The organism is Devosia nitrariae, from assembly GCF_030160115.1.
GTDB classification, from domain to species: domain Bacteria; phylum Pseudomonadota; class Alphaproteobacteria; order Rhizobiales; family Devosiaceae; genus Devosia; species Devosia nitrariae.
In genome coordinates this window covers 113953-568433 of record NZ_BSNS01000011.1, presented here as the reverse complement: position 1 = coordinate 568433, position 454481 = coordinate 113953, and the positions used below count along the sequence as shown (strand labels likewise).

The following is a 454481-nucleotide window of genomic DNA, read 5'->3' as shown; positions in this document are numbered from 1 at the left end:
GCGACGACAATCTACGAGGCCGAGGACGTCGAACTGCACGATTTCGACGGCAAACCGTGGGTCACCTACCGCAAGGACGGCGTCACGCACCGCATCGACTGCGATTTCATTGCCGGTTGCGACGGCTATCACGGGGTCAGCCGCGCCAGCGTGCCGGAGGCGGCGCTGACCACCTTCGAGCGGATCTATCCCTTCGGCTGGCTCGGCGTCCTTGTCGACAAGCCGCCTGTGGCCGACGAGCTGATCTACGCCCACCACGCGCGCGGTTTCGCGCTCTGCTCGCAACGCTCCAACACCCGCAGCCGCTACTACGTCCAGGTCCCCGCGGACGAGCGCGTCGAGAACTGGTCCGACGATCGGTTCTGGGACGAGTTGCGCGCCCGGCTCAATCCCGAGACCGCCGCGCACCTCCAAACCGGTCCCTCCATCGAGAAATCCATCGCGCCATTGCGCAGTTTCGTTGCCGAACCGCTGCGCTTCGGCAGGTTGTTCCTGGCTGGAGACGCGGCCCATATCGTGCCGCCGACCGGTGCGAAGGGTCTGAACCTTGCCCTGGGCGACGTCGCCGCACTCGCCGATGCGCTGATCGAGGCGGTTCTCGAGAACTCGACGGCCGGGATCGACGCCTATTCGACGACGGCCCTGAAGCGCATCTGGAAGGCCGAGCGCTTCAGCTGGTGGATGACCAGCCTTCTCCATACCTTCCCCGAGACCGGGGCGTTCGGGCGGCGAATCCAGCGGGCCGAGTTCGACTACCTGACGGGCTCGCTGGCAGCCCAGCAGAGCCTTGCCGAGAACTATACCGGTTTGCCCGACTAGGATCCCGCCGCTCCAGCCATGGGCGGCGCTGTCTGCGACCCATGCGGCAGCTTTACAGCCTCCATATTGTTATGTAACATAACTAATGGGGAGGAACGGCATGATCGCTGAGCAGGGACTCAAACTGCGCCCCGTTCGCATGGGCTCGATGCTGGCCGAGGCTGAGACGCGGGCGGACGGGACGATTTATGTGCGCTCGACCGAACCCCTCGGCCCCTATCCCCGCACCATGACCGATCGCCTCGCGCACTGGGCTCGAGAGACCCCCGACGCGATCTTCATCGCCGATCGCGGAGGGAACGGGGGCTGGCGCACGATTACCTATGGCGAGGCCAACAGGCTGATCCATGGCTTGGCGCAGGCCATGCTCGAAGCGAGGCTCTCGCCCGACCACCCGCTGCTGATCCTGTCCGGCAACGAGATCGAGCATGCCCTGCTCGGCTATGCCGCCATGCTCGTCGGCGTGCCCCATGCCCCGCTCTCGCCCGCCTATTGCCTGGTCTCCAAGGACTTCGCCAAACTCAAGCACATCGCGGCCCTGCTCGAGCCCGGCATGGTCTATGCCAGCGACGGGGCGAAATTCGGCCCTGCGCTGGCCGCCGCAATCGACCCCGCGATTCCGCTTGTCGTGCGCCGCAATCCGCCCGAGGGCCGACCGACCCAGCTCTTCGACGACGTGGTCAACACGCCCCCGACCGCGGCCGTTTCCGCCGCCAACGCCGCGGTCACCCCCGATACCATCGCCAAATTCCTGTTCACATCCGGCTCGACCGGGATGCCCAAGGCGGTGATCACCACGCAGCGCATGCTCACCTGCAATCAGCAGATGATCCGCACGGCGCTGCCGTTCCTCGCCGACACGCCGCCCGTGCTGGTCGATTGGATGCCGTGGAACCACGTCGCAGGCGGCAGCCATAATCTGGGCATCGCGCTCTATAATGGCGGCAGCTTTTATGTCGACGATGGCGCCGCCACCCCCGAGGGTATCCGTCGTACGGCGGGCAACCTCACCGAGATCGCACCCACCGTCTACTTCAACGTGCCCAAGGGCTATGAACTCCTCGTCGAGCACCTGGTCGCGAACGAGGCGCTTCGCACCAATTTCTTCAGCCGGCTCAGCCTCCTGCAATATGCCGGCGCCTCCCTTTCCCAACACGTCTGGGACGGCCTCGACACGGCAGCGCGGCTGGCAACCGGCGAGCGCATCATGATCATAACCGGCTACGGCTCGACCGAGACCGCCCCCTTTGCGTTCACCACCACCTGGCCGGTCGATCGGGCGGGGCTCGTCGGCCTTCCGGCCGCGGGGATGGAGGTCAAGCTGGTTCCCAATGCGGAAAAGCTGGAGCTGCGCCTCAAGGGACCCAACGTCACCCCCGGCTACTGGAAGGCACCCGACAAGAGCGCCGAGTGTTTCGATGAAGAGGGCTTCTACAAGATCGGCGATGCGCTCAAATTCGCAGAGCCCGGCAACCTTGCCCGCGGCTTCCTGTTCGACGGTCGCGTCACCGAGGACTTCAAGCTCGCGACCGGCACCTGGGTCAATGTCGGCGGCGTGCGCCTCGGCGCCCTCGCCGCCGCCGCGCCGCTGATCCGCGACATCGTCCTAGCCGGGCTGGACCGCAACTACATCGCCGCGCTCGTCTTTCCCGATTTCGAAGCGTGCCGCAGGCTCGCGGGTCTTCCACCCGATGCCGAGCCGGCTGCCATCGTTTCCGACCCCAACGTCCGCGCCGCCTTCCAGGAGCGGTTCGATGCCTTGGCCGCCAAGGCCACCGGCAGCGCCAGCCACGTCGCCCGCGCCGTGCTCCTCGACTCCCCACCATCGATCGATGCCGGAGAGATCACAGACAAAGGCTCCATCAACCAGCGCGCGGTCATGTCGGTCCGCGCGCGGCTGGTCGACGATCTCTACGCCGATCCCGCCCCTCCCCATGTGCTGATCTTTGAAAGACAGGCCGCCAAGTGAGCAAACAGGACGCCCTCTGCGCCACCTTCGCCGATGCCTTTCTGATCGACGGCGCCCGCACGCCATTCGTCGACTACCGCGGTGCGTTCGCCGAAATCTCCCCGATCGATCTCGGCATCCATGCCGCCCGGGCGGCCATCGGGCGTGCCGGCATCGATCCGACCGACATCGGCACCACCATCGCCGGATCGATGGCCCAGGCTTCGTTCGATGCCTATGTGACGCCCCGCCATATCGGGCTCTATGCGGGTGTACCGGTCGAGCGCCCGGCGCACCTCGTCCAGCGCATCTGCGGAACCGGCCTGGAAGTGCTTTCGCAAACCGCCGATGCCGTCTCGCTCGGCCGCATCGATCTGGCGCTCGGTGTCGGCACGGAATCGATGAGCCGCAATCCCATCGCCGCCTACACTCACCGCAATGGCTTTGCCATGGGGCGCGTCGAGTTCAAGGATTTCCTCTGGGAGGCGCTCTACGATCCCGCTGCATGCGTCAACATGGGCGATACCGCCGAGAACCTCGCCAAACAATACGGTATCACCCGCGAGGAGGTAGATCGCTTCGCGGCCCGCAGCTTCGATCGCGCCATCGCCGCCCGGGAAGACGGATTCTACGAGGGTGAGATTACCCCTGTCGGCAGCGTGACTTTCGCGCCCGAGGGGTTCGAGCCGCGCGTCATCAAGCTCGGCAAGGGCATCGAGCAGGTCGATACCGACAGCCATGTGCGTCCATCGCCCTACGAGGTGCTCGCCAAGCTGCGGCCTGCCTTCGGCGGCGTGCAGACCGGCGGCAACTCTTCGGCGATCGTGGACGGCGCAGCTGCAGCGGTTGTCGGTTCGGCCGACGTCGCCAGGGACCGCGAACCGCTGGCGCGCATCCTTGCCAGCGCTTCGGTGGGCGTTCCGCCCCACATCATGGGCATCGGCCCGGCTCCGGCGATCCGCGCCGTCCTCGACGTGGCTGGCCTTACCCTCGACCGCATCGACCGCATCGAGATCAACGAGGCCTTCGGCGCCCAGGTCCTGGCCTGCGTACGGGAACTGGGACTCGACGAGGACAAGCTCAACGTCAATGGCGGCGCGATCGCCATCGGCCATCCGCTCGGCGCCACGGGCCTGCGCTTGGCGCTGACGCTGGCGCGTGAACTGAGGCGTTGCGGGGGCCGGTACGGCATCGCCTCGGCCTGCATCGGCGGCGGACAGGGTATTGCGCTCCTCATCGAGAATCCGGAGGCCTGAGCCATGCGCATTGCCGGACAAACAGCGCTGGTCACCGGCGGCGGCTCGGGGCTGGGCGCCGCGACCGCCCGAGCCCTCGCCGAGCGCGATGCCCGCGTCACCGTGCTCGATCTCAACAGCGAGAAAGGCGAGCTGCTGGCCCGCGACATTGGCGGCATCTTCGTTCGGTGCGACGTGTCGGACCCGCAAAGCGCTACGGAGGCCTTCGCCCGCAGTCGGGAGGGTCACGGTGCGCCGACCATTCTCGTCAACTGCGCCGGCATCGGCACGGCCGCCCGGGTCGTCGGACGCGACGGGCCGATGTCCCTGGAGGCGTTCGAACGGGTCGTACGCGTCAATCTCATCGGTACGTTCAACATGATCCGGCTGGCTACCGCCGAGATGAGCCTTGCCGAACCCCAATCGGGCGGAAGCCGCGGTGTCATCGTCTCGACTGCCTCGGTCGCGGCTTTCGAAGGCCAGATCGGCCAGGCCGCCTACGCCGCCTCCAAGGGAGGCATCGCCGCCCTCACCCTGCCGGTTGCGCGCGAGCTCGCCCGCTTCGGCATCCGCGTGCTGACCATCGCACCGGGACTCTTCAACACCCCGCTTCTGGCTGAGCTGCCCGAGGAGACGAAGGCGGCCATAGCCTCGGCCATCCCCTTCCCCGCACGCCTCGGTGAGCCCGACGAATTCGCGGCACTGGTCATCGCCATGATCGAGAACGACTATCTCAACGGTGAGACCGTCCGGCTCGACGGCGGCGTTCGCCTGCAGCCGAAATAGGAGGCGCAATGCTCGTCCACTCCCGCCAGGTCGAGATCGAATTCGGCGACTGCGATCCCGCGGGGATCGTCTACTACCCCAACTATTTCCGCATGTTCGACGCCTCGACCGCGCACCTCTTCGAGGCAGCTCTGCGCATGAAGAAGATTGCGTGGACGCGGCACTACCAGATCGTCGGCATCCCGATGGTCGATACCGGCGCCAAATTCGTCAAACCCTCGCGCTTCGGCGACGTCGTCACCATCGAAAGCCGCGTCACCGAGTTCCGCCGGTCGAGTTTTTCCGTCGCCCATCAGCTCTACAACGCCGGCGACCTTGCTATCGAGGCCCATGAGGTACGCGTGTGGGCCGCCGCCGATCCCGCCAATCCCGGCGGCATCAAATCGGCAGCCATCCCCGAAACTGTGATCGCTGCCTTTTCTGCCTAAGGGGTTTCGTCCGCCAGCCGGTCGAGCAGATCGAGGAACACGTCGCGCGCCTCGACACCGCCGAGCTTTTCGATGCACTCGGCTTCGAAGGCGTCCTGGGTTGCCTTGAGCGCCTGCATCGTCTCGCTGCCGACCGGCGTCAGATAGAGCGCCTGCGAGCGCCGGTCGCCCACGGCCTCGCGCCGCTCGGTCAGTCCGCGCGCCTCCAGCCGGTTGATGAGGGCGACGAAATTGGCCCGCTTGATGCGCAGGGCATTGGCGATCTCGATCTGCTTGCACCCGGGATTGTCGGCGATCAGCGCCAGAACGGAATAGTCGGCCGGGCGCAGGTCGAACTCGGCAAAACGCAACTGGAACCGCTGGAAAACGGCAAGCTGTGCCCGCCGCAGCCGATAGCCAACGATGCCGGTGACGCTGTCGGTGCGAAATCGCTTTCGAGCCTTCTTCGTTTCGCGAGCAGTTCCGGTGTCAGTCATCAGCCATGTCCCCTTGAATTGCGGCAAGCGCCCGGCAGCGCGCGGCAAGTGCGTCCGCCTCCGGCAACAGGCCAGCGCGCACGAACCGCGCGAGTCGAGCGATGCGTCCGTCGATCGCCGACCCCTCTGCCGCCGATTCAAGCCGCAGCCAGCAGGCGGAGAAGAACAGAAGGCCCGTCAGGCGCATGAAGGCGGACGCCGCCATGCCGGCGTCCGGCATAGCCGATAGCATGGACTGGACCTCTTGCCACCTGCGCTGGAGTTCGGACACCGGCGCCTTTGCTTCCGCGGGCACCGGCAGGGCCAGCGCCGCGTCGATTTCTGCAAGGAACGCTGCGAGCGGCGCCTTGTCTCGACCGCCGACTAGGCGCGTCAGCAGTGTCATCGACAGGATGCCGTTGGTCCCCTCATAGAGCCGGGTCACGCGCGCGTCGCGCCAGATCCGCTCGAGCTCATATTCACGCAGATACCCGTAGCCGCCCAGAACCTGAATGCCGAGATCGGCGACGTGCGTTGCCGCCTCGGTGGCAAAGACCTTGCAGACCGGCACCAGGAAAGCCGCGAGCGGGCCATTTTCGAGATGCACCGCGGAGCGCAGCACCATCGCCCGGGAGCCGAGCGCCAAGGCGTCCATCTCCTCGAGCATGCGTCGCACATCGCCGTGCATCTCGATCGCCAGCCCACCTTGCTTGCGCTCGCCAGCGTAGGCGCTCGCCAGGGCATGGGCTCGGGCCGCGTGCGCGACGCCCTGGGCCGCAACATCGAGCCGTGCGTGATCCATCATGACGAACATGACCTTCAGCCCCTCGCCGGGGTTGCTGATCAGCCGCGCCTCGGCGTCCTCGAACCGCAACTGGCAGGTGGGTGAGGCATGGAGCCCGAGCTTGTCTTCGATCCGCAAGACCCGGAGGGCGTTTCGCGCCCCGTCAGGCCGGTGAGAAGGACAGGCAAAGAGTGACAGCCCGCGCCAACCGTCTTCGAGCGCGCCTGTGCGCGCCAGCACCAGGTGCACGATGGTCTCACTGAGGTCCTGGTCGCCGCCAGAAATGAAGATCTTCTCGCCCGATATCCGCCAGTCGCCGTTCACGTGCGGCACGGCCCGAGTGCGGATAGCGCCAAGATCGGAGCCTGCACCCGCTTCGGTCAGACACATGGTGGCGAGCGCCCGCCCGTCGATCAGATCGGGCAGGAACCCCGCCCGATCGTTCGCGCTGGCGAACCGCTCGATGACCGTTGCCGCGCCCGGCACCAATGCCACCAGCATCTGGAACGCGTGATTGCCGGCGGTCAGAAGTTCGCTGGCCGCGCAGCCGATGGCCTCGGGAGCACCTGCCCCGCCATGGGCTTCCGGTAGGGACAGCAAATGCCAGCCAAGGTCGACATAGGTTTTGTAGGCGTCTTTGAACCCCTCGGGGAGCCGGACGCGGCCGTCCTCGATCCGGCAGCCCTGCCGGTCGCCGGGGCCGTCGAGGGGGCTCAACCTCTCGGCGGCAAAGCCGATCAGGGCCTCGAGCACCTGCCGCGCGTCTTCGCCGTTCCAGGCTCCTGGCCCGGTGGTCGCTCCGACCGCCTCGAGGGTGAAGAGAATGTCCTCCAATTGCGCGTGCATGGGCTAGCATCCCAGATTGTTATGAAGTAGAACATTACAGGGGCTGCGAGCACCGTCAAAGGAAACCTGCGCGACGGGAGGACTATGTCGATGGACGGGACCGTGCTGGAGGTGCGCGTCGAGGGGCCGGTGGCCTATCTCGCGTTCAATCGACCCGAAAAGCGCAACGCTGTGAACGACAGGCTGATCGCCGCCCTCAGCGCCTATTTCTCCGACATCCCCGCCGGCATCAAAGTCGTCGTCCTATCGGGCAAGGGCGGGCATTTTTCCGCCGGGCTGGATCTCAGCGAGCAGGTGCAGCGCGAGCCGCAGGAAGTGATGCGGCACTCGCGCAACTGGCACGCGGTGATGAACCTCATCCAGTTCGGCGGCGTGCCGGTGGTGGCGGCGATGAGCGGCGCGGTGATGGGTGGCGGGCTCGAGATCGCCGCGGCCTGCCATGTGCGCGTCACCGAAGAAGGCACCATGTTCCGCATGCCGGAAGGCCAGCGCGGCATATTCGTGGGCGGAGGGGCCACCGTCAGGCTCGGCGCGATCATCGGAGCCGACCGGCTGACCGAAATGATGCTGACCGGCCGCACTTATGACGCCGAGGACGGGTTGCGGCTGGGCCTCGCCCATTACCTCACCCCCAAGGGCGAAGGCCTTGCCAGGGCCGGCGAGCTCGCCCGGCAGGTGGCGCAGAATTCGGCAACGGTCAATTACCTCATCATCCAGTCGATCGCCCGCATTTCGAGAATGTCGGCCGAAGACGGTCTCTATGCCGAAAGCCTGGCAGCTGCGCTCAGCCAGACCGGCGCCGATGCCGAGGAAGGGCTCAAAGCCTTCCTTGAGAAACGCAAGCCGAACTTCGCCTGAACCGCTAAAGCGCTTTTTGATGATCGGCGACCGGCAGGATGTAAGAGGGAGGGGACAGATAACTCTGACGTTATAGGTGAGGCGTAAGCTTTCACTTGCGAAAGAGTCACATCTGCCATCCATTGCCATGGGGAGAGGAGCCTCATGCCAACACAGGTATCAACCGTCGGGAAGCTCGTTTATAGCCTGGCGCGCTATGTTGCGCTGGCGGGAGGCGCGGTACTGGTCGTCATCGTCGGGCTCGTCGTCGTCAGCGTCATCGGCAGATCGCTGATATGGGCCGGACTCGGCCCTGTCACCGGGGATTATGAGCTGGTGGAGGCCGGTGTCGGCTTTGCCGTCTTCGCGTTTCTGCCCTGGGCACACCTCGCCCGCGGCCATGCCATCGTCACCATCTTCACCGACTTCCTTGGGCCGCGTGCCAATGCCTGGATCCTGGCGGTGACCGACATTCTGATGCTGGCGGCGGCGGTGTTCATCGCCTGGCGTCTGGGCCTGGGCATGCTCGACAAATATAACTACAGAGAGACCACGCTGCTGCTGCGCATGCCGCTCTGGTGGGGCTATGCCGCCGGCATGGTGGGTGCGGTGACCTTCGTCATCGTCACGCTCCATCTCGCCGTGCGCAGCCTTGCGGATGCAATCGCCGGGCGGGCGCCGCAGGTCACCCACGGAGCCGTCCATTGAGCAACGTCCTGCTTGGCGTCCTGTCGTTTCCGGTGGTTTTGCTGCTGATCTTCGTCCGCGTCCCTATCGGGCTCGCCATGCTCATCGTCGGCGTCGTCGGCTCATGGATGATCACCGGATCGATCAATCCGGTCATGGCCCAATTCAAGAGCCTGACCTATTCGACCTTCGCCAGCTATTCCCTCTCCGTCGTGCCGCTCTTCCTGCTCATGGGACAGTTCGCAACGCTCGGCGGCATGTCCTCGGCGCTGTTCAATGCCGCGGCGGCCTGGCTCGGTCACCGCAAGGGGGGCGTTGCCATGGCCGCCATCGGCGCCTGCGCCGGCTTCGGGGCGATCTGCGGATCGTCCCTGGCGACGGCCGCCACCATGGGCCAGGTGGCTTTGCCGGAAATGAAGAAGTTCGGCTATTCGGGAGCCCTCGCAACCGGTACGCTGGCGGCCGGGGGCACGCTCGGCATCCTCATCCCCCCGTCGATTATCCTCGTCATCTTCGCGATCCTGACCGAGCAGAACATCGCCAAGCTCTTCGTTGCCGCCTTCATTCCGGGCTTGCTTGCAGCCGTCGGCTACTTGATCGCCATCGCCGTCTACGTACGTCTCAATCCGAAGGCGGCGGGAACCCGCGATCGCCTGCCCTACCGGAAGCGCTTTGCTGCCCTGCTCGATGTCTGGCCGGTGTTGCTGATCTTCGTGCTGGTGATCGGAGGCATCTACACCGGCTTCTTCACCCCGACCGAGGCAGCCGCGATCGGGGCCGCCGGCACCGGGCTCACCGCCCTCCTCAACCGCAGCATGAGCCGCAAGAACTTCATCGAGTCGATTCTGGCGACGGCCAATTCGACGGCCATGATCTTCCTGATCGTCTTGGGTGCGGCCGCCCTCAACGGATTCCTTGCCCTCTCCCAACTCCCGCAGATTGCGGCCCAATGGGTTGGTGAACAGGGTTTCCAGCCCTGGCTGGTGCTCACCGTCATCCTGCTGCTCTATCTGGTTCTCGGGTGCGTCATGGACTCGCTCTCCATGATCCTGTTGACGGTGCCGATCGTCTTTCCAATGCTGTCGGGCCTCGATTTCGGACTTGGACCCGACGAGTTCGCCATATGGCTCGGCATACTGATCCTGATCGTCGTCGAGGTGGGTCTGATCACGCCGCCTGTTGGAATGAACCTCTTCGTGATCAGTTCGATGTCACGCGAGACGAGCCTGGCGCAGACCTATCGAGGGATCGTGCCGTTTCTCGTCAGCGACATTGTCCGCACTATTATCCTCGCCGCCTTTCCGGTCATAACGCTTATCCTGGTGCGCCTGCTCTACTGAGAGGCGCAAGTCGCGGGGCTTCGCCGCCCCCGCGAGGCCAACCAATACCGGCGAAATCGAGGGTCACGCCAGAGGCGTGCACAACAAGGGAGAGGACTAATGAACGCAATGACGCGAATACTGGCCGGCACCGCTGCGGCACTCATGCTCACCGGTGCTGCAATGGCTCAGGACGTTACCATGCGGCTGCACCAGATGCTGCCCCCGCAGGCAACCATACCGGCCAAGGCGATAACCCCCTGGGCCAAGGCGGTCGAGGACCAGTCGGGCGGGCGCATCAAGATCGAGCTCTATCCCGCCATGCAGCTGGGCGGCGCACCGCCGGCGCTGTTCGACCAGGCTAAGGACGGCGTGGTCGACGTGATCTGGACGGTGCTCGGCTATACGCCCGGACGCTTTCCCAAATCGGAAGTCTTCGAGCTGCCGTTCCTCGTGACCAATGCCGAGGCCTCTTCCGTGGCTTTCCAGCGCTATGTCGAAGCCAACGCCATGGACGAGTTCGACGGCGTTCATCTCATCGCCGTGCATACCCACGGCCCCGGCCTTTTCCACACCCAGCAGCCGGTGACCAAGCTCGAAGACCTCAGCGGCATGAAGATAAGAGGCGGATCGCGCATCATCTCCGACATGCTGGCCCGGCTCGGCGCCGAGCCGGTCGGCATGCCCGTCCCGCAGGTCACCGAGGCGCTTTCCAAGGGCGTCATCAACGGCACCACCATTCCCTGGGAGGTCACGCCGTCGCTGCGGGTGGCAGAACTTGTCAAGAACCACACCGGCTTTTCGGGCGAGAACGGCCTTTATACGCAGACCTTCGCGGTCGTGATGAACCAGGACACCTACAACAACCTGCCTGACGATTTGAAGGCGGTGATCGACGCCAACTCGGGCGTCGAGGTCGCCCGATTCTTCGGTCGTGCCATGGACGAGGGCGATGCCGCCGGCGCCAGGATCGCGGTGGACATGGGCAATAACATCATCACGCTCGACGAGGCCGAAACCGCGCGCTGGCGTGAAGCGGCACAGCCGACCATCGATCAATGGTTCGCCGACATGGAAGCAGCCGGGATCGACGGGCGCGCGCTGTACGAGGAAGCAACCGGCTTGGTCGCTGAGGAAACCGCTCGCTGAGCAGGCCGGCCCCTGCATTCCTGCAAAAAGGGCGCCTCACGGCGCCCTTTTTCTTTGCTTGGTGAACGCAATCAGCCGGGCGGTCTGTACCCCACATCGATCACCGCCCGCCCACCAGCCAGCCGCGAAACGCAGGCGCACATGCGCTTGCCCTCGCGCTTCTGCTCGGGGCTGAAGAAGACGTCGCGGTGGTCGATCTCGGCGTCCGCCGCCACCACGTCGACCGCACAGAGGCCGCATTCGCCGCGCTGGCAGTCGTAGACCATATCGACCCCGGCACCGGTCAGGGCCTCGAGCAGCGTCTGATCGGGGCGTACGTCGACCAGCACATTGCGGCGCGCCACTTCGACCTGGAACGGCGCTTCCGCAAAGGTGCCGCTGTCGCCGAACACCTCGTAGCGCAGCCGGCTGACCGGCCGTCCGGCCGCCAGCCAGGCCGCCTTGGCCGCATCGAGCATGGCGATCGGCCCGCACACATATAGTTCGCCGTCATCGGGAAGCGCCGAGATTTCGCCTGGCAGGTCGATCCGCGCTCCCTCGTCAGCGGCAAAGAGCGCCAGGCGACCGCCGAGCCGGGCCTGCAGCTCGTCGGCAAACGCCATGCTGCGCCGGTTTTTGCCGCCATAGACCATGCGGAACGGCGCACTGCGCTCGTCGAGCGCCGAGGCCATGCCATAGATCGGGGTGATGCCTATGCCGCCGGCGACCAAAAGACGCGGCGCATCGCGCCAGGAAAGTTCGAAGCGGTTCTCGGGCAGCGTCACGCTGATCGCCATCCCCTGCTCCAGCCCCCACATGAACCGCGAGCCGCCACGGCTGTTCTCGTGCCGCTTGACCGCGATGCGGATGCGTCCCGCCGGCGCCGGCAAGCAGGTATAGGCGCGCGTGGTGCTGCCGCCAGCGATCTCGACACGCACATTGGTGTGCGATCCGGGCTCGAAGCGCGGCAGCGGCGCCTGGCTCATCAGCTCTATCTGTCGCACGTCTTGCGCGACCTGCCGCACCTCAACCACTTCCGCCGCGACCCACTCCAGCTTGCTGCGCATGTTCCTACTCTCCGATCAGCGCCAGCGCCGGCACCCGGCTGATGAGGCCGCGATCCTGCTCGATGACGTATTCGAGGTTCTGCCGGGCAAGCCGCGCGTGCTCGCGCGCCAGGGCCTCGGCCCTTGCGCCTTCACGCAGCTCGATGGCGTTGACGATGGCGCGGTGCTGGGCCTGACCGCCGATCAGCGAGCGACGGAACTCGGGTACGTCCGCTTGCTTGTCGAGAAATGCGCTCGGCGAGGCAAAGGGCAGTCGCGTCACCCGCTCGATCTCGCGCCGGATGATCCCGCTGCCGGCGAGCCCCGCCAAGGCTTCGTGGAACTGCGCGTTGAGCTCGACATAGCGGTCGAACGCCATGTCCTCGACACGCTCGGCCATGGTCTCATCGAGACCGCGCAGCAGGTCCTTGATGGCGCGTAGGCGCGCCGGCGGCACGCCGCGTTCGGCGGCCAGCCGCGCTGCCGTGCCCTCGAGCACCCCGCGCAGTTCAATGGAATCGATCACCTCGTCGCGACTGAACTGGCGGACCGCGTAGCCGCCGGATGGGATGAGCTCGAGCAACCCCTCCTGCTCGAGCCTCGCCAGCGCCGCCCGAATAGGTGTCCGCGATATGCCGAGCTTTTCGGCGATGGCGATCTCCGAAAGGCGTTCGCCCGGTCGCGCCCTGCCGCTGAACACCAGGTCGCGCACGCCCATCAGGGCCTTCAGCGATTGCGTCTGCTGGCGCTTTTCAGTTTCCATCGACACCGCCCTACTCCGCGGCCGTGCGCATCGCCTGCTCTTCAGCGATCATGCGGTCGATCAGCTTGCGCGCCCACATCGAGCCCGCGTCGATATTGAGATTGTAGATGACGTGATCGGGATTGTTGTCGATGGCGATCTGCTGGGCTTCGAGAATGCGCTCATCCTCGCGAAAGATACTCGCCACCCCTTCACGCAGCTCATGGGTGCGCCGTTGCTCGCTGAGCTTATAGTTGCGCGCGAAGGCCCAGAAATAGTGGCAGGTCTTGTCGGTCTCAGGGGTAATCGTGTTGAGCACGAACCCGTTGACGCCCTGGCTGCGGTCGCCCTCGGGCGCGCCGGTCCCATGTGGGGCGACGCCCACATCGATGGCAATGGTCGCCGGCGCCTCGAAATTGATGATCTGCCAGCGGTCGACATTGCCGGGCTTGCCGAGCTGGCCACGCCAGAACGGGGGAGCGTCGATATCGGTCATCCAGCGGGTGATCGTGGCCGTGCGATCGGAGTGGGTTGCGGTGAACGGCGCCTCGGCAACGGCGCGGTTGCCGATCGAGGAGCCATGCACATAGGTCTCGTGGGTCAGGTCCATCAGGTTGTCGATGACCAGCCGATAATCGCATTTGACGTGGATCAGCTTGCCGTCGGCGGCCCAGTCCGGATCATCGTTCCAGTGCAGGTCCGGGACCTTGGCCGGATCCGCCAGCGCCGGATCGCCCATCCACAGCCAGATGAAGCGGTGCCGCTCGACGATCGGATAGGATTGGACGCAAGCTGAAGGATTGATGGTGTCCTGGGACGGCATGTATACACATCGGCCGGTATCGTCGAATTCGAGGCCGTGATAGCCGCAGATGACGTTGTCGCCATAGAGCTCGCCCATCGACAGCGGTAAGAGCCTATGCCAGCACGCATCGGCCAGCGCGACCGCAGAACCGTCCTGTTTTCGGTACATGACCACCGGTTTTCCGCAGATCGTGCGCGGCAGGAGCTCGCGCTTGAGCTCGGTATCCCACGCGGCGGCGTACCAGGCATTCATCGGAAAGGTGGGCGCTGACATGATCGTGCTCCTCCCAAAGGTCGATCGTTGTCGGCAAGTAGATACCACCTGTATACAATTTGCAAGTCGACGCTTGCGTCACGCTACGGACCGGGTTCACATCGCGATCAACGACAACAAGGAGGACGTCCTGTCATGGCCGCCATTGCAGCAGCACCTACCCCACCGTTCCGCGCCGACGTCGTCGGCAGCTTCCTCCGGCCCGCCTCCGTCAAGGCCGCGCGCAAGGCGCATCTCGAGGAAAGGCGCATTTCGGCCGAGGAGCTGAAGGCTGTCGAGGATGCGGCGATCATCGACGTCATCCGCATGCAGGAGGCGGCCGGGCTCAAGGCCGTGACCGATGGCGAGTTCCGCCGCGCCTGGTGGCATTTCGATTTCATGGGAATGCTGGACGGTCTCGACATCATCCAGCGCGAAGGCGGCGGCATCCAGTTCCACGGCACGGCCACCAAAGCCGACGTGCCGGTGATCAACGGGCCGCTCGACTTCCCTGACGATCACCCGATGCTGGAACACTTCAAGTTCGTCAAGGCCCATACCAGCGTCACCCCGAAGATCTCGATTCCCGGCCCGAGCGCCATCCATTTCCGCATCGCCGAGGACGATATCCACGTCCCCGAATACAAGCACGACGCCGAGGCCTATTTCGAGGCGATCACCGCGACCTACCGCAAGGCGGTTGCCGCCTTCTATGCCGCCGGCTGCAGGTATCTGCAGATGGACGACATCTTCTTTGCCTATCTCTGCGACCCCAAGATCCGCGAGGAGCGCAGGGCGCGCGGCGAGGACCCGGACTGGCTGATCGGCCGATACGCCAAGATGATGCACGATGCGATCGCCGACCGGCCGGCCGACATGCTCATCGGCATGCATATGTGCCGCGGCAACTTCAAGTCCACGTGGGTCGCCGAGGGCGCCTATGATCCGGCCGCCGACGCCGTGTTCAACCAGACGGGCGTCGACATCTATTTCATGGAGTACGACAGCGAACGGGCCGGCGGCCTCGAGCCGCTGCGCCTGCTGCCCAAGGGTAGCAAGCGCGTGCTGCCGGGCTTCATCACCACCAAGACTGCAGAGCTCGAGGACCTCGATGACCTCAAGCGCAAGTTCGATGCAGCCAGCAAATACGCCGACATCGATCAACTCGGCATCGCCCCGCAATGCGGCTTCGCCTCCACCGAGGAAGGCAATGCCATCACCGAAGACGACCAGAAGCGCAAGCTGGAGCTGGTGGTCAAGACCGCCGAGGCGATCTGGGGCGGCGTGTGAGTTGAGGACTTGCCGCTGTCAGGCATGAACGCTGGTCGACTCGCCCGCTGATCAGGCGTTGCGCGTCGCCGCGTGGGATTGAGCGCGGCGACGGCGATGCTCGGCGCCTCCAGTCCTGCCTTTTCGCAGCGTGTGCATCGGGTCGCATGTGGCCCGACCTCCAACTCGTGAAACGATCCAGGCAGCGAAACAGCCCAGGACTAGGGCCTCGCTCCGTCATATGCGGCCTGCAGCAGCTCGCGCACGCTGTCGATGGTCACCGGGCGGGGGTTGTAATAGGGATTGCGCACCGCCAACTCGGCAGCCTTGTCGAGGTCTTCCTCGGTGAGCCCCAGTTGCGCGAAGCTCTTGTAACGCGCGGTCTTGTGCATGAGATCGAACAGGGCCGAAGGACCATCCTGCGCGCCGAGAGCGGCGGCTACGCGTGCCATCGCCTCCGGCGCCGCTTGACGGTTGTAAGCTGCCGAATAGGGAAGCATCAGTGCGTGCAGGTCGGCATGCGGCAAGTTGAAGGTGCCACCAAGCGTGTGGCAGAGCTTGTGATGAATGGCCATGCCGACCGCTCCGAGGCAGCAGCCGGCAAGCCAGGCCCCGTAAAGCGCATCAGTATGGGCGCCCAGGTTCCGTGGATCGTCCATGAGCACCGGCAAAGCGCGCCCTAGGGCCGCGATCGACTCCTGCGCCATCATGGAGATGATCGGGTTGCGGTCCTTGGCATAGAGCGCCTCGACCGAGTGGGCGATGGCGTTCATGCCCGATGGACCCGAGATGAAACGCGGCATCGTGCGCGTGAGTTCGGGATCGTAGATCACCGTTTCCGGCAGCACTCTGGACGTCGTCCGGGTCATCTTGCGGCCGCCTTGCGTCTCGCCGATGATCGGCGTCATCTCGGAACCGGCAAAAGTCGTCGGTACGATGAGCTGCGGCAGGTCGGTGCGCAACGCGATGGCCTTGGACAGCCCGGTCGTCGAGCCGCCGCCGATCGCAAGACAGCCGTCGGCCTCCACGGACGCAGCCGCTTGCACTGCGGCCTCGGTGACTTCGACGGGCGCGTGCTGAGCGGCACCCGGATAAACGATGGCGGCGCGCTCGCCGATAGCCTCGGCGAACTCGCCCGCAATCAGCGCGTGGCCCGGTGTGGAGAGCACGATCGCTCGCTTGATCCCGAGACGATCGAGCTCCTCGGCCACCTTGCTGCGCGCCCCGACGCCAAAGATCACGCGGGACGGGTTGGCGTTGTAGACGAATTCCATGCGTTGTCCTCGGCCGCTGTGTGCGTTCGCGTCGACACTACCACAACGCAAGGAGTGGTCAGCGCAACACGGCGCGGAGTTCGCCCTGGACCCGCCGCAGAGCCGGCAGGTACAAGTCGACGAGATCGGCAACACTCTGCTGCGTGGCCGATACCCCGATGTTCATGGCCGCGACCGTGGCCCCGCGGGCGTTGAGCACCGGGACGGCGATGGAGCGCAGGCCCAACTCCACCTCCTGGTCGATCAGCGCGTAGCCGTCGGCTCTGATCCGTGAGAGCTCGGCGAGCACGGCTTCCGGATCGGTGCGCGTGAAACTGGTGCGCGGTGCGAGCGGTGCCGCGGCCAGCACGTCGCGGGCCCGCTCCTCTGGCAACGCAGCCAGCATGACCCGGCCCATGGAGGTGCAGAAGGCCGGCAGGCGCGAGCCGGGCATGAGGGCGATGGACATGACCTTGCGCTGCGCGGCACGGGCGACATAGACGATGTCGGCACCGTCGAGGATGGAGACCGACGAGCTCTCCCCCAGTTCGTCCGAAAGCTGGTCGAGCAGCGGCTGGACCACTTGCGGCAGCGGCATGGTGGCAAGGCAGGCCGTGCCCAGCCGCAGGATACGCGGGGTCAGGGTGAAATACTTTCCGTCATAGTCGGCATAGCCCAGATGCGCGAGCGTCAGCAGGCACCGGCGGGCCGTTGCCCGGTCGAGACCGGAGGCCGCCGAAACCTCGGCGATCGACTGGCGCGGCCGCTCGGCGGTGAAGGTCTCGATGGCCATCAGACCCTTGGCGAGACCACCCATGATGTCGCGTTCGAGCACGGCCCTCTCCTGCAGCTTTGTGCGATATCTCAACAAATGCACTATATCGCACAAATCCTGTTGCGGGCAAACGCGTCGTTCGCATAGTGGGCGAAAGGCGGCGGCAACATGCGATGCCCGGCCGGAAAGGACACAGCCATGGACAAGACAGTCGCGGACCTGGCGACGGCGGTGGCGGATATCGAGAGCGGGATCGCGTTGATGGTCGGCGGCTTCGGCGGCTCGGGTGCGCCCATCGAGCTGATCCACGCCCTTATCGATCGCTTCAAGGCGACGGGCACGCCCGGCAATCTCACCGTGATCAACAACAATGCGGGCAATGGCCGCGTCGGCATCGCCGCCATGATCGATGCCGGCATGGTGGCCAGGATGATCTGCTCGTTCCCGCGCTCGGCAGACCCGCGCGCCTTCACCGAAAAGTACCTCGCCGGCGAGATCGAGCTGGAGCTGGTGCCGCAGGGCACGCTCGCCGAACGCATCCGCGCCGGCGGGGCCGGCATTCCCGCCTTCTACACCCCGACGAGCTACGGCACGAACCTTGCCGACGGCAAGCCCACCGCCGAGTTCGACGGGCATGTGTACGTGCAGGAGCGGTGGCTGAAGGCAGACGTCGCCCTGATCAAGGCAGAGCTCGCCGATCCGCTGGGGAACCTCACTTACCGCAAGGCGGCGCGCAATTTCTCGCCGCTGATGGCAGCGGCGGCGACGACCACCATTGTCCAGGCGAGCCGCATCGTTGAACTCGGAGGCATCGATCCCGAGCACGTGGTCACGCCCGGCATTTTCGTTGATCGCATCGTCGAGGTGGCCGATGCCCGGCAGGAAGAGGCGCTGATGCGCGAGGGAGTGGCCTACGCATGAGCCAGAAACTTTCCAACGCCCAGATCGCCTGGCGCGCAGCCCAGGACATCACCGACGGCGCCTATGTCAATCTCGGCATCGGCTTTCCCGAGATGGTGGCCAAGTTCCAGCCGCCGGGCCGGCAGGCTATCTTCCACACCGAGAACGGCGTCCTCAATTTCGGCGAGGCTCCGGCGGACGGCGAGGAGGACTGGGACCTGATCAACGCCGGCAAGAAGGCCATCACCCTCAAGCCCGGCGCCGCCTTCTTCCACCATGCCGACAGCTTCGCCATGGTGCGCGGCGGGCATCTGGACGTCGCCATCCTCGGTGCCTACGAGGTGGCCGAGAACGGGGACCTCGCCAACTGGAGCACCGGACCCAAGGGCGTGCCGGCCGTCGGCGGGGCCATGGACCTAGTGCACGGGGCCAAGCGCGTTGCGGTGATCACCGACCATATGACGAAGGACGGGCGGCCCAAGCTGGTCAAGCACTGCACCCTGCCGCTGACCGGGGTCGGGTGCGTCACCCGCGTCTATACGAGCCTGGCGGTGATCGACATCGAGGATGCGCGCTTTGTCCTGCGCGAAAAGCTGCCCGGCCTCAGCCTGACTGACCTGCAGGCGGTGACCGGCGCCGAGCTCGTCGTTACCGGCGATATCGCCGATCTCAACTGCCCGGAGATCTGAGATGGCTGACGCCTTCATCTGCGCCTATAAGCGCACCCCCATCGGCCGCTTCGGCGGCGCGCTGTCGAGCGTGCGGCCCGACGACCTCGGCGCCATTCCGCTCAAGGCCCTGATGGCCGAGCATGCCGGCCTCGACTGGGAGGCGGTCGACGATGTGATCTTCGGCAACGCCAATCAGGCCGGCGAGGACAATCGCAACGTTGCGCGCATGAGCCTGTTGCTGGCGGAATTGCCGGCAACGATCACCGGCACCACCATCAACCGGCTCTGCGGCTCGGGCATGGACGCGGTGATCGCCGCCGCGCGGGCGATCAAGGCGGGCGAAGCCGAATTGATCATCGCCGGCGGGACGGAATCGATGAGCCGCGCGCCCTTCGTCATGCCCAAGGCCGAAACCGCCTTCTCGCGCAATGCCGAGATCTACGACACCACCATCGGCTGGCGCTTCGTCAACCCGAAGATGAAGGCGCAGCATGGCGTCGACTCCATGCCCGAGACCGGCGAGAACGTCGCCCGCGAGTTCGGTGTCAGCCGGCAGGCGCAGGACGCTTTCGCCGTGTGCAGCCAGGAAAAGGCGGTCGCCGCGCAACAGAGCGGACGGCTGGCGAGGGAAATCGTGCCGGTGACGATCCCGCAGCGCAAAGGCGAACCCATCACGGTCGACACCGACGAGCATCCGCGTGCGGGCACCACCATGGAGGTGCTCGGCCGGCTCAAGCCCCTCTTTGCCGAAGGGAGCGTCACCGCCGGCAACTCCTCGGGTGTCAACGACGGCGCGGCCGCGCTGATAGTCGCTTCGGAGGAGGCTGCTGCCCGGCACGGTCTCACCCCCATCGCGCGCATCCTCGGCGGGGCTGCCGCGGGCGTTCCGCCCAGGATCATGGGCATGGGGCCAGCCCCGGCGACGAGAAAGCTCTGCGCCCGGCTGGGGCTGTCGCCTGCCGACTTCGACGTGATCGAGCTCAACGAGGCGTTCGCCAGCCAGGGCGTCGCTGTGCTGCGCGAACTCGGTATTGCCGAGGATGCGGAACAGGTGAACCCGAATGGCGGGGCCATCGCGCTCGGCCATCCGCTCGGCATGAGTGGTGCCCGCATCACCGGTACGGCGGCGCTGGAGCTGGCATTAACCGGCAAGCGCCGGGCGCTCGCCACCATGTGCATCGGCGTCGGCCAGGGCATCGCCATTGCGCTGGAGGGGTGTTAGCGCCCGGCGATTGCCACGTGATGGTCACTTGCAGGGTGTAGTACAGCGCCTTCAATGACCCGAGGAGCAGCGCCATGCGCTGGCTGTTTGTGGCTGCGGCCCTGTCGATCACCGTGACGACGGCCGTCGCCGACGACGCAATGCTCGACATCGGTCGTGCCAAGTCAGAGGCCTTCCTCGCCGGCCAGCTGGATGAGATTTGGGGCGATATGACGCCGCAGGTGCAGCAGCTCTTTGGTACGCCGACGGGCCTCGAGACCTTCCGGGAGAGTCTGGCGAGCGACTTCGGCACGGAAATCGAAATCCTCTCCGAAGAGGTTCAGCCAGGCGACGGCGCCCAGACCTACGTTCGCACCGCGCGGTGGAGCCTTGTCGAGGCACCAATCCTCATGCAGTGGGCGATCACGGACGATGAGCAGATCGCCGGCCTTCTGGTAAAGCCCGTCCCGGTCCTGGCGGAAAGTCGATTCCTCGACTATCAGACGAAGACGTCCTTGCGCCTGCCGTTCGAAGGCGAATGGTTCGTCGTTTGGGGCGGAAGGACTCTCGAGCAGAACTATCACGCGGCGGACCGGGCGCAGCGCTTCGCCCTGGATGTTCTCATCTACAAGGATGGCATCACCCACGACGGCGACGCCCAGGTGCTGGAGAACTACTACTGCTGGGATGAACCGATCCTGGCTCCGGCAGACGGGGAGGTGGTCGCCGCGATCAAGGACCTTCCCGACAATGCCATCGGTGCCACCGATGCCCAGAAACCGGCCGGCAACCACGTGGTGCTCGATTTCGGCAACGGCGAGTTCGGCTTTCTCGGGCACATGCGCCAGGGCAGCATTGACGTGGCTGCCGGAGACAGGGTGAGCGCCGGCCAAGAGGTGGGCCGCTGCGGCAACAGCGGCAACACCTCCGAGCCGCACCTGCATTTTCACCTGCAGACCACGCCCAATCTCTCGGACGGAGAAGGCCTGCCGGCCTATTTCGAGGACTATGTTGCAAACGACGAACCCGTCGATCGCGGCGAACCGCTTGCCGGCCAGTACATCCGGCCACAGTGATCCCGCAATACGAGCTGCTCGATGCGACGGGATGTCCGCCCCGGATCGCCGGATCGGAAAGATCGCCGATCCCTGCGGCTCGTCACGATCTTCGACATCGTTGCGGCGCTGATCGAGCGGTGGCGCGATTGGGAAGCGGTTTAGGCCGACGTGCTGCTCTCCCGGCGGCAAAAAGCGCCCTGAACAGGCAGGGGCTTTGAAGGTTCGTCCCTGGCATGTGATAGTGTTCGCAACACGCGCATATCCGGGGGCCACTAAACTGTTTCGCAACGTCGACGTCAGCTCGCTCGAGCTCGAGGACCTCTTCAACGCCTCGCCGAACGCCTATGTCCTTCTGGACACGGGGTTGAACATTGTCGGCTGCAATCCTGCCTACCTGACCGCCGTCGGAAGAACCCTGGCGGAGATCCTGGGAAGAAACATTTTCGACGCCTTTCCAGCTCCGGTCGACGGTACCGGTTACAGATTGCTGCGGCTCTCGCTCGACAAGGTGCTGGAGACGCGGCAGACGGACTACCTTGCCGTCATTCCCTACGACACCTCCAAACCCGGTCAGCCACCGGCTTTGCGCTATTGGAGCGCCACGCACACACCGGTCTTCGATCGCCAGGGGGCTCTTCGCTATGTGCTGCAGCACACCGTCGACATCACGGAACTCCAGCTGCTGAGGCAGCAAAGCGGCGAGGAGAATATCGACGTGGCGGGCGTCCTGCACAGGGCGCATGAGGTTCAGGCGAGCAACCTGGCCATGCTCTCCGAAAAGAAACTCCTGCGCGACATGTTCCAGCAGGCGCCCGGGTTCGTCGGCGTACTTGCCGGGCCGGAGCATCGGTTCATCCTCGCAAACGAAGCCTATATGCGCCTGGCCGGTGGACGAGACCTCGTTGGCCTGACCGTGGCCGAAGCCCTCCCCGAGGTCGTTCAACAGGGCTTTGTCGAAGTGCTCGACGAAGTCTACAGGTCGGGCGAGCCTTACAGGGGTTCGGACGAGGCCGTGCTGCTGACGCAGCCGGGCGGACAAGAACCCGAACGGCACTATCTCGATTTCATATACCAGCCCATCTTCTCGGATGACGGGACGGTGACCGGCATCTTCGTCCAGGGCCATGACGTAACGGCAAAGGTCGAGGCCGAGCGCCTGCACGTCCTTCGGCAGCGCGAGCTCGGCCACAGGCTCAAGAACCAGTTGAGCGTGGTGCAGGCGATCGTCGCTCAGACCTTGCGTACGGCACCGAGCCTTTCTGTCGCCCGCGAGGTGATCGCAGGACGCGTGCAGGCGCTCGCCACCGCACATGACCTGCTCATCCAGGGCGTCAAAGACAAAGGCCCCATGAGGGAGCTGGTGGCGGGCGTGCTCGATTTCCTCGACGAAGACCGCAAAAGCCGCATCCAGATCCACGGCGAAGAACTCGAGATCGGCTCCCGGCCTGCCCTGTCGCTCGCGCTCCTGCTGCACGAACTGGCGACCAACGCGGTCAAGCATGGCTCGCTCTCCTCGGAACAGGGCGCCGTCAGCATCGCCTGGGGCGTGCGCGATACGCCCGACCAGGCGTTCTATCTCACATGGCAGGAAACCGGCGGGCCTGAGACAGGCCCGCCCTCGCAGACCGGCGCGGGCACGAAGCTGATCGACGCGCTCGTTCAGTCGCTGGGAGGAGATGCATCCATAGAGTATCTGCCTTCGGGCCTCTCCTGCACGCTGACATGCGAAGAGTCGGCCCTTTCTCAATAGCAGTGCCCCGGCGGTACTCGTCTGGTCGGCACCCCAACCCGGGCCTGCTGTGCCCACCAAACAGCTGGTGTTTTGATTATACTATTTGAATCCCGGCAACGGGCCCGCCTCGAGACGGGTTAAGAAGACGTGGCGTAGTGGAGTTCATTTGATGCCGCGTTATTTCTTCGACATCGAGGACGGACATGTGGTCCGAGACAACGACGGACGCGAGTTGGCAAACCTGGAGGCTGCCAAGGCGGAGGCCAACCGGGCGCTGAGCGACGCGGTGAAAGACGATTTCACGCGCGATGCCCTGCGCGAGGCCTGCATCAATATCAGGGATGAGTCCGGCGTGGTCGTCATGCGGGTGTGCCTTGCCTATTCCGCAACGCCGCCCCTGCCCTGATCACCGTCGCAACCGCCACGCGCCAGGATATCGGCGGCGCAGGCGATCAGAGGCGACACACGCAGCCGGTGATCACGAATACCCGCCCTTGGGCTCTCGTCCCGGTGGGACATATTTAACCGAGGAGGCCTTCTCCAGGGCGGAGAGCGTCTCCTCGACCGTGAGCAGAACAGTCGTCTGCATGGACGCCAGCGCTCCACCGGCGCCGATGGCGATTGCCGTGGCAGCCATGGAGACATTGTCCGGCGCTTCCCAGAGGGTGTAGCCATCGTGCTCGCCGAAGGCATACCAGAAGCCGTGCAGCTTCCCGCCGACGGTTTCAATATATCGGCTTGCTGCCTCTCGCCGATCCTCAGGGTTCTGGATGAGCCTTGCCCATGCCTCGGGCGTATAGCTGAAACGCGTGAGATATAGGGGCATGTCTACCTCCTATGCTGCGATCCAAGCATAGAGGATTTGCGGGCCAGGCGATAGGCTCGTCGATTGCCGCACCCTGCGCTCCACAGCAGGGAGCTGTCGGGTCTGGTTGTTTGTTGTTGCAAAGTTTCTTGCAGAAAGGCGCTCATATCCGGGCAGGTTCTTGCGGCCAAGCAGAGGTCTATTCTTATTTCTTAAGAGTTGCCGATATACGCTGAGCACGAGGAAATATTGCCGTGCTCCTGATCACTGACCGAGAAGATCAAAGTTCGGACCTTGCCGGAAAACTTCAGCTTCTCGGCGGTTGTCGCGTCGCGCCCCTGCAAAGCCTTGCCAGCCGGCCGCCGGCCGATGACCTGGTGATCTGCGATGTTTCACTCGACAACGTCGCAGTCGCGTTGCAGCTGAAAACGACCCTCCCCTTCTATTGCCGGCAGCAGGTGCCGATGCTGTTCCTTTTGGACGAGAACTCTCATCACCAGGCAACGCAGGCCTGGGCGCTGGGGGCGCGTGAGGTGGCCGCGCGGGCAATGCCGGTGCGCCCGCTGCTGATGCTCGTCCGCTCCCTGCTGCCCGATCGCCTGGAGCGGGGCGCGTTCGACGCCAACCTCGAACAGGCGGCGCTTGCCATCGCCGACATGCTGGATGCCCAGTATTCGGGGACGTCCCTGCAGACGGCGCAGCTGCTAGCCGGGTGCCACGCGGTGCTCGAGGCCCTCGAAGAGGGCGGCATCCACCAATGGATGACCAAGGTCAGCCAATACGATCACAGCACCTATCAGCACTGCCTGCTGGTGGCCGGCTTTGCCGGCGCCTTCGCCATCGAGCTCGGCTTCAGCCGGTCGGACCGCACATTCCTCACCATGGCCGCTTTCGTCCACGATGTGGGCAAAGCGCTGATCCCGCTCGAAATCCTCGACAAGCCCGATTACCTGACGGACGAAGAGATGCGCATCATCAAGCGGCATCCGGAACTGGGTAAGAGCCTGCTGCTCACCCAAGGGACGCCGAGCGCGGAGCTGCTGGATGTGGTGCTGCACCACCACGAACTGCCCGATGCCACTGGCTACCCCCACGGCCTCGGCGGCGCGGATATCGCCGACCCGGTGCGGCTGATGACGATCTTCGACATCTTTTCCGCCCTGGTCGAGAGGCGCGCCTACAAACCCTCCATGACCGCCGAGACGGCCTATCTCAAGCTTTTGCAGATGGGCGGCAAGCTCGACCGGGATTTTGTCCGGGCGTTCCGGAAGGTCGTCGTGAACGCCGGGCAAGGCACTGGCACTCCTCCCGCAGCGCGTGCGGCGCGTTGAGGCGGGTGGCGCATTGCTCGCTCACTCCGCGCGAGAGCCAGCCTTGCCGATTGCGTGAGCACTTGCCGTGCGCAAACCCGCCATCCGCTCGATGTGCATGCGCACAACCAGCGAGAAGAGGATGGCGCCAGCCATTTCCAGGAACTCTTCCAGAGCAATGACCTTGTTCCAGTTCAGCCCGAATGGAAAGCGTTCAGCGTACTCGTACCGCGACCCGAATGTTTCCATGCCGATTGCTCCCATCAGGAAAACTGCGCCTGCTGCGACGAGGCCGAGTGCTGTTTGCCTGGGAAGACGGAAGAGAAACCGCAAGAATGCCAGCAGGGCAAGCGCGACGACGACGAGGCCCACCCACACCCAATTGTAGACAGGCGCATAGCCCTCTGGGTTTCCGACGCCATAGTCGATAAATGCGCCGATATTCTCGTGAATGGAGGCGACCTCGTCGAGCGAAAGCAGGCAGCAACCGACGCAGAGAGCAATCCAATAGGCGCTCTCTGGCCGAGCACGCTCCAGTTGCTTGGTCAGGAGCGCCGCCTCGCGCGCGTGGTACGCACCGATCAGCCAGAGGAAGGAGCCGTACCACGCGGGAAGGTTGCCTTCTCCGTTGAGGTCCAGCAGTCGCTTGACGCTCTCTTCGGCTAAGCCGCCTAGCGTGACATGCAGACTGATGAAGAACAGCACCACGAGGACGAAAGCGCCGGCGAGGAGAAGCAGGTAGGGCGCGAACCTTCTCGACTTCTGGTTCATCAGCATGTTTCGCCCCCTTGGTGCCGGGCGGCCAGATGTGCGCATGTAGCACCTTGCCGACCGGCAGGCCTGGTCATGGCCCGCGAAACAAATTGTGACAGATTTATGACAGTTGCGGCAAGCTCAATCGCGATCTGGTCGGGGGTGTTCAGCCGGGCATCGCCGCGCCGGGCAAGGCGCCGGCTCACCTAGACCGCTGCTCGCTGCGCGCTAGGTCGGCACCCATCCCAATGAGGCTACGACATCCAACCGGCCCGGGCCTTCACCCACTCGAGGTTCCTCCGCTGCTCCTCATCGACGTCAGCATGGTCGTGCCCACCGTCGGGGCGCCGGTCCTGCTCGACGACGATCCAGCCCCGATAGTCGCGCGCTTCCAGCGCGCGCATGAAGCCATCGAGATCGAGATCTCCCTCCCCCAGCGCCACCGACGCGTCGGCCATGCCGAACGGAATGCCCTCCGCGCTCGCCTTCTCGACCGGCGCCATCGCCACGTCCTTGAGGTGCACATGGTTGACCCGGTCGCCCCAGCGCCGCAGCAGATCGAGCGGGTCGTCGCCCCCGGCCGCGGCGTGGCCGGTATCGAGGGTTAGAGGAATGTCGCACCCTGAAAGGAAGCGATCGACCTCGTGCGGCTGCTCGACATGGGTGCCGGTGTGGGGGTGGAAGGAGACGGGGATGCCGTAGCCGGCGGCGATGCGGGCGGCTTCCGCCATGCCGGCGATGAAAGCGATCCACTGCTCATCCGTCAGGTCGAGCTCAGGGTGGCGCGTCCCGCGCTTCACATGCCGCACGATCCCCTCCGCGCCGCTTCCGGCAAGGATCACCGGCCCCGTTTGCGGGAAGCTCGCCAGCACCGCGCAGATGGCGCGCAGCCCCGCCAGATCCTCCTCCATCGCCTCGCGCCCGGCGAGCGGCCGCAGCGCCACATAGGCGCCGGCGGAGGCGAGGCCGAACTCCTGGAGCGCCGCGACGGTTGCGGCCGCGTCCCTGCCGAAGAAGCCGAGCGCGCCGAGCTCGACGCCGGTGTAGCCGGCCGAAGCGACGGCGGCGAGGATGTCACGCGGGGTGCGGCCAGGGGGGAGGCTGTGCGGGCCCCAAACGCCCCAGGTGACGGGGGCATTGGCGAGGAGTGGGGTCATGGTGGGCTCGGGTGAGTGAGAGGATGCGGCCAAGCCGCTCGATTAGATTCCTAGGCCCACTACCTGATTGCCTGAGCTATCTACCCTAACCTCCAAGGCTCGGGATTTGGAGACCAAGTATGAGGTCGAGCCTCCTAGCTTGAAGGGAAATATGCTGGAGTTGGACTCAATGCCTGCAACCGGAAGTGAACGGCCGCTGTATCGCAAGCATGCTTCAGCGAGCCAAGTGGCGATGGGCGAACCTTCAAGGTCGATCGCCTTCTTGCGCACAATCATTCTACCCTTGTCGATCCGTTCAATCGCGCCCCAGCTGGCCTGAGACTGCAGAATCATGTTCGTCATACGGCGCGTGCCCTCCCGTTCGCCGTAAACCTCGGCCATTCGCCGATGGACCTCGGCGGACGAGCAATCGCCGTGTAGAGCTGTCAGCCGTCCCACAATCTCCGCCACTTTTCCAAAGAAGGGATACACGGAGATGGCCATGCCCCAGGTCAGGGCGGGTACTGACGTATGCGGTATATCGCAATAAATCTGGACACCGCGATCGGCGAACTCAGCCAGATCGGGGCGAGGCTCCAGCCAGAGGCGGTTGAGAACCGTTCTCGTCTTCTTTTTGGCGGCCGCGCCGGTGTGTGACGAATCCAAAAGCTCCACGAGATCATCGAGAGTGGAGACGCCCGCCCTCACACGTAGCGCAGCATCCGCCCATTCCAGTTTAATGAAGCGGTCGAACCCGATTTGCGGAGATAGTGAGTTCATGGGGTCGTTCTCGGAAGGTGCATCTTTACGAACGGAACGATGACCTCCTCCACCGATATTCCGCCGTGCGCCACGATTTGCTCTCCCTTCGGCACAAATGCACCCCGAATGTGTGCGTATAGCGGCAAGAAGTCATCCGGCAACCCGGGACTATCGAAGCGGAAGGCGTCGATATCTGCCGGCACAGATGCTGCTAAGGCCTCGCTGCGATAAGTTCGGACACGTTCGCCCCTTAGCTCGGATATGACGCCCTGGCTTAGCCGGCCGATGCCTTCCGCATCGACGTTACCATGGTCCGCAGTGAGATAAATGTGGTAACCGTGCTCGGCTAAGAGCAGCACCAGCTTTTCGACAAATCCCGACTCGCACCACGCGTCGATTTGTCCGGCAATGCCCCGCTTTCCCAACATCGCTCCATGGACGATCTCGTCGACCATGTCGATCACTAGTCCGACGACCTTCGTAGCGGGCTTCGAAACGGCTTCATCGAGCTCGGTCAGTTGCTCTGCGCGCTTCAAGCCTTTCCTATAGACGATCTGGTGCTTGCCAAGTCCGTTCTCCTGCCAAAAGCGCGACCACAAGGCTGGCTCTTGGGCGGTCGTTTCGATCGAAGTATGGAAATCGCGGGGTTTGAGTCCAGAAAACAACGCCTGTCGCGAAACCGAGGTCAGTGTGGGCAGCCATGCGAAGCAACCGCCTTCATCCACTGTAAAGCCTGGCACCCGCCCCGCCAAATGCTGTCGAATTTGGGGCCATTGATCCATGGCCAAACCGTCAAATACGAGGAGCGCAATCCGATCCTCGCCGGCGCTCCGGCGTAATGCAAGGTACCGAGGCACATGATGGACCATCACGGGGCCTTTCGCAGCTGGAAGAGACGGAAGGTCTGCGAAGTGCTGCAAGAGCCAGTCCTTCAAACGCTCGTCTGCATCGAGCTGCAATTCCCGAACTTGCTGCTGCATTGGTCCCGCCATATCTGCCTTGAGATTGTTGAACCTTGAAACGACCTCCCCCAAGCCACGAGCTAGTTCAACCCACTCGCGGTGCGGTGAATCGATGGCGGGCAGCTCGGTGGCGATTCTCTTCACGCCTTCGGAGACGAGGTTAGCCATTGCATTGGGGTCGTCAGCAAGACCTACCTTGATCCAGTCCGGCAAATCAGCTCGAGAACCTTTTGTTTCGATGGGCTGAAGTGCCCCTTCAAAAAACATGGTGTCTACGATTACCCTGACGTCTGGATGTTCGAACGGCACCGTAGCTTCTCGGAGCTCCCCCGCCGGCCCATCGTCCGACGAACCATCGCTCTGGATTCCGTACTGCAGCAGGAAGCCTCCCCAAGCGTCCTGCACGGTACGGACCGCGTAGCTCTTGGACGAGAGCAGCTTTGCGATGGGGAGTTCACCTAAGGGCGTTTCCTTCAATACTGTCGAAACATGGTTCGCGAGCAGAGGGGGCAATTCGGTTCCCCGATAGTGTAGCTGCAGAACTTCAGGCCAAAAGTCCTCAGGACCGCTGATCAGGTAAGGGCTGATGCGGAATATATGCGTGAGTATGAAGTCCTTGGTGGCGCCTTCGCCGAGGTCCTGCGTTGCATGCTTGTTGTGTGCCAGGAACAACGCTTCATGGTGCTCAGTGTCGATCTGCCGGACCACGCCATAACTCAGCCTCGGAAAGAGCTCCGCCAAACTGAGGCCGACTTTGCGTCCCATGCGGACGTAGTCCCATGGCAGCACGTTGAGATCGTTCCCGCGCAGTTGAAGAACGAGCGCCTTCGACGCTCCTTCCTCGCCGCGATCCCAAGCCGCCCGGTAGCGCTCTTCGTATTCTGTTCTAAAGGCAACGGAGTCTTCGAACGGCAGTACTTCGAAACCTCGTTCCCGAAGACCGTGCAAGATGCGCTCATCCAACAGGAGATCATCCGGGTCGCAGGCAATCCAGAAGCGGGAAAGATCGGCAGGAAACTCCTGCAGGATGCGATCGGTCCAGGCGCTCATGATGCAGCCGTTCCCGGTTCGCCGACACGCAACAGGAGAACGGCGTTCAGATCGGGCGTGTATGCCTCGGCGGCATCCAGCTGCGCCATGCGGGCGTCATAGTCGGCACGCAGACGCTTGCGACGGTAGTCCCGGACTGTCTGGAGCCCGACCCGGCCAATGGCCTGATGCCGCGCATCGTAGGCGTACTTGGCGCGTTCGCGCTCTTCCTGGATACGGGCCCTGTGCTCCTCCACCATATCCGTAAAAATGCGTTCGCCTTGGGTGAGAGCGGCATTCTTTGAACGGTCAAAGGAGCCGTTTGCATCTGCGGCGGCGACGGCTCCGACACTCTCGACCCGTTCCGTCAGAAGAAGATCCCAGATCCGCTTCGCTGTAGGCAGGAAGGTTCGCCCTTCGTCGTTCACGAAGACGGAAAGGAAGCGCCGTCGGCTGAAATCATCGGCGGACAGGCTGATCTCCCACAGCGACCATACGCCCCGGACGCTCTCCGGAAGACCGGCAATCCGAACGGTAGGAAGCGGTTGACCAGAAACGCAGCGCGGCAGATCGCTGATCACTGCCCGAGCGCGAGGATCTTCAAGCGTCACCCATTCGACGTCGGGCCGCTCCTCGGCCGTCCGCGCGTCGAAGCAGACCTTGGCCGACTCGCTGCCGTCTACCCAACGCACCCGCCAAACATCGGCTTCCTTGACGGCATTCCCGCCGCGCGCGGGTAGTCCGGTCGTGATCGCCTGCTCCAGCCAGAACTGCGCTGGGTGGTCCCTCCATTTGCGGGCATCGTCCGCATCAAGCTGGTGCCCATCCGACAAGAGCTCGCTGCTCTTGCGGCTTTCGGCGATGGTCGACCTAAGCTGCGACACAACCGCGTCGCATTCGCTTTCGATGGCGTCTGGGTTCTGAAGCCCTTGGACGAAAAGCTCATCGAACAGCGGCTCTGCTTCGACCGAGTCCATCACGTCAGCGGCTTTGTCCACGCCGAACTCTTCGGCGATGACCGCGAGCTTCGTCTCCAGAACCTCGCGCACGCGATGCTCGACCGTGTCCTCTAGGACGAAGTTGATCGCGCGCACGACGTGCGGCTGCCCGATACGGTCGACGCGGCCGATGCGCTGTTCGACTCGCATAGGGTTCCAGGGCATATCGAAGTTCACGATGACGTGGCAGAATTGGAGGTTCAGACCCTCGCCACCAGCGTCCGTCGAGATCAGAATGCGGATATCTCGGGAGAATGATTGCTGCGCCCGAGTGCGAGCTTCGAGATCCATGCTCCCGTTCAATGTGGCGACAGAAAAGCCGCGGCTTTCAAGGAAATCCGCAAGCATTGTCTGCGTAGGCACGAACTCGGTGAAGACCAACACCTTCAGCTCAGGATCATTCTCCTCCTGCTGAAGCTTGTAGATCAGCTCCAGGAGCGCCTCGGCCTTGGCGTCCCTTCCCTGTGCCTCCGTAGCGCGAACCAGGTCGAGCAGTGTGTCGACTTCGGCTTTCTCCATCTCCCAGCCCTTGGTCTGGATCGCGAGGTCCACCTGGGTCTGCCCGTCCAGTTCAGCCCATTCGTCAACGTCGGCTGTCTCGAACAAGGATGGCTGAAGCTGCGGCTGGTCCAGCAAGGCTTGGCGTTTTTCGAGGGTCGCCCGAATGGCGGCAGTGCTGGATGTCACGAGCCGTTGCATCAGGATCATCAGGAATCCAATGTGCCGCTGCTTCGCGGCCATCGCCTGGTTGTAGCCGTGGCGGACATAGTCGGTGACGGCCTCGTAGAGCTTCTGCTGGCTCGCGTGGCGGTCCTGCCATGCCACCGGATGGAGGCGGGTCATGCGCGGTTTGAAGAGCGGCTTGCCCTCCGCATCGATCGCGACGCGCTTCTCCGTGCGCACGACGAAGGGGCGTACCCGCTCGCTGGATACGCTGCTCTCGTCCGGGAACGAGTCCCTGTCGAGCAGCTGCATCAGCCGATGGAACTGGTCTGTTTTGCCCTGGTGCGGGGTTGCGGACAGCAGAAGCAGGTACGGCGCCGCTTCCGCTAGCGCGGCACCCAGTTTGTACCGCGCGACCTGATCCGTGCTGCCCCCCATGCGGTGGGCTTCGTCGATAATGACAAGATCCCAGGATGCCGAAATCAGGTCCTCGAAACGCTCCCGGTTGTAGGTGCTGAGCTGCTCAAGGCTCCAGCCGCGGCGGCCTTCGAGCGGCTTCACTGAGTCCAGCGAGCAGATCACCTGATCATGCAGCCGCCAGAGGTTTTCCTCGTCGCTTCGCCATTGGCGGAAGGCCGAGAGTTCGGCGGGTTCGATGAACTGGAAGTTCTCGCCGAAATGCAACCGCATCTCGGCCTGCCATTGCCGGACCAGCCCCTTCGGCGCCACCACGAGAATCCGCTTGGCCATGCCGCGCAGCTTGAGCTCGCGCAGGATCAGTCCGGCTTCGATCGTCTTGCCGAGACCAACTTCGTCCGCAAGCAGGTATCGGATCCGGTCCCGGCTCATAGCGCGGTTGAGCGTGTAGAGTTGGTGGGGCAGCGGCACGACACTGGACTGGATCGGCGCCAGCAGGAGGTTGTCCTCCAGCGCGTCCAGAAGCTTGCCAGCCGCAGCGGTGTGCAGGATCTGATCGACTGTCGGCTGGACCGCGTCGAGCGGACTCAGATCGCCCGAGCGGGCGCGGACGACGGCGTCTTTGCTGGGCAGCCAGACCCGATAGGCGGTCTCGCCCCAGATCTCCTCCCGGTCAACGACACGGCAGGATACGGCATGCTTCTCATGCCAGCACCACGCGCCGATGCCATGTCCGTCGTCCGCATGCGTCACGCATCAGCCTCCATGCGGGTGAGCGCCTGGTCGTACCAGAGCAGCAGCTTCTCATCCTCCTGCAGCGCCTCCTCGGGGATCTTCTGGGCGATGCCGATGATGGTCTTGTAGTCTTTCGCAGCCCACGCGGTCTTAAATCCAGCACGCAGCACCTCGAGCCGGAACTCCTTAAGCCGGCGGCCGGGGACGGACTTGTAGCCCTCGAACTCCTTGAGGAGCGACCGCTCGCGCTTCTGCTCCAGGTCCTTCGCCTTGCTCGGGTCGGGGACGTACCAGCGGTCCGTCGCCTTAGCCTTCAGTGGTAGGTCATCCTTCTCCAGACCGCGCAGATCCTTGAAGTTCGTCGATAGGTAGCTGTGGATCTGGCTGGGCACATCGCCGTCGCCAGAATACTCTAGAAAGTTGTCCTCAAGCAGACTCCTGAGCTCTGGCCGCGCCTCGTGCTTGCGCCAGCCGGCGCCAAGCTGGCCGAAAAACTCGGGTTGTAACTCCTGATAAGTGGATGGCCGCTTCTTCAGAAAGTCCGTGAGCCAGTCTATCGCTGATCTTTCATCAGAAACGAAAAGCTCCATTTGAGGTGCGATCGAAGCAATCGCTCTCTTGCGATCATATTCAGAGACTTGATGTGAAAGGAAGATCATACCATCACGTTCAACAAAGCGCTGCCGCAAACCCTCCTGAAATTCCTGGCTCGACAAAGGTACCGGCACATTGTGTCGGACGAACCAAGCCACAGTGCGATCGAATAGAATCCGAGGGTCACGCTCGATAATGAAATCAAGCACACCAGAACGCGACTTGAATATTGGTAGCTGACCAAGATGCGTCTCGACGAAATCCCACACCGAAGCCTCGGAGCCACCATTCGTGCATAGTCTACTCTCTAGAGCTCCGTCAGGTTTATATGCCGAAATGACTAGATCCTGCTTAACCGCGGTTGTGGTGTTTACTGCCTTGAAGCTTCCTTTTCCCTTGTCGAGCGCGGATACATTCGCAACAACGAATCCGGCTTCTTGCATGGCAATTTGAATGGCGTTCCACACGGCGGCCTGAGTGTTGGAAAACTCGACAGTGATCCACCTTCCCGGCTTTAATACTCGATGAGCTTCTTTAAATGATCGAGTCATGATCTGACGATAGTGATCGAGAGTCTTTCCGCCTTTTCTATCCTCAACGGCTTCAAGCTCGTGATTGGTCGTAACACCTAGCCACGCTTCTTGGAGAAAATTAAGCTGGGCATACATCAGGTTTCCGCCAAATGGCGGATCCACAAAGATGTAATCGACCGACGCCGATGGCAAATCGACCTTACTAAAGCTTCCGCAACTCGTAATCGTGTCACCAATTCCGAAGTCAGATCGCACCTTCATGGCTCTTGTTCTAAGAGCGAAACGTTCGAGAACCGATGTCTCGACTGACAAAGAAGAGATATACCAAGTCCCGCGAAGGCTGGTGATGACACCGCCGCCGCCGCCAAAATAGTTTCCAAGGTGAAGGCGATTTTCTTTTCCCACCCAATTTAGAGCGGACGTAAACCAGAAGCCAAATCGGCGGTCTTTTTCAAATATCTTCTTTTTGAGCAGGGAGAGAACATAGAGGTTTCTTTGCGTGTAGAAATGGTGCGTGTGGGTGACACCGATCGGGTCGTTGCGACGTGTTTCACTCCCTTCCATCATTCTAAATGATGGCGCCCAAGCAGGAAGTTCCATATTCGAGATCGTTTCGATCTTTTCTAGATCAGCTGCATCGGGACTTTTCTCGTATCTCTTTCCGTTCACGCTATAGTTAATTAGTACTGGAACTTGTCTCGCCTGAGTGATTCTCTCTCCAAGAAGGCCGTCTAGGCGCGTTGAATAGCTCCGATCAAGATTGCGCTTAGAGAGTTCCGCCGAGCAGCCCGGACAAGGAAACTTCTCCAAAGCTTTCCCGGCGTCTTTGTCCACCGCGTCCCGCCAGAAGACAATCTCCTCGGCGCATTCAGGGCAGTGAAAAACATCTGACCATACGGTGAAGTTTATTTTGCCTGTTGAGCGTCCATCAGAATGCAGCGTCTCATACATCCAGCCACAGTCTTCTTCTACCTCTGACAGTATTTCGTTGGCTTCTAAGCTGAAGGTTTGGAAATCGACATATGTGTTGTAATTGTGCGCGATGAAGCTTGCCGCTGGAGAGAGATCGTTGAGAATTGCCCTCCTCTTTCCAAGCGTTGAGAATGGTTTCCATGCACTGGTGCCGTTCTCGAGAACCTGTTCGAGAATATTCCCTTGCGCATCGACGCGGTACCCAAGCGATGTGACAGTTCGTCTGTCAGCGCATAGTTGAGCAGCTATTCCGGTCATGCCTGTGCCGCAGAAGCCATCGAGCACAACATCACCAGGCTGAGTAAAGTGCAAAATATACCGCATTATTGCGCGATGCGGCGCTTTTGTGTGATAGCCATGCGCATTGTAAATTGGGTCGTTCTTACCTTCGCTAACATCTGCTACGAAGGGCTCGGATTTATAGTGGGCGCTGTCGTCTTGGCTTTTGTTGGCCAAGCCCGCGAAATCACCGAGCCAAGGATTCGGACACGCCGTGTAGTAGGGCGGATCTGACATGGCCAGGATCGCTTCATCCGTTCCCTGCGGAAAGCCCTCCTGGTTCCGGAACACCGGATCCTTCAGCTTATCGGCCAGCAGCTTCAGGAAGTGCTCGCGCCGCGCGTCCTCACTCGGGAAGGTCATGCCGAGGCATTCTACTTCGCCTGGCTGGTTCGTCCCGGATTTTTGGTTCAGAAGGTCATTCATTGGTGTCACCTTTACGCGGCATCTAGCTTCGCGCGAATGCTGGGATAGGAGTACGGAGTGTCGGTCTTGCCGCCATGCTGAGCGGTCATCTCGTCGACAAAGCGCTGCCAATGGTCTCGCGATGCCGGCAGGGCCGCTGAGGTCAGCTTGAAGACCTCCAGCAGGACATCCGCCGTCCCTGAAGCGTACGAAATCTGGCTGTTGCCTAGCACCGCATCGAGCAAACGGCCGATGTCATCCGGCCCAAAATGCGGAGCGAGAGGGATCACGACCGTCTGTCCAAGCCTCTCCGCATCGCGATAGCTGCCGGCGGTCGCGTAGATGTCGATACCGAAAGGCACGAACTCCCGGCAGGGATTGTCGGACAAGAGCTGTATGCGTTCGGGCGCCGCAAAGCTCGTGAACTTTGCCAACAGCGTGTCGGCCAACTCAGGAATCGCGAACGCATCGAAGACCAGATGCTCCTTCAAGTCCTCGATCGAACACTCCTCGATGAGGCGTACAAGACGCAGCTTGACGGGATCGGTTAGCCAGCCCCAAAGCTGTGGCTCGGCACCGATGAAAGTGCAGATGTTCAGAAGCCGACCGTCACCTACGCCGTCAAAGAACTGGCCGACGAACGGCCGGGCGATCTTTTCAAAAATCCGCGTCTTCTTTGCTGCAACCTCGCTAAGAGTCCATGCAAGTTGGCGCTTCTTTCTGAGCAGTTCTTCTTCACCTTCGAGGAACGGCGCCTTGAGCAGAACCTTGATAAGGTTCGCCACCAAGGCATCTTTGGAGCGGTTCAGGTATTTGGCTGATACGAAGGTCCTGATGCCGTCCTCGGTCGACGGAAACGACGGACTGAGGACGTCCGCCTTAAAGCGGTTGAGTGCGCTCTTTCCTTGAAGCGGCGCGTGAACCAGCATGCACTGCAGAGCGTGAACAAGATGCGATCTGACGAGGTCAGGAGACGGTTGAAATAGCTCATCCTCGGTGATGAATGCCGGGTGCGCACAAAGGTGGCGGTCTTCTTGGATCCGCCGGAGCGTTTCAAACTCATGGGGTGTGACGAGCTGCAGATCGTCCTTGGCCGTATCGAGTAGCTCACGCTCCAGTGCCTGCATCTGCACGATGTTCTTGTGCTCGATCGCATTGTCGAGCTTCCCAATGAACGCAATGGAAGCTGCGTCTCCCTGACTAGCCAGTTCCCGAGCCTTGGAGAACACATCGTGCACGACTGCGATCCAGACAGACATGATTGCGGAACGGAGAGCTCCTCCGCGATATGCAGTAATCGCTTCCTCGACCAGTCGGCGTGACTCCCGGTCCCGAACCGCTAGCGCGAGAACATCAATGTCCGTGACAGCTTGGATGGACATGGACATCACTCCACTATGAAGCGCAGCTTGGTGGTGTCCTTGCCCTTGCAGCGGTCATTTAGGAAGGACTCGAAGCGCCTGCGCAGGTCCTCGGGTGTTGCCGGGGAACCGCCTTGCAGGAGTGCCTGTCTGATTTCCGAGCTGCTGACGTTGATCTTTTCAAGCCCAGACAGCGCCTCCTGAACGGCCGCGACAAACTCAGGCGTCACCGGATCAGGCAGGCTCTTGGAGGAGATGAAGCCATCGACGAGGCTGCGGGCCGCAGGCTTCAGGAGATCGAAGTTCTCCTGGATGATCGGGTCGTCGAGGTTGTCGAGCAGGGTCTGCGTCCAGCCGTCGATCAGCCGGTCGAGTTCGTCGTCGAGTTGCTTCAGGACGTTCGCAGCCGGAAGCATGTCCCCTTGCTCGTTCGCCGGCCGGAAGCCGCAGTGCGGGCACACGGGGCCGGCCGAAAAATCAGATTCGACGAGCGATGCGCAGCTCTTCAGCTTGTCCAGCTTCTCCTCAAAGCTCGTCAGCTGGCTGGTCGGCATCAAGGAGATGCCAGCCAGGGCCCGCATGGCGATCAGCCGCGGATCCTTGCGCAACGCTGATTTCGTCTTCTCTTCCGTAACTCCGAGGCGCGCCTTGCTGTGCAGCCCGACGTAGGCCGTGATGTAATCCTTCTTCAGCTTGGCCAGCGTCTGCCGGTACTCGGCCGAATGCTGCGCGGTCCTATCTGCCGCAAGCTTGTCGAGGACCTGCTTACGGGTATCCTGCGCTTGGCGAACCCATGCATGCTCTGCCGGCAGAACCATTTCGGCCTGCGACAGATAGCTTGCCGTGGTGCCGAGCTCGGCGACCAGCTCCAGAATCCCCTCGACAGCCTGCAGAACCTCAAGGTTCTTTTTCTGAGCCGCGATATCGTCAGAGCCGATGCGAAGGTTCTTGAGCTTCCCGACTGTGTTGTAGGGCGCCAGGCTTTCTGAGAAGGCCTTGAGCGCATCGAGCTTGGTGCGCCATTCGCGGATCTCTTCTTCCCGCAGTAGCGGCTGACCCCAGAAGCTCAGCCGGCCAGACATGTCCGTGGCGGCGCTGAGCACGCGCCGTGTCAGTTTCCCGACCTCCTCCTGGAGCAGCTTGACCGGCTCGTCCGAGCCCTGTGTTGCCTGCTGAGCGAGCCCGGGCGGCAAGCCCAACATTTCGAACAGTGAGCGGAGGACGGCGACGTTGATCTCCTTCGGCGCCTCGACGTGCTTGAACTGCTTCAGCTCGTCGAGCGGCCTTTCCGCGAGGAGTGTGATCTTGCCAGAATCAATCTTGTCGCCGGTGATCGCCAGGACGATGTCGCCGGCATACACCAGCCCGCCCAGAACGGTGACCAGCAGGTCGGGCTCCAGGCGGAACTTGATCGGCGCGAAATACTCGACATCGGCATCTCCGCTGACCAGCTCGCCGCGGTTCAGCACCTGGCCATGGCCTTTTGCCTTCAGCCGAGCCAAGACGTCCTGCGCATAGCGAGACCGTGTGGGGTCGATGCGATCGCCGTCCAGCATCTCCAGGCCGTCGAGGATGACCACGGCGTCCTTGGTCCGGTTTCCGCCTGCGAGCGCGCGCAGGGCGTTGCCGACAAGCTGCTTCCGGTTCGCCTCGGTGACGAGCGCGGAGAACATCGGATATTCAGGGGCCACCTCGGCAAACTGGTTGTTCAGCGCGAGACCGGAGATGACGTTGACTGCGTCGCGGAAGTTAATCCGCTCTTCCGGGCCAAGGCGGGCCTTGTCGCGCAACGAGACGCCCTTGGTCCACTCCTGCAAGGTCCTGCTCTTGCCCTGATAGGTGACCTCGTAGGCCGTCATCTGCTTTTCCTGCAGCCACTTGCTCATGTCGCGCAGGGCGTCTTTGGCCTTGTCGAGGTAGATGGACTTCGCACCACCACTGGCGGTCGACGCGAGATCTTGAGCGGCAGCATAGAAGGAGAGATGACGCTTGATCGCCTCATCGAGACCCTTGAGCCGGAAGAAGACCTCGTCGGCCTTGTGGTCGTCACGGAACCGCGGCGGCTCGAACGGCTGGATGAAATAGATGTAGAAGTCCCGTTCGGGCTGAGCCGTCGGCCGATCGTTCGGCGCACCGAAGAAGAGATAGCCGTTGCGCTCAACACGTCGGTCCTGCCATTCGATCTGGTACTGCCAGATTTGGTGGCCGGTGACGTAGGTGGTTTCGTCCGTGCGCTCCATCAGCTGGCGGATGGCGCTGTAGTAGGCGCGATCGAGCGCATCATCGGAAAGGGCTTCAGAGCGCTTTTCGACCTGAGCGTCGTAATCGACGTCCTTTTTCAGATCGAGGTAGTATTGTTCGGTGTCCGGCGCTTTCGAGATGAACTGACCGTTGACGGTCTTCAGCGTCTCCCGCAAGACCGTCTGTACGAGGGAAAGCAGGTCGGCTTCCGGCTCTCCGCCCATGTCTTCGATGCCCGGTTGAAACAGGCAAAGCGTGTCGCGGAGTTCCTCAGCCGTTGGTCCCACGGGAATATAAATGTCGCCGCCCGTCGTCAGGCGATGAACCGAAAGTCCGTCGATGATGCGGAGCGCCATCGGCCTATATGCCGGGCGGGTGAAAGCCTTCCTTACGCGCTCTGACAGGACTTCGGATACTTTAAGCACAGGCCCGATGTTCGGATCCGCGCGCAGCACGGAGTTCGACGTGACCGTCTCCCAGAACTTGTCGTAGCCGATCAGTCCCGGCCGATCGTCGGGCACCTCTTCGCTGAGAATAGCCTGGATCTGATCCCGGAGGGTCACCAGTGCGCCGCGCTTCTCGGTGAACACCAGCCGCTCGAAGGTCCCGATGTAATCAGGGTGCACCGGGAACAGCCGGACGTACTCGTCCATGCGTTCGTTCATCGAGCCATAGAATTTGGCGAACGGCGTCAGGTAAGCGCGGATCTTGTTCTGCTGATCCGCCGTCTTCTTCAGGAGGCGTTCGGCCACGACGAAACTGACGTCCTGGCGGGCGAGGAGGATCTGCGTGAAGCGATCCTTCACACGACGAAGGCTGTCGGCGACATGCTGGAAGCGGCTGCTGTCGAAGATCGCTTCCTGAACGCCCGCGACGAACCGAAAGCGGAGATGCTTCGTGACCTCGCCGATCTCACGCAAGAACGACAGGTCGAGGACCAGATCGTGATCCTTCCGCGATCTCAGGTACTCGAGAAACTCGTCGACTACGAGCAGGACGCCATGGTTCGGATGGACCTCGGCGAACGCCGCCATCATCTCCTCGAAGGCGGCCTTGTTGTTGATGACCCTGTCAGGTGGAGGGAAGGAATAGCTGACGCCGTGCTTGTCGAGGAATACCTCAAGCTGTTGAGTGATGATGTCCCGCAAGGACATCTGGCTGGAAATCTCGATCCGGTGAACCTTGAAGTTTCCCGCGATGGCGCCCGCGGCCTCGGCCACCTTGGGGTGACGGATCATCGAGACATATTCGGCATCTTCAGCAACCAGCGAGAGCACCGACATCAGGTGCGACTTACCGGTTCCGTAATTGCCGACGACCAGCACGCCCTTGTGGTCAACCGCCTCGTCGAACGAGAGCTGAGGGATCATCTGCTTGGCGATCCGTTCGGCCATGTCGTCCGAAATGACGTAGGTCGATACCAGCTTCTTGGCTTCGTCCGGGCGATTGGCGTCCAAAAGCTGAATGACAGACTCGATCGGCTCAAATTGAATGAGATCGCCATAACGCATCGGCATCCCGTGTTCCCCCTTCAATGAATTTCGAACGGGACCAGGCCGTCGAGGCCGTAGTCCTTGCATTCTGGATGACCTGTTGTAGCGTAGGAAAGCCGGTTTTCCCGAAGGCCCCCTGGCCACACCGCAATGACGCGACGCGCGTGAGCATGTCGCTTCAATAAGTCAAGCGGGTTGAGCTGCAACGTGCGATCGAACAGAAGCTCGATGTTATCCATGAGCGAAAGGCCATCGCGAGCAAAGGCATCCACTTGGCCCTTCAGCAGGTCGGCCGCCTGTAAATGTCTTCTCGTGCTCGGCACTGTCAGCAATTCACGACCGAGGGTCGTACCGACACTCAGCACACGCACCTTCCGGCGCGCGGCCAGCTGCGTGAGTAGATGACTCTTTCCAGATCTGGGTGGGCCGATCAGAAGTACCAGCTTGCTGTTCAGGCCCGAAATATCCTCGACGAGTCGATCGAGCTTGTCGATCATTCAGCCCCCAAAGTCTTAAGTCATGCACGTCGATACGCAACCTAACGCCCTACTTGGCGGCAACACATACGCAGTTACTCTCGTGGATACCACGAAAACCAAACTCATCGTGTTTAGCAGATCAAATGGCGCATCCGATAAGGCACTCGGTTTCCCACCCATTTAACCGTTTAGGTAGCGGCAAGGAGATACAGATAGACAGCATGTCCTTAGCACATGCACCGCAAACGTGCTGCACGTGATCGACACGGAGTTAACCCACCCATACTCATCGGGGGTGCATTGCGGCAGAAGATTCTAAATGGCAGGCGAGTCGAGAGGCGTGTCGTCAGGGCAGATGAAGAGGAACACTTCCATCGCCAACATGATGCTGACGCACGCTCCAATCGCCAAGACCGACATGTTGATCCGAAAGCCAGCCGAGGACGTCTTCGAGGCAATCGTCGATCCTGCGATCACCTCCAACTTCTGGTTCAGCAAGGGGAGCGGACGGCTGGAGACTGGCGCCCAGGTGCAGTGGGTGTGGGAGAGCCACGATGTCGTCAACAATGTCGTTGCCATTGCCGTCGAGCGCAACAGGCACGTCCTCATCGAATGGCCGGGCTATGCCGGCCTGACGCAGGTCGAATGGACGTTTGAGGCGATCCCTGATGGCACGACGTTCGTGCGCGTAACGGAAGCGGGCTGGGAGGACGACGCCGACAAGCTGGTGCGGTACGTGGCCGATTCCACGCAAGGCTTCACCCTGCTGCTCGCCGGCATGAAGGCGTTCCTCGAACACGGCATCCGCCTCAACCTCACCCTCGATCGCTATCCCGAGGGGATCGAGGAGCAGGTGATCGGCGAATAGCCCGGGCGAACGGGGGCATCTTCGTGGCGGGAGAGGCAATCGTTCTGACGCTGATCTAGCTCGCGTCCACGGCGGAGTACGACACGACCAGGTATTCCACCCCGGCATGGGAGAACGCCGCAACCTCCTGAAATCCGTATTTGGCATGAACCGCTCTCGACACGGCATTGTCTCGTCGAATGAACGCAACGCCCTCGCGGCCGGGCAAGAGTGATCGCTGCGCTTCGAACAGCTTCCATGCCAGCCCGCGCCCGCGCTCGCTTGCAGCGATACACAACGGGCCTGAATTGTACGCCTCCTTACCCGCGGGATAGGCGCGGTATTTGGCCTGCGAAAGTGCCAGGTGCCGGGTTGCTTCTTGCGAGCTGGAGACGAGAAAGCCGGCGAGCTGTCCTTCGCGCCGCCCGATGACGACAGGCATGTCCTTCACCGCCCGCTCGAACCACTCGGCCGGGAATTCGATCGACAGCGCTCCGCCCCTCGAGATCTGATTACGTGCCTGCAGAGCGAGGATGTCAGGGATGTCCTCGGCCGTGGCGACCGAAATGACGTATGCCGGCGCGCCGGCGGAACCGGTTGGTTGCGTAGACGTCATGATTAGTCCCCCAACTCGAGCCAGCTCAACCAGTATAGCTTGCTCGAGTACGAATGGCTCCCGGTCACCCAACCCATTTTGGTGGAAATAGAGGTACCCCGTTGGGGTTCTCGTCTGCCTCCCACACTCCGAACCCGGACCGGCTGTCGCACCAGCCAACGCTGCGGGAGACGTGGCTAACTGCTCTTTCCGTGCCCGGTGATGTGTTCAGGGCTGGGTCCCAGCTTTCGCTGGGATGACACCCGGTGGGTGGGACGGTGTCGGTGCTCTCGTCCGGAGGTTGGGTGGGGGCAAGACGACCCCCCACCCGACTCGCTGCGCGGCAACCCCTGCACAAATGGGCGAGAATTGACGGAGCCGCTTGTCCGTTCGGCGCCCCCAAGTCTCAAAGCGCGCGGAGGAGGTCGCGCATCAACAGGGCGGCTTCGTGCTGCGGCAGGGTGGAGATCAGGCGGAACATGCTTATCGCGGCATGGCAATAGTCTGCCTGCTGCTGAGGTGTCGTCGCCGGCAGGCCGGAAGTGAACGTCTCGTATTCGGCGGGAGCCAGCGTGGTCGCCATGTAACCCGAGATCTTCGCCCACAAGGCGTCGACCGCACTCTGGTTGACCGGCTCTCTTGGCGAAGCGGTGCGAAACGACTGCTCGTTGAGGAGAAGTTGGCGTTCGCGCAACTGCGGGGACATTCTGCCGGCGATCTCGACAGGCGAACCTCCACCGTACGAATAGGCGTAGCACATTGCCGTATCCTGCTGAGAGAGCCACTGGTGCTGGTCGGCCAGCAGGACGTTGAGCTGCACCAGCACGTCATCGTCGGCGAGAGGATAACTCCTGAGGGCTGCCGCGGTCATGACCGCCTGGGCCTCGGTGATCATCTCGACATAGGTGTTGCCGTTCTCGTAGGCCCGCGTGAACACAGCGTAGACCTCTGCGGCAGCTTGCGGATCGAACGCCTCGAGGGCGCTGTAAACGCCGATGCTGGCAAAGCTGGCCGCGATGTCAGCCTCGTCCGGGTCGGTCCCGAAACCGGAAATGGCGTAGGTTGTCCCGTCGTCCAGGCGGCTGACGACATTGGCGGCGAGCAGCGTGTCGCCGGGCGGGTACCACATATCTGTGGGCGGATAGGCGATCGTACGATTGGCGAAGCCCGGCTCGACGCCGGCGGCAATCAACTGATCCACATAGTCGCGGTCTGCCAGTGCCGCGTCTTCCGGGCTCGTCCCCGGGAAATCCGTCGAGTGGAAGCCCAGACGAGCACCATCGAAGAGCGTACGTGTCTTGCCGGCGAGGAAGATCAGCGTGCAGGCTGACGCGCACGTGCTCGGCACATAGGTGTCGAGCCCGCGGGCGCGGATGAGGTCGGCGACCTTCTCGGCCTCGCCGATGCGGCCGCCGCCGCTGGTCAGGTGGATGGTGCGCACGGTCGGCGCGGCATCGAGCACGCGCTCGAGGTCGGTGGCGAGGCCGTATTTGATGCCGCCGGTGAGGTCGAGCTCGGTGGCGCCGCGCAGCAGCCGCAGCGAGTTGGCGGGAATGTCCGGATCACCGAGGAAGGCCATGGCGTGGAGCTCGCGGACCTGCGGGGCCGCGTTGGTGGCCAGTGCGGCGGCGAACTGCAGGGCGCCGAGCACAACGGTGAGCTGCGCAAGGCCTGCCCAGATGGATGTCTTGCCCAGCTTGATCCGCCGGTCGGCATGGCGTCTCGCCGAGCGCCACAAGCCGACGAACTCCCAGATGACCAGCACCGTCAGGCCGATCCAGAAGGCGACGAAGAACGCAAAGAGCACGCCCGGCTCGTAGCCCTTCTCGGGGGAAAGCGCGGCGCTGAGGGTGAACGCAAGCAAGCCTGCCGCGACGTTCGCCAGCACGCCGAAGACCCAGTAGGAGACGCCAAGCGAATAGCCGCCCTGCCAGTAGCGGGTGATGATGTTGGCGCCCGTCACCTCCGGCAGCAAGCGCGGCTGCCGGATCTCATTCTTGCCTCGCGGCCAGGCCTTCGGCTCGGCTGCGGGCGCATCGGTCGGGCGTTGATCGAGTGTTTCCATCGCTTGGCTCCATTCGCGGCAGGCTGGTGGAACGGAGCTGACTGTCTTTCACCGTACCGAACGGCGCTCATTCCGCGTAAGTGCGGGCGAGAAAAAGCGGAAAACAATAAGCCGGTGAGCATGCAAACCGCAGAGGCAGCCGAGAAGAACCGCCCTTCAATTCTGCATGCCAACTCCCCAATACCGGGTGGAAAACTATGGAGCGTCGCGCGGTTTGCCAAGCGCAGCGTTAACTGCTGGTTAATTCGGGCCGCGGTGCGGCGCTGACACTCCTGCAATTTCCTCAGGTTCAAGGAAGAAAAGCTTTAGATTCATGCCTCATGGTCGGCCTGTACTTCAGGGCCGGTCATGAACATCAAAATCGCTCATCCTCGATCTCCCGCAATTACGGCGAGAGCCAGCCTGGTTGCCACCGGAACGGTGGCCGCGGCGCTCGCTCTGCTACTCGGCTTTGGCATGTGGGCGGTGATAGCCGTCGATGACGAGGCGATCCAGCGGCAGGCGGATTTCGTCGCCAGCGGTATAGCGGCGGTCTACGAGCGCCTGCCGGTCGAGCAGGAAAGCGCCGTCATCTGGGACGAGGCGGTGGTGCGCGTGCGGATGGGCGACCAGGCGTGGATGGAAGAGAACCTGGGCCTGTGGATGGGCGAGTATTTCGGGCACGACAGCAACTATGTGCTCACGCCCCGAGACGAGCCGATCCACGCCATGCAGCAGCTCGAGACGTTGCAGCCGGCCGCCTACCAGGCGGAAGCTGCGGCAATAGCGCCGCTTGTCGCGCAGCTGCGCCAGGAGCTCGACGCGGCCTCGGAGGGCCTGGAGGATTCAACCGAAGCGATCGTCGACATCGGGGTCGAGGACATGGTGATGCTCGGCGGGACGCCGGCAATCGTCAGCGTCAAGCCGATCGTGCCGAGCACGGAGAACCTGATGCAGGCGCCGGGCGCGGAATTCCTGCACGTGGCGGTGCAGCGGCTGGACGAGGCGATCGAAGCGGAGATCGCGGTGCAATACCACATCAGCGGCGTCGAGATCGTCACGCCCCAGCAGCTCGATCCGGAGCAGCTGGCGGTGCCGATCGTTGATGCCGCCGGCTCGCCTCTGGCCTATGTGACCTGGGAGGGCGACCGGCCCGGCCTGCAAGTGGTCAAGGATATGGCGCCGGGCGCGGCGGGCGCCATCCTCGCGGGTCTCGCGCTCCTCGCCTGGCTGCTGGCGCGGCTGCGCCGCTCTTCAACGGAGCTCGAAGCCAGCGAAGCGCAGGCGCATTACCTCGCCTTCCACGATACGCTGACGGGCCTGCCCAACCGGGCACTCTTCGAGGACCGGCTCGATCGCGCCCTGCTGACCGCACGGCGACCCAACGCGATGGTGGCGCTCCATGCCATCGATATCGACCGCTTCAAGAACGTCAACGACACCCTCGGACATGCGGCGGGCGACGAGTTGATACGGCAGGTGGCGGGGCGCCTCGAAAGCGTGGTGCGCCGGGAAGATACGGTCGCGAGGCTCGGGGGCGACGAACTTGCCGTCATCCAGACGGATATCGCCGGAGACCCGGAAGCCGAGGAGCTGGCAGCCCGGCTGCTGGATGTGATGCGCGAGCCCTTCGACCTTTCCGGTGAACGCGCGCATGTCAGCGCCAGCATCGGCATCGTGCTCTCGACCCATCCGACTGGCGCGCGTGACGAACTCTTGCGCAAGGCCGATATCGCCCTCTACCAGGCGAAAGGCCGCGGCCGGAACCGCTACGAGATGTTCACCGGGGACATGGACGACCTGGTCAAGCAGCGCCGGCTGATCGAGCGGGAGCTGCGCGAGGCTCTCGAAGCCGGCACGCAGCTGAGCCTCGTCTACCAGCCGCTGTTTGCCGCCGATTCCAACACCGTGCTCGGCGCGGAGGCGCTGGTAAGGTGGGACCATCCCGTCCATGGCCGCCTGCCGCCGGAGGTGTCCATCAGCGTCGCCGAGGAACGGGCGCTGATCGAGCCGCTGGGCGAGTGGGTGCTGAGGGAGGCGTGCGAATTCGCGGTGCGCTGCAACGTGCCGTGGGTCGCGGTCAATGTGTCGCCAGTCCAGTTCCGTAACGAGCGGCTGGCAGAGCGTGTCGCGGAGATCCTCAAGGAGACGAGGCTCCCGCCGGAACGCCTGCAGATCGAGATCACCGAGAGCGTGCTGCTCGACCATAGCGGCACCACCAAGGCGTCGCTCAAGGCCCTGCGGGACATGGGGATCAGCATTGCGCTCGATGATTTCGGCACCGGCTATTCCTCGATGAGCTATTTGCGCACCTATGCGGTCGACAAGCTCAAAATCGACCGCTCATTCATCTCGCAGCTGGGCATCTCCCCGGATTGCGACGCGATCGTGCGTGCAATCGTGGCGCTGGCCCGTGCGCTCAAGCTCCAGATCACAGCCGAGGGCGTCGAAACGACCGCTCAGCGCGACCACCTGACCGCCATCGGCTGCCATGAACTGCAGGGTTATCTGCTGTCCAAGCCGGTGAGCGAGGTGGAGTTCTCGCGGGTGCTAACGGGGAGCGCGGAGCGGTTCGAGGAGCGGGCTGGGTAGGTGTGCGGGGGGCACCCTGCATCCTCACGCACAGGTTTTACACGCGGAGATGGGAAGGCCCCCTCACCCGCCGGCTTCGCCGTCGACCTCTCCCCGGAGGGGCGAGGTGAACACGGTGCCCCTGCTTTGATCGTGCACAGCCACAGGGTCCCCTCGCCCTTCGGGGAGAGGGCAGGGTGAGGGGGCCTTCTCCCGGCGCGGATGACATCCCCTAACCCACCTCAACTGCTGGGGAAATCACCACCGTCCACATGTATGGTCTGGCCGGTCATGTAGCGGCTGTCCTCGCAGGCGAGGAAGAGGTAGGCCGGCGCGACTTCATTGGGCTGGCCGGGGCGCTTGAGCGGCACCGAGGTGCCGAACTCGGCCACCTTGTCCTCGGGGAAGCTTGCCGGGATCAGCGGCGTCCAGATAGGCCCGGGGGCGACGGTGTTGACCAGGATCTTCTTGTCGGCGAGCCGTGAGGACAGCGAACGCGTCAGCGCCACGATCGCGCCCTTGGTCATGGAATAATCCATCAGCTGCGCCTGGCCGCGGTAAGCCACGATCGAGGAGGTATTGATGATGCGGGCACCCTCCTGCAGGTGGTCGAGCGCGGCCTGGACCATGAAGAAATAACCGAAGATGTTGGTCTTGAAGACCCGGGTCATATCTTCCTCGCTCACCTCGTCGAGCTCCTCGCGCACATGCTGCTCGGCGGCGTTGTTGACGAGGATGTCGAGCTTTCCGAACTTCTCAAGCGTGCGGTTGACGAAGGACTTACAGAACGAGCGGTCGCCGATGTCCCCCTTGACGAGGATCGCGTCGCCCCCTTCTTCCTCGATCAGACGCAGCGTTTCCTCAGCGTCCCTGTCCTCTTCGAGATAGCCGATGGCGAGCTTGGCGCCCTCGCGGGCAAAGAGCAGCGCAACGGCGCGCCCTATACCGGAATCGCCGCCGGTGATGATGGCGACCTTGCCTTCGAGCCTGCCGCTGCCGGGGTAGAGCGGCGCGCAGTCGGGTTCGGGGTACATGGCATGTTGGCGGCCGGGCTGAACGTCCTGGTGCTGGCCGGGCATGGCGTCTGGCATCGTCTCATCTCCACTATCGATCCAGCAAGACAATCGCGGCCGGGCCGCAGCGTTCCCTTGCCAGCCGAAAGGCAAGAAAGGTTAGCCGCCGCCCGGAGCTTCGATCGCCCCCGGAGATTCGACTGCAGGCGTTTCGGTCGAGGGCGTGCCCTCCTCCACTTCGGCCGGCCCCGCTTCCCAGAGGCTGAGGATCAGCGCGCCGATCCCGACCAGGACGACAAGCACGAGGGCGATGCCGACCGGCGTCGTCAGCACGTGCCGGCCTGGGCCGTACTCACGGCCGCTCTTGTAGATGCGCCGCGCGCCGGCCTCGGCCTCGGCGTCCTGCCGGGGAGTGACCTTGGAATTGCGATACATGGCCCAGGCGAGCACCGCGCCAAGCACCACTGTCCCCGCGACCACGATCCACGTCCAGGAAAGTGCAGCCATATCCTGCATGAAAGTCCTCCGTCTCCATCGATCAATGCGGCCGCGGCGTTTGAGTTGCGGAGAGCAAACGGCAGGACAAAGGAACCGCAACGCGTGCGACCACATTTCTCAGTGCTGACAAGGAATGGCCATGCCGCGTTTCGGATCCCTGCAAGAATTGCTGCGCGACCGCAGCCGGTCGGATGAACTCGGCACGGTAATCACCCAGCTCGTGCACGTTTCCGACCAGGAGCCCGGCATAAGGCGCCAGCGGAGAGGCAGAGCGTTCACCTATGTCGGGCCCGACGGCGAACGGCTGGGCGATGAGGCGGTGCTGGCACGCATCCGCGGGCTCGCCATCCCGCCGGCGTGGACGGATGTGTGGATCTCGCCCGAGGCGAATGGGCATATCCAGGCGACCGGACGCGACCAGAAGGGGCGCAAGCAATACCGTTACCATTCGCTGTGGACGACATGTCGCGACGAGGTCAAATACGGCAACATGCTGCCGTTCGCCGGCACCTTGCCGAAGCTGCGGCGCACGGTCGAGGCCGATCTTGGCCGGCGCGGCCTCGAGCTTCCCAAGGTCTGTGCGTCGGTCGTGTGGCTGCTCGACAATACGCTGATCCGGGTGGGCAACAGCGCCTATGCGCGCGAGAACAGAAGCTTCGGCCTCACCACTCTCAGGGACCGGCATGTCGAGGTCGAAGGGGCAAGGCTGCGGTTCGATTTTCGCGGTAAGTCGGGCAAGCACTGGCGCCTCGCCCTCACCGACCGGCGGATCGCGCGCATCGTGCGCAGCGTCCAGGACCTGCCGGGCCAGCACCTCTTCCAATATCTCGATGAAGACGGGTCACGCCGCCCGCTCACCTCGCAGGAGGTCAACGGCTACATCCAGGAAGCTGCCGGAGACAATTTCAGCTCCAAGGACTTCCGCACCTGGGCGGGAACAGTGCGGGCATTGGAGCTCTTCTCGAGAACCGAGCTGCCCGAGAGCAAGACTGCGCAGGCACGCACCGCAAACGCCGTCATCGACGAAATCGCCAGCCGCCTCGGCAACACCCGCGCGGTCTGCCGCCGGTGCTATATCCACCCGCAGGTGATGCTCTCCTGGTCGGGCGGCACGCTGGCGCAGGAGTTGGCGGAGACAAAGCCGCGCGGCGGAAGGCGCGAGCTCGATGCCAGCGAAGCGCATGCCCGGGCGTGGCTGGCGCTGCACGAGGCGGTGCATTGATCTTCAGGTGATGCCGGTCTCCGGCCACCATTTCTCCCACCCACCGGGTGACACCCCGACGCAGGTCGGGGCCCAGCCCCGAACACATCAACACGCACGGAAAGCTCGGTTGGCTGCGCTCTTCCGGACCCCGTTCATACACCTTGCGGCTGCGGCAGCATCTCAAGATGGGCCCCGACGCAGCTGCGTCGAGGTGACACCGAGTTTGTTGAGGTGGCGGTGCAGGAACCGGACGCTCGGGAGACCGGAGCCGAAAAGGAACCTCCCCGCCCTTCTCCGCGTCTAACACCATGGCGCGACGAACCGAAGCTGGCAGATGATGCTTGGGGGCTTGGGGCTGGATACCGATATCGGCCCGTTGAGCGCGCACATGCTCCAGCATGTGGCGGTGATGAACGTTGCCGTGCCGCTCCTCGTCTTCGGCCTGTCATTACGTGGGCCGGTGCACCTGTGGAGGAGCTGGCCGCTCGCCACGCTCTGCCAGCTCTGCCTCCTGTGGGGCTGGCACAGCCCGCCGGCCCTTGCGCTCGCCATGTCGAACCCGGCGGCAATGGCCGCCATGCATATCAGCCTGGCCCTGGCAGCGTTGTGGTTCTGGGCGGCGATCGCATCGACGCCTGCCTCCGGCCGCTGGCGTGCGATCTTTGCCCTGCTCGTCACCGGGAAACTCTTCTGCCTCCTCGGAGCACTGCTCGTCTTCGCCCCACGGCATCTCTTTCCATCGATGGCAGCGGCACACACGGGACATGCCGGTCCGGCGACCACCATGCTCGGCGACCAGCAGCTTGCCGGCCTCATCATGCTGACCGCCTGCCCGTTGACCTATGTGCTGGCCGGCATCGTCATTTCCGCGCGCTGGTTCCTCTCGCTCGAGCGCGAGGCGGCTGCCGATGGATGACAAAGTCGTCAAGGTGCACCCGCTCACCCGTCTGCAACGGCTGGGCCTGGCGGTGCTGCTGGTGCTGGCAGCGTTCCTCATCGGCGGGGCCATCTTCATCTGGTCGGGGATCTACAACATCGCGGCCAACCGCGATCATTTGACGATCACCACCTGGCTCATCACGATCCTGCGCGATCAGTCGATCACCGGCGCGGCGCAGGACGTCGATGTGCCGGACCTTTCCGACGCCGGGCTCGTGGCTCTCGGCGCGCAGCATTACCTCACCGGCTGCGCCGATTGCCACGGCACGCCGGGCGAACCCAACAACCCGGTCTTTACGAGCATGCTGCCGCGGCCGCCGGACCTCACCGACGCAGCCCGCAACTATCCTGCCTCCGAGCTCTACACCATCGTCCACAACGGCCTCAAATATTCCGGCATGCCGGCATGGCCGGCGCCAGAGCGCAGCGACGAGGTATGGGCGCTGATCGCATTCATTGAGGCGCTGAATGCGCAGGGCCCGGAGTTCTACACCGACATGCTCGCCGGCCTTTCCCGCCCGGCGTTGAGCAAGCCGGGCACGATGCCCGACGGAATCGAAACCTGCACGCGCTGCCATGGCGACGATCAGTCCGGCCCGATCGACGAACTCGTGCCCAGGCTCAGCGGACAATCACACGATTATCTCAAACGCGCGCTCGAGGAATACCGGGCTGAGACGCGTGCGAGTGGGTTCATGGCCCCGATCGCCCACGGGATGAGCGACGCGGAAATCGAGGATCTTGCCACCTATTACGCCGCGCTCGGTTCGCCCGAGACTGCAGAGCCGGACGGCGGCGAGGAGTTCGAAGAGGGTCAGAACATAGTGCTGCACGGCATACCGGAAGCGGACGTGCCGGCTTGCGTCACCTGCCACCTGGGCGCCAACGCCCAGTTCCCTCGTCTCGAGGGGCAGTCGGCGGCCTATCTCATGGGCCAGTTGCAGGTCTGGCGGCACGGGCTGCGCGACGATACTGGCTATGGGGCGATCATGGCGGCGATCGCCCGGCGTCTGACGCCGCAGCAGATCGAGGCGGTCAGCACCTATCTCGCTTCGCTCCCCGCGCCGCAGCCGGTGGCGGAGGACGAGCCGTGACCGCGCCAGTCCTGCGTTCATTGGCCGGCACGCTTTGCCTGCTCGCGCTTGCCGGCTGCGCGGGAGAGCAGTCAGCCTTCTTTCCGCGGGGCGCGGAGGCCGAGCGCATCGAGACCCTCTTCTGGGTCATGACCATCGCTGGAAGCGTGATCTTCATTGGCGTCGTCGTTGCGACTGGCGTTGCCATGCTCGGCGGGCAGAGGGTGCGGCGGGTGCTGGCGGGTGAGCGGTTCATCGCCGGCGCCGGTATCGCCTTCCCCGTCGCAGCGCTGAGCATTTTGCTCGTTGCCGGCTTTCTGGTCATGCGCGCGGGCGCCGCCGGCGAGGACGCGGAAGGCGGCCTGCGGATCGCGGTCAGCGGCGAGCGCTGGTGGTGGCGCGTGACCTATCTCGGTGAAGATGGGACGCAGATCGAGAGCGCCAACGAGCTTCATCTGCCCGTTGGCGAACCGGTGACGCTGGAGCTGACGACTGCCGACGTCATCCACAGCTTCTGGGCACCGCAGCTCGCCGGCAAGCTCGACATGATCCCCGGCCGCATCAACCGGCTGACGCTGACGGCAACCGAACCGGGCGTCAGCCGCGGCCAGTGCGCCGAGTACTGCGGCGGCGCCCATGCCTTCATGTCGTTCCAAGTGGTCGCGCAGCCGCCGGAGGACTTTGCGGACTGGATGGCCAATGAGGCCGCCGATGCGCCGGCGCCGCAAGGAGAGAGCGAAGCGCGCGGGGCCGAGCTATTCCGGCAAGCCGGGTGCGGCGCCTGCCACACGGTGCGCGGCGCCGGGGCCAACGGCCGGATCGGCCCGGACCTGACGCATGTCGGCAGCCGCCGCTCGCTTGCCGCCGCGACGCTCCCCAACGATGCAGAGGCGTTCGCGCGCTGGATCACCGACAACCAGCACATCAAGCCTGAAAACCAGATGCCGCCCTACACCATATTCGACGAAGCCGAGCTCGAGGATCTCTCGAACTATCTGGAGAGCCTGAAATAGATGTTCGACTTCAGTGAGTTCAATCTCTTCATCAACCTCGCGATCTTTGCCGCAGCGGCGGTGGTCGTCTGGCTCGCGGGCACGCGCGTGACCTCCTATGTCAACGCCATCAGCTCAAAGACCGGCATCGGACATGCGGTCATCGGCATGATCCTTCTGGCCGGAATCACCTCCCTGCCCGAGATCGGCGTTACCGTCACGTCGGCGGCCAGCGGAGCGGCCGCTCTTGCGGTCAACAACCTCTTCGGGTCGATCGCCGTGCAGGTGGCGATCCTGGCACTCATCGATTTCCTTATCGGACGCAAGGCACTGACGTCCGAGCTTCCGGATGCGACCGTCATCCTGCAAGGGGCGCTCAACGTGCTGCTGCTGACCATTGCCACCGCCGGCATGGTCGTGGGCGATTTTCCCATCATCGGCATCGGCGCCTGGGCCTGGCTCAGCCTCTTTGGCTATCTGGGGTGCGTCTGGGTCCTCGCGCAGTCGCGCGGGCGCGGGGCGTGGCTCGCCGCCCGCGACGGCGAGATCGATGACCGTGTGCAGGTGCAGCAGGACGAAGCTCAGGAGGAGGCGGACAAGGAACTCAAGGACCAGGGCCTCAACCAACTGATCTGGAAGACGGCTGGGCTGGCGATCGCGATCCTTGCCGCGGGATATCTGCTCTCACGCACCGGCGATGCCCTCGCGCAGCAGACCGGGCTCGGCGGCAGCTATGTCGGCTTCGTGCTCCTCGCCTTCGCCACTTCACTGCCGGAACTGAGCAGCACGATCGCAGCAGCCAGGAGTCGCCTCTATACCCTCGCCATTTCCGATATCCTGGGCACCAACCTCATCAATGTCGGCCTCCTCTTCCTCGTCGATGCGGCTGCGCCCGGCGACCCGGTGCTCGGACAGGTCGACACCTTCGCCGTCTTCGGCGCCCTGGTCGGCATAGCGCTGACGGCGCTCTTCATCATCGGCATGGCCGAGCGGCGCGACAAGACGGTGACGCGCATGGGTATAGACTCGCTCGCCGTGCTTTTCGTCTACGCCGTATCGCTCGTCATTCTCTATTTCCTGCGGTGAGGCCGGCATGAGCACGCAACCGGACAACCTGCCCCTGCCCAACAAAGGCCCGAGACCCGAGCACGAGCTCGAGGATCTGAAGCGCGTATGGGCGACACCCAAGGGCTTTCGTATCGTCACGGCCGTCAACAACACGGTCGTCGGCACGCTCTACATCGGGATCGCGTTCCTGTTCTTCGTGCTCGCGGGCATCCTGGCGCTGGTCATGCGCACGCAGCTCGCCGTGGGCGACAACGCGTTCGTCGGCCAGGATCTCTACAACCAGCTCTTCACCGTCCATGGCACGACGATGATGTTCCTGTTTGCCGTGCCGGCGGTCGAGGCGCTCGGTGTGATGCTGCTGCCGCAGATGCTGGCGGCGCGCGACCTGCCCTTCCCCCGCCTTTCGGCCTTCGCCATCTGGGCCTACATCATCGGCGGCCTGGTGTTCTTCTCGACCATCTTCTATGACCTCGCGCCCAAGGGCGGCTGGTTCATGTACCCGCCGCTGACACTGACCGAGTACTCGCCGGGCGATAATGCCGACTTCTGGCTCCTGGGGATAGGTTTCATCGAGATCTCGGCCATCGCTGGTGCCATCGAGATCGTCGTGGGCGTGCTGCGCACGCGTCCGCCCGGTATGACCCTGGCGCGGATGCCGATCTTTGCCTGGGCGATGCTGATTTTTGCCGCCATGATCATCTTCGCCTTCCCCGCGGTCATTCTCGCCACAATGCTTCTCGAGATCGAGCGCGCCTTCGGTTGGCCGTTCTTTACCGCAGAGCTCGGCGGAGATGCGGTGCTGTGGCAGCACCTTTTCTGGTTCTTCGGGCACCCCGAGGTCTACATCATCTTCCTGCCGGCGGCCGGGCTCGTCTCGATGATGATCCCGACCATGGCCCAGACGCCGCTCGTCGGCTATCGGCTGATCGTCGTTGCCCTCATCGCCACGGGCTTCTTCAGCTTCGGGCTCTGGGTGCACCACATGTTCACCACCGGCATCCCGGCGCTGAGCCTTACCTTCTTCTCGGCGGCGAGCATGGCGGTCGCTATCCCCTCGGGCATCCAGGTGTTCTCCTGGATCGCAACCATTGCAGCCGGGCGGGAGCGGCTGCGGCTGACCGTGCCGTCGCTCTTCATCCTCGGCTTTCTCTTCATCTTCACGCTCGGCGGGCTGACGGGAGTGATGGTGGCCATCGTGCCCTTCGATCTCCAGGCGCACGACAGCTATTTCGTCGTTGCGCATTTCCACTACGTGCTCGTCGGCGGCATGGTGTTCCCGCTCTTTGCCACCTTCTACTACTGGGCTCCCCTGGTCAGCAGCCGGATGCTCTCGGAGCGGCTCGGCAAGTGGGCGTTCTGGCTGATGTTCATCGGCTTCAACGTCGCCTTCTTTCCCATGCACATCACCGGCCTTGCGGGCATGCCGCGGCGGGTCTGGACGTATCCCAGCAATATGGGCTGGGACGTGCTCAACACGATCTCGACCGTCGGCGCCTTCACGATTGCCGCCGGCGTCCTCGTCTTCATCATCGACCTTTTCCGCAACTTCCGTTTCGGCAACGGTCCGGAGAACCCGTGGAACGCGGGGACCCTCGAGTTCCTGCCCAACGACGTCTATTCCACCCGCAGCATTCCGCGCGTCACCAGCCGCGATCCTCTCTGGGACCGACCGTCGCTGTCGCGCGAGGTCGAGGAGGGTCTGCACTACCTGCCCGGCGCCCCGACCGGCGGTCGCGAGACGATCGTCACCTCGGCGGTCGAGGCCGAGCCGCAATACGTCATCCAGATGCCGGGGCCGAGCTGGACGCACCTTGCCGCGGCCGCCTTCACCGCGGCCTTCTTCCTGCTCCTGACCATCAAGCAGGTGACCATCGCTCTCACCTGCGGCGTGCTCGCCATCGCGGCATGCCTCGTCTGGACCTGGCAGCTCGACAAGCCAAGCCAGGGGGAAGTCGATATCGGTGGCGGCATCAAACTGCCGACCTACATGACCGGCCCCCTCTCGCACAGCTGGTGGGCGATGGTGGTGCTGATGCTGGTCGCCGCCTCGCTCTATGTCTCCTACTTCTTCTCCTACCTCTATCTGTGGACGGTCTCGCCGGAGGTCTGGGCACCGGCCGGCTCGCCTGCGCCGCCTTCCCTGCTCTACCCCCTGGGCTCGGCCGCGATGTTCGTTGGCGGCAGCGCGCTCATCCTCTGGGCCGGCAGGCGACTTCCCGAAGAAGGGCGCTCGTGGTCGGCAACACCCCTCCTCCTGGTCGCTGCCGCCATCCTGATCGTCGGGGCGATCGGCCTCGAAGTCCTCGGGCATATCGGGACCGGCCTCGATCCCAAGGCCTCGTCCTATGGAGCCATGGTCTATATGGCCGCGTTCCTCACCGGACAGGCGGCCTTCGCCACCGTCATCCTCTGCCTTTTCGCCGTGGCGCGGCAGGTGACGGGGCAGCTCGACCGTCGGCGGCGGGTCACCTTCGACAACGCGGCGCTCTTTTTTTACTACACCAGCGCCCAGGGCCTGTTCGGCCTGGTGCTGATCCACGGCTTTCCTCGGCTGATCGGGTGATGCGGATGCGCGATACGTCCTCCAACAGGCAGATGATCGGCACGCTCATCTTCATCCTGATCGGTCCCATCCTCTGGGCGTTGCAGCTGACGCTGATCTATGGAGCGCAATCGTCGCTCTGCGCTTTCGAAGTCGGGATCGGGGCGAACGGTGGCAATGTGTTGGCGGCCGGCACCGTCATTGGGGCGAGCGTCCTCTGCATGGCGCTCGCCGTCGCGGCGTTCGTCATGCCTGGCGCAAGCTATCGCCTCATCACGGGCGCAAGCTCTCCTGATGACCAATGGCCGTTCCTGACTTCAGTCATGCGGATCCTGGCAGGCCTCTCGCTCCTGGCGATGCTTTACGCTGCACTCGGAGCAGTGCTGCTGCCCGCGTGTGCGCAGTTGCGGTGATCTTTTCGCATCTCGCGAGGGCCCGCCGCCGCCATCACCACCGGGTCATTCTCGCGAAAGCGGGAACCTCCGTTCCTTTGCCGGCACTGCAAACAGAGTTCCCCGCTTTCGCGGAGATGACCCCGCGGATGAGGATTGAAAGCAAGAACCACTAAAGGGGCCCGCGCTCTTGCAAGGTCCCCTCAGCGACGCGGCTCAACCTGAGGAGGAGATGGTTGCGGCCGGCAGGTTGTTCAGTGGGCTCGGTGGTTCGGCTGCGATATGCCCGATAACGCTGTTTCGGCGGCGTCGGCCGACAGGTTGTCGATGGCCATGTCGCCGAGCGAGAGCACACCGACGAGGCGCTTGTTGCGGTCGACGACCGGCAGGCGGCGGACCTGGATGTCGCCCATGTTGCGCGCCACATGCTCGACGTCTTCGTCATCGAAGCAGTATTTGACGTCCCGCGTCATCGCCTCGCTTACCCGGGTTTCTGGGCCTTTGCCTTCGGCGATAGCGCGTATGGCGATGTCCCGGTCGGTGATCGTACCGACCAGATGGTCGTCGTCCGCCACCGGCAGGAAGCCTGCATCGATCATGCCCATCAGCCGGGCCGCATCCTGCAGGCTATGGTCGGGGGTGACGGTGCGCACCTCCCGGGTCATCAGTTCGCTCACTTTCATTGGTCTGTCCTCCGCTTGTGACTTGGAACAGAACACCCGAACGGCACCAGCGTTCCCGGCGGAGCGCCGACTGTGATCGATTTCAGCGGTCGGCAGCCTTTAGTCAGGAGCGAAGAGGGGCGTGACGCGTTTCTTCCGAACAGAATGGAGGACAGCCATGGCCACCACCACTACGACTGAGGAACAGATCAGGCTGCGGGCCTATCAGATCTGGGAAGAGGAGGGCCGGCCGGAAGGCAAGGCCAAAGAGCACTGGCAGCGGGCCAGCGACGAGGTGACCCTCGCACGCGGCGATGCACGCGCCAGTGCCACCGACCGCGATCTCGAGAGCAATCCGGGTATCGGCCAGTCGCCGGGGCTCACTGGCTCGGATGACAACGTACTGGCGGGTGACAACACCGTCGAGGGCGACGTGATGAACGATACCACTATTGCCGGCGGCATCGATCCGAACCAGCGCGGTCGCACCAATAAGTAACTGCTCCAGATATAAAAACGGCGCCGGAAACCTTGCGGCTCCGGCGCCCTCCACAGGTTGCTTTGTCAGGCGGCCTTCAGATTGGCCGAGGATTCGGCGATCTGCGTGAGCTTCTGGTCCGTCTGCTTCTCTTCGCTCAAGGTTTCGTCAAACAGACGGACGGCCTCGCTCATCCCCAGTTCCTGGGCCCAGGTCTTGAGGGTGCCGTAGCGTGCGATCTCGTAGTGCTCGACCGCCTGTGCTGCCGAGATCAGGCCGGCATCGATAGCCTCGCTGTCCTTGAATTCGTCCATGATCGTCTTGCCCTCGTCGATGATGCCGAGGATGGCGTCGCAGGTCTTGCCACGCGCGCGCTTGCCGAGCAGCTCAAAAACCTTTTCCAGGCGTTCGACGTGCCCTTCGGTCTCCTCGAGGTGGTGCTCGAAGCCCTGCCGCAGTTCCTGCGACTGCGCCGCCTTGGCCATCTTGGGGAGCGCCTTGGTGATCTGGCGTTCCGCATAGTAGATATCGCGCAACGTGTCCTCGAAAAGGTCTTCGAGCTTCTTGTTGCCTGCCATTTGGGTGTCCTCACAGCTTTGGTTGTCGGTGCACAGCAACGAGGTTTGTCGACGACACGTTCCCGGCCGCACACAGAGGATGCCCAGGGCTTACAAGTGTTAAGCCCCAGCCATCGCAACCAGAATGCAAACGGCGCTGCAGTGCACGTCTAACCTGCGTTAATCGGCGACAGGGGCTCCCTCAAAGCAGGGTCAGCATCATAAGCGTGACAACCTTCGGGGCCCATTTCGCGTTCACCTGCCTGTCAGCACCCACTCCGGTATAACCTGTGATCGACCGCAACCTCGTCAGCATCCGTCCATTCCTGGCGAACCTGGCAGGCCTTGTGCGGATGTCCGAGGAGGAACTCGCCTCCCTCACTCATCTGATCAAGGCCCTCAACCACCACCAGGCGCACGCGACCATCCTCGAGGAGGGCGCGCCCGCCGACAGGATCGTCGTGATCATGAGCGGTCTTGCCTACCGGTTCACGCGCCTGGCGAACGGGCGCCGCCAGATCACCGCCTTCCTGGTGCCGGGGGATATCTGCGATTATCGGTTCTTGTCCTCGGGGCACGTGGGACAGCACGTCTTTGCGCTGTCGCAGGTTGCGGTTGCCCGCATGCAGGCGGAAAGCTTCGTTGCCGCCAGCGAGCGGTTTCCAGTCTTCATGAGAGCGATGCTGGCGGCCAATGCAGTGGACGAGGCGATCGGACGCGAGTGGATGATCAGCCTCGGCCAGCGCAACGCCCTGCAGCGCATGGCGCATCTCTTGTGCGAGATGGAACTGCGCCTGCGGCGCGTGGGACTGGTCGAGAAAGGCACGTTTCACTTCCCCGCCACGCAGACCGATCTCGGCGACGCGCTCGGCTTGTCGTCGGTTCATGTCAACCGTACGCTCCAGGAGCTGCGGCGCATGCACCTCGTCGCCATGAGCAAGGGGATCGTCACCCTCAACGATACCGCCGCCCTGCGGCGCCTGGCACTTTTTGACGTCACGAGCTTGGGCTACGAGCGCAACGGGCGAGCCGGAGCCGTCACTCACTGAACCGCAAACGCAGCGCCCGCGTCACGCATCGGCCGATGCGCGCATCGATCGGCAGCGGCGGTTCGGCGGCGGGCGATGGCGGCGCGCCACCTGCCGGGCGGCTCTCCTCGCGCCTGACGAGGTGCCCGAGCTTGTCGATCAGCTCGTTTGTCCGCAGCGGCTTGATGAGCCGCGCTTCATTGCCGAATTCAGCAGGGATATCCTGCTGATGGCCGGTGGCAAAGAGCATCGGGATATCGAGCTCGCGCAGCCGCTCGGCCAATTCGAAGACATTGCGCCCGTGAAGGCGCACATCCAGCACTGCGCCATCCACACCCCGCCTGCCGAGCAGCAGACTATAGGCATAGTGGACGGTCGGGGCCGGCCCCAGGACCGTGGCTCCGCTTTCGCGCAAGTCCCGGCAGAGATCCTCTGCGAGCAGGTAATCGTCTTCCACCACCAGCACGCGGCTACCGCGCAGGGCAGCATTGTCGATCTCAGTCATCGTCAGCTCCAATCGGTATGGTCATGCGGCAGGAGAGGCCCGACTTATCGAATTCGTAGAAGATGTCCGCGCCCAGGTCGTAGGGCAGCGCCCTCTCGATGAGCTCTCGGCCGTAGCCCCGGCGCGACGGCGCCGGCTCGGCCAGGCCCTGCGGGCAGTATTCGCGCCAGTTGACAACGAGCGTCCTTTTCGCATGCACCCAGAAAACCCTGACGCTGCCGCCAGGCTGACCGAGCGCCCCGTGTTTGAGCGCGTTGGTCAGCAGCTCGTGCAACGCCATCGCCACAATTTCGTAGGTTCGCCGCGGCAGGCTGATCGCCGGTCCATCGTAGCTCAGGCGACCTGCGGCAACGCCTTCGATCGCCGCCCCCTCGGCAGCCATCAGATCGGCAAGAGTGGGCGACGCGGCCTCGCCTCCCGAGAGCACCAGTTGCAGGCGGGCAATCGCATCGAGACGGTCTTCGAAGCGGGACTGGACCGCATCTAGACCATCACTGGTCGCGAGAACTCGGCGGAATATCGCCCGAATGGTCGCCAGCAGGTTGCGTGCCTGATGCCGCTGCTCGTTCCGCTGGACCTCCAGGTGGTTGAGAGCCGTCACGAACTGGTCGACGTCCAGAGCCGCGCCGAACCAACCGCCCGTCTGGCGGGGAACGGCGCGGAACTCCATCCACCGATAACGCCCCTCGACCCGGTCAAGAACACGCCCCAGGATCTTCAGCGAGCGCCCTGCACCCTCGCCGGCACCCTTGGCAAACGCGGTCCTCAGATTTTCCCGATCATCGGCATGGAGACAATCGAGCCATCCCCATTGACGCGCCTCGTCTAGGCACTGACCGGTCAGTTCCGCCCACTCCTGGTTGACGTCTTCCCAAGCTCCCGACGCCTGCGCCCGCCATCGCGGAAAGATCATGCCAACGTCGGTCGCAGGGGTTTGTCCGGACAGAAGCTCAACAGGCTCGACGGCCGTCATGGGTCACCTTGGCCGCTAGGGCGAGACTTTTTGCAGGAGAGCGGGTACGGCCATCGCAGAGGCGATGTCGCTCACCGGGCTTGCCAAGGCTGTTTACCCCGCTCGCAGTCACTGCGCACAAACGTCGGGACAAGGGTGGACGTTCCACTACGCCCAAACAGTTGAACGAATGCAGGTCAGCCGAAAAAGCAAGCTCGGAACAGATGGACGGTGCGTTCGTTGCGCCCTGAGGAAAAGGGAGCTTAGATCAATGACAGACACACCTCGAGAGGATCGCCCTAACCGCGGGTTCGGGTTTTGGGCAGTCATGATCCTTGCAACGATCGTCGCCGTCTTCGGCATACTAATCACCGCAGGCGGCGTCTGGCTGGCCGCGCTCGGGGGATCCTGGTATTACCTTCTGGCCGGCATCGGCCTCTTGCTGACGGCGTTCTTTCTCTTCCAGCGCTCAATGCTCGCCGTCTGGATCTATCTCGTCACTTATCTCGGCACGCTGATCTGGGCATTCTGGGAAGTGGGGTTCGACGGGTGGGCACAGGTACCCCGGCTCGTCGCACCGACGGTCGTTCTCGTCCTGGTACTGCTCGCCGCGCCGGCCCTGCGCGGCCGGACCTGGCGCCGTGATACCGTTACGGGCGCTGCCGCGGCGCTTGCCCTGGCGCTCATGACCCCCTTGCTGATCGGTCATACGGACAATCCGGTGATCGCGCAGGAGACGGCGCCCGAGACAGAAGAACCTGCTCCGCCAACTGAGGAGACCGCTCCACCGACGCAGGAGCCGGCTCCGCCCGCCGAGGAGCTTCCCGCCCTGGAGCCGGCACCGGAGACCGATCCGGAGATGCCCTCCGAAGAGAACGCCGAGCCCGCAGCGACGACACCGACCGGTATACCGGCCAACGAGGACCCTCTGCCGACCATGGAGGTCGGAGAGAACTGGCCGGCCTATGGCGGTACCTACCGGGCGAACCGCTACTCTCCGCTCGGGCAGATCAATCCCGGCAATGTCGGCCAGCTCGAACGCGTCTGGGAATACCGCACCGGCGACATGCCGGGCGAGACCGATGACTACTCTCCCGAAAACACGCCGCTCAAGGTCGGCGACGACCTCTATATGTGCTCGGCCATGGGCATCGCCATCGCTGTCGACGCGGCAACCGGCCGAGAAGAATGGCGTTACGACCCGCAGGTTTCTGAAGACGCCATCCCCTATGGCGCAACGTGCCGAGGCGTTGCTTATTTCGAGGTGCCGGACGCCGCCGACAACGAACTCTGCGCCACCCGCATCCTCTGGGGCACGCTCGATGCTCGGCTGCTGGCGGTCGATGCCCGCACCGGCCAACCCTGCCCCGATTTCGGCCTCGATGGCGAAGTCTTCCTCGAGGAAGGCATCGGCGAAACCGTGCCGGGCTGGTATACGGTGACCTCGCCGCCGACGATCGTGCGCGGCGTCGCCGTCGTCGGCGCGCAGGTGAAGGATGGCCAGGCCGAGGATTCGCCCTCGGGGGTCGTGCGCGGATACGACGCCGTCACCGGCGAGCTCGCCTGGGCCTGGGACCTCGGCAATCCGGACAATCGCGACGCGCCCGCCGAGGGCGAGGTCTATACACGCGGAACACCCAATATGTGGACGATAGCAGCCGGCGACGAGGAGCTGGGTCATGTCTATCTGCCCCTCGGCAACTCGGCGGTCGACTACTACGGCAGCAACCGCAGCGAACTCGAGAACGAGTACGCCACCGCGCTGGTGGCAGTGGACGTGACCACGGGTGAAGACGTCTGGCACTTTCAGACCGTCTATCGCGATGTATGGGACTACGATCTCGGCTCACAGCCGAGCCTCGTCGACTTCCCGACCGACGACGGCACCGTTCCCGCCATCATCGTCTCGTCCAAGCAGGGTGAGATCTATGTCCTCGACAGGCGCAGCGGAGAGCCTCTGTTTCCGGTCGAGGAGCGAGAGGTGCCGACCGGCATGGGCGTCGAGCCGGACTATCTCTCGCCCGTGCAGCCGTTCTCGACCTATCACAGCCTTTTGTTCCCGGCACTAACCGAGAAGGACATGTGGGGCGCGACGCCCCTCGACCAGCTCTGGTGCCGCATCCAGTTCAAGATGGCGAACTATGAAGGCGTCTATACGCCGCCGACCACCGACGGCAGGTGGATCCAGTATCCCGGTTACAATGGCGGCCAGGACTGGGGATCGATGGCGGTCGACACTCAACGTGGCACCCTCATTGCCAACTACAACGATATGCCCAACTACAATCGCCTGGTCCCGCGTGAAGAAGCGGGCGAGGTACATGCCCTGTTCGAGCCGGAATACGACCCCGACCAGGAAGGACCGGATCCACAGCTTGGTTCACCCTATGCCATCGACGTCAACGCCGGCTGGCGCGAAGACTGGACGGGCCTCATGTGCAAGCAGCCGCCCTATGGCGGCATCCGCGCCATCGACCTCGAAACCGGCGAGACGCTCTGGGACGAACCTCTGGGCACCGCACGGGCCAACGGCCCGTTCGGCATCCCCTCGATGCTACCCATGAAGATCGGCACGCCCAACAATGGCGGCCCCGTGATCACGGCAGGCGGCCTCGTCTTCATCGCGGCGGCCACCGACAATCTCATCCGGGCCATCGATATCGAGACCGGCGAGACGGTCTGGAGCGATGAGCTGCCGGCGGGCGGGCAGACGACGCCGATCAGCTATGAGGTCGGCGGACGCCAGTTCATCGCCATCGCGCCGGGTGGGCACCACTTCATGGAGACCCCCATCGGCGACTACCTCATCGCCTGGGCCCTGCCCGAACAGGAGTGACAACAGCGGTTGCGGAGCGGTCACGCACCGCAACCGCTGAGGCTGCCGGGTGGCAGAGGCCAATGTAAGGCCACCTTCCAAAGGAGAAGTCCAATGCTCGTTAAACCTCTGATATTGGCCGCGGTACTTTCCATGGCCGCTCCCGCTACTGCCGGGCTGGCGCAAACCACATCGACCGGAGACGCGAATTCGATGGTCGCCTGCCCCAGCCAGAGCGCATTGGAACAGTCGATCAATAGCCAAGGAGCCATCTCCCCTGATGAGTGTACCACCCTTCAGGTGAACTCTCTCACAACGGAGAGCGGCAGTCTCTGCCTCATCGATTTCGGTACTGATCAGGGCTTTCTCGGCCGTCTACGCGACGCAGCCTTTCCCTCGCAGTGGTGGGTGTCCTGCGATCAGCTGACCGCTGCCATCGGGCCGTAAATCTCGAAGCGCGCCTGGGCGTTCAAGGCATCGAGTACTATGGACGGTCGCGGAATAGTCGAGTTCCGCAGCCGTTGCGTTTCAACTTGCAAGCAAACGGAGAACAAGCATCATGAAAATCACAACCGCCATCCTTGCATCTGTCTTCCTCCTCACCGGCACAGCCAACGGCCAAGAGACCGAGCTGACGGTCGCCGAGGCGACGTTCGTCGATTTGGAAGGCAATGAGATAGGCACCGTCATGCTCACCGAGACCGAGGAGGGCGTGACGATTGCCGGCACGATCGAGGGCATCGCCGAGGGCGAGCACGGCTTCCATATCCATGAGACCGGCGACTGCGACCCGGCCACGAATTTCGAGTCGGCCGGCTCCCATTTCGCGCCGCGCGGCAACGAGCATGGCTTCGACAATCCTAACGGCCCGCATGCCGGCGACATGCGGAACCAGACCGCCGGAGCCGATGGGCAGCTGGTGCTCAACGTCAACAACGACTTGGTATCGCTGAGCGAAGGCGAGGAAGGATACCTGCTCGATGAGGACGGCTCCGCCCTGGTGGTGCATTCCGGTCCCGACGACTACAGGACCGACCCCAGCGGCAATTCGGGCGACAGGATTGCCTGCGGCGTCATCGAGGCGACCGAGATCTGAACATGAACATCCCAGGGGCCGGCCGGCCCTTACCACCATTTGGAGCGCGATGCGTTTGACGGAATCAAATCGCGCTCCAACCTTTTGTTATCGCCGGATTTTTCGCGAAAACCGGTTTCAACTTTTTCGCATCCCGCTCCAGAGGCCAGCATGGGCGACCGCGATCAACAACGAGCCAAGATCGGCGCAATCCACGTCATAGTGACCGCAGCGGCGGTTATCGCACTTGGTCTGCTCGTCTGGAATCTCGCCCAGGTCCTGCTCCTCGTCTTCGGATCAATCGTCATCGCAACCGTACTGCTGACAGGGGCGGACCTCCTCGGCTTTCTTCCCCTGCCCCACCGCTGGCGGGTAGCGCTGGTGGCGGTCCTCGCCGTTCTGATCTTGGGCGGCTTCGGCTATCTGCTCGGCAACCAGACGCGGGAAGAGCTAGGCGGCCTGGCCCGCGAACTGCCTGGCATGGTCAATGAGGTTGGAGGCTATGTCGGCATTGACGGTCTGTGGCAGAGGATCCGCGACTTCGCCGAACGGCTGATGTTGCGCAGCGATGTTCCCGGCAATATCGCCGGCTTCACGACCAACACCGTCGGCGTGGTTGGCGGGCTCGTGCTGGTGCTGGTCGGAAGCGTCTATTTTGCGGTTAATCCAGACCTCTATAAGCAGGGCCTTCTCGCGCTCTGTCCACGCGACATGCGGGCCAGGATCGGCGATGCGCTCGACAGGTGCGGCAAAGCCCTGCAGCTGTGGATGCTCGGCCAGCTGCTCACCATGATTGTCGTGGGCGTGGCGACGACGGCTGGCTTGCTGCTCATCGGCGTGCCTTCAGCCATCGCCCTAGGCCTCTTGGCGGGACTGTTCGAATTCATCCCGTTTCTCGGGCCGATCCTCGCGGCCGTCCCGGCCATCGTCATCGCCGCCTCGCAGGGAGGTACCATGGTGTTCTGGGTCATCGGGCTCTACCTTCTGGTGCAGCAGATCGAGAACAACATCATCGTCCCTGTGGTCCAGCATCGCACGGTCGACCTGCCGCCGGCTCTGGGCCTCTTTTCCCTGCTGGCGCTGGGCCTGTTGTTCGGCCCGCTGGGAGTCCTGCTCGGTACGCCGCTGACAGTGGTGCTGATGGTGGCCGTACGCGAACTGTGGATCAAGGCGAACGGCGATTGATGCCCGCGCTGCGCATAAGCGGCCCTTCACCTGAGTTTATTCCGGAACATCTCCAACGCTCCTGAATTGGTTGTTTGTGTGCGCAAGCCGCGCACCCTCAATACCTTCAACATAAAACGGAGGAATAACCATGTTAATTCGGTCAGTTTCTACAGTCGTCCTTATAGCAGCATTGGCTGGAGGCCCCGCCTTTGCGCAGAACGAGCAGGAACAACAGACACAAACGCAGAATCAACAGAATAATGAACAGCAGAACCAGCAGCAGGCTGAAGCCACCACTGCCGGTTCCGGGGAGTGCTTCGAACAGCTCACAGCATTCTCTCAGCGTTTGAGAGACGAGCAGTTCTGGGTGACAGGTTGGGGTACCCCGTACACAGCGCCCGTCGCCACCGACGGCACGATGGCGACGACCCCATGGTCTGGGGTTAGGGGCGTCGAGCCGCTGCAGTCCCCGCGCACGCAGATCCGTGAGCTCTACGGCGCGGCGCAGGTGCTCGCCTATCGCGGTGAGACCGAGGGCTGCGAATACCTCGTCGGCGTCCTCAGCAACACCTACGAAGAGTACGTCGACACCCTCACCGAAGCAGGCGTCGAGCCGCAGGAGATCACGAGCTGGCGATCAGAGCAGATCGCACTCTCCGAGCCGGTCACCGAAATGCAGCAGGTCGGACGGGTGAACGTCGATGAGTTGACCGGCACCGACGTGCGTAACACCAACGACCAGAACCTCGGCAGCGTGAGCGACATCGTCATAGATCCGCAGAGCGGACAGATAGCCTATGCGATTGTCGCACGTGGCGGATTCCTGGGTGTCGGCGAGGACCACGTGGCCGTGCCTTGGGAGCGCTTCCGCGCCACGCCGGGCCTTAATACGCTGGTCCTTGACGTCACAGAGCAGGAACTGGCGCAAGCGCCAACGATCGATCCGGGCGCGTTCTCCAATCCGGGTCAGCTCGAGCAGCAGAACCAGCAGATCGATGAGTACTGGAGCAGCTGACACACCAGCAGCTTCATGGTGATGTCGGCCCGCCAAGGAGGGCCGGCATCCTCTTTGCCCCGGAACCGCAGGCATAGCTGGAGGCGTTCTGGATCGGTATCCGAGGAATGAACGCATGGACGACGCAGCAGAAAAGACCGCGCGCATAGAGGCTGCGTTCCTGCAGCGGTTCGACCAAATGGCGACGGTTGCCGAGGCTTTGGCGTTCGCACGCGACGCACACGCCCGGCAGGGGCAGAAGCGTAAGTATTCAGATATGCCCTATATCGTGCACCCTATCGCAGTTGCAGAGCTCGTCGCCTCGGTCCCGCATCGCGAAGAGATGATCAGCGCAGCGCTGCTGCATGATGTCGTCGAGGATACAGATGTCGAACTTGAAACCATTCGGGAGAAGTTCGGTGCGGAGGTCGGCGATCTCGTCGACTGGCTGACGGACGTCTCAAGGCCCGGAGACGGCAACCGGGTGAAACGAAAGCGCATCGACTACGAGCATACAGCCAAGGCGCCCGCCGCAGCCAAGACGATCAAGCTCGCCGACATCATCGACAACGCCCGCACGATCTCGGCGCACGATCCCGACTTCTGGCGCGTCTATCGGCGGGAATGCCTGGCTCTTTTGGATGTGCTTGGTGAAGGAGACAAAAGCCTCCGCCAGCGGGCGAAGGCTTCGCTTTCCGGTACCGTGACCTAGAGTCCCTCCTGTTTCGAAAAAATCAGAACGGGCTCTATGTATTGAACTGTCGCGCTTTCGAACCGCAGAAGTGGTGTCCACTTTTTTGCTGAAGGCGCTTCTAATCGTCGACCCGCTTCTTGGTATGCTCGGTCTCTTGGTGTGAGCCGCGTTTGATCGTGCGGTCGCCGCGGCTCATGTCGGGTCCGAAACCAGAGGCAGGTTTGGAATCCTGCAGCGCGTCGTCGCGGGTCTCGGCCCGTTTCAGGTCGGTCCTGATGTCGAAGTCCTTGGGCGCGTTCTTGGTGTTGACGCGCTTTTGGATGATCTTCTGATGCTGCTCGTGTGTTTTGCGGCTTTGCATGACGAAGCTCCGTTACGTCGACCGGTGGCCATCGCGCTTGCCGAGATCCCGACGAGCACGTTCGTCCTTGTCGAGCTTTTCAAAGCTTTCCAAGAGCTCGTCGGTTTCGCCCTTGGCCTCCGCCTGGGCCTGGCGCTGGTTGCGGAAATTTTCCTGGTCGCGCCCCTGAAGGCTGTTGCGGCCCTTGATGTCGGTGGCCAGGTCGAACTCGTCCTGGCGCTCGACACCGTCGTCCGGGCCCAGGGGTTTGTTGCCATGCTGGCCCTGACCGCGGGCGCCCATCTTCTTTCCAGACATCGCAGAGACTCCTTTCTGCTTCTTGTTGGCCAACGTGCCGGGCCGGCATGGGTTGCGATCTACCGAAAGATTGAAGCGTGTCCCGAGTTAGGGCGGGAACGGATTGCTCGTCCCTCTGTTTCGCCGCTGACGGGAAGGATTTGGTCCGTGTCCCGCGGATACGAAACAGCTTCGAGGAAGGTGCGATATGTCACGACAGCAGGAACAGGCAAGAAGCCGGGTAGACGAAAAGAACAAGTCCACCGAGGAGGCGAACAGGGAGCTCAAACGAAAGGCGCGCGGCGAAAACGACGACTATGGGCTCAAGCATGGCGAAGACACGGCCGAAGAGACCAAGGCGAACAAACAGATCAGCCGTCCGCAGGATGAGGAGCCCAATCCGCTAACCGACCATGCCGGCAAGCCGGGAGCGCTACGCGGAAGTCCCGATTAGTGGCTGGCGGCCGTTGCCGAGACCACTGCGGGCAGGACTTTGCTGCCGAACGTGTCAATGAACGCCTTCTGGTTGCGGCCGACGTTGTGCAGGAGGATGGCGTCAAATCCCAACTCGGCGTCGCGGATCAACCACTCAGCGTGCTGTCCCGGTTCGGCCGAAATGCGCACATGTTTGTCCATCTCCGCTGGCGTCACACCTGCCGTGTGGGCCTCGAACGCCTCCGGCGTTGCCAGGTTCTCGGCAGCCTGCGCGTCGACGGCGTTGCATCGCCACTGCTCGAAGGCGTTGGCACGTGCGGCTTCCTCCGTCTCGGCATAGGACAGATGGACCTGCAGGTAGATCGGCTTGCCGGATCCGCCGCCGCGGCGGAAGGCTGAAATGATCTCCTCGAGCTGCTCTTTGCTCCCGCCGATGGTCACCAGGCCGTCCGCCCAGCCACCGGCCCATTCGGCGGTGGCTGGGGTGAGGGCGCCGGCAACAAGCGGCAAGGGGTCGCGCGGCAGTGTATAAAGCTCCGCCTCCTCCACGGCGATGGGGCCACGGCGAGTAACGCGCTGGCCTGCCAGAAGAGCGCGGATGATCTCCGCTCCCGCGAGCAGGCGGTCGTTCCGTTCGGCCTTCTCAGGCCAGCCCCTGCCGACCATGCCCTCGTTGAGCCGCTCGCCGCTGCCGAGGGCCAGCCACTGCAGGCGCCCGGGAAACATCTCGGCGAGCGTTGCGGCAGCTTGCGCCAGTATCGCGGGGTGATAGCGCCATCCGCCCGGCACGCTGATCACGCCGAAAGGAAGGGTCGTCGCCTGCATGGCCGCGCCGAGCCATGACCAGGCAAAGCCGGAATGGCCTTGCGCACGGCACCAGGGTGCGGAGTGGTCGGAGGACATCACGCAGTCGAAGCCCGCCTCTTCTGCGGCCACCACGCAATCAATGAGTTCGCGCGGGGAGAATTGCTCATGAGAGGCGTGATAGCCCAACTTGACGGTCATTGCGGCGGCCTCACGACGATCCAGAGGTATTCATAGGGACCGAGGCGGTACTGACCGCTGTCGGCTTCGATCGGCTTTCCCGTCAGCAGATCGGTGAGGACTGCGTCCTTCGGCAAGCGCAGGTCGAGCGTCGTCGTCACCCGCCGGTCGGCAAGATTGTGCAAGAGCAGTGCAGTCTGTGTGCCGTCCTCGTAGCCGTGGGCGAAGACGCATCGCCCGCTGGCGACCAGCCTGACGACCCGGCCTTCGGCGAAGATCTTGTTCGCGCGGCGGGTGTTGATCAATCGCTTGACCCGGTTCAGCAGAGACTCCTCGTCCGCCTTCTGGGCAGCAACATTGACCTGTCGGTAGGAGAACGGTCCCGTGGTGACGGGCTTTTGCCGCAACTGCCGGGCCGGAGCGTCCGAAAAACCGGCATTGCGACCGGCATCCCACTGCATTGGCACGCGCACCGCGTCACGTCCCTCGGCGTCCAGTTCCTCGCCGAGGCCGATCTCGTCGCCATAGACGAAGAGCGGGGCGCCACGCATGGCCATGATGAGGGCAAAAGCCAGTTCAATGCGGCGCTGGTCTCCACCCAGGATGGGCGCTAACCTCCGCCGCACGCCGCGCCCGTAGACCTGCATGCGTGGGTCAGGCGCGAACGCAGCGAACACATCCTCGCGCAGGTCCTGGGGCACGCGGGAAAAGTCGAGTTCGTCGAGATTGCGCAGGAAGTTGGCCCAGCCGCAGCTCGGTGGCGGCTCCGGCTGCAGGCTGTGGGCCTGGACGATCGGATCGGCATCCTGCCGGGCGAGCGCGGCAAAGATGTAGCAGGCAAGGGAGAAATTGAAGAGCAGCCCGAGCTGATCGCCGTCACCGAAATAGTTGCGCAGCGTTTCGGCGGGCATATTGACCTCACCGATGAGCAGCCCCTGGTCGCGACGTTCGCGCACATAAAGAGCCAGTTCACGGAGCACGCCGTGCGGATCGCTGGGGTTGGCACGCTCCAGCCCGTTGTCTGAAATCATCAGGGGTGCCGCATCAATGCGGAAGCCGCTGATGCCGAACGAAAGCCAATAGTCGATGACACGTAGGATCTCCTCGCGCACCTCCTGGTTGGCCATATTGAGATCGGGCTGAAAGTCGTAAAACTTATGGAAGTAATAGGCCCTGGCGATCTCATCATAGGTCCAGACGCTCGTCTCTTCGCCCGGAAAGATCGAGTGGGTATTGGGTTCCACCGGCGGCGGATCGTGACTCCAAACGTAGTAATCCCGGTAACGCGAGTGCTCGTCGCGGCGCGCCGCGTGAAACCACGGATGCTCATTGGAGGTGTGGTTGGCCACCAGATCGATGATCACGCGGATGCCGTGTTCGCCGGCACGATGCAGGAAGAACAGGAAATCGTCGCGCGTGCCGACATGCGGATGGATGGCGTAGTAGTCACTGACGTCGTACCCATTGTCCCGCCCGGGCGAGCCGAAGAACGGCAGCAGCCAAATGCAGGTGACGCCGAGTTCGGCGATATAGGGCAGGCGTTCGGCAAGACCGATGAAATCGCCGATCCCGTCCCCGTTTCCATCGGCGAATTTCTCGATGTCGACACCGTAGATGACGGCATCGACGTACCAGGGTTGTTGGATCATCGCCTCGTACCGTCGCAGAATTGCAATCAGGAATATTGACGGTGCCAGAACGATTTACCTACGTTATCGTTCCCCGGGCCAGGACCGCCCGGGAAGCCGCCCGCGTCAGCAGGCAGCCGGCGATCATAACCTACGTTAGCGCATGAACCCGAGCGCCGGGAGGAAGTTCTCATGGGAAACCGGGAGGAGCGCGCCGATGACCATCCGCTACGAAATCGTCGAACATGATGGGGGCTATGCCTATAAGGTCGGTGACGTTTCTCGGAGACCTATCCCACCCATGACGACGCGCTCGAGGCCGCTCGACAGGCGGCCGAACGGCAACAGGTGCCAGGCAGCAGCGAGTCGATCGAATATCAGGACCCGGAGGGCGACTGGCACGCCGAGGCGGCGCGCGGCGACGACCGTCCGGACACCGAGATCGAAGACAAGGTCGCTGGCAGGCACGGGCAACAGCGCGAATAGATCAGCCCTTGCGGTTGCGCAGAACCGGTTTCAACTGATCCTCATCGCTGTCGGTGACAAAATCGCTTTCAGGCGCCGCGGGCACCGGCGCATCGCTCAGATCGTCCTTTGCGTGCTGACGGGCGTTGGCATTGCTCGACAGGCGATCGGACTCCTTGTCGTCCTCGGCGATCAGATCAGCTGCCTTTGGACTGGCAATGCCGAACGTGTCGACGAGGAAATCGACGTTTTCCTGCTTGTGTTGGCCTGCTTTGGGATCGGACTTGGAAGGCATGTCGCGGTCTCCATGGCTCGTGTACCCAATTACCGAACGCTCAGGGCCGGATGGAGTTTGCGTCACTGGCGCAGGTTAGTCGGGCAGTGATGCGGCGGGGGAACCTGCGAGCGCTTCAGGCTGTTCCTCCACGATAAAGAGGAAACAACCATGCCCGCCGCACTCGGCCTTTCGAGCACGCTTCTGACCCGCAATCTCGACGACAGCATCGATTTTTACCGCCGGCTGACCGGTTTCGACCTGGTGCGGTCCGAGCCGTGGTACGCACTGCTCGCACCTGGCCCCGAAAGCGACGCGCAGCTCGGCCTGATCGACTGGGTCAGCGAGTTCGTTCCCAAGGCCGCGAGGGGCATTCCGCAAGGCGCCTATATCGAGATCGTCGTTCCCGACGTCCAGGCCGCGCTCGCGGCGGTGGAGAGCTTCGATATCGAAGTGATCGAGGAACCGCTCGAACACTATCGCGGATCCCGAGCGGTGCTGCGCGACCTCGATGGTCACGTGATCACCATCGTGACACCTGAGGCGCGGTTTGCACTGCCGCCGGAACATCACGTCGGATAGCATCACGGCCATGAGAGAGCCTGAAAAGCCCAACGTCGACATCGAGAAGCCCGAGGAGAAGCCATCCCTCGAAGACCTGGGGCGCGGACCGGCTGAGCGCGCGGTGCTGGGCCGGGACCCACGTCTGTCCACGCTTCGCATCGTTGGGGCGATCGCCCTATTCATCCTCGTTTTCGGAACGCTGTTCTATTACCTGACCCGTTAGCCTTTTGCTCGCGCAGCCCCGGCGACCGATCAGTGGGTGGGCGAAACCAGCGAATAGCCGTATCGTTCGAGATCGTCCACCACCACCTCGGGTGACGCACCGAGCAGTGCGTCGGTGACGGATACGGTGGCGAAATAGTTCCATTCGATAGGTTGGAGGTGTTTGGGGATAGCCGCGGCAGGATCGTCCGGAAGGATCAGCAATATCGGGGCCGGGTTTTTCTTGCCGTTCGCCTTCGAGATGAACACAACGACCTGCATCACAACCCTTCTAGAGCGCGACCCGACACTATGGGATCAACCTGCGCGCTCCAGCTTCTTGTTGTCGGGATCGCTCACGAAAACCAACCTATCCGCTTTTTCGCATCCCGCTCCAGCAGAAGGAATCGACAACTGCGGCAACCGGTTCCGTGAGTTGTCAGAAAAATGCAAATAAATTCAAGGGATGGTGATCGACGGCGGCGGCTCTATGGCGTGTGGACGGGCGCCGCGCCGGCAAAGATAGACCTCGCGTTCGGGATTGGTGTCGATCACGAAACCGGCGCTACGCAGCATCGCCTCGACCGCTGCCTTGTTGGGAATGAACCAGTTGGTGGGGTCGGACGCGTACCGGTGCTCGACGAAGTAGAGCGTTGGAAATCCGGCCTGTTCAAAGAGTTGCCAGTCGGAAAACGGGTAGTCCTCGCCAACCGGGGCAACCTGCGCCTCGCCACGTTGCATGCATTGGAAGAGCATCAGGTCCTCGGCCACGTGCTCGTATATCAGGTCGAGGGCGAGGAGCGGGTGACGCAGGTGGTAGAGTACGCCCATGAAGATGACGAGGTCGAACCGCTCACCGAGCGCCGCCACGTCATACACCGATTTCTGCTGGAATTCGATGTCGAGGCCCGCGTGATCAGCGGCAAAGCGGGCCTGGCGCAGGTAGTGCGGGTCGGAGTCGATGCCAACCACCCGCCCTGCCCCGCGCCGCTTCATCTCGAGCGTATAAAAGCCTGCATTGCAGCCGATATCGAGGACGCTACGCCCTTCGAGATCCTCGGGCACGACGTGCTTGAAGCCCTCCCACTTGAAGGCGGGATAGTCGCCCAGGAAGTGGTCCGGCGCGGTCGGGATACCGCCTATCTGCATGTTGTGGAACCAGGGACCGAGCTCGGCGATGCGGCGGGCCAGCTCGTTTTCGCGCAGATGCCTGTTCATCCCGAGACTCCTTCGACGGCCTTGCCCACCGGCACCGGCGGGCGAGCAGCAACCTTTGCCGGGGCGTTCTCCTCAAGGGACTGCGCAAACCAGGCGACTGTCCTGGAGAGGCCCTCAGCAAGCGGCACCCTGGGTTCCCAGCCGAGAACGGCCTTTGCGCGTGCAATGTCGGGCCGGCGCCGTCGCGGATCGTCGACCGGCAGGGGCTCGTGGACAATGCGCGACGTGGTCGGAACCATGGCGATCACCATCTCAGCGAGCCCGGCCACGGTGAACTCGCCGGGATTGCCGAGATTGACCGGCATTTGCGGATTGGGAAGGACATTCATCAGGGCAATGAGTCCGTCCACCAGATCTGACACATAGCAGAACGAGCGGGTCTGCGTGCCGTCGCCATAGATGGTGAGCGGGGCGCCGCCCAACGCCTGGACGATGAGGTTGGAGACGATCCGCCCGTCGTCGGCGCGCATGCGCGGACCGTAGGTGTTGAAGATACGCGCCACTCGCACGTCGACGTGACCGGCCCGCAGCTTGTCGAAGCAAAGCGCCTCGGCCGCCCGCTTACCCTCGTCGTAGCAGGCGCGCGGACCGGTGCAGTTGACGTGACCCCAGTAGCTTTCGCGCTGCGGGTGTTCCTCGGGGTCACCGTAGACTTCGCTGGTCGAGGCCTGCAGGAACCGCGCTCCGTGCCGTTCGGCGAGGCGCAGCAGCTGGCCGGTGCCGGCAACGCTCGTCATCATGGTGTGAATGGGGTCCGCCTGGTAGTGCGGAGGCGAGGCCGGGCAGGCGAGGTTGTAGATCTCGTCGAGCGGACGATCAATGTGTATGGGGGCGCAGATGTCGTGCTCGACGGTCTCGAACCGCGGATGGTTCTCGAGCGGCAGGATGTTTTCGGTGCGGCCGGTGATGAAACTGTCGAGGCAGATGACGCTGTGCCCCTGCCCGATGAGCGCATCGCAGAGGTGCGACCCGACGAAACCGGCACCGCCTGCCACGAGTATTGTCTTCTGGTGATCGAATATTGCTTTCGTACGCATTTTTCTTCTCTCGCTATAGCGGCCGGGCCATCTCGCGATGGTTCGACCGAATTTCGGATCGAGACGGCAGGCCGCGCAAAGCCTCGAGCAGTTGGTCAGCACGGGCGCGGCCGGTATGAGAGCGCAGCACGCGGCGGCGGGCCTCCTCGGCGATGGCTCGATGACGCTCTGGCGTGGTTTGCGTCAGCGTTTCGCAGACGTCCTCGCCGCTGCGGGCAATGACGATCGCCTCGTTCTCGGGCAACAACTCATCGAGGCCTCGCCAGGCGTCGCTGATGATCGGCGTGCCGCAAGCGGCGGCCTCGAAGAGGCGAACGCTCGGCGACCAGCCGGCGGCGATCATGTCGGTCCGGGTGACGTTGAGGGTGAAACGCTGCCGGGCATAGAAGCGCACGTGCTCGTGCGGCGGCAGGTGCTCGATGCGCGTAACGTTTGGGGGCCAGCTTATGCCCTCGGGATATTGCGGACCGGCGACGACGAAGTGCATGTGCGGCAGGCGACGGGCAGGCTCGATCAGCAGGCGCTCGAGGGTCGGCTGGCGATCGGGGCTATAGGTGCCCAGATAGCCGAGGTCCCACACCGGCTTCTCGTCGACGGGCCGGTAGCGGTCGGCATCGACCGAGCAATAGAGCGGCAGGGCCAGGCGAGCGCCGTAGTCGACCTGCAAGCGGTCGAGCACCTCGCCGCCCGAGAACGAGAAATAGGTGTCGAAGAGCGGGATTTGCCGCAAGGCGACGTATTCTTCGTCGCCCTGGTCGAGCCTTGCCAGCGTGACGGGCGTGTCGATGTCATAAAAGCAGAGGCGACTGAGGCCGAGCGCCTCGAGAGCGTCGATCACCTCGATCCCGTCGGGGACATAGGAACCAACGATCACCGCCCCCGCCCGGCGCACGGTCTCCACGTAACGCGACAGCAGTTCATCGAGACTGCGGTAGTAGGCGAGCGTGCAGAAATCAGGATCCTCAAGATCGCGGCTGGATGCATACCAGGGCACGTCGCGCTCGAGGAACAGGACTTTCCTTCCCGCGGCGTTGAGGCCGCGCAGCAGCGAGCGATAGGTCGTAGCATGCCCGTTGCCCCAGGACGACGACAGGGTCAGGCCGATGAAGACGATGTCGAACCTGCGCGTCATTCGGCCGCCTCCATGGCGCGGCTTTCCGCCGCCTTCCTGAACACGCGGTCCGCTTCTTCGGCCCGATGCGCGTAGGTGTGCTCGCGCAGCACGCGATCAAGCGCTGCTCGGCCGATGCTTTGCGCCCGCTCCGGGGTCAGGCCGGCAAGGATGTCGGCGACATCGCCGCCGTCACGCGCAACCAGCACCTCGTCGTCGGGGGAAAGGAAGAGCTCGATGCCTTCCCATGCATCGGTGATGAGGCACGCCCCGGCGCCGGCGGCCTCGAAGACGCGGGTGGCCGGGGAAAAGCCATTGGCTGCCATGCTGGCGCGAGAGATGTTGAGGACAGCCTTGGGCGTGGCGTTGAATGCATTGTGCGCTACCGTCGGCACGTGCCCTATGTACTCCACGTTCGGCGACATTGGCTTGTCCTGCCAGCCCGAGCCGCCAAGCAGGAAGCGCTGATGACGCAGGTCCGACGCGGGCTTCAGGAAGAACTCTTCCACCCGCGCTTCGCGGTCCGGCAGGCGATTGCCGAGGAAACCAAGATCGGCGGCAAAGCGAGGATCCGCCTGCGCCGGATGGTGCGTTTCCGGGTCGAGAGCGTTGTAGATCGGCACGCATTCGGCCGCGCATATCGCCCGATACGCATCGACCACGGGCGAGCCGCCGCCATAGGTGAGGACGAGGTCGATGGCGGCAAGCGCGTGGCGCAGCGGATGGTCCGCATCCGCCTTCAGTTCGGCGAGCGTAGCCGGGGCATCGACATCCCAGAAGACCTTGAGCGCGCGCGGATTGGCAGCCTTAAGCAGCTCCTCGAGCAGCAGATCGTCTTCGAAACCGACGCCGCTGGCCTTTACGACGATGTCAGCCAACGATGCCGCAGCTGCCACCGATCGCAGACCATCGACTGTCCCGTCATAGACGACCACCCTGCACCAGTCGGGTGGATCGATGTCCCGGTTCTTCTGCCGGTCGTAGACGTCCGGCTCATAGAAGGTGATGTCGTAGCCCCTGGCGGCAAGTGCGCGCAGCATGCCGCGGTAATAGGTGGCGGCGCCGTTCCAGTATGCCGAAAGCAGGCTCGAGCCGTAGAACGCGATCTTCATTGTGCAGCCTCCCTGGCGGCAAACTGGTCGAGGACGCGCTGCGTCCCGTGGTTGGCAAGGATGGAAAGGAGTTCATCGACGCGGTGGCGACAGGTATGACGCGTCCGGATGGTTTCGAGGCCCGAAGCGACGAGCGAGGCGGCGAGATCCTTGTCGCTCAGCACGTCGCGCAGCAGCCGCGTCATCTGCGCGCTGCTCTCAGCAAAGAGAAAGTCCCGGCCCGGCCGGAAAAGGTGCTCGGCATCCTCCCAGGGCGCCGAGACCAGCGGAATGCCGCAAGCCAGCGCCTCGAAGACGCGGATCGTTGGAATCCCCGGCAGCGTTTCGACATAAGGGCGACGCGGGATGTGCACCGTCACCCGATGCTGCGCAAAGGCCTTCGGCACTTCGGCGTTGGCGATCCAGCCATCGTAGTCGAGCCCCGCCGACTTGACAGCCTCTAGCGCCTCGGGCGGGTAGCGCACGCCGCGGACCGTGCCGGTGAGGCTCAGCGTGCGCGCCGGCGCGATGAGGTAATCGTCGATCTCCCGACTGCGCTCGCCGTCACCCCAATTGCCGATCCAGATGAGATCCCGGGTGCGGACGATCTCGGGATGCGGGCGAAACAGGCGAGCGTCGGCCGCTTCGTGCCAGGTGAACACCTGCCGGCCCCAGCCGGCCGCGAGGTAGCGCTGGCGAAGCGTCTCGCCGAAGGCGAGCACGGCATCGTACCCGGAAAGGTCGAGGCGGGCGATGTCGGCTTGCGAGGAAACCGCGCGGTGGTGGGTGTCGTGGAAGAAGAGGGTGAACTGCGCACCGTCCCGGCGCATCCTGCCGATGCGGCCGATGAGCTCGGGATCGGTCCATTCGTGCACCACCACCACGTCGGCATCGGCCAGCGCCGCCTCGTGATCGAACCCGGCGTCGTAGCGCCGTGAGGCGAGCTCCGGAAAATCGCTGATGAAGCGCTCGACGGCGGCCGGGCCTACGGTCTCGATGAGATTGCGCCGGCTCCAGGCGTCCGCCGGCTCGAAGGCCGTCGCCTTGTGACCCCGCCCGACCAACTCGCGCATCACCCCGCGCAGGAAGTGGGCGTTGCCGTGGTTCCAGTCGGAGATCAGGGAGTGGGTGTAGAAGACGAAACGCATGCGAAAGCTCCTCAGGCGCTGCGGATGAGGCGCCGGTCGGCGATGATGCGGGAGTAAATCTCGGCCATCGCTTCGGCCTGGACGTTGAGGCTGTAGCTCATCGAACGGGCATAGGCGCGGGCGGCAAGCTCCTCGCGGCGGTCTGGATCGCGAACAAGGCGATTGATCGCGGTCGCGAGCGCTTTGGGATCGCGCGGATCGAAGAACTCCGCGGCACCCCCCCAAAGCTCGCGGTAGGTGGGGATGTCCGCAAGGACCAGAGCAGCCTGGGTGCTTGCCGCTTCGAGCGGCACCAGACCGAACGGTTCATAGATCGATGGTGAGCAGACGATCGCCGCCCGCCCCATCAACGCCCTTGTCTGCCCATGCGGCAGCGGACCGCGCCAGTCGACGTGAGTGATGTCGAGATGCTGGCCGTTGGGGCCCTGGTTGGCGCCCGCCATCACCACCGGCCATTCGCTTATCGGTGCAACGGCGTCGAGAACCGCGCCGTTCTTGCCGTCGTCCCACCAACGGCCCGCCGCGAAGACGAACTCCGCCTTCTCCAACGCTCGGACCGCCGGCCGCGCTCCGTTGTGGACGACCTCGATCATCTGCATGGGTGCGTAGCATTGGCGAAGCATCGAGGCATGAGAGATGCTCGGGGCAATTACGGCATCGGCGACGTCGAACCCGGCGCGATTGCGCTTTTCCTGCCAAAGCCACTCCATCGGTACGGGCGTCCCCCGCACTACGGCGAACCAGGTGACGACGCAGGAGTGCGAGACGACGAGCACCGGCACCGGCAGCCGCAAACCGGCTGCCTGAGATGGGAGGTTGAGGTGGACGAGGTCGACCTCCTCGCTCTCGACGAGGCCTTCCAAGCACGGCGCGATGCTATCGAGCATCCGCTCGTCCGCGACCATCCAGTCGAGCGGCGCATCGAGCCAGACGAGCCGCCCCAGCCGCTCGGCCTCGTCCCGTTGCTCGGGCGAAGGCTGCGGGCCGAACCCGGCAAAGATGAATTCGAAACCCCTGGATCTCAGCGAGGACGCGAGATCGAGAGCGTAGCGCCAGACGCCGCCCACGGCGTCGAGCGTCATCAGGACCCGCGTTGCCGCACCAAGCGATGGGCCGGACCGGCCGCGGTGGAACGGGCTCGGTTGGGATCCGATCATGCCGTGGCCCTCCGCTTCTCGGTGCGGGGTGCACGCGCGATACGATTGCGTTCAAGCCATGCGGCGAGGTCGCGCAGCCCATCCTTCCAGCCGATTGCCACTTTCCAGCCGATTTCTGCCTCGAGCCGGGCGGTATCGGCGACGAAATAGAGTTGGTCACCGGCGCGCCACTCCTCGTAGTCCGCCGCGATCGGACTTCCCGTCACGCGTTCGATCTCAGCCAGCACCATCTTCAGGCTGACCGCGTTCCTCGGCCCGCCGCCGAGGTTGAAGGCGCGTCCGCTGAGGCGGTCGATGCCAGCGAGCACCCCCCGGTAGGCGGCGACGGCATCGGAAACGTGCAGCACGTCGCGCACCTGCTGACCGTCGCCATAGATGGTGATCGGCTCGCCCTTCAGGGCCCGGATCAGGAAGTGCGCGACCCAGCCCTGATCCTCGGTGCCGAACTGGCGAGGCCCGTAGATGCAGCTCATGCGCAGGACGGCTGTCTTCAGGCCATAGGACTGGGCGTAGTCGAGCACGTACTGATCGGCCACTCCCTTGGAACAGCCATAGGGCGTGCAGAAGTCGAGCTTGCGATCCTCGCCGATGCCGCGCGCGCTGGTCAGTTCGTCGGCGGGCTCGTAGCGGCCACGGCGCATTGCCATGGGCATGTCCTCGAGCGCGCCATAGACCTTGTTGGTACTGGCGAAGACGACGGGCGCGCCCTTGCCGGCCTTGCGCACAGCCTCGAGCACATTGAGCGTGCCGCGGGCGTTGATCTCGAAATCGTCGACCGGCTGGGTGAGGCTCGTCGTCACCGCCGTCTGCGCGGCAAGGTGAAAAACCGCCTTGGCATCGGCAAAGGCTGCTTCGATGCCCTGCAGGTCGCGCACATCGGCAAGAAACGGGTGGACCCTGTCGCCGTGCCGATCGCTCAGCCAAGCGAGGTTCTGGTCCACTCCCGGACGGCTGAGGTTGTCGAGCACCACCACCTCCTCCCCGTCCGAGAGGAGGCTACCGGCGAGATTGGAGCCGATGAAGCCGCTGCCGCCGGTAACCACGATCGGGGCCGCGCGCGTCAAGAGCATCGGTGCGGAGATCTGGGCGACCTGCTCGAGCCGCTTGACGCCGCCCTCAGTCAGCAGCCGGGCGAGGAGCTTGGGCTGGTTGTTCTCGTCGACCGCGCCCAAATGGTAGTGGCGCGGATCGAACCACAGGCCTTCCTGCACCGGCACATTGGCCGGCACGTCGCGCCAGCTGTACCAGTACATGCGATCCGCCGGAACGCTGAGGGCCTTGGCAAAGCGCCGCGCCTGCTCAACCTCGTCGTTGCGCCAGGTCGAATACCCCGTCTCCGTGATCCAGATCTCGGCCTTGCGGTTGTAACGGTCGAGAATGGTGCGCATCTCGCCCAGATGCAGGTCCCACCCGCCCCAGGTGCCGGCCTCGCTATCCCAGGTGCCGGGGAAACCGTGGAAGCCGACGGCGTCGACCACCGAGAGCAATCCGCGATTGCCCATGAGGTCGAGCCAATAGGGATCGAAGGGACACGGCCCACCGAGCACCGGCTTCCAACCGCGGTGCTGGCTCCAATAGGCAGCGTTGCCGATCATCTCGCAAAAAAGGGCGAAATCGCCGTCGGCCCGCCAATCCCAGTCGAGAAGGTTGTTAGGTTCGTTCCAGAGCTCGATATGGCGGAAATACTTGCCGTAACGATTGAGGACATGGTCGACGAAGTCGGCGTAATCCTTGAGGACGACCGGCGCTCCGGAGGATCGCCCGGTGCGGGAGCGAGAGGGCGGCGTATAGTGCACGCAGGGCAGCAGGTCGAGGTCGCGCCCGAGCCGGGGCATCAGCCAGTCGAACCAGGCCTCGCCGCCGGGCGCAAGGTACTCGGCCCATGAGAGGTGGGTGCGCAAGTAGCTCGCGCCCGAGGCGATGAGATCGGGCAGGATCTCCTCGGTGCGCTCGTACTCGCCCGGCCGGAACCACTCGACGAAACCGTAGCGCCGGGCATTGTGAGATTGACGGCTTGCGCTCATGACACCAACCCCCTCGCTTCGAGCTGTCGCCGCATTTCGGCGCCGCGATCGATGGCACGCGCCTGCCGCACCCAGTCCGCAAGTTCTCTAAGGGCAGATTGGAGACGATGCTGAGGCTCGAACCCCAGGAGATCGCGGGCCTTGGAGATGTCGGCGAAACAGTTACGGATATCGCCGGAGCGGGCCTTGCCGAGGATTTCCGGGGTGATCTCGGGCACGCCCATCGCCTCGGCCAGAAGGGTTGCAACCTCGGCTATGGTATAGGCCTCACCGCTGCCGACGTTGATGACGTGGCCCGGTGCCTCCACCTGCTCCAGGGCCAGGCGGAACGCGCGGGCGACGTCACGCACATGCACAAAGTCGCGCCGCTGACGGCCGTCCTCGAAGATGGTCGGGGACTGGCGGTTGGCGAGGCGCGAGGCGAAGTTGGCGAGCACGCCCGTATAGGGATTGGAGAGTGCCTGGCCCGGACCGAAGACGTTGAAGAGCCGCAGCGCCACCGCGTTGACGTCGTAGGCCTCGCCGAAGATCAGCACGGCACGCTCCTGGGCGTATTTGGTGAGCGCATAGATCGAAGCGAGGTCGACAGGCTTCTGCTCGTCGGTCGGTGCGGGCATCAGCTCTTCGCCGCCCGGGCCGACAGGATTCCAGCGGCCGTTCCTGATGTCGCCGGGCCTGCGCCGGACCCGCTCGAAGCGCTCGCCGCTGCGCGAAACATAAAGGCCCTCTCCGTAGACGCTCATGGAGGAGGCCACCACGATCCGGCGCACCGGAGTGTCGATCATCGCCTCCAGCAGCACCGCGGTGCCCAGGTCGTTGCCGCTCACATAACGCGCGATCTCGTACATGGACTGGCCGACACCGACCTCGGCGGCGAGATGGACGACCCCGTCGATGCCGACGAGCGCTTCGCTGACAGCGCTCTTGTCGCGGACATCGGCCCTGATGAGATTCACGCCGGAGGGAATACGGACTTCCGCGTCCGCATGCACCTGGTCGATGAGAGCGTCGAGGACGCGAACCTGATAGCCGCTGGCCAGCAATTCCTCGCTGACATGGCGTCCGACGAAGCCGCAGCCGCCGGTAATGAGAATGTTCTTCACGTGTTGACCCCGATTGGATTGGACGTTTCCGTGCAGCAGGAAGGGTTGAGAACCCCGAGGGTTCCGAGCTGGCCCCAGCGCCATCCAAGGCTTCCGCGGCGGCGAGGCCTGCCGTTCGCGCCCCGGTGCCGTCTTGGCGGTCACGGGGCGAGGCGGCCTCCGGCGCACAGTCAGGGGAAGATGAACCTGCCGGCCTCCGTCCGCCTGCACCTCCGGGTCGGCCGGCAGACGCGTCCGCTAGAGATCGACCCCGGCATCGTCTGGCTAACGCGGGTTAAGGTCGGCGATCACATTTTGTACCAATCGTGATTTGAGCCGTTCTTGCTGGAGAGCCGGCCACTTAGCTGCGCTTGCTGCGCCCAACGAGCAACAGCCGCCGGTCCCGCCTCCAAGGCCGCTTCTTCTTCTTCAACTTCTTCAATGACTTGTTCAGGAACCGGCCTTGAATGGGTCCGTTTGCTTCACGACAGAACAACGAGGCAAACCCATGAAGATCGTGATGATCGGGACCGGTTATGTCGGATTGACGACCGGCGCGTGCCTGGCAGACCTCGGGCACGAGATCACCTGTGTCGACCTCGATGCTGAGAGGATCGCCGCGCTCAAGCGACATGAACTGCCAGTCTTCGAGCCGGGTCTGGCCGAACTGGTCAAAGTCCAAATGGCCAAGCGGCGTCTGCATTTTGCGGCCCGGCCCAATAGGCCGGTGCGGTCGGCGGACGTCGTCTTCATCACCGTCGGAACCCCAGCCCGGCAAGATGGCGATGCTGACCTGACACAGGTGGAGGCGGCCGCGCTGGAAACGGCCCGGCTCCTGCGTCCGGGCGCGCTCCTGGTGCTCAAGTCTACCGTTCCACCGGGCACCGCCCACAGAATCCGGCAGCTCGTTTGCGGCCGGCGCGGCGGCAGCCGCGTGCGGGTCGCGTCCAACCCGGAGTTCCTGCGGGAGGGTTCGGCGATCGCCGATTTCATGGAAACGGACCGCATCGTCATCGGCGCTGACGACGACCGCTCGCGCACCCTTCTGGAAGAGGTCTATGAACCGCTCATCGACAAGGGCATTCCTCTAATTTCGACGTCGACGATCAACGCAGAGATCACCAAGTACGCCGCCAACGCCCTTCTTGCCCTCAAGATCGGCTTCATCAACCAGGTGGCGGACCTGTGCGAAAGCGCCGGCGGCGACGTCGATTACGTTGCCAAGGGCATCGGCCTCGACAAGCGCATCGGTCCGGCGTTCCTCGCGCCCGGTCCCGGCTTCGGTGGGTCGTGCTTTCCCAAGGATATCCGCTCATTCGCCCATACCGGCCGACGACTTTCGGCTCCTCAGCATCTCATCGAGGCGCTGATCGACAAGAACGAGGAACGCAAGCGCGAGCTCGCCCACCGCATCCTTCGAGAAGCCGGGCCGGCACCGGCGCGTCGCCGCGTGGCGATCCTGGGCGTCGCCTTCAAGGCCAACACGGATGACGTTCGCGAGTCCCCTGCCCTGACCATCATTCCCCTGCTGCAGGAAGCGGGACTTGTCGTGCGCGCGCACGACCCCAAAGCTCACCCGCCGGCCGGGCAACTCGATAAGGTGGTTTGGTGCGATACCGCCTACGAAGCCGCGATCGGCGCCGATCTTGCCGTCATCCTCACCGACTGGCCCGACTACCGTGACCTCGACCTCGAGCGCCTGGCGGGCCTGATGGCCGGTCACACGCTCATGGACCTGCGCAACATATTCGCGCCCAGCGAAGTTATCAGGCATGGCCTGCGCTATGTCAGCATCGGCCGTCCCGCGATCGATGCCGCGCGCCGGTCCGGCAGCGCAAGTCTCACCGACCGCGTCGGCATCGCCGCTTCACCCGCTTAAATCAAACGGAAGGAGCCCGCCCAAATGAGCACCGCTCAGACCACCACCAGCCATGACGACATCCGCAAGTGGGCCGAAGCCCGCGATGGCAATCCGGCCGCCGTCCGAACCGACCGGCCCGGCGGGATCCTGCGCATCGACTTCGGCGAGCCCGAGGAGAACCTGCAGCAGATCTCATGGGAGGAATTCTTCAGGATATTCGATGAGAACCGGCTCGCTTTCCTCCACCAGGACAAGACCGAGGACGGGGGCACCAGCCGGTTCAACAAATTCGTCGACCGCACGTGATGGATCTTGGGGAGCAGTCCATGAGCGAGGTCTTGACCGACGCCGGCACCATGCGCGCCGCGGTCGTCACTGCGGCCGGTACGATGCACGTCGAAACGCTGCCCCTGCCTGAGCTCGGCCCCGGTCAGGTGCGGATTGCGCTCGAAGGGTGCGGGGTCTGCGCCTCGAATCTCGAGCCTTGGGCTGGACCGGACTGGATGCGGTTTCCGACGGAACCCGGCGGCCTCGGCCACGAGGGTTGGGGCGTTGTCGATGCTGTCGGCCCCGATGTAGAGAAGCTGTCAATCGGCGACCGGGTCGCCTCACTCTCCTACCATGCCTATGCCACCCATGATGTGGCTGATGCCGAGGCGGTGGTGCCGCTGCCGGCCGCGCTCGATGGGGCGCCGGTGCCGGGAGAGCCGCTCGGCTGCGCAATGAACATTTTCACCCGCAGCGACATCCGGCCGGGGCAGACTGTCGCCATTGTCGGCATAGGCTTCCTCGGCGCGTTGCTGACGCAGTTGGCAAGCAATGCGGGTGCGCATGTCATCGCCATCTCCCGCAGGCCCTCAGCCCTCGAGGTAGCCCGCCGCATGGGCGCCGCCGAGACGATCGCCATGGACGACCACTGGCAGATCATCGAGAAGGTGAAGTCCCTGACCGGCGGCCGCTTCTGCGACCGGGTCATCGAGGCGGTCGGCAAGCAGTGGCCGCTGGACCTCGCCGCCGAACTCACCCGCGAGCGCGGCCGGCTGATCATCGCCGGCTACCATCAGGACGGCCCCCGGCAGATCAACATGCAGCTCTGGAACTGGCGCGGCCTCGACGTGATCAACGCCCACGAGCGCGACCAGCGGGTCTACGCTCAAGGCGTGCGCGACGCCGTGGCTGCGATGGAGGCCGGCCGGCTCGACCCCTCCTCGCTCTATACGCACCGATTCCCGCTCGAGGAGCTCGGCACCGCACTCGACATGACACGCGACCGCCCGGACGGCTTCCTGAAGGCGCTGGTGATCTACCAATGATTGCGGAACAACGCAGAAACGCCGAGGCCGCGGCAGCCGGGCTTCCGCGCGTTGGTTTCCTCGGCGTCGGCTGGATCGGCCGGCATCGCATGCAGGCCCTGATCGAGGCCGGGCTGGTCACCGCCGCGGCCGTTGCCGATCCCTCCCCGGAAATGGCCGAGGAGGCACGGAAGCTTGCGCCCGAGGCCGAGATCGTGCCGTCGTTCGATGCCCTGCTCGAGCAGGAGCTCGACGGCATCGTTATCGCGACGCCAAGCGCGCTGCATGCCGAGCAGTCCATTGCCGCGCTCGAACAAGGCCTTGCCGTCTTCTGCCAAAAGCCGCTGGGGCGCGACGAAGCGGAAGTCGCGGCCGTGGTCGCGGCAGCGCGCCACGCCGACCGGCTGCTGGGCGTCGACCTCTCCTACCGCTTCACCCGGGCGATGACGGCGATCCGCGAGCGCATCCAATCGGACGCGCTCGGCAAGGTCTTCGCCGCCGATCTCGTCTTTCACAACGCCTACGGACCGGACAAGCCCTGGTTCTACGACAAGGCCCTTTCCGGCGGCGGGTGCGTAATGGACCTCGGCATCCACCTCATCGACCTGGCGCTCTGGGTCATGGACTTCCCGCAGATCGGCTCCGTCTCGAGCCGCCTCTATTCGGGTGGTGAGCCGCTGCGCAACTCCTCCGCCAACGTTGAGGACTTCGCCGAGGCGTCGCTGACACTCGAAAACGACGCGGTGGTCCGACTCTCCTGCTCGTGGCGGCTCAATGCCGGGTGCGATGCCGAGATCGGTGCCTGCTTCTACGGCACGCATGGTGGCGCCGGTTTCCACAACCGCGGCGGCTCCTTCTACGACTTCATCGCCGAAGCCTATACCGGGACCAGCCGGGAACTCCTCACCGAACCTCCCGACGACTGGGGCGGACGCGCAGCGATGCATTGGGCGCGACAGTTGAGCGAAGGCACGGGCTTCGATGCCGGCGCCGAGCAACTGGAGACAGTGGCGCGGGCATTGGACAGTATCTATCGAAGCCATCGAGCATAGTAGAAAGCTCCATCGCAAACCCGCAAACAGTGGTGATAAAGCGCTTCACTGGACACCAAGCCCAAACATTGGGCTTGCATGGCTTCCGCCCCAAAAATAGGCTGCTTCCCTACAGGATGCCGTCATCAGCGGCGTCGGCGGATGCCCCCTTCCGCGATGCGAAAAGGAAACAGCTCAACATGCACACTCTCGGGAAGTCCCTCGTCCTGGCGCTTGCCGCCACGACAGCGCTCGCGGCCACGCCTGCCCTCGCGCAATCGAAGACGCTCACCATTTCCTGGTGGGGCTTCAACGGCGAAAAGCTCGAAGCCATCGTCCTCGCGCCGTTCCGCGAGATGTGTGATTGTGAGATGGTCTTCGAGACCGGCAACAACGCCGATCGGCTCAATAAGCTGCAGATTCGCGGCGGTTCTGGCGTCGACGTCGCCTATTTCTCCGACAGTTTCTCGCAGACCGGCATCGAGCTGGGCCTCTTCCAGCCCGTCGACCGCTCCAAGATCCCCAATATCGAGGGCATCTACGAGCTGGCCCAGGCGCCGCAGGGCGAATACGGCCCGGCCTACACCATCGGGCGCGTCGGCATCGTCTACGATGCCGAAAAGGTCGATCCGCCGATTACCTCGTGGGACGATCTCTGGCGCGAGGATCTGGCCGCCTCGCTTTCGCTGCCGGGCATCACTACCACTGCCGGTCCGATGGTCGTTCTGAAGGCCGGCGAGCATGCCGGCGTCGACGCCTATGAGGATCCCGATGCAGCCTTCACCGCCGTCGCCGAGCTGCAGCCCAACGTCGTCAAGAACTACAATACCGGCTCAGAGATGATCAATCTCTTCTCGACCGGAGAGGTCAGCGCCGCCATCGCGCAGGACTTCACGCTGGCGCAGATTCAGGCGGCCGTTCCCTCCGTTGTCTGGGCCGACCTCGAAGAGGGCTCGATCGCCACCCTCAACACGGTCAACATCCCGGTCGGTGCCGTCGAGGTCGATCTCGCCCATGAGTTCATCAACTTCATCCTCTCCCCGGAAATCCAGCAGACGCTGGCCGAGGAAGGTGTCGACGCTCCGGTCAATACTTCGGTCACTCTCACCCCGGAACAGGCAGCGCTTTGGACCTATGGCGCCGATGTCATCGCCGGCCTGCAGCGCATCGACTATACCAAGATGAACGCCGCCAAGGGTGGCTGGGTCGACCGCTGGAACGAAATCTTCGGCATGTAGCCGCGAGTTTGCTTCGCGCCACCATCCAACCAGCATTCCCGCCTTCGTCTAGAACCCTGAAGGCGGGAATGTTCTGCCGCATACGGGATACGGGAACCAGCCCATGAAACGCTTTGCCGGGTGGACCCTGGCCTCACCGGCGATGTTCGTCGTCGTGCTCTTCCTCGTCCTGCCGGTGCTGGCGACACTGTGGACGACGCTGACGACGCCGGACGGGCCGTTGGCCACCTATCTCGCCTTCTTCGGCAGCGGCTTCCGGCGGACCGTCCTCTGGCGCACCATCCAGGTGTCGCTGGCAACGACCGCGATCTCGCTGGTCATCGGGTTCCTCACCGCCTACGTCATCTCGCGAGCGCCGGGGTGGCTGAAATCCATCCTCATCATCGCGGCGGTCTTTCCGCTGCTGACCGGCGTTGTCGTCCGCTCGTTCGCCTGGCTGATCATCCTCGGCAGGAACGGCATCCTCAATAATTTCCTGATCGGCACCGGGTTGACCGATGAACCCTTCGCCATGCTCTACACGCAGGGCGCGGTGATCACCGCCATGGTCTACCTCTTCGTGCCGCTGATGATCCTCACCCTCGCCGGTGTCCTCGAATCCATTCCCGACGAGTTGCTTCAGGCCTCCGCCTCGCTGGGGGCAACGCCGCGCGCGACCTTCCTTCAGGTGACGCTGCCGCTCGCCGTGCCGGGCCTCATCGTCGGGGCGGTGCTGGTCTTTACCGGCAGCTTCACCTCCTATGCGACGCCCCAGCTTCTGGGTGGGGAAAGCGTGATGATGATGGGCACGCTCATGTACCAGCAGGCCATGGTCACTTTCGACTGGGTCAGCGCCTCGACCATCGCGGCGGTGATGGTGGTCATCACCATCGCCATCGTCCTCGTCATGACCCGGCTCGCCCGCCGCCTCAACCCGATGGCCGTCTGATGACCCGCTCCGTCCACCCTGCCCTCATCGGCCTTGCCGTCCTCGTCTTCATCTTCCTGGTCGGACCGCTCGTCATCGTGGTCGGCGCCGCCTTGAGCGACACGAGCTTCCTCACCTTCCCGCCACAGGGCCTGTCGCTGCGCTGGTTCGAGAACATCTTTGAGATCGCCGCCTTCCGGCGCACGATCGTCACCAGCCTGCAGATCGCGTTCCTTTCGACCGGCATCGCTCTCGTCATCGGCATTCCGGCCGCCTATGCGATGAACCGCTACCGGATCGCGCTGCCGGGTTGGCTGTCGACCCTCTTCGTGCTGCCGGTCCTCGTACCAGAGCTGGTGCTCGGCTTTTCGCTGCTGAAATCGGTGGCAGTGCAGTTTACCGTGCCGATCTATATCTCGCTGGTCATCGGCCACACGCTGCTGGTGCTGCCCTATGTAGTGCGCGTCATCAGCGCCAGCCTTGCAAATTTCGATTTCTCGGTCGAGGAAGCGGCGATCAGCCTCGGCTCGCCGCCGCTCAAAACCTTCTTCACCATTCTCCTGCCCAATGTGCGCTCGGGTGTGATCGCGGCCTTTATCCTGGCCTTCATCACCTCAATCAACGACGTGTCGATCTCGATCTTCATGACCGGGCCGGGCATCTCCACCCTTCCTATCCAGCTTCTCGCCCATACCGAACAGTTCTTCGACCCGACCGTCGCTTCCGTGTCGGTGCTGCTGATGGTGCTGACGGTTGCCGTCATGGCCATCGTCGAGCGCACCCTGGGCCTGACCTTCCTTGCAAAATAGAGTGGCGCCGTGACGCAACGTCTGACCATCGAAAACATCACCGCGCACTACGGCACCACCAAAGTGCTCGAGGACCTCTCGCTCGATATCGCCGAAGGCGAACTGGTGTCGCTGCTCGGTGCCAGCGGCTGCGGCAAGACCACGACGCTGCGGCTGGTGGCGGGGTTCCTGGCACCGACCTCCGGCGCCATTACGCTGGGTGGCAAGGACCTGACGCGACTGCCCGCCCACAAGCGTGACATCGGCCTCGTCTTCCAGAACTATGCGCTGTTTCCGCACCTCTCCGTTGCCGACAATGTCGGTTTCGGCCTCAAGCAGCGCGGCATTGCCCGCGATACCAGAGCAAAACGGGTCGGCGCCATGCTCGAGCGCGTCGGCCTTTCCCATCTCGCCGACCGGTTGCCCGGTGCCCTGTCCGGCGGCCAGAAGCAGCGCGTCGCGCTCGCCCGGGCGCTGGTCATCGAACCGCCGCTACTGATGTTCGACGAGCCGCTCTCCAATCTCGACGCCAAGCTGCGCATCGACATGCGCGTCGAGATCCGCCAGCTGCAGCGCGCCAACGGCACCACATCGGTCTACGTCACCCACGACCAGGAGGAAGCCTTCTCCATCTCGGACCGCGTCGCCATCATGCATCAGGGCCGCATCATGCAACTCGACACACCCGAGGTGCTCTACCAGCGCCCGGCCAACGCATTCGTTGCCCGGTTCGTCGGCTTCGAGAACCTCATTCCGATGACGGTGGTCGCCCGCGACGGCGAGACGGCGACCGTCGAAGCCGAAGGCGGCGTGCGTCTCAGCTTGTCGAGCGGCCATTTCGGCGCCATCCCCGACCGCTTCATCCTCGCCAGCCGTGCCGATGGCCTGGCGGTCAGCGACGAAACCAACGACGGCATTCCCGCCACCCTGGGGCTGCGAACCTATCTCGGTCGCGCCTACCAGTATCAGTGCGAGACCCCCGCCGGGCACCTGCTGGCCAACGGCCCACTGGGTCGGCCGCTCGATCCTGGCGCGACGGCAAAGCTGGTGCCGGTGCCCGAGCAATGCACGATCCTGGCACCGGAGGCGTGAGATGGCGCTCTCACCCTGCCAACTGCCACAACCCCCCCTCACCCTGTCCCTCTCCCCAGAGGGGCGAGGGGACCCAGTGGATGCGCACAATACACGCACGAGCACCGAGTTCACCTCGCCCCTCTGGGGAGAGGTCGGTCCGAAGGACCGGGTGAGGGGTTGCGAGTTCTCCGCAATCCCCGGGTGCTCAGCTGATCACTACGCATGACCATCCGCCTCACCAACGCCTGGGTGCTGACGCTCGACGAAGGCATGAACCAGCACGAGCGCGGCTGGATATCGATCGACGGTAACACCATCACCGCCCTCGGCGCCGGCGATCCGCCCGCCATCGATGGTGCCGAGATCGTCGACTGCGGCGGCGATATCGTCATGCCCGGCATGGTCAACACCCATTGCCATATGGCGATGTCGGTATTCCGGGGCCTGGGCGAGGATGTTGATGACCGCCTTTACCGCTACATCCTGCCGCTCGAGCGCAAGTTCGTCACGCCGCACATGGTGCGCGCCGGTTCGGCTCTCTCGGCGCTCGAGATGATCGAGGCGGGCGTCACCACGGTCGCCGACATGTACTACTTCGAAACGCAGGTGGGCGAGGTCGTCGCCGAAGCGGGCATGCGTGGCATCGTCGGCCAGACCCTCGCCGATTTCGCCCCGCCCGACCACAAGAGCTTTGACGAAGGCTTTGCGCTGGTCGAGGAGCTGGTCGACCGCTTCTACGACCATCCGCTCGTCACGCCGTCGATCGCCCCGCACGCGCCCTATTCCACGGGCCTCGAGGTCATGGAGCGTATCGCCGCATGGTCCGCGGCGAATCCGACCGTGCCCGTGCAGATGCATCTTGCTGAAAGCGATCTCGAGGTCGCCTGGGCCCGCGATACCCACGGCACCTCGACCGTCGAGGTCGTTCGCCGATCCGGCCTGCTCGACCGAAGCCCCATCTGCGCCCATTGCCTGCATCTGAGTGAAACCGACATCGCCAACATGGCCGACGCCCATGTCACCGTCGCCACCAATCCGCGCTCCAACGGCAAGGCCGGGCGCGGCATCGCGCCGGTCGCGGCCATGCGCGGGGCCGGCATCCCGGTCGGCATCGGGAGCGATGGTCCGATGAGCGGCAATACGCTCGATCTCTTCTCGCAGTTCGCCCCAGTCTCGATGTTCGCCAAGCTGCTGGGCAAATCGCGCAAGCCACTGCCGGCGGCAGAAGTGGTGCGCATGGCGACCATCGAGGGCGCCCGCGTGCTCGGACTGGACGGCAAGATCGGCTCTCTGGAGCCTGGCAAGCAGGCCGACCTCATCCGCGTGAACCTTACCGCCAGCCGCCTGCATCCGATCTACGATCCGTGGTCGATGCTCGTCTTTGCGGCAATGCCCACCGACGTTGCCGATGTCATGGTCGCTGGCCGATGGCTGATGCGGGATCGGCAGGTAATGACCCTCGATCCAAAGAAGACTTTGCGCGACGCGATGCAGATCGCGCGCGAATTCAAGGCCGAGATGGTGCGGATCGACGAAGAAAAGCGATGACAAAAGAATCCGTTGCGGCCGTTCTCGCAGAGGTTGATTCAAGCCTCGGTGCCGGTGCCGCTCGATGAGCAGGCGCAAGGTCGTCATCGACACCGATCCCGGGCTCGATGATGCCGTTGCGATTCTCTTCGCGCTCGCCTGCGGCCGGTTCGACGTCCTGGGCCTGACAACGGTTGCCGGCAATATCGGGCTCGATCGGGTTACCGCCAATGCCGGGCGCCTTTTGGCGCTGATGCAGCGGGACGACGTCCCTGTCATCGCCGGCTCTGCAGGCCCGCTGGTGCGGAAAGGCATTGACGAAGCCGCCATCCATGGCGACGACGGCCTCGGCGGAGTGCGCCTGCCCGAGCCATTGGCCAATCCCCTCGAGGATGCGACGGGATGGCTGGCCGAACGGCTGGCGGCGGAAGAGCGCGGCACCGTCGACGTCCTCGCCCTCGGCCCGCTCACAAACCTCGCGCATCTCGTTGGGCTCTATCCGCAGGTTGCGGCGCGCATCGGCCGCGTCATCGTCATGGGCGGAGCCATAGCCGAGAAGGGCAATGTCGGCCCACGCTCGGAGTTCAACTTCGCATCCGATCCTGAAGCGGTCGACAACGTCCTGCGGTCGGGCCTCGACCTGACCATCGTGCCCCTCGACGTCACTCGGAAGGTCCGTGCCAGCCGTGCCTACGCAGCAGATCTGGCCGGCAGCGATGTCGCTGCCCGAGCCGCAGCCGACCTCATCACCGCCTATTTCAAAAACGATGCCGGCCGCGAAAGCCGTCCGCTGCACGACCCTTGCGTCATGCTGCTGGCCGTGGCGCCGCAGCTCTTCCGCATCAGGACGATGAGCCTCTCCGTCGATCTCGGCAATGAAGCTGACGCGGGCGCACTGATCGTCGGTGGAGACGACGCGGTCCCGGTCAAGGTCGCGGTCGGGATCGAGGCCGAATGGGCGCTGGCGCTGCTGGCGGAGGGGCTGCGGTAGATTTGCTAGCGCAGTTCTTTCTCGACCAGGGCTGTCCAGAACCGAGCACCCGTCGCAATGGCATCGTCGTTGAAGTCGTACCGCGAGTTGTGGTGCAGCGCCCCATCCACGGCGGGACCGTTGCCGAGCCAGACATAGGCGCCGGGCACGCGGCTGGCGAACTCGGCGAAATCGTCGCCGGCGGTCGAGGGCGGGAAATCGGTGACGACCGGACGCGCGGAGGCCTTTTCGGCCGCTGCCAAGGCGCGGCGCGTTGCATCGGCATCGTTGATGACCGGCGGGATGCGCCGCTCGAACCGGTAGTCGGCCTCGATGCCGAAAGTGGCAGCGACGCCACGGGCAAGGCCGTCGATTTCCGCTTCGAGCTGGTCGCGCACCTCGGCCGAATAGGCGCGCGCCGTGCCACCGATCCGGACCTCGTCAGGGATGACGTTGAGCGCTCTGAAGTCCCCGGCCTCGATAGCGCAGGCGCTGACGACGGCCGGTTGCAATGGATCGACGCGGCGGGCGACGATGGTGTGGAGGGCAACCACGAACTGCCCCGCCGCCGTCACCGCGTCGCGCCCGAGATGCGGCTTGGCACCGTGGGTGCCGACGCCGCGGAAGGTCACATGCCAGCTATCGGAGGAAGCGAGCTGGGGACCGGCGACCACCGCCATCTCGTCGGTCGCGAGGCCTGGCATGTTGTGGAGGCCATAGACGGCATCGACCGCGAAACGCTCGAAAAAGCCGTCATCGATCATTGCCTTGGCGCCGCCCCGCCCCTCCTCGGCCGGCTGGAAGACGAAGTGCACGGTGCCCGAGAAGTCGCGCGTGCGGGCCAGATGGCGGGCGGCGGCGAGGAGCATCACCGTATGCCCGTCGTGCCCGCAGGCATGCATTGTGTTGGGCGTGCCGGACTTGTAATCGCGCTCGGCAAGCTCGGGCATGGCGAGCGCGTCCATGTCGGCGCGCAGCGCGATGCGGCGGGGACCATCGCCGGCTCGGAGCGTGCCGACGACGCCGGTCTTGCCGAACCCCCGATGCACCTCGATGCCCGCCTCCTCGAGCTGCCCAGCCACGATGTCGCTGGTGCGCACCTCTTCGAACCCGAGTTCGGGGTGGGCATGCAGGTCACGGCGAAGCGCCGTCATAGCCTCGAGTTCGAATGGATCGTTGTCGCCGGGTTGCATGGACCACCAAGCTTTTGAAATATAGGCGGATAACCATCGGGCATGGTTGCGCCCGCATCAAGGAAAACCTCGCCCTTGCCGCCCTCACCCCACGATTTCTGGCAGGCGTTCGTCCCGCCGGGCACCTACGAGACCGACCCGAACGCCGGCCACGAGCATGGCTTTCCGGCAACTCTTTCCGATGGGAGGCAACTGCTGCTACCGATCCGGGTTTTGCCGGGCGACGGACAGCACGCCGTCGCCTCGCTCATCGTCAACCAGGCCAGCTTTGCCGTGGAGGACGGGCTGGCCAAGGCTCTCGCAGAGCTCCTGGCGCCCTATGCGCCGGAAGTCATCATCGGCGTGCCGACGCTCGGCCTGTTGCTCGCCAGCAATGTCGCGCGCCGCCTCGGCCACGCCCGCATGGTGCCGCTCGGCACGTCGCGCAAGTTCTGGTACCAGCAGAACCTGTCGGAGCCGATGTCCTCGATCACCAGTCCCGGGCAAGCCAAGACGCTGTTCCTCGATCCACGCATGCTGCCGCTGATCAAGGGCAAGCGCGTTGCCGTCGTCGACGATGTCGTCAGCTCCGGCGAGTCGATGCTGGCAACCCTGCGCCTTCTGGAAAAGGTGGGCATCACGCCCGCCGTCATCGGTTGCGCCATGCTGCAGGGGTCGGCCTGGCGCGATACGCTCGCGGTCTGGGAGGACCGGATTGTTTCCCCGCTCTCGACACCGCTACTCGTACGGATGCCGAACGGGCGCTGGCAGGCCGTCGACCCCTATTAGCGGCCCCGGAGGGCCGCTACCACCAATCGTTACTGCTCGCCGCCGACAACGCGGCATCAAGCGGCGGCAGGTGCGGATGCCACATCCGCTCCCATTCGAGACTCATGGGCATCGTCACCCCCTCGGCGTCCAGGCGCTTGCGCAACGCCGCCATGGGGAAGTCTCCCTCGCCGGGCAGCACATAGGCACGCCCGTCCGGCCCCGGTGCACTGTCCTTGACATGGAGATGCACCACCTGAGGAGCGATCCGGCTCCAGGTCGCGAGCGGATCCGTGCCGCCCTTGGCCCAGGTGTGATGCGTATCCCAGAGCACGCGTGCGTGCGGCACCTCCCGGCAGAAGCGATAGAGCGCCTCGCCGGCGACCAGGGCGTCGTGCGTCTCGATCATGAGATCGGCTGTCCAGCCGCGTTTTGACCTGAGATCGCCCCAGCGATCGAGCCGTTCCCGCCCCGCAGCAACATCCGCGTCCGTCAGCTCCTCGCCGCCGTCGAAGACGCGCAGGTTCGGCACATTCGCGGCCTCGGCCCAGGGGATGAAGCGCTCGATTTCGGCGAGGTCGAACGTCTCGCCGAATAGGCGTGCCGAGGTGCCGAAAGCGGCAAGGACGACCGGCTGCCCATCGAGCCAGTCCGCCAGTCCATCTGGCGAACCAAACTCCTCGGCAAGCTTTGCCGGCACGTCGATGGAGCCAGAGAGTGCCCGCAGTTCCACGGCGCCAATGCCGTGCTTGACCGCGAGACCGGCCGCCTCTTTCAAGGAACGCTCGGGACAGCCAAGGGTTGAAAAGCAGTGGATCAGGGTCATGCGATGCGGTCCAGTTCGGCGGCGGTCACGGGATGGAGCGGCGGCAGACCCGCCACAAATCTCTCGATCTCGGTTATCGCCAGATCCGACAGGCGCCGCAACTCATTGCCCTGGGCTCCGGCAATATGCGGCGTCAGCACCACATTGGGTAGATGGTAGAGAACGCTGTCGGGCGGCAAGGGTTCGGGATCGGGTGTATCTATGAGGGCGCGCAGGCGCCCGGACACCAGTTCGCGCTCCAGCGCCTGGTGGTCGATCAGCCAGCCGCGGGCGGTGTTGATCAGCACCGCGTTGTCGGCCATCAGCGCCAGTTCCGCCGCGCCGATCATGTGCCGCGTCTCGGGCAGGATCGGTGCGTGCAACGAAACGGTGTGGGACCAGGCGAGGAGATCGGTGAGCGCCATGCGGGTCACGCCGAGCGCTTGCGCTTCGTCCTCACCAAGGAACGGATCGTAGACGCAGACCTCGAAGCCCGATCGCACCAGCATGCCGATGACCAGACGGCCGGTCCGCGATGCGCCGACAATGCCGACGCGGCGCCGGTAATTGCCGATATGGGCTGAACCGAGACCCATGCGAGCGCCGAAACCGCCGGCTCCGCGCGACAGGCGATGCGCGTCCCGCAGGCGGAAAACATCCTTGGCGCACATGATGATGGCGGCAAAGGTGAACTCGGCAACCGGCACGGCCATTGCGGATACCGCCGAGGTGATCGGAATGCCGCGCTCCCAGAAGGCCGGGGTGGTCATGGCGCGGATAGAGGCGGCAGCGTAGGCGACAAAACGCAGATTGGGGGCGCGCGCCAGCCGCTCTGCGGTCAGTTGCGGTGCCCCCCAGGCGGCGAGCAGAATATCGGCCTGCCGCAGGGCATCCGCACCCGGTGCGTCGTCGAAGTTCGAGAACGCCCGGCGCGAAACGACCTCCGCAACGGCTTCGAGCCTTAGCCACTCGACCTCGCCGAAGAAATCGTCAGGCAACTCATCGCGCATGGCAAGCACGAGTCTGGGTTTGCGTGCCATGCGCCCGGGCCTCGGGACTGAGACGGTCATCTTAGCCTCAGGAGTAGAGAACGCCGCCGTTGATGTCGTAGCAGGCGCCGGTGATATAGGCGGCATCATCCGACGCGAGGAACGCCACCAGCGCGGCAACGTCTTCCGACGCGCCTTCGCGCTTCAGAGGCGCGGCGCCGGCGACGCGCTCACGCACCTCGGGTTTGGTGAAGGTGTCGTGGAAGGTGGTGGCGATCATGCCCGGGCAGACCGCGTTGACGCGGGCGCGCGTACCGAGCTCCTTGGCGAGACCCCTGGTGAAGGTCATCACTGCGCCCTTGGACGTCGCGTAGGCGACTGCGCCCGGCCCGCCGCCGTCGCGTCCGGCCTGGGAGGAGAAGGTGACGATCGCCCCGCCCTCCTTCAGGTGCGGCAGCACGGCCTTCGCCGTGAGGAAGAGCGAGGTGACGTTGAGGCTCATGACCTCATGCCAGAAGTCTTCGTCCATCTCGGGCATGGTCTTGCGCGCAACCAGTCCGCCGGTGACATGGACCAGCGCGTCGATGCCGCCGAAGGCCTCGGTCACACCGGCGACCATGGCCTCGACCTCATTCCCTTTGGTCAGATCAGACTTGAAAGCGGCGGCGCGCCCGCCGGCGCCCTCGATCTCGGAGACGACCGCTCGAGCACCGGATTCAGCGCCGTTATAGGTCAGAGCGACGGTTGCGCCTTCGGCAGCGAAGCGCAGCGCGCAGGCCCGCCCGATGTCACGCCCACCGCCGGTCACCAGCACCGTTTTCCCGTCAAATCGCTGCATTCTCAAAATCCTTGGCAAGTGTCAGCTTGAAACGCCGATCGTCGACGTCGGTGAAATAGATATCAGTTGCAAAGCCCTGGTCGTCGATGAAGCTGAAGATGCGTTTTGGCGCATCGAGCGCATAGGGCACGAGAAGGGTGACCAGCACGTGCTTGGTCGCCGCCTCGATCTCGGCACGCAAATGGTGGTGGGTTTCGAGTCCCTCGGTCTCGGCCGGATCGATGCCGGGGAAGCCTTCAACGACCGATATCCGGGGTGCGCCGTTCGAGGAGAAGATGAACTGGCCGGAAAAGCCTGCCCGCTCGCCACGGTAGCGAAAGCTCGTCTTGCCTGCATCGATCGGCCCGACGGTGTGGCAGAGCCATTCGAGGGTCTGCGGCTGCGCGGTCTCCACCCGATCGACGAAGATGAAATAACTGTCGTCGACGAAGTGCACGTCGCGCTCGACGCGCAGGACCGTGTCGTTGAGGACCTTGTAGGCCGCCGTCGCGTCGGCCCGGATGAGGACATGACCCGGCGCCTCGGTGACGTCGAGGATGCTGCCCGACGCACGACGCGCCAGCGCCTTGTCCTTCTCGGCATATTGCCCCTTCTCGCCGATCAGCACGGCATTCTTGGAGCGTGTCTGACGCCGCCAGTCGCGGTGCATGCTGGAGTTGAACGCGATGTAGTAACCCGACTGGATGGCGAGGTCCTCGCCATAGGCATAGAGCAGGAAGGCGTTCTGGTCGCCGTGGCTGTGGCTCAGCGATCCGTAGGGGCTCGACTTGAAGACGAACTGGATGTGCCGGTTAGGATCGTGGATATGCTTCTGGATCGCGACCCAGCCGATATCCTTGAACCAGCGGACCGGCGGCAGGTCCGCCGGCTCGACGGAAGCGACCGGCGCATGATCGTGCGCGTAGACGAGGTCGTCGAAGTTGAGATCCCACCAGCCATAGTTGTAGAAGGCCATCTCGGTGCCGGCGGCGTCGGCTTTGAGCTGCTCGAAATACCACTGGTAGTGCCCATTGCCGCTGACCCCGGCGAACTGGCGCACATTGTAGCCAACCTTCAAGCCTGGCAGGTCGCCAAGCGTCGAGTCGTCGCCAAAGCAGGCCCGCCGCGTGCCTGGTGCTTTGGTATAGAGCGGGAAAGCGCCGGTATTCTGCAGGAAGGGCCGCCGGTAAAGGTCGAGCCCCAGATATTTGGCGACGAGGTTCGCCGCCTCTATGAAATAGGCGATGCCGGTCATCCAGTAGTGCGGCCCCTCGGCCCAGCCTCCGTCGGTTCCGGCCCAGGGCGAATAGAGGGTTGCGAGGAAATCGACCGTGTAGTCGAGCCAGCCCATCGCCTCCTCGCTCTCGCCGTCCAGCGCAATGCAGGCGGGCGTGAGCACCGCCGAGAGCGAGCGCACCGCGTGGCTGTCGTAGGGAAAGACGTGGATGCGTGCATGGCCGATGACGTGCTCGGCGACCTCTCGTGTGCGCTCGAGGAGAACCACGCGTACGCTCTGGCGTTCAGCTTCCGACAAATGGTCGTGAAGCCAGTCGTAGCCCCAGGCGAGCGCCACGACGACGCGAAACGCGGCTTCGTCGTTGTAGGCGCGCGAGGTCGGCCCCTTGGTGTCCCAGGCGGCGACTGCCAGCAGCCACTCGCGCGCCCTGTCGAGGAGCCGCGTATCGCCGAGTACCCGTCCGGCGATAGCCAGATGCCGGATGGCGTAGATCACTTCCTGGCAATCGATGTACATCTGCCGCCAGAGCGAGGCGACGCGCACATTGTCGGGATAGGGCTTGGGCTCGGCGATGATCGGCCGGTCGATCCAGGGCTGGACCGATTTGGCAAAGAAAATGTCCCAGCCGCAGGTCGTCGGGTCGGCGGCGATCCGGGCGCTGAAAGCTTCAAGTTCCGTTCCGTCGAGCCAGAGTCGCGGGTGCGCATATTTGGTTCGCCCACGTCGCTCGGCCAGCGAAAGGACCGGCGTTTGCGGCAGCCCCTCGGCAAGGGCGAACGTGCGCACGGCGCTCCACTCCGAGCCGGGCACGCTTTCGGCTTCGTCCCAGAGCGCATAGCGCCAGTAATAAGTGCCCGGAGCGAAGGTCTCGTCAGGTGTGAAGAAATTCCAGGCGAGCCCTGGGTAGCGGTGGGTCGATTCGGGCTCGAATTCGACGTTCGTCGAGACCTCGACCACATAACGCGAGGCGTCGTCGATGTCCGGCAACCACGAGAAGCGCGGCGGGTTCTCGGTCGGCGAACGGTCCGCGTCCGGAGTGTAGGCGATAGTGAGCGAGCCCGGCCGGGGCTGATCCAGCACGGCCTTGCGCAGGCTTTCCGGGGCGGACGGTCGCATCGACTGCCGGTCTCCTATTGTAGCCGAGGAAGTGGTGGGCGGCGGCAGGGAGACCGCCGCCCGGGAGGAGGGCTAGTCGGCCCCGTATTGCCGGTCATACGCAGCCTGCATGACCGCGATGACCTTGTCGTAGCCGAGGCTGTTGAGCCGCTCTTTGTAGGCGTCCCAGCCGGTGTCGATATCCTGCGCCCCCAGTACCCAGGTCTGCTGCATCTCGGTCATGTAGGTGAGGATACTCGGCCAGTAACGGTCGTAGACCTCCTTCTCCTCGGCATTGAAGGCAACCCCCAGGAACTCTTCCCTCAGACAATCGCACTCCTCGTACATCTCGATGCCCTCGAGCGCGATCTCGTTAGTCCACTGACGCTCGTATTCGTAGTCCTGCCAGAAGCCGCGCGGCACCTGCGCGCCGATTTCCCAAAGCTGGGCGTTGACCGGCGTGTCGCTGTTCAGCACCTCCTCGGCAAACTGCGGCTTGCCGTCGACCATCTCGTAGGTCAGGCCCTCGACGCCGAAATTGGAGAGGATCCGCCCTTCCTCGGAGAACCAGAAGTCGAAATACTTGATGGTCTCGACCGGATGTTCGTTGGTCACCGAGATGGCCCAGCCTGCTGGCTGCACCTGCTGGCGGCGCGCGTCCTCGAAGCGGTCGCCCGAGACGGTCTTGGGCGGCAGCATGGGCCGGAGGCTGAACCCTTCGATCTCCTCGGCGAGCGCCGTGTTGTAGGTGGAGGTCGAGGCGAACCAGTCGTGGAGCATGCCGCCCAGATTGTTGCCGAGCAGGTATTCGCGCGAACGCGAGCCGCGAGTGAAGATCTCCTTGTCGAGCAGGCCTTCCGCGTACCAGTCGGCAACGTGTCCGATGCCGACCTTGTAGGTGTCCTCCGCCCAGGGGTGGCGCACCTGCCCGTCATAGATGGCAAAGTCCCCGTAACGCTCCGAACCCGAGACGCGCGCGTCCCAGAGGTTGATGAGCCGCACCGCGTCGATCTCGTCGCGAGCGAAAAAGGGCACCTCGTCCTTGATGCCGTTGCCGTTGGGGTCCTGGTCGCGGAAGGCGACGAGAACATCGTGGACCTCCTCGGGCGTCTCGGGCACCTCGAGTCCGAGCTTCTCCAGCCAGTCATAGCGGATGAACCAGGCGCGCGAGAACTTGCCGTCCGGCACGTAGGGGATGAAGTAGATGTGCCCATCCGGACCCGAAATGGCTTGGCGGATTTCCGGACGGCTCTCGAAGAACGCCTTGAGGTTGGGCGCGTGTTCCTCGATGAGGTCGTCGAGCGGCATGAAGGCGCCTTCGAGCCCGTAGCGGATGAAGTCGTCCTTGAGGGTTGCGCCGGCGTCACCGCCGACGATATCGGGCAGGTTGCCGGAGACGATGAGCAGGTTGAAGGCGTCGCGGCTCGATGTGGTGGCGAGCGAGGCGATGTTGCGGATGTGGATGCCGGTCTTTTCGGCCACCGCCTGCTCGACCGGCCAGTCCTCGCTATAGACGTACTTATCGCGGAAATGGAAGTGCATGGTCAGTTCCAGCGGCTCGTCGACGATACGCGCCGTCTCCTGGGCCATTGCGGCGAACGGCACGACGAGTGCCGCTGACATTGCGAGCGCCGAAACACTCTGGACTATCGTTTTCACAGGTTTCTCCTCCCTTGTGACATTACTCTTTGACCCCGCCCAGCAGGATGCCCTTCGAGAAGTATTTCTGGGCGTAGGGGTAGATGATCAGGACGGGGATGATGGATGCGACCATGATCGCCGCCGTGATGGTCTCGAAGGAATACTCGGCCGTCAGCAGGCTCGAAGCGAACTCGTCGTTGGAATTGAGGTCGACGATGATGCGCTTGAGATAGACCTGCAGCGGAATCTTTTCCTCGCCGCGCAACAGCACCATCGCCCAGAAATATCCGTTCCAGCGCGAGACGATGCAGAACAGCGCGACGGTGACGATGGCGGGCTTGGAGAGCGGGATGAACACCTTCCAGAGGAGCTGCAGTTCGCTCGCCCCGTCCATCTTGGCGGCTTCCTCGAAGGACTTGGGCACCGCCTCGAAGAAGTTGCGCAAGAGGATGACGTTGAAGGCGTTGCAGGCAAAGCCGATGATGATGCCGAAACGGCTGTCGAGCAGCCCCAGGTCCCGCATGTTGAGGAAGAACGGGATCATGCCGGCGTTGAACCAGAGCGTAAAGGCGATGAGGAGATTGAACATCGTGCGCCCGCGCAGGCGCTTCCTCGAGAGCGCGTAGGCGCCCGGGATCATGATGGCGAGGCTCATGGCCGTGCCGCCGAAGGTATAGATGAAGGTGTTGCCGTAGGAGATCCAGAACATCCGGTCCGAGAGCACCCGCTGATAGGCGGCAAGCGTCACGTCGACCGGCCAGAGCACGACCCGGCCCGAGGTGACCGCCGCCCCTGACGAAACCGAGGCGGCAAGGACGTAGATGAAGGGGTAAAGCGTCGAGAGGACGAAGAGGGCGAGCAGGAACGCGTTGGCATAGCCGAAGATCCTGTCGCCGCGGGTATAGAGGTTGGATGCGCTCATCTTGGCCTCACCACAGCGATGTCGAGGAGACCTTCCGGCTGATCCGGTTGGCCGTGTAGACGAGGACGAAAGCGATCACCGCATTGAAGAGCCCGGCAGCGGTGGCGAGGTCGTATTGGGTTCCCTGGAGGCCCGTGCGGTAGATGAAGGTCGAGACGACGTCGGCCGTCTGGTAGGTCGAGGGCCGGTAGAGGAGGATGATGTATTCGAACCCGACCTCGACCAAATTACCGATGCGGATGATCAACATGATGATGATCGTCGGCAGGATGCAGGGCAGCGTGATGCGCCAGACCATCTGCCAGCGCGACGCACCGTCGACCCGCGCCGACTCGTAGAGCGTTGGACTCACCCCGGCGATGGCGGCGAGATAGACGATCGAGTCAAAGCCTGCTTCCTTCCAGATGCTCGAGCCGATGAACACCGGCCGGAACCATTCGGGCTGGGTGAGGAAATAGATCGGCGCGATGCCGAACCAGCCGAGCACGGTGTTGACGATACCCGTCGAGGGCGAGAGGAAGTTGATGACGATGCCGGCAACGATCACCACCGAGATGAAGTGCGGCAGGTAGACGATGGTCTGCGCCCAGCGCTTGGCGAGCGCGTTCTGCACCTCGTTGAACATCAATGCCAGGAGGATCGGTACCGGGAAGGCGAAGATCAGCCCCAGGAAGCTGATGGTGATGGTGTTCCAAAACGCGCGGATGAACATGGCATCGGCGAACAGCGCGCCGAAATGCTCGAAGCCGACCCACGGGCTCGCCTCGATGCCGCGGAAGATCGAGAAGTCCTTGAAGGCGATCTGCAGCCCGTGCATGGGCTTATAGAGAAAGACCAGGAACCAGATCATCATCGGCGCGAGCAGCAGGTAGAGCTGCCAGTCGCGCCGCAGGTCTTCGCTGAGGGTTTGGAAATAGTCCGAGAGCCGCAGCCGCATCGCTTGCCTCCTACCCCCGCGCCTTCAGCGTCTTGCCGGTATCGGCGTCGAAGACGTGCATGCGCGCGGTATCGATGCCCAGCCGCTCGACCGACCAGAGCTCGGAAAGATCGAGCGGCGTCTCGGCCTTGGCGATGAACGCCTGTCCGTTGACCCGCCCGTGCAGGAGCGCCTCGGCGCCCAGCGGTTCGACGAGGTCGATGGCACAGTCGATGGCGGGCGCCGCTCCGGGATGGAGGCCCATCGCCTCCGGCCTGATGCCCAGCTTGACCGCCTGCCCCTCGCGAGCACCAGCGGCGAAAGCGGATGGCAGCGGTAGGGACTGGGCAGGCTCCCCATTTTCTGGCGCAATGACACCATGAAGCACTCCGCCGACACTGGTGACGGTTGCATCGATGAGGTTCATGGGCGGCGAGCCGATAAAGCTCGCAACGAACGTATTGGCCGGCTCGAGGAACACCTCCATGGGTGAGCCGACCTGCTCGATATGACCGTTGCTCATGATGACGATGCGGTCGGCCAGCGTCATCGCCTCCACCTGGTCATGGGTCACATAGATGCTGGTGGCTTCCATCCGCCGGTGCAGGCGCTTGATCTCGGCGCGCATATGGGTGCGCAGCTTGGCATCGAGGTTGGAGAGCGGCTCGTCGAAGAGGAAAACCTGCGGCTTCCTGACGATGGCCCGACCCATGGCGACGCGCTGACGCTGGCCGCCCGAAAGGTCAGCGGGCTTGCGCTTGAGGTACTCGGTCAGCCCGAGGATCTGGGCCGCCTCGGCGACAGCCTTGTCGACCACGTCCCGCCGCTCGCGCCGCACGCGAAGACCGAACGCGATGTTTTCGGCGACATCCAGGTGGGGATAGAGCGCATAGTTCTGGAAGACCATGGCGACGTCCCGGTCCTTGGGCGCCACCTTGTTGACCTCGCGGCCGCCGATCGAAATCGTTCCGCCGGAAATCTCCTCGAGGCCGGCGACCATGCGCAGCGTCGTCGATTTGCCGCAGCCCGACGGGCCGACCAGCACCACGAACTCCTTCGGTTCGATGGCAAGGTTGATGCCGTGCACGACCTCGAGCGCGCCATAGCGCTTGACGACGCCGGAAATGTCGACTGCTGACATGCGTTCTCCTCCCCCGCACCCCAACCCGTCAGGCGACGGAACTCGGGACGGTCCGCGGACTTCTTTTCTTTGGTACCCGCGTGTTGATCTGTTCGATGTAGGTCCAGAGCTTCGGGTTGCGCGACAGTTCGGCGAGCTTGGACTCGATCGACCCCAGGTGCCTAACCACCGCCTCCCTCGCGGCGGCGGGATCACCGGATTCGATACCGGCGACGATCGCTTCGTGGTCCTCGATGACCTGCTCCGTGCGGCGCACGGCAAAGATCCGCTTCAGGTGGCGCATACGGTCCATTTCGCCCTTGGCCTGATTGACGGTGCCCCATACGCCCGGCAGACGCGCCGCCGCGAAAATGGTGCGGTGGAACTCCTCATCGAGCGCAAAGAACGCCGGATAGTCCTCCTCGGCTGCCGCGTTTTTTTGCGCGACGATGCAGCTGTGGAGCCGGGCCAGATCCTCGAGGCTGTGGCGGGAGGCCGCCTGCATTGCCGCCCCCTCCTCGAGTTTGAAGCGCACGAAGCAGGCTTCCATGTAGCGCTGCACCTCGATGGTGTTCACATAGGTGCCGCCCTGCGGCACCACCGTCACGAACCCGTCCTCGACCAATCGGATGATCGCCTCGCGCACCGGCGTCTTGCTGACGTTGAGGATCGCCGCGATCTCCTTTTCCGAAATGGCCCGCCCGGGTAGCAGCCGCACCTCGACAATCAGCTGGCGCAGCAGCGCGTAGATGCGGTTGGCCATATGTCCTTCGCGCCCGAGGGCGTCGGGCGAGATCAGCTCGGCGAGAGGGAGAGACGGAAAGTCGACTGGTTCTGACATATCACATTCGTAACTGAGATATCTGTTTGAGTTGTGATATGTCAGAAAGAGATCGCGCGTCAAGGGTTGGCCGCGGCGGTTTCTACCGCGTGGGCAACCGTGAAGGAGCGGGACCGCCGTAAAGACGTCGGATTTCTAATTGCGCGTAGCGGCGCTTCGCCTCTCGTCCGAGCCACACCCTCCCAGCCTCCCACAAGGGGGAGGTGCGGTCTGGCGGGCTTGGCGAGGTCGTGCCACAAGCACCATGGGCCTAATCAGGTGGAAGTGACGCAAATTTTGCCGAACGCACCGACGCCCACCTCCCCTTGGATGGGGGAGGCCGGGAGTGGGTGATGCGATGCCGCGTCGGACACTCCCCTCAAGGAGAGCAAAAGAGCCTGGCCCGGCGATACCGCCGAGCCAGCCAATGTGCGCTCCTCCTGCGCTTCACCAGCCCTCCGAGACCCTGACGATCCTGCGCCCAAGGATCTGTCCGGCAAGGATCTCTTCGGCAGCCTTTGGCAGATCCTCGAGCGACATCTCCTCGATCAGCGCCTCATAGCTCTCGGCATCGAAGAGCTCGACAAGCCGCCCCCACGCTTCAACGCGCGCTGCAAAGGGCTGCATGACGCTCTCGACACCCAGGAGGCTGACGCCACGCAGGATGAACGGCAGAACGCTGGTATTGAACTCCATACCTGCGGCGTTACCGAGGGCAGCGACCGCGCCGCCATAGTTGACCTGGCGCAGGAGCTTGCCCAGCACCGCCCCGCCGACGCTATCGATCGCCCCAGCCCAGCGGGCGCTCTCCAGCGACTTGTCCGGCTCGTTGAGGAAAGCATCACGTGCGATGACCTCGCCGGCCCCGCGTCCCTCGAGCACAGCGCGGTGCTCAGGTCGTCCGGAAAGCGCTGTGGCCTTGTAGCCGAGGCGGGACAATAGGCCGAGAGCGATGGAGCCGACCCCACCAGCGGCGCCCGTCACCAGCACCGCTCCGCTGTCCGGCCGAATGCCCGCCGCCTCCAGCCGATTGACGGCAAGCATCGCCGTCAGGCCGGCCGTGCCCAGCACCATGGCCCAGCGCGTTGTCGCGCCAGCCGGCAGCGGGACCAGCCAGTCGGCCTTGACCCGAGCCCGCTCTGCATAGCCGCCCCAATGGGTTTCGCCCACCCGCCAGCCGGTGAGGATCACCTTGTCACCCGGTCGATGCCGATCATCGGAACTCTCGCGGACGGTTCCGGAAAATCGATGCCCGCCACATGCGGATAGGTGCGCACGAGCCCGCCTCGGCCGGCGAGGCAAAGCCCGTCCTTGTAGTTGAAGCCAGACCATTCGACGTCGACGGTGACGTCGCCTTCCGGGAGATCCTCGTCAGCAATGGTGCGCACCGAGGACGAGACGGTCCCATCCGCGCTCTTTTTCGTGACGAGTGCCCGCAGCGCCATGCCGTTTCCTCTTCTATGCCCGTTCCGAATTGAGCCTAGAGGCGGCCCGGTCGCTTGAAAAGGAGTGCGCTTACAGGCAACCAGCGGGATTTCGGCTATTTCGCGGTAACAGAAGGCTCCTCAGCAGGCTTTTTGGCCACAGTTTTCTCGATTTCCGCGCGCATACAATACTTTGTACTGACGCTGGCGCACGTAGAGGACGAGCACCGAGGGATAAACTTACGTGTTTTGCCTGCCTGCTGTAGGCGCTCAACCGCACAGCGGAAGGGGTGCGCCACATTTTGGAGGAGTGGGAGATGTTGCGATCCATGTCGATTTTCCTGATTCAGTTCGACCGTGGCCTTTGGGCAAGAGGCCGACGTCTCGGTGGAACGGGGCGCGCACATTGCCATTATCGGCGGCTGCCACGATTGCCACACGACGGGCTATGCACAGAGCGAGGGGCAAGTTGATCCGGCTGCCGCCCTCAAAGGCGACTCCGTCGGTTTCCAGGGCCCTTGGGGGACCACCTATCCGACAAATCTCCGTATCCTGGCGGGCCAGAAATCCGAGGATCAATGGGTGGACTATCTCAAGTCTTTCAAGACACGGCCGCCCATGCCCTGGTTCAACGTGCATCACTTCGCGGAGTCGGACATGCGTTCGCTGTATCAGTACATCAAATCGCTCGGTGAAACGGGCGACCCGGCGCCGGAGTTTGTGCCGCCAGGTCAAAAGCCCAGCGCTCCCTATATCGTAATGGCGCCGCCACAGATGCCTGAGTGACAGCGGTTCTGCTCCCTTTGAAATCCAGTCAGAGTTCGAGGGTCCGATCGCGCGCATTGGACGTTTCAGCAAACCCGTCCCGGACTTGATCCGGGATGGACGCCACTTTTGCGGTTCGGAAGCGCGAGAGAATAGAGCTCACGCCGCTTCCGGCACCGGCCCGATATAGCGCGACTGGGGGCGGATCAGGCGTCCGTCCGTCGCCTGCTCGCGCGCATGGGCGAGCCAGCCGGCCATGCGGCCGATGGCGAAGAGGCCGGTGAAGGCTTCACGCGGGAAGCCGAGCGCCTCGAGCAGCAACACGGTATAATAGTCGACATTGGTGAGGAGCGGCCGATCGGGCTTGCGCTCCGCCAGGAGTCTCAGCGCTGCCGTCTCGACGGCCTCGGCCAGCTCAATGCGCGCCTTGTCCACCTGCCCGGTTGCGGTGAGCCGCTCCAGCACCGATTTCAGCGCATCGGCGCGCGGATCGCGCACCCGGTAGATGCGGTGGCCGAACCCCATCAGGCGCCTCCCCTCATCGAGTTCGGCTGTAAGCCAATCGCGGGCGTTCTCGGGCTGACCGATAGCGTCGAGCATGTCGAGCACCGGGCCCGGTGCACCGCCATGCAGCGGCCCTTTGAGGGCGCTCAGCGCTGCCAGGGCCGAAGACGCGAGCCCGGCGCCGGTCGAAGCGATGACGCGGGAGGCAAATGTCGAAGCATTGAGACCATGATCGCAGACCATGACCAGATAGCCATCGAGCGCCGCGGCGTGCTCCTCGCTCGGCCGCTCGCCGCGCAGCATATAAAGGATGTCGGGCGAATGCCGAAGGCCTGGGTCGGGCGCGATGGCGGCTTCACCGCGCTGGCGCCTTAGGATTGCCGGCAGGAACACGGCCGGCCCGGCCAGAAGGCGCAGTGCCGATGCCACGTCCTCACCATCCTGCAGCCGGCCGAGCAGGACACGCATGGCATCGACCGGCGGCATGGCGAGGAGCAGATCGTCCAACGCGTCGACGTGCACAAAGGCCTCGGCGCGCGCGGCAGCGAGCGCGGCTTCGTCTATAGCTTGGTTGCCGAAGAACCGGCCGAGCAGCAGGCTCGCTGCGTCTTCGAACCGGTATTCGGCGACAAGCTTGTCCAGCGGCAGACCGCCGATGACCAAGCGACCGGCAGCGCCGTCGACGTCAGACAAGCGGGTCTCGGCCGCAACGACGTCTTCCAATCCGCTCTTCATCCGCATTTCTCCTTTGTCTCAACGTTTCATCGGCGCTAGTTTGATTGACGTCAATCTTGACGCAATTGATCAATGTCACCGATGCCCTGGCTCACCTCCGCGCAAGCTCTCGCCCTTCTCGGCACCAAACCTCAGACGCTTTATGCGAACGTCAGCCGGGGCCGCATCCGGGCGAGGCCCGATCCCGCCGATCCGCGGCGCAGCCTCTATCATGGCGAGGACGTCAGGCGACTTGCTGCCCGTCCGGCCGGTCGGCGTGCCAGTGGTGCGATCGCGGCCGAAGCGATCCGGTGGGGCGATCCCGTGCTCGCTTCGGCCGTTTCGACAATCGCGGGCGGGCAGCTCTACTATCGCGGGCGGGACGCCGCCACCCTCGCCGCCGCTGCCACGCTGGAGGATACCGCTGCGCTGCTGTGGGGCGTGCCCGGACCGCTGCACCTCGGCCGACCTGTCGATAGTGTCGCGCCCGGCGTCGTGCCCAGCCTCTCGACGGCACTTGCCGTGCTCGCAGCCCATATCGGGGCGGATGCGCCGACCATCGGCCGATCGCAGGCGGACCTGACCGACGAAGCGGCCCGCGTGCTCGACATCGTTGCGGCAACACTCGCCCCCGGTCCGGCCGACCAGCCGCTGCACCGGCGCCTCGCGCTCGTGTGGGATCGGCCCGAAGCGGGCGATGCACTGCGCCGCGCCCTGGTGCTGCTGGCCGACCACGAGCTCAATGCGTCAACCTTTGCCTGCCGTGTTGCCGTTTCCACCGGGGCGCCGCTGTCGGCAGCGGTGCTCTCGGGGCTCGCCACCCTCACAGGGCCGCTGCATGGCGGCGCTTGGCGAGCTGTGCGCGCTGCCGTGGCGCAGACGGCCGGGGACGAGCAGGCCGTACGCGACTACTTTTCCGAAGGCCGCGCCATTGCGGGCTTCGGTCATGCGCTTTATCCGGATGGCGATGTTCGGGCAGAGGCGCTGTTCGAGAGCTTCGAGATACCGGCGCCCTATGCCGCGGTCCGCAAGGTCGGAGAGGAGATTTTCGGCGACCGCGTCAACGTTGACTTCGCGCTCGCCGCGCTCACCAGTGCCCACCGATTGCCGGACGACGCACCCCTCGTCGTTTTCGCCGTCGCCCGCACCGTCGGGTGGCTGGCTCATGCGGTCGAGCAGGCCGTGGGCGGCAGCCTCATCCGGCCGCGCGCCCGCTATGTCGGACCGCCGCCGGAACTGCCGGCCTAGACCAGCGGTTGCGGTCGGTGGGGAATCTGTCACGATCGTTCGCGGTTGTGGCGTGCTGTCGCAGACACCTTTGGTCGCATCATGCTTTGCGCCATATAGACCTTAATATCCTCGTAGCGCTGCTTTCGTGCGGCGTCGCCATCGGGCGGGCAGAGAAGGGTATGGTATGTTCCTAGGGCTGACGGCGGAAATCCTGGCGCGGATCCAGTTCGCGTTCACCGTTTCCTTTCACTTCCTCTTCCCGGCCTTTTCCATCGGCACGGCAGCTTATATTGCCGTCCTGAATGCACTGTGGCTGTGGAAGCGGGACCCGGCCTATCTCAAGCTCTTCGAATACTGGAAGACGATCTTTGCCATCACCTTCGGCATGGGCGTCGTCTCCGGCATCGTGATGAGCTACCAGTTCGGCACCAACTGGGCGGTGTTCTCGGACCGGGCCGGCGCCGTCATCGGGCCGCTGATGGGCTACGAAGTGCTGACCGCCTTCTTCCTCGAGGCCGGGTTCCTTGGTATCGCGCTCTTCGGGCGCAAGCGCGTGGGCGACGGGCTGCACATGTTCGCGGTCGCCATGGTGGCCATCGGCACCCTGATCTCGGCGACCTGGATCACCTCTGCCAACAGCTGGATGCACACGCCTGCCGGTTTCTCGGTTGATGCCAATGGCAGTTTCGTGCCGGAGGACTGGCTGGCCATCATCTTCAACCCGTCCTTTCCTTACCGGCTGACCCATACAGTGCTCGCCGCGTTCCTGACTACCGCCTTCGGCGTCGGCGCAGTGGGGGCCTGGCACCTGATGAAAGATCGGGAGAACCGGCAGGCGCGGATCATGTTCTCGATGGCCATGTGGATGGCCGCCATCGTCACGCCGATCCAGATCTTCGTCGGCGATCAGCACGGGCTCAACACGTTCGAGCACCAGCCGGCCAAGATCGCCGCCATGGAAGGCCACTACGAGACCCAGAACGGCGCTCCGCTCATCCTCTTCGGCATCCCGGATGACGAGGCCGAGGAGACGCACTTTGCCATCGAGATCCCCAAACTCGGTTCGCTGCTCCTCACCCATAGCCTCGACGGCGAGGTGCATGGTCTTAAGGAGTGGGCGCGCGAGGACCGGCCGCCGGCCATCATCCCGTTCTTCACCTTCCGCATCATGGTCGGCATCGGCTTTCTGATGCTGGGCATCGGCCTCTGGTCGCTATGGGCGCGCTGGCGGGGAACGCTCTATACCAATCAATGGCTGCATCGCGCCGCGCTGGTCATGGGACCTTCCGGCTTCGTTGCCGTGCTCGCCGGCTGGTACACGACAGAGGTCGGCCGCCAGCCCTATACGGTCTACAATCTCATGCGCACGAGCGAGAGCCTGTCGCCGGTCGATGCACCGGCGGTCGGCGCCTCGCTCATCGCCTTCATCGTCGTCTACTTCATCGTGTTCGGGGCCGGCGTCTTCTACCTCTTACGCCTCATGCGGCGGACGCCCGTGATGGATGAGGATCACGAGCTCGACAAGGGGCCGCACCGCGCCGCCGGCATCAATCCCGGCCCCGCACAGGAAGAGCCGATCCGCGAGGGAGGCACCGATGCCCATTGATCTGCCGACCGTCTGGGCGGGCCTCATCGCCTTTGCCGTTCTCGCCTATGTGGTGCTCGACGGATTCGACCTCGGCGTCGGCATCCTGTTTCCGCTATTTCCCGCCCGGCATGACCGCGACGTGATGACCAACTCGGTCGCACCGGTCTGGGACGGCAACGAGACCTGGCTGGTGCTGGGCGGCGGTGGGCTGATGGCCGTCTTTCCGGTGGTCTACGCCACGGTGCTGCCGGCGCTCTATATGCCGATCATCTTGATGCTATTGGGCCTCATCTTCCGGGGCGTTGCCTTCGAGTTCCGCTGGCGCACCCAGCGCGGGTCGATCTGGTGGGACGTCGGGTTCTCTGCCGGGTCGACGATTGCTGCCCTGATGCAGGGCATCGCGCTCGGGGCCTTGGTCAAGGGCATCGCCATCGCCGACCGCGCCTATGCCGGGGGGTGGTGGGATTGGCTGAGCCCCTTCACCATCCTCACCGGGCTAGCCGTCGTCGTCGGCTATGCGCTTCTCGGGGCGACCTGGCTCAACCTCAAGACCACCGGCGATCTCCAGCAGCGCGCGCGCCGGATCGCCGTGGCGACGGGAGCTGGCACCATCGCGCTCATCGGGCTGGTTAGCCTCTGGACGCCCTTCATCAACCCGGTCTACTTCGATCGCTGGTTCGGCTGGCCCACCGCGTTCTTTTCGGCCTTCGTGCCGCTGCTGGTCGCCGGATGCGCCGTCGCCCTCTGGCACGGGCTGACGACGGACAAGCACCTGCAACCGTTCCTTGCGGCGCTGGGCCTCTTCGTCCTCTCGTTCGTCGGCCTCGGTATCAGCTTTTATCCCTATATCGTGCCGGGAGCGCTGACCATCGAGGAGGCTGCCGCCCCGGACAGCTCGCTTGCCTTCCTGCTGGTTGGTGCAGTGGTGCTGGTGCCGATCATCCTCGCCTACACCGGCTACGCCTATTGGGTGTTCCGCGGCAAGGTCGATCCCGAGGAGGGCTATCACTGATGGCAGACCCGCCGCTTCGCCGCCGGCTGCTCTGGTTCGTCGGCCTCTGGGTCGCCGGGGTTCTCGCTGTAACGGCAGTCGGACTCGTCATCCGGGCGTTCCTGATGCCCGGTTAAGCCATGCATCTGGCCTGGAGCTCGCCAGGGGCCACCACAACGGTCTGGTGCGCCGTGCTTGCGATCGAACTTGGCACGCTTGCCTCGCGCGCGACTGCAGGATTGACAAAGAGCACGGCCATTGCCGTCGCTATGACGAACACGGTCGTCACCAGTGGAACGATGCGCTCGGCGTTCATGACCCGCCTCCCTTGGACTGATACATCATCTGTCGGATCTCGATGGTGAAGACGAAGCCGGGCCAGTGCTCGGTGTGCAGCTCGGCGAAGCGCCGCGACCAATAGATGGCCGCGTCCCTGTCGGCGACGTCGTAGACCGCATAGCCGCCGAAGACCTCCTTGGTCTCGGCAAACGGCCCGTCGATGGTGCTGATATTGCCCTTGGCGTCGACCATCATCAGCGCGCCAAGGCCGGTCGGCAGCAGTCCGCCCTGCTCGACCAGCACGCCGGCAGCCTCAGCCTCGGCGCCCAATTGTATGATCGCCTCGAACAGTGCCGCCGGCGGTGCGCCGGCCGGGTTGGGTTCGGGAGATTTGACCAGGCACATGAACTTCATCTTCGTCACCTCGTGTTCCCCAGCCACCTGAAACGGCCGGTCTCGATATGACGACGAACAAGGTTCGGTGGAATCGACATGGGGCCGGCACATCGTGCCGGCCCCATGAAAAAGGATCGAATGTGTGAGTCTCGACCAGGGCGTTGTCCTCGAACATGCCTTCCATGCCGAACGTATTGACCAGCTTTTCGGGCCCGACGACCGCCAGGTATCTACCGTGAAAGACGTATACCTCGGTCAGGCAATGGTCAGGTCAGCTTGTCCAGCATGGCCTTGGTCAGGCCCTGCTTAAGGTCGAAGTAGCCCTTCCAGGGGTCGGGCCCTCGGGCCTGCTCCACCGCGGCGGCAAGCGAGAACTGGTTGGCCTTCTCGACACCATCGAGTTCGTCCCAGGTCACCGGTACGGCGACCGGTGCGCCCTGGCGCGAGCGGGTCGACCAGGGCGCGATGGCGGTGGAGCCCCGCTCGTTGCGCAGATAATCAATGAAGAGCTTACCCTTGCGCTGCGCCTTGGAGAGGTTGGCGGTGTATCTGTCCGGCTGCTCGCCGGCGAGCTTTTGCGCAAAGCCCCGACAGAACTCCTTGACCTGCGGCCACTCCAGTCTCGGCCTGATCGGCACGATGACGTGCACGCCCTTGCCGCCGGTGACCATCGCAAAGCTTTCGAGGCCAAGGCCGGCGAGCTCTGAACGCAGATCGACCGCCGCGGCCTTTACCGCCGCAAAGTCGAGGCCGACGTCCGGATCGATATCGAAGATCAAACGCTCGGGCTTTTCGATGCTGGTACGCCGTGAGCCCCACAGGTGCCACTCGAGCACATTCATCTGCGTGCCGGCAATCAGGCCGGCAAGGCTGTCGATATAGAAATAGTCCTCTTTCTCGCCTTCCTTTTCGACGATCGCTACCGACTTCATCTCGGAAGGGAAGCCGCCGGTGTCGTGCTTCTGGAAGAAGCAGTATTTGGCCCGCCCCTGCGGGCAGCGCACGAGGCTCAGCGGCCGGTCGGCGATGTAGGGCAGCATGCGCTCGGCCACGGCCGCGTAATAGGCGACAAGCTCGGCCTTGGTCACCCCCTGCTCGGGATAGATCACGCGATCGGGGCTGGTCAGCCGCACCCCCTCACGCTCGGCCGCGGCCAAGCCCTCCTCGACGGGCAGATGTGCCGCCTTGCCGCCCGTGGTTGTGGTTTTTCTCGCAGTTGTGGTCTTCGATTTGTTCTTGGCTTTATCCTTGGCTTCGTCCCTGGCGGCAGGTTCGACTGTTTCGATCGGGCGCGGCGTTTCCATCACGACCCCCTTTGCTTGGATGTCCTCGCGCAGCGCGAGGAAGGACGGGTGGCGCAGGTAATTGTCGGGAGTCGTTTCGGTAAAGGCGACCTCGGCCACCAATTCCGGCTCGACCCAGCGCGCGCGGCGCACGATGTCGCGCGGCACCTCCTCGAACGCCTTGGTCTTGCGGGCCAGCGCGTCGAGCTTTTTCTGCAGCTCGATGGAGCCCTTAGTGTTGAACCCCGTGCCGACGCGTCCGCGGTAGATGAGCTTGTCACCCTCGAACGTGCCGAGCAACAGGGAAGCAAAGGTGCGCTTTTTTTCCGACGGGCGCCATCCGCCGATGACGAACTCCTGCCGCTTGGTGCATTTGACCTTGAGCCAGGAGCGGGTGCGCTCGCCGCGATAGGGCGCACTGGCGAGCTTGGCGATGATGCCTTCATGTCCGGCCCGGCAGATGTGGTCGAAGACGCGCTGCCCGTTGCCGGTCACGTGCTCGGAGAACTGTATTGACGAGGAGCGCTCTATCTTGCCGAGGAGGTCCTTCAGGTCGTCCTTGCGCTCCTTGAGCGGGCGCCGACTCAAGTCCTTGCCGTCGCGTTCGAGGAGGTCGAAGGCGAAAAACACCAGTTCGCCGCCTTCGCTGAGCGCGGTCTTGAGGGTTGTGAAGTCCGTCCTTCCCTTGTCGTCGAATGCGCAGATCTCGCCGTCGATCAGGGCCGAACCGCGGGTCAGGCGCGAGAACGGATCGACGAGCGCTCCGAACTTGTCGGTCCAGTCGTTGCCGTTGCGGGTATAGAGCCGCACCGAACCACCGGAAATGGCCGCAAAGCACCGGTAGCCGTCATATTTCATCTCGAACAGCCAATCGTCCCCTTGCGGGACCGCATCGACCAGCGTTGCCAGTTGGGGCGGCCGAAATTCGGGCAACGGCTTGGTTCCCGGCCTCGGTTTGCGCGCGCGTGCTGCAGGCGCGGGTTTGTCCTCCTCGGTCTCGTCGGCATTGGACTGCCAGACGGCCTTGGCCGGGGTGCGCGTGCGCTTCTTCGGTTTCAGGCCCTTGGCGATCCCCTCCAGGTCACGGCCGGTGGAAACCGAGCGGGTGAAGCGCTCGGTCAAGGTACCCTCGTCGCGGGCGTAGCGGTCGCGATGCTTGATCAGCAGCCAGTTCTGGCGCGCGGCGGCACCTCGTCGCTTGCTGTCGCGGCCCTTCATGTGCACCAGCACCCAGTCACCTTTCATCCGCTGCCCGTTGAGGCGCATCTTGAGGTCGCCCTTCTGCAGGCCCTCGTGCGGATCGCCAATCGGCTCCCAGGTGCCCTCGTCCCAGAGCATCACGGTGCCGCCGCCATACTCACCTTCCGGGATGGTGCCCTCGAAGCCGCCATAGTCGAGCGGATGGTCCTCGACGCGCACGGCGAGCCGCTTGTCCTCGGGGTTGTCCGAAGGCCCCTTGGTCACCGCCCAGCTCTTCAGGACCCCGTCGAGCTCGATGCGGAAGTCGTAGTGCAGGCGGGTGGCATCATGCTTCTGGACGACGAACGACAACTGTTTGCCCGTGCCGGCGCGCGCGGCGCCCTCCGGCTCCTGGGTCTTGGCGAAGTCGCGCCTGGCCCGGTACTCCTTGAGCAGCGTATCCGCCTTCTCGGCCATAGCTCAGCTCGCCTTCTTGCGGGTCGTCGCTTTCGCTTTCGATTTCGATTTGGAAGCAGACGAGGATTTGGTGCGCGCCTTGCCCCGGGAGCCTTCGAGGCTTTGCTTCAGGGCCGCCATGAGGTCGACGACGTTCTCACCCGACGGACGGGCGGGCGCCTCCTCTTCCTTTGCGGTGATCTTGCGGCCCTTGGACTTGAGCTTGCGCTCGATCAGCTCACGCAGCGCCGCCTGGTAGTGATCCCTAAACACCTCGGCGTCGAACTTGGCGGTCTTCTTCTCGATAAGGGCGGTCGCTACATCGAGCAGGTCCTTCTCGGCCTTCTTGTCCGAAATCTCGCTGAAATAGGGGTCGGCCTTGCGGATTTCCGCCTCGTAGTGGAGCGTTTCCATCAACAGGCCGGTGCCGGTGGGCTTGATGGCCACCAGATACTCCTTGCCGCGCAAGGCGAGCTGCCCGAGCCCGACCTTCTCAGTCTGGCGCAACGCATCGCGGATCACCCGGAAGGCATCCTCGGCCAACTCGTCGGAGGGCACGACAAAATAGGACTTGTCGAAATAGATCGGGTCGATCTCGCAGGCGCCGACGAATTGGGTGAGCTCGAGCGTCCTCTTGGTCTCGAGCTTGACGGCATCCAGCTCCTCGTCGGTCAGAAGGACATAATCGCCCTTCTCGTACTCGAAGCCGCGCATGATCTCGTCCTTGTCCACCGGACCCACTCCTTCCACGACCTTCTGATAGTGGATGGGCTTGCCGGTCGGCTCGTGGATCTGGCGGAACGAGGGCTTAGCGCCGGATTTGGTGGCGCTGTAGAGTTCGACAGGGATGGAGACCAGGGAAAGGCGCAATTGGCCTTTCCAGATGGGACGTGCAGCCATGTGACGCTCGCAACGCTTCGAGTTTCCTCATGCGTCAACGCGATGCCCGCGGCGATTGTTCCTGTCTCAACACTTTGCTTCGTTGTGCGACGAAGGCCCCCTCACCGGACCACAAAAACAAAAAGCCCGGCGGTCTCCCGCCGGGCTCAAAATGAGAAGCTGGGCCAGGCTTAGTCGAGAGTGAAGTACTGCTCGCGTGCGCGCAGGAAGAGCATGTCCGTGCCGTCGGTCTTCTGACGCACGAGCTTGAGCCCGGCCACGAAGCTCTCAGCCGTCTTCTTGGTCAGCGGGTCACCGCTCTCGCGGATTTCGGTGAGCAGTTCCTTGGCGGCAACGGCGCCCGCCTCCAGGATCTCCTCAGGGAACTGGCGGATCTGGACGTCGTGCTCGCTGACGAGCGCCTGCAGGGCGCGCGGGTCGTTGGCGGCGAAGTCGGCCGCGACCGCGTCGTATTCGGCCTGGCAGACGTCCCTGACGATCGCCTGCACATCGGCCGGCAGCGCGGTGAACTTGGCCTTGTCGACCACGAGTTCGGTGGCGAGGCCGGGCTCGATGAAGCTCGGGAAGTAGTAGTTCTTGGCGATCTGGTAGAAGCCGAGCGCCAGATCGTTATAGGGACCGACGAACTCGGCCGCATCGAGCGTGCCCGACTGCAGGGCGGCGAAGATTTCACCGGCTGCGAGGTTGGTGACCGAAGCGCCGAGCTTAGCCCAGACCTGCCCACCGAGGCCGGGCGTGCGGAAGCGCAGGCCCTGCACGTCGGCAACGCCCGTCAGCTCGTTCTTGAACCAGCCGCCAGCCTGGGTGCCGGTGTCGCCCGAAAGGAACCCCTGCAGACCGAACTGGTCGTAGATCTCGTCCCAGATCTCCTGGCCGCCGAGATAGCGCACCCAGCCGGTCAATTCGCGGCTGGTCATGCCGTAGGGCACACCGGTGAAGAACGACAAGCCCTGGCTCTTGTTCTGCCAGTAGTAGGCCGCGCCGTGGCTCATCTCGGCCGAGCCGTCGATGACAGCATCCAGCGCTTGCAGGCCCGGCACCATCTCGCCGGCGGCGAAGACCTGGATGGTCAGACGCCCGCCGGTCGCAGCCGTGATGCGGTCGGCAAGGCGCTGTGCACCGACGCCGAGGCCCGGAAAGTTCTTTGGCCAGGTGGTCACCATGCGCCAGGTGGCGTTGCCCTGGGCAATGGCAGGGGTCGCCAGTCCTGCAGTCGCAGCAGCAGCTCCAACCGCCGTCACGCTGGCGGATTTGAAAAATTCACGTCTCTTCACAGTCATCCTCCCAAGAGAGCCCCAGCGGATCATCGTCCGCTTACAAAGCAGTCAGCGCCGCCTTCTCCTGAAGGCGGCCGCAACGCATTCGCGTTATCATAGACAAGCGCCATGGCGAATGGTTGTCCAGTACACTGCTTGCAGCGAATTACAAAACCGATAAAGAGCTACCCACTACTACGCAGCCGCATCGCATAGGCGGCGTGCTACCATTCGCTCCTGGGGAGGAGCCCGGACAGAGATGAACCTTCGACAGCAGATCCTGGCGCTGGCGGTGCTGCCGCTCGTGCTCGCCATCCTTGCCATCACTGCGCTCGTTACCTTCCAGTCCACACAGCTGGCGCGCGCCAGCATCGCGACCTTCGAGCGCAACCTGCTGCGGTCCAAGGAGAACGAGCTCCTCAACCTGACCAACATGGCGATCTCGGCCATCGACGAGATCTACTCGGCCGCCGGACCCGACGACGAGGAGGCCAAGGCCCAGGTACAGGCAATCCTATCGGCGCTCGATTATGGGCCGGACGGGTATTTCTTCGTCTACGACTACGACGGGATCAACGTCGTCCATCCACGCCAGGCGTTCCGTCACGGCAGGAACTGGCTCGATATGGAAGATCCCGACGGCAATCGCGTGATCTACAACCTCATCGAACGGGCCAAGGAGGGCGGCGGGCTCCACCAGTACAAGTGGGAGAAGCCATCTGCCGGGACCGTGGCCGACAAGCTCTCCTTTGCCGTCGGCCTCGACAAGTGGCAATGGATGCTCGGCACCGGCGTCTACCTCGACGACGTCTTCGCCCAGACCGCCGCGGCCGAGGAGGACCTGCGCTCGCATATCAACACCACCTTCATCATCGTTGCGGCCATCACCGTTCCCATCGTCTTCGGAGTATTCCTTGCCAGCTTCATGCTGACGCTGCGAGAGCGCCGGTTGGCCGACACCAAGCTCAAGGCATTGACGCAGAGGGTCATCGATACGCAGGAGGAGGAGCGCGCCCGCATCGCGCGCGAGTTGCACGACGGCATCTCGCAGTCGATGGTGGCGGCCCGCTACATGCTCGACCTTGCAGCCGCCAAGGTCCGCTCCGATGCGCCGGATACGCTCGCCGTCATCGAGCGCGGAGCCCAGGGCCTCAACGGCGCCATCAAGGAGGTGCGGCGCATCTCCCACGACCTACGACCTGGCATGCTTGACGATCTGGGCCTCAGCGCCGCACTCGAAGCGCTGACCGACAGCTTCACCGAACGCACGGGCATCACCGTCGACCTCAAGTCGGTGGCGTTCAAGAACGTGCTGCTGCCGGAGGCAAAAACCGCCCTCTACCGCGTCGCGCAGGAGGCGCTGACCAACATCGAGCGGCATGCCGACGCCACCCATGTGCGCATGGCGATCTCCAGCGACGGCAACGGCGCACAGCTTCTCATCGAGGATGATGGACGCGGCTTTTCCGATATGCCGGCGGCGCGTGCGCAGGGCGGCCTTGGCTTGCGCAATATGCAGGAGCGCATGGAACACTTCGGTGGGTCGCTTGACGTCAGGACGACCCGCGGAGGAACAACGCTCCGAGCCCGCCTGCCCAAGTCGGTCTACATCGGGCAGAGTTCGGAGCTCGAACCGGCGTGAGCGCACCCATTCGCGTCCTGATCTGCGACGATCATCCGCTGGTGCTCGAGGGCATAAGGTCGGTGCTCGAGACCTATGCGCACATCGAGGTTACCGCAGCGGTCGGCTCGGCCGAGGCGGCGCTGGCCGAATCCGCGAAGATCGCGCCGGACGTGGTGATGATGGACATCAACATGCCCAACCTCAGCGGGCTCGACGCTATCGAGCTCTTCCGCGAGCGTTTCCCGAAGGCGCGGCTGCTGATGCTCTCCATGCACGACAGCCGTGAATACATCTCGACCGCCGTCATGTACGGGGCCTCGGGCTATATCCTCAAGGACGTATCGACCGACGAGATCGTCGCCGCCATCGAGGCGGTGGCGGCGGGCGGCACCTATTTCTCCTCGGGAGTGGCCGACGCGCTGCTGGAGCGGCGGCACCGCAACGAGGCGGCCATGCCGCTGACGACGCGCGAGCAGGCCGTGCTGCTACTGCTGGCGCGCGGCAAATCCAACAAGGACGTCGCCGCCGATCTCGACATCTCGGTGCGCACGGTCGAAACACACCGCAAGAATATCAAGAAAAAGCTCGGCATCGCCACCACCGCTGGCCTCACCCGCTATGTCATCGACAACGGGCTGATGGGCACGGAGGGGTGAAAGGCTACTCTCCCGTTCCCACTTTTTCGCGTCCCGCTCTAGTAGAGCACCTCCGGCAGCCAGGTGATGATCTGCGGGAACGCGAATAGCACCATGATTGCGATGATCTGCAGGATCACAAAGGGAATGACGCCGCGATAGATCATGCCGGTCGAGACCTGCGGCGGGGCGACGCCGCGGAGGTAAAAGAGCGCAAACCCGAAGGGTGGCGTCAGGAAGCTCGTCTGCAGGTTAACGCCCACCATCACACCCAGCCAGATCGGATCGAGCCCCAGGGTCAGCAGGATCGGCGCGGTGATCGGGATCACGATGAAGATGATCTCGAACGTGTCGAGGATGAACCCCAGGAGGAACATGATGAACATGACGATGATCGCCGCGCCGATGGCGCCGCCGGGCATCGAGGCGAGGAACTCGTGCACGAGATTGTCGCCGCCCATCATGCGGAACACGACCGAGAATACCGCCGCGCCGAAGAGGATGATGAAGACCATCGAGGTGATGGTCGCGGTCGAGACCACCACCTGATGCAGGATGGGCAAGGTGAGCTTGCGACGGAGCGCGGCGAGGATCAAAGCGCCGACGGAACCGACGGAGGCGGCTTCGGTTGGCGTCGCGATGCCGCCGAGGATCGAGCCGAGAACGGCGATGATCAGCAGCAGCGGCGGGATGAGGGCAACCGCCACCTCGCGCAGCAGGTGCTGCCGCTCCGCGTCCGGCACCGGGGTCGCCGGGCACGACTTGGGGTCGGTCACCGCCTTGAAGACAACGAAGCCCATGTAGAGAGCGACCAGCACCACGCCCGGCAGGAGGGCTCCGGCAAAGAGCGCGCCGACCGACACCGGCTCGGGCGCGAAATTGCCCTGGGCCATCTGCACCTGCTGATTGATGCCTGAGAGCATGTCGCCCATGAAGATGAGAACCGTCGAGGGCGGGATGATCTGGCCGAGGGTGCCTGACGCGGCAATGACGCCAGTCGCGAGCTCGGGCTTGTAGCCGGCACGCAGCATCGCCGGCAGCGAGATCAGGCCCATGGTCACGACTGTTGCGCCGACAACGCCCGTCGAGGCGGCAAGCAGCGCGCCAACGATGACTACGGAGATGCCGAGCCCGCCGCGCAAATTGCCGAAGAGCTTGCCCATGGTCAAAAGCAGTTGCTCGGCGATGCCCGAACGTTCGAGCGTCACGCCCATGAAGATGAAGAGCGGCACGGCGACCAGCACTTCGTTGATCATCAGGCCGATATAGCGGGGCGCCAGCGAGCCGAAGTTCGAGGGGTCGAACACGCCGAGCCACCAGCCGATGAGCCCGAAGATCAAGGCGGTGCCGGCCAGCGAAAAGGCGACGGGGAAGCCAATCAGCAAGACGCCGATGACGCCGACGAACATGAGGGCAGAGAGAATCTCTCCCAGGAGGACGGGATCCATCAGGCGATCTCTCCGGCGTGGTGGGCGTCACCATCGCGCTGGTAGCGCAGGTGTTCGGGCAGCATCTCCTCACGGCCGGCCAGCACCAGGATGGCACGGGCGGCCATGGCGAGGCCCTGCAACGCGATGAGCACGGCAAAGACGAGGATAAAGCTCTTGAGGATAAAGAGCCCCGGCATGCCGCCAATGTTGCCCGAGCCCTCGCGCAAGCCCCAGGAGCGGGTGACGTTCACCCAGCCATAGGTCCAGACCACATACATGAACGGCAAAAGGAAAAAGACGACGCCGAAGAGATCGGCTATCGCCTTTCGCCGCACCGGCCAGGGCCGGTAGAAGATGTCCACACGCACATGGTCGTTGCGCAGGAGCGCGAAACCGGCGACGCCCGTGAACATGGCGCCCGCCAACCACACATAGAGGTCCTGCAACCAGATCATCGATGTGTGGAAGACGTAACGCTGCACCACCACGGTGAAGCAGACGAGCACAGTACCGAGGGCTAGCCAGGACAGGGTCTGTCCGACGATCCAGTTCAGTCCGCCGACGAGACGGATGAACCCAACGAGCAAGCGCATTTGCCGATATCTCCCCCCGCATCTTTCTTCTTATTGCGGGCAGTGGACGGATAGGGCAAATCCGGTACGCCGTGCAACAGCCGATCGACCCGAAAACGCCGTTTTCGGTCACGGGACCCCGTAGAAATGGGTAGGTGCGACGGCGGTCCAGCCGCAGGCCACGTGCCCGCAGGCGCGCGTCGCCGCCTAACCGGTTGATATTGCTCGGAACCTGGACATTTATACGAATTTTGTATTCGTCTAAGAATAAGATATTCGATTACAACGGCTTAGGTGAAATACGAATGTCATATTCAATCGTTAGCGTCCACACATCGAAGCTTGACTTGGCGACCTAAAGCAGCCGCTCAAGTATTTCTGTCAGCGATTTATTCCGGAACCAGAGCGAAAGGCATCGGCATGCTCGAAATCAGGAGCGCGACTAAGTCGTTCGGCGATGTCCTGGCGGTGGACCAAGTATCGTTGCGGGTCGAACCGGGTCAGATGGTGGGCGTCATCGGCCGCTCGGGGGCGGGCAAATCCTCCCTGCTGCGGCTCGTCAACCGGCTCGTTTCCGCGACATCGGGCGATATCCTCTTCGAGGGGCGCAGCATCAGCGGCCTTTCCGGCCAGGACCTGCGGGCCTGGCGGGCCCGCTGCGCCATGATCTTCCAGCAGTTCAACCTGGTGAACCGGCTCGACGTCATCACCAATGTCCTTATCGGGCGCATCGGCACGGCCGGCACGCTGCCAGTGATGTTCAAGCATTTCTCGACGCATGAGCGGGGTATGGCCGCGGCGGCGCTCGACCGGCTGGACCTGCTGCCGCAGGCCCTGCAGCGGGCCGACACGCTTTCCGGTGGTCAGCAGCAGCGTGTCGCCATCGCCCGGGCGCTCATCCAGAACCCGAAGCTGATCCTTGCCGACGAGCCCATCGCCTCGCTCGATCCGCGCAATGCGCGCCTGGTCATGGAAGCGCTGCGCACGATCAACAAGGAGGATCGGATGACCGTTATCTGCAACCTCCATACGCTCGATGCCGCCCGCGCCTATTGCGACCGTATCGTCGGCATGGCGCAGGGCCGCTTGGTATTCGACGGCGCGCCCGAGGCGCTGACGCCGGCGGTCATCCAGGAGATCTATGGCGGGGCCGACGACGAGACGGTCGACGAAAGCCTCACGTCGACCATTGTCGCGCGGCACAGGGTTGCTGGCACGGCCGAGCCCCGGGTGGTCCAATCGGCGCACTAAGTTGTTGAGTTATCGCGTTTTCGAACCGCAAAAGTGGCGACCGCTTTTGCTGAAAACACTCCGGACGCCGCAGCGCCCGATCCTTTCAGTCCCAATAGGAGAACTGGTCCCATGACCGCTCGCTTTACCCGCCGTGCCTTCACGGCGCTCGCTCTCGCGTTGTCTCTTGCCGCGCCCGCCCTCGCCCAAGATTCTCCAGCCCCGGACTGGCGCGAGCAGTTTCCGGAACTGACGATCGGCATCTCCTCGGGCGAGAACGAGACCGATGCCATCGCACGCACCCAGCCCTATGCCGACTATTTGAGCAGAACGCTGGGGGTTCCGGTCAACATCGTGCGCGGCACCGACTATGCCGCGGTCATCGAGGCAATGCGCCAGGGCCATGTGCAGATTGCATCGGTCGGGCCAGCCGCTTACGCGCTCGCACGCAAGATCATGGGGGAAGGAGTTGCGCCAGTCGCCATCACGCTCGACGAGGCCGGGGACCGAGGATACTACTCGATCCTCGCCGTGCAAGCCGACAGTCCCTACCAGACGATCGAAGACGTCAGGGGCCAGTCGTTCGCGTTCGCCGATCCAAACTCGACCTCCGGCTATGCAGTTCCGTCCTACTACCTGTCGACCGAACTCCAAACGACGGCAGACGAGTATTTCGGGGAGGTCGCCTTCTCGGGCGGTCATGAGCAGAGCGTTATCGGCCTCGTCAACGGCACCTTCGAGGTTGTCGCCACTCATTGGCGCAACGAGAATGCCGGCAACATCCAGACCATGGAAGACAAGGGCATGATCCCGGAGGGCTCGACCCGGATCATTTGGAAATCGCCCGTGATTCCGAACACGCCGGTGATGATGCTGACCAGCCTGCCGCAGGAGTTGCAGGACGAGTTCCGCGCCGCCCTCATGGCTTTCCCCGAGGCCGATCCGGAAGGCTTTGCCGAGTATACCCGCGGCAACTCCACCGGTTACGTCGAGGCCAGGCACGAGGACTATCTCGATGTGATCGCCATCACCGAATACAACGCCGCAGAGCGCCGCCGCAACGCGTCCAACTGATCGAAAACGCCCTGGCGGCACGGAGGGCTCTGCCTCCGTGCCGTTTTCTCGGCGAACCTCAAGGTCCGGCACAATGACGATGCGCGCAGAGACGGCCGGAAAGCTGCCGGCGTCCACACACTCGGAGCGTATATCTGCCTTTGAGGAACACTATCGCAGCGCCCGCAATCTAAAGCGGTTGTGGACCACTCTCTACGGGGCGCTGTTCCTGGCGGCCCTCGTCGGCTCAATCCTTGTCAGCGACTTCAGCATTACAGGGCTCCTCATCGGCCTGCCCAAGGCCTGGAACTACATTGCGGGGACCCTGCCGAGCCTCTCGCTGTCCAACTTCTGGGCAGACCTCGCCGACTGGTACTGGGGCATCAACTACTGGCTGCGCCTGCTGGTCGAGACGATCCTCATGGGATTTGTCGGCACCGCGCTCGGCGGCATCGTTGCGCTCTTCCTGTGCTTTCCCGCCTCGCGCAACCTCATCGACAACACCGCCATCTATTTCGTCAGCCGGCGGCTGCTCGAATTCTTCCGCACCGTTCCCGAACTCGTCTTCGCGCTGATCTTCGTTTTCGCCCTCGGGCTCGGCCCGTTCGCGGGCGTGCTGGCCATCGCCGTGCATACGGCCGGTTCGCTCGGTAAGCTCTTTGCCGAAGTCAACGAGAACATCGACCCGCGTCCGATAGAGGGCGTACGAGCGGCGGGCGGCAGCTGGGCGATGATCATGCGCTTGGCCGTCGTGCCGCAGGCATTGCCCAATTATGCGAGCTATGGGCTCCTACGCTTCGAGATCAACGTCCGGGGCGCCTCGGCGCTCGGCATCGTCGGAGCCGGTGGCATCGGGCAGGACCTCTACGTTGCCATCCGGCAGTTCGAATACACCGACATCAGCGCCATCATGCTGCTCCTGATCGCCACCACCGCGATCATCGACATCACCTGCGAAACGATCCGCCACCGCCTGATCGGCCAGGATCTCACCACGGGACACTAGAATGACCTTGACCATCACCCATGGCGAGATCGCGCGCCTCAGGCGCTCCAATCCCGAAATCTTCCGGCGTCCGCTGGCCGAGCGACTGCGCGAGTGGGGCCTGTGGCTCGGGTTTGCCGCGCTCCTCGCCTTCGGCCTCTGGTGGATCGACGCGTCGCCCCTGCGCATCTGGAACGGGCTGTCAAAGCTCGGCTTCCTCGTCGTCCTGATGATCCCGCCCACCGATGGCGGCGCTTTTCTCGGCTATTGCTACGCCATGCTCGAGACGCTGGCGATGGCGTTCCTCGGCACGCTGATCGCCGCCGTTCTTGCCGTGCCGCTGGGATTCCTCGGCGCCAAGAATCTCGTGCCCAACCGGCTCTTCCACTTCGGGCTGCGCCGCGTCTTCGACACCTTCCGCGGCATCGACGGGCTGGTCTGGGCGCTGATCTTCGTTTCGGCCGTCGGTCTCGGCCCGTTCGCCGGCGTGCTGGCCATCGCGGTCGGCGACCTGATGGTCTTTTCCAAACTCTTTGCCGAGGCCATCGAGAACGTCGACCGCAAGCCGATCGAGGGCGTGCGGGCCGCCGGCGGCAGCGGCATTCAGACCATGCGGCTCGGCGTCTTCCCTCAGGTCTTCCCGGTCATGATGAGCCACGTGCTCTACTTCTTCGAATCCAACGTTCGCTCGGCCACGATCCTCGGCATCGTCGGGGCGGGCGGCATCGGCCTCGCGCTTTCCGACCGTATCCGCATCAACAATTGGGATGAGGCGGCCTTCATCATCGTGATGATCCTGGTAACCGTCGCCGTCATCGACAACCTCTCGCGCCGCATCCGCATGCGGATCATCAACGCCGATACGGGCAGGAAATGAGCGAAAAGACCCCCGGCGAGCAGCCGAGCATCCACCCCAGCGCGAGCATCCGCGAGTCGCGCCTCGGCCGTTTCACCGAGGTCGGCGCACGCACCTCCATCGCCGAGACCGATTTCGGCGACTACAGCTACATCGTCCATGACGGCTCGATCATCTATTCGACCATCGGCAAGTTCTGCTCGGTCGCCGCGTTCGCCCGCATCAACCCGGGCAACCACGCCACCTGGCGGGCGAGCCAGCACCACTTCACCTACCGCTCGCACCAGTATGGGTTCGATCTCGGCGACGATATCGAATTCTTCCAATGGCGCCGCGACCATCGCGTCACCATCGGCAACGACGTGTGGATCGGGCACGGCGCCGTCATCATGCCGGGCATCACCATCGGCGACGGAGCCGTCGTCGGTTCCTCGGCGGTGGTCACCAAGGACGTGGCGCCCTACACCATCGTCGCGGGCGTGCCGGCCAAAGTCATCAAGCGGCGTTTTCCAGAATCTGTTGCCGAGCGGCTCATTGCACTCGCCTGGTGGGACTGGGATCACGACAAGCTCGGCGAAACGCTGCGGGACATGCGGGCGCTGAGCGCCGAGGCATTCGTGGAAAAATACGAGGGCTAGCGGCATCGATCCCTCGCCCAGGGGAACCGAGGCGACCTTGTCGCGCAACGGGTTGCATTGCCGTCATTGGCCTGCGGCAAGCTCCAGGAGTTCCGCGCGCGAAGCGACCTCGAGCTTTTGGAAAATGTTATGGACGTGAACCTTGGCAGTCCCGTCCGACACCTGCAACTGATAGGCAATTTCCTTGTTTGACGCGCCTTTAAGGATCAGGTCGACGATCTGAAGCTCGCGGACGGTGAGCGACCGCGACCGCTCCTGCCATCTGAGCCGCCGCTGGCCCTCGCGGTGCAGGGCAGCCTGGATCTCTTGACCGGACAGCCAGTTGCGACCTGCCGCCAGCGCATGCAGACAATCCATGAGCGTTTCAGGCGCGGCCTCCTTGAGCACCAGTGCGGCCGCACCATTTGCCACTGCATCGAAAACCTGGGCATCCGAGATCGTTGCGGTGAGCAAGGCAACCCGAGTTGGTAACGCCTCCAGCCGGATGGCCGCCAGCACTTCGAGCCCCGACAGGCCTGGCATGTTCAGGTCGAGAACCGCGATGTCGGGCTTTTCCTGGCGAATTGCCGTCAGGATAGCCCTGCCTTCGGGCGCGGACGCCACGACGGTAAATGCGTTGTCGGTGGAAACGAGGTTGAGCAGGCCGCTCAGGACAATCGGATGGTCATCTGCGATCGCTATCCGAACAACCATGCGGTCAGGCCTCCGGCAACTCGATGGCGAGGTGGCCCCCGCGCTCATCGACAAAAAGGCGGCAGCTTCCACCCATCTCCGTTATCCGCTGCGCCAGTGAGAACGGGGCGGGGTCGCCGTGGGTCCGGCGCTGCGTGGTAGCGTGGTTGGTTCCATTGTCGAAGACATCCATAAAGATGCGATCGTCCATGCGGGCCTCGATCCGCACATCCGAAGCTCTGCCATGCCGCGCCGCGTTGGCGATGGCCTCTGCGATTATCAGCCTCAGCTGCAGTTCCCTGCTTGCGGAGACCATGGCGCTGGTGGGTTCGACGCGGGTCTGGATACGGCACCCCCACTGGCGGGCCAGCGCCCGGCCGGAAGTCTCGAGAACCGCCGCCAGGGAGGTGTGCGTGCCGGCCGCTCTCTTGGGGTTCATCAGGTCGACGAAGGCACGCATGCGTGCCTGCTGCTCGCCGAGCAGCTCGACGATCTGGGTGAAGCTCTCCTTGTCGCCCGGCGCGACCCTGCTCGACATTGCCTTGAGAGACAGTCCCGCCGCAGTGAGGTCCTGCAGAGTGCCATCGTGCAGATCGCGCGCCAGTCTTGCTCTCTCCCGATTGACGGATGCTTCGGCAAGCTCTCGCGTCAGGCGATAATGCTCGAACCGATCACCGATCCGGCGAGCGACCAGTTCCGTCAGGGTCAACAGCTCGAAGCTGAACGGGCCAGGGTCGAGCATGAACACGGTACCCGAATAGGGTGGTGCTTCGAACGGCGCAGCCGAAATACACGCCACCCCGAACTCCTCAAGCAGTTCATGCGCAAGCGGGGCCTGGGCGAGCAGGCGTGCGCGGCGCCGCCGCGTCACCACCTTACCAGTCACGCGAGACCAGTAGAAACTGCGGCCGGAAATCTCCTTGGCAACGACGGCTCCGCCAGGTTCCGCCGATTGCGACGTCAGACATTCCGTGCCCGTCCACAGCGCAAGGTGCAAGTGCGGATCCGCCTCACTCTCCCAGACGACGAGCACCCGCCGAACGCCCAGAACCAGGGCTGCATGCTCGAGTGTGCTGGCGAGTTCCGGATCGTCTTTCGCCTCGCCTTCGGCTGCAACCAGCCAGCCCGCCAGGTGCTGCAGCCGCTCTTCGTTGCGCTCTCGATACCAGCCGAAATAGGCGAGCAGGACCGCCGCAACGATGAGGTATGTGGTTCGCACGGCCGCCCGGTTGAAATCCACGTCCCCGCCCGTGGCACCCTGGAAAGCGGTAATGCCCAGGAATGCCGTAACAAGAACCAGCGCCGTAAGGGTCGCCCCACGAGCACCCCAGGATAGAGTGCCGCCGACAATTGCCAGGGTGAAGAAGGTAAAGAACGGGCTGGTTGGGCCTTCGGTCAGGAAAACCAGGACTGCTGCAACGGCGATGTCGACGGCGTGGACGAAGAGGGTCCGCCGCGAGTCGGCGGGGGCGGTCCGCTCAGCGACAACAACCAGAGCTGCCCCGAGGACGTAGGCCGCAAGCAGCGCGTAAGTGATCTGGCTGAAGCGCGCGGGCTGCGTGGGGTCGATATAGGTCGCAACGAGTGCCACCGAAGCCAAGAGCAGCCGCGAGTAGGCGACTGCCCGACCGGCTCCGCCCTGAGCCACCCATTCGGCAACCCGCGATGGCAACGATAGACGCCGCGCCGTAGTGTCGACCTTTTCAGTCAGCTCTCTTCCCCCGGAGTGAACCAGCGATGTCAGTCTATGCGGGTTCGAAGACGTGACGTAGCGCGCGATCAAGATATTGTTAACCGATACATCGATCGTGTCCCGGATTCGTACCCGCCTGCACCGGCTTTACCTCAACACCTCTGCAGCGAAGGCAGTTCCGTGAACCGGGGCGGGCACCGCAAGTGGTTGAATCAGCGTATGTTTCGATCACAAAGAGAAATTGGCGTTTGCTGAAGCCGCCAAGCTGAAACCCTAATTAATGATTAACGGCGGTCTATATCCGTAGTTGTATGGTTTCCGATTCCCTAATGCGCAAGAACAACTGCAACCGGGCACGCTTTCGGGTGAGGCACAAGTAGGTGGGGCTGCGGTTGTTTTGAGCAAGGCGCGTCTTGCTGGCGCGCAAAAGGGAGATATCAAATGAAGAAAGTTCTTATGGGGCTGCTCGCGGCCTCGATGTTGTCTGGGGCGCCCATTGCCATCAGCACCAGTGCCTATGCTGCAGTCGTCCTCGGCTCCGACGTCTGCGGCGAACTGCCGAACGTCAAGTGGAGCTGGATTATTTCGAGCACCACATCGACGTCGGGTGGTGATACCTCGACGACCATGGGCGACGTTGCATACCAGGGCAACGGCAACGTTGGGAAGGCGGACGTCACCACGACAACGAGTGCCGTGATCGAGACCACGACCAATGTCTGCACCGCGATCAATCCCCAGGGCAAGGTGAACGCGGATCATTCGACGGTCACCGCTACTGAGGTAGAAATCGCTCCGGCGTCCAGTACGACCACGAACGAGGTCGTCTGCAATAAGGGCTCAAGCCTGCCGACCTGCCCGCTCTCCTAAGCCCTGGCGTGCCTGAACAACCATTCGCGCGAGGGGGAGCACATCCTCCTCGCGTTTTCGCTATTCCGCCGGTGCCCGTAAAAGTTCCGGCCGGCGGGTGCACAGAACGCGTGAGGATTGAGCAGCATGCGCAAGCTTCCCAAGTGGGTATTCGATACTGTCGTTGTGATCGGCATCGGCTGGCTGGGGGTGAGCAGCGGCTTCTTCCAAGGCTTGGTGACCTCCGTCAGCGGGGCGTCGACCGCGCAGGCAAGCGTGCCGACCTCTTCGGTGCCTTACCGGCTGGCCAACGTGGAGAAGCGGGTCATGGTCGAACGCGTTTCGGCCACCGGCACGCTCAATCCTGTCGCCCTCGTCTCGGTCAGCTCGCAGGTCTCCGGGCAGGTCCAGGAGATCTATGCCGACTTCAACGACGAGGTGAAAGCGGGCGATCCAATCGCATTGATCGATCCCATTACCTTCCAGATCGCCGTGGACCAGGCAGAAGCCGATCTCGATATCGCCGCAGCGGGGGTCGCCACCCAAGAGGCGGCGGTGGACCGTATGGCAGCAGACCTCGAAACCGTGCGTTTCGACCTGGCTGCCGCCCGCGCCAACAGCGAATATGCCGATGTGCGTGTCGCCGAGGCGGCAGCCGAACTCGAGCGCAGGAAGGCGCTCGGCGCGAACGCCCCGCGGGCCGAACGGGAACGCGCCGAAAGCGCCTGGCTTGCCGCGCAGGCGCAGTTGCGCTCGGCACAGGCCAGCGAAGAGGCCAAAGGGTCCATCATCACGTCGGCCGAGGCGCAGTTGCGATCGGCGCAGGCGCAGCTCGTCAATCTCAACGCGGCTGTGCGCCAGCGTGAGGCCGCCCTTCGGCAGGCCCGCCTGGAGCTGGAGCGCACTGTCATCCGGGCGCCGGTCGACGGCATCGTCACCATAAGGAGTATCGAGATCGGCACCACTGTTGCCGTCAGCCTGCAGGCGCCGACGCTGTTCACCATCGCGCAGAACATGCGAGAGATGCAGGTCAACACCGCAATCAGCGAGGGCGAGATCGGTCGTATTCACCTCGGTCAGCGCCTCGAGTTCACGGTGGATGCCTACCCGAAACGTGTTTTTTCGGGCGAGGTCGTCCAGATCAGGATGCACCCCCAGACGACGCAGAACGTCGTCAACTACACCGTCGTTGCCAGCGCCCCCAATCAGGATCTGCTGCTGATGCCGGGGATGACGGCCACCAGCAACATCATCATCAACGAGACCGAACCCGTCCTTGCAGTCCTGAGTTCGGCACTGCGCTTCCGCCCGCCGGGCGAGCCGCGCACCGGAGAAGACCGCATCTACGTTCTCCGGGACGGCCGAGCCGAGTCTGTCGCGGTGCTACTGGGTACAACCGACGGTCCCTTCACGGCCATTCACGCCGAGGGAATCGACGAGACCAGCCAGGTCATCCTCGGCGTAGCTAGCCAGGACGATCGGCAAGAGTCCTCCGGTGGCGGCAGCATATTCGGGCTCTTTTGATGGCACTGATCGCACTCGAGGGAATCGGCAAGCGCTATGACCTGGGTGAGGTCGCAATCGATGCGCTGCGCGACGTCTCCCTGACCATCGACGAGGGCGAGGCCGTTGCGATCATGGGGCCCTCGGGCTCAGGCAAATCGACGCTGCTTGCCATCCTCGGCTGCCTCGACCCGCCAACGATCGGCAGCTACCGGCTCGGTGGCGACGAGGTCGGCAAGATGTCGGCAGCGGCACTGGCGGCCATCCGCTGCCGCCGGATCGGCTTCGTGTTCCAGGGGTTCAACCTGCTGCCGCGGCTCACGGCCATCGAAAATGTGGAACTCCCCCTGGCCTATGCCGGATTGCCACCGCGCAAACGCCGCGAGAAGGCTGCGGCGACGCTGGAGCGCCTCGGCCTCTCGGAGCGTATGAACCATCTGCCGAACCAGCTTTCCGGCGGACAGCAGCAGCGCGTCGCCATTGCACGGTCGCTGGTCAACGATCCGGACCTGATTCTGGCCGACGAGCCGACCGGCGCGCTCGACACGCGAACCGGCAACGAGATCCTGGAAGTGCTCGAGGGCATAAATGCCGGCGGCACCGCACTTGTCGTCGTCACGCACGATGTCTCCGTCGCCGACCGGCTGCGCCGCAGGATCGCGCTCAAGGACGGGCGTGTGGGAAAGGACTCCGACCATCCGACCGCCGCCGAAGTCATCGAACGTCGCGCGAAACTCGCCCTGGTGGAGCAATGAGCCCCGCGGACACATTGCGCTCGGCGGCGCGGGCCTTGCGCGCAAATGGCCTGCGAAGCGCGCTGACGACACTGGGCATCGTCATCGGAGTGGCGTCCGTGGTGGTCATGGTGGCCATCGGCGCCGGGACGCAGGCGCTGATCCGCGAAGAGATCGAGCGGACAGGCACCAACATCATCGTGGTCATGCCAGGCGCAGCGGCGTCCGCCAGCGGCACGCAGTCTGCACTCATACGTCCAACTCTCAGCGACGAGGACGCCATTTCCCTTCGTGACGAAAGCTATGGCATCGTCACGGCTGCCCCGAGTGTCCCGGGTGTTGCCCAGCTCGTCACGCCCCGTGGCAACGCGTCGACGGCGCTTCAGGGCATCACCGAGGAGTTCTTCACGGCGCGCAACTGGCGTCTCGCGTCTGGTCGCACGATCGTCGCGGAGGATGTCGAAACATCCGCCAAGGTGGCGATGCTCGGCCAAACGGCCGCAGAAACGCTGTTCGGCGATGTCGATCCGATCGGCCAGACCGTGCGGGTCAACCAGGTTCCGGTCGAGGTGATTGGTCTGCTGGCAGCCAAGGGCAAGTCGATGGACGGCACGGACGACGACGACGTCATCTTCCTGCCCTTGACGACCGCCCGCGAACAGATTGTCGGCCGGAGCAGCGTCAAGACCCATTCGGTCGGCATGATCACCGTCAAGATCGCCGACAGCGAAGGGATCGATGCCGGAATCGAGGAGGTCCGCGACATCCTGCGTTTCCAGCACAGGCTGCGCCCCGGTCAGGCCGACGACTTCCGCATCAACAACGTCGCCGAGATGCTGAACCTTCAGCAGGAATCCTCGGCGGCGATGACGCGTCTGCTTGCAGCCATCGCGTCCATTTCGCTTCTCGTCGGCGGGATAGGCATCATGAACATCATGCTCGTTTCGGTGACCGAACGGACGCGCGAAATCGGCATTCGTATGGCCGTCGGCGGCACTCCCCGCGACATCCTCCTGCAGTTCCTTGCTGAAGCGACTGTCCTCTCGGTGGCCGGTGGCCTTGCGGGAGCGGTTGTCGGGATCGTCGGAGCAATCTTTGTGCGGCAGCTCGATATGCGCGTCGAGGTCACTGCCGACCCCATGCTCCTCGCCTTCACGTTCTCGGCCCTTGTTGGCCTTGTCTTCGGCATCTATCCGGCAGTCCACGCATCCCGCAAGTCACCGGTCGAAGCACTTCGCTCTGAATAAGTGAGCACAGGGAGACGCGTCCGCGTCTTCTCACGCCGGATTGAGGCAAGGAGAAAAGCTCGCCGGGCCGGAGCTACCGGAGGCGACCTAGCTGCTGCAGCCAGCTCGCCAGACTATTCCGGCAGCGTGTCGATCACGATCTGCACCCGGCTCGAAGAAAACCGCGTCTGTCCGTATTCGACCGGCCGTCCCTCACCGTCGACATTGACCGCTTCGACGGCCAGCACAGGGGTCATACGCGCGAGGCGCAGGTGCCGCATCTCGTAGCTGTCGGGCATGCGCGCCGTCACCTTGGTCGATTTGCGCACATAGTCGGCAACGCCCAGGCGCTCGAACATGGGGGTAATCTTCCGGGTCGCCTCATAGGCGTCGAAGAGGTCGGGGAAGCGCTCGAGCGGGAAGTGGTGTGCGGCGAGACTCACCGGCTGGTCATCGACCTTGCCGACGGTCTCGATGAGCGCCACTGGCGCGCCGAGTTTGATGGACAACGCCTCGGCGATGGTCGCGTCCGCCGGGATCGTCGCCGAGCGCAGGTGCTCGCCCGAAGGGGTCTTGGCCTGGCGGCGGACGATCTCGGAAAAGCGGGTGCGCCGGCTCAAGGGATAGTCGACGATGTCCTCCTGGACGAACGTGCCCCTGCCCTGCTCGATGCGCAGGAGGCCGAAATCCTGAAGCGAAGCGACGGCGCGGCGCACGGTATGACGGTTGACGCCGAAGCGCTGCGCCAGCTCCATCTCGGTCGGCAGCCGATCGCCAGGGGCATAGACACGGTCGCGGATCTCCTGGGTGACCACATCGGCGATCTGCTGCCAGAGGGGAAAACCGGCGCGGCGCGTGGTCATTGCGTTCTCTCCCAAAGCACAAGAAAACTAAAAGCGTGTCACGGTGACGTCACGGAGTCGGGGCATAAGGGGCGCGACGGAAATGACGGATAGCATGTCCTCTCAAAAAGGTCTAGACGTTTAGATGAATAGGTTCGCCAGATGAACAATTCTCCGGAGCCGCAGGCAGCGCGGGCACGTTGGATGGGCATCCTTGCCCGCGCCACCCGTGCGGAACTCGAATCCGCCTGGAAGGCGATCGTCGAACCGCCCGCTTACGAGTTCCTGCGCCGGCCCGAAACGGGTCTCGCCATGGTACGCGGCCGCGCCGGCGGTACCGGCAATCCGTTCAACCTTGGCGAAGTGACCGTCACGCGTTGCGCGGTACGGCTCGCCGACGGCACGGCGGGCACGAGCTATGCGGCCGGGCGCGACCAGCGCAAAGCCGAGCTCGCTGCCATCTTCGATGCGCTCATGCAGACCGGCGAACGGCTGCGCATCGAGGGTAGCGTCATCGCTCCGATAGCCCGCAGGCAGCAAACCGACCGAGACCTGAAGAGCCGCAAGGCGGCGGCGACCAAGGTCGACTTCTTCACCATGGTGCGCGGGGACAATCCGAAATGAGCACTTCCCACGATGCCGCGCTCTTAAAGCCCGGCTTTACCGATGCCGTCTTCGAGGCGCAGGCCGGGTTCCGTGCCCTCCTCGATGCCCTTGCCTATGCCGGCAGGATCACAACGCTGGAGGTGTCGCTCGACCCTCCGGCGCCGCTCGATCCGGCAACGGCCGCCATCGCTCTGACCCTCTTCGACTTCGACACCAAGGTCTGGCTGGACGCGCCGGCGGCCGCGGGACCGGTTCCCGCCTGGATCCGTTTCCACTGCGGCTCGCCGATCGTCTCCGAGACACACGACGCCCAATTCGCGCTGGTGGCGGACGCCAGGCACCTGCCGGGTCTCGGCGATTTCGACATCGGCGAGGATCGGCACCCGGACCGATCCTCGACTCTGGTCATCCAGGTCCCGGCGCTGACCGGCGGATCTGCGACGCGCTGGACGGGCCCGGGCATCAACGGCTCGATCGAGGTCGCCATTGCCGCCCTGCCGGAAGGCTTCTGGGCACAATGGGACGACAACCATGCGCTCTATCCGCAGGGCGTCGACGTGCTGTTCGTTTGCGGGCGACAGGTCATCGGCCTGCCGCGCGGTGTCAAGGTGGAGGTCTAGCCATGTATGTTGCAGTCAAGGGCGGCGAGCGCGCCATCCTCAATTCGCATGAGCTCATTGCCGAGACCCGGCGTGGCGATACCAGCGTCCCGGAAGTCTCCACTTGGCAGATCTCCGAGCAGTTGGGCCTTGCCGTCGACCGGGTGATGGCCGAGGGCTCGCTCTACGATCGCGACCTTGCCGCTCTCGCCATCAAGCAGGCCCAGGGCGACCTCGTCGAAGCCATCTTCCTGCTGCGCGCCTATCGCACCACGCTGCCGCGGCTTGCCGTCTCCCTCCCGGTCGACACGGCCGAGATGCTGGTGCGCCGACGTGTTTCGGCCGCCTACAAGGACATTCCGGGCGGACAGGTGCTGGGCCCGACCTACGACTATACCCACCGCCTGCTCGACTTCGCGCTGGCCGCCGAAGAGGGCGTGGGTGATCCGGAAGCGCCGGTGGGCGAGACACCGCTCGAGGAGGGAATGCCGCACGTAGCCGACATTCTCGATTATGAGGGGCTGATCGAGCCAGAGGTTCCCGCCGAGGATGCGGACGAGCCGTTCGATCTCACCCGGGAGCCGATGTCCTTTCCCGCCGATCGCGACCAGCGCCTGCAGAACCTGGCGCGCGGCGACGAGGGGTTCGTTCTTGCTCTCGGCTACTCCACCCAGCGCGGCTTCGGCGGCACGCACCCCTTTGCCGGCGAGATCCGCATGGGCGAGGTCTCGATCGAGATCGTGCCGGAGGAACTGGGTTTCGCGATCGATATCGGCGACGTCGTCGTCTCCGAATGCCACATGATCAACCAGTTCGAGGGTTCGGCCGAACGCCCGCCGCAGTTCACTCGCGGCTACGGGCTCTCCTTCGGCCATAATGAGCGCAAGGTCATGGCCATGGCCCTGGTCGATCGGGCGCTGCGGGCGCGCGAGTTCGGCGAGGAGGCGCGCTATCCGGCTGAGGATGAGGAGTTCGTCCTCTACCATGCCGACAATGTCGAGGCGGCCGGGTTCGTCTCGCACCTCAAGCTCCCGCACTATGTCGACTTCCAGGCCGAGCTCGGCCTCATCCGCAAGCTCCGCCGCGAATTCGAGGAACGCCAGCAGAAGGACGCTGCAGAATGAGCGCGCTAGAGGAGGTCCGCTGGGACGCGGCCTACAACTTCGCCTATCTCGACGAGCAGACCAAACGGATGATCCGCCGCGCGCTGCTCAAGGCCATCGCCGTGCCCGGCTATCAGGTGCCGTTCGGCGGGCGCGAGATGCCTTTGGCCTATGGCTGGGGCACCGGGGGCATCCAGGTGACGGCGAGCGTTATCGGGCCCGACGATACCCTCAAGGTCATCGACCAGGGCGCGGATGACACCACCAACGCGGTTTCCATCCGCCGCTTCTTTTCGCGGGTTGCCGGGGTCGACACCACAGAGGCGACGGAGGAGGCCGATATCATCCAGACCCGCCACCGCATCCCGGAAGCGCCGCTTAGGGAAGGCCAGGTGCTGGTCTACCAGGTGCCGCAGCCCGAACCCCTGCGCCAGCTCGAGCCGCGCGAGACCGAAACGCGCAAGATGCACGGCTATGCCGAATACGGTCTGATGCATGTGCGGCTCTACGAGGACATCGCCCGCTACGGCCACATCGCCACCACCTATTCCTATCCGGTGATGGTCAACGGCCGCTATCTGATGTCGCCTTCGCCGATCCCGAAATTCGACAACCCCAAGATGCAGGACAATCCGGCCATCCAACTGTTCGGTGCGGGCCGCGAGAAGCGCATCTACGCCATTCCGCCCTATGCCAGCGTCAAGAGCCTCGATTTCGACGACCATCCGTTTGAAGTGCAGACCTGGGACGAGGCCTGCGCGCTGTGCGGGGCGCAGAACAGCTATCTCGACGAGGTCGTCCTCGACGATCGGGGCGGCAAGATGTTCGTCTGCTCGGACACGCATTTCTGCGCGGACCGGCGGGCCGAGGGCCATCGCGGAGAGCTCGGCGGCGACCCCGCCGCTCTCGCCTTCGCTCGAACGGCCGAGGAAGAAGGAGCGGATCGATGAGCGCTGCCATGGCCATGGACCTTGCCGGCGAGCGCCGGCCGCTGCTCAAGGTCGACAGGCTGACCAAGCACTACGGCGAACAGGTGGGCTGCGAGGATGTCTCCTTTGTCCTCTATCCCGGCGAGGTCATCGGCATCGTCGGGGAGTCGGGCTCGGGCAAGTCGACACTCCTCAACGTGCTCTCGGCGCAGATGCATCCGACGACGGGCACGGTTGACTACGACCTCAGAGCCCAAGGGCCGCGCGACATCTTCACCCTCTCCGAGCCCGAGCGGCGCAAGCTGATGCGCACGGACTGGGGCATCGTCCACCAGAACCCGCGCGATGGCCTCAGAATGAACGTCTCGGCCGGCGGCAATGTCGGCGAGCGGCTGATGGCGATCGGCGCGCGCCACTACGGCGAGTTGCGCCGCGAGGGGCTCGACTGGATGACCAAGGTCGAACTGGATACGTCACGCATCGACGACAAGCCCAAGACCTTCTCGGGCGGCATGCAGCAGCGCCTACAGATTGCCCGCAACCTCGTCACCCGCCCCCGCCTCGTCTTCATGGACGAACCGACCGGCGGCCTCGACGTCTCGGTCCAGGCGCGGCTGCTCGACCTGTTGCGCGGGCTCGTGCGTGAGCTCGGCATTGCCGCCATCATCGTCACCCACGACCTTGCGGTGGTGCGGCTGCTGGCCGACCGGCTGATGGTCATGCGCCGCGGGCGGGTGGTCGAGGCGGGTCTCACCGATCAGGTCCTGGACGACCCACACCACCCCTATACACAATTGCTGGTTTCCTCGGTGTTGCAGGTTTAGGCGATGTTCGATCCCAACTCCGACATCGCATCATCCCCTCCCAACCTCCCCCATCAAGGGGGAGGTGAGGCGTCGGTGGCTATTGCACTATGCTGCCACAGCCACGAAACCACCCTCCCCTTGATGGGGAGGGGCAGGGAGGGGTGGGGCAACACGCGCCAGATCCACAGTTTACGAGGACCATCCTCATGACCGCCATGATCTCCGTCACCGGCCTCACCAAGGACTTCGTACTGCACACCCAGGGCGGCACGGTCATCCCGGTGTTCGCCGACCTCCACCTCGAGGTCGCGGCCGGCGAATGCGTCTGCCTCCACGGTCCCTCGGGGTCGGGCAAGTCGACGCTGCTGCGCTCGCTCTATGCCAACTACAAGCCCGGGGCCGGCCATATCCGCGTCGCCCATCGCGGCGAGTGGGTGGACCTGACGCAGGCTGAACCGTGGCAGGTAGTCGAGGTCCGCCGCCACTCGGTCGGCTATGTCAGCCAATTCCTCCGGGTCATCCCGCGCGTGCCTGCGCTCGAGGTCGTCGCCGAGCCGGCCAAGCTCGTCGGCATCGCGGCCGAAGAAGCCGAGGCGCGCGCCAAGGCGCTGCTCACCCGGCTCAACATCCCCGAGCGGCTGTGGACGATCGCCCCGGCGACCTTCTCGGGCGGGGAGCAGCAGCGGGTCAATATCGCGCGTGGGTTCGTGCGCGACTATCCGATCCTTTTGCTCGACGAGCCGACGGCCTCGCTCGATGCGGCGAACCGGCAGGTGGTCATCGACCTGATCCTCGAGGCCAAGGCGCGGGGCGTTGCCATCGTCGGCATCTTCCACGACGCCGAGGTGCGCGAGGCGGTTGCCAACCGCCTGTTCGAGGTCACGGCCTTCCAGAAGAGCGCGGCATGATGAATGAAATCGTCATCACCGGCGCGCGCATCGTCCTCGACGACGCGGTCATCGCCGGGACGCTCCATATCGCCGACGGCGAGATCAGGAGCGTCGACATGGGCGGCACCTCGGTACCCGGCGCCATCGATGTTGCCGGCGACTATATTCTGCCCGGCCTTGTCGACTGCCATACCGACCATCTCGAAAAGCACGTCTATCCGCGTGCCCATGTGCGCTGGAACATGATGCGCGCGGTGATGTCGCATGATGCGCAGATAATCGGGGCGGGTGTCACCACGGTCTTCGATTCACTCTGCGTCGGTGCCACCGAAAAGAACCCGGAGCGGCGCGAGATCCTCGGCCCGATGATCGACGCGCTGGAGTTCGCCGGCGCCAACAACATGCTTCGGGCCGAGCACTTCGTGCATCTGCGCTGCGAGATCACCGACGAGATCACGCCGGAACTGACCCGGACCAATGTCGGGCGCGACATCGTCAGGGTCCTCTCGGTGATGGAGCACGTGCCGGGCAAGCGGCAAAGCCGCGATGTCGAGCAGTACGTCGCGCGGCGCATGGTCGAGAGTGGCAAGGCGCGCGAGGTGGTCGAGCGCGAGGTGCGCGAACTCCTCGACCGGCTCGAGGCCAATGCCGTGGAGGTGCGCGACGAGGTCGTGGCGATCGGCAAGACACACGGCCTGCCCATGTTCAGCCATGACGACGCGACGATTGAGCACATCGAGATGGCGCTCTCCGAAGGCATCCGCGTCGCCGAATTTCCGGTGAGCATCGAGGCGGCGCGTGCGGCGCGCGAGAACGGAATGCTGAGTGTCGCAGGGGCGCCCAACATGCTGCGCGGCGGCTCGCAATCGGGCAATGTCGCTGTCGCCGAGCTCCTGGCCGAAGGCCTCGTCGACATCCTCGCCTCCGACTACGTGCCGCGCTCCATGCTCGATTGCGCCTTCATGGTCGCGCGGCAACGGCAGCTCGGCATCGAGCTTCCGGACGCAGTGCGCATGGTCACCAGCGCGCCCGCGCGCGCTTGCGGACTCGAGGACCGCGGCGAGATCCTGCCCGGCCTTCGTGCCGACATCATCCGCGTTCATCTGGTTGACGATTTTCCGGTGATACGGTCTGCCTGGCGTAACGGCCGAATCGTCAATTGAGTGCGGCGAGTGTGAAATGTCGGAACATGTCTTGAGTAATGTCGCCGTCGTTCTCAGGAATGAGGTCGTCCACGGCAGCGTGGTGATACGTGACGAGGTCATCGCCGACATCGGCCAAGGCTCGAGCCACCTGCCACAGGCCATCGACTTCGAGGGTGATTACCTCATCCCAGGGTTCGTCGAGCTTCATACAGACAACCTCGAGCGACACCTGCAGCCGCGTCCGGGCGTCATGTGGCCGTCGGCAAGCGCGGCCGTCCTCTCGCACGACGTGCAGATCGCCGGCGCCGGCATCACCACGGTGTTCGATGCAGTCTCGGTTGGCGAATATTCGGCCGCCAGCAACCGGCGCCAGATGATCGCGACCACCGTGGAGACTCTTTCCAACCCTCGTGTCCGCGAGGTCTTGAAAGCCGAGCACCTCATACACCTGCGCTGCGAGCTCGCGGATCCCGCCGTCATGGAGATCTACCAGCCGATCGCGGGCAATCCCCACGTCAAGCTTGTCTCACTGATGGATCACACCCCCGGCCAGCGGCAATGGGCGGACCTCGAGAAGTGGCGGCAGTTCAACCGCGACAAGAAGTGGACCGACATCGAGTTCGATGCGATGGTGACCAAGCGCCGGGCCGACCAGGCCAAGCATGCCGAGATCCATCGCCGGTCGGTTATCGCGCTCGCCCGCCACTACGGCACGGTCATGGCCAGCCACGACGACACCACCCGCGAGCATGTCGAGGAAGCGGTCGCCGAAGGCATCGCCATATCCGAATTCCCGACGACGCTGGGCGCGGCCGGCCACGCGGCCAAGCGTGGCATGAAGGTTATAATGGGCGCGCCCAACATCGTGCGCGGAGGCTCGCATTCGGGCAATGTCTCGGCGGTCGAACTGGCCCAGCGCGGCTTTCTCGACGGTCTCTCCTCGGACTACGTGCCCGCCAGCCTTATGCAGGCGGTGTTCCAGCTTTCCGGCAGCGAGGGCATCGAATTGCCCAAGGCCGTCGCCATGATCTCGGCAAATCCCACCGGGATGGTCGGCCTTGCCGACCGTGGCGAACTCGCTCCGGACAAGCGCGCCGACTTCAGCCGGGTGCGGCTCGTCGACGGTCAGCCGGTGATCCTTGGCGTATGGCGTGAGGGGCGGAGAATCTGCTGAGAACTGCTGGGGTTAGCTCAGCAACTCGGTGAATCTCTCCGGCCGCGTCGCCCGCGTCGGTTCGCGCGGCACGTAGCCAAGCCTGACGACGCCGTTCTCGTAACTCTCGGTACTGCGCAGTTCCAGGTCCTGTTTCTCCGAAAGCTGCGCGAACCAGGACAGGCCCTGCGAGACCGTGGGGTAGACGAAGAAGTGAAACGCGTCGACAAGGCCGAGGCCGATCGCGGTCTGGGCGAAACTCGCGCCACCCGAAAGATGGATATCGCCGCCAGGCTGCGATTTGAGATCGGTGAGATACGCGGCCAGTGCGGTCTCGTCGGCGGCAATGACCTGTTCGACATTGTTCCAGGCGGTGAGGTCCTCCCCGCCGGACCTCGAGAAGACGAGCTTCCTGTAGTCGTTCATCCGCTTCGCCATGCGGCGGTTGGTCTCTGTCCCTTCCGAGAGCGCGCTCGGCCAATAGGCAGCCATCTCCTCGTAGGTGGTGCGGCCGACGAGCACGGTGTCGTAAGTGGCATAGAGCTCATCGATCCTGCGATACTGGTCGTCGCTGACGCGGTGGACCCAGGCGCCCGGATCGTCAAGCCGGCCATTGAGGGTTGTCATCATCTGCAAGACGATCTTGCGCATGGCCATCACTCCTGGGCCTGTCGTTCGACAAAGGCAGCAAGTTGGGCCGCGACCGTACCCCAGCCGTCGTAGAAGCCCAGGTCCTCGTGCTTTTTGCTGTCGGCGGGGCTCTTGTGCATCACATGCGCCGTGTAATCCGTGCCTGCCGGGCTGTCCGCCAAAGTGATGACGGCGGTGATGGTCAGGAACGACGCCTCGGCCGGCCGCCAACCGCCTCCGAGCGCCGTGGTGAAGACGATGCGGTGGCCGTCCTCGATATCGAGATAGCAGGCGGTCAGGTGCGGCACGAACTCGCCGCCATCCTCGCTCATCCGCGTCACCAGCCCCCCGCCCGGCCGCACATCCATCTCGACGACCTTGCAGCGTGCCGGCGCCGGAATCCACCATTGCGCAAAGCTCGCCGGGTCGGTCCAGGCTTTCCATACCGCCGAGCGAGGCGCCTTGATCACCCGCGCGATCTTCAGGTCGAGGGCGGGGTCGAAAGACTTGGTCATTACGACTTTTCCTTTGCTTGGGCGGTCACGAAGCGCTCCAGCCTATCGGTGCGGCCCTCCCAGATGGCGTGCTGCTCGGTGAGCCACGCCTCGATCGCCCGGAACTGCTGCCGGTTGATGGAGCAGGTGCGCACGCGCCCCTCCTTCCGCGTTCGGATCAATCCGCTGCCCTCCAGGAACCGGATGTGCTTCATGAAGGAGGGCAAGGCCATGTCGAAGGGCCTCGCGAGATCGGTGATGCTTGCGGACCCCTCGCCTAGCCGCTTCAGCACCGCCCGCCGCGTGGGGTCGGCCAGTGCCTGGAAGATGCCGTCGAGGCTTTGCGAATGCTGACCCATAAGGCTAAGTATCATGGGCATGACACTTAGCGCAAGGGCTAAGTGTGCACCCCCTCATCCGTCTCGCGCTTCGCGCGAGCCACCTTCTCCCACGAGGGGAGAAGGGAGGGTGGCTCAGCACCAATACTTGCTAGAAACTCGTTCTGGCTGGAGATTCGAGCTGGGCACCACCCCTTCTCCCCTCGTGGGAGAAGGTGGATCGGCCGCAGGCCGAGACGGATGAGGGGGGCTACGCCACCGCCGGCACCGCGCCCCTTCGCCCGACAACTCCGCCAGACTGCCGCCCTGCGCGGTCGATCAGGCCGAAGAGGTCGCGCGAGTCGTCGGGCTCGGCGATGAGGTCGAGCTCCTCGACGAACTGCGTGCCCCGCACCCGGTCGCGCAGGTAGCGGAGTGCCGAGAAGTCCTCGACGGCAAAGCCGACCGAGTCGAACAGCGTGATCTGCGCCCCGTCCGTTCGACCCGGTCTCCTCCCTGTCACGACCTCCCACAGTTCAGTGACGGGATAATCCTGCGGCAGTTGCTGGATTTCGCCCTCGACGCGCGATTGCGCCGTCAGCTCGACGAAGATGCCAGCGCGCTTGAGGATATCCGGATGCAGCTCTGTCTTTCCAGGAGAGTCGCCACCGATGGCGTTGATGTGCACCCCAGCGCCCACCATGTTGTCGGTGAGGATCGTCGAGCGGCGCTTGTCGGCGGTGACCGTGGTCACGATGTCGGCCCCGGCCACCGCTTCGGGCGCCGAGCCGCACCGCACGATCCTGAGACCCGATCCGGCAAGGTTGCGTGCACATTTATCGGTCGCGGCCGGATCGATATCATAGAGCCGGACCTCCTCGATCTCATTGACGGCCTTGAAAGCCAGTGCCTGGAATTCCGACTGCGCACCATTGCCGATCATCGCCATCACCCGGCTCTCGGGCCGCGCCAGGTGTTTTGCCGCCATCGCCGAGACGGCGGCAGTGCGCACTGCCGTCAGCACCGTCATTTCTGCAACAAACCGCGGATAGCCGGTCGTAACATCCGCGAGGACACCGAAGGCGGTCACCGTCTGCAGGCCCTTACGCGTGTTCCCCGGATGTCCGTTGACGTATTTGAAGCTGTAGGTCTCGCCATCGCTCGTCGGCATAAGCTCGATCACCCCGCCAGGCGAGTGGCTGGGGATGCGGGGCGCCTTTTCGAAGGCTTCCCAGCGGGAAAAATCCTCTTCCAGGTAGCGCGCGAGCCCGACGAGGTGAGGTTCAACCCCCGAGCGCGCAAGGAATTTGAGGATATTTGCGACACTGACGAACTGAACCATCCTTAGGCTCCTCTTTCAGTAGGAAATCGTTGGCCTGTCCATGACGCTGCGGCCGAAGAGCGAGGCGACGAGGTCGACCATCAGCCGCGCGGTCTTGCCGCGTTCGTCAAGGAAGGGGTTGAGTTCGGCAACATCGAGTGAGGCCATCAGCCCGCTGTCACTAATCAGTTCCATGACGAGGTGCGCCTCGCGGAAGGTGGCGCCGCCCGGCACGGTGGTGCCGACGGCCGGGGCGACGACGGGGTCGAGAAAATCCACATCGAGGCTGACATGCAGCAGGCCGTTGGCCGCCTTTACCCGCTCGATGAAGCCCAGCAGGAGACTCGACATGCCGTGCTGATCGACGCGGCGCATGTCGTGCACCTCGACCCTGTGCTGACGGAGCGCGGCGCGCTCGGCCGGATCGACCGAGCGGATGCCGATCATGGCGACGTTGGCCGGATCGACCCTCGCCTCGAGATCGGGAAAGACGCCGGCAAAACCCGGCATGCCGGTGACATAGGCGAGCGGAGTGCCGTGCAAATTGCCGCTCGTCGTCGTGTCGGGAGTGTGGAAGTCGGAATGGGCGTCGAGCCAGAGGACGAATTGCGGCCGCCCGCTCGCCTTGGCCGCGCGGGCAACACCGGCCACGGTTCCCGCCGACATGGAATGGTCGCCGCCGAGGAACACCGGGAACAGCCCATCGCCGACCGCCCTCGTGCCCGCCTCGGCCGCCGCTTCGATCCAGCCGACGGTTTCCCCGAGGTCGTGGATGGCGCGGTTGGCGTGCTGCAGATCGCCTTGGCTGGCCGGGGCAAGGTTTCCCCAGTCCTCAACACAATGCCCGAGCTCCCGGATCGCCTCGGCGATCCCGGCGGTGCGCAGGGCATCGGGGCCCATCAGGCAACCCTTCTGGTGGGTGCCGGCCTGGGTTGGGACGCCGATCAGGACTACGCGCTTGCCGTCGTTCATATTTGCCTCATTTGAAGAGTTAGCCAGAAGAATTGATCAGCCGGAACGGGCGATGGTGATCGATTTTTGTTGCGGGCTGCTCGTTCTGATCTAAGATAGTGCCGTTATGGACAATCTCGATCAGCAGATCATCGATGCACTGCGTCGTGACGGGCGGGCCTCGGTCTCCGATCTGGCGAGCCGGTTCGGCGTCACGCGCACCACCGTGCGCTCGCGCATGGAGCGGCTGGAGGCGAGCGGAGAAATCCTCGGCTATACGGTGGTGTTGCGCAACGACGAGTATGCACTGCCGGTGCGCGGCATCATGCTCATCAAGATCGCCGGCACCGGCAGCGACAAGATCATCCGCACGCTCAACGGCATGCCGGAGGTCTCGGCCATCCACACCACCAATGGATCGTGGGACCTTATCGTCGAGCTCGGCACCGGGACCCTCGCCGGTCTCGACGACGTGCTGCGGCGCATCCGGCTCATCGACGGGGTTCTCTCGAGCGAGACCAACCTTTATCTGACCACCAAGCGCGCAGCCCGCCGGCCATAGCGGCCGACCAGATGAGTGTGCGGTCTATCTTTGGAGCGTCAGCCGGCGCAGTCCTCGGGCCGGCTCAAGTGAAAGCAACGGCCTGCACCCGGAACGGTGCGTTGATCGACAGCGCCTTGCCCGTTTGCGTCAACGATCCGCTCTCGCCATCGCGCGCCAATACAACGATGGAGTCTGAGTTGTGGTTGGCGACCAGCAGGTGCCGCCCGGACGGCGTGATGGCAAAGCTGCGCGGCCAGCTCCCCTCGCTTGGCGTCGTTCCAAGGAACCTCAACCGCCCGTCGGGCTCGACGGCGAACGTCGCAATCGAGTCGAAGACCCGGTTGGAGGCGTAAAGGAAGCGCCCGTCCGGCGACAGGTGGATGTCGGCCGCCCAGGTCTGCTCGGTAACACCCTCGGGCAGCATCGAGAGCTCCTCGATGAGAGAGAGGCTTTCCCCGGCATAGGACAGCGCGCTGACGGTCGCCGCGATCTCATTGACGACGTAAACGAGCTTGCCGTCGGGGTGGAAGGTGAAATGCCGAGGCCCGGCGCCTGGCGTTGCGGCGTAGGCGAAGGCGCGGATCAGCCCGCCGTCCTGCAGCCGGTAAGCGACCAACTCGTCCGTGCCGAGGTCGGCGACAAGGAAATAATGTCCGTCCGGCGTCTGCTGCACGCTGTGGGCGTGGCTGCGCTCCTGCCGATCGGCGCGGGGACCGACGGTGCTGAAATGTGCAGTGCTCGCCAGCGGCGCGCCGATATGGCCATCGGCACCAATGGAATAGATGGCCACGGCCTGGTCCGGCCCGCCCGTCCCCTGGCTGTAGTTGGCGACCGCCAGGTGTCCGTCACCCGTCACCGTCACGTGGCAGGTGGTGCGCCCGAGCGTCGGCTGCTTGTTGAGATAGGTCAGCGTTCCCGCGCGCTCGTTGAAGGCATAGGCGCTGACCGTTCCCTCTAGCCAGCTGACGACTTCCGACACCGCATAAACCGTTGAATTGGCAACATCGACATCAAGGAATGTGGGATTGTCGATATCGTCGGCCATGCAAACCGAGGAGAACTCCAAGGTGTCCTCGTCGAACGTCAGCACCGTCAGCCCTTGGCCGGACACTACGGTATCTGCCTTGCGATTGACTTGGCCGACGAAGACGTGGACGAGGGAGGAGGACATGGGTGAAATCCGATATGTGAGAGGCCGGCAAGGCTTCGCCCTTTCCTGTTTTCAGTTCAAGTCCCCGATTCTGTAAATATCTCGTCCGGATTCCGAAGATCGTTCGTCGAAGTGTTTGGCCCTCGATCAAATTCGGTTAGGATTTCAAGCGCTTGGGCCGAGGGAGGATCAATTGACCGAACACGTTCTGGTTGTGGCCGGACCTCGCGAGCTCGCTTTCGAGGAATACGCGCCTGTCGAGCTGCCGCCCGACGGCGTCCGCATCCGCACACTTCTTTCCGGTATCAGCGCCGGCACCGAGCTTTCCCAATATCGCGGCACCAGCCCGTACATGCACAAGCGGTGGGACGCGACAGCCCGTGTCTTCCGCGACGGCGGGCCGAGCTGGACCTATCCGGTGCGCAATCTCGGCTACGAGGAGGTCGGTGAGATCATAGCTGTCGGCAACGCCGTCACCGGCCTCCGGGTCGGGCAGCACGTCTTCGGCACCTGGGGCCACCGCACCGGCCATATGATGAGTGAGGCAGACGCGCTCGACCGACTGATGCCGGACGGAGCCGACGCGCGCATCGGCATTTTTTCCCATATCGGCGCGGTAGCGCTCAACGGCGTGCACGACGCGCAGATCCGCATGGGCGATCTGGTGGTGGTCTTCGGGCTCGGCGTGCCCGGCCAGATCGTCGCCCAGGCGGCGCGTGCGTCGGGCGCGACCGTCGTCGGCGTCGACCCCGTGGCTTCGCGGCGGGAGCTCGCGCTCTCGCTCGGCGCCGACAAAGTGCTCGATCCGAGCGCGGTCTCGGTCTCCGACACCATAAAGGCCGAAACCGGCGGGCGTGGAGCCGATGTCTGCATCGAAGTCTCGGGTGCCGCTCCTGCCCTCGCCGAGGCCATGCGGACCGTCGCCTATGCGTCGCGGGTGGTGGCGCTCGGCTTCTTTCAGGGCGAGGCGCGCGGGCTGATGCTGGGCGAGGAATTCCACCACAACCGCATCGAAGTCGTTTCCAGCCAGATCTCCGGCGTCGCGCCGGCCGCCAGTCACCGCTGGAGCAAGCTGCGGCTCTGGCAGACGGCGGTGCGGCTACAGCATGAGGGGCGGCTGAACCTGCTACCGCTCATTACCGATGCCGTCCCCTTTTCAGAAGCGCCCGCCCTCTTTGCCCGGCTCGATGCCGGGGACCCCGCGATCATGCAATCCGTCCTGATATTTGGAGATCTCTCATGAGCCTCGTTCGCGTCGGCCTCCTCGGCCCAGGCGGCATCGGTGCACGCCATGTCAAGGCGCTCGCGCAACTGCCCGACAAGGCCAAGTTCGTCGCCTGCTGCGGGCGCGACGCCGATCGGACCGCAGCCTTCGCGTCCGAGCACGGCGGCGCAGTCTATACCGACTTCGAAGCGATGCTCGAGCGCGAGAAGCTCGATCTTCTCATCGTCGCCCTGCCGCCTTTCGCGCATACCGGACAGGTCGAAGCTGCGGCCGCCAAGGGCGTGCACCTTCTCGTCGAAAAGCCCATCGCCCTCGACATGGAGCGGGCAAACGCGATGGTTGCGGCAGCGGACGAGGCGGGAATCGTTGCCGCGTGCGGCTTCATGTACCGGTTCGGTGAGGCGGTGGAACGCTGGGACGCGGCCGATGTCGGACGGCCAGGCATGTTCACCGGCTTCTACCATACCAACTCGCTGCACTCGCCGTGGTGGCGCGAGCGGGCGCTCTCGGGCGGGCAGACGGTCGAGCAGCTCATCCACATCGTCGACCTTGCCCGCCATACGCTCGGCATGCCCAGGACCGTCTATGCCAAGGCCGCCAACCTCTTCCATCGCAACGTGGAGCGCTACGACACCGAGGATGTCAGCGCCATGATCCTCGGCTATGAGGACGGCCGCATCGGCCTCGTCAATGCGTCGAACGCGGCGGCGCCGGGCAAGTCGGAGAAGGGCTGGAAGATCATCGCCGAACGGGCGACCGGCAGCTTTTCCGATTTCAATACCGGGCAAGTCGTCACCACTGCCGGTGAGGTGAAAAGCGAGACGGTTCGGAGCGACAAGGACGTGTTCGTCGCCCAGCTCGGCGACGTGATCGGCGCGATCACGGACGGACGCAGACCCAAGGTGCCACTCTCGGACGGCGCAGATTCGCTGCGCATCGTGCTCGCGGCGCGGCAATCGGCAGAGGAAGGGCGGGAGGTATCGCTTTAGCGGCCTTCCTCACACACTGATTCAGGTCCTTCACCCTCAGCCAGAGATTCCGTCCACCGGTCTAACCCGTTGCCATAGAATCGCTTTTATGCCCAGTCAAGGAACTCAAGCACCATCGCTGCGGTCCAGGTGAAGCGCCCACCCCCGAGAGGCTCGCCGGTCATCGGGTCGTAGTATTCGGCAAAGCCGCTCTTTTCGATCAGCTCGAGGCTCGATGCGATGATCCGGTCGGCGACGGGCTTTTCGCCGGCCGCCGAAAGGCCGTCGACGATGAGATAGTTGCACACCAGCCAGACCGGCCCACGCCAATAGCGCTTGGCGTCGAACCGGGTGTCCGCGGGATCATGGCTCGGCACAAGGTACTTTGCCCGGCCCGCAATCGTCTCAATGGTTCGGGCGATGGTTCGCGCCCGCTCGGCAGGGATGGCGGCAAAGACCGGAAGCAGCCCACCGATCGAGGCGCTGTCGACGAGTCTGCCGGTCGTGCGGTCGAGGCAGAGATATTGCCCATGCCACTCGCTCCACAGGCGCTCGAGTGCGACCAGTCCCCTATCGGCACGGGCGCGGTTGGCCGCGGCGATCCCCGGCTCGCCCAGCGCTTCGGCGACCGCCGCCAGATCCGCGCAACCGCGGATGAGGATGGCATTGAAGCCCGGGTCAACGATCTGGAACGGCGAGGCGTCGTGCAGCTTGCTGTTGTCCCACCCGAGCCCGCGAAAATGCTCGACCAGCCAGAGATAGCGGTCGTACTGCGCCTTGGTCGGGCGGTGCGAAGGATCGGCGTGCTGGGTATCGCGGCGGGTATAAGGGGTGATGCCTTGCGTCGGCACACGCTCGAATGCCTCGTCCCAATCGATAGAGTTGTCCCGCCCGGCCTCCCAGGGATGGAGGATCGCCACCAGCCCTTCTCCGTGTGGATCGCGATTAGCGTAGAACCAAGCGAACCACTTGTCGATCTTGGGGAGAAGCGCGCGGGCTCGCCGCTCGGCCGCCGCCTTGTCCCCGGCACGCTCAAACATCTGGCGCAGGGCAAACCCGGCGATCGGCGGCTGCGTGATGCCGGAGGTCGGCGTCGGCCGCCCGGTCGCCCAGACGTCGGGACCGGGGAAATAGCCGTCGTCGCGGACGTGGAAGACGATATGCGGCACCATGCCGTCCGGCCACTGGTGATCGAAGAGAGTCTCGATCTCGGTCCAGGCCCGATCCTCGTCATAGTAGTTCTGCCCGAGGGCGGTAAAGCACGAGTCCCAGTTCCACTGGAAGGGATAGAGCCCCTTGGTCGGCACGGTGTAGCTGCCGCGATCGTTTTCCTTGAGAACGTCAACGGCAAGATCGAACGTCCGGGACTTATCGAGGGTGGTCATTGCAAGGCACTCTACTTTTTTGGGGCGCCGGGAATACGCGCTAAAAGGCCGCCATCGACCCGCACCGTCTCCCCGGTCATGAAACTGTTGACCTCCGAAAGGAGGAAGGCGATCACCGTGGCGACTTCGTCGGGTCTCGCGCGGCGGCCGATGGGATGCATGGCGTCGATCTCGGCCGAGAGCGCGGCCGGATCGGGGTCGCGCTCGATCGCCCAGCGCAGCATGGGCGTATCGACCGATCCCGGTGCGACGCCAAGGACACGCACGCCGTGTTCGGCCTCGTCCATGGCCATGGCGGTCACCAGACCGACCAGCCCATGCTTGGCCACCACATAGGCGAGCGCCCCCTTCTGAGCCGCCATGCCCTGCACCGAGGCGGTAAAGCAGATGGCGCCGTGATGCCGGCGCAGTTCCGGCATTGCCGCCTTGGCGATATTGAAACCGCCGGTCAGGTTGACGTCGATAACCTCGTCCCAGAGGTCGCGGCTTGTTGTCAGCACATCGCCGTAGCGCTGGATTCCGGCATTATGCGAAACTGCCGAGACACCGCCGAAGCGGGTGATCGCCTCGAGCACGGCATGCTCGCAGTCGGTTGGGGAGGTCACCGAACCGGCAACGGCATGAGCGCTGGGGCCAAGCGCCTCGGCCACCTGTGTCAGCATTTCGGCGTCACGGTCGAAGAGCACCATAGATCGGCCCTGCGCCGCATACGCCTCGGCCACGGCCCGGCCGATGCCCATGGCCGCACCGGTGATGACGACGGCGGCGCTCTCAGAACTCATCGGCCAGCCTTTCCGCTTCGGCAAAGATCTGCGCGATCTTGGCGTGACCTGCATCGTTGGGATGGACCTTGTCGTCACTGACAAGCTCATCCCCACCCTCGGCGGCCATGCGTTCGTTGACCGGCGCATAGTAGGTGCCGTACTGGCGGGCGATTTCCCTGACCGCCTCGACATGCGTCTGGAACCCCTCGCGGGTCTGGCCGGTGAAACCTTCCGAGCCCACTGCAAAGCCGTCGTCGGGGATGTGCGGTGGGCTGCCGAGGCAGATCGCCTCGGGCCGGTAGCCGGAGTTCACCAAATTGCCGACGACATCGCGATAGTCGCGGATGAAGCCTTCGATATTGAAGGTCTCGGGCGCGCCGACAAAGCGGGCGTCGTTGAAGCCGTAGAGGATGGCGATGCAGTCGGCGCGGTCAGGTCCCAGCAGGTCCGCCTTGTGACGCGACCAGCCATTGTCGGGGCGCGGCTCTCCGCCGATCGCCGGGGAGTTCTGCAGCACCGTGCCCGATATCCCCTTGTTGACCAGCGCGATGCCGATTTCACCAGCCAGCAAGCTCGGCCAGGCGCGCTCGGGCGTACTCGCGGACATGCCGAAGGTGATGCTGTCGCCGAAGGTGGCCAGCGACTGGGCGCCACTCGAACGTGCGAAGGACGCAAAACCCGTCATGACACCGGCTCCAGGAATTCGAGCACCATCGCCGCCGTCCAGCTGAACCGTCCGCCGCCAAGCGGCGCGCCATCGCGCGGATCATAGTATTCGGCAAAGCCGCTCTGCCGGATCAGTTCAAGGCTGTCGGCAACGATGCTCTGAGAGAGATTCACCCTGCCTGCCCGCTTCAAGCCGTCGGCGAGCATATAGTTGCAGACGAGCCAGACGGGGCCGCGCCAGTAGCGCTTGAGATCGAAGCGGGGGTCGCGCGGGCTGTGGCTGGCAACGAGGTAGCGCACGTCTTCGCCCATCTCCTCGAGCGTTTTTTCCAACGCGTCGACCCGCTCCGCCGGGATGGGGGCAAAGAGCGGGATCAGGCCGCCGATCGAGGGGCTATCGACAAGAGTGCGGGCGACGCGGTCGAGGCAGAGATATTGCCCATGCCGCTCGCTCCACAGGCGCTCGAGCGCCGCCAGACCGTGCTGAGCGCGCGTGCGATTGCGCGTGGCGGTTTCGCTTTCGCCTAGCGCCTCGGCAAGCTCCGCCGCTTCGAGGCAGGAGCGAATGAGGATGGCATTGAAGCCCGGATCGATGATCTGGAAAGGCGATGCGTCGTGAAGCCGCACGGAATCCCAGCCGAGGCCGCGGAAGTGCTGAACCAGCCAGAGGTAACGGTCGTACTGCGCCTTGGTCGGCCGTGTGGCTGGGTCGGCATGCTTGAGGTCGTTGCGCTCGTAAGCCATTACGCCTTCTGTCGGCACGCGCTCGAACGCCTCGTCCCAATCGATCGCGTTATCGCGCGATTCCCACGGATGGATGATGGCGACCAGCCCCTCCCCTTGCGGATCGCGGGTGCGGTAGAACCAGTCGTGCCAGGCATCCACCTTGCCGAGCAGTTCGCGGGCCCGGCTCTCATGGCTGCCGGCACTGCGTAGTCGGAGCTGGTTCACGGCAAAACCCGCGATCGGCAGCTGGGTGATGCCGGAAGTCGGTGTCGGCCGCTCTGTGCCCCAGACGTCTGGTCCCGGAAAATAACCGGGCGCTGCTTCGTGGAACACCATGTGCGGCACCATGCCGTCGTCCCACTGGTGGGCAAAGAGCGTCTCGATCTCGGTCCAGGCGCGGTCGAGGTCGTAGTGGGACTGGCCGAGGGCGGTAAAGCAGGAATCCCAGTTCCACTGGAAGGGATAGAGGCCTTTGGTCGGCACGGTATAGCTGCCGCGGTCGTTCTCGCGCAGCACGTCGATGGCCCGCCGCCGGACGCTGTCGGTATCCTCGACGATCACTTGCGACCTTCCCGTTCTCACACCGCGGCCGTCGTCTCGGGATCGAACCAGCGTACCCGGTCGGGCTTAGGCACGAGGCTCAATTCGTCTCCTGGCGAAACGCGGATGTCGGAATCGAGGACGGCGCGGAACATCGCCCCCTCGATATCGGTCGTCACCAGGGTGTGGGCACCGAGTGGCTCGACGACCCGTGCGGTCGCCTTCAGCCCGCCGGGCGCGACGTCGACATCCTCGGGACGGATGGCGAAATCAAGCCGGTCGCGACCGGCCCGCGGCCCGTCGATGGTGATGCCGGCGACGGTCCATTTGCCCTCGCCCGCCTTCATTGCGGGAATGAAGTTCATCGGCGGGTTGCCGATGAAGCTGCCGACGAACCGGGCCGCCGGATTGCGATAGACCTCGACGGGCGTCGCCGCCTGTACGATGCGGCCCTGGTTCATCACCGAAATGCGGTCGGCAAGGCTCATCGCCTCGACCTGATCGTGAGTCACGTAGATGGTCGTCGTCTTGCTCGCGGCAAGTACGCCCTTGAGTTCGGCGCGCATCTCGAGGCGCAGAAGCGCGTCGAGGTTGGAGAGCGGCTCGTCCATCAGGATCACGTCCGGTTCCATTGCGAGCGCACGGGCAACCGCAACGCGCTGGCGCTGGCCGCCCGAGAGCTGGCCGGAATAGCGCTTCAAGAGCTGCTCGATGTGCATCAGCTCGGCCGTGCGGGTGACGCGCCTGTCAATGTCGGCCTGTGGTAGCTTCTTCATGCGGAGGCCAAAGGCGATGTTCTCAAAGACCGTCAGATGCGGGAAGACCGCGTAGTTCTGGAATACCATGGCGATCCCGCGCTCGCGCGGCGGCAGATGGTCGACCCGCCGCCCGCCGATCCAGACCTCGCCCTGCGTCGGCGTCTCGAGGCCGGCAACGATGCGTAAGAGCGTGGTCTTGCCGCAGCCCGAGGCGCCGAGCAGCACCATGAATTCCTGGTCGGCGATCTCGAGGTCAATCGAGTGCAGCGCCTTGAAGCTGCCGAAGCTCTTGGCGACGTTCTTGATGAGAATTTCAGCCATCAGCTTGCCTCCTAACGGTTGGCGATGCCCCACATCGAAAACAGGTACTTGCGCACCGCGAAGATGAAGATCAGCGCCGGAATGACGAGCGCCGCGCCGCCGGCGAATTTCAGGTGCAGCGGCGAGACGTTGAGATTCTGAACGAGAAAGGCCGTCAGCGTGCGGTTCTCGATAGTCAGGACCGCGGCCGCGAACACCTCGTTCCAGGAGATGGTGAAGGCGAAGACCGCCGAGGCGGTGATGCCGGGCAGCACTAGCGGCAGCACCACCTTCTGGAAGGCTTGCCAGCGATTGCAACCGAGCGTCCAGGCCGCTTCCTCGAGCTCTATGGGAATGCCGGAAAAGATCGAGAAGGTGATGAGCACGGCAAAGGGGATGGCGAGGACCGTGTGTACCAGCGCAAGGCCGAGGGCCGTGTCGTCGAGCCCGACGCGGATGAACATCACCGCCAGAGGCAGCGCCAGCAGCGGGAGCGGGAAAGCCCGCGTCATCACCACCAGCATGCGGAACGCCTCCTTGCCGGGAAAGTCGAAGCGGGTGAGCGCATAGCCGGCCGGCGCGCCGAGTCCGATGGAGAGCACCATGGTGAGCACGGCCACGACCACCGAGTTCCACAGCGCCCGCGCAACGCCAGCGAACGACACGAAGAACTGGACCGACCCGAAATCGAAGGATGGTACGCCGCTCTTGGGAAAGCCAGATACCTCCTGGGGCGACGAGAGCGTGTTGACGGCCAGCAGGTAGATCGGCACCAGCACCCAGACGCAGAGCAGCACGGTCGAGGCGATGATGAGAAAGCGGCCGGCTGCCTGGGCATCGCTTACCGAACGCGGTGTATCGGTCAGGATTGCGTCGGTCATATCCGTGCCTCCTTGGGAACGCGCAGGACACGCAGGAAGAACAGCGTCGAAACCACCGATATGGCGAGTATGACCAGGGCATAGGCCGAGGCGACATTGCGGTCCTGCAGGGCGAACTGCCACTGGAAGGTCTCGCCCATCAGCACCGGCAGGGTGGTGCCACCCAGCGCTATGACGACGGCGAAGACCTCGAAGGCGGCGAGAGTGCGCAGGATCAGCGCCGATTGCAGGCTCGGACGCAGCATCGGCAGGGTGATCTTGACGAAGCGCTTCCAGGGGCTGGCGCCGAATACCTCGGCCGCCTCGTAGTATTCCTTCGGAATGAGCCCCATGCCGGAAACCAGGATCACCATGACGATGGCGGTGGCGCGCCAGACCTCGGCCAGGACGACGGCAATGAAGATCACCCAGATGTTCTGGTAACCGAGGAAAAGGATCGGCCGCTCGATGATGCCGAGGCCATAAAGCAGCGAATTGAGGAAGCCCGACTGCTCGAAGATGGCGAGCCAGATGATGCCGGCGGCCAGGTCAGAAAGGCCGAGCGGAATGGTGAAGATATAGAGGATGGCGCTGCGTCCGGTCCTGAGCTTGGTGACGATGGTGGCCATCGAGAGCGCCATGACCAGCTGGATCGGCACGACGATCAGCGCGAGCACGATAGTGTTGGTCAGCGCGGTGCCGAATTTCCAGTGCGAGGTCATCGTCTGCACGTGTTGGAGCGTGAACCCGTCGGGCCCGGAAAAGGCGAGCACGGCAATCTGGACGAACGGATAGAGGAAAAAGACCAGCAGAAAGAGCGTTGCCGGCAAGAGCAGCGCATAGGGCAGGAAACGCGGCGTCATGGCCTGCCTATCCTTTCGGGTTCAGTTCGTGGTGCCGCCCGGCGCCGAAGCGTCGGGCGGCGGGGAGGAAGCGTTACTCGACCGGGCAAGGTCCTTCGGAAGGCTCGTCGGGCGCCCAGCAGGGGGCGCCGGCCTGCTCCATCAGGCTGCGCAGCGTGTTGGCCTGCTCGTCGAGCACCTGCCGCACGTCCTGGTTGCCCAGCACGACGCGCTCGAAGGTGTCGGTATAGACCTGGTTGAACTGCCCGCCGAGATCGCCAAGGCCGATCGGCAGGAGCGCCGGCAGGGCGTCCTCGCCGCTGGTCATGGTGGTGATCGCCTCACCCAGGGCACGGGCGGAAGGCGGCAGGTCCTCCGGCAGCGGCGCGTCGGTCACCGGGAAGAAATTGGTGGCCTTGAGCGTTGCGACCTGCGTCTCGGGCTGCATCATATAGGCGACCAAAGCCTTCGACTGCTCGATGTCCGGAGCGCCCTGGGGAACGGCAATGCCGGCCAGCACCGGCATGAAGCCGCGTCCGACCGGACCCGAGGGCGCCGGGAAGGCGACGAAATCGTCGGGGCGCTGGTTGAAGGCATCGGCCAGCCGCGCGACATGGTCGAAGGCTACCCAGACGTCGCCGTTGAGCAGCTGCTCCTGCATGAACGCGTAGTTGGTCGAGGCGGGGTTGGTATACTGCCAGAGCTCCTTGAACTTGTTCCAGGCGGTCTCGGCTTCGGCCGAGCGGAACTTGGTCACGGTCGACCCGGTATAGGAGGGCAGCAGGAAGCCCTGGAAGAACCGGTGCTTCAAGCCCTGGGGACCGGCCGGGAAGCCGAACTTGGGCGAACCGGTTTCGCTCGCCAGCACCCCCATCCACTCAACGAACTGGTCATAGGTCAGCGCGTTGATGTCGGCGCCTTCGGGCAGGTATTCGAGCGCCTCGTTACTGGCAGCCATCACGTAGTTTGCCTGCATCCAGGGCATATAGAGCTGCTGGTCGGTGCCGAGCTTGCCGAGTTCGAGGAAGGCCTCGCTCACCTGGATGCCGCCGAGGTCAACATCGGAGAGGTCGGCCCAGCTGTCGGCATAGGTCGAGAGCTCGCCGTGCAAAGCGCCGACGACGCCGATGGAGCCCGAACCGGCCTCGAGCTCAGCCTCGAGGCGGGTCACGAACGGACCGACCTCCTGGGGCTGAAAGTCCACCCCGCCCTCAAAACCTGCCAGCACCTGCTCACGCATGGCCTGGGTCTCCTCAATGGGGGCGGCCTGGGTCGACCAGAACAGCACCTGCGCCGACGCGCCGACCGTGCCGGCCGCTGTCATCACCGCCGCCAGCGCACCCGCCAGCATCAGCCTTGATTGGATTTTCATGTTTCTACCTCCCTTTTAAAATCGTGCGTTCAGTTGACGCGATCCGGCGCGGGCCCATGGCTGGCGCGCAGGATCAGTTTGGGTCGGATCAACCGGGTCATCGGCTGGTCCGGCCGGGTTTCGATGACGTCCACAAGCATCTGCGCGATCTCTCGTGCGCAGGCCCGGTTGTCGGAATCGAAGGTGGTCAGGCCCGGCGGCGCGTAGGCGCTGGCGGTAATGTTGTCGAAACCGACCACAGAGAGATCACGCGGAATGGAGAGACCGGCGTGGGCCGCCTCCTCGAGGATCGTCAGCGCGATCTCGTCGAAGAGCCCGATGATGGCCGTCGGGCGCTTGTCCGCGTGCAGCATGCGGTTGATGGCCGCCACGCTCGCCCCGCGGTCGAAACGGAGAAAAGCCTCGACATCGAGGCGCACGGCCGGATCGCCGCGTGCGGCGATGGCTCGGTGCAGACCGGTTTCGCGGTGGTGGCGAAAGGTCATGGCGTCGGAAATGGTGATGAGGCCGATGTGGCGGTGGCCGAGCTCGTAAAGCAACTCGAAGGCCTCGGCAAAGGCGGTTTCACCGTCGCTGTCGAGCCAGTGGTGCCGGGCGCGTGGATCGAGCAGCCTGCCGTGAGCAACAAAGGGAAAGTCGCGCTGGGTGAGGTAGTCGATGCGTGCGTCAGATTCTGCAATGCGCGGCACGACGATGCCGTCCGCGCGCCCCGATTCCACCACGTGCCGCAGGACGGTGAGCTCCGAGCGCCCCTGGGGAACAGTCGCAAGGAAAAGGTCCAGGTTGTTGGCGACAAGCCCTTCACCGAGCCCGGTGATGAACTCTCCGAGATAGGAGTCGGCGAAATTCAGCCCGCGAATGGGCATAACGAAGCCGGCGAACCCGCTGCGGCCGGAGACGAGCTGTCGCGCGGCCTGGTTGGGCACGTAGCCCAGTTCCCTTGCCGCCTCGGCAACGCGCATGCGGGTCTTCAGGGCGATCTGCTGATGGCCGGCGAGCGCGCGCGAAACGGTCGTGATCGACACGTCCAACCGCTCGGCAAGCTCCTTGAGCGTCTTGGCCCGATGTGAAACCAGCTCCGCCTCCCACGGCGTTTTGGAACGTTTGCAATCGTGGTTTTTCATTTTGCAAACGCTTTAAATTCGTTGCACGCGTTTGCGACGATGTCAACTGCAGCTCGGAGGATTGTGAAGCGGGGCAGGCTTTTGCGGTAAGCGTCAGGTCGCTGGAGGCAAGAGAGCGTTATGCGGAACGTGTCCCTGAGGGCACCAGCTCTCGGCGTTGATTCAATCAGGAAATCTGATACAGATTGTGCCCGCATCGGTCACATCTGAAGAATTACCCGCCCATGAGCCGCAATTTCCTGGTCGTCGACCCCGAGGAGGACATCGAGGTCCTCAAGGGGTTGGCCTCTGCCATCCGCATCAAGATCCTCAAGCTCCTCCATGTCGAGGGGCCAATGAACGGCAACGAGATCGCCGAGAAGCTCGGCCTGCCGCAGTCGACGGTCTCGACCAATTTGCAGATCCTGGAAAGCGCCGGGCTCATCCGCACCGAGACGCAGAAGGCGCGCAAGGGCAACCAGAAGATCTGCCACTCGACGTTCGACGAGGTGCTGGTGATGTTCAAGGAGGACATCTCGCCTCTTCATTCCAACAGCGTGGAAGTGGCCATGCCCCTCGGCCTCTATACGAGCTGCCAGGTGTCGGCCCCCTGCGGGCTCTGCTCGAGCGAGGGCATCATCGGCCTCCTCGACGTGCCCGACACGTTCCTTGATCCGGACCGCATGAAGGCGGGGCTCATCTGGTTCACCCGCGGCTATGTGGAATACCAGTTTCCCAACAACGCCAAGCTCTCGCATAACCGGATCGACTCGATGGAGGTGGCGCTCGAGCTCTCCTCGGAAGTCCCCGGCACCTCGGCCGACTGGCCGTCCGACATCACGCTCTCGGTCAACGGCACCGAGGTCGGCACCTGGACCTCGCCGGGCGATTTCGGCGACAAGCGCGGCGTCTACACCCCGTCCTGGTGGAAGCTCAAGGGCAGCCAGTATGGCAAGCTGAAGAGCTGGCGGGTGACCGAGAACGGCACTTATGTCGACGGCCTCAAGATCTCGCCTGTGTCGCTCAAGGATCTCGATCTCGAGAACCATCACTCGATCCGTCTGCGCATCGCGGTCAAGGACGAGGCCAAGCATCCGGGCGGCCTCAACATTTTCGGCCGCGGCTTCGGCAATTACGATCAGGACATCGTGCTGCGCCTGCAGACGGCGCGCTAGCGCAGGTAGCCCGCACCCTCCCGTTTTTTCCGCTGGCCTCTTGCGTGTGGCGGCATCCCTCATGTACAACCGCGAAGACTGATACAAATCAGAATATCGGGTTCACAGGGAGGATGGGCATGAAGGCCACCGTAAAGGCCCACAAGGACTATACGATCTCAAGGATCGACGACCGAGTCTATGGGGCATTTCTCGAGCACCTCGGCCGCGCCGTCTATACCGGCATCTATGAACCGGACCACCCGACCGCTGATGCCGACGGGATGCGCGGGGATGTGACCGAGCTGGTGCAGGCGCTGAACGTGCCGGTCGTGCGCTATCCGGGCGGCAACTTCGTTTCAGCCTACAACTGGGAAGACGGTATCGGCCCGCGCGAGGAGCGCCCGGTGCGGCTCGACCTCGCCTGGCACACCTCCGAGAGCAACGCCGTGGGTGTCCACGAATTCGCCGACTGGTGCGCAACCGTCGGTACCGAGATGATGCTGGCGGTAAACCTCGGTTCGCGCGGCGTCGACGAGGCCCGCAACTTCCTCGAATATGTGAACCACCCCGGCGGCTCCTACTGGAGCGACCTGCGCATCAAGAACGGGCGCAAGGAGCCGTGGAACGTCAAGATGTGGTGTCTGGGCAATGAGATGGACGGTCCCTGGCAGGTCGGCCACAAAGACGCCAACGAATACGGCAAGCTCGCGGCCAACACGGCTCGCGCCATGCGCATGTTCGACAAGTCGCTCGAGTTGATCGTTTGCGGGTCATCCAACTCGGATATGCCCAGCTATCCCGACTGGGAGCGTATCGTGCTGGAACATACCTATGATCACGTCGATCATATCAGCCTGCACATGTATTTCGCCAACCGCGAAGACGATACGCCAAACTATCTCGGGCTCAGCCACAAGCTCGACCGCTACATCGAGACGGTGGCCGCCACCATCAAGCAGGTGAAGGCCAAGAAGAAGTCGCGGCGCGACGTTTATATTTCGTTCGATGAGTGGAATGTCTGGTACCACTCCAACAAGCAGGACCGCAAAATCCTCGACGGCAACGATGGCTGGCCGCACGCGCCCGGTTTGCTGGAAGATATCTACAACTTCGAAGACGTGCTGATGGTGGGGCTGATCCTCAACACCTTCATCCGCCGCTCGGACGTGGTGAAGATCGCCTGCATCGCGCAGCTGGTGAATGTGATTGCGCCGATCATGACCGAAAAGGGCGGGCCGGCCTGGGCGCAGACCATCTACTATCCCTACTATTTCGCCTCGGTCTACGGCCGCGGCACCGCAATGCAGCTCCTCACCAGTTCGCCGGGCTACGAGACGACGCATGCTGCGGAGACGCCGTATGTCGACGTTTCGGGCGTGCACAACGAAGAGGAAGGCATGCTGACCTTCTTCCTCGTCAACCGGCACGCCAGCGCGAGCATCGATACGGAAGTGACCCTTGAGGGCTTTGGCGACGGCTCGGTCGTCGACCACCAGGTGATGACCCACCCGGACCTGAAGGCGGTCAACACGGCCACGAACCAGCAGGAGGTCGCGCCGCGCAAGGGCGACGGGGCCAAACTCGCGGGCGGCAAGCTCACCGTTTCGCTACCCCCCTATTCTTATCAGATGGTGCGCATCAAACTGTAAAGGCGCCCGCGGAGGGTGTTCTCGAGATGCACGATCGACGGGCGCGCTTCGAAATGGAGCGCGCCCGTGCAGTTTATATATCATGTTTTCGGGTTCGCATCATAATATGCGTTGACAAGCTTACATCGATAGATAGCATGTCCGCAGAGTGCTGGAGGGCGCTCCGAACGGAGTGTCCCAGGCATTTCGATCAGGGAGGAAACAATGCGAAAGTTGAAGGCGCTTCTGGCGTCGGCAGTCCTCGCTTCCATGGCCGTCGGCGGTATCGCCACAGGTCAGGAAGGTGAAGCCGCCGCGCCGCCGATTACTGAATTTCCGCGCGAGCAGACGCTCATCATTAACAACCCGGAACAGCCGGCGACCAATCCGCCGATGTTCAATATGTGGGTGGCCGGCAACGGCGCGGCCTGGTCCAACGGTCTGCACCAGCTGGCGCTGGACACGCTATGGTTCATCGATCCCGATGCGGGTCTCGACGGAGCGCTCTACAATCAGCTCGCCGCCGGACCTTGGGAATACAATGAAGACTTCACAGAGATGACGGTGCGCCTGCGTGAGGGCATCCTGTGGAGCGACGGTGAGGAGTTCACCGCCGACGACGTTGTGTTCACCGTCGAAACGCAGATGGCGACGCCCGGAATGGTCTGGAGCGCGCCCTTCTCTGAAAACGTCGAAAGCGTCGAAGCGGTCGACGACTACACAGTCCATTTCACGCTCAAGCAGCCCAATTCGCGGTTCCACGCGCTGTTCTCGGTGCGCTGGAACGCCGCCTGGATCATGCCGGAGCATATCTTCTCCGAGGTCGAGGATGTCACGGCGTTCGACTTCAATCCGCCCGTCAGCCTTGGCCCCTACACCCTGCACTCGTTCGATCCGAACGGGTACTGGTATATCTGGGAGAAGCGCGAGGACTGGGACAAGACGGCCATTGCCCAGTGGGGCGAGCCGGGACCGCAATATGTGATCTACCGGTCCATTCCCTCGACCGACAACCGGCTCATCGAAATGGTGAACGGCAATCTCGACATGATCCACGACCTGACCCCCGAGGGCATGTTCAGCCTCGTGCAGCAGTCGGAAACGTCGCGTGGCTGGTTCCCGGGCTTCCCGTACGCCCATCCGGATCCCACGCTGCCGATGGTCATCTTCAATCATCAGAACGAGATGTTCCAGGACAAGAGGGTCCGCTGGGCGCTCGCGCTGATGCTTGATGCACGGGCGATCTCGATGGCATCGTATCGCGGAGCGGCAACGCTTTCGGCCATCGCCATCCCGCCGACCGGCACGCATCCGCGGGACTATCACGGCCCTCTGCAGGACTGGCTCATCGACTACGAGCTCGACACCGGCTCGCGGACCATCAAGCCATATGACCCGACCATCGGTCTGCAGGTTGCCGACATGGTGAGGCCGCAGTTCGGCGACGAGGTGCCGACTGACGAAGAGGCAATCCGCACCGCGTTCGGCTACGGCTGGTGGAAGCAGGACATCGAGGCGGCCAATGAACTGCTGGAGGCTGCCGGCTTCACCAAGCAAGGCAACCAGTGGATGACCCCGGATGGGCAGCCCTTCGCCTTCACGCTCAATACCTTTACCGAGGGCGTGATCAACCGCATGGGCACAATCATTGCTCAGCAGTGGAGCCAGCAGGGTATCCAGGTAACGGCGGAAGCCGACCCGCAGATCTACGCATCGTCCCTGCCGCTCGGCAACTATGCGGCCGCGACGGCCTGGTCGATCGAGACCTGGGGCGGCGACCCGGACCTCAGCTTCTTCCTCGACAGCTGGCACTCGGATTATCTGGCCGAACCCGGTGAGCGCCAGACGGCGCGCAACTGGCAGCGCTGGCAGGATCCGCGCCTGGACGAGATCATCGAAGAGGTGCGCCAGACCGAGTTCACCGACCCCCGCAACCTGGAGCTCGGCCATGAATTCGTGAAGCTGATGGTCGACGAAATGCCGATCATTCCGGTGATGTCGTTCAACGTCTTCTCGGCGTACGACACCCGCTATTGGACCGGGTTCCCGACCGCCGAAGAGAACCCCTATGCCAACATCGTCACCAACTGGGCCAACTCGAAATACATCCTGACCCAGCTCAAGCCGACGCAACAACAATAGGCGGACCAACCGGAGGGGCGCCCGGGTGAACGGGCGCCCCTTTATCGAAAGCCGGTGCAGGACGACAACAGCTCATGTACGACTATCTGATCTTCGCCCTGAAGCGGTTCCTGCAACTTCTAGCGGTGGTGTTCGCGGGCATTTCCGCGGCGTTCTTGGTCTCGCACCTCAGCCCCATCAGCCCCGTCGAGACCATCATCGGGCGCGTCGCCGGACAATCGACCTACAGTCCCGGCGCCATCAATTCGCTCCGAGAGACCCTGACGGAGATCTTCGGGCTCAACGTTCCTCTTCATGAACAGTACTTCAATTTCCTGGGCCGGTTCGTCGTCGGCGACCTCGGACCGTCGTTGATCGCCTTTCCAACGCCGGCGATGCAACTGGTGATGCTGGCTCTGCCCTGGACCGTGGGGCTGCTGACGCTCTCGACCATCTTTACCTGGCTTGTCGGCAACATTCTGGGCGGCCTTGCCGGGTACTACCAGAACTCCCGCCTGCTCAAGGCGTTCGGCGTCGTGGCCATCGGCGTTCAACCCATTCCCTACTACATCGTCGCCTTCCTCATGGTCATCATCTTCGGCTTCCTTTGGCCGGTGCTGCCGATCTCGGGCGGGTTTGCGATGAACGTGCGACCGTCCTGGTCGCCTGAGTTCGTGCTTTCCGTGCTGCGGCACGCCATTCTCCCGGCGACCTCGCTCGTCATCGTCGGGCTCGGGACATGGTTCCTCGGCATGCGGGCGCTCGTTTCGAACATCGTCACCGAGGACTATGTGACCTACGCCGAGCTTGCCGGCGTCAAACGCGACAGGATCGTAGGTTCCTACGTCATCCGCAACGCACTGGTGCCGCAGCTCACGGCTCTTGCCATGGCTCTGGGCGGCATCTTTTCGGGCACCGTCATCACCGAGCAGGTCTTTGCCTATCCCGGGCTCGGCTCGCTGCTGGTGCGCGCGGTCAATGGCGGCGATTCCGCCGTGGTGCTGGCGGTGTCCTGTATTGCGGTTGTCGCGGTGGCTTCAGCCATCTTTCTCATCGACATGATCCACCCACTCCTCGACCCGAGAATAAAGGCGGAATAGCCCGACATGTTCAGCGTTTTCCGCGACCTGCTGCGTTACAATATCGAGTTTGCCATTGGCGTCGTTCTCGTGGGCGCCATCACCATCTTCTCCCTGCTCAGCTTCATCTCGCCGGTCGATCCGGTGGCTATCTATACCGCCATTCCCGACCAGCCTCCCTCGGCGCAGTACTGGTTCGGCACGAATTCGCGCGGCCAGGACCTCTTCTGGCACCTCACTTTCGCCTTTCGCAACACGCTGAGCTTCGGCGTCACCGTCGCCATCCTTTCGCGCATCATATCGATCACGGTGGGGCTGACCGCCGGATATCTCGGTGGCTGGGTCGACAGGGTACTGATGTTCGTCAACGACATTTTCGTCGCGATCCCGATATTTCCGATCCTCATCCTCTTCTATTTCGTGCTGCGCAGCGGGCTGGACACCTTCACCTTGGCCCTCATCATGGCCTGTTTCGGCTGGCCGTTCGACGCGCGGCTCATCCGTTCGGTCGCGCTCGGCCTCAAGCACCGAGAATTCACCCGGCACGCGGTCTTCGCCGGCATGCCGCCTGTCCGCATCATGTTCGAAGAGCACCTGCCCTACGTGATGCCCATCGTCTTCTCGACCGCCATGGCCAACATGATCTGGTCGATCGGACTGCAAGTCACGCTGGCGGTGCTGGGCTTTACCAATCTCAACATCCCGACGGTCGGCACGGCGCTGTATTGGGCCAACAACCATTCGGCGATGGTGGTCGGGGTCTGGTGGTGGATCATCATTCCGGTGATCCTGATCGTCCTGACCTTCCTCGGCCTGTTCCTCCTCGCGGTTTCGATGAACGAATACATCGATCCGCGCAGCCGGCTGCGGAGGATGGGCGCATGATGGTGGTTGTGCTCAATGCCGTTGCTCCCCTTACCCTTGAGGGAAGGGGCAAGGAGGCGAAGGAACCGAAGCATATGAGGCTGGCGCCATGACCCAGGACATTCTCAAGGTCAATGGCCTTAAGGCCTACTACCAGATGAACTATTTCGGCGTGGAGCGGGAAGTCCGCGCCGTCGACGACATCACCATGACCGTGCGCCGCAACGAGGTTTACGGCATCGCGGGCGAAAGCTCATCGGGCAAGACGAGCTTCATCAAGGTGTTGGCGGCCGCGATCCGGCCGCCTTTCCGCGTGGTCGACGGCTCGGTCGAATATGACTTCAGCGGCAGGACCATCGACGTCACCACCGCGAGCGAAGAAGAAGTAGAGGCGATCCGCTGGAAGCATCTTTCCTACATCATGCAGGGCTCGATGAGCGTGCTCAATCCGGTGCGGCGCATCGGCAAGACCTTCGAGGACTTTGCTGCGCGTCCGCTCGGGCTTTCGGGCCGGGCCTTCCGCGAGCGTGTCGTTGGACACCTCGCCAAGCTGAAGCTTCCGCCGAACGTGCTCAACGCCTATCCGCACGAGCTTTCGGGCGGCATGCGCCAGCGCGTGACCATCGGGCTCGCCACGGTCTGTCACCCGGAATTCATCATCGCCGACGAACCGACGACGGCACTCGACGTGGTGGTGCAGAAGGAGGTGCTCTCGCTCATCCGCGACATCCAGCGCGAGATGGGCGCAGCGGTGATCTTCGTCACCCATGACATGAGCGTCCATGCCAACGTCGCGGACCGCGTCGGCATCATCTACGCCGGCCGGCTCGTCGAAGAAGGGCCGACGCGCGAGATGTTCTTTGCGCCCAAGCATCCCTATACAGCGCATCTCGTCGCGAGCCTGCCGCGCATTGGCGACACCAGCCAGCGCCCGGCACTGGAGGGGCGGCCGCCTAACCTTGCCGATCCTCCGCAGGGGTGCCGGTTCCATCCGCGCTGCCCGCTCGCGGTCGACAAGTGCCGGCGCGAGGTGCCTCCACTCGAGACAGTCGGCAAGGACCACCGCACCGCCTGCTGGCGATGGGAGGATGTCGAGCCGCTCGATCACGTCCACCAGGCCCATAGCCGCGAGGCGATGGCATGAGTACGCTTCTCGAAGTCAGCCACGTGTCCAAGACGTTCTCGATGGGCGGCCTGCTGTCCCGCCAACACGTGCAAGCGGTGCAGGATGCGAGCTTCACGCTCGAGACCGACAGGCCCGAAATCTTCACCATCATCGGCGAGAGCGGCTCGGGCAAGACGACGCTCGCCCGCATGATCCTTGGCCTAGAGCTGCCGAGCGAAGGCGAGATCAGGTTCCGCGGACAAACGGTCAGCCATAAGGCTCCCCGGGCAGAGCGGCTCGCCTTCATGAGCCACGTGCAGCCGGTGTTCCAGAACCCGTTCGAGGCCTTCAATCCGCTGAAGCGCATCGACCGCTATCTCGCTTCGACGGCCCGTCGTTTCCTCGATCTTTCGGATGAGAGTGCGATCGACAAGGTCATGGACGAGGCATTGCACAAGGTGGGTCTCAGCCTTGCGGAAGTGCACGGGCGGTATCCGCATGAACTGTCGGGAGGGCAATTGCAGCGCTGCGCCATCGCGCGGGCGCTCATTCCCAACCCGCCGCTGTTGATCGCCGACGAGCCGGTCTCGATGGTCGACGCGTCGCTGCGCATGTCGATCGTCAACCTGTTGAAGGCGCTGCGCGATGATTTCGGGGTCTCGGTGATCTACATCACCCACGACCTGGCGACGGCCTACTACATCTCCAACCGCATCATCATTATGCAGAAGGGGCGGATCGTGGAGATGGGCGATGCGCGCACCGTGCTCGAGGCACCCGAACATCCCTATTCGCGATTGTTGAAGGCTTCGGTGCTCTCGACTGAAGACGCGGGTGCGGGAAAGCTTGCCACAGATCCCGAGATGGTCAGGGTCGCCGGCGAGCTCGCCGCGGCGCCGAGCAGCCACCTCGCCGAGCGGCCGGATGGACGGCTGGTGCGGGTCTACGAGGGAGCATGATTTGGGCTGACGTCTCACCCTAGGTCGGTTTGCGCGAAATCGTCTCCTTTGTAGATCAACCCGACGCCGTGAACTTTCGCGCAGGCATAGGCGAAGCAATCGCCAAAGTTCAGGTCGGCCGGATGGCCGACAGCCTTGCCGTAGGTCATCGCCGCATCAAGGGCGATGTCCCCCGCTTCCGGGGAAATGGGAACTTCTTCAGCTTCGAGTTCTTCAAGCAGGTCATCGACGAGTTCGCGTGCGCTCGCCAGCGTATCCGCCGTGGGCTTGATCGCCGAACCGCCAGACGTCGCAATGGCGCGGGCGACAGCCAAGGTGGCCTCGAACCGCACGAGCGGAGACACGAAACATGCTTTCTGCACATCCGACAGATGCTTTAGGAGTTCCTGCCAGCCGGGTTCCCGATTGATGACGGCGACAAGGGCCGATGCATCGAGAAACATCAAGAGTCGCCCCACATCTCGTCGGTGTAAGCCTTCATATTGAAGTCCCGGTTCGGAAGACCGAGCTTTGCCGCCTTCTCGTGGATCCTGACGAGACGTTCACGTAGTGGCACAGTGGCGCGAGCGCGCTCCAGTTCATGCCGGAGCGCGTCACGCACGGCCTCGGTCTTGCTGCGTGCTTTGGTCAGCTTGGCCAACTCCTCGGCCATTGTAGCGACCTCGTCATCACGAATGAACAGCGGCACTGATATCTCCTGCTGGATATCAGCATATCTCAAAAGAGATATTTACGCAAGGCGAACGGTGTTTTCTGCCCTACCGTCCGCCCTCGATCTTCCTGTGCCGCTGGTTGATACCGCCGGTACCGTACGGGTAGTCATCCACCTGCGGTTTGCTGACGTCGCTCAGCCTCGTCAGTTCCTCGGGCGTCAGCTTCAAGGCATCGGTGGCCATGTTGTCGGCGAGCTGCTCGCGGGTGCGGGCGCCGAGGATGACTGAGGTCACCGCCGGCTGCGAGGCGACCCAGGCGAGAGCCACCTGCGCCATAGAGGCGCTACGCGCCGTCGCGATCTCGCGCACGGCGTCAATGACGGCCCAGGTGCGCTCGTTGGCGTTTCGCGCCTTCCAGGCCTCCATGCCGCGCTCGGGGTTCTCGCCGAGGCGGGTGGCACCGGTCGGCATGACGTCGCGCTGGTACTTGCCCGAGAGCCATCCACCGGCGAGCGGCGACCACGGCAGTAGCCCCATGCCGACGTCCTGGCAGGCAGGCACGACCTCATGCTCGATGTCGCGCACGAGGAGGTTGTATTGCGGCTGCAGGGTGACGGGCAGGCAATAGCCCTGGCTCCTGGCGATCCAGGCAGCCTTGGTCACGTGCCAGCCGAGGAAATTGGAAAAGCCGTAATAGGCGATCTTGCCGTTGGCGACGCTGTCGTCGAGAAAACGCATGGTCTCCTCGAGCGGGGTCAGCGCGTCGTAGCCATGCATCTGGTAGAGATCGATCTGCTCGATCCCCAGGCGCTTCAGGGAGGCGTCGAGCGCATGAGTGAGGTTGCGGCGGGAAAGGCCGAGATCGTTGGGCCCCTCTCCCATCGGAAAGCGGCCTTTGGTGGCAACGATCATCTGACTGACCTCGGTCGGCCGGGCCTTGAGCCAGCGCCCAACGATCTCCTCGGAGATGCCGGCCGAGTAGACATTGGCGGTATCGAGGAAATTGCCGCCGGCGGCGGCGTAGTCGTCCATGATCTGGAAGGAGGTCTCCTCGTCGGCTTCGTTGCCGAATGTCATGGTGCCGAGGCAGTAGGCGGTAACGACCGCGCCGCTGTTGCCAAGTCTGCGGTATTCCATGGATTTTCTCCCTGCGATTGACGAGCGCATACCCCAAAAACCGTTGCCGAAGGGCTCGGCACAGCTTGGAACATGATGATTTATCGGGTTGCGCTGGTGGAAGACGGGGCGCGAAAAAGCGCGCTACCATACAAGCACAAACGAGGGTGACGGGCAAGCATCGTTCAGGCGCCGACGGCGTTCCGGGCCTCTATGCGGTATTCGAGCGGCGCGAGGCCGTGGACGCGACGGAAGGCCTTGGCGAGGTAGTTGGCGTTGGCAAAGCCGGTGGCGGCAGCGATCGCGGTCACGCTCATGTCGGTTGCCAACAGCAGGCGCTCGACGCGCTCGATGCGACGTTCAAAGAGAAAGGTCGATGGCGCTGTACCCGCGACGGCTGTGAACTGGCGCACGAAATGAGCCCGGCTCATTTGCGCCACGCCCGCTATGCGTTCGACGTTGATCGAGCGGGCGAGGTTCTCCTCGATGTAAGCCATGGCGCGCCCGATGGGCGCTGGCAGCTCCGCGCGGGGAACGCGCGGACCCGAAAAGGTCGCATCATAGAGCGCCGCCAGCGCGGCATAGGCGGCCGTCGAGACTTCGCCCGGCTCGATATCGGGTCGCTTGATGAGCGTGAGGCAGGCGGCCGCCAGCCTGTCGACGACCGCCCCGGAGGGCGTCAGCACGGGACCGGCGACGTCGATTGCCTCGCGGGCGAGGCGCAGCGCCTCGCGGCCGTTGAGCACCATCCAGAAATATTCCCAGCTCTGTCCCCGCTCGAGCCAGTAGCGGTGGGCGTGCGGCAGGCTGAGGAGCATGGTCTTGCCGGGGGTCAGAACGTGGGCGGTGCCGGCGAAGTCGAGCCGTCCGCGTCCGGCGAGCGTGTGCTGTACGACGAGGAAGGGCGCATCTCCCCGCTGCAGCCCATCCCAGGAATAGACCTCGTTGACGCGCTGCTCGTAGCCGGCGCTGATGGCCATGGCGTGGAGTGGCACCGGCGCGCGGGGCAGACTGAATACGCGCACCCTGTGGCCGTAGGCGATCAGATCCTTGAGCACAAAATTACCCGTCTTGGCATAAGGTTTCTCTACACGTCGTGGGGTGCCAAGGATAGAAAAATCGCAACGAGTCCGCTCCATGCGTCACCTACAAAAGGTCATCCCCGCGAAAGCGGGGACCTCCGTTTCCGGGTGGTCCGGGTCAGCTAAAACAAAGGTTCCCGCTTTTCGCCGGAATGACCCGGTGAGTAGGAGACAGGAGCGGCAAGGATCTCTCGAGGAGGATATCACCCCATGTCGTTCAAGATCGCCATCATCGGGGCCGGATCGGTCGGCTTCACCAAAAGGTTGGTGTCGGACCTGTTGAAAGTGCCCGAGTTCGCCGACATCGAGGTCGCGCTCACCGACATCAACCAGCACAACCTCGACATGATCCGCCAGATCATCGAGAAGATCGTTTCGGTCAACAACCTGCCGGCCAAGGTCAGCGCCACCACCGACCGGCGCGCCGCGATCTCGGGCGCGCGCTACATCATGAGCTGCGTACGGGTCGGCGGCGTCGAGGCCTTCGCCACCGATATCAACATTCCGCTCAAATATGGCGTCGATCAGTGCGTGGGCGACACCATTTGTGCCGGCGGCATCCTCTATGGACAGCGCAACATCCCGGTGATCCTCGACTTCTGCAAGGACATCCGCGAAGTCGCCGAGCCCGGGGCCCGCTTCCTCAACTACGCAAACCCCATGGCCATGAACACCTGGGCCGCCAACAAGTTTGGCGGCGTCGAGACCATTGGCCTTTGCCACGGGGTGCAGCACGGGGCCGAGCAGATCGCCAAGGTGCTGGGCATCGAGCTTTCCGAGCTCGACTACGTCTGCAGCGGCATCAACCACCAGACATGGTACATCGACATCAAGGCCAAGGGTCGCGAGGTCGGCAAGGACGAGCTCATTGCCGGCTTCGAAGCGCACCCTGTCTATTCGCGCCAGGAGAAGGTGCGCATCGATGTGCTGAAGCGCTTCGGCTACTACTCGACCGAGTCCAATGGGCACCTCTCCGAGTACCTGCCCTGGTACCGCAAACGTCCGGAAGAACTCGACCGCTGGATCGACCTCAGCGACTGGATCCATGGCGAGACCGGCGGATATCTGCGCCACACTACCGAGCAGCGCAATTGGTTCGAGACTGACTTCCCGAAATTCCTCGACGATGCGGGCAAGTCGCTTGCCGAGCACAAACGCACCAGCGAGCACGCCTCTTGGATCATCGAGGCCATCGAGACCGGCCGGGTCTATCGCGGGCATTTCAACGTGCCCAACAACGGCATCATCCGCAACCTGCCGGACGACGCGATCATCGAGAGTCCCGGGTTCGTTGACCGCTTCGGCATCAATATGGTGGAAGGCATCGAGTTGCCCATCGCGTGCGCTGCGACCTGCTCGGCTTCGGTCTCGGTGCAGCGCATGAGCGTCGAAGCGGCGGTTACCGGTGACATCGACATGCTGAAGCTCGCCGTGCTGCACGACCCGCTGGTCGGGGCTATCTGCACGCCCGAGGAAGTGTGGGCGATGGTCGACGAGATGGTCGTTGCCCAGGCCAAATGGTTGCCGCAGTATGCCGATGCCATCCCCGCCGCAAAGGAGCGGATCGCCAGGTCGACGGTCAAGACCCGCGATTGGGAAGGTGCGGCCAGGAAGCGCGTGCGTAGTGTCGAGGAGTTGCGTGAGGTGGCCGCAGCGCGGAAGGCCTCGTAGTCATTCAGTCGCCGTACCTTTTCCTTTCTCCTCCCATCCGGGATCGAGCAAGGGGAGGTGCTGCTAGCCGTGCACGCAACGGCCAAGCACGGAAGCGCGGTTTGCATGCTTTTCCCACTCCGTTCACACACCTTGCGGCTGGCGATGCATCTCAGGATGGTGCGTCAGCCGCACTGGCCAACGCCCTGCGGGTGCCTCAGATCCGTATCAGCGAGATCGTCCACGGAAAGCGGGCGATCACCCCCGATACAGCGCTGCGCCTGGCACGATATTTCGGCACCAGCGCCGAATTCTGGATGGGGATGCAAGCGACTTATGACCTGGAGATGGCGCGCGACACCATCGGTCCTGGAATCGCCGAGACGGTTCGGCCTCGTGCGGCTTGATTCCGGGTTCTGAAGAATGTCCGCGTTCGCCCGGGGCGCTTCTTGCCGACAAGTTGCAAAGTGGTAGCTTGTTCTCAGGGAAGAGGATAAGCCATGGGAAAACCGGCACATTTCGTCATCGTCGGCGGTGGAACGGCGGGGTGGATCGCCGCCTTCATCATTCAGGACAGCGCGCGGCGCAAGAAGCTCGACGCCAAGGTGACCGTCGTCGAATCTTCCAAGGTGCCGACGGTCGGCGTCGGAGAGGCGACCACGGCGGCGTTCCGGGTGCTGCTCAAATATTTCGGCATCGACGAGTTCGAATTCTTCCGCAAGACCGAGGCGAGCTTCAAGCTCGGCATCCGCCACCAGGACTGGCGGAGGAAGGGCTACACCTACTATGGACCGATCGATGATCCGCACCAGGTGGTCGCGCCGCCGCCGGGCGCGCCTTCGGACTATCTCAATGTCTACTGCGTTGCCGCCGGCCGGCCGGTGCAGGAGATGCACCTCTTCCAGCCGCTGCTCGAGCAGCACAAGGCGCCCTATGCCCGCAAGGCCGATGGTTCGCTGATCGCGCTCGGGCCTTTCCACCATGCTTTCCATTTCGACCAGGCGCTGGTCGGCAAGTTCTTTGCCAGCAAATCGAAGGACGTCGAGATCGTCGATGCGCTGGTTTCGGGCGTCGAGCGCGACCGGGTCAACGGTGACATCACTGCGCTGGTGCTCGACGATGGGCAGAAGCTCGAGGCGGATTTCTTTATTGATGCGACCGGCTTTCGCAAGCAGATCATCGTCAAGGAGCTGGCGGCGCCGTGGATCTCCTATGCGCATGAGCTGCCGGTCAATAGAGCCCTGCCCTTTTGGCTGCCGATCGAGGAGGGCGAGGAGATCGCCAACTATACCCGCGCCTGGGCGCAGGAGGCGGGCTGGATGTGGATGATCCCGACGCAGACCCGCTATGGCTGCGGCTATGTCTATTCGGACGAGTTCCGCACGCCCGAGGACGCCAAACGCGAGATCGAGGGCGTGCTGGGCCGCGAGATCGAGGTGCGGAGCGACATTCGTTTCTCGATCGGCCGGCTGGAGACGCCCTGGATGCACAACTGCCTGGCGGTAGGCCTCAGCTCGAGCTTCCTCGAGCCGCTGGAATCGACCTCCATCCACGGTACCATCGTGCAGATGATGCTGTTCGCCCGCCGCTTCCTCAAGGCCCCGGGGGAGATGACGGAGGCCGACCGGGCCGACTACAACCGGCGCGTTGGCCGGCAGGTCGACGATTTCCGCACCTTCGTCAACACGCACTACATGACCGAACGCGACGACACGCCGTTCTGGCGTGAGGTGCGGGCGCACCGCATACACCCGGAAACCAAGGAACGGCTCGCCCGCTGGCAAAAGGAGATGCCGCGGCGCGAGCATTTTCCGGACTATCTCGAAGGCCTGCCGCATATCGAGACGCAGCTCTACTATCCCGTGCTCAACGGGCTGGGCCTGCTCGACCGGGAAACGGCGCGGGCCGAGATGGCACGCGACCCGAAGCTCAAGCGCTTCGCGCAGGAAACGGTCGACGGGCTCGTGCGCGAATACCGTTCGGCCGCGAACCAAGCGCTTGGCCACGCCGAATTCCTCAGAATCGTACGAGAAATGGGGTGAGCGTTGAAATCGGAGGACATAAGTAATACCTTCGTGGGAGTGGTATTACCGGAGCGCGTCAATGGGCACGAGAATGACGGTCAAAGGACAGGTGACGATCCCCAAAAGCATGCGTGACCGCTATGGCATGCGACCAGGTAACATGGTGGAGTTCAAAAGCACGGCGGCAGGCATTCTGGTGGTGCCGGCTGACGGAAAGAGGCTGGAGAGCAGGCTGCGCAAATATCTTGGCCACGCCGGTCCTGGCCTTTCCACGGATGAAATCATGGCTCTCACGCGCGGCGACGAATGATTCTTGTCGACAGCAATGTCGTCCTCGATCTGGTCACGCGCGATCCTGTTTGGGCGGAATGGTCGCTGGCAGCGCTTGAGGATGTGCTTGCCGCCGGGCCAGCGGCTATCAACGAAATTGCGTTTGCCGAACTTTCAGTGCGCTACAGCCAAATCGAAGAGCTGGAGTCCGTGCTTGAGGGGATTGGCCTGCGTTTCTCCAATATCCCCAAACCAGCACTGTTTCTGGCGGGGCGGGTTTTCGGGCGCTATCGATCGGCTGGAGGAAAACGCGAGAGCATCCTGCCCGACTTCTTCATTGGCGCTCACGCCGCCGTAGCTGGAGCACCGTTGCTGACTCGAGACGTGCGCCGCTACAAAACCTACTACCCCACTCTTGAGCTGATCGCTCCCGGCACGGAATGAAAGCAGCCCCGGCGCTTTCGCACCGGGGCCTTGCCGCAGTTTGGGAGGGACGCTGCGGGAACTCAGGCGACGCGCTGCCTACGCGAGCCACGGGCCCATTCGGGCAGCCAATCGCCATGGGCTTCGATCAGATCGTCGACCAGGTTCCAGATCTGGTCGAGATCGAGCTCGGCGGCCGTATGCGGGTCCATCATCGCAGCGTGATAGATGTGCTCGCGGTTCTCGGTCATCAGAGCGGCGACCGTCAGTTCCTGCACGTTGACGTTGGTGCGGATGAGTGCGGTCAGCTGTGGCGGCAGGTCGCCGATATAGGTCGGCTGGATGCCCGAGGCATCGACGAGGCACGGCACTTCGGCGGCGCAGTTGTCGGGCAGCGAGGTGATGCAGCCATTGTTGCGCACGTTGCCGTAGATCACCGACGGCTCACCGGTCCAGACCGAGTTCATGATCGAGGAGGCGTATTCGTGGCTCTCCTTCACCTCGATCGTGTCGGCGTTGCGATACTCCTCGGCCTGGCTCTTCCAGCGGGCGATCTGCTCGACGCAGCGCTTGGGGTACTCGTCCAGCGGCACGCCGAACTTCTCGATGAGATCCTCGCGGCCCTCCTTGATGAAGTAGGGCGTATATTCGGCGAAGTGCTCGGAGCTTTCGGTGACAAAGTAGCCGAGGCGGGTGAGCATCTCGTAGCGCACCTTGTTGGGGCAGCGCGGATTCCAGCTACTGGGCTTGGGCGCACGGCCCTCGCGGTAGGCGCGCACCAGGTCCGGATAGAGATCACGGTAGGAGCCGTCGGGCTGCCGATGCTCGAACTTCAGATAGAACGCCATGTGGTTGATGCCGGCGGCGCGGTAGCGGATCTCTGAATATGGAATGTCGAGGTCGCGGGCGAGCTCGGAAGCGGTGCCCTGCACCGAATGGCAGAGGCCGACCTGCTTGATCGTCGGATATTTCTCGGCGATGGCCCAGGTGTTGATGGCCATGGGGTTCACGTATTGCAGCATGATGGCCTCGGGGCAGACCTCGAGCATGTCCTCGCAGATCTTCCAGAGGTGCGGCACGGTGCGCAGGCCCCGCATGATGCCGCCGACGCCCAGCGTGTCGGCGATGGTCTGGCGCAGGCCAAATTTCTTGGGCACCTCGAAGTCGGTGACGGTTGCCGGCTCATAGCCGCCGATCTGGAAGGCGACGACGACAAAATCGGCGCCGGTCAGCGCCTTCTTCTGGTCGGTATAGGTCTCGACCTTGGCTGGCACGCCGAGGGTCGAGGCGAGCTTGCCGGCAACGATGGCGCTCTCTTCGAGGCGCTGCGGGTTGATGTCCATGAGGGCGATGGTGGCGCCGGAAAGCGCCGGACGCTGCAGCACGTCGCCGATGATGTTCTTCATGAACACCGTCGAACCGGCGCCGATGAACGTGATCCTGGGGTTTGCCATTGGAAAAATGCTCCGAGGGTTAGGCGGCAATTTCGAAGGCGGCGCGGACGAGCCGGGCCGTGTAATCTGTCTTGGGATTGGTCAGCACCTCGGCGACCGGCCCCTCTTCCACGATCTTGCCGAACTGCATGACCATGACGCGATGACAGAGCGCGCGCACGACCTTGAGGTCGTGCGAAATGAACAGGTAAGAGAGGCCCTTCTCGTCCTGGAGCTTACGCAACAGGTCGATGATCTGGGCCTGCACGGAAAGGTCGAGGGCCGAAGTCGGCTCATCGAGAAGGATGAACTCGGGCTCGAGCGCAATGGCGCGGGCGATGGCGATGCGTTGGCGCTGGCCGCCGGAGAACTCGTGCGGAAAGCGGTTGAGGATGGTGTCGGGCATACCGGCATCGCGCAACGCCTGGCGCACCCGGTCGCCCCGCTCGCCCGAGTTGGCGCCGATGCTGTTGACGATCAGCCCTTCCTCGATGATCTGGCGGATCGACATGCGCGGGTTGAGGCTGGCGAACGGATCCTGGAAGACGATCTGCATGCGGCTGCGCAAGGGGCGCATCTGCCCGCGATCCTTGCCATGGATCGGCTCGCCGTCGAAGAAGATCTCCCCGCCCTGGTTGCCGATCAGGCGAATGAGTGCCTGGCCGAAGGTGGTCTTGCCCGAGCCGCTCTCGCCCACCAGCCCCAGCGTCTCGTGGCGCTTCAGCTCAAGGCTGAGTTTATCGACCGCGACCAGCTCGAAGTAATCAGGCCGGAAGAAGCCCCCGCGCTTCAAGGTGAAAGCGACCTTGACTCCCCTGCCCTCGAGCATTGTGTCGTGCTCGCCCGAGAGCGGATTGGCGACGCCTTTGGGCTCGGAGGCGAGAAGGTGCCTGGTATAGGGGTGCTGCGGGTTGGAGAAGAGCTCCTCGGTCTCGTTGTGCTCGTGCACCACCCCGTTCTGCATCACATAGACGTATTCGGAGAACTGGCGCACGATCGTCAGATCATGGGTGATGAGGATCACGGCCATGCCGTATTTGTCCTTCAGCTCCTTGATAAGGTTGAGGATCTGGGCCTGGACGGTGACGTCGAGGGCGGTGGTCGGCTCGTCGGCAATCAGAACGTCCGGTCGGTTGGCGAGGGCCATGGCGATCATCACGCGCTGGCGCTGGCCCCCGGAAAGCTGGTGCGGATACTGCTTCAGGCGCGCCTCGGGCTCGGGAATATGCACCTCCTCGAGAAGCTCACGGGCGCGGTCCATCGCTTCGCGTCTGCTCATCCTGTTGTGGAGGTGCAGGATTTCGCAGATCTGCTGGCCGACGGTGTAGACCGGATTGAGGGACGACATCGGCTCCTGGAAGATCATGGCAAGATCGTTGCCGCGAAGCTTGCGCATGTCGCGGTCGCTCATGGCGACGACGTCCTGGCCCTTCAGGGTGATCTCGGTGCCCGGCAGGATGGTGGCGCGCTTGGTCAACAGCTTCATGACGGTGCGGGCGGTCACCGACTTACCCGAGCCGCTTTCGCCGACGAGGGCGATGGTCTCGCCCTTATGGAGCTGGAAGGAAACGTCGCGCACCGCATGCACAACGCCGCCCTCGACCTTGAAGTCGACGGCGAGGTTGCGCGCGTCGAGGATCAGCTCGCGACCGTGCTGGCCGAGGTCGTGCCGTTCGGAGGGAGCGAGGTTCTGGCTGGTATCAGTCACTTGTCCGCTCCACTCAATAAGGATCGACTGCATCGCGCAGGCCATCGCCCAGCGCGTTGAAGGCAAAGACGGTGATCAGCACGAAGATCACCGGTGACAGGATCCAGGGATAAGACCCGATGACCGAGAACGTGCCGGTGTCCTGCAGCATCAGCCCCCAGGATATCAGCGGAGGCTTGACCGCAAAGCCGAGGAACCCGAGGAAGCTCTCAAGCAACACCACCGTAGGGATGGCGAGCGTTACCGCCACGATCACGTGGCTGGTGACGTTGGGCAGGATGTGCCGGGTGATGATGCGCATGTCGCTCGAACCTACGGCGATCGCCGCCCGCACATATTCGATACGCGCGAGGGAAAGCGTCTTGGAGCGCACCTCGCGCGAAAGCTGCGCCCAGCCGAGCACGGCCATGACGCCGATAACAAAGGCGATGAAGACGTTGGAGGGCGCCGTAACCGGTATGAGCGAGGTCAGTGCCAGGTATAGCGGCAGTTGCGGAAAGGCGAGCACGAACTCGACGAACTTTTGCAGCCAGGTGTCGAACGCACCGCCGATATAGCCCGAGGTGATGCCGACCAACGTGCCGATAACCGTGGTCAGCGTCACCACGGCCAGCGCGATCATCAGCGAGATCCGCGAGCCGACGATACCGCGCGAGAGAATGTCGCGGCCGAACTTGTCGGTGCCAAGTATATGGATGGGTCGCCCGTCGGTGGCGCCAAAGAAGTGGATGTTGGATGGGATCACCCAGAAGAGACGATAGGAATAGCCCTCGACGAAGAAGCCGGTCGGGGTCGGGTCGTCGAGCACCGCACCGGTCAGCGGCTGGAAGGTGATGGGATCGAACTCGCCCGTCTCCCCGATGGGATAGACATAGGGGATGAGGCTGAAACTGCCCTGCGGATCCTGAAAGGCGATCATATCTGGTGGCGCAAACGGGAGTTCAGGACGCTTCGGGTCCATCGGTGCGAAGAAATCGGCGAAAATGGCTGTGACGAAGAGCAGCGTGACGAGCACCAGCCCGATCATGCCCATGGTGGAACGCTTGAACCGGCGCCAGACGAGCGTCGCATAGCCTTCGTTGCCATGGGCGAAGCGCGCCTGGATCGCGCTTTCGGGCACGTCGACGCCGTCGGCGACTTCCGGACCGGGCGCGGCGCCGATGCCGGTATCGGATGGCAGAGGCGGTGTCGGGTGGGTCTTGGTGTCGGTCATTCCGCATTCCCTCCCAGGCGGATGCGCGGGTCGAGGACGGCGAGCAGGATATCGGCGATGATGTTGCCGACGATGAGGGTCGCCGCAAGCACCAGCATGAAGGTGGCAGTGACGAAGACGTCGCCAACACCCATGGAGCCGACGATGGCCGGTCCGACCGTCGCGAGGCCGAAGACAATCGCCACCTCGATCTCCCCGGTCAGCATATAGGGCAGCACCACGCCCTGATAGGCAACGAGCGGGTGCAGCGCGTTGGGCACGGCATGCTTCATGATCACAGCGCCCTCCGGCAGGCCCTTGGCCCGCGCCGTTTCGACATATTGCGAATTGAGGACGTCGAGGAGGTTCGCGCGCATCACGCGCATGTTGTAGGCGAGCCCGCCAAAGGTGGCGATGAACACCACGGGCCAGATGTGCTGGACAAGGTTGACGAACTTGTCCCAGCTCCACGGTGCGCCGCCATAGCGGGCCGAAAAGAACATGCCGACCTCGCCGACGTTCAGCCGGAAAACGAGAATGTAGAGGATGATGATGGCGAGGAGGAATCTCGGGATGGTCATGCCAAGGAAAGAGACGACGCCGAGAAAGGTGTCGGTCCAGCTATATTGGCGGGTGGCGGCGATTATGCCGAGCGAGATACCCAGTACCGACGCCAGGATGTGACAGGTCAACGCCAGCATGATGGTCGCCGGCAGGCGCTCGGCCACCACGTTGCCCACGGGTTTGTTGTAGTAGAGGCTGTGTCCGAAATCGAAGCGGGTGACGATGCCGGTGATCCAGCGGAAGTACTGGACGACCAGCGGATCGTTGAGCCCGTTGGCCTCGCGATAGGCTTCAGCCTGGATTTCGGCCAACTCTGCGGGCACGCCGCCCTGGTTCATGAGCATGGAGCGGATGTAGTCGCCATAGTCACCGGGGGGGGCCTGGATGATGGCGAAGGTAACGACGCTCAAAAGGAGCAGGAGCGGGATCGCTCCCAGTACCCGCATAGCGATGAATCGGAACATTTGCGGCCTTTATCTTCTCTTAGCGATGTCCGCCCGTGCAACCCTCCCCCGATGGGAAGGGATGTACATCGTGCTCGTGGCACCATTGGGCCGGACGGAGGGCTGCCCCCGTCCGGCGTATTCAGGTCAGCCTTCGACCGGCCCACCACCGCCGGGCACGTCCGGCAGGGTCTGAGGGTGCAGTTCGTGGCCGGGCTGGTCATCCGTCGGCACATAGACGCGCTCGCGGATGATGTTGTCCTCGGCCCAGTTGAACATGAAGATCGGGGCACCTTCCGGGATGTTCCTGAAGCGCTTGTTGATGATGAGCGCCCCAGGATACTGGGTCAGCCCCACCGAATAGACGTTCTCGGTGAAGACCTGCTGGTACTGCTTCATCAGCTCAGCCCGCTCCGCGTTGTCGCTGGTGGCGATGAAGTCCCGCACGATCTGTACGAGTTCTTCCTCGAAAGGCAGGAGATCGAGCTCATCGTTCTCGCCCGCGCGATGGAACGGATGGGTGCGCGGACCAGTGGGAGCGAGCGCGGATGTGCCCTGGACGACCGAGACCACCTCAGCGCCCTGCCGTTCCACCGACCAATCGAACTGACCGGCCTGCGCCATGTCGTCGCGCGCCGTTCCCTGCTGGAAGTTGGCAATGACGCGCAGCCCCAACGGCTCCATCATGGCGATGACGCCTTCAGCCAGGTTGGTGTCGGTCGAATAGTCGGTGTTGGCAAGAAGCGTGATCTCCACGTCCTGCCCACCGGCCGTGCCTTCAGGGAAGTTGCGCACGCCGTTGCCGTCGGTGTCGGTAAGCCCCAGTTCGTCGAGCATGGCATTGGCCTGCTCGAGATTGAATGGGTAGTAGACCGTCGACTCCTTGTCATAGTAGGTCGTGCCGGCATAGAGGCCGCCCGGATAGATGGCGGTGAATGGTCCGCGCACGAGCGATTCACCCAACCTTTGCCGGTCGACAGCCAATGTTATGGCCTGTCGGAACTCGAGCGTGCGATTCAGCTCGCGGATCGCCTGCTCACGCGCGTCTGGTTCACCCCAGCCATTGCCCGAGAAGTTCATGCGCAGCGCATAGCCGATAGTGCGGGCGCCGAACTGCAGGCGGGCGGGGGCGTTGTCGTCGGCCGAGCGGCGCAAGGCCTCGACATAGCTCTCGGCCTGCTCGAGGTTGGAGAAATCGCCCGAGCCTGCCACCGCCTGCACGTCGCGGTCAGCCCACGTCGAAAGGCGATAATGCATCTCGTCGAGATAGGGGAGCTGGTTACCCTCCTCGTCGACCTTCCAGTAGTAAGGGTTGCGGCGCATGACGATGATGTCGTCGGGCCTGTATTCAACCGGCACCCACGCACCCATGACCGGAATGTTGAGGTATTCGGGCGGGAAGGCGTTCTTGTATTGGTCGTAGGTGTTGTCCGAGTAGTTGGGGTGCTCGGGTTTGAGGATATGGCTCGGGCCCGGACAGAAGGTGCCGTAGGCCATGGCATAGAGATACTGGTTCGGGAATGCTTCCTCGAACGTCCATTTGATGGTGTATTCGTCGATCGCCTCGAGCTTGGTGCCCTGCCCAAAGGTCTCGGGCGTCGCGCCGTTGAGGGGGAAGACGTTGGGATCGAGGACGTTGTCCTCCCAGTAGAACATGATGTCTTCGGTGTCGAACGGGTCGCCGTCGGACCACTTGGCGCCTTCGATGAGGTGCATGGTCAGCTCATGGCCGTCCTCGGACCATTCCCAGCTCTTGGCGAGGTTGGGCATGGGCTCCAGTTCCTCGGCCCGGATCATGAAGAGAGGACCGGTACGGGTGAGGCACTCGGACAGGCCGATGTCGATGCCTCCCCAACCCTGGGATTGGCCGCCGATGTAGTTCCAGCCCTCGGGACGTCCGCCGATGACGTGGCGCATCACGTCGCCGTAGACGCCGACGCCGTCCGGCATGTTGCCGGTCTTGAAGACCAGGGGTTCCTCAGGCAGGCGCTCTTCGACCGGCGGCAGCTTGCCGGTGTCGACGAAATTGGTCTTGATCCATTCCGGCTCGTTGTAGCTGTCGAGCGCGCGATACTCCATGATGTCGGTGACACCAACAAAGACCGGCTCGGTCTGGGCCGCGAATTCCGGCGGATCCGGGGGCGTCGTCGTCTCGATCGTCTGCGCCTGAGTAGCGATGAACGACACGCTTAGCAGAAGACTTGCCCCGCCAAGGGCAAATGCGTGCTTTCTCATGGTTCCTCCCATAACGGCGGAGCGACAATGCCTGCCGATTTGCCGGGCGACGTCACCCGGCATTCTCTCCGCCATAAAAATCGTACGCCTTGCAACACGGGAAGCAATCCGATTAGTTAAAGACCTCTTCCGGCTTCCTAAGATTTGGTGATGACGTATGGAAGTGCTCGAACGCCCCAGAACGACCTCCAAAGCCCCAGCTCCTGCCCCGCGCCAACGGGTCGACAAGGGCTATTGCCGCGCCACACCGCGGCCGGACCGGAGTTTCTACGCCTCGAGCCGCGCCTTCGGGCGGTTCGGCATCCGCTCGTTCACCCCGCAACTGATGCCGTCTGCGCATGTCCACGGCCATATCGAGATCAATTGGCTGACCGGCGGGGACATGGACTATGTCCATGACACGCGGCCGGTGACCGTGCCTTCCAATCGGCTCGTTGCCTTCTGGGCGGGCGTTCCCCATCAGACGGTGGCCCTCAGCGAGGCGGCTCTGGCAGGTCGGCAGATCAATGTCTATCTGCCGCTCGACTCCTTCCTCCACATGCCCCAGCTCGGCCGGCTGACTGAGACCATGATGGGCGGTGGCATCGTCTGCCTCAACCCCGATGCCGTCGCGGTCGACACGCTCGACCGCTGGCATGCTGACTATCGCTCGGGCGATGCCCTTCGCACCGATATCGTCAAGGTCGAGATCGGCACCATGTTCCGCCGCGCAGCGCTCACCGGCTATGAGGTGCTGCTGCCGGCCTGGATCGAGCATCACGGCACGCGCACCCGCACCGCCTCGCCCGTGCGCTATGTCGTGGCCATGGTCCGGCACATCGTAGAGAACCTCTCCGAGCCGCTGACCGCCGCCGACGTGGCCGGGGTGGTAGGCCTCCACCCCAACTATGCGCTCAACCTCTTCACCAAGGTGATGCACATCTCGATGCAGAAGTTCGTCACGCGCATGCGGCTGATCCGCGCCCGTTCGCTGCTCTTTGAAGGGAACCTGTCGATCGCCAATATCGCCTTCCAGTCGGGCTTTACCTCCCTCAGCCAGTTCTACGAGCACTTCCGCAAAGCCTACGGCATCACGCCGCGACAGATGCGCCAAGACGTAATCGGGGAGTGACGTGATCGGGGAGTAGTTCGCGCGCCTGTCACATGGTTTCGACCAATGACGTATAGCCTCCCGCCGTGACGAGGAGGACAAATCCTGCAGGGCCGGCTAGGCTGTGCCCGCGGGAAGCAGGAGGCAGGTCTGGCCGTGAACGAAACCATCGCATCCACACGCGCCGCCCTGCTGGCGCGCGCAGAGGCGCTTCGCGTCAGCGAACCGGACCTTGCCGTTTTCATCGAAGCGGCAGTGGCCGCCACGGATAGCGACGACCTCTCGGCGACGATGCCCGAGGCATTTGAAGCGCGGTTGCGGGCCTCCTACGGCCTGATCGGCGCGGAGCCGCCGCGCAAGAGCCTGGTGCATATTTCGGCAGCGGTGGGAGACGGCCCAATGGTCGTCGACGTCATCTCGCCGGACATGCCGTTCATCGTCGACACGGCGCTCGCCGCGGTGCGGGCGGCGGGCGGATCAGTGCGGCTGCTTGCCCATCCGGTGGTGTTTCTCTCGCCCGGCGGCCTTGCCGCCAAACCGGAACCCGACCACGTGCCGGTCAGTGTCCTGCACATGGAAATCGAGCCCATGGGCGAGACCGAGACGTTGAGAGACGAGCTCGACATGGCCATGAGCGAGGTCGCCCGCGCGGTGCGCGACTGGAAGCCCATGCTCGAGCGGTTGCGGGCGGAAGTCGAGCGGCTTGCCGCCAACCGGGCCGGCCTGCCGGCGGCGCTTGTCGACGAGGCAGTCTATTTCCTCGGATGGCTCGCCGAGAACAACTTCACGTTTCTCGGCGCGCGCGAGTATCGGCTCGAGGGCCGGGGCGACGAGATGCGGCTCGAGCCGGCACCCGGCAGCGGGTTGGGCATTCTGGACGATCCGGCGGTACGGTTCCTGCGCTCGGGGCCCAACTATGTCGAGACGACCCCGCAGCACGTAGCCTTCGTCAGGGCGGTCGAGCCGCTCCTCGTCACCAAGGCCAATATCCGTGCGCGCGTGCACCGGCGCGTGCATATGGACTATGTGGGCATCAAGCTTTACGGGCCGGAGGGCGAGGTGACCGGCGAGTTGCGGATCATCGGCCTTTTCACCTCGCAGGCGCTGGCAACGCCCCACACGGAAGTGCCGCTTATCCGGCGCAAGGTCGTCGAGGTCATGCGGCGGTCCGGCCTCGAGGCAGATAGCCATGCGAGCCGGGCGCTACTGGCCGCGCTCGACACTTACCCGCGCGATGAGCTCTTCCAGATCTCGGTAGACGAACTTGCCGAATACGCCCATGCGGTGGCCACGCTCTACGACCGGCCGCGCGTCAGGGTGCTGCCGCGCATCGACCAGTTCGACAATTTCGTCTCGATCCTGGTCTACATCCCACGCGACCGCTACGACTCGGAGGTTCGCGCCCGCATCACCGCCTATCTCGGCGAATGCTACGACGGGCGCCTCTCGGCCTATTACCCGCACTTTCCCGAAGGAGACCTGGTGCGGCTCCACGTCATCATCGGGCGCAATGGCGGGCCGACGCCGCGCCCATCGCGCACCGAGCTCGAGACCAATGTCGAGAATCTCAGCCGCTCGTTCGGCGACCGGATCGCGGCGGCCGCGCCCGAGCCGGCGACGATCAGCAATTTTCGGGATGCCTTCTCGGCGGCCTATGAATCGCGCAACAGCGTCGCCGACGCCCTCTCCGACATTGCCGTTCTCGAAACCCTGACAGATGAAGCCGCCATCGCCATACGTCTGCGGCGGCGCGTGGGGAGAGAAGGTAAGCTCGGCCTCAAGTTCTATCATCGCGGCAGCGCCATTCCGTTGAGCGACCGTGTGCCGATGCTCGAGCATTTCGGCTTCCGGGTGATCGACGAGCGCACCTATACGGTGAGCCCACGCGACGGGACGCTGCGCTATATCCACGACATGGTGGTCGCTGCGCCCGAGGGGCTCGAGGTGCTGCCCGAGACCGCAGGCGAGACCATTGAACGTGCGATCGCGGCGGTCTGGCATGCACAAGCCGAGAGCGACGGGCTCAACGCCCTGACGCTGTGGACGGGCCTCACCTGGGACGACGTGGCGGTGCTGCGCGCGCTTTCGCGGTATCTGCGGCAGGTCGGCATCTCCTATTCGCAGCGCTATCTCGCCCAGGTCGCCGTGACCCAGCACAGGGCGGCGGCCGCGCTGGTCGGGCTCTTTCGTGCCCTGCATGACCCGGCCGGCGCGAGTGTGGAGGACGCAGAGGCGGCACGAGCGGCAATCGTTGCAGCGCGAGACGCGGCGACCTCCCTCGACGAGGACCGCATCCTCGCCCGGTTCCACAATCTCGTCGAAGCGTCGGTGCGCACCAACTTCTTCCAGCGTGACGCGGACGGCGCCCGGCGCCCGGCGCTCGCCATCAAGTTCGACTGCGCGCAGGTCGACAGCCTGCCGGCGCCCCGCCCGTTCCGGGAGATCTTCGTCTATTCGCCGCGGGTCGAGGGCGTGCACCTGCGGTTCGGAGCGATCGCGCGCGGGGGCCTGCGCTGGTCCGACCGGCCGGAGGACTTCCGCACCGAAGTCCTCGGCCTGGTCAAGGCGCAGCAGGTCAAGAACGCGGTCATCGTTCCGGTCGGGGCCAAGGGCGGGTTCGTGCCCAAGCGCCTCTCGCTCACAATGCCGCGAGAGGCATGGAAGGCCGAGGGCATAGAGAGCTACAAGATCTTTGTCGGCTCACTTCTGGACCTCACCGACAATCTCAACTCCGGCGCGGTGGTGCCGCCGGAGAACGTTGTACGGCGCGACGGCGATGATCCCTATCTCGTCGTCGCTGCCGACAAAGGCACCGCGAGCTTCTCGGACACGGCCAACGCCATCGCCATCAGCCGCGGATACTGGCTGGGCGATGCCTTCGCCTCGGGCGGGTCGGCCGGCTACGACCATAAGAAGATGGGCATCACCGCCCGCGGGGCATGGGAAGCGGTCAAACGGCACTTCCGCGAGATGGATCGCGACATCCAGAGCGAGCCTTTCACAGTCGCGGGCGTCGGCGACATGTCGGGCGACGTCTTCGGCAACGGCATGCTGCTTTCTCGGCAGATCCGGCTGATGGCCGCCTTCGACCACCGCGATATCTTTCTTGACCCCGATCCCGATCCGGAAGCGAGCTTTGCCGAGAGAAAGCGACTCTTCCACCTTCCGCGCTCCTCCTGGCAGGACTACGACAAATCGCTGATCTCCACGGGCGGCGGCGTCTTCTCGCGCAGCCTCAAGTCGATTTCCCTTAGCCCTGAAGTGCGCGAGCTTCTGCGGCTAAGGGCGGCCACCGCCACGCCGCAGGAGGTGATGAGCGCAATCCTTGCGGCCGATGTCGATCTCATGTGGTTCGGTGGCATCGGCACCTATATCCGCGCCTCGAGCGAAACGGATCCGCAGGCCGGCGACCGGGCGAACGACGCCATCCGCATCAGCGCCAGCGAAATGCGCGCCAGGGTGATCGGGGAAGGTGCCAATCTCGGCATCACCCAGCGTGGGCGCATCGAATACGCGCTCAGGGGCGGGCGCATCAACACCGATGCCATTGACAACTCGGCCGGCGTCAACTCCTCGGACCTGGAGGTCAACATCAAGATTGCCTTGGGGCAACTGACCGCTGACGGGACGCTCTCGGGCGCGGCGCGCAACGCTTTCCTTGTCGAGATGACCGACGAGGTGGCGGACCTGTGCCTCAGGAACAACTACCTGCAGACGCTGGCACTTTCGCTCGCCGAGCGTGCGGGGCTGGCGGACTTGCCGGCGCATCGCGACCTGATGATTGGCCTCGAGCAGCGGGGCTTGTTGAGCCGTGCGGTCGAATTCCTGCCGCCGGAAACTTCCATCAGCGAGCGTGCCGAGGCCGGCCACGGCCTCTCGCGCCCCGAGCTGGCGGTGCTGCTCGCCTATGCCAAGCTCACGCTCTATGCCGACCTTCTCGAGTCACCCGCCCTCGACAACCCGTATCTGGCCGGCGAGCTCTTCCGCTACTTTCCGGAGAAACTGAAGGCGCGGTACCCCGGCGCGGTAACCGGCCACCGGCTGAAGCGCGAGGTGATCGCGACGGTATTGGCCAACGCCATGATCAATCGCGGCGGCCCGGCTTTCGTTTTCGAGCTGATGGCGGCCAGCAGCGCGGGCGTCGGAGAAGTCGCCATCGCCTATGCGGCGACACGCGACGTCTATGGGTTGACCGGGCTCAATACCCAGATCGACGCGCTCGACAATCGCATCCCCGGGGCTACGCAACTTGCGCTTTATGGCGAGGTCAACGCCCTGCTCGCCCGTGAAACGCTCTGGTTCCTGCGCAATGCGCATGTGGAAAGCGATATCGCAAACCTGGTTTCGCGCCATACGGAGGGCGTCGGGCAGTTGCGCCGCGTGCTCGGCGAGCTTTTGCCCGAGGCCATGGCGGGAGCAATCGTGGCAAGCGCCGAACGGTTCATCGCAGAGGGCGTGCCGGGGGACCTCGCCCACACCATCGCCAAATTGCCGGTCCTCGCGCATGCCAGCGACGTCGTGCTGGTCAGTGAACGGATGGGGGCCACGATCGAGGAGGCGGCGCGTGCCTTTTTCGGCGTGTTCGGCGTCTTCGACCTCTGGCCGATCGCCGACCAGGGGCGCGCGATCGTGCTGGCCGACCGGTTCGACCGCATGGCGCTCGACCGCGCGCTCGCCAACCTCACCCGCGCCCAGAGGGACCTGACCGCCGATATCCTGGCTGCCGGCGAAGGCCCGATCGAAAAGCGCATCGACGCCTGGCGCAGCAGCCGGCCGCGGGCCGTCGAGCGAGCGGTGGCGGCGGTCGCGGACCTGACGCAAGGCGCGCTGACGGTCTCGCGGCTGTCGGTTGCGGCGGGGCTTCTGGCTGACCTGGCGCGGGAGACGTGAAACCCGGTGATATGATGCGGCCTGCCACCATCAGCCCCGCCTCCCCGGCTCATGCACGCGAGATCATCGCGATGCAGCGGCTTGCCTTCATGCGCGAAGCCCGGCTTTATGGCGACCCAGATCTGCCGCCGATGACGGAAACACCCGACGAGTTGCAGCTGGCGCTGGCAAGCGTGAGCGTGCTCGTGGCTATGATCGACAGCCAGGTCGTCGGCTCGGTGCGGGGACAGCTCGAAAATGGTAACTGCCATGTCCATCGGTTGGCCGTGCACCCAGCATACCAACGCCAGGGTCTGGGCGAGCTACTGATGCGCGCTATCGAAGACGCGTTCCCCACAGTTCAGGCTTTCCACCTGGAAACAGGCCATCTGAGCGCCGGCAATCTGCGCCTGTATGCGAAGCTGGGTTACATCGAGCACCACCGACGGACGGTCGAACAGGACATCGTTCTGGTCGGCTTGAGCAAAAAGCGGTCTTCCCGGTCCAGCGCATCGGCGTGACCATTCGGTCGGTCACACCGTTCACACCCCGAGAAACTGCCGCAGCTCCGGCGTCTTGGGATTGGCGAAGACATGCTCGGGCGGACCGATCTCATGCACGCGGCCCTGGTGCATGAAGACGACGCGCGAGCAGACGTCCCGGGCAAAGCGCATCTCGTGAGTGACCATGAGGAGGGTCATGCCCTCGGCAACCAGTTCCTTGACGACGGCGAGAACTTCACTGACGAGCTCGGGATCGAGCGCCGATGTGATCTCGTCGCAGAGGAGCGCCATCGGCTCCATGGCGAGCGCTCGGGCGATGGCGACGCGCTGCTGCTGGCCGCCCGAAAGCTCATCGGGATAAGCGTCGAACTTTTCGGCAAGCCCGACGCGCTCGAGCATTTTGCGCGCCACGGCTTCGGCCTGCACCTTCGGGGTCTTCTTGACCACCATCTGCGAGAGCATGACGTTGCGCCCGGCAGTCAGGTGCGGGAAGAGATTGAACTGCTGGAAGATCATCCCGACCTTGAGCCGCAGCGCACGCAGGGCGGCCTCGCCCGGCAGCAATTGCGCGCGCCCGACGGCGATCGACCCGGCATCGATAGTTTCGAGCCCGTTGATACAGCGCAGCAGCGTCGACTTGCCCGAACCGCTCTTGCCAATGATGGCGATCACTTCGCCGCGCTCGACGTCGATATCGATGCCCTTCAGGACCTCATTCTGGCCGAAGCTTTTCCTCACGTCAGTGATGGCTATGAGCGACATTGAGCTTCCTCTCGAGGACTTGGCTGGCTTTGGAGAGCGGCCAGCAGAGGCAGAAATAGATAAGGGCGACGAGGCCGTAGACGAGGAACGGCTGATAGGTGGCGTTGGTGACGACCGTGCCGGCGCGGGTCAGCTCGATGAAGCCGATGATCGAGGTCAGTGCCGTGCCCTTGACCACCTGCACCGAGAAGCCGACGGTCGGCGGGATGGCGACGCGCAGGGCCTGGGGCAGGATGACGTAGCGCATCTGCTGGAGATAGCCCATGCCGAGGCTGCTGGAGGCCTCCCATTGACCTCGGGGGACCGCCTCAACACAGCCGCGCCAGATTTCGCCGAGGAACGCGGCCGTCCAAAGGATCAGCGCCAGACCCGCCGCAAGCCAGGCCGGCACGGCAACACCAAACAGCGCCAGCCCGAAGAAGGCCAGGAAGAGCTGCATCAGGAGCGGCGTGCCCTGCAGCAACTCGATATAGCCCCTGGCGAGGTTGCGCAGCCAACCCGACTGGCTGATGCGGGCAAAGAGCACCAGACCGCCGACGATGCCGCCGCCCACGAACGACACCAGCGAGAGAATGACGGTCCACTGCGTGGCGATCAGCAGGTTGCGCAGGATGTCGAAAAAGGTGAACTGGCCCATCAGGCCTTCCTCCTCGGAAAGACCAGCCAGCCGACGCCGTCGAGCACCTTGCGCAGCATGATGGCGAGGACGAGGTAGGTCAGCGTCGCCACCGCATAGGTTTCGAAGGCCCGGAAATTGCGCGACTGCACGAAGTTGGCCGCAAAGGTCAGATCCTCGACCGAGATCTGCGAGACGACCGAGGAGCCCAGCATGACGATGACGATCTGCGAGGCGAGTGCCGGCCAGATGCGCTGGAGCGCCGGGACAAGCACCACATGGCGGAACGTCTGGAACGGAGTCATGGCGAGGCTCTTACCCGCCTCGAACTGTCCGCGGGGTGTGGCCTGGATTCCGGCCCGGATGATCTCGCAGCTATAAGCGCCGAGATTGACGACCATGGCGAGATTGGCAGCCTCAAGCGCCGTCAGTTGCAGGTCGAGCGAAGGCAGACCGAAGAAGATGAAGAAGAGCTGGATGAGGAACGGCGTGTTGCGGATGAGCTCGACATAAGCGGAAACGAACGGCCGGAGCCAGGCCGGACCCAGCGTGCGCACCCAGGCGCAGGCGATGCCGAGTGATACGCCGAGCGCGGCTCCCACCGCAATAAGCTCGACAGTGATGGAAATGCCCTTGAGAAGGATCGGCAGGTAGCCGGCCAGCCAATCAAAGTTCCATTGGTAGCCCATAAGGTCCCCCTCCCCACGCGCCCTGTCGGACCACCGGCGCTGGCGCGGCGGCGATCCGGCAGGTGACCGGGATCTCGATCTTAAAGGTCCGCCGGAAGGTCGGCCTTCAGCCAGGTCTGGGCAATACCGTTAAGCGAGCCGTCCGCCTTCATGTCGGCAATGATGGCGTTGACGGCAGCGAGGAGTTCCGGCTCATCCTTGTTGAGGCCGATATAGCAGGGCGAGTTCTGCACAAGGAACTTCAGCTCCGGCCGGCGGGGCGGATTGCGCTCGAGGATCGAGGCGGCCACCACGTTGCCGGTGGCGATCACATCGACCTGCCCGGACAGGAACGCCGAGATCGTGCCGTTGTTGTCCTCGTAGCGGCGGATGTCGACCCCTTCCGGCACGAGGTCGGTGAGGGTCAGGTCTTCGACGGCGCCGCGGGTGACACCGACCGAGAGGCCGGCGAGATCCTCAGGGCCGGCAAGAGTGACGTCAGCTTCGCCGAAAACGCCATTGTAAAACGGCGCGTAAGGCGTGGTGAAATCGATGACCGCCTCGCGCTCAGCGTTCTTGCCGAGGCTGGAAATGACGAGATCCACCCGGTCAGTCTGCAGGTAAGGAACGCGGTTGGCGCTGGTCACCGGCACCAGTTCAACGGAAACGCCAAGCCGCTCGGCGATCGCCTTGGCCATGTCGATGTCGTAGCCGATCGAAGTCATGTCGGTGCCCACGCTTCCGAAGGGCGGGAAATCCTGTGGAACGGCGACACGGATGGTTCCGCGCTCCTTGATATCGGCAAGGGCATCGGCCTGGGCCGGTACGGCAAAGCCGGCAACAAGGCCGGCGGCGGCGAAGGCTAGGAGCGTGCGACGGAGCATGCGGAATCCTTTTCGTGGTGATTTTCGGTCCCCACGAAGCAACAGGCGTGCCACGAGGATAAACGACTGACGTTGCTCACCACGCCCGATGTTGTTGCGCTTGCCTGCCCAAGAAATGGGCACTTTTGATGGATTTGACGCCGATTTAGGCGCACCGCGTCGACATCACATTGCAGCGAAAGTCGCGCTTGCCTCGCGCGTCCGCATCGGCACACTCGCAGGTGCGCAATTAGCAGGATGAACGGAATGACGAAGCTTTCCGATTGGCTACAGACGACGGCTGCCCGGCAGAACGTCACGCACGACCTCACCCAGACCATCGCGACGATCGCGGCGGCCTGTGCCGAGATCGCGGCCATCCTGCGCACCGCGCCGATCGAGGGGCTTTCGGGCCTGGCCGGAGCCACCAACGTTCAGGGCGAGGCGCAAAAGCAGCTCGATGTGGTCTCGAACGATATATTCATCAAGCACTTGCAGCAGAACCCGGATATTTCGATTCTTGTCTCTGAAGAATTGAATCAAGCGCTTCATTTCGAACGCGAAACCGGCGCCGGACGGTATGCCGTCGCCTGCGATCCGCTCGATGGCAGCTCGAACCTCGACGTCAACGTGACTGTGGGATCTATCTTTTCAGTGCTCGAGGCACCTTCGGGCGTGCGCGACGTGGAACTACTGCAGCCCGGCGTGCGGCAGTTGGCGGCCGGCTATGCCGCCTATGGCAATTCGACGAGCCTCGTCCTCACCTTCGGCAAGTCGGTCGCGGTGTTCACGCTCGATGCAGCCGGCGAGTTCATCCTGACCAAGGACGATGTGACGATCCCGTCGGCATCGGCCGAATACGCCATCAATGCGGCGCGTGAGCGGTTCTGGGATGCGGCGACGCTCGCCTATGTCGACGAGAGCGTTGCCGGCGAGACTGGTCCAGCGGGCAAGCGCTACAACATGCGCTGGGTCGGCTCAATGGTGGCTGACATCCACCGCATCCTGATGCGCGGCGGCATCTTCCTCTATCCCCTCGACAGCGAGACCCTTGCCAAGGGCGGGCGGCTGCGGCTGCTCTACGAGGCCAACCCCATGGCCTTGCTGGTCGAGGCGGCAGGCGGCAAGGCGACCACGGGCTTGGGGCGGATTCTCGAGGTCATGCCAGCCAATATCCACCAGCGCGTGCCGGTCATCCTCGGCTCGGCCGAGGAGGTGGAACGGATCGAGCGGCACTACGCGGTGCTCAAGGCGGGGTAGAGTTCCTGGGGCGGGGCGGTCGAAATTGCAACGTTGCCGGCCTCATGGTAACTCCCGGTCCTGAGATCGGCAGACGATGCCGGCGTAGGAGTCAAAATGTCCGACGAGACCTATGATCTGCCGGAAGCCAATTCCGGCGCCTGGCATGCTCGCCCCTTTCACCGGCAGTGGTTGATGCGGCAGGCCAACCGGCTCTTCGATTTCTTCCAGCGCCATTCGATCAACCCGGAGGGTGGGTTCTACGAGCTCGACACGTTCGGACATGCGCTCGATGCCGACAATCCGCTGCGGCAGATCCATGTGACCACCCGCATGGTGCATTGCTTTGCCATCGGGAGCCTGCTCGGCCGGCCGGGCTCGGACGAGATGGTCGACCACGGCATGCGCTATCTCTGGGAGCACCACCGCGACCAGCAGAACCGCGGCTATTTCTGGTCGCTCGACAACAACGGCCCGCGTGACGATTCCAAGCAGGCCTATGGTCATGCGTTCGTGCTGCTGGCGGCTTCGAGCGCCAAGCTCACCGGTCACCCGCTGGCCGATGCGATGATTGCGGACGTGACTGAGGTGATCGAGAACCGGTTCTGGGACGAGGCCCGAGGCGCAACCACCGAGGAATATGCGCGTAACTGGGCGCCGATCAGCCCGTATCGCGGGCAGAACTCGAACATGCACCTGACCGAGGCGCTGATGGCCGCCTACGAGGCGACCGGCAACCAGGCCTACCTCAGGAAGGCCGGGCGCATAGCCCAGCTCATCATCGGCAAGCATGCGGCGGACCTCGATTATCGCGTCGCCGAGCACTTCACCGAGAACTGGGAGCTCGACCGCGACTATCTCGGCAATGAGATGTTCCGCCCCTCGGGCACCACGCCCGGCCACTGGCTGGAATGGGCGCGGTTGCTCTATCAGCTCTGGATTCTCGGCCACAAGTCGGACTCGTGGCTCACCTACGCCGCCCGCGGTCTCTTCCGCCAGGCGATCGAACTCGGCTGGGACAAGACCCATGGCGGCTTCTTCTATACGCTCGACTGGGACAACAATCCGGTCATGCGCGAGAAGCTGTGGTGGCCGGTCTGCGAGGCGATCGGAGCGGCCGCGTTCCTGACCAATTTCGATCGGGATCCCTATTTCGAGATCTGGTACCGGCGCTTCTGGGACTTCGCCGCCAACCATTTGATCGACCACGAGAACAGCGGCTGGCGTCCCGAGCTCAAGGAAGACCTGACGCCAACCGAGCGGCTCTTCCGCGGCAAGCCCGACATCTACCATGCCCTGCAGGCCTGCCTCATCCCGCTCTTTCCGACCACCGGCTCCATCACCCACGCGATCATCGAGACCGGCAAGCGGAAGTAGACGCCGGCGATGTCGGAAGCCGATCTCATCGCCAGAACGGATAAGCCGGGAACTCGCGAGAGCCTTGCGGCCGATCTCGCCAGTCTCGGCCTGAAAACGGGCGAAACGGTCATCGTCCATTCTTCGCTCAGCGCGCTCGGATGGATTGCCGGTGGGCCGGTTGCAGTCATCCAGGCGCTTCTCGATGTCCTTGGGCCCGAGGGCACACTGGTGATGCCGGCACATTCAGCCGGTCTTACCGATCCGGCGAATTGGCGTGCGCCGCCCGTTCCGGCCGACTGGGTCGATATCATCCGCGCCAATATGCCGGCCTTCGATCCGAGGAAGACGCCGACCAATGGCATGGGACAGATCGCCGAACTCTTCCGCACATGGCCAGAGGTCGAGCGCAGCCAACATCCGAATTGCTCATTCGCCGCGCTTGGGCCTGAGGCTTCGCGAATACTCTGCGATCACGCGCTCGACAGTCCCCTCGACGAGCGCTCGCCACTCGCGCGGCTTTACGATCTTGACGCCAAGGTGCTGCTGCTCGGCGTTGGCTTCGACAGATGCACGATTCTCCATCTCTCCGAGCATCGCGCCTGGCCCGAGCGCCCGCTCGAGGCCGGAGGGGCGCCGGTACTCGTGGACGGCGTTCGGCGGTGGGTACCGTACAGTGCGCCGCCGGTCGGGGATTCCGATCTCTTCGTACCCATCGGATCGCAGCTCGCGGCCTCGGGCAAGGCGGCAACCGGCAGAGTCGGCGCGGCCGACTGCGTGCTGCTCTCCTCAAGGGTTCTGGTCGATCATGCCGTGAGCGAATGGCGAGAGGGCGGGCTGCCCGAGACAGAGTATCATGCGCCGTCATAGACGCCTCGTCTCCTACTCTCTCTGTCTGCTTATCGCATCGGCGGGTATCTGTGTGGAATCGGCGAGCGCATCCTTGGCTGGACTGTCGACACCTGCTCGAGCCAGGTGACGACCTGTCTTTGAGGTGCGGCGCGCTAAGAGACACTTAGATGGCTAGGTCGTGCGCAGTTGGTGGGGGTGATTATGCTGAAACATCTCCTCGCGATCTTCATCTTGGTCGTCCTCGCCGGGTGCCAGACGGCGCCGAAGTGCGTCGTGACGCCAAACGACACCGTCAAGTGCACCTAGCACATCGTCGAAAGCGTCCCTGGGTCAGCAACACCATGAGATGCGCCCAGAGCGGGCCATTGCATCGGGAGGCTCGGGCGCGTAAACCCGCCGGACGCGCCAGGACTTGCCCATGATCGCTTCGCCCTACCCTGCCCAGCTGCCACGCCACCTTATCGAGGCCGCGGTGACGGCCGCGCTTGCCGAGGACCTGGGACTGGCGGGGGACCTGACCAGCCAGGCGGTGCTTTCACCGAGCGCGTCAGCCAGCGCCACGATCTCGGCGCGCGAGCCGGGCGTTATCGCCGGCATGGACCTCGCCCGCGTGGCCTTCAGCCTTGTTGGGGATGGCATCGACTTCGTGCCGCACCTGCGTGACGGTGAGCGGGTGACGGCTGGCGGCGCAGTGGCCGATGTTTACGGTCCGGCCCGGCTGGTGATGTCGGCCGAGCGCGTGGCGCTCAATTTCCTCAATCCGCTCTGCGGGATCGCAACGCTCACCCGCGCCTTCGTCGATGCCATCGCGGGCACGGGCGCACGCATCTGCGATACGCGCAAGACAACGCCCGGGCTGCGCGCCTTCCAGAAATATGCCGTGCGTTGCGGCGGGGGCGCCAACCACCGCTTCGGGCTCGACGATGCGATCCTTATCAAGGACAACCACATCGCCGTCGCCGGAGGCGTCGCCGCCGCCATCAAGGCCGCGGAAGCCTTTGCCGGACATCTCGTTGCCATCGAGATCGAAGTGACGACCCTCACCGAGCTCAAGGAAGCTCTTGATGCAGGCGCGCGTGCGGTGCTGCTCGACAACATGAGCATCGAGACCCTGACCCGGGCTGTCGCCATCAATGCCGGTCGCGCCAAGCTCGAGGCTTCGGGTGGGGTCAAACTCGAGCAGGTGCGCGCGATCGCCGAAACCGGCGTCGACTACATCTCGACAAGCCAGATCACGCTCTCCGCCCCTCCCCTCGACCTCGGGTTAGATGTGACGATCCAGCCATGACAGCCCTCGACCAAGCCCTGGACGACAGCGACCTTCCGGCCCTGCTCGACCTGTCGCTGACCGCGGCCATCGCCGCCGCCGACGTCATCAAAACCGTCTACGCGCGGCCTTTTGCCGCGGAAACCAAAGCGGACGGCTCGCCCGTGACCGAGGCGGACGCGCGGGCCGAGGCGGTGATCATCGAGCATCTGATGCCGACCGAAATTCCGGTGTTGGCCGAGGAGAGCGTGGCCGCCGGCCGTATACCGCTGCTCGGACGCCGCTATTTCGTCGTCGATCCGCTCGACGGCACCAAGGAGTTCCTGAAGCGCAACGGCGAATTCACGGTCAACATCGCCCTCGTCGAGGATGGTCGGCCGGTATTGGGCGTGGTGCTGGTGCCGGCAACGGGGCGCGCGTATCTGGGCGGACCGGACGGCGCCCAAGCATGCGAGACGAGCGCGGGCGCGCCCGTCGAGATGCGCAGGATTTCAGTCAACGATTCCAGACCGTTGCGCATCGTTGCCAGCCGCTCGCACGGGCATGCGGCGCTCGCCCCGCTGTGCGAAACGCTCGACGTTACCGAGGACGTCTCCGTCGGCTCCTCCCTCAAGTTCTGCTTGCTGGCCGAAGGCAACGCCCAGATCTATCCGCGCTTCACGCCGACCTGCGAGTGGGACACGGCGGCCGGCCAGGCAGTGCTCGAGGCGGCGGGCGGCACGGTGCTGACGATGGACGGGCTGCCGCTGCGCTACGGCAAGGCTGACCTCAAATTCCTCAATCCCTTCTTCGTTGCCGCCGCAAGCGAAGATCTTGCCATACGCGCCGCTGCCGAAATGTCGCGCCTCGTCGCGTAATCCACTGACAGCTTTGAATTTTCCTGGCAGCCATGCGATACGATCTTAGCTGATCTGCAGCATGAGTTGCTTCAGCGGGCTTGTGCCGCGCCGAACATTGAATATATAGGGCCGATATATATCAGCCGGGCATAGCCAGGCGGAGAGCCCTATCATGAATGTCAGGACATTGTGTCTCTCGATTCTCTACGAACGTGAGGCGACGGGGTACGAGATTCGGCGCATGTCCGTCGAAGGCGAGTGCTCCTATTTCGTCGAAGCGAGCTACGGTTCGATCTATCCTGCGCTCGCCAAGCTCGAGGACGACGGGCTGGTCACGAGCCGGGTGGAGCCGCAAGAAGGCAAGCCGGCCAAGAAGGTCTATTCCATTACCGAAGCGGGACGTGCCGCCTTCGTCGATGCGCTGCACGAGCCGCTCGAGGAAGAGGTATTCCGCAGTCCGTTCCTCCTATTTGCGCGCTTTGCGCACCTGCTGCCGCCCGAACTGGTCGAGGCGCGGGCCAAAGAGCAACTGGAGCGGATTCGCGAAGATATCCGTCAAATAAAGCAAGCTGCCGAGGCGGACGGTCGCACCGAAGGCGACGCATGGGTCGTCGACTACGGATTGGCGATTATGGAGCTTGCAGAGACACATCTGCGTACCCACATGGACGAACTGGTGGCGCTGGCGCGCCCCGAGCAGATCAAGAAAAACGCAGCGGAATAAGGGGCGACTTACGATGCGTGCACTATTTTCCTATGGCCTTGCGCTATTGATCCTGCTCGGTGCAGGCGCGTGGCTGGCCACCGGCACACTGGTTACGGGCGGAAATGGCCCGGAAGAAGGCGTGCGGCCGATTATTTCCGTCATCGAGGGTGAGGACCACGGACCGATTTCCGAGAGCCTCGGCGATGCCGGCGTTCTTGCCGAGCACCACGCCAACGCTGACGCGGCCCTTACGGTTGCCCAGCGCAACGAGCAGGTGAATGGCGAGAGCGCACCGCTGCAGTCGGTCCGTACCGCCATCTACGATGCCCAGCCCATGCCGATCCAGGTGCCGCTGCGAGGCCGCACTCAGGCCAAGGCGACCGTCACCGCCGTCGCCGAGACGTCGGGCATCCTCGAAACTGTCCATGTAACCAAGGGCCAGGAGGTCGCAGCAGGCGACCTGCTGTGCACGCTCGACCGGGGCACGCGGGCGGCGGCGGTCGCGCAGGCGGAGGCTGCACTCGCCCAGGCCGAGGCCGGCCTCGAGCAGGCGCAGCTCGATTTCGACACCAATGCGCAACTGCGTGAGCGTGGACTTTCGGCTCCCAACACGCAGAACCAGTTTGCCGTGGCCCTGCGGTCGGCGCAGGCGCAGTTGAGCTCGGCAGAAGTCGCACTCGACAATGCCCGCGACGAGCTGGAAAAAACCGAGATCGTGGCCAAGGTGCCTGGCGTGGTCCAGTCTCCCCTGGCCGACGAAGGCACAATGCTGGCCCAGGGGGCGACCTGCGCGACCATCGTGCGGCTTGACCCGATGCTGTTCACCGCCACCGTACCCGAGGCCTATATCGGACTTGCCAAGCTTGGCCTCGATGCCACCATCACGACGGTCACCGGCCAGACGCTCGAGGGGAAGGTCAGCTTCATCTCCTCAACCTCCAACGAGGCCACCCGCGCCTTCCCGATCGAGATCGAGATCCCCAACGCTGATGGCGACGTTCGCGATGGCGTGACGGCCCAAGCGGTCGTCAAGGCAGGGGACGCTCCCGGACACCTGCTGCCGCAGTCGGTGCTGACGCTCGATGACGACGGGGTCCTCGGTGTGCGTACCGTCGAGGACGGAGTCGTTGCCTTCTATCCGGTCACGATCGTCAGCGACACGCGTCAAGGCGTATGGGTGACAGGGCTGCCGAACCACGTCCAGGTCATCACCGTGGGCCAGGAATTCGTCAACGCCGGTCAGGCGGTAAAAGCCACCGTCATCGATGGCACTGAGACGCCGGAAAGTGCACAATCATGATGGATTTTCTCGAACGCGTCCTCAGGATGCCGCGCGTCGTTCTGACGGTGATGGCGCTGTTGCTGCTCGCCGGTGGGGCGGCTTACGTCTCCCTACCGAAGGAGAGCTTCCCGGCCATCGACATTCCCTACCTTTATGTGTCGATCAACCAGACGGGCGTCTCGCCGCGTGACGCGGAAACGCTTTTGGCCAAGCCGGCCGAGGACGAGTTGGCCGACCTCGATGGCCTGGTCAACATGACCTCGACCTCGACCACCGGCCATGCGTCCGTGCTCCTCGAGTTCGACATCAACTTCAACAAGGACCAGGCACTCTCGGACGTCCGAGCCAAGCTCGACACCATCCGCAGCGAATTGCCCGAGGACGCAGACGATCCGACGGTCACCGAAGTCGACGTCGTCGGCTATCCGATCATTTCGGTCGCCGTCTACGGCGACGTGCCCGAGCGCGAACTGGTCCGTCAGGCCGAGGATCTGCAAGACGAGCTGGAGAACATTCCCGAGGTGCGCGAGGTCACGATCTCGGGCGCGCGCGACGAGGTGCTCGAGGTACGGGTCGATCCGCTGCGGCTCGATGCTTACGGGTTGACGGCGAGCCAGATGCTCGATGCGCTGGCGCGCAACAACATGGTCGTGCCCGGGGGCACGCTCAACACCGGACAGGGCTCGTTCAACATCGAGGTGCCCGGCCTCATCAGCAATGCCCAGGACATCATCAACCTGCCGCTGAAGACCGACGGCGACACCGTCGTCACCTTTGGCGACGTGGCCACAATCACGAGCACGCTCGAGGATGCGACCGAATATACCAATGTGAACGGGTCTCCGGCCATCATTCTCGGCGTTTCCAAGAAGCTTGGAACGAATATCATCGACGTCTCCGACAAGGTCCGGGCCGTCACCGAAGCGTACACCAGTGACTGGCCGAGCGGCATCGGGCACAGCTTCTTCCTCGATCAGGCTGTTTCGACGCTCTCCCTCTTCCGCTCGCTCGAGGCGGCGGTGTTCACCGCTATCGCATTGGTGCTGATCACCTGTGTCGCCACCCTCGGCGTGCGGCCGGCCATCATGATCGGCATGTCGATCCCGATCTCGTTCATGTTGGCGTTCCTGGTGGTGCAGGCGCTCGGCATGACCATCAACATGATGATCATGTTCGGTCTGGTGATCGCCGTCGGCGTGCTTGTCGACGATCCGGTGGTGGTCGTCGAATATGCCGAGCGCAAGCTCCAGGAGGGCATACCCAAGCGGGAAGCCTTCATCATGGCGGTCAAGAAGATGTTCGTACCGGTGGTCGGCGCGACGGCGACGACGCTCGGTGCCTTCGTTCCCCTGCTCTTCTGGCCCGGGATTGTCGGCAAGTTCATGAGCTACCTGCCGATCATCGTGATCGTCGTGATGTGCGCCTCGCTCATCTCGGCGCTCATCTTCATGCCGGTCATCGGCGGCATCATCGCTTCGACCCATGTGGATCCGAAGCGCAAGGAAGCCGCCGACACGGTCATGTATGCCGACAAGTTCGATACCAAGAAGGTGCGGGGCCTGACGGGCTTTTACGTGCGGGCGCTGCAGGTATTGCTGCAATGGCCGATCCCGACGCTCATCGTCGGCTTCGGCATCATCGTGGGCATATTCGGGCTCTATATCGCCAACCCCACCGGTACGGAGGCCTTCCCCGAATCCGAACCGGAGTTCGCCACGGTCTACGTCGTCGGGCGCGGGAACTACTCGCCCGAACAGATCCGCGACATGCTGGTCGAGGTCGAGGACGAGCTTCTGCAGGTTCACGGCATCAAGGACGTGATCATGCAGTTCGGCGCCAGCGAAACCAGCGCCAACGCCCCGCCGGACACCATCGGCAATTTCCAGCTCGAGCTCATGGACTACGCCTATCGCGTCAAAGCCGACGAGATCTTTGCCGACATCCGCGAGCGCGTTGCCGACATCTCTGGCCTCGACATCCAGGTGCAGGCCATGGAGAACGGGCCGCCGGCGGGCAAAGACATCAATCTGCGTGTCGAGAGCACCAACTATGACGACCTGCTTCCGGTCGTCACCGCACTGCGCGACTATGTCGAAAACGACGTGGAGAATACTGTCGACGTCGAGGACGACCGTCCGTCACCGGGCATCGACTGGCAGGTGACCATCGACCGCGTCGAGGCCGGCCGCTACGGCATCGGGGTGCGGGAGCTGGCGCCCTATGTCCAGCTGGTGACCGGCGGCGTCGAGATCGGCACCTATCGGAACGACGAGGGTGAAGAGATCGACATCAAGGTGCGCCTGCCGCGCGACGAGCGCTCGTTCGCCGTGCTCGACACCCTGCGGATCGCCACGTCCGAAGGCCTGGTCCCCGTTTCGAACTTCATCGAGCGGACGGCCGTGCCCAAGGTTGCCAATATCGAGCGGCGCAACCAGGTCTATGTGATGGGCGTTGCCGCGAGCCTTGCCAACCTGCCCGAGGGCGTCTACGCGGCCGACCGGGTGGAGCAGGTGCGCCAGTGGGTCAACGAGCAGGACTTCCCTTCGAGCGTCAACATCGTCTATGGCGGCGCTGAAGAGCAGACCGAAGAGGCCAACGCCTTTATCATGCAGGCGTTCGGCGGGGCCATGTTCCTCATCTTCCTGGTGCTGCTGCTGGAGTACAACAGCTTCTACCAGGTGCTGGTGACGCTCTCGACGGTGATCATGTCGATTGCTGGCGTTCTGGCGGGGATGCTGATCACCGGCATGAGCTTCTCGGCGATCATGACCGGTCTCGGTATCGTGGCGCTGGCGGGCATCGTGGTCAAGAACGGTATCGTCTTGATCGACACCTACAACTCCTACCACCGTGAAGAAGGGGTGGAATCGGTCAAGGCGATGCTCATCACCGCCTCCCAGCGTGTGCGGCCGGTGTTGTTGACCGCGTTCCTGACGGCGCTCGGCGTCATCCCGATGTGGGCCAATATCGAGTTCGACTTCATCCGCCGCGAGATTGTGGTGGGCGGCATCGCCGGTTCGTGGTTCGTCCACCTGTCGGCGGCGCTGGTCTCCGGCCTCTTCGTGTCGACGGCTCTGACCCTGGTCATGGTGCCGGTGATGGTCACGGCCCCGACTGTGATCTGGAGCCAGATCAAGTCGATCGGCGGGGTCTTTGCCGGTGCGTTCGGCTGGATCGGCGGTCTCCTCGGCCGCAGGCCCGCCCAGGCGGTGCCGGCAGGATTCGACGGCATGACCATTGAGATCCCGGAGGATGCCGACGCGGCCAGGCGCTACATCGTCTCCAAGGATGCCGGGCTCACCAAGAAGGAAGAGAACGGAGTGACCGTCGTCTCACGCGACGCGGCCGAGTAGCGCCACACTCCTCAACGAAGATAAAGGCCCGCAGCAATGCGGGCCTTTACTTTTGCACGGTTGTGTTCGACGCGTGCCTTGCTTATCGTTCCTACAGCGCGCAACTGGCGATTTGAGATGGGGAACCATCGGGGAGCGCGTGTCGACCTGCCGATCGCCTGGGCGGCCGGGGATATTCCCGGTTTCAACTCCAAACCGAGGAGCCGCTCATGGACGTGTATCGCGACCAACTGGCCGCATTCGATCCCGACATCTTCTCTTTCATCGCCGCCGAGGAACGGCGCCAGTCCGCCGGAATCGAGTTGATCCCCTCCGAGAACTACACCTATCCCGAAGTGCTGTCGGCGCTGGGCTCGGTGCTGACCAACAAATACTCCGAAGGCTACCCCGGCCGGCGCTACTATGGCGGCCAGGAAAATACCGACGCCATCGAGAACGTCGCCCGTGAGCGGGCGTGCGCGCTGTTCCGGGCTCAACATGCCAATGTGCAGCCGCTCTCGGGTTCGCCGATGAACCAGGCCGTGTACTTCGGTCTCCTGGCGCCGGGCGATACGATTCTGGCCATGGACCTTTCCCATGGCGGGCACCTGACCCATGGCGCGCCCGTGTCGCACATGGGCAAGGTGTTCAACTTCGTGCGCTACAAGACCGAACCCGACGGCAGCATCGACTATGACCGCGTGATGGAGCTGGCCAAGGCAAATCGGCCGAAGCTGGTGCTGGCGGGACACTCCTCGTATCCGCGCGAATACGATTATGCTGCCTTCCGGCGGATTGCCGATGCGGTCGGGGCGCGAGCGATGGCCGACATCTCGCATCTGGGCGGATTGGTTGCCGCCAATGTTCTCGCCAATCCGCTCGACGCCGGCTTCGACGTCGTCACCACCACGACGCATAAATCCCTGCGCGGTCCGCGTGGCGGCCTGATCCTTTGCAGCGCCGAACTCGCCAAGACGATCGACTCCGCCGTCTTTCCCGGCTTGCAGGGCGGCCCGCACATGAACCAGGTCGCCGCGGCGGCGATCACGTTCAAGAAGGCGATGGAGGCGCAATTCCTCTCCTATGCGCGACAGGTGCTGGCCAATGCCAGGACGCTGGCGGGGGCACTCGCTGCGGGTGGCGCCCAGCTCGTTACCGGTGGCACCGACAACCACCTCATGGTCGTCAACACCGTTGAGAGTTTCGGGCTGGACGGGCGGCAGGCCGAGGAGACGCTCGACCGGATCGGCGTCACGGTGAACCGGCAGATCGTGCCCGACGACCAGCGCCCGCCCCTGCGCCCCAGTGGCATCCGTCTCGGCACTCCCGCCTCGACCACCCGCGGGATGGTGGAAGGGGATATGGAGCTGCTGGCCGGGTGGATGATTTCGGCACTCCAGGCGCCGGAGGATACGGCTCAGCTCGCGGATTTGCACAAGCAGGTCTCGGAGTTTTGCCGCCAGTTCGCCGTGCCAGGTGTGGAGCAATCGTAGCCGACACCCATCGTCCGACCGCTTGCGCTCCACCCGTACCTATTGCTAAACGGAATTTATAGTTATTAGCTGGCGGCAGTTTTTGGCCGCATCGGGGGAGAGCAGGCAGGTCGGGGCGATGACGGACAAGCTGGACGCAGACGATACTGTCGAGGCGGAAGCACACTCGCGCCGCCGTCGGGCAACGCGCCGGGTGACGATGACGGACGTTGCGCGTGAGGCCGGCTGCTCACAGGCGACGGTCTCATTCGTCCTCAACCGATCGCCCGGCATCAAGCTCTCGGCGGAAACGCGCGAACGCGTCATCGAGGCGGCGCGCAAGCTCGGCTATTCGGCGCCGGTGCTGGCACATGTGAATCAGCAGCGCATGGCCTATCCCACCATCGACGGCAAGGTCGGCTTCGTCGTCGATCAACTGGCAACCAGTCCCGAGGCGGTGGTGGCCATCGAAGGGGCGCGGCAGGCCTCCTGGAATGCGCGCAACATCGTTCTCGTTGCCCAGACGCTCAACGATCCCGTCATGGAGCCGCGCACCATCGCCGCCCTTGTCGAGCAAGGGATCTCGGCGCTCGTCTACATGGCCATCTTCACGCGCGAGATCCAGGCACCCGACTATCTGCGCGACCTCGACATCCCCGTGATCCTGCTCAATTGCTATACCAGCGATCACACCTTTCCGGCGGTGGTGCCGAGCGAGATCGCAGGCGGTCAGCGCGCAACGCGCTACCTCATCGAGCACGGGCACCGCCGCATCGGCACGATCACGGGCGAACCATGGATGGAGGCCACGCAGGACCGCCTCAAGGGCTACCGGCGGGCACTGGCGACCGCCGATATCCCGTTCGATCCGGATCTCGTCATCGAGGGCGACTGGTCGGCAAGCGCCGGCTACGAGGCGACGCGCCGGCTGCTGGCGCTCGACGAGCGGCCGACGGCCATCTTCTGCCAGAACGATCGCACCGCCATCGGCTGCTATGAAGCGCTCAAGGAAGCAGGGCTCGATATTCCCCGCGACATCTCGGTCGTCGGCTATGACGACGAGGAAATCTCGCAGCATCTCCACCCGCAGCTCACCACCTCGATCCTGCCCCACAGGGCAATGGGGCACTGGGCGATCGAGCAGCTCGAATTGCTGGAGCATGGCGACACCCGGCGCTATCCGATCACCAAACTCGAATGCCCGCTCATTGAACGCAGCTCGGTAGCGCCGCCACGGGCAAGAGAATCTTAAGCGCGCGGCGCAGCAATCGAAGCGCGGGGCACCAGTTCGCACTCGATCTTGACCTTCTGCACGCGATCGGCCGCATCGGCGCTGCCATAGCTGTCGAGCAGGTGTCCGACCGCCCAGCGCGCCATCTCGTTGTGCGGCAGGACCATGGTGGTCAGCCCCGGCTCGAGATAGGAGACGAGGTCCTCGTCGTCGAAGCCGACGACCGAGAGATCCTCGGGGATGCGGAAGCCGGCGCTCCGCGCCGCTTCGTAGGCGCCGATCGCCATACGATCGTTGAAGCAGAAGATGGCAGTCGGCGGCTGGGGCCGTGAGAGCAGCTGCCGGGCAAGCTTGCGTCCGGCAGCCATCGTCCAACCGCCGGGAATGACCAGATTCTCGTCGATGGGTACGCCCCAATGGGCCATGGCTTGGCGGAAGCCATTCTCGCGGTCGACCGTCGCCTCGAGCCACTCCTCGCCCTTGAGGTGAGCTATGCGCCGGTGCCCGGCCTTGAGCAAGGCTTCGGTCGCCATATAGCCACCGGCGATGTCGCTCGGCACGACGCTGGCATAGCGCAGCTTCTTTTCGTGGCAGTTGAGCAGCACCACCGGCAGACCGGAAAGGTAGTCGGGCGCCACGATCTGGCGGGTGATGAGCGAGGCATAGATGATGCCCAACGTCTTCTGGGCGGTGAGCAGTTCGACAGCGGCCTTTTCGAGAACAGGATCCGAACGGGTGCAGAAGGTGGCGACGGTTACCTCCTCGAGCGCCGCTTCGTCGCGCGCGCCCTCGATGAACGGCGCGGCAAAAGGTGTGGTGGTCACCTCGTCGATCAATAGTCCGATGACACGGGCCCGGCCTTCGGGCACGGGATGTCCCTTGCCTTTGCGGTAGCCGAGATCCTCGGCGGCCTCGATCACGCGACGGCGGGTCGCCTTGGACACCCGGGCGTTGGGAACGCCGTTGAGAACCAGCGAAACCGTTGCCTGCGACACGCCGGCCCGCTCGGCCACATCGATCATCGTGGCGCGTTTATCCAAGAGCCAATCCCACCCGTCGTCTATCCGGACCGAGGCTTCATACGCTCAACGCCTGCAGGGCATTGAAACTCATGGCAAACCGCCTGGTTGTTCACCGTAGCTAACGCGAGCGATCGCGCCTTCGCAAGCATTCATGAATTTTTCGCCTCGCCGCTTCTCCCCTCTTGCCAATCCGCCTGCGATGGTAATAGGCTGATAATATTATAACTAATAGGGGCAGAGGAAGAGGATGCAGCAGTCTGTCCAGCCGGCCGCGGCGGCCAAGACCTTCGGGCCGCGCCAGAGCCTGTCGCTCGATGGCGTGTGGCGCTTCCGCCACGAGGACGGTCCCTGGCGCGAGGCGCATGTGCCCTCACCCTGGCAGGCGGAATTCTCCGACCTTGTCGATACTTTCGGACGCGCGGTCTACCAGCGGCGCTTCACCTTGCCCCCGGGCTGGAACGGACGCGAACTCGCGCTGCGTTTCGGGGCGGTCAGCTATTTCTGCGAAATCCTGTTCAACGGCGAAGTGCTCGGTACGCACGAAGGCGCCTTCCTGCCGTTCGAGTTCGTCCTGCCGCCAACGCTCATAAGCCAGGAGAACGAGATCGAGGTGCGCGTGACCGTGCCCTCGGCAGACCGCAGGGCCTTCCCCGACTTTCCGTTCAGCGAGGTGCCGCATGGCAAGATCAGCTGGTACGGGCGCGTCGGCGGCATCTGGCAGTCGGTCTCGCTCGAGGCGCGTGATCCGCGACGGATCGCGGACGTGCGCATCGAAGCCGGAAGCGACGGGGTCGCCAACATCACCTTCGGGGTGACCGAGCCGGCGATCGGCCTTCCTGCCCGAGTCACGATTGTCGATGCCACCGGTGACGAAGCCACCAGCAGTGAGCTCACCCTTGCCCGCAACAACAGTATTCGCCTGGCGCTCGAGGATGCACAGCTCTGGTCACCGGACGAGCCCAACCTCTATACGACGGTGATCGAGCTCGGCCCGGAGGGCGAGGCGACGGACGTGGTGCGGCAGACCTTAGGCTTCCGCACCATCGAGACCCGCGACGGCAAGGTGCTGCTCAACGGGCAGCCCATCTATCTGCGCGGCGCGCTCGACCAGGACTACTATCCGGACGGACTCTGCACACCCCCATCGCTGGAATTTCTCGAGGACCAGGCGAGGAAGGCAAAGGAGCTGGGGCTCAACCTCCTGCGCTGCCACATCAAGGTGCCGGATCCGCGCTATTACGATGTCGCCGATCGTTTTGGCCTCTTGGTGTGGACGGAAATCCCAAACGTTGCGAGCTTCACCACCCGGTCGGCTGAGCGCATGCGCGAGACCATGGCAGGCATCGTCAAGCGCGACCGCAACCACCCCTCGATCATCGCGTGGACGATCATCAACGAGGATTGGGGCACGCGGCTCCTCGAGAACGCCGAGCACCGCTCCTGGCTCAAGGACACGTACGATTGGCTTAAGGCCGAGGACCGGACGCGGCTCGTCGTCGACAACTCAGCGTGCTTTCCCAACTTCCACGTCAAGACCGACCTCAACGACTACCATTACTACCGCTCGGTGCCCGAGCGCCGGCAGGAGTGGGACGAGATCACCGCCCAGTTCGCCGCCGGGGCCGACTGGACGTTCTCGAACCTGGGCGATGCCGAAAGGCGCGGCGACGAGCCGCTGATCGTCTCCGAGTTCGGGGTATGGGGCCTGCCCGATCCCGGCAAGCTCCGCCGTGAGGACGGCAGCGAGCCCGATTGGTTCGAGACCGGCGCGCTCTGGGGCGACGGCGTTGCGCTTCCCCATGGCATCGAGCAGCGCTTCGCCGCCCTCGACCTCGCGCGCACCTTCGGCACGTTCGAGAGCTTCATCGAGCAGGTCCAGTGGTACCAGTTCATGAACCTGCGCTACGAGATCGAGACGATGCGCGCCCATGAGAGCATCATGGGCTACGTCATCACCGAACTCACCGACGTCCATTGGGAGGCCAACGGCCTCATGGACATCGAGCGCAACCCCCGCGTCTTCCACGACGTGTTCGGGCAGATCAACGCCGACATGGTCATCGTACCGCGCCCGGCACGCTACGCCGGGTATTCGGGCCAAACCTTGCCCTTCTCTCTCAAGATCGCCACCGGTGGCGCGAGCATACCGGCCGGCGCGACGCTCCGCTGGAGCGGGGACGCCGAGGGCTGGTGCCCGGCACCAGCCGCGGGGCCGGTGCAGACGGTCGATCTGGGGTCTGTCGAGATCGCACTGCCGACTGCGGCGCAGAGTTTCATGGCGCATATCGATTTTGTGGTGGAGGTCGGCGGCCGGGAGCTTGCCCGCAACAGCTGCGATATCGCCGTCTATGCGATGCGCAGGGCCGAGGGCCTGCCGACGATCGCCTGCGCGGACGAGACGCTGGCCGCCTTCGCTGAAGGGCTCGGCTACCGGGTCGTACCGGGCGGCGAGGCCGATATCGTTCTCTGCCATGCGGTCGACGGCACCGATGTCGAGGCGATCAAGGCCGGCGCGCGCTACCTCATCCTCGCTGACGGGACGGTCACCACCAACCATAACCTGCGCACCGACATGCCGGACGGCGAGGCGCCACACCGCAATATCGTGCTCGACGGGCGCAAGATGCGCCCGGCCCTTGACCAGCACTTGCCCGGGATCAGCCTTGCCGAGCGCGACGGCACCATCTGGCGCGGCGACTGGATCGCCGGCTTCAGCTGGCTACGCCGCGAGGGGCCGTTCGCTGCGATCCCCGGCGGGCCGATCTTCGACCTGTCGTTTTCGGACGTGGTGCCACACCACCTGCTAACGGGCTTTCGTCCGTGGGAATTCGGCTCGAACGTCCATGCCGGCATCGTCGTCGGCTGGGTGCACAAGCCGGCTGCCATTATCGGGGAAAAGCGCGTCGGGCGCGGCGGCGTGGTCGCGACCACCTTCCGGCTCGTTGGCGAAGCACCGGGTGCCGATCCGGTAGCGGCGGCCCTATTCGACGCGCTGGTGGCGGCAACACGGGAATTGCCGGTGGACGCCGGCTGAGAGAGCGGCCGGCCCAAAGCAGGCGCAGATCTGCGGCCGGATCGTACGAACGGAGTTGGCTTAAGGGAGGAACCGAATGGCCGACATCAGACTGGCAAATGTCTCCAAGCGCTTCGGCGCGGTGACCGTGCTCGAGAACGTCTCGATGGAGATCGAGAGCGGCGAGTTCATCGTCTTCCTCGGGCCGTCCGGATGCGGAAAATCGACGCTTCTGCGCATGATTGCCGGGCTCGAGGCCGTCGATGGCGGGCAAATCCATATCGGCGACCAGCGGGTCGATCACCTGCCGCCCAGCCAGCGCGGCGTCGCCATGGTCTTCCAGAACTATGCGCTCTATCCGCACATGACCGTCACGCAGAACATGTCGTTCGGGCTGCGGAACATCGGCATGCCGGCCCAGGAGATCGCCCAGCGGGTGGCAGACGCGGCGCGCATCCTCGAGATCGAGCAGCTGATGGACCGACGCCCGGCCCAGCTTTCGGGCGGGCAGCGCCAGCGTGTCGCCATCGGCCGGGCGATCGTGCGCGAGCCCAAGGCATTCCTGCTCGATGAGCCACTCTCCAATCTCGACGCGGGCCTGCGTGTGCGTACACGCGTCGAGCTCGCACATCTTCACCAGCGCCTGCGCACCACGATGATCTTCGTCACCCACGACCAGATCGAGGCGATGACGCTCGCCGACCGGATCGTGGTCATGAACAACCGCAAGGTCGAGCAGATCGGGACGCCCATGGACGTCTATTCGCGCCCGGCCTCGCGGTTCGTGGCGGCCTTCGTCGGCTCACCCTCGATGAACTTCCTGCCGGTCGCAGGCATCACCGACGTCGGTGGCCGGGCGCGCGTCGAGCTTGCGGGCGCCGCTGCCATCCAGACGGGCATACCGACCCGCGAGCTGCCTGCCGGAAACGGCCTCACCTTCGGGGTGCGTCCGGAAGCGGTGCGCGTCGCGATCGAAGGCAAAGGAATGCTTGAGGGGACCACCGACATCGTCGAACGGCTGGGGGACCGTACGCTCGCGCATGTGCGGCTCGCCGACGGGACCGTTCTCGTCGCTGAGGACGCAGGCAAGAGCACGCTGCAGGCGGGCATGCCCGTATCGCTCACCGTCGATGGCACGGCCACGCACCTTTTCGATGTCAATGAGGCTGCCTACCACGCCGCAGCTTGAGGGCGGCCCCAAGAGTTCAGACGGAGCGTCAGTCACTGCTCAATGCGGGGCTCCGTCGACGGCAGGCCAAGCCTGGCGATCGTTGCATGGAGCGCAAAAAAACCCGATGGGAGGAATTCCAATGATGCATACCCTACGCAAGCTGGCCCTGGCTTCCAGCGCGTTCGTCGCGCTTGCGACCGGCGCCTATGCCCAACAGACCGTCGTCTGGTGGGACTTCCTGGCCGGCGGCGACGGCGTCCGCATGAAGGCGCTGATCGACCAGTTCAATGAGGAGCACCAGGGCGAGATCCAGATCGAAGGCACGACTCTGGAATGGGGCACCCCGTTCTACACCAAGCTGCAAACGTCGTCGGCCATCGGGGAAGGTCCCGATATCGCGACCTACCACTTGAGCCGCATTCCGCTTGCCGTCGACAGCGGCACGCTCAGTGAGATCACCGACGAGGATATGGCGGGCGCCGGCATTTCGGACGACGACTTCACGCAAGCGGCGGTCGCCGCGGCCAAAGTGGACGACGTGCGCTACGCCGTACCGTTCGACCAGCACGGGCTGATCCTGTTCTACAACAAGGAGATGCTCGGAGAAGCTGGCATGCTCGATGACAACGGACTGCCGACCGGGCTCGACGGCATGGAGAACTTCGAGGCGGCGCTGGCCCAGTTCACCGCGGACGGCAAGTACGGCCTGTCGATGCCGACCGGCGACCGCTACCGCGCGGTCTACAGCTTCTTCGGCCAGCAGGGCGGCACCATGTTCGACGAGGCGGCGGGCGGCTTCTTCCCCACCGACGAGGACCTCGCCAAGCTCACCACCGCAACCGAGACGATGAAGCGCTGGGTGGACAATGGCTGGACGCCGGCACAGATCGAAAGTCCGGCTGCCCTTGCCCTCTTCACTTCGGGCCAGGCCGCCTTCTTCATCATGGGCAATTGGGAAGTGCCGACCTTCACCGACCTCGCCGCCAAGGGCGAGATCTTCGAGTGGGGCGCAGTCGAGCTGCCGGTGCTGTTCGACACCAAGGCCGCCTGGTCAGATTCACATGCCTTCGTCATCCCAGCCAATGCCGGCAAGGAAGCTGATCCCGAAAAGCGCGCCGCGGTGATGCAGGTGATCGCCTGGATGGACCAGAACTCGCTCGACTGGGCGGGCGCCGGCCACATTCCGGCCTTCAACGCCGTGCGCGAAAGCGAGGAATTCAAGACCATGAAGCCGCAGTCGGACTATGCTGGCTTTGCCGACACAGCTGTGTTCGACCCGCGCACGATCCTCGCAGGACCGGCGACGCCGCTCGGCGATGCGTGGAGCAACTACATCAATCCGGCTACGACCGGTGAGATCGAGCCGGCCGACGCCGCCATGCAGATGCGCGACGACCTCAACAGCCAGCTGTAGCGACGACACGACCGGCGCCCATCGCGGGCGCCGGCCTCCACGTTTGCAGGAGGTGACGACATGCTCCGGGACAGAAGACGGGAATACCTGACGGCGTTCATCCTGGTGGGGCCGTTTGTGCTGATCTACGGGGTGCTGTTCGTATGGCCCACGATCCAGATGGTGATGCTGAGCTTCACCAAGGCGCCGCTGATCGGCGCGGGCGACTGGGTCGGCTGGGACAATTACGTTAAGATCCTCACCCATAGGCTCTTCCACACCGCCTCCTGGAACACGGCCTATTTCGTGCTCCTCACCGTCATCCCCAACACCCTCATCTCGCTTCTCATCGCCATGGCGGTGAACCGGCTCAACGGCTGGTTGCAGGGCCTCGTGTTAGCCTGCTTCTTCCTGCCCTACATCCTGCCGGTGTCGGTGGTGTTCCTCACCTGGAACTGGATCATCGACGTGCAGTACGGGCTCGTGCAGGGCGTAGTAAGGCTCTTCAACGGCGGCGAGCCGGCGTCGCTGACGCGCACGATCCCGCTGTTCATGCCGACCGTGGCGTTCGTCACCATCTGGTGGACGATGGGGTTCAATATCCTGTTGTTCCTCGCCGGCCTCAGGACCATTTCACCCGAGATCTACGAGGCGGCGCAACTCGACAGTGCCGGCCGCTGGCGCCAGTTCACCCGCATCACCTGGCCATTGATCTGGCCGGTCACGGCGCTGGTGCTGACCATCCAGCTGATCGCGCAGCTCAAGATCTTCGACCAAGTGTACCTGTTCTCGATCGGCGGGCGGCAGGACGCGACGATCGTCCTCGTCCAATACATCTACAAACTGGCCTTCCAGCAGAACAAGGGCGGCGAGGCGGCGACAGCCGCAGTGCTGCTCTTCGCCATGATCATCATCCTCAGCGTGCTGCAATACCAGTTGCTCAGATCACGAGGTGAGAAATGAGCGCGGATGCCATTCCCAGCAGCCAGGCCATGACCGCCGAGCCGAGCCGGCGCGACCGCTCGCTCGATCTCGTCGGCATCGTGCTCAGCATTGTCACGCTCGTCGCGGCGCTGGCCTCGTTCTTTCCGATCTATTGGGCGATCATCACCTCGATCAAACCGGACGGCGAGGTGATTTCGGGCAGCAATACGCTGTGGCCCAACCGGATCACATTCGACAGCTACATCCACATCTGGAACAACACCAACATCGCCATCTGGTACGTGAATTCGATGGTGACCTCGCTGATCATCACGGCCGCGGTCATCGTCAGTTCGGCCGGCTGCGCCTATGCCTTGAGCCAGCTCGACTTTCCGGGGCGGCGGCTGATCTACATGCTGATCCTCGCCTGCTTCATGGTGCCGATGCAGGCGCTGATCGTGAACCATTTCGTGCTGATGGCGCAGTTCAAGCTCTTGAACACCTGGGCCGGCATCATCCTGCCGCAGCTGATCGTGCCGGTGGTGATCATCGTCTACAAGCAGTTCTTCGATTCCGTGCCCAAGGAATTCCGCGAGGCGGCGATGATGGACGCGGCCGGACACTTCAAGATCCTGTTCCGCGTCTACCTGCCTATGAACTGGGGGGTGACGGCGGCGCTGGCCATCATCACCTTCATCGGGGCATGGAACGCGTTCCTCTGGCCGTTCCTGGCCGCAACCGGCGAAGCGACGATGACGGTTCCGGTCGGCATCACCCAGGTCAAGGACGCCTATGGCATCGTCTACGGCAAGCTGATGGCGTCGGCCGTGGTGGCGGGGCTGCCGGTCGCCATCGTCTACCTGATCTTCCAGCGCCGGGTGACGCAGGCGATCATGCTCTCGGCGGGGGTCAAGGGGTAGCGGGATCCCTAACCGCTCTCGCGCAGGTAGAGCCGCCAGGGCACCAGGAAACGGCGGGGTGCCGCGTTGGGGCGGCGCTCGATCATGTCGATGAGGTGATCCGTCTCCTCGGTCAGCGACACGTTGAACGGGCCGATCGTCGTCAGCCGCGGATTGGAGAAGGCCCCCTCCTCCGCATTGCCGCACCCGATGACGGCGATGTCGCCCGGCACGGCAAGACCGGCGCGCTGGAACTCGTGGACCATGGCGACTGCGGAAAAATCCGATTCGACCAGTACCAAGGTTGGCCGGGGCGTCAGGGCGAGGATGTCGCGCGCCACCTCCACCCCGGTCGAGCGGCTGTGTCCACCGCCGAGGATTGTGGGCGGATCGAGGCGATCGGCGTGCTCGGCAGCGAACGCCCTGACAAGATCTACACGCGCGCTCGGCGTAGGGTCCGAGGGGTTGGCCACGTAAGCGATGTGGCGGTGGCCCTGGTCTACGACATGCTGGAGCGCCTGCCTAAGCGCGCCGACGCGGTCATGGGCGACTACGGAGACGTCTTCGATACGGGCCGTCGGATGCAACACCAGGCAAGGCCGGTTCGCCCGGATCAGCGGGGCAAAGAGCTCACGGATCACCTCCTCGGAAAACGGTTCGGCATCGGCGATGACGCCGTCGGCCAGGCCCGCCTCCACCTCCTGGAGCACACGGCGCCACGTCCCGGCCGATTTCCCCGTGGTCACCACAGTGGTGTAGCCGCGTTTCTGGGCGGCACGGTAGATGTCCTGGGCCATCTTGTCGGCGAAGGGAATGCCCAGCTGCGGCAACAGCACGCAGATGCGCTCCGTGCGTTGGCGCCGCAGGTGGCGGGCGGTCTTGTTCTGCACGTAGCCGAGGGAAGCGATCGCCTCGCTGATGCGCTCGCGCGCTTCGGGACCGACGCGCTTCAAGAGATCCGTGCGGCCGCTGAGGAAGTAGGATACGGCGGCGGTCGAGACCCCGGCGGCGCGCGCGACGTCCGCCATGGTAGGCGCGCGCTCGCTTGTCGTCTCGATATCCGCCATACGGTCTTTGCTATCCTTGTGCTGCAGGTTGTCCGGCCGGCGCGATGTCCGGGGCCGGCTCGCCGGCGGCCACCATGCGCTGAACCAGCCTTTCGCACAATTGCGCGCGTATGTCCGCATGCCCGGGCGAGGCCACGAGGTCATCGAGCTCGGACGGATCGTTCTCGAGGTCATAGAGATGGGCTTCGACATAGCTTGTGCCCGCCATGTCGTCCCAGCCATTGGCCTCGGGTGCAACGACTTCGTATTTCCAGCGGCGCGTGCGCAATGCGCGCCCGACATGGTCTTCGCTCACCTGGATGAAGACGTCGTCCATCTCCTCGGCATCGCCGCCCGACCGGGACAGCACCGAGCGGCCCTGCATGACCGGCGGCACGGGCAGGCCCGCCGCCTGCAGCAGCGTCGGCGGCAGGTCGATGATGCTCGTCAGCCCCTCGAATGCGCCATTGCCGTTGAAACCCGGCCCGTGCAACAGGGTCGGCACGCGGATCGAGGCTTCGTGGCACGAGCGCTTGTATTCGCGGTTACGCGTCTTGAAGTGGCAGCCGTGGTCGGAGGTGAAGAGGATGATGGTGTTGTCAAGGAGCTTGAGGCTGTGGAGGGCGTCGACAAGCCGGCCGAAGGCTTCATCGAGGCGTGCGATCATGCCCATATAGCCGGCAAAATGCGCCTCCGACGTCCCGCCCAGGGCCTCGAGATCGCGCGGCAGCTTGAGCTTTTTGGACAAACGTTCCTCGTAGCCCAGAGGTGCGGGATAGTCGTCGGTCTGGTTCTGGTGGTGTGGCTCGAGGAAGGAGAGGAACAGGAAGAACGGATTGTCGCGCTCGCGGTCGAGATAGCGGATGGCGGCGTCAGTCAAAGCGTCGACGCGATAGCCGGGCAGCCGAACGGCCTCCTCGTCTTCATTATAGACGACCGTGTCGTAAGCATAGGAGGTGAACTCGAGAACGTTGGCCGCGAGCCAGTTCTCGTACCCCCCGCGCTGCTCACGCGGCACGGGATCCCGCGAGGCAAGGTGCCACTTGCCCATATAGGCGGTCTCGTAGCCGGCATCCTTGAAATGGTGGGCGAGCGTACGCTCATCCTGCGGCAGGGGAATGGCGTTGCGGTAGCAGCCTGTCGTCGTCGGGTAGCGCCCGGTCTGCAGGATCGCACGCGCCGGGGCGCATACGGGCTGGCAGGTGAAGGAGTTCCTGACGAACGTCCCTTCCTGCGCCAGCCGGTCGAAATTGGGCGTCAGGTCCATGGGATTGCCATGGGCGCCGACCGTGTCCCAGCGCTGCTGGTCGGTGAAGAAAACGATGACGTTGGGATTGTCGGACATGGTCGAGGGCCTCAGGTAATGGTCATTTCATGCCGCTCATCATCACGCTGCGGATGAAGTAGCGCTGGGTCACAAGAAAGAGCAGGAAACTCGGGACGAAGAGAATCACCCCGCCGGTCGCCGTTAGATTCCATTGGGTGAAGAATTCCTGATTGAAAAGAGTAAGGCCCGTGGTGATGGGACGCATCTCGGTGGTCGAAACGACGATCAGCGGCCAGAGGAACTCGTTGAACTGGAAGACGAAGGTTAAGAGGGCCAGTGTCGCGAGGGCCGGCTTGATCTGCGGCAGGACGATGCGCCAGTAGATAATGAGGTCGTTGGCCCCGTCGATACGGGCGGCATCGATCAGGTCGTTCGGGATCGGCAGGATGAACTGACGCATCAAAAAGATGCCGTAGGCGCTCATGGCGAAGGGCATGATGAGGCCCTGATAGGTGTTGAGCATGCCCATCTGCGCGGTGAGGATATAGAGCGGGATCATGCGGATGAAGAACGGGATCATCAGCGTCGACAGCAGGCCGGCGAACATGACGCCCTTGCCGGGGAAGTTCATCTTGGCAAAGACGTAGCCGATCAGCGGGTCGAAGATGAGGTGGAGCGCGGTGATGCCTCCGGCGATGATGAACGAATTGAGGATGAAGCGGGCAAAGGGTGCGCGCTGCCAAATGTCGACGTAGTTCGAGAACTGCAGCGTCTCGGGGATAACGATCGGTATTCCGCTATAGATGTCGGCGTCCGACTGGAGCGAGAGCGAGATCATATAGACGAACGGGAAGACGGCGAGCAGCACGGCCGCCGCCAGCACGGCATAAACAACGACCGACGTGACCGGTCCTTTCCTTTCGGCAAGATTGGCCATCAGTACACCACCTCCCGGTTGAGCACCTTGAACTGGATAAAGGTGACGATGAGAATGACGATGAACATCATGAACGAGAGCGCCGAGGCATAGCCGATATCGAGCCTCTCGAACGCGGTCTCGAAGACGTGCATGCTGAAGAGGCGGGTGGCGTTTGCCGGTCCACCGCCGGTCAGGAGGTAAGGGGCGGCGATCTCCTGAAGCTGGCTGATCATGCTGATGACGGCAAGAAAGAGTGTCGTGGGGGCCAAGAGCGGCAGGGTGATCCTCAGGAACATCTGGTGCGGCTTGGCGCCGTCGATGCTTGCCGCCTCATAGAGCTGGGCCGGGATACCCTGGATGGCGGCGATATAGATCAGCATCGCATAGCCGACGTCCTTCCAGACCGAGATCAGGATCATGGTCCAGAGCGCGGTCGATGGAGTGCCGAGCCAGTTCTGCGTCGGCAGGCCCAGCGCGACCAGGGCGGAGTTGAGAATGCCCGTATAGGGATCGAGCAGGCTCTTCCACATCAGCGCGACGATGACAAAGGAGATGATGTAGGGAAAGAAGATGACAGCTCGAACCGCGGTATTGGCGCGCACGGGTCCGGAAAGGACTGAGGCGAGCCCCAATCCGACTGCCAAGGTCAGTGCCGTGGTCCCGACGGCATAGACGAGGGTGATGAGAAACGAGCGCTGCACCATCGCATCCGAGAGCGCTGTGGTGTAGTTGGCGAAGCCGGCGAACTGAGCGTTACCGATCAGCGGCTGGCCGCGAAACAGGCTCGCCCAGAACTCGATGACGATGGGATAGAAGAAATAGAGCGCAAAGTAGGCGATGCCCGGCAACAGGAGGGCATAGGCCAACAACGCCTGGCGCTGGCGCCATGTGGTGGACCGCAGCATTCGGCTTCCTCAGATATCAAGTACATCGCTCCGAGCGCGGTGCGATTTGATGAAATCAAATCGCGCGCTCCTCACCTTTTGTTGTCGCGGGATGTTTCGCGAAAAACCGGTACTCACTTTTTCGCATCCCGCTCTGGAGCGGCTGCGCCGGCCATGGGAGGTGGGCCGGCGCAGCGCCGGCTCATTCCGCGAGCATGCGGTTGGCCTCCTGCGCGTAGCGCGACAGGACGTCCTGGGCCGGCTGGTCGTTGTAGATGATTTCGTCGACCGCGGCCTCGAGAAGCTCCCCGACTTGCGCGCTCTTGCCGGTCAGGCGGATCTCGGCCGTGATGTCGCGCGCGTAGGAAAGACACGCCCCGAACTTGCCAAGGATTTCGTCGGCCTGAACGTCCGGATGTTCTGCCCAGGATTTGCGCGGCATGGTCATGCCGTTGGCGAGGGAAGCTTCAAGCTCTGCCTCGAGAGAGACGAAGCGCCTGAGGAGCTCCCAGGCCATATCCTTGTTTTTGGCCGCGGCCGGGATCATCAGGCTGACGCCGCCGGCCTGGGTCGCCTGCGTCTTGTTCGTCAGCGAGGGAGCGATCGCCCAGTTGAGATCGGGATTGCCGGTCTGGATAGGCGTGACATCCCAGGGGCCGGTGATGATCATGGCAGCGCGGCCGGCAGTGAAGAGCTTTTGCGGCCCTTCATAGTCGGCACCGGCGACTGGGAGCGGCGCGGCCTTGTCGTCGTGAATGAGGTCGGAAACGAACTGCAGCGCCTCGGCCGCCTCCGGGCTGTCGAAGCCGACGGTATTGGTCTCGGGATCGTAGAACTCGGCGCCGTTCTGGAAGAGCCAGGGCCAGTAATAGCTGGTGACCGGGTTAGGCGCGAAACCGAAGCGACCGTTGGTCGAGGTCGCCATCGCCACCTCGCGGAATTCCTCCCAGGTGGTCGGCGGCGCATCGAACCCGGCCTCGGCCAGGAGATCGGTGTTGTAGACGAGGGTCGCGCAGGTCAGGTGAATCTGGACGCCGTAATAGGAGTCATCGAGCATGTTGCGGCTGACGGAGAAGTCCTGCCAGTCTTCGGGATAACCCATCTCGGAGCCGTCGGCTTCGATATAGGCATCCAACCGCTCGAGCAGCCCCTGCTGAGCGAACTCCTGCACCCAGCCGCCGGGTTCGGCGACAAGGTCGGGGGTGTTGCCGACAGCGAAATCGGCGACGAGCTTGGTGCGCATATCGGGCCACTGGAAGCGCTCCCACTGCACGGTCCAGCCGGGATTATCCGCTTCGAACTCAGCGATGACCTTTGCATAGGCGTCATAGGCGTGACCGGCATTCCAGTAGACGGTCAGGCTCTCTGCGTGCGCTGTGCCGGCCATCAGCAGCGCCGTGGTTGCGGCCAAGCCGAGGCCATGCAGGAAACGTCTGGGCATTCTCTCCTCCTCCGAATGAAGTGCCATGCGGGCCAGATGGTCCCGCGCGAGCTGCCGCATTCCTCCAACGCAGCAGCCTTGTTAATCGATTAACTAAGGATCGCCGGCCTGTCAATCGACGACCTGTCGCTGTGGGTTTGGCGCCGGCGCTACCTAGCCGGACCGGAAGTACCGCGGACGATCAGGGTACCCATCAGCCCGATGCGTTGGGCAGGAAGATCATTGAGGGGTTCAGAGTGCCCAAGGCGGGCCAGGAGAAGCCTCACGGCTGCGATGCCCATCTCGCGGAACGGCATTCGGACAGTGGTCAGCGGCGGCGAGGTCTGCGTTGCAATCGGATAGTCGGCGTAGCCGACAACCGAGACGTCTTCGGGCACGCGAATGCGCATGCGCAGCAATTGGGTGAGAACGGTGACGGCCACGTAGTCGTTACCGCAGAAATAGGCCGTCGGGTGGAAACCCGTCGCCTCCATCCGGGCAAGCGCCTGCCGGAAATTGCCAGGTGCGTTGTCGGCGGGAAAGCTGATCTCGCGCAGTTCTGTCTCCTCCTGCGCGGCAAGCCCTTCGCGGAAGTGTTCCAGCCGGTTGACGCGGCCGGGATAGCCGAGCTGACCATGCACATAAACGAAACGGCGATGGCCCTCCCCCAGAAGGTATTCGGCGACGGCCGTCGCTCCTTCCTCGTCGGTGCCGCCGACCTGATCCATGGGCTCGAGGGGCGGGAGTGCGCCGCCGATACGCACGCAGGGCACACCGGATTTGCGCACCGTTGTCAGCATCGCGTCGTCGTGCGGGCCGATGAGAATGAGCCCGCTCGTCTGCCCGGCGATCTGCCGGACGGTCTCGGTATCGCTCGTCCAGCGCACGGCTGTCTCGACGCCAAGCCGCGCGCCTTCGATCTGCGCGCCGGTCTGCACCTCGACCCAGAGCTCGCGGTGGGCGACGTCCGGATCGTGGTAGATGATCTCGATACTGACCGACGAGCGGCGCCGGGCCCGGGGCTCATAGCCTAGCCGCGCCGCTGTCTCGACCACAGAGGCGCGGGTTTCTTCACTGACGCCTGAACTGCCGCTGAGGGCCCGCGAGACGGCAAACTTGGAGATGCCCAGCTGATCTGCAATGAACTGGACCGTTACGCGTGCCATCCCCTACCTTGCAGTTTCCGGCCGCGAAGAATGTCGCGACTCCTCCTATCGGGCGGCGCCCGACAGGTGCTCGAGCGCCTCGATCAAAGCCGAATGATCCTTGTCCCCGAGCCCGATGGCAAGTGCCGCGTTCATCAGCTGCTGGGTCATGGCGGTGTTCGGCAGCGCCAGTTCCAGCGCTTTGGCCGCATCGGTGGCCAACGTCAAGTCCTTGCGGTGCAGGCGGATACGGAAACCGGGGTCGAATGTGCGGTCGATCATGCGCTGGCCGTGGAGCTCGAGGATGCGCGATGAGGCAAAGCCGCCCATCAGCGCCTCACGAACCCTGGCGGGATCGGCGCCGGCAACCTTGGCAAAGAGCAGCGCCTCGGACACCGCCTCGATGGTCAAGCCGACGATGATCTGGTTGGCGACCTTGGCCGTCTGGCCGTCGCCGACCGCGCCGACGTGGGTGATATTCTTGCCCATGGCCTCGAAAAGCGGACGGGCGCGGGAGAAATCGGCTTCCGATCCGCCGACCATGATGGTGAGGGCAGCATTCTTGGCCCCGACTTCGCCACCCGACACCGGCGCGTCGACATAACCGATGTCCTTGCGGCGCAGGCGCTCGGCGAACTGCTTGGTGGCGACAGGAGAGATCGAGCTCATGTCGATGACGAGCTTGCCGGCACTGAGACCCTCCTCCAGTCCGTCCTGCCCGAAGAGCACTGCCTCGACATCAGGGGTGTCGGGCAGCATGAGGATGACGATGTCCGATTTCTCGGCCACCTCGCGCGCGCTCGAACAGGCGATGCCGCCCTGGTCGACGAGGTGCTGGCTGATCGGCTTGACGCGGTGGAGATGGAGGGTCTGGCCTGCCTCGATCAGATGCGCCGCCATCGGCCGCCCCATGACGCCAAGCCCAATGAAACCGATCATGATGTCCTCCTGATTGACTTGAAGATGCCGCGCGTAGGGCTTTAGTAGCCCGCGGCCTTGTCGACGACGTTAACGAGAGGCTCGCCGGCGAGGTAGCGGCGCAGATTGTCGGCGAAAATGTCGTAGCCGCGCTGGCGCGTCTGACGCGAGGTTGCGCCGTTATGCGGGGTGACGATGGTGTTGGGGGCATCCCAGAACGGACTGTCGGGCGGCAGCGGCTCGATGCCGTGCGCATCGATGCCTGCACCGGCAATCCACCCTTCGCCAAGGGCGCGCAGCAGTGCGTCGTCGTCGGCGATGCCGCCGCGCGAGAAGCAGATGAAATAGGCGCTCGGCTTCATCGCGCGGAATGCGGCCTCGTCGAGCATGCCTCTCGTTTCCGGAGTCAGCGGCGCCGTCACCACGACGAAGTCGGCCTCGGCGAGGAAGTCGTGGAGCTCCTCGCGCGGATAGAACCGGTCGAAATTGGCCGCCGGACGGTCGCTGCGGCGGAGGCCCAGCACGCGCATGTGGAAGGCCTTGGCCTTCAGGGCCAGGTCGCTGCCGGAATGACCGGCGCCGAGGATGCCGACGGTCAATCCGTTGAGCTCGCCATGAGTGAACCGCTCCCACTTGCGGGCGCGCTGGTTGTCGACCCAGCGCAGCGCATTGCGGTTGAGCATGAGCATCAGCATCATGGCGTGCTCGGCAAGCGGCACGGCACCGTTGCCGGCCGAGGATGTCAACACGGCCGGGTGTGAGATGAACTCGCGATAGAGCTGGGTGTCGGGACCGGCGGCCCAGCTGTGCACCCATTTGAGCAGGCGGGCCTTCCTCAGGGTCTCGGGCGGAACGAAGCCGGCGATGATGTCGGCCTCGTCCGCGTGGGTGGTGATGTCTGCAGGCGTCGCAGCCACGACGATATCGGCGCCCGGCGCGATGGAACGCAGCTCGGCCTGCCGCGTCGCGTCTACATCGCTCGAAACGAGGATTGTCAGCTTTTCATTCGACACGAAGTCCCTCCTGCGTTCGCCTCCATGTTTGTGCGCTATTCGGGGCGTTGCAAGGCCAGGTCCCGCAGACGGCTGCGCCAGGAGCGGGTGGTTGCAGGACCGGTGGTCTGCCGCTCGACAAGGTGGGGCACGAGGTTGACCCTCTGGGTGGGCAGGCCGTCGAGAAAACCGAACTGCCCTGCCCGCGCCAGAAGCAGACGGACTGCGGCGACGCCCATTTGACGGTGGGGCATGTGAACCGTCGTCAGCTGCGGGGAGATCTGCGTTGCAATGCCGTAGTCGGCGTGGCCAACGACCGAAACGTCCTCGGGCACGCGCAGCCCCATCCGCATCAGCTCTGAAACGACGGTGACGGCGACACCGTCGCTGCCGCAGAAGATCGCCGTCGGCTCAAAGCCGCCGTCGGCCATGGCCAGCAGGGCGTCGCGCAGGTCGTCGGCCGCCTGGTCATCCTTGAAAGCGATCTCGCGCAGCTCCATGCCCGCGATACCGGTGATCGCCTCGGCAAAACCGCGCAGACGCGCGTAGCGCCCCGGGTAACCGAGCCGTCCGTGGGCGTAGACCAGGCGCCTGTGACCGAGAGCGGAAAGGAAGCGCGCTACGTAAACGCCTGCCTCGACGTCGGTCGCGCTGATCTGGTCGAGGGCAAACAGCGGCGGCACTACATGGTTGACCACCACCGAGGGCAAGGGACTAGCCTTGACCGCCTCGAACATGTCCCGGCGCTGCGGCCCGATGAGGATGAAACCGGTGGCGGCCGCCTCGAGACGGGCGAGAATATTCGGATCGTCGGTCCAGCGCACGGCCATGGCGTAGCCTAGCCGCACCGCCTCGCTGTCGACCCCGTGCTGGACGTCGATCCACAGCTCGCGGCTGGCGACGGTGCGATCCTTGAAGATCACCTCGATCGTCCGGCCCGGCCCATTCAGGCGCTTTTTGGCATCGTAGCCCAGCTCGGAAGCCGCTTCGAGCACAAGCCGGCGCGTCGCCTCGCTGACACCCGATTTACCGGTCAGCGCCCGCGACACGGCGAATTTCGAGATCCCTAAGCGATCGGCGATGTTCTGGATGGTCACTCGCGCCATTGCTGCATGCCAGTCGGCATTCCTCCACCGCGCTGTTATCGCTTGTTGCGCATTTGTTAGGTGTCAACCCGGTTGCTGTCAACACCGCCCAGGAGAAACTGACTGATGTTTTTTTAGCAGGTTCTGCCGCAACGGTTTCCTTTTTTGAATCTTAAGATGTTATTTTTCAAGCTGTTGGTACGATGAAGAGCACAGCCGATCCCCAGCCCCACCCACATTCGCACCGAAAAGACGGGTCTTGACGTGCGCCAAAATCCGTGTCCTGTTAGCCTAAATTACAACAAACAATACGACACTAGCAGCCAATGGGAGGGAGAGCGGTGAAGCGGATAGCTTCGCGCAGTCGGGCAGCGTTCGCGTGCCGCCGGAGCGTCCCATGACGACGCTCGAGGAAGCCAATTCCGCAGGTACAGCGGACACACTGCCCCCGGTCGGACTTGCCAGCCAGCGACAGCTCGTCTGGCGCAAGTTCACCGAGCACAGGCTGGCGGTCGTCAGCGGCATCGTGATCGCCCTGATCTACCTTGTCGGCATCTTCTGCGAATTCGTCGCGCCGCGTGGCCCCGACTACTACGACTCCGCCTATACGATGCTCGCCCCGCAGTCCTTGAAGTTCTGGCGTGCCGGCGAGGACGGCGGGCTCGCGTTCGGCATGCACGTCAACGGTTTCTCGTCCGAGCGTGACCCCAACACATTACGGCGGGTCTTCACGCTCGACGAGGATGTCGTGGTGCCCGTCAGTCTCTTCGTGAAGGGCGAGTCGTATCGGTTGTGGGGCCTGATTCCTTCGGACATCCACCTGATCGGACCGATTGATCCCAGCCAGCCGTTTTATCTCCTGGGATCGGACCGGCTGGGGCGCGACGTCTTGAGCCGTGTCGTCTACGGTACGCGCATCTCGACCTCCATCGGTCTCGTCGGCGTCGCCGTCAGCCTGGTGCTGGGGGTGATCCTCGGCGGCATATCCGGCTATTTCGGCGGTTGGATCGACAATTTCATCCAGCGCGTCATCGAGTTCATCATGTCGGTGCCGACGATCCCCCTGTGGATGGGGCTCGCGGCAGCCATCCCGGTGACCTGGTCGCCGGTGCTGGTCTATCTCATCATCACCCTCATCATCTCGCTGATCGGCTGGACGTCGCTGGCGCGCGAGGTGCGCGGCCGGTTCATGTCCTGGCGCAACGAGCCTTTCGTCATCGCCGCCCGCCTCGATGGCACCAGTCAGATGACCATCATCGGCCGGCATCTGGTGCCGGGGTTCGTGTCGCACATCATCGCTTCGGTAACCCTTGCCATCCCGGCGATGATCATCGCGGAAACCTCGCTTTCGTTCCTCGGCATTGGCCTGCGCCCCCCGGCGGTCTCCTGGGGCGTGCTGCTGCAGGAGGCCCAGAACATCCGCTCGCTCGCCGAAGCACCTTGGCTGCTGGCTCCCGGCGTCCTGGTGATCATAACCGTCCTCGCCCTCAACTTCCTTGGCGACGGTCTGCGCGATGCGGCCGACCCCTACACATGATCCCGCCCATGCAAACCGCCCCCCTTCTCCGGATCCGAGGCCTCAAAACCCAATTCGCCCTGCGCGAAGGACTGGTGCGGGCCGTCGACGGCGTCGACCTCGATGCTCACGCGGGCAAAACGCTCTGCATCGTGGGCGAGAGCGGCTCGGGCAAATCCATGATCGCCCGTTCGATCCTGCAGATCGTCTCGCCACCCGGCCGGGTCACGGATGGGGAGATGGTGTTCCAGCGTACTGGCCGGGAGCCGGTGGATCTGGCCAAGCTTGATCCCGCGGGGAAGCCGGTCCGCGCCATTCGTGGGCGTGACATCGCCATGATCTTCCAGGAACCGATGAACTCGCTCTCGCCGGTGCATTCGATCGGCGATCAGCTCATCGAGAAGATCCTGCTGCACCACCGGTTGAGCCGGCACGCGGCGATCGACCGCGCAGTCGAGGCATTGGGACGCGTGGGCATTCCCGATCCGCGCCAAAGACTGTCAAACTATCCGTTCGAGCTCTCGGGCGGCATGCGCCAGCGCGTGATGATCGCCATGGCGCTCGCCTGCCGCCCGGCGTTGCTCATTGCCGATGAGCCGACGACGGCACTCGACGTGACGACGCAGGCCAACATCCTCGACCTCATCGCCGAGTTGCAGGCCGAGTACGGCATGGGCGTGATCTTCATCACCCATGACCTTGGCGTCGTCGCCGAGATCGCCCATGAAGTGGCGGTCGTCTATCTCGGCCAGGTGGTCGAGCGCGGCAGCGTCGACGATATCTTCTACAACCCACAGCACCCCTACACGCTGGCCCTGCTCTCCTCCATCCCTAAGCTCGGAGCGCGGCGCAAGCGCGGGCAGCGGCTGCATTCGATCAAGGGAATGGTGCCCCATCCCTTCAACCGACCGAAGGGCTGCCCTTTCCACACCCGCTGCCCGGAGGCCCGCCCCGGGCTTTGCAACCTGGAGGACCCGCGCAAACTCGAGCTCAACGAAGGCCACATCGTCGCCTGTCATATGCGCGATCCGGCGGTGCTCACCCAAGCGGCGGAGGTGACGGTATGAACGCGGCTTTGCCTTTGGGGACCACGGCAACCGAACCGGATCTGCTGATGCGGGCCGAGAACGTCAAGGTGCACTTTCCGATCAAGCGGGGCGTCCTCAAGCGCACGGTCGGTCACGTGCGGGCGGTCGATGGCATCAGCCTCGATATCCGTCACGGGGAGACGCTCAGCATCGTGGGCGAGAGCGGCTGCGGCAAGACAACTCTCGGCCAGGCGCTGGTACGCGTACTCGAGCCGACCGAGGGCCGAATCCTCTTTGCCCGCGAGGGGGAAGCAGAGTGCGATATCGCTCATCTCGGCGAGACGCAGCTGCGCCCCTACCGCTCGCAGATCCGTATGATCTTCCAGGATCCGTTCGCATCGCTCAACCCGCGCCGCCGGGTGATCGACATCATCGGTGAGTCCCTGCGCAATTTCGGCGTGACCGAAGAGCGCGAGGTCGAGGCAAAGGTCGCCGAGCTCCTGCACAAGGTTGGCCTGCGACCCGAATACATGGAACGCTACCCTTATGCCTTTTCCGGCGGGGAGCGGCAGCGCATCGGCATCGCCCGGGCCCTGGCGGTCCATCCGCGGCTCGTCGTTGCCGACGAGTGCGTCTCGGCGCTCGACGTCTCGATCCAGGCGCAGACGCTCAACCTCATGCAGGACCTGCAGGAGGAGTTTGCCCTCACCTACGTCTTCATCTCCCACGACCTCGGCGTCGTCGAATATATCTCGGACAGGGTGGCGGTGATGTATGCGGGGCGGGTCGTCGAGCTCAGCGACACCGAGCCGCTCTTTGCCCGACCACGCCACCCCTATACGGCGGCATTGCTTGCTTCGGTGCCGCGTCCCGACCCGAAAGGCGCCCGGCAGCGCAAACAGATGCGCCTCAAGGGCGAGGTCGCCGACCCTGCCCACCGCCCCGCCGGCTGTGCCTTTCACCCGCGCTGCCCCTTCGCGACCGACCGCTGCCGCATCGACGATCCGCAACTGCGTCCCGTCGACGGACACATGGTCGCCTGCCACTACGCCGAAAGCCTCGATCTCAAGGGAGTCCATGCCGATGCTGCATGAAGAAGTGAGCCGCTCGATGCCGGATACGGAGCCCGCACCCGCCTGGTGGCAGCGCCCCTACCGCATGGTGCAGACGAACCTGCGCCAACCGGACGCCCTCTACGACCAGCGCACGCTGGCCAGGGAGGTCAAGGCGTTCGGAGCCGACGTGCTGCTCTACAATATCGGCGGCATCTTCGCCTTCTATCCGACCGAGCTGGCATTGCAGGCGGTCAACCCGATGATGCAGGGCGATGCGCTAGGCGCGGCGGTCGACGCTGCGCATGCCGAGGGGCTGGCGCTTGTCGGGCGCTACGACATGAGCAAGGCCACCCGCATCGCCTATGAGGCCCACCCGGACTGGTTCGTCCATAACGTCAAGGGTGAGGCGCTCGAATACAACGGCACCTACCAGGCCTGCGTCAACGCTGGCTGGTACCAGGACTATTCGCTCGAGATCATCTCCGAATCGCTCGGGCGCTACGACGTGGACGGCGTGTTCTTCAACATGTTCGGCTACACCAACTTCACCTATTCGGGCGACTATTTCGGCATCTGCGTTTGCGAGAACTGCCGGCGGCGCTTCCGCGACATGTACGGCAAGGCCCTGCCGGCAACGGAGGATTTCTCCGATCCGGCCTATGCCGACTACCTCGAGTTCAAGGATCGCACCTCGCTCGAGTTGCGCGCCAAGGTCTACCGTCACATCAAGAACGTGAACCCCAAGGTCGCCATGACCGGGCATCGGGGCGAGAGCGATCTCATTCGCATGGAGACGCAGCGCGCCGTGGAACGGCCGCAGCCCGAATGGCCTTACCAGGCCGGTGAGCAGGCCCGCTGGGGCCAGGCCTATGGACAAGGCAAAACCGTCTCCTCGACCTCGGCCAACTTCATCGACTTCGCCTGGCGGTTCGTTTCCGAGACCGGCGCTTACCAGCTCGTGCGGGCGGCGCAGCAACTGGCGAGCGGCGCGACGCTCGACTTCTATCTCCTCGGCGTAATGGACCAGGACGACAAGTCGGCCTTCGCCGAGACCTCCAAGCTCTTTCACTGGCACAAGGCGAACGAGCGGAATTATACCGGCCTCAAGCCTGCATCGAGGATCGGGCTCTATCACTCGCATGCCATCGTTCCGGGGCATGGGGCCGGTGCCTATGCCAAGCGCGCGGCGAGCGGCCAGCACGCGCAGGCAGCCTATCGTGGCGCCTATCGTGCCCTAGTCGAAGCCCGACTGCCGTTCGACCTCGTCGTTGACGAGATCGTCGCCGGCAAGGACGGCGGCAGGGTTCTGAGCCAGTACGACGGCCTGGTAATGCCCAATGTCACCTGCCTTTCCGACGCCGAGGCCAGGGCCATCGATGCCTGGGTGGAAGCCGGCGGCGTGCTGCTCGCGACCGGCGAGACGGGCCTTTACGACGAAAAAGGCGTTGCACGCGACAAACCGGGTCTCGCGAGCCTGCCGATCGCGGGCAAGCCGATGGCGCGCCAGCATATGAAGGGCGCCTACTTCCGCGTCCGCCCCGGCGACTTGCCGATCGGCGAGGACGTGAAGCTCTTGATGCTCGATCACACCTACTATGTCGCGAAGGCGAAGGACGGCGCGCAAACGCTGCTGAAGCTCCTGCCTCCACAGCGGTTCGGACCGCCTGAGCTCTGCTTTCCGGACTTCGAAAGCGAGATGCCAGGGGCGATCATCGGGGATCACGGCAAGGGCAAGGCCGTCTACGTCCCCTGGCATGCAGACGCCCTCTACCATCGCGACAGCCTGCCCCATACGCGCACGTTCCTCACCGACCTCGTCACCCGTCACATCCCTGCCGCTCCGGCGCGGATCGAAGGCCGCGGGTCGCTGGAGCTGACGGTGCAGCGCCAGGAGGCAACCGGCAAGGTTCTGGTGCACGTCGTCAATTACGGCGGGCAGCGCAACAACCTCTACGAGGATGCGCCGGCCGTGCATGGCCTGCGGCTCGGCGTACGCGGCGTCTCAGGGAGCGGCAGGGCGCTGGTCGCCAGCAAGGAGATCGCGCCGGAGAGCCCTGAGACCGATGCCGACGGATACCTCTGGTATGCGCTGCCGCCGCTCGAGGCGTTCGAGGCCATCCAGTTTCAGGGAACGGCTGAGGCCGCTTGCCTATACGAGCGGAGACACAACTCCGCCGAACCCACTTATGCGTCGTTCAAACGGAGGAGACCAGAATGAGATTGCTGCATGCATTAAGTCGCGCCGGCGTCGGATTGGCAGCGCTTACACTGTCGGTCGGGCTTGCCACCGCGCAGGACTACAACGAGGCGCCGATGCTGGCCGAGCGCGTGGAGGCAGGCGAGCTGCCACCGGTCGAAGAGCGGCTACCGGCCAACCCGATGGTGGTCGAGCCGTTAGAGAGCGTCGGGCAATATGGCGGCACCTGGCGGCTTGTCATGAACTCGCCGAGCGACATCTCGACGCCGGTGAGGACCATTGGCTACGAGAACTTCGTGCGCTCGGTGACCTGGCAACCAGACCTCGAACAGACGGACATCGTGCCCGACGTCATCATGAACGTCGCCGAGGACGTCGAGATCAACGAGGATGGGTCGGAATATACCTTCCACCTGCGCGAGGGGCACAAGTGGAGCGACGGCGAGCCCTACACGGCCGACGACGTGATGTTCTGGTACGAGAACGTCTATTCGAACACCGAGCTCTTCCCGGCCAAGCCCACCTGGTCGGTGCGCAACGATACGCCGCTGGTGGTCGAAAAGATCGACGACACCACCGTCAAGTTCGTCTTCGGCGGCCCGAACGGCCTGTTGCTGCAGTATATGGCGACACCGGCCAATGATGCAGAACCCAACCAGCCCTTTGCCTATCCGCGCCACTACCTCGAGCAGTTCCACCCGGACTTCAATGCGGATGCTGCGGCGACCGCCCAGGCAGCGGGCGCGCAGAGCTGGGTGCAGCATTTCCATTCGATGGCCGACGCATGGCGCAACCCGGATCTGCCGCGGCTCAACCCGTGGATCGTCACCCAGGGGATCGGCCAGGGTAGCGGCAATCAGCTCATCGCCGAACGCAACCCCTATTATTTCAAGGTCGATACCGAAGGGAACCAGCTTCCCTATATCGACCGCGTGACCATCGACATCATCAGTGACGCCCAGGTGACGCTGCTCAAGGCCGCCAATGGCGACTTCGACATGGTCGACAGCTATATCGGCTTTGTGACGACGCCGGAGAACCGTGGCACGTTCTTCGATAATCAGGAGACGGGCGGCTACGAGTTCTATGAGGTGCTGCCCAACCGGGCGAACCTGATGATCATCTCGCTCAACATGACGCACAAGGATCCGGTCCTGCGCGACCTGTTCGGCAACAAGTCGTTCCGTCAGGCGCTCTCGACGGCGATCGACCGCGAGGAGGTCATCGAACTGGTCTGGCTTGGCCAGGGACGGCCCTACCAGACTGTCGAGCGGCCGGAATCGCCGCTGTTCGACGAGGAGATGGCAACGCAGTTTACCGAGTTCGATATCGCCAAGGCCAATGAGATGCTCGATTCCCTCGGGCTGACCGAGAAGAATGGCGATGGCATCCGGCTGATGTCGGACGGGCGGCCTCTGCAGTTCACCATCGACATTTCGGTCATCCGCCAGCCCTGGATCGACAGCGCCGAGCTGATCAAGGGTTATTGGCGACAGATCGGGGTGGATCTCCTGATCAACACCTCCGATACGACCGCGCTCAACCAGAGGGTTGAAGCCAACGACCATGACGCGGCCGTGTGGTCAGCCTCGGGCGGAGCCGATTCTCTCTTCGATCCGAAGTACTACTTCCCCTCATCCTGGGCGGCCTTCTACGCCACCACCTGGGGTCAGTGGTTCACCAATGACACCAATCCGGAAGAACCGCCGGAAGCGCCCAAGCGGCAAATGGAGCTCTACCAGCAGATCTTCGCCGAGATCGACGCCGACCGGCGGCAGGAACTGATGAAGGAGCTTCTCGCCATCTCCAAGGAGGAGTTCTACACCATCGGCGTGATGCAGCCGACCGCGGACTACGGGATCATCAACATCGCGCTGCGCAACGTGCCGGGCGTGCTGCTGGCCAGCACCGAGTACACTCATCCGGGCGCCGCCAATCCCGAGCAGTTCTACTACGCTTCGGAATAGTCCTCCCCCGAAGCCCCGCCCCTCCCGGCGATTCCGGGAGGGGCATTAGCTATCGCGCTTTCGAACCGGAAAACCGGCGACCGCCTTTCCCGAAAGCGCTTCGCCCGGAGAGAAATCCATGCTCGCCTTCATCGCCCGCCGTATCGTCTACATGCTGGTGACGCTGGTCGCGATTTCGGTGATGACCTTTTTCATCATCCAGTTGCCGCCCGGCGATTACGTGACTGCGATGGTGGCCCAGCTCAACCTGCAGGGTACCACCGTCGACCCGGCGGAGATGGCGGCGCTAAGAGCACGCTACGGACTCGATGACCCGCTTCCGGTGCAATACTGGAAATGGATCTCCAATATCGTGTTTGCCGGCGATTTCGGCTTTTCGCTGCAGTGGCGCCGGCCCGTGGCAGACCTTCTCTGGAACCGGCTCGGCCTGACTTTCGTATTGGCGCTGGTCACGCTGCTCTTCATCTGGGCGATCTCGCTGCCCATTGGCATCTATACGGCCGTGCGCAAGAACACGGTGGGCGACTATCTCGCCACCTTCATCGGGGTCATCGGCCTTGCCATCCCGAACTTCCTCTTCGCGCTGGTCCTGATGTACATCTCGTTCAAATACTTCGACACGGGCATCGGGGGCCTGTTCTCTCCGGAATACGAGAACGCGCCGTGGAGCCTCGGCAAGCTGCTCGATCTTGGCAGCCACCTCATCATTCCGACAATCGTTCTCGGCACCAGCGGCACGGCGGCGCTCATCCGCATCCTGCGCGCAAATCTCCTGGACGAGCTGGCCAAGCCCTATGTCACCACTGCCCGGGCCTACGGGGTTTCGGAGCGCAAGCTGTTGCTGAAATACCCGGTGCGCGTCGCCCTCAACCCGTTCATCTCGACGGTCGGCTGGGTGCTGCCAACGCTGGTTTCCGGCGCAACGATCACGGCGGTCGTGCTCAACCTGCCAATGACCGGGCCATTGCTGCTGCAGGCGCTTATCTCCCAGGACATGTACCTGGCCGGCAGCTTCATCATGATGCTGAGCGCCCTGACCGTCGTCGGCACGCTGCTGTCGGACCTGCTGCTCGCCTGGCTCGACCCGCGCATCCGCTATACGTGAGTTTGGGCAGGCTCACATTCATCCGCAGCTTAGTCAGATCTGCTCTAGGCGCGTCCGGAGTTCGCTGCCATTGGCTGGCCCGTGCGTATTGCGCTCCACCAGCTCTGGCGTCAGCAAGGTGCGCCTCGGCCGGGCGTCCGGAGGTGCGAGATTCATGCGCCAATGGAGCATCTGCACCGCTACAGCACCGATTTCGCGCATTGGCGGGCGCACCGTTGTCAGTCGCAGCCCAAGCATCGAGGCCGTAGGCGTGTCATTGGAGCCAACCAACGATACATGTGCCGGTATCTTGAGCCCGAGCTCATTCAGTCCCCAGGCCAGAGTCATGGCGACGAAATCGGTGGCGCAGGCAAATGCGGTTGGCAACGGTTCGGTCTGAAACGCCTCGAGCACCGTCTGCTTGGCGTCTTTGTCTTCGTCGGTCGCGATGACCGTCACCTCTCCGCCATGCTGACGCATCGCCTCCTTCAGGCCGGCGTAGCGCAGGTTTCGCCCTTCATCCTCTGGAGCGTCGGTGAAGTAGGCAACACTGCGATGGCCGTAGCGACCAAACAGGTCGCCCACGGCGTAGCCGGAGTCGAAGTTGGCCTGCTGGCAACTGTCGATCCTTTCCATTGGGCGGGGATGCCCGATCAAGAGCTTGGGATGCGGAAGTCGCATGAAGGGCTCCAGCATTCCGCGAGAGCGTCGCCCAGCCAGGATCAACCCTGCTGCGGCATCGTCGATGCCGTTGGGTGCCAAGCCGTCACTCAACACGTCCGTCGACAGGCGATAGCCAAGCAGGCGTGCCTCCGCGTCGGCGCCTCCAATCACCTCCACCCAAAAGCTGGACTTGATGGCGTCGGCGCTCGGGATGATCAGATGGATGACGCGTTCGCCCAGGCGATCGTTGACACCGGCATGATCGTAGCCGATTTCGCGGGCCAGCCGGATAACGGACTCGCGTGTCTTCTGACTGACGCCGGGCCTTCCTGACAGCGCACGGGAGACGGAAAACTTCGACATGCCTAAGCGTTGTGCCAAGTCATCGAGTTTTATGCGGCGGCTCAATCGGCGTCCTCCTTCACATCAATTCTGGACTCCCTAGTTCGTCGCAGATCGAAGTGCAAGGCTGATTGACGCGATCACCGCAACATAGTTGCGCACCGCAACGCAATTAGTACGATACGATTGCGCATTGTTGCTTGCACCAGAACTGTCGCTCCCCCTACGGTTCCCTAATGGAGGAGCGACGCGATGACTATTGCCGCCGAGGCGAAAACCAAACCCCTGACTGTCTATATGACTGGCGAGATCGACGACGCCCGCATGGCCGAGCTTCGCCAGCGAGCCCCGAATGCGACGCTGAGATACTTCCCCTCGGACATCGCTCTCGAGGCAGAGATCGCCGATGCCGACGTGGTAGCTGGTCACATTTCGCCGCAAGGACTCAACAAGGCCAAGAGCTTGAAATGGGTGCACAGTTGGGCGGCGGGACCCAATGCGCAGTTGTTTCCCGAATTCGTAAAAAGCGACGTGGTCCTCACCTGTTCGAAGGGCAACGGCGCCATACCCTTGGCCGAGCACGCGATGATGCTCATGCTGATGCTGAACCGGAACGCCATGCGGTGGATCCAAGGGCATCGCGACCGCAAATGGGACCCCTTCTTCCACGGCGAACTGAACGGACTGACCGTCGGCATCATCGGCACGGGCTATTCGGGCAGCGATCTGGCGCTGAAGTGCAAGGCGTTCCACATGAGGGTACTGGGCTTGCGGCGCAACCCGCAACCGACGCCAAACTTCGACGCAATGTATACGCGCGACCAGCTCCATGGCATGCTGAGTGAGTGCGACTTCGTCGTGGTTACGGCGCCAAAGACGCCGGAAACAGCCAACCTGCTCGGGGAAGCCGAATTCCGAGCAATGAAGCCCAGTGCATTCTATGTGTGCTTCTCGCGTGGCGGCATCGCTGACGACAAGGTGCTTTACCGGGCCATAGATGAGGAATGGATAGCCGGAGCCGGTCTAGATGCTCATGGCGTCGAGCCGCTGCCGGCCGACAGTCCCTTCTGGACCCTCAAAAATACGATCATCACTCCGCACAATGGGGCAACAACGCTCAAGACCAAGGCGCGCGGCTACGAGATCTTCCGCGACAATCTCGAGCGATACGTCGAGGGGCGTAAGCTCATCAACATCGCTAACAAGCAACTCGGCTATTAGGAGCAGCTGATGAGCAATGCCGATACGCGGCTGGAATGCGCCTGGCTCGCCACCGCAGCTTACAGTCTCATGGACCAAGGCCTCTATGAGGAGACAGCGGACCTTTTCAGTCCTGATGCGGTATGGGTCCGGGGTGGCGTGCCGGTTGCCGGCCAGGAAGCGATCTTAAGCGCCCTCAGGCAACGTCCGGCCACTGACCTTTCCCGCCATATCGTGACCAATGTGCTGGTGAGGGACATCACCGCCGACAGTGCCCGGGCAACGGCGGTTTTCATGCCGCTGCGGGGCCCTGTCAACGAAGACGGAACGGTGCCCCTCAACGGTATCAACTCTGTCGGCGACCTCGAATTCGAATTCAGTCGGCAACCGAATGGCTGGAAGATCAGCCGTCTCACGCCACGCATGAGGTTCAAGGCGTAAAGCCAGACAAACACCCAACGCACGGTGGTTGATTGGAGGAGGACAACGTGACGACAAGCAAGTACTTACGCAAGCAGGCCATCATAGGTCTTGGCGGGGTCGTCCTGACGGCTCTGATGGTCTTTCCCGGCGCTGCCCTGGCGTTCAACCAGGCCCCGGCGCTGGACTCCGAGGTCGAGGCCGGCACCTTGCCGCCGGTCGACGACCGCCTGCCCGCACAGCCGATGGTTCTGGAGCCGCTGGATGAGGTCGGTGTCTATGGCGGATCGCTGCGCACCGACATCCTGGGCGGCACGGATCGTGGCTATGGTTGGATCAACCGCATCATCGGATATGAACCCCTGGTACGCTGGGCGCCCGAGGGCGGCCGCGTCATCCCGAATATTGCAGAGTCCTGGGAGGCCAATGACGACAGCACCGAATTCATCTTCAAGTTGCGCGAGGGCCTGCGCTGGAGCGATGGCGCACCCGTCACCGCGCATGATGTGACGTTCTTCGTCGAGGATATGGCCAAGAATACCGAACTGTTCCCCGGCGGCCCGGGGGGGCATCTAGAGGTGAACGGCCAGCCGGTGGTGGTCGAGGCTCTGGACGACTTGACCATCAAATTCACCTTCGCCGACCCCTATGGGTTGTTCATCCAGCAACTGGCGAACGCCAACAATCAGCCCGCGATTGCGCCGCGTCACTATGGTGAACAGTTCCATCCCGCCTATGCCGAAGACCTCGACGCGAAGGTGGCCGCATCTGGCTTCACCTCCTGGGTAGAGCTTTTTCAGCAGAAGGTCGGTGGCCCAACAGGCAACAATTTCGCCTCGTGGGTTAACCCCGAGCTGCCCTCGCTGCACGCCTGGACCGTCACGCAACCCTATGACGGGTCGAGCTCGCAGGTCGTTGCAAAGCGCAATCCCTATTACTGGAAAGTCGACACGGCCGAGAACCAGCTCCCCTACCTCGACGAGGTCGTATTCCCCATTATCGGCGACACCGAGGTGCTCAAGCTGATGGTGATGAACGGGCAGATAGATTTCACCTACCGCCCGCAGAACCTGACCCTGGCGGACAAGGCGGTGTTCTTCGACAGCATGGAAGCCGGCCAGTACCACTTCATCGAGCTGAGCCCGGACGTCTCTGCCACCCAGGCCATTCACCTCAACCTCACCACGACCGATCCGAACCGCAACGCATTGTTCAACGAGAAGGACTTCCGGATCGCGCTCAGCCACGCCATTGACCGGCAGGAGATCATCGACATCATCTATGTCGGCCAAGGCGAACCCTACCAAGTCGCGCCGCGCCCGGAATCTCAGTTCTATGATGAGGTGTTTGCCCACCAGTATACCGAGTTCGATCCCGACCTGGCGAACCAGATGCTGGACGATCTAGGCCTGACCGACCGAAATTCAGCAGGCATTCGCCTCTTCGAGGATAGTTCGCCCATATCCATCCAGGTCGATGTGCGTACCGATACGACGCCGCAAATCGACGGCCTCGAGCTTATCCAGCGGTATTGGGCCGATGTTGGCATCGAATTACGCATAAACGTGATCGACAGTGCACTTTACCGTGAACGCCAGGTCGGCAACCTGTTCGAGGCCATCTCCAATGTGGGTGCCGGAGGCCTCAATGAAATGCTCAACCCCCGCCTTTACGTGCCGATCAACGACAATGCACTCTACGCGGTGCCCTGGTCATACTGGTACAACGAAGATCCGCGCGGCATAGAACCCGACGAAACCACCATGAGGCAACTCGAACTCTACGACGACTTCCTGGCCACGGCCGATGAAGCTCGCCAGGTCGAATTGTTTGCCGAAATCCTCGGTATCGCGAGGGACGAATTCCGCACTCTAGGCATATCTCTGATCACCGGCACCTATGCCATCGCCGGCGATAAGATGGGCAACATCCCAACCAAGATGATCGACTCGGCCATCTACCCGACGCCGGCCCCGACCAATCCATCCACGTGGTACGTCAAGGCGCAATAGCCTGATGAATGCCCCGCGGGCCTCCCGTGGGGCATTCATGAAATGGGGAGGGATCGATGCTGGCGTTCATGCTGCGGCGCTTCATCTACATGGTGGTCACGCTCTTTCTGGTGTCCATCCTGTCCTTTGCCATTATCCAGCTGCCCCCTGGCGATTACCTGAGCTCGATGGTGGCCGGCATGAGTGCCGAAGGGCAGCAGGTGGATCAGCAGTTCATCAATGCGATGCGCGACCGCTACGGTTTGGGCGACCCGGTTTACGTGCAGTACTGGAAGTGGATTTCCGGCATCGTTCTGCGGGGCGATTTCGGCCAATCGTTCGAGTGGAACCGACCGGTCAGCTCACTCATATACGAGCGTATGGGGCTTACGTTGCTGCTGTCCGTGGCCACCCTCTTCTTCATATGGGCGGTCGCCTTTCCCATTGGCATCTATTCGGCCATTCGCAAGAACTCGTTCGGGGCTCACCTGGCCACCCTGGTCGGCTTCATTGGCCTGGCGATCCCGAATTTCCTTATCGCGCTGGTCTTCATGTACCTGTCCTTCCGGTATTTTGGGCAATCGGTCGGTGGGCTGTTTTCTCCGCAATATGAGAACGCGTCCTGGAGTCTTGCCAAGGTCGGCGACCTCATCGCCCATATGTGGATACCCATCATCGTCCTGGGCACCGCGGGTACGGCCACCCTCATCCGCATCATGCGTGCCAACCTTTTGGATGAGCTGAACAAACCGTACGTCACGACTGCGCGCGCCATGGGTCATCCCGAACATGTCGTGCTGCTGAAGTATCCTGTGCGAGTGGCGCTGAATCCGTTCGTGAGTACGGTCGGCTGGGTGCTGCCCGGGCTGGTTTCGGGCGCCACCATAACCGCCATCGTGCTCAACCTGCCCATGTCCGGACCCATGCTACTGCGTTCGCTACTGACGCAGGATATGTATCTAGCCGGCAGTTTCATCCTGCTGCTCTCGACCCTGACCGTCATCGGCACGCTCATTTCCGATATCCTGCTGGCGTGGCTCGATCCGCGCATCCGCTACAGCTGAGGCGAAGCCATGATCGACCAGGCCGATATCGATACCCCTGCCACTGCTCCCAAAGCTCATGCGGAGGTGGAGCACCGCGAACAGTATGCCGGCCAATGGACGCTGATCTGGTGGAAGTTGGGCCGAAACAAAGTCGCGCTGTTCAGCGGTGCCGTCGTGCTCATCATCTACCTGGTGGCGATCTTCGCCGACTTCCTGGCACCTTTTTCCTCCGAACACTACCAGGGACGGTATGCCTATGCACCGCCCCAGCCGCTCAGTTTCTTCGTTCAGAATGAAGAGGGCTGGCGTTTCCAGCCGCACGTCAACGCCTACACGACGGATATCGATCCGGTCTCGTTCCGCCGCACTTTCGTACCCGACCCCGAAGAGGTCGTGCCGGTTCGCTTCTTCGCCGCGGGTGAGACCTATCACCTGCTTGGGATCATCCCGACCGACATCCACCTGCTGGGACCGGAGAACCCCAGAGACCCAATGTTCTTGTTCGGCGCAGATCGCCTGGGCCGCGATGTGCTGAGCCGCACAATACATGGCACGAGGGTATCGATGTCGATCGGGCTCATAGGGGTGGGGCTGAGTCTCGTCCTTGGCATAATATTGGGCGGCCTGTCCGGCTTCATTGGTGGTGCCGTGGACACCCTTATCCAGCGGATAATCGAATTCCTCCAATCCATTCCCACCATCCCGCTGTGGATGGGACTCGCGGCAGCCATCCCACAATCCTGGACACCGCTGCAGGTCTATTTCGCAATCACAGTGATCCTCTCGCTGATCGGCTGGACGTCGCTGGCAAGGGAGGTGCGCGGCAAATTCATGGCACTTCGTCATGAGGACTTTGTCACCGCCGCCCGCCTCGATGGCCTGGGGGAGATGGTGATCATCCGCAAACACCTGGTTCCATCGTTCCTCAGTCACATCATTGCCTCGGTGACGCTGGCGATACCGGCCATGATCCTCGCCGAGACCGCGCTCAGCTTCATTGGCATCGGCCTCAAGCCGCCGGTCGTCAGCTGGGGCGTGCTCCTGCAGGAGGCACAGAACATCCGATCGGTTGCTACCGCGCCCTGGCTGTTCCTGCCGGGCGCTGCCATCGTGGTGTCGGTGCTGTCCATGAACTTCCTTGGCGACGGTCTGATCGACGCCGCTGATCCTTACGGAAACTGACGCAATGACCCAACCTCTGCTCGAAATCAGTGGGCTCAAGACCCACTTCGGGGTCGGCGGTACCACCATTCGCGCAGTGGATGGCGTCGATCTGGTGGTCAACCCGGGGGAAACGGTGTGCCTCGTTGGCGAGTCCGGCTGCGGCAAATCGATGATGGCACGTTCGATCCTGCGCATTGTGCCACCCCCTGGGCAGGTCACCGCAGGCCAGATCAACCTGCACCGACAGTCGGGCAAGGTCGTGGACCTTGCAGCATTGGACCCGAAGGGCGCCGAGATCCGGTCGATCAGGGGCCGCGAAGTCGCGATGATCTTCCAGGAACCGATGACTGCCCTGGGGCCGGTGCAGACAATCGGTTCTCAAATCACGGATGCCATTCAGCTGCACCTGAAGGTCAGCCGAAAGGAAGCGCGCAACCAGGCCATCGAGGTCCTGACCCGCGTAGGCATGCCGCGGCCTGAGCAACGGTTGGAGGCCTACCCGTTCCAGCTCAGCGGCGGTATGCGCCAGCGAGCCATGATTGCCCTTGCATTGTCGTGCCAGCCGCGCCTGCTGATTGCCGACGAGCCTACCACCGCTCTCGATGTGACCACCCAAGCTGTCATTCTCGACCTGATCCGGGACTTGCAGGCCGAAATGGGGATGGCTGTGCTGTTCATCACCCACGATCTGGGCGTCGTCGCCGAAATCGCTGACAGCGTCGCGGTTATGTATCTGGGGCGCGTTGTCGAGCGCGCCGCGGTCGATGACATCTTTCACAACGCCAGGCACCCCTATACTCGCGGGCTGCTCCGTTCCATCCCACGTCTGGGCATCCGCGTCGGCGAAGAGCTCGACACCATCGAAGGCATGGTCCCCAACCCGTTCAACCGCCCCAGCGGCTGCAGCTTCCATCCACGTTGCGTCGAGATGATCCCCGGACGTTGCGACCGCGTCGATCCCAGCCGCACCCGCCTGCCCGACGGCACCGAGGTCCGCTGCTTGCTGCACGAGCCCCACAGGCAGGAAACAGCCCCCGCGGGAGCCCTGCAATGACCCTTGTGGCCAAACAAGGCATCCGGCGATCCGGGTCGAGCGACAGGCGTACGCCCATCTATACGGTCGAGGGACTTAGGGTGCATTTTCCCATCACGCGAGGCGTGATGCGGCGCATTGTCGGGCAGGTGAAGGCTGTCGACGACATTTCCTTCATCGTATATCGGGGCGAGACGCTGGGGCTGGTCGGGGAATCCGGCTGCGGCAAGACCACGACCGGTCGCGCTCTGCTGCGCATCGTCGAACCCACGGGGGGTAGGATTACCTACACACCTCCCGACGGAGACCCCATCAACGTCCGTACTGCCGGCCGCGACGAACTGAAAGCCGTCCGTCGTGCCGCCCGTATGGTATTTCAGGACCCCAATTCTTCCCTCAATCCGCGCCTGCCTGTCGGCGAAATCATCGGCGAAGGACTCCATTATCACGGCATCGCGCGTGGCGCCGAAATAGAAGACCGCGTTGCTGACATGCTGCGGCGCGTCGGGCTGCGTCCCGAATATATCCGGCGCTACCCGCATGCATTCAGCGGCGGTGAGCGCCAGCGCATCGGCATTGCACGCGCCCTGGCGGTCAATCCGAATTTCGTCATCTGCGACGAGGCCGTGTCGGCGCTGGACGTGTCGGTGCAAGCCCAGATCCTGCGTCTTTTGCGTGAACTCAAGGACGAGTTCGACCTGACTTATCTTTTTGTCGGGCATGACCTGGCAGTCATCCAGCATATCTGCGATCGGGTCGCGGTCATGTATGCGGGAAAGCTCGTCGAGATCGGCCCCACCCAAAGCATCTTTGCCACGCCGCGCCACCCCTATACTGAGGCTCTGTTGTCAGCCGTACCCCGTCCGGATCCGCGCGTGCGAGGCACAGGGGAGCGAGTCCGCCTCGCCGGCGAGGTCGCCGACGTTTCCAACCTCCCATCCGGCTGCGCCTTCCATCCACGCTGCCGCTATGCCACCGAGCGCTGCAAAACCGAAACACCCCAGTTGCGACCGGTTGGCGAACAAATGGTCGCCTGCCACTTTGCAGACAGCCTCACTCTGAAGGGAGTAGGCAGCTATGCCGCCTGACACCCGAATGCCTTCCGGGCCTGGCACGCTGCTGCCGGACCTGCTGCTTGCCTGGCTCGACCCGCGCATCCGCTATACGTGAGCCGCACGCCTATTCGGCCGCAGCCGCCCCACGTTTGATGAACCCGTCCGGATCCTCCTCGGCGGCCCGCCGCAGCTGTTCCTCGGCTTCGCTCGCCTCGCGCTGACGGCTCCACATCTGCGCATAGAGGCCGCCGAGGGCCAGAAGCTCCTCGTGGCGGCCGCGCTCGGCGATCTGGCCGTCACGCAGCACGAGGATTTCGTCGGCATTGATGACGGTCGAGAGCCGGTGGGCGATGACGACCGTGGTGCGGTTGGCCGACACCGCATCGAGCGCCGACTGGATATCGCGCTCGGTCTTGGTGTCGAGGGCTGAGGTCGCCTCGTCGAGGATGAGGATGGCTGGCGACTTGAGGATGGTGCGGGCGATGGCGACGCGCTGCTTTTCGCCGCCGGAAAGCTTGAGCCCTCGCTCGCCGACCTCGGTCTCATAGCCCTTGGGCAGGCGCTCGATGAAGCCGGCCACCTGGGCCATGCGCGCAGCCTCGCGCACCTCGTCCTCGGTCGCGTCGGGACGACCGTAGCGGATGTTGTAGGCGATGGTGTCGTTGAAGAGCACGGTATCCTGCGGAACCATGCCAATGGCGGCGCGCAGCGACGCCTGAGTCACCTCGCGCACGTCCTGCCCGTCGATGGTGATGCTCCCGCCGGTCACGTCGTAGAACCGGTAGAGCAAGCGAGAGATCGTCGACTTGCCGGCGCCCGAGGGGCCGACAACGGCGACGGTCTTGCCGGCCGGCACCTCGAAATCGATGCCCCTCAGAATCTGCCGGTCCGGGTCGTAGTGGAAGTGCACGTCCTCGAAGCGGACGACAGGCCCGCTGATCGTGATCGGCCTAGCGCCCGGCTTGTCCTCGATCTCCGGGTTCTGATCGAGGAGCTTGAACATCTCCTCGATGTCGGTCAGCCCCTGGCGGATTTCACGGTAGACGAACCCGATGAAGTTGAGGGGCCTGTAGATCTGCATGAGGAAGGTGTTCAAGAGGACGAAATCGCCGAGCGTGAGCGTTCCCGACATAACGCCGTTGACCGCCATGACCGAGATAACGATCAATCCGCCCCAGAAGATTGCCGCTTGGCCGAAGTTGAGGAAGCCGAGGGAGGTCCAGATGCGGATGGCCGAGCGCTCGTAGCGCGCCATGGATCTGTCGAAGCGTTCGGCTTCCATCTCTTCGTTGGCGAAATACTTGACCGTCTCGAAGTTGAGGAGGCTGTCGATCGCCTTGGAGTTGGCGTCGGTGTCGCTCTCGTTCATGTCGCGACGGATGGCGATGCGCCAGTTGGAGGCCTTGATGGTGAAGTAGAGATAGGCCCAGATCGTCGCCACCAGCACGCCGAGATAGCTGACCCCGAACATGACGATGAAGACGATGGCGACGATGACGAATTCGACCAGCGTCGGCGCGGTATTGAGCATGGTGAAGCGCACGATCGTCTCGATGCCCTTGGTGCCACGCTCGATCACCCGGCTGAGGCCACCCGTGCGGCGCGACAGGTGGAAGCGCAGCGACAGCCGATGCATGTGCTGGAAGGTGCGATAGGCGAGCTTCCTCACCGCATGCTGGCCGACGCTGGCAAAGAGTACGTCGCGCAACTGCTGGAAGCCGGCATCGACGATGTTGCCGATGCCGAAGGCGATAACGAGCACGATGGGTACGGCAATGCCCAGCACGACCGCATTCTCTGGAGTGGTGCCGTCGAGGCTGTCGATGACGCCCTTGTAGGCGAAGGGGATGAGGGTCGTCGCCGCCTTGGAGACGAGGAGTGCCCCGATGGCCAGCACCACGCGCAGCTTGAGGTCCGGGCGCGCGGCCGGCCACATATAGCCCCAGAGGTTGCGCACCGTGGAAAGCAGACCGCCCTCCTCCGCGCTCACCGTCGGGCGGGATTCCACGCTGTTGTCGGTCGTCATTAAGCCGGTTCCGTCTCGTTCGGGCGTAGTTTTGCAGTCAACCCTGCAAGCAGGCCTCCATAACCGGCACCGATCGCTTCAAGCCGGTCATAACGCGGCAGATAGCAGTTCCGGGTGCCCTTGGGACGGCACTCGATGAGACCGGCCTCGAGCAGCACCTTGATGTGCTGGGACACCGTCGACTGGGCAAGCGGCAGACATTCGGTCACGTGCGTACAGCAGCACTGGTCCTGCTGCTGCTGCGCAGCCAGGATACGCAATATCGAGAGGCGCACCGGATGCCCGAGCGCCCGCATGGCGGCGGCGAGATCGTCGTCCTGCATGATCAACTTCTTTTATCGTCGTTTTACGATAGAAGATGCGGGCGACGGGCGCAAGGCAAAAGCGGCCACCCGACGAAATCGCAGAGTGGGAAGACCTTAGCCGCGTGCCGACCACGCCGCATACGGCTGCACACTGAAGGAAGCGTCTGCCGTCTCCGGGAGGACCGCGATGAACTCAATCGAGTGACTGTCGGGATCGGAAAAATAGAGCGAGATGGCCGGCATCCAACCGATGACCACCGGTTCATCGACGGGCTCTCCCCGAAAACCTCTGGGCTCGATACCCTTTGCCCTGAGCCGATCAATGCTCGCGATGATGTGGTCGAGCTCCATACGAAACGCCAGGTGCGATCGCATCTTCATTGGACCGGATCCCGCATGCCAGAGCCCAAGCATGCCGATCTCTTTGCTGCCGGCCCAGAAGAATGCAACCTGGCGCTCCTCAATCACTCGGGCCAGCTCCAGGCCGACGACGTCTCGATAGAACGCGATCGACCGCGCGAGGTCAGAGACGGTCAGATGGGTTTCATAAAGCCCGAGGACGGTGGGCGATGTGGTGGACATGCAGCTCTCCAAAAAAGTGGAGAGGCGAGGCTGCAGCCTCAAGCTAAGTTGAGGTCAAGTGGTCTAGTTTACCGCCCCGGAGCCGCTCGCCGGACTTCTGGCAAGGAGAACGCTGCTTCGGCGATTTCAAACGCCCGAAGGTCATTCGAGAGCAGACGGTTCACGTTGAAACGTTCATGCAATTCGATCACCTGCTGCCGATACATCGCGCCAAGGTCGGCGACCGCTCGCAGAATGGCTCCGGCTTCGAGCGGGCAATACGAGGCTCGTAGGGCACCGAATACCTTCTGGCTGCCCCGTTCATCGAACTTCGCGTAGAGGGTCGTCGACGGTGTTCGCTCGGACAGCCAATCGTCCGCCTTCATGACGTGACGGCGAAACTCGTCCAGAAGCGTCTGCGCATAAGTCAGCTCTCCCCGCTTTGCCCGGCGGATCGTTTCGTGCAGCGCCGCCAGCCCCTTGCTTATGGAGTGGCTGACATCCTCCGTTGCGACCTCGAAGTCCAAGCCGCGCGATCGCTCAATCAACTGGGCAATCGTTCCGCGGGGGTCGTAGAGCACACGACTAGGCAGCCCGTACCATGGGGAGGCCGTGAGGCGGTCTCGATCACGGTAGAAGATATCCATTTTCCCGAAGGGCTCGAAGTGCGACACGCAATGCTGCGCACCGGGCATCCACTCGTTGAAGAGGAACCCCGGCCAGCTACTGGGGATCTCCCGCCGACGACGCACGAAGTCCGCATGGTGCTCGCTCTCAACGACCACCAGAAGATCGATGTCGGAGTAAGGATCGGCGATGCTGGCCCCCAACGATCCAACAAGAAAAATGCCCACCACATGCGGGTCGGCCGAGAGGACACGCGTGGCATGGGCCAGGCGCGCATCTCTTGCTGCGACGAGTGCGTCGAGATCGAGTGTTTCAGGGGCTGGGTCGGGCATGAAAGCAGCCTAGCATATGCCCGACGCAAATCGACCGGCCCTGTTCACGGCGACACGGGACCAGCAGCTCGTGAAGCTGAAGTCGCTTACGCACGCCTGCCGGCAGACGAAACGTCGGGTGCGGCGACAGTCGAATAGCCATCGTCCGTGGCGCCGTCGAGATAATCATGGCGTGACCGTCAGCCCTGATCGACTATATTTGCCGCTCGACCCTCCCCTCGGTGAATGCCTCCACATGCTTCAGTCGTTAGAACTCGATTCAATCCGGACATTGGGCATTCCCGGAATTTCGATGGCAACGATCCGCGAGGGTGTTCTGCACGAGGTCCGCCATATCGGAGTTCGACATATGCGGACGACGGACCCAGTCGATGCCGACACAGTGTTCGAGGCAGCGTCCTTGAGCAAGCCCTTGGTGGCCTACGCCGTCCTCCATCTTGTCGACGCGGGCAGGATCGATCTCGACGAGCCTCTGTCACGCATCGTTCCGGCCGTCATTCCAAACGATCACGAAGCCGCAGCCATTACCGCTCGCCATGTCCTGACCCATACCACCGGTCTGCCGAACTGGCGGCGGGAGGAATATCCGCTTCGAATCTATTTTCCTCCCGGCTCCCGATTCAGCTACTCTGGCGAAGGGTTCTTATATCTCCAGAGCGCCGTGGAACACCTCCCGGGCGAACCTCTCGACAACCTGATGAGAAAGCTCGTTTTTGAGCCACTCGGGATGGAACGGTCGGCATACACGTGGGAAGAGCGGTTCGAGGAAAACTTCGCGGCAGCACACGACGACAAAGGGAACGCGTACGAGAAGTTCAAGCCGAGCGTGGCAAATGCCGCATATTCGCTTCACACGACCGCCGTCGAGTACAGTCGCTTCCTTGTGGCGACGATAGGTAATTCGGGGCTGAGTAAACCAATCCACGAGGAGTGGCTGGCCCCGCAGGCACACGTGCCGGTCGGACGGTTCGAGGCATTGGAGAGCACTCCTCCGGAAACCGATCCCGGTGTTGCCTGGTCCCTTGGGTTGGGTCTCGAGGTCGAGACAGGAACGTGGTTCCATTGGGGCTCAAATCTGGGCGCGTCGGCATTTGCCGTCGTTAATGCGCGGTCGGCATTCGTGCTGTTTGCAAATAGCAATTCGGGGCTTAGCCTGGTTCCGCAGATTCTGGGCGAATTCCTGCCTGGCGATCACCCCGCATTGTCGTGGCTTGGGCTGTCCTAGGTACACCGACGCAGCCCCCGCGATCAAATCGCAGCTGAGTGGCAAAGAGTGAAGCTCTACCTCAAGACTGATCTTGTTCGCGAATTGACCCACTTACGGTCCGGTGGTTCGCTAGCTCTATGAGGACGCGGTCGCAAGATCCGACGGGCACCTGCGCGCCACGACATTTGTGTGCTGGGTGCGCGGGCCGCCCGGGACGCTTCATGAACTGCCATATCAATCCATCGCGCGACTGGCAGGTTTCAACCCATTCCAGATATTCGCATACCCATGGCTCCCGTCAGGTGCACGAAATCGGCGATAGTGCGGGACTGACTGTTGCGGCCTTGATGAACCGAGCTACCCTCTAGCGATGAAGATTCTTGTCACAGGCGCGTGCGGAACGATTGGCCTCGCGGTTACAGAAAAGCTCGTTTCGGCAAATCACGAGGTCATTGGCTATGACCGTGTCGGTTCAGAACTACCGGATGGCGCAAGTCTGATTGAAGGTGATGTAAGAGACTTCGCACACCTGAAAGAGGCGGCCAGAGGTTGCGAGGCGGGTATACACTTGGCGGCCGTGGCAGATGGGGCCACCGTCAGTGACATACTTTCGATTAATGCGCTCGGCGCTTACGGTTTTCTAGCCGCCGCCAAAGAGGCCGGGTTCAGGCGCACAATCATTGCCGGTTCGGCTCCCGTCCACCTGCCCACTAGTGATCGCGACAACAGCTTTCCGCCGCCTTCCGACGGCGGGGATCATGTTTACGATCTGAGCAAAGCGCTACAGGAAGTCATCGCTAGTGACTTTCGTTCGCACGGATTGGCCGTGCTCTGCCTAAGGTTCGGCCATATCGTGCGCGGCGAGGAGGAATCCAACCTGGAGGGCTCGCTCGCGCTCAAAAACGAGCACTATTGCCGCGGCGGATGGGTTGCGCTCGAAGATATCGCTGAAGCTTGTCTCGCCGGTCTCGCGCTTCAACCATCCGAGGATGCGCTTGAGATTCTGAACATCGTTGGTGCGAAGGGGGCGCGGGAACGATTCAGAGTTACCGCTGCCGAAAACAGACTCGGCATCACTCTCCAATATGATTTTGCCGCTTACGAACCGGCTGAACCTGCAGAGTCGGAGTCGCGACAGTCTCGGTGATCTCCGCCCCAAGGCTGATGAAGCGTGTGCTCCTACTCAAGGAGGGTAATTTGGTCCGGTTCGTTTCGCCGGCAAGCACTCGCGCCGCGCGGGGATCTAGGACAGCAGGCGCAGTGCCTTGGCCCGCTGGTCGCCGGACATCGACGCAATCCCCTCGAGACCGATCGACCGAACCATGCGTTGCGAGCGCGAGACCGATCTCGCGTTTTCGCGATGGCAAGTCCGAGTCTCCGAACACTGACCGACCACTACATGCGCTCCGGGATCTCGATCCCCAGAAGCCAAAGCGACTTTTCGAGTGTCCGCGAAGTCAGCGCACAAAGGGCCAGGCGCGAGGCCCGGATCGCTTTATCCGGTTCGGTCAGCACCGGACAATTGGTGTAGAACCGGCTGAATGTCTGAGCGAGTTCGAAAGCGTACGTGGCGATTTCACTTGGCTCGTAGCTGTCGACAGCCTGTTGAACGGCCGCGGCAAACGACAGGCACTGCAGCGCCAGATCCCTTTCCACTCCCCTGAGATCTGCACCAAAGGCTGCCCGTGCGTCCCCTGCTTTCTCCAGGATTGATGCCATCCGGACAGCTGCATACTGAAAATACGGTCCCGTCTTCCCCTCAAACGAAATGGCCCGGTCGAGATCGAATGTATAGCCGGTAAGCCGCTTGCTGGAGAGGTCCGCAAACTTGAGGGCGCCGATCGCGATCTTGCCCGCGAGCTGCTCGCGGTCGTCGAGATGGATGGGAATGACCAGATCGGCTTTCGACTTGGCGTCCGCGATCAACTCCCCAAGCTTTGCCGTGCCGCCGGCCCGGGTCTTGAGAGGCTTGCCGTCGGCGCCGTTAACAGTGCCAAAGCCGCAATGCGTCAGCCTGGTGGTGAAACCAGCCTTTGCGGCGGCCCGGAAGACTTGCGTGAAGTGTTCCGCTTGCCGTTGGTCGACGACGTAAATGATCTCGTCCGGAGCGTAGGTCGCGGTCCGTTGTTTGATCGTCGCCAGATCGGTGGTGCCGTACATGGCGGCGCCGTCTGACTTGACGAGGATGAGTGGGGGGATCGGCCGGTCACTGTCCTCGGGCTGTTGAACGTCGATGACGATGGCGCCCTGGCTCTGCGTCGCCACCTCATTTGCAAGCAAGGCGTCGACCAGGGGCGCGATAATCGGCTGCGTGTCCGATTCCCCAGCTAACAAATCGAAGTGGGCGCCGAGCTGGTCGATGTCCGCGCAGATGCTGGTCATCGAAAGCGCCCGGAAATGTGACCACAGCGCCCGATAGCCCGGCCTTCCCGCCTGCAGCTCGGCTGTAGCTATCCGCGCCATCGCGAGCCTTTCTGGATCGGCTTTGCAGGCGGCGGCCGCCACTGGGTACATCCCTTCGAGATCGGCAAGGATGATCGGCGGCTCCGATGGATAGGGACCGCTATAGCTGCGATCGAAATACACCAGATCCGGCATCCGCAACTGAAGCTCGCTTATCAGTTGACCCATCTGCAGCCCCCAGTCGCCGAGAGGGATGTCGCTGATGACGGTATGGCCAGACGCAATGAGTATCCGCCGCAAGCTCTCCCCGAGGACCAGGGACCGCAGGTGCCCCACATGCAAGGGCTTTGCGACGTTCGGTCCGCCAAAATCCAGCACGATAGTGCGCGCGTTATCCGCGGTGGCAATTCCCAAATCGCTGCTGGCAAGCGCCGCCTCGAGGCAGTCGACAAGCGTGGCCTGCGACAGCGTGCAGTTGATGAACCCTGGCCCGGTTACCTCGACCAGTTCGAACGTCGTGTTGTTGGAGAGCTCGGCAGTGATTGCCTGAGCAAGGTCCAGTGGCTTCTTTCCAAGCTTCCCTGCCAGCGCCAGGGCGCCGTTGCATTGAAAATCCGCCTTGCTGTTCCGGTGCGGTGGAGAGGCAAGCGCATGTTCGATGGGCAAGCCGAGAGCCTTGAATGCCTCGACCAGCGCTGCTTCAGCGGCAGCGACGGCGGTAACAGTCTGCAATTTTGGGAGGTCCTGAACGAGCAACACGAAACGGGCCGGCTTGGCATTCGCCAGTCGGTTACCTTCGTCGCGTGATGTGTCTCGCTTCGGTCATGAGCTCTCTATCCTTCAAGCGCGGCGGAAAGTCCAGACCTGGCTCGCAGGCGCAGTATGGTTCGGTCGTCCAGCAACGGTCGGCTGGCGATAGCGAGACTGAGTGCGGCCGCGTCATCGTCCACCCGTGCGAAATCCTCGGTGATCTCGCTTCCTAATGGCACAGGCGCGGCGCCATCGACGCGATCAAAGTGGCAGTGGTTTCGCCGGCGATCAATGTCATGCGGTCGTGTGCGCGAACGATCGCCGCCATGGTCGTCCCATATTCGGCCGCGAGCAGAACGCCGATGTGAACCGGCATTCCCCAAACTGAAACTTCATGTCACGTTGGAATATCCCCTTAGGAATGCTTCCTCCACCTCTCGATGTGCCTGCCAATGCTCTCGGAGAGTGCTACCGTCGGGGACCACTTCAGCAGCGTTCGGGCGCGATCGACGTTGGTATGCCGGGTGTCCGGGCGGAGAATTGGGCGTGACCGTTTCCGCGGCGCTCGAGGTGGGTTACTGCTCGGCCTTGGGTAGATCGAACACCTGGCCGGGATAGATCCAGTCCGGATCGCGGATCTGGGCGGTATTGGCCTGGTAGATGGTGGTGTACCTGATGCCCTGACCATAGACGCGGCGGGCGATGGTCCAGAGATTGTCGCCCCGGCGGATGATCGCCCTGCCGGACGCGAAGCGCTGCAACTCCGGATCGCCGACCGGCTCGGCAACCATCGTCGGCACTGCGCCGGCATCGACAGCTTCGGCGACCTCCGCACGAGGCTCTGGTGCGACGGTTTCGGCCGGTGCCGGGACGGGTTTGGCCGTCGTTCCGGCCTGTGGCTGCGGTTCGGCCGAGGTTTCGGCCGTTTCGGTCGCGGGGGCCTCGGCGACAGCTGTCGTCTGCGCGGGCATATCGACGCGGAAGTTGACCTCGGCGCGCGCGGCAACCTCGGCGGAATTCGCGACCAGCATGTCTATGCGCACCGCGTGCTGGGGACCGGGCAGGATGTCGCCGGCCTCGACCAGCCAGCGACCGCCGTCGACCGGTGCATCAGCAATGAAAACGTCGTCGACGTAGAGGCGCATGGTTGCGCCGTCAGGCCCGGCACCGGCAAAGAAGGTGCGATCGCCATCGATCTCGATGGCATCGATTGTCGGCGGAGCGGCGGTTTCAATGGGTTCGGGAACGGCGGCCGGCGGTTCGGCGGTCGGCGTTGCCGGCGCGGGGACAGCTGCAACAGCCTCGGGTTCGACCGCGGCCTCAGGTGCAGCCGGCTCGGACGCAGGTTCGGGCCCGACGGGAGCCGGCGTTTGATCGGCCGAGGGTTCATCGGCAGGAACCTCCAGCGCGGCGGCGGCGGTTTCTACAGGCTCAGGCGCGGGCGATGGTTCCGGTTCTGACACAGGTTCCTGAGGCGCCCCGGCCGCCGGGGCCTGCGAGTCGGCCGTGGCGGAGGGAGCTTCGCTCGCCGGTACCTGCGGCGCATCGCTTGCAACGGGTGCATCGGCGGGTTCATCGGCGGGCGGATCGGTATCGCCTACACTCGCCTCGGTCGGCGCAGCAGGCGGCTGGGCCGGTTCCTCGGGAGTCTCGGGCGCAGCTGTCGCGTCCTCAGGAACCGAGGCAACCTCCATCGGCGCGGGCCGCTCGAGGCCTTGGAGAACTTCGCTCGCCTCGCCAGGTTCGCTTGCCACCACCAATGGCTGGGAATCGCGATCGGGATCGATGACGACGACGAAGGACTGGTCCGCGCGCCCCTCCTTGCCCGCTTCGGCGAGAGTGATCTCACGGCCGCCTGGCGCAATCGGCTCCTCGGGCACCAGCACCCAATCGCCGCTGTCCTCGACGGTTGTACGGCCGATGAGCTCCTCATCGGCATAGACCTCGACCTCGCTGCCCGGCGTGCCGCTGCCGGCGATCACCACAGACCCATCCGGCTCGGCGCGCAGCAGGCCGAAGGTCGCCGCGATGAGGTCGTCTATCTGGTCAGCCTCGGGAGGAACCGCCTCGACTTCGGGCGTTGCAGCCTCCGCCTCGGCGGCGGTCTGACCGGCTTCGGCTTCGGCTACTGGGGCCGACGCGGCAGGCGGGGCCAGCCCCGCGCCGGCGAGCTTGTCGCGCAGGCACATGCCGGCATTGTCCGGTCCGCCGAAGCAATCGATCACCGACGGTCCGGTGAGGATGCCGATCACGACCACGAGTGTAACAGCCGCCGCTCCAATGGTGAGGGCAAGAGGTCTATTGGGAGCGGTCTCGGGCAGTTTTCCCTCCTGGGCACATGCCGGCCCGACGCCGGCGAGTCGCTAGTTCATCTATCGCGTTCTCGGACGCAAGCGGGGTCCACTTTTGCCGAAAACACCTAGAGCGCGATGCGATTTGATGGAAATCAAATCGCGCGCGCTAACTTTGGTTGTCGCGGGATCTTCGCGAAGAACCGGTTCCCACTTTTTCGCGTCCCGCTCTAGAGCCTTATGCGTTCTGACGTAATCAGAACGCCGGCTCTAGTCTTTGTTGTCGCAACGTTTTTTGCGCAAAGCCGGTATCCACCTTTGCGCACGCTGCTCTAGGCTGCTGTTGTCGCCTGTGCCGCCTCAGTCTTCAACAGCTTATAGGTGATCGATTCATACAGCGCCTCAAAAGATGCATCAATGATATTGGGGGAAACGCCTATGGTATACCAGCGCTCGCCGCTGCCATCCCGGCTCTCGACCAGTACACGGGTGACCGCGCCCGTGCCGCCGTCCAGGATACGTACCTTGAAGTCGACGAGCTCCAGATCTCCGATGCGGTCGGAGTACTTGCCGAGGTCTTTGCGCAGGGCAAGATCGAGCGCATTAACGGGACCGTTGCCCTCCGCCACCGACATCAACAGGTCCTCGCCGACCCGGATCTTGACCACCGCCTCGGTGACGTTGACCAGCTCACCCCGGGCGTTATGGCGGCGTTCGACGCTGGCGCGGTAGCTTTCGACGTCGAAGAATTCCGGCAACGTTCCCAAGACGTTGCGGGCGAGGACGATGAAAGAGGCTTCAGCCCCGTCATAGGAATAGCCGCGCGCTTCGCGCTCCTTGACGGTCGCGAGAAGCTTGTCGAGCCGGGCATCGTCCTTGGCAACGACGATGCCGTGGCGGGCGAGCGCCGTCATCAGATTGGATTTGCCGGCCTGCTGGCTGACCATCACGGCGCGTTCGTTGCCGACGCTTTCGGGTGGCACGTGCTCATAGGTCGAATGGTCCTTGGCGAGGGCCGAGGCGTGGATGCCGGCCTTGGTGGCGAAGGCCGAGGCGCCGACATAGGGGGCCTGACGTGCCGGGGCTCGGTTGAGCCGATCATCAAAAGCGCGCGAGATGTGGGTGAGGCGCTCGAGACGAGTCGCATCGATGCCGGTTTCGAACCGCTCGGCATAATAGGGCTTCAGCACCAGGGTCGGGATCAGCGTCACCAGATTGGCATTGCCGCAGCGCTCGCCGATGCCGTTGAGCGTGCCCTGGACCTGGCGCACGCCCGCATCGACGGCGGCCAACGTATTGGCGACGGCCTGGCCGGTATCGTCGTGGGCGTGGATGCCGATGCGGTCGCCCGGAGCGACCGTCAGGACCTGCCGAACGATGTCGCCGACCTCGGCCGGCATCGTGCCGCCATTGGTGTCGCAGAGCACCACCCAGCGCGCGCCCGCGTCGACGGCGGTCCGGACGCAATCGAGCGCATAGGTACGATTGGCCTTGAAGCCGTCGAAGAAGTGCTCGAGATCGATGAGCACCTCCTTGCCGGCCTTGGCGGCGGTGCGCACCGTGTCGGCCAAGCCTTCGAGGTGTTCGGCGGTGGTCGAGCCCAGGGCCAGCTCCACCTGGTAATCCCATGCCTTGGCGACGAAACAGGTGGCGTCGGCCCCGGAATTGACGAGGCCTTGGACGCCCGGGTCGTTGGCGGCCGAGCGCCCTGCCCGCTTGGTCATGCCGAAAGCGGTGAAGGTGGCCCTCTTCGTACGCCGTTCGGCGAAGAATTCGGTATCGACGGGATTGGCACCCGGATAACCGCCTTCGACATAGTCGACGCCAAGTTGCTCGAGCAGTGTGACGATCGAGATCTTGTCTTCGAGCGAGAACTCGATGCCGGCCGTCTGGGCGCCATCGCGAAGCGTCGTGTCGAAGAGGTAGAGGCGTTCCTTGGTCATTGTCGTACTCGATCTTGCGGCGGCCAGGCGTCCGTATCGTGGTCGGGATGTTGAAAGGGCCTGCGCCGAGTCACCTCGTCGGCGGGAAGCTTGTCGCCGAGGCCGGCCGTGGGCAGATCGGCGAGCTCACCGAACCAGGGCATGCGCGTGCCGACCCAGTATTGTTCCGTCGGCTTCAGCGCCGCCGGTACATCGAGGGTGGCAATGCCGACATCGATCGTGTCCTCTCCCTCCGGCTCGAAGGTGAGCGGGGTACCGCAGGCAGCGCAATAGCCGCGGACGGCTGCCGCCGAGCTGGGGTAGTGCGCAGGCTGGCCGCGGGTCCAGCAAAGGGCGGCGCGCTGAGCTGTAAAAAACGCCCAGGCAATGGAACCCGTCGCCTTCTGGCACATCCGGCAGTGACAGATCGCGACCAGTTCCGGTGTGCCCTCAAACGTGTAGCGCACGGCGCCACACTGGCAGCCGCCGGTCAGATGCACATCGGTCATGACCGTCCTCCCACCGTCGGCCACATATGCGTGTCGTGATCGGGATGCTGGCGGTTGGTGCTGCTGATCCGCTGGAGCATATCGGGATTGCCAACGTAGGTCGGATGATTTCCGGGGAGCTGCGTCAGCCCCGTATACCAGGAAACGCGGCTCTCGTTGCCGTACTGGATCACCGGCGGTGCTCGGTCCGGCTCGTCGAGCGTGCCGACGAGCACGCCGACATCGTCGGCCTCAGGGTAGTCGAAGGTCAGCGGCGTACCACAGGCGCTGCAAAAGCCACGGCGTCCGACGCCGGAGCTCATGAAGTAGCTGATCGTGCCGCGGGTCACCCGAAACGCGGGCTTGAGCACCGGGCAGATGATCGCGAAGGGGCCACCGACCGCCTTCTGGCACATCCGACAGTGGCAGACATGGACGTTCTCCGGCTGCTGGTCGAGCGCATAGCGCACTGCGCCGCACTGGCAGCCGCCGGTTAGTCGGACCTCGGTCATACCTCTCCTCCCAACGGCGGCCAGACATCGGTGTCGTGGTCCGGGTGCTGATGGTTCGATACCCTGATCCGCGCAGCGGCCTCCGGGTTTGCCTCCTCGGTCGTTCCATAATCCTTGAGATCGGAGAGTTGGTCGACCTGCGGCAGCCGGGCTTCCATGCCAAGCTGGAAGGCGAGCGGGATCTTTTCGGGATGATCGAACGAACCTATGGTCATCGAGATGTGCCGATTGGCGTCGTGCCGGAAGAACAGAGGGGTGCCGCACTCCCTGCAGAATCCGCGCTCGACATGCTCGGAACTCTTGAAGGCGCTCGGGGCGCCGCGTGTCCAGGTGAAATCCTCCAGCGGCACGCCGACCAGCGACATGAAGAAATTGCCGGCCGCCTTCTGGCACATCCGGCAGTGGCAGACGTGGGAATTGTCTTTGAGAGACCGGGCCTGGTAGCGGACGGCACCGCACTGACAGCCGCCGGAAAGGACTTCGCTCATAATTGCTCCCTCGGATTCCAGTCTTCGGTATCGTGATCGGGATGCTGGTTGGAGTGAACCCCGGCCATGAAATCGAGCCACTCCTCACTCGGATGCTCGCGGATGGGCAGGCTCGTCAACCCATCGAAGAACGGCAGCTTGTCGGTCATGTTGACCTGGATCACCGGGGCGACGGCCGTCGGATCGTCGAAGGCGCCGATGGCGAGCTCGAGACCATACCTGGTCTCGTAAGCTAGGGGCGTACCGCAGTCGCCGCAGAAGGCGCGGCGGGCGACGTTCGAGCTCTGGAACCACTTCGGCTCGCCGCGCGTCCAGGTGCCGTCATGGGCGGTCACAAGCGGACCGAAGAACCCGCCAAAGGCCTTCTGGCACATCCGGCAATGGCAGATCGACGGGCGCCCCAGCAGCCGCGCGTGGAAGCGCACCGCCCCGCACTGGCAGCCACCCGAGAGGCCTTTGCGTTCAGTGCGGCCCTCATTCTGGCTCATGACAAACCGCCTCGATGTTGTGGCCATCGGGATCGAGCACGAAGGCTCCGAAGTAGTTCGGGTGATAGTGGGCGCGAATGCCCGGCGGACCGTTGTCGCGCCCGCCCATGCTGATGCCCACCGAATGGAAGGCGCTGACCTGCGCCCGGCTGGCGGCGGTGAAGGCGATGTGCATCTCGCCACGCGCCGGCTTGCCGTCGCCGATCCAGAAGGTCGGGCGTGCCTTGCCGAAACCGGCGTGGTGATCGCGCCCGAAGGTGAAATCGGCCAGCAGGTCAATGTCGAGCGTCTTGAGGACCGCGACGTAGAAGGCCTTTGACCGTTCGAAGTCGGAAACGGCAAGGCCGACGTGATCGAGGATTTGGATCACCGTTTCACCTCCCATTTGGTGCGGCGCTCGCCGGTTTCGGGGTCCTTGTAGTCGAGGAGCGCAATCCCCTCTTCGGCCAATTGTGCCCGAATAGCATCCGCGGTCGCAAAGTCGCGGGCAGCGAGGGCGGAGAGGCGGGCGCCGATGCGGGCTTCGACGTCTTCGGCCACAACACCTTCGCCCGAGAACCACTGCGTGGCTGTGCTCCCCAGAAGCCCGAGAAGACCGGCGCTGGCCTTGAGCGAGCGTTTGGCTGCCTCGCCGCCCTTGGCCGCCTCGACACGCAGGGCATGCAATGCGCCGACCGCCACCGTCGAGTTGAGGTCGTCGAGAAGTGCGTCCAACGCATCAGCGCACAGCAGCCCGCCATCGGGGGAGATGTCGCCGACCGCGCGATACCAGCCGTCAAGCAAGGTCTCGGCCTCCTCGAGCCTTTTGACCGAAAGGTCGATGGGCTCGCGATAGTGCGTCATGAGCATGGCGAGCCGCAGGACTTCGCCGGGCCATTTGCGGCCTCCGAAGGTTTCGGTTTCGAGCAGGTCGTGAATGGTGACGAAATTGCCGAGGCTCTTCGACATCTTCTGTCCTTCGACCTGCAGGAAGCCGTTATGCATCCAGACCTGCGCCATCATCGCAGTGCCGTGCGCGCAGCGCGACTGGGCGATCTCGTTCTCATGGTGCGGGAAGATCAGGTCGAGACCGCCGCCATGGATGTCGAAGATTTCGCCCAGATACCGTTCGCTCATGGCCGAGCACTCGATGTGCCAGCCCGGGCGTCCGCGGCCCCAGGGGCTTTCCCACCCGGGCTCATTTTCGGAGGAGAGCTTCCAAAGGACGAAATCGGCAGGATCGTGCTTGTGCGCCTCGACGGCAACGCGGGCGCCCGCGACATTGTCCTCGAGGTTGCGCCCGGAAAGCTGCCCATAGTCAGGCATGGAAGAGACGCTGAACAGCACCTCGCCACCCGCCACGTAGGCGTGGCCGCGCTGGATGAGCGAACCGATGAGGGCGATCATGCGGTCGATGTTTTCGGTCGCACGCGGCTGATGGGTCGGCTCGAGGCAGCCGAGTGCCTCGGCGTCGGCAAGGAACTGTGCCTCGGTCTTCTCGGTCACCTTGCGGATCGCCTCGTTGAGAGGCAGGCCCGGATAGTCGCGGGCGGCGCGGGCGTTGATCTTGTCATCGACGTCGGTGATGTTGCGCACATAGGTCACGTGTCCCGCTCCGTAAAGGTGCCGGAGCAGCCGGAACAACACGTCGAAGACGATGACCGGTCGGGCATTGCCGATATGGGCGTAGTCGTAGACCGTCGGGCCGCACACATAGACGCGCACATTGGTCGGATCGAGCGGCGTAAAGTCCGCCTTCTCGCGCGTCAGTGTATTGTAGAGCCGCAATTGCGGAGTTCCCGAGATCATGGAATGGAGTCCTGGCCAAGCAGAGTTGCGCTGGCAGCGGGCTCTTCGGGCGTTCTAGTCGGGGATGAAGGAAACCGCGCCGCCACCGATGGTTAGCGGATAATGATGCAGCCGGTAATGCAGATCGTCGCGGTTTTCATTGCAGCGGCAGATTGACCGCATGCCCGCGGAAAAATCAACCCCCGATTGCTCGCGGGCGTCACTGAGCCTGCGGGGCGCGGGCCCCGTCCTCGAAGCCTTCGATCATCAAGCACGCGCTGACGGCCTTTCCACCATAGGTGGAAAGGCGCTCATATTCGGGATCGGCAGCGCGCTGCTGTGGCGTCAGCGCGCCGAGGAGATCGCGCGAAAGCGTGTCGATATCGGCGGGCGAGAGATTGGCTTCAAAATCGGCTGATAGACACTCGCAGAGCCGGTCGAGGCCTTCCGGCTGGCTCTGGGTGATCCCCATGAGCGTGGCGCTGCGCGTGCAGGCGGCATGGAATCGGCCGATGGCGTCCTGCGCGAGTGCGACGCCGACATTTCCGGTGAGGAGCAGAATGCAAAAGACCCCAAGTCCGGCGAGCCGAACCTGCCGCGTTGCCGACCGGAACTTGAGCCGACCTTTTGTCCACCGCATCAGCGCTCAATAGCAAGCGGCGGCTCCGCGGGCAAGCCGGTCACTCGGCGCGGAACTGTTGATGGCATTGTCCGCAGGCGCCACCGAGGGTGCGTAGCGGGGGTCACGCGCGAATGTTGGCGTCGGGTCAATTACATGACCTCGACGGTCTGCTCGATATCGCCGAACACCGAACGCCCGGAGCCGTCACGGGCGCCGATGCGCACGACATCGCCTGCCTTGAGGAAGGGGGTGCGCGCCCGGCCGTAGCGGATTTTTTCGACGGTGCGCGCCTCGGCAATACAGGCAAAGCCAAGCCCATCGCGCTTCAATGGCAGCACCTCGTCGTGCCGGTTGGAGACGGTGCCGGAGCCGATGATGGTCCCGCAGCCGAGATCGCGAGTGCGCGCAGCTTCGACAATGAGGTCGGCGAAATCGAAATGCACGTCGACGCCGGCATTGGGGCGCCCATAGACGACGCCGTTGACGGTGATCTCTACCGGCAAATGCAGGCGGTGATCGCGCCAGGCACCGCCCAGCCCTTCGGGGGTTGCAACGATCGGGGCGAAGGCGGTCGAGGGCTTGGCGTGGAAGAAGCCGAAGCCGTTCTGCAGGTCGTCGGCCACCAGCCGGCGCAGCGACACGTCGTTGCAGATAGTGACGAGACGGATCGCCTTGCCCGCCTCCTCCCGGCCGGCACCCATCAGCACCGGCCCGATGACGACCGCGACCTCTGCCTCGAAATCGATGGCAAGATCGCCGGGCGGCACACGGATCTGCGCTGCGGGTGCCGAGAGCGAGTCCGAACCGCCCTGATAGAGCAGCGGCCGGTTGGACTGCAGCTCCTCGTCCTTGCTGCCCTTGAGGGTGCGCACCCGCTCCAGATGGCTCATATAGCCCGACCCGTCGATCCACTGATAGGCGCGCGGCAAGGGCGCGAGAGCCTCGGCAGGCGTGAACGGCTGCCCGGCGATCGCGCCGGCGTCAAGCTGACGCGCGAGCTCAGCGAGCGCGGGCGCGGCCGTTTGCCAGTTATCGAGCGCCTGCTGAAGGTGCCGTGAGATCCGGCCGGCCGAAACGCAGCGGGTGTGATCGCGCGAAACGACGACCAGCTGGCCGTCAGGACTGCCGTTGCGGAGGGTTGCGAGCTTCATCGGCACCTTTCATGAATTGCAGAGCGTTGGGCGATTCGACGGCGGCTGTGTCCGAGATACCTCTGCCCGGCGAACGCGTGAGAGTATAATGTTGCATCGTACTCTAACGTTCTCCTAGGGAGACGTTGAGCGGGAACGGAGGCCGAATGGGCAGTATGGGAACGGTGATGATATCGGCGATGCGTCTGCTGGTGGCGGTTTTCGCGGCCGGCGCAGTGCTTTGCGCCGATATTTCGCTGGCACACGCGCAGTCTGCCACGTGCTCGCAGCTGCAGGCGACTCTCAACCAGCTCAACAACAATTCCGATTTCCGCAACTACGAATCGGATGCGGCCCGGCAGCTCGGCCAGCAGGTGCAGGCAGCCGAGAGTGCCTATGTGCGCAATGGCTGCAACGCGGATGCCAGGGCCGGCCGCGTGCTGACCCCGCAATGCCAAGGGCTTGCACGCGAGGTTCTGCGGCTGCGGGACCGGTATGCGCGGGCTTCGGCCTCGGTGGAAACCGGCAACGCCGTCTCCCTGCAGCGCGAGGCGATCCTGCAGGAGCTCGCCCGCTTCGGCTGCGGCACCAACCCCGGCTCGAGCGCCACCTTCGCCCCCGACCGGCAGGCGCTGTTCGACCGGGTCTTCGGCACGAGTTCGGATCCGAATTTCCAGGACGGGCAGATGGTCGAGAGTTATGGCAACTGGGGGTTCGGAGGCTACCGGACGGTGAGGACGCTTTGCGTGCGCCTGTCCGACGGGTATTTCTGGCCGATCAGCTATGCAACGCTGCAGGATTATGTCGGCCAGGACGCGGCCCAGTGCCAGCAGATGTGTCCGGGAACGCCAGTCGAATTGTTCTATTACGACAATCCGGGCCAGGAGCCCGAGCACATGCGCAACATGCTCGGCCAGCGCTACGTCGACATGCCCAATGCCTTCAACTATCGCGAGGCGTTCGACACGCAAAGCAGCTGCAAGCCACGGGAGGAAGGCGGTTCGTTCCGGGTGGTCGAGGCGGGCGGGCAAACGCGCAGCATCGTCGACTACCAGGGGAGGAGCTTTCCACTGCCGCTGCGCGATCCGCGCCGGCAGGCGCCGGCAACGCCAGTGACGCCGGAGGCGCCAGTACAGCCGGTCGCGGTCGCTGCGGTCGAGCCTGCGCATTATGTGGACGTGCCGCTGCCGCGCCCCCGTCCGGCCGGCCCAGGCGAAGCACCAAGGGCCGAGGCGGTGCAGAACGAAGGCGAGGGTATGCGGCTCGTCAAATTCGGGAATCGGGTGGTGCGGATAGTCGGTCCAGACACGCCTTACGCCCAAGCAGCGGAAGCAGGGACTTAAGCTCGGGACCGTCCGCACGCCCGGTTAGCGCCAGGCGCAGCGGCATGAATAGGGCCCGTCCCTTGCGGCCGGTCGCATCCTTCACAGCATTCGTCCAGCCGCTCCAGGTGGTCTCGTCCCACGGTTCGACAGGCAGCAATTCACGCGCCGTCGCGAGGAACTCGCGATCCTCATCGGCAATGACGGGTGTCACCGGCCCGGTGACCAGCTTCGCCCATTCGGCGATCTCGGGGAATTTCGTCAAGTTCCCGCGCAGCGCCAGCCACAGATCTTCCCTGTCGAGACCAAGTTCAGCAAGGCGCGGCCGGGCAGTCTCATACGGCATGGTGTGCAGCAGGCGCGCGTTGAGGGTGTCGAGCTCGGCCGGGTCGAAGCGGGCTGGCCCGTGCGAAATCATCGAAAGATCCAGGCGTTGCGCCAGCGCCTCGAGATCATCATAGGGTTCGATGGGCAGGCTGGTGCCGGTCAATGCCGCGACAATGGCGACGGCAAGCGGCTCATAGCCTGAGGTGCGCAGCTCCGCGACCGAAAGCGAACCGAGGCGTTTGGAGAGCCCCTCGCCTCCCGCGCCGGTCAGGAGGTTGTGGTGAGCAAAGAACGGCACCTTGCCGCCCAGGGCTTCGATAATCTCGATCTGGGTGCCGGTATTGGAGATGTGGTCCTCGCCGCGAATGACATGGGTGATGCCGAGATCGATGTCGTCGACGACGGAGGGAAGCGTATAGAGATAGCTGCCGTCCTCGCGCACCAGCACCGGATCGGACATGGAGGCGGTGTTGACCGTCTGCGGACCGCGGATGAGATCATCGAAATGCACCGGGCGGCCATCGAGCCTGAACCGCCAATGGGGGCGACGGCCCTCCGCCTCGAGGCGTGCGCGGTCTTCGCTCGTCAGCTTCAAGGCGGCTCGATCGTAGATCGGCGGACGCCCGAGCGCGCGGGCACGCTTGCGGCGGCGGTCGAGTTCATCCTCGGTCTCGTAGCAGGGATAAAGCCGGCCGGCCGCGATCAATCGGTCGCGGGCGGCATCGTAGAGCGCGGTGCGCTCGGACTGGCGGACGAGCTGGGTCGGACGGATGTCGAGCCAGGCAAGGTCCTCTTCGATGCCCTCAGCGAACGCGCGCGTGGAGCGAGCCAAATCGGTATCGTCCATGCGCAGGATATAGCCGCCTGAGCGGGCGACGGCGAACAGCCAGTTCAGCATGGCCGGACGGATGTTGCCGATGTGGAGCCGGCCCGTCGGGGACGGAGCATAGCGAACGACGGGTGTCATGAGCCGGACTCGTCACGATAGCCGTTGGTGATCGGGTACTTACGCCCGATGCCGAAGGCCTTGGGGGTGAGCTTCACGCCGGGCGCGGACTGGCGGCGCTTGTATTCGGCGATGTTGACGAGCTTTTCGATGTGCTTGACCAGCGCCCGGTCGTGTCCTTTGGCGACGATCTCGGCGACGGAAAGTTCCTGTTCGACCATCGCCTCGAGCACTGCATCGAGGACCGGATAGGGCGGAAGGCTGTCCTGGTCGGTCTGGTCGGGGCGCAGTTCCGCACTCGGGGCCTTGTCGATGATCGAGATCGGTATGATCTCGCCCGACGGCCCGAGACAGCCATCGGGCTTGTTGGCGTTGCGCCAGCGGGCCAGGTGATAGACCTGCATCTTCAAGAGGTCCTTCAACGGATTGAAGCCGCCGTTCATGTCGCCATAGATGGTCGCATAGCCAACCGCCATCTCCGACTTGTTGCCGGTGGTCAGCAGCATCGATCCGAGCTTGTTGGAAACGGCCATGAGCACCAGGCCGCGCATGCGGGATTGGATGTTTTCCTCGGCGATGTCGAGCGGGCGGTTGCCGAAGATCGGGGTCAGCTCGTGGAGCGCAGCATCGACCGGCTCGCCGATGGAGACGACGTCGTAGCGGATGCCGAGACGCTCGGCGCAGTCCTCCGCGTCGGTCCTGCTGGCCTGCGACGTGTAGCGGTAGGGCAGCATGATGGCGTGGACGTTGTCGGGCCCGAAAGCATCGACGGCCATGGCGGCGACGACGGCGCTGTCGATGCCGCCGGAGAGGCCCAGCACCACCTGGCGAAAGCCGCTCTTATGGACGTAGTCTCGAAGGCCAAGGACACAGGCACGCCAGGGCGTCTCGTCGATCGAAGTCCGTTCCTCGACCCGGCCCTCGACGCAGCGCCAGCCGTCCTCGGTCAGCGCCCAGTCCGAGACGATGAAATCGGTCTCGAACGACTTGCCCTGGGCGACGAGCCGGCCGTCGGGCTCCATGGCAAAGGAGGCGCCGTCAAAGACCAGCTCGTCCTGGCCGCCGACCTGGTTGAGATAGAGCATGGGCACGCCATCCTCGGCGAGGCGGGCGCGCACCAGATCCTTGCGGATGTGCTGCTTGTTGCGCCAATAGGGCGAGCCGTTTGGACAGAGAAGAATCTCGGCGCCCTTCCGCACCAGATGGGCGCAGACCCATGGGTGCCAGATATCCTCGCAAATCGGGATGCCGATGGGAACGCCCTTGACCGTCACCGGCTCGGGCAGCGGCCCGGGGATAAAATAGCGCCTCTCGTAGAAGACGTCGTCATTGGGCAATTCGCGCTTCAGGCGCGTGGCGACGATCTCGCCATTCTCGGCCACGACGACGGCATTGCGCAACGCTCCATGTTCGTACCAGACGGTCGGCAAGACGAGGGTGACGCCAGTGTCCCTGGTTGCGGCGGCGAGATCATGGGCGGCGGCGATGGCGTCGGTGATGAATTGCGGCTTGAAGAGCAGGTCCTCCGGAAAATAGCCGGTGAGGAAAAGCTCGGAGAGCATCAGGAGATCGGTCCGGGCGGCGACGGCGTCGTCAAGGGCGCCGCGGGCGAGCTCCAGATTGGCGCGCAGCGCACCAACCTTCGGGTTGAGCTGGGCCATGGCAATGCGAAGACGATCGGTCACGAAGTGGTCCGCCGTGGAAGGAAAGCGCGTGCGTCCGGCAGGGCCGGAAGCGGGCAAGACTTAGCCGCTCGGCTGGAGGAGGGCAAGCGGCGGGGGGCGTGCAGAAGGTCTGCCGTCAGCGCGAAGCTAGAACGTGACCGAAAGCTCCGCCAGAAGCCCGTAGCGGAAGAGCGAGAAGGGATTGTCCTGGGTCGTAATATAGCCCTGCTCGGTGAGCGTAGGCGCCTGATCAAGATCGCCGTCGGCGTCGCTATCGGCGGGACCTATTACACTAACCGTCGAGTATGTTGCTTCCGTCTGACCCTGCAGGTACCAGGCGCGGCCACCAACGCGCAGGGCCATGTTTTCGGTCGGTTTGAAGCCGACCATGACTTCACCCATCGCACCATACCCCATGCCTTCCACATTGACGGGACTGCTGAGGAAGACGTTGTTGCCGGTGAAGGGTCCGCTGGCCGAATCCATAAGGACATTGCCGAGATTGCCGCTGACGTGGGCGTAGGGAACGGCGGCCACTTCGGCGGTGATGTCAATCATGTCGCTGATCTCGGCGCGGCCCGTCAACCCGAGTCGCAGCGCGTGAATGTCCAGATTGTTTGCCTCGCTGTCGAAGCCGAGGTTGTAAAACGGTGACCCCTCGGTCCAGGCGATATCGGCCGAAGAATCGGCAGCGGTAAAGCTGTTGCGGCCGGCATTGGGGCTGTCGTTCCAGTAGAGATAGCCGATAAGGCCGCCCACGCTGCCGACTTCATTGCCGAAGGGCATGTAACCGAAATCGGCACCGACATAGCCGAGGCGCCCGTTGGCGATGGAGCCGGAGGACACGGTCGTCGAATAGTCGCCTTCCATCAGGAAGGCGTAACCGGCATAGCCCTTGACGTAGGATTGTGTAGAATCGTCGTCGATACGGAAATGGGCTTCGCCGCTATGAGTGGTGTCGCTCGTCGACTGATTCAGCGGACCCACGTCGAAATCCTGCTCGCCCCATGAGTACCAATAGCGGAGGCCGGCTTCGAAGCGGAGCGGATCGTCCTCGGGGAGCGCCCATTGATTGGGATAGGCAGGACGCAGCTCGGGATACATGCCGTAGTCGGCGGCAAGACCCGGCGCAGCCAGACAAAGGGCGAGCGTTGAGACAGCAGCGATGGGTAAAAGACGCGACATGGTGCCCTCCGCAACGACGGGCCGACCAGACCCGTCCGAAGGTCTTTATGGATTATTAGGGTTAATGATCCGCTAAATGGGAGCAGCGCAGGATTAGCGGCAGGGCCCTGCGCTTACGATCCTGCCCCATTCACACACCTTGCGGCTGTGGCGGTATTCTCAGGATGGGCCCCATCCTGAGATACATCGCTTTTCCGCAAGGTGTGTGAATGGGTACGAAAACTCGTGCAACCTCGTTTCCCTGCCCTCTGCAGCGTTCAGGGTTGCCCCTACTCCCCGGCCGCGTAACGCGGGCGTTCGGGCTTCTGGGCGCCGATCTCCTCGGCAACGAGGAAAGCAAGCTCGAGCGCCTGGCTGGCATTGAGGCGCGGATCGCAATGGGTGTGGTAGCGGTCCGAGAGCGTGGCTTCGGTGACCGCCGAAACGCCGCCGACACACTCGGTGACGTCATCGCCGGTCATCTCGACATGCACACCGCCGGCGTAGGTGCCCATCTCGCGGTGAAGCTCGAAGAAGGCGCGGACCTCTGACAGCACTTTGTCGAAGGGGCGGGTCTTGAAGCCGGACGAAGCCTTGATGGTGTTGCCATGCATTGGATCGCAGCACCAGACGACGGTGCGGCCAGCCTTCTGGACGGTCTCGATAAGGCGCGGCAGGTGCTCGTGGACCTTTTCGGCCCCAAAGCGGCCGATGAGGGTGATACGGCCGGCCTCGTCCTGCGGGTTGAGCCGGTCGAGCAGGCGCAGAAGGTCGTCTCCGGCAAGCGAAGGGCCGCATTTGATGCCGATGGGGTTGCGGATGCCGGCAAAGTACTCGACATGGGCGCCATCAGGCTGGCGGGTGCGGTCACCGATCCAGATCATATGGCCGGAGGTGGCGTACCAGTCATTGGTGATGGAGTCGCGGCGGGTCAGCGCCTCCTCGTAGCCAAGAAGCAGAGCCTCGTGGCTGGTAAAGAAGCTCGTCTGCCGCAGGGCCGGAGTATTGTCGGGCGTCAGGTCGAGGGCGCGCATGAAGTCGATGGCATCATCGATCTTGCGGGCGACCTCTTCATAGCGCGGATACCAGTTGGACCCCTTCATGAACCCGACCGTCCAGTCGTGGATGCGGGTCAGGTCCGCATAGCCGCCCGAGGCGAAGGCGCGCAGCAGGTTGAGGGTCGCTGCCGACTGGCGGTAGGCCTGGAGGAGCCGGTCCGGCGAGGGGGTACGAGCTTCGGGGGTGAAATCGATGCCGTTAATGATGTCGCCGCGGTAGCTCGGCAACTCGATGCCGTCGACGATCTCGGTGTCGGAGGAGCGCGGCTTGGCGAACTGGCCGGCGACGCGGCCGACTTTGACCACGGGCTTGCTGGCCCCGTGCGTCAGGACCACCGCCATCTGCAGGAAAACACGGAAGAAATCGCGGATGTGATCGGCGCCGTGCTCGGCAAAGCTCTCGGCGCAATCACCGCCTTGGAGGAGGAAGGCGCGGCCGTGAGCGACGTCAGCAAGCTTGGTCTTGAGGTCACGCGCTTCGCCGGCAAAGACCAGTGGCGGGAACGTGGAAAGCTGCCGCTCGGCTTCGCGCAGGGCCGCTTCGTCCGGATAGGCCGGGACCTGGGAGACAGGCTTTTCTCTCCAGCTTGCGGGCGTCCACGTGCTCATATTCTGATCTCGTTCCTAGTCTGGCTGCCGGACAGCCTACACTGCGCGCCCGGGATGGCGCCCTCTAGCTTGTTGTCGCGGGATTGTTCGCGAAAAACCGGTTCCCGCTTTTTCGCATCCCGCTCTAGCAAGCATGGGCGGGGCTGCCAAGCGCCAAATGCTGCCGCCTCAGACGTGCCTGACGCCATTGCGATAGGAATAACTCGGCGCCTTGAAAGTCACGAGCTCCTCGGAGGCGGTCGGATGGAGTGCGATGGCGCGGTCGAAATCGACCTTCTTCGCCCCCATGGCCATCGGGATGGCAGCCATCTGCACGATCTCGGCGGCGTCAGGCCCGAGCAGGTGAACGCCGAGCACGCGTCCGCTGTCCTTTTGCGTGATGAGCTTGATCATCATGCGCTGCGTCTTGTCGGAGAGCGTCACCTTCATCGGCCGGAAACGGGTGATGAAGACGTCGATGTCGCCATGGGTGGCCGCCTCCGTTTCGGTCAGGCCGATAGTCCCGATCTCCGGCTCGGCAAAGACCGCGGTCGGGATCAGCGAATGGTCGACGGCGGTGGGATTGTCATTAAAGACTGTCTCGGCGAAGGCCGCGCCCTCTCGGATGGCGACGGGCGTCAGCGCCGCGCGGCCGGTGACGTCGCCGACCGCATAGATCGCGGGATTGGTGGAGCGCGAATAGGCGTCGACTTCGATGGAGCCGTCGCCGTCGAGCTTGACGCCGGCCTGTTCGAGGCCGAGACCGGCCGTGTTGGCGCGCCGGCCGGTTGCGAACATCACCGCACCGAACGGCGCATCCACGCCGTCGCTGAAGGAGACCCAGACGTCGCCCCCCTCCTTGCGCAGACCCATGACATTAGTCTCGTAGATGATGCGCACGCCGCGCTCTATCAGGGCCGCGTCGATCCCTTCGCGGATGTCCTGATCGAACCCCCGCAGCATGCAATCGCCGCGATAGACGATCGTGGTGGAAACGCCGAGCCCGGCAAAGATGGTGGCGAATTCGGCCGCGATATAACCGCCGCCCTCGATAAGGATCGAGTGGGGGAGCCTTTCGAGGTGGAAGGCTTCGTTGGAGGTGATGCCGAGCTCGGCGCCGGGAATGTCGGGTACGAAAGGATGGCCGCCGGTCGCAACGAGGATATGCTTTGCCTCGAGGGCGGTGCCGGCCTTTTCGAGGCGCACGCTGTTGGGGCCGGTCAGCACCGCGCGGTCGCGGATGATCTCGACGCCCGGCTTTTCCAAGGCAGCCACATAGGAGCGCTCCAGCCGGGCGATCTCCTTGTCCTTGTTGGCAACGAGGGTCGGCCAGTCGAAGCTGGCATCGACCGTCCAGCCAAAGCTCGGCGCGAGCTCCAGGAGATCGGCGTAGCGGCTGGCATAGACGAAGAGCTTCTTTGGAACACAGCCTCGAATGACGCAGGTACCGCCAACCCGGTACTCCTCGATGATGGCGACCTTGGCGCCGTAGGTGGCGGCCATACGCGCGGCGCGCACTCCGCCAGAGCCCGCACCGATCACCACCAGATCATAGGCCACTTGCGCGCACTCCTATCGCTTGATTTGAGCCGACTACGCCGTAAGCCGGCTGAGGCTCTGAGGGGACAGCATCAAATGGGGTGGCGCTTGACATAAAAAAAGACCCCGCACAAGGCGGGGTCCTTTTGCCGGCGTTGCGATCCGGTCAGATCTCGATGCCCTGCTCGCGCAGCTCGGCGCGGACCTTGGCGAAGAACTCGCGCTTCAGATTGCTCTCGAACACCGCCAGGACCCGCTCCAGGTCGCCGTTGATCTCGGCATTGGTCTGGGCCAGCTTCTCGCCGGTGGGGGTCGAGTAGAAATCGACGATCTCCTGGAGCTCGTCCATGGTGAAGCGCACCGCATAGACCCGTGCGAACTGATCGAGGAGCTCGCCCTTGCGCCCGCGATATTCGTCGAGCACGGCGGTGATGGCCGCATCGGTCTGGTCGATGATCTCAGGGTTCTGGGTGACGACCTGGCGCAAGGTCTCGATGCCGGTCTCGACCAGGGTCACCTCGTAGATCTGGGCCCGGTCGGTCAAATCGACGTACTCGCGCGCCAGGGCCAGATGCTCGGGCGCCAGCTCCTGCGCCATAACGGGCGCAGCGGTTGCGACCATGCCGGCGGCAAGGAGGACAGCCAGGATTTTCCTCATACGCTCAACCAGACCTGTCATCTTTGAAAAACCTATTCCGTTCGAACCAAAATCCGAGCCCTTCAGGGGTCCACCGTCTTTACGCCATCGGCGCCCGCCACATAAGCCCTTTTGCACACTGCAAGGAAGAGTCCGTGCTGGACGACGCCGGGAATGTCAAGCAGGGCCCGTGAGACGGCTTCTGGCGAGGAAATGCGGCCAAAAGATGCATCGAGAATCAGATGTCCGCCATCGGTGACGAAGGGCTCGCCGGCTGCCCTTCTGCGCAGCGCGAGGCCACCTTCGGCACCGTGCGCCTCCATGATCCGGGCGATTGCGCGGCGGGTGGCGCCGAGGCCAAAGCGATTGACCTCGATGGGCAGGGGAAAGCGGCCGAGCGTGTCGACGAGCTTGGACCCGTCGGCGATGACGACCATGCGCGTCGAGGCGTCCGCGACGATCTTCTCGCGAAGCAACGCGCCACCGGCGCCCTTGATCAGAGCGAGACCGGGCCCGATCTCATCGGCGCCGTCGACGGTCAGATCGAGATGGTCGATGCTGTCGAGGTCGGTCAGGGGGATATCGAGGCCCCTCGCCTGCTCGGCCGTCGCCTCGGATGTCGGCACGCAGAGACATTCGAGACCGGCGGCCACCTTCTCGGCCAGGAGTTCGACGAAGTGGCGGGCGGTCGAGCCGGTGCCGAGGCCAAGGCGCATGCCAGGCCGCACTTCGTCCAGAGCCGCCCGCGCGGCCTCGCGCTTTTGCGTCTCGCTCACCTTTGCGCCTTCCCCAAAAAAGTGCTCTGCGGCGGGTGTTTGAACGGCCGATGCGGCAAAGTCAACCATGCCGCTCACGCATTGGTGAACGGGGGTTGTAACCGCTCGGCAACACAGTTCGATGTAGTTGGCGCAAGTGCGGCGGAAACGTGGCAAGTATCATGGTGCGTTTACCAATTGTGGCGTAAGCAACCGCGCATTACCGAACCGCCCGAATCGTCAGGCGGTTCTACTGTCAGAGGCGCAGTGGGGATATGAGCAGGCTTAAGTCGGTGACAGCGATGGCGCTGTCTTTATTGATGGCATTGAGCGTCGTGGCGCCGGTGTCGGCGGCACGGGTCTACAACTCGTTTACCAATACCTGGGAAGAACCCTCCGAGGTTGCGGTTCGCAACAGGGGCGGCAGCCCCATCCGGCGGGAAACTGTCGAGTACACAGGCTCCTATAAGCCGGGCACGATCGTCATCGAGACGTCGGAGCGGCGGCTTTACCTCGTACTGGAGGATGGCAAGGCGCTTCGCTACGGGGTCGGTGTCGGACGCGACGGCTTCCGCTGGGCAGGTACGCATCGCGTTACCCGCAAGGCTGAGTGGCCCGGCTGGACACCGCCGCCTGCCATGCGCAAACGCGTTCCGGACCTGCCGGCCCATATGCCCGGGGGCCCGAACAACCCGCTGGGCGCGCGGGCACTCTATATCGGCTCGACCCTCTACCGCATCCACGGCACGTCTGAGCCTTGGACGATCGGCCAGGCGGTCTCGTCGGGCTGCATCCGTCTGACCAACGATGACGTGGTGGACCTTTACGAGCGGGTGCGCGTAGGCGCCCTCGTGGTGGTCAAACACTAGGGTGCGTTGCTATTCAGGTGATGCCGGTCTGCAAATGGCCATTTTCGCCTCGACCTGACCTGAAACCCAAGACACCCTGAGTAGGGTCACGCAAAAGTTTGCCATGGCCGGCCTTCGCGCCGGCCATTTGTTTTTGTCAGCCTGCTTTGATTGTCCGGGCGGAAGATATAGATTGGCGTCCATGACGCATCTCTCGCCTCGCCCTGCCCTGCCCTCGGCCGGACGACCGCTCGCCGACCGCTACGGGCGGCACGTGACGTACCTGCGCATTTCGGTCACCGACCGGTGCGACTTCCGCTGCGTCTACTGCATGGCCGAGAACATGACGTTCCTGCCCAAGCGCGAAGTGCTCTCGTTCGAGGAGATCGAGACGATCGCCGAGGCGTTCATCGCGCGCGGAGTGACCAAGCTACGGCTGACGGGCGGTGAGCCGCTGGTGCGGCGCGATATCATGGAGCTCGTCGCAAGCCTTGGCCGGCAGCTCAGAGGGGGTGGACTCGAGGAACTGACGCTGACCTCGAACGGCAGCCAACTGGCGCGCCATGCCGAGGCGCTGGCCGCGGCGGGCGTCAGGCGGATCAACGTTTCGCTCGATACTCTCGATGCCGATCGCTTCGCCGCCATCACCCGGCGTGGCCGGATCGCCGACGTGATGGCCGGGATTGACGCGGCGAGGTCCGCCGGACTCGAGATCAAGATCAACATGGTGGCCATGCGCGCCGTCAATGAGGACGAGATCGAGCCGATGATGGCCTGGGCGCATGCGCGGGGCATGGGATTGACGCTGATCGAGGGCATGCCCCTAGGCGAAGTCGGCATCGACCGGGTCGACAGCTATCTGTCGCTGAGGGAACTGCATGACCGGCTGGCGGAACGCTATACGCTCGAGCGAACCGACAAGCGCACCGGCGGTCCGGCCCGTTATGTACGCGTGGCCGAAACCGGAGGCATCCTCGGCTTCATTACGCCGATGAGCCACAATTTCTGCGAAAGCTGCAATCGGGTGCGGCTGACGGCGACCGGCCAGCTCTTCCTCTGCCTCGGCCAGGAGAACCAGGTCAACCTGCGCGACGCGCTGCGCGAAGGGGGGCTGGACGGGCTCGACGCGGCGCTCGACCAGGCGATGATCCTCAAGCCCAAGGGACATGACTTCGTCATCGACAGGCAGCATGCCGAGCCGGCGCTGGCGCGGCATATGTCGGTGACCGGCGGATAAGCTTCCGCCATTCGACAACCGAAAGCCGGAACCAAGCCGGCAAGGCCGCATTTGACCTGCACGCACCGTTGAAACGCTGCGGCAGGGAGCTGGCTATGCCAACCTTCACAGTCGGATATCTCGTCGGGAGCATCGCCAGGCAGTCGATCAACCGCAAGCTGGCGATGGCGCTAGTAAAGCTCGCGCCCGATGAGCTGAAGATGCAGGAAATCCCCATAAGGGACCTGCCGTTCTACAGCTACGACCATGACAACGATTACCCGGAGGTGGCGCGCCAGTTCAAACAGGCCATCGCCGCGGTCGACGCGGTGCTGTTCGTCACGCCCGAATACAACCGGTCGATCCCCGGCGTCCTCAAGAACGCCATCGACTGGGCCAGTCGTCCTTTTGGGCAGAACGCGTTCACCCGAAAACCTTCGGCCGTCATCGGCACTTCCCCAGGCTCGATCGGCACAGCGGTCGCCCAGCAGCATATGCGCAGCGTGCTGGGATACTGCAATTCGCCGCAGATGAATGCGGTAGAGGCCTACATCCAGTTCACACCCGATCTTATCGACGACGACGGCAACATTGCCACCGAGTCGACACGGGAGTTCCTGAGCAAGTACTTGGCTGAATTCCGTCAGTTCATCGAACGGGTGCTGACGGTATTGCCGCGGGAGGCGTAGGCAGGCAGCGATGCCAATGTTCGAGGACCAGATCTGGCGGAGCGAGGAACGGCTGTGGCTCGAGGGCCCGGCGGCCTATGGCGAGCTGCTGCATGAACTGTGCGTTATGGTCTTTCCGGCGCCGGTCGGCATCCTGCAGGGGGATGCGATCATCGAGAGCCTCAGGGGCGTACCGCGCTGGCAGGGCGTTACAATGACGGACAAGCTGTTGCGCGAGCCCAATAGCGACACGGCCATGCTTGCCTACAAAGCCGAAGGCCGCAGGCAAGGCTCGCCGCCCTATCACGCCTATTGCAGCTCATCCTATGTGCGCCGCGGCGATCGCTGGCAAATGACGCATCATCAGCAGACGCCGGCCGGTTGAGCAGGAGCGCGACGGGTGCCCTCGCGCCCCCACTGCGCAAGACGATTGACGGCGAGCGCGATGCTGGTAGCAGTTGCGCATGCAGCAAATCTTCTCGTTCCGGGCCGCCACTGATGACGACGCCGCAACCGTCCGCGAGATCGTGCGCGCCGCCTATGCCAAGTGGGTTTCGGTCATCGGGCGCGAACCGCTGCCGATGAAAGCCGACTATGAAGCGGCGGTGCGTGATCACGAGATCGATTTGATCTGCTCGGGCGCTGGCGTCGTCGGTCTCATCGAAACGATCCTGCGCGAGGATCACCTTTGGATCGAGAACGTCGCGGTCCGGCCCGGGGAACAGGGCAAGGGGTTCGGACGCAGGCTGTTGGCGCACGCGCAAGCAAAGGCTTTGGATGCTGGCCGGACTGAGCTTCGCCTGCTGACCAACGCAGCTTTCGAAAGCAACGTCGCTCTCTATCGAAGCGTCGGCTACGTCATCACGGCAGAAGAGCCGTTCATGGGCGCAACCACGATCCATATGAGCAAGGCGGCCATAACTTAGAGCTCCGCGCGCTCCGCCAGCTCGACGATGATCCCGTCCGGATCGCGGCAGAAGGCGACGCGCTTCAGGATCTCCGAGTTGTAGGCGAGGCGCGGGTGCTCGATGATCTCGATGCCGGCGATTTCGAGACGTTCGACAACTTCGTCGATATCGTCGAAGGCGAGGGTCAGGTGCCGGATGCCGGCGACCCCATCGGGAACATCGCTGGCAATATCGACCTCCCGATCGGGCGCGATGACCTCGAGCATGCCGCCTCCGGCGTCGAGGAAGGCGACCTCCCCCCTCGTCTGGCGCTTACGCAGCACGAGGTCGAGACCCAGCAAGCCCACATAGAAGTCAATGGTGCGGTCGAGATTGCCGCTCGTCATACCGATATGCTCGAAACCCACCAGCATCGGCGCTACTTGTCGTCGTCGACGACGAGGGCAAAATCGAGAGGCAAAGCCGTCGTGTACTTAATCTGCTCCATAGCGAAGGACGACGAGACATCCGACAGGGCGATCTTGCCGATGAGCTTTTTATAGAATGTGTCGTAGGCGGCGATATCTGGCACGACGACCCGCATGAGATAGTCGACATCGCCGCTCATGCGATAGAACTCGACCACCTCGCTGAAGTCCTCGATGATGGCGGCGAATTTGCGCAGCCAGGCTTCGTTGTGCTCGTTGGTGCGGATGGAGACGAATACGGTGACGCCGGCGTTGACCTTGACCGGATCGAGGACGGCAACCCGGCGCTTGATGATGCCGTCCTCCTCCATCTTCTGAATGCGGCGCCAGCAGGGTGTGGTGGACAGACCGACTTTTCGCCCGATCTCGGCGACGGGCATCGTCGCGTCCCGCTGCAGGAGACCGAGGATCTTGCGATCGATTTTGTCCAACGCCATTCATGCCCCCGAGGAGAAATCCGTTGCGGATTTGGTCAATTTATACAGGAAATCTGGCGCGAACCCCGCCATTTATGCCTAATCAAGGCAAAAAACTTTCGTTTGTCAACTTTACCACAGAACTCAGGTTTGCGGGCCGAAAAGCGAATTCATCAGCCAGTCCAAGGGATTGGACGAATTCTTGCCGTCGCGCCAGGCACGAGGCGAGATGAAGGAACCCGCCCAGATGCCGAGGTGTGCCCGCTGTGCCTGGCGCTCCTCCCCGCCATAGGCGCCGTCAGCGACCGCAAACCCGGCCAGGACCATGTCGGCGGCAAGGTCGTGCCCGGCGATATCGCAATGGGCAAGAAGCCGCCCAAAGCGGTCGCGATCACGCGGAGCGCAAGCGACGGGACCGGCGACGAGAAGCCTGGCCATGTGATCGCGAGCGGCGCGGCCACAGGACCAATCCTTGCCGGCAGCATCATGGCAGAGCTGGTCGAGTTCCGGCGCATCTATGCCGAGGAGCCGGATGCGGTCGCCGGCAAGGCGGAAGCTGTCGCCATCGCTGGCGCGCGCCCGGCCCGTAACGAGCTCGGGTGCCTGTTCGAGAAGGCTCGCGGCGACGGCAACGACAGCGAGAACTATGAGCACCGAGAGTGTGCCGGAGAGACCGCGAATACGCCGGCTTCGACGAAAACTGAAAGGCAAGGTTTCACCCCCTGTTAACCACGCCGTTGATAGTGTTTTTAACCAAGCTAGCGAATGCGTTTTCTGTTCGCATCATCGAGTAACCGAGTACCGCGTCATGCCGTCCCGCCCGGCAATACACACCAACGACGTCCGCGCGCAAATGGGGCGCGACGTACGCCGCAACATCCAGAAAACTGTGCTCGATGCGCGTCAGCGGCTGACGTCCAGCTCGGGCACGCGCGCGTCGTTCGACTATGAGCTGATGCAGGCCTATACCGGCTCGCGGATCGGCGCGGCGCTACCGCTCTCGGCCATTGTCGTCATCCTCGCGGTGGTGGCGAGCTTCTGGGTGCCATTCGTCTTCACGGCTGTCTGGGCTGGCATGGTGCTGTTGAGCCTCCTGGCGGTGGCCCTGATGTGCCGGCGGTTCCAGCACACGGAGGCGGCCAAGTTCAACGCGGAGCACTGGACGACCAACTTCGTGGCCGCCGAGACAGTCTACGGCATCACCTGGTCGCTCATTCCGCTGTTCGGCCTCCTGACCCAGGCCGACGCCCTGGCGGTCGTGACCTTCGCCATGGTTCTGGTCAGCATCGCCTCCAACGCGGTCGCCACGCGCACGCTGACGCCGGCAACGGTGATGAGCACGCTGCCGGCAACGCTCACGGTCAGCATCAACCTCGTCTCCATGGGTGGCACGCTCAATTATACGCTGGGCGCCATCGTCCTCTGTGCCGAGATCTTCTTTGTCTATCTCGCCCGCCAGTTGCACGCCTCCGAACTCGAGCGCATCTCGCACCAGGCCGAGAAGGACTCGCTGATCGCCGAGCTCGAAGAGGCCCAGCACATGTCCGACGAAGCGCGCCGGCACGCCGAGCAGGCCAATATCGCCAAATCGCAGTTCCTAGCGACCATGAGCCACGAGCTGCGCACGCCGCTCAACGCCATCATCGGTTTCTCCGAGGTGTTGAAATCGGAACTCCTCGGCCCCCACCACGTGCCGCAGTACAAGGAATATGCCGGCGACATCCATGGTTCGGGACAACACTTGCTCAATCTCATCAACGAGCTCCTCGACCTCAGCCGCATCGAGGCGGGCAAGTACGAGCTCAACGAAGAGGTGGTCTCGCTGATCGACATCGCCGAGGACTGTCGCCGGATGATGGAGCTACGCGCCAAGGCCAAGGGCATCGACCTCACCTTCAGCTACGGCAAGAACCTGCCCAAGCTGTGGGGCGACGAGCGGGCCATCCGCCAGGTGGTCCTCAACCTCCTCTCCAATGCCATCAAGTTCACGCCCCAGGGCGGCAAGGTCACCCTCGTCATCAACCGCAGTGCCGACGGCGGCCAGCTGATCTCGGTCAAGGACAACGGGCCGGGCATTCCCGAGGAGGAGATCGAGACGGTGCTCTCGTCCTTTGGTCAAGGTTCGCTCGCCCAGAAAACCGCCGAGCAAGGAGCGGGCCTCGGCCTGCCGATCGTCCAGAAGATCATGGACCTGCACCAGGGCCGTTTCGATCTCTTCTCGAAGGTGCGCTTCGGCACCGAAGTGATCGCCAGCTTCCCCCGCGCCCGGGTGATGGACGCGCTGGCGCCCGTGGTCGAGCGGCGCAACAGGCTGCAGATTTTTTCAGAGGCCGGCTAGCCCGTCCCGTTCTGATGGACTCAGAACAATGCTTCCGCACCGCAACAGTGGTGGCGCCGTTTGCTGGGAACGCTACGCTATACCGGTGATCTCGAGGTCGTGCCCGCCGATGCTGACGACGTCCCCCTGGCCCTTGCCCAGCATGGCCTGCGCGATGGGAGAGACGTAGGAAATCGATCCGGCTCGGGGATCGGCCTCGTCTTCTCCCACGATCCGGTAGGTCTGCACCCGGCCGTCGTCGCGGCTGAAGGTCACCGTGCTGCCGAATGTGACCATGTCGATTTCCGTCGGATCGGGAATGAGCTGCGCCGACCGCAGGCGATCGGCAAAATAGCGCAGGTCGCGCAAGGGGACGGCCGACTGCCGCCGACGTTCGTTGACGTCCTCGATCCTGCTAGCAGCGTCATAGGCCTTGCGCGCCGCATCCAGCTGCTCGTGGAGGGCTTCCAATCCCGCCTCCGTGACGAAATTCGGTGCCGTGGAAACCGGGCGGTCGGGCAGTTGGGTTTCCGACGCCGTTTCGGCACTCTCCTCCTTGGTGAAGGCGACGCTCACTGTCTCAGTTCTCCATTCGGGTGCCGCCGAACGCGCGGCGGCGAGCGACCGTGCGCCCATCAAAACGCCAAATGGCCGGCAAGTCCAGCAATTGGCGCCCGCCGGCGCTCCGTGCCCGGGGTAAAGCCCCTGATCCAGATCAGAAATCCTAGGGCCCGTTATGGCATTGAATGAGTGAATGGCCAACGCAGAAGGCCAGCGCGGGAGGGTTCCGATGACCGATATAGCTGTAACAGCGCCTTTTCCGGCTCGTCTCGAGATCGACTATCCCGATCGCCTCGATCGCCTCACGACGTTCTTCCGCCTGTTCTGGGCCATTCCGATCCTCATCATCCTCGCTCTGCTCTCGGGCACCGGCAGCACGCGCCATGTGACCGAGGCCGGCGAAGCCGTTCAGTCGAGCGCCGGCGGCATCACCGCAGGCCTCTTCCTCGCCACTCCTCATGATCCTCTTTCGGCAGAGATACCCGCGATGGTGGTTCTACTGCCCTGGAGCTCGGCCGCTTCTCGGCGCGCGTCGGCGCTTACCTGCTGCTGCTCACCGACCGCTATCCATCGACGGTCGAGGCGCAGTCAGTGCACCTCAACGTCGACTATCCCGACGTTCCGCGCGACCTCAACCGCTGGCTGCCGCTCATCAAGTGGCTGCTCGCCCTGCCGCACTACCTCGGAGTCGTCCTCGTCACCATCATCGCCTGGTTCGCCATCCTCTTCACCGGCCACTACCCCCGCGCCCTCTTCGACTACGTGGTCGGCACCGGCCGCTGGGCGACGCGGGTGTGGGCCTATGCGTTCCTGCTTGCCACGGACGCCTACCCCCCGTTCAGCCTACGCTAGGGAAGCCATCTTCTGCGATAGCCGGCGGGGTTCGCATCGAGGCCAGGAACGGAGGTCGAGGGGCCTCATTGGCCGAGCGACTTCCTCTCACCCTTCGCATCGCCACCAGGACGCCCTCGGCAAGAACAATCCGGCGTCCACTGGATTGGCGAGCACAAGAAACGTACTGCCGCACGTCAGAATATCCTGAGCGTTTTGAGAGCACAATCTGCAGCCTCAGGACGCTTGTTGGCCGCGCGCCAGCTGCAATTTCAAGGGGCCGCGCAGGTATGATTTTAGAATTCGCTCGTGCGGCGCTCTGGTACTTGTCGTGTTTCGATCACCACATGGCGCCTCACGCCCTGCGGGGTACCAGCTTTGCAACTGGTCGCGCAGCGACGTTCATCTGTTGAACCAACGTCATCGCCTCGACGAATGACATCGGCCGGCCCAGAAAGTATCCCTGTGCAGTTTCCACGCCAAGCTTGCGCAGGACGTCGAATTCGACAGCGGTTTCCACCCCTTCGGCCAGGATCTGGCACTTGGTCTCGCGACCGAAATGCACCAGGGCGGCCGCCAGGGCATGTCGCGCCAGATCGTCCTGGATGTTATGAGTCAGGCTTATGTCCAGCTTTATTATGTCCGGTTGCAGCGCCAGGATGTGACGCAAGCTCGCATAGCCGGCTCCCGCGTCGTCGACAGCGAGCCGAACGCCGTTGATGCGAAGATCGTTCAGGGCGCCGCCAAGTGCCGCGTAATCTTCAACGCTGGCATGTTCGGTGATTTCCACAACGACCCGCCGCCCGTGCTTTTTCGGAATGGCCTTGGCCAGGGCACCGGACATTACGGTTTCCGGCGACACATTGAAGGTCAGGTACAGATCCTGAGGAAACAGGCCGAGGAGAGCCAAGCCTTTTTCGACTGCTCTCATCTCGAGCTCGGTGCCAAGACCGACTGACGCAGCCATGCTGAACCAGATGTCCGGCGTCCAGTTTTCAGGGCCGGCAAAGCGGGAGAGGCATTCGAACCCAAGCAGGCGCTGATCGGAGATCCGGATGATCGGCTGCACGACGATCGAGAGCTCGTCCTGGCTCAGGACCTTCTGGATACGCTCCAGCTTGGTCCGATGCTCGGTCGTGGCGTCGATTTCGCGACCGATCAGCACGGCTGTCAGCTCGGCGACGGCACGCATCATCTTGAGGTCGCGCACATTGAGCGTTGGCTGCGGCTCGGTGCTGACGCAGCAGAACATGCCGTAGGTGCGCCCATCGTTGAGCTTGATGGGAACGCTCATATGCGCACGTATTCCCATGTCTTTGGTAAAGGGCAAGTTGGCCGCGAACGGCACGTCGAGGACATCCGGTATCAATTCCGGAAGGCGGCCTTCGAGGATGTGCTTGCAGTAGACGTAGTCGAGCGGCATGGAGTCGCCGGGCTTGATCACATGTTCAAGGCCGGGAGCATCGACTTCACGGAAATAGGTCCGGTCATCGACAAATTCCGAGACATAGGCCACCTGCATTCCCAGGTGTACCCGAACGGCTTCGAGAGCTCGCCTCAGGGAATATTCTGCCTTGTCGTCCAGGGCGGCCGTGAGGCCCTTGAGGTCGAAAATGTCTGGCTCGCCTTCACGCATGGACAGCCCTACTCCAACCTGCTGCAGGGGCTTGGGTGATGTTCAAGCGAGAGGCCGAGGAGCCTCCTGCCGGCTGCCACCGACCTGCTGTCAGGCGCTACGGGTATATTCCCGATACGGTAACATAGAGGCGAAGACTTAAGCGTTCGTTGTCTTGCCTTCGCGCATTTGACCGATCGCGGAGACTTCGTCATGTCCAGCGGGACCAGGAGCGCATCCAACCCTTTGCGGGGGCAAAAGCGCGATAATTCAATAACTTGGGCTCTTGTTGCCGCTCAATCAAAAACGGGAAAACGCGAGACTACGGCACAATCGTTAACCAATTCTTAACGCGCGTTAATATTTGGTTAAATTAGAATAAAAGTTGTGTTAAAACCTTCCCTGCGGCGTCGCCTGTAGCGGCGCCACCATAACGGGGTCGGTTATGCAGTCTGAGTTTGCGTTTTTGGTGCATCCAAGAAATACCTTGCGTGCGGATATGGGCATTCTGTTCGGGCGGCCGTTTGCGCTTGTGCCGGAAGTGGCCTGGCGAACCGCTCTGAAGCACCTGCCAGTCCCTCCCATGGTCACCGGCAAGATGTCTCGAGTTGACCTGCCCGGAAAAGTCGTGGGCAGGATCATCACCGTCCCGCTGACCCCAACCCAATTGCTCACTATGCCGCGCACGCAAGTGCAGGCGCGCATCTCCGCGGCGATCGACAAGGCGCGTGATCTCGGCGCCTCCGTGGTCGGCCTCGGCGCCCTGACCGCTCCTGCCTCGGTCGGCGGAAAGGCCTTCGCCAAGCGCAAGGACGTCGGCGTGACCAATGGCAACGCTTTCACCGCTGCCATGACCCTGCAGGCCATGGAAAGGCTGACCGCGTCGATGGGCCGTGATCCGCTGATCGCCATTGTCGGCGCGACGGGGAGCGTCGGCAGTTGCCTGACCCGGCTTTATGCCCGCAAGCATTCGGGCAGGCTCCTGCTGGTGGCGCGCAACGAGAAGCGCCTTCAGACGCTGGCGGCGGACGTTCACGGAAACGGTGTCGAGGCCCGCGTCAGCACGGACATGGCAGACGTTTCCAAAGCTGATCTGGTTGTGCTGCTGACCTCGTCTCCAGATGCGCTGCTGCGCAGCGAGCACCTCAAGCGTGGAGCCGTCGTTCTCGACGACACCGTCCCGCGCAATACCGACGCAAGACTGCTGTCGGAGCGTCCGGATGTGCTGATCGTCGATGGCGGGCTGGTCGAGATCCCAGGGTTCGACCTGCGCGGTAACATCGCGCTTGCTCCAAAGCTTGCCTATGCGTGTCTTGCCGAAACCATGCTGCTGGCGCTCTCGGGCCATCAGGGGCACTTCTGCATGGGTGACGCCCACGTGGACCAGGCAGAACATATCCTGAAGCTCGCAAGCGAGCACCAGCATCTGGGCTTTCACCTGGCGCCATTCCGCTCGTTCGGGAAACTGATCCAGGGCGCCCCATCCCGGGCACCTGCAGCACCGGTAGAGGAGCTGGTCTCATGGGCCGTGTAGTCATTTTGGGCGGCGGCTATGCTGGCCTCCACGCCTTTTCGGCGCTTCGTTCGCGGCTTCGCTCCCTGATCGCGCGCGGTGAAGTCGAGTTGACCCTGGTCTCGCGAGATGGGTACCACACCTATCACGGCTGGACCGGAGAAGTGCTGGCCGGCGACTTGCCGGTGGACAGTACGCTGACCTCGCTCGAGCCGCTGCTGGGCCAAAGCTTCGTGCAAGGCGAAGTCGTTTCAGCTGACCTTGGCGGCAGAACCCTGACTGTCAAAAGCGAGGACGGTCAAAGGGAGCTCCGGTTCGATCACCTGCTGATTGCCGCTGGGTCTGTTGACCCGTTTGACCGCATTCCGGGCCTCGCCGCGCACGGCTGGTGCGTCAAGAACACCCGCGACATGCAGAAACTGGCTGGGGAGCTTGACGGCTGGGACGCTGCTGCGGCCGGAAGGCGGAACGTCGTGGTGGTCGGCGGAGGCCTGGCCGGGGTTGAGACCGCCTCTGCGCTGGCCGCCCGGTTCGGGAGAACCGGGTCAGACAAGATCAACATCCACCTGGTCTCGTCCAGCGAGAAGCTTCTTCCGACCCTGCGGCCGGATTTCGACCATATCGCCGAGACGGCCACGCGCACCCTGGTTGAACAGGGCGTCCAGCTCCACCAGGGAACGCGCGTCGCGCGGATTGAGAAAGACCAGGTGGAGCTTTCCAACGGCAGGACAGTTGCTTCCGATCTTTCGGTCGTGGCGGCCGGAGTGAGCTTCAGCATCCTGCCCGGCACGGAATCTCTCGCACGCAATCAAGCAGGACAAATCATCGCCGATGACGGCCTTCGCGTGCGGGGAAGCGACAACATCTGGGTCGCCGGCGACATCGCGGCCGTGCCGCATCCCGCCACTGGCGAACCCTGCCCTGTCAATGCCCTCTGGGCAATGAAGCAGGGCGATTGCGTCGGCCGCAACATCGCCCGCTCGATCAAGGGCCAGCGCGTTAGAGGCTTCAATTTCCGGGGGCTTGGACAAGCAGCGGGCCTCGCCGGCCAGCGCGGCATCACCGAACTTTACCGGATCCAGTTCACCGGCCGGCTCGCCTGGTTGATCCGCGTCCTGTTCTTCGCCTGGTACATGCCTTCGCGCCGAGGTGCGCTTTCGGTCCTCTCACTGCTGTCCCAGCATGTCTGGAGCGCGGCGATCGGCACTCTCTCGCAGCGCCGTCGTGCGGCACCTGCCCCGGCTGCCAAGCTTCCGGCGCCAGTGGCAAAGCTTTCAGGTCATTTGAGGTGATCGACCAGGCAGAGCGGCAGCGCTGCTCCGCCTAAAACGCTGTGCATTGGGCACATCAGCGCCGCGCCTAAGGGAAGGGCAAATTGCCGGACGCGGATAGTGATCCGGCAATCACCTGATTTTTTCGTTTGCTACCCGCGCATCATTCCACCGTCCCCCGGGGTGGCTGTGCGTAGCGATCATGGCGGCGCACCCAGTCCATCCCCTCGGATTCATTGCGGCCTTTTGGAGCGAGATCCAGCATGGCGTAGGTGCCCATCATCACCTCAACGCCGCGCCCGTAGGTGGAATAGGTGCGAAAGACCTCGCCCGCTTCGTCCTTGAAGAAGGCGCTGACGCCAGGCCATTCTTCGCCGGTCTCCCGCCATTCGCCGAAGTTGTAGTCGATTTGCCCGGTGGCAATCTCTTCGGGCGTGAAGCTGACGCGGAAATCGTAGTTGAAGTCGCTGCCGTTCGAGGACACCCATTTGAACTGCCAGCCCATGCGCTTGCGGTAGCGCTCGATGTCGGCGAGCGGTGCGCGCGAGACGGCGATCATGGTGACGTCGTGGTTGGCCAGATGCATGTTCATGCCGTCGGTGTGATCGGCCATGTAAGAGCAGCTCGGGCAGCCTTCCTTCCATCCCGGCGCGAACATGAAATGCTGCACGAGAAGCTGCGATCGGCCCTCGAAGAGATCGGCCAGGGTCCGCGGGCCTTCGAGCGTATCGAACAGGTATTCCTTGTCGACGCGCACCCATGGAAGGGCGAGCCGCTCGCGGGCCACCTTGTCGCGAAGATGGGTGAGTTCCTTCTCCGCTTTCATGAGGTCCCGGCGGGCCGTGAGCCACTCATCGCGTGAAACAACAGCATGTTGCATTGTCAGTCTCCTTCGGTTTGGGTGACGCGGGTGTTGGCGCGCTGCCAGCCGGCTGAAAGGAACTTCAGCCACGCCGACAGGTGAAAGACGCTCATCAGCAGGTACATCAGGACCATGTCGTTGACCGGCACGGACGCTGACGCACCAGAACATATCGACATGCCCGGCGACCCGACGGCGGAAATCCAGGCCATCAGTGCGAAAGTCGGGGCGGCGGCGAGCCCGAGCCAGCCGGACACATCGGACGCCTGCCCGACCAACGAAGCTGCCATCCCTTTTGCCGCAAACATCCTCATTTCCGGTTCTCCGCTCGAACGGCTGCGATGCGAAGACGCTATCTCGGGCGGAGGGCCGGGTGGGAGTTACAAGTGTGACGGGATTTCGGCGGGTCGGAAGCGGACTGGCAGCCGGAGTCCGGATCGCGTCCAGAATGGCCGAAACGGCTGAGCGGTAGCTCCAAGTCTTTGACTTGTCGCGTTTTCGAACAGCAAAATTGGCGTCCATCCCGGATCAAGTCCGGGACAGGCCTTTTGCTGAAAACGCTCTCGCGTACGACCTTTCGGAGTTGCATTGGTCAATACGCGGTCAACGGCAGTAAACCCTATGCCGGCAGGACCACCACCTTGGTGTTGACGGGCGTCTTGGCATAGAGATCGATCATATCCTGGGTAAGTAGGCCGATACACCCGCTTGAAATGCCCTTGCCGATCGTTTCAGGCATGATCGTGCTGTAGATCGTATAGAGCGTGTAGGCGCCATTCTGGTAGAGATAGAGCGTTCGTGCCCCGAGTGGGTTGTTCAGCCCCGGGGGCATGCCGCCGGCGTACTGGGCGGCCTCGGGCTGGCGCCGGATCATCTCTTTGGGCGGCGTCCAGACCGGCCATTCGGCTTTTCGCCCGATATAGGCATCGCCGCTCCACCGGAATCCGTCGCGGCCGACATTGGCGCCATATCGGGTGGCGTATCCGTCGCCTTCGATCCGGTAGACGTAGTAGTTGCGGGGATCCGCAATGATCGTGCCGGCCGCTTCCTTAGTGTCGTAACGCACCGTCCGGCGAAGGTATTTCGGATTGACCTTGCTGAGATTGACGGCAGGGATCGGAAAGCGTTCGTCGGGGACTGGCCCGTAGACTTTCTGCGCCTGAGCAAGGCTCATGCCGCCGGTTGCGCAACCTGCAAGCCCGAACGCGGCGAGACCGGCGGCCGATCCGGCCAGAAACGACCGGCGGCTGAGGAAGCCTGAGAAGCGGCCATATTGCGCTGACGCGTCACTCTCACGCGCATCGGACATCTCATCATTCATGTTTCCAACCCCCGTCCCCGACCAGAGAGCACACTGGCAACTCGCCCTCCTGAGTGTGGCTTGGCGGAGCTTGGCCTCAAAGGTGACGGTTGGCAAGGTCTCTCAGCGGTGCGTCGGGCGTCGGATGGCTGTCATGCCGCCCGGTGCACCGCCATTGTAGCCGTCGATGGGCGAACGGCAGCTCGCGGGATTTGTCGCGGTGGAACGAATGGCGCCTTAAGGGCGCATTACTGGCGGAAGCGGTGCCGGGAGCGGTCGGGCGACTTGCCGCGTCGCGAGGTCAATTGCCGTCGCTATGCCAGTTTGAGACGGGAGCCGGGGTAGTCATAGGCGATAGCGGTCTTAAACCCCTTGATCCTGCCTAAAATGAGCTCGCGCCTGGGACCATGAGCGGGTTTTTAGACAAGTCCACTTCGTCGCAAGCGCACGCCGCTCACGCCACCACCACGCTCAACCCGACTTGCCGCTGACCGCCGCCTCGGCGAAGGTTGCCATGCTGTTGTGCAGCTCGAGGGCCGTCTTCGCGAGGACCGCGGCAAGGGCAGCACCGGTCCCTTCCCCGAGACGCATGCCGAGATCGAGGAGGCCCTTGCCGTCCATGGCGGCCAGCGCCCGGGCGTGGCCGGCTTCGGCCGAGGTGTGGCCGAAGATGCAGTGGTCGATGGCGGCCGGATTGACCGCATGGGCGATAGCGGCGGCGGAGGTGGCGACGAAGCCATCGACGATCACGGGAATCTTCTGGTGACGGGCCGCAATGAGCGCGCCGAACATGGCGGCGATTTCCCGGCCGCCGAGCCGGGCGAGGATGGCGAGGGGGTGGACGAGCTCCTGCTTGTGGAGCGCGACCGCGCGATCGACCGCGTCGGCCTTGCGGGCAAGGCCGGCATCATCGACGCCGGTGCCGCGCCCGACCCAGTCGGCGCCGGAGCCACCGAAGAGGGCGGCAAAGACCGCAGCGGCGACGGTGGTGTTGCCGATGCCCATCTCGCCGAGGCAGATGAGGTCGGGTCGACCGGCAATGGCCTCCATGCCGTAGGCGATAGTGGCCGCGCACATGCGGTCGTCGAGCGCGGCCTCGCGGGTGATATCACCGGTCGGCAGCTCCAAGGCCAACTCGAAGACGCGCAGGTTCAATTCGTGCAGCGCGCAGATGCGCGAGATGGCGGCGCCACCATTGGTGAAATTGGCGACCATCTGCGCGGTCACCTCGCGGGGGAAAGCGGAGACACCCTGGTCGGTGACGCCGTGATTGCCGGCAAAGATGGTGACCATGGGATTGTCGAGCGTCGGCTTTGCCTTGCCCTGCCAGCGGGCGAGATGTTCGACGAGGCGCTCGAGCTCGCCGAGCGATCCCGGCGGCTTGGTGAGCTGCGCATCGCGGGTCCGCACCGCTTCGACCGCTGTCTCGTCGCCTTCAGGCGCCGTCAGGATGAGATCGAGAACATCGGCATAGGCTGGATTGAGCGAGGCGGACATGACGGCTCCCGGGCGATAGCTGTTTGTTTGGCGCATGATCTTTTCCGAAAGGTCTGCAACTTTTCGGGATCATGCTAGGAAGGCCGTGTCTTGTTGCCCAAAGCGGGTGGAATTGCAATTGAGCGAGCAAACCGAACCGCGCCTCGAGCCGGCGGACGGAGAAACCGACAGGCCGCGCGCGCCGGAATCGACGGGCGGTCTTTTCGCCGACATGATCATGGCGCTGCGCTTCTTCTCGCGGCTGCCGACAGGCGACAGCCCGCACGAGGTGCCGGTCCTCGACCGTATGGCCCTCGCCCTGCCCTTTGCCAGCCTCGTGATCGGTATTGGACCAGCTCTCCTCCTGGTCTTCGGGCTGCTGCTCGGTTTGCCGGCCTATTTCGCCGCGGTGCTGGCGGTTGCGGCGATGGTGCTGGCGACCGGCGCCATGGCCGAGGATGCCATCGCCGACAGCATGGACGGCCTGTTTGGCGGCGGCACGCGCGAACGGCGGCTCGAGATCATGAAGGACAGCCGGCACGGCACCTATGGGGTGGCGGCGCTCTGCCTCTTCATTCTGCTGCGGGTAACGGCGCTCGGGGCGATCGGAGGCGGCAACCCGCTGGCTGCGGGCGGGTTGTGGCTGGCGGCCGGCGTTCTTGGCCGTTCGGCGGCGCTTTGGCTACCCGTGATGCTGCCGGCGGCGCGGCAGACCGGCGCCGGTGCAACGGCCGGCGAGGTCGGCTGGCGGAGCTTTTCCGTCGGGGCGCTGTTCGCCGCGATCCTCGCCGTGGTGCTGGCGGGGCCCTTCGCCGGGTACCTCGGCGTGTTGGCGGCCCTTGCCCTCCTCGTCGCCGCGGTCGTCGGCTGGACCGTGATCTGCCGCAGGCTCGTCGGCGGACAGACGGGGGACCTGACCGGCGGATTGACGGCGCTCTGTGAAATTGCCGCGCTCACCGCTTTTCTTCTCTTTACGTGAGCGATAACCCGGCGCTGCCTTGAAACCGTCAACACGAATGACTTTATGCAGATGAGGATCGACTTGCTGGACGAGGGCGGAGACCGCACATGATCTTCATCGGTATCGCCCTGGTCATTGCCATCGGGCTCGGGCTGCTCATCAGCTCCGATGCCGGGAATTTTGTCGGCCTCACCCAGATGCAGGCCGGGCAGTTGATCTTCCTCCTCATCATCCTCATTTTCGTTGCAGGAGGGACTTTCGGGCGGCGGCGCCGGGTGGGCGAGCTCATCAGCGGAGCTGCCATGTGGGTGGCGATCTTCGGCGTGGCGCTGATCGCCTACAGCTACAGGGTCGAGATCACCGGGGTTGCTGGCCGCATCTTCGGTGAGCTTGCGCCGGGCGTGGCGGTCGTCGATGCCGACCGAGGCACCGCGACCTTCCGCCGGGGGCTTGGCGGACATTTCGAGGTCAATGCCACCATCAACGGACATACGACGCCGATGATCTTCGATACCGGAGCGAGCGCGGTGGTGCTGACGACCGCCGACGCGCGGGCCGCAGGCATCGACACCCAAAGCCTGCGCTTTGACATACCGGTGTCGACGGCCAACGGAACCGGGATGGCGGCACGCACCACACTGGAGACGGTCGAGGTCGGCGGCATCGTGCGGCGCGACGTGCGCGCATTCATCTCCGAAGACGGGGCGCTGGAGACCAGCCTTCTCGGCATGACCTTCCTTGAAACACTCAGCCGCTATGCGGTGACCAGCAACGCACTGGAATTGACCGATTGAGCTCAGGCGGCGACGGCGACTCGACGTGCGGCGTCCAGCGCGTCCATCGCCTCGTCCAGCACCTCGACGCCCGCACCCTTGCGGCAAGCCTCAGTACTCAGGATCTGCCGGAACCGGCGGGCGCCGGGCAGGCCGTTGGCAAGACCAAGCATGTGACGGGTGATCTGGTTGATGCGCACCTCGGCGGCGAGTTCGGCCTCGGCATAGGCGCGCATGCCGCCCATGATGGTCTCGAGCGTTGCCGATCGGTCGGGTTCGCCGAAGATACGCGCGTCAACATCGGCCAACAGCATCGGATCGTGGTAGGCGGCGCGGCCGAGCATGACGCCGTCGACATGCTCGAAGTGGTCGACCGCGGCATCGAGTGTCTCGATGCCGCCATTGATCATGACCGGCAGGGGAGCGAGCCGCCGACGCAGGCGATAGACCCTGTCGTAGTCGAGCGGCGGGATGGTGCGATTTTCCTTGGGGCTCAGTCCCTTGAGCCACGCCTTGCGGGCGTGCACGTAGATCGCGGCAACCCCTGCCCCGACCATGGCGTCGGCGAAGCGATCAAGGCTTTCCTCAGTGTCCTGATCGTCGATGCCGATGCGGCACTTGACCGTAACGGGCTTACCCGTCACCTCGCGCATGGCAACGACGCACTCGGCAACAAGCTCCGGCTCGGCCATCAGGCAAGCGCCGAAGCGGCCGGACTGCACCCGATCGGACGGACAGCCGACATTGAGGTTGACCTCGGTATAGCCGGCGGCGTCGGCAAGGCGCGTGGCGGCGGCCAGTTCCTGCGGATCGGAGCCGCCCAGCTGGAGGGCGACCGGCTGTTCGGCCGACGAGAAGGCGAGGAGCCGCTCGGCATCGCCATGCACCAACGCGGCGCTGGCGACCATCTCGGTGAACAACAGCGCGCGCCGGGTCAGCAGCCGGTGGAGGTAGCGGCAGTGCCGGTCCGTCCAATCCATCATGGGCGCAATGGAGAAACGTCTATCTAAGTAGTTCATTCTTAAGCTTTTCCGCTCTCAGTCGGTCCAATTCCCGATTGGATCGACTGATAAGGTCGTTGCCATAGCATATCCAAAAGTACGCTGAACAGCGACACAAGCGTCTCCGAGTCAGTCGCCGAGCCGGATCTGGCTACCTGAGTGTGCACGAAAGCGATGAGACTAAGGCGCTCGAGGCGGAGTTCCGGGCAAGACGGAGGCGTTGCCTTCATCGCCCAGCCGCAGATCCCACCGCGCAACGTCAACTGGTCGTTTTCCGGCGCCTGGGTGCATGCAGCCAAAGTTGGGTTCGAGCAGTACTTCCTGCACAAGATCCGTACCGGCCATTCCGAACCGTTTTATGAACGCCTGGCCCTGCAGGTGCTCGGCATCGACAAGCTGAAGGAAGTTCGCGTCGAGGACGAGACGGCTAACTAAGTTCCACTGCGGAGGTATCGGTCAACCGATTCGCTCAGATGGCCAGGTCCGGCCCCAGGCGGGGATAGGAACGCGCTGAGCCAGCACAGCGCGTGCCCTGGGTTTTCGTTGCCGCAGGTTTTGCCGCGAGAAACCGGTTCCCATTTCTCCGCGTTCCGCTTTAGCGCCTGAGGGTCGTATAGAGGCTGCCGGCACGCGCGCCCGAACGGCAATAGCCGAGCACGGGCCCTTGGATCCGGGCCATGGCCTCCTCGAACCGGATAACCTGACCCTGCGACAGCATGCCGGAGACCGGTATGTGGACGATCGGCAGGCCCGACTCCTTTGCGGCGCGAGCGATCTCGTCGAACGATGGCCGGCCACGTTCTTCATTGTCCGGTCGGGCGCAAACGATGCCGGAAAAGCCTTTGCTCTTGATTTCGGCGATGTCCTGGGGGGTGATTTGGCCGGTCGTCGGGAACCGGTTGTCGATCCTGGTGATGTGTATGGTGATACCTTTGGTTCAGGGTCAGGCGCTCTGCGCGCTGGCGCGGGCGGCCGGCACGGAGCGAATGGTTCGGGCAATGGCCAGGCCGCCGATCATGGAGGCAACGAACAGGAATGCGTCCGGCTCTGCGAGCCCCAGCGCCGGGACGGCGCCGCCCGGACAGAATCCGGTGATGCCCCACCCTATCCCGAAGACCGCTGCCCCGGTGACAAGCGGGATGTCTATCTGCCGCGCGGCGGGGAGATGGAAACCCTCATCGAACACCGGTGCCGGACGCTTGAGCACCAGCCGATAGCCTATCACGGTCACCAGGAGCGCGGCGCCCATGACGAAGGCGAGCGAGGGATCCCAGGTACCGGCGAAATCGAAGAAATTGAGTACTTTGGCCGGATTGGCCATGCCCGAGATGGAAATCCCGGCGCCGAAGAGAAGGCCGACAAGACCTGCGGCAAGAACCCTTTTCATCAAAGGCCTCCCAGAACGTGACGAATGACAAAGACAGTGGCGGCGGTCGAAGCCATGAAGACGCCAGTGGCAACGATCGAGCGCGGAGAAAACCGCGCCATCCCGCACACGCCGTGCCCGGAGGTGCAGCCCGAGCCGAAATAGACCCCGATGCCGACGATCAGTCCGCCCACGACCAGCCAAGGCGCTGGAGTGGAACTAGCGAACCCGATGCTGTCGCCCGAGAGAGCGACGATCAGAGCCGGCGCGGCAACGGCCCCGACAAGAAAGGCGGCGCGCCAGGTCCAGCCGGGTGACGCAGGCGGTAAAACGGCGGAGAGGATGCCGGTCATGCCGGCAATACGACCGTGGAAGGCCATCAGGAGGACGGCGGCCAGCCCGATGAGCCCACCGCCGGCGAGCCAGAGAAATGGCGTGAACTCAGTCACAAATGAAACCTTTCGATTGAGCATGAAAGTCCGTACCGCAAGCCGTTCGACTACGCGGAATGGTGGAATGAACGGTGGGAAGCTGCTGCCCTAGGCGGCGCCGGGCCCGCAGAAGAGGTCGTACATGGTCCCGATGATCGCTTTCACCTTAGGATCGGCAAGACTGTAGAACACGGCCTTGCCGTCCTTGCGACCGGTGATCATGTCGGCGGCACGCAGTTCGGCCAGCTGCTGGGACAGGCCGGGCTGGCGAATGTCGAGCAGGTCCTCGAGTTCGCGCACGCTCCGCTCCCCCTCGACCAGCGCGCAAACGACAAGCAGCCGATCCGGGTTGGCGAGCTTCTTGAGGAAGGCAGATGCCTCGTCGACCTTCCCCTTGATGGCCCGGGTTTCCGGCGACAGCTCCGCCTCGACTGCTGGACTTACCATGCTGCCCCCTCGAGCGCGTTGAGCGGAATCTTGAGATACCGCCTGCCGTTGGCCTCCGGCTCGGGCAAGCGCCCGGCATTGGTGTTGATTTGCAGCGCGTGCAGGATCAGTTTGGGCATGGGTAGCGTCTTATCGCGGGCCTCGCGCACCGCGATGAACTGCTCCACGGTATCGTACCTTGCCATATGGATGTTGTTGGCCTTCTGCTCGACGACAGTGCTCTCCCACATCGGCTGGCGCCCGTCCGGCTGATAATCATGCCCGGTAAAGATGCGGGTTTCGTCCGGAAGCGCCAGGATCGCCTGGATCGATTTCCAGAGTGTCGCTGCATCGCCACCGGGGAAGTCGGCGCGGGCTGTACCGCTGTCGGGCATGAACAAGGTGTCGTGCACAAAGGCGGCGTCGCCGATCACATAGGTGATCGAAGCGAGGGTATGGCCGGGCGAGAACATCACCTTGGCCGGGACGTTGCCGACCTTGAACGTCTCGCCATCGGCAAAGAGCTTGTCCCACTGGCTGCCGTCCTCGCGCAACTCAGGCCAGTTGTAGATGTCCTTCCAGAGCTTTTGCACCGCGGTCACCTTCTCGCCGATGGCGGTCGGTGCCCCGGTCTTTTCCTTGAGATACTGAGCGGCCGAGAAATGGTCGGCATGTGGATGGGTGTCGAGAATCCACTCGACCTCGTATCCTTTGTCAGCAATGAACCCGAGCAGCTTGTCGGCCTCTCGGGTGGCGGTCGCGCCGGATCTCTCGTCGTAGTCGAGAACGGGATCGACGATCGCGCATTTGCGTGTTTGCGGGTCGGCGACGACGTACTGGATCGACCAGGTGCGCGGCTCAAAGAAGCCGGTGACTTCAGGTTTGGCTGTCATTTGCAGAGATCCTGATGCTGTTCTTGCGGCGATCGTCGTCGCATGGTGGTCAGATAACAATTCTTGCATTTTTTTGCAAGCATAATTTTGCAATCGATTTCGCGAAGAAACTGTAACGGTGCCTCCGTCAATGTGAGAGCAGGACAGGCGCGGGCGAGGCATATCCTGGAGTCGATCCTGCCGGTCAGCCGCCGTGCGCAAGGCCTCATCAACGATGCGCGGCTTGCCGGCAACCTGGCGAAGATGGCGATCGAAACGATCACCGCGCCGACGCTTGCTGTTTCCTTCGAGGACGACGGCTTCGACACCGCGGCTGCCGCGCTATATCGGCGAGCATGTGCCGGGTGCAAGGGTGCAGGTCTTCGCCGATGGCGGGCATATCGGCATCGGGCACGATGCCGAATCCTCTGCGCTCATCGACGGGTTTCTGCGCGAGATCGGCTACACGTGATCAGGGCCACCGGTGGCCTTCAGTCGTCGGTTCTCGAAGCGCCTTGGTGCGCCCCCTCGTCAACAAGGTCATGTTGCCGTCAACCGAACGCCGGTCTCGGGATCGAAGAGATGCGTGCGGCTCATGTCGACATGAACGGGGATCCTGGTCCCAGGTCGCAGATCAGCGCTGCCCGCAACGCGGCTCACGATCTCGCTGCCGCCGAGCTTGCTGAACACGAGGGTGTCTGCGCCGAGGGGCTCAACGATCTCGACCGGAATCTCGATCGGCACCAACCCCGCACCGCCGCGATTCTCGGCGGTGAAGACGTTGGTCAGATGCTCGGGACGTACACCGAACAGGACTTTCTGGCCCTTGTGACTGGCATAGCTCTGCCGCTGGGCAGCAGTGAGCGGAAGCGTTTGGCCGTCATTGAAGACAATCGACGCCTCGCCGGCAGACTCCGCAAGCTCGGCATCGATGAAGTTCATGGTCGGCGACCCGATGAAACCGGCAACGAACCGGTTGACCGGATGGTTGTAGAGCTGGTCGGGCGTGCCGACCTGCTCGATCACGCCACCGCGAAGAACGACGATGCGATCGGCGAGCGTCATCGCTTCGGTCTGGTCGTGCGTGACGTAAATGCTGGTCGCGTTGAACGCGATGTGCAGACGCTTGATTTGCGTGCGCATCTCGACGCGCAGCTTGGCATCGAGGTTACTCAGCGGCTCATCGAACAGGAAGAGCTGTGGCTCGCGTGCGATCGCCCGGCCGATGGCGACGCGTTGGCGCTGGCCGCCCGACAGCTGCTTGGGCTTGCGATCGAGGAGCTCGCGTATCTGCAGGATGTCGGCGGTGCGTTGGACTGCTTCTTCGATCTTGGCGCGCGGCATGTCGCGCATCTTGAGGCCGAAACCGAGATTCTGCTTCACGCTCATATGCGGGTAGAGAGCGTAGTCCTGAAACACCATGGCGATATCGCGGTCGCGTGGCGGCACGTCGTTGACCAGTTCGCCGTTGATGCTGATCTCGCCGTCCGAGACCGTCTCGAGCCCAGCGATCATGCGCAGCGTTGTCGACTTTCCGCAACCGGAGGGGCCGACGAGGACCATGAACTCGCCGTCGGTCACATCGAAGTCGATGCCGTGCACCACCTCGAACTGCCCGAACCTCTTGATGAGCTTGCGTACCGAGACCTCAGCCATCCTCTAGCCCCTATCCTGCATAGTCATGACCTGGCCGGCGGAAGAGTCCGCCGGATTCCAGCTGTACATCCGTCTCGGAGGCGCGCCCCGCCTCGAGGTTTCGCAGCATCGCCGGTCCCCAAAGGCCGCGCGGCGGCACCGGGCCCCAGGCCGGCCGGTTCATACCTTCGTAGCGGTCGAAGACGACAAGCGGATCGGCCGCCTGGGACACGGCAGCGGCAATGCTTCCCTCGCCGGCGGCTGCGCCCAGGTGAAGGGTCAGCGCGAAGCGCTGCACGCCCTGATCCGTGTGATGGTCGCGACCGGCGTAGGTCTGCGGCTCGCCGCCGCCCCAGGCCATTTTCGGGCTGCGCAGCAACGTCAGCTGCCAGAGCCTGTCGTCGATGCTGTGGCTATAGAGATCGGTCGTCGTCAGCGCGATCGCCGCGCCTCCGGCATCCAGCCGCGACCAGTCGAGGAATGGCCATTCGCTTGGCGAGGGTGTCCGGTCTACCGCGCCGTCGGCGATGCCGTCGGTCCAGCCATCCGGCGCCTGCGCGAGATCTATCGGCATCTGCAGCAGGCGGAAGCGTTCGCCGAAGTTGATGCGAAGCTCCATGCGCACGGCGCTCTCGCCCCGATAGAGGCTGACCCACCACTCGATCGCCGTGTTGCCGAGGCGCGCGTCAAGCCGCGCGCGACACCGCAATGGTCCCTGCTCCTCGACCTTCCAGTCGCCGCGGCTGAGGACGTCAATGACCGGCTCGCTCCATTTGTCGGTGTGGAAGGTCCACGTGTCGGTCGTATCCTCGCGCAGATGGATGCCGACGCCGCCCGGACCGGTTACGGCGCTACCCGCGATCGCGATTGCAGCAATGCCGCCCGGACGCAGACGCACCTCGACGACACCGTTTGAAAGCCGCGTGCTCGTCGCCACCAGCTCATGGCCGCGCTCGGGTCGCTCGCCGCCCGGCGCAGGCTCGTCGCGAACGCGGAACATGCGGCTGGCACCGGCGGGCACCTCGGCATGAAACAGGATGCGCGGGATCAGCTGGTTGGACTCGGGCTGGACGATTTGGAGCGGTACGGGATTGTCATTCTCGTCGCAGATCCAGCGCGCATTCCAGTCGTCGAAGTCGAGGTAGGGCTCGCCCTCGACATAGCCGGCGAACGGCTGGGTCGCGGTGTTCACGACGACGACCTGATGCGCGTTGGCCTTGGGCAGCGCTCGGTACGACCAGCGCCGCGTCGTATGCAACAGCACCTCCTCGCCTATGATCCGCGCGCGGCCCTGGAAGGCGCGGACCGAGTCCCAGGCCGAGGGGATCGACGTCCCCGTCAGGATGTCATGGAACTGGGTGAACATGAGGTCTTCCCAGGCGGCATCGAGCCGGGTGCTTTGCGCCGCCTTCTCCGCGTCGTCGGCAGCGAATGCATCCACGGCACGGCGCGCCTGCTCGAGCAGGTGTTCGCCGTGCCGCTGCGCATATTTGATGTCGTGCATGACCGAATAGCAGCCGGGGAAGGCGTGCTGCAGCTCGGTGGTCACAGTCGGAAGCAGGTTCCGCTTGTCGGCGATGGCATCGAAGTAATTCTGCGGCGTCGAGAACACCAGCTCGTGCCCATCGTAGTTCCGGTTGGCGATGATCCAGTCGATCATCGCCTTGGACGGCCCTCCCCCGTGGTTGCCCACGCCATAAAAGCACATGGTGTGTCCGAGTTGAGGATCGGCCGCATCGATCGCGATCTCGAGCTGGCCGCTGAGGTCGGCGAAGTTCGCGACATAGCCAGGCTCGATGCGGAAGGCGACGACCTCGGCGCCGCCGGTGCCGCGCCACACGAAGGTGTTGGCGGGCAGCGCAGTCTGGTGTTGCTCGGGCCGGCGGAAGACATAGGAGGTGTAGAAGTGGGAGGCGAGAATGTCGGGCAGACTGGCGGTATGGCCGAAACTGTCGACATTGTAGGCGACCTTCGGGCTGATGCCGAACTTCTCGCCGAAGTAGCGCTGACCATGGGTGAACTGGCGATGGAGGCCAGCGGCCGTCGGTAGGTTGAGGTCGGGCTGGATGAACTGCCCGCCGGTGATGTGCCATTGCCCGCGCTCGATCAGCTCGCGGATACGTACGAACAGTTCGGGATGCAGCAGTTCCACCTGCTTGTAGAGCCAGGCCTCGCCGCGGGTGAAGATGAAGTCCGCATACTCGTCGCAACGGTCAGCCATGGCCGAGGCGGTGGCGATCGCTTCGTCGACACCCGCCTGCCATGGCCAGAGCCAGACCGGGTCGATGTGGGCATTGGCGATCATATGGACCCGCATCGCGCTCTAACTTCCTGTTGTCGCGGGATAGTTTGCAAAAAACCGGTTCCCACCTTTTGCACCCCGCTCTAGCCCTTCACCGCGCCCGCGGTCAGGGCGCCGATGATGAAGCGTTGCAGCACGAGGAAAGTTACGATCGCCGGAACGATGGAGAGGACGCTCGCGGCAGCGAGCACCTGGGTCGAGGTCGTGTTGTACGTCCCCTGGAAATTGAAGATGCCGACGGCAATCGGCTGCAGCGCGGGCTTGCTGAGCAGAATGAACGGGATGATGAACTGCGACCAGCCGAGAATGGCGTTCAGCACGAAGGCCGAGGTCAAGCCCGGCAGGCTCAGCGGCATGATCACGCGCAGGAATGCGCCGAAGCGTGTGCAGCCGTCGATCATCGCAGCCTCCTCGAGGCTGCGTGGGATGCCGTCGATGAACCCCTTCAGCATCCAGGTAAAGAGCGGCGCGGCAACGGCGATGTAGAGCATGCTGGCCCCGAAATGGCTGTCGGTGAGGCCGATGCGGTCCATGTAGCGGTAGAGCGGGACCATGATCACGAGCGGCGAGATCATCTGGAAGGCCAGGATTCCGATCATCACAGGGCGCTTGGCGGGAAATTCGAAACGCGAGAGCGCATAGGCGGCAGGGGTTGCGAATAGCATCGCTCCGAACGCGCCGGCGACCGAAAGCAACAGACCGTTCCACAAATAGCGCGGGAACAGCTGGTTGCCGAGGACGCTGAAGTAGTTGTCGAGCGTCGGGTTCTGCGGCCACAACCTGATGTCGCTGACATAGACCTCCGCCGCGGTGCGGATCGAAAGCGAGATCAGCCAGAGCAGCGGTCCCGCAAAGAACAGACAGACAACGAGATAGGCGAGGTATGTACCGGCATCGCCCAACCGCTGTTTTGTCGACATCCTCATGTCTCATTCTCCTTCGGCAGCAGCCGGATGTAGAAGAAGGTGAAGACGACGCTGATGGCGAGCAGCACCACGGCGATCACCGAGCCGTTGGCCAGATCGAAATTCCGGAAAACGAGGTTGTAGGCGTAAAGCGAGAGCACCTCCGTCGCGCGGCCCGGACCGCCGCCTGTGAGCGCCAGGATCAGATCGAACGTGTTGAGCGTGAAGATCGATATGAGGATGGTGTTGATCAGCAGGATCGGCCTCAGCTGTGGCAGCGTCACGTACCAAAACTGCCGCCACGCGCTCGCGCCGTCCACCGCCGCCGCTTCGTAGAGGCTCTTGGGGATGATCACGAGTCCGGCGTAGAGCAGGATCATCGAAAAGGCCGTTCCACGCCAGATGTTGGCGATAACTGCGGACCAGATCGCAATATCGGGACGCGAGAGCCACTTCACCGGCGGCAGGCCGACGTCCCTCAGCAGGCTGTTGAGGAAGCCGTAGCTGGCTTCGCTGAAGATGAGCTGCCAGACGATGCCGGCGGCGACGCCGGGCACGATCCACGACGAGAGAATGACGATCCGTACGACGGAGACTCCTGGCAGATTGCGGTTGACGCCGCGGTTAAGGGCGAGCGCGATCAACAGGCCCAAGAGGAGCTGGAAAACGACGCTCGCGAAGACGAATAGAAAGGTGATCCAGAGCAGCCCGCCGAGGCTGGTGTTGCGCTGCAGCGCCTGGTAGCTGCGCAGCGTGTACTCGTACTCGGGATTGAGCAGGGTCGCGTTGGTGAACGAGAAACGCACCACCTCCACGGCAGGGTAGACGTAGGTGGCAAGCAGCAACAGCGTCAGCGGCGCGACCCAGATATAGGGGTGTTCGCTGATCCGCCACCTCGGGCGGCGCCGTGTGCGCAACGCGGCATTGGCCGTGGCAACGCCCTCGGTCATGGCATCATCCCCATATTGGGCCGATCACGCATCGCAGACGGAAGGCGCGCGCGGCGCATGAGCGCCGCGCGCCGATCCCAATTACATGCGGCTATAGGCTTCGTTGACCGCGTTCCAGGCGTCGGTGAGGGCCGCGTCCGGCTCCTTGGTCTGGGCCAGCACTTCACCCATCATGATCTGCAGCTGGTTCGAGATCTCGGGATAGATCGGCACGCCCGGCCTCGCCTTGCCGTTCACAAGATAGTCGCGCAACTGGGTAAAGTACTCGTCCTGGAAGCGGGGCAGCGAGTCGAACAGCGCCTGCCGCGTGGGCAGGTCGCCGACGACTTCGTTGGCCGGGCCCATGAACACTTCGCGCATGAGCGCGACGCACATCTCGATCTTGGCAGGGTCGTCAGAGAACGCCGCAACGGTCCAGCCACCTGTGCCGGTTGCGCGCTGGTCGGGTGTCGGTCCGGGGATCTCGGAGACTTCCCAGTTGGCGAACTGCTCGGGCGACATGCCTTCGCGGATCTGGGAACGCTGCCAATGGCCTCCGATAAAGCTGGCGGCGGTGCCCGCGATCGCGGCGGCATTGAAATCATCGTAGGTCGCGATGTTGGCAACGCGCGACGGTGCAGCACCGCTCTCGACCAGTTCGTCGTAGAAGGTCAGCGCGTTGAGCATGTACTCGCGGTTGTCGCCTTCGCCAAAGATCGGCTTGCCGGTATCGTCGACGAGCTCGCCCCCCTGGCTCCAGAAGTGGGCCAGCCAGTCGAAAGCCGTGCCCTCCCAGCGCCCGCCATTGAACAGGACGCCCTCCTTGCCGGCCTCAGCCGCCGCACTTGCGGCCGCCTGGAGTTCGTCCCAGGTCGCCGGCGCGTCGGGCATCACCGTCGTGTCACGGTAAAAGATGCGAAGGTCGGTGCCCCACCACCAGGCATAGATCTCGCCGTCCTCGCCGGTGATTCCTTCCCGGATGAAGGGGAACAGGTCGTCGATCTCTTCCTGCTCAAAGAAGCTCGTGACTGGCTGCAGCACGCCGTTCTGAACGAACAGTGCAAGCTGGAACGAGTCGACCGACACGCAATCGGGCGCGCGGCCGGCGCGGGCCTGCTCGAGGAGGCGCGCATGCTCGCCGCCAATGTCGGTGCTGAAGAACTCGAACTGCACCTGCCAGTCCGGATGCGCCTCGGCGAACTCCTGCCATATCGGCTTGAAGGCTGCATTCTGTTCCGGGCTCGGGTTGTTGGGTGACTGCCCGGGGTTCGTCCTGAAGGTCAACACGTTGGGCGCGCCAGGATCACCGACGCGATCGGCTGTCACGAGCTCCTGGGCGAGAGCCCCGGTGCCGCCCAAGACAGTGCAAGCAAGCAAAGTCGCAACGAAACTGCGTTTCATGTTCGTCCTCCTCCTTGTTGCCCGGCCGTTGAATCGGCCAGTTGCCGCCTCCGATCCCGCGAAGAACCAAATGTTTGGGCCCGGGGGACGGTTAGGGGTAGCCTAGACCCGGTACATCACCATTGCAACGTTCTCACCGCGTTGGATGGGCGTCCCAACGACAGCGAAAATTCAGGTACAGGGAGGACTCTATGGTCTGGGAAGAAAACTCCATCATGGCGAGGAGAGGCGTCGCCCGGGGCGAGGCAGGCCTGACGCATGAGCTGACGGAAGACAGACAAGGCGTCTATCACTACGTCTACGGCCCTTACGCCGAACCAGTGCTTCGGATCCGGCCCGGCGACATTGTCGTTGCCGAAACGCGGGATGCGTTCGAGGGCGTGATCAAGACTGCGGACGACAAACCCTCCGAGCTCTTGCACATGCCATTTCTCAACCCGCAATGCGGACCGATCGCGGTCGAGGGCGCCGAGAAGGGCGATGTGCTCTGCGTGCGCATCCACTCGATAAAGCCGCGAGGTCCGCAGCCGGTTGGCACGACGGCCCTTATCAGCGAATTCGGCGGCCTCGTTGGAACGATGCAGACCGCGATGCTGAACCAGCCGTTGCCGGAAATCGTGCGCAAGCTCGAGGTGACGGAGGACGGCATCCGCTTCAGCCCGCGCATCACCCTGCCCTACGAGCCCTTCATCGGCACGCTGGGCGTGTCGCCGGAGATCGAGGCCGTGAGCTCGCTTCAGCCGGACTACTGGGGCGGCAACATGGACCTGCCCGACGTTGGACCGGGAGCGATCCTCTATTTCCCGGTTCATCACAAGGACGCTTACCTCTATCTCGGAGACTGCCACGCAACCCAGGGCGACGGCGAGCTCTGCGGGGTGGCGGTCGAGATCGCGTCGACGACCACCGTGCAGGTCGATCTGATCAAGGGCTGGCAAATCCACTGGCCGCGACTCGAGAACGAGCGGATGATCACGGCGATCGGCAGCGCCCGTCCCTTGGAAGACGCGGCGCGGATAGCTTATCGGGAACTGGTCCGATGGCTGGCCGATTTCGGATTTGAGGAGATCGACGCCTACTTCCTGCTTACGCAGGCCGGAAAGGTGCGCCTCGGAAACATGGTCGATCCGAAATACACGATCGGCGCATCCATCAGTAAGGCCTATCTCTCCCAGAACTAACAGCAGCGGAGTCCGACTGGTACCCGCCCCGGTTCAAACGGCGCTCCAGATCGAGCGCAGCCCGTCGATCCAGTCCGATGAGCACTTGACCGCCCATTTCCACTGGCAATCCGTCGATCAGGTCAAAAATCATCCAGCGGTCATCGGGCGCCAGAACGGCTTCAAACCTAGGAGTTGGTTTACAGGACACAGGCTCCTCCTCAGTCGGATGAAAAAGCAGACAGTGCGGAATAAAGAGCCATGAGAGCCAGCAGAGCCGCCGCGACCCAGCAGATGACCCGATGGCTTCGCCGGGCGACGACGCGGACAGATGGACGCGAAAAGGCGAGTGCCAACAGTGCGTACCAGCCAACGCCCAGTATCCCGGAAATCAGCGCTACCGAGAGTGCCTCGACAAGATCTCGGATCGGCACCGTCAACCCCGTGAACGAGATGGCAAAGAAGGACGCGGTCTGCGGCGCAAGCAAGCTGAGAAGAAGTCCTGCTATAAACAATCCGGCGTGCAGCTTGCGGGGCTCCTCCATAATGGGGTCGTCAGGTGGCGCGGTTCGGGCGATGTGCAGCGCTATCGATGCCAGCGCCACCGCTCCCACGATCTTCACCACCGGAATCGACAGCCATCCGGCAAGGTGCATGGCGCCGAGCGCCATCAGAGTTGCCAGAATAGCCGTCCCCATGCCGACACCCGCGAGGAGCGGAGCCGTTCGGCCGAAGCCGTGGAGGGAAGCAAGGCTTCCCGTTGCGAACGAGATCGGTCCCGGCGTTATCAGCACGACCACATAGGCCATCAGGAACTGAAGCATGGACGCCGAAAGAAGGGGCGAAGCGGACATGGCGACATCCCCCCGGCTAGAGCGGGATGCGATTTGATGGAATCGAATCGCTCGCTCTAGCTCTTTGTTGACGCGGGATTCTTCGCGAAAAACCGGTACCCACTTTTTCGCATCCGCTCTGTTTGTCCGGCAGGCTCGCGAGACGCGCCAAAGCGGGCGTGTCCTCGCGGGGTGCATGGACGGGCGGTACTGCAGTCTCGTCCAGCGCGGCGCGAATTGCGGGCAGGATGGCCCGTGGCGTCTGCGCCACGAGGCACCGACCGAGCGCTTCGGCATGCATGAAGCCAGTCCGTTCAAGGTGTGCGAACAGCTCCAGGAGCGGGTCCCAGAAGCCGCCGAAATTGGCGATCACGACAGGCTTCCGGTCCTGGTCCAGCTTGTGCAGGGTCACGACCTCGGTCAGTTCCTCAATCGTCCCAATCCCACCCGGAAGCGCAATGAAGGCGTCGGAGCGCTCGAACATGATCTTCTTGCGTGTATGCATGTCGGGAACCGCCACGATTTCGTGGGGTACCGACAGTTGCGGGATGCGATGGGCAAGGAAATGGGGGGTGACAGCGGTCACGGGGCCGCCATGCTCGGCCGCCCCTCGGGCTACCGCGTCCATCAGGCCGCTTGCACCGCCTCCATAGACAAGACGGAGGCCCTCGAGCGCGATGGTGCGCCCAAGCTCGGCTGCGGCGGAAACGAAGCGCGGATCGGCTCCCGAACTCGCACCGCAGAACACGCAGACCGTTCCAAAGGGGCGCGGGGGTGGTGGTAACCGTAAGGAAGTTTGGAGAGGCACCCCAAAAAACGAGTCCCCAACGATAGACGCGTCCATTGTATTTCTCCTTGTTTTTACAGCATTTCTTCTGTGTTATTTATTTAATAGAAGCATATCTGCCCGTGACCAAAGCAAGTAGCAGAGGAGAAGCGTTATCGGCATCGCAAGATCATGGAATGGATCGATCATCAGGCCACCGAGCAGGCGCGCGATCTCGATCAGGGCGACGACGATGGCGGGGAAGCGGCTGACGAGAACCGAGACGCGGAAGAGCTCCGGCACGTTGACGCCGAAAAGCCGTGCTCGGTGCGCGCCGAGCTTGAAGGCGCTGCCGAACTTGCCTGCCGCATGGAGCAGGCCCGAGGTCGCGGCTAGGATCGGGTCGGCCACAAGAAGGAGGCTCACTCCGAGCGCTACCGAGCCCATGCCGGACAGGAAATCACCGCGCTGGATCCTCAATGGATTGGGAATCCCGTTCGCCCAGGCGCGGTGGTATTCCTCGCCGCTCCAAAAAAAGATGATTGTCGCAACCGTGAGTGCAGCGGCGCTCCAGCCGCCGGCGAGATATTGCCCTGCTGCCCCGAGTGAGGCGAAGAGACCTGCCTCCCCGCTCAAATCGAGGCGCATCTGCAGCAAGAGGCCCATGCCGAGGCCTATTGCATTGCCGAGATTGTAGTAGCCGCCGGGTCCCGTGAGCCGCGTCGCCAGTCCTTCCGGCAACCTAGGTCTCGACCACCGCGGCTGAACTTCCACTCTTTCGTTCGTGGGCACGGTATTTCCCTCCTCGCCGAACCGTTCAGACGAGACCGCATTCCTCGTGCGGTTCCAGCCTATGGCAGCGCTCAGCGCATGCCCTTCCGGTCACGGAGGCGTGGGAATGGTGTTTGGGGAATGGTGTCCACGCCTTCCGAACGAAACCTATGGCGGGCGGCAGACAGGCACATCGGTGCCGTCACCCATTTTTCGGCGTGCGGTTGCCTGTTTTTCGCGGGCATTCCCTAATTTCCGGGGACTACCTGGCTTTCGCGCCATCCGGCGCATCGAGGGCCGACAATAGCCATGGCTCGCCGCGCAAACGCAGGAGGAGCTCCATCCGGTTGGCGGCGTTGAGCTTGCTCAGCACGGAGGAGACGTGGTGTTCGATCGTGCGCGGCGAGCGCGCCAGAAGTCGCGCGACTTCCTTGTTGCCCATGCCCTCGGCGATCAGCGCGAGGACCTTCTGCTCGTGCCGTGTCAGGCCGAGCGGGTGGCGACGAGCGGCCGCGTAGGGCCCCCGGCGCATCTTGGGCAACTGGACCGCGACGCCCATGCGCTGTGCCGACTTTCGTGCCAGTGCTGCGGCAGGTCGAGCCTCGATTCCGTCGAGGATCGCCACCGCGCGGGCGAGCGCCGCGGCGGCCTCGGCGCCCCTCACCTGCATCAGGCAAAGCGCGGCTTCATACGGAAGCCCGAGATGGATCCACTCCGCGGCGGCCGCCAGCGCATCGCCGGCAAGCTCAGCGGCGCGTGGAGACGGGAGCTGCGCCTTCGGCGCGGATCGCGCCCCCGCCATACCGCATCGCTGCCTCCAGACCGCCAGCTCGCCCAGATCCCACGGCCGGAAACAGCTGGGATCCATGGCGTCCAGGGCCGAAAGCTGCTCCCGGCCGGCCCCGAGATCGTCCATAAGCCAAGCGGCCTCCGTCAACGCCAGACGGACCGGCACGATGCGTTGAGGCTCGCCAGTTGTCAGCCCCTCCTCAAGGGCCCGGTTCAGCAGGTCCACCGCGCCGGCTTCGCCCAGCCGCGTGCGCACCGCGCCGAGCACAGTGAGGGCCGGCAGGTGCATGACCATGGGCAGGCGCTCCTGGTTCATGACACCCTGGGCGACCGTCTCGGCCTCGCGGAAGCGGCCTTGCTCCAGGTGGAACTGCGCTTGCCTGCCAAGCAGGTATTGCGCCGCAGAATCGAGGTCGTGCCGAGCGCAGAATGCGATTCCCTCGGACAGCAGCCGCTCGGCAAGCGCGAAATCCTTGGCGACCAATGCACATTCGGCGAAGTTGGTATAAGCGCGGGCGGCGTCGTCATGGAGCTCGTTTGCGAGCGAAAGCGACAGGCTTTCCTCGAGCCGCTCCCGGCCGCCCGGACGGCCGGCGAACATGAGCGCAGTGCCGACATTGTTGAGCGCGTGGACGCGTGTCGTCTCGATCTCGCCCAGCAGATCGGCCAGCGCAATCGCGCGTTCGCCCCATTCGACGGCCTCGTCGAACCGATAGTGCAGCATGTGCAGTTGAGAGCGCGTACTATAAGCCATCGCCAGCTCCGGACCAGGCGGCAGGCTCTCCACTTCACGCACCGCCTGGTCCGCATAATCTTCCGCCCGTTCCCCCTCGCCGCGGCGCCAATGCAGTCGAGACAGCCAGCGCAGGTTGAGGCCAACCTTGTCGGGACGGCCAAGCTGCCGCCAGATCGCGATGGCCCGGTGCCGAGCGTCGATGATGCCGTCATAGACGAAAAGAGCGAGCCCGGCCTCGTACGCCCAGTCTTCGTAAAGCTGTGCGGCCAGTTCCGGAGGGGCCTGCTCGACATATTCAAGAGCTGTCGCCAGATGTGACGCGGCCTCCCGATGCGCCCCCAAACGGGCCGCTTGCTCGGCGGCCCGCGGCGCAAGTTCAAGCACGCGCTCGCCATTGGCGGCACCATCGGCGTGGTGTACTCGCCGCGAGAGAAGAGCGCTCGCATGCGTCGATGGAACGTCGGACAGTGCTGCCTCGACTTTCGCATGCAGCGAGCGCTGCACCCATGGAGCAAGCCGGTCGAGCGTGGCCTTCCTTGCAAGCTCATGCCGGAATGTCAGCGTGCCCAGGCCGTCGCGTCGCAACAATCCGCGCGCTACACATTGGTCGACAAGGGCTTCGGCTTCGGCGCCCAGAAGAGCGCGGATCAGCCAAGGCTCCACATTGCCCGGCATGATGCTCATAATTTCGAGCAGTTCGCGTTCGCCTGGCGTCAGGCGCGACAGGCGCGCCCAAACGGCGTCGCGGACGGAGGAGGGAATGCGTCCCGGTGCGATGTCGCTGCTCGACAATAGCTCGGTGACGAAGAACGGATTGCCCGCGGTGATGCGATAGAGACCATCGGCTAGCTGGCCCGACTGCTCGGCAAGCGTTGCGACCGCATCGGCAGAGAGGGGCTCCAGCGTGACACGAGTGACGGAAGATGAAGGCAGGTCGCCGATCACCTGGGTCAACGGATGATCGGCATCAATCTCGTCGCTGCGCAGGCTGAGCACCAGCATCGCACGGAGCAGGGAGACGCGACGGCCGAGATACCTCACGAGGTCGAGCGTGGCGTTGTCGGCCCAATGCACGTCCTCGAAGACGAGTACGGTGGTGCCCCTGACGTGTTGGAGCGCGTTCAGGAGCGTCGGGAAGAGCCGCTCGGGGGCGGCCGTCTCGTCGAGCAGCGCGGCCACGCGCTGATCGAGCTCATGAGCCATATCCTGGAGAGGTCCCAGCGGACGCGGCGTGAAAAATGGTTCGCACCAGCCCCAAAGCACCCGGCAATCCGTCCCGGACTGTTCCGAGAAAGCACGAAGGAGCGACGTTTTGCCGATGCCCGCCTCGCCTTCGACCAGTACGGTCCGACCATGCCCGGCCACAGCCTTCCCCGCCGCCGCCAGCAGAGTCTCAACTGGTCCGTCCCGTTCAAGCAGCATGAAACGTCCCGCCCGCAGACTCTCTGAAGGTACACTAGCGGGCTCAGAATACTACAAAGTCGTTCGCGCGGTTGCTGTTTGATGAGTGCGGTTCTTGACGGCCCAGAGTTCTTGCGCTTGAGCGCTGATGGGCCCCGGCGTCGTGCCCGCAACATCGGCGCGACATTGGGCCGACCAAGCGACGTCCAGCCGCGGGCAGCGGAGGCCGCTGGCCTCGTCCTGCCGCTCGGTCACAAGCTGATGCGCTCGCTGGACGTGTGCGGCACTCGCCGGTAGTTTGCCGCCGAGAACAAGGTGGGCAGTGCAGAACCGAAGCGAAGAGACATGAGTAGTTGCTGCAGTCCGCCGGGGCGCGGCGGGACCATCGAGGCCGAGAACCCGCTTCCCCGGCAGGTGACGGCTACGGCCAGTGCCGATACAGCGGATATTCCCGGCGGTGTGGTTCAGACGGGAACGCGCCGACCGATCCACGAGGGGGACGGTGAATCTCCGGTGCGGTCGGCTCGGGTGCAGCCATTCCGCATGGACAAGGCCGCGGTCACCAATGCCCGGTTCGCGCAATTCATCGCCGCCACCGGCTATGTGACCGAGGCCGCGCGCTTCGGCTGGTCCTTCGTCTTCCACGACATGCTACCGGCCGCGATGGCCACGCAAGCGGCGGTCGGCATCGAGTGGTGGCGGCGGGTCGATGGGGCGCAATGGGATCGTCCGGAAGGTCCCGAAAGTGCACTTGACGGACGTGAGGAGCACCCGGTGACCCATGTCACCTGGAACGACGCATCTGCTTTTGCCGTCTGGGCGGGTGGGCGGCTGCCCACCGAAGCGGAATGGGAGCACGCGGCGCGTGGGGGCCTCTCCGACCCTGTCTTTCCCTGGGGCGATCGCGAACCCGACGATACCGGCTTCATGCCCTGCAACATCTGGCAGGGCGAATTTCCGGACCGGAATACCGGTGCGGACGGCTATCGCTGGGTGGCGCCGGCCAGCTCGTTCGAACCCAATGGTTATGGCCTGTTCAACATGTCGGGCAATACCTGGGAATGGACGGCGGACCGCTGGCGGGTGCGTTCCCTTAGCAAGGCCGGCAAGGCCGTGAACGCCGAGGCCACCGCGACCAACCAGCGGCTGATGAAAGGCGGATCGTTCCTGTGCCACCGCAGCTATTGCTATCGCTACCGGATCGCCGCGCGCCATGGCAACACTGCCGATACGTCGACCAGCCATATCGGCTTCCGGGTGGTCTATGAGGCGGTGAACTAATCACGCGCTTTCGCGCACCAGTAGCTGGTGCGGCACCACGAGCCGCGGCGGTTGATCGACTGTTTCACCATCGATGCGCGCCAGGAGCCGTTCTACGGCGAGCTCGGCGATGACGTGACGGTCAGGTGCGATGGTGGTGAGTGAAGGGGTCGAATATTGCCCTTCCTCAATGTTGTCGAAGCCGACCACGGCAATGTCCTCCGGGACACGCAGGCCGTGCTGGTGAATGGCGCGCATCGCCCCCAGCGCCAGCAGATCGTTGAAGCAGAAGACGGCATCGGGCCTCAACCCCGACTCGATGAGGTGGCTCATGGCCGCGGCCCCGTCCTCGCGCTTGAAACGAGCGGTGGGCACGACCAGCGATTCATCGACCGCAAGGCCCAGCGCCTCGTGGGCCTTGCGGAACCCGATCGTGCGAATCTGGGCCGCACTGCCGCCCCAGCGCTGTTCGCCGATGGCGGCCACCCGGCGCCGTCCCTGGCGGAGCAGGTGGCCGGTGGCTTCGGCAGCCGCGGCAACGTTGTCGATTGAAACATGGTCGAAGGCCGGATCGAACAGGCGCGGCCCCAAGAGGACGAAAGGCACGTCGAGGATCGCGCGCAGCTCGTCGCCGGTGACGCGGGAGGGGCTGAGCAGCACACCATCGAAGAGGCGGGAGGCTGAACTGCGGACGAGGAACTCCTTCTCCTGCTCGATGTCGCCGCCGGTATGGTCGATCAGTACGGCATAGCCGCGGCTGCGGGCCGCCTCGATGATCGATTGGCCCAGTTCGCCGAAATAGGGAGAGCCGATTTCCGGCACCACCAGGGCGATGACCCTGGAGCGCCCCGAGCGCAGGTTGCGCGCGAGGAGGTTGGGGCGATAGTCAAGGCGATCGCAGGCTTCCTGCACGCGCCGGCGTGTGTCCTCGGAGACATGGACATAGCCGTGGACGACGTTGGAGACGGTGCGCGCCGATACGCCGGCCGCCAGGGCCACATCCTTCACCGTCGCCGCCTTCATCCGAATATGCTCCGACCTCGTCACGAAGCGTTCATGACATAAAAACGCTCTTCTGCCTATTGCCACGTTGAAAAAGCTATGTCTTGATTGTTTCAACGTTGAAAACGCCGAAGTGCCGTTCGAAACAGGTGCAGGCGAGGGAGGAGCGTACGTGGCAGCAGTTGATTTGCGCGGCCTGTCCAAAGCCTTCGGGTTGGTCAAGGTCCTGCACGATGTTTCCGTCGACATCGGCGATGGCGAATTTGCCGTCCTGCTGGGTCCTTCAGGCTGCGGCAAGACCACTTTGCTGCGCCTCATTGCTGGGCTCGAAACGCTCAGCGACGGGGAAATCCGCATCGGCGACGAGCGCATCGATCAGTTGCAACCCGGCCAGCGGGGGATCGCCATGGTGTTCCAGTCCTACGCGCTCTACCCGCACATGAGCGTGCGGGCCAATTTGGCGTACGGGCTCAAGAACATCGGCACGCCGGCCAATGTGATCGCCCAGCGGATCGACCAGGCCGCGACCATTCTCGAAATCGAGCAATTGCTGGACCGCAAGCCGCACCAGCTCTCCGGCGGCCAGCGGCAGCGTGTCGCCATCGGTCGGGCGATCACCAAGTCACCCAAGGTGTTCCTGTTCGACGAGCCGCTGTCCAACCTCGATGCGGCGCTGAGGGCGCGCACCCGCGTCGAGATCAGCAAGCTGCATCAGCAGCTCGGCGCCACCATGATCTTCGTCACCCACGACCAGGTCGAAGCCATGACCATGGCCTCCAAGATCGTCGTGATGAATGCGGGCCGGGTGGAGCAGGTCGGCCCGCCGCTCGAAGTGTACCGGCACCCTGCCACCCGCTTCGTTGCCGCCTTCATCGGCACGCCGCAGATGAACTTCGTGCCGGTGAACCAAACCAGCGAAAACGGAGGCTGGCTGCAGGCGACGCTCAAAGATGGCGCGCGCCTCGACACGCGCATTGCGACCAGTGCCGGCCACGCGAGCCCGGTCGAGCTTGGATTTCGGCCTGACGAAGTCGCCGTCGATCCCGACGGCGCGCTCAAGATCGAGGTCGAGGTGGTGGAGCGGCTGGGCGACCGGACGCTGGTTTATGCGCATCTTTCGGATGGCACGCCTATCATCTACCAGGATCATAGCGACAGCCAGGTGCAGCGCGGCGACCGCGTTGGGCTGCGGCCCCATCTCCACAAGCTGATCGGCTTCGATGGCTCCGGAAAGGCACTGCATCCGGAGTTGGCCGCATGACGACGTTGGTTGGCGTTGACGCCGCAAGGGGCAGACGTGCGGCGAGGGCAGGCTGGTGGTCGCGTTGGGCGGGCCTGGCGTTCGTGGCACCATTCCTGGTACTCTACCTCTGGCTGATGATCTACCCGCTGGTTTCCGGCGTGATCATGAGCTTTCAATACAAGGACCTGCTCAGCGGCACCTCCGAGTTCGTCGGGTTCTGGAACTACGAAGATCTATCGATCGACCCGATATTCATTGGTTCGATCTTCAACACCCTGCGTTTCGTGATCCTTACCGTGCCGGCGTTCGTCGTGCTGGGCCTCCTCATCGCGCTGGCTCTCAACAGGCCTACCCGCGGCGCGGCTATCATGCGGACCCTGTTCTTCGGGCCGCACGTGCTCTCGGTCACCGTCGTCACGCTCATCTGGAAGACCGTCTACCTGCCCAATGTCGGCATGATCGATGCCGGCAGCACGGCGCTTGGCCTCGGACCTCTCTCAATCCTGCTCAACCCGGACTGGGCCCTGGCGGCCGTCGCGCTGGTGACGGTCTGGTGGTCCATAGGCCTGCCCATGATGCTGTTCCTCGCGGCACTGCAGCAGGTGCCGCAGGACATCTACGAGGCGGCACGGCTGGATTCCGCCAGTCCGCTGCGCATTCTCTGGACCATCACCATCCCCTCGATCAGCAAGATGATCGTGCTGGTCGCGGTGATCGAAGTGGTGCTGCAGTTCCAGGTCTTCGGGCAGGTGAACCTGCTCACCGGCGGCGGCCCGAACAACACCACCCGATCCATGGTGATGTTCATCTACCAGGCCGGATTCCAGCAGTGGCAAGCAGGATATGCCGCGGCGGCGTCACAGATCCTGTTCGCCATCATGCTGGTGGCCGCGGGACTGCAGTTCTGGGTCAGCCGGAAACCAGCGGAGAGCTGAGATGGCGAAACTCGATCCCCAGGAACCCGTCTTCAGCCGGCTCAGCTACTGGCTGGTGATCGCGTTGTCGCTGTGCTGGCTCATCCCCTTGTTCTGGGTGCTGGGCCTGTCGTTCAAGCCCAATGAAGAGCTGTCCTACGGCCTCGGCACGGTTTTCCGCGCCCCTTACACGCTGGACAACTATTCGGACCTGATCCGTTCCAGCCAGCTGGGCCGGTGGATCCTCAACAGCGTCGTGGTTTCGATCATCCAGACGGTCCTGGTGCTGATCATCTGCTCCATCGCCGGTTACGGCTTTGCCCGTCTCGAATTCCCCGGGCGGCGGGCGCTCTTCGTTTTCGTGCTCATCGGCCTCGCCATCCCGCGCCAGGCCATCATCATTCCGCTCCATGCCATGTTCGTCGATCTCGACCTGCACAATACCTACACAGGACTGATCCTGCCGCATCTGGGAACGCCTTTCGGCGTCTTCCTGATGGCATCCTATTTCCGGGCGCTGCCGCGCGAGCTCGAAGAGGCAGCGGCGCTCGACAATGCTTCGCGCTGGAAGATCTTCCTGACGATCGCACTGCCTTTGTCGGTGCCGGCCCAGATCACGCTGGCGATCTTCACCTTCCTCGATGCGTGGAACGATTACCTGTGGCCGCTGATCTCGGCGACCCGCCCGGAAATGTACACGCTGACCATCGGGCTGGCGGCGACGCAGACCAATTTCGATCAGTCCGAGGGCATCGGCTACCTCATGGCCCAGGCCGTATTCGCAGGCCTGCCCATGCTGATCCTCTATCTCATCTTCCAGAAATACGTCCTGCGCGCCGTGGCCGGCGCGGGCGGTCGATAGCAAGAGGCCACCGGGAAAGGGTCAAGGAGGAGAACCGCCCATGAGATTGAACAAGACTTCCACCGCGCTGGCCGCTGCTGCATTGGTGGCAGCGCTATGCGCACAGGCGGCCGTGGCGCAGACGGAAATCCGCTTCGCGCGCTTCTTTGGCTCATGCGAAGCCGACTTTGCCACCGTCACCGATCCCAGCAGGGCGACCAATGAGTGTGGCGTCATCACCGCACTGACCAACCAGTTCAACCAGGAGAACCCCGACATCAAAGTGGTGACCGAGATCGTCGAGTGGCAGCCCTACTATGAGCAGTTGGCGGGGCGCCTTGCCGCGGGCGACGTACCGGACGTCTCAGTGATGCATGCAGATGTCCTCGGTGAGTTCGCGCGCCGGGGCCTGCTGCTGCCATTGAGCGAGGATTTTCCAGAGGTCGGCATCGACACCAGCGATTTCGTCGCCAGCGGGCGCGAGAATGTCGAGGTCGATGGCGAAATCTATGGGCTGCCGCAGGACTTTATCAGCTGGCTCTGGCACACCAACAAGGCTCTGTTTGCCGAGGCCGAGATGCTCGATGCCGAGGGCAATCCGGTAATGCCGACAAGCGTCGAGGAGCTGTTCGAACAGGCGGCCGCCTTCAAGGAAAGGACCGGCAAGCCCTATCTTGCCCTGCCGGTCGACGCCGGCTCCATCGCTCGCACCTTCTATACGCTGGTATGGCAGCAGGGCGGTGATTTCTTCCCGCAGGACACCAGGCAGATTGCACTGCAGACGCCGGAAGCCGTCGAAGCCTTGACCGTACTCAAGCGGCTCGTGGACGAGGGCCTGGCCACCGCCTACACCGATGGGAGCGTCGGCAATTCGGAGTTCCAGCAGGGCGGGACCGGCGTAGTGACGCAGGGTACCTGGATGATCGCGCCCTTCGTTGCCGCTGCCGACAATGCCGAAATGGCGCTCGCCGACTACGGCGTCTATCCCCTGCCCCAGCTCTATGCGGACAATGCGCAGTTCTCGGCCGGCCACACCTGGGTGATGCTGAAGAGCGACCGGCGCACCGAAGAACAGCGCCAGGGGGCGCTCCAGTTCATGAAGTTCCTCTATGACCACAATGGCGACTGGGCCCGTGCGGGGCATCTTCCCTCGCGCCAGAGCGTGCTCGACAGCGCTGAATTCCAGGAACTGCCCCACCGCGCCAGCATCATGTCGATCCCGGGTAATGCCCGGCATCACCCGAACACCATCAACCAGCAGCGGGTCATGTTCTTCACCATCGGCGAGGAACTGAGCGCGGCGGTGCTGGGCCAGAAAGGCATCGAGCAGGCCCTGGCGGACGCCGAAAACCGCGTGAACGCCGTACTGCGGCGCGCACGCTGATCCTCCCCAAGCTCCGCCGCCCCCTGCGGCGGAGCGCTTCTTCGTTCCAGTTCAGGTAGTGACGCCGATGACCAAGCGGCCGAATATTCTCTATGTGTTTGCTGATCAGCTTCGTTACGACGCGCTGGGGTGCACCGGCAGCACCAAGGCCCAAACCCCCAATATCGACCGGTTTGCACGCGAGGCGGCGTCCTTCAGCAATGCCGTGGTCAATACGCCCGTCTGCACCGCCTATCGCGCCTCGCTGCTGACCGGCAAGCACACCACGAGCCACGGCATGGTGATCAACGAACTGCGCATGAACCCTAACCAGCGGTGCCTCGGGCACATGCTGACCGATGCCGGCTACAATACGGCCTATATCGGCAAGTGGCATCTTTATGCGAACGAACTGGGTTCGCATTACGAACCGCGCAATTCCTTCGTTCCGCGTGGCCCGCACCGGCTGGGCTTTGACGGCGAGTGGAAGGCATTCAACTTCCACCACGAGAACTTCAGCCCGCCGGCCTACTACCACGAGGAAACGCCGGACAAGATCGAACACCCGGGAGAATACGAGCCGACGGTGCAGACGGATCAGGCCATCGATTTTGTGCGCCGCGCCGCACGCGATCCAGATGGCCGGCCCTTCTCGCTGGTCCTTTCATACGGTCCGCCGCACGACCCGTGGGGGCCGGACAACGTGCCCGAACGCTTCTGGCGCATGTTCAGCGACGTCGACTTCCCCAACCCGCCCAACTATCGCGACACCGACGACGCACCTTACCGAGACAGGTGGGCGAGCCTCTCGGATGCCGAACGTGCGGAGCTTGCAAGCTGGCGCCGCGGTTATCATGCCCAGGTGGCCAGTCTCGATGCGGAGTTCGGGCGGCTCATGGCGGCCCTCGAAGGATCGGGCGAAGCGGAAAACACCATAGTGGTCTTCACCTCGGACCATGGCGAGATGTTCGGCGCGCAGGGCCGCAGGGCAAAGCTGATATTCTACGAGGAGGCGGCCCGGGTTCCATACTTCATGCGCTGGTCGGGCCAGATACCTGCGGGCAGCAGGCCCGATGTGTGCCTGAGTACCGTGGACATCCTGCCAACGCTTGCGGGCCTTGCGGGCCTGCCGGTAGCCGACGACGTGGAAGGGATGGACCTCAGCCATTGGGCGCGCGGTGAGACTGGACCGGAGCCTGAAGTCGCGCTGATGCAGGGATGTGGTGCCACCGCCAGGTGGCAAGACGGCCATGAATGGCGGGCCGTCCGCGACAAGCGCTATACCTATGGCGTGTTCCGGGTCGACGGAAAGGAACTGCTCTTCGACCGCCTCATCGATCCCTACCAGCAGACGAACCTCGCCGCGGACCCTGCCCTTGCCGGAGAGAAGATCCGGCTCAAGGCGGCCATGGAACGGTGGATGGCCCGCATCAACGACAGCTTCGAAGCCTCGAGCTGGTACCGCGACCACTGGACGGACGGCGACCGACGCATCCTGCGATCGGCTACGGCGGAGTTCGGGCCGCAGGCGGACTGATATTTATTGAGAGCAGAAGGGAGGGGGCCGTCTGGTAAGCGGTACCTATCGAGCCCTGTCGTTGACGGCCAAGTGGTCCGGAATTTTGGTCCGATACATCACCCGGTTCAAACGCTGCTCAAGGTGGAAGGCGGTCTGGCGGTCGAGGCCAATAAGTATGTGACCGTCCATTACCGCTGGCCATCCATAGGCCAGGTCGAAAACCATCCAGTTGTCGTGGGGCGCCAGGATGGCTTCGAACCTGGGAGTTGGCTGGCAAGACACGGGGTCCCTCCTCAGTCGAACGCAAGGGCGGAAAAGGCGGAAAAGAGAGCCATGAGAGCCAGCAAGGCGGCGGCCACCCAGCAAACGGCCCGGTGGCTCCGCCTGGCGGCTTGGCGGACGGAGGAACGCGAAAGAGCGAGTGCCAGAAGCCCGTACCAGCCAACGCTCAGCATCCCGGAAATCACGGCCACCGAGAGCGCCTCGACAAGATCCCGGATGGGCAAGGTCAATCCCATGAACGAGATGGCAAAGAAGGACGCTGTCTGCGGCGCAAGCAAGCTGAGAAGAAGTCCCGCCATGAAGAGGCCCGCCTGCAGCTTGTCGGGCTCTTCCACAATGGCGTCGGCCGGCGGCGCCGTTCGCGCGATGCGCAGCGCTATCGCGCCCAGCGCCGCCGCCCCCACGATCTTGACCAAGGGAATCGGCAGCCATCCGGCAAGATTCATGGCGCCGATCGCCATCAGCGCCGCCAGAATGGCCGTGCCCATGCCGACACCGGCAAGGAGCGGAGCGGTTCGGCCGAAGCCGTTGAGGAACGCAACGCTTCCGGTTGCGAACGAGATCGGTCCCGGTGTCATCAGCACCACCATATAGGCCACCAGAAACTGGAGCATCGAGGTCGAGAGGAGAGCGGTGTCGGACATGGCGGCGCCTCCCGGTTCCAGATCACGTCAAACCTTGAGGTCTGCGGGAACCGCCCGTGTGGGCGCCGTTTGCGGTTGGGCCCTCGCTCGCAACGGCCATCGAGACCCCGCTAGCGCTGGCGCGTACACGCGTACGCGCCAGCGCAGCACCAACCATGTCGGCGGCAACGGCATAGTTGGTGTCTCTGAATGCGTAAGGGAGCTGGAGATTGGGCCGCAGCGCGGTGTCCGGCGCCATGGGATCGAGCGGCAGGCGTACCAGCTCGGTCTGGTCGACACGTCCGGCGGCAACATGCCTGCGGTCTGGTGCCGGCGCGGAATCGGCGAAGGCTGCACGAGTCAAGATGTTGGCTGACATTGGCCCACTCCGTTGGTGAGAACCGGCTCCTCCCAGTAGGAGGCGCACCGGGGTCACGGTCGGCGCACCTCCGCCGGGAGGAGCCGGCACCTGACGCGGGTCCCCGTGAAGCGAGCGTGAAGAACCCGGCGGCCGGCGCGGCAGCCGCATATCACGCTCCTCTCACGTCACCAGGCAGAAGGTTCGGATTCCAATAAGAGAGAGAGCGCATCAAATGAGCACAGTCCCCAGGACCTATCTGTTCGACCTGCCGGCAGCGGGACGGCCGGAGACGTTTCGCCTCACTGAAGAATGGTATCCCGGCGTCCGCGACTATTGGGCCGAAGCGTCCACCAGCCGTATCGTCGACCCAATCCTGGGCGTCCGGGCGATCGTCATCCACGCAACCCCCAGTGCAAGCTCTGCTGGTGCCATGTCGGCCCTAAAGGGGCACAGGGCCAGTTGGCACTGGCTGGTGCCGGACGAGACCGAGGACGAGCACGGCAGGTTCGCCTGGGCCTGCATTCCCGAGGCCCGCGCCGCCTGGCACGTGCGCAATGACAAGTCCAATCCCACCGTCAACGCGGGCAAGACGCGGGTCAACCACTGGAGCCTCGGCGTCGAGATCGTCAACACCCGGGCCAATGGTTCGACCAATCCGTTCTCGGACTGGCAGGTGCAGATGACCGCCGATATCGTGCGCTACTGCTGGGCGAAATACCCCAATCTCAAGCACGTGGTCGCGCATGCGGCGCTCGATCCCCTTCTGCGTACCGATCCCGGCTCTCACTTCCCGTGGCAGACCTTCAGGGAACTGGTCCTGTCCTCCGGCGGCAATGAGCTGGCAATGCCCAAGCACGAGAAGGTCGTGCCGATGGGCCTGCTGCCCACTTCCTCGAGCGATATCTGCTGGCAGGACGGGATGCGGTTGGTCGCAAAGAGTGCTGCAACGGCGCATCAGCACCGGCGCCGCTTGCACGGGAGGGCAAAATGAGGCTCTCTTTATCAGATAGTCAAAAATCTTCTCAATCGACCGCGGGAGTGCGGCATGGGGGCAAGCGGCTCGACTTGGGCCACCCAGGGCACGGCAGACACTGGGCCGACCTCGCAAACGCTTGCCGGCGGTGGCCCGGCCGCGCCGGAAGGCACCGCCGGCGCCGATCCCGTTCGACGCGCCGCCCACACCGTCGCCGGACTCTTCACCCCAGTGCTGCCACACGCCCCCGGCGCCAGGATCATTTGCGGTACGGCCGAACCGGCATTGCTTGGACCGGCATTTTCCGGATTCACTGCAGCCAGTGTTGCCGGATGCAGTGCCCGTCCCAATCGCGCCTATGAGCGATGTCTGGGAGAGGCGGTTGAATACCTGTCGCAACTGAGCCCGGATAAGGACCGGCTGCGGCAGGGCGAAGGCGTCGCCGCGACTGACCTGCGAACCGGCGGCGGAGCCATGGTGCCGGCCGAAATTTGCTTGCGCACACGCGACAGCCAGAAGCGGCGGATCGGCTCGGGGTGCGCCGCGGGCCGCACTGCGGCCGAAGCCGCCTCGTCGGGGCTATGGGAGCTCGTCGAGCGGGATGCCCTCGTGTCGTGGTGGTATGAGGGTCATGCTCCACGCCCGCTGGATCGACGGGCAGCGTCCGGCGCCGAGCAATACCTGCAGCTTCTGCGTGGCGGAGCCGGCGGACGGCGGACGATCCTTATCGATATTTCCGCTCATCCGGATCTCCCGGCAGTCGCCGCCTGCTCGTTCGGCCCCGATGGCAAGGGCTTTGTCGCGGGCTTTGCCGCGCACGCCGATACCCTGGTCGCCGCGCGCAAGGCCATCCGCGAGCTGATGCAGATGGAGTTCGGCCTGCTTCTGGTCGAAGCGAAGGTCTCCGCTGGCCTGCCGTTGAACGAGGACGAGCTGCGCCAGCGGCGGCGCGCCGATGTCTCGGTCGATCATCCTGCACTGGCGGTCCGGGGCGGCGCACGAGACAGCGTTCCGTCAAGCTCGCCTGAGGAATTGCTCGAACGGGGACTTGCGGCCGTTCCCGGGCCGGTCCATGCCGTTGACCTCACGCGCGCGGATTTCGGCATCCCGGTCGCCAAGATCGTCGCGCCGGCACTGCGGGAGGTCCCCCGCGATGCGCACGACGTGGGGCTTCTCTGATGGCGCGCGCCCTGGCACAGGCGACCGAGAGCAACACGGCATCGGTGGCCCACTTCGAGCTCTTCGGCGCATTGCGGTTATGGATCAACGGCCAACCGCCGACGATCAGGGGCAGAAAATCGCGGGCGCTGCTGGCCTATCTGGCTTTGACGCCGCAGCAATCGGCCAGTCGCGTACGACTCGCCGGCTTGCTCTGGAGCGACAAGACCGACAGCGAATCTCAGGTCTCGCTGCGTCAGCAGTTGATGAGTTTGCGACGTGACCTCAACGGCTTCGGGCAGGACATCCTGAAGTCCGACCGGCTCAACATCTGGCTGGACGGCGGCTCGGTAACCTCCGACATCGGTCAGATGCTGGCAGCGATCTCTGCGGGCGATGTTCCCGAGGCGCTGGTCGACCGCAAGGGCCTCGCCGATGAGTTCCTCAGCGATCTGGACGTCGTCGACGGCGCCTTCGACTACTGGCGCTCGATACAGCGCGAATCCTTTCGCGAACAACTTCTGACGAAACTCTCGGCCCTGGCCTCCGGCAAGACGAGTGCACAACGCCGGCACCAGGCCGCCATTGCCATTCGCAATCTCGACCCGACCAATGAAGAGGCCTGCCGGGTGCTGATGCAGTACCACGCGGCCCTCGGCGAGATCCCGACGGCATTGCGCATCTACAACGAATTGTGGACCCTGCTCGACGAGGAGTTCGACCTCGAGCCGGCCGAGGAGACCCAGGCGCTGGTCGCACGTATCAAGCTGGGCGAGGCAGCGCCGATCCAGTTGCCGACAGAGGCTGCGCCGGGCGAGACGGCGCCGCAGACCGGGCACGTGCTTATTCTCGTGGAACCCTTCGGGAACGAAGACCTCAGCGAGGCATCGCATCGCCGGATCGCGGGCCTACGCAACGAACTGATCGGCGCCCTCACCCGTTTTCGCGACTGGTCGGTCCGCGAGGCAGGCCCCGGCCTTGACGAAGAGACCGCCGCCGCGCGGCGGGCTTATGACATCGCCGCGACCGGACTGCAGGAGGATGGTGAACTCTACCTCTCTCTGGTCGTGCGCCGTCATGCCGACAAGACTTATCTGTGGAGCCAGCAGCTCTCGGTTCAGGTCGAGCACTGGGCGGCGGCCAAGCTCGCCATCATCCGCCGCATCGCCAGTTCGCTCGATGTTCACATCTCGGCCGAACGACTGGCGCGCATCGCTGCCCTTCCAGACCAGAATCTCGACGTCTATGACCGCTGGCTCAGGGCCAACGGCTTCATCTTCCGCTGGCAGCCCAATGATGAGATCCGCGCCGAGGCGATCTTCCGCTCGATTCTTGTCGACACGCAGAACTTTGCGCCGGCCTATGTCGGGCTGGTGCAGATCCTCAACACGCGCCACCACATCTTCCCCGGCGTCATGCGTGATACCGAACGGGCGATGGAAGCGCTCGAGTTCGCCAAGACGGCGGTGCGACTGGATCCGTTGGATTGCCGCACCCAGCTTTGTCTCGCCTGGTCGCATATACTCAACGGCAATTACCAGCACGCCCTGTTTGCCTACGACCTGGCGCTCGAACTCAATCAGAACGATCCCTGGACGCTGACCTCCTGTGCACAAGGCCTTTCCTATTGCGGGGAAAAGCTGCGGGCGCGCCAGATTGCGGCACGGGCGCTGGACGTTGCAATCGGCGGCGCACCCATACATTGGTGCTATCAGATGTGCATCCGCTTTCTCGAAGGCGACTACGCCGGCGCCGTCGAGGCCTCTGCGGCGGCCGAGGGAACGGCGTTCTTCGTGCCGGCCTGGCGCGCCGCGGCGCTGGCGCATCTGCGCCAATACGATGCCGCTCGTGCCTCGATGGCAGAGTTCTACCAAGCCGTGTCGGGAAACTGGTACGGGCAGATTTCATGCACGCCGCAGGCGGTGCTCGATTGGCTTTGCCAGAGTTTCCCGATCCGCGCCGAGGCAGACCGGGAGCTCTTGCGGACCGGCATCCTGACCGCCGGCTTGCTGCAACTCACCTGAGACCTTACCGGCACTGCCGCATGGTATAGTCGGCCACGCGGGCGTAGAACTGCCGCTCGGGCGAAAGCAACTCACCGGTCTGGGGGTCGGTCTTGCTCGCCAGCGCCGCGATAACCGGGGGTTGCTCGTATTGGCCGTTCCGGGCGAGGTCGAGGCTCTCGTTGACTTGGCCCTTGGCGGGCAGGCGCAAAATGAACTCGAAATTCTCTCCCGACGGATCGTCATAGCTCTGGACGACGGTCAAGCGGGTGATCTGGGGCGGAAAGGTCACGACCCCGTCGAGCGCTGCGCGCAGATCGTCCATATTCTTGGGCCAGGAGCCTGGTCCGTTGGTCGCCCACTCAACCAGCTTCCTGCCGACCTTCTCATAGTCCGAATAACGCACGGTGGTGAGTTCGTCCCCTGCGGGTCCGAATTCGAGGGGCGGGTACGTTCTCGTCATTGCTTGTGCCTCCCATGGCCATGACTCATGCATCCCCGACCAACACCCCCGGCCGGAGAGACCAGGCACTATCGCTAGGGGCGATCCGTGAGACAACCGTGATTGTCAGTATGTGTTGGGCACGCCGCTGCGCTAGACTTCACGCAAGCTTCACGATGAGCGCGTTTTGCTAGAGCGTTTTCAGCAAAAAACCTGTCCCGGACCTGATCCGGGATGGATGCCACTTTTCGAAAACGCGACAATTCACGAACTACAGCGCCCGTTCTGACTCAATCGGAGCGGGAAAGGCTCTAGGGCCAAGTTGTTTAAAAGGCCGAACGGACAAGGGGGCAGGACCATGGTGGACTTTTGGCGTGCAGTTCGGGCGTGGGGCCTGCCGGTGGCCTTCACTTTGGCAGGGGTGGTGACAGGAATTGGCGCCCCGGCAGAGGAGGAGAGCGTACATGCCGAACACCGCGGCGTTGGCGTCGAGGAGGTGCAGGCGCTCGAAGCATTGCCGCCCGAAAACCTCCCCGACGTCGAAATCCTGCCCGACCGATCATTGTTCGTCCGACACCCGGACTTCCTCGCCGGATTATCCTTTGCTGCCGTCATGGACCAGCTCGCCGCCTCGGCGGAAGTTGCCGACGGCAAGGCCCTGTTCCGGCAATGGTGGTCGACGATCGTGCCGGGCACGGCAGAAGAGGTCGCGGCGGGTCTCGCCTGCCCTGGACTGGGGGTTACGGTCGCAGTTCCGACGCTCAACAGCTTTCCAATGCTCTGCGATCCGCAGTTCGCGGCCATCGCAGCGATCGCCGACCCGCTTGGCGAAACATCCGAAACGCCGCCGTTTCGTATCATTGGCGCCGTCAATCGCATCGACCTGCGCGAGCCGGGTACGGACACGCCCGACTGTGGAGAATATCGGGTGATTACCGCCTGGAACCCGCAATGGCCGGGCTGGCCGGCGCTCGGTGATCCAACGATCGAGATGTTCATGAACTTCGAGGCGATCATTCCCGACAAGGACGGTGACGGTCAGCTATGTGCCGCGATCCAGGAGTTCTGGGCGCGGTTCTCGAATGCGGACACCACCGGCACCATCCCGATCGACGCGGCCGTGGCCGATGCGCTCGCCCGTTTCTACCTCGAGGGCGGGCGGCTGACGCCGGACGGGCGGTTGCTGCCGCCGGACGCGGCGGAAGACGGTTTCGACCTCGGGCCGGTGCTGCACGCCGACAACCTCGGTCGCGACCCCGTGGACGTGCGCGGCCAGATCCGGGTCAATACCAGAACCAGCCAGGTCTGGGTGCTGCGCGAATTCGAGTTCGCCCACGAGGGCGATACGTCCCGGATCGTGGCAATGCCCACAGGCGGCTCGATCGACCCCACGGCCTTTTCCGGCGGAACCCCGGAAAACGCTCGCCTGGCGATCAGTTTGCAGCTGGGCTACGACGATTTCATGGTCCCCGATATCAACCGCTTCCACCTCACGTTCGACGCCAGCATCCAGGCGTCGCAAATGGTCATCCCACGCAACCTAACGCAGATCCCGACGTATACGCGCACGCTGCACATGCCGACCAACGACGTCCGCCGGGTCATCATGGACAAGGCCGGCACGAATCCCAGCATCATCCGCCTTGAGACACTGTCGTGCTCGGGTTGCCACCACAACGTGGCCGATTCCTCGGTGGCGAATTTCGTCGACCACACCGGCCGACCGGTCAAATGGCCGGGCTCGCTCAAATTTACGCACATCAGTCCCGAGCTTGGCACCGACGGCGGTTACGAAATCTCCGACCTCGTCAAATGCACGGCCCTGCCCCATCGCGAAGCGGTGATGCGCGCCGAACTGGGACGGCCTGTCGCCGATCCCACCCCAGAAACCGATCCACCTGCAGGGTGCGAAATCCACTACATCTTCGACGAGTGAGAATTGAACGGGCCTGCATGGCGAAGGTGACATCTTCGCTGCCGCCCCACAGGTGGCTAACGAACTCGCGTCATCGTGGATGTGGATCTGTTCAAGGCCGCGGGCGGATGGACCGTCCGCGGCAGCGCCTAAACTAGTGCTCGATCTCGATGCGCTTGGCGCGCGACTGCGCCTGTGCCGACTTAGGCAAAGTGATGGTCAGGACGCCATTGTTGAAGCGGGCGTCGACCTTGTCCGCCTCGACTTCGTAGCCGAGGGGGATGCGGCGCTCGAAGCGGCCATAATAGCGCTCCGAGAACTGCTTGGCTTTGTCTTCGGCTTCAGATCGCTTCTCGCCGCGCAAAGTGAGCATATCGTTGTCGAGAAGGATCTCGACGTCCTTTTCCTCGAGACCGGGAATCTCGGCGGTCACACGCAACTCAGTGTCGGTCTCCGAAATCTCGAGGCTCGGCCAACCGCCCTCGCCAGAAAATGGCGTAAGATCGGAGAAGCGAGAGCCGAAGCCCCGCAACGCATCATCGAACAACCGGTCCATTTCCCGATGCAGGGAAAGGAGAGGATCCGAGCCTTCATTGCCGTAGATCGAGAGGCCGCGCCCACCGCTGCGGTTCCTTGGTATTAAGTCACGCATTCTCATCTTCCACTCCTTTGGTTCCAGGCGGAAATCGCGATCGGGCGCCTGCTTCCGCCCTCCTCAACAAAACGGATGACAGGGCCTCATGGTTCAGCGTGCGAGGACCGGAGCGACGGTCTTGATATGCCCGCTACGCCGCCATTTTGCGACAGGACTCGGCGCAGTCCCGACAGGCCGTCACGCATTCATCCATGTCGCCGAGGCGCTCGCAGTCGGCCGCACACTCCGCGCAGATTTCCGCACATTCGGCACAGATGCGCTTGTGACGAGGTGAGCCGATCAGCATGAAGGTGGCCGCTGTCTGGCAGATTTCGGCGCAGGTGATCATAAGCGTGAAATGTTCTCTTGCAACGTGCTCGCCACCGAGCTCGAGGCAATGGCCCATCGCGGTGGCAAGGCAGGTCTGGTGGCAGGCGGTGCAGGCATCGATGCAACTGCGTAGCTCCGGATCAAGGTGATGCATGGTGGGTCTCCCGGGACAGGCGAGCTAAATCGGACGAGCAGCTCGTCGGAGACAACCATCGGCCGGGTAACGGGTTCCCGGCCTCGTCCGGCAACGCCAGTCCAATATAGACTCGTTTCGCGGGGTGCTGGCGAATGGCGCGGCGTTCGGCTAAATGCGGTCGTCCGAGGGAGGAAAAGCATGCCGACGCCCGCGACCGTTGCCGTCATCGATATCGGCAAGACCAATGCAAAGGTGGTGCTGATCGACACTGCGCGGGGCGTGCAGATCGACGCGCTTTCGATGCCGAACAAGGTGGTTGAGGGTGCCCCCTATCCGCATGCAGATGTCGACGGCTTGTGGGCTTTTATCCTGGCGTCGCTGAAGACACTCAATGCGCGACACCAGGTGTCGGCTATTTCCATTACCACGCATGGAGCGACAGGGGCGCTGGTCACCGCAGAAGGACTGGCGCTGCCGGTACTCGATTACGAGTATCGGGGGCCAGAGGAAACGGCAGGCGAATACGGCAAGGTGCGGCCCGCCTTTGCCGAGAGCTATTCGCCGCTTCTGCCCGTCGGGCTCAATCTCGGTGCGCAGATCTTCTGGCAGGCGCGGCGGTTCCCGCAAGAGTTCGCGAACGTCACTGCCATCCTTGCTTACCCGCAATACTGGGCCTGGCGGCTGACTGGAGTGATGGCGAGCGAGGTGACCTCGCTCGGCTGCCACACTGACCTCTGGGCGCCGGATCAAAAGACCTTCTCCTCGCTGGTTGCCAAGGAAGGCTGGGGAAGGCTTTTTCCGCCGGTGCGGCCGGCTGCGTCTGTGCTGGGGCCGATCCTGCCGGCAATCGCGGCCGCGACGGGAGTGCCCGACGGCACGCCCGTCGCCTGCGGCATCCACGATTCCAATGCCTCGCTCCTGCCGCATCTCGGCCAGCATGAGACGCCGTTCACGGTCATCTCGACCGGCACGTGGACGATCTGCATGACGGTCGGCGGCTCGACCGCCGGTCTCGATCCCGAGCGCGACAGCCTCGCCAATGTCGACGCCTACGGGCGGCCGGTGCCGACGGCGCGGTTCATGGGCGGACGTGAATTCGATCTGCTGGCCGGTAGCGGCCACCCGCCGGCCGAGGCCGATATCGACAGGGTGATCGAAGAACAGATCCAGGTGCTACCGACTTTCGTGCCGGGTGTCGGGACGTTCCCCAACAGCGAGGGGCGCTGGACGCATTCGCCGGAAAAACTCAACGCCGGCGAGCGGACCGCCGCTGTCTCGCTCTATCTCGCGCTCGTTGCCGAGGCGGCGCTGTCGCTCTGCGGTATCGGGCGCCAGATCATCGTTGAGGGACCGCTGGCGCGGAACGCACTGTTCGGACAGGCGTTGGCCGCGTTGACGGGCGTGGGGGTCACCGCTTCGGCCGATGCAACGGGCACGAGCCTCGGAGCGAGCCTCTTGCTCGCGCCCGTCGGAGGCGAGGCCGAGGAGTCACCGGCGGTTCGCCCGCTCGACCACAAAGGGCTCACGGCCTACAGGCAAGCTTGGCTGGAGCGCGCCAAGGCATAGCTCATCTGCACTGCCGGGGGCTTGTGAGCCAGGTCTGAGCCCTCCATCTCCAGATGAGACCAGGAGGCAGGCGATGACGACGGGCAAGCACAGGGTGGTGATCATCGGGGGCGGATTCGGCGGCTTGGCGGCGGCTCTGGCGCTCAAGGGCGCGGATGCCGAGATCACCATCGTCGACCGGCGCAACCATCACCTCTTCCAACCCCTGCTCTACCAGGTGGCAACGGCCGCGCTCGCCACCTCCGAGATTGCCTGGCCGATCCGCACGATCCTGCGCGACCGGCGCGAGGTGCGCACTGTCCTTGGCACGGTCATCGGCATCGATACCGGGGAACGGCTGGTGCGGATCGAGGACGGCACCGCCCTGCCCTATGACAGCCTGATCCTGGCGACCGGCGCCCGGCATGCCTATTTCGGCCATGACGAATGGGAAGCCAACGCACCTGGCCTCAAGACGCTGGAGGACGCAACCACCATCCGCCGACAGCTCCTCGAGGCGTTCGAGGCGGCCGAGCGCGAGACCGACCCGCAGGCTCGTGCCGCGCTGCTGACTTTCGTCGTGATCGGCGGCGGACCGACCGGGGTCGAAATGGCGGGCGCCATCAGCGAACTCGCCCGCGCTTCGCTGCGCGACGAGTTCCGCACGATCGACCCGCGCGAGGCCAGGGTCTATCTGATCGAAGGTCTGGACCGGGTGCTGCTCGCTTTTGAAAAGGACCTGTCGGCGTACGCAGAAAAGGCGCTCATCGATCTCGGCGTGATCGTCGAGCTCGGGCGGAACGTAACCCAGGTCGACGCCGAAGGCGTGACCTATGGCGACAGGCGCCTTGCCGCCAAAACGGTCATTTGGGCGGCGGGCGTGCAGGCATCTCCTGCCGCCAAATGGTTGGGGGCCGAGGCCGACAAAGCCGGACGCATCCGCGTCGAACCGGACCTGACGGTACCGGGACATCCTGAGATCTTCGCCGTCGGCGACACCGCGACCATCACCATGCCGGACGGTAAGCCGGTGCCCGGCATCGCCAACGCGGCCAAGCAGGCCGGCGAGCATGCGGCGCGCATCATCAGGGCGCGGGTTATGGGCGACACAGCGCCGAAGCCCTTCGCCTACAAGCACCGCGGCAGCCTTGCGACCATCGGCAAGCGGGCCGCGGTGATCGATTTCGGCTGGATCAAGCTCAAGGGCTGGATCGCCTGGTGGGTGTGGGGCCTTGCCCACATCTATTTCCTCATCGACGCCAAGAACCGCTTCTCGGTGGCGCTGAGCTGGCTGTGGATTTACCTCACCGGCCGGCGAAGCGCCCGGCTGATCACGCAGGGCCCGGCCGAGAAGACGGCGCCGCTCAAGGAAGTGACCAAGACGGAGGGATAGTTGGAGGGCGCATAGTTACGCGTATACTATGCGCAGAGGAGTTTGCACCATGCCCGGGTCCCGCCGCCGCGCTACTAACATTACGCTCGATGCAGACCTTCTGGCAGAAGCGCGTGCACTGAATCTGGGCATTCCTCGCGCCGCGGAAGCTGGGCTATCCGAGGCGGTCCGCAAAGAAAAAGAGCGGCGCTGGCTGGAAGAGAACGCGGACGCGATCGAGAGCTTCAACCGCTACATCGAGGAACACGGCCTACCCCTCGAAAAATACAGGCCTTGGTAGTCCTTGGCACGATTTGATGTCTTCTCCGGCCCTGACGGGGCACTTCTGGTCGACGTGCAGGCGGACTTGGTCGCCAGGATGGCAACAAGGGTGGTGGTTCCACTTTTGCCAGTAGACCGGGCTCCCCCCACCAATCGGTCGACTAAATCCTGTTTTCGAGCTCGATAGCGACCGCTATGTGCTCTTTCCGCAGCTCATCAGCGCGGTGGCACAGTCCGCTCTGTGCACCCCATAGGCAATCTCAGGAACCGACGCGACGAGATCGCGGCCGCTCTCAGCATGCTGCTTTACGGCTTCTAGCCCACCGGCTCGACCGCTGCACGTGAGAGCAGGCGCTCGCGCAGCCAGATGTAAAGGCCCGAGCCGATGACGATGGGGGCGCCGACATAGAGCCAGACGTCGGGGGGCTGGGCGAAGATCAGCCAGCTTGCGGCCGTGAGGTAGATGATCTGCAGGTAGGCGAAGGGTGCGAGGACCGTTGCCGGTGCCAGGCGGTGCGCGACGGTCGTTAGCTGATGGCCCACATAGCCGGCAAGGCCGATGCCCACGAACGCCAGCCAGTCGACCGGGCGCGTGGGCCAGTGCCAGTCGGCTAGGGCGAAGGGCGCGAGGACCGCGGTGGCCATGACGGCACCGTAAAACTGCTGGGTCGCGGCAGAGTCGACGCCCGCAAGACGCCGCGTCAGCAGGAAGTAGAGGGCCGAAAAGAACGCGCCGGCAAGCGAGAGGATGGCGGCGGGGTGAAAGGCCTCGGTGCCCGGGCGCACGATGATGAGGATGCCGATGAAGCCGACGGCTATGGCTGTCCACCGGCGCCAGCCGACCTGTTCGCCAAGGAGCGGCACCGAGAGGGCGCAGACGATCAGGGGCATGGTAAAGAGGATGGAGCCGGTGATCGTCAGCGGCAGGAAGCGCACGGCGGTGAGGTTGCAGAGCGAGGAGCCGAGGAGCGCGGCAGCGCGCAGTACCTCGAACTTGAAGTTGCCCGAGCGCAGCAGGTCCATGCGGCGGGTCGGCAGGTAGACGGCCGAGACGATGCCGAGATGGATGGCATAGCGGGCAAAGACGATCTGCATCACCGGCAGGCCGGCAAGGCCGAGCCATTTGGCCGAGGAGTCTATGCCGGTGAACATCAGATAGGCCAGCAGCACGAGGCCGATGCCCAGAAGGCTGCGCTCCTCGACGGGCGCGACGGTGGCATTCATTGGGTTATTCCGATGCGCGCGAGGAAAATGCAGCGCTTGGGCTAGGCTTCGGGGATCATGGCGGGGAAGTCAAGGCGGCACTACCGGCCAGACAATGCAGAGTGCACGGTGCGTGCGTCTCCCTCCCCCGTGTGGGGAGGGCAGCGCAGCTTGGGGCAGCAAGGCACCTAGCGAAGCTGGGTGGGGGTGTGCCGCGGCAAATTCGATGCCGCGGTTCCCGCCGAGAGTCACCCCGACCCTTAATCCCTCCCCACAAGGGGGGAGAGGCAGGAGCCGCAAGGCTAGTAGTCATCTATTGGTGCCAATCAGAACGTCTGCGACAGCCCAGAAACTTTGAGGCTCCTGGCCAGCTCGTCCGCCGACACCCTGGTGCCGAGGCGCGGGGTGAAGGTGAGAACGGTCTTGCGGCCGGGCAAAAGTGTGACCGCATTGTCGGAGAAATAGCCCGGCACGTCGACAGTGGCGGTGACGAAGAGCGCGGGTTTGTCGGTCTCGAGCGTCAGCACAGGCGTCTCGCCAACCTGCGACCACGCGGTGGTGATCGTCGGGCGAGCGAGCTCATAGGCCTTGTAGGGCTTGGGGAAGTAGTCATTCTCCCCAAGTAGATTGCCGTCCTCATCGGTCCAGGAGAAGAAGAGGAACTCGTCGGCTTCGAGCTTCCTGGCCTTGATCGCCTCGACCTCCTTGGCGGCATCCGGGCCGATCTTGGCCTTGCCCTCGAAGAGCGTGCGCGCGCCGCCGCCGATCCTGACCGCCTGCACCTCGAGGTAGATTTCTTGTTTTTCAGCGGTGTCGTTGACGGCTTTGAGAACTATCTCCGTCGGCATAGACTCAACGGCTAGTCCGCGCGAGTTGGTGCGCACCTCGGCCTCACGCGGCACGGCAACGACGTTGACGGGCAGATAGAAGCGCTTGGCCATGTAGTGCAGCAGCTTCCACTGACCGCCATAGTCGAGGCTCGACCAGCTGGCGACGGGCCAGATGTCGTTGATCTGCCAGAAAAGCGTGCCCATGCAGCGCGGCTTGGTCGAGCGCCAGTGCTCGATGGCGGTCTTGATGGCGAGACCCTGTTGCACCTGGGAGAGGAACACCATCTGCTCGAAGTTCTTCGGGAACCGGAAGTAGCGGCACATGGTCTCCAGGATACGGGCGTTGCCGCCGTCGTTCCGCTGATGATTCTCCATCACCGGCGAGGACGGGTTGCGGTCCTTTTCTTCGGCGAAGGTCTCGACGATGTTCATCGAGGTGAAGGACTGGAAGCCGAACTCGGAGGCAAAGCGCGGATTGACCGTGCGGTAGGCCTCGAAGGACTTGGCCGAGTGCCAGACGTCCCAATAGTGGGTGTCGCCGCGTGTGTCGGCATGCCAGCCATCGGAGAAATCGAGGTAACCCATCGAGGGCGAGGACGGCCAGAAGCGGCGGTCCGGATCCTCGTCCTCGACGATGTTGCCGAGCATGCTGTTGAGCCGGTCGTAGTTGGCAACGTAGCGCTCGGGGGCGGCGCGGGTCTCGGGATACCAGGAGAGCGAGCCGATCACCTCGTTGTCGCCGCACCAAAGGGCGATCGAGGCGTGGTGGGAGAGACGGCGGACCTGCTGGGTGATCTCATTGCGCACGCTGTCCAGGAACTTGCGGTCCGACGGGTAGCTCATGCAGGCGAACATGAAATCGTGCCAGAGAAGGAGGCCGAGCTCGTCGCAGAGTTCGTAGAAGAAGTCGGGCTCGTATTGGCCGCCGCCCCAGATGCGCAGCATGTTCATGTTGGCGGCCTTGGCGCTTTCCAGCAGGTCGCGCACGACGGCGGGCGTGATGCGCGATGGGATTGCGTCGGCGGGGATCCAGTTGGCGCCCATCATGGTGATGTCGCGCCCATTGATGCGGCATTTGAACGTGTGGTCGATCTCGTCGGGCTCCACCACCCATTCGAGCTTGCGCAGACCGATCTTGCGGCGGGTGACTTCGCCCTCGAGGCTGGTCACCAGCTCATAAAGCGGCTGTTCACCCTGCCCAGCCGGCCACCAGAGCCGCGGCTCCCCGATGGTGACGTTATGGGTAAAGACGTTCTCACCCTTGGTGACCACCACCTTGTCGGTGATCGTCTGGCCGTCGATCTCATGCTGAAGCTCCACCTCGCCATGTGCGAAGGCGAAGAGACGGGTCTTGATGGTCAATTCGACCGAATTCTTGCCGTGAGCCTGCGCGACCTCGACGCTCTCCTGCCGGGCGAGACGGGATTTGCGTAGGCTCATGGTGCCATAGACGCCCGTCGGCATCAGGCAGATGCCCCAATCCCAGCCGGCGTGGCAGGCGGCCTTGCGCACGAAGTTCATGTGCACGCCTTCGAGCCCGTTGGTCTGGTAGTTCTTGGTGAAGGGGATGGGGAACGGATGCGCCTCGGCGCGCGCCCTGGCGATATCGCGGGTGACGGCGAACTCGATTTTCAGGTGGTTCTCGCCCTCGCGCACCTTGCCGGTGACGTCGATATCGTACCGCACGAAGGCGTTGTCGGCGTCGAGGATCGCCTCGCCATTGAGACGGACGGTGGCGATGCAGTCGATCTCGGAAAGAGTCAGCGTCAGATAGGCGTCGATGTCGGCGGCCGAAGCGGTGAAGCTGCGCTCGACGGTCCAGGGTGTGCGGTTGACCCACATCACCGCCTTCTCGTTTTCACCGAAATAGGGATCGGGAATGATCTCGGCGGCAAGCAGGGCGGTGTGCACGTCGCCGGGGAGCGCAATGGATGTCCGCACGTCCTTTTCGGGCGACGATAGGTCGAAGGTGCCGCTCAGGTCGAGCGCGGAATAGGTCATGAGTCTCCTCCGGGGCGCCGGCTGGAGGGTAATGCCGGCAAGGGGCTGTGGCTGTCCGCGTCCGGCCGATCGCGGAGCCGAAGGTCCATGCAATCGATTTCACCGGCGCTTTGAGTCTTTCTAGAAGGAGTCCATCGGAAAGCCAATGGGCCCCTCTCCCATGCCGGCGGGCACCCGCAGCTTGCGTGCGACGCGCGGGCACCCCAAATCAACTGCATTGGGACAAGGGAGGAGATCATGAACGAAACGACGAGCGAAACGGACAACCCGCAACTGCCGGTACTGCCGCCGGTGCTTTTGCTCGGTGCCGTGGCGGTGGCGATCGTGCTGGACTGGACGCCGCTGCGCTTTCTCAGCCCGCCGGTCGGGTTCAATCTGCAGGTCCTGGCGGGCCTGGTGCTGACCGCCGGCGGCTTCTGGCTGGCCTGGAGCGCCCGCGCGCTGTTCGAGCGCGAGGGCACCAATGTCATACCGACGCAGCCGACACTCAAGGTGGTCACAAGCGGTCCCTACCGTTACACGCGCAATCCCATGTACCTGGGCATGGTGATCGTGCTGCTGGGCCTCAGCCTCGTCTTCTCGCTCGAATGGGGCGCGATCCTGACGCCGGTCCTGTGGCTGGTGCTCGACCGGATGATCGTCGCCCGCGAGGAGGCTTATCTTTCCCGCAAGTTCGGGGCCGAGTACCAGGCCTTGCTGGCGCGTACGCGGCGCTGGCTCTGACGCGCATCTATCCCCTGTAGCCTCGCGTCGGTGCGCGGCGAGCGGTCCTCCAACTCGACCGCTGCGCAGGGTTGATTGAGTTTGCCGCTTGACATGTGACCATTTAGTCACCTATCGTGTCTCCTGTGGATGCGATCTTCAAGGCGCTCAGTGACCCGACCCGTCGGGCTTTGCTGGACTCGCTGCGCAAGCGGGACGGACAGACCTTGACCGAGCTCGAAGCGGGGCTTGGGATGACGCGTTTTGGGGTAATGAAGCACCTGGCTGTGCTCGAGGACGCCAACCTCGTGATCACGCGCAAGGCAGGCCGCTTCAAGTACCACTACCTCAACGCGGCGCCCATCCAGGAGGTCGCGGACCGATGGATCGCCCCTTACGCGAAGCCGCTGGCGCGCTTCGCCATGGACTTGAAAAACGTTCTGGAAGGACCCAAACCGATGAGAGAACGCCCGACCTTCGTGCTCGAGACCTTCATCAAGACGACGCCGGAAAAACTCTGGGAGGCGCTGACCAACCCGCAAACGACGTCGCTCTACTATTTCGGCACCAACCTCAAAAGCGACCTCACGCCCGGTGGCCCGTTCCAATACTACAAGCCTGACGGCACGCTGATGCTCGACGGAGAGGTGATCGAGGTCGACCCCATGAAGAAGATCGTCTCGACCTTCATTCCAATCTGGGAGGAGGCGGAGCCGACGCGGGTAACGTTCGACATCGAACCCATGGGCGAGGTGGTCAAGTTCACCATCACCCACCACGACGTCGACAAGACCGCCAAGGGTGTCGCGACCGGCTGGTCGCAGATCGCCTCCTCGCTCAAGAGCCTGCTCGAGACAGGCGTCCCCATCACCTATCCGCAGTCGATGTGACTGCGGTTTCACCAGCGACAGGGAGACTGAGAATGCCGAAATATCTGTTCGGGTACCACGGCGGCGGAACGCCGGAGACGCCGGAAGAGGGCGAAAGGATCATGGCCGCAGGGAACAAATGGTTCGAAGGCCTTGGGCCGGCCGTCGTCGACATCGGCAATCCTATCGGCATGTCCAGGACCATCAACGGCAATGGTTCGGTCAGCGACGGCGGCGGCGTCAATCCGGTCACCGGCTACAGTCTCGTCGAGGCGTCCGATCTCGATGCGGCGGTCGCCATGGCCAAGGGCTGCCCGATCTTCGAGAACGGTGGCTCAATCCAGGTGGGCGAAGCGCTCGAGATGTAGGGCGCGGGGAGGGCGACACTCACCCTGCCCTGCTTCGGAGATCCCGGTTTTGTCGATTGCGCGTCCCGGCGTTCGACCAGGAGCGCGATCATCAACCAGGGAGACCGCAAATGCCGAAATATCTCCTCGCCTATCACGGCGGCGACTTTCCACCGGAAGAGGCGCAGGGCTTGGACGCTGCATGGAAGACATGGATGGACGGCCTCGGCGACAAGGCCATCGACCGTGGCGGGCCACTTGAAGCCTCAAGAACCGTCGGAGCCGGCGGCAGGGTGCTTCAAGACGGCGGGTCCAACCCCGTCACCGGCTACAGCGTCATCGAGGCCGACGACATCGAAGCGGCAATCGTCATCGCCAAGGACTGCCCGCAGATCCGGCCTCCGCACGTGGACGGCACGATCGAAGTGGCCGAACTGATGGACACATGACTAGAGAGCATTTTCCGTTCTGAATGAATCAGAACGGGAGCTCTAAATTATTGGATTGTCGCGCTTTCGAACCGCAAAAGTGGTGTCCACTTTTGCTGAAAGCACTCTAGAGGCGGCGCGGCCGGTCGGCTGCGCCGCTTTACTGTGCGGCGGCCGACTCGGGATCGAGGAAGCCGCCGGACTGGCGTTCCCAGAGGTGAGCATAGTGCCCGCCGAGCTTCAGCAGCTCGGCGTGGGTCCCTTCCTCGATGATGCGGCCCTTGTCGAGGATGATCAGCCGGTCCATGGCGGCGATGGTCGACAATCGATGGGCGATGGCCAGCACGGTCTTCCCGGCCATCAGGGTCTGCAGCTGGCTTTGGATCGCAGCCTCCACCTCGCTATCGAGGGCGGACGTCGCCTCGTCGAGTACCAGGATCGGGGCGTTCTTCAACAGCACGCGGGCGATGGCGACGCGCTGGCGCTGTCCGCCGGACAGTTTGACGCCACGCTCACCCACATGGGCGTCGTAGCCGGTGCGGCCGCGGAAATCGACGAGATCAGCAATGAACTCGTGCGCCTCGGCAAGCTCGGCGGCGCTGGTGATCTCCTCTTCGCTTGCATCCTGCCGGCCATAGGTGAGGTTGGCGCGCACCGACCGGTGGAGCAGCGCGGTATCCTGGGTCACGACGCCGATATTGGTGCGCAGGCTCTCCTGGGTGACTCGGGCGATGTCCTGCCCGTCGATCAGGATGCGGCCGCCTTCGAGTTCATAAAAGCGCAGCAGCAGGCTGACGAGGGTCGACTTGCCGGCGCCCGAGCGGCCGACGATGCCGACGCGCTCCCCGGATGCGATGGTGAAGTCGAGGTTGTCGATGACGCCGCTTTCACGCCCGTAGTGGAACGAGACGTTCTCGAAGCGGATCTCGCCCTTCGAAACGGTAAGCGGCACGGCGTCGGGGGCATCGACCAGATGCAAGGGCTGGGAGATCAGCTCGGCTGCGTTCTGGGCAACGCCGAAATTGCGCATGAGGGAGTTGAGCTGGTTCATCATGCGGCCAAGCAGCATGTTGAGGCGCAAGAGGAGCCCGAGGGTAAAGGCGACGCCGCCGACCGAGACGATGTCCAGGGTCCAGAGGTGAACCGACAGCGCCGCTATGGCGGCGATCATCACGCCCGAGAGCAGGGTCATCGCCGAGCGGAGCGAGGTGACGGTGCGCGTCATCTTGCGCATGGCATCCATGAAGCGGTCGAAGCCGGCGCGCACATAGCGGTCGTCGGTGTCGGCGGTGCCGAAGAGCTTGAGCGTCAGGATGTTGGAGTAGCTGTCGACGATGCGGCCCGACAGCGCCGAGGCATTCTCGGCCGCGGCGGCCGAATAGCCACGCATGCGCGGCACGTAGTAGCGGGCGAGCGCAAAGAACAGCACCACCCAGAGCGCAACCAGCCCCGCCAGGCGCCAGTCGAGCTGGGCGACGAGGATGAGGGTGGTGAGTGTGTAGACCGCCATGAACCAGACGACCTGCACGATGCCGACGACGAAATCGCCGATGGCGCCGCCGCTCTGCCAGACCTTCTGGGCGATGGAGCCGGCAAAATCGTTCTGGAAGAAGGAGAGGCTCTGCCGCGCGACATGGGCGTAGGACTGCCAGCGCACGAGGTTATAAAAACCCATATTGACCGTCTGTTCCTCGACCAGGGCTGCCGCCCAGGCAAAGACAAAGCGGAAGATGACGACCGTTGCCAGCATGAAGAGGAGTTCCCTCCCATGCGCGGCCATCAGCCCTGACCAGCCCTCGGCCCGCGCGGAACTATCGAGCAGATCGACGAGTCGGCCGACGAAATAGAAGAGCCCCGCCTCGATCAGCGCAACGATCCCGCCGAGGGCAAGCATGGCCAGAAACGGGAGTTTGGCCTGGCCGATATAGTGCCAGAAATAGGCGAGCGGCTCCTTGGGAGGCTTGAGGTCGCCTGTCTTGCCGAAGGGATCGATCCAGGCCTCGAAAAGGCTGTTGATGCGGTCGATGAGGGTCATTGGCGATTCCTTGTCCGCACACTGTCGCGCCGGGCGTGCAGCGGGTCCAGTCTTGGCGGGCAAAAGCGTGAAATCGAGGGGGCGGACTCGTCGCCCGCCTCCTTGCTTATTGCGCCGCGACCTCCAGGTCGAGGAAGCCGCCCGACTGGCGTTCCCAAAGCTGGGCATAGTGGCCGCCCGAGGCGAGGAGCTGGGCGTGGGTGCCCTCCTCGACGATGCGGCCCTTTTCCAGCACCACCAGGCGGTCCATGGCGGCAATGGTCGACAAGCGGTGGGCGATGGCGATCACCGTCTTGCCCTGCATCAGGGTCTGCAGTTGCTCCTGGATGGCCGCCTCCACCTCGCTGTCGAGGGCGGAAGTGGCTTCGTCGAGGACCAGGATCGGCGCGTTCTTGAGGAGCACCCGGGCGATGGCGACGCGTTGCCGCTGACCGCCCGAGAGCTTGACCCCCCGCTCGCCCACATGCGCATCGTAGCCGGTGCGACCCTTGGGGTCGGCGAGGCCAGTGATGACATCGTGGACATTCGCCTGCTCGGCAGCGCGGACCATCTCCTCGTCGGTTGCGGACTGGCGCCCGTACTTGATGTTCTCGCGGACCGAGCGATGCAGGAGCGAGGTGTCCTGGCTGACGAGGCCGATGGCCTGCCTGAGGCTCTCCTGCGTCACCTCCCGCACGTCCTCGCCGTCGATACGGATCGATCCGGCCTGCACGTCGAACATGCGCAGGGCCAGGTTGACCAGCGTCGATTTGCCCGAGCCCGAGCGTCCGACGAGGCCGATCTTCTCGCCGGCTTCAACCTTAAGGCTGAACCCGTCGATGACGCTGCCGGCCTTGCCGCGCCAGTAGTTGAAAGAGACCTTGTCGTAGACGAGCTCTCCCTTGTCGACCACCAGCGGCTGGGCGTCGGTCTTGTCGACCATGGTCAGCGGCTGGGCGATCGTCTCCATCGAGTCCCTGACGTTGCCGATCTGGCGGAAGATGCTCGAGCCGATCTCGAGGATCCAGCCGGACATGTTCATGATCTGCAGGACGAAAGGTACGGCGGTCGCGACCGCCGCCGTGCTCAACTGGCCGGCGTTCCAGGCGGCGAGCGCAATCCAGGTGATGGAGACGACGAGCCCGGCGTTCAGCACGAAGAGTGTCGACCACATAAAGGTGAAGACCCTCATGAGCCTGCGGAACTGAACCGTGTGTTCGGTTACCGACTCGGCGACATAGGCGTCTTCGTGGCCGTCGGTGGAGAACGTCTTCAAGGTCTGGATGTTGGTATAGCTGTCGACGATCCGTCCGGTCATGACCGACTTGGCCTCCGAGAGCTCCTCGGAATAGCGGGCGATCAGCGGCATGGTGATGACGAAAAGCACGGCATAGAGCAGTCCCCATGCCGCCATCGGTACCAGCAGCATCGGGTCCATACCGGCCATCACGATGACAGCCACCACCAGGAAGACAAGCGCGTACCAGGCCGCGTCTATGGCCAGGTTCACCGCCGTCTCGATGGATTCGCCCGCCTGCATGATCTTGTTGGCGATGCGGCCGGCGAAATCGTTCTGAAAGAACGTCCAGCTCTGGCGGATGACGTGCCAGTGGCTCTGCCAACGAACGATGTTGACGAGGTTGGGGATGATGGCGTGGTTGCGCACCAGCGTATCGAGGAAGAAGGCCGTGGGACGCACGACCACCACGACGCCGATCATCACCAGGAAGATCGGCCAGTGGGTCGAGAATATCTCGCCCGGCGGCGTCGAGGACAGCATGCCCACGATGAGCCCGACGAAGATCGGCATCATCGCATCGGCTACCGAACCGATGGCGACCAGCAGGAAGCGCACGATAAAGACGGCGCGGAACTGATCGAGGAAGTAGATGAAGAAGGCTTTGAGGCCCAGGGGCGGCTGCCGGTTTTCGGCGAGCGCGGTGGGCGAGTAGAGATGGTCGAAAAACGACGTGACGCGGTTGAACATTGTTGTTGCTCGTTGCTTGCGCGCGAGAAGACTCGCGACGCGCTTACAAAAAGCCGCGCCTGATCGTGGATGGTCGGGATCAGGTTCGGAGTCGGTCCAGCGGATGGCGGGCGGCGGGGTTAGTCAGATTGATCGCGATGTCTCCCATGGGAGTCTCCTTTGCGTTGAATCGTGTGGGTGAAGTAAGGGGATGAATCGCTACCCCTGGCCCCGGTGAGCTGCAAGAGAAAATGGCCGGCGGGAGCGAGTTAGGTGCTGGCCGGGTGCAAACGTTGCTTTGGTGATACACCACCAGCCAATCGGACAGCGCTTGCGCTCGCATAGCAGAGATTGGATGGCGGGCACGATGCGTTTCCCTCCCCCTTGTGGGGAGGGAAACAGCCGCGCGTCTACTCGGCTGCCCTCGCCCTATTCGGCTGCCTCCTCCGCCTGCTCGACGTCGATGAAGCCGCCGGACTGGCGGTGCCAGAGGCGGGCATAGGTGCCGCCGAGCTCGAGGAGTTCGCCATGGGTGCCCTCCTCCACGATCTCGCCCTCGTCGATGATCACCAGCCGGTCCATGGCCGCGATGGTCGACAGGCGATGGGCGATGGCGATCACCGTCTTGCCCTGCATCAGGCGGTGGAGCTGGCTCTGGATCGCCGCCTCGACTTCGGAATCGAGGGCGGACGTCGCTTCGTCGAGCACCAGGATCGGTGCGTTCTTCAACAACACGCGGGCGATGGCGATGCGCTGTCGCTGGCCGCCCGAGAGCTTGACGCCGCGCTCGCCCACATGCGCGTCGTACCCTTTGCGGCCCTTGGGGTCGGAGAGCCCCAGGATGAACTCCTCGGCCTCGGCCAGCCTCGCGGCCTCGCGCATCTCTTCCTCGCTCGCATCGGGACGACCGTAGAGGATGTTCTCTCGAACCGAACGGTGGAGGAGCGAGGTATCCTGGGTGACGACACCGATATTGGCGCGAAGCGAATCCTGGGTCACCTCGGCGATGTCCTTGCCGTCGATGCGGATCGCCCCGCTCTGCCTGTCATAGAAGCGCAGCAGGAGGTTGACGATCGTCGACTTGCCCGCACCCGACCGGCCGACGAGACCGATCTTCTCACCCGGCCGGATATGGAGGTTCAGCCCATCGATGACGCCCCCCTTCTTGCCGTAGTGGAACGCGACGTTGTCGAAGCGGATGTCGCCCTCGACCTTGCCGATGGGCTGGGCGCCCGGCTTGTCGGTGACGACGCGCGGAAGCGAGATCGACGAGATGCCGTCGCGCACCGTGCCGATGTTCTCGAACAGCTGCGACATTTCCCACATCACCCACTGGCTCATACCCTGGAAACGCATGACGAGGGCGAGCGATATGCCAAGCGCACCAGGCGTCAGCTGGCCGCCGAGCCAGGCCCAGATGCCAACGGCGGCAACCGAGGCCAGGAGTGCATAGTTGGTGAAGAGGATCGACACCTGCAGGACGCTGAACAGGCGCATCTGCCGGTAGACGGTGTCGAGAAACTCGTCCATCGCCTCGCGGGCATAGCCCTCCTCGCGGTTGGAATGCGAGAAGAGCTTGACGGTCGCGATGTTGGTGTAGCTGTCGACCACCCGCCCGGTCATCAGCGAGCGCGCGTCCGCCTGCTGCTCAGCGATCTTGCCGAGGCGCGGGATGAAATAGATCATCATGCTCACATAGGCGGCGAGCCAGACGAGGAACGGCAGGGCAAGCACAATGTCCGCCGAGCCGACGAGGATCACCGCTCCGGCGAAATAGACGCTGACATAAACGAGGATGTCGAGCACCTTCATGGCCACCTCGCGCACGGCGAGCGAGGTTTGCATCAGCTTGGCGCCGATGCGGCCGGCGAACTCGTCCTGGAAGTAGCTCATCGACTGCCGGATGAGGTAGCGGTGCGACATCCAGCGTATGCGTTGCGGGAAGTTGCCGAGCAGGGTCTGGTGCATGGTCAGCGTGCCAACAACGATCAGCGCCGGCATGACGATGAGGATGAATGCCCCCATCAGAGCGAGCCGCCAGCCCTCCTCGGCGAGGAACGTCGCGCGATCGGCATCGGCCAGCCAGTCGACGATGTCGCCGACGAAGCCATAGAGCAGGATCTCTCCGGCCGCGATCAGCGCCGAGGTCGTCGCCATCAGTGCCAGCCACTTCTTGGCGCCATGGCTGTAATGCAGGCAGAAGGCGATCAAGCCCCTGGGCGGCTCGACCGGTTCGGCCGGCGGATAGGGATCGAGACGGTTCTCGAACCAGCGGAGTATGGCCGTTACCATTGTTATTATCCTTCGTGCCGTTCGCAGGGCGACACCGCTACAACCTCAAGTCCGCTTGAGGTCAAGTGGCGTCAGGGCCGAGAGCGAACAGCTCTCATATGGTGTTCGGATTACGCGCCCGATGCGACAGGAAGATGTTGCATAAAGAGCAGCGCGCCGCGGTCCGCCGGGTCTCCTCCCCAATCCCGTCCCAATAGACGCAAACGAATGGGGTTGGCGGTTGCGAGCCGCATAGAATACATGAGTTGGGGTGAGTCCGCTATTGCGGCAGCGCCACATTCGCCGTTTTAGACTTTCCTTCTGCTATGGAACCTCCATGCGTACCGACACCGAGCACACGATCTACCTCAAGGACTACGCGCCGACGCCCTACAGGATCGTCAGCGTCGACCTCGACTTCAAGATCGCCCCGGACACGACCCGCGTGCGCGCGCAACTGACCATCGAGCCGCGCGAGGGGACGGAGCCCGGCGCGCCGCTGGCGCTCGACGGGGAGGAACTCAAGCTCGAGGAGATCGCCATCGACGGCGCTCCGCTGGTGCTGTCGGCCTATGCTGCCGACGCCACCGGGTTGACCGTCATCGCACCACCCGCGAGGCGCTTCGTGCTCGAGACGCTGGTGTCGATCACGCCCGAGACCAACACCAAGCTGATGGGGCTCTATCGTTCCAGCGACGTCTGGTGCACTCAGTGCGAGCCGGAAGGCTTCCGGCGCATCACTTACTATCTCGATCGTCCCGACGTGCTGGCAACGTTCAAGGTGCGCATGACCGCCGACGAAACGCTGGCGCCGGTTCTCCTCGCCAACGGCAACCTCGTGGCCAGGGGTAGCCTCGACAACGGCCAGCACTTCGCCGTGTGGGAGGACCCCTTCCCCAAGCCCGCCTATCTCTTTGCATTGGTTGCAGGCGACCTCGGCTCGATCACCGACACCTATACGACGGGCTCGGGGCGCAAGGTCGACCTTGCTATCTATTGCGCGCACGGCAAGGAGGAGCAGTGCGCCTGGGCCATGGACAGCCTCAAGCGCTCGATGGCCTGGGACGAGAAGCGCTTCGGGCGGGAATACGACCTCGATGTCTTCAACATCGTTGCCGTCTCGGACTTCAATTTCGGCGCGATGGAGAACAAGGGACTCAACATCTTCAACGACCGGCTGGTGTTCGCCAAGCCGGAGACGGCGACGGACGCCGACTATGAGAATATCGAGCGCGTCATCGCCCACGAGTACTTCCACAACTGGACGGGCAACCGCATCACCTGCCGCGACTGGTTCCAGCTTTGCCTGAAAGAAGGGCTGACGGTCTATCGCGACCAGGAGTTCACCAGCGACGAGCGCAGCCGGTCCGTCAAGCGCATCTCCGACGTACTGACGCTGCGCTCGGCTCAGTTCCCCGAGGACGCCGGACCGCTGGCCCATCCGCCCCGGCCGGACCAGTACCGGGAGATCAATAACTTCTATACCCCGACGGTCTACGAAAAGGGCGCCGAGGTCGTGCGGATGCTGGCGACCCTCCTCGGCGAAGCCGGCTTCCGCAAGGGCATGGACCTCTATTTCGAGCGCCATGACGGGGAAGCGACCACCATCGAAGCCTTCCTCAAGGTTTTCGAGGACGCCAACGAGGTCGATCTTGGCCAGTTCAAGACCTGGTACCTCGAAGCCGGCACGCCCAAAGTGACCGTCAGCGACACCTACGATGCGGAGAGCCAGACCTATCGGCTTTCGATCAATCAGGAGACGGCGCCGACGCCCGGCCAGCCGGAGAAGGCCGACCGGGTGATCCCGGTCGCGTTTGGGCTCATCGGACCCAACGGCAGCCCGATGGGCTGGAAAGGCGTTTCTGGCGGCGAGGTGCGCGAGGACATGATTGTCCTGCGCGACAAAAGCGCCGAGATGACCTTCACCGGCGTTGCCAGCAAGCCGGTACCTTCGCTGCTGCGTGGGTTCTCGGCCCCGGTCAACCTTGCAACAAACCTCACCCAGAACGACCGGCTGTTCCTTGCCCAGCATGACAGCGATCCCTTCAACCGCTGGCAGGCGCTGCAGGACGTGGGGCTCGCGCTGATCGTCGATGCCGTCGCCGGCAACGAGGCTGACGAGGCGGCCATCCTGGCACTCTCGGCGGCGATGAGCGACACGCTGGCGAACAATTCGCTCGACGATGCGTTCAAGGCGCTGGCCCTCAACCTGCCCGACGAGCAGCTCGTCGGACGCACGATCGGCAAGGACGTCGATCCGGCAGCGATCCACACAGCGCGCAAAGCGCTCCTGAAGGCGGTGTTCGGCCCGCTGGTCGACCGGATGTACACTGCCTACGCGACGCTGGCGAGCGAAGCGCCCTATGCGCCCACCACCGAGCAGACCGGACGCCGGGCGCTGCGCAACCGGCTGATGGCGCTGATGGTGACGGCGAGCCCGAATGGCCCGGCATTGGCGGCTGATCAGTACCGGCACGCCACCAACATGACCGACCGGTTCGCTGCACTGGTGGCAGCCGGCGTTGCCTGGACGGCAGACGCCGCGGCGCTGCTTGCCGACTTCCGCCTGCGCTTTGCCGGCGATCCGCTGGTCTTCGACAAATGGCTCGCGGTCAACGCTCGCGCCGAGGACGAGGGCGTACTCTCTCGCATCGAAATCATCCTCGACGACCCGGCGTTCCCCAAGAACAACCCCAACCGGCTGCGCTCGCTGGTCGGGAGCTTTGCCATGGGCAATCCGGTACAGTTCACCCGAGCCGACGGGGCCGGCTTCCGGTTCGTGACCCAATTCGTCGCCGACGTCGACACACGCAACCCGCAGGTCGCCGCCCGGGTGCTGACGGGCTTTCGCATCTGGCCGATGCTCGAGGCCACCCGCCGCGAGGCGGCGAGGGAAGCGCTGGTCACACTCAAGGAAAACGAAAACCTCAGCCGCAACACGTCGGACATCCTGGCGCGGATGCTGGGGGAATAACGCAAACCGTCTTGAACAAAGCACCGCAGGCGCGACCTGCGTCTCCCTCCCCCTTGTGGGGTGGCCCGCAGCGGGTCGGGTGGGGGTATCTTGCAGCAAGAGCCGTACCATCGAGCTTGCGGGGGCATACCCCCACCGTGCTCGATGACGGACTTGGCAAGCCAAGTCCTGTCTCGCTTCCCTCCACACACGGGGGAGGGAGAAGGCGCCGTGCCTCTCAGCCTCCCGCCATTCATTATGGTTAACGAGCTCTTAATGTTAGAAGAATTTTTCTTGCGCCCTAAGTGACTCTGCCGACTCACGAATTCGCGATCGCCCCTACCCGGCCCGCGGCGAGGGTCTGGACACGATTCAGGGGCTGATTCATTGTTCCGCTCAAGGGCAAATCGGGCGGGGATATCCGATTCAAGAGATGGAGATTTTGATGCGGTCGTCGGACGCTTCCGGCGCCGGGGCCGAAGGATTCGGCGTCGGCCAGGGCGAAACGGGCAAAGTGGAAGCAGCGGGGATCAAAACCGGCTTTCGCTTCGACATCGGGGGCCGCATCTCTCCCATCACCGTTGCCGTGGGGCTGACGGCGTTCCTCGCAGCCACTCTGTTTGTCATCTTCGATGCTGCGCGAACACTCGAGGACGCGCGCGGGCAATTGCGTCTGATCGGTAAAGCCGTTGCGACGGACCTGGCGACGATGCCGGCGGCACTGGCATTGCAATCGCTGGACCAATTGGCAAAGACCTATTCGGAGGCCGTCGAAGCCGAGGTACTGGCGGGCGCCTGGATCGAGGCGGCGCCGCTTGTCTCCTACCGGTTCCGCGCAGACGTGATCGGCGTCGTGCAGTTGCGACAGGATACGGCGAACGTGCTCGGCGGCATGCTGCCGCGCGGCGGGGGCGCCTATCTCGCGGCCATGCTGATTGCGATCCTCAGCCTGCGCCGGCGCTCCAGCTCCTGGCCGGTCCCGGCAGACGGCGAGCGCAGCATCGAAAGCCTGGTCGCGGCCATTCCCCATGGGGTCGCCTGCTGGAGCCGGAATGGCGAGCTCATTGCGTGCAATACGCGCTATCGGTCCAGTATCGGCGCCGAAACCACGCAGCCGATCGCCTATGGCGAGGCGGTAAAGCGCCTGATCGGGACCGGCTATATGAAAATGATATCGGACGGCGAGGACAACCGCGTGCTGGAACTGCACCGGGCGGACGGAAGCTGCTTCCTGGTCGACGAACGCCCGTTCGGGCAGGATGGGTTCGTCACCCTCGTCTCAGACGTCACCGAGCGCAAGCGCGCCGATACGCTCCTCGCCAACATCCGCGAGGAACAGCGGCTGCTGGCCCGCCGTTACCACGAGGAGAAGCTCAAGGCCGAGGCCGCCAGCCGCTCCAAGACCAACTTCCTGGCGCATCTGAGCCACGACATCCGCACGCCGATCAATCATATCATCGGCTTTGCCGACCTCATCCGGCATCAGGCCTATGGGCCGGTCGGGGACACGCGCTATCTCGAATACATCCAGAACATCAAGTCGTCGGGCGAGTTGCTGCTCGATTCCTTTGCCACCATCCTCGACCTCGCCGAGCTCGAGAGCGGGCAAAAGGTCCTGCGTGACGAAGCGTTGAATGTCGACGAGCTCGTCGCGTCCGTTGCCACGCGCTTCAAGCCGCAGGCCCTGCGTGCCGGCGTGCGCTTCGAGATCGGCGCCGACTGCGGGGCAGCACTCACCGGCGACCGGTTCTGCCTGACGCGCATGATTTCCAACATCCTCGAAAACGCCATCCGCTTCACCCCATCGGGCGGGCGGATCACGCTGGCTGCGTTCGCGGCGACCGATGGGGTCGTCATCGAAGTCTCCGACACGGGGATCGGCATGAGCGCCGAGCGGCTGGAGAGCCTGGCTCAACCCTTTGCGCTGGCCGATGCAAGCTTTACCCGCGAAGGGGTGGGACTGGGGCTTGGCATTCCGATCTCACGGGCGATCGCCGAACTGAGCGGCGGGCGAATGGCCATCGACTCCAGTCCGGCTCTGGGGACCACGGTCGCCTTCTCGCTGCCGCAACGCCCGGCCGAAGGAGTCGCCATCACGCAGAACCAGGCGGCTGCGTAGCTTAGTTGAGCAGATGCGAAACAGGCTGTCCCGGACCTGATTGGAATACTGGCTTTTGGTAGTTTCTCTCTGAGGTTTCCGCCGGGTCATTCCCGCGGAAAGCGGGAACCTCCGTTTCCCTTGCCATATCGCCAACAGAGGTTCCCGCTTTTCGCGGGAATGACTCCGTGGCTGTGGTGTACTCAGGGGTTACAGGAATCGGACTAGCTCGACCAATCGAGCCTGCTGAGGAAGCCGAGGACCGCGTCGTTGAACAGTCGCGGTCGCTGCAACGGCGCAAAGTGACTGACACCGGAGAGCATGGCAAACCGGGCGCCCGGAATTGTGTCCGCCACGTAGCGGGCGTGCTCTGTCCTGATGAACTCGTCGAGCTCGGACTGGGCTACGGTCACGGGCACCCGGATCGCCTCGAGGTCTCGCGCGGAATAGTCCGGTTGGCTCGCCTGCATGGGCTGAAGCGCCTCGAGGAGCGCGTCGAAACCGCCAGGAGTCGGCGAGAGAGCCGCGTAGTCGGCCTTGTGGCGGGCAAAGCAACGGTCGAGGGCGGGCGTTGCCTGAACCGGCTTGGTGCCGCTCGCATCGACATTGCAGGCAAAGAAGAACACACCGGCGACGCGCTTCGGCGTCTGTCGGGCGAGCGCGAGGGCGGTACAGGCCCCGTCGCTCCAACCAACGAGCGCAACCTGCTCGATGGACAGGTTGTCCATCACCGCCAGCACGTCGGACGCCATCAGGTCATAGGAGAATGCGCGCCCGTCGTGGGTGCTGCGGCCATGCCCGCGGCTGTCGATGAGGATGGCGCGGTAGCCGGCATCGACCAAGTCGGCAATCTGATGGCCCCAGTTGCCGGCATGGCCGAGACCACCATGCAGAAGGATCACCGGAAACCCGGTGCCGAACGCCGCGTACCAGATGGAGGCACCGGCATTTTCCACCCGCCCCCGCTCGCCGGTTTCGGGCAGGGGCTCCGCTCCTGTGGCCTCGAATTGCTTCAACTCATCGTCACGCCGATCCATGGCATTCGTCCCTTGCAGAAGTTTCAACATCATTGGTCGATCGGCGGTGGTGCGTTTCGACAAGCCAGAAGCGCCGGAAGAGCAAAAAGGGCGTTGGCTCAGAGGTCCTTCGCCTTCTCGTACCAGCGTGCGGCTACGGCCGAGACTTCCGCACGCATTGCCTTGAGGTCGGCTTGCAGCCGATTGAAGTCGGGATAGTTGGTGAGTTGGGCAAGGAGTTCCTTGAAGGCCCCGCCCCAGGGCGTATCGGCGCGCGGGTTGGTAAGCGCAGCGCTCATCACCTGCAGGATGGTCGAATAGAGTGCGTGAATCCCCGCCAGCCGCCCACCCTCGGGCACGAGGCCGGTTTCCTTGAGCCGCGCCAATACCTCGGCCACCGGCGCCTGCGGACGGGCGATGGTCCTGCCGGCGACGAGCTGCGCCGATTGGGCAATGAATTCGAGATCGACGAGGCCGCCGTCGACCAGTTTTAAATCAAAATCATGCTTTGCCGGCCGCTCACGAGCCATCAGGGCGCGCATGGAAACCACGTCGTCGATAGTCTTGGCAGCGTCGCGTGGACGCGCGAAGGCCTCGGAAATGGCCGCATCGATATCGGTCCCCAGGTCATTGTCGGCCAGGATCACCCGCGCGCGGCTCAGCGCCAGGTGTTCCCAGGTCCAGGCGTTGTCGCGGTGATAGCTTATGAAGCCGGAAAGACTGGTGGCGAGCGGCCCGGCATTGCCCGACGGGCGCAGGCGCATGTCGGCCTCGTAGAGCACGCCTTCGGCCGTCGGCGCGGTGATGGCGGCAACCAGGCGCTGGGTAAGGCGGGTATAGTACTGGCTGGTGGCAAGCGGCCGCTCCCCGTTCGATTCGGCATCGAGCGGAGCATCGTAAAGCAGGATGAAGTCGAGATCCGACGTCGCCGTCATCTCGCGGCTTGCCATCTTGCCGAATGCAAGAAGTCCGGTACGGGCGCCTTCGATCACACCGTAGCGGCGCTCGAACTCGCGGCGCACCGCGTCGAACAGCCAATGCACCAGGGTTTCGGCCAGGGCGGTGAACTGATCGCCGGCGGCGCGTACATCGAGCGTTCCGGAAAGGAGCCCTGCGCAGATCATGAAACGCTGTTCCTGGCCGATGATGCGAGCACGATCGATTACGTCCTCATAGCTGCGCCCTTCCCCGAGGAAGGCGTCGACCTTTTCGACCAGCACCTCACGGTGCGTCACGTCCTCGGCGAAGGCGGGATCGATGAGACCATCCATGACATGGGCGCGGCGGATCACCGCCTCGGCCATGCGCGGAGCGGAGGCCATGAACTGGACGAGGAGCGTCCTCAGTTGCGGATGGTTGCGCAAGAGGGCGAAGAGCTGGACGCCGGTGGGCAGGCGCGAGAGAAAGTCGTCGAACTTCATCATCGCCTCGTCGGCGTTGCCGGCCGTGCCGAAAGTGGCGAGCAGCGCAGGGATCAGCTCGGTCAGGTGCGCCCGCGCCGCGGCCGTGCGGGTCGCCGCATAACCGCCATAGTGCCATTTGCGCACGGTGGCCGAGGCTTTGGCCGGATCGGCAAAGCCAATGCCGGTCAGGGTTTCGAGCGTGCCTGGATCGTCGTCGCTGCCGGTAAAGACCAGATTGCCGTCGACCGCGCCGAGGCTCTCTCCCTCGGTGAAGAGCTCGGCATAGTAGCCGGCGACCCGTTCCAGCGCCCCCCTGTATGCGGCCTCGAAGGCGCCGTTGTCGTCGAAACCCATCAGCCGGGCGACCGTGGCGACGCCCTCGGCGGTTTCAGGCATGACGTGTGTCTGCTCGTCCTTAAGCATCTGCAGGCGGTTCTCGACTGCCCGCAGGAACCAGTACGTCTCCTTGAGGTTGGACGCCGTCTTGAAGCCGATCCAGTTGGTGCGGGCGAGCGCGTCGAGCGCCTCGGCGGTGGGGCGCACCCGCAGATTGGGGTCGCGCCCGCCTGCGATCAGTTGCTGGGTCTGGGCAAAGAATTCGATCTCGCGGATGCCACCGCGTCCGAGCTTGACATTGTGGCCCTCGACACGAATGTCGCCGACCTTTTTGGAGACGTTGATCTGGCGCTTCATCGCCTGAATGTCGGCGATGGTGGCGTAGTCGAGATGCTTGCGCCAGATATAGGGCGCGAGCTCGGCGAGAAACCGCTCGCCGGACGCGACATCGCCAGCGCAGGGCCTGGCCTTGATCCAGGCGGCGCGCTCCCAGTTCTGGCCGCGGCTCTCGTAATAGGTCAGCGCCGCATCGAACGAGATAGCGACCGGGGTCGAGCCCGGATCGGGACGCAGCCGCAGATCGGTGCGGAAGACGTAACCGAACTCGCGTCGCTCCTCCATCAGCCCCACGAGCTTCTGGACCATGCGCGAATATGTCCTGCCGGCCTCGCTCGGATCGGCAAGCACGCCCTTGCCCGGGTCATAGAAGGCGACGATGTCGATGTCGGAGGAATAATTGAGCTCACGCCCGCCATGCTTGCCGAGCGCAAAGAGGGCGAGACCCGAATTGGCGGCGGTCGCCTCTTCGATGGGGACCGAGAGCAAACCGCGCTCGTGGGCGCGGCACATCAGAAAGTCGAGCGCAGCGTCAAGCGCGGCATCGGCAAGATCGGCCAGCGCCTCGGTGGCGCGGGCGCTGGTCCAGGCTCCACCCGTCTCGGCCACAGCCGCCAGCAGCGCCGTACGGCCTTTGGCCACGCGCAGGCGTGTCCCCAGTTGCGCCTCCTCGATGTTCTCCCCGCCCGCGGCGCGCAGGTCGGCGAGAACTGCGGCCATGGCCGTGTCGGGCTCGCCCGCCAGGGCCGTTGCCAGCCAATCCGCGTGGGTATTGGCAAGCCCCATGAGATAAGGGGCGGCCTCGAGGAGCGTCGGCAGCGTCGCCGCCGACTGAACTGCCTGGCGGAACGCAGGTGGTAAGGTTTCCACCCAGGCATCGAAAGCCGGATGATCGACCGGCGGAAGCGGAGCAAGCTGCATGGCCATACAGCAGAGATAGCCGTGTGCCGCCCGGGCGGCAAGCGAGCCGCGATTTAGCCGGCCGGCAGATCGATCACCGCGCGCACGCCGGGGGCGTTGTCCTCGATCCGGAAGGTGCCCTTATGCAGGCGCGCGACGGCGTCGACCAATGAGAGGCCGAGGCCGGAGCCGGGCTCGGTGCGGCTCTTTTCGAGGCGTACGAACCGCTCGAGCACGCGCTTGCGATCCTCGGGCGGAATGCCCGGGCCGTTGTCGGCCACCTCGATCAGCACACGATCGCCCACCGCGCGCACGCCCACGACCACCCGGCCGGACTCGCCCGAGACAAGTTCATGGTATTTGATCGCGTTCTCGATGAGATTGACGATGGCTTGGCCGATGAGCTCGCGGTTGCCACGCAGGTGCAGGTCGGGAGTAACCTCTGTCGTCAGCTCGATTCCGGCGTCCTCGGCGACGGGGCTATAGAGTTCGGCCACATCGCTGGCCACCTCGCTGATATCGACGTCGGCGAAGGCGCCCGATGGAGCACCCGCCTCGGCCCGTGCGATCATCAGCAGGGCGTTGAAGGTCTGGATGAGCTTGTCGCTCTGGGCAATGGTGGTCTCCAGCGCCTTGCGGCGGTCCTCGTCGTCGGCACCCGGACGCAGCGCCGACTCGGCTTGGTTGCGCAAGCGGGTCAGCGGGGTCTTCAAGTCGTGCGCGACGTTGTCGGTGACTTCCTTCAAGCCCTGCATCAACCCTTCGATGCGCTCGAGCATGGCGTTGAGGTTGGTGGCAAGACCATCGAACTCGTCGTTGCGGCGGGTGACCGGCACGCGTTCGGAGAGGTTGCCCGACATGATCTTGGAGGACGTCGCGCTGATCGCGTCGATCCGGCGCAGCACCCGGCGTGCGGTGATGCCGCCGGCCACCAGCGAGAACAACAGGATGCCGATGACACCGGCAAGGAACGCCTGGATGATGATAGCGGTAAAGCCGCGCCGTTCGACCACGTCGCGTCCGACGACGAGCCGCATGCCGCTTGGCAGCTGCACGGAGCGCACCACAGCAAACCCCTGACGCAGATTGGCCTCGCCCTCCTCATCGCTGGCAAATGGCCGGGAGCGCTCGTAGTCGAAGCTGTAGACGCCCGGCTCGAGAATGATCTCGGGCGGAACACTCGCCACATTGCCAAGCAGATAAACCCCCGACGGATCACCGAGATAATAGATGCCCGGGCCCGGCTGGATGGATAGGCGCTGCACGGCAATGGCCGTCGCGCGGATACCCTGGCGACCGTCGATGCGCTCGAGCAGGCGCACCTCGCGATCGATGTCGGCGGTCTGCTTACGCTGGAGTTCGTAGCTCGACTGCCAGGCGATGAGGGCCAACAACGTCACCGAGAACACGATGAAGATCAGGATGAACGTCGCCGTCAGCCTGACCGTGGTGGTACGCAGGATTTGCGGTATGGAGCGCAAGGGCAGCTCTCGGGTTGTCGAGACCAGGCGGTTCTAGTCGCGGATCATATATCCGGCGCCGCGCACGGTCTGCAGCAAGGGGTTGGCGTGGCCCTTGTCGATCTTGGCGCGCAGCCGCGACATGTGGACATCGATAACATTGGTCTGCGGGTCGAAGTGGTAGTCCCAGACGTTCTCGAGCAGCATGGTGCGGGTGACCACCTTGCCGGCGTTCTTCATGAGATATTCGAGCAGGCGGAACTCGCGTGGCTGCAGCAGGATTGTTTCGCCATCACGCTCGACCTTGCGCGAGAGCCGGTCGAGGGACAAACCGCCGACCTCGTAAACGGTCGCTGCCTCCGAGGGGCTGGAGCGACGCGCCAGCACCTCGATGCGGGCAAGCAGTTCGGTGAAGGCATAGGGTTTTGTGAGATAATCGTCGCCGCCGGCCCGCAGGCCGGTGACGCGATCGTCGACTTCGCCGAGAGCCGAGAGGATCAGGACTGGAGTCTTGTCGCCCTCGGCCCGCAGGGATTCCACGATCGAAAGCCCGTCGCGACGCGGCAGCATGCGGTCGACGATGAGGACGTCGTAGTCCATGCCCGAAGCCATAGCATAACCGGTCTCGCCGTCGGTCGCGTGGTGGGTGACGTGCCCGGCTTCGTCGAGCGCCTGGATGAGATAGCTGGCTGCTTCCCGGTCGTCTTCGATCAACAGGATTTTCATCGGCCGCCCCCGTTCCGGCAAGGGCCCCGGCGTGCGCCGGGGCCCTCACGCTGGCTTACTCCTCGCTGATCGGCAGGCCGATGAAGCGGGCTTCCCCGTTACGGCTTGCCTTGACGAGCGCCGTGCCGAGGCCCCTGTCGCGCACGCCCGAGATGGCGTCTTCGAACTCGGCAAGGGTCGAGACCGGCGTGTTGTCGACCTCGAGAATGGCATCGCCCACGGCCAGGCCACGTTCGCCGGCCGGGCTGTCCGGATTAATGTTCTGGATCAGCAAGCCTTCGCCTTCGGCATTGGGCACGAGGGTGAGACCGACGCTCGACTCGGCCGGGGCGACTTCCTCGGGCGGGGTCGGCTGGCTGGGCTCGGCCTGCGCCACCTCTTCGTCTAGCGTATCGAGCACGACCGGGACGGTCGTCTCGGCGCCGTCACGCCAGATGGTCAGTTCGACCTCGGTGCCCGGCGCCTTGTTGGCGATGGTGCGCGAAAGGTCGAGCGCATCGTCGATCTGCTCGCCGTCGACGGCGGTGACGATGTCGCCCGAGCGAACGCCCGCATCACCGGCAGGACCGTCCTCGGCCGGCTCGCGCACGATTGCGCCGCGCGCCTCGTCAAGGCCGACGCTGTCGGCGATGTCGCGCGTCACATCCTGGATCGACACGCCCAGGTACCCGCGGGTCACCGAGCCGTCCTCGATGAGCTGAGTGGCGATCTGCTTGACCGTGGAAGCGGGGATGGCGAAGGCGATGCCGACGCTGCCGCCATTGGGAGAATAGATGGCGGTGTTGACGCCCACCACTTCGCCCTTGAGGTTGAAGGCCGGGCCGCCGGAGTTGCCGGTGTTGACCGCGGCATCGATCTGCAGGAAATCGCCGTAGTTGTTGCCGCCGATGTTGCGGCCCGAGGCTGAGATGATACCGGCCGTGACCGAACCGCCGAGACCGAAGGGATTGCCGACGGCAACCACCCAGTCGCCTACGCGGCTGCGTTCGGTTTCGAAGCTGACATAGGGCAGGTCCTGCCCGTCGATCTTGATGACCGCGAGGTCCGTGCGCTCGTCGGTGCCCACGACTTCGGCCTCCTGCTCGGAGCCGTCCTCGAACACGACCGTGACGGTCGAGGCATCCTGGACAACATGGTTGTTGGTGACGATGTAGCCGTCGTCGGAGATGATGAAACCGGATCCAGCGGCCATGAAGCGGCGGGGCGGACGCGGTGCGTCGCCGCGCGGACCGAACTGATCGCCGAACTGATCGAAGAAGTCGCGGAAGGGGTGCCCTTCGGGGAGATCAGGGAAGTTGAACTGGAAGTCCTGACCACCGCCACGGAAGCCGCTGTTTTCAGCCTCGCCCTCGACGCGGATGGAGACCACGGCGGGCTTTACCGCCTCGACAAGGTCGGCGAACCCCTCGGTGGGCGCGGTCTGCGGCACCACGACCTGGGCCGCGTTCTGCATCTGGGCGGTAGCGGTTTGGCTATTCAGGACGTATGCGGTTGAAACTCCGCCGACACCTACGATCAGCGCCAGCGCCGAAGCACCGAGCCAGCGCCGGGTACGTGAGAGGATGGTCGAGCGCATGAATTGTTCTCCTTGCGGGTGAAACCCTCAACAGTTTCCGGGAAGACATATGAAACCGTCCGCCTTTCTGGGAGGTTGCGCCCACATTACAAATTCGTAACTCTGACGGCCAGAGTGCGGCGCGGGAGGAAACCATGGCGACACAGCGCTCATATGCCCTGACTGCGGGGACCGGCACGGTGGGGTTCGGCGAGGCGGTGAAGGCTTCGGCGGCGGCCACAGGAGGCGTGATGACGCTGATGCGCAGCGACACCCAGGGCGGCGCGCCCTGGCACGTCCATACGCGCGAGGACGAATGCTTCTACGTGGTTTCCGGCCGGATCCGGGTCTGGCCCGGCACGCAGGTCAGCGACCTCGATGCCGACGGCTTCGTTTTCCTGCCGCGCAACGAGCCGCATGCCTGGGACGTGCTTTCGCCGCAGGCGCGCGTGCTTTTGATCACCGTGCCGGCGATGCTCGAAACCTTTCTCGGTGAATTCCATGCTGCCAGCAGCCAAGAGGCCCGCTATGCGATCGCGGCGCGCTACGGCGTCTCATTCCTGCCGGAGGACTTCGACCCCTCGACCTGGTCGTACCCGGACTGAAGGGCCTCGATCGCGGCTTCCTCCTCGCGCGTCAAAGACCTGGGCTCTGGCGGCTGCCGCCTCGCGGCAAGCCAGAGACCGATAAGACCGGCCGCGAGGATAATGGGACCGGCGGCCCAGAGGAACAGCGTGTGCGGTGCAATGACCGGCCGCAACAGCACGAATTCGCCGTAGCGCGAGACGATATGGTCTTTGACCTCGGCGTCGCTGTCGCCGGCGACCAGACGCTCCCGAACGATGACGCGCAAGTCCCGGGCGAGATCCGCGTCGCTGTCGTCGATCGACTGGTTCTGGCAGACGAGGCACCGCAACTCGGCTGAAAGCTCGCGCGCCCGCGCCTCGAGCGCCGGATCGGCGAGAACCTCGTCGGGATTGACCGCAAAAGCGGGTAGGCAAAGAACCAGGAGCAGGGCAAACGCGTGCAACAGCCTCATCGGACGGGCTCCGTGGCGGCGGCGCGACGGGCGGGCGCGCCGATGCGCAGCCGCCGGTCGGTAAGCGAAACGGCGCCGGCGAGCGCCATCAGCAGTGCGCCGATCCAGATCAGCGTCACGTAAGGCTTGAACCAGGCGCGCACCACATGCGTGCCGTCCACCGGCTCGCCCAGTTGCAGGTAGAGCTGGGAGAAACCATAGGTCTCGATGGCCGCTTCCGTCGTCGGCATGCCGCTTGCCGCATAGATGCGGCGCTCGGGCGACAGGATACGGGTCGCATCGCTCTCCCCGGTTACGCGGAAGGTGCCGCGTTCGGCGCTGTAGTTGGGACCCGGTACCTCCTCGAAGCGCTCGAAGGCGATGGTGTAGCCGGCGAGCCGCGCCGCCTCGCCAGGGTTGAGCGTGGTAACGAGCTCGCTTTCCCAGGCGGTGGTGGCGACGATTCCGAGGACGGTGACGCCGAGCCCGAAATGGCCGAGCGCCGTCGCCCATGCCGAGCGTGGCAGCCCGGCGAGGCGGCGGGCGCTCTCGATGAGCGGCAGGCGTCCGAGGCGCGAGCGTTCGATCAGTTCGGCAAGCGCACCGAACGCCACCCAGAAGCCGAGCAGCAGACCGATGGGCGCCATGGAGACAGAAACGCCGCCGAGCGCCGAAATGAGTGCGGCAAGGAAGATGGCGAGCGCGCCGGCGGCAATGAGACGCTGCGCGACCGCCACGATGTCGGCGCGCTTCCAGGCAAGCAGCGGGCCGAAGGGCAGGACGACGAGCAGCGGTGCCATCAGGATCGAGAAGGTGAGGTTGAAGAACGGTGCGCCGACCGAGATGGTCATGCCCGCCAGCGCGTCGAGCAGCAGCGGGTAGAGCGTGCCGACGAGGACCGCGCCGAGAGCGGTTGCAAGAAACAGGTTGTTGAGGATCAGCGCTCCTTCGCGGCTGACGGGCGCAAACAGCCCCCCTGCCCGCAAGGCCGGCGCGCGCAGGGCAAAGAGGGCGAAGGCCCCACCGATCAGGACCGCCAGGATCGAGAGGATGACGAGGCCGCGCGTTGGATCGCTGGCGAAGGTGTGCACCGAGGTCAGGATCCCCGAGCGCACCATGAAGGTGCCGAGCAGCGAGAGCGAAAAGGTGATGATTGCCAGGAAGATCGTCCAGATTTTCAAGGCATTGCGCTTTTCCATGACGATGGCCGAGTGGAGCAGCGCCGTACCTGCCAGCCAGGGCATGAAGCTGGCATTCTCAACCGGGTCCCAGAACCACCAGCCGCCCCAGCCGAGCTCGTAATAGGCCCAGTAGGAGCCCATGGCGATGCCGAGGGTGAGGAAGAGCCAGGCGAGCGTCGTCCAGGGCCGCACCCAGCGCGCCCAGGCCGCATCGATCCGTCCGGAAACGAGGGCCGCCACGGCGAACGAGAAACAGACCGAAAAGCCGACATAGCCGGTGTAGAGGAGCGGCGGATGGATGGCGAGGCCGATGTCCTGCAGCACGGGATTGAGGTCGGCGCCTTCGAGCGGAGCGGGCGACACGCGCTCGAAGGGGTTGGATGTAAACAGTGTAAACCCGGAAAAGGCCGCCGTCAGCAGGCTCTGCGTTGCCAAGACCAGCGAAAGCAGCGACTGCGGCAGATTTTTGCCGAAGGCGGCGACCATGGCGCCAAAAGCAACAAGGATGAGCACCCAGAGGACCATGGAGCCCTCGTGATTGCCCCAGACGCCGGAGATCTTGAAGACCAGCGGCTTTAAGGAATGTGAGTTGTTCGCCGCGAGCGCGAGCGAGAAATCCGAGACGACGAAGGCCTGGATGAGGGCGGCAAAGGCGGCCGCGACCAGCACGAACTGCAGTACGGCGCCCTGCTGCAGGAACAGCGCCACCCGCTCGCCCCGCCGCCAGAAGAGATAGCCGCCGAGCGTCGAGACGCTGGCGATGGCGAAGGCCAGGATCAGAGCGAAGTGCCCGAGCTCAATGGTCATGGGCTAAGCTCCAGTCCACGAGATCGTCGTTTTCCCACACCCATCACTGCTCCGCCGGCAAAGGTTCGTCCGGACGCCATTCGCCCCGAGCCTTCAGGGCCTCGGCGACCTCCTTGGGGATGTAAGTCTCATCGTGCTTGGCCAGCACATTGGTGGCGGCGAACGAACCGTCGGGCAAGAGGCTGCCTTCGGCGACCACTCCCTGACCTTCGCGGAAAAGATCCGGCAGGATGCCGCTATAGGTCGCGGCGATCTCGGCGCCGCCGTCGGTCACGATGAAGGTGTTGCGCTCGCCCTGCCGGGTCCAGGACCCTTCCTTGACGAGCCCGCCAAGCCGGATCGGCAGACCGGGCTCGACCTGCCGCTCGAGAATATCGGCGGGGGTATAGAAGAAGACGATCTGGTCGCGCAGCGCCACCAGCACCAAGGTCGCCGCCAGCGCCAGCACGAGGCCGAGGCCGAGGATCATGGCCAGTCGTTTCTGCTTGCGGCTCCAGCCGCGTTTTGCCGGCAGGCCCTGAGAGCTCATTGGCCATCTCCGTTCAAACTGAGCCCGGCGCCAAGGGCGAGGGTGTCGAGCCCGCCGCGATCGAACGCCTGGGGATAGGCGGCGACGGCGTCCTCATATGCCGCCTGGGCCGCCTGCCTATCTTCGAGCACCAGATAGGCGCGCACAAGCTGCGTCCACTCTTCAACGCTGCCACCCTCGCTCTGAAGGCGGGCAGCAAGGCCCTCTACCATGCCGCGGATCGCTTCCTGCTGGGTCTCGTCGTCTTGCGGTGCAACGCCGCCGGCTTCCGCGAAGGCCAGGCCCTGGCGGGCGGTGGCGAGCCACGGCTCGTTCCCCTCGGCAAGGCCAATCAGCTCTTGCCACGCTTCGACCGCGGCCGTGTAGTCACCCGTGCGCGTCAGTTCGCCGGCGATGTAGAAGCGCGAGCGGAGATGAGCGGGATCGCGCGTGGCCGCGCTCCTCAGCAGTTGCATCGCCTCGCCCGCGGCATCACCGCCCGCCTGCATCATCAGCGCCTCGGCAAGGTCCGTCTCTCGGTCGGCGTCGGGGCCGGCGAGTTCCACGATGCGGCGGAAGGCGCGCTCGGCATCGGCGTAGCGCTGCAACTCCATATAGGCGGGGGCGATGACGGTCCAGCCGCGCAGATCGTCGGGAGCGATGGCAAGGCGTGCCTCGATCCGGGCAATCGCCTCCTCGAGATTCATGTTCCGGGCTGCAATCTCGGGTCGGGAAGCCAGCGGTTCGCCCGGCAGGTCAGGCCGCCCGAGAATGGCGTAGAGGCCGCAGGCGAGCCCGGCGATCAGCATTACGCCCGCGGCGACCACGCCGATACGGAGCGGTTTGGCGCGCGTTGGCGCCTGCCCCGCCTCGGACTTCTGGCGCAGCATCTCCCGGGCAAGTTCTGCCTTGGCGGCAATTGCTTGCGGGCCTGCGAGCTTGCCGGCGCCGACATCGGCCTCGATTCCGGCCAGCATGCGAGCGAACTGTGCATCGAGGCCTTCGCCCGAGCCGACCGCGTTGACCGGGCGCATGGCCGCTGCGTAGTAGAGCGCGGCGCAGGCAACGAGCGTGATCGTGATGGCGATCGACCAGAAGACCATGATTCCCAACGGTTAGCGCCACTGCGCCATGGACGCAGCGCATCTAATGGCAGAATATGGCTAAAAACCACAAAAACCCGCTGGAGTGAGGGGGACGCATTGCCACAGGTCAAGCGGGCGCAAAGACGCCGATGAACTCGCGAGAGGTCGACATCGCCGTTTTCGGCTCGGGGCTGTTGGCGCGGCTGCTCGCGGGACTCCTGGCGCAGGCGCATGGCCGGCGAGTGGCGCTGGTCACCCAATCGGACGCCGCTTACCGCTTGGCGCGCAGCTTCGATATTTCGGTGGCACCCGTCACGCGCCCGGAAACCTGGGCGCTGCTCGCCCAAACGGTCCCGGAGACGTTGCGGCTTCTGGCCCAGATGGGCGGCCGGACGGCCTGCCAGCGGCTCGACCCGCTGTTCGTTACGACCACCCAACGCGGCCGCCAGGGACTCGCTCATATCCGCCATATGGCGGCCGGCTTCGGCCACGACGCGCAGGTTCTGCCGGCGGAAGCGCTTGGGGCGGATCGCGAAGGTTTGATCCTGCGCGACGCGGTGCTGCTCATGCGCGGTGAGGCCGAGCCCCTCGCCGATGCATGGCTCGCCGGTCTCGGCGTTCCGGTGCTGCAGCAACAGCGTGTGCACGCCGAGGTTTCGGGCGGCGGCACCGCGCGGATTGAGGCCGAAAGCATCCATCTCGAGGCCAGCATGGCCGTTCTGGCCGACGATGCGGCAGTGCTCGCCCATGCCGGACATGGCATCGGTGGACTGCTGGAGGCGAGGTCCACGAGCGCCCTGCTCGCAGGTTCCAGCCAGACCTCTTGGGCGCCCTTCGTTGTCGATGTCGACGGCGGTACGCAAGTCCTGCAGACCGGGCCACACGCGCTGACCGTCGTCGCGGCAGGCGAGACGGACGACGCCGCGGAAGTGGTCATCGACCTGTTGAGGCGGCCGACCCCCCTCCACGTTTGGAGCCGCACGAGTTTTCGACAGCTCATCGCCCGCGACGGCGCGCCGGTGGTGGGCCGCCCGCAGGATCGTGGCGCGATGGTGCTCGCGGGGCTTGGCCTTACCAGCGCATTCATCGCCCCAGCCCTTGCGCGCTGGCTGGCGGGCACCGCGAGCCAGGCCGAAGACGGTTATTTTGCCGCGCGCGGCTTCTCGCGTACCTCCGACCGGTCGCCTGTCGCCGAGTTCGCCCCTCTGTCGGCGCGCCAAGCGGGGGCCCCCGCATGAAGGGGCAACCGAACCGTCTCGATGTTGATCCGCGTCACCTGCTTGCCGGCAACGCCATCGATCGCACGCGGCCATTGCGTTTCCGCCTCAACGGACACCTCGTTGAAGGTTTCGCCGGCGATACGGTGCTCAGCGCCGCCGTCGCATCGGGCTTTGCCGAGCATGGCACGCTGGCCGGCTCTCCGATTGCGCTCACCACGGCCTTCGCGCCGCCAGTGGCCGAAACGGCCGATCCTGGTCATGCCCTTCCCATGGCGCGCGTGCCGGCGATCGACAATCTCGATCTCGTCACGCTGCCGGCCGGCCCAGCGGGCGACACAGCCGCTGCCCGCCTGCGCCGCATATTGCAGGGGCCGCCGCGGTCGCTCGGCATCCGCCTCGATACCACCGCTCTGCCGCCAGGTACTTCGGCAATGGAAGCGGGAGAGGTCCGGGCAGCCGATGTGGTGATCGTCGGCGGAGGGGTGGCGGGAATGACGGCGGCGGTGGCGGCCGCGCGGATGGACCGCTCCGTTGTCCTCGTCGAGCGCCGGCCTATGCTGGGAGGCAATGCCATGCTCTTCGGGCGCACCGAGGGCGAGGAAGCGCCCGAGGACGCCATCGCTCGCCTCACGAGCGAGATCACCGCACTTGCCAACATCGCAGTTCTCGTCGCCAGCGAAGTCGTCGCACTCAATGGACGGCGCCTACGTATCCACAGCGTCCTGCAGGACAAAGGCCATGCTAAGGAAACGATCCGCGAAATCGAAGCCTCGCATGTCGTTCTGGCGACCGGAACCCTGGAACGCCTGCCGCTCTTTACCGGCAACCGGCTGCCCGGTGTTGTCGGCACTATGGAAGCTTTTCACCTCGCTCACGCCTACGGCGTCTGGCCGGATCGCTCGGCTGCCTTCGCCACCGTCTCCAATGCCGCCTACAGGCTCGCCGTGCTTGCGGCCGATGCCGGCATCGGCGTGCGGCGCATCGTCGACCATCGGCCGCAGCCGCAGTCGCGGTTCATCGAGTTCTGCAAGGCCTACGGCATCACCATGGCGGGCGGTGTGATGCCCCTGGCGGCAACGCTCTCCGGCCGCGGCGCGCCAGGCCTTTCGGTCAGAACCGCAGTTTCGATCGAGGGTTATGAGCGTGAGGAAGAGCCGCTCCATGCTCAGCGCCTCATTGTCTGCGGCGGTTGGCAGCCGGACTTGACGCTCTGGCATATGGGCGGTGGGCTCAGCGGTTGGCAGGCGGAGCAAAGCCGACTGGTTGCCGGCGATGGTCCGCCGCATCTCGCGCTCGCCGGCGCGGCGGCCGGCTATCTCGGAACGCAGGCGTGTCTCGACAGCGGCGGGGAAGCCGTCGCGCGGTGCTTCGGGCAGCCGGTGCCCCATTTGCACGAAACGCTGATCGACCCGGCTTACGAGACCCCAGACGCTCCGGCAACGATTGCCTCCATACCGGCCAAAGCGGCAGCGCCCTGCTATCTCGATGGCGGGGAGAGCCTCACCGCCTTGCCCGCCACACCGCGCGCGCCCATTCTCGGAAAGCTGGGGCTGGCCCGACATACGCCGACGTGGAACCTGGCGGAGCAATCGCGTGCACTCAGCATTGCCGATGTGGCGGCTGGTGTTGCGCTCGGCGCGATCCCATCAGAAAGCGCGGGCGAAGTGGCGCGCGAGCGGGCGATCGACCGCGGCGCCTTCTTCGAGCGTGAGCGTGAAACAGGAACCGCGGGGGAGGATCTGCCGCCCCCACTCGTTCCGGACTATCTGAATGCTCGTTACGGCCCCAATGCGACGGTTTGGCTGGTACAATCGCTCGAAACGCGCCGGCTCGATACAGGCTCGCTCATCTTCGTCAATTCCGACCAGGCCAATCCGGTCCATGCCATCGGCGTGGTATTGACCCCGCTCCCCGAAGCACGCGGCCAAGCCCTCGCCCTTATCGGCAAGGTCGGCGCGACGCCAGGTGAAGGTGCAACGCTCAGGGACCAGAACCGTCCGGTGCCCATCCGCCTGGTACGCCCGCATGACGCAAACGCGAATGCGGTGGCGAACGAACCCGCCTAGAGCGCGATACGATCTGATCGAATCAAATCGCGCGCTAACGCTTCATTGCCGTCGCTCGCGCCCGGCGCAATGTCTCGGCATATTCGGGATTGAAGCGGATTTCGGCCATCTTGATGCCGACGTCGAGCCGCTTGCCGACGACGGCATCGTCGGGATTGGCGCGCAGCAGCTCGAGGTTGCGGTTGAGGTGGAGCTCAAGCGCCTGCCCCGACTGCAGCCAGGTCTGCTCGAAGGCAGCGTTGAGGGCGAGGGAGTCCTTGCAATCGCGCAGCGTTGCCAGGAGATAGATACCGTTGAGTGCGGCAAGGAGCTGGTCGGGATCGAGGCGGTCGGCCTCGCGCAGACGCCGCATGGCGCCGTTGAGGTCGGGCACGACGTTGCGCAGGCGCGGCTCAATCCGCTCGGAGACCTTGCGGGTCAGCCGGCTGAGCACGAGGCTCCAGCGCCCGTTGCGTTCAAGCTCCACATGGCTGGTGACGGCGCGTACCAATCGATGGAACCGGTCGAGCGACTGGCAGACGAGGTCGATGTCGGCGAAGGGGCCCGAAGGCTGCAGGACGTGCAACTGGTTCTGCGCGTGCGCCAGCATCGCATCTATGAGCGGTGCATAGCCTGCGCGCACGACCGCAGCCTCGCTCGCCGAGCCCGAAAGCTTGAGGGCGGCGGCGGCCAGCCGCGACGGATTGGAGACTTGTCCCATGGCTGCGTGCATCAGGAAGGCCAAGGCCGTCCTGTCATTGAGCGGCATGGATTGCAGTGCTGCAACGAGCCCTGCCTCTTCGGTGATGCCGTTGACGGCCTTGCCAAACGCCTGGGCTTTGACAAGCAGTGCCCGCCCGCGCAGGGCCGCCATCAGCACCGGCAAACGTTCGGCCGCCTCGTCGCCGCCCAATTGAACGCGTAGCCGCCGGCGCGCCTCGCTGTCGCGATCGGACTCGGCGATCGCCTCGGCGGCCCGCGTCAGCATTAGCGGAAGCACCGGCTCGAGTTCTCCGGCGGTCAGCGATCCGTCTTCCACACGGGCGGAATCGATCGCATCACCCGCGAGGTCGCGAGTCATCCAGACCCAGGCCGCTACGGCGTGAAGGCGCGAGAGCGAGCCGTCGAAGGCGAAGTCTGCCGGCTCCTCGACCAGAATGGAATCGATCAGCCCGGCGAACGGACGCATCTGCGCGATCCGGTTGCGCAGGCTGGCAGCTTGCTTGGAAGCCGACGCACTGTCGGCGGCGGTAGGTGCTGAAGAGGACATACGATTGGCAGTGTGAGGACAATCCTGTCCGCACACTAGCCGTGCTTAGTAAACAATCCCTATGCTACAAGACCGGGGATTGCTGGGCTGCCGTCAGGCGGCGCCCGGGGCCACCGACCAGTTGCCAGCCACTTCCCGGCAAGCCGTTCCCTTGCGCACGTAGTCGGTGCCGCCGAGTTTGACCGTGTGGGTGAATTCGCGGCAGTCGAGATTGTTGACCCGCACATAGGGGCCGACCGACACCGATCCAGTGGTGCCGCTCTCGCCTGTCCAGTTGCGTGGCGCACCGGGGCGGCCGAACTGGAGCGCATAGAACTGGGCGCTGTTGGCCTCGGCCGAATCCTTGGCCGTCATCAGCGGCACGACGTCCGGATCGACGAAGCCGCTCGACACGTTGGTCGTCTGCAACGCGGTCTGGGTTGTCTGCGATGGGCTGGGCAGGGCCGGCGCCGTATAGGTCGGCTGCGGTGCGGTGATCACCGGCTGGCTTTGGCTCACCGTCGACCGCCCCATGCCGGTGCAGCCGGCAAGGGCAAGAACGAGGACGGGCAGCGAAAGTCTAACGAAGTTGTTCATGCGCGCTTCTCTGATGGGGTGAGCCTTCTTGTTTTTGCATTAAGGCGAAAGTGCGTCAGCGATCAATATCACGTTACGCCTTGGCGAGACCCGCGATTCGCGCCGTCGGCAGGCGCAGCTCGACCGAGAGGCCGCCAAGCGCCGAGCGCTTGAGCTCGAGGCTGCCGCCATAGACGTCGACCAGTTCCTTGACGATGTCGAGCCCGAGACCGGTTCCCGGCGTCTTCTCGTCGAGCCTGACGCCGCGCCGCAGCACCTTCTGCGCGTCCTCCTCCGAAAGACCGGGGCCGTTGTCGTCGATGCGGATGAGCAGCGTGGCGCCGGCCTCATCGCGCTCGGCCGAAAGGCGCACTCCCACCTGTCCCTTCGACCATTTACAGGCATTGTCGAGGAGATTTCCCGCCATCTCCTCAAGGTCCGCTTCGTCACCGCGGAACCAGGGAAGCGAGGCGTCGGGACGCTGGAAGGCGATGGTGACGTCCGGATGGATCTTGCGCATCACCCGGGTCAGCCGGAGCATGATCATCGTCGCGTCCGCCTTCTTGCCGACGACAGAAGTCCTCGCAGCCAGGCGGGCCCGCTCGAGATAGGTTGCGACCATGGTGCTCATCTTCTCGCTTTCGGCGAGGACCACCTGCGAGAGCGGTCCGTTGCGAGCGGAGGCTTCGTTGCGGAGTACCGCGATCGGGGTCTTCAGCCCATGGGCGAGGTTGCCCACCTGGTTGCGGGCGCGCTCGATGATCTCGGCGTTCGAGCGCAGGAGTTCGTTGACCTCCTCGGCGAGCGGGGCAATCTCACGCGGATAGTTGCCCTCGATGCTTACGCTGTCGCCCTCGCGCACCCGCTCTATGGCATCGCTCAGCCGGTCGATCGGGCGCATTGCGAAGCGCGCGACGATGGCGCTCATGATGGCGAGCATCACGCCAACAGCGCCCAGCACGATGAAGGTCTGGCCGCGGAACTGCTCGACGAGACGCAGGATTTCCGAAAGGCTGCCGGTCACCGTGATGCGATAGGTCTGCGGGCCGACGGTGATGGTGCGCTCGATGGCACGGATCCGGGTGCCGAAGGCATCTTCGAAGACGCCGGTGCGCACGCCGAGCTCGTTTGGCGGCTCGGAGATGCCGGGCAAATCGATGCCGACGACGGAGGTCGAGAGGTTGACGAGGTTCCCCGACGCGTCGCGAATCATCCAGTACCAACCCGAGCGCGGCCTGTCGAAGCGAGGGTCCGGCAGGCGCACGTCCTCGCTCAACGGATCACCGGTCTCGAGAAGCGTTCCGGTCAGACTCTCGACGTGGAATTCCAGCGTTTCGGAAAGGCTGGTGTCGAGGGCGCGCGAGTAGAGGTCGGTCAGAAGAAAACCGGTGGCGATCAGCGCCACGATCAGCCACCCGGCCGAAAGCCAGAAGAGTGTGACGGCGATCGACCCTTTGCGGAGCCTTGGTAGATTCACTCGAAATCCAGCATCTGATAGCCGAGCCCGCGCACGGTCTGGATGCACTCCTCGGGCAGCTTCTTGCGCAGGCGCCCGACAAACACTTCGATGGTGTTGCTGTCGCGGTCGAAGTCCTGGTCATAGAGGTGCTCGGTCAGCTCCGTGCGCGAGATCACCTTGCCTTTATGAAGCATCAGGTAGGAGAGGAGCCGAAGTTCGTGGCTCGTCAGTTTTACCGCCTGCCCGTTGACCGTCACCTTGCCGGCGCGTGAGTCGAGCCTGACCGACCCGCAGACGATCTCATTGGAGGCGTGGCCGGCGGCGCGGCGGACAAGGGCGCGCAGGCGCGCCAGCACTTCTTCCATGTGGAACGGCTTGGCCACATAATCATCGGCGCCGGCATCGATACCTTGCACCTTGTCACTCCAGCGGTCGCGGGCCGTCAACAGCAGCACCGGCGTCGTCTTGCCGGCGCGCCGCCACTCCTCGAGCACTGAGAGCCCATCCATCTGCGGCAGGCCGATGTCGAGAACGATAGCGTCGTAGGGTTCTGTGTCGCCGAGGTAATGGCCTTCCTCGCCATCGAAGGCGACGTCGACGGCATAGCCGGCTTCGGTCAGCGCCTCCTTGAGCTGGCGGTTGAGATTGACGTCATCTTCCACAACCAGGATACGCATCCAAGGCCCCCTTGCATTTTCCCGCCCAATCTAGAGCGCCATGCGATTTGTTCGAATCAAATCGCGGGTTCCAGCTTTTGTTGTCGCGGGATTCACTGCGAACAACCTGCTCCCGTTTCGCATTCTGCTCTATTGCGCGTTCAGAACCAGGTTCTGCGCTTCGCCGGACGGGCTCAGCACGCCGATAATATATATGAGCCCGCCGCCCTGGTCACAAACCTGGACGCTGAGGACCGATTGACTGGAATCGACCCCGGCTTCCCGCAGCACCTGATCGAGAGACTTGATCTGGCCCGAAGACACTGCCTCCTGGATTTCCCGGTTGCTCAGGCAGCCCTGCGCGTTCGCCGGCAGGATACTGGTGCCCGTCAATGCGAGCGCCAGAGCAGCGGCGAGAACAACAAGGGCCGAAGGTTTGCGAGTCCGATTTTTCATGCCCGAAAGATAGGGCGAAGTTACTGAATGGGACATGAATGAGGCAAGCCCCGGGGAAGGCCCGAATTTTTGACGGGCTCTGGCGGATGATCGATCCCGCCTGCAAAGGCCTTCGCCGCCAGCGCGCCATTCAGGGACTGGCAGATAGCCACCGATTCGCCCGATATACTCTCGTCGACGGTTCGCTACATTCTTTCGAGCTCTACGGTCTCGCAGAAGATCAGCAGCATACACCCCGAAACACGCATGAAGTCCGGGGAAACAAGGGTCACCGAACCTGCAAGCGTGTGACCGGCATAGTGCAGCGTGCCGCGCCAGCGGTTGGGGCCGGTCTTCCTGGCGCCCTCGACGACATGGGTGCCGACCGAGGCCAGCCGCGCCGGGTTGCGCACGTCCTCGCGCAGCCAGGTGAGTGTTGCGCAGAGTTCTCCGCCGTCAGGGCAATAGTCGACGGTAAAGCGTGCATCGCCCTTAGTGCTTTGCCAGGTGCCGAGGGGGGATATGTCCTGAGCCTGGACTGCGGGCGCTAAAAGGAGGAAGGTCGCGGCCGCCAGTGCCGCCGCCTGTCTACCAATCGTCATCAAAGGTCGCTCCGGTGTGGCCGGCAAAGATATGGTCGATGTCGGCCCCGGCGACAATGCGGTCACGCTCAGTTTAATGCGCGAACGCGGCCGCGCTTGCTAGCGCTTGCCTGTCGCTCGCGGCCAGAAGAGCCGTCATGGCGCGTGCCTCCACGTCGCGGGCCGTTGCCCGAGCCTCGCTGGCAAGGAGTGGGATGCCGCTCAGCGTGTGCAACCCCGCGAGCAGGCGTAGCACGACCTCGATTTGCCCAGCACCGTCACGCGCAATCGGGCGAAATGCATCCACCATCAAATCGGCCACCGTCAGCGGGGTTATCGTCAGACGTTCGAACAGCACGTCACCGTTGCGTTCAAGGCACGCCCAGTCGGCCAGAATGCGTACTTGCGTACCGATCACGTCGATCGCAGTGCCCGAATCGTTGATCCCGGGCGAGAGCGCGCGACTGGCAATTTCATTGAGAACAATGAGACCGAAGCGCGGATCGGAATCGAAAGTGCGTGTGTCGCCGACGACGAAGCAGTCGGCAAGGCGCTCCGTTTCCTCCTCGGGCAGCTCCCTCTCAACGAGGGCGAGCGCGCGTCCGGGGAAGACATATGCGCCAGGTCTAGCCATGACATCGACGACGACGTCGAGCCTTTCGGCGGCATCCTGCAGGTTGGCTAGATCAATGTGCTGGATGTAGCCAATGGTGGCACAGCTGATGGCCTTTCCCTTCGGGCCGCCGGTTTGCGGGCGGCATCCCATCAGCGGCGGCTCGTCGACCGTGTGGAACCCCTTGGCGGTCGCAGCCTCGACCTTGTCGATGGTTTCGGCCACGCGGCCGATTGCCGATATCTGGCCGATCCAGCGGATCAGCGCCACGGTAACCAGCACAACCATACCCAGCGTGACGAGAAACAGCACCAGGCGCCCCGCTTGGCTATAGATGCCCGCCGACAACGCGATGATACCGAGGATGGCGAAAAGGAATGCCCCGATGAACACCGAAATAGAAGTCTGGGCGGTCCGGTCTTCCACGATCAGGGGCACGGCCCGTGGCGTGGTCACCTGCGATGCCGTGCTGAGGGCAGTCACCATCGTGGACAAGGCAAAAACCGCCACTGTCAGGAGACTTGAAGCAAGGATCGTCAATATGCTGCGGATTGCGTCGGAGGGCATTTCCAACGGCATTCGATCAGGCACGAATTTGGCGACGCCATAGGCGACTGTGATCGTCACGATCGCCAGCAGCGAGAACGTGGCCGGCAGGAACCACATGCGTCGCACCATCTGGTGCAGATGGAAGCTGATCTGGCTCAATCGGTTCGTGACCTCTCGCCGGGTATTGGCGGGGCAACCGTTGAGCAACGCCTAGGTTCCAAACCGCCTTGCCGATTCGATGGCAAGGCCCATACCGACGCTTCCGAGCACGTCGGTGCGGACGAGGTCAGCTTGCGGGAACATCGCGGTCAGCCGGGCAAGAATTGCCGGCACCTGCGTCGATCCGCCCGTCAGGATCAGGGCATCGACCTCGCCCCTGCCGATGCCCGCCTGCCGGAGTGTTTCATCGGCCGTCCCGGCAACGCGATCAACCGCGTCGGCGATCGCGGTGGTCAGATGTTCAATATGCATCCGCGTCTCGATCGCCGCATGGCGCGCGGCGAAGCGGAGGGTGTGTTCGCTGGCATCCGACAGGACGATCTTGGCTTCCTCGACCGCTCCGACGAGGCGATGGCCGGCCCGCTCCTCGACGATGGCGATCATCTTGTCGACCAGGTCCGGCCGCTCGGCTTCCCGCCGCGTCGAAGCGAGCTCGCGCCGGGCTTCAGCCGAATAGAGCCAGTTGATCCGGTGCCAGGTGGAAAGATTGTAATACGGTGCCGTTGGTAGATAGCGCTTGCCGTCGCGGGTTGTCGTGCCGAGCCCCAGCTCGGGCATGACGCGCGCCATGGCCAACAACCTGTCGAAGTCGGTGCCGCCGATGTGGACGCCGGCGGTGGCGAGGATGTCGGCGTTGCGGTCAGCCAAGTTCCGGCGCTCGGGCGAAACGCGCACCAGCGAAAAGTCGGACGTGCCACCGCCGAGGTCGACGATAAGCGCCAGGTGCTCGTCGACCACTTGCCGCTCGTAGTCGAGCGCCGCGGCGATCGGCTCGAACTGAAATTCGACATGGGCGAACCCTTGCGCACGCACGGCCTGCTCGAGCTGGGCCTGGGCCTTGCCGTCCGCGGCTGCATCGTCATCGACGAAGCGCACCGGCCGGCCCACGACGACGCTCTCCAGCGCCTTTCCGGCGGCGGCCTCCGCCCGGCGCTTCATCTCGCCGATGAAGAAGCCCAATATGTCGAGAAAGCCAAATGTGTTCTTCTTGACCCGCGCCGCCTCGCCAATGAGGCTCGTGCCGAGCACACTCTTCAACGACCGCATCAAGCGACCTTCGCCCCCCGAGACATAGTGCCCGATCGCGGCCCGGCCGTAGTAGGTGGCATCGTCCTCAAAGGAAAAGAAGATGACGCTGGGTATGGTGACCTTGTCCGCCTCGAGCGGCAGGAGACGCGGTCCGTTGGGATCCGCAAAGCCGAGCGTCGAGTTGGACGTGCCGAAGTCGAAACCGCAGGCGCGTGTCATGATGCCGGTCCGGAAACGAGAGCACCCGCGGCGCTGCGGGCAAAGGGACGGCTCTCATAACGGCATCGGGCCGGGGATGGAACCCCCTTGGGCGCCTAGAGCGCGTTTCGATTTGATAGAATCAAATCGAGCGCTCTGGATCTTAGTTGTCGCGGGATTTTTCGCTAAAAACCGGCTCCCACTTTTTCGCATCCCACTCTAGCCAGCTTTGCGCCGCTGCTGGCCGGGTCGCAGATCGACCGTCTCTATCCGTCCGAGCCCGCGGCGCTGTGCCCTCTCGAGGGCGCCTGCCGCCGCATCGAAGAACTTGCGGTCGCGGCCCCCTTGCGGGTTGATCGCCGCCAGGCCGACGCCTGCGGTCAGGATTCCGGCATGGCTTTCCTTATGAGGAATGGCAAGGCCGCGCACCTCGCCTACGAGTTTTCCGGCGAGAGTCTTGGCCAGAAGGACGGGGTAATCCGGCAGTATTACCAGGAAATTGCTCCGGCCCTGGCGAAGGCAGGCATCGCCGACGCGCGGCAACCCCTTGCGAAGGGTCGTCTCGACTGCCTTCAGTTCGTGCTCGATGGTACCGCGTTCATAAACCAGGTGGAGATCCTTGAAGCGGTCGATGCCGATCAGCAGGAGACTGAGCGTCACGTGCCGCTCGGCACAATGCCCCCAGGCATGCTCGAGCGCTTCCTCGATGCGTTCGCCCAGCCGCGTGTGCATGCCGAGGCTGCGGGCGATCGCCGCACGCCCATAAGCCGGTTCACGGTCCTGCCGTCGGCCCGGCCGCATCGCCTCCAACGTCGCCCTGATGCGGGTCCAGAGGGCATCGTGTTCGTCCTTGACGAGGGAGAGTTCACTCATATGCAACCTGCTACGCTCGGAGGATTTCCGCGAAGGAGAGTGTGGCGGGGCTATGGTTAACGAGGGGTGAACTGATATGCGATCCGTGCCTTTTGGTCCGCTCGAGTCAGTCCTCCGGCGGCTCCCATTCGGGCCAGTCCACGGCGTGCTCTTCCCACTCGCCGGCGGACACGTCCGATTCGTTCACAGTTCTCCCCCGCACCGAGACGCCGACGTCCTCAACCGTCTGCATGGTCCCTGAGATCAGCGGGTGCCACCAGGCCAATCCCTTGCCCTCGGCCAGCCGCCGATAGGCGCAGGTCTTCGGGATCCACTTGATCTCGAGGATATTTTCAGGTGTCAGCTTGATGCAGTCAGGCACCTTTGCCTTGCGGTTGGCATAGTCGCTGCAGACGCAGGTGTCGCCGTCGAACAGTCGGCAATGGACGTCCGAGGTGATGATGTCCCCGGTATCCTCGTCCTCGAGCTTGATCAGGCAGCACCGCCCGCAGCCGTCGCACAGCGCTTCCCACTCGGCTTCGCTCATCTCTTGAAGCGTCTTTTCTTCCCAGAAGGGCATCTGGCTTGGCTCTTTCGCGTTCACCCTGACTGGCGATGGTCGTTGCCAGCTGTCAGAGAGCATTCATAATCAGGCGATTACATCGAATAGTGCGCGCAAGCGCGCGAAACTTTGCTAGCAATGGGATCGCCTCACGCTGGGCGAACCGGACGGACGAAACGTGCAGGATCCCTTCTACCACAAAGAAAAGCGGCGCAGGAAATCGGGCATGCTGGCAGCCGATGCCTGGCTCGATTCTTCCCTTTACGAAACCTGGCGCGCACTCGGGCGCGGCTACACGCGCTTCCAGGATTTCATGTCCCGCTTCCATGTCACGGGAATCAAGCGGTTTTTTGTCGAGCTCCTCTCGGACGCCTTTTCCTTCTTTGCCATCGGCTGCGTGCTGATGACGGCGTTGGCGCTGCCGGCCTTCGATATCGTGGCGTCGGGCGAATACAACCGGGCCGAGAACTACTCGGTGATCTTCCTCGACCGCTACGGCAACGAGATCGGCCGGCGCGGCATCCGCTCGGACGATTCGGTGGCGCTCGACGAGTTGCCCGATGTGCTGATCAAGGCGACCCTCGCCACCGAGGACCGGCGCTTTTACGAGCATTTCGGTATCGATGTCGTCGGCACTCTGCGGGCGCTGGCGAACAATGCCCAAGGCGAAACCTCGCTTCAGGGCGGATCCTCGATCACCCAGCAGCTCGCCAAGAACCTCTTTCTCTCCTCCGAGCGAACCCTCGAGCGCAAGATCGTCGAGGCGTTCCTGTCCGTCTGGCTCGAGTGGCACTACTCGAAAGACGAGATCCTAAAGCTTTATCTCGACCGGGCCTATATGGGCGGGGGCAATTTCGGGGTGGTGGCGGCGGCCGACTACTATTTCGGCAAGAAAGTCACCGACATCACGCTCGCCGAGGCAGCCATGCTGGCGGGTCTTTACAAGGCTCCGACGCGCTTTGCCCCGCATATAGACCTTGCCGCCGCCCGTGGGCGCGCCAATGTCGTGCTCACCAATATGGTGCAGGCACGGTACCTGACGGAAGGTCAGGTCACCGCCGCCCGCCGGCATCCGGCCAATCCCGTAGACCGCACCGCCGATATCAACTCGCCCAACTACTTCCTCGACTGGGCGTTCGAGGAGGCCAAGGCGATCATCGAGGCGAAACGGGCCACCTCCAATAATTTCATCGTGCGCACCACCATCGACTCGACCCTTCAGTCCTATGCGGAGGAGGCGGTTACATCCGTGGTTCGCGAGCAGGGCGAGGCCTACCGGGTTTCGCAGGCGGCGATGGTCGTCACCGATCTCAACGGGGCCATTCGGGCCATGGTCGGGGGCATGGATTACGGCAAGAGCCAGTTCAACCGCGCGATCGTCTCGACCCGCCAACCCGGCTCATCCTTCAAGCCGTTCGTCTATGCCACCGCCTTCGAGCAGCTTGGCCTGCAGCCCAGCGATACGATCACCGACAGGCCAGTGTGCATCGGCGACTGGTGCCCGCAGAACTACGGCCGCAGCTATCGGGGGACGACGACCCTGCTCTCGGCCTTTGCCGCCTCGATCAATACCGTGCCGGTGACCCTGTCGATCAAGACCGGGCGAGAGCCAATCGCCGAGCTTTCTCACCGCATGGGCATCCGGAACGACTATCCCGTCACCCGCTCGCTTGCGCTCGGAGTCGCCTCGGTATCGGTCCTCGACATGACCTCGTCCTATGCGGTCTTTGCCAGTGGGGGTCTCAAGACTCCCGGCTTCGGCATCACCCGCATCACTTCGCTAAGCGGGGACCCCGTCTACGAGGCCGATCCCGACGCACCCCGCGAGCGCATTCTGAGCGAAACGACCGTCGCCAACATGAACATGATGATGAGGACGGTCGTCACCGGCGGCACAGGGCGGCGGGCCGACGTGCCGGGGGTGCCGGCCGTCGGCAAGACCGGCACCACGACTTCCTATCGGGATGCCTGGTTTTGCGGCTTTACCGGCAATTACGTGGCCGCCGTCTGGTTCGGGAACGACGACTACCGTCCGACCAACAACCTCACCGGCGGCACGCTGCCGGCCATCGCCTGGCAAAAGTTCATGGCCTATGCCCACACCAACGTGGACATAAAGCCTCTCTTCGGCGTCGATTTCGTACCCGAGCAGACGATCGTCGCCGAGGCGCCGGAGGACGAAGCCGAGATTGTCGTCGAACGCCCACCGAGCCTCACCCCCGCCGCTGCCCGCAAGCTCATCGACCTTGCGGAGCGATTGCAGTCGACGATCGAGGCTGCGACGCCCATCGGCGCCCAGGCGCGCGCGGAGACGGCCGCGGTCGGCAGCGGAAGCCTCTAGCCGGTGCGCTTTGTCCTCCGCCTCCTGATGATGTTCGCGGTGGCGCTCGCCGTCGGCTTTGGCCTGTCCTACTACGCGCTGACCGACGGACGCTATTTCGGCATTCTGCAATCTGGTCCGTGGACGGCCTGGCCAGACGCGGGCTCACCCGCCCCCAATCCCTACACAAGGGCCCATGCCGTGCGGGCCGGGACCCTGCCGCTGGGACAGGCCGAGGGTCTGCAATTCACCGCCACGACCGACAGCACCGGAGAGCCGCTGATCCGCAGTTGCGGGTATCGGCTCGACGGGCACACGCCCGTTGCGACCTTCTGGACGCTCGTTGCGATCGATGCCGGGGGCCGCAACGTGGCGAGGCCGGGAACCGCGCTCGCGATGCGTTCGCGCGACATTGCGCGTCCGGAAGACGGCGCCATCCGCGTCCATGTCGGCACGCGCCTCATGCCCGGCAACTGGCTGGAACTGACCGGCCGGGGGCCCTTCTCCCTCGTGCTGACGCTTTACGACACGGTAGCATCCTCCGGTTTCGGCGCGGATGTCGACGCCATGCCGGCGATCGTTCGGGAGGGATGCCGATGATCCGAACCCTCCTCTACCTCCTCGCCGGCGTGGTCCTCGGCGGCATCATCCATATCATTGTCATCCTTGTCCTGCCGCTGCTCGCCGAGGAAACCGTCTGGAGCCGTGTCTCGGCGCTCGGCGCTCGCGACGGCATCGTGGTCCTGCCGGCGGTCGAGGCGGGCGCCCCCAACCCGCTCGGGCTCGACCCGGAGATCGTCTACGGAATTTGCCAGGTCGATCTCGCCGATGGTCCAGCCTTCATGACCGGGGTGATGCCCGATGCCTTCTGGTCGATCGCCGTGCACGACCGCGACGGAAAGATCGTCTATTCGACCACCAACCGTGACGGGATCGGGCGCACGCTTACCCTCGGCATCTTCAACGCCGCCCAGACGCGCCTCCTCGCCCAGCAGGAGATCGAGATCGAGGAAGGCCTCCTCATCGTTGAAGCCCGCACGGACCCTCTCTTCATCGTTGTTCGCCTCGCTCCCGCCCATCAAGCGATGCGCCAGCGCTACGAGGCGGTTCTGGCCGGGGTCAAATGCGGGGTGAGGGAATAGGCTGGATCGGCCTACCCCGCCGCGAGAGCAGATATCAAAACATCGATAGCCGCTGACGTGCTCGGGCCGCCCGCCCGACACACGGCAGGTTATTTTCAGCTTCGCATTCAAGAGAACAGGCGTGTTCATTGAATATTGACAAGCGCTCTGCCGCTATGCTAGCTCATATTTCATCAAACTGTGGTGTTTAACGAAAAGGCTCCTCCGGAGCCCATGGAGCTTGATGAAATGGCTATCGACTTTCCTACCGCGCTTGCCCCGAGGCAGGTGACTCAGAACTGGACCGTGCTGCCGTCCTGGCTGCCCGTGCCCGGAATGGGCGCTCTACCGGTCAACAGCTTCCTCTTGAAAGGAGGCGAACCCATCCTCGTCGACACGGGGCTGAGCGCCTTGGGCGAGGACTTCCTTGCCGCGCTCGAGAGCGAGATCGACTTCGACGACCTCAGGTGGATCTGGCTCAGCCACATGGATGCTGATCACGTCGGAAACCTCAGCCGCGTGCTCGAGCGCGCTCCCAATGCCAGGGTGCTCACCAACTTCCTCGGCATGGGCAAGATGAACCTGGCCGGGCTCGACGTTTCACGCGTGCAATTGCTCGAACCCGGCGTGCCGTTCGAGGCTGGCGGGCACCGGCTGCACCCGGTTCGTCCGCCCTATTACGATGCCCCCGAGACCGTCGGCTTCTTCGATGAGACCGACAGCGTGCTCTTTGCAGCCGACAGCTTCGGCGCGCTCCTGCCGGAGACAGCGGACGAGATCGGGGAAATTGCCGACGAGTCACTGCGGGACGGTTTGGTGGGCTGGTCCTCCATTGACGCGCCCTGGCTCGCGCACGCCGACCAGCAGGTCCTCGGCCGGACCCTCACCGCCATCGAGCGGCTCGCCCCTCAATACCTCTTCTCGGGCCACCTGCCTCTGGTCCGGAATGGCGCCGCGGCACTCACCCGCCACGTCGCCAGTGCCTATTGCCGCGGCACCACCGCGGCGATCGACCCGCTCTCGTTCGAGAGCCTTCTAGAAGCGCTGGATTGAGCCGGCGCTTTCCTCCCAACCCAGCAAAGGATCAACCTGCATGTCTAACACCTATCTCAACACCGACGCGCGCGGCCTTGCCGAGCGCAACCGCCAGGTCGCACTACGCTTCCTGGATGGTACCCATTCGCCCAATCTGGTGCGCATCGATGTGATCGATGAAACCGTAGCACCCAACGTCGTTTGCCACGGCTTTCCGGGTGGCGATCCGTTCGACCATGAAAGCTACAAGCGGTTCTTCAGGATCTTCCAGTCCTCCTTCAGCGAAATGGAGTTCGCCCTCGATGCCCTGATTGCCGACGACCGCTATGTGTCGGCGCGCTGGTCCATCAGCTGCAAGTTCACCGGAGCCTTCGCCGGCATCGAACCCACCGGACAGACGGTCGATTTCAATGGAATGGTGCTCTACCGGCTCGAAGATGGACTGATCGTCGAGACCTGGCTGCATATCGACGAATTGTCGCTGCTCGGCCAGATCGGCGCCCTGCCCCAGGCGGCCTGACCGCCGGAAACCGGGCGGGTGCAACGCGCCTGCCCCACCCTAACCCCCTCGCAAAATTGCGGAGCAAACATGTTCTCGACCCGTATTACACGGGCCTTCGGGCTCGATACCCCTATTGTCAACGCCGGAATGGCGATGATCGCCCGGCCGGCCCTTGCGGCTGCGGTTAGCAATGCCGGCGGGCTCGGCACCATCGGCTGCGACATCAATCCTCCCGAGGTGCTGCGCGCGATGGTGCGTGAAACGCAGATCTATACAGGCAGACCGTTCGGCGTCGATCTCATCGGCGACTTCGTGACCGACGCACACATAGGCGTTCTCATCGAAGAGAAAGTGCGGCTCGCGATCTTCTTCTGGACCCTACCGAACCAAGAGCAGGTCGACCGCCTCAAATCGGCTGGAATCGCCATCTGGATGCAGGTCGGCGGCGTCGCCGAAGCAGAGGCAGCCGTTGCCCTGGGCGTCGATGCTCTCATCGTTCAAGGCAGCGAAGCGGGCGGCCACAATCGTTCCGAAGCTTCGACGATGGTTCTTTTCCCGCGCCTGAGGCGCGCTTATCCAGACCTGCCCCTCATTGCCTCCGGCGGTATTGCCGAGGGATCGACCATGGCGGCGGCGCTTGCTCTCGGCGCCGACGCGGTCTGGTGCGGAACGCGGTTTCTGGCGTCGCGAGAGGCTCATGCTCATGATCTCTTCAAAAAGGCAGTTGTCGAAGCCGATGTCGGAGATACGCGCATCACAACCATCTACGGCCCGGAATGGCCCGACCAGGCGATGCGCGCCATCGTCAACGACGGCTTACAGCGGGCCGAGGGTCGGGAGGCCGAGGCGATCGGCGAAGCTCAAGGGGTCATGGTCGGCACCACGTTGCTCAACGGCGAGCGCATCCCCGTGCCCCGCTACAGCGCGATCCTGCCTACGCGCGAATTCGAGGGCGACATCGAACAGGTCTGCCTCACTGCGGGGCAGAGTTCCGGCAACATCGACGATCTGCCTACGGCGGGAGAGATCGTCGCCCGCATGGATCGCGAGGCGACCGCAGCCATAGACCGTGTCTCGAGCCTGTTGGGAGAGCCGGCATGAAGCCCAACTTACAAAAGACCGGGGTTCCGGCGACGGCGGCGCTTGCGAGCAAGGACTGCAACGGCTGCGGACGCTGCCGCCGGTTCGGGGAGATGTTGAGGCCGCCCCGCCAGCCGAACGCCACTCGGCTATCATCGCCCGCAAAATGACGAGCAGCCGTCCCATGGGACGGCTGCTTGCTCTTCGTTCGTGGGCGACAAGTTATTTGGTCGTGCCAAAGAGCAGACGAACGGCCGTGTCGGTTGGCACGTGGCGGGGTCCGCCGGGCTCGTAGCCGAGATCGCGTTGCAGCCAATCCGGCAGGTCGCGAATTCGCGTGCCCCGCCGAGAACGCACGAATGCGCGGCGAACCGTTCCCAACAAATAGCGCCATCCGAAAGCTCGCGACTTTCTGGAACGACGGGGCTCGACGCCATCGCCGGGCGGGATAGCTTCAAGTGTGGTCATCGCGTTGTCCATTTTCAATGATCATTAGTGTTTATTTAATTGGCTAGCGCGAAACGTTTCCTCTTGTCAACGGTTCGATGAGCAGCCATGTATAGCCAATGAGCGAAAAGCGTCAGTACCGCATGCGTGAGCGGGCAAAGTCCCAGGAAGAGACCCGGCAACGGATCGTAGAAGCTACGATGCATCTTCATGAAGAGATCGGCGCGCGCGCCACCACGATCAGCGCCATCGCTGAGCGGGCGGGCGTTCAGCGGCTAACCGTCTATCGTCATTTCTCGGATGAAACGGCCGTTTTCCGGGCCTGCACGTCGCACTGGCTGCACCTGAACCCGCCGCCCGATCCCGCGGAGTGGGCTGGTATCGCCGACCCGGTTGCGCGCCTGCGAACTGCGTTCGAACGCTTCTATGCCTACTATGCCCGCACGCGCCGTATGTGGCTGGTCTCGCACCGGGACGTCGCGGACGTGCCGGCGCTTCAACAGCCGATGGCGCAGTTCGCCGAATTCGTCGCTGGCGTGGGCGACGGTCTGGTTTTCGGCCCACCAGGGAACCGGGACGCGATTCTGGCAACCGTCAGGCATGCCCTCGTCTTCCCGACATGGCAAAGCCTTGAAGACCTTGGTCTTGATAATCCAGCCAAGCTCGATCTCGTGCTGGGCTGGGTTCGGGGACTCGAAGGCTAGCTCCCTCAGGCCCCGCCGGCGACGCCAATCAGATGCCCCTCCGGGTCGGTGAAGTGCCCCACCGCAAGCTTGCCGCTGGGCGATGCGACCGGTCCCAGGCGCCGCGTCCCGCCCAGGCTCTCGGCCTTCTGCAGCGCATTTTCGACATTGTCGACGGCCACGTAGAAGGTCACATGGCTATCGTAGCCCGCACCGCCGGCGATGCCGCCGGGAATCCCGCCGCCATTGGCGTCACTTTCCACAAAGCCATAGTTGGCAGGCTCGGATATCGCCTCGGCTACCGGCTCGCTCGTATCGAACCGCCAGCCGAGAGCTCGCGATAGTAGCTGCGCAGTTTTTCAGGGTCCTTGCCGATGATTTCGAAGTGAACGACGGGCTGTCCCATGGTGGATCCTCCTCTGGCGATCTTACTGATTCAGCTCATGTTGCCGCTGGCGCACCATTTCCCGTCCGGACGGAGCGCCCGAACAGAAGACCGAGATAGCGGCGCAGGTGCTCGAGACACGCGGCCGCGGCTGCCGCGCCGCCGCCCGCCTTGGCCAGAACGAAGCCGCCCTGCACCACGGCCTCGATATGAAGCGCCAGGCTTTCCGGCGTCCAATCACCGGGCGGGTCGTATTTGTCCATCGCGGCCCGGATTTCCGCCTCGAGCCATGCGTTCCCTGCTGCAAGGCTTTTCTCGCAGGCCGCGCCGATGTCGGGATGCGTGCGGTAGACGTCCTGGATGACCGTTCCGATGAAGCAGGTGAACTCGGGAACGTCACCGGTCAGGATTGCCTTGCGGAAATCGATATAGCCGATGAGCCGGTCGAGGGGATCGGCCTCACCCAGGAAAGGCGCGTCCTCAAAGACATGGGCGGCATGCGCATCCCAATGGGCGACGGCGGCCAGCGCCAGGTCCTCCTTGCTCTTGAAATGGTGGAAGAAGCTGCCCTTGGTCAGCCCCGCCTCGGCGCAGACGTCCTCGACGCGCGTGGCCGTATAGCCCTTGGTGCGCACGACCTTGAAGGTGGCGTCGAGAAACCTGAGTTTGGACTCGTGCTGGTCCCGTGCCAGCCGCCGGCCCTCGGTTTCATTCCGCAACTGCTCCCGAAGAACCATTCACGCCTCCATACCAATCAGTCGGTCCAACTATACCGACTGGTTGGTTTATTGCAAGGTCGAAGAAGACTTCGCGATGCAAGCGTGCGGATGCCCGCGCGGGGGGCCCCCAGCGCAGGGTCCGCCGGCTGCTACTTGATGGCGATGACCTCGTTGTCCACCGCCTGCGTCGCGAAGCGCGAGCGGATCGGCGCGCCCTGCTGGGCGTGGCGCCAGGTTGCGCCGCTGCAGAAGTCGTGAGCGTTGGCGCGCGCGACGTGGTGACCGAGGCGGGTGAGCTCGTAGTCCACTGTCACGGATTGAGGGGCGGGAGTTTCGACCAGGAGGTGGTCGAGCGCATAGTTGTACGACTCGAACCGATAGTTGAGCATGGCCACGAACCAGGCGATCGACTGGTCGTTCTCGGCCTTGCGCGACCGCGCTTCGGCGGCCTCATTGGGGCCCAGCGAGGAAAGGGTCGCGATTGCCGCGGCACGCTGCCGGTCCACCTCGATCACCGCGCAAATCGCTGCAAACGTTGCGGGGATCGTATCGATATCGGCGAGGATATGCCGGCTAAGCGTTGCATAGCGCACGCCCGAGGACTGGTAGTGCGTCTCACGCAGCCAGGAATAGTAGCGCTCGACGCCGAAGGCGCGCGAGCCGACCGGGGTGATGCGGGTACGCTGCAGTTCAGTGACGAAGTCGAACGACCAGTCCTTGGCATGCGGAGCAACGAGGAAGCGCCAGATGCGGTCGTGCATCAGCCTTTCCTCGTCGGTCTGGTTGAAATCCGAAACCGGCTCGCCCCGGGCGGAAGCGAGCACCGTGCCTGTGGCGGGCATGGCCACGTCGTGCATGTAGCTGGGCGCCGCGCGGCCGAAATCGCCAACGGGACGTGGACCGCACGCGGCAAGCACCAGCAACACCGCGGCTGCCGCGGCAAATCCTGCCCCCTGCACCGCGCGCCTATCCGCGCTTGCGCTTGGGTTTGTCGGGACCGGAGCGCTGTGTCGTCGACGGCAGCCCGTTTCGCTCATACCGCACTCCGGTAAACATCAATATCCGTCCGCCGCCGGGTCCGGGACCCTTCGGGGCGGGCCTCGCTCGCCTGGTGAACGCGACAAGTTTCCCCAACCTGCCCTCCGCTCTAGAGCGCGATGCGATTCGATTGAAGCAAATCGCGCGCTCTAACGTTGTGTTATCGCGGGATCTTTCGCGAAGAACCCACGTTTTCGCATCCCGCTCTCGTCCGCTCCGTTCCCACAGGGGTCAGGCTTGGTTGTTGCAAATCAGCGCCTATCTACCCGCTCATGCATTAAGAGTTCGTCAAGGTTAACAGTTCGCTAACGAATCGGCGGCAAGAGTAGAATGGCACCGGAATCAGGTGCTTGGGCTCGGTCGACGGTTTGGGAAATGCTTGGATTTCAACCCTATGAGACGTTTCAACTTTTGATAGACGGCGGCGGGGTGGATCGAACCAACACCCTGCTGATCGCTGCGTGCGACGCCTATGTGCGGCGCGGCAAACCAACTCATCCCGAGATGGAACAGTTCGAGGCCCTTGCCTTGCGGCTCTTTCCCGCCGCTGGCCCGCATGCGCGCGCAAAGGCGGCCGCGATTCTCGTGCGCGCCGACCTCCTGTCGCCTGCCCTCGAGGGATTGATCGCCGAGCACATCGGCGATGACCTGGTACGCTGGATCAACATGGCTGCGAGCCTTTCCGAAAAGACCATGCTCGATCTCATTGCCCGGCAGGACAGCGACATCGCCGCTGCCCTGGCGCGCCGGGCTGACCCGAGCAACATCGTGCTCGCTAAGCTCTTCCAGATGAACTCGCGCAAGGTCTACCGGGCGCTGGCGGCCAATGGCGCCGTCAGCCTGCGAGGTGCTTACCTCAGCGCACTGGCACGGTCGGCGCATATGGACCACATCGTTGCCGAGTCGCTGGCCGCGCGCGCCGATTTCGACGCGGCCCTCCTCGCTCCGGCCTTCTTCGACGTGACCGATGCGGCGCGCATCAAAGTCATTCGAGCCTTTGCCGGCCGGGCGACGCCCGCCGCCCCGATCAAACGCACCATTGAGCAGATCGCCGTCGCCAATGCCGAACTCACTCGGGCGCTGATGAAGCTCTTTTCGGAGAACCGGCGGCCGGAGGTCACCCGGCTCCTGGCGCAGATCACCGGCCTCGATGAAGTGCGCTGCGGGCAGATCGCGCACGACGTGACCGGGGCTGCACTCTTCGTCGTCCTGCGCGCCTTCGGCTGCACGGCGCAGGACGGGCTCAAGGTGCTCATCCACGCCACGGCGCACGACCAGGACCGCTCCAAGGCCCTCGCCGATTTCGTTTCTCTCTTCGAGAGCGTGCCGCAGGATTCCATGGCCTATCTGATGAGCGCGTGGCGCGGCGAAGTGAACCTACTGGAGCTCGTCAAGCCCGAGTACCAGCCGTTCACCGAGGAAAGCAGGCGCACCCCCGTCGCCCCGGCCCGCAACCCAGCCATCGACCAGGCGATCGAAGCGCTGGCTCGCATCGGTGCCCGGCGCGCCGGCTAGGGTGTGTTGCTATTCAGGTAATGCCGGTCTGCAAATGGCCATTCTCTGCGCTTCCGGTGCTCTCGTACCCGAAGGTACGCTGCGCTCCGGTTCTCGATAACGGTCATTTTCGCCTCGGCCTGACCTGAATCCCAACACACCCTGGAGCGATCACGTCGCGAAAAGTCCGCCCCGTTTTTTACACGGCCCGCTCTAAGCGTTTCAGGCAAGAAGAAGGCCGCGCTGCCCACGGGCAACGCGGCTTTATTGCTTGTTCGCGCCTTCGACCGATCAGAACTCCGACCAGTCCGCGCTGACCGCCGCATTGCCGTCAGTCAGGTAGTTCGACGCCGCCTGGCGAACCTTGCGCGCGGCCGCCGCCGGCTGCGTGGTCCTGCGGACGGACGGTGTGCTGTAGGGCTCGCCCGCTTCGGCTTGGCCATCGGTCTTGAACACGTCGACAATATGGTCGAGCGAGCTCGCATGGTTTTCGGTCTGCTCAATTGCAGCGTTGGTCTCCTCGACGAGCGCAGCATTGTGCTGGGTCATCTCATCCATCTGACGAACGGCGGTGTTGACCTCCTCGATGGCCGAGGCCTGCTCCTGACTCTGGCGGGCGATACCCTCCATCAGTTCGGTGCTGGTCTTGGCCGATTCGAGCATGGCATCGAGCTTGGCGGCGGCTTCCGCCACCAGCCTGCTGCCGCCGTTGACTTCGTTGGCCGACTGCTCGATCAGCGCCTTGACGTCGCCCGAAGCCTCGGCTGCGGACTGCGCCAGACGCCGCACTTCGACGGCGACGACCGCAAAGCCTTTGCCGGCCTCGCCCGCGCGTGCCGCCTCGACCGAGGCATTGAGCGCCAGGAGGTTGGTCTGGAAAGCGATATCGTCGATCATGCCGATGATATCGGAGACTTTGCTGGAAGATGCGGTGATCCGCTCCATGGCGACGGTCGCCTCACGCATCACCTTGCCGCCGTCCTCGGCCGAAACCGCTACGGTCGAAGCAGCACCTGCAGCCTGCTGGGCGCGCTTGGCGTTCTCCATGACAGTCTGCGACAGCTGTTCCATGGCCGCGGCCGTTTCCTCAATGGTGGCGGCCTGCTTGGTGGTGCGCTCGGACAGGTCGTTAGCGCCCGAGAGGATTTCGCCCGTGGCGGTCTTCACCGCCCGGGACGTCTCGCGAATCTGGGCGACCAGCGTGTTGAGCCGCTCAGCCATGCGGTTGAAGTCGTTCTTGAGCCATTCGGCTGATTTCGGCAGGTCGGCAGTGATGCGGAACGTCAGGTTGCCGTCGGCCATGGCGGCAAGGCCCTTGACGAGAGTCTCGATGACAATCTCGTCTGTCTTTGCCTGCTCGGCTTTCTCGGCTTCGCGCGCGGCCCGCTCGGTTTCGGCGGTGGTGCGTTCCACCTCGCGCTGCTCGCGCACTTCGGCGGCCTCAACCTCCATGCGCTGCTGCTCAATGGCGGTTTCCTTGAAGACCAGTACGGCGCGGGCCATGTCGCCGATCTCGTCACGGCTCTTGGCGGCGGGCACTTCGATCGAGAGATCGCCCTCAGCGAGCTTACCCATGGCATTGGTCAGCGCGTTGACCGGCCGGGTGATCGAGCGGGTGATGAGGAAGGCGGCAGCGCCCATGACCAGGACGCCGGCGACCAGTGCCAGGCCCAGGATCCGCGCGTTGCTCCAGAACATTGCAGTCAGATCGTCCGTGTAGACGCCTGTACCGACGATCCAGCCCCAGGACGTTCCCTTTACGTGGGAGAGCTTGGGTTGCGCCTCTTCCTGGCCAGGCTTTGGCCAAAAGTAGTCGACGAACCCGCTGCCGGTCGCGCTCTCGCGCACGGTCCTGGCAAACTCGGCAAAAATACGCTTGCCGTTGACGTCCTCCATGCCGGAAAGATCCTGACCCTCCAGCTCTGCCTTGATGGGATGCATGAGCACGCGCGAATTCGCGTCGTTGACCCAGAAGTACTCCCCGCCGTTGTAGCGCATCGGGCGAATGGCCGCGAGCGCGCGGGCCTGGGCCTCCTCGGTGGTCAGGTCGCCCGATTTTTCCATCGCCTCGTAGGCGGCAACCATCGATGCGACATTGTCGGTCATGGCCGTGAGCATGGTCTTTCGCTCTTCGACCAGGCGGTTCTGCGTATTGATGACGCTGAAGAACGTTCCGACGGTCATCATGGCAAGCGCGATGGCGCCCATGAGATAGAGGCGGGAAGAGATGCGGATGGTCATTTGTTGCGGGTTTCCGAGGCGAGGAGGTTGGTTACCCGCACGCTAGGTGAACAGAGTAAAGGAGCCGCTAATTTGCCTCGTTTTTGCCGCAATATGTCGCGGGCAAATCAGGTGGCCTCAACGGGAGGGGAGGAAACCTCGCCTTCCGCCTGCCGGCTCAGGTCTGCCCGAGCCGCGTTGATGATCTGCCACCCGCCGGTGATGCCCAGTGCAGCCATGATCGTCGCCACAACGAGATCGGGCCAGGCCGTGCCGGTACCGAATACGCCGACCGCCGCCAGGAGAACGGCGATATTGCCGATGACGTCGTTGCGCGAGCAGATCCATACCGAGCGCATGTTGGAATCGCCCGTGCGGAAGCGAAACAGCATCACCGCCACGCCGACATTGGCGAGAAGGGCGAGGACGCCTACGATGCTCATCGTCTCAGCCTGCGGCAATGTGCCGGCAAGCGCGTGCCAGACGGTCGAGGCCAGCACAGCCGCCCCCAGAAGGGCGAGCGACCACCCCTTGACGAGCGCTGCCCGCGCCCGCCAGCCGAGCGCCATGCCGGCAACGCCGAGGCTGATCGCGTAGTTGGCGGAATCGCCGAGGAAGTCGATCGCGTCGGCCTGGAGCGCCGCCGAGCCGGCGGCAACCCCCGCGACGATTTCGGCCAGGAACATGGCGGCGTTGACCGCGAGCGCGACCCAGAGCACACGCCGCCAGCGGGTGCTGTTAGGGGTTGTCGTTTGCGAACACTGATCGTCGTGGCAGCAGCCGGCCATATCGTCCTCTGGTCAGGTACCGTATGGCTGCCTATATGCACCCTGTAGTCACTAGAGGGTCAAGCCATGCCGCGCCTCACCATCGGAGACCTTGCCAAGGCAACGGGCACGAAGGTCGAAACCATCCGCTACTATGAACGGATCGGGCTGTTGCCGGAGCCAGGGCGCACCGGAAGCAACTACCGCTCCTACGACGAGGAGCATCTGGGCCGTCTGAGCTTTGTCCGCCGTGCCCGCGATCTCGGCTTCTCGCTCGATCAGGTCCGTGAACTTCTGGGCCTGGCGGACCAGACGGATCGCTCCTGCGAGGCGGTCGACGCCATCGCCCGCCAGCACCTCACCGAGGTCGAGCGCAAGATTGTCGACCTGACGGCCCTCAGGGATGAACTGGCCGAGGTGATCGAACGCTGCAATCACGGCACCGTTGCCGAATGCCGGATCATCGCGGCGCTCGCTCCGGTCCCGGCAGGTTGAGGTGTGTTCAGACCACCAGCAAGCCGAGGTCGCCGCCGCGCAGTTCGAGGGTGATCACCCAGAGGTCGGGGTCGAAATCGACCTCGCGGGCAATACGCTCGCGCACCTTCTGCGGCTCGTCATGGTCGAAGCGGCGCTGAAAAAGCCGGTCGGCCGTTTCCTCCTCGCGCGCGGCGAACGAGGCGGGGGTATATAGCGAAGCGGTGCCGTTGAGGTGGTCGACCTCGATGAAGACCTGACCGGCGATCGGGTCGCCGCGCCGCGACACCACGCACAGGTGTCCGAGGTCATTGTGGCGCCGGATAAAGGCGCCGCACCACATGTCGCTGCGCAGATAGCTCATTGACCTCTGGCCTAGCCGGTTGCCAAGCTCAGATGCTTGCCCCGGCCGCCAACAGCATGTCAACCAGCGCCGGGCTTACCTGCCCGGTGACCTTGTAGTTGTGGTAGACCTCGAAGTTGCGGATGGCTCGGGCGGTCGCCTCGTCGGCTTCGCCATCAATGGCGCCATGCAGGAATCCGAGGCTCGCCAACCCGCGCTGTACCTGCGAGACCAGTTCCCGGTTGGTCGCAGCGGCCGGCGGGGCAGCGCTGGTCGCCGCGGGCCGGGTCGCTTGGGGGCTGGCGTTCGCCACGATCTGGCGGGACGGCTCGGCGGTGGCCGATGCGGCCCGCGATTCGCGAGCAGGGATCGTCGCTGGCGTCTGCGCCGGCGCGATCGGGGCCGGCATCGCCTGCGCACCGGTGTTCGACGACGGTGATGCGAGCAACGGCAGAGCCGGCACCGGCCTTTGAGCAGGCGGCGCCGGGGTCTGGCGATCGCCGACGGCCGCAATGAGCGAGTCAATGGTTTCAGTCGCGGAAGCGACAACTGCGTCTATCGGATTGTCGCTTGCCACCGGTCCGATCAGGACGTCGGCCTGATCGCCTGCCGACAAGGGTGCCGGTGCCGGAGTGGGCGTAGCAATGGGCGCGGCCGCAGCGGTTTGGATTGGATCGGCGGCGCGCACGGCCGCTGGCGCGGCGGCGACTGGTTGGGCGGCCGGCGCTCGAAGCACCCCGGTTGCGTCGGCCCCGAGGATCGCCTCGATCACGGCCGGAGTCAGCGCCCCCTGTGGCGTCAGCCCATGGCGCTCCTCGAAAGCACGGATGGCGCGGGCGGTCATCGGGCCGTAGTAGCCGTCGATCTCGCCCTCGAAGAGCTTCATCTCGAACAGCTTCTTTTGCACCGCAAAGACGTCCTTGTTGCCGACCGGAGCGTCGGGCACCGTCGGCACGACGCTTCCTGTCGTCTCGCTCGTCACCGGCTGAACGAGGGGTGCCGGGTCCGCGGCTGGGGCGCTAACGGTCTGAGGCTGCGGGTCCGCAACCCTTGCCAGATCCTCGGGGCGTTCGGCCGGCACGGGTGCGACAGGCCCCGGCGCGAAGAGCGGGGCCGGATGTATGGCAGTCTGGTTGTAGAGCGCATTGGTGCCGGCCATAGCCGTCATCGTTGCCAACGCAAGCATGCCGGTATTGGCGAGCGGGGCGCGCATATAGCGAGCCACAGCCCACAGGCCCGCCCGGCCGAGTCCGGCGAGCAAGGCGCTGCCTGCGGCCATGGGCAGATGGGAGAGGGTGGAGGCCGTCATAGAGCTTTTCTTTTTTCGTCTTGCCATGGGGTCGTTTGCGTGGCCGCCGACTCACGATGCAAGGTCGCGACCGGCGCAGTTTCCAACACTTTCCTTGCCGGACCGTTTAAGGGCAGCAACACGGTGACGGTGGTGCCGACACCCACTTCCGAAATCGCGCGCAGCGTTCCCCCGTGCAGCTCGACCAGTCCCTTGACGATCGACAGCCCGAGACCCGTGCCTTCATGCCGGCGGTCGAGGCCGCCATTGGCCTGGAAGAAGGGTTCGCCGATGCGTGCGATGGTGCTCGCATCCATGCCGATCCCCCGGTCGCTGACCGAGATGTTAAGGTCCTGGCCTTGCCGCTTCATGGAGACGGCCACGGTGCTCCCCGCATGGGAAAACTTGATGGCGTTCGACAAGAGGTTGATGAGAATCTGCCGGCAGGCGCGCTCATCGGCAACGAGGACGGGCAGCGGCCGCACGATCTCGGTCTTGAGCGTCGTGCCGCGCTCGCGCGCCAGGGCCTCGACGATCCCGAAGCTCGGCTCGATCAGGATTTCGGGCGTAATCGTATCGGTCTGCAGCTCGAACTTGCCTGCCTCGAGCCGCGACATGTCGAGGAGCATGCCGACGACCTCGAGCAGATGCTTGCCGCTCTGATGAATGAGCCCGGCATATTCACGGTGGGTCGGGCTCGGTTCGCCGCCGATGCCCTGCATCATCATCTCGGAAAAGCCGACGACTGCGTTGAGAGGGGTGCGCAGTTCATGGCCGATGGTCGCCAGGAATCTGGACTTGGCACCCGATTCCTGTTCGGCGGCCTTGCGGGCCTCACGCGCTTCTGCCTCCTGGTCCTTGCGTTCGGTGATGTCGCGGATGAGCGCAACGACCTCGAAACGCTCCTTGTGGCCACCGGCTTCGGCGATCGGCGAAAAGCCGACTTCCGACCAGAAGTATCGCGGCACGCTGGGGCTCTCGCCCGGGCGGTCGCGCCGTATGCGCACTTCGATGGTCCGGGGCGTCCCGCCCCGGCTGGCATCGGCGAAGGCGGTGAGATAGGCTGGGCGGTCGGCGACGTGGACACGCTCACCGAGCGCTTTGCCCGTCAGCTCGTACCGCCGGCAGCCGAAGACGGTCTCGCACGAGGGCGAGGCGTAGACGAGCTCCCCCTCCTCCGAGAAGCGCATCACGCCGTCCTGCACGTGCTCGATGAGGTGCCGGTAAGCAGCCACCTGCCGCTTGTCGTAGACTTCGTAGGCGCGGTTGATGCGGTTGGCCGAAAGGGCAACGACGAGGGCGGCAGCCAGCAGGGTGACGAAACCGGGATGCGTGGCAATATCCGGGTCGACCGGAAGGGTGAGGTCGGCCAGGGCAAAACTAGCGATGACGATGACGCCGAACGCAACCCAGCTCAGCCGGCGTAGCGGGCCGTCGGCCAGCAGTGAGGCGAGAACGGGGCCGAGCACCGCGGTTGCCAGGCCGAAATCGGCCAAGTGCGGATCGGCAGCCGCCAGCACGGCGCCACCCGCCATGATCGTGGCGACCTGGCTGGTGGCAGCGTGCGCGTATTTGTGGCTGCGGTTGAGAGCGAGCGAGCCTGCACCGCCGAAGAGGAAGAGGGCGGCAAGCGTCAACGGCAGGATGCTGCCGCTGAGCAGTGTGTGGACCGCGAAGGGCATGGCAAGGGCCGCAAGCACGATGAACGTCCACGCATTGTCGGCCAATGCGGCGCGGCGCATGGCATCGGGACGATGGCCGCTTCCGGCGGTTGCCGGCGACATCTCTTTGCTTGCGCGGAAAGAGAAAAGCCTACCCATTGCACTAAAACTCACTGCCCCGACGCCTAGAGCGCGGTGCGATTTGATGGAATCAAATCGCGCGCTCTAACCTTTTGCTGTCGCGGGATTGTTCGCGAAAAACCGGTTCCCACTTTTTCGCATCCCGCTCTACGCCCGAATATGCTTCGGGTCTGCTTCCACAACGGTGGCTGGCGAACACCTAAGACACGATTAAGTGGCAGCCGCCGACACCCGATCCTGCGGCCCCGAGAGGCGCGGTTTCTCGGTTTAGCGTAAACAAGACCTTGCCCGGCCAAAGGACACCGGTGGTATTTGCTTCAAATTTTATCTAAATCCGCGAGCGCAGTTTAATGACCCGCGCCTAGCCTTGCGAATGCGAGCTTTGCAATGTTGGAAAGACCCATGTTTCTCGTACGCTCAGCCTTCTGGCTCACGGTCGCCTTTCTCGTCATCAAACCCGGCATTGACCTCGACAAGGCCGCTGGCGATCTCTCGAACCAGGCGCTTTCGGCGGGCCGGCAGGTGATTGCCCAGAGCCTCACGGCCGAGGACTGTGACTCGCTCGCCTGCGTCGGCGGCAAGGCGGTCATCGCCGCCGCCATTGCCGATTCGGCACCGTCGGTCCCCGCCGCGGCTCCCGTGCCCCTGCCCCGGCCGCGACCGGAACGCGCCGGCTGAATCGAACCGCCTCGCGACTGGAAATGGCGGCAGCCATCCACTAAATAGTGGACATGAGCGATCCGACCGCCTTTCAGGACATTGCCGAAAACCTTTCGTTCCTCGACGATTGGGAGGATCGGTACCGCTATCTCATCGAGCTCGGCCAGGCCCTGCCCAAGCTCGATCCGGCCGACCGTACGCCACAGAACAAGGTCAACGGCTGCGTCTCACAGGTTTGGCTCGTCTCTGAGAAGTCGCAAGCGCCGGACGGGCGCCCTGCTCTCGTCTATCGCGGCGAGTCCGATGCCATGATCGTCCAGGGTCTGGTGGCCGTGCTCCTGGCGCTCTACTCGGGCCGGCCGCTCGAAGAGATCGCCGGCACCGACGCCGTCGCCCTTTTCGACGAGATGGGTCTGCGCGAACATTTGACCACGCAGCGCTCCAATGGCCTGGTCGCCATGGTCAACCGCATTCGTACCGAAGCCGCCGCCGCTCTGAGCTAGCCTCGCACACGTTTGTCGAAATAACAAAAAGGCCGCCCCATGGGCGGCCGTTCTGTAGGCCTAAGTCCGCAAACGGGCCGGCTCGGCCCTACCGGTCCGTATGGAACGTGCTTGGTCAGCCAGCCTTGCGGCCGAGGCCGTTGTCCTTGGCGAGCTTCGAGCGAGTAGCCGAATAATTGGGCGCAACCATCGGATAGTCTGCCGGCAGACCCCACTTCTCCCGATATTCCTCGGGCGAAAGGTTGTAGTGGGTGCGCAGGTGGCGCTTCAGCGATTTGAACTTCTTGCCGTCTTCCAGGCACACGATGTAGTCGGGGGTGACCGACTTGCGCACCGGCACAGCGGGCTTGAGCTCTTCGACGGGCGCAGGCGTCTCGTTGCCCTGCAGGGCGCGCAGCGCCGTATGCACTTCCGAGATCAGCTTGGGCAAGTCCGTCGGGCTGACGGCATTGTGGCTGACATAGGCCGACACGATCTCGGTACTGAGTTCTATCAGATCGCTATCGAATACAGGCGCCGTGCCAACGGGGTCACTCATATCTCAACCTTTCATTATTCTTGATAGTCACGCAGGGAGGCAGACACGCGACCGGTGATTCGTAATGTTCTTCCACAGCCAATGCAAGCTGCAGAAGTTGTTTCCCCAACCCTTCCTTTTCTTATCATTCACTACGAATGTGACTGAATTTCAGCATCCAGATCGTTGATCACCGTGGAAGCGGCCGGTTTGTAACCAGCGCGCCAACTAGCTTGGGCTAGAAGGTGCGCAGAAACTGGCGTCGTCAACAGCAAAAAGAAGAAACCAGCCAGGGCCCGTAAGATAATCGGTATATCGTTCGATAACAAGGCAATTGCTATCAAAATGAAACCGGCACCCACTGCGCCAGCCTTCGAGGCTGCATGCATGCGGGTATAAAGGTCAGGCAGACGAAGTACGCCGATGGATGCCAGAAGAGCAAATATAGAGCCGACAAGGATTAACGCTGCCGCCAGATACTGGATGATCACGATCATTGTCTGGACTCCTTGCTGTTCAAGATACCGCTACTAGCGCCGTCGCCGGCGGCTCGCGCGAGGATATAGCGGGCAAGCGCGACCGTCGCGAGGAACCCCAAGAGGGCAAGCGCGATCGCGATGTCGAGGTAGAGCATCAGTCCTGTGCGCACGGCGATGACGCAGACGAATCCGAGCGCCACCGTCGTCAGCGCATCGAGCGCGAGCACCCGATCCGGCAAGGTCGGGCCGATGACGATGCGCACGATAACAAGGACCATGGCGAGGCTGAGGACGATGAGGCCGATCAGCGTGGCCAGCGACAGAGCTTCGCTACCCGTCATTGGAGAACACCTCGATGACCTTCTTCTCGAAGCCGTCCTTGATGTCGGCGATCAGCGCCTCCCGGGATTCGAGCGTAATGACGTGGACGAAGAGCTTGCTCTTGTCTTCCGAGATGACCGTGCTCAGCGTTCCAGGCGTCAGCGTGATCAGATTGGCGAGCAAGGTGATTTCGGCGTTGGATTTGACGTCGAGCGGCACGGCGATGATGGCGGGGCGCAGGGTCTCGCGCATGTTCGGGCGCACGACGATCGCGGCGACGCGCACGGCGCTCAGCAGCAGCTGGTAGAGAAAGAGCCCCATTAGCGAGAGCAGCCGCCGGATCTGGCGCAAGGCGCGCGGCGGCGCCAGGTAGGCGCGCAGGATAAAGAGCGCCGCGAAGCCGACCGCAGCGCCCAGCAACAGGTTGAGCAGCCCGAAGGTGCCGGTGATCGTCGCCCAGATGAATGCCAGGACCAGGGTCAGCAGCAGGATGTTCATGGCGCCCCACTCCCGGTTGCGAGGCCGACCGCGGCAACGTAACGCGACGGATCGATGAAGTCTGCGGCGGCGGCACGAGCCGTCTGGAAGGCGAAATCGGGCCAGAGCCCGGCAGCGACGATAGCGCCGACCAGCACCGCTGTCGCCCCCCATCCCAGCCAGCCCTCGCGCACCGACAAGGCGCGCACCGCAACCGGCTGGTATTCGGACTGGGCTCCTTCGCTACCCGCGCGCCAGAAGATGTGCGCCCACAGCCGGGTGCCGGCGATGAGCGTCAGCCAGGCGTTGACGATCAGCGCGCCGGCCATGGCAAGGCCGGTCCAGTCAGCCGGGCCGCCCGCTACCCTGAGGTCGGTGCGCTCGAGGCCGGCTTCGATCAGCAGGAGCTTTGGCCAGAAGCCGAGGAATGGCGGCACGCCGGCGGCCGCCAGCACGACGACGAAGAAGAGTATGGAAAGCGGTGAGTTGGCTGCATAGATGCCGCCCATGCGCCGGCTGTCGGTCTCACCCGTCACCTTCTCGACAAGCCCCGCAACGAGGTAGAGCGCCGCCATCGTGAGGATCGCATGGAAGATATAGAAGCCCGAACCCGCGACTCCCGAGGGCGTCGGGATCGCGATGCCCGAGAGCACGACGCCGATACCGCCGATGACGATGAACCCCATGGCGCGGCGCAGGTTCGTTTCAGCGATGGCGCCGAGCGGGGCGATGACGAGCGTTGCGATGGCCGCGGCGGCCAGCACGGGTTCGAGCAGGTCACGGCTCGACGGAAAGAGCATCACCATGGCACGCATCAGCGCAAAGATGCCGACCTTGGTCAGAAGGCCGGCAAAAAGGGCCGAAACCGCCGCCGGCGGCGTGTGGTAGGAGGCGGGTAGCCACGCGTTGACCGGGAAAGCGGCCGCCTTCATGCCGAAGGCGAGCACCAGCAGGGCGGCAATACCGGCGAGTGCGGCCGGATCGGCCTGTTCTGCCTTACCGATGATATCGGCCATATTGAGCGTGCCGAGCAGGGCATAGGTCAGGCCCAGCGCCAGAAGGAAGAAAGTGGTGGCGAGGAAGTTGAGGAAGCCGTATTTGACCGCGCCATCGAGCTGCAGGCCGCGCCCGCCCAGCACCACAAGCCCAAAGGACGCGATCAGCATCACCTCGAACCAGACGTACATGTTGAAGAAGTCGCCGGTAAGGAACGAGCCGGTAACACCGGCCAGCAGCAGCAGCACCATCGCGAACTGGCCGTCGCGATTGTCCCCCGCCGAGTGATCCATCTGCATGTAGAAGATGACCACGAAAGTGACTGCCGCCGAGGTCAGGGCGAACGCGGTACCGAAAAGATCGGCGGTGAAGCTGATGCCGAACGGCGGCAGCCATCGGCCCATAGTCATGGACACCGGTCCGTCGGCCATCACCCGTACGAAGAGCGTCGCCTCACAGGCGATGATGGCAGCCACAACGAGCAGCGCGAAGCCGGCATGGAAGGAGCGGGTACGGCGCGCCATCAGCAGGAGCGCAGCGCCCATCAATGCAAGCGCCATCGGCAGCACGATCACCCAGTCGGCCGCGGCGGTGGCGGTCTCGATCATGGCCTGGGGAAGGTTGGCTTCAGTTTCCATCAGTAGCTCAGCGGCGGCCGGCAGCCGCCCTCGGGTTCGGCCAGCCGCATGTTGTCCGTGTTGTCGGCGTCGAGCGACTGGTAGGTGCGGAAGGCCAGGACCAGTAGGAAGATGAACATGGCAAAGCCGATGACGATGGCTGTGAGCACCAGCGCCTGCGGCAGCGGGTTGGCCGCTCCCGCGATGGTCTCGGCGCCTTCCGGCACGATCGGCGCCACCTGGCGCGTCAGCCGTCCGCCGGTGAAAATCAAGAGGTTGACGGCGTTGCCGAAGACGGTGATCCCCAGGAGCATGCGGATGACCGAACGCGAGAGCAGGAAATAGACGCCGACGGTCACGAAGATGCCGATCAGTCCGGCGATGATGTAGTCCATCAGTCGATCTCCTCTTCGTCGCGTTCGTCCTCGAGAGCCAGCGCCACGGCCGAGAGCGTGCCGAAGACGACGAAATAGACCCCGATGTCGAAGACCATGGGCGTCGACAAGGCCACCTCGGTGTCGCCCAGCTCGACGTAGAACCAGAGGCTGGTCATGAACGGCGCGCCGATGAACAGCGAGGCGAGGCCGGAGAGGCCAGCGATGAACACACCAAACCCTGCATAGGCCAGGGGATCGAATTTCAGGGCCCGACGCACTGCCCACACACTCGAGGACATGCCCAGAATAGCGATGGCCGAGGCCGCGATCAGCCCACCGATGAAGCCGCCGCCCGGCTCATTGTGCCCGCGCAGCAGAATATAGACCGAGAAAACCACCATAACGGCGACGATCAGCGGCGCGATGGTCCGGAATATGACGGTGTTCATCGCACCATCCCCTTGATCCGCTCGCTACGGGCCGGCGGGAGCGGTATCCGGCCAGCACCGCGCTGGCCGCGGATGAGCGCCAGGATGGCGATGCCGGCGGCCATGACGACGCTGATCTCGCCGAGCGTATCGAAGCCGCGATAGTCGACAAGGATGACGTTGACGACGTTATGGCCATGGGCAATCGGCACACTGGTCGCAAGGAAGACGCCGCTGAGCTCGTTGTCGAGCCGGCCGGTCAGGATCGTCGAGAGCAGCAGAGTAACGCCCAGGCCGCAGAGGACGGCGATGGTTCCATCGCGTAGCGCGTCCTCGAACGGCCGGTGGTCGCGCTCGTCCAGCTTGAGCCGCGTCATCACCAGGGTGAGGACGACAACGGAAAGGATCTCGACCATGAACTGGGTAAAGCTCAGATCCGGCGCGCCGAAGAGCAGGAAGAGCATAGCGACCGCGATGCCCTGAACCCCGAGCGAGAGGATGGCGACCAGCCGGTTCTGCGCAATCACCAGTGCGACCAGCCCGATGATGGCGATGGCAACCACTGCCCATTCGTAGACGGTCAGGTCCGACCAGGACCATTGCGCTGCCCACGTTCCGAGGGCCGACGGCGGCATCAGCCTCTCGAGCCCGCCGAGCGTCAGCCACGGGGCAAGAAGGGCGATGGCGAAGAACGAGAAGACGACGACGAGATAGACCTCCAGCCGTCCGTGATGCAGGAAGCGCGTCACTGCCCCTGCCATACGGACAAGGCCAAACATCAGGACATCGAACCCCTTGTCGAACGTCCAGCCGATGACGGCGTCGGCCCGGCGCAGCAGCGCCCGCAGGGCGTCGAGCTGGTAATAGACGGCGGCGCCAAGGGCCCAGGTCAGCAGCGAGAGCCAGAAGAGGATGGAGCCGAGGTCGAGGGCGAGCGTCAGGTGGCTTTCCACCGGCTCGGCAAGGATGGCGGTCCCGGCCGGTTCAAGGATGTCGTGACCGAACCAAGCCGTCGCAAGGGCGACGCCTATTCCGAGAAGGCCGAGCACCAGCGGCCCCAGGACAAGGCCGAACGAGCCCTCGTGGGCGGGCACGGGCGTCTCGACCGTCGCGCCGGTAAAGGGGCGCATGGCAATGGCGATACCGACGGCGGCAAGCAGCGCGTTGCCGGCAACGACGACGAGGAGAACGAGAATGCTCGAGGGATCGGCATGAGCGAGCCCGAGATACATCTCCTCCTTGGCAAGGTAGCCGACCGTCAGCGGCAGTCCGACCATGGAGACGCCGGAAAGGACGGCGGCGACAAAACTCACCGGCATCTTGCGCATCAGCCCGCCAAGCGCAGTCAGGTCGCGGGTGCCGGTTCCGTGGTCGAGGACCCCGACCATGAGGAAGAGGCCGGCCTTATAGAAAGCGTGGGCGACGAAATAGACGACCATGGCGGCGATCGCGGCTTCACTCCCCTGCCCGATCAACAGGACAAGAAGGCCGAGCGAGGCGATTGTCGTTGACGCCAACATCTGCTTCAGGTCGATCTGCTTGAGGGCGCTGAACCCGCCCCAAACGAGCGTCACGCCGCCGAAAACGGTAAGCGTTGCCATCCAGGCTTGCGTCTCGCCCAGGATCGGTGTCATGCGCGCCAGGAGATAGACGCCGGCCTGCACCATGGTGGCCGAGTGCAGGAAGGCCGAGACGGGGGTGGGTGCCTCCATCGCGTTGGGCAGCCAGAAATGCAGCGGGAACTGCGCGGATTTGGAGAAGGCGGCCAGCAGAAAGAGCACCAGCACCGGCGCGTAGAACGGGCTTAAGCGCATCAGGTCGCCGGTCTCGCGCACTCCGGACAGGTCCCACTGGCCGGTCAGATGCTGGACCATCAGCGCCCCCAGGAGCAGCGCTAGGCCGCCGAGATTGGTGACCACCAGCGCCTGGATAGCAGCGCGGCGCGCGGCTTGGCGGGCGTGATCGAAGCCGATGAGCAGGAAGGAAGAGACCGACGTCAGCTCCCAGAAGGCGTAAAGCGCCAGCATGTTGTCGGCAAGCACGAGGCCGAGCATGGCGCCCATGAAGGCCAGCATGAAGCCGAGGAACCGGCCCTGATGTGGATGGCCGGCGAGATAGGCACCCGAGTAGACGATGATCAGCGTGCCGACCCCCGAGATCATCAGCGCGAAAGTGAGACTGAGGCCGTCGATCAGGAACGAAAGCCCGATGCCGTAGGACGGCACCCAATCGATGCTTGCCCTGACCGGTTCGCCGCCGGCGACCTCATCGAGGAAGCCGAAAAGGAAAAGAAAGATCGCCGCCGGCACGATGGCAAGGAACCAGCCGGCAAAGGCCCCGGTGAACCGATGCACCGCAGGCGCCAGAGCAGCCGCCAGAAACGGGGCGATCGCGACAAGAATGACACTCACGTCTAGCGAAGGTCCCAAGTCCGGTCGGGCTCCTGCAGTGGTCGCGAGACGATTCGTCTCGAGCAAGGTTGGAAGTTGCGGGGGAGATTACTGATTGAACCCCCAAGGACAAGCCAAATCGCCGCTGCGATGTGCCGCACCCCAGAACGCGATGCAATCTGATTGAATCAAATCGTGCGCTCTAGTTTCTCGTTGGCGCGGGATTTTCGCGAAAAACCGGTTCCCACCTTTTCGCACCCCGCTCTGGCCCCCATAAGCCTTTTTGTCTGGCGAGGCGCGGCAAGCGTGCCTATCTGTTGAGCAGATACGGAGGGAAGCGATGAGCGAAGACTTCAAAGTCAAGAAGACCGAGGCCGAATGGCGGGCGGAACTCTCGCCCGAGCAGTATCACGTCATGCGCGAGCACGGCACCGAGCGCGCCTTTACCCACCCGCTCAACGTCGAAAAGGGCAATGGTATCTATCATTGCGCTGCCTGCGGGCAAGCGCTGTTCGATGCCTCGACCAAATACGAATCCGGCAGCGGCTGGCCGAGCTTTTTTTTGCGCCGATCAGCGCGGATGCCGTCGGTGAAACCGTAGACCGCGCGCACGGCATGGTGCGTACCGAGATCCACTGCTCCAATTGCGGCGCCCATCTCGGGCACGTCTTTTCCGACGGACCGCAGCCGACAGGGCAGCGCTACTGCATGAACGGCACGGCGTTGGATTTCGAGCCGAAGGCGTAAACCACCGCTGTTCTGCTGAACGCCTTCCCCTCGGGGCCTTGGCGGGGGAGGCAATCGTGACGGGACTGGCGTCCAACTCCCGAGCGTGCTTAGACACTTGCTGCCTCATCCATCGGAACTTCCATGTCCAAGCCCACCCCGCCGATCGCGGCCCGCAAGCCGCATGCCACGACCTATCACAACGTCACGCGCGACGACCCCTATCACTGGCTGCGCGCCGACAACTGGCAGGAGGTGATGCAACAACCCGATACGCTGGCCGAGGACATCCGCGCCTATCTCGAAGCGGAAAATGGGTACTACGAGGCCGAGTTCGGCAAACCCACCGCGGCGCTGCAGGAGGCGATCTACAAGGAAATCCGCGGCCGGATGAAGGAGGACGATTCCGGCGTACCGACGCCCCACGGCCCGTGGGCCTATAATTCACGCATGCTCGAGGGCAAGCAGTACCCGTTGATCGTGCGCGCCCCGCGCGATGGCGGAGAGGAGCAGGTGCTCCTCGACTGCAATGTCGAGGCGGGGGAAGCGTATTTCGGCTTTGCCGGCGCCGAGCACGACTTCTCGCATCGGCACCTGGCCTGGGCCGCCGACCGCGCCGGATCAGAATACTACGATATCGTCATCCGCGACCTCAAAACCGGCAAGGACGGCCCCGAGGTCATCGTCGAGACTGCCGGTGGCTATGTCTGGTCGAACGACAGCAAGGCGATCTATTACACCGAATACGACGAGAACCACCGCCCGTTCCGCGTGCGCCGGCACGAGATCGGTACGCCGCAGCAAGCTGACACCATCGTCTATGAGGAAAAGGATCCCGGCTTCTTCGTCGGCGTCGGCCGCACTCAGTCGGACCGGTTCATCGTCATCGATGCCCACGACCACCAGACCTCGGAAGTCTGGCTGGTCGATGCCGGGACCGGCGGCGAACCGCGGCTCGTTGCACCACGTGTCGTCGAGCGCGAGTACGAGGTCGAGGAGCGCGGCGGGCTCCTCTACATCCGCACCAATGCCGATGGAGCCGAGGACTACAAGATCGTCACGGCGCCGGTCGAGGCGCCCGGTTCGGAAAACTGGAGCGATCTCGTGCCGCACCGGCAGGGGGTGCTCATCCTCGACATCGGCGTCATCGCCAACCACCTCATCCGCCTCGAGCGCTTCGAAGGCCTGCCGCGCATCGTCATCCGCGATCTGCGCACGGACAAGGAAGAGACGGTCAAGTTCGGCGAAGAGGCCTATTCGCTCGGCATGTCGCTCGGCTACGAGTTCGACACCACGACCTTCCGACTGACCTATTCCTCGCCGACCACGCCCAACCGCACCTATGACTACGACGCGGCAACCGGCGACCGCACGCTGTTGAAGGAGCAGGAAGTGCCGACCGGCCACGATCCGGCCGACTACGAAACGCGGCGGATCTTTGCCCCGGCGCCCGATGGCGAGCAGGTGCCGGTGACCCTGCTTTATCGCAAGGGCCTCGCGCTCGACGGCACCGCGCCTGCCCTCCTCTACGGCTACGGCGCCTACGGTATGTCGATGCCGGCGGCGTTCTCCACATCCGTCCTTTCGCTGGTCGACCGCGGTTTCGTCTATGCCATCGCCCATATCCGCGGCGGCATGGAGAAAGGCTATCGCTGGTACCGGCTGGGCCGGCGCGAGGCCAAGACCAACACCTTCACCGACTTCATCGCCGCCGCCGAAACGCTCATCGACAAGGGCTATACCGCCCGCAACCGGATCGTTGCCCAGGGCGGTTCGGCGGGCGGCATGCTGATGGGCGCGATCGCCAACCTGCGACCGGACCTGTGGGCGGCAATCCTTGCGCAGGTGCCGTTCGTCGACGTCCTCAACACCATGCTCGACGAGACTCTGCCGTTGACCCCGCCCGAATGGCCTGAATGGGGCAATCCGCTCGCCAGCGCCGAGGACTACCAACGCATCGGCGCCTACGCGCCCTACGAGCAGGTTTCGCCCCAGGACTACCCACCGATCCTGGCGCTTGCCGGCCTCACCGATCCGCGCGTCACCTATTGGGAACCGGCCAAATGGGTGGCAAAGCTGCGCGCAACCCGGAGCGGGGACGCGCCATTATACCTCAAGACCAATATGGGCGCCGGGCACGCCGGCGCCTCGGGGCGCTTCGACCGCATCAAGGAAACCGCCATGTGCTATGCCTTCGCGATAAAGGCGGTCGGCCTCGAGGGTTAGCCGGCAAGTAATTGTTCGGCCGTCACAATCGGCCTATATCAGGGACCCGTCCTCTTCGCGCTCCGGCGCAAAAATCCATCAATCCAAGGAGGCTGAAATGGCTTTTGAACTGCCCGAACTGCCCTATGCCAAGGATGCGCTCGCGCCCTATATGTCGGCGGAAACGCTCGAGTTCCACCACGACAAGCACCATCAGGCCTATGTGACCAACGGCAGCAAGCTGCTCGAAGGCTCCGGCCTCGAAGGCAAGAGCCTGGAAGAGGTGGTCAAGCAGAGCTACGGCAAGAATGCCGGCCTCTTCAACAATGCCGGGCAGCACTACAACCACATCCATTTCTGGAAGTGGATGAAGGCCAATGGCGGCGGCCGGGCGCTGCCGGGTGCCTTGCAGTCGGCCATCGATTCGGACCTCGGCGGCTTCGACAAGTTCCGCGAGGACTTCCTTGCGGCCGGCGCCACGCAGTTCGGTTCGGGATGGGCCTGGCTCGCGTTCAAGGACGGTAAGCTCGAGGTCACCAAGACCCCCAATGGCGAGAACCCGCTCGTCCACGGCGGCACGCCGCTCCTGGGCGTAGATGTCTGGGAACACTCCTATTACATCGACTACCGCAACGCCCGCCCCAAATACCTCGAAGCCTGGTTCGACAACCTGGTCAACTGGGACTATGTCGCCGAACTCTACGAGGCCGCCAGCAAGTAGCTCCCGCCCCACCGTGGGAGCCGCCACATAGCGGCTCAACGACTGCCTGTTGCGGCCCGCCCACTTCGTGGACGGGCCGTTTCATGTCTGCCTTGCAGTTGAAAACGCAACCGAGGCCTTCATCCGGCCGTTGTAACATGGTAACGAATTGTTAACCATGGGAGTTCGCCGTTGCAGCAAGCGGGCAAGGTCGTCGCCGTCATTACCGCCAATCCTGCACTCTCCTCTGTGCTGACCATGGTGCTGGGGTCGGACAGGCGCTTGCGCGTGCGCCCTTTCGAAAGCGAATTCGCACTGGCGACCTACATGCGCATCGCGCCCGTTGACGTTCTTATCATTGACCTTGATCGCGAGGACGTGCCGGCGGTCGAGCTTGTCGCGGCACTGCGAGCCCGTCCAGGTATCGTGCGGGCGGACTTCCAGGCGATCGCCCTTACACGTACCGTCACTAGTGCGTTGCGTGACGCAAGCATCGCGGCCGGCATCGACGAGGTCATCGTCAAACCAATGTCGCCCCGACATCTCCTGGAACGGGTGGTGGCACGGCTCGACCTCAGGCGGCCATTCGTCGTGGCGTCGGGTTATCGTGGTCCCGACAGGCGCGATCGCATGCCCGCATCCTCACGCCCGTCCGACCACGGCCGACGCCGTGGCGACAACGTCGTCGAACTGTTCCCGCAGAACGTTTAGTTCGGCTCCGTCAGAACTGACGGAGCTTAGCCGCGCTCGCGCTCTTCGATCATCCGGCTCGCCCGGATCCACACATCCTCGACCGAATCGGCAAACTGAATGACACGGTCGTAGCCCTTGAGACCGTGCGAGAGGACGTCGGCAGCATAGCCGCGCATCATCTCGAAGGCCCGATTCTTGTTGAGGAGCACGACCGGGCGGGCCTGCCCAGCCTGGCGCGCTGCCGTCCAGGCAGCAAAAAGGCTCGAGGCCGAAGCGAGCGATCCGGGAAGGCCGATATAGGCATCGGTCTGCCCACCAATGCGTGCCAGTCGCTGGTCGCGGTCGGAAATCACCTCGATCGGTACGCCGGCCAGCGCCGGCGGCAGGACGATGCTGGCGTCGGCCACTACAGCGGCATCGCCCCCCGCGGCCCTGACGGCCGTGATCAGCGGAATGGGCAGCGTTCCGCGCTCGGCAAGGCAAAGCACGCGCGCGCCGCGCCGCGCCAGATAGCTGCCCGCCTGCGACATGATGCTCGACCGCTCGGCGTCCCCCGGCCCCTTGTCGGAAGCAAATATCGTGAGCGTTGGGTGGGCGTGAGCTTGGTGCATGCGTGCTGTCACCGCCGCGACAGGCTGCCGAGGATGCCGCGCACCAGCGCGCTCCCCAGGCGGTTGGCAACGGTGCGGGCGAGCGAGTTGATCGCCGCTTCGGCCGGCGTCTGGCGGGTGTAGCGGCGGGAGGGCGCAGTTTGCCGCGTCCGCTCCGCCTTTAATCTCTCTCCGTCCAGCCGGGCCTGTTCCTCGGCTTCCTGTTTGCGCTCCGCCCGCTCGGCCAGCACCTCGAAGGCCGATTCGCGATCGATCGTGCGGTCGTAGAGCCCGCCGACGGGCGATGCGGCAACGATCGCACGGCGCTCCTCAGGCGTGATCGGTCCGATCCTCGATGAGGGCGGACGGATAAGGGTGCGTCCCACCACCGAAGGAATGCCCTTTTCCTCCAGCACCGAGACCAGCGCCTCGCCGGTACCGAGCTGGGTGATGACCTCCTCGGTCGAAAATTCGGGGTTTGGCCGGAACGATTCGGCGGCGACCCTTACGGCCTTCTGCTCGCGCGGCGTATAGGCGCGCAGCGCATGCTGGACGCGGTTGCCGAGCTGGGCCAGTATGCTCTCGGGCACGTCGGCCGGATTCTGCGTCACGAAATAGACGCCCACCCCCTTGGAGCGGACGAGCTTGACCACCTGCTCGACCTTGTCGATCAGCGCCTTTGGCGCCTCGTCGAAGAGGAGATGCGCCTCATCGAAGAAGAACACGAGCCTTGGCTTTTCCGGATCGCCAACCTCGGGCAACTGCTCGAAGAGCTCGGACAGGAGCCAGAGAAGAAAGACTGCGTAGAGCCGCGGCGAGCGCATCAACTCGTCGGCGGCCAGCACCGAGACATACCCCTTGCCGTCGCTGGTCGTGCGCATCAGATCGGCGATCTCCAGCGCCCGCTCGCCGAAAAAGTTCTCCCCGCCTTGCTGCTCGAGCACCAGCAGGGCGCGCTGAATTGCGCCGATCGAGGCGGTCGACACGTTCCCGTATTTGACCGAGACCTCCTTGGCCCGCTCTTGCACGGCAACGAGGAGCGCGCGGAGGTCCTTGAGATCGAGAAGCAACAGGCCCTCGTCGTCGGCGAGTTTGAAGGCAATGTTGAGAACACCTTCCTGGGTGTCGTTGAGCTCGAGCATGCGCGAGAGCAGCAGCGGACCCATCTCCGAAACCGTTGTGCGCACCGGGTGGCCCTGCTTGCCAAACAGGTCCCAGAAGATGGTCGGGGTCGGCCCATAGGCGAAATCGGCAAAACCGATGGTTTGCGCGCGCTTGGCGATGAAATCCTGCGGCGTGCCTTCCATGGCGATGCCCGAAAGATCACCTTTGATGTCGGCGGCAAAGACCGGCACGCCCGCCCGCGAAAAGCCTTCGGCCATGATCTGCAGGGTCACGGTCTTGCCGGTGCCGGTCGCACCGGTGACAAGGCCGTGGCGGTTGGCGTATTTGAGCGTCAGGTATTCCGGACGCGTGCTCGTTCCGAGATAGAGCTTGTCGTCGACGAGCATGGCGCGACCTTCTTGGGTTTTGGTTCGGCAAACTTATAGCCATTGGGAAGCCCGCGGGACAAGGCAAAGCGGCATGCCGTCCCCGTTCACCAAGAACGCGGGCAATGCTGGCGTCCGGCACGGGCGCTGGGCAAGATGGCGCCATGCGGAACCACACAAGGCTCTCCAGTCGCCGCCAGTTTCTCGCCTTCTTCGGCGGGGCAATGCTGGCCGCACCCGCCCTCCATCCGTCCGCGCTCATGGCGCAGACGGCCGTGTCGGCCAGCGAGTTCGGGCTTGTCCCCGACACCGGCCTCGATCAAAGCGCCGCATTCCAGGCCGCCATCGACGCGGCGGCGAACCAGGGCCTGCCACTGTTGCTGCCGGCCGGCACGATTCGCCTGCGCGACATCGCGTTGTCCGAGGGCCTCGTCATCCAGGGCGTACGGGGACGCTCGTTCCTGGCCGCCCTGGACGAGGCCCCAATCGCGCGGATTGCCGGAGTGGGGACCATTACCCTCTCGGATATCGGGTTCGATCGCGGCAGCGAGCCTTTTGCCCCGGACCGCGCCCTTCTCGAGATCGAGAGCGCCACCGACATCGGCCTTTATCGCTGCAGCTTCCGGAATGGCGAGGGCAGCGGCGTGCGGATCCACGATGCCCAGGTCGTCATAGACGACTGCGTCTTCGCCCGGTTGGGCGATGCGGCGATCCATGCCATGGACAGCCGCGGACTGACCGTCACCGGCTGTCGCATCGATCAGTGCGGCAATGCCGGCATTCGCGTGTGGCGCAGCGAGATCGGCGAGGACGCCAGCATCATCATGGGCAACCGCATCTCCGACATCGGCTGGAGCGGCGGCGGCAACGGGCAGAACGGCAACGGCGTCAACGTGTTCCGCGCCGGTGGCGTCATCGTTGCCGACAATCATATCTCCGACTGCGCCTTCACGGCCGTGCGCCTCAACGGCTCGCGCAACACCCAGGTCACCGGCAATGTCTGCCGCGATTGCGGAGAAGTGGCGATCTTTTCCGAGTTCGAGTTCTCCGGCTCGGTCATTTCCGACAACATCGTCGATGGTGCAGCGGCCGGCATCTCGATCACCAATCTCGACCGGGGCGGGCAGTTGGCCGTCTGCTCGGGTAATATCGTGCGCAATATCGCCCCGTTTTCGCCGGTCAATCCCGACGTCTCTCCCTACGGCATCTATGCCGAGGCCGAAACGGTCATCTCCGGCAACGCCGTCGAAGGCGTACCGGGTCGCGGCATCGCCGCCGGCTTCGGACCTTACCTGCGCAATGTCGTCATTTCCGCAAACATGGTCCGCGGCGCCGACATCGGCATAGCCGTCAGTGTCGTCGAAGGTGCCGGCGCAGTGCGCATCCAGGGCAACCTGCTGGCCGACATCCTCGACCACCCGGTCGCCGGCCTTGCCTGGGACGAGGTGGTCGAACCCGAGCTTATTGCCAATGCCGGGCGCTACCCGAATGTGAGCGTTGGCTAGACCGGCTTCGCCTGACGCTCCCACCAACCGAGCACCCGCATCGCCCGCAAGGTCACCCAGTGGGAGGGCTTGCCCGGCCCGTCGTCCATATCGAACCACACCCGTCCCGGCAGGCGCCAGTCGAGAGGCCAGGTGCCGTCCTCAAGGCGTCGTGCACGAAGGTGGTCGATCGCTTCGCGCAGGCGCGGGTCGGGATCGGCGCCGGACAGCATCGCGGTCGAGCGGAAATAGTCGAGCGCGCGCAAGATATCGTAGCGCCAGCGGTTGGGGTGCAGGAACTGCAGGAATCGCTCGTCAGCAGGCTCATTCGTCGTCAGACGCCGGAAGAGCCTGCGTTCGAGAAGATACTCCTCGCCGGACCTGCGCGCCTCCCGCGATTCGGTCGTACCGCCGGTGGCTTTCTCATATTGGAGGAGTCCCTCCAGCACGTTGATCGTGCTGGCAAAGGACGATCGGACCGAACCCTTCGCCCTTTGGCAGTTCCAGCCGCCGTCACCCTGTCGCTCACCGACCAGCCTCTCGACGATCGCGGAGACGTCGACACCGAAATAGGCGCCGTCGGCAACGGTCCGGCCATTGATGCATTCCTCAGTCTCGCCTTCCCAGAAGGGCTGGTTGCCTTGATCCCAGCGGGAATTGGTGCCGATCAGTTCGACCGTTCGTCTGGCCCGATCGGAGGAGGGATCGAGACCGAACTCGCGCAGTTGCGACAACGAGTAGGTCGTCGCCGTCCAGGGCTGGCCACTCTCACGCCACTCGCTGTAGTCAAAGCCTGCCGGGACAAAGGAGCCCCCTGCCCATTGTCCGTCCTCATCCTGGCAGGAAAGAAGCCTGGCGCCCCAGCCCTCAATCTCGACCTTGGCCCGCTCTGCCGCCCACTCCACCTCCGGCGCGTCCATGAGGTCGCACATCACCTGCCACCGGATCGACGGATCGGAATCGAGAAGCCAGGCGATCACCGAGTCGGAGTGCATCATGCGCGCCAATCAGCAGTCGGGGAACATCTCGCTTGTAGCCATCCTTGCCGGCCGCGCCAACCCTCAGCCAGCAGTCAACCCGAGTCCCGCGATCGGCTCGGTGGCCCGCATCTCGCCGACGATCATGCCTCGAACGTTCTTGATCGGCTGGTGCTTCAGCGCCTCGAGCACCTTGCGTTGATCGGCATCGGGGTCGGCGAACTTCAAGAGCACGGTTGCCAGCATCGCCTGCGAGGCGATGACGTTCCCATCGTCGCATTTGATGGCATAGCCCCAGCCCTTGTCGCGGATGGCCCCGCACTGCACCGCCTCGGCACCGACCTTCTGCATGACCCGGCCATTGAACGCCGTCATGATCGCCTCGTCCGGATGGCCTGTGCCCGAGACCAGGTGCGGATGGCGCGTTGCTGCATCGAGGAGGCGCCGAGCGGCCGCAGCCTCATCGGGCGAGAGCCCCTCGCCGGTGGCCATGCGGGCAAAGCCGAAGGCGAAGGCGCGGAGCGGCGCCGCGAACGTCGGTATGGAGCAGCCGTCCGTGCCGCAGCGGTCCTCGCTCAGCGGCTCACCGATCACAGCCTCGACAGTCCGGCGCACCCGCTGCTGCACGGGATGGTGGCGCTCGACATAGCCATGGGTGTCCACCCCCATGGCTAGCGCGACAGAAAGCATGCCGGAATGCTTGCCCGAGCAGTTGTTGTGCAGCGCGTTCGGCGCACGGCCAGCCGCCCGCAGCGCCTCGCGCGTAGCCGCGTTCGTCGGCTGGTGCGCGCCGCATTCGAGGTCGTCGACGCCCAATCCTAAACGCTCGAGGAACCGGTTGACGCCTTGCGTATGGATCTCCTCGCCATGGTGCGAGGCGCACGCCAGGGCCAGCTCCTCTTCGCTTGGATGAAACTTCTCATCGGCATGGGCCGAGAAGATCGCCAGCGCCTGCATGGATTTGATGGCCGAGCGCGGGAAGATCGGCCTTTCTATGTCGCCGGAGGCGGCGATGATGCGCCCGCCGGCGTCGACCACCGCGAAAGCACCGCGATGACGATTTTCGACCCAGTTGCCGCGCACGGCCTCGGCCAAAACGGGATTCGCGTCCATCAAAAAACTCCGGTCCGGGTTGCTCTGCGAACAGCACCGGACCGGAAAAGTCAACATGCATGGGAGGAGGCACGTCGGTAGTTCAGATGTCCCAATCCTCGATGAGGTTGAGATAGCGCGAGTTGACCCAGCCCTTGAGGCCGCCCCGCTCGATGAGGCACCAGTCGGCACTGCCGGGCACCTCGTTGCAGCGCTCGACCCAGACAGAGGTGTTGGGCTTAACCGCGCCGATCTTCTGCGAATAGTGGGCCGGCCACTTGCGCACGTTCAACTGGTCCCAGGTGGGCATGTTGCCGACGCGGGCCGGCTGCTCGACGTGGTAACCGGCAGCCATGGCCGGCTGCACGGCGAAGAGGGCGGCGCTGGCGATGATGAGACCGCAAAGGGCTGCCACCAGGACCTTCTCGTGTTGCTTCGTCATGGTCTTCATTTCCTTTTCCCCGCTAAGGAACTGCGTTCGATGCTGGGGATCATGCTCCCGGTGCTTTGAACCGGTCCTGAGATCGCCGTTCAGTTTCGGTTCAGGCTTCTGGTCTGGCTTCTAGAAGAATGGCTGATGCGCCGCCCCACCCGAATGGGCGGGAACCGGCGCTGAGAGGCGTGTTTGCGCCGCATCAACCGGCACAACCCCGTCCGGGCGGCTGTTGGCAGGCGGTCAAATCCGTGTCAGGCTTGGATCGCAAGATGGGCGAAGTGCCTGAAATCAGGGAGGTAATGGAATGGCCAAGGTTCTGGTCACCGGTGGCAGCGGCAAGCTCGGGCGCGCGGTCCTCAAGGATCTCGTCGCCCATGGCTATGACGTCATCAACCTCGATCAGGCGCCCCCGCCGGAAGCGATCTGTCCCACGGTCAAGATCGATCTTGCCAATTTCGGTGAGGTCGCGGCCGCAATCCTCGGCGGTGTCGATGAACGCGGCGGGCCGTTCGATGCCGTGGTGCACCTTGCCGCCATCCCCGCGCCCGGGCTCGCCGCCAACGCCCGCACCTTCGCCAACAATGTGCCGGCGACCTACAACGTCTTCGAATCCTGCCGGCTCGCCGGCATCAAGAACATCGTCTTCGCCTCGAGCGAGACAGTTTTGGGGCTGCCCTTCGACACCCCGCCGCCCTATGTGCCGGTCGACGAGGAGTACTTCCCGCGTCCGGAAAGCGCCTATTCGCTCGGCAAGCTCCTTGATGAGACCATGGCGGCGCAGTTCTGCCGCTGGGATCCGGAGCTGCGGATGGTGGGCCTGCGGTTCTCAAACGTCATGTATCCCGAAGACTACCAGCGCTTCCCGGCTTTCGACGACGACGCGCAGGCGCGCAAGTGGAATCTCTGGGGCTATATCGATGCGCGCGACGGCGCCCAGGCCGTGCGGCGATCGATCGAGGCAGACTTCAAGGGGTTCGAGGCCTTGATCATTGCCAATGCCGATTCGGTCATGAGCCGGTCGAACACCTCGCTGCTTGCCGAGGTGTTCCCGCACGTGCCGCACAAGGAGGGGATCACTACGAACGGCACGCTGCTGTCGATCGAGAAGGCCAAGCGCATGCTCGGCTACTGGCCGCAGTATTCCTGGCGCAACGGGCTCAGTCCCCGGCGGGTAGGGGAATCCTGAGGACTGGCAACGAGATCGCGCTCGGCGGCGCTCCCGGCTGGCGAGATACGCTCGAGGTCTGACTAGCGGGGCAAGCGTTTCTGCATACTAATTGTGCAATCATCACGCTTGCATCCTGCGCGCGCTTTTGCATGAGTGCGCCACATGACGCAGCCCGAACTCTCGATCCTCATCATCGACGAGAACCGCATCCGCGCCTCGATCATCGAGGACGGCCTGCGCGAAGCCGGGCATAAGCAGGTCACGGTCATCCATGACGTCAACGAGGTCGGGCGAACCATCGCAGCCTCACCCCCTGACGTCATCGTCATCGACCTCGAAAATCCGCAGCGCGACACGCTCGAGCACTTCTTTTCTCTTTCGAGGGCCGTCCAGCGGCCGATCGCCATGTTCGTTGACCGCTCGGACCGAGCCATGATCGAAAAGGCCGTGGAAGCCGGCGTTTCGGCCTATGTGGTCGACGGCCTCAAGAAAGAGCGGGTGAAGCCGATCATGGACATGGCCATATCGCGCTTCAACGCGTTCGCCCGGCTCAGCCGTGAGCTCGAGGAGGCGAGGAGCGAGCTCGAGGACCGAAAGATCATCGAGAAGGCCAAGGGCATCCTGATGAAGACGCGGGGCCTTTCGGAGGAGGAGGCCTACAAGCTTTTGCGCACGACGGCGATGAACCAGAACCGCCGCATGGTCGACATCGCCCAGAGCCTCGTTACGGCGGCCGACCTGCTCGGCCCTTAGGACAGACCATGAGTCAGACCCACGTCACCGCCGGATTCCTGCCGCTCCTCGATGCGGTGCTACTGGTGCTTGCGCGCGAAAAAGGCTTCGCTGCCGCCGAGGGTATCGACCTCCATCTCATCCGCGAGACCTCTTGGGCCAATATTCGCGACCGGGCTGCTCTGGGTCATTTCGACGTCGCCCACATGCTGGCGCCAATGCCGTTGGCCGCCAGCCTCGGTTTGACCCCGCTGGCCATGCCGATGATCGCTCCGATGACCCTGGGGCTCGGCGGCAATGGCGTCACCGTCAGTGCGCAACTGTGGGAAGCGATGACCGAGGCGGGCGCGCCGGGGGACCTGGATGCCGGCCCGGCCGGCGCGGCGCTGAGGAACGTCGTCGCCGGCTCCCATCGACGCCTCCGCTTCGGCGTGGTCCACCAGACCTCGTCGCACAACTACGAGTTGCGTTACTGGCTGGCAGCCAGCGGCATCGCGCCGGACCGGGATATCGAAATCGTGGTGCTGCCGCCGCCTTTCCTCCCCGATGCGCTGGGTTCAGGCGGCATCGACGGCTATTGCGTGGGCGAGCCATGGAACAGCGTCGGCGTTACCGAACGTGGCGCGCGGATCGTCACCGTCAAAGCGGCGATCTGGCGGGCGAGCCCGGATAAGGTGCTGGGCATGCGTGCCGACTGGGCCGAGGCCCATCCCGAAACGCTCGCTGCACTGATCCGGGCGCTATACCACGCCGCCGTCTGGTGTTCGGATCCCGGCAACCATGCGGAAGCGGCAGAAATTCTCTCGGCGCCGCATTATCTCGGGCAAGCGACTGACATCGTCATGCTCGGTCTGACGGGTAACATCGAAACCGGAAGCGGCGTCCAGGCTGTTCGCGACTTCTTTGTGCCTCATGCCAGGGCCGCCAACTTCCCGTGGAAGAGCCACGCCCTCTGGTTCTACAGCCAGATGGTGCGCTGGGGCGAGGTCGCGCACAACTCCGTCAATGCGGCGACGGCCGCCGCCTGCTTCCGGCCGGATATCTATCGCGACGTGCTTGCGCCCCTCGGCGTTGCAGCTCCGCTGGCCGACAGCAAGGTCGAAGGACTGCTGTCCTCACCGACCTCGATACCCGCGGCCGCAGGCGAACTGACACTGGCGGCTGACGGCTTCTTCGACGGCCGCCAGTTCGATCCGCAAGCTCTCGACGCTTATATCCAGACGCAGCGGTCGGTTGCTCGGAACGGTCACTGATATAAGTTTAGGCAATAGCAGAGTTAGTCTATCTTTTAGGCGCGCTGATGCCCCCTTATGCCGAATCTGGTCCGTGCGGCCTGGCTCGGACTTGCCCCCAGATATGCTATCCATCTGACTTTCCTTAACAATCTCGGTCGAGCCGGAGTTGGCACGCTTCCTGCAAAGTCATCTGCGAATGAGCTCCTCCCAAGACGGCTCATGAACTCGGCGTCCAAAGATGGGCGCTCTCGAAAGGCAAGGCTGCCAACAGGTGCGCGCAACCGGTCCGACCGGTGCAAGTGCTCGTTGGCAGCCTTTCGCTTTTCCTAGGCGTCGCGCGGCGGGCCGGATTTCGGCGGAAACGGAGATGACGATGACCAAGACCAAAGGCACGACGCGCCTGCCCCTGACCGGGCGCCGTACCTTTCTTAAAGCCGCGACAGCCACCATCATGGCTGTCGGCCTTGCAGTGCCCGGCGCGCGGGCCGAGATGCTCGATCTCGAAAGGGACGAGCTTACCTTCGGCTTCATCAAACTGACGGATATGGCTCCTCTGGCCATCGCCTATGAAAAGGGGTTCTTCGAAGACGAAGGGCTCTACGTCACTCTTGAGCCGCAGGCCAACTGGAAGGTGCTGCTCGACGGCGTCATCACCGGCCAGCTCGACGGCGCCCACATGCTCGCCGGTCAACCGCTCGCGGCCAGCATCGGCTACGGCACCGCCGCCCACATCATCACGCCCTTCTCGATGGACCTCAACGGCAACGGCATCACCGTTTCCAATGCCGTCTGGGAGATGATGAAGCCGCATGTGGAAATGGATGCCGAAGGCCTGCCGGTGCACCCGATCTCGGCGGCGGCCCTGAAACCGGTCATCGACGAATACGAGGCGCAAGGGCGCCGGTTCAACATGGGCATGGTCTTCCCGGTTTCCACCCACAACTACGAGCTGCGCTACTGGCTCGCTGCCGGCGGCATCCATCCGGGCTTCTATTCGGCAGAGGACGTATCGGGACAGATCGCGGCCGAGGCGTACCTGTCGGTCACCCCACCACCGCAAATGCCCGCGACCCTCGAAGCCGGCACGATCGACGGATACAGCGTCGGCGAGCCGTGGAACCAGGCCGCGGTGTTTAAGGGTATCGGGGTCCCGGTCATCACCGACTACGAGATCTGGAAGAACAATCCGGAGAAGGTCTTCGGCATCACCGCTGAATTCGCGGAGCAGTATCCCAACACCACCCTTGCCGTCACCAAGGCGCTGATCCGCGCCGCCAAATGGCTTGACGAGAACGACAACGCCAACCGGCCCGAAGCGGTCGATATCCTGGCTCAGTCCGAATATGTGGGCGCCGATGCCGAGGTCATTGCCAACTCGATGACCGGCACCTTCGAATACGAGGTCGGCGACAAGCGAGAGGTCCCGGACTTCAACGTCTTCTATCGCTACTACGCGACCTATCCCTACTATTCGGACGCCATCTGGTACCTCACCCAGATGCGCCGCTGGGGCCAGATCACCGAGGACAAGCCCGACGGCTGGTACGAAGAGACTGCCAAATCCGTCTACCGGCCGGACATTTACCTCGAGGCCGCGCGTCTGCTGGTCGAGGAGGGCGTCGCCGACGCGGCCGACTTCCCCTGGCAGACCGACGGCTACCGCGAGCCGACCAGCGCCTTTATCGACGGCCTCTCCTATGACGGGCATAAGCCCAACGCCTACATCGACAGCCTCGCAATCGGCCTCAAGTCCGGCGAGACGGTTGTCGGCGCCGAAGTCGTCGCTCCCAACTAAGTCAGTCCGAGATCACGGTGGTTGCCCCAGGCGGCCACCCCAATTTTCCACACGACAGGACCAAGGCCCATGAGCATAGCGAGCGACATCTCCGGCAAGGCCCGCGCCAGCGAAAAGCGCCAGAGGGCTTTCACCGCCATCAACCGTGCGTCCACCTGGTTTTCCGCCCTCGGTCTGGGCTGGCTGACGCCGCTCCTGAAAATTGCCGCCGGCGACGATCCGCGTGAGCAGGTGGGCGAGTTGCGCGACGCGCTGCTCTTTCCGTTGATGGGCATCGTCCTCTTCCTGGTTGCCTGGGGCACGCTCGCGCCACAGGTGCAGACATCACTGGGCGCCATACCCGGCCCAATGCAGGTCTTCGAGCAGGCTGGCGGGCTCTGGCAGGATCACCTGGGCGAACGCGAGAAGGAAGCGGCGTTCTATGAACGGCAGGAAGCGCGTAATGCCGAGCTCGTCGCCGACGACCGCCAGGACGACGTCAAGTGGCGCGACTATACGGGCAAACCGACCTTCGTCGACCAGATCCTGACCTCGCTCAAGACCGTCGGCCTCGGCTTCCTCATCGCGACAGTGGTCGCCGTGCCGCTCGGCATTGCCTCGGGCCTCAGCCGCCCGTTCAACAGTGCTCTCAACCCACTGGTGCAGCTCTTCAAGCCGGTTTCCCCTCTTGCCTGGCTGCCGATCGTCACCATGGTGGTCTCGGCCATCTACGTCGATGCTTCCGACGCCTTGCCCAAATCGCTGGTCATCTCCGCGGTCACGGTCACGCTGTGCTCGCTTTGGCCGACGCTCATCAACACCGCACTGGGCGTTGCCTCGATCGACAAGGACCTCGTCAACGTGGGCAAGGTGCTGCAGCTTTCGACGGCGACGACTATCACCAAGCTCGTGCTGCCCTCGGCGCTGCCGCTGATCTTCACGGGCTTGCGTCTTTCGCTCGGTGTTGGCTGGATGGTGCTGATCGCGGCCGAAATGCTCGCCCAGAATCCCGGGCTCGGCAAGTTCGTATGGGACGAGTTCCAGAACGGCTCCTCGAGTTCGCTGGCGCGCATCATGGTGGCGGTCCTCGGCATCGGCATCATCGGCTTCCTGCTCGACCGGGTGATGTTCACTCTACAGACCGCCTTCACCTTCTCGGCCAAGCGCTGAAGGCAGGGGGAAACAGTGGCAGCAATTCTTGAACTTACTGGCGTCGGCAAGCACTACGGCGAAGGCGCCCGGCGTACGGAAGTCCTCTCCGGTATCGACCTTGCCGTCGAGGAGGGCGAGTTCGTCGCCATCCTCGGCTTCTCGGGCGCCGGAAAGACGACGCTGATCTCGCTGATGGCGGGGCTCATGGCGCCCGACCAGGGTGGCGTGCTGTTCCGCGGCCGGGAGATCGACGGCCCGGCTTCCGAACGCGGCGTGGTCTTCCAGTCCTATTCGCTGATGCCGTGGCTGACTGTCGCCGGCAATATCGACCTGGCGGTCAATGCCGTGCACGGCAAGAAGCCCAGGGCCGAGCGCATCGCTCTGCGCAACCACTATATGGAGATGGTCGGCCTCTCCCACGCCGTGGACCGGCGGCCGGCCGAGCTCTCAGGCGGCATGCGCCAACGCGTGGCGGTGGCACGCGCACTGGCGATGCAACCGGACGTCCTGCTGCTCGACGAGCCGCTCTCGGCCCTCGATGCGCTGACCCGCGCCAAGCTGCAGGACGAGTTCGCCGCCATCTCGCAGGCGGAACGCAAGACCTTTGCGCTCATCACCAACGACGTGGACGAAGCGATCCTCCTCGCCGACCGGGTCATTCCGTTGACCCCGGGGCCAGGGGCAACCCTGGGCCCTTCGTTCACCGTCGGAATCGAGCGTCCGCGCGACCGGACCGAGCTCAACGGCGACGATCGCTTCATAACGCTACGCCGCGAGATCACCGAGTACCTGATGGACATCGGCACGGCGCGCAATGTGGCGACGGCGCGCGAGATCGTCTTGCCCAACATCGTGCCTGTCGGGCGCGGGAAGGCGGAGCCGCTGCCAGCAGCCTATGCGGAGGCCGCCCAGTCGCCCACCACCGCGGGTTATCTCGAGTTCTCCCAGGTCTCGAAGGTCTATCCGACACCCAAGGGGCCGTTGACGGTCGTCGACCGGTTCGACTTCAAGATGAAGAAGGGCGAATTCGTCACCCTTATCGGCCACTCGGGCTGCGGCAAGTCCACAGTCCTGTCGATGATCGCCGGTCTCAACCCGATCTCCTCGGGCGGTATCGTCCTCGACAACAAGGAAGTGGCCGACGCCGGGCCGGAGCGGGCGGTCGTCTTCCAGGCGCCCTCGCTGATGCCATGGCTCACGGCCCGCGAGAATGTCGCGCTCGGAGTCGACAGGGTCTACCCAAAGGCCAGCCCGGCCGAGCGGCGCGACGTCGTCGAATACTACCTGTCTCGCGTCGGCCTTGCCGACGCCATGCACAAGCCCGCAGCCGAATTGTCCAACGGCATGAAGCAGCGGGTCGGTATCGCCCGCGCCTTTGCCCTTTCCCCCAAGCTCCTGCTGCTCGACGAGCCCTTCGGCATGCTCGATTCCATCACCCGCTGGGAGTTGCAGGACGTGCTGATGGACATCTGGGCGAAAAGCAAGGTGACCGCCATCTGCGTGACCCACGACGTCGATGAAGCAATCCTCCTTGCCGACCGGGTGGTGATGATGTCGAACGGCCCGAACGCGCGCATCGGCAACGTCATGGGTGTCGACCTGCCGCGGCCACGCTCACGCAAGGCGCTCCTCGCCCATAAGGACTACTACGCCTACCGCGAAGAGCTTCTCGACTTCCTAGAAGCCTATGAGGGCGGCGCCAATCCCGATGAAGAAACCCTCGAGCGTATCCGCTCCAAGCGTACCCACCGCGGCCTGGCTGCAGCCGAATAGGTGGGAGGCAACCAGCCGCTGCACAAATTTTATGCATATTTAGACGCACCCCCTTTTGAGGCTAATTTTTATACACGTTGACGCTGATTTGGGCCACGCGAGGGCCGCCGCGGGAATCGAATGGGAGTTGCCCTTGCGGACAAGATGCTGAAATACCTCAGTTCTTTCCGACACCCCGCAACTGGCACGCTTCGTGCAAAGCATATCGCGGAATGAGCTCCTCCCAAGACGGCTCATGAACTCGGCGTCCAATGATGGGCGCTCCCACTCGGCAAGGTCGCCAACAGGTACGCACGACCGGTCCCTCGACCGGTGCGCGGCTCGGTTGGCGACCTTTGTATTTGGTCTTTAGTTATGGAGCGACTTATGACCGTTCCCGATGCCGCTCAACGCTCGCAGCGGCGCGCCCTGGGTCTTTCGACCATCGCGTTCACCGTGTGCTTTGCCGTCTGGACGATTTTTTCGATCATCGGCGTGGCCTTGAAGGATCAGCTCGACCTCTCGGAGACGCAGTTCGGTCTCCTCATCGGCATGCCGGTCCTGACCGGCTCGCTCGTGCGGGTCGCGTTGGGCATCTGGACCGACCGCTATGGCGGGCGTTTCGTCTACACGCTCACCATGCTCTCGGCAGCCGTCGCCACCGCGCTCCTTGCCTTTGCGCAGACCTACGAGCAATTTCTCGTCGCCGCCCTTGGCGTCGGGCTTGCCGGCGGGTCTTTTGCCGTAGGCGTCGCCTATGTGTCGCGCTTCTATCCGCAGGCAAAGCAAGGTACGGCGCTGGGTATCTTCGGCGTCGGCAATGTCGGGGCTGCGGTCACCAAGTTCCTTGCCCCATTCGTCATGCTCGCCTGGGGCTGGCAGAGCGTCGCGCTCATCTGGTCGGCGGCGCTCGTCGTCATGGCGGCGATCTTCTGGTTCTCTACCGAAGATGACCCGGTCATCGTACGGCGGCGCAAGGAAGGCGGCGCGCCGCGCAGCCTTGCCAGCGAGTTCGCGCCGCTCGCCGATGTGCGTGTCTGGCGGTTCGCTCTCTACTATTTTTTCTCCTTCGGCGCCTTCGTTGCGCTGACGCTGTGGCTGCCGCGCTATCTCATCGGCGTCTACGGCTTCGACGTGGCCACGGCCGGCATCGTTGCTGCGGCCTATTCCATTCCCGCGAGCATCTTCCGCGCCTATGGCGGTACACTTTCGGACCGGATCGGCGCGCGCGTCATCATGTATTGGACCTTCGCGGTCTCAGCGCTCGTCACGTTCATCCTCTCAATCCCGCCGACCGACTCGGTGGTGGAGGGCGTTACCGGGAACGTCTTCATCCATTTCGAGATCGCCCCCTGGGCCTTTATCGGCCTGGTCTTCGTCCTCGGCTTCTTCATGAGCCTCGGCAAGGCGGCGGTCTACAAGCACATCCCCGCCTATTACCCACAGAACGTGGGCGCCGTCGGCGGCCTCGTCGGCATGATCGGCGGGCTTGGCGGGTTCATCCTGCCGCTTCTCTTCGGTTGGCTCAACGATGTCACGGGCCTGTGGACGAGCTGCTTCATGGCGCTCTTCGTCCTCATCCTCGTCTCGCTCGCGCTCATGCACGCGGCCGTGCGCCGCATGACGCGGCCGGCCGCGTCGCCAGCCTGACCCTTCATTCAGGAGTATTCGATCCATGAAGCAGAAACTTGTCGTCATCGGCGCGGGCATGGCCTCCGGGCGACTGCTCGAGCATCTCTTTGAGGACGATCCCGACGCGTTCGACGTTACGCTTTTCGGCGCCGAGCCGCGCGGCAACTACAACCGCATCATGCTCTCGCCCGTGCTTGCCGGCGAGAAGACGTACGAAGAGATCGTCACCCACGACGCGGCCTGGTATGCCGGCAACGGCGTTCATACCCGCTTTGGCGAGACGATCACGGCCATCGACCGCAAGAGCAAGGTCGTCCTCTCCCGCGGAGGCGAGACTCCCTATGATAAGCTGATCATCGCCACCGGATCGGCACCCTTCATCATACCAATTGCCGGCAAGGAACTGCCAGGTGTCATGGCCTTCCGCGATCTCGACGATGTCGAGGCGATGGTTGCGGCAGCCGGGAAACCCCGGGCCAAGGCCGTCGTTATCGGCGGGGGTTTGCTCGGGCTCGAAGCGGCGGCAGCCCTGCGGCTGCGCGGCATGGAGGTGGTCGTGCTCCACCTTATGGGGCACCTGATGGAGCGCCAGCTCGATCCGGCCGCCGGCTACCTGCTGCAGAAGGAGCTCGAAGGGCGAGGCATCAAGATCCACACCAAGGCGCAGACCAAGGCGATCCTCGGTCATGAGCGGGTCGAGGCCGTGGCGCTCGACGACGGCACGGTCTATCCCGCCGATATCGTCGTCATGGCCGTCGGCATCCGCCCTGAGACGCGTGTCGCAACCGATGCGGGCCTCCATGTCGAGCGCGGCATCGTCGTTTCCGACCAGATGGTCACGTCCGACCCCGACATCCTCGCCGTCGGCGAATGCGTCGAGCACGAGCGCACCGTCTATGGGCTCGTCGCGCCGCTCTACGACATGGCCAAGGTCGCGGCCAAAACCCTCGTCAAGCACGATGCGGCTTTCCGGCCGGTGCAGACGGCGACCCAGCTCAAGGTCACCGGCGTCTCGCTCTATTCGGCCGGTGACTTCGCCGAGGCCGAAGGCCGCGAGGAAATTGTCCTGCGGGATGCCTCCTCAGGCGTTTACAAGCGCCTCGTCCTCAAGGACGACAAGATCGTCGGCGCCGTCCTTTACGGGGAAACCGGCGACGGCCCCTGGTTCTTCGACATGCTGAGGAGGGGCACCGATACGCGCGAGCTGCGCGACACACTGATCTTCGGCCAGGCCTATCAAGGGGGTGCCCAACTGGACCCTATGGCGGCCGTTGCAGCCTTGCCGGATGAGGCAGAGATCTGCGGCTGCAACGGCGTGTGCAAGAGCAAGATCACTTCGACCATCACCTCCAAAGGCCTGACGACACTCGACGGCGTCAGGGCCCACACCAAGGCTTCGGCCTCGTGTGGCACGTGCACCGGGCTTGTCGAGAAGCTCATGGTGCTGACGCTGGGCGACAGCTACAACCCCGCCGCCATCCAGCCGATGTGCGGCTGCACCGATCTCGGCCATGACGAAGTCCGGCGCCTGATCGTTGCCAAGGAGCTCAAGTCCATTCCGGCCGTCATGCAGGAACTGGAGTGGAAGACCTCATGCGGCTGCGCCAAGTGCCGCCCTGCCCTCAACTACTATCTCGTCGCCGACTGGCCCGGCGAGTACGAGGATGACGGACAGTCGCGCTTCATCAACGAGCGCGTCCACGCCAACATCCAGAAGGACGGCACCTATTCGGTCGTACCGCGCATGTGGGGCGGCATGACCAACCCCAGGGAATTGCGTGCCATCGCCGATGTCGCCGACAAGTTCCACATCCCGGCGGTCAAGGTTACCGGCGGCCAACGCATCGACCTACTGGGCGTCAAGAAGGAGGACCTGCCGGGCGTCTGGGCCGATCTCAACGCTGCGGGCATGGTCTCGGGCGCCGCCTATGCGAAGGGCCTGCGCACGGTCAAGACCTGCGTCGGCTCCGACTGGTGCCGCTTCGGTACCCAGGATTCTACGGGCCTCGGCGTCCGCATCGAGAAGTTCATGTGGGGCGCCTGGACGCCGGCCAAGGTCAAGATGGCGGTCTCGGGATGCCCGCGCAACTGCGCAGAAGCCACCTGCAAGGACGTTGGCGTGATCTGCGTCGACAGCGGCTACGAGATCCATTTCGCGGGTGCGGCCGGCCTCGACATCAAGGGCACCGAAGTCCTCTGCCACGCCAAGACCGAGGACGAGGCGCTCGAGATCATCGCCGCCCTCGTCCAGCTCTACCGTGAGCAGGGCCGGTACCTGGAACGCATCTACAAATGGGCCAAGCGCGTCGGCACCGACTCGATAAAGGCCAACGTCGTCGACGACCTCGAAAAGCGCCGCCACTACTTCGAGCGCTTCACCTACAGCCAGAAGTTCGCCCAGGTCGACCCGTGGGAGGAGCGCGTCAACGGCAAGGACGCCCACGAATTCGAGGCACTGGCCGAGTTCGGCATGCCGGTGGCGGCGGAGTGATGGGGAACTACAAATGAGCAACTGGATCGAAATCGGCCGCGTCAGCGACATTCCCCGCCGGGGGGCGCGGTGCGTCAACACGCCGACGGGCAAGATCGCCATCTTCCGCACGGCCGAGGACCGCATCTATGCCATCGAAAACCGCTGCGCCCACAAGGGCGGCCCGCTTTCCGAGGGCATCGTTCACGGCGCCTCGGTCACCTGTCCGCTGCACAACTGGGTCTTCGACCTCGAGAGCGGTCAGGCGCTGGGCGCCGACGAAGGACAGGTCAAGACTTTTCCGGTCGACGTCGTCGACGGGCGCATCTTCATGGCGCCCGACTTCATGATGGAGGCGGCCGAGTAGCCGCCTTTGCCAAGCAACCCGAACCAGCAAGGAGACTGCATGTCTTACGTCGCACCGTCGGACTTCGTCACCAAAATGATCGACGCGGGTGAAGCAAAGGTCTTCATGTCCACGCGGGACACCCTCATCCGCGCCTATATGGCGGGTGCCATCCTCGCGCTCGCGGCAGCCTTTGCCATCACCGTCTCGGTGCAGACCGGTGAGCCGCTTGCCGGTGCCATCCTCTTTCCGGTCGGCTTCTGCCTGCTCTACCTCATGGGCTTCGATCTGTTGACCGGGGTCTTCACCCTCGTTCCTCTCGCACTTCTCGACAAGCGCCCCGGCGTTACCCTCAATGGCGTGCTGCGCAACTGGGGGCTGGTGTTCGTCGGCAATTTTGCCGGTGCCTTCACCGTCGCGGTGATGATGGCAATCATCGTCACCTTCGGCTTCACCCAGGCGCCCGATGCGGTCGGCACCAAGATCGGCGCTATCGGCGAAGGCCGCACCGTCGGCTATGCCGCCCATGGCGCGGCCGGCATGCTGACCCTCTTCATCCGTGGCGTTCTCTGCAACTGGATGGTCTCGACCGGAGTCGTGGCGGCAATGATGTCGACCTCGGTCTCGGGCAAGGTCATCGGCATGTGGATGCCGATCATGCTCTTCTTCTACATGGGCTTCGAGCATTCGATCGTGAACATGTTCCTCTTCCCCTCGGGGCTCCTGCTCGGCGGCAATTTCTCGATCATGGACTATCTCGTCTGGAACGAGATCCCGACGGTCATCGGCAATCTGGTGGGCGGCCTCACCTTCGTGGGCCTCACGCTCTATGCCACTCACGGTCGCACCGCTCCCAAGCGCTCGCCTGCCAAAGACAGCCGTTCGGCTACGGGTGAACGGGTTCCGGCGGAGTAAGCGATACGTGCTGACTACCTTCCCCCTCACCTGCCACGCGGCCTGCCTTTCCAGCATCGGAAAAGGCAGCGCTCCTCGGATCATCGGCCACCTGGTTCCCGTCTCCCCCGGGGGTCGGCCGGAGGGCGTTGCGCCGCATGAGGGGGAAGGTTTTCTTCTTGTCTGCGGAGCTGCCGCTTGACCGTAATCGCCTCCCCAGCACCGGTTCGTACCACCTGTCCTTATTGCGGCGTCGGCTGCGGCGTCATCGCGACGCCGCAGCCGGATGGCACGGTCGCCGTCGCCGGCGATCCGGACCATCCGGCCAATTTCGGGCGCCTGTGCTCGAAAGGCTCGGCGCTCGGCGAAACCCTCTCGCTGGACGGCCGCCTGCTCTACCCTGAGATCCGCGGCGAGCGCGCGAGCTGGGACGAAGCGCTCGCCCTCGTCGCCTCGGTGTTCAAGAACACCATTGCCGAACACGGCCCGGAGTCGGTTGCCATCTACGGCTCCGGGCAGCTGCTGACAGAGGACTATTACGTCGCCAATAAGCTGATGAAGGGTTTCATCGGCTCGGCCAATATCGACACCAATTCGCGCCTGTGCATGGCCTCGTCGGTCGCCGGCCACAAGCGCGCTTTCGGCTCGGACACGGTTCCCGGCAACTACGAGGATCTGGAAGACGCCGATCTCGTCGTCCTGGTCGGCTCAAATCTCTCCTGGTGCCATCCGGTCATCTACCAGCGCATCGCGGCAGCCAAGGCCGAACGGCCGAACATGCGCGTCGTCCTCATCGATCCGCGACGCACGATGACTGCCGACATCGCCGACTTGCACCTGGGTGTGCGCGCCGATGGCGACGCGGCCCTCTTCGTCGGGCTCCTGAACTCATTGGTCGAGCTCGGTCTCACCAACCCGGACTATGTCGCCGGTCATACCACCGGTTTCGAGGCTGCCCGGCTCGTCGCCGCGGACTGGGATATCTCGCGCGTCGCCGAAGCGACGGGGGTCGCGCCCGGCGACATCGAGGCGTTCTACCAGCTCTTTGCAGCGACCCCGAAGGTCGTCACCGTGTTTTCGCAGGGCGTCAACCAATCGGCTTCGGGCACGGACAAGGTCAACGCCATCATCAACTGTCACCTGGCGACCGGCCGCATCGGCCGGCCCGGCATGGGACCGTTCTCCATCACCGGCCAGCCCAACGCCATGGGCGGACGCGAGGTGGGCGGGCTCGCCAACATGCTGGCGGCCCATATGGATTTCGACGACACGACGATCGACCGCGTCTCGCGCTTCTGGGGCAGCAAAGCCGTCGCGACCAAGCCCGGTCTCAAGGCCGTCGACATGTTCCGCGCCATCGCCGACGGGCGCATCAAGGCGGTCTGGATCATGGCGACCAACCCGGTCGACAGCCTTCCCGAGGCCGATGCCGCACGCGAAGCTTTGCGCAACTGCCCCTTTGTCGTCGTCTCCGACATGGCGGCGAAAACCGACACCATGGCCCACGCCCATGTGAAGCTGCCTGCCGCCGGCTGGGGCGAGAAGGACGGGACCGTCACAAATTCGGAGCGCCGCATCTCGCGCCAACGCCCGTTCCTGCCGCTCCCGGGCGAAGTGCGACCGGACTGGTGGATCATCTCGCAGGTCGCCAAGCGCATGGGCTATTCCCATGGCTTTGCCTATTTCTCTCCGGGCCAGATCTTTGCCGAGCACGTGGCGCTTTCAGCCTTCGAGAACGAAGGCAGCCGCGATTTCGACCTTTCGGGGCTTGCCAGCGCCGACTATGCGACGATGGCGCCGGTGCAGTGGCCGGTGCGGCCAGCCGGCACCAAGCGCATGTTTGCCGACGCGCGCTACTTCACGCCCGACGGCAAGGCCCGGTTCGTCACGGTGCAGCCACCCCCGCCGATCGTCCCAGCGCCGGGCCAGTTCATCCTCAACACCGGGCGCGTGCGCGACCACTGGCACACCATGACCCGCACCGGCAAGGCGGCGCGGCTTTCCGCCCACATCGCCGAGCCTTTCGTCGAGATCAATCCGGCAGACGCCGAAGCGCTATCCATCCGCCGCACCAGCCTCGTGCGGCTCGAGAGCCGCCACGGCAGCACGCTCCTGCGCGCTCTCGTCACCGATCGGCAGCAGCGCGGAAACGTGTTCGTGCCCATGCACTGGACCGACCAGTTCGCCTCCAACGCCCGGATCGATGCGCTTGTTGCCGGCAAGGTCGATCCGGTTTCGGGCCAGCCGGCCCTCAAGATGGCGCGGGTCACGCTCTCGCCTGCCCATGTGCGCATCTACGGCTTCTTCGCTTCCCGCTACCGCCCCGCCCTCACCGCCGACTATTGGGCCGTCGCCGAGGCGCCGGGAGGTTTTCGCGGCGAACTCGCCTGGTTCGAGGAACCGCAGGATTGGGAGCAGTCCGTGCGCGCGAGTTTCGGCCTCACCGACGATGCTGCGCTCAATACCGTCTTCGACCGCACCTCCGGCCGCCGCGCCTATGTGGCGGTCGACAACGGACGCCTCGCTTTCGCACTCTTCCTTGCACCCGATCCGGTGCTCGTCTCACGTCAGTGGGTCGCATCGCAGCTTGCAGGGGACAATACCGATGGCGCGACCCTTCTTGCCGGCCGCCCCGGCGCCGATGTTCCGGACCAGGGCGCGATCGTCTGCTCGTGCATGGGGGTCGGGATCAACACCATCGTCGAAGCCGTCACCAAGTCCGGCTGTTCTACCGTCGAGGCGGTGGGGACGCTCACCAAGGCCGGCACCAATTGCGGCTCCTGCCGCGCCGAAATCAGAGGGTTGATCGATGCGCATCGTCTCGCGGCAGCCGAATAGTTCCGTCCCCGAACGCATGGGCGCACTCGCCGTCCTGCCGGTGTTCCTCACCCTCACCGATAAACGCGCCGTCGTCATCGGCGGCGGCGAGCCGGCGCGCTGGAAGGCCGAGCTTTTGGCGGCGGCGGGCGCGCATGTGGAGGTTTTCGCTCCCGAAGATGAATGCTGCGGAGAGATGCTGGCGCTGGCGGCCCAATTGCGGCATCGCTCCCCTCACCCGGCGCTACGCGCCGACCCCGGATCAAGTCCGGGGCAGGCTCTCTCCCCAGAGGGGCGAGGTGCAGACCCGCTCGATGCTCCTGGCAGACACGGCGACACCCACAGCGTCCCCTCGCCCCTCTGGGGAGAGGGCCAGGGTGAGGGGCGGTTGAGCTTCGGTACCATCACCCTCGTCCCCCGCCACTGGACCCCTGCCGACCTCGCCGGCGCCGCCATTGCCGTTGCCGACATCGAGGACGACACGGAAGCCCACGCCTTCACCGCCGCCGCCCACGCTGCGGGCGTCCCCTACAACGTCATCGACAAGCCGGCGCTGTGCCAGTTCCAGTTCGGCTCGATCGTCAACCGCTCGCCGATCGTCGTCGGCATTTCGACCTCCGGAGCCGCGCCGATTCTCGGCCAGGCGGTACGCCGGCGCATCGAGACCCTCCTGCCCCGGACCCTCAGCCAGTGGGCGGATACCGCCGCGAAAATCCGTGACGAGGTCATGGAGCGCCTTGCGCCCGGCCCTGAGCGTCGCGCCTTTTGGGAGCGCTTTGCCGACATGGCGTTCGGCGCGGCTCCGCAAGCCGATCCCGAACGCCTGATCGCCGCCGTCGCCGACGCTGCCCCGGCAGGGCACGTTACCCTGGTGGGCGCCGGCCCGGGCGATGCGGAACTTTTGACCATCAAGGCCGTCCGCGCCCTGCAGTCGGCCGACGTCATCCTCTTCGACGATCTCGTTTCCACCGATGTCCTCGAACTCGCCCGCCGCGAGGCCAAGCGCCTGGCGGTCGGCAAGCGGGCCGGGCGCGACAGCTGCCGGCAGGAAGACATCAACGAAATGATGCTGACGCTCGCCCGCCAGGGCAAGCATGTCGTTCGACTCAAATCCGGCGACCCGATGATCTTCGGACGCGCCGGCGAAGAGATCGCCATGCTCGAAGCGCATGGCATCGCGGTCGACGTCGTTCCCGGCATCACCAGCGCGCTGGCCCTCGCCGCGCGCCTCGGCGTTTCGCTCACTCACCGCGACCATGCCCAGTCGGTCCGGTTCGTCACCGGCCATTCCCGCAAGGGAAGCCTGCCCGATTCAATCGACTGGCGGATGCTCGCGGATCCGGCCACCACCAGCGTCTACTATATGAGCCGCCGCACGCTTCCCGACATCGTCGCTGAACTCAAGGCGGGCGGCATGCGCCTTGCCACCCCCGTCGTCATCGCCGCCAGCCTCGGCCGTCCCGACGAGCGCATCTGGCGCGGAACGCTCTGCGAAGCAGTGATGGCGGCGGAGGGTTTTCCGCTATCGGCTCCAACGCTCTTTGCGGTGGGCGAGGCGCTGGCAATGGCCGCTACCGCCGCACCGCACGAAGTCCAGCCTCCTGGCGTCAGTCCAATGAAGGCGCAGGCCGGGTAACACCCTTCGCGTCCCAGTCCACCGCTTGCGCCTCGGCTCCGGATACGAAAGGATCGTCAGGTCTTTATCCGCCGGAGCCAGAATGAACGCCGCCCTGCCCACCGTCCGCCTCGAGGGAAAGCCGCTGAGCTTTGCCGACCTCACGCGCATCGGCGCGCGCAAGGTCGCCATTGTCGCCGATCCCGCCGCGCTCTCGCGGGTCGAGGCCGCCCGCGAGGTCGTGGAAGAGACCATCGCCGCGGGCCAGCCCGTCTACGGGGCAACGACCGGTGTCGGCGCCATGAAGGACGTCGAGTGGTCCGAGGAGGACCTCGATGCCTTCTCCATCGGCCTCGTGCGCGCGCACCATTTCGGCACCGGCAGTCCGTTTCCCATAGAGGTCACCCGCAACGCGCTTGCCATCCGCATCAACATGGCGCTGACCGGCCGCGTCGGCTGCACGCCCGCCCTGGTCGACACCTACATGCAGCTCCTCTCGGCCGATGTCATTCCGGTCGTGCGCCGTACGGGCTCGATCGGGTGCGCGGATATCGGGCTCATGGGTCAGATCGGCGCGGTGCTGACCGGCGTCGGCGAGGCCGTTTACGAGGGCCGGCGCCTGCCGGCGCTCGAAGCCCTCCAGCAGGCCGGTCTCGCACCGTTCAAGCTCGCTCCCCGGGACAGCCTCGCGTCGGTCTCGACTAACGCGGTAGGCTACGCCGCCGCCGCCCGGGCCGTGCGTCAGGCCGCTGCGACCGTTCGCGCGCTGCTTGCCACGGGCCTCACCACCGCCGGCGCGCTCGGCGCTTCGCGCGATCCGTGGAAAGCGGTCGCCCACGTCGGCACCGACCGCGAAGCCGGCATCGGGGCCTGGCTCTACTTCAACGCCATGGGCTGGGAATGGCCGATCGGCACGCATATCCAGGATCCGCTCTCGATCCGCATGATGAGCCAGGTCTTCGCCACGGCCTTCGAGAGCCTCGTCGTTGCCGGCCGCACCATCCTTGCCGCAACCGGCCGCACCGACGACAACCCGGTCGTCGCCGGCGGGCAGGTGCTGACCTCCGGAGGGTCGCTCCCACTCGATGTCACCGTATTCCTGCAGACCGCGCAGCTCGCCCTTGCGCATGTGGCGCGCAACTCATTCAACCGTTGCGTGCTGCTCGGCAATGGCGGGCGGCGGAACCTGCCGGTCAACCTCGTTGCCCCGGGGGCCATCGCCACCGGCTTCGGGCCGATCATCAAGCTCGCCGGTGAGCTGTTCGTGCGCGTCCACTCGCTCTCGGCCGCCATCTCGGCCCAGTCGCTGGTCGTCGCCAATGGGCTCGAGGACGAGGCGGCGTTCCTGCCGCTGGTCGTCGAGCGTTTCGAGCGGCAGGTCTCGGCGCTGCGGCGCCTCGCCGCGCTTGAAGGCCTGCTTTCGGCCCAGGCGATGGATATCTCCGAAGACCGTCCCGGCAACGTGCCGGGCATGGTCTATGAACTCGTGCGCCGGCACGCGGCCTTCTATCGGGAGGACCGTCCGCTCTCCTCGGAGGTCGAAGCGATCGAGGAAGCGCTGGCGTCGGAGACCTTCCTCGGCGAACTGATTTCTCACTCCGCCATCATGGAGCTGGACGAGTATTTCGCTTTAGGGCCGGTGGATTAGCCTAAACGCTCTGGTCACAATCTGTCAGTGCGTTAGGTTAGAAACGGAAAAGCCGGACCGCCCCGGGTTCGGCCCAACAGGGAGACGATCATGCGCTTTACCAGAATTCTCCTCAGCGCCGCCGCGCTGGCGATCACCGCAACCGCCGCCAATGCGCAGGTGGTGGTTTCCTCCAAGATCGACACCGAGGGCGGTGTGCTCGGCAACATCATCATGCAGGTGCTCGAGGCCAACGACATCCCTGTCGAAGACCGCATCCAGCTGGGCGGCACGCCGATCGTGCGCGAGGCGATCATGGCCGGCGAGATCGACATCTATCCCGAATATACCGGCAACGCCGCCTTCTTCTTCGACATGGCCGATGATCCGTTGTGGAACGACGCTCAATCGGCCTACGAGGAGGCCAAGGAGCTCGACTACGAGGCCAACAAGATCGTCTGGCTCGCGCCCTCGCCCGCCAACAACACCTGGGCGGTCGCCATCCGGCAAGATCTGGCCGAGGCCGAGGACCTCTCGACGTTCACGCAGTTCGGAAAATACGTCGCCAATGGCGGCGAGGTGAAGCTCGCCGCCTCGTCCGAATTCGTCAATTCGCCGGCAGCGCTGCCCAAGTTCCAGGAGGTCTACGGCTTCACCCTCTCGCCCGACCAACTCGTTACTCTCTCTGGCGGCGACACGGCCGCGACCATCGCAGCGGCCGCCCAGCAGACCAACGGCGTCAACGCCGCCATGGTCTACGGCACCGACGGTGGCATCGCCCCCTCGGGCCTTGTCGTGCTCGAGGACGACAAGGGCGTGCAGCCGGTCTACCAGCCTGCCCCGATCATCCGCGAGGAGGTGCTGAACGAATACCCGCAGATCGAGGAACTGCTCGCCCCGATCTTCGAGGCGCTCACCCTCGAGACGCTGCAGGAGCTCAACGGGCGGGTTCAGGTCGGCGGCGAACCGGCGGCGGCCGTGGCCACCGACTTCCTCACCAGCAACGGGTTCGTCAGCTGAGAAGAGGGATCGTGTCCCTGATCCTGCGCGGGTTTGGTTCCCCTTCCCCTCTCCCCTTGTGGGAGAGGGACCGATTTTCCGCGTTCAGCGGAAAATCAGGATGAGGGGTTGGGATGCTGAAAGAACCACGAAACCAGGTGCGAACCACAACATCGCAGCCCCCTCATCCGACCCTTCGGGCCACCTTCTCCCACGAGGGGAGAAGGGGATCCGTGCCAGATGCGAACGCTCCGTCTGCAATGTCACGGGCAGGGAGCGGGACTAGCGCGTTCCTTGGAGCGAGCCGGTGATGACCCTCGCAACCGCCACCTCCGCCCGTCCCGCCCTCGCCTTCGACAAGCTCGGTGTGCTCATCGCGCTCGTCGCTGTGGCGGGCGCATTTCTGCCGTTTTCCATCTTCCGCGCCAACCGCATCGTGCTCGGCGAGGGCCGCATGCTAATCGATGCGCTTGACGGCCCCTCGGCCTGGTTGACGATCGCCGCCATAGCCGTCGGCATCCTCGTCGCGCTCATCCGGCTCGCGCCCGCCGTCAAGCTCGCCATCGCCCTTGCCGTTCTTGCCGTCGCTTTCGTGATGATCGGCCGATCGGCCACTTACCTGACGCCTGCCGACAACACCTTCGCCCGGGTCTCGCCCGGTGCCGGCTTCTGGCTCCTGACCTTCGCCTTCGCGCTGATGGTCGCCGACGCGCTCACGCGCCTGAGGTTCCGCCCGTGGCCGCGCATTGCCATGCTGGCGGCGGTCGGCGCCGCCCTCTGGCTGCTGCTGTGGAGCGGCGCGTGGAACGATCTTTCGATCCTCAAGGAATACGCCAACCGCGCCTCTGCCTTCTGGAACGAGGCACGCACGCACCTGCTCCTCGCCTTCGGCTCGGTTGCCGTCGCCACGGTCGCAGGCGTACCGCTCGGCATTCTCTGCTATCGCGTGCGCCCAGTTCGAGCGGCCGTCCTCAACGTGCTCAATATCGTCCAGACCATCCCGTCGATCGCGCTCTTCGGTCTTCTCATCGCGCCGCTCGCCTGGGTCGCCGCCAATGTGCCGGGTGCCTCGACCATCGGCATCTCGGGCATCGGCACGACGCCGGCGATGGTTGCGCTCTTTGCCTACTCGCTGCTGCCAATCGTTGCCAACACAGTCGTTGGCCTCGAAAACGTGCCCGAGGCCGCCAACGACGCGGCCCGCGGGATGGGCATGACCGGCGGCCAGCGCCTGATGAGTGTCGAGCTGCCGCTCGCCTTTCCGGTCATCCTCACCGGCATCCGCATCGTGCTCGTGCAGAATATCGGGCTGGCCACCATCGCCGCGCTGATCGGGGGCGGCGGCTTTGGCGTCTTCGTCTTCCAGGGCATCGGGCAGACGGCCATGGATCTGGTGTTGCTCGGCGCCGTGCCGACTGTGGCACTGGCTTTCGCGGCCGCCGTGGTGCTCGATGCCATCGTTGAAATGGTCAGCGTCGGGGGGCGCACGCAATGATCGAAATCCAGGACCTCACCAAGGTCTATGGCGAGACCGCCGTCGTCGACAGCGTGTCCCTGACCGTTCCTGCGGGCCAGATCTGCGTTGTCGTCGGCACTTCGGGCTCGGGCAAGACCACGCTGATGCGCATGATCAACCGCCTTGTCGAGCCGACATCGGGACAGGTGCTGATCGATGGGCAGGATACCCGCGCCGAACCGCCACATATGCTGCGCCGCAGGATCGGCTACGCGATCCAAGGCCACGGCCTTTTCCCCCATCGCACGGTCGCCGAGAATATCGGCACTGTCCCCAAGCTTCTCGGATGGGACAAGGCACGCACGGACGCGCGCATCGACGAGCTCCTCACCCTGTTCCAGCTCGATCCGGCCGAATACCGCGACCGGCTGCCGAGCGAGTTGTCCGGCGGGCAGCAGCAGCGCGTGGGCGTCGCCCGGGCGCTGGCGGCCGGACCCAATATCCTCCTGATGGACGAGCCGTTCGGCGCGCTCGATCCGGTCATCCGCGCCAAGGCGCAGGATGATCTGCTCGCCATCCAGCGCCGTTTCGAGACCACCGTCGTTCTCGTCACCCATGACATGGAAGAAGCCATCCATCTCGGCAACAAGATCGCCGTCATGGATGCCGGCAAGCTTCTGCAATATGCAACGCCCGAGGAGATCATCGCCAATCCGGCCACCGAGTTCGTTGCCGAGCTCATCGGCGGCGACCGGTCGTTCCGGCTGCTTTCGCTCTCCAAGGTCGTCGCCTTCGTCGAGCCGGGCGAGGCGCAGGGCGAGCCGATCGATAGCGGGGCGAATCTGCGTGAAGCCTATGCCGAATGCCTGTGGTCGGGACGCGAGGCCCTGCCGGTCACCCGCGACGGGGAACACATCGGGCGCATCACCCTCACCGAACTCGCCCGGCACGCTGCGAGGCCGCAATGAGCGTCGGACTCGTCATCCGCCTCATCGTCCTGGCGCTGCTGGTGGCGTTCCTCGTCAGCCCGCAGACCTTCGTCTTCGTCTTCCGGCCGCTCGTACGCGCGGGCCAGCCGGTGATCTATAACCAGGGCAGTCTTATCGATCTCACCCTCAACCACCTCGCCATTGTCGGGACGGCCATGGTGCTGGCGACCGCGCTTGCGGTCGGCCTCGCTATCCTCGTCACCCGTCCGTTCGGGGCCGAGTTCCTGGCTCTCTCGCGCAGCCTTGCCAATATCGGACAGACCTTTCCGCCGGTCGCGGTGCTGGCGCTTGCGGTGCCCGTCCTCGGCTTCGGCACCGCACCGACGCTGGTGGCGCTCTTTCTTTATGGCCTTTTGCCGATCTTCGAGAACACGCTGACGGGGCTTACCAACCTGCCCCCGACCGTCACCGAAGCGGCGCGCGGCATGGGCATGACCGGGCGGCAGCGCCTGATGCGGGTCGAGCTGCCGCTGGCGCTCCCAGTGATCCTTGCCGGCATCCGCCTCTCGACGGTGATCGCGCTCGCCACCGCCACCATCGGCTCGACGGTCGCCGCAAGGACGCTCGGCGAGGTTATCATCGCCGGACTCCTCTCGCGCAACACCGCGTTCGTCGCCCAAGGTGGCATCATCGTCGGCATCCTGGCAGTGCTGATCTATGATGGTCTCTCGGCGATCGAACGCATGCTGATGCGCCGCACGGGCCAGGCGGGGAGGCAGGCGTGATGGTGCACCCTTGCCGGAACGATCGGCTATACATCCTTGCGGGACTTTGATCGATGTCCGACTTCGACCTTGTCATCACCGGTACCGTCGTCCTTCCCGACCTCATCGTCGAGGACGGCTATGTGGCCGTGCGCGACGGCAAGGTCGTCCTTGTGGGCGAGGGACGCGCGCCGGCCGCGCGCGAACGGCACGAGTTCGGCAACGCGCTGATCCTGCCCGGCGCCATCGACGCTCAGGTGCATTCGCTATCCCAGAAGGACCAGGAAGACTTCATCTGGTCGACCCGCTCGGCGGCGGCAGGCGGGGTGACCACAATCGTCGACATGCCCTATGACGAGGGCAACCTCGTCTGCTCGGCCGAGGCGGTCGAGCGCAAGCTCGCCCACGCCGCTCCCCAGGCGCGCGTCGATTTCGCCCTCTATGGCACCATCGACCCCGAAGACGGCGCCCGGCGCATTCCCGAGATGGTCGAGGCGGGCGTCGCCGCCTTCAAGTTCTCGACCTTCGGCACTGATCCAAAACGCTTCCCCCGTATCCCTCCACAACTCCTTGCCGAGTGCTTTGCCGCCCTCGCCCCCACAGGCCTTGCCGCCGGCGTCCACAACGAGGACGACGAGTTCGTGCGCACGGCGATGGAGGAGGTCAAAGCCTCCGGCATCACCGACTGGCGCGCCCACGGCCTGTCGCGGCCGCCCTTGACCGAGCTCCTCGCCATGCTCGAGATCTACGAGATCGGCGCGGCGACCCAATGCCCCGTCCATGTCGTCCACTGCTCGCTCTCACGCGGTTATGAGATCGCCCGGCGCTACCGCGATGAAGGCCATGCGGCCACCATCGAGTGCTGTATCCATTACCTGACCCTGGACGAGGAGAACGACGTTGCCCGCCTCGGGGGCAAAGCCAAGATCAATCCGCCGATCCGTCCGCGCGCCGAGGTCGAAAAGCTCTGGCAGCACGTCGCCAGCGGCAATGTCACCCTGGTCTCGACCGATCATGTGAGCTGGTCGGAGGACCGCAAGACCAACCCCGACATGCTCGCCAACGCCTCAGGCGTGCCCGGCCTCGAGGCAATGGTGCCGCTCTTCGTCAAAGGCGCACTCGCCCGCGGCATCCCCCTGACATGGGCGGCAAAGCTCATGGCTGGGAACCCGGCCAGGCACTTCCGCCTCGACCACATCAAGGGTGCCCTCACCCCCGACAGGGACGCCGACATCACCGTGCTCCTCCCTCGGCCCAAGGTCTACGACGCAGCGGCGAGCGGCCACAACGTCGTCGGCTGGAGCCCCTATAACGGCATCGAACTGCCCTGGACCGTCGGCGCGACATTCCTGCGGGGCGAGATGGTGTTCGACGGAACCAACGTCCTTGCCGAGCCCGGCACGGGCCGGTTCGTGCGTCCGGAGGCGCGGGGATGACACGGAACCTTCCCACCTCCGCTGCCCGCATCGCCGAAGACATCGATGGCCTTGCCGCCATCACCGAGCCCGAACGACCCTATACCCGCCGCGCCTTCACGCCGACCTTCCTCAAGGGCCGCGAATGGCTCGTTGACCGCTTCGACGCCGCCGGCCTTGAAACGCGGATCGATGCGGCCGGCAACCTCATCGGCCGCCGCCCGGGCCGCAGGCCTGACCTCGGCACCATCATGCTCGGCTCCCATTCCGATACGGTGCCGGATGGCGGGCGTTATGACGGGATCGCGGGCGTCTCGGCCGCGCTCGAAGTCGCCTGTGCGCTTGCCGACCAGGGCATTGCGCTCGACCACGATCTCGAGATCGTCGATTTCCTTGCCGAGGAAGTGTCGATCTTCGGCGTCTCGTGCATCGGCAGCCGCGGCATGACCGGCCAGCGCCCGGACGAGTGGCTGGAGCGCGAGGCCGATGGCTTGACACTCAAGCGCGGTATCAACGATGTCGGCGGCCACGCCGCCGCAACCTTGACGCGCAACGATATCGTCGCTTTCCTCGAACTGCACATCGAGCAGGGCCCGGTGCTGGAGACTGAAGAACGCGACGTCGGGGTCGTCACCGCCATTGCCGGCATCACCCGCATCGAGATCGTCGTCGACGGCCGGGCTGACCATGCCGGCACCACGCCGATGAACGGGCGCAAGGATGCTCTCGTTGCCGCCTCCTGGATCGTTCTTGCCGTCGAGCGTTTCGCCCGTGAACTTGCCAGCGGCGAGACGCATTTCGCTGCGACGGTCGGCGAATTCCGTATGGAGCCGAATGCGGCCAACGTCGTACCGGCACAGGTAACACTGCTCATCGACGCCCGGGCCGAGGACCGCACCGATATGGAGCGTTTCCTTGCCGAGCTTTCGACCGGCCTTGAGGGTATCGCAGACGAGACGGGCGTCGCCATCGCCCCTCCCCGCGTCATCTCGGACAATATGCCCACTCCCTGCGATCCCGGCCTCCTGAGCGTGCTCGATGCCGCCTGCGAAACCGCTGGCGCCCGTCACCGGCGCATGGCTTCCGGAGCCGGCCACGACACCGCCTGGCTCGCCAAGGTCACCAAGGCGGCGATGATCTTCGTGCCGTGCGCCGGCGGGCGCAGCCATACGCCGGAGGAATCGGCAAAGGTCGAGGATATCGCGCTGGGTGCCGCCGTGCTGATGGAGGCGGTCAAGCGGATCGACAAGGGGGAAGTATCATGACGCGGAGAGCCCCTCACCCTAACCCTCCCCAAAGGGGCGAGGGGATGGCATCCAGTCTCTGGCCGGCACAGTGCTCACCTCGCCCCTCTGGGGAGAGGTCGGCGCGTAGCGCCGGGTGAGGGGCCATTTCGGCCTCGCAGAAGTTCCACCGAGGAGATCATCTGAATGGGCCGCATCCTGACCGAGAAGGACGTCGAAGCCGCCGTCAAGGGTGGTTCCGTCTACGCCGCCGGGGGTGGCGGTTGGGCCGATCACGGCCGCATGCTCGGCTACGCCGCCGTCTCCATCGGCAAGCCCGAGCTGGTCTCGGTCGACGAGCTCGACCCGCAAGCGTGGGTTGCGACCGCCGCCGCTATCGGTGCCCCCGCCTCCACCACGCCGTGGGAAATGCGCGGCGTTGACTACATCAAGGCGGTACAGCTGCTGCAGGAGGCGCTGGGCGAGCCGCTTGCCGGCCTCATGGTCGGCCAGAACGGCAAATCCTCGACCCTCAACGGCTGGCTGCCTTCCGCCGCGCTTGGCCTCAAGGTGGTCGACGCCGTCGGCGACATCCGCGCGCATCCGACCGGCGACATGGGGTCGATCGGCCTTGCCGGCTCGCCCGAACCGATGATCCAGACCGCCGTCGGCGGCAACCGCGACGAGAACCGCTATATCGAGCTCGTCACGCGCGGGGCCACCGCCAAGGTCTCCCCGATCCTGCGCACCGCCGCCGATATGTCCGGCGGCTTCATCGCCTCCTGCCGCAATCCGGTGCGCGCCAGCTATGTGAAGGAGCATGCCGCTCTGGGAGGTATCTCGCTTGCCTTGAAGCTCGGTGAGGCGATCATCGCCGCCGAGGGTAAAGGCCCCGGCAAGGTGCTTGACGCCATCGTCGAAACCACTGGGGGCACCGTTCTCGTGCGGGGCACAGTCGAGCGCCGGGACGTTGTCTATACCAGCGAGGCCTTCGACGTCGGCACCATTACGGTGGGCAAGGGTGAGGACACCGCTACCCTCCATGTGATGAACGAATACATGGCCATCGACAATATCGAGGGTCACCGCATCGCCACCTTCCCCGACGTCATCACCACGCTCGACGCCTCCGGCCAACCGCTCTCGGTCGGCCAGGTTCGGGTTGGCATGTACGTCTTCGTCCTCCATGTGCCCAAGACCATCATCCCCTTGTCGTCCAGCGTCCTCGACCCGTCGGTCTATCCGCATGTCGAAAAGACCATGGGCATAGAGCTGGCGAAATACGCGCTGGACGATAGCCGCAGGATCTAGGCCAATGCCCACGCCCAATCCCCGCCATCCCAACTTCCCCATTCCCGGCGGTCCGCAGCTGCGGGCCAAGGGCTGGCGGCAGGAGGCGCTTCTGCGCCTCCTCGAAAATGTCCTCTCCGTCGGAGAGGACCCCGACAATCTCGTCGTCTACGCCGCGCTCGGCAAAGCTGCCCGCAACTGGGCGAGCCACGATGCGATCGTTTCCGCCCTCAAGAGCATGGACGAGGACCAGACTCTTCTCATCCAGTCCGGCAAGCCGATCGGGCTCCTCAAGACCCACGCCAGGGCGCCGCTCGTCATCATGGCCAACTGCAACCTCGTCGGGCAGTGGGCGAAGGCCGAGATTTTTTACGAGCTCGAGAGGAAGGGCCTGATCTGTTGGGGCGGGCTCACGGCCGGGGCCTGGCAGTATATCGGCAGCCAGGGCGTCATCCAGGGCACCTACGAGATCTTCATGCGCATCGCCGAGAAGCGCTTTGACGGCGGCCTCGCCGGCCGCTTCATCCTGACCGCCGGCCTTGGCGGCATGGGCGGAGCACAACCCCTTGCCGGCCGCATGGCGGGCGCGGCCATCCTCGTCGTCGAGGTCGACCCCGAGCGCGCGCGCAAACGGCGCGAGATCGGCTATCTCGAGGAGATTGCCCCGGATCTCGATACCGCCCTCGCCATGGTCGACGCGGCGGTCAAGGACAAGCGCGCCCTCTCCGTCGGCCTTGTCGGCAATGCCGCTGATATCTATCCGGAGATCGCCAGGCGCGGCATCGTGCCCGATATCGTCACCGACCAGACCAGCGCTCACGACCTCGTCTACGGCTATGTGCCGCGCGGCTATACGCTCGACGAGGTTCGGGAGCTGCGTCGCACCGACCCCGCCCAATTGATGTCCGCCAGCCGCGCCTCGATCGTTCCGCATGTCGAGGCGATGCTCGACTTCCAGCGCAGAGGCGCGGAAGTGTTCGATAACGGCAACCTCATTCGCACCCAGGCGCGCGAGGGCGGCGTCGAGAACGCCTTCGACATCCCGATCTTCACCGAGGCGTACCTGCGTCCCCTGTTCGCGCGCGCCATCGGCCCGTTCCGCTGGATGGCGCAATCGGGCGACCCCGACGATATCCGCAGGATCGACGACCGCCTGCTGCAGATGTTCCCGGACAACTGGATCGTTACCAACTGGATCGGTCTCGCACGTCGCTATGTTCCCTTCGAAGGCCTCCCCTCCCGCATCGCCTGGCTCGGCCATGGCGAGCGCACCGAGCTTGCGCTCGCCGTCAACGACATGGTCGGAAAGGGCGAACTCTTGGCGCCCGTCACCTTCAGCCGCGACCACCTCGACGCCGGCGCCATGGCCCACCCCAACATCATGACCGAACGGATGAAGGACGGGTCCGACGCCATTGCCGACTGGCCGCTGCTCGATGCGATGCTACTCTGCTCCTCTATGGCCGACCTAGTCGTCGTCCACTCCGGCGGCGGGGGCTATGCCGGTTACATGACCTCGGCGGGAGTGACGGTCGTCGCCGACGGCACCGAGGCGGCGGCTGAGCGCCTGAGCCACGCGCTCACCAATGACACTGCGCTTGGGGTGATGCGCTACGCGGACGCCGGATACGAGGAGAGCCTTGAGGAGGTGGCGAAGAAGGGGATCGGGTATCTGGGTGTGAAGTGAGAACGACCAGGTGACAACGCACCAGCGCATCGTCAGCCGTTCGCCGGAGCCGATCCTACCCATGCAAAAGGGCCCGGCATGCCGCCAGGCCCTTCATTCTCACCGTCGTCGAACCTGGCTTACGCCATCGTCGGCATCTGAAATTCCGCGCCTTCCTTGATGCCCGAGGGCCAGCGCGAGGTCACCGTCTTGGTGCGGGTCCAGAACTTGATGGAGTCGGTGCCGTGCTGGTTGAGGTCGCCGAAGGCCGAGGCCTTCCAGCCGCCGAAGGAGTGGTAGGCCAGGGGCACGGGAACCGGCACGTTGATACCGACCATGCCGATATTGATGCGGCTGGCAAAGTCACGGGCGGTGTCGCCGTCGCGGGTGAAGATGGCAACGCCGTTGCCGTAGGGGTTGTTCATCGGCAGTTCCAGCGCGTCCTCATAGGTATGGGCGCGGGCGACGCAGAGCACGGGGCCGAAGATCTCTTCCTTGTAGATGTCCATTTCGGGCGTCACGCGGTCGAACAGAGTTGGTCCGACGAAGAAGCCGTTCTCGTAGCCTTGCAGCGCAAATCCGCGCCCGTCGACGGCGAGCTCGGCGCCCTGTGCAACGCCCTTGTCGATCAGCGACAGGATGCGGTCCTTGGCGGCCTTGGTCACCACCGGCCCCATCTCCGAGGCCTTGTCGGTCGCGGGGCCAACCTTGAGCTTTTCGATCCGGGGCTTCAGTGCCTCGATCAGGAGATCAGCGGTCTTGTCACCCACCGGCACGGCCACGGAAATGGCCATGCAGCGCTCGCCGGCCGAGCCGTAGCCGGCGCCCATCAGCGCGTCGGCGGCCTTACCCATGTCGGCGTCGGGCATGACGATCATGTGGTTCTTGGCCCCGCCGAAGGCCTGTACGCGCTTGCCGTTGGCGGCGGCGGTCGCATAGACGTAGCGGGCGATGGGGGTCGAGCCGACGAAAGAGATCGCGCCGATTGCCTCATGGGCGAGGATGGCGTCGACAGTCTCCTTGCCACCCTGCACGACGTTGAGGATGCCCTTGGGAAGGCCTGCCTCGATCGCCAGCTCGGCCAGCTTAACCGGCACGGAAGGATCGCGCTCGGAGGGCTTGAGGATGAAGGCATTACCTGCCGCGATCGCCGGCGAGAGCATCCACAAGGGGATCATCGCCGGAAAGTTGAACGGGGTGATGCCGGCGCCGATGCCGACCGGCTGGCGCATCGAATACATATCGATCCCCGGCCCGGCGCCCTCGTTGAACTCACCCTTGAGCAGGTGCGGCGCGCCGGCGACGAATTCGGCGACTTCCAGCCCGCGCAGGATGTCGCCCTTGGAATCCTCGATGGTCTTACCGTGCTCGCGGCTGAGGAGCTCGGCGAGCGCGTCAATATCGCGGTTGATGAGCTCTACATACTTGAAGAACACCCGCGCCCGCCGCTGCGGGTTGGTCGCTGCCCATCTGGGTTGAGCGGCGACGGCAGAGGCGACCGCCACCTCGAGATCAGCGTGCGCTGCCAGCGCCACCCGCGCCTGCGGCTCGCCGGTCGCGGGGTTGAAGACGTCCTGAAAGTCGCTGGACTGGCCGGTGGTCTCCTGGCCGTCGATGAAATGTCCGATGGTGCGCATGAGCTGCCTCCCTTGTTCGCCAGAGGTTATGGCTCTACGCTCATCGGATAGCAACGCGACGAAATTCGCATCGGTTGTGCGGAAATTATAGCACCATGAATTGGGACGACGTTCGTATCTTCCTCGCTATCGCCCGCAGCGGCCAGATCCTGGGCGCAGCCCGCGCCCTTGGGCTTAACCACGCGACAGTCGCCCGTCGGCTCGATACCCTCGAAGCCGCGCTCGGTGCCCGACTCGTTGCCCGGCACACCCACGGCAGCGAGCTGACCTCCGAGGGGGAGCGATTTCTCGCCCATGCCGAGCGGATGGAAAGCGAAATGCTGGCGGCCAGCGAGACTGCGGGCAGCGAGGCCGCCGGCGTTTCCGGTACCGTGCGGGTGGGCGCGCCGGACGGGTTCGGTGTCGCCTTCCTTGCGCCGCGCATCGGCGAACTCGCCGAGCGCCATCCTGACCTGACCATCGAGCTCGTGCCGGTTCCCCGAGCCTTCTCCCTCTCGCGCCGCGAGGCCGACATTGCCGTGACACTGGAGCGTCCGCGCGAGGGGCGGCTGGTGGCGCGCAAGCTTACCGACTATCGCCTCGGTCTCTATGCCGGCCGCACCTATCTCGACCGCCACGACACGCCGGCGAGCGTCGACGATCTCGCGGCCCACCGGCTCGTCGGCTATGTGGAGGATCTGCTGTTTTCAGCTTCGCTCGACTACACGGGCGAATTCTCGAGGTCCTGGCACTCGTCGATCGCCATCTCCTCGGCGATGGGCCAGACCGAGGCGGTCAGAGCCGGTGCCGGCATCGGTATCCTCCATGCTTTCATGGCCCGGCGGGATCCTGATCTCATACCTGTGCTGCCGGAGCACGGCCTGACCCGCAGCTACTGGACGGTGGTGCATGAAGACCTGCGGGCGATCAGGCGAGTGGCACTGGTTTCAGAGTTCCTGGCGGAGATCGTTGAACGCGATCGGGCGATCTTCGGCTAGGGGCTACCCCTCCTCGCGCAAAGGCTTGGTGGCTTCGATGATCCAGTCGCGGAACATGCGGATCTTGGGGACGTTGCGGCGGGCGCGCGGGTAGAGCAGCCAGTAGCCGTGCCCGTCATAGCCGAGCAGATCGAAAGGCTGCAGCAGCCGGCCCATCGCCAGTTCGTCCGTGTAGAAGGCGGGGGTGAGCATGGCGACGCCCCGGCCGGCCATCGCGGCGGCAGCTTCCAGGTGCTGGGCCCCGAACTGCGACTGCGGCCGATCCTTGCTGTCGTATTCGACCCCGGCGGCGGTGAACCAGTTCTCGAACCAGGGGTCGCCGGCATCGGTCAGTGGGAGCTTCAGGAGGTCTGCCGGTTCCTTGATCCCGCCGATGGTCGCAGCGAGCGCGGGGCTCAGCATCGGGGTGAACTCAGCCTTGAGCAGCAGATGCCCTTCGAGTTCGCCATTCGGTGGCCATTGCTTGGCACTGCCGCGCACGGAAAGATCGAACTCTTCGGTGGCGAAATCCACCACGCGCGGCGAGCTTTCGAGGCGGATGGCGATCTGGGGGTGGGCCATCTGGAACTCGCCGATGTGCTGAGCGAGCCAATAGGAGGCGAAGGTCGGCACCACCGAGATGTTGAGCGTACCCTCCAGGCGTTCGTGCGACTCGGCAAAAGCGGTCTTCAATATCTCGAAGGCCGTCGTCACCTCCGGTGCGAGGCGCACCCCGATTTCGGTCAGCGCCACCTGCCGCGCGCGCCTCAGGAACAGCGGTGCGCCTACTCGCTCTTCGAGGAGCTTGATCTGGTAGCTCACCGCTGCCTGGGTCATGCCCAGCTCTTCGGCGGCCTTGGTGAAGCTCAGGTGCCGTGCCGCAGCCTCGAAGGCGCGGATGGCGGCAAGCGGGGGCAGGTTGAGTGCCATGATGGATAAACCCTCCTTATGGAGGGTAGCCGAGGTTCGATTGGATATCCAGCCTCGTGAGGCGCATATCGGGGGCACCAATTCACCAGGGACAGTTCTTTCATAAGAACTGCTTTTGCAAGATGACAACGATTGCCTTGGTTCCGCGCCGGTTCTCCCGCTGGCTTTCGTGGTTCTCCATGCCGCCGCTTCCACGCGTGAAGGCGCCTCGCGCCTCCCGCCGCAGGCGGCAGGCCTGGGTCGACCTGGTGCACAGCTCGGCCCACCTGCAGCATGATCTCGGTATTATCGACACCCTCCCCGAAAGGCGTGGTCGCTAAGCACTTGCACGGCCGGGTCCTTCGGCTAAGTCTTCCTTCATGTCCAAGACCACACCCGCGACGCTGGCCCTCGCCAAGGCCGGCGTCGCCTTTACTCTGGCAACATACGACTACGATCCCAACGCGGAACGCGTCGGGTTGCAGGCGGCCGAGGCCATGGGTGTTGCGCCCGAAATCGTGTTCAAGACGCTGATGGCGCTGGTCGACGGCAACCCGGTCTGCGCCGTGGTGCCGTCGGACGAAGAGATCAACATGAAAAAGCTCGCCGCTGCCTTCGGTGGCAAGTCGGCGCAGCTGATGAAGCCGGCCGACGCCGAACGGCTGACCGGCTATCGCGTCGGCGGCATCAGCCCCTTCGGGCAGAAGCGCCAGGTACCGACAGCCATAGAGGAAGTCGCTCTTCTCAGCGAAGAGATCTTCCTCAATGGCGGGCAGCGCGGACTGCAGGTGAAGCTGCGCCCAGACGACGCCGTGGCGGCGCTTTCGGCCACGGTCGCCGATCTCATCCGCTAGTTACGGCGCTTCCGAAGCGATCTGCTCCAGAACGGCATGCGCGGCCGTGATGCGGGCGGGGATGGGGAAGTTCCTGTTGGCCAGCATCACGATGCCGATCTGCTGGGCGGGAACGAAGGCGACATAGGCGCCGAAGCCGTTGGTCGAGCCGGTCTTGTTGAAGAGGGTCGGCCCGGTCGGAGCCTGCGGCGGCGAGAGTTCCTGCGCGGCGTTGGGCTCCATGGCCATGGTGATCGAATTGCCTGCCAGGAGACGATCGAGCGTCACTGGATAGGGGTATTGTTCCCAGCCGAGGCCCTGCACCATTTGACCCACTTCGAAGTAGCCGACATGCGTGCCCTCGACGGCGCGGCGCAACGGGGGCTCAAGACCACTCGGATCGATGTTCGCCTTGACGAACCGGATCATGTCGGCGGCCGTCGACTTGACGCCATAGGCCTGCGCATCGAGAACGCCGGGATTGACCCGCACCGGTACGCCAGCCTTGTTGTAGCCCCAGGCGTAGGCCTCCATCGCGCTCTGCGGGACGCGGATGTGGGTCTCGGCAAGGCCAAGCCCGGCAAAGAGCTCGCCCTCCACGATGTCGGCGAAGTCGCCGTCCATGGCGAGGCTGGTGACGTAGCCGAAGAGGCCGATGCTGGGATTGGAGTATCGCCGCTCGTGACCCGGATCGGCCGTGGGCTGCCATTGGCGGAAATAGGCCGGCATGCCCTCGCTGGTGACGGTATCGGGGAATTGCAGCGGCAAGCCGCCGGCGGTGTAGGTGCCGAGATTGACGAGGGACGCCGCATCGATGGCGCTGCCGCTCAGCTCCGGCATGTAAACTCCGGGAGAGTCTTTGAGCGATATCCTGCCCAGAGCCTGCGCATATGTGGCGAGCGTTGCGGTGAAGGTCTTGCTGACTGAACCGATCTCGAAAAGCGTGTGTTCGGTGACCTTCGCGCCGCTGTCCCGATCGGCGACCCCGTAGCTGAAGAAATACTCCTCTCCCCCGACGGTTACCGCTACCGCAATGCCCGGCACGTCGTGCTCGTCGAGAAGCGGGCGAAAGGCATTGTCCACAGCGGCTGCGATAGCGGCAGGCCCGTCGGCGGCTGAGGCCGGGACGGTGGCCGAGCCGACGGAAACGGCGGCCAGGGCAAAGGGCAACACCAGCCCTGCAAGAGTACGCATGATAGAAAACCTCTTGGTGGGAACGCTTTGGGGGCTGGAGGAGGCCGAGCCAATATGGCGCGAGCGTGACCGCGACCGTACGCGCTGCCTCCTGTGAAGGACTTCCGCCGCATCAAGTTGCGCTTGTGGCCAAGGGTGCTAAAGTCGTGCAAGGCAACTGTTTTTGGGGACCGACCTTGCGACAGATCGTTCGCTACACCATCCTCGCCGCCTGCCTTGCAAGCCTTGCAGGCTGTGCAAGTTTCCTGCCCTTTGGCCGGACTGCCACGCCGGGCGCGCAGCAGGCAGGAGCGCAGGCGGCCGCGACACAGGCCGCGCCGCAGTCACCGACGGAGACGCCCCCGCAGCGGGCGACGCCGGCACCCTCGCAGCCCGCCGCCCAAACTGCCTTGTCGCCGCCGCCGCAATCGGCCCTGCCGCCAGCCCCCCAAACCTCTCCGCCGCCAAGCACTCAAACCGCTCCACCCGCGACGGCCCAGACCGGCAATATCGAGATCGTCAACCGCACGCAGAATACCATCGACATCGTTGTGGCAGGCGAATGCGCCTCGAGCGGCCAGGGCTCCAGCATTCTGCCCAGCGGCCAGTCGATCGCGCCCGGCGCCAGCCGGGCGTTTCCGGTCGCGGCCGGATGCTGGGATGTCGGGGTGGGCGTCACCAATGTGGGCGAGGCGCGCCAGCGCATGACCGTAGAAGCGGCCGGCACGGTGCAATACGTGATCAACTGAACTTCAGTTACTCAAAACGACAAAAGGCGTCCGGATGGACGCCTTCGTCTGATAGCCTTGGAGGTCGGCTAGTCTTTTGGTCAGGCCTTAGAGAGCCTTGCCGCGGGCGATGTCGTGGATGTCGCCGCGGGTGATGCCGAGGTCGCGCAGCTGGCGGCCGTCGAGCGCGCTGAGCTCACGCACGGTGCGGTGATACTGCAGCATCTCATTGAATTTCTGGCGGATGTTCATTTCGGTTCCCCTTCTGTGTTACGGCACTTATCTAGACCCAATGAGTAGTGATTAGTAGATGGGCACGTCGCACATCAGCCATGCGTTTTCGGAAGAGAATTGCGCAACATATATGCGGAAACTGCAGGCGCGGCTGCGGATCCGCCCAATTGCACAGCAAATGGCGCTTTTCCGCCGATCTCGCGCCGGTCGACAGGGGCCGGGTGCGAATTTGCTCGTCGCACCCCTTGACCTTGCCATGATGGGAAGCCCTATCTGAGGCGGGACAGATCAATGCAAAGGTCAAGCCCATGAACCACCCTGCGGCAAAATCTGCTCCCGTTTCCCTTTCCATAGAGGGCATGACCTGCGCCTCGTGCGTGGCACGGGTGGAGAAGGCATTGCTCAAGGTGCCGTCCGTCACGCAGGCTTCGGTGAATCTGGCGACCAACCGCGCCACCGTGACACTTGCCGACAACGACAATGGCGTTCCCGCTCTGGTCGCAGCGGTAAAAGGCGTCGGGTACAAGGCCTCACCGATCGAGGCCGGGCAGCATCAGCATGGCCATATGCACCACGACGAGGACGCGCAGGTGCTGACCCGCGACGTCATCATCGCCACGGTGCTGACGGTCCCGGTTTTCGCGCTCGAGATGGGGACACACCTCTTTCCGCCGTTCCACGAATGGCTGATGGGCTTCGTGCCGCATCAGGCGATGCTGCTCTTCTCGTTCGTCCTGACCAGCATCGTGCTGTTCGGACCGGGCCTGCGCTTTTACAGGATCGGCATTCCAGCGCTCTTCAAGGGCGCGCCCGAGATGAACTCGCTGGTCGCGCTCGGCAGCCTTGCCGCCTATTTCTATTCGGTCGTCGTCACCTTCGCGCCGCAGGTGCTGCCGCACGGCACGCACTACGTCTACTATGAGGCGGCGGCAGTGATCGTGACGCTCATCCTCGTCGGCCGGCTGCTCGAAGCGCGGGCCAAGGGCCGCGCCGGGGCCGCCATCGAGCGGCTCGCTGGGCAACAGGCCAAATCCGCCCGCGTCCTGCGTGACGGAAAGCCCGTGGAGACGCCGCTCGATGCGATTGCCGTCGGCGACGTCATCGTCGTGCGTCCGGGGGAGAAGGTCGCCGTCGACGGCGAGATCGTCGAGGGCGCCTCGCATATCGACGAATCGATGATCTCGGGCGAGCCGATACCCGTCGCCAAGGCTATCGGGGATGCTGTCGTCGGCGGCACCATCAACAAGGAAGGTGCCTTCACCTTCCAGGCCACCAAGGTCGGCGCCGACACCATGCTGGCGCAGATCATCCGGCTGGTCGAGGAGGCGCAGGGCGGCAAGCTGCCGATCCAGACGCTGGTCGACAAGGTCACCGGCTGGTTCGTGCCTGTCGTCATCGCCGTCGCCGTCGCCACCTTCCTTGCCTGGCTGGTGTTCGGCCCCTCCCCGGCCCTGACCTTCGCGCTCGTCAACGCCGTCGCCGTCCTCATCATCGCCTGCCCCTGTGCGATGGGCCTGGCGACCCCGACGTCGATCATGGTCGGCACCGGCCGGGCTGCCGAACTCGGCGTGCTGTTCCGGCGCGGCGAGGCGCTGCAGCAGTTGCGCGAGGTCGATGTCGTTGCCTTCGACAAGACCGGCACGGTGACAGAGGGCAAGCCGAAGCTCACCGATATCGTTGCCGCCGACGGGTTCGCCGAGAACGAGGTGCTGGCATTGGTGGCTGCGGCAGAAGCTGCGTCCGAGCATCCTCTCGCCGACGCCATCGTTGCCGGCGCGCAAGATCGCGGCGTTGCGCTGGCCAAAGCGACCGGCTTTGCCGCGACGCCCGGCCAGGGCATTGCGGCCGAGGTCTCCGGCCACAGGGTGTTTGTCGGTTCGGCGCGTTTTCTTGCGCAGAACGGCGTCGATGCCGCATCACTTGCAGCGGCGAGCGACGATCTCAGCCTGACCGGCAAGTCGCCGGTGCTTGCGGCCATTGACGGCCGGCCGGCAGCGGTTTTTGCCGTCGCCGATACGCTCAAAGCCACCAGCCAAGCGGCGATCGCGGCTCTCCACCGGCAGGGCCTCAAGGTCGCGCTGGTTACCGGTGACAACCGGCGGGCGGCCGAAGCCGTTGCCCGCGAGCTCGGCATCGACGAGGTGCTGGCCGAGGTGCTGCCGGCCGATAAGGCAGAGGCGGTCAAGCGCCTGCGTGCGGGCGGGCGCACGGTTGCGTTCGTCGGCGACGGCATCAACGATGCGCCCGCGCTCGCCGAGGCCGATGTCGGCATCGCCATGGGCACGGGTACGGACGCGGCCATCGACAGCGCCGATGTCATCCTTGTCGGCGGGGATCCGGCCAAGGTGGTGACCGCCCTCACCCTCAGCCGGGCGACGCTCACCAACATTAGGGAGAACCTCGTCTGGGCCTTCGGCTATAACGTGCTGCTGATCCCGGTTGCGGCCGGAGTGCTGTTCCCGGTCGCGGGCATCACGCTCTCGCCGATGCTGGCAGCCGGCGCCATGGCGCTTTCGAGTGTCTTCGTCGTCTTCAATGCGCTGAGGTTGCGCACCATCAAGCCAGAGGAGCTACACGCATGAACATCGGCCAGGCCTCAACCGCCACCGGCGTTTCGGCCAAGATGATCCGCTATTATGAGAGCATCGGCCTCATCGAGCCGGCGGGCCGCACGCAATCCAACTACCGCGTCTACGGCGCGGACGACATCCACGAGCTACGCTTCATCAAGCGCGCCCGCACGCTCGGCTTTTCCGTCGAGGAGACGGCGCAGCTGCTGGCGCTCTGGCGCGACAAGACCCGGGCGAGCGCCGACGTCAAGCGCGTGGCGCTCGCCCACGTGGCCGAGCTTCAAACCAAGATCATCGAGCTCGAAGGCATGGTGCAGACCCTGAAGCACCTTGCCGATTGCTGCGGCGGGAACGAGCGCCCCAACTGCCCGATCCTCGAAGACCTGGCCGGCGCAACGACCCACGCGAAAGGACACCACTGAAAATGACTGAAACGAGCGCATCGAAGACCACAACCTTTGCCGTTCCCGACATGAGCTGCGGGCATTGCGAAGCCACCATCCGCCAGGCCCTGGCCACGGCCCTGCCCGGCGCACGGGTTGCGGTCGATCTGTCGCGGCATGAAGTGACGGTGGAAGGTGATGCCGCCAAGGCGGAGACGGCGATACGGGAGGCGGGGTATTCGCCGGAAGTGGTGGAGTAGCAGCCGGTTGAGGATCTGCGGGGGCATCGTGAAGGCCCCCTCACCCGCCGGCTTCGCCGTCGACCTCTCCCCGTAGGGGCGAGGTGCTCGTGCTTTGATTGTACGTATCCACAGGGTCCCCTCGCCCCTCCGGGGAGAGGGACAGGGTGAGGGGCGCTATCCACTGAGCGCGGAACCAGCGGCTCTTTCGCCCTCTCCCACTACACGCTCTCCACCCTCCTCCCCCAAAGCCCCCGCGAAACCCGCAACATCCCCCGCTCCTCGAGATGCTCCACATGGGCGCCGACGGTCATCCGTGCTGCCGGCAGCAGCTTCAGCGCGAGGCCCGGATAGACCTTGCGGGTAATCGCGCCGATCGAGTGCGCGCCGGCGCGCACGGCCTCGAGGATCTGGCCATTGCGGGCGTAACGATGGGCCTTGAGCGCGCGGGCATAGGCAAGTCCATCGGCGATCGGCCCGCCGTGGGCAGGGAGGTACAGGCGATAGGGCGCTGCGAGCACCCTGTCGAGCGAGGCGAGATAGTCGCTCATCGAGCCGTCCGGCACCGAGACCAGCGTCGAATTCCAGCCCATGACGTGGTCGCCGCTGAAGAGCACATCGGTTCCGACGAGCCCGAACGCCAGATGATTGGCGCAGTGCCCGGGGGTTGCGATGACCTTGAGCTCTATTCCATCGATCGCCAGGCGCTTGCCGTCGACGAGGGTCTGGTCGGGCTTCAGCGCCCAGTCGCTCGCTGAATCGACCGCATTGATCTCGCCCCTGCGGGCCGGCCGGGAGAGCCGGTGCGGGCCGCCGAACCAGAGCGGGGCGCGCAGCCGTTGGGCCATGGACGCTGCCAGTGAGCTGTGGTCCCTGTGGGTGTGGGTCAAAAGAATCGCCTCGACCGGTCGGGCGCCGATCGCGGCGAGCAAGGCCTCGGCATGGCGCGCGTCGTCGGGCCCGGGATCGAGGAGAAAGAGACGTTCGTTTCCGATGAGGAAGCTGTTGGTGCCGGTGAAGGTATAAGGCCCGGCATTGGGTGCGGTCACCCGCGTCACGCCCGGTGCGGCCGCAACCGGCGTCCCGGTCTGCGGATCGAAACCTTTATCGAAGACAAGCTGGGGCGCAGGTTGAGCCATTGCGTGGGGCAGACCGAGGGACTAAGAAAATCACATCTATGGTTCCAGGGATGGAAGGTACGAAATGGCCGTGACTTTGACCACGCCGAATACGCTGCTCGGCGCGCTGCAACCCAAGGGCGACACCGCCCGGCTCGCCACCAATCTCGCGATCGTCGTTTTGGGCACCCTGCTCCTGACGCTCTCGGCCAAGATCAACGTGCCGGTCTGGCCGGTGCCGGTGACCCTGCAGACTTTTGCGGTTGCCGCGCTTGCTGCTGCCTTTGGCTGGCGCATCGGTGTTGCGACTGTCGCCGCCTACCTCCTCCAAGGCGCGGCGGGCCTACCGGTCTTTGCCGCCGGCGGCGGCATTGCCTATCTCATGGGCCCGACCGGCGGCTTCCTGCTGGCTTACCTTCCCATGGCCTATATCGTCGGGCGCGCGGCGGACCTGGGCGCCGCCAACCGGCCGCTGGCGCTTTTCGGTGCAATGCTGCTGGCCGACGCGGTGGTGTTCGTTGCCGGATTCCTCTGGCTCCTGACCCTTTCGGGCCAAGCCGGATGGATCGACCAGTCGAACGTGCTGGTTTCGGCCTTCGAGAAGGCCGTGCAGCCCTTCATCGTCTGGGACATCCTCAAGATGGCGCTCGCGGCACTCACCGTCACCGGCGCATGGCAAATCGTCAAGCGCAAGGCCTGACGGAACCTGTCGGAAAAGTGCTCAAAATCTTCTGGGCCGGCTCATCTGAGCCGGCCTTTTCATTTGGTCAGTGGGGGCGGTCTATGCACCACGGTCAACACGCCGAGCACGATAGTGACCGCAATGATCATCAGGGCCGTCATTGGCTGGCACCTCCTCGCCAATTCAACGCATAGGCACGGCAGGTGGTTCGATCACGTTTTCCGGGAACCCCGGAAAGCTGGTATGCTAGCAAAGGCGCGACCCATCCGCACTTGGCCAAAAGTCGGATGCGTTCTTCGCCGCGGTCGCGGCGGATTATTGCCCCAACACCAACCTATTCCCGCCATCAACGGGTCTGAGGATCGCATGGCCGCGAGGGAGTGACGCCAGCGTTGTTTCGTGCGGCAGGGGCCTATGCAAACCGCGAGAAGGAACGTCACATGTCGTTGTCACCACGGGTCCGGATGTTAACGGTGTTAGCACTGTGCCTGACCGCCGGACCCGCGTTGGCGGACCCGGACAGAGGCCCCGACAAGATCCCACCCGGGCACATGCCCTCCTCGGGCGAGTGCCGGAACTGGATACCGGGCGTCCCTTCCGGCCAGCAGAAGGCGCCGACCGACTGCTACACGGCTTATCGGGATACCTATTACAATGGCGGCTGGCTGGTTTACGGCGAGGAGAAGGACCGCGACGAGCGTCGCTGGTGAGCGACCACGCCGGCGCCTTGCCGGCATCGAAAAACCCCGGCCTCTTGCGAGACCGGGGCTGATTGGTCGGAGTAGCGTGATTCGAACACGCGACCCCCTGCTCCCGAAGCAGGTGCGCTACCAGGCTGCGCTATACTCCGTTAAGGGACCGAGACTGGTCGGGAACCGCCCAGCACGCCGGGCACGTCTCGATGCGGCGCTTTATAGCCGCCTCGTCCGCGCCGTTCAAGCGCCTCGCACGGCGATTTTCATCCGGTTGCGAACCACGGTCAAACGGTGTAGGAACCCCGCCCAGTTGGGGCGTCGCCAAGTGGTAAGGCATCGGTTTTTGGTACCGACATTCCCAGGTTCGAATCCTGGCGCCCCAGCCAGCCTTCGCTTGCTACGCAAGCTACGGCTGGGCAAGCTGGCGCAGGACTCTCATGGCGAAGCAAGCGGAGGCTGTCCCGTCGAAGCTTTAGCGGAGGCGGACTGTGAGGCGACGCGGTAGATCTACAAATCGAACCCGGGACTCTGGCCAGAAATGTCCGGCATCGGCTCTGCCTCCGCCGTCGCTTTTCGGAAGGTGAGGTTGCCGGCGCTCTCCTCCGTTACCTCGACAGGCAGCCCCTTCTCATTGACCGCCAGAAGGCCCACCAACTCCGGTCGAACGGAGGTGATGTAGGCTTCCGCCTGGTCCAGCGCTTTCAAAAGACTATCCCGGATGAGTCCGACGCTTGCATGCTCGGGTAAGCCTCGGACCGATCGGTACTCTTCCGCTGGAATTGAGAGCGATCGCCTTCTGATCTCATCTATCATCCGCTGCGGCGAATAGTTCGGTGGCTTTCCGGCCGCGGCCATGATCAGTGGGCCCAGGCAGGCGTAGTTTTCGGCTATAGTGATCAGGTCCACGAAATCGCGCGCTTTGCTTCGGGACGACGCGGCCAGGACCTTGTTGACCGCCAGGTCTGCGCTATTCAGCCGGGCACCCCATTCCTCGTCCCGTACCAGCGGAAAGAAACGGATCCTGGTCTCGCTCATCCATTGGAGCACGGTTGCGTCCCGATCCCTTGAGACCGTGCATTCGACGACGCCGTAGACGAGCACGTCGATATTGACCTTGAAGCCTGCGGAGCGCAGCGCATCGATATCCGACTGCGCACTTGCAACGATCTCCTCGTCGGTATCGTGAAAGATGTCGAGGTCGTCCGACAGCCGGGACCAGTCCTTGTTCAGGACCGCGCCGCCGGCCATGTAGCTGGTTTCCGACCTGTTGGCGGCAATGACCTGCATGACTTGCCGCTGAAGGGGTGTGAGGGCCATGCTCAACCTGCCGCGGCAAGAAGTTGCCGGCCCAGAACGAATGCCCGGGCATCGCCGCGTTCCATCAGCGCCTTGCCGACGACGCGAGCCTTCTCCGACACGTTGGAGAGGCGTGATAGATCCACATTGTCGATTATGCGCACGCCATATCGCTCAATGGCCTGGTCTATACGCTTTTGCAATTGCTCCTTGCGTTTGCGGTGATCTCGCCTGAACTGCGCCGCGTGGGCAAGTATCTCCGCACGGTTTGCCGCAGGCACCAGCACCTCCACCCGCACGAGGTCGGATGCGCCCCCGGATCTTCGATATCGCTGAACTCTGTCCTGCACGCTCACTCGCAATCTCCTGCTGCATTTAAAATAGGCGTATCCCGGATACGTTGCAAGCGAGGGTGTCCGGTTACTAGAGCCAGCCAGCTGCGAGCGCTTTGACCTGCTGCAAGAGAACCGGGTTGTTCCAGACGATGAAGCCGGCAACGACGAGAGCCGCAAGAACCACCAATCCGATGAGCTTCTTGAGTACCGAGAACACGAGCCAGAGAACGATGATGGCGCCAACGCCGAGGCCCATCAGCAGGTAGGTATCGTTCGGCATGCCGTGGCTCCGGAGCACTGTGGGAGGGATTTTCCCTGGCGCCTACCAAAAAGCGCGGCCACCCGCCAGCGCCGATGGCCGACACCGCCATGTTCACCCGTCGACCAGACCAGACGCAGAGGTTTTAAACCGCGCGTGGCTGGTGTACCTCAGGGGTGAGCCCACTCCCCGACCCTGCCAAGGTTAGCCGCGCTTTGACCCCTGGAAACGCCACAAGCACCTCTGAGGCTTTGCCGGAAGTGTCGGTCATCATGGCCTCCTACAACAGCGCCGACCACATCGAGGCAAAGTCATGAGGGTCTTGCACGTCTATAAGACGTACCTGCCGGAAGATTTCACTGGCATCCCTCGCGTCATCCACGCCATCGCCGAAGGTCTCGCCGGCAGCGGCATTGAGACCGAAGTGCTTGCGCTTTATGGAAACGACGTCGGCTCAGCCCCATTCAAGGTTGGCAACCACCTCGTCCATCCGATCCGACGCGACATGCAGATCGCGTCGGCAAGCCTGTCGCTGCGCGCATTTCCCGAATTCGGCAGGCTCGTCCGGCATGCGGACGTAGTTCACTATCATTTTCCCTGGCCAATGGCTGACCTGCTCCACCTGGCGTATGGCCGCCGCACGCCCTCGGTCGTCACCTATCACTCCGATATCGTACGCCAGCAGCGGCTACTCCGCTTTTATGCGCCCGTGATGAACGCGTTCCTTGCCAAGGTCGATGCAATCGTGGCGACCTCCCCCAACTACCACGAGACGAGCCCTGTCCTCGCGCGCCATCGAAAAAAGGTCAGCGTCATCCCCATCGGCATCGGGGAACGTGAGCCAGTCGGCGAGCCCCATCGCGAAGCATGGCGCAGCCGGGTCGGCGAAGGCTTCTTTCTCTTTGTCGGGGCGCTGCGCTACTACAAAGGTGCAGGCTTCCTCATAGAAGCCGCTCGCATAACGGGCCTCCCGGTGGTCATAGCCGGCAGCAATGACCGGAAAGAATTGGACGTGGCCGGGCTGCCAGCCAACGTGACCTATGTGGGCGAAGTTTCCGAGGCCGACAAGGAAGCTCTCCTCGACCTCTGTTCGGCCTTCGCCTTCCCCTCTCACCTGCGTTCGGAAGCCTTCGGCGTGGCGCTTTTGGAAGCGGCGCGCGCCGGCCGGCCGATGATCTCGTGCGAGATCGGCACCGGCACCAGCTACGTGAATGTCGACGGGCAAACCGGGCTCGTCGTAGAACCTGCTAGCCCACACGCCCTGGCGCGGGCGATGACGACGCTGTCCGGGAATGATGAAATGGTTGCCCGAATGGGGGCGAATGCACGCCACAGATATAAGCAGTTGTTCCGAAGCGCCGATGCGGCGCAGGCCTATCTCAACGTCTATCGCGATCTGGCAGCCGGGCGCCCGCGATAGCTTCGGTCATGCGGCATCAGCCTGCTCGTCCCTGGGCACGGGCGGGTGAAAATCACCTTCACCAGCGTTCTTGTGTTGACGCGCGTCCGGTGATCCGTATTTGTGCCTCGTCCAAGTCCGCTGTCGACCACTCGCGGTGGACACGATGCGAGTTCTCTAGATAGGCAGCCCAGCGAGCATTATGAGCATTATTCCGGTAATCGTCAGTGGCGGTGCGGGGTCGCGCCTCTGGCCCCTCTCCAGAGAAGCGCACCCGAAGCCTTTCATAGTACTGCCAGACGGCGATACGCTGATTGGAAAGACGTATGCGCGTGCCCGGGCGCTCGCCGGTGTTGAAAACATCATCACTGTTACCAATCGCGAGCTGCTCTTTTTAACTGCAGATGCCTACGCAGCAACCGGAGCCATGCCTGTTTCTAATACTTTCCTGCTGGAGTCGGTAGGGCGCGACACTGCAGCGGCGGTGGCGCTCGCCGTGGTTCATGCGGTTGAATCCGGTAACGCCGACGCGGTGCTGCTCGCTATGCCGGCCGACCATCTCGTGTTGGACGAGGAGGCTTTCGGTAGGGCTGTCCAACGTGCCGCCTCCTTGGCGGCGACCGGCCGGATTGTGACCTTCGGCATTGTACCTGAGCGTGCGGAAACCGGCTTCGGATACATCGAGGTCGATGGGGAGTCCGTTCGCCGGTTCGTCGAAAAGCCCGACGCCGAGACGGCTGCATCTTACGTGGAAAGTGGTAGATTCCTCTGGAATTCGGGCATGTTCTGTTTTGCCGCCCACACTATGCTAGAGGCCATGGAGGCCCATTGCCCCGATATTCTTGCGAGCGCCCGTGAGGGCTACAGACGCGGACGCCGCAACGACTCTCACGATCGGATAACCGTGGAAGTTGATCCCGCCACATTCGGAACGGCTCCTGCGATCTCCATCGACTATGCAGTTATGGAGAAGCTCGAGGATGCAGCGTGTGTGCCGACAGCTTGCGGCTGGTCGGACGTCGGATCCTGGGCAGCTATTGCCGAACTTGTCGAGCCTGATGCCGAAGGCAACCGCGTTATAGGCGAGACCCTCCTCGAGGCGACATCCGACAGCTTCGTCTATTCAGAAGATCGACTGGTCGGACTTGTCGGTGTTTCAGACCTGCTGATCATCGATACGCCTGACGCGCTCCTCGTCGCCCACAAGCAGAATGCCCAAAAGGTGAAAGCGGTCTTCAACCGTCTACGCGATCAGAATCATGAAGCAGCTAAATTGCACCGTACCGCGCACCGACCGTGGGGCACCTACACGGTCCTTGAGGAGGGTCCGCGATTCAAGATCAAGCGGATCGAAGTCAAGCCCGGCGCACGGCTGAGTCTTCAGGCACATCACCACCGTTCCGAACACTGGGTGGTCGTATCGGGGACAGCTAAAGTCGTCAATGGCGACAAAGAAATCATGCTGACCACGAACCAGTCAACTTACATTCCTTGCGGCCACAAGCACCGCCTTGAAAACCCAGGCGTCATGAAGCTGGTGATGATTGAGGTGCAAAGCGGAGATTACCTTGGAGAGGATGATATCATTCGCTTTGATGATGTCTATGGGCGCTCATAGCGACGGCAAAGATCTTCGTCCCTCGATCAGACACCCCGCTAGGAGCCAATATCACTGTGTCGTCAAAAGGCCGCCTGTTTCTCGTCGATCATATGTGCGTCCTCCCTTACGGACACAATCTCAATGCGCTGATCCTTTTTGAAGATGCCTTCAAAGAGCACTTCAGCCAGTCCTTCTGTTTGGCAAGCAAGGATCTTCCCGACTATGCGGAGCAGTCGGTTCGTGTCCAGCGAGTGCTTTATTATCCATATAGCGGAGTACTGGCGCGTTCCCCCAAGAAGAAACCGTCCGACAAGGCGGTATCGGCGCCGCGCCAACGTATGGCGGATATAGCCAGGTTAGCGCGCAAAGTGGCTTTCACGGCCATATTCGAACTTACCCGCCACGATCTTGTCCGGACCTTCACAATGCGCGACTGGAGGAGGGTTTTCAGCAAATATGAAATAGACGCTACCGATGCGATCTTTTTTCCGAGCGCCGACTTCTACGGCTGCGCAACCTTGCTAGACCTCGTTAGCGATCTTCCCGAATCGCGCAGGCCGAAGATTCATTTGCGACTCATCGGCGTAGCCGAAAATGCGCGTTATGCTAGGAGGTCCGCGCGGCCGGAATTCTTCAACAGCATCCGGAGAGCAGCTCAGCTAGGAGTGCGAGTGACTCTGTCGGCCGAGACGCCGGCTTACGTGAGTTATGTCGAGCGCCTGACGGGGATGCCAGTCGCCTATTTGCCATATCCCCTGGCGAATGTTAGGCATGCTGTGAACTGGAATGAAATCAAGACCATAACCTCACCTGGTCAGGGTCGGGCCGATAAGGGCTTTTTTCGGCTCTTCCCGATTATCCTGGCGTTGCACAAGCTCACGCGCGACGAGTTCCACTTCGACGTGCAGAACATGCGGACGAGCGATAGGGATTACAGGGCCCGCTACTCCAGCATCCTTGCCAACGTTCCGAACCTTCGATTGAGACCAGCTCGCCTGAGCCAGGCGGAGATCGACGCTGCCTACGTCGAAGCCGATATTCTTCTGCTGCCCTATGATCCCGATACATATGCGCTGAGGGGTTCAGCGGTCTATCAGGAAGGCTTGGCAATCGGACGTCCCGTCGTATGCAGCAGGGGCATGGGCGTGTCCGATCTCGTCACGCGCTATGGGAACGGCTTGCTCGCTACGACCGATGACGATTTTGCGAGCAAGATCACCCAACTCTCGCGACTGCCCAAACACGAGGTCGATCAGATGGTCACGGCGGCTCGGCAAGCGTATGAGCAGGACTTCGAGGCCGGTCGGAGTCTAGTCGCCAAGGAACTTGCCCAGTGACCAAACCTGCACTCGCCTTCATCGGCCATCCATTTCACACCAAGACTCGATCAAACAATTTTTTCATCGAGATTCTGAAGCGTGAGTTCGACGTTCACGTCTTTTACATCGAACCCGACCCGCGGGCCTTGATGGAAGAAATTGCCAACGCTGGCTATGAACTGGTCGTATGCTGGCAGACGGAGTTTTGCGCGCCCTACTTTCTGATGCGCGGGTTGCGCGTGGTGTGCGTACCCATGTTCGACGGTGTGGAACGCGCACCGGACTGGTATTGGCTGACGATGCGGCAGGCGCGTTTCATCAGCTTTTCACAGGAGTTGCACAGGAACCTTCGCAGACTGAACCTGGAAAGCTATAGTTTCCGCTACTATGGGCACTCTGTGCTCGAGGTGCCCCAAGCCAAATTCGATGGATTGCGAGCCTTCTTTTGGCAGAGACGGCCCGAAGAGGGGGTCCACTACAAGTTCGTCCGTCACTTGTTGGGCGACGTCGTCGACGCGTTGCACGTGCATAACGCGCCGGATCGCGCCAAGCCCGAGGATTGGGAGCCGGACAACGCCGCGACGGTAAGCCATTTCAATGACGATGGATCAGCCTACCGACAGGCTCTGGAAAAGGCCAATGTGTTTGTCTGTCCCCGACATACCGAGGGCATCGGCATGTCGATGATAGAGGCGTTGGCGCGTGGAATGTGCGTAGTTGCTCACAACAAGGCTACCGCAAACGAATACATCGTGGACGGCGTCAACGGCCTACTGATCGATTTCGCGCAGCAGCCGAAATTTAAATCCGCCCCATCGGCGTTCACGCGAAAGAAAGAGCTTCTCCTCGACGTCGCGATCGCCGAACGGCTGGGGCAGAAGGCAAGGGAGATGTATTTGGCCGGATATCGGGCGTGGCTAGAAGACGAGCCGAGAATTCCGCTTTTAGTTATGAGCGCGCCGAAGGCGGATCTGGACGCCTCCGATCGCAATTTCGCCGATACCTACCTGAGCATCTGCAAATTCGCGCATCGCGATTTTGGCCGCTTTCTGTTTGAACTGCTTCGGCTGCGGCGGCGCGGTCTGCAGGGGCATGAAGCGGCATCCGTCACCATGGCCGACCAGATCGCATGGAGCTTGAAACGTATTCCAGGCGCGGTGATCACTGCAAAAGTCGGGCGACGTACACTGCGGGTGGTTCGATCGATAGTAAGGCGATTGGCCGAGTAGGACACTATTTCGCTTCCAGTATTTCGTTGATGTCCCCGTAGCCGACGAACTGGCCGTTCTCCAATCGCAGCGCCTTGTTGCAGAGCCCGCGGAGCAGGTTCTCGTTGTGGGAGGCTATGACAACGATTCCGGTACTGGAAATGAAGTCGTTCATGCGATCGGCGGCTTTCGCTTGAAACGACTTGTCACCCGCGCCGATCCACTCGTCCATCAATAGGATATCCGGGGCAAATGCGGTCGAGGCGGCAAACGCCAAGCGAGCAGCCATTCCCTGGGAATACGAGCGCAACGGCATGTCAATGAAGTCGCCGAGCTCACTGAAGTCGATAATGTCGTCCATCGCGGCCTCAATCTGCCTTTTGTCCCAGCCACGAACGAGCCCGCGGAGATAGATATTGCGTCGACCTGTCGCTTCTGGCTTGAAACCAAGGCGTGGGTTGAAGAGTGCTTCGATTCGCCCGCTCGATTCGATCGAGCCGGCAGTCGGTTCTAGAATGCCCGCGAGTGTCAGCAGGAGCGTGGACTTGCCGGCGCCATTGGGCCCTACCAGACCAAGTCGGTCACCTGCCTCCAACCTGAAGCTAACACCGTCGAGTGCGCGGACGGCCCGTTTGCCATGGCTGTCGACAACGAACTTACGGTCCACTGGCTGTCTCTTGTGACGCACAGCGCCAAGGCCGCGCCTCAGAACCGGAAAGTCCACCCGCAATTGGTTTGCAACAAGTAGTGCCATTAGAGCCAGTGCGCGAGCTGTGAGCGGTATGACTTGAAAACAAATAGCGCGACGCCCCATAAGGTCAGCGTCGTAAAAAACCAAACAAGGATGGCGTCCAACGGAATTACACCTTCGAGGATGGGCGTTCGAAATAGCGACAAAAAATAGCTGAACGGATTATAATAGGACACTTGGGCAAGAACTGTGTTTGGCGCAGGCATCCAAATAATAGGCGTCGCGAAGAATAGAAGCCTAATGCCCGTGTTGATGAATTGCTGCAAATCCCGGCTGAATACGCAAAGCATGCCCAAGAGCAGTTGAACTGGCACCGCAGTAAGCACATACATCGGTATCGCCACAAGCGACAATAGAATGCCGATCGGATTATAATACCCAAATAACACTATTAGCGCGATGGCCACGACAAGACTGATTAAATCCTGTAATCCGATTTTAAAAATATTCTGGTAGACGTAAGTGGACATCGGGAGCCTCACCCCCTTGATCCACCCCTCGGAAGCAATGAATACATTGGCGCCGGACGTGATCGTGGCGGAGATAAACTGCCAAGAAAGGAACCCCGCTACGACCCATGTCGAGAATAGCTGGGTAGATTGATCATTCAGTCCGGAAAAGATGAGAATTTTAACTAGGGCGAACGTACCGAAGGACACGCCGATCCAGACAAGACCCAGAAGGGTACGGCGATAGGCGTGGCGGAGATCCTCGTAACCCAGCGCCGTCCAGAGGCGCCATTGCCGAAAGCCCGAGGCAAGATCGTGAAATGCGACATTCCACTCCGTAGGCTTTAGTTGCTTTCTCGCGGCTTCGTTCATATGTCGGGAGCACCAGTTGCGCGGGTTGCGGTCGCGTCTTTAGCCGGAAAGACCGCCTCGGTCCACCCAGCACAGCTAGCCGTACTGCCGGCCGCGCTGGCCGATAGAGATCGGCTGGACTATCGACCCATGCTGTGCCATGTAGCGGCCTCGTCGTGGCTCGAAAGTCTCGTGCCCTGTTGGCAAACACGGAGGTTGTAATGCTCTTTCTGTATGGTGCTTACGGAACAGGAAACCTAGGTGACGACGCCATACTCAAAGCAGCTCTCGAGATCCACGGCCGTAACAATTGCAAGGTTGTTTCCTACGGTTCGCCCTTTTTAAGGCAAGAGGTAGATTACATTGACCACTTTGCCTTCATCGACAACCCTAAAGAATTTCTGAGTCCGGGCGATACTCTGATTTTCGCTGGGGGTGGGTTGTTTTGGACGGCTTCCCATGCCGCAGTCATGCGGCGCTGTGCGGAGAGCGCCCGCGAGATCGGGTGTGACGTGCAGGTGGAGCGGCTCGGCGCACAAGGCGTGCACGCTGCCATTGACGATGCAAAAATTCTCTTCTCGCTTTGCAGCCGCATTTCCGTTCGC

Annotated in this window: 417 protein-coding genes, 2 tRNA genes, 4 pseudogenes and 1 riboswitch (2 of these 424 only partly in view); of the genes and pseudogenes, 213 read left to right on the top strand and 210 right to left on the bottom strand. The window is 63.9% G+C overall.

Translation table 11 applies throughout. The annotated features are described in order from the left end of the window. The 5 genes from pobA to QQK18_RS13185 all read left to right on the top strand — a co-directional run. Positions 1-819 carry the 3' portion of a 4-hydroxybenzoate 3-monooxygenase gene (pobA, locus tag QQK18_RS13205; protein WP_284340800.1) on the top strand. The gene continues 339 nt to the left of window position 1, outside the view, so the window shows 819 of its 1158 coding nt (coding positions 340-1158); its start codon lies off the left edge, out of view; it ends in the stop codon at positions 817-819. A gap of 100 nt (positions 820-919) precedes the next feature. Then, positions 920-2788: a feruloyl-CoA synthase gene (locus tag QQK18_RS13200; RefSeq protein ID WP_284340799.1), complete on the top strand. Its 1869-nt coding sequence runs from the start codon at positions 920-922 to the stop codon at positions 2786-2788. Next, positions 2785-4023, top strand: coding sequence for a thiolase family protein (locus QQK18_RS13195; protein WP_284340798.1), 1239 nt, complete (start codon positions 2785-2787; stop codon positions 4021-4023). Before QQK18_RS13200 ends, QQK18_RS13195 begins: the two co-directional genes overlap by 4 nt. A gap of 3 nt (positions 4024-4026) precedes the next feature. Beyond that, on the top strand, positions 4027-4788 hold the full coding sequence (locus QQK18_RS13190) for an SDR family NAD(P)-dependent oxidoreductase (protein WP_284340797.1): 762 nt from the start codon (positions 4027-4029) through the stop codon (positions 4786-4788). An 8-nt stretch (positions 4789-4796) separates the two neighbouring features. Then, positions 4797-5216 (top strand): acyl-CoA thioesterase, encoded by a 420-nt coding sequence (locus QQK18_RS13185; protein WP_284340796.1) that lies wholly within the window; start codon positions 4797-4799, stop codon positions 5214-5216. On the opposite strand, the gene QQK18_RS13180 is transcribed toward QQK18_RS13185, so the two are convergent. Together QQK18_RS13180 and QQK18_RS13175 are read right to left on the bottom strand one after the other, a co-directional pair. Beyond that, on the bottom strand, positions 5213-5692 hold the full coding sequence (locus tag QQK18_RS13180) for a MarR family winged helix-turn-helix transcriptional regulator (RefSeq protein WP_284340795.1): 480 nt from the start codon (positions 5690-5692) through the stop codon (positions 5213-5215). The genes QQK18_RS13185 and QQK18_RS13180 overlap by 4 nt on opposite strands. Continuing rightward, complete coding sequence (locus QQK18_RS13175; RefSeq protein ID WP_284340794.1) at positions 5685-7301, bottom strand: acyl-CoA dehydrogenase family protein; 1617 nt, start codon at positions 7299-7301, stop codon at positions 5685-5687. The genes QQK18_RS13180 and QQK18_RS13175 overlap by 8 nt, the downstream gene beginning before the upstream one ends. Positions 7302-7391: 90 nt before the next feature. Between QQK18_RS13175 and QQK18_RS13170 the strand changes: the two genes are divergently transcribed. The 4 genes from QQK18_RS13170 (at position 7392) to QQK18_RS13155 (ending at position 11293) form a co-directional block, all read left to right on the top strand. Next, on the top strand, positions 7392-8159 hold the full coding sequence (locus QQK18_RS13170) for a crotonase/enoyl-CoA hydratase family protein (RefSeq protein ID WP_284340793.1): 768 nt from the start codon (positions 7392-7394) through the stop codon (positions 8157-8159). A 144-nt stretch (positions 8160-8303) separates the two neighbouring features. After that, on the top strand, positions 8304-8846 hold the full coding sequence (locus tag QQK18_RS13165) for a TRAP transporter small permease (RefSeq protein WP_284340792.1): 543 nt from the start codon (positions 8304-8306) through the stop codon (positions 8844-8846). After that, positions 8843-10165: a TRAP transporter large permease gene (locus tag QQK18_RS13160; protein WP_284340791.1), complete on the top strand. Its 1323-nt coding sequence runs from the start codon at positions 8843-8845 to the stop codon at positions 10163-10165. Before QQK18_RS13165 ends, QQK18_RS13160 begins: the two co-directional genes overlap by 4 nt. Positions 10166-10264: 99 nt before the next feature. Then, entirely contained in the window at positions 10265-11293 is a 1029-nt protein-coding gene (locus QQK18_RS13155; RefSeq protein WP_379994349.1) for a TRAP transporter substrate-binding protein, read from the top strand. Positions 11294-11364: 71 nt separating this feature from the next. Here the strand turns inward: QQK18_RS13155 and QQK18_RS13150 are convergent, their stop codons facing one another. From QQK18_RS13150 to QQK18_RS13140, 3 genes are read right to left on the bottom strand one after another with little or no spacing between them, the layout of a single operon-like run. Next, entirely contained in the window at positions 11365-12339 is a 975-nt protein-coding gene (locus QQK18_RS13150; RefSeq protein WP_284340790.1) for a PDR/VanB family oxidoreductase, read from the bottom strand. A gap of 4 nt (positions 12340-12343) precedes the next feature. Then, on the bottom strand, positions 12344-13081 hold the full coding sequence (locus tag QQK18_RS13145) for a GntR family transcriptional regulator (RefSeq protein ID WP_284340789.1): 738 nt from the start codon (positions 13079-13081) through the stop codon (positions 12344-12346). A 10-nt stretch (positions 13082-13091) separates the two neighbouring features. Further along, a complete protein-coding gene (locus QQK18_RS13140) occupies positions 13092-14138 on the bottom strand; it encodes an aromatic ring-hydroxylating dioxygenase subunit alpha (RefSeq protein ID WP_284340788.1) in 1047 nt (348 codons plus the stop codon). Between the two features lie 135 nt (positions 14139-14273). Between QQK18_RS13140 and QQK18_RS13135 the strand changes: the two genes are divergently transcribed. Next, the gene (locus QQK18_RS13135) at positions 14274-15407 is read left to right on the top strand and encodes a 5-methyltetrahydropteroyltriglutamate--homocysteine S-methyltransferase (protein ID WP_284340787.1); all 1134 of its coding nucleotides are present in this window, start codon (positions 14274-14276) and stop codon (positions 15405-15407) included. A 200-nt stretch (positions 15408-15607) separates the two neighbouring features. Here the strand turns inward: QQK18_RS13135 and QQK18_RS13130 are convergent, their stop codons facing one another. Beyond that, on the bottom strand, positions 15608-16660 hold the full coding sequence (locus QQK18_RS13130) for a maleylacetate reductase (RefSeq protein WP_284340786.1): 1053 nt from the start codon (positions 16658-16660) through the stop codon (positions 15608-15610). A gap of 58 nt (positions 16661-16718) precedes the next feature. Continuing rightward, a complete protein-coding gene (locus QQK18_RS13125) occupies positions 16719-17456 on the bottom strand; it encodes an IclR family transcriptional regulator domain-containing protein (RefSeq protein ID WP_284341040.1) in 738 nt (245 codons plus the stop codon). 156 nt (positions 17457-17612) lie between these two features. Here QQK18_RS13125 and QQK18_RS13120 point away from each other — a divergent pair, with 156 nt between their 5' ends. The 7 genes from QQK18_RS13120 to QQK18_RS13090 all read left to right on the top strand — a co-directional run bounded on the left by QQK18_RS13120 (position 17613) and on the right by QQK18_RS13090 (position 23382). Next, positions 17613-18335: a 3-oxoacid CoA-transferase subunit A gene (locus QQK18_RS13120; protein ID WP_284340785.1), complete on the top strand. Its 723-nt coding sequence runs from the start codon at positions 17613-17615 to the stop codon at positions 18333-18335. Beyond that, the gene (locus tag QQK18_RS13115) at positions 18332-19003 is read left to right on the top strand and encodes a 3-oxoacid CoA-transferase subunit B (protein WP_284340784.1); all 672 of its coding nucleotides are present in this window, start codon (positions 18332-18334) and stop codon (positions 19001-19003) included. Before QQK18_RS13120 ends, QQK18_RS13115 begins: the two co-directional genes overlap by 4 nt. A gap of 1 nt (position 19004) precedes the next feature. Next, a complete protein-coding gene (gene pcaF / locus QQK18_RS13110; RefSeq protein WP_284340783.1) occupies positions 19005-20207 on the top strand; it encodes a 3-oxoadipyl-CoA thiolase in 1203 nt (400 codons plus the stop codon). A gap of 74 nt (positions 20208-20281) precedes the next feature. Beyond that, the gene (locus QQK18_RS13105; protein ID WP_284340782.1) at positions 20282-21262 is read left to right on the top strand and encodes a M23 family metallopeptidase; all 981 of its coding nucleotides are present in this window, start codon (positions 20282-20284) and stop codon (positions 21260-21262) included. 21 nt (positions 21263-21283) lie between these two features. Then, a complete protein-coding gene (locus tag QQK18_RS13100) occupies positions 21284-21406 on the top strand; it encodes a hypothetical protein (RefSeq protein WP_284340781.1) in 123 nt (40 codons plus the stop codon). Between the two features lie 79 nt (positions 21407-21485). Then, the gene (locus QQK18_RS13095) at positions 21486-22994 is read left to right on the top strand and encodes a PAS domain-containing protein (RefSeq protein ID WP_284340780.1); all 1509 of its coding nucleotides are present in this window, start codon (positions 21486-21488) and stop codon (positions 22992-22994) included. Between the two features lie 151 nt (positions 22995-23145). Next, complete coding sequence (locus tag QQK18_RS13090; protein WP_284340779.1) at positions 23146-23382, top strand: DUF6894 family protein; 237 nt, start codon at positions 23146-23148, stop codon at positions 23380-23382. 72 nt (positions 23383-23454) lie between these two features. Here the strand turns inward: QQK18_RS13090 and QQK18_RS13085 are convergent, their stop codons facing one another. Continuing rightward, positions 23455-23802 (bottom strand): GYD domain-containing protein, encoded by a 348-nt coding sequence (locus tag QQK18_RS13085; protein ID WP_284340778.1) that lies wholly within the window; start codon positions 23800-23802, stop codon positions 23455-23457. A gap of 233 nt (positions 23803-24035) precedes the next feature. Here QQK18_RS13085 and QQK18_RS13080 point away from each other — a divergent pair, with 233 nt between their 5' ends. Continuing rightward, the gene (locus QQK18_RS13080) at positions 24036-25112 is read left to right on the top strand and encodes an HD-GYP domain-containing protein (RefSeq protein ID WP_284340777.1); all 1077 of its coding nucleotides are present in this window, start codon (positions 24036-24038) and stop codon (positions 25110-25112) included. Positions 25113-25133: 21 nt separating this feature from the next. On the opposite strand, the gene QQK18_RS13075 is transcribed toward QQK18_RS13080, so the two are convergent. The 9 genes from QQK18_RS13075 to brxF all read right to left on the bottom strand — a co-directional run bounded on the left by QQK18_RS13075 (position 25134) and on the right by brxF (position 40921). After that, positions 25134-25868 carry a DUF8692 domain-containing protein gene (locus QQK18_RS13075; protein WP_284340776.1) on the bottom strand — a complete coding sequence of 245 codons (735 nt, stop codon included), beginning with the start codon at positions 25866-25868 and terminating at the stop codon, positions 25134-25136. A 230-nt stretch (positions 25869-26098) separates the two neighbouring features. Further along, complete coding sequence (locus QQK18_RS13070) at positions 26099-27001, bottom strand: TIM barrel protein (protein ID WP_284340775.1); 903 nt, start codon at positions 26999-27001, stop codon at positions 26099-26101. 42 nt (positions 27002-27043) lie between these two features. Further along, positions 27044-27760 (bottom strand): hypothetical protein, encoded by a 717-nt coding sequence (locus tag QQK18_RS13065; RefSeq protein WP_284340774.1) that lies wholly within the window; start codon positions 27758-27760, stop codon positions 27044-27046. Then, positions 27757-29754 carry a BREX-3 system phosphatase PglZ gene (gene pglZ / locus QQK18_RS13060; RefSeq protein ID WP_284340773.1) on the bottom strand — a complete coding sequence of 666 codons (1998 nt, stop codon included), beginning with the start codon at positions 29752-29754 and terminating at the stop codon, positions 27757-27759. Before pglZ ends, QQK18_RS13065 begins: the two co-directional genes overlap by 4 nt. After that, positions 29751-32564, bottom strand: coding sequence for a DEAD/DEAH box helicase (locus QQK18_RS13055; RefSeq protein ID WP_284340772.1), 2814 nt, complete (start codon positions 32562-32564; stop codon positions 29751-29753). Before QQK18_RS13055 ends, pglZ begins: the two co-directional genes overlap by 4 nt. Then, on the bottom strand, positions 32561-35350 hold the full coding sequence (locus tag QQK18_RS13050) for a DNA methyltransferase (RefSeq protein ID WP_284340771.1): 2790 nt from the start codon (positions 35348-35350) through the stop codon (positions 32561-32563). Before QQK18_RS13050 ends, QQK18_RS13055 begins: the two co-directional genes overlap by 4 nt. An 11-nt stretch (positions 35351-35361) precedes the next feature. Then, on the bottom strand, positions 35362-36711 hold the full coding sequence (locus tag QQK18_RS13045) for a hypothetical protein (RefSeq protein ID WP_284340770.1): 1350 nt from the start codon (positions 36709-36711) through the stop codon (positions 35362-35364). A gap of 5 nt (positions 36712-36716) precedes the next feature. Then, positions 36717-40448 carry a DUF6079 family protein gene (locus QQK18_RS13040; protein ID WP_284340769.1) on the bottom strand — a complete coding sequence of 1244 codons (3732 nt, stop codon included), beginning with the start codon at positions 40446-40448 and terminating at the stop codon, positions 36717-36719. Between the two features lie 14 nt (positions 40449-40462). Beyond that, positions 40463-40921: a BREX-3 system P-loop-containing protein BrxF gene (brxF, locus tag QQK18_RS13035; RefSeq protein ID WP_284340768.1), complete on the bottom strand. Its 459-nt coding sequence runs from the start codon at positions 40919-40921 to the stop codon at positions 40463-40465. A 301-nt stretch (positions 40922-41222) separates the two neighbouring features. On the opposite strand from brxF, the gene QQK18_RS13030 reads away from it, so the two are divergent. After that, positions 41223-41771 (top strand): SRPBCC family protein, encoded by a 549-nt coding sequence (locus tag QQK18_RS13030; protein ID WP_284340767.1) that lies wholly within the window; start codon positions 41223-41225, stop codon positions 41769-41771. A 55-nt stretch (positions 41772-41826) separates the two neighbouring features. Here the strand turns inward: QQK18_RS13030 and QQK18_RS13025 are convergent, their stop codons facing one another. After that, positions 41827-42366, bottom strand: a complete 540-nt coding sequence (locus QQK18_RS13025; RefSeq protein ID WP_284340766.1) for a GNAT family N-acetyltransferase — start codon at positions 42364-42366, stop codon at positions 41827-41829. 385 nt (positions 42367-42751) lie between these two features. After that, a complete protein-coding gene (locus QQK18_RS13020; RefSeq protein WP_284340765.1) occupies positions 42752-44410 on the bottom strand; it encodes a COG3904 family protein in 1659 nt (552 codons plus the stop codon). 348 nt (positions 44411-44758) lie between these two features. Between QQK18_RS13020 and QQK18_RS13015 the strand changes: the two genes are divergently transcribed. Next, positions 44759-46981 (top strand): putative bifunctional diguanylate cyclase/phosphodiesterase, encoded by a 2223-nt coding sequence (locus tag QQK18_RS13015; RefSeq protein WP_284340764.1) that lies wholly within the window; start codon positions 44759-44761, stop codon positions 46979-46981. A 221-nt stretch (positions 46982-47202) separates the two neighbouring features. Here QQK18_RS13015 and QQK18_RS13010 read toward each other — a convergent pair whose 3' ends face one another. Both QQK18_RS13010 and QQK18_RS13005 read right to left on the bottom strand, forming a co-directional pair. Continuing rightward, complete coding sequence (locus QQK18_RS13010; RefSeq protein WP_284340763.1) at positions 47203-48051, bottom strand: glucose 1-dehydrogenase; 849 nt, start codon at positions 48049-48051, stop codon at positions 47203-47205. 81 nt (positions 48052-48132) lie between these two features. After that, a complete protein-coding gene (locus tag QQK18_RS13005; protein WP_284340762.1) occupies positions 48133-48489 on the bottom strand; it encodes a hypothetical protein in 357 nt (118 codons plus the stop codon). 121 nt (positions 48490-48610) lie between these two features. Between QQK18_RS13005 and QQK18_RS13000 the strand changes: the two genes are divergently transcribed. The 7 genes from QQK18_RS13000 to QQK18_RS12970 all read left to right on the top strand — a co-directional run bounded on the left by QQK18_RS13000 (position 48611) and on the right by QQK18_RS12970 (position 56702). After that, positions 48611-49693, top strand: coding sequence for a DNA topoisomerase IB (locus QQK18_RS13000; RefSeq protein ID WP_284340761.1), 1083 nt, complete (start codon positions 48611-48613; stop codon positions 49691-49693). A 316-nt stretch (positions 49694-50009) separates the two neighbouring features. Then, positions 50010-50591, top strand: coding sequence for a cytochrome c oxidase assembly protein (locus QQK18_RS12995; RefSeq protein ID WP_284340760.1), 582 nt, complete (start codon positions 50010-50012; stop codon positions 50589-50591). Further along, complete coding sequence (locus QQK18_RS12990; protein ID WP_284340759.1) at positions 50584-51708, top strand: c-type cytochrome; 1125 nt, start codon at positions 50584-50586, stop codon at positions 51706-51708. The genes QQK18_RS12995 and QQK18_RS12990 overlap by 8 nt, the downstream gene beginning before the upstream one ends. Next, positions 51705-52700 carry a cytochrome c oxidase subunit II gene (locus tag QQK18_RS12985; RefSeq protein WP_284340758.1) on the top strand — a complete coding sequence of 332 codons (996 nt, stop codon included), beginning with the start codon at positions 51705-51707 and terminating at the stop codon, positions 52698-52700. Before QQK18_RS12990 ends, QQK18_RS12985 begins: the two co-directional genes overlap by 4 nt. Further along, positions 52701-53765, top strand: a complete 1065-nt coding sequence (locus tag QQK18_RS12980) for a sodium:calcium antiporter (protein ID WP_284340757.1) — start codon at positions 52701-52703, stop codon at positions 53763-53765. 28 nt (positions 53766-53793) lie between these two features. Then, a complete protein-coding gene (gene ctaD / locus QQK18_RS12975; RefSeq protein WP_284341039.1) occupies positions 53794-56310 on the top strand; it encodes a cytochrome c oxidase subunit I in 2517 nt (838 codons plus the stop codon). A gap of 5 nt (positions 56311-56315) precedes the next feature. Continuing rightward, positions 56316-56702, top strand: a complete 387-nt coding sequence (locus QQK18_RS12970; RefSeq protein WP_284340756.1) for a hypothetical protein — start codon at positions 56316-56318, stop codon at positions 56700-56702. A 233-nt stretch (positions 56703-56935) separates the two neighbouring features. Here QQK18_RS12970 and QQK18_RS12965 read toward each other — a convergent pair whose 3' ends face one another. After that, complete coding sequence (locus tag QQK18_RS12965; protein ID WP_284340755.1) at positions 56936-57364, bottom strand: CBS domain-containing protein; 429 nt, start codon at positions 57362-57364, stop codon at positions 56936-56938. 157 nt (positions 57365-57521) lie between these two features. Here QQK18_RS12965 and QQK18_RS12960 point away from each other — a divergent pair. Both QQK18_RS12960 and QQK18_RS12955 read left to right on the top strand, forming a co-directional pair. Then, a pseudogene (locus tag QQK18_RS12960) lies at positions 57522-57629 on the top strand (DUF2934 domain-containing protein); the annotation flags it as partial. A 9-nt stretch (positions 57630-57638) separates the two neighbouring features. Further along, on the top strand, positions 57639-57842 hold the full coding sequence (locus QQK18_RS12955) for a hypothetical protein (RefSeq protein ID WP_284341038.1): 204 nt from the start codon (positions 57639-57641) through the stop codon (positions 57840-57842). 65 nt (positions 57843-57907) lie between these two features. Here the strand turns inward: QQK18_RS12955 and QQK18_RS12950 are convergent, their stop codons facing one another. Next, positions 57908-58399: a YciE/YciF ferroxidase family protein gene (locus tag QQK18_RS12950; RefSeq protein ID WP_284340754.1), complete on the bottom strand. Its 492-nt coding sequence runs from the start codon at positions 58397-58399 to the stop codon at positions 57908-57910. Between the two features lie 269 nt (positions 58400-58668). Between QQK18_RS12950 and QQK18_RS12945 the strand changes: the two genes are divergently transcribed. Beyond that, positions 58669-59427, top strand: a complete 759-nt coding sequence (locus QQK18_RS12945) for a Crp/Fnr family transcriptional regulator (RefSeq protein ID WP_284340753.1) — start codon at positions 58669-58671, stop codon at positions 59425-59427. Here QQK18_RS12945 and QQK18_RS12940 read toward each other — a convergent pair. Further along, on the bottom strand, positions 59417-59911 hold the full coding sequence (locus QQK18_RS12940; protein ID WP_284340752.1) for a response regulator: 495 nt from the start codon (positions 59909-59911) through the stop codon (positions 59417-59419). The two genes, QQK18_RS12945 and QQK18_RS12940, sit on opposite strands and share 11 nt — an antisense overlap. Then, positions 59904-60824, bottom strand: a complete 921-nt coding sequence (locus QQK18_RS12935; protein ID WP_284340751.1) for an HWE histidine kinase domain-containing protein — start codon at positions 60822-60824, stop codon at positions 59904-59906. The genes QQK18_RS12940 and QQK18_RS12935 overlap by 8 nt, the downstream gene beginning before the upstream one ends. Before the next feature lie 310 nt (positions 60825-61134). Between QQK18_RS12935 and QQK18_RS12930 the strand changes: the two genes are divergently transcribed. The 6 genes from QQK18_RS12930 to QQK18_RS12905 all read left to right on the top strand — a co-directional run bounded on the left by QQK18_RS12930 (position 61135) and on the right by QQK18_RS12905 (position 67626). Next, entirely contained in the window at positions 61135-63699 is a 2565-nt protein-coding gene (locus QQK18_RS12930; RefSeq protein WP_284340750.1) for a membrane-bound PQQ-dependent dehydrogenase, glucose/quinate/shikimate family, read from the top strand. A gap of 93 nt (positions 63700-63792) precedes the next feature. After that, a complete protein-coding gene (locus tag QQK18_RS12925; RefSeq protein ID WP_284340749.1) occupies positions 63793-64125 on the top strand; it encodes a hypothetical protein in 333 nt (110 codons plus the stop codon). A gap of 112 nt (positions 64126-64237) precedes the next feature. Then, positions 64238-64774 carry a superoxide dismutase family protein gene (locus tag QQK18_RS12920; RefSeq protein WP_284340748.1) on the top strand — a complete coding sequence of 179 codons (537 nt, stop codon included), beginning with the start codon at positions 64238-64240 and terminating at the stop codon, positions 64772-64774. A 150-nt stretch (positions 64775-64924) separates the two neighbouring features. Further along, positions 64925-65938, top strand: a complete 1014-nt coding sequence (locus tag QQK18_RS12915; protein WP_284340747.1) for an AI-2E family transporter — start codon at positions 64925-64927, stop codon at positions 65936-65938. Positions 65939-66068: 130 nt separating this feature from the next. After that, positions 66069-66935: a PRC-barrel domain-containing protein gene (locus QQK18_RS12910; RefSeq protein ID WP_284340746.1), complete on the top strand. Its 867-nt coding sequence runs from the start codon at positions 66069-66071 to the stop codon at positions 66933-66935. A 115-nt stretch (positions 66936-67050) separates the two neighbouring features. Beyond that, a complete protein-coding gene (locus QQK18_RS12905) occupies positions 67051-67626 on the top strand; it encodes an HD domain-containing protein (protein WP_284340745.1) in 576 nt (191 codons plus the stop codon). A gap of 100 nt (positions 67627-67726) precedes the next feature. Here the strand turns inward: QQK18_RS12905 and QQK18_RS12900 are convergent, their stop codons facing one another. Beyond that, positions 67727-67969 (bottom strand): hypothetical protein, encoded by a 243-nt coding sequence (locus QQK18_RS12900; protein ID WP_284340744.1) that lies wholly within the window; start codon positions 67967-67969, stop codon positions 67727-67729. 12 nt (positions 67970-67981) lie between these two features. Beyond that, entirely contained in the window at positions 67982-68266 is a 285-nt protein-coding gene (locus QQK18_RS12895; RefSeq protein WP_284340743.1) for a hypothetical protein, read from the bottom strand. Between the two features lie 187 nt (positions 68267-68453). Between QQK18_RS12895 and QQK18_RS12890 the strand changes: the two genes are divergently transcribed. After that, positions 68454-68699: a hypothetical protein gene (locus QQK18_RS12890; protein ID WP_284340742.1), complete on the top strand. Its 246-nt coding sequence runs from the start codon at positions 68454-68456 to the stop codon at positions 68697-68699. Here QQK18_RS12890 and QQK18_RS12885 read toward each other — a convergent pair. Continuing rightward, positions 68696-69685, bottom strand: coding sequence for a TIGR03885 family FMN-dependent LLM class oxidoreductase (locus QQK18_RS12885; RefSeq protein ID WP_284340741.1), 990 nt, complete (start codon positions 69683-69685; stop codon positions 68696-68698). The two genes, QQK18_RS12890 and QQK18_RS12885, sit on opposite strands and share 4 nt — an antisense overlap. Further along, the gene (locus QQK18_RS12880; RefSeq protein WP_284340740.1) at positions 69682-71313 is read right to left on the bottom strand and encodes an alpha-amylase family protein; all 1632 of its coding nucleotides are present in this window, start codon (positions 71311-71313) and stop codon (positions 69682-69684) included. The genes QQK18_RS12885 and QQK18_RS12880 overlap by 4 nt, the downstream gene beginning before the upstream one ends. Before the next feature lie 327 nt (positions 71314-71640). Here QQK18_RS12880 and QQK18_RS27560 point away from each other — a divergent pair, with 327 nt between their 5' ends. Then, positions 71641-71778, top strand: a complete 138-nt coding sequence (locus QQK18_RS27560) for a hypothetical protein (protein WP_379994364.1) — start codon at positions 71641-71643, stop codon at positions 71776-71778. 1 nt (position 71779) lies between these two features. Here QQK18_RS27560 and QQK18_RS12870 read toward each other — a convergent pair whose 3' ends face one another. After that, on the bottom strand, positions 71780-72052 hold the full coding sequence (locus tag QQK18_RS12870; RefSeq protein WP_284340739.1) for a hypothetical protein: 273 nt from the start codon (positions 72050-72052) through the stop codon (positions 71780-71782). 150 nt (positions 72053-72202) lie between these two features. Between QQK18_RS12870 and QQK18_RS12865 the strand changes: the two genes are divergently transcribed. Beyond that, positions 72203-72613 (top strand): VOC family protein, encoded by a 411-nt coding sequence (locus tag QQK18_RS12865; protein WP_284340738.1) that lies wholly within the window; start codon positions 72203-72205, stop codon positions 72611-72613. 10 nt (positions 72614-72623) lie between these two features. Then, positions 72624-72818 (top strand): hypothetical protein, encoded by a 195-nt coding sequence (locus QQK18_RS12860; RefSeq protein WP_284340737.1) that lies wholly within the window; start codon positions 72624-72626, stop codon positions 72816-72818. Between the two features lie 29 nt (positions 72819-72847). Here QQK18_RS12860 and QQK18_RS12855 read toward each other — a convergent pair whose 3' ends face one another. From QQK18_RS12855 to QQK18_RS12815, 9 genes are all read right to left on the bottom strand, one after another. Next, the gene (locus QQK18_RS12855; RefSeq protein ID WP_284340736.1) at positions 72848-73078 is read right to left on the bottom strand and encodes a hypothetical protein; all 231 of its coding nucleotides are present in this window, start codon (positions 73076-73078) and stop codon (positions 72848-72850) included. A 177-nt stretch (positions 73079-73255) separates the two neighbouring features. Continuing rightward, positions 73256-74014, bottom strand: coding sequence for a TIGR04290 family methyltransferase (locus QQK18_RS12850; RefSeq protein WP_284340735.1), 759 nt, complete (start codon positions 74012-74014; stop codon positions 73256-73258). Next, the gene (locus QQK18_RS12845) at positions 74011-75051 is read right to left on the bottom strand and encodes a UDP-glucuronic acid decarboxylase family protein (RefSeq protein ID WP_284340734.1); all 1041 of its coding nucleotides are present in this window, start codon (positions 75049-75051) and stop codon (positions 74011-74013) included. The genes QQK18_RS12850 and QQK18_RS12845 overlap by 4 nt, the downstream gene beginning before the upstream one ends. 13 nt (positions 75052-75064) lie before the next feature. After that, a complete protein-coding gene (locus QQK18_RS12840) occupies positions 75065-76183 on the bottom strand; it encodes a CgeB family protein (RefSeq protein WP_284340733.1) in 1119 nt (372 codons plus the stop codon). After that, positions 76180-77274, bottom strand: coding sequence for a CgeB family protein (locus QQK18_RS12835; RefSeq protein WP_284340732.1), 1095 nt, complete (start codon positions 77272-77274; stop codon positions 76180-76182). Before QQK18_RS12835 ends, QQK18_RS12840 begins: the two co-directional genes overlap by 4 nt. Beyond that, a complete protein-coding gene (locus tag QQK18_RS12830; protein WP_284340731.1) occupies positions 77271-78401 on the bottom strand; it encodes a CgeB family protein in 1131 nt (376 codons plus the stop codon). Before QQK18_RS12830 ends, QQK18_RS12835 begins: the two co-directional genes overlap by 4 nt. Positions 78402-78412: 11 nt before the next feature. After that, positions 78413-79483 carry a glycosyltransferase family 4 protein gene (locus QQK18_RS12825; protein ID WP_284341037.1) on the bottom strand — a complete coding sequence of 357 codons (1071 nt, stop codon included), beginning with the start codon at positions 79481-79483 and terminating at the stop codon, positions 78413-78415. 71 nt (positions 79484-79554) lie between these two features. Next, positions 79555-81582, bottom strand: a complete 2028-nt coding sequence (locus QQK18_RS12820; RefSeq protein WP_284340730.1) for an NAD-dependent epimerase/dehydratase family protein — start codon at positions 81580-81582, stop codon at positions 79555-79557. Then, positions 81579-82685 carry an NAD-dependent epimerase/dehydratase family protein gene (locus tag QQK18_RS12815; protein ID WP_284340729.1) on the bottom strand — a complete coding sequence of 369 codons (1107 nt, stop codon included), beginning with the start codon at positions 82683-82685 and terminating at the stop codon, positions 81579-81581. The genes QQK18_RS12820 and QQK18_RS12815 overlap by 4 nt, the downstream gene beginning before the upstream one ends. Before the next feature lie 487 nt (positions 82686-83172). Between QQK18_RS12815 and QQK18_RS12810 the strand changes: the two genes are divergently transcribed. From QQK18_RS12810 to QQK18_RS12765, 10 genes are all read left to right on the top strand, one after another. Further along, complete coding sequence (locus QQK18_RS12810; protein WP_284340728.1) at positions 83173-84543, top strand: UDP-glucose dehydrogenase family protein; 1371 nt, start codon at positions 83173-83175, stop codon at positions 84541-84543. 24 nt (positions 84544-84567) lie between these two features. Then, a complete protein-coding gene (locus QQK18_RS12805; protein WP_284340727.1) occupies positions 84568-84831 on the top strand; it encodes a hypothetical protein in 264 nt (87 codons plus the stop codon). Positions 84832-84851: 20 nt separating this feature from the next. Beyond that, complete coding sequence (locus QQK18_RS12800) at positions 84852-85838, top strand: MDR/zinc-dependent alcohol dehydrogenase-like family protein (RefSeq protein ID WP_284340726.1); 987 nt, start codon at positions 84852-84854, stop codon at positions 85836-85838. Next, entirely contained in the window at positions 85835-86869 is a 1035-nt protein-coding gene (locus QQK18_RS12795; RefSeq protein WP_284340725.1) for a Gfo/Idh/MocA family protein, read from the top strand. Before QQK18_RS12800 ends, QQK18_RS12795 begins: the two co-directional genes overlap by 4 nt. Positions 86870-87048: 179 nt before the next feature. After that, positions 87049-88086, top strand: coding sequence for an ABC transporter substrate-binding protein (locus tag QQK18_RS12790; protein ID WP_284340724.1), 1038 nt, complete (start codon positions 87049-87051; stop codon positions 88084-88086). A gap of 103 nt (positions 88087-88189) precedes the next feature. Then, complete coding sequence (locus QQK18_RS12785) at positions 88190-89014, top strand: ABC transporter permease (RefSeq protein ID WP_284340723.1); 825 nt, start codon at positions 88190-88192, stop codon at positions 89012-89014. After that, positions 89011-89802, top strand: coding sequence for an ABC transporter permease (locus QQK18_RS12780; protein ID WP_284341036.1), 792 nt, complete (start codon positions 89011-89013; stop codon positions 89800-89802). Before QQK18_RS12785 ends, QQK18_RS12780 begins: the two co-directional genes overlap by 4 nt. 9 nt (positions 89803-89811) lie before the next feature. Then, positions 89812-90873, top strand: coding sequence for an ABC transporter ATP-binding protein (locus tag QQK18_RS12775; RefSeq protein ID WP_284340722.1), 1062 nt, complete (start codon positions 89812-89814; stop codon positions 90871-90873). 204 nt (positions 90874-91077) lie between these two features. Continuing rightward, positions 91078-92403, top strand: coding sequence for an amidohydrolase family protein (locus QQK18_RS12770; RefSeq protein ID WP_284340721.1), 1326 nt, complete (start codon positions 91078-91080; stop codon positions 92401-92403). Between the two features lie 64 nt (positions 92404-92467). Next, positions 92468-93373 carry a nucleoside hydrolase gene (locus QQK18_RS12765; protein WP_284340720.1) on the top strand — a complete coding sequence of 302 codons (906 nt, stop codon included), beginning with the start codon at positions 92468-92470 and terminating at the stop codon, positions 93371-93373. Positions 93374-93378: 5 nt separating this feature from the next. Here QQK18_RS12765 and QQK18_RS12760 read toward each other — a convergent pair whose 3' ends face one another. Continuing rightward, the gene (locus QQK18_RS12760) at positions 93379-94545 is read right to left on the bottom strand and encodes a M20 aminoacylase family protein (RefSeq protein ID WP_284340719.1); all 1167 of its coding nucleotides are present in this window, start codon (positions 94543-94545) and stop codon (positions 93379-93381) included. A 42-nt stretch (positions 94546-94587) separates the two neighbouring features. Here QQK18_RS12760 and QQK18_RS12755 point away from each other — a divergent pair, with 42 nt between their 5' ends. Then, on the top strand, positions 94588-95313 hold the full coding sequence (locus QQK18_RS12755) for a phosphoribosyltransferase (protein ID WP_284340718.1): 726 nt from the start codon (positions 94588-94590) through the stop codon (positions 95311-95313). A 16-nt stretch (positions 95314-95329) separates the two neighbouring features. On the opposite strand, the gene QQK18_RS12750 is transcribed toward QQK18_RS12755, so the two are convergent. The 10 genes and pseudogenes from QQK18_RS12750 to QQK18_RS12705 form a co-directional block, all read right to left on the bottom strand. Beyond that, a complete protein-coding gene (locus QQK18_RS12750; protein ID WP_284340717.1) occupies positions 95330-96118 on the bottom strand; it encodes a sugar phosphate isomerase/epimerase family protein in 789 nt (262 codons plus the stop codon). Next, positions 96115-97137 carry a hydroxyacid dehydrogenase gene (locus QQK18_RS12745; RefSeq protein ID WP_284340716.1) on the bottom strand — a complete coding sequence of 341 codons (1023 nt, stop codon included), beginning with the start codon at positions 97135-97137 and terminating at the stop codon, positions 96115-96117. Before QQK18_RS12745 ends, QQK18_RS12750 begins: the two co-directional genes overlap by 4 nt. A gap of 37 nt (positions 97138-97174) precedes the next feature. Further along, positions 97175-97924: an SDR family NAD(P)-dependent oxidoreductase gene (locus QQK18_RS12740; RefSeq protein WP_284340715.1), complete on the bottom strand. Its 750-nt coding sequence runs from the start codon at positions 97922-97924 to the stop codon at positions 97175-97177. Beyond that, a complete protein-coding gene (locus QQK18_RS12735) occupies positions 97911-100256 on the bottom strand; it encodes a heparinase II/III domain-containing protein (protein ID WP_284340714.1) in 2346 nt (781 codons plus the stop codon). Before QQK18_RS12735 ends, QQK18_RS12740 begins: the two co-directional genes overlap by 14 nt. A gap of 72 nt (positions 100257-100328) precedes the next feature. Then, positions 100329-101858 carry an extracellular solute-binding protein gene (locus tag QQK18_RS12730; RefSeq protein WP_284341035.1) on the bottom strand — a complete coding sequence of 510 codons (1530 nt, stop codon included), beginning with the start codon at positions 101856-101858 and terminating at the stop codon, positions 100329-100331. Positions 101859-101916: 58 nt separating this feature from the next. Beyond that, on the bottom strand, positions 101917-102798 hold the full coding sequence (locus QQK18_RS12725; RefSeq protein WP_284340713.1) for a carbohydrate ABC transporter permease: 882 nt from the start codon (positions 102796-102798) through the stop codon (positions 101917-101919). A gap of 7 nt (positions 102799-102805) precedes the next feature. Next, positions 102806-103735, bottom strand: a complete 930-nt coding sequence (locus QQK18_RS12720) for an ABC transporter permease (RefSeq protein WP_284340712.1) — start codon at positions 103733-103735, stop codon at positions 102806-102808. A gap of 10 nt (positions 103736-103745) precedes the next feature. Next, on the bottom strand, positions 103746-104855 hold the full coding sequence (locus QQK18_RS12715) for an ABC transporter ATP-binding protein (protein WP_284340711.1): 1110 nt from the start codon (positions 104853-104855) through the stop codon (positions 103746-103748). 28 nt (positions 104856-104883) lie between these two features. Next, complete coding sequence (locus QQK18_RS12710; RefSeq protein WP_284340710.1) at positions 104884-105675, bottom strand: GntR family transcriptional regulator; 792 nt, start codon at positions 105673-105675, stop codon at positions 104884-104886. 426 nt (positions 105676-106101) lie between these two features. Continuing rightward, positions 106102-107099: pseudogene (locus QQK18_RS12705) on the bottom strand (acrylyl-CoA reductase family protein). 366 nt (positions 107100-107465) lie between these two features. On the opposite strand from QQK18_RS12705, the gene QQK18_RS12700 reads away from it, so the two are divergent. Continuing rightward, positions 107466-107864, top strand: coding sequence for a hypothetical protein (locus tag QQK18_RS12700; protein WP_284340709.1), 399 nt, complete (start codon positions 107466-107468; stop codon positions 107862-107864). 138 nt (positions 107865-108002) lie between these two features. Here QQK18_RS12700 and QQK18_RS12695 read toward each other — a convergent pair whose 3' ends face one another. Continuing rightward, positions 108003-109082 (bottom strand): citrate synthase/methylcitrate synthase, encoded by a 1080-nt coding sequence (locus QQK18_RS12695; protein WP_284340708.1) that lies wholly within the window; start codon positions 109080-109082, stop codon positions 108003-108005. An 81-nt stretch (positions 109083-109163) separates the two neighbouring features. Here QQK18_RS12695 and QQK18_RS12690 point away from each other — a divergent pair, with 81 nt between their 5' ends. The 4 genes from QQK18_RS12690 to QQK18_RS27555 all read left to right on the top strand — a co-directional run bounded on the left by QQK18_RS12690 (position 109164) and on the right by QQK18_RS27555 (position 113007). Then, positions 109164-110309, top strand: a complete 1146-nt coding sequence (locus QQK18_RS12690) for a citrate synthase (RefSeq protein WP_284341034.1) — start codon at positions 109164-109166, stop codon at positions 110307-110309. Positions 110310-110475: 166 nt separating this feature from the next. After that, positions 110476-111897 carry a cytochrome ubiquinol oxidase subunit I gene (locus QQK18_RS12685; protein WP_284340707.1) on the top strand — a complete coding sequence of 474 codons (1422 nt, stop codon included), beginning with the start codon at positions 110476-110478 and terminating at the stop codon, positions 111895-111897. Next, on the top strand, positions 111887-112891 hold the full coding sequence (gene cydB / locus QQK18_RS12680) for a cytochrome d ubiquinol oxidase subunit II (protein ID WP_284340706.1): 1005 nt from the start codon (positions 111887-111889) through the stop codon (positions 112889-112891). Before QQK18_RS12685 ends, cydB begins: the two co-directional genes overlap by 11 nt. After that, positions 112891-113007: a DUF2474 family protein gene (locus tag QQK18_RS27555; RefSeq protein ID WP_379994376.1), complete on the top strand. Its 117-nt coding sequence runs from the start codon at positions 112891-112893 to the stop codon at positions 113005-113007. Before cydB ends, QQK18_RS27555 begins: the two co-directional genes overlap by 1 nt. On the opposite strand, the gene QQK18_RS12675 is transcribed toward QQK18_RS27555, so the two are convergent. From QQK18_RS12675 to QQK18_RS12655, 5 genes are all read right to left on the bottom strand, one after another. Then, the gene (locus QQK18_RS12675; RefSeq protein ID WP_284340705.1) at positions 113004-113186 is read right to left on the bottom strand and encodes a hypothetical protein; all 183 of its coding nucleotides are present in this window, start codon (positions 113184-113186) and stop codon (positions 113004-113006) included. The genes QQK18_RS27555 and QQK18_RS12675 overlap by 4 nt on opposite strands. Then, entirely contained in the window at positions 113183-113563 is a 381-nt protein-coding gene (locus tag QQK18_RS12670) for a YciI family protein (protein ID WP_284341033.1), read from the bottom strand. Before QQK18_RS12670 ends, QQK18_RS12675 begins: the two co-directional genes overlap by 4 nt. Before the next feature lie 248 nt (positions 113564-113811). After that, positions 113812-116484 (bottom strand): DNA ligase D, encoded by a 2673-nt coding sequence (gene ligD / locus QQK18_RS12665; RefSeq protein WP_284340704.1) that lies wholly within the window; start codon positions 116482-116484, stop codon positions 113812-113814. Positions 116485-116487: 3 nt separating this feature from the next. Next, positions 116488-117363, bottom strand: a complete 876-nt coding sequence (gene ku, locus QQK18_RS12660; protein WP_284340703.1) for a non-homologous end joining protein Ku — start codon at positions 117361-117363, stop codon at positions 116488-116490. Between the two features lie 170 nt (positions 117364-117533). Continuing rightward, positions 117534-118643, bottom strand: a complete 1110-nt coding sequence (locus tag QQK18_RS12655; protein WP_284340702.1) for a TRAP transporter substrate-binding protein — start codon at positions 118641-118643, stop codon at positions 117534-117536. A 235-nt stretch (positions 118644-118878) separates the two neighbouring features. Between QQK18_RS12655 and mctS the strand changes: the two genes are divergently transcribed. Continuing rightward, positions 118879-120261, top strand: a complete 1383-nt coding sequence (mctS, locus tag QQK18_RS12650) for a two-component system sensor histidine kinase MctS (RefSeq protein ID WP_284340701.1) — start codon at positions 118879-118881, stop codon at positions 120259-120261. Next, positions 120258-120899 carry a two-component system response regulator MctR gene (gene mctR / locus QQK18_RS12645; protein WP_284340700.1) on the top strand — a complete coding sequence of 214 codons (642 nt, stop codon included), beginning with the start codon at positions 120258-120260 and terminating at the stop codon, positions 120897-120899. Before mctS ends, mctR begins: the two co-directional genes overlap by 4 nt. A gap of 38 nt (positions 120900-120937) precedes the next feature. Here mctR and QQK18_RS12640 read toward each other — a convergent pair whose 3' ends face one another. Both QQK18_RS12640 and QQK18_RS12635 read right to left on the bottom strand, forming a co-directional pair. Further along, positions 120938-122326: a TRAP transporter large permease gene (locus tag QQK18_RS12640; RefSeq protein ID WP_284340699.1), complete on the bottom strand. Its 1389-nt coding sequence runs from the start codon at positions 122324-122326 to the stop codon at positions 120938-120940. Beyond that, on the bottom strand, positions 122326-122901 hold the full coding sequence (locus QQK18_RS12635; RefSeq protein WP_284340698.1) for a TRAP transporter small permease subunit: 576 nt from the start codon (positions 122899-122901) through the stop codon (positions 122326-122328). The genes QQK18_RS12640 and QQK18_RS12635 overlap by 1 nt, the downstream gene beginning before the upstream one ends. 399 nt (positions 122902-123300) lie before the next feature. Here QQK18_RS12635 and phnC point away from each other — a divergent pair, with 399 nt between their 5' ends. The 5 genes from phnC to QQK18_RS12610 all read left to right on the top strand — a co-directional run bounded on the left by phnC (position 123301) and on the right by QQK18_RS12610 (position 127642). Next, positions 123301-124131 (top strand): phosphonate ABC transporter ATP-binding protein, encoded by an 831-nt coding sequence (phnC, locus tag QQK18_RS12630; RefSeq protein ID WP_284340697.1) that lies wholly within the window; start codon positions 123301-123303, stop codon positions 124129-124131. 111 nt (positions 124132-124242) lie between these two features. Continuing rightward, positions 124243-125184, top strand: a complete 942-nt coding sequence (gene phnD, locus QQK18_RS12625) for a phosphonate ABC transporter substrate-binding protein (RefSeq protein ID WP_284340696.1) — start codon at positions 124243-124245, stop codon at positions 125182-125184. 73 nt (positions 125185-125257) lie between these two features. Continuing rightward, complete coding sequence (gene phnE, locus QQK18_RS12620; protein ID WP_284340695.1) at positions 125258-126169, top strand: phosphonate ABC transporter, permease protein PhnE; 912 nt, start codon at positions 125258-125260, stop codon at positions 126167-126169. 1 nt (position 126170) lies between these two features. Next, complete coding sequence (gene phnE, locus QQK18_RS12615; protein ID WP_284340694.1) at positions 126171-127025, top strand: phosphonate ABC transporter, permease protein PhnE; 855 nt, start codon at positions 126171-126173, stop codon at positions 127023-127025. Continuing rightward, a complete protein-coding gene (locus tag QQK18_RS12610) occupies positions 127022-127642 on the top strand; it encodes a DapH/DapD/GlmU-related protein (protein WP_284340693.1) in 621 nt (206 codons plus the stop codon). Before phnE (QQK18_RS12615) ends, QQK18_RS12610 begins: the two co-directional genes overlap by 4 nt. Positions 127643-127705: 63 nt before the next feature. Here the strand turns inward: QQK18_RS12610 and QQK18_RS12605 are convergent, their stop codons facing one another. Both QQK18_RS12605 and QQK18_RS12600 read right to left on the bottom strand, forming a co-directional pair. Next, positions 127706-128407 (bottom strand): response regulator, encoded by a 702-nt coding sequence (locus tag QQK18_RS12605; protein ID WP_284340692.1) that lies wholly within the window; start codon positions 128405-128407, stop codon positions 127706-127708. Beyond that, on the bottom strand, positions 128340-129986 hold the full coding sequence (locus QQK18_RS12600; protein ID WP_284340691.1) for a sensor histidine kinase: 1647 nt from the start codon (positions 129984-129986) through the stop codon (positions 128340-128342). The genes QQK18_RS12605 and QQK18_RS12600 overlap by 68 nt, the downstream gene beginning before the upstream one ends. A 462-nt stretch (positions 129987-130448) precedes the next feature. Here QQK18_RS12600 and QQK18_RS12595 point away from each other — a divergent pair, with 462 nt between their 5' ends. From QQK18_RS12595 to QQK18_RS12580, 4 genes are all read left to right on the top strand, one after another. Continuing rightward, positions 130449-130877 (top strand): hypothetical protein, encoded by a 429-nt coding sequence (locus QQK18_RS12595; RefSeq protein WP_284340690.1) that lies wholly within the window; start codon positions 130449-130451, stop codon positions 130875-130877. Between the two features lie 126 nt (positions 130878-131003). Continuing rightward, positions 131004-132380, top strand: a complete 1377-nt coding sequence (locus QQK18_RS12590; protein WP_284340689.1) for an efflux RND transporter periplasmic adaptor subunit — start codon at positions 131004-131006, stop codon at positions 132378-132380. Then, complete coding sequence (locus QQK18_RS12585; protein WP_284340688.1) at positions 132380-133114, top strand: ABC transporter ATP-binding protein; 735 nt, start codon at positions 132380-132382, stop codon at positions 133112-133114. Before QQK18_RS12590 ends, QQK18_RS12585 begins: the two co-directional genes overlap by 1 nt. Next, positions 133111-134340, top strand: coding sequence for an ABC transporter permease (locus QQK18_RS12580; RefSeq protein WP_284340687.1), 1230 nt, complete (start codon positions 133111-133113; stop codon positions 134338-134340). The genes QQK18_RS12585 and QQK18_RS12580 overlap by 4 nt, the downstream gene beginning before the upstream one ends. Positions 134341-134453: 113 nt before the next feature. Here the strand turns inward: QQK18_RS12580 and phnF are convergent, their stop codons facing one another. Further along, positions 134454-135182 (bottom strand): phosphonate metabolism transcriptional regulator PhnF, encoded by a 729-nt coding sequence (phnF, locus tag QQK18_RS12575; protein ID WP_284340686.1) that lies wholly within the window; start codon positions 135180-135182, stop codon positions 134454-134456. A 141-nt stretch (positions 135183-135323) separates the two neighbouring features. Between phnF and phnG the strand changes: the two genes are divergently transcribed. The 8 genes from phnG (at position 135324) to QQK18_RS12535 (ending at position 142413) form a co-directional block, all read left to right on the top strand. Continuing rightward, on the top strand, positions 135324-135785 hold the full coding sequence (phnG, locus tag QQK18_RS12570; RefSeq protein WP_284340685.1) for a phosphonate C-P lyase system protein PhnG: 462 nt from the start codon (positions 135324-135326) through the stop codon (positions 135783-135785). Next, complete coding sequence (gene phnH / locus QQK18_RS12565; protein ID WP_284340684.1) at positions 135782-136387, top strand: phosphonate C-P lyase system protein PhnH; 606 nt, start codon at positions 135782-135784, stop codon at positions 136385-136387. The genes phnG and phnH overlap by 4 nt, the downstream gene beginning before the upstream one ends. Before the next feature lie 2 nt (positions 136388-136389). Beyond that, positions 136390-137490 (top strand): carbon-phosphorus lyase complex subunit, encoded by a 1101-nt coding sequence (locus QQK18_RS12560; RefSeq protein ID WP_284340683.1) that lies wholly within the window; start codon positions 136390-136392, stop codon positions 137488-137490. After that, on the top strand, positions 137487-138419 hold the full coding sequence (locus tag QQK18_RS12555) for an alpha-D-ribose 1-methylphosphonate 5-phosphate C-P-lyase PhnJ (RefSeq protein ID WP_284340682.1): 933 nt from the start codon (positions 137487-137489) through the stop codon (positions 138417-138419). The genes QQK18_RS12560 and QQK18_RS12555 overlap by 4 nt, the downstream gene beginning before the upstream one ends. Continuing rightward, positions 138416-139222, top strand: coding sequence for a phosphonate C-P lyase system protein PhnK (gene phnK, locus QQK18_RS12550; protein WP_284340681.1), 807 nt, complete (start codon positions 138416-138418; stop codon positions 139220-139222). Before QQK18_RS12555 ends, phnK begins: the two co-directional genes overlap by 4 nt. 188 nt (positions 139223-139410) lie before the next feature. Continuing rightward, entirely contained in the window at positions 139411-140112 is a 702-nt protein-coding gene (gene phnL, locus QQK18_RS12545) for a phosphonate C-P lyase system protein PhnL (protein WP_284340680.1), read from the top strand. After that, positions 140109-141257: an alpha-D-ribose 1-methylphosphonate 5-triphosphate diphosphatase gene (locus QQK18_RS12540; protein ID WP_284340679.1), complete on the top strand. Its 1149-nt coding sequence runs from the start codon at positions 140109-140111 to the stop codon at positions 141255-141257. The genes phnL and QQK18_RS12540 overlap by 4 nt, the downstream gene beginning before the upstream one ends. A 16-nt stretch (positions 141258-141273) precedes the next feature. Next, positions 141274-142413, top strand: a complete 1140-nt coding sequence (locus QQK18_RS12535; RefSeq protein WP_284340678.1) for an alpha-D-ribose 1-methylphosphonate 5-triphosphate diphosphatase — start codon at positions 141274-141276, stop codon at positions 142411-142413. A 12-nt stretch (positions 142414-142425) separates the two neighbouring features. Here the strand turns inward: QQK18_RS12535 and QQK18_RS12530 are convergent, their stop codons facing one another. The 5 genes from QQK18_RS12530 to rocF form a co-directional block, all read right to left on the bottom strand. Beyond that, a complete protein-coding gene (locus QQK18_RS12530; protein ID WP_284340677.1) occupies positions 142426-143043 on the bottom strand; it encodes a dihydrofolate reductase family protein in 618 nt (205 codons plus the stop codon). A gap of 5 nt (positions 143044-143048) precedes the next feature. Next, on the bottom strand, positions 143049-143537 hold the full coding sequence (locus QQK18_RS12525; protein WP_284340676.1) for an SRPBCC family protein: 489 nt from the start codon (positions 143535-143537) through the stop codon (positions 143049-143051). Continuing rightward, positions 143537-143875, bottom strand: coding sequence for an ArsR/SmtB family transcription factor (locus QQK18_RS12520; RefSeq protein ID WP_284341032.1), 339 nt, complete (start codon positions 143873-143875; stop codon positions 143537-143539). The genes QQK18_RS12525 and QQK18_RS12520 overlap by 1 nt, the downstream gene beginning before the upstream one ends. A gap of 229 nt (positions 143876-144104) precedes the next feature. After that, positions 144105-145175, bottom strand: a complete 1071-nt coding sequence (ocd, locus tag QQK18_RS12515) for an ornithine cyclodeaminase (RefSeq protein ID WP_284340675.1) — start codon at positions 145173-145175, stop codon at positions 144105-144107. A gap of 15 nt (positions 145176-145190) precedes the next feature. Continuing rightward, positions 145191-146126, bottom strand: coding sequence for an arginase (rocF, locus tag QQK18_RS12510; RefSeq protein WP_284340674.1), 936 nt, complete (start codon positions 146124-146126; stop codon positions 145191-145193). Between the two features lie 106 nt (positions 146127-146232). Between rocF and QQK18_RS12505 the strand changes: the two genes are divergently transcribed. Then, the gene (locus tag QQK18_RS12505; RefSeq protein WP_284340673.1) at positions 146233-146667 is read left to right on the top strand and encodes an Lrp/AsnC family transcriptional regulator; all 435 of its coding nucleotides are present in this window, start codon (positions 146233-146235) and stop codon (positions 146665-146667) included. A 64-nt stretch (positions 146668-146731) separates the two neighbouring features. Here QQK18_RS12505 and QQK18_RS12500 read toward each other — a convergent pair whose 3' ends face one another. Next, on the bottom strand, positions 146732-147820 hold the full coding sequence (locus QQK18_RS12500) for a lactonase family protein (RefSeq protein ID WP_284340672.1): 1089 nt from the start codon (positions 147818-147820) through the stop codon (positions 146732-146734). A gap of 172 nt (positions 147821-147992) precedes the next feature. Here QQK18_RS12500 and QQK18_RS12495 point away from each other — a divergent pair, with 172 nt between their 5' ends. Together QQK18_RS12495 and QQK18_RS12490 are read left to right on the top strand one after the other, a co-directional pair. Beyond that, positions 147993-149042, top strand: coding sequence for a zinc-binding dehydrogenase (locus tag QQK18_RS12495; RefSeq protein WP_284340671.1), 1050 nt, complete (start codon positions 147993-147995; stop codon positions 149040-149042). Further along, on the top strand, positions 149039-150013 hold the full coding sequence (locus QQK18_RS12490) for a Gfo/Idh/MocA family protein (protein WP_284340670.1): 975 nt from the start codon (positions 149039-149041) through the stop codon (positions 150011-150013). The genes QQK18_RS12495 and QQK18_RS12490 overlap by 4 nt, the downstream gene beginning before the upstream one ends. Before the next feature lie 86 nt (positions 150014-150099). On the opposite strand, the gene QQK18_RS12485 is transcribed toward QQK18_RS12490, so the two are convergent. The 9 genes from QQK18_RS12485 to QQK18_RS12445 all read right to left on the bottom strand — a co-directional run bounded on the left by QQK18_RS12485 (position 150100) and on the right by QQK18_RS12445 (position 159329). After that, a complete protein-coding gene (locus tag QQK18_RS12485) occupies positions 150100-151377 on the bottom strand; it encodes an MGH1-like glycoside hydrolase domain-containing protein (RefSeq protein ID WP_284340669.1) in 1278 nt (425 codons plus the stop codon). Positions 151378-151388: 11 nt separating this feature from the next. Then, positions 151389-152159: an SDR family NAD(P)-dependent oxidoreductase gene (locus tag QQK18_RS12480; RefSeq protein ID WP_284340668.1), complete on the bottom strand. Its 771-nt coding sequence runs from the start codon at positions 152157-152159 to the stop codon at positions 151389-151391. Next, the gene (locus QQK18_RS12475; protein ID WP_284340667.1) at positions 152149-152826 is read right to left on the bottom strand and encodes an SGNH/GDSL hydrolase family protein; all 678 of its coding nucleotides are present in this window, start codon (positions 152824-152826) and stop codon (positions 152149-152151) included. The genes QQK18_RS12480 and QQK18_RS12475 overlap by 11 nt, the downstream gene beginning before the upstream one ends. Then, positions 152823-154094 carry an MGH1-like glycoside hydrolase domain-containing protein gene (locus QQK18_RS12470; protein WP_284340666.1) on the bottom strand — a complete coding sequence of 424 codons (1272 nt, stop codon included), beginning with the start codon at positions 154092-154094 and terminating at the stop codon, positions 152823-152825. The genes QQK18_RS12475 and QQK18_RS12470 overlap by 4 nt, the downstream gene beginning before the upstream one ends. Positions 154095-154111: 17 nt before the next feature. After that, complete coding sequence (locus tag QQK18_RS12465) at positions 154112-155152, bottom strand: ABC transporter ATP-binding protein (RefSeq protein ID WP_284340665.1); 1041 nt, start codon at positions 155150-155152, stop codon at positions 154112-154114. Between the two features lie 11 nt (positions 155153-155163). Further along, on the bottom strand, positions 155164-156012 hold the full coding sequence (locus QQK18_RS12460) for a carbohydrate ABC transporter permease (protein ID WP_284340664.1): 849 nt from the start codon (positions 156010-156012) through the stop codon (positions 155164-155166). Beyond that, complete coding sequence (locus tag QQK18_RS12455) at positions 156009-156854, bottom strand: carbohydrate ABC transporter permease (RefSeq protein WP_284340663.1); 846 nt, start codon at positions 156852-156854, stop codon at positions 156009-156011. Before QQK18_RS12455 ends, QQK18_RS12460 begins: the two co-directional genes overlap by 4 nt. A gap of 73 nt (positions 156855-156927) precedes the next feature. Next, complete coding sequence (locus tag QQK18_RS12450; RefSeq protein ID WP_284340662.1) at positions 156928-158205, bottom strand: ABC transporter substrate-binding protein; 1278 nt, start codon at positions 158203-158205, stop codon at positions 156928-156930. A 29-nt stretch (positions 158206-158234) separates the two neighbouring features. Then, entirely contained in the window at positions 158235-159329 is a 1095-nt protein-coding gene (locus QQK18_RS12445; RefSeq protein ID WP_284340661.1) for a LacI family DNA-binding transcriptional regulator, read from the bottom strand. A 224-nt stretch (positions 159330-159553) separates the two neighbouring features. On the opposite strand from QQK18_RS12445, the gene QQK18_RS12440 reads away from it, so the two are divergent. From QQK18_RS12440 to QQK18_RS12410, 7 genes are all read left to right on the top strand, one after another. Continuing rightward, the gene (locus QQK18_RS12440) at positions 159554-160483 is read left to right on the top strand and encodes an ArsR/SmtB family transcription factor (protein WP_284340660.1); all 930 of its coding nucleotides are present in this window, start codon (positions 159554-159556) and stop codon (positions 160481-160483) included. Between the two features lie 119 nt (positions 160484-160602). Beyond that, the gene (gene arfA, locus QQK18_RS12435; RefSeq protein WP_284340659.1) at positions 160603-162114 is read left to right on the top strand and encodes an arabinosylfuranosidase ArfA; all 1512 of its coding nucleotides are present in this window, start codon (positions 160603-160605) and stop codon (positions 162112-162114) included. A 249-nt stretch (positions 162115-162363) separates the two neighbouring features. Next, a complete protein-coding gene (locus QQK18_RS12430) occupies positions 162364-164235 on the top strand; it encodes an ABC transporter substrate-binding protein (protein ID WP_379994530.1) in 1872 nt (623 codons plus the stop codon). A 74-nt stretch (positions 164236-164309) separates the two neighbouring features. Further along, positions 164310-165314: an ABC transporter permease gene (locus tag QQK18_RS12425; protein ID WP_284340657.1), complete on the top strand. Its 1005-nt coding sequence runs from the start codon at positions 164310-164312 to the stop codon at positions 165312-165314. A 6-nt stretch (positions 165315-165320) separates the two neighbouring features. Then, the gene (locus QQK18_RS12420; protein WP_284340656.1) at positions 165321-166178 is read left to right on the top strand and encodes an ABC transporter permease; all 858 of its coding nucleotides are present in this window, start codon (positions 165321-165323) and stop codon (positions 166176-166178) included. 88 nt (positions 166179-166266) lie between these two features. Beyond that, the gene (locus QQK18_RS12415) at positions 166267-167301 is read left to right on the top strand and encodes an ABC transporter ATP-binding protein (protein ID WP_284340655.1); all 1035 of its coding nucleotides are present in this window, start codon (positions 166267-166269) and stop codon (positions 167299-167301) included. Then, the gene (locus QQK18_RS12410) at positions 167298-168221 is read left to right on the top strand and encodes an ABC transporter ATP-binding protein (RefSeq protein ID WP_284340654.1); all 924 of its coding nucleotides are present in this window, start codon (positions 167298-167300) and stop codon (positions 168219-168221) included. Before QQK18_RS12415 ends, QQK18_RS12410 begins: the two co-directional genes overlap by 4 nt. Positions 168222-168235: 14 nt before the next feature. Here QQK18_RS12410 and QQK18_RS12405 read toward each other — a convergent pair whose 3' ends face one another. From QQK18_RS12405 to QQK18_RS12390, 4 genes are all read right to left on the bottom strand, one after another. Further along, positions 168236-168664, bottom strand: coding sequence for a type II toxin-antitoxin system VapC family toxin (locus QQK18_RS12405; protein WP_284340653.1), 429 nt, complete (start codon positions 168662-168664; stop codon positions 168236-168238). Next, entirely contained in the window at positions 168664-168909 is a 246-nt protein-coding gene (locus QQK18_RS12400; protein ID WP_284340652.1) for a type II toxin-antitoxin system VapB family antitoxin, read from the bottom strand. The genes QQK18_RS12405 and QQK18_RS12400 overlap by 1 nt, the downstream gene beginning before the upstream one ends. 70 nt (positions 168910-168979) lie before the next feature. Beyond that, positions 168980-170011, bottom strand: a complete 1032-nt coding sequence (locus tag QQK18_RS12395) for an aldo/keto reductase (RefSeq protein ID WP_284340651.1) — start codon at positions 170009-170011, stop codon at positions 168980-168982. A 164-nt stretch (positions 170012-170175) separates the two neighbouring features. Next, the gene (locus QQK18_RS12390; protein ID WP_284340650.1) at positions 170176-171048 is read right to left on the bottom strand and encodes a helix-turn-helix domain-containing protein; all 873 of its coding nucleotides are present in this window, start codon (positions 171046-171048) and stop codon (positions 170176-170178) included. A gap of 234 nt (positions 171049-171282) precedes the next feature. Between QQK18_RS12390 and QQK18_RS12385 the strand changes: the two genes are divergently transcribed. The 5 genes from QQK18_RS12385 (at position 171283) to QQK18_RS12365 (ending at position 175460) form a co-directional block, all read left to right on the top strand. Next, the gene (locus QQK18_RS12385; RefSeq protein ID WP_284340649.1) at positions 171283-172743 is read left to right on the top strand and encodes an alpha-glucosidase/alpha-galactosidase; all 1461 of its coding nucleotides are present in this window, start codon (positions 171283-171285) and stop codon (positions 172741-172743) included. A gap of 101 nt (positions 172744-172844) precedes the next feature. Continuing rightward, positions 172845-173129 (top strand): HigA family addiction module antitoxin, encoded by a 285-nt coding sequence (locus tag QQK18_RS12380; protein ID WP_284340648.1) that lies wholly within the window; start codon positions 172845-172847, stop codon positions 173127-173129. Positions 173130-173222: 93 nt separating this feature from the next. Then, the gene (locus tag QQK18_RS12375; RefSeq protein ID WP_284340647.1) at positions 173223-174764 is read left to right on the top strand and encodes a tryptophan halogenase family protein; all 1542 of its coding nucleotides are present in this window, start codon (positions 173223-173225) and stop codon (positions 174762-174764) included. Between the two features lie 61 nt (positions 174765-174825). Further along, positions 174826-175056 (top strand): AbrB/MazE/SpoVT family DNA-binding domain-containing protein, encoded by a 231-nt coding sequence (locus QQK18_RS12370; protein ID WP_284340646.1) that lies wholly within the window; start codon positions 174826-174828, stop codon positions 175054-175056. Beyond that, a complete protein-coding gene (locus tag QQK18_RS12365) occupies positions 175053-175460 on the top strand; it encodes a type II toxin-antitoxin system VapC family toxin (protein ID WP_284340645.1) in 408 nt (135 codons plus the stop codon). Before QQK18_RS12370 ends, QQK18_RS12365 begins: the two co-directional genes overlap by 4 nt. Before the next feature lie 62 nt (positions 175461-175522). Here QQK18_RS12365 and QQK18_RS12360 read toward each other — a convergent pair whose 3' ends face one another. The 5 genes from QQK18_RS12360 to QQK18_RS12340 form a co-directional block, all read right to left on the bottom strand. Then, a complete protein-coding gene (locus tag QQK18_RS12360; RefSeq protein WP_284340644.1) occupies positions 175523-176893 on the bottom strand; it encodes an alpha-glucosidase/alpha-galactosidase in 1371 nt (456 codons plus the stop codon). Between the two features lie 19 nt (positions 176894-176912). Further along, positions 176913-178613: an ABC transporter ATP-binding protein gene (locus tag QQK18_RS12355; RefSeq protein ID WP_379994400.1), complete on the bottom strand. Its 1701-nt coding sequence runs from the start codon at positions 178611-178613 to the stop codon at positions 176913-176915. Beyond that, positions 178594-179793: an ABC transporter permease gene (locus QQK18_RS12350; RefSeq protein ID WP_284340642.1), complete on the bottom strand. Its 1200-nt coding sequence runs from the start codon at positions 179791-179793 to the stop codon at positions 178594-178596. The genes QQK18_RS12355 and QQK18_RS12350 overlap by 20 nt, the downstream gene beginning before the upstream one ends. Continuing rightward, entirely contained in the window at positions 179790-180800 is a 1011-nt protein-coding gene (locus QQK18_RS12345) for an ABC transporter permease (RefSeq protein WP_284340641.1), read from the bottom strand. Before QQK18_RS12345 ends, QQK18_RS12350 begins: the two co-directional genes overlap by 4 nt. Positions 180801-180926: 126 nt before the next feature. Then, positions 180927-183014, bottom strand: a complete 2088-nt coding sequence (locus QQK18_RS12340) for an ABC transporter substrate-binding protein (protein ID WP_284340640.1) — start codon at positions 183012-183014, stop codon at positions 180927-180929. Between the two features lie 157 nt (positions 183015-183171). On the opposite strand from QQK18_RS12340, the gene QQK18_RS12335 reads away from it, so the two are divergent. From QQK18_RS12335 to QQK18_RS12325, 3 genes are all read left to right on the top strand, one after another. After that, complete coding sequence (locus QQK18_RS12335) at positions 183172-184125, top strand: helix-turn-helix domain-containing protein (protein WP_284340639.1); 954 nt, start codon at positions 183172-183174, stop codon at positions 184123-184125. A 135-nt stretch (positions 184126-184260) separates the two neighbouring features. Then, a complete protein-coding gene (locus QQK18_RS12330; RefSeq protein WP_284340638.1) occupies positions 184261-188994 on the top strand; it encodes an NAD-glutamate dehydrogenase in 4734 nt (1577 codons plus the stop codon). Positions 188995-189008: 14 nt separating this feature from the next. After that, positions 189009-189494: a GNAT family N-acetyltransferase gene (locus QQK18_RS12325; protein WP_284340637.1), complete on the top strand. Its 486-nt coding sequence runs from the start codon at positions 189009-189011 to the stop codon at positions 189492-189494. 21 nt (positions 189495-189515) lie between these two features. Here the strand turns inward: QQK18_RS12325 and QQK18_RS12320 are convergent, their stop codons facing one another. The 4 genes from QQK18_RS12320 to QQK18_RS12305 all read right to left on the bottom strand — a co-directional run bounded on the left by QQK18_RS12320 (position 189516) and on the right by QQK18_RS12305 (position 192406). Next, complete coding sequence (locus QQK18_RS12320; protein WP_284340636.1) at positions 189516-190238, bottom strand: amino acid ABC transporter ATP-binding protein; 723 nt, start codon at positions 190236-190238, stop codon at positions 189516-189518. Then, entirely contained in the window at positions 190216-190875 is a 660-nt protein-coding gene (locus tag QQK18_RS12315; RefSeq protein ID WP_284340635.1) for an amino acid ABC transporter permease, read from the bottom strand. The genes QQK18_RS12320 and QQK18_RS12315 overlap by 23 nt, the downstream gene beginning before the upstream one ends. Then, positions 190875-191543, bottom strand: coding sequence for an amino acid ABC transporter permease (locus QQK18_RS12310; RefSeq protein ID WP_284340634.1), 669 nt, complete (start codon positions 191541-191543; stop codon positions 190875-190877). The genes QQK18_RS12315 and QQK18_RS12310 overlap by 1 nt, the downstream gene beginning before the upstream one ends. An 80-nt stretch (positions 191544-191623) precedes the next feature. Further along, on the bottom strand, positions 191624-192406 hold the full coding sequence (locus QQK18_RS12305) for a transporter substrate-binding domain-containing protein (RefSeq protein WP_284340633.1): 783 nt from the start codon (positions 192404-192406) through the stop codon (positions 191624-191626). Positions 192407-192652: 246 nt separating this feature from the next. On the opposite strand from QQK18_RS12305, the gene QQK18_RS12300 reads away from it, so the two are divergent. The 11 genes from QQK18_RS12300 to QQK18_RS12255 all read left to right on the top strand — a co-directional run bounded on the left by QQK18_RS12300 (position 192653) and on the right by QQK18_RS12255 (position 205982). After that, on the top strand, positions 192653-193645 hold the full coding sequence (locus QQK18_RS12300) for a class 1 fructose-bisphosphatase (protein WP_284340632.1): 993 nt from the start codon (positions 192653-192655) through the stop codon (positions 193643-193645). A gap of 96 nt (positions 193646-193741) precedes the next feature. After that, the gene (locus QQK18_RS12295; RefSeq protein WP_284340631.1) at positions 193742-195001 is read left to right on the top strand and encodes an AGE family epimerase/isomerase; all 1260 of its coding nucleotides are present in this window, start codon (positions 193742-193744) and stop codon (positions 194999-195001) included. A 9-nt stretch (positions 195002-195010) separates the two neighbouring features. After that, positions 195011-195850 carry an AAC(3) family N-acetyltransferase gene (locus tag QQK18_RS12290; RefSeq protein WP_284340630.1) on the top strand — a complete coding sequence of 280 codons (840 nt, stop codon included), beginning with the start codon at positions 195011-195013 and terminating at the stop codon, positions 195848-195850. Between the two features lie 183 nt (positions 195851-196033). Further along, positions 196034-196138 carry a lipoprotein gene (locus QQK18_RS27655; protein ID WP_488798414.1) on the top strand — a complete coding sequence of 35 codons (105 nt, stop codon included), beginning with the start codon at positions 196034-196036 and terminating at the stop codon, positions 196136-196138. A gap of 112 nt (positions 196139-196250) precedes the next feature. Beyond that, positions 196251-197120 carry a carboxylating nicotinate-nucleotide diphosphorylase gene (gene nadC, locus QQK18_RS12285; RefSeq protein ID WP_284340629.1) on the top strand — a complete coding sequence of 290 codons (870 nt, stop codon included), beginning with the start codon at positions 196251-196253 and terminating at the stop codon, positions 197118-197120. Beyond that, entirely contained in the window at positions 197117-197956 is an 840-nt protein-coding gene (gene cysQ / locus QQK18_RS12280; protein ID WP_284340628.1) for a 3'(2'),5'-bisphosphate nucleotidase CysQ, read from the top strand. The genes nadC and cysQ overlap by 4 nt, the downstream gene beginning before the upstream one ends. 154 nt (positions 197957-198110) lie before the next feature. Continuing rightward, positions 198111-198662, top strand: coding sequence for a PadR family transcriptional regulator (locus tag QQK18_RS12275; protein ID WP_284340627.1), 552 nt, complete (start codon positions 198111-198113; stop codon positions 198660-198662). A 13-nt stretch (positions 198663-198675) separates the two neighbouring features. Next, positions 198676-199944, top strand: a complete 1269-nt coding sequence (locus tag QQK18_RS12270) for an efflux RND transporter periplasmic adaptor subunit (protein WP_284340626.1) — start codon at positions 198676-198678, stop codon at positions 199942-199944. Then, on the top strand, positions 199941-203279 hold the full coding sequence (locus tag QQK18_RS12265; RefSeq protein ID WP_284340625.1) for an efflux RND transporter permease subunit: 3339 nt from the start codon (positions 199941-199943) through the stop codon (positions 203277-203279). Before QQK18_RS12270 ends, QQK18_RS12265 begins: the two co-directional genes overlap by 4 nt. A 90-nt stretch (positions 203280-203369) precedes the next feature. Then, positions 203370-203450, top strand: a riboswitch (ZMP/ZTP riboswitch). A gap of 38 nt (positions 203451-203488) precedes the next feature. Continuing rightward, positions 203489-204751, top strand: a complete 1263-nt coding sequence (glyA, locus tag QQK18_RS12260) for a serine hydroxymethyltransferase (RefSeq protein ID WP_284340624.1) — start codon at positions 203489-203491, stop codon at positions 204749-204751. 199 nt (positions 204752-204950) lie between these two features. Continuing rightward, positions 204951-205982 (top strand): LacI family DNA-binding transcriptional regulator, encoded by a 1032-nt coding sequence (locus QQK18_RS12255; protein ID WP_379994532.1) that lies wholly within the window; start codon positions 204951-204953, stop codon positions 205980-205982. Here QQK18_RS12255 and QQK18_RS12250 read toward each other — a convergent pair. Next, positions 205979-207001 (bottom strand): LacI family DNA-binding transcriptional regulator, encoded by a 1023-nt coding sequence (locus QQK18_RS12250; RefSeq protein ID WP_284340622.1) that lies wholly within the window; start codon positions 206999-207001, stop codon positions 205979-205981. The two genes, QQK18_RS12255 and QQK18_RS12250, sit on opposite strands and share 4 nt — an antisense overlap. 229 nt (positions 207002-207230) lie before the next feature. On the opposite strand from QQK18_RS12250, the gene QQK18_RS12245 reads away from it, so the two are divergent. The 5 genes from QQK18_RS12245 to QQK18_RS12225 all read left to right on the top strand — a co-directional run bounded on the left by QQK18_RS12245 (position 207231) and on the right by QQK18_RS12225 (position 214404). Next, the gene (locus tag QQK18_RS12245) at positions 207231-210017 is read left to right on the top strand and encodes a glycoside hydrolase family 2 protein (protein ID WP_284340621.1); all 2787 of its coding nucleotides are present in this window, start codon (positions 207231-207233) and stop codon (positions 210015-210017) included. 76 nt (positions 210018-210093) lie between these two features. Then, positions 210094-211185, top strand: coding sequence for an ABC transporter ATP-binding protein (locus QQK18_RS12240; protein WP_284340620.1), 1092 nt, complete (start codon positions 210094-210096; stop codon positions 211183-211185). Positions 211186-211306: 121 nt separating this feature from the next. After that, positions 211307-212581 carry an extracellular solute-binding protein gene (locus tag QQK18_RS12235; protein ID WP_284340619.1) on the top strand — a complete coding sequence of 425 codons (1275 nt, stop codon included), beginning with the start codon at positions 211307-211309 and terminating at the stop codon, positions 212579-212581. Positions 212582-212641: 60 nt separating this feature from the next. Next, entirely contained in the window at positions 212642-213523 is an 882-nt protein-coding gene (locus tag QQK18_RS12230) for a carbohydrate ABC transporter permease (protein ID WP_284340618.1), read from the top strand. Between the two features lie 29 nt (positions 213524-213552). Further along, the gene (locus QQK18_RS12225; protein ID WP_284341031.1) at positions 213553-214404 is read left to right on the top strand and encodes a carbohydrate ABC transporter permease; all 852 of its coding nucleotides are present in this window, start codon (positions 213553-213555) and stop codon (positions 214402-214404) included. Positions 214405-214412: 8 nt separating this feature from the next. Here the strand turns inward: QQK18_RS12225 and QQK18_RS12220 are convergent, their stop codons facing one another. From QQK18_RS12220 to QQK18_RS12180, 9 genes are all read right to left on the bottom strand, one after another. Further along, a complete protein-coding gene (locus QQK18_RS12220) occupies positions 214413-215450 on the bottom strand; it encodes a LacI family DNA-binding transcriptional regulator (RefSeq protein WP_284340617.1) in 1038 nt (345 codons plus the stop codon). 10 nt (positions 215451-215460) lie between these two features. Continuing rightward, positions 215461-216774 (bottom strand): sulfatase family protein, encoded by a 1314-nt coding sequence (locus QQK18_RS12215; protein WP_284340616.1) that lies wholly within the window; start codon positions 216772-216774, stop codon positions 215461-215463. A 22-nt stretch (positions 216775-216796) separates the two neighbouring features. Continuing rightward, the gene (locus tag QQK18_RS12210) at positions 216797-217633 is read right to left on the bottom strand and encodes a carbohydrate ABC transporter permease (RefSeq protein ID WP_284340615.1); all 837 of its coding nucleotides are present in this window, start codon (positions 217631-217633) and stop codon (positions 216797-216799) included. Beyond that, positions 217633-218520 (bottom strand): carbohydrate ABC transporter permease, encoded by an 888-nt coding sequence (locus QQK18_RS12205; RefSeq protein WP_284340614.1) that lies wholly within the window; start codon positions 218518-218520, stop codon positions 217633-217635. Before QQK18_RS12205 ends, QQK18_RS12210 begins: the two co-directional genes overlap by 1 nt. Before the next feature lie 181 nt (positions 218521-218701). Next, a complete protein-coding gene (locus QQK18_RS12200; protein ID WP_284340613.1) occupies positions 218702-219940 on the bottom strand; it encodes a sugar ABC transporter substrate-binding protein in 1239 nt (412 codons plus the stop codon). A gap of 149 nt (positions 219941-220089) precedes the next feature. After that, a complete protein-coding gene (locus tag QQK18_RS12195; protein WP_284340612.1) occupies positions 220090-221085 on the bottom strand; it encodes a LacI family DNA-binding transcriptional regulator in 996 nt (331 codons plus the stop codon). Between the two features lie 45 nt (positions 221086-221130). Further along, positions 221131-222006, bottom strand: a complete 876-nt coding sequence (locus tag QQK18_RS12190) for a 2-hydroxy-3-oxopropionate reductase (RefSeq protein WP_284341030.1) — start codon at positions 222004-222006, stop codon at positions 221131-221133. Positions 222007-222044: 38 nt separating this feature from the next. Beyond that, positions 222045-222995, bottom strand: coding sequence for a D-2-hydroxyacid dehydrogenase (locus tag QQK18_RS12185; RefSeq protein WP_284340611.1), 951 nt, complete (start codon positions 222993-222995; stop codon positions 222045-222047). Positions 222996-223030: 35 nt separating this feature from the next. After that, positions 223031-224080 carry a LacI family DNA-binding transcriptional regulator gene (locus QQK18_RS12180; RefSeq protein WP_284340610.1) on the bottom strand — a complete coding sequence of 350 codons (1050 nt, stop codon included), beginning with the start codon at positions 224078-224080 and terminating at the stop codon, positions 223031-223033. Positions 224081-224456: 376 nt separating this feature from the next. Here QQK18_RS12180 and QQK18_RS12175 point away from each other — a divergent pair, with 376 nt between their 5' ends. The 6 genes from QQK18_RS12175 to QQK18_RS12150 all read left to right on the top strand — a co-directional run bounded on the left by QQK18_RS12175 (position 224457) and on the right by QQK18_RS12150 (position 232927). Next, positions 224457-225596 (top strand): ABC transporter permease, encoded by a 1140-nt coding sequence (locus tag QQK18_RS12175; RefSeq protein WP_284340609.1) that lies wholly within the window; start codon positions 224457-224459, stop codon positions 225594-225596. A gap of 8 nt (positions 225597-225604) precedes the next feature. Further along, entirely contained in the window at positions 225605-226642 is a 1038-nt protein-coding gene (locus QQK18_RS12170; protein ID WP_284340608.1) for an ABC transporter ATP-binding protein, read from the top strand. Continuing rightward, complete coding sequence (locus QQK18_RS12165; RefSeq protein WP_284340607.1) at positions 226639-227697, top strand: ABC transporter ATP-binding protein; 1059 nt, start codon at positions 226639-226641, stop codon at positions 227695-227697. The genes QQK18_RS12170 and QQK18_RS12165 overlap by 4 nt, the downstream gene beginning before the upstream one ends. Further along, positions 227687-229876, top strand: coding sequence for an alpha-amylase family protein (locus QQK18_RS12160; RefSeq protein ID WP_284340606.1), 2190 nt, complete (start codon positions 227687-227689; stop codon positions 229874-229876). Before QQK18_RS12165 ends, QQK18_RS12160 begins: the two co-directional genes overlap by 11 nt. Beyond that, the gene (locus tag QQK18_RS12155; protein WP_284340605.1) at positions 229873-231822 is read left to right on the top strand and encodes an ABC transporter substrate-binding protein; all 1950 of its coding nucleotides are present in this window, start codon (positions 229873-229875) and stop codon (positions 231820-231822) included. The genes QQK18_RS12160 and QQK18_RS12155 overlap by 4 nt, the downstream gene beginning before the upstream one ends. Before the next feature lie 118 nt (positions 231823-231940). Further along, the gene (locus QQK18_RS12150; RefSeq protein ID WP_284340604.1) at positions 231941-232927 is read left to right on the top strand and encodes an ABC transporter permease; all 987 of its coding nucleotides are present in this window, start codon (positions 231941-231943) and stop codon (positions 232925-232927) included. Between the two features lie 33 nt (positions 232928-232960). Here the strand turns inward: QQK18_RS12150 and QQK18_RS12145 are convergent, their stop codons facing one another. After that, the gene (locus QQK18_RS12145; protein WP_284340603.1) at positions 232961-233977 is read right to left on the bottom strand and encodes a LacI family DNA-binding transcriptional regulator; all 1017 of its coding nucleotides are present in this window, start codon (positions 233975-233977) and stop codon (positions 232961-232963) included. 186 nt (positions 233978-234163) lie between these two features. Between QQK18_RS12145 and QQK18_RS12140 the strand changes: the two genes are divergently transcribed. The 7 genes from QQK18_RS12140 to QQK18_RS12110 are packed head-to-tail and all read left to right on the top strand — an operon-like array spanning position 234164 to position 241853. After that, positions 234164-235132 carry a D-2-hydroxyacid dehydrogenase gene (locus QQK18_RS12140; RefSeq protein ID WP_284340602.1) on the top strand — a complete coding sequence of 323 codons (969 nt, stop codon included), beginning with the start codon at positions 234164-234166 and terminating at the stop codon, positions 235130-235132. Between the two features lie 9 nt (positions 235133-235141). After that, positions 235142-235552: a nuclear transport factor 2 family protein gene (locus QQK18_RS12135; RefSeq protein ID WP_284340601.1), complete on the top strand. Its 411-nt coding sequence runs from the start codon at positions 235142-235144 to the stop codon at positions 235550-235552. Between the two features lie 47 nt (positions 235553-235599). Then, positions 235600-237543, top strand: coding sequence for an ABC transporter substrate-binding protein (locus QQK18_RS12130; RefSeq protein ID WP_284340600.1), 1944 nt, complete (start codon positions 235600-235602; stop codon positions 237541-237543). A 56-nt stretch (positions 237544-237599) separates the two neighbouring features. Then, positions 237600-238586, top strand: a complete 987-nt coding sequence (locus QQK18_RS12125; protein WP_284340599.1) for an ABC transporter permease — start codon at positions 237600-237602, stop codon at positions 238584-238586. 9 nt (positions 238587-238595) lie between these two features. Further along, the gene (locus QQK18_RS12120) at positions 238596-239750 is read left to right on the top strand and encodes an ABC transporter permease (RefSeq protein WP_284340598.1); all 1155 of its coding nucleotides are present in this window, start codon (positions 238596-238598) and stop codon (positions 239748-239750) included. Positions 239751-239754: 4 nt separating this feature from the next. Then, positions 239755-240786: an ABC transporter ATP-binding protein gene (locus QQK18_RS12115; protein WP_284340597.1), complete on the top strand. Its 1032-nt coding sequence runs from the start codon at positions 239755-239757 to the stop codon at positions 240784-240786. Further along, a complete protein-coding gene (locus QQK18_RS12110) occupies positions 240783-241853 on the top strand; it encodes an ABC transporter ATP-binding protein (RefSeq protein WP_284340596.1) in 1071 nt (356 codons plus the stop codon). Before QQK18_RS12115 ends, QQK18_RS12110 begins: the two co-directional genes overlap by 4 nt. A 91-nt stretch (positions 241854-241944) precedes the next feature. On the opposite strand, the gene QQK18_RS12105 is transcribed toward QQK18_RS12110, so the two are convergent. The 4 genes from QQK18_RS12105 to QQK18_RS12090 all read right to left on the bottom strand — a co-directional run bounded on the left by QQK18_RS12105 (position 241945) and on the right by QQK18_RS12090 (position 245671). Further along, positions 241945-243828 (bottom strand): ABCB family ABC transporter ATP-binding protein/permease, encoded by a 1884-nt coding sequence (locus QQK18_RS12105; RefSeq protein WP_284341029.1) that lies wholly within the window; start codon positions 243826-243828, stop codon positions 241945-241947. Between the two features lie 17 nt (positions 243829-243845). Next, positions 243846-244169, bottom strand: coding sequence for an ArsR/SmtB family transcription factor (locus tag QQK18_RS12100; RefSeq protein ID WP_284340595.1), 324 nt, complete (start codon positions 244167-244169; stop codon positions 243846-243848). Positions 244170-244265: 96 nt separating this feature from the next. Further along, positions 244266-244733 carry a VOC family protein gene (locus QQK18_RS12095; RefSeq protein ID WP_284340594.1) on the bottom strand — a complete coding sequence of 156 codons (468 nt, stop codon included), beginning with the start codon at positions 244731-244733 and terminating at the stop codon, positions 244266-244268. 68 nt (positions 244734-244801) lie between these two features. Beyond that, positions 244802-245671, bottom strand: coding sequence for a nucleotidyltransferase domain-containing protein (locus QQK18_RS12090; RefSeq protein ID WP_284340593.1), 870 nt, complete (start codon positions 245669-245671; stop codon positions 244802-244804). A gap of 16 nt (positions 245672-245687) precedes the next feature. Here QQK18_RS12090 and QQK18_RS12085 point away from each other — a divergent pair, with 16 nt between their 5' ends. Both QQK18_RS12085 and QQK18_RS12080 read left to right on the top strand, forming a co-directional pair. Continuing rightward, entirely contained in the window at positions 245688-246896 is a 1209-nt protein-coding gene (locus QQK18_RS12085; RefSeq protein ID WP_348523223.1) for a serine hydrolase domain-containing protein, read from the top strand. A gap of 352 nt (positions 246897-247248) precedes the next feature. Continuing rightward, positions 247249-248025 (top strand): NAD-dependent epimerase/dehydratase family protein, encoded by a 777-nt coding sequence (locus QQK18_RS12080; protein ID WP_284340592.1) that lies wholly within the window; start codon positions 247249-247251, stop codon positions 248023-248025. 248 nt (positions 248026-248273) lie between these two features. Here QQK18_RS12080 and argS read toward each other — a convergent pair whose 3' ends face one another. The 12 genes from argS to QQK18_RS12020 form a co-directional block, all read right to left on the bottom strand. Beyond that, positions 248274-250013, bottom strand: coding sequence for an arginine--tRNA ligase (argS, locus tag QQK18_RS12075; RefSeq protein WP_284340591.1), 1740 nt, complete (start codon positions 250011-250013; stop codon positions 248274-248276). 247 nt (positions 250014-250260) lie between these two features. Continuing rightward, a complete protein-coding gene (locus QQK18_RS12070; protein ID WP_284340590.1) occupies positions 250261-250407 on the bottom strand; it encodes a hypothetical protein in 147 nt (48 codons plus the stop codon). A 199-nt stretch (positions 250408-250606) separates the two neighbouring features. Beyond that, positions 250607-252289: a LysM peptidoglycan-binding domain-containing protein gene (locus QQK18_RS12065; RefSeq protein ID WP_284340589.1), complete on the bottom strand. Its 1683-nt coding sequence runs from the start codon at positions 252287-252289 to the stop codon at positions 250607-250609. Between the two features lie 365 nt (positions 252290-252654). After that, the gene (cimA, locus tag QQK18_RS12060; protein WP_284340588.1) at positions 252655-254265 is read right to left on the bottom strand and encodes a citramalate synthase; all 1611 of its coding nucleotides are present in this window, start codon (positions 254263-254265) and stop codon (positions 252655-252657) included. After that, positions 254262-254753 carry a GFA family protein gene (locus QQK18_RS12055; RefSeq protein ID WP_284340587.1) on the bottom strand — a complete coding sequence of 164 codons (492 nt, stop codon included), beginning with the start codon at positions 254751-254753 and terminating at the stop codon, positions 254262-254264. Before QQK18_RS12055 ends, cimA begins: the two co-directional genes overlap by 4 nt. Beyond that, the gene (locus tag QQK18_RS12050; protein WP_284340586.1) at positions 254750-255244 is read right to left on the bottom strand and encodes a GFA family protein; all 495 of its coding nucleotides are present in this window, start codon (positions 255242-255244) and stop codon (positions 254750-254752) included. The genes QQK18_RS12055 and QQK18_RS12050 overlap by 4 nt, the downstream gene beginning before the upstream one ends. Further along, positions 255241-255732 (bottom strand): GFA family protein, encoded by a 492-nt coding sequence (locus QQK18_RS12045; RefSeq protein WP_284340585.1) that lies wholly within the window; start codon positions 255730-255732, stop codon positions 255241-255243. Before QQK18_RS12045 ends, QQK18_RS12050 begins: the two co-directional genes overlap by 4 nt. Further along, positions 255729-256220, bottom strand: coding sequence for a GFA family protein (locus QQK18_RS12040; RefSeq protein WP_284340584.1), 492 nt, complete (start codon positions 256218-256220; stop codon positions 255729-255731). Before QQK18_RS12040 ends, QQK18_RS12045 begins: the two co-directional genes overlap by 4 nt. Further along, positions 256207-256590, bottom strand: a complete 384-nt coding sequence (locus QQK18_RS12035) for a VOC family protein (protein ID WP_348523222.1) — start codon at positions 256588-256590, stop codon at positions 256207-256209. The genes QQK18_RS12040 and QQK18_RS12035 overlap by 14 nt, the downstream gene beginning before the upstream one ends. Then, a complete protein-coding gene (gene cysS, locus QQK18_RS12030) occupies positions 256587-258008 on the bottom strand; it encodes a cysteine--tRNA ligase (protein WP_284340583.1) in 1422 nt (473 codons plus the stop codon). Before cysS ends, QQK18_RS12035 begins: the two co-directional genes overlap by 4 nt. Before the next feature lie 199 nt (positions 258009-258207). Continuing rightward, entirely contained in the window at positions 258208-258627 is a 420-nt protein-coding gene (locus tag QQK18_RS12025; RefSeq protein ID WP_284340582.1) for a hypothetical protein, read from the bottom strand. A gap of 131 nt (positions 258628-258758) precedes the next feature. Then, the gene (locus tag QQK18_RS12020; RefSeq protein WP_284340581.1) at positions 258759-259760 is read right to left on the bottom strand and encodes a fumarylacetoacetate hydrolase family protein; all 1002 of its coding nucleotides are present in this window, start codon (positions 259758-259760) and stop codon (positions 258759-258761) included. Between the two features lie 146 nt (positions 259761-259906). Between QQK18_RS12020 and QQK18_RS12015 the strand changes: the two genes are divergently transcribed. Next, positions 259907-261082 carry a DUF2865 domain-containing protein gene (locus QQK18_RS12015; RefSeq protein WP_284340580.1) on the top strand — a complete coding sequence of 392 codons (1176 nt, stop codon included), beginning with the start codon at positions 259907-259909 and terminating at the stop codon, positions 261080-261082. On the opposite strand, the gene gltX is transcribed toward QQK18_RS12015, so the two are convergent. The 7 genes from gltX to rpiA all read right to left on the bottom strand — a co-directional run bounded on the left by gltX (position 261006) and on the right by rpiA (position 269760). Beyond that, on the bottom strand, positions 261006-262355 hold the full coding sequence (gltX, locus tag QQK18_RS12010) for a glutamate--tRNA ligase (protein ID WP_284340579.1): 1350 nt from the start codon (positions 262353-262355) through the stop codon (positions 261006-261008). The genes QQK18_RS12015 and gltX overlap by 77 nt on opposite strands. Next, positions 262352-264019: an NAD+ synthase gene (locus QQK18_RS12005; RefSeq protein WP_284340578.1), complete on the bottom strand. Its 1668-nt coding sequence runs from the start codon at positions 264017-264019 to the stop codon at positions 262352-262354. Before QQK18_RS12005 ends, gltX begins: the two co-directional genes overlap by 4 nt. Before the next feature lie 126 nt (positions 264020-264145). Continuing rightward, positions 264146-265183, bottom strand: coding sequence for a hypothetical protein (locus tag QQK18_RS12000; RefSeq protein WP_284340577.1), 1038 nt, complete (start codon positions 265181-265183; stop codon positions 264146-264148). Positions 265184-265452: 269 nt separating this feature from the next. After that, positions 265453-266829: a class II 3-deoxy-7-phosphoheptulonate synthase gene (locus QQK18_RS11995; RefSeq protein WP_284340576.1), complete on the bottom strand. Its 1377-nt coding sequence runs from the start codon at positions 266827-266829 to the stop codon at positions 265453-265455. A 168-nt stretch (positions 266830-266997) separates the two neighbouring features. Further along, the gene (gene gorA, locus QQK18_RS11990; protein WP_284340575.1) at positions 266998-268368 is read right to left on the bottom strand and encodes a glutathione-disulfide reductase; all 1371 of its coding nucleotides are present in this window, start codon (positions 268366-268368) and stop codon (positions 266998-267000) included. Positions 268369-268513: 145 nt separating this feature from the next. Then, entirely contained in the window at positions 268514-269026 is a 513-nt protein-coding gene (locus QQK18_RS11985) for a DUF2059 domain-containing protein (protein WP_284340574.1), read from the bottom strand. A 41-nt stretch (positions 269027-269067) separates the two neighbouring features. Next, positions 269068-269760: a ribose-5-phosphate isomerase RpiA gene (gene rpiA / locus QQK18_RS11980; protein WP_284340573.1), complete on the bottom strand. Its 693-nt coding sequence runs from the start codon at positions 269758-269760 to the stop codon at positions 269068-269070. 254 nt (positions 269761-270014) lie between these two features. Between rpiA and QQK18_RS11975 the strand changes: the two genes are divergently transcribed. From QQK18_RS11975 to QQK18_RS11955, 5 genes are all read left to right on the top strand, one after another. After that, the gene (locus QQK18_RS11975; protein ID WP_284340572.1) at positions 270015-270608 is read left to right on the top strand and encodes a L,D-transpeptidase; all 594 of its coding nucleotides are present in this window, start codon (positions 270015-270017) and stop codon (positions 270606-270608) included. 181 nt (positions 270609-270789) lie between these two features. Then, the gene (moaA, locus tag QQK18_RS11970; RefSeq protein ID WP_284340571.1) at positions 270790-271824 is read left to right on the top strand and encodes a GTP 3',8-cyclase MoaA; all 1035 of its coding nucleotides are present in this window, start codon (positions 270790-270792) and stop codon (positions 271822-271824) included. 95 nt (positions 271825-271919) lie between these two features. Beyond that, complete coding sequence (locus QQK18_RS11965; protein WP_284340570.1) at positions 271920-272492, top strand: NADPH-dependent FMN reductase; 573 nt, start codon at positions 271920-271922, stop codon at positions 272490-272492. A gap of 10 nt (positions 272493-272502) precedes the next feature. Further along, the gene (locus tag QQK18_RS11960; protein ID WP_284340569.1) at positions 272503-272856 is read left to right on the top strand and encodes a nuclear transport factor 2 family protein; all 354 of its coding nucleotides are present in this window, start codon (positions 272503-272505) and stop codon (positions 272854-272856) included. A 79-nt stretch (positions 272857-272935) separates the two neighbouring features. Next, on the top strand, positions 272936-273397 hold the full coding sequence (locus tag QQK18_RS11955) for a GNAT family N-acetyltransferase (RefSeq protein ID WP_284340568.1): 462 nt from the start codon (positions 272936-272938) through the stop codon (positions 273395-273397). Here QQK18_RS11955 and QQK18_RS11950 read toward each other — a convergent pair. From QQK18_RS11950 to QQK18_RS11940, 3 genes are all read right to left on the bottom strand, one after another. Continuing rightward, a complete protein-coding gene (locus QQK18_RS11950) occupies positions 273394-273792 on the bottom strand; it encodes a VOC family protein (RefSeq protein WP_284340567.1) in 399 nt (132 codons plus the stop codon). The two genes, QQK18_RS11955 and QQK18_RS11950, sit on opposite strands and share 4 nt — an antisense overlap. Before the next feature lie 5 nt (positions 273793-273797). Then, positions 273798-274277: an Lrp/AsnC family transcriptional regulator gene (locus QQK18_RS11945; protein ID WP_284341026.1), complete on the bottom strand. Its 480-nt coding sequence runs from the start codon at positions 274275-274277 to the stop codon at positions 273798-273800. A 129-nt stretch (positions 274278-274406) separates the two neighbouring features. After that, complete coding sequence (locus QQK18_RS11940; RefSeq protein ID WP_284340566.1) at positions 274407-274916, bottom strand: thermonuclease family protein; 510 nt, start codon at positions 274914-274916, stop codon at positions 274407-274409. A gap of 154 nt (positions 274917-275070) precedes the next feature. On the opposite strand from QQK18_RS11940, the gene QQK18_RS11935 reads away from it, so the two are divergent. Then, entirely contained in the window at positions 275071-276600 is a 1530-nt protein-coding gene (locus tag QQK18_RS11935) for a sensor histidine kinase (RefSeq protein ID WP_284340565.1), read from the top strand. Positions 276601-276672: 72 nt separating this feature from the next. Here the strand turns inward: QQK18_RS11935 and greA are convergent, their stop codons facing one another. Beyond that, a complete protein-coding gene (greA, locus tag QQK18_RS11930; protein ID WP_284340564.1) occupies positions 276673-277155 on the bottom strand; it encodes a transcription elongation factor GreA in 483 nt (160 codons plus the stop codon). Between the two features lie 576 nt (positions 277156-277731). On the opposite strand from greA, the gene QQK18_RS11925 reads away from it, so the two are divergent. Then, positions 277732-277992, top strand: coding sequence for a DUF4389 domain-containing protein (locus QQK18_RS11925; RefSeq protein WP_284340563.1), 261 nt, complete (start codon positions 277732-277734; stop codon positions 277990-277992). 334 nt (positions 277993-278326) lie between these two features. Here the strand turns inward: QQK18_RS11925 and QQK18_RS11920 are convergent, their stop codons facing one another. Next, positions 278327-279607: a sensor domain-containing phosphodiesterase gene (locus QQK18_RS11920; protein WP_284340562.1), complete on the bottom strand. Its 1281-nt coding sequence runs from the start codon at positions 279605-279607 to the stop codon at positions 278327-278329. Between the two features lie 607 nt (positions 279608-280214). Between QQK18_RS11920 and QQK18_RS11915 the strand changes: the two genes are divergently transcribed. Together QQK18_RS11915 and QQK18_RS11910 are read left to right on the top strand one after the other, a co-directional pair. Then, the gene (locus QQK18_RS11915) at positions 280215-281120 is read left to right on the top strand and encodes a polysaccharide biosynthesis protein (protein WP_284340561.1); all 906 of its coding nucleotides are present in this window, start codon (positions 280215-280217) and stop codon (positions 281118-281120) included. After that, positions 281108-282391, top strand: a complete 1284-nt coding sequence (locus QQK18_RS11910) for an NAD(P)/FAD-dependent oxidoreductase (protein WP_284340560.1) — start codon at positions 281108-281110, stop codon at positions 282389-282391. Before QQK18_RS11915 ends, QQK18_RS11910 begins: the two co-directional genes overlap by 13 nt. A gap of 142 nt (positions 282392-282533) precedes the next feature. On the opposite strand, the gene QQK18_RS11905 is transcribed toward QQK18_RS11910, so the two are convergent. The 4 genes from QQK18_RS11905 to cobT all read right to left on the bottom strand — a co-directional run bounded on the left by QQK18_RS11905 (position 282534) and on the right by cobT (position 286029). Next, on the bottom strand, positions 282534-283250 hold the full coding sequence (locus QQK18_RS11905) for a DUF899 domain-containing protein (RefSeq protein WP_284340559.1): 717 nt from the start codon (positions 283248-283250) through the stop codon (positions 282534-282536). Positions 283251-283252: 2 nt separating this feature from the next. Further along, a complete protein-coding gene (locus QQK18_RS11900; protein WP_284340558.1) occupies positions 283253-283522 on the bottom strand; it encodes a hypothetical protein in 270 nt (89 codons plus the stop codon). A 329-nt stretch (positions 283523-283851) separates the two neighbouring features. Further along, a complete protein-coding gene (locus tag QQK18_RS11895) occupies positions 283852-284541 on the bottom strand; it encodes a L,D-transpeptidase (protein ID WP_379994536.1) in 690 nt (229 codons plus the stop codon). A 462-nt stretch (positions 284542-285003) separates the two neighbouring features. Next, positions 285004-286029, bottom strand: coding sequence for a nicotinate-nucleotide--dimethylbenzimidazole phosphoribosyltransferase (cobT, locus tag QQK18_RS11890; protein WP_284341025.1), 1026 nt, complete (start codon positions 286027-286029; stop codon positions 285004-285006). 118 nt (positions 286030-286147) lie between these two features. Between cobT and QQK18_RS11885 the strand changes: the two genes are divergently transcribed. After that, positions 286148-286987, top strand: coding sequence for an adenosylcobinamide-GDP ribazoletransferase (locus tag QQK18_RS11885; protein ID WP_284340556.1), 840 nt, complete (start codon positions 286148-286150; stop codon positions 286985-286987). A gap of 89 nt (positions 286988-287076) precedes the next feature. Further along, complete coding sequence (locus tag QQK18_RS11880) at positions 287077-287763, top strand: retropepsin-like aspartic protease family protein (RefSeq protein ID WP_284340555.1); 687 nt, start codon at positions 287077-287079, stop codon at positions 287761-287763. Positions 287764-287765: 2 nt separating this feature from the next. Here QQK18_RS11880 and dusA read toward each other — a convergent pair whose 3' ends face one another. Continuing rightward, positions 287766-288761, bottom strand: coding sequence for a tRNA dihydrouridine(20/20a) synthase DusA (gene dusA, locus QQK18_RS11875; protein ID WP_284340554.1), 996 nt, complete (start codon positions 288759-288761; stop codon positions 287766-287768). Positions 288762-288953: 192 nt separating this feature from the next. On the opposite strand from dusA, the pseudogene QQK18_RS11870 reads away from it, so the two are divergent. After that, positions 288954-289178, top strand: a pseudogene (locus QQK18_RS11870) (NAD(P)/FAD-dependent oxidoreductase); the annotation flags it as partial. Between the two features lie 160 nt (positions 289179-289338). Here QQK18_RS11870 and QQK18_RS27550 read toward each other — a convergent pair. The 5 genes from QQK18_RS27550 to QQK18_RS11850 form a co-directional block, all read right to left on the bottom strand. After that, positions 289339-289650, bottom strand: coding sequence for a protein tyrosine phosphatase family protein (locus tag QQK18_RS27550; protein WP_431307856.1), 312 nt, complete (start codon positions 289648-289650; stop codon positions 289339-289341). A gap of 36 nt (positions 289651-289686) precedes the next feature. Further along, positions 289687-290130: a DUF6691 family protein gene (locus tag QQK18_RS11865; RefSeq protein ID WP_284340553.1), complete on the bottom strand. Its 444-nt coding sequence runs from the start codon at positions 290128-290130 to the stop codon at positions 289687-289689. Then, on the bottom strand, positions 290130-290558 hold the full coding sequence (locus tag QQK18_RS11860) for a YeeE/YedE family protein (protein ID WP_284340552.1): 429 nt from the start codon (positions 290556-290558) through the stop codon (positions 290130-290132). The genes QQK18_RS11865 and QQK18_RS11860 overlap by 1 nt, the downstream gene beginning before the upstream one ends. 90 nt (positions 290559-290648) lie before the next feature. After that, complete coding sequence (locus QQK18_RS11855; protein ID WP_284340551.1) at positions 290649-290987, bottom strand: ArsR/SmtB family transcription factor; 339 nt, start codon at positions 290985-290987, stop codon at positions 290649-290651. After that, entirely contained in the window at positions 290981-291859 is an 879-nt protein-coding gene (locus QQK18_RS11850; protein WP_284340550.1) for an MBL fold metallo-hydrolase, read from the bottom strand. The genes QQK18_RS11855 and QQK18_RS11850 overlap by 7 nt, the downstream gene beginning before the upstream one ends. A 274-nt stretch (positions 291860-292133) precedes the next feature. On the opposite strand from QQK18_RS11850, the gene QQK18_RS11845 reads away from it, so the two are divergent. Continuing rightward, complete coding sequence (locus QQK18_RS11845) at positions 292134-292310, top strand: hypothetical protein (protein ID WP_284340549.1); 177 nt, start codon at positions 292134-292136, stop codon at positions 292308-292310. Between the two features lie 68 nt (positions 292311-292378). Here the strand turns inward: QQK18_RS11845 and QQK18_RS11840 are convergent, their stop codons facing one another. The 5 genes from QQK18_RS11840 to QQK18_RS11820 all read right to left on the bottom strand — a co-directional run bounded on the left by QQK18_RS11840 (position 292379) and on the right by QQK18_RS11820 (position 299010). Further along, positions 292379-293494, bottom strand: coding sequence for an ABC transporter ATP-binding protein (locus QQK18_RS11840; protein WP_284340548.1), 1116 nt, complete (start codon positions 293492-293494; stop codon positions 292379-292381). Between the two features lie 10 nt (positions 293495-293504). After that, positions 293505-295790 (bottom strand): glycoside hydrolase family 38 N-terminal domain-containing protein, encoded by a 2286-nt coding sequence (locus tag QQK18_RS11835; protein WP_284340547.1) that lies wholly within the window; start codon positions 295788-295790, stop codon positions 293505-293507. A 68-nt stretch (positions 295791-295858) separates the two neighbouring features. Next, positions 295859-296701, bottom strand: a complete 843-nt coding sequence (locus tag QQK18_RS11830) for a carbohydrate ABC transporter permease (RefSeq protein ID WP_284340546.1) — start codon at positions 296699-296701, stop codon at positions 295859-295861. Then, positions 296698-297630, bottom strand: a complete 933-nt coding sequence (locus QQK18_RS11825) for a carbohydrate ABC transporter permease (RefSeq protein WP_284340545.1) — start codon at positions 297628-297630, stop codon at positions 296698-296700. Before QQK18_RS11825 ends, QQK18_RS11830 begins: the two co-directional genes overlap by 4 nt. Positions 297631-297711: 81 nt before the next feature. Next, positions 297712-299010, bottom strand: coding sequence for an extracellular solute-binding protein (locus QQK18_RS11820; protein ID WP_284340544.1), 1299 nt, complete (start codon positions 299008-299010; stop codon positions 297712-297714). A 191-nt stretch (positions 299011-299201) separates the two neighbouring features. Here QQK18_RS11820 and QQK18_RS11815 point away from each other — a divergent pair, with 191 nt between their 5' ends. Next, a complete protein-coding gene (locus QQK18_RS11815; protein ID WP_284340543.1) occupies positions 299202-300191 on the top strand; it encodes an acetamidase/formamidase family protein in 990 nt (329 codons plus the stop codon). 200 nt (positions 300192-300391) lie between these two features. On the opposite strand, the gene QQK18_RS11810 is transcribed toward QQK18_RS11815, so the two are convergent. The 4 genes from QQK18_RS11810 to QQK18_RS11795 form a co-directional block, all read right to left on the bottom strand. Further along, positions 300392-301024, bottom strand: coding sequence for a LysE family translocator (locus QQK18_RS11810; RefSeq protein ID WP_284340542.1), 633 nt, complete (start codon positions 301022-301024; stop codon positions 300392-300394). A 16-nt stretch (positions 301025-301040) separates the two neighbouring features. Further along, entirely contained in the window at positions 301041-301847 is an 807-nt protein-coding gene (locus QQK18_RS11805; RefSeq protein ID WP_284340541.1) for an LOG family protein, read from the bottom strand. Between the two features lie 36 nt (positions 301848-301883). Further along, complete coding sequence (locus QQK18_RS11800; RefSeq protein ID WP_284340540.1) at positions 301884-302510, bottom strand: hypothetical protein; 627 nt, start codon at positions 302508-302510, stop codon at positions 301884-301886. Positions 302511-302802: 292 nt separating this feature from the next. Then, positions 302803-305487 carry an ATP-binding protein gene (locus tag QQK18_RS11795; protein ID WP_284340539.1) on the bottom strand — a complete coding sequence of 895 codons (2685 nt, stop codon included), beginning with the start codon at positions 305485-305487 and terminating at the stop codon, positions 302803-302805. Between the two features lie 324 nt (positions 305488-305811). Here QQK18_RS11795 and QQK18_RS11790 point away from each other — a divergent pair, with 324 nt between their 5' ends. Beyond that, positions 305812-306747, top strand: coding sequence for a formylglycine-generating enzyme family protein (locus QQK18_RS11790; protein WP_284340538.1), 936 nt, complete (start codon positions 305812-305814; stop codon positions 306745-306747). On the opposite strand, the gene QQK18_RS11785 is transcribed toward QQK18_RS11790, so the two are convergent. Next, on the bottom strand, positions 306748-307749 hold the full coding sequence (locus tag QQK18_RS11785; RefSeq protein ID WP_284340537.1) for a LacI family DNA-binding transcriptional regulator: 1002 nt from the start codon (positions 307747-307749) through the stop codon (positions 306748-306750). 151 nt (positions 307750-307900) lie between these two features. On the opposite strand from QQK18_RS11785, the gene QQK18_RS11780 reads away from it, so the two are divergent. The 5 genes from QQK18_RS11780 to QQK18_RS11760 all read left to right on the top strand — a co-directional run bounded on the left by QQK18_RS11780 (position 307901) and on the right by QQK18_RS11760 (position 313626). Further along, positions 307901-308989, top strand: coding sequence for an ABC transporter ATP-binding protein (locus QQK18_RS11780; protein WP_284340536.1), 1089 nt, complete (start codon positions 307901-307903; stop codon positions 308987-308989). Beyond that, entirely contained in the window at positions 308986-309906 is a 921-nt protein-coding gene (locus QQK18_RS11775) for a carbohydrate ABC transporter permease (RefSeq protein ID WP_284340535.1), read from the top strand. Before QQK18_RS11780 ends, QQK18_RS11775 begins: the two co-directional genes overlap by 4 nt. Before the next feature lies 1 nt (position 309907). Further along, positions 309908-310747 carry a carbohydrate ABC transporter permease gene (locus QQK18_RS11770; protein ID WP_284340534.1) on the top strand — a complete coding sequence of 280 codons (840 nt, stop codon included), beginning with the start codon at positions 309908-309910 and terminating at the stop codon, positions 310745-310747. Between the two features lie 40 nt (positions 310748-310787). Continuing rightward, entirely contained in the window at positions 310788-312110 is a 1323-nt protein-coding gene (locus tag QQK18_RS11765; protein ID WP_284340533.1) for an extracellular solute-binding protein, read from the top strand. Positions 312111-312177: 67 nt separating this feature from the next. After that, positions 312178-313626 (top strand): sulfatase family protein, encoded by a 1449-nt coding sequence (locus QQK18_RS11760; protein ID WP_284340532.1) that lies wholly within the window; start codon positions 312178-312180, stop codon positions 313624-313626. 275 nt (positions 313627-313901) lie between these two features. Here QQK18_RS11760 and QQK18_RS11755 read toward each other — a convergent pair whose 3' ends face one another. Both QQK18_RS11755 and QQK18_RS11750 read right to left on the bottom strand, forming a co-directional pair. After that, entirely contained in the window at positions 313902-314534 is a 633-nt protein-coding gene (locus QQK18_RS11755) for a LysE family transporter (RefSeq protein WP_284340531.1), read from the bottom strand. A gap of 22 nt (positions 314535-314556) precedes the next feature. Beyond that, the gene (locus tag QQK18_RS11750) at positions 314557-314892 is read right to left on the bottom strand and encodes a hypothetical protein (RefSeq protein WP_284340530.1); all 336 of its coding nucleotides are present in this window, start codon (positions 314890-314892) and stop codon (positions 314557-314559) included. 214 nt (positions 314893-315106) lie between these two features. Here QQK18_RS11750 and QQK18_RS11745 point away from each other — a divergent pair, with 214 nt between their 5' ends. The 3 genes from QQK18_RS11745 to QQK18_RS11735 are packed head-to-tail and all read left to right on the top strand — an operon-like array spanning position 315107 to position 319029. Then, the gene (locus tag QQK18_RS11745; protein WP_284340529.1) at positions 315107-315865 is read left to right on the top strand and encodes an N-acetylmuramoyl-L-alanine amidase; all 759 of its coding nucleotides are present in this window, start codon (positions 315107-315109) and stop codon (positions 315863-315865) included. 54 nt (positions 315866-315919) lie between these two features. Continuing rightward, the gene (locus tag QQK18_RS11740; RefSeq protein WP_284340528.1) at positions 315920-317026 is read left to right on the top strand and encodes a YcaO-like family protein; all 1107 of its coding nucleotides are present in this window, start codon (positions 315920-315922) and stop codon (positions 317024-317026) included. After that, entirely contained in the window at positions 317026-319029 is a 2004-nt protein-coding gene (locus QQK18_RS11735; protein WP_284340527.1) for an AfsR/SARP family transcriptional regulator, read from the top strand. Before QQK18_RS11740 ends, QQK18_RS11735 begins: the two co-directional genes overlap by 1 nt. A 4-nt stretch (positions 319030-319033) precedes the next feature. Here the strand turns inward: QQK18_RS11735 and QQK18_RS11730 are convergent, their stop codons facing one another. Continuing rightward, a complete protein-coding gene (locus QQK18_RS11730) occupies positions 319034-319471 on the bottom strand; it encodes a hypothetical protein (protein WP_284340526.1) in 438 nt (145 codons plus the stop codon). A 337-nt stretch (positions 319472-319808) separates the two neighbouring features. Between QQK18_RS11730 and QQK18_RS11725 the strand changes: the two genes are divergently transcribed. Further along, positions 319809-321386: a hypothetical protein gene (locus tag QQK18_RS11725; protein ID WP_284340525.1), complete on the top strand. Its 1578-nt coding sequence runs from the start codon at positions 319809-319811 to the stop codon at positions 321384-321386. A gap of 133 nt (positions 321387-321519) precedes the next feature. Here QQK18_RS11725 and QQK18_RS11720 read toward each other — a convergent pair whose 3' ends face one another. Together QQK18_RS11720 and QQK18_RS11715 are read right to left on the bottom strand one after the other, a co-directional pair. Further along, positions 321520-322023, bottom strand: a complete 504-nt coding sequence (locus QQK18_RS11720; RefSeq protein ID WP_284340524.1) for an Hsp20/alpha crystallin family protein — start codon at positions 322021-322023, stop codon at positions 321520-321522. 127 nt (positions 322024-322150) lie between these two features. After that, positions 322151-322483 carry a four-helix bundle copper-binding protein gene (locus QQK18_RS11715; protein WP_284340523.1) on the bottom strand — a complete coding sequence of 111 codons (333 nt, stop codon included), beginning with the start codon at positions 322481-322483 and terminating at the stop codon, positions 322151-322153. A 180-nt stretch (positions 322484-322663) separates the two neighbouring features. Here QQK18_RS11715 and QQK18_RS11710 point away from each other — a divergent pair, with 180 nt between their 5' ends. The 4 genes from QQK18_RS11710 (at position 322664) to QQK18_RS27545 (ending at position 325851) form a co-directional block, all read left to right on the top strand. Continuing rightward, a complete protein-coding gene (locus QQK18_RS11710; RefSeq protein ID WP_284340522.1) occupies positions 322664-324031 on the top strand; it encodes an FGGY-family carbohydrate kinase in 1368 nt (455 codons plus the stop codon). Between the two features lie 73 nt (positions 324032-324104). Then, positions 324105-325403 (top strand): NAD(P)/FAD-dependent oxidoreductase, encoded by a 1299-nt coding sequence (locus QQK18_RS11705; RefSeq protein ID WP_284340521.1) that lies wholly within the window; start codon positions 324105-324107, stop codon positions 325401-325403. Positions 325404-325452: 49 nt separating this feature from the next. Beyond that, positions 325453-325683 (top strand): type II toxin-antitoxin system CcdA family antitoxin, encoded by a 231-nt coding sequence (locus tag QQK18_RS11700; protein WP_284340520.1) that lies wholly within the window; start codon positions 325453-325455, stop codon positions 325681-325683. 3 nt (positions 325684-325686) lie between these two features. Further along, positions 325687-325851, top strand: a complete 165-nt coding sequence (locus QQK18_RS27545; RefSeq protein WP_379994442.1) for a CcdB family protein — start codon at positions 325687-325689, stop codon at positions 325849-325851. A 128-nt stretch (positions 325852-325979) separates the two neighbouring features. On the opposite strand, the gene QQK18_RS11695 is transcribed toward QQK18_RS27545, so the two are convergent. Both QQK18_RS11695 and QQK18_RS11690 read right to left on the bottom strand, forming a co-directional pair. Beyond that, positions 325980-326888: a DMT family transporter gene (locus QQK18_RS11695; RefSeq protein ID WP_284340519.1), complete on the bottom strand. Its 909-nt coding sequence runs from the start codon at positions 326886-326888 to the stop codon at positions 325980-325982. A 305-nt stretch (positions 326889-327193) separates the two neighbouring features. Beyond that, entirely contained in the window at positions 327194-329698 is a 2505-nt protein-coding gene (locus QQK18_RS11690; RefSeq protein ID WP_284340518.1) for a beta-mannosidase, read from the bottom strand. A gap of 237 nt (positions 329699-329935) precedes the next feature. Here QQK18_RS11690 and QQK18_RS11685 point away from each other — a divergent pair, with 237 nt between their 5' ends. The 4 genes from QQK18_RS11685 (at position 329936) to QQK18_RS11665 (ending at position 332065) form a co-directional block, all read left to right on the top strand. Further along, positions 329936-330421, top strand: coding sequence for a methyltransferase family protein (locus QQK18_RS11685; RefSeq protein WP_284340517.1), 486 nt, complete (start codon positions 329936-329938; stop codon positions 330419-330421). Between the two features lie 116 nt (positions 330422-330537). Beyond that, on the top strand, positions 330538-331290 hold the full coding sequence (locus QQK18_RS27415) for an ArsR/SmtB family transcription factor (RefSeq protein WP_348523221.1): 753 nt from the start codon (positions 330538-330540) through the stop codon (positions 331288-331290). 32 nt (positions 331291-331322) lie between these two features. Further along, on the top strand, positions 331323-331637 hold the full coding sequence (locus QQK18_RS11670; protein ID WP_284340516.1) for a YciI family protein: 315 nt from the start codon (positions 331323-331325) through the stop codon (positions 331635-331637). 110 nt (positions 331638-331747) lie between these two features. Further along, positions 331748-332065: a YciI family protein gene (locus tag QQK18_RS11665; protein ID WP_284340515.1), complete on the top strand. Its 318-nt coding sequence runs from the start codon at positions 331748-331750 to the stop codon at positions 332063-332065. Between the two features lie 139 nt (positions 332066-332204). On the opposite strand, the gene QQK18_RS11660 is transcribed toward QQK18_RS11665, so the two are convergent. From QQK18_RS11660 to QQK18_RS11650, 3 genes are all read right to left on the bottom strand, one after another. Further along, positions 332205-334079: an ABC transporter ATP-binding protein gene (locus QQK18_RS11660; protein ID WP_284340514.1), complete on the bottom strand. Its 1875-nt coding sequence runs from the start codon at positions 334077-334079 to the stop codon at positions 332205-332207. Between the two features lie 106 nt (positions 334080-334185). Further along, positions 334186-336045, bottom strand: coding sequence for an ABC transporter ATP-binding protein (locus QQK18_RS11655; protein WP_284340513.1), 1860 nt, complete (start codon positions 336043-336045; stop codon positions 334186-334188). A 408-nt stretch (positions 336046-336453) separates the two neighbouring features. Next, positions 336454-338316: an ABC transporter ATP-binding protein gene (locus QQK18_RS11650; RefSeq protein WP_284340512.1), complete on the bottom strand. Its 1863-nt coding sequence runs from the start codon at positions 338314-338316 to the stop codon at positions 336454-336456. A gap of 316 nt (positions 338317-338632) precedes the next feature. On the opposite strand from QQK18_RS11650, the gene pepN reads away from it, so the two are divergent. Beyond that, complete coding sequence (gene pepN, locus QQK18_RS11645; protein WP_284340511.1) at positions 338633-341269, top strand: aminopeptidase N; 2637 nt, start codon at positions 338633-338635, stop codon at positions 341267-341269. A 424-nt stretch (positions 341270-341693) separates the two neighbouring features. Further along, entirely contained in the window at positions 341694-343367 is a 1674-nt protein-coding gene (locus QQK18_RS11640) for a sensor histidine kinase (RefSeq protein ID WP_284340510.1), read from the top strand. 203 nt (positions 343368-343570) lie between these two features. Here QQK18_RS11640 and QQK18_RS11635 read toward each other — a convergent pair whose 3' ends face one another. The 5 genes from QQK18_RS11635 to QQK18_RS11615 form a co-directional block, all read right to left on the bottom strand. Next, complete coding sequence (locus QQK18_RS11635; protein WP_284340509.1) at positions 343571-344383, bottom strand: alpha/beta fold hydrolase; 813 nt, start codon at positions 344381-344383, stop codon at positions 343571-343573. Positions 344384-344481: 98 nt separating this feature from the next. Then, positions 344482-347358 (bottom strand): bifunctional [glutamine synthetase] adenylyltransferase/[glutamine synthetase]-adenylyl-L-tyrosine phosphorylase, encoded by a 2877-nt coding sequence (locus tag QQK18_RS11630; RefSeq protein ID WP_284340508.1) that lies wholly within the window; start codon positions 347356-347358, stop codon positions 344482-344484. A 53-nt stretch (positions 347359-347411) separates the two neighbouring features. Next, entirely contained in the window at positions 347412-348818 is a 1407-nt protein-coding gene (locus QQK18_RS11625; protein WP_284340507.1) for a sensor histidine kinase, read from the bottom strand. A 33-nt stretch (positions 348819-348851) separates the two neighbouring features. Further along, the gene (locus QQK18_RS11620) at positions 348852-349523 is read right to left on the bottom strand and encodes a response regulator transcription factor (protein ID WP_284340506.1); all 672 of its coding nucleotides are present in this window, start codon (positions 349521-349523) and stop codon (positions 348852-348854) included. Positions 349524-349578: 55 nt separating this feature from the next. After that, positions 349579-351099, bottom strand: a complete 1521-nt coding sequence (locus QQK18_RS11615) for a Do family serine endopeptidase (RefSeq protein WP_284340505.1) — start codon at positions 351097-351099, stop codon at positions 349579-349581. A 134-nt stretch (positions 351100-351233) separates the two neighbouring features. On the opposite strand from QQK18_RS11615, the gene QQK18_RS11610 reads away from it, so the two are divergent. Beyond that, complete coding sequence (locus QQK18_RS11610) at positions 351234-351683, top strand: cupin domain-containing protein (RefSeq protein WP_284340504.1); 450 nt, start codon at positions 351234-351236, stop codon at positions 351681-351683. Here the strand turns inward: QQK18_RS11610 and QQK18_RS11605 are convergent. Genes QQK18_RS11605 through ccmI form a run of 4 tightly spaced genes read right to left on the bottom strand, consistent with a single transcriptional unit; the run spans position 351623 to position 355695 of the window. Beyond that, positions 351623-352117, bottom strand: a complete 495-nt coding sequence (locus tag QQK18_RS11605) for a cytochrome c-type biogenesis protein (protein ID WP_284340503.1) — start codon at positions 352115-352117, stop codon at positions 351623-351625. The two genes, QQK18_RS11610 and QQK18_RS11605, sit on opposite strands and share 61 nt — an antisense overlap. After that, positions 352114-354084: a heme lyase CcmF/NrfE family subunit gene (locus tag QQK18_RS11600; protein ID WP_284340502.1), complete on the bottom strand. Its 1971-nt coding sequence runs from the start codon at positions 354082-354084 to the stop codon at positions 352114-352116. Before QQK18_RS11600 ends, QQK18_RS11605 begins: the two co-directional genes overlap by 4 nt. A 43-nt stretch (positions 354085-354127) precedes the next feature. Then, positions 354128-354613: a cytochrome c maturation protein CcmE gene (gene ccmE, locus QQK18_RS11595; RefSeq protein ID WP_284340501.1), complete on the bottom strand. Its 486-nt coding sequence runs from the start codon at positions 354611-354613 to the stop codon at positions 354128-354130. Then, complete coding sequence (ccmI, locus tag QQK18_RS11590; protein ID WP_284341023.1) at positions 354610-355695, bottom strand: c-type cytochrome biogenesis protein CcmI; 1086 nt, start codon at positions 355693-355695, stop codon at positions 354610-354612. The genes ccmE and ccmI overlap by 4 nt, the downstream gene beginning before the upstream one ends. Positions 355696-355826: 131 nt before the next feature. On the opposite strand from ccmI, the gene QQK18_RS11585 reads away from it, so the two are divergent. Both QQK18_RS11585 and QQK18_RS11580 read left to right on the top strand, forming a co-directional pair. After that, on the top strand, positions 355827-356915 hold the full coding sequence (locus tag QQK18_RS11585; RefSeq protein WP_284340500.1) for a hypothetical protein: 1089 nt from the start codon (positions 355827-355829) through the stop codon (positions 356913-356915). Next, a complete protein-coding gene (locus QQK18_RS11580; RefSeq protein ID WP_284340499.1) occupies positions 356912-358963 on the top strand; it encodes an FAD-dependent oxidoreductase in 2052 nt (683 codons plus the stop codon). Before QQK18_RS11585 ends, QQK18_RS11580 begins: the two co-directional genes overlap by 4 nt. Positions 358964-358997: 34 nt before the next feature. Here QQK18_RS11580 and QQK18_RS11575 read toward each other — a convergent pair whose 3' ends face one another. The 10 genes from QQK18_RS11575 to QQK18_RS11530 all read right to left on the bottom strand — a co-directional run bounded on the left by QQK18_RS11575 (position 358998) and on the right by QQK18_RS11530 (position 367938). Further along, the gene (locus tag QQK18_RS11575; protein ID WP_284340498.1) at positions 358998-360131 is read right to left on the bottom strand and encodes a hypothetical protein; all 1134 of its coding nucleotides are present in this window, start codon (positions 360129-360131) and stop codon (positions 358998-359000) included. Between the two features lie 174 nt (positions 360132-360305). Further along, complete coding sequence (locus tag QQK18_RS11570) at positions 360306-360788, bottom strand: hypothetical protein (protein WP_284340497.1); 483 nt, start codon at positions 360786-360788, stop codon at positions 360306-360308. Positions 360789-360861: 73 nt separating this feature from the next. Next, entirely contained in the window at positions 360862-362244 is a 1383-nt protein-coding gene (locus QQK18_RS11565; RefSeq protein ID WP_284340496.1) for a sensor histidine kinase, read from the bottom strand. Continuing rightward, the gene (locus tag QQK18_RS11560; protein ID WP_284340495.1) at positions 362241-362903 is read right to left on the bottom strand and encodes a response regulator transcription factor; all 663 of its coding nucleotides are present in this window, start codon (positions 362901-362903) and stop codon (positions 362241-362243) included. Before QQK18_RS11560 ends, QQK18_RS11565 begins: the two co-directional genes overlap by 4 nt. Before the next feature lie 129 nt (positions 362904-363032). Further along, positions 363033-363275 (bottom strand): hypothetical protein, encoded by a 243-nt coding sequence (locus QQK18_RS11555; protein WP_284340494.1) that lies wholly within the window; start codon positions 363273-363275, stop codon positions 363033-363035. Positions 363276-363523: 248 nt separating this feature from the next. Continuing rightward, positions 363524-363919 carry a DUF2147 domain-containing protein gene (locus QQK18_RS11550; protein WP_284340493.1) on the bottom strand — a complete coding sequence of 132 codons (396 nt, stop codon included), beginning with the start codon at positions 363917-363919 and terminating at the stop codon, positions 363524-363526. A 73-nt stretch (positions 363920-363992) separates the two neighbouring features. Further along, positions 363993-365219, bottom strand: coding sequence for a DUF2254 domain-containing protein (locus tag QQK18_RS11545; RefSeq protein ID WP_284340492.1), 1227 nt, complete (start codon positions 365217-365219; stop codon positions 363993-363995). 51 nt (positions 365220-365270) lie between these two features. Next, on the bottom strand, positions 365271-366527 hold the full coding sequence (locus QQK18_RS11540; RefSeq protein WP_284340491.1) for an Hsp70 family protein: 1257 nt from the start codon (positions 366525-366527) through the stop codon (positions 365271-365273). 198 nt (positions 366528-366725) lie between these two features. After that, positions 366726-367379 (bottom strand): diguanylate cyclase domain-containing protein, encoded by a 654-nt coding sequence (locus QQK18_RS11535; RefSeq protein WP_284340490.1) that lies wholly within the window; start codon positions 367377-367379, stop codon positions 366726-366728. Positions 367380-367485: 106 nt separating this feature from the next. Next, entirely contained in the window at positions 367486-367938 is a 453-nt protein-coding gene (locus QQK18_RS11530) for a YcgN family cysteine cluster protein (RefSeq protein WP_284340489.1), read from the bottom strand. 208 nt (positions 367939-368146) lie between these two features. On the opposite strand from QQK18_RS11530, the gene QQK18_RS11525 reads away from it, so the two are divergent. The 6 genes from QQK18_RS11525 (at position 368147) to QQK18_RS11500 (ending at position 373999) form a co-directional block, all read left to right on the top strand. Then, the gene (locus QQK18_RS11525; protein WP_284340488.1) at positions 368147-370261 is read left to right on the top strand and encodes a transglycosylase domain-containing protein; all 2115 of its coding nucleotides are present in this window, start codon (positions 368147-368149) and stop codon (positions 370259-370261) included. Between the two features lie 3 nt (positions 370262-370264). Beyond that, positions 370265-370840, top strand: a complete 576-nt coding sequence (locus tag QQK18_RS11520) for a DUF1214 domain-containing protein (RefSeq protein ID WP_284340487.1) — start codon at positions 370265-370267, stop codon at positions 370838-370840. Next, positions 370837-371382, top strand: coding sequence for a DUF1254 domain-containing protein (locus tag QQK18_RS11515; RefSeq protein WP_284340486.1), 546 nt, complete (start codon positions 370837-370839; stop codon positions 371380-371382). Before QQK18_RS11520 ends, QQK18_RS11515 begins: the two co-directional genes overlap by 4 nt. 228 nt (positions 371383-371610) lie before the next feature. Beyond that, a complete protein-coding gene (locus QQK18_RS11510) occupies positions 371611-372414 on the top strand; it encodes an MBL fold metallo-hydrolase (protein ID WP_284340485.1) in 804 nt (267 codons plus the stop codon). A 40-nt stretch (positions 372415-372454) separates the two neighbouring features. After that, positions 372455-372916, top strand: a complete 462-nt coding sequence (locus QQK18_RS11505) for an ester cyclase (RefSeq protein ID WP_284340484.1) — start codon at positions 372455-372457, stop codon at positions 372914-372916. A gap of 69 nt (positions 372917-372985) precedes the next feature. Further along, complete coding sequence (locus tag QQK18_RS11500) at positions 372986-373999, top strand: NAD(P)H-dependent flavin oxidoreductase (RefSeq protein ID WP_284340483.1); 1014 nt, start codon at positions 372986-372988, stop codon at positions 373997-373999. A 201-nt stretch (positions 374000-374200) separates the two neighbouring features. Here the strand turns inward: QQK18_RS11500 and QQK18_RS11495 are convergent, their stop codons facing one another. Further along, positions 374201-374446, bottom strand: coding sequence for a hypothetical protein (locus QQK18_RS11495; protein ID WP_284340482.1), 246 nt, complete (start codon positions 374444-374446; stop codon positions 374201-374203). 98 nt (positions 374447-374544) lie between these two features. Between QQK18_RS11495 and QQK18_RS11490 the strand changes: the two genes are divergently transcribed. Beyond that, positions 374545-375129, top strand: a complete 585-nt coding sequence (locus QQK18_RS11490) for a TetR/AcrR family transcriptional regulator (protein ID WP_284340481.1) — start codon at positions 374545-374547, stop codon at positions 375127-375129. A gap of 5 nt (positions 375130-375134) precedes the next feature. Here QQK18_RS11490 and QQK18_RS11485 read toward each other — a convergent pair whose 3' ends face one another. From QQK18_RS11485 to QQK18_RS11475, 3 genes are all read right to left on the bottom strand, one after another. Continuing rightward, positions 375135-375371, bottom strand: coding sequence for a VOC family protein (locus QQK18_RS11485; RefSeq protein WP_284340480.1), 237 nt, complete (start codon positions 375369-375371; stop codon positions 375135-375137). Between the two features lie 178 nt (positions 375372-375549). Further along, positions 375550-376230, bottom strand: a complete 681-nt coding sequence (locus QQK18_RS11480) for a TetR/AcrR family transcriptional regulator (RefSeq protein ID WP_284340479.1) — start codon at positions 376228-376230, stop codon at positions 375550-375552. 131 nt (positions 376231-376361) lie between these two features. Then, entirely contained in the window at positions 376362-377171 is an 810-nt protein-coding gene (locus QQK18_RS11475; RefSeq protein WP_284340478.1) for a hypothetical protein, read from the bottom strand. 508 nt (positions 377172-377679) lie between these two features. On the opposite strand from QQK18_RS11475, the gene QQK18_RS11470 reads away from it, so the two are divergent. Further along, positions 377680-378765 (top strand): DUF2336 domain-containing protein, encoded by a 1086-nt coding sequence (locus QQK18_RS11470; protein WP_284340477.1) that lies wholly within the window; start codon positions 377680-377682, stop codon positions 378763-378765. Positions 378766-379035: 270 nt separating this feature from the next. Here QQK18_RS11470 and QQK18_RS11465 read toward each other — a convergent pair whose 3' ends face one another. Then, the gene (locus tag QQK18_RS11465; RefSeq protein WP_284340476.1) at positions 379036-380985 is read right to left on the bottom strand and encodes a methyl-accepting chemotaxis protein; all 1950 of its coding nucleotides are present in this window, start codon (positions 380983-380985) and stop codon (positions 379036-379038) included. 107 nt (positions 380986-381092) lie between these two features. Then, positions 381093-381752 (bottom strand): cation efflux transmembrane domain-containing protein, encoded by a 660-nt coding sequence (locus QQK18_RS11460; RefSeq protein ID WP_284340475.1) that lies wholly within the window; start codon positions 381750-381752, stop codon positions 381093-381095. A 66-nt stretch (positions 381753-381818) separates the two neighbouring features. On the opposite strand from QQK18_RS11460, the gene QQK18_RS11455 reads away from it, so the two are divergent. Further along, the gene (locus QQK18_RS11455) at positions 381819-382226 is read left to right on the top strand and encodes a MerR family transcriptional regulator (protein WP_284340474.1); all 408 of its coding nucleotides are present in this window, start codon (positions 381819-381821) and stop codon (positions 382224-382226) included. 7 nt (positions 382227-382233) lie between these two features. On the opposite strand, the gene QQK18_RS11450 is transcribed toward QQK18_RS11455, so the two are convergent. Genes QQK18_RS11450 through QQK18_RS11440 form a run of 3 tightly spaced genes read right to left on the bottom strand, consistent with a single transcriptional unit; the run spans position 382234 to position 385620 of the window. Then, positions 382234-382569: a DUF1491 family protein gene (locus tag QQK18_RS11450; RefSeq protein ID WP_284340473.1), complete on the bottom strand. Its 336-nt coding sequence runs from the start codon at positions 382567-382569 to the stop codon at positions 382234-382236. A gap of 28 nt (positions 382570-382597) precedes the next feature. Further along, positions 382598-383857 (bottom strand): peptidoglycan-binding domain-containing protein, encoded by a 1260-nt coding sequence (locus QQK18_RS11445; protein WP_284340472.1) that lies wholly within the window; start codon positions 383855-383857, stop codon positions 382598-382600. After that, a complete protein-coding gene (locus tag QQK18_RS11440) occupies positions 383854-385620 on the bottom strand; it encodes a sensor histidine kinase (RefSeq protein ID WP_284340471.1) in 1767 nt (588 codons plus the stop codon). The genes QQK18_RS11445 and QQK18_RS11440 overlap by 4 nt, the downstream gene beginning before the upstream one ends. Before the next feature lie 420 nt (positions 385621-386040). On the opposite strand from QQK18_RS11440, the gene QQK18_RS11435 reads away from it, so the two are divergent. Both QQK18_RS11435 and QQK18_RS11430 read left to right on the top strand, forming a co-directional pair. Then, on the top strand, positions 386041-386316 hold the full coding sequence (locus QQK18_RS11435; protein ID WP_284340470.1) for a hypothetical protein: 276 nt from the start codon (positions 386041-386043) through the stop codon (positions 386314-386316). 53 nt (positions 386317-386369) lie between these two features. Further along, positions 386370-386801 carry a SufE family protein gene (locus tag QQK18_RS11430; protein WP_284340469.1) on the top strand — a complete coding sequence of 144 codons (432 nt, stop codon included), beginning with the start codon at positions 386370-386372 and terminating at the stop codon, positions 386799-386801. 115 nt (positions 386802-386916) lie between these two features. On the opposite strand, the gene QQK18_RS11425 is transcribed toward QQK18_RS11430, so the two are convergent. The 8 genes from QQK18_RS11425 to mbhE all read right to left on the bottom strand — a co-directional run bounded on the left by QQK18_RS11425 (position 386917) and on the right by mbhE (position 393424). Continuing rightward, a complete protein-coding gene (locus QQK18_RS11425) occupies positions 386917-387339 on the bottom strand; it encodes a Ros/MucR family transcriptional regulator (RefSeq protein ID WP_284340468.1) in 423 nt (140 codons plus the stop codon). A gap of 131 nt (positions 387340-387470) precedes the next feature. Then, a complete protein-coding gene (gene mnhG, locus QQK18_RS11420; RefSeq protein ID WP_284340467.1) occupies positions 387471-387815 on the bottom strand; it encodes a monovalent cation/H(+) antiporter subunit G in 345 nt (114 codons plus the stop codon). Then, positions 387812-388138: a cation:proton antiporter gene (locus tag QQK18_RS11415; protein ID WP_284340466.1), complete on the bottom strand. Its 327-nt coding sequence runs from the start codon at positions 388136-388138 to the stop codon at positions 387812-387814. Before QQK18_RS11415 ends, mnhG begins: the two co-directional genes overlap by 4 nt. Then, positions 388128-388616, bottom strand: a complete 489-nt coding sequence (locus tag QQK18_RS11410) for a Na+/H+ antiporter subunit E (protein ID WP_284340465.1) — start codon at positions 388614-388616, stop codon at positions 388128-388130. The genes QQK18_RS11415 and QQK18_RS11410 overlap by 11 nt, the downstream gene beginning before the upstream one ends. Further along, on the bottom strand, positions 388613-390229 hold the full coding sequence (locus tag QQK18_RS11405) for a proton-conducting transporter transmembrane domain-containing protein (RefSeq protein ID WP_284340464.1): 1617 nt from the start codon (positions 390227-390229) through the stop codon (positions 388613-388615). Before QQK18_RS11405 ends, QQK18_RS11410 begins: the two co-directional genes overlap by 4 nt. Continuing rightward, on the bottom strand, positions 390229-390603 hold the full coding sequence (locus QQK18_RS11400; RefSeq protein WP_284340463.1) for a Na+/H+ antiporter subunit C: 375 nt from the start codon (positions 390601-390603) through the stop codon (positions 390229-390231). The genes QQK18_RS11405 and QQK18_RS11400 overlap by 1 nt, the downstream gene beginning before the upstream one ends. Then, a complete protein-coding gene (locus QQK18_RS11395; RefSeq protein WP_284340462.1) occupies positions 390603-391034 on the bottom strand; it encodes a Na(+)/H(+) antiporter subunit B in 432 nt (143 codons plus the stop codon). The genes QQK18_RS11400 and QQK18_RS11395 overlap by 1 nt, the downstream gene beginning before the upstream one ends. Then, on the bottom strand, positions 391031-393424 hold the full coding sequence (gene mbhE, locus QQK18_RS11390) for a hydrogen gas-evolving membrane-bound hydrogenase subunit E (RefSeq protein WP_284340461.1): 2394 nt from the start codon (positions 393422-393424) through the stop codon (positions 391031-391033). The genes QQK18_RS11395 and mbhE overlap by 4 nt, the downstream gene beginning before the upstream one ends. A 319-nt stretch (positions 393425-393743) precedes the next feature. On the opposite strand from mbhE, the pseudogene msrB reads away from it, so the two are divergent. From msrB to QQK18_RS11370, 4 genes and pseudogenes are all read left to right on the top strand, one after another. Continuing rightward, positions 393744-394150: pseudogene (gene msrB, locus QQK18_RS11385) on the top strand (peptide-methionine (R)-S-oxide reductase MsrB). A gap of 123 nt (positions 394151-394273) precedes the next feature. Beyond that, a complete protein-coding gene (locus tag QQK18_RS11380) occupies positions 394274-396355 on the top strand; it encodes a S9 family peptidase (RefSeq protein WP_284340460.1) in 2082 nt (693 codons plus the stop codon). A gap of 97 nt (positions 396356-396452) precedes the next feature. Next, positions 396453-397055, top strand: coding sequence for a superoxide dismutase (locus tag QQK18_RS11375; RefSeq protein WP_284340459.1), 603 nt, complete (start codon positions 396453-396455; stop codon positions 397053-397055). A gap of 171 nt (positions 397056-397226) precedes the next feature. Further along, positions 397227-397745, top strand: a complete 519-nt coding sequence (locus QQK18_RS11370; RefSeq protein WP_284340458.1) for a response regulator — start codon at positions 397227-397229, stop codon at positions 397743-397745. Between the two features lie 26 nt (positions 397746-397771). Here the strand turns inward: QQK18_RS11370 and QQK18_RS11365 are convergent, their stop codons facing one another. Together QQK18_RS11365 and QQK18_RS11360 are read right to left on the bottom strand one after the other, a co-directional pair. After that, positions 397772-398338, bottom strand: coding sequence for an LOG family protein (locus QQK18_RS11365; RefSeq protein ID WP_284340457.1), 567 nt, complete (start codon positions 398336-398338; stop codon positions 397772-397774). 8 nt (positions 398339-398346) lie between these two features. Then, positions 398347-399828 carry a helicase HerA-like domain-containing protein gene (locus QQK18_RS11360; protein WP_284340456.1) on the bottom strand — a complete coding sequence of 494 codons (1482 nt, stop codon included), beginning with the start codon at positions 399826-399828 and terminating at the stop codon, positions 398347-398349. A gap of 143 nt (positions 399829-399971) precedes the next feature. Between QQK18_RS11360 and QQK18_RS11355 the strand changes: the two genes are divergently transcribed. Further along, complete coding sequence (locus QQK18_RS11355) at positions 399972-401312, top strand: TIGR03808 family TAT-translocated repetitive protein (RefSeq protein WP_284340455.1); 1341 nt, start codon at positions 399972-399974, stop codon at positions 401310-401312. Here QQK18_RS11355 and QQK18_RS11350 read toward each other — a convergent pair. From QQK18_RS11350 to QQK18_RS11340, 3 genes are all read right to left on the bottom strand, one after another. Then, positions 401309-402289, bottom strand: coding sequence for a squalene cyclase (locus QQK18_RS11350; RefSeq protein WP_284340454.1), 981 nt, complete (start codon positions 402287-402289; stop codon positions 401309-401311). The two genes, QQK18_RS11355 and QQK18_RS11350, sit on opposite strands and share 4 nt — an antisense overlap. A gap of 63 nt (positions 402290-402352) precedes the next feature. After that, complete coding sequence (locus QQK18_RS11345; protein ID WP_284340453.1) at positions 402353-403381, bottom strand: asparaginase; 1029 nt, start codon at positions 403379-403381, stop codon at positions 402353-402355. An 82-nt stretch (positions 403382-403463) separates the two neighbouring features. Then, positions 403464-403802 carry an SH3 domain-containing protein gene (locus QQK18_RS11340; RefSeq protein WP_284340452.1) on the bottom strand — a complete coding sequence of 113 codons (339 nt, stop codon included), beginning with the start codon at positions 403800-403802 and terminating at the stop codon, positions 403464-403466. Positions 403803-404100: 298 nt separating this feature from the next. Here QQK18_RS11340 and QQK18_RS11335 point away from each other — a divergent pair, with 298 nt between their 5' ends. The 21 genes from QQK18_RS11335 (at position 404101) to ertB (ending at position 432773) form a co-directional block, all read left to right on the top strand. After that, complete coding sequence (locus tag QQK18_RS11335; RefSeq protein WP_284340451.1) at positions 404101-404982, top strand: NAD-dependent epimerase/dehydratase family protein; 882 nt, start codon at positions 404101-404103, stop codon at positions 404980-404982. Positions 404983-405126: 144 nt separating this feature from the next. Then, positions 405127-405717 (top strand): ANTAR domain-containing response regulator, encoded by a 591-nt coding sequence (locus QQK18_RS11330; RefSeq protein ID WP_284340450.1) that lies wholly within the window; start codon positions 405127-405129, stop codon positions 405715-405717. Between the two features lie 8 nt (positions 405718-405725). Further along, positions 405726-406949 (top strand): CmpA/NrtA family ABC transporter substrate-binding protein, encoded by a 1224-nt coding sequence (locus tag QQK18_RS11325; protein WP_284340449.1) that lies wholly within the window; start codon positions 405726-405728, stop codon positions 406947-406949. Between the two features lie 355 nt (positions 406950-407304). Further along, on the top strand, positions 407305-408726 hold the full coding sequence (locus QQK18_RS11320; RefSeq protein WP_379994467.1) for a CmpA/NrtA family ABC transporter substrate-binding protein: 1422 nt from the start codon (positions 407305-407307) through the stop codon (positions 408724-408726). Between the two features lie 69 nt (positions 408727-408795). Continuing rightward, positions 408796-409875, top strand: a complete 1080-nt coding sequence (locus QQK18_RS11315) for an ABC transporter permease (RefSeq protein ID WP_284340448.1) — start codon at positions 408796-408798, stop codon at positions 409873-409875. Positions 409876-409890: 15 nt separating this feature from the next. After that, positions 409891-411630: an ABC transporter ATP-binding protein gene (locus QQK18_RS11310; protein ID WP_284340447.1), complete on the top strand. Its 1740-nt coding sequence runs from the start codon at positions 409891-409893 to the stop codon at positions 411628-411630. Positions 411631-411984: 354 nt separating this feature from the next. Beyond that, positions 411985-413259, top strand: coding sequence for an MFS transporter (locus QQK18_RS11305; RefSeq protein WP_379994470.1), 1275 nt, complete (start codon positions 411985-411987; stop codon positions 413257-413259). A gap of 25 nt (positions 413260-413284) precedes the next feature. Beyond that, entirely contained in the window at positions 413285-415732 is a 2448-nt protein-coding gene (nirB, locus tag QQK18_RS11300; protein WP_284340445.1) for a nitrite reductase large subunit NirB, read from the top strand. Positions 415733-415745: 13 nt separating this feature from the next. Further along, the gene (gene nirD, locus QQK18_RS11295; RefSeq protein ID WP_284340444.1) at positions 415746-416078 is read left to right on the top strand and encodes a nitrite reductase small subunit NirD; all 333 of its coding nucleotides are present in this window, start codon (positions 415746-415748) and stop codon (positions 416076-416078) included. A gap of 39 nt (positions 416079-416117) precedes the next feature. Next, positions 416118-416972 carry a formate/nitrite transporter family protein gene (locus tag QQK18_RS11290; RefSeq protein WP_284340443.1) on the top strand — a complete coding sequence of 285 codons (855 nt, stop codon included), beginning with the start codon at positions 416118-416120 and terminating at the stop codon, positions 416970-416972. A gap of 177 nt (positions 416973-417149) precedes the next feature. Then, positions 417150-419789, top strand: a complete 2640-nt coding sequence (locus QQK18_RS11285) for a nitrate reductase (protein WP_284340442.1) — start codon at positions 417150-417152, stop codon at positions 419787-419789. After that, complete coding sequence (cysG, locus tag QQK18_RS11280) at positions 419761-421404, top strand: siroheme synthase CysG (protein ID WP_284340441.1); 1644 nt, start codon at positions 419761-419763, stop codon at positions 421402-421404. The genes QQK18_RS11285 and cysG overlap by 29 nt, the downstream gene beginning before the upstream one ends. Before the next feature lie 82 nt (positions 421405-421486). After that, complete coding sequence (locus QQK18_RS11275; RefSeq protein ID WP_284340440.1) at positions 421487-423031, top strand: aromatic amino acid lyase; 1545 nt, start codon at positions 421487-421489, stop codon at positions 423029-423031. 90 nt (positions 423032-423121) lie between these two features. Beyond that, complete coding sequence (gene osmF, locus QQK18_RS11270; protein WP_284340439.1) at positions 423122-424030, top strand: glycine betaine ABC transporter substrate-binding protein OsmF; 909 nt, start codon at positions 423122-423124, stop codon at positions 424028-424030. A gap of 289 nt (positions 424031-424319) precedes the next feature. Further along, positions 424320-425504: an ABC transporter permease gene (locus tag QQK18_RS11265; protein WP_284340438.1), complete on the top strand. Its 1185-nt coding sequence runs from the start codon at positions 424320-424322 to the stop codon at positions 425502-425504. Beyond that, positions 425501-426433 carry an ABC transporter ATP-binding protein gene (locus QQK18_RS11260; RefSeq protein ID WP_284340437.1) on the top strand — a complete coding sequence of 311 codons (933 nt, stop codon included), beginning with the start codon at positions 425501-425503 and terminating at the stop codon, positions 426431-426433. The genes QQK18_RS11265 and QQK18_RS11260 overlap by 4 nt, the downstream gene beginning before the upstream one ends. Beyond that, entirely contained in the window at positions 426430-427179 is a 750-nt protein-coding gene (locus QQK18_RS11255; protein ID WP_284340436.1) for an ABC transporter permease, read from the top strand. Before QQK18_RS11260 ends, QQK18_RS11255 begins: the two co-directional genes overlap by 4 nt. A gap of 53 nt (positions 427180-427232) precedes the next feature. Beyond that, complete coding sequence (gene ertD, locus QQK18_RS11250) at positions 427233-428594, top strand: hydantoin-5-propionate amidohydrolase (protein WP_284340435.1); 1362 nt, start codon at positions 427233-427235, stop codon at positions 428592-428594. Beyond that, entirely contained in the window at positions 428591-429838 is a 1248-nt protein-coding gene (locus QQK18_RS11245) for a Zn-dependent hydrolase (protein ID WP_284340434.1), read from the top strand. Before ertD ends, QQK18_RS11245 begins: the two co-directional genes overlap by 4 nt. A gap of 165 nt (positions 429839-430003) precedes the next feature. Beyond that, positions 430004-431107 (top strand): thiohydantoin desulfurase, encoded by a 1104-nt coding sequence (ertC, locus tag QQK18_RS11240; protein WP_284340433.1) that lies wholly within the window; start codon positions 430004-430006, stop codon positions 431105-431107. Positions 431108-431111: 4 nt separating this feature from the next. Then, the gene (gene ertB, locus QQK18_RS11235) at positions 431112-432773 is read left to right on the top strand and encodes a thiourocanate hydratase (protein ID WP_284340432.1); all 1662 of its coding nucleotides are present in this window, start codon (positions 431112-431114) and stop codon (positions 432771-432773) included. A 119-nt stretch (positions 432774-432892) separates the two neighbouring features. Here ertB and QQK18_RS11230 read toward each other — a convergent pair whose 3' ends face one another. Further along, positions 432893-434389 carry a CoA-acylating methylmalonate-semialdehyde dehydrogenase gene (locus QQK18_RS11230; protein WP_284340431.1) on the bottom strand — a complete coding sequence of 499 codons (1497 nt, stop codon included), beginning with the start codon at positions 434387-434389 and terminating at the stop codon, positions 432893-432895. A gap of 95 nt (positions 434390-434484) precedes the next feature. Here QQK18_RS11230 and QQK18_RS11225 point away from each other — a divergent pair, with 95 nt between their 5' ends. Next, positions 434485-435366: a LysR family transcriptional regulator gene (locus tag QQK18_RS11225; RefSeq protein WP_284340430.1), complete on the top strand. Its 882-nt coding sequence runs from the start codon at positions 434485-434487 to the stop codon at positions 435364-435366. Positions 435367-435369: 3 nt separating this feature from the next. Here QQK18_RS11225 and QQK18_RS11220 read toward each other — a convergent pair whose 3' ends face one another. Then, a complete protein-coding gene (locus QQK18_RS11220) occupies positions 435370-436275 on the bottom strand; it encodes a LysR substrate-binding domain-containing protein (RefSeq protein ID WP_284340429.1) in 906 nt (301 codons plus the stop codon). Positions 436276-436634: 359 nt separating this feature from the next. Here QQK18_RS11220 and ybaK point away from each other — a divergent pair, with 359 nt between their 5' ends. Further along, positions 436635-437108, top strand: a complete 474-nt coding sequence (gene ybaK / locus QQK18_RS11215; RefSeq protein WP_284340428.1) for a Cys-tRNA(Pro) deacylase — start codon at positions 436635-436637, stop codon at positions 437106-437108. Here ybaK and ampC read toward each other — a convergent pair whose 3' ends face one another. Then, positions 437109-438281: a class C beta-lactamase gene (gene ampC / locus QQK18_RS11210; RefSeq protein WP_284340427.1), complete on the bottom strand. Its 1173-nt coding sequence runs from the start codon at positions 438279-438281 to the stop codon at positions 437109-437111. A gap of 176 nt (positions 438282-438457) precedes the next feature. Between ampC and QQK18_RS11205 the strand changes: the two genes are divergently transcribed. After that, positions 438458-439009, top strand: a complete 552-nt coding sequence (locus QQK18_RS11205) for a hypothetical protein (RefSeq protein WP_284340426.1) — start codon at positions 438458-438460, stop codon at positions 439007-439009. Between the two features lie 87 nt (positions 439010-439096). Here the strand turns inward: QQK18_RS11205 and QQK18_RS11200 are convergent, their stop codons facing one another. Further along, the gene (locus QQK18_RS11200; protein ID WP_284340425.1) at positions 439097-439240 is read right to left on the bottom strand and encodes a DUF1127 domain-containing protein; all 144 of its coding nucleotides are present in this window, start codon (positions 439238-439240) and stop codon (positions 439097-439099) included. A gap of 290 nt (positions 439241-439530) precedes the next feature. Here QQK18_RS11200 and QQK18_RS11195 point away from each other — a divergent pair, with 290 nt between their 5' ends. Genes QQK18_RS11195 through QQK18_RS11185 form a run of 3 tightly spaced genes read left to right on the top strand, consistent with a single transcriptional unit; the run spans position 439531 to position 442435 of the window. Continuing rightward, positions 439531-441804 (top strand): heavy metal translocating P-type ATPase, encoded by a 2274-nt coding sequence (locus QQK18_RS11195; RefSeq protein WP_284340424.1) that lies wholly within the window; start codon positions 439531-439533, stop codon positions 441802-441804. Further along, positions 441801-442214 (top strand): Cu(I)-responsive transcriptional regulator, encoded by a 414-nt coding sequence (cueR, locus tag QQK18_RS11190; RefSeq protein ID WP_284340423.1) that lies wholly within the window; start codon positions 441801-441803, stop codon positions 442212-442214. Before QQK18_RS11195 ends, cueR begins: the two co-directional genes overlap by 4 nt. Positions 442215-442216: 2 nt before the next feature. After that, positions 442217-442435, top strand: coding sequence for a heavy-metal-associated domain-containing protein (locus QQK18_RS11185; RefSeq protein WP_284340422.1), 219 nt, complete (start codon positions 442217-442219; stop codon positions 442433-442435). A gap of 200 nt (positions 442436-442635) precedes the next feature. On the opposite strand, the gene QQK18_RS11180 is transcribed toward QQK18_RS11185, so the two are convergent. Further along, positions 442636-443553: an MBL fold metallo-hydrolase gene (locus QQK18_RS11180; protein WP_284340421.1), complete on the bottom strand. Its 918-nt coding sequence runs from the start codon at positions 443551-443553 to the stop codon at positions 442636-442638. 64 nt (positions 443554-443617) lie between these two features. On the opposite strand from QQK18_RS11180, the gene QQK18_RS11175 reads away from it, so the two are divergent. Both QQK18_RS11175 and QQK18_RS11170 read left to right on the top strand, forming a co-directional pair. Further along, positions 443618-444232 (top strand): biotin transporter BioY, encoded by a 615-nt coding sequence (locus QQK18_RS11175; RefSeq protein ID WP_284340420.1) that lies wholly within the window; start codon positions 443618-443620, stop codon positions 444230-444232. A 455-nt stretch (positions 444233-444687) separates the two neighbouring features. Further along, positions 444688-444924: a hypothetical protein gene (locus tag QQK18_RS11170; RefSeq protein WP_284340419.1), complete on the top strand. Its 237-nt coding sequence runs from the start codon at positions 444688-444690 to the stop codon at positions 444922-444924. Positions 444925-444987: 63 nt separating this feature from the next. Here the strand turns inward: QQK18_RS11170 and QQK18_RS11165 are convergent. Further along, positions 444988-445064: transfer RNA gene (locus tag QQK18_RS11165), tRNA-Pro, on the bottom strand. A gap of 156 nt (positions 445065-445220) precedes the next feature. Between QQK18_RS11165 and QQK18_RS11160 the strand changes: the two genes are divergently transcribed. Beyond that, positions 445221-445295 (top strand) — tRNA-Gln (locus QQK18_RS11160). Between the two features lie 121 nt (positions 445296-445416). Here QQK18_RS11160 and QQK18_RS11155 read toward each other — a convergent pair. From QQK18_RS11155 to QQK18_RS11145, 3 genes are all read right to left on the bottom strand, one after another. Continuing rightward, positions 445417-446196, bottom strand: coding sequence for a hypothetical protein (locus QQK18_RS11155; protein ID WP_284340418.1), 780 nt, complete (start codon positions 446194-446196; stop codon positions 445417-445419). A gap of 32 nt (positions 446197-446228) precedes the next feature. Next, positions 446229-446561: a hypothetical protein gene (locus QQK18_RS11150; RefSeq protein ID WP_284340417.1), complete on the bottom strand. Its 333-nt coding sequence runs from the start codon at positions 446559-446561 to the stop codon at positions 446229-446231. 67 nt (positions 446562-446628) lie between these two features. After that, entirely contained in the window at positions 446629-446820 is a 192-nt protein-coding gene (locus QQK18_RS11145) for a hypothetical protein (RefSeq protein ID WP_284340416.1), read from the bottom strand. A 292-nt stretch (positions 446821-447112) separates the two neighbouring features. Here QQK18_RS11145 and QQK18_RS11140 point away from each other — a divergent pair, with 292 nt between their 5' ends. The 4 genes from QQK18_RS11140 (at position 447113) to QQK18_RS11125 (ending at position 452346) form a co-directional block, all read left to right on the top strand. Next, complete coding sequence (locus tag QQK18_RS11140) at positions 447113-448219, top strand: glycosyltransferase (RefSeq protein WP_284340415.1); 1107 nt, start codon at positions 447113-447115, stop codon at positions 448217-448219. Between the two features lie 181 nt (positions 448220-448400). After that, positions 448401-449816, top strand: coding sequence for a mannose-1-phosphate guanylyltransferase/mannose-6-phosphate isomerase (locus QQK18_RS11135; protein WP_284340414.1), 1416 nt, complete (start codon positions 448401-448403; stop codon positions 449814-449816). Between the two features lie 56 nt (positions 449817-449872). After that, the gene (locus QQK18_RS11130) at positions 449873-451135 is read left to right on the top strand and encodes a glycosyltransferase (RefSeq protein ID WP_284340413.1); all 1263 of its coding nucleotides are present in this window, start codon (positions 449873-449875) and stop codon (positions 451133-451135) included. Beyond that, a complete protein-coding gene (locus tag QQK18_RS11125) occupies positions 451132-452346 on the top strand; it encodes a glycosyltransferase (protein ID WP_284340412.1) in 1215 nt (404 codons plus the stop codon). Before QQK18_RS11130 ends, QQK18_RS11125 begins: the two co-directional genes overlap by 4 nt. A 4-nt stretch (positions 452347-452350) precedes the next feature. On the opposite strand, the gene QQK18_RS11120 is transcribed toward QQK18_RS11125, so the two are convergent. Both QQK18_RS11120 and QQK18_RS11115 read right to left on the bottom strand, forming a co-directional pair. Then, positions 452351-452992 (bottom strand): ABC transporter ATP-binding protein, encoded by a 642-nt coding sequence (locus QQK18_RS11120; protein WP_284340411.1) that lies wholly within the window; start codon positions 452990-452992, stop codon positions 452351-452353. Positions 452993-453078: 86 nt separating this feature from the next. Then, positions 453079-453897, bottom strand: a complete 819-nt coding sequence (locus QQK18_RS11115; RefSeq protein WP_284340410.1) for an ABC transporter permease — start codon at positions 453895-453897, stop codon at positions 453079-453081. A gap of 200 nt (positions 453898-454097) precedes the next feature. Here QQK18_RS11115 and QQK18_RS11110 point away from each other — a divergent pair, with 200 nt between their 5' ends. After that, positions 454098-454481: the start of a polysaccharide pyruvyl transferase family protein gene (locus QQK18_RS11110; RefSeq protein WP_284340409.1), read on the top strand. Its footprint extends 615 nt past the window's final position; 384 of the gene's 999 nt are visible here — the first part of the coding sequence; the start codon lies at positions 454098-454100; the stop codon falls past the right edge of the window.

Excerpts from the sequence above, each read along its gene's own strand:
- QQK18_RS11715 (WP_284340523.1), bottom strand. The coding sequence starts at position 322,483 with ATGCATCACCTTGATCCGGAGCTACGCAGTTGCATCGATGCCTGCACC.
- QQK18_RS12320 (WP_284340636.1), bottom strand. The coding sequence starts at position 190,238 with ATGTCGCTCATAGCCATCACTGACGTGAGGAAAAGCTTCGGCCAGAAT.
- QQK18_RS11560 (WP_284340495.1), bottom strand. The coding sequence starts at position 362,903 with ATGCGTATCCTGGTTGTGGAAGATGACGTCAATCTCAACCGCCAGCTC.
- QQK18_RS11660 (WP_284340514.1), bottom strand. The coding sequence starts at position 334,079 with ATGACCCTCATCGACCGCATCAACAGCCTTTTCGAGGCCTGGATCGAT.
- ampC (WP_284340427.1), bottom strand. The coding sequence starts at position 438,281 with ATGCGTACTCTTGCAGGGCTGGTGTTGCCCTTTGCCCTGGCCGCCGTT.
- QQK18_RS12465 (WP_284340665.1), bottom strand. The coding sequence starts at position 155,152 with ATGGCTGAAATTCTCATCAAGAACGTCGCCAAGAGCTTCGGCAGCTTC.
- QQK18_RS12230 (WP_284340618.1), top strand. The coding sequence starts at position 212,642 with ATGCTCCGGGACAGAAGACGGGAATACCTGACGGCGTTCATCCTGGTG.
- QQK18_RS12850 (WP_284340735.1), bottom strand. The coding sequence starts at position 74,014 with ATGAACAGGCATCTGCGCGAAAACGAGCTGGCCCGCCGCATCGCCGAG.
- QQK18_RS13040 (WP_284340769.1), bottom strand. The coding sequence starts at position 40,448 with ATGCCGATGCGTTATGGCGATCTCATTCAATTTGAGCCGATCGAGTCT.
- QQK18_RS12430 (WP_379994530.1), top strand. The coding sequence starts at position 162,364 with ATGGCCGTCGGCGGTATCGCCACAGGTCAGGAAGGTGAAGCCGCCGCG.
- QQK18_RS12500 (WP_284340672.1), bottom strand. The coding sequence starts at position 147,820 with ATGTCCTCCTCCCTCGTCCACGTCTTCGTCGGCCAAGTCAATCGCAAG.
- QQK18_RS11790 (WP_284340538.1), top strand. The coding sequence starts at position 305,812 with ATGAGTAGTTGCTGCAGTCCGCCGGGGCGCGGCGGGACCATCGAGGCC.
- QQK18_RS11725 (WP_284340525.1), top strand. The coding sequence starts at position 319,809 with ATGGTGGACTTTTGGCGTGCAGTTCGGGCGTGGGGCCTGCCGGTGGCC.
- QQK18_RS12505 (WP_284340673.1), top strand. The coding sequence starts at position 146,233 with ATGGACAATCTCGATCAGCAGATCATCGATGCACTGCGTCGTGACGGG.
- cysQ (WP_284340628.1), top strand. The coding sequence starts at position 197,117 with ATGACAGCCCTCGACCAAGCCCTGGACGACAGCGACCTTCCGGCCCTG.
- QQK18_RS13200 (WP_284340799.1), top strand. The coding sequence starts at position 920 with ATGATCGCTGAGCAGGGACTCAAACTGCGCCCCGTTCGCATGGGCTCG.
- QQK18_RS11115 (WP_284340410.1), bottom strand. The coding sequence starts at position 453,897 with ATGAACGAAGCCGCGAGAAAGCAACTAAAGCCTACGGAGTGGAATGTC.
- QQK18_RS12810 (WP_284340728.1), top strand. The coding sequence starts at position 83,173 with ATGAAGATCGTGATGATCGGGACCGGTTATGTCGGATTGACGACCGGC.
- QQK18_RS13010 (WP_284340763.1), bottom strand. The coding sequence starts at position 48,051 with ATGCCAGACGCCATGCCCGGCCAGCACCAGGACGTTCAGCCCGGCCGC.
- QQK18_RS12255 (WP_379994532.1), top strand. The coding sequence starts at position 204,951 with ATGACGGACGTTGCGCGTGAGGCCGGCTGCTCACAGGCGACGGTCTCA.
- QQK18_RS12770 (WP_284340721.1), top strand. The coding sequence starts at position 91,078 with ATGACCATCCGCCTCACCAACGCCTGGGTGCTGACGCTCGACGAAGGC.
- QQK18_RS11535 (WP_284340490.1), bottom strand. The coding sequence starts at position 367,379 with ATGAGTGAACTCTCCCTCGTCAAGGACGAACACGATGCCCTCTGGACC.
- cysS (WP_284340583.1), bottom strand. The coding sequence starts at position 258,008 with ATGATCTCGGGAACTCCGCAATTGCGGCTCTACAATACACTGACGCGC.
- QQK18_RS11620 (WP_284340506.1), bottom strand. The coding sequence starts at position 349,523 with ATGAAAATCCTGTTGATCGAAGACGACCGGGAAGCAGCCAGCTATCTC.
- QQK18_RS11650 (WP_284340512.1), bottom strand. The coding sequence starts at position 338,316 with ATGGTAACGGCCATACTCCGCTGGTTCGAGAACCGTCTCGATCCCTAT.
- rocF (WP_284340674.1), bottom strand. The coding sequence starts at position 146,126 with ATGAACGACGGCAAGCGCGTAGTCCTGATCGGCGTCCCAACCCAGGCC.
- QQK18_RS11330 (WP_284340450.1), top strand. The coding sequence starts at position 405,127 with ATGACGCAGCCCGAACTCTCGATCCTCATCATCGACGAGAACCGCATC.
- QQK18_RS12460 (WP_284340664.1), bottom strand. The coding sequence starts at position 156,012 with ATGACCGACGCAATCCTGACCGATACACCGCGTTCGGTAAGCGATGCC.
- QQK18_RS11910 (WP_284340560.1), top strand. The coding sequence starts at position 281,108 with ATGGGCCGTGTAGTCATTTTGGGCGGCGGCTATGCTGGCCTCCACGCC.
- QQK18_RS13130 (WP_284340786.1), bottom strand. The coding sequence starts at position 16,660 with ATGGAATTCGTCTACAACGCCAACCCGTCCCGCGTGATCTTTGGCGTC.
- QQK18_RS11410 (WP_284340465.1), bottom strand. The coding sequence starts at position 388,616 with ATGAACATCCTGCTGCTGACCCTGGTCCTGGCATTCATCTGGGCGACG.
- QQK18_RS12200 (WP_284340613.1), bottom strand. The coding sequence starts at position 219,940 with ATGCCCAGACGTTTCCTGCATGGCCTCGGCTTGGCCGCAACCACGGCG.
- QQK18_RS12070 (WP_284340590.1), bottom strand. The coding sequence starts at position 250,407 with ATGCCGGTTCACATCGGCGTTCTGCTCGCGGCCGAATATGGGACGACC.
- QQK18_RS11155 (WP_284340418.1), bottom strand. The coding sequence starts at position 446,196 with ATGCAGGTCATTGCCGCCAACAGGTCGGAAACCAGCTACATGGCCGGC.
- QQK18_RS12420 (WP_284340656.1), top strand. The coding sequence starts at position 165,321 with ATGTTCAGCGTTTTCCGCGACCTGCTGCGTTACAATATCGAGTTTGCC.
- QQK18_RS12915 (WP_284340747.1), top strand. The coding sequence starts at position 64,925 with ATGGGCGACCGCGATCAACAACGAGCCAAGATCGGCGCAATCCACGTC.
- QQK18_RS11630 (WP_284340508.1), bottom strand. The coding sequence starts at position 347,358 with ATGCAGCTTGCTCCGCTTCCGCCGGTCGATCATCCGGCTTTCGATGCC.
- osmF (WP_284340439.1), top strand. The coding sequence starts at position 423,122 with ATGCGCTTTACCAGAATTCTCCTCAGCGCCGCCGCGCTGGCGATCACC.
- QQK18_RS11230 (WP_284340431.1), bottom strand. The coding sequence starts at position 434,389 with ATGCGCACCATCGGACATTTCATCGACGGCCAGGAGACCACCGGCCAG.
- QQK18_RS12000 (WP_284340577.1), bottom strand. The coding sequence starts at position 265,183 with ATGTCGCGTCTTTTACCCATCGCTGCTGTCTCAACGCTCGCCCTTTGT.
- QQK18_RS12415 (WP_284340655.1), top strand. The coding sequence starts at position 166,267 with ATGACCCAGGACATTCTCAAGGTCAATGGCCTTAAGGCCTACTACCAG.
- QQK18_RS12080 (WP_284340592.1), top strand. The coding sequence starts at position 247,249 with ATGAAGATTCTTGTCACAGGCGCGTGCGGAACGATTGGCCTCGCGGTT.
- QQK18_RS12150 (WP_284340604.1), top strand. The coding sequence starts at position 231,941 with ATGCTCGCCTTCATCGCCCGCCGTATCGTCTACATGCTGGTGACGCTG.
- QQK18_RS11460 (WP_284340475.1), bottom strand. The coding sequence starts at position 381,752 with ATGGCCGGCTGCTGCCACGACGATCAGTGTTCGCAAACGACAACCCCT.
- QQK18_RS12965 (WP_284340755.1), bottom strand. The coding sequence starts at position 57,364 with ATGAAAGTGAGCGAACTGATGACCCGGGAGGTGCGCACCGTCACCCCC.
- QQK18_RS12980 (WP_284340757.1), top strand. The coding sequence starts at position 52,701 with ATGTTCGACTTCAGTGAGTTCAATCTCTTCATCAACCTCGCGATCTTT.
- QQK18_RS11690 (WP_284340518.1), bottom strand. The coding sequence starts at position 329,698 with ATGACCTATTCCGCGCTCGACCTGAGCGGCACCTTCGACCTATCGTCG.
- QQK18_RS11745 (WP_284340529.1), top strand. The coding sequence starts at position 315,107 with ATGAGCACAGTCCCCAGGACCTATCTGTTCGACCTGCCGGCAGCGGGA.
- QQK18_RS11695 (WP_284340519.1), bottom strand. The coding sequence starts at position 326,888 with ATGAATGCCACCGTCGCGCCCGTCGAGGAGCGCAGCCTTCTGGGCATC.
- QQK18_RS12355 (WP_379994400.1), bottom strand. The coding sequence starts at position 178,613 with ATGCAGTCGATCCTTATTGAGTGGAGCGGACAAGTGACTGATACCAGC.
- QQK18_RS12440 (WP_284340660.1), top strand. The coding sequence starts at position 159,554 with ATGAGCCGCAATTTCCTGGTCGTCGACCCCGAGGAGGACATCGAGGTC.
- QQK18_RS12805 (WP_284340727.1), top strand. The coding sequence starts at position 84,568 with ATGAGCACCGCTCAGACCACCACCAGCCATGACGACATCCGCAAGTGG.
- QQK18_RS12560 (WP_284340683.1), top strand. The coding sequence starts at position 136,390 with ATGTATGTTGCAGTCAAGGGCGGCGAGCGCGCCATCCTCAATTCGCAT.
- QQK18_RS12165 (WP_284340607.1), top strand. The coding sequence starts at position 226,639 with ATGAACGCGGCTTTGCCTTTGGGGACCACGGCAACCGAACCGGATCTG.
- QQK18_RS12345 (WP_284340641.1), bottom strand. The coding sequence starts at position 180,800 with ATGTTCCGATTCATCGCTATGCGGGTACTGGGAGCGATCCCGCTCCTG.
- QQK18_RS12710 (WP_284340710.1), bottom strand. The coding sequence starts at position 105,675 with ATGTCAGAACCAGTCGACTTTCCGTCTCTCCCTCTCGCCGAGCTGATC.
- QQK18_RS12970 (WP_284340756.1), top strand. The coding sequence starts at position 56,316 with ATGCGCGATACGTCCTCCAACAGGCAGATGATCGGCACGCTCATCTTC.
- ocd (WP_284340675.1), bottom strand. The coding sequence starts at position 145,175 with ATGGTTCAGTTCGTCAGTGTCGCAAATATCCTCAAATTCCTTGCGCGC.
- ybaK (WP_284340428.1), top strand. The coding sequence starts at position 436,635 with ATGTCCAAGACCACACCCGCGACGCTGGCCCTCGCCAAGGCCGGCGTC.
- QQK18_RS11835 (WP_284340547.1), bottom strand. The coding sequence starts at position 295,790 with ATGCGGGTCCATATGATCGCCAATGCCCACATCGACCCGGTCTGGCTC.
- QQK18_RS12170 (WP_284340608.1), top strand. The coding sequence starts at position 225,605 with ATGCAAACCGCCCCCCTTCTCCGGATCCGAGGCCTCAAAACCCAATTC.
- mctS (WP_284340701.1), top strand. The coding sequence starts at position 118,879 with ATGAACCTTCGACAGCAGATCCTGGCGCTGGCGGTGCTGCCGCTCGTG.
- QQK18_RS12555 (WP_284340682.1), top strand. The coding sequence starts at position 137,487 with ATGAGCGCGCTAGAGGAGGTCCGCTGGGACGCGGCCTACAACTTCGCC.
- QQK18_RS11500 (WP_284340483.1), top strand. The coding sequence starts at position 372,986 with ATGTTCTCGACCCGTATTACACGGGCCTTCGGGCTCGATACCCCTATT.
- QQK18_RS11935 (WP_284340565.1), top strand. The coding sequence starts at position 275,071 with ATGCCGTCCCGCCCGGCAATACACACCAACGACGTCCGCGCGCAAATG.
- QQK18_RS11785 (WP_284340537.1), bottom strand. The coding sequence starts at position 307,749 with ATGAAGGCGGCGACGGTGAAGGATGTGGCCCTGGCGGCCGGCGTATCG.
- QQK18_RS11760 (WP_284340532.1), top strand. The coding sequence starts at position 312,178 with ATGACCAAGCGGCCGAATATTCTCTATGTGTTTGCTGATCAGCTTCGT.
- QQK18_RS11185 (WP_284340422.1), top strand. The coding sequence starts at position 442,217 with ATGACTGAAACGAGCGCATCGAAGACCACAACCTTTGCCGTTCCCGAC.
- QQK18_RS12055 (WP_284340587.1), bottom strand. The coding sequence starts at position 254,753 with ATGACCGATGTGCATCTGACCGGCGGCTGCCAGTGTGGCGCCGTGCGC.
- QQK18_RS12760 (WP_284340719.1), bottom strand. The coding sequence starts at position 94,545 with ATGCAACCCGGCGACAACGATCCATTCGAACTCGAGGCTATGACGGCG.
- QQK18_RS12520 (WP_284341032.1), bottom strand. The coding sequence starts at position 143,875 with ATGGGTCAGCATTCGCAAAGCCTCGACGGCATCTTCCAGGCACTGGCC.
- QQK18_RS11145 (WP_284340416.1), bottom strand. The coding sequence starts at position 446,820 with ATGCCGAACGATACCTACCTGCTGATGGGCCTCGGCGTTGGCGCCATC.
- QQK18_RS12385 (WP_284340649.1), top strand. The coding sequence starts at position 171,283 with ATGTCGTTCAAGATCGCCATCATCGGGGCCGGATCGGTCGGCTTCACC.
- QQK18_RS12635 (WP_284340698.1), bottom strand. The coding sequence starts at position 122,901 with ATGCGCTTGCTCGTTGGGTTCATCCGTCTCGTCGGCGGACTGAACTGG.
- phnG (WP_284340685.1), top strand. The coding sequence starts at position 135,324 with ATGAACAATTCTCCGGAGCCGCAGGCAGCGCGGGCACGTTGGATGGGC.
- QQK18_RS11865 (WP_284340553.1), bottom strand. The coding sequence starts at position 290,130 with ATGAAAAGGGTTCTTGCCGCAGGTCTTGTCGGCCTTCTCTTCGGCGCC.
- QQK18_RS11775 (WP_284340535.1), top strand. The coding sequence starts at position 308,986 with ATGACGACGTTGGTTGGCGTTGACGCCGCAAGGGGCAGACGTGCGGCG.
- QQK18_RS11605 (WP_284340503.1), bottom strand. The coding sequence starts at position 352,117 with ATGAGGCTGTTGCACGCGTTTGCCCTGCTCCTGGTTCTTTGCCTACCC.
- QQK18_RS11255 (WP_284340436.1), top strand. The coding sequence starts at position 426,430 with ATGAGCGTCGGACTCGTCATCCGCCTCATCGTCCTGGCGCTGCTGGTG.
- QQK18_RS13025 (WP_284340766.1), bottom strand. The coding sequence starts at position 42,366 with ATGACGTCTACGCAACCAACCGGTTCCGCCGGCGCGCCGGCATACGTC.
- QQK18_RS12245 (WP_284340621.1), top strand. The coding sequence starts at position 207,231 with ATGCAGCAGTCTGTCCAGCCGGCCGCGGCGGCCAAGACCTTCGGGCCG.
- QQK18_RS11670 (WP_284340516.1), top strand. The coding sequence starts at position 331,323 with ATGCCGAAATATCTGTTCGGGTACCACGGCGGCGGAACGCCGGAGACG.
- QQK18_RS12040 (WP_284340584.1), bottom strand. The coding sequence starts at position 256,220 with ATGAGCCAGAATGAGGGCCGCACTGAACGCAAAGGCCTCTCGGGTGGC.
- QQK18_RS11355 (WP_284340455.1), top strand. The coding sequence starts at position 399,972 with ATGCGGAACCACACAAGGCTCTCCAGTCGCCGCCAGTTTCTCGCCTTC.
- QQK18_RS11635 (WP_284340509.1), bottom strand. The coding sequence starts at position 344,383 with ATGGATCGGCGTGACGATGAGTTGAAGCAATTCGAGGCCACAGGAGCG.
- QQK18_RS12640 (WP_284340699.1), bottom strand. The coding sequence starts at position 122,326 with ATGGATCCCGTCCTCCTGGGAGAGATTCTCTCTGCCCTCATGTTCGTC.
- QQK18_RS12735 (WP_284340714.1), bottom strand. The coding sequence starts at position 100,256 with ATGCGACCGTCCGCCCCGGAAAGCCTGCGCAAGGCCGTGCTGGATCAG.
- QQK18_RS11360 (WP_284340456.1), bottom strand. The coding sequence starts at position 399,828 with ATGCTCGTCGACGACAAGCTCTATCTCGGAACGAGCACGCGTCCGGAA.
- ertB (WP_284340432.1), top strand. The coding sequence starts at position 431,112 with ATGCCCACGCCCAATCCCCGCCATCCCAACTTCCCCATTCCCGGCGGT.
- QQK18_RS11805 (WP_284340541.1), bottom strand. The coding sequence starts at position 301,847 with ATGGACGCGTCTATCGTTGGGGACTCGTTTTTTGGGGTGCCTCTCCAA.
- QQK18_RS11810 (WP_284340542.1), bottom strand. The coding sequence starts at position 301,024 with ATGTCCGCTTCGCCCCTTCTTTCGGCGTCCATGCTTCAGTTCCTGATG.
- QQK18_RS11395 (WP_284340462.1), bottom strand. The coding sequence starts at position 391,034 with ATGAACACCGTCATATTCCGGACCATCGCGCCGCTGATCGTCGCCGTT.
- QQK18_RS11530 (WP_284340489.1), bottom strand. The coding sequence starts at position 367,938 with ATGCCCTTCTGGGAAGAAAAGACGCTTCAAGAGATGAGCGAAGCCGAG.
- QQK18_RS12410 (WP_284340654.1), top strand. The coding sequence starts at position 167,298 with ATGAGTACGCTTCTCGAAGTCAGCCACGTGTCCAAGACGTTCTCGATG.
- QQK18_RS12140 (WP_284340602.1), top strand. The coding sequence starts at position 234,164 with ATGACTATTGCCGCCGAGGCGAAAACCAAACCCCTGACTGTCTATATG.
- QQK18_RS12900 (WP_284340744.1), bottom strand. The coding sequence starts at position 67,969 with ATGCAAAGCCGCAAAACACACGAGCAGCATCAGAAGATCATCCAAAAG.
- QQK18_RS11900 (WP_284340558.1), bottom strand. The coding sequence starts at position 283,522 with ATGGCAGCTTCGTTGGTCGGGCAGGCGTCCGATGTGTCCGGCTGGCTC.
- cobT (WP_284341025.1), bottom strand. The coding sequence starts at position 286,029 with ATGTCCGCCTCGCTCAATCCAGCCTATGCCGATGTTCTCGATCTCATC.
- QQK18_RS12015 (WP_284340580.1), top strand. The coding sequence starts at position 259,907 with ATGGGCAGTATGGGAACGGTGATGATATCGGCGATGCGTCTGCTGGTG.
- QQK18_RS13045 (WP_284340770.1), bottom strand. The coding sequence starts at position 36,711 with ATGTCCATCCAAGCTGTCACGGACATTGATGTTCTCGCGCTAGCGGTT.
- QQK18_RS27555 (WP_379994376.1), top strand. The coding sequence starts at position 112,891 with ATGGCAGACCCGCCGCTTCGCCGCCGGCTGCTCTGGTTCGTCGGCCTC.
- QQK18_RS12920 (WP_284340748.1), top strand. The coding sequence starts at position 64,238 with ATGAAAATCACAACCGCCATCCTTGCATCTGTCTTCCTCCTCACCGGC.
- QQK18_RS11700 (WP_284340520.1), top strand. The coding sequence starts at position 325,453 with ATGCCCGGGTCCCGCCGCCGCGCTACTAACATTACGCTCGATGCAGAC.
- QQK18_RS12305 (WP_284340633.1), bottom strand. The coding sequence starts at position 192,406 with ATGCTCCGTCGCACGCTCCTAGCCTTCGCCGCCGCCGGCCTTGTTGCC.
- QQK18_RS13135 (WP_284340787.1), top strand. The coding sequence starts at position 14,274 with ATGGCCGCCATTGCAGCAGCACCTACCCCACCGTTCCGCGCCGACGTC.
- QQK18_RS11580 (WP_284340499.1), top strand. The coding sequence starts at position 356,912 with ATGAAGGGGCAACCGAACCGTCTCGATGTTGATCCGCGTCACCTGCTT.
- QQK18_RS13175 (WP_284340794.1), bottom strand. The coding sequence starts at position 7,301 with ATGCACGCGCAATTGGAGGACATTCTCTTCACCCTCGAGGCGGTCGGA.
- QQK18_RS12715 (WP_284340711.1), bottom strand. The coding sequence starts at position 104,855 with ATGTCAGCAGTCGACATTTCCGGCGTCGTCAAGCGCTATGGCGCGCTC.
- QQK18_RS11855 (WP_284340551.1), bottom strand. The coding sequence starts at position 290,987 with ATGGTAAGTCCAGCAGTCGAGGCGGAGCTGTCGCCGGAAACCCGGGCC.
- QQK18_RS11665 (WP_284340515.1), top strand. The coding sequence starts at position 331,748 with ATGCCGAAATATCTCCTCGCCTATCACGGCGGCGACTTTCCACCGGAA.
- phnD (WP_284340696.1), top strand. The coding sequence starts at position 124,243 with ATGACCGCTCGCTTTACCCGCCGTGCCTTCACGGCGCTCGCTCTCGCG.
- QQK18_RS11140 (WP_284340415.1), top strand. The coding sequence starts at position 447,113 with ATGAGGGTCTTGCACGTCTATAAGACGTACCTGCCGGAAGATTTCACT.
- QQK18_RS11720 (WP_284340524.1), bottom strand. The coding sequence starts at position 322,023 with ATGAGAATGCGTGACTTAATACCAAGGAACCGCAGCGGTGGGCGCGGC.
- QQK18_RS11405 (WP_284340464.1), bottom strand. The coding sequence starts at position 390,229 with ATGGAAACTGAAGCCAACCTTCCCCAGGCCATGATCGAGACCGCCACC.
- QQK18_RS12750 (WP_284340717.1), bottom strand. The coding sequence starts at position 96,118 with ATGACCCTGATCCACTGCTTTTCAACCCTTGGCTGTCCCGAGCGTTCC.
- QQK18_RS12020 (WP_284340581.1), bottom strand. The coding sequence starts at position 259,760 with ATGAAGCTCGCAACCCTCCGCAACGGCAGTCCTGACGGCCAGCTGGTC.
- QQK18_RS12870 (WP_284340739.1), bottom strand. The coding sequence starts at position 72,052 with ATGCCTTCCAAGTCCGATCCCAAAGCAGGCCAACACAAGCAGGAAAAC.
- QQK18_RS12360 (WP_284340644.1), bottom strand. The coding sequence starts at position 176,893 with ATGGCAAACCCCAGGATCACGTTCATCGGCGCCGGTTCGACGGTGTTC.
- QQK18_RS11275 (WP_284340440.1), top strand. The coding sequence starts at position 421,487 with ATGAACGCCGCCCTGCCCACCGTCCGCCTCGAGGGAAAGCCGCTGAGC.
- nirB (WP_284340445.1), top strand. The coding sequence starts at position 413,285 with ATGAAGCAGAAACTTGTCGTCATCGGCGCGGGCATGGCCTCCGGGCGA.
- QQK18_RS12860 (WP_284340737.1), top strand. The coding sequence starts at position 72,624 with ATGAGAGAGCCTGAAAAGCCCAACGTCGACATCGAGAAGCCCGAGGAG.
- QQK18_RS12840 (WP_284340733.1), bottom strand. The coding sequence starts at position 76,183 with ATGACGCGCAGGTTCGACATCGTCTTCATCGGCCTGACCCTGTCGTCG.
- QQK18_RS12195 (WP_284340612.1), bottom strand. The coding sequence starts at position 221,085 with ATGGCACGCGTAACGGTCCAGTTCATTGCAGATCAGCTGGGCATCTCC.
- QQK18_RS11450 (WP_284340473.1), bottom strand. The coding sequence starts at position 382,569 with ATGAGCTATCTGCGCAGCGACATGTGGTGCGGCGCCTTTATCCGGCGC.
- QQK18_RS12685 (WP_284340707.1), top strand. The coding sequence starts at position 110,476 with ATGTTCCTAGGGCTGACGGCGGAAATCCTGGCGCGGATCCAGTTCGCG.
- QQK18_RS12450 (WP_284340662.1), bottom strand. The coding sequence starts at position 158,205 with ATGAAAATCCAATCAAGGCTGATGCTGGCGGGTGCGCTGGCGGCGGTG.
- QQK18_RS11600 (WP_284340502.1), bottom strand. The coding sequence starts at position 354,084 with ATGACCATTGAGCTCGGGCACTTCGCTCTGATCCTGGCCTTCGCCATC.
- QQK18_RS12215 (WP_284340616.1), bottom strand. The coding sequence starts at position 216,774 with ATGTCCGACAATCCCAACGTCATCGTTTTCTTCACCGACCAGCAGCGC.
- QQK18_RS12405 (WP_284340653.1), bottom strand. The coding sequence starts at position 168,664 with ATGTTTCTCGATGCATCGGCCCTTGTCGCCGTCATCAATCGGGAACCC.
- QQK18_RS12820 (WP_284340730.1), bottom strand. The coding sequence starts at position 81,582 with ATGAGCGCAAGCCGTCAATCTCACAATGCCCGGCGCTACGGTTTCGTC.
- QQK18_RS13115 (WP_284340784.1), top strand. The coding sequence starts at position 18,332 with ATGAGCCAGAAACTTTCCAACGCCCAGATCGCCTGGCGCGCAGCCCAG.
- QQK18_RS12905 (WP_284340745.1), top strand. The coding sequence starts at position 67,051 with ATGGACGACGCAGCAGAAAAGACCGCGCGCATAGAGGCTGCGTTCCTG.
- QQK18_RS12135 (WP_284340601.1), top strand. The coding sequence starts at position 235,142 with ATGAGCAATGCCGATACGCGGCTGGAATGCGCCTGGCTCGCCACCGCA.
- QQK18_RS12085 (WP_348523223.1), top strand. The coding sequence starts at position 245,688 with ATGCCCGACGCAAATCGACCGGCCCTGTTCACGGCGACACGGGACCAG.
- QQK18_RS11325 (WP_284340449.1), top strand. The coding sequence starts at position 405,726 with ATGAGTCAGACCCACGTCACCGCCGGATTCCTGCCGCTCCTCGATGCG.
- QQK18_RS12930 (WP_284340750.1), top strand. The coding sequence starts at position 61,135 with ATGACAGACACACCTCGAGAGGATCGCCCTAACCGCGGGTTCGGGTTT.
- QQK18_RS12745 (WP_284340716.1), bottom strand. The coding sequence starts at position 97,137 with ATGGCACGCAAACCCAGACTCGTGCTTGCCATGCGCGATGAGTTGCCT.
- QQK18_RS11335 (WP_284340451.1), top strand. The coding sequence starts at position 404,101 with ATGGCCAAGGTTCTGGTCACCGGTGGCAGCGGCAAGCTCGGGCGCGCG.
- QQK18_RS12795 (WP_284340725.1), top strand. The coding sequence starts at position 85,835 with ATGATTGCGGAACAACGCAGAAACGCCGAGGCCGCGGCAGCCGGGCTT.
- pepN (WP_284340511.1), top strand. The coding sequence starts at position 338,633 with ATGCGTACCGACACCGAGCACACGATCTACCTCAAGGACTACGCGCCG.
- QQK18_RS12995 (WP_284340760.1), top strand. The coding sequence starts at position 50,010 with ATGATGCTTGGGGGCTTGGGGCTGGATACCGATATCGGCCCGTTGAGC.
- QQK18_RS12890 (WP_284340742.1), top strand. The coding sequence starts at position 68,454 with ATGTCACGACAGCAGGAACAGGCAAGAAGCCGGGTAGACGAAAAGAAC.
- QQK18_RS12050 (WP_284340586.1), bottom strand. The coding sequence starts at position 255,244 with ATGACCGAGGTCCGACTAACCGGCGGCTGCCAGTGCGGCGCAGTGCGC.
- QQK18_RS12950 (WP_284340754.1), bottom strand. The coding sequence starts at position 58,399 with ATGGCAGGCAACAAGAAGCTCGAAGACCTTTTCGAGGACACGTTGCGC.
- QQK18_RS13140 (WP_284340788.1), bottom strand. The coding sequence starts at position 14,138 with ATGTCAGCGCCCACCTTTCCGATGAATGCCTGGTACGCCGCCGCGTGG.
- QQK18_RS12845 (WP_284340734.1), bottom strand. The coding sequence starts at position 75,051 with ATGCGTACGAAAGCAATATTCGATCACCAGAAGACAATACTCGTGGCA.
- phnC (WP_284340697.1), top strand. The coding sequence starts at position 123,301 with ATGCTCGAAATCAGGAGCGCGACTAAGTCGTTCGGCGATGTCCTGGCG.
- QQK18_RS11315 (WP_284340448.1), top strand. The coding sequence starts at position 408,796 with ATGAGCATAGCGAGCGACATCTCCGGCAAGGCCCGCGCCAGCGAAAAG.
- QQK18_RS27655 (WP_488798414.1), top strand. The coding sequence starts at position 196,034 with ATGCTGAAACATCTCCTCGCGATCTTCATCTTGGTCGTCCTCGCCGGG.
- QQK18_RS11815 (WP_284340543.1), top strand. The coding sequence starts at position 299,202 with ATGGTCTGGGAAGAAAACTCCATCATGGCGAGGAGAGGCGTCGCCCGG.
- QQK18_RS11440 (WP_284340471.1), bottom strand. The coding sequence starts at position 385,620 with ATGTCGCCGGCAACCGCCGGAAGCGGCCATCGTCCCGATGCCATGCGC.
- dusA (WP_284340554.1), bottom strand. The coding sequence starts at position 288,761 with ATGAACTACTTAGATAGACGTTTCTCCATTGCGCCCATGATGGATTGG.
- QQK18_RS11540 (WP_284340491.1), bottom strand. The coding sequence starts at position 366,527 with ATGACACGCGCCTGCGGTTTCGACTTCGGCACGTCCAACTCGACGCTC.
- QQK18_RS12445 (WP_284340661.1), bottom strand. The coding sequence starts at position 159,329 with ATGAAAAACCACGATTGCAAACGTTCCAAAACGCCGTGGGAGGCGGAG.
- QQK18_RS11465 (WP_284340476.1), bottom strand. The coding sequence starts at position 380,985 with ATGACCATCCGCATCTCTTCCCGCCTCTATCTCATGGGCGCCATCGCG.
- QQK18_RS12295 (WP_284340631.1), top strand. The coding sequence starts at position 193,742 with ATGTCCGACGAGACCTATGATCTGCCGGAAGCCAATTCCGGCGCCTGG.
- cueR (WP_284340423.1), top strand. The coding sequence starts at position 441,801 with ATGAACATCGGCCAGGCCTCAACCGCCACCGGCGTTTCGGCCAAGATG.
- QQK18_RS12825 (WP_284341037.1), bottom strand. The coding sequence starts at position 79,483 with ATGACGCTCGACGCCGTGGGCGGCGTCTGGCGCTACGCTCTCGATCTC.
- QQK18_RS12160 (WP_284340606.1), top strand. The coding sequence starts at position 227,687 with ATGCTGCATGAAGAAGTGAGCCGCTCGATGCCGGATACGGAGCCCGCA.
- QQK18_RS12740 (WP_284340715.1), bottom strand. The coding sequence starts at position 97,924 with ATGCAGCGATTTGACGGGAAAACGGTGCTGGTGACCGGCGGTGGGCGT.
- QQK18_RS11610 (WP_284340504.1), top strand. The coding sequence starts at position 351,234 with ATGGCGACACAGCGCTCATATGCCCTGACTGCGGGGACCGGCACGGTG.
- QQK18_RS11795 (WP_284340539.1), bottom strand. The coding sequence starts at position 305,487 with ATGCTGCTTGAACGGGACGGACCAGTTGAGACTCTGCTGGCGGCGGCG.
- QQK18_RS13125 (WP_284341040.1), bottom strand. The coding sequence starts at position 17,456 with ATGGGTGGTCTCGCCAAGGGTCTGATGGCCATCGAGACCTTCACCGCC.
- QQK18_RS11245 (WP_284340434.1), top strand. The coding sequence starts at position 428,591 with ATGACACGGAACCTTCCCACCTCCGCTGCCCGCATCGCCGAAGACATC.
- QQK18_RS12725 (WP_284340713.1), bottom strand. The coding sequence starts at position 102,798 with ATGAGCGCATCCAACCTCTATACCCGCGGCGACAGGATCTTCGGCTAT.
- QQK18_RS13180 (WP_284340795.1), bottom strand. The coding sequence starts at position 5,692 with ATGACTGACACCGGAACTGCTCGCGAAACGAAGAAGGCTCGAAAGCGA.
- QQK18_RS13085 (WP_284340778.1), bottom strand. The coding sequence starts at position 23,802 with ATGCCCCTATATCTCACGCGTTTCAGCTATACGCCCGAGGCATGGGCA.
- QQK18_RS12340 (WP_284340640.1), bottom strand. The coding sequence starts at position 183,014 with ATGAGAAAGCACGCATTTGCCCTTGGCGGGGCAAGTCTTCTGCTAAGC.
- QQK18_RS11905 (WP_284340559.1), bottom strand. The coding sequence starts at position 283,250 with ATGCAACATGCTGTTGTTTCACGCGATGAGTGGCTCACGGCCCGCCGG.
- QQK18_RS11755 (WP_284340531.1), bottom strand. The coding sequence starts at position 314,534 with ATGTCCGACACCGCTCTCCTCTCGACCTCGATGCTCCAGTTTCTGGTG.
- QQK18_RS13155 (WP_379994349.1), top strand. The coding sequence starts at position 10,265 with ATGAACGCAATGACGCGAATACTGGCCGGCACCGCTGCGGCACTCATG.
- QQK18_RS11825 (WP_284340545.1), bottom strand. The coding sequence starts at position 297,630 with ATGACCGAGGGCGTTGCCACGGCCAATGCCGCGTTGCGCACACGGCGC.
- QQK18_RS13070 (WP_284340775.1), bottom strand. The coding sequence starts at position 27,001 with ATGACCCCACTCCTCGCCAATGCCCCCGTCACCTGGGGCGTTTGGGGC.
- glyA (WP_284340624.1), top strand. The coding sequence starts at position 203,489 with ATGGACGTGTATCGCGACCAACTGGCCGCATTCGATCCCGACATCTTC.
- QQK18_RS11895 (WP_379994536.1), bottom strand. The coding sequence starts at position 284,541 with ATGTCCGATGCGCGTGAGAGTGACGCGTCAGCGCAATATGGCCGCTTC.
- QQK18_RS12730 (WP_284341035.1), bottom strand. The coding sequence starts at position 101,858 with ATGTCAGCGGCACTCGTCGTGCCGTTCGCCGCAATGGCCCAGGAGACG.
- QQK18_RS13105 (WP_284340782.1), top strand. The coding sequence starts at position 20,282 with ATGCGCTGGCTGTTTGTGGCTGCGGCCCTGTCGATCACCGTGACGACG.
- QQK18_RS12265 (WP_284340625.1), top strand. The coding sequence starts at position 199,941 with ATGATGGATTTTCTCGAACGCGTCCTCAGGATGCCGCGCGTCGTTCTG.
- QQK18_RS12090 (WP_284340593.1), bottom strand. The coding sequence starts at position 245,671 with ATGCCCGACCCAGCCCCTGAAACACTCGATCTCGACGCACTCGTCGCA.
- QQK18_RS11220 (WP_284340429.1), bottom strand. The coding sequence starts at position 436,275 with ATGGCACTCAACCTGCCCCCGCTTGCCGCCATCCGCGCCTTCGAGGCT.
- QQK18_RS12455 (WP_284340663.1), bottom strand. The coding sequence starts at position 156,854 with ATGACGCCGCGTTTCCTGCCCTATGCGCTGCTCTTGCCGGCAACGCTC.
- QQK18_RS12540 (WP_284340679.1), top strand. The coding sequence starts at position 140,109 with ATGATGAATGAAATCGTCATCACCGGCGCGCGCATCGTCCTCGACGAC.
- QQK18_RS11740 (WP_284340528.1), top strand. The coding sequence starts at position 315,920 with ATGGGGGCAAGCGGCTCGACTTGGGCCACCCAGGGCACGGCAGACACT.
- QQK18_RS12315 (WP_284340635.1), bottom strand. The coding sequence starts at position 190,875 with ATGGGCCAGTTCACCTTTTTCGACATCCTGCGCAACCTGCTGATCGCC.
- QQK18_RS12585 (WP_284340688.1), top strand. The coding sequence starts at position 132,380 with ATGGCACTGATCGCACTCGAGGGAATCGGCAAGCGCTATGACCTGGGT.
- QQK18_RS12940 (WP_284340752.1), bottom strand. The coding sequence starts at position 59,911 with ATGACTGAGATCGACAATGCTGCCCTGCGCGGTAGCCGCGTGCTGGTG.
- cysG (WP_284340441.1), top strand. The coding sequence starts at position 419,761 with ATGCGCATCGTCTCGCGGCAGCCGAATAGTTCCGTCCCCGAACGCATG.
- QQK18_RS13020 (WP_284340765.1), bottom strand. The coding sequence starts at position 44,410 with ATGGAAACACTCGATCAACGCCCGACCGATGCGCCCGCAGCCGAGCCG.
- QQK18_RS12240 (WP_284340620.1), top strand. The coding sequence starts at position 210,094 with ATGGCCGACATCAGACTGGCAAATGTCTCCAAGCGCTTCGGCGCGGTG.
- QQK18_RS13165 (WP_284340792.1), top strand. The coding sequence starts at position 8,304 with ATGCCAACACAGGTATCAACCGTCGGGAAGCTCGTTTATAGCCTGGCG.
- QQK18_RS12180 (WP_284340610.1), bottom strand. The coding sequence starts at position 224,080 with ATGGCGCGAGTGACCATCCAGAACATCGCCGATCGCTTAGGGATCTCG.
- QQK18_RS11730 (WP_284340526.1), bottom strand. The coding sequence starts at position 319,471 with ATGACGAGAACGTACCCGCCCCTCGAATTCGGACCCGCAGGGGACGAA.
- QQK18_RS11705 (WP_284340521.1), top strand. The coding sequence starts at position 324,105 with ATGACGACGGGCAAGCACAGGGTGGTGATCATCGGGGGCGGATTCGGC.
- QQK18_RS12365 (WP_284340645.1), top strand. The coding sequence starts at position 175,053 with ATGATTCTTGTCGACAGCAATGTCGTCCTCGATCTGGTCACGCGCGAT.
- nirD (WP_284340444.1), top strand. The coding sequence starts at position 415,746 with ATGAGCAACTGGATCGAAATCGGCCGCGTCAGCGACATTCCCCGCCGG.
- QQK18_RS11350 (WP_284340454.1), bottom strand. The coding sequence starts at position 402,289 with ATGATGCACTCCGACTCGGTGATCGCCTGGCTTCTCGATTCCGATCCG.
- phnL (WP_284340680.1), top strand. The coding sequence starts at position 139,411 with ATGACCGCCATGATCTCCGTCACCGGCCTCACCAAGGACTTCGTACTG.
- QQK18_RS12910 (WP_284340746.1), top strand. The coding sequence starts at position 66,069 with ATGTTAATTCGGTCAGTTTCTACAGTCGTCCTTATAGCAGCATTGGCT.
- QQK18_RS12095 (WP_284340594.1), bottom strand. The coding sequence starts at position 244,733 with ATGTCCACCACATCGCCCACCGTCCTCGGGCTTTATGAAACCCATCTG.
- QQK18_RS12175 (WP_284340609.1), top strand. The coding sequence starts at position 224,457 with ATGACGACGCTCGAGGAAGCCAATTCCGCAGGTACAGCGGACACACTG.
- QQK18_RS12695 (WP_284340708.1), bottom strand. The coding sequence starts at position 109,082 with ATGAAGAGCGGATTGGAAGACGTCGTTGCGGCCGAGACCCGCTTGTCT.
- QQK18_RS11840 (WP_284340548.1), bottom strand. The coding sequence starts at position 293,494 with ATGGCTGAGGTCTCGGTACGCAAGCTCATCAAGAGGTTCGGGCAGTTC.
- phnF (WP_284340686.1), bottom strand. The coding sequence starts at position 135,182 with ATGACCACGCGCCGCGCCGGTTTTCCCCTCTGGCAGCAGATCGCCGAT.
- QQK18_RS11320 (WP_379994467.1), top strand. The coding sequence starts at position 407,305 with ATGACCAAGACCAAAGGCACGACGCGCCTGCCCCTGACCGGGCGCCGT.
- ku (WP_284340703.1), bottom strand. The coding sequence starts at position 117,363 with ATGGCTGCACGTCCCATCTGGAAAGGCCAATTGCGCCTTTCCCTGGTC.
- QQK18_RS12155 (WP_284340605.1), top strand. The coding sequence starts at position 229,873 with ATGAGATTGCTGCATGCATTAAGTCGCGCCGGCGTCGGATTGGCAGCG.
- QQK18_RS12290 (WP_284340630.1), top strand. The coding sequence starts at position 195,011 with ATGTCGGAAGCCGATCTCATCGCCAGAACGGATAAGCCGGGAACTCGC.
- QQK18_RS13015 (WP_284340764.1), top strand. The coding sequence starts at position 44,759 with ATGAACATCAAAATCGCTCATCCTCGATCTCCCGCAATTACGGCGAGA.
- QQK18_RS13170 (WP_284340793.1), top strand. The coding sequence starts at position 7,392 with ATGGACGGGACCGTGCTGGAGGTGCGCGTCGAGGGGCCGGTGGCCTAT.
- QQK18_RS12350 (WP_284340642.1), bottom strand. The coding sequence starts at position 179,793 with ATGACCGACACCAAGACCCACCCGACACCGCCTCTGCCATCCGATACC.
- QQK18_RS11920 (WP_284340562.1), bottom strand. The coding sequence starts at position 279,607 with ATGCGTGAAGGCGAGCCAGACATTTTCGACCTCAAGGGCCTCACGGCC.
- QQK18_RS12125 (WP_284340599.1), top strand. The coding sequence starts at position 237,600 with ATGCTGGCGTTCATGCTGCGGCGCTTCATCTACATGGTGGTCACGCTC.
- QQK18_RS11290 (WP_284340443.1), top strand. The coding sequence starts at position 416,118 with ATGTCTTACGTCGCACCGTCGGACTTCGTCACCAAAATGATCGACGCG.
- QQK18_RS11225 (WP_284340430.1), top strand. The coding sequence starts at position 434,485 with ATGAATTGGGACGACGTTCGTATCTTCCTCGCTATCGCCCGCAGCGGC.
- QQK18_RS11950 (WP_284340567.1), bottom strand. The coding sequence starts at position 273,792 with ATGCTGGTGGGTTTCGAGCATATCGGTATGACGAGCGGCAATCTCGAC.
- QQK18_RS13050 (WP_284340771.1), bottom strand. The coding sequence starts at position 35,350 with ATGAATGACCTTCTGAACCAAAAATCCGGGACGAACCAGCCAGGCGAA.
- QQK18_RS12325 (WP_284340637.1), top strand. The coding sequence starts at position 189,009 with ATGCGGCCTGCCACCATCAGCCCCGCCTCCCCGGCTCATGCACGCGAG.
- QQK18_RS12590 (WP_284340689.1), top strand. The coding sequence starts at position 131,004 with ATGCGCAAGCTTCCCAAGTGGGTATTCGATACTGTCGTTGTGATCGGC.
- QQK18_RS11550 (WP_284340493.1), bottom strand. The coding sequence starts at position 363,919 with ATGACGATTGGTAGACAGGCGGCGGCACTGGCGGCCGCGACCTTCCTC.
- QQK18_RS12485 (WP_284340669.1), bottom strand. The coding sequence starts at position 151,377 with ATGACCACCCTCGATAAGTCCCGGACGTTCGATCTTGCCGTTGACGTT.
- QQK18_RS11180 (WP_284340421.1), bottom strand. The coding sequence starts at position 443,553 with ATGGCTCAACCTGCGCCCCAGCTTGTCTTCGATAAAGGTTTCGATCCG.
- QQK18_RS12210 (WP_284340615.1), bottom strand. The coding sequence starts at position 217,633 with ATGGCCAATCTTGCCGAAAGGAAAGGACCGGTCACGTCGGTCGTTGTT.
- QQK18_RS12855 (WP_284340736.1), bottom strand. The coding sequence starts at position 73,078 with ATGCAGGTCGTTGTGTTCATCTCGAAGGCGAACGGCAAGAAAAACCCG.
- QQK18_RS11480 (WP_284340479.1), bottom strand. The coding sequence starts at position 376,230 with ATGGTTCTTCGGGAGCAGTTGCGGAATGAAACCGAGGGCCGGCGGCTG.
- QQK18_RS11770 (WP_284340534.1), top strand. The coding sequence starts at position 309,908 with ATGGCGAAACTCGATCCCCAGGAACCCGTCTTCAGCCGGCTCAGCTAC.
- ertC (WP_284340433.1), top strand. The coding sequence starts at position 430,004 with ATGGGCCGCATCCTGACCGAGAAGGACGTCGAAGCCGCCGTCAAGGGT.
- ligD (WP_284340704.1), bottom strand. The coding sequence starts at position 116,484 with ATGGCCGAGAAGGCGGATACGCTGCTCAAGGAGTACCGGGCCAGGCGC.
- QQK18_RS11200 (WP_284340425.1), bottom strand. The coding sequence starts at position 439,240 with ATGAACATCCGCCAGAAATTCAATGAGATGCTGCAGTATCACCGCACC.
- QQK18_RS13190 (WP_284340797.1), top strand. The coding sequence starts at position 4,027 with ATGCGCATTGCCGGACAAACAGCGCTGGTCACCGGCGGCGGCTCGGGG.
- QQK18_RS11975 (WP_284340572.1), top strand. The coding sequence starts at position 270,015 with ATGAGCAGGCTTAAGTCGGTGACAGCGATGGCGCTGTCTTTATTGATG.
- QQK18_RS12475 (WP_284340667.1), bottom strand. The coding sequence starts at position 152,826 with ATGACGGGTTTTGCGTCCTTCGCACGTTCGAGTGGCGCCCAGTCGCTG.
- QQK18_RS13065 (WP_284340774.1), bottom strand. The coding sequence starts at position 27,760 with ATGAACTCACTATCTCCGCAAATCGGGTTCGACCGCTTCATTAAACTG.
- QQK18_RS12595 (WP_284340690.1), top strand. The coding sequence starts at position 130,449 with ATGAAGAAAGTTCTTATGGGGCTGCTCGCGGCCTCGATGTTGTCTGGG.
- QQK18_RS11415 (WP_284340466.1), bottom strand. The coding sequence starts at position 388,138 with ATGACGGGTAGCGAAGCTCTGTCGCTGGCCACGCTGATCGGCCTCATC.
- QQK18_RS11365 (WP_284340457.1), bottom strand. The coding sequence starts at position 398,338 with ATGCACCAAGCTCACGCCCACCCAACGCTCACGATATTTGCTTCCGAC.
- ccmE (WP_284340501.1), bottom strand. The coding sequence starts at position 354,613 with ATGAGCTCTCAGGGCCTGCCGGCAAAACGCGGCTGGAGCCGCAAGCAG.
- phnE (WP_284340695.1), top strand. The coding sequence starts at position 125,258 with ATGACGATGCGCGCAGAGACGGCCGGAAAGCTGCCGGCGTCCACACAC.
- QQK18_RS12830 (WP_284340731.1), bottom strand. The coding sequence starts at position 78,401 with ATGCGTTTCGTCTTCTACACCCACTCCCTGATCTCCGACTGGAACCAC.
- QQK18_RS11710 (WP_284340522.1), top strand. The coding sequence starts at position 322,664 with ATGCCGACGCCCGCGACCGTTGCCGTCATCGATATCGGCAAGACCAAT.
- QQK18_RS11425 (WP_284340468.1), bottom strand. The coding sequence starts at position 387,339 with ATGAGTGACCCCGTTGGCACGGCGCCTGTATTCGATAGCGATCTGATA.
- QQK18_RS12675 (WP_284340705.1), bottom strand. The coding sequence starts at position 113,186 with ATGAACGCCGAGCGCATCGTTCCACTGGTGACGACCGTGTTCGTCATA.
- QQK18_RS12990 (WP_284340759.1), top strand. The coding sequence starts at position 50,584 with ATGGATGACAAAGTCGTCAAGGTGCACCCGCTCACCCGTCTGCAACGG.
- QQK18_RS11305 (WP_379994470.1), top strand. The coding sequence starts at position 411,985 with ATGGAGCGACTTATGACCGTTCCCGATGCCGCTCAACGCTCGCAGCGG.
- QQK18_RS13030 (WP_284340767.1), top strand. The coding sequence starts at position 41,223 with ATGGCAGGCGAGTCGAGAGGCGTGTCGTCAGGGCAGATGAAGAGGAAC.
- brxF (WP_284340768.1), bottom strand. The coding sequence starts at position 40,921 with ATGATCGACAAGCTCGATCGACTCGTCGAGGATATTTCGGGCCTGAAC.
- QQK18_RS13145 (WP_284340789.1), bottom strand. The coding sequence starts at position 13,081 with ATGGAAACTGAAAAGCGCCAGCAGACGCAATCGCTGAAGGCCCTGATG.
- QQK18_RS12880 (WP_284340740.1), bottom strand. The coding sequence starts at position 71,313 with ATGATCCAACAACCCTGGTACGTCGATGCCGTCATCTACGGTGTCGAC.
- QQK18_RS12580 (WP_284340687.1), top strand. The coding sequence starts at position 133,111 with ATGAGCCCCGCGGACACATTGCGCTCGGCGGCGCGGGCCTTGCGCGCA.
- QQK18_RS11400 (WP_284340463.1), bottom strand. The coding sequence starts at position 390,603 with ATGGACTACATCATCGCCGGACTGATCGGCATCTTCGTGACCGTCGGC.
- QQK18_RS13120 (WP_284340785.1), top strand. The coding sequence starts at position 17,613 with ATGGACAAGACAGTCGCGGACCTGGCGACGGCGGTGGCGGATATCGAG.
- QQK18_RS11525 (WP_284340488.1), top strand. The coding sequence starts at position 368,147 with ATGCTGGCAGCCGATGCCTGGCTCGATTCTTCCCTTTACGAAACCTGG.
- moaA (WP_284340571.1), top strand. The coding sequence starts at position 270,790 with ATGACGCATCTCTCGCCTCGCCCTGCCCTGCCCTCGGCCGGACGACCG.
- QQK18_RS11615 (WP_284340505.1), bottom strand. The coding sequence starts at position 351,099 with ATGCGCTCGACCATCCTCTCACGTACCCGGCGCTGGCTCGGTGCTTCG.
- QQK18_RS12765 (WP_284340720.1), top strand. The coding sequence starts at position 92,468 with ATGAGCAGGCGCAAGGTCGTCATCGACACCGATCCCGGGCTCGATGAT.
- QQK18_RS11345 (WP_284340453.1), bottom strand. The coding sequence starts at position 403,381 with ATGGACGCGAATCCCGTTTTGGCCGAGGCCGTGCGCGGCAACTGGGTC.
- QQK18_RS12755 (WP_284340718.1), top strand. The coding sequence starts at position 94,588 with ATGGTTGCGCCCGCATCAAGGAAAACCTCGCCCTTGCCGCCCTCACCC.
- QQK18_RS12370 (WP_284340646.1), top strand. The coding sequence starts at position 174,826 with ATGGGCACGAGAATGACGGTCAAAGGACAGGTGACGATCCCCAAAAGC.
- QQK18_RS11175 (WP_284340420.1), top strand. The coding sequence starts at position 443,618 with ATGGCCGTGACTTTGACCACGCCGAATACGCTGCTCGGCGCGCTGCAA.
- QQK18_RS12525 (WP_284340676.1), bottom strand. The coding sequence starts at position 143,537 with ATGACCAAGTCTTTCGACCCCGCCCTCGACCTGAAGATCGCGCGGGTG.
- QQK18_RS11455 (WP_284340474.1), top strand. The coding sequence starts at position 381,819 with ATGCCGCGCCTCACCATCGGAGACCTTGCCAAGGCAACGGGCACGAAG.
- QQK18_RS12310 (WP_284340634.1), bottom strand. The coding sequence starts at position 191,543 with ATGGGCTACCAATGGAACTTTGATTGGCTGGCCGGCTACCTGCCGATC.
- QQK18_RS13090 (WP_284340779.1), top strand. The coding sequence starts at position 23,146 with ATGCCGCGTTATTTCTTCGACATCGAGGACGGACATGTGGTCCGAGAC.
- QQK18_RS12535 (WP_284340678.1), top strand. The coding sequence starts at position 141,274 with ATGTCGGAACATGTCTTGAGTAATGTCGCCGTCGTTCTCAGGAATGAG.
- QQK18_RS11570 (WP_284340497.1), bottom strand. The coding sequence starts at position 360,788 with ATGAACAACTTCGTTAGACTTTCGCTGCCCGTCCTCGTTCTTGCCCTT.
- gltX (WP_284340579.1), bottom strand. The coding sequence starts at position 262,355 with ATGACACCCGTCGTTCGCTATGCTCCGTCCCCGACGGGCCGGCTCCAC.
- QQK18_RS11505 (WP_284340484.1), top strand. The coding sequence starts at position 372,455 with ATGTCTAACACCTATCTCAACACCGACGCGCGCGGCCTTGCCGAGCGC.
- QQK18_RS13000 (WP_284340761.1), top strand. The coding sequence starts at position 48,611 with ATGCCGCGTTTCGGATCCCTGCAAGAATTGCTGCGCGACCGCAGCCGG.
- QQK18_RS12895 (WP_284340743.1), bottom strand. The coding sequence starts at position 68,266 with ATGTCTGGAAAGAAGATGGGCGCCCGCGGTCAGGGCCAGCATGGCAAC.
- cimA (WP_284340588.1), bottom strand. The coding sequence starts at position 254,265 with ATGACCAAGGAACGCCTCTACCTCTTCGACACGACGCTTCGCGATGGC.
- QQK18_RS11510 (WP_284340485.1), top strand. The coding sequence starts at position 371,611 with ATGGCTATCGACTTTCCTACCGCGCTTGCCCCGAGGCAGGTGACTCAG.
- QQK18_RS11735 (WP_284340527.1), top strand. The coding sequence starts at position 317,026 with ATGGCGCGCGCCCTGGCACAGGCGACCGAGAGCAACACGGCATCGGTG.
- QQK18_RS12115 (WP_284340597.1), top strand. The coding sequence starts at position 239,755 with ATGACCCAACCTCTGCTCGAAATCAGTGGGCTCAAGACCCACTTCGGG.
- phnK (WP_284340681.1), top strand. The coding sequence starts at position 138,416 with ATGAGCGCTGCCATGGCCATGGACCTTGCCGGCGAGCGCCGGCCGCTG.
- QQK18_RS12800 (WP_284340726.1), top strand. The coding sequence starts at position 84,852 with ATGAGCGAGGTCTTGACCGACGCCGGCACCATGCGCGCCGCGGTCGTC.
- QQK18_RS11265 (WP_284340438.1), top strand. The coding sequence starts at position 424,320 with ATGACCCTCGCAACCGCCACCTCCGCCCGTCCCGCCCTCGCCTTCGAC.
- QQK18_RS12300 (WP_284340632.1), top strand. The coding sequence starts at position 192,653 with ATGACGAAGCTTTCCGATTGGCTACAGACGACGGCTGCCCGGCAGAAC.
- QQK18_RS11655 (WP_284340513.1), bottom strand. The coding sequence starts at position 336,045 with ATGTTCAACCGCGTCACGTCGTTTTTCGACCATCTCTACTCGCCCACC.
- arfA (WP_284340659.1), top strand. The coding sequence starts at position 160,603 with ATGAAGGCCACCGTAAAGGCCCACAAGGACTATACGATCTCAAGGATC.
- QQK18_RS12865 (WP_284340738.1), top strand. The coding sequence starts at position 72,203 with ATGCCCGCCGCACTCGGCCTTTCGAGCACGCTTCTGACCCGCAATCTC.
- QQK18_RS13150 (WP_284340790.1), bottom strand. The coding sequence starts at position 12,339 with ATGCGCAGCAAGCTGGAGTGGGTCGCGGCGGAAGTGGTTGAGGTGCGG.
- QQK18_RS11490 (WP_284340481.1), top strand. The coding sequence starts at position 374,545 with ATGAGCGAAAAGCGTCAGTACCGCATGCGTGAGCGGGCAAAGTCCCAG.
- QQK18_RS12720 (WP_284340712.1), bottom strand. The coding sequence starts at position 103,735 with ATGCGGCTGCGGCTCTCGGACTATTTCCAAACCCTCAGCGAAGACCTG.
- QQK18_RS12025 (WP_284340582.1), bottom strand. The coding sequence starts at position 258,627 with ATGCGGTGGACAAAAGGTCGGCTCAAGTTCCGGTCGGCAACGCGGCAG.
- ccmI (WP_284341023.1), bottom strand. The coding sequence starts at position 355,695 with ATGGTCTTCTGGTCGATCGCCATCACGATCACGCTCGTTGCCTGCGCC.
- QQK18_RS11820 (WP_284340544.1), bottom strand. The coding sequence starts at position 299,010 with ATGAAACGCAGTTTCGTTGCGACTTTGCTTGCTTGCACTGTCTTGGGC.
- QQK18_RS11750 (WP_284340530.1), bottom strand. The coding sequence starts at position 314,892 with ATGTCAGCCAACATCTTGACTCGTGCAGCCTTCGCCGATTCCGCGCCG.
- QQK18_RS11430 (WP_284340469.1), top strand. The coding sequence starts at position 386,370 with ATGAGCGATCCGACCGCCTTTCAGGACATTGCCGAAAACCTTTCGTTC.
- QQK18_RS11685 (WP_284340517.1), top strand. The coding sequence starts at position 329,936 with ATGAACGAAACGACGAGCGAAACGGACAACCCGCAACTGCCGGTACTG.
- QQK18_RS11585 (WP_284340500.1), top strand. The coding sequence starts at position 355,827 with ATGAACTCGCGAGAGGTCGACATCGCCGTTTTCGGCTCGGGGCTGTTG.
- QQK18_RS12610 (WP_284340693.1), top strand. The coding sequence starts at position 127,022 with ATGAGCGAAAAGACCCCCGGCGAGCAGCCGAGCATCCACCCCAGCGCG.
- pglZ (WP_284340773.1), bottom strand. The coding sequence starts at position 29,754 with ATGAGCGCCTGGACCGATCGCATCCTGCAGGAGTTTCCTGCCGATCTT.
- QQK18_RS13100 (WP_284340781.1), top strand. The coding sequence starts at position 21,284 with ATGCGACGGGATGTCCGCCCCGGATCGCCGGATCGGAAAGATCGCCGA.
- QQK18_RS13075 (WP_284340776.1), bottom strand. The coding sequence starts at position 25,868 with ATGCTGATGAACCAGAAGTCGAGAAGGTTCGCGCCCTACCTGCTTCTC.
- QQK18_RS11515 (WP_284340486.1), top strand. The coding sequence starts at position 370,837 with ATGATCCGAACCCTCCTCTACCTCCTCGCCGGCGTGGTCCTCGGCGGC.
- QQK18_RS12425 (WP_284340657.1), top strand. The coding sequence starts at position 164,310 with ATGTACGACTATCTGATCTTCGCCCTGAAGCGGTTCCTGCAACTTCTA.
- QQK18_RS11575 (WP_284340498.1), bottom strand. The coding sequence starts at position 360,131 with ATGCGTCCGTTCGCCGGGCTGATCGATTCCATTCTGGTCGAGGAGCCG.
- QQK18_RS12480 (WP_284340668.1), bottom strand. The coding sequence starts at position 152,159 with ATGAGTTCTGAGAGCGCCGCCGTCGTCATCACCGGTGCGGCCATGGGC.
- QQK18_RS12490 (WP_284340670.1), top strand. The coding sequence starts at position 149,039 with ATGAGCCTCGTTCGCGTCGGCCTCCTCGGCCCAGGCGGCATCGGTGCA.
- QQK18_RS12885 (WP_284340741.1), bottom strand. The coding sequence starts at position 69,685 with ATGACCGTCAAGTTGGGCTATCACGCCTCTCATGAGCAATTCTCCCCG.
- QQK18_RS12045 (WP_284340585.1), bottom strand. The coding sequence starts at position 255,732 with ATGAGCGAAGTCCTTTCCGGCGGCTGTCAGTGCGGTGCCGTCCGCTAC.
- QQK18_RS12205 (WP_284340614.1), bottom strand. The coding sequence starts at position 218,520 with ATGCTGCGGTCCACCACATGGCGCCAGCGCCAGGCGTTGTTGGCCTAT.
- QQK18_RS11960 (WP_284340569.1), top strand. The coding sequence starts at position 272,503 with ATGCCAATGTTCGAGGACCAGATCTGGCGGAGCGAGGAACGGCTGTGG.
- QQK18_RS11495 (WP_284340482.1), bottom strand. The coding sequence starts at position 374,446 with ATGACCACACTTGAAGCTATCCCGCCCGGCGATGGCGTCGAGCCCCGT.
- QQK18_RS11135 (WP_284340414.1), top strand. The coding sequence starts at position 448,401 with ATGAGCATTATTCCGGTAATCGTCAGTGGCGGTGCGGGGTCGCGCCTC.
- cydB (WP_284340706.1), top strand. The coding sequence starts at position 111,887 with ATGCCCATTGATCTGCCGACCGTCTGGGCGGGCCTCATCGCCTTTGCC.
- nadC (WP_284340629.1), top strand. The coding sequence starts at position 196,251 with ATGATCGCTTCGCCCTACCCTGCCCAGCTGCCACGCCACCTTATCGAG.
- QQK18_RS12530 (WP_284340677.1), bottom strand. The coding sequence starts at position 143,043 with ATGCGCAAGATCGTCTTGCAGATGATGACAACCCTCAATGGCCGGCTT.
- QQK18_RS12225 (WP_284341031.1), top strand. The coding sequence starts at position 213,553 with ATGACCGCCGAGCCGAGCCGGCGCGACCGCTCGCTCGATCTCGTCGGC.
- QQK18_RS12120 (WP_284340598.1), top strand. The coding sequence starts at position 238,596 with ATGATCGACCAGGCCGATATCGATACCCCTGCCACTGCTCCCAAAGCT.
- QQK18_RS11765 (WP_284340533.1), top strand. The coding sequence starts at position 310,788 with ATGAGATTGAACAAGACTTCCACCGCGCTGGCCGCTGCTGCATTGGTG.
- QQK18_RS12270 (WP_284340626.1), top strand. The coding sequence starts at position 198,676 with ATGCGTGCACTATTTTCCTATGGCCTTGCGCTATTGATCCTGCTCGGT.
- QQK18_RS12655 (WP_284340702.1), bottom strand. The coding sequence starts at position 118,643 with ATGACTGTGAAGAGACGTGAATTTTTCAAATCCGCCAGCGTGACGGCG.
- QQK18_RS12335 (WP_284340639.1), top strand. The coding sequence starts at position 183,172 with ATGGAAGTGCTCGAACGCCCCAGAACGACCTCCAAAGCCCCAGCTCCT.
- QQK18_RS12235 (WP_284340619.1), top strand. The coding sequence starts at position 211,307 with ATGATGCATACCCTACGCAAGCTGGCCCTGGCTTCCAGCGCGTTCGTC.
- phnH (WP_284340684.1), top strand. The coding sequence starts at position 135,782 with ATGAGCACTTCCCACGATGCCGCGCTCTTAAAGCCCGGCTTTACCGAT.
- QQK18_RS12395 (WP_284340651.1), bottom strand. The coding sequence starts at position 170,011 with ATGGAATACCGCAGACTTGGCAACAGCGGCGCGGTCGTTACCGCCTAC.
- QQK18_RS11995 (WP_284340576.1), bottom strand. The coding sequence starts at position 266,829 with ATGAGCACGTGGACGCCCGCAAGCTGGAGAGAAAAGCCTGTCTCCCAG.
- ertD (WP_284340435.1), top strand. The coding sequence starts at position 427,233 with ATGTCCGACTTCGACCTTGTCATCACCGGTACCGTCGTCCTTCCCGAC.
- QQK18_RS11880 (WP_284340555.1), top strand. The coding sequence starts at position 287,077 with ATGATCTTCATCGGTATCGCCCTGGTCATTGCCATCGGGCTCGGGCTG.
- QQK18_RS12935 (WP_284340751.1), bottom strand. The coding sequence starts at position 60,824 with ATGATCTTTCCGCGATGGCGGGCGCAGGCGTCGGGAGCTTGGGAAGAC.
- pcaF (WP_284340783.1), top strand. The coding sequence starts at position 19,005 with ATGGCTGACGCCTTCATCTGCGCCTATAAGCGCACCCCCATCGGCCGC.
- QQK18_RS12375 (WP_284340647.1), top strand. The coding sequence starts at position 173,223 with ATGGGAAAACCGGCACATTTCGTCATCGTCGGCGGTGGAACGGCGGGG.
- QQK18_RS11380 (WP_284340460.1), top strand. The coding sequence starts at position 394,274 with ATGTCCAAGCCCACCCCGCCGATCGCGGCCCGCAAGCCGCATGCCACG.
- QQK18_RS12220 (WP_284340617.1), bottom strand. The coding sequence starts at position 215,450 with ATGGCGGATATCGAGACGACAAGCGAGCGCGCGCCTACCATGGCGGAC.
- QQK18_RS12690 (WP_284341034.1), top strand. The coding sequence starts at position 109,164 with ATGCCCTGGCTCACCTCCGCGCAAGCTCTCGCCCTTCTCGGCACCAAA.
- QQK18_RS12100 (WP_284340595.1), bottom strand. The coding sequence starts at position 244,169 with ATGCAGGACGACGATCTCGCCGCCGCCATGCGGGCGCTCGGGCATCCG.
- QQK18_RS11640 (WP_284340510.1), top strand. The coding sequence starts at position 341,694 with ATGCGGTCGTCGGACGCTTCCGGCGCCGGGGCCGAAGGATTCGGCGTC.
- QQK18_RS13185 (WP_284340796.1), top strand. The coding sequence starts at position 4,797 with ATGCTCGTCCACTCCCGCCAGGTCGAGATCGAATTCGGCGACTGCGAT.
- mnhG (WP_284340467.1), bottom strand. The coding sequence starts at position 387,815 with ATGATCGTGATCATCCAGTATCTGGCGGCAGCGTTAATCCTTGTCGGC.
- QQK18_RS12670 (WP_284341033.1), bottom strand. The coding sequence starts at position 113,563 with ATGAAGTTCATGTGCCTGGTCAAATCTCCCGAACCCAACCCGGCCGGC.
- QQK18_RS12925 (WP_284340749.1), top strand. The coding sequence starts at position 63,793 with ATGCTCGTTAAACCTCTGATATTGGCCGCGGTACTTTCCATGGCCGCT.
- QQK18_RS11955 (WP_284340568.1), top strand. The coding sequence starts at position 272,936 with ATGCAGCAAATCTTCTCGTTCCGGGCCGCCACTGATGACGACGCCGCA.
- QQK18_RS12790 (WP_284340724.1), top strand. The coding sequence starts at position 87,049 with ATGCACACTCTCGGGAAGTCCCTCGTCCTGGCGCTTGCCGCCACGACA.
- QQK18_RS11340 (WP_284340452.1), bottom strand. The coding sequence starts at position 403,802 with ATGACGAAGCAACACGAGAAGGTCCTGGTGGCAGCCCTTTGCGGTCTC.
- QQK18_RS12785 (WP_284340723.1), top strand. The coding sequence starts at position 88,190 with ATGAAACGCTTTGCCGGGTGGACCCTGGCCTCACCGGCGATGTTCGTC.
- QQK18_RS12275 (WP_284340627.1), top strand. The coding sequence starts at position 198,111 with ATGAATGTCAGGACATTGTGTCTCTCGATTCTCTACGAACGTGAGGCG.
- QQK18_RS13005 (WP_284340762.1), bottom strand. The coding sequence starts at position 48,489 with ATGCAGGATATGGCTGCACTTTCCTGGACGTGGATCGTGGTCGCGGGG.
- QQK18_RS11830 (WP_284340546.1), bottom strand. The coding sequence starts at position 296,701 with ATGAGGATGTCGACAAAACAGCGGTTGGGCGATGCCGGTACATACCTC.
- QQK18_RS11965 (WP_284340570.1), top strand. The coding sequence starts at position 271,920 with ATGCCAACCTTCACAGTCGGATATCTCGTCGGGAGCATCGCCAGGCAG.
- QQK18_RS11445 (WP_284340472.1), bottom strand. The coding sequence starts at position 383,857 with ATGACGGCCTCCACCCTCTCCCATCTGCCCATGGCCGCAGGCAGCGCC.
- QQK18_RS11375 (WP_284340459.1), top strand. The coding sequence starts at position 396,453 with ATGGCTTTTGAACTGCCCGAACTGCCCTATGCCAAGGATGCGCTCGCG.
- QQK18_RS11260 (WP_284340437.1), top strand. The coding sequence starts at position 425,501 with ATGATCGAAATCCAGGACCTCACCAAGGTCTATGGCGAGACCGCCGTC.
- QQK18_RS11195 (WP_284340424.1), top strand. The coding sequence starts at position 439,531 with ATGAACCACCCTGCGGCAAAATCTGCTCCCGTTTCCCTTTCCATAGAG.
- QQK18_RS11985 (WP_284340574.1), bottom strand. The coding sequence starts at position 269,026 with ATGACAGGTCTGGTTGAGCGTATGAGGAAAATCCTGGCTGTCCTCCTT.
- QQK18_RS11435 (WP_284340470.1), top strand. The coding sequence starts at position 386,041 with ATGTTTCTCGTACGCTCAGCCTTCTGGCTCACGGTCGCCTTTCTCGTC.
- QQK18_RS11850 (WP_284340550.1), bottom strand. The coding sequence starts at position 291,859 with ATGACAGCCAAACCTGAAGTCACCGGCTTCTTTGAGCCGCGCACCTGG.
- phnE (WP_284340694.1), top strand. The coding sequence starts at position 126,171 with ATGACCTTGACCATCACCCATGGCGAGATCGCGCGCCTCAGGCGCTCC.
- QQK18_RS12110 (WP_284340596.1), top strand. The coding sequence starts at position 240,783 with ATGACCCTTGTGGCCAAACAAGGCATCCGGCGATCCGGGTCGAGCGAC.
- QQK18_RS12835 (WP_284340732.1), bottom strand. The coding sequence starts at position 77,274 with ATGAAGATCGCGTTCTACGGCTCGAGCCTGCTTTCGGCATACTGGAAC.